Genomic DNA, 457,635 nt, shown 5'->3' on the forward strand with positions numbered 1-457,635 from the left:
CGGGGTTCCGACCATCGCCGTCGACACGCACATCTTCCGGGTCTCCAACCGCATCCCCCTCGTGATCGCGCCGACGACGGACAAGGTTCAGGCCGGGCTGGAGGCTATCGTGCCGGAACCCTACCGGCTCAATGCCCATCACTGGCTGATCCTGTTCGGCCGCTACGTCTGCAAGGCACGGAAGCCCAACTGTCCGATCTGCCCCATCGCAGACCTGTGCCGGTATCCAGCGAAGACCGCGCCCCCCTGAGCGCGGCATGTTCCATTCACCGTGCCGCCCGAAACATGGGGCCAGCCCTCCCCCGCGCGGATGGCACCCATCCGGCCAACGCGTTGTGCTGACACGCCGCTTCGGGTAGTTTGCGCCACGGTCGCGGAGGCTTTCGACGAACGATGCGTTTTCACGGCCCGACCGCTTCGGCAGTCACCACGCCGCGGGTTCCGCATCGTCTCTCGCTGAAAGGAGCCACGGCCCTTGGACTTCCTCAAACCACGGTACACGCCTATGAACCGCCGCCGTCGCATCTACGAGGGCAAGGCGAAGGTCCTCTACGAGGGTCCGGAGCCGGGAACGCTCATCCAGCATTTCAAGGATGATGCCACCGCCTTCAACGCGCAGAAGCACGACGTCATCGACGGCAAGGGCGTGCTGAACAACCGGATTTCCGAGTTCGTCTTCCAGCACCTCAACGACATCGGCGTGCCGACGCACTTCATCCGCCGCCTCAACATGCGCGAGCAGCTGATCCGCGAGGTCGAGATCATCCCCCTCGAAGTGGTGGTGCGCAACGTCGCTGCCGGCTCGCTCGCTACGCGCCTCGGCCTCGAGGAGGGCACACAGCTGCCGCGCTCGATCATCGAGTTCTATTACAAGAACGATGCGCTCAACGATCCGATGGTCTCCGAGGAGCACATCACGGCGTTCGGCTGGGCTACGCCCCAGGAGATCGACGACATCATGGCGCTGGCCATCCGAGTCAACGATTTCCTGTCGGGCCTCTTCCTCGGCGTCGGCATCCGCCTCGTCGACTTCAAGATCGAGACCGGCCGTCTCTGGGAAGGCGACATGATGCGCATCGTCGTGGCCGACGAGATCTCCCCGGATTCGTGCCGCCTGTGGGACATCAAGTCGTCGGACAAGCTCGACAAGGATCGCTTCCGCAAGGATCTCGGCGGTCTGATCGAGGCCTATACCGAAGTCGCCAAGCGTCTCGGCATCATGTCCGAGAACGAGAAGGTGCAGACGGGCGGTCCGCGCCTCGTCCAGTAGCCGTCAGCGCGGCGCGACCGGGCCGGTCATCTGCCAGCCGGATCGCAGCCGCGTGTAGGTGCCGAGATCGGGGTCGAACCCGGAATGATAATGGGGGTCCTGCGCCAGCAGCGGCCCCCATCGCTTTTTGAAGGCCGTGACCTCGCGTTCATGCCGTGCCCTGGCCTCGGGCGTCCAGCGGCGGCTCGCCGCTTCGTCGTGGATCAGGATCGCGCCGCCGACGTAGAGGGTGCGGTAACCGGCCTCGTTCAAACGCAGGCACAGGTCGACATCGTTGAAATCAACCGCGAAGGCGGCGGCGTCGAAACCCTCGACGGCTGCAAATTTTCGCGCCTCGACCACAAGGCAGGCCGCCGTCACCGCTGACACCGCACGGGTGGCGAGCAAGCCGGACAGATAGCCCGGAGCGTCCCCGGAAAAGTACCGATGCGCGTGGGTGACGAGGCCGCCGGGGCCGAGAATCACACCGCCGTGCTGGATGCGCCCGCGCCCGTCGATGAGCCGTGCACCGACGGCGCCGATCTCTGGCCGCAGGGCCTCGCGAACCATTCGGTCGAGCCAGGTCGGATCGGTGGCGGTCACGTCGTTGTTGACGAAGGCCAGAACCCGCCCATTTGCGACGGCCGCCGCCCGGTTGTTCATGGCCGCGAAATCGAACGGGCCGGGACACGGTACGACACGGATGACGCCGTCGGCTGCGAGATCGCCGAGATAGACCATGGTTTCTGGATCGCGACTGTCATTGTCACACACCAGGATCTCGCGGTCCGGCCAGTCGGTGCGATGGATCAGGCTGTCGAGGCAGGGTCTCAGGAGATCGAGGCGGTCGCGGGTCGGGACGATGAGGCTTACGCTCGGTACCGGGTCGGGTAGTGAGCGCCAGAGGGTGATGACGCCGTCCTCGTCCATCCGCGTCGCGACATCGCCCTCCCCCGCGCGCACGAGATCTCGGCGGACAATCGCGAGGCGGCCGGCGCGGCGGCTCCGCCCCCCCTCCCCTGCCGCAACCGCCGCGCCAATGGACAGGATCTGCGGGAGATGGCCGATACTGTCGGAGCCGAACCGTCCAGCGAGGCGCAGCAGAGCATCGAGAGCCGGCGCTTCGGGATCGAGATCGATGATGCCGCCGATCGCGTCCAGGGCAGTGCGGCGCACGGCGACGACGGGGCCGATGTAATCCACCGCCCTCAGATACTCTGCATCGAAGGCAGGCCGGAGGAGGGGCATAATCCTGGACCCCGACACGTCGAGGGCATCGCCATAGAGGGCAACACGGTGCGGATGCGCCGCGAAGGTGCGAACCAAACGTTCTTGGGAGCCCGACACCAGAGTGTGGCCGGGGGTGGTGAGAACGACGAGGTCCCTCTCTTCGATCACCGGCACGACCTCGCTCAGGAGATTGGCGATGCGCCGGTCCCGCCGCGTCAGCCAGAGTTTCCGGTGATCGAGCCCCAGCAGCGCGGCCCGGGCTTGTGCAGCACGGACGCGTTTGCCCATGAGCCGCGCCTTCGCGATGGCGAGGATGGCGCTGGGGTGCTGCGCGAGGATCGCGACGGCCATGCGAAGGCGCGCGAGGATGCCCGGACGGATGCGGTGGGCGAACAGCAGGGCATCGCGGTGCTCGTCGGTCAGGGGACACTCTCCCACCGGGGCGCCGTCATTCGAGATCCTCGCCGAAGGTCGTGAGCGACAGACCCGGATGATAGAACGGGTCGTGCCGGATGGTGTCCCGCCAGCGCGCGACGAAGCGATCGGCCTCCGCCTCGAACCGGGCGCGGGCCGGCCCAATGGATGGGCCGCGGCTCGTGGATTCGAGATGGGCGAGGACGGCGTGGGGCGTCCAGACGGTCTTGTAACCCGCGGTGTTCAGACGAAGACACAGGTCGACGTCGTTGAAGTCGATGGGAAACGCTTCGGCATCGAGGCCGCCGACCGCGTCGAATTTTCGCTTCTCCACGGCGAGACATGCGGCGGTGACGGCCGAGACCTCGTGGGCGACCCGCAGCTGTCCGAGATGCCCGGGGCTGTCCGAGGGGCGCCGGCGCAGGATATGTCCGGCACGCCCACCGAGGCCGACGACGACGCCGGCATGCTGGAGGGTGCCGTCGGCGTAGAGCAGTTTCGCCCCGACGGCACCCACCTCCGGCCGGCAGGCCTGCCGGACAAGCGCGTCGAGCCAGTCGTCGCGCAGAACCGCGATATCGTTGTTCAGCAGGACGACGACCGAGCCCCGCGCCGCCGCGACACCCGCATTGGTCATGGCGGAGAAGTCGAACGGAGCCGACCAGTCGAGGATCCTGACACGCGGATCACGTCGCAGACGCTCGTAGTAGGCGTGGACGTCCGCGTCGATGGAGCCGTTGTCGACGATGACGAGTTCGATCGCCGGATAGGCGGTGGCGCTGAGAACCCCGTCGGCGGCGATACGGATCAAGTCGAGCCGGTCTCGCGAGGGAACGACCACGCTGACGAGCGGGGCGGGCTCGGGAAGGGGCCAGAGCAGATCGGCGATGGCTGGATCGACACGCGGGCGCGACGGAACTTCGACCGCCTTCAGATTTTCCTCGAGGCGTTCGGTGTGCCGCGCCGTGGAATCGTTGGCGGGCCCGCGAAGAAGGACCCGCGGCACGTGGGCGACACGCGCAGGCAACACCGTCGCCGCGGCACGAACGCCGAGATCGATCCGGCAATCCTCGGGCGCGCCGAGGGGCAGATCCAGCAGCTGCGCCAGGAGTACACCCTTATGGAGTGTGAAGCCGGCATAACCCTGCGCCAGAGCGAGATCGGGACTCCAGTCCGGTTTCAGCCGCGGGCATAACAGGGCATCGCCGGTTTCCTCGTCGGCGTAAGCCATCTCGCCGCCATCGGGCGATTCCAGAGCTCTGGCGAGGAGCGCGAGGGCCTCCGGCTGCAGGCATTCCCCAGGGCTGAGAACCCCGACACAGCCCATCTCATCGGCGACGAGATCCCGAAGGGTTCCGCCCGCGGGCCATTGCACGTGGGTTACCCGGGGATCGGTCGCCGCGTCCACATCCGGTCCGTCGACCCAGGCGACGACCGCGCGCCAATCGGCTCCGACCTGGGCGGCGAGGCAGCGCAGGGTTTCGGCGACCCGGGCGTGATCGGCGTGCCGCGCCGGAAGGATCAGGCAGACCGGCAATGCCGAGGTGCCGACTGGGAGGACGGCGTTTCCCCTTCGCCGCGACTCGGCCCAGACGTCGTAGCGCGCCCGGGGTGTCGCGCCACAAGTACCGCGGAGGATGTCCCGAAAGCGGCGCTCGTCACCACGCATCGCATTGTAGAGGGCCGCCGCGGCACGCAATGGACGCTTGCCGAGGCACTCGGCCGTCACGCTCAGATGCGTGCGTAGGCCGACCTGCTCCAGCACGAACTCCGTGCGAGGATCGATGGCGAGGTGAAGATCGGTACAATCCTGCGGCAGGTAACCGAGCCAGGACGCCGCCCCGAGCGCTGACCCCGGCAAGACAAAGTCTTCGTGCCGGGCTGGTCCGCGGATAAGGCGGAGCAGGGGCCGGAGCGGGCGCGCCACCGCCCGCTCGCGGTAGGTCAGCACGATCCAGCATCCGCGCGGCGACCCATGCAGGCGCAGGCGCCGACCGAAGACCGGATCATCCTGGGGCTCGAGGGTGAAGGCCGCGGCACGGCCGAGCCATCCACCGCGCGGCGGCGTGGTGCCGTCCCGTGCGCTCAGGAGCCGTGCCCTGGCGGCGGAGTGCTCATTCGGCCGTCGCCGGAACAGCAACCGGTGCCTCGGAGGTCGCCAGCGGCGGCGCCGGCTTGCGCTTGGCCGGCGCGCGTTGAGGCGTCCCACCCCCGAGACGAACCTCGATGTCGTAATCACCCGTCTGGGCGACGGGCACCATCAGGTCGTCCTCGATGATGGAAAACAGACCCTGTGCCTCACCCGGCGGGACGATGACGGAGACGCGGCGGGCGCGGGAGACGATCGTCTTGCCCGAGGATTTGAGGGAGACCGTCAGCGGTGCCTCGAACCGGCCCGGCGCCCCGGCGGGGCCGAGGAGCACGTGGCCCTCGATACCGACCTTCACACGGATCGAGCCGTCCTGGAGCCGGTTGCATTCGCGGGCGAGGCGCCCGAGCGTGGTCTGGCTTCGCAATCCGGCGCTGCCCGTCGCACTGGGGGGATTGCGCAGGGCCGCGCCGCCTTCGGGCACATCCACCGTCGGGCAATAGGCCTCGTCGAGGGGCGCGGGCTGCGAGGGCGGAACGGTGGTACCGCCGTACTTGAACAGGTTCGAGAAGGCGTTGCCTTCCTGTGCCCCGGCCCCGTCCGCGGCGACGAGAACCGGAAGACCTACGATCAGGAGTCGCAGAGCGATCTGGCTGGCATGCTTCGACATGATCCGTTCCCGATTGGTGCCGGCGGACTGCCCGGTCCCGTTACTTCAGGCTTTCGAAACCTTGGCCGAACCCCTTCATGGAGAGGGGAATGCCGACGCCCTCCTCCGGGGTCTGGAACACGATGAATGTTGCCTGGGCACCGGCGTTGAACTGCTTGATCAGGCCTTCGTCCATCACGACCTCGGCGACGCAGCCCGTGGTGAGGCAGCGCACGAACCCGGCGCGGCCGACATCGGTCTTGTCGATCTTGAGCCCGAGGCCGGACGGCAGGAGCACGCCGAGCGGCGCCACCACCCGGAGCAGGTAGCCACGATTGTCGGCCGTCTTCAGAACGATCACCACGAGGGTCAGATTGGGGCGGTCCTCGGCGGCGAGATACTGCACCATGGCGCATTGCTCGGCTTTCGCGCCGGCCGGCGTCTCGCAGCGCAACTGCCAGTCCCCGAAGGTGTTGCGGACCATGCCCTGAGCGGCGGCGGGAGAGGCGGACACCGCGCCCAGGAAACCGGCCGCCAGGGCGAAGCCGAACCAGCGGGCGACGGCACCTTCGCGTCGCAGCATTGCTCGAAACTCCACGCGCCAAACCCTTTCGTGCCGCGTCGGGCGCGGCGAAATCCGGGGCGTTGGGACCATGCGGACGCCGCATCTGTCAAGCGATGACCGTGCCGCGAGGCTCTCCAAACGCGAACAGGCGGCGCCACCGCGCCGCCTGTTCGATCATTCCGGACCTGACCGAGATCGGTCGGCCGATGAACGTTACTTCTTGCCGAACGACAGCGCGCCGAAACGCGAGTTGAAGCGCGAGACACGACCACCACGATCGAGCATCTTCTGCTCGCCACCGGTCCAGGCCGGGTGCGTGTTCGGATCGATGTCGAGGTTGAGGGTGTCCCCCTCCTTGCCGTAGGTCGACCGGGTCATGTAGTCGGACCCGTCGGTCATCACGACCTTGATGAAATGATAGTCGGGATGCTCGGTACCCTTGGCCTTGTCGGCCGCACTCTTTGCCATGACGAATCCTTGAAGTGCCACGCCGACCGGCTCGTCTGGCGGCCCGCGGCCATAGATCACGCGCAATCGGATGAAGGCGCGCCTATACCCCAGGCGTCGCCGCTGGACAAGCGCGCCGTCCCGGGCAATCGCGAGGCCGTCGAATTCCAAGTCCAGAGCAGCGACGTCCAGACAACCGGCGTCCCCAACACCGACGAGGCATGATGGCACGCGGTTCGAAGAAGAAGGCATCCGCCGAGGGACGGCCCAGGGCGCCCCTCGGCTCCCTGCGTCCGCTGGTCCCGTTCGCGGCCGTCTATCGCGGGCGCATCCTCGCCGCGTTCCTGTCCCTGCTGATGGCCTCGCTGGCGACCCTGGTGGTTCCCCTGGCGCTGCGCCGGGTCATCGATCACGGGTTCTCGCCGGAAGGTCAGAGCGTCATCAACGCTTATTTCGGCGGGCTCATCGGCGTCGTCGCCGTTTTAGCGATGTCGAGCGCTGCCCGGTACTACACCGTGGTCACGCTGGGCGAGCGTGTCGTCGCAGATCTGCGAAGCGCCGTGTTCCGCCGCCTCACCGAACTCGATCCGGCCTTCTTCGACCGGTCTCTCTCGGGTGAGATCATCTCACGGCTCACCGCCGATGCCACGCAGGTGAAGGCGGTGTTCGGCGTCAGCATCTCCATCCTGCTGCGCAACGCGTTCCTGTTCACCGGCGCCATCGCCATGATGGTGATCACAAGCCCGAAGCTCTCGATCCTCGTTCTCGTGGCGATCCCCCTCATCGTGTTCCCGCTGATCCTGTCGGGACGCGGCGTGCGTCGTCGCTCGCGCGCTGCGCAGGACCGGCTCGCCGATGCCTCGGCCTACGCCTCCGAGGCGGTGAGCGCGATCCGGACCATGCAGGCCTTCGGCATGGGTCGCTCCGCAGCCGCACGCTTCGCCGAAGCTTCGGAGAACGCGTATGGCGCGGCCCGCAGTTCGATTCAGGCCCGCGCGCTTCTCACGGGGGTCGCCATCTTCCTCATCTCGGCGAGCGTCGTCGGGGTGATGTGGTACGGCGCGCAAGGCGTCCTCGCGGGCACCATGACGGCGGGCCAACTCTCGCAGTTCGTGCTCTACGCGGTGTTCGGCGCGAGCGCTTTGGGCCAGCTGTCGGAAGTCTACGGTGAACTCGCCCAGGCGGCTGGTGCTGCGGAGCGCCTCGGCGAAATCCTGGCGGCCAAGCCGGCCATCGAAGCGCCGGCGGACCCCGTCGCCCTTCCGACCCCGCCGCGCGGCGAGGTCGCCTTCGAGGCCGTCCGCTTCCTCTACCCGACCCGACCCGAGCATCCGTCGCTCGACGGAATCAGCTTTACCATCGCCCCCGGCGAACGCGTCGCCCTCGTGGGGCCCTCGGGGGCCGGCAAGACCACGGTGCTGCAACTGCTCCTGCGGTTCTACGATCCCCAGAGCGGCACGATCCGCGTCGACGGCATCGACATCACACGCACCGACCCGGATGCCCTGCGCGAACGCCTGTCCCTCGTCCCCCAGGATCCGACCGTGTTCTCAGGCTCGGTCCTGGAGAACATTCGCTACGGCCGTCCGGACGCGACGGAAGCGCAAGTCCAGCGCGCCGCCGAACTCGCCCATGCCGACGGGTTCATCCGCGCCCTGCCCCAGGGCTACGCCACCACGGTCGGCGAGCGCGGCGTCACCCTCTCGGGCGGCCAGCGCCAGCGCGTCGCCATTGCGCGGGCCATTCTCAAGGATGCTCCGATCCTGCTCTTGGACGAGGCGACTTCGGCATTGGACGCCGAGAGCGAGCGGGCCGTGCAGACCGCACTGGACACCCTGATGCGCGGGCGTACCACCCTCGTCATCGCGCACCGCCTCGCCACCATCCGGGCAGCGGACCGCATCCTCGTCCTCGACGGAGGAAGAATCGTCGAGTCGGGCACCCACGAGACCCTGCTCGCGCGCGGTGCGCTCTACGCCCAACTCGCCGCCCTCCAGTTCACCGACGCCTTCGAGGATACCGCCCGCAGCCGCGAGCCGCGCCGCGAAGCGCTGCCGGCCGAGTAGGACTCGCCATGGACCTGTCGCGGTTCCCCCGTCTGCCGCTCCTCGACCTGCCGAGCCCCATCGAGCCACTGGACGGGCTCGCCCGCCATCTCGGCGATGGTCTTGCCGGGGTGCGCCTTTGGGTGAAGCGCGACGACCTCGCGCGGTTCGGGCTCGGCGGCAACAAGCTGCGCAAGCTGGAATACCTTCTCGGCGCGGCCCGGGCCGAGGGCGCCGACACGGTGATCACCGTCGGGGCGATTCAGTCGAACCACGCCCGCCTCACAGCAGCCGCGGCGGCCCGGACGGGTTTCGCCTGCGAACTGTTCCTGACCCGGAGCGTACCGCGCACGGACGACGCCTATGCGCACAATGGTAACCGCCTCCTCGACGACCTGTTCGGCGCGACGGTGCACGAGCTCGCCGCCGGAGGCGATGCCCTGGCGTTGGCGGAACGGCGCGCCGATGAGCTCCGTGCAGCGGGGCGCCGCGTCTATGTCTTCCCCTCGGGCGGCTCCAGTCCCGTCGGCTGCCTGGGTTATGCGGCCTGTGCCGGTGAAATTTTCGCCCAGGCGGACGCAATGGGCCTGTCACTGAACCAGATCATCGTTCCCAACGGCAGCTGCGGCACCCACGCAGGCCTCGCCGCCGGCCTGCGGGCGGACGGGCACGACCCGCGTCTCGCCAAGTCCTACGCGGTGCTGGAAACGGGTGAGCGAGCCGGGGCGATCACCCTCGACAAGGCCAACGCGACTTTGGCAATTCTGGCGCCCGGCCTGATGTTGACATCCGACGACATCGTCATCGACGGCGCGCATCGCGGGCCGGGCTACGGTATCCCCACGGCCGGCATGCTGGAAGCGGTCCGGCTCCTGGCCCGCACGGAAGGCCTGCTCCTCGACCCCGTCTACAGCGGCAAGGCGTTCGCCGGTCTGCTCCACGACGTTCGCGGAGGCCTTTACCCATCGGGAGCGAACGTGCTGTTCGTGATGACGGGCGGCGTACCGGGCCTGTTTGCCTACCCGGACGTGCTCACCGGACAGGTTGAGCAAACTACCGCTCCGTGAGTTTCATCTCGATTCGGCGGTTGCGCCCGTAGGCCTCCTCGGTCGTTCCCGAATCGAGGGGCTGGAACTCGCCGAAGGCACCGGCGAGGAGGTGCTGGGGCGGGACGCCCTTGGCCGCCATGGCCTGCACCACCGCGATGGCGCGGGCCGCCGAGAGGGACCAGTTCGACGGGAACTGGGCGCTGGCGATGGGCCGGGCGTCCGTGTGTCCGTCGACCCGCAGCACCCACGGGATATCGGCGGGGATCTGCCGGGAAAGTTCCAGAATCGCGCCGGCGATGCGGTCGAGCTCCGGTCCCGCCTCGGGCTTCAGGGTGGCGGATCCGGCCGGGAACAGAACCTCGGATTGCAGAACGAAGCGGTCGCCGACGACGCGGATATCCGTGCGTGTGCCGAGGATCTGGCGCAGACGCCCAAAGAAATCCGATCGGTAGCGAGCGAGTTCCTGCACTTTCTGAGCGAGGGCCACGTTGAGGCGACTGCCGAGATCGGCGATGCGGGCTTGGCTCTCCTTGTCGCGATTCTCGGAGGCCGCGAGGGCATCCTCCAAGGCGGCGAGCTGCCGGCGCATCGCCGCGATCTGTTCGTTCAGCAGATCGATCTGGGTGGCGGCGCGGGCCGAGCCCGCCCGCTCGGCAGCGAGTTGCCGGTCGAGTTCGCCCTGCCTGGCGCCGGCGCCCTGGCCCGATTCGGCCTGGGACCGGAAGCGGTCCCGCTCGGCCTCGGCGCCGAGCAACGTATTGCGCAGCGAAGAGGCGGTGGCCTCCTGCGCCTTGCGGGTCGAGCGTTCCAGGGCGAGGAGATCCGTGAGGTCGGCGATCTGGCGGTTGAGGCGGGTCAGCACCGAATCGCGGCCGGTGATCTCCTGCGACAGGAAGAATTGGCCGACGACGAAGATGGTCAGCAGGAAGACGACGGCGAGCAGCAGGGTCGCGAGGGCATCGACGTAGCCCGGCCAGACGTTGAGGGACCGGTCGCGCCGTGTGCGGAGCGAGGCCATCTCAGCTGCGCTCGCGGCCGAGGCGGTCGAGAACCTGCTTCAGTTCACGCTCGCGGGTGGCCTGCGCCTCGACCCAGTCGCGGATCATCTGCTGCTCGGCCCGCATGTGCTGAACGAGGCCCTGGATGCCTTCGGCGAGGTTGGTCATCGCCTGTGTCGCCACGCGGCCGTTGGCGCCCTCGGCGATGACAGCCGTGAGGCGGTCTACCGCTTCCTGCAGTTCACGGGCGGAGGCCGGCTCCTGGGCTTTCGTCGGCGCGACCGCCACGGTCTCGCCGGAAACGAGCCAATCCTCGAGTTCGTTGTGGAAACGGGCATGCGCCTGTCCTGCCTGAAGATCCAGGAACCCGGTGACGAGGGAGCTCGCGAGGCCGAACAGGGAGGCGGAGAAGGCGAGGCCGATGCCCGACAGCGGCACGGCGAGCCCATTCTTGAGCTCGTCGAACATCGCCGCCGCCTCGCCGCCGCCGCGCATGGTTTTGATGACAGAGCCCACGGCGCTGAGCGTGTCGATGAGGCCCCAGAATGTCCCAAGCAGGCCTAGCAGGATGAGGAGCCCGGCGACGTAGCGCAGGATCTCGCGGCCCTCGTCGAGGCGCGCCGCCACGGTATCGAGGAAGGCGCGGGTGCCGGGCAGCGTGATCCCGTCCCGTCGGGCGGCCAGCGCGGACGCAAGCGGCGCCAGCAAAGACGGCGCCTTCGTGGGCGTTTCGCCGGTCGCCACGGCGTTGACGTAGGCGACCTCGCGATAGAGCCGGATCACCTGCCCGAAGGCGAGCAGGACGGCGATGAACAGCACGCCGAGGATCAGGCCGTTCAGGCCCGGATTGGCGAGGAAGGCCGGGGTGATCTGCCGGAACAGAACGAAAGCGAGAAAGCCCACGAGGGCGAGGAACACCAACATCCGCACGAGGTAGATGCCGGGCTTGGCGAGCGTCGCGGTCGCGGGAGGGGTCGCCATCGGCTCGGACACTCTTCACGCAAAGACTTAAGTGCCTGCTCGACCGAGCGGACACCGGGCCAATCCCGGCCGCACATTGGCTGTAGGTCGAGCGTCGATCAACCCGCCTGCGGTGAACATCCCCCGTTGGCGAGCTAATCCCAGCCGCGCGGCCAGGTTTCCTCGAGGTGCGGCCCGAGGCGCACGGGCCAGACGCCCGTGGCGAGGCCGGTGCGGTCGTCCGTCTCCACCGCGATGCCGCACAGGGTCCCCTCCCCGTGCGCAGCCTCCAAACGCGCGCCCGGCGTCTTTTGGAGGAAGCGGCGCAGAGGTTCGTCCTTGTGCATGCCGAGGATCGAATCGTAGTCGCCGCACATGCCCGCGTCCGAGAGGTAGGCGGTGCCACCGGGCAGGATGCGGTGGTCGGACGTCGGGGTATGGGTGTGAGTGCCGACCACCAGGCTGGCACGGCCGTCGAGGAAATACCCGAAGGCCTGCTTCTCGCTCGTCGCCTCGGCGTGGACATCGACGATGACCGCATCGGCGACCTCACCAAGCGGACAAGCGGTGAGTTCGCGCTCGGCCGCCGCGAACGGATCGTCGAGGGCGTCCATATAGATGCGGCCCATGACGTTGAGGACGAGGACCCGGGCGCCCTTGGCCGTCTCGACCACGGTGGCACCGCGCCCCGGCGTGCCCGGCGGGTAGTTCGCCGGGCGCACGAGGCGCGACTGCCGGGCGATGAAGACGAGGGCCTCGCGCTGATCGAACGAATGATTGCCGAGGGTCACGGCATCGGCGCCGGCCTGGAGCAACTCGTCGCAGATGGCCTCGGTGAGGCCGAAGCCCCCTGCGGCGTTCTCGCCGTTGATCACCACGCAATCGAGACGCCAGCGTTCCCGTAGGTTCGGCAGGCGGTCGGTGATCACGTGGCGGCCGGGCCGGCCGACCACGTCGCCGAGGAAGAGAAGACGCATCGCTTGTTCGTCAGGCTCGTTTCAGCGGGACCGGGCCCGCTTCGGTGATGAGATGATCGAGGGGCTGATCGTGCGATTCGGCCGGGACCTCGTCCACCGCCTGCACGGAAAACGCGATCCCGATGGTCAGCACCGGTCCGTTTCGCCCGAGGCGCGCGATGGCCTGATCGTAATAGCCGCGCCCGTAGCCGATTCGGTGCCCGCGCGTGTCATAGGCGGCAAGCGGCACGATGAGCGCGGTGGGATCGAGGGGCGGCAGGCTGTCGTCCGGTTCGCTCAGGCCGAAGCCGCCACGCACCAGGGCGTCACCGGCGCGCCATTCACGGAAGACGAGGCCGTCGGATGTCACTTTCGGCAGAGCGACCCGCTGGCCGCGCGCGAACAGGCGCTCCATGAGCGGTCGGGGATCGACCTCGCTGCGGATCGGCCAGAAACCTCCGACGATGGGGGCTTCAGCAAGGCCATCAATGCGCATCACGGCATCGGCAATCGCCCGGGCACCGGCATGCCGCACCTCCGGATCGAGGGCATCGCGCCGCCCGAGGGCCGCTTGGCGAAGGGACGCTTTCAAGGAAGCGTGCGAGTAAGAGTGCGGAGCCACATGAGCCGTTGGAGTGTCGATCCCGGGAAACCTACAGTGTAGGTGGGCGCCGTGTTGGCCGAGTCCAGGGACAGGGCCAGGGACAGCTCCCTGGGGAGTCGATAAGGCCCCGGGGAAAGTTCTCCTGACGAACGCGGCAGCCCCGCAAAACCTATGTAGCGTCGGCCAATGGCTGGCGCCAGGGGCATGGTGGCGTCAACCAGCCGAAAGCGTCTTTGCCAAATGCTCGATCCGCTCGGCGCAACGGCCGAGGCCGGCGGCGATGCGGGTCTCCTCCGCGGCACGGGTCGCATCGGAGGTCTCAACCTGGGCGCGCAGGCCGGTGGTCTCGGCCTCCAAAGCGGCGAGCCGACGCCGCGTCTCGTCGAGCTCATCGGCTTGCAACAGCGCCGCCATGACGTGCAGGCGCATGTCGCCGATCTCGCCGAACGACGCCCGCAAACCGGTGATGCGCCCGTCGAGCTCCGTCGCGAGGGCGGTGAGATGCGGCTCCTCGCCCTCGGCGCAGGCCATACGGTAATTCTTGCCATCGATGGTGACGTTGATCTGGGGCATCGAATCCAGGCTAGCGCGCGGGGGAGGATGGGACCAGTACGCCCTCGACGGCGGCGATGGCCCGGCCGAGGCGATGCCCGACGTCGTCGGAGGCGGCCTCCACCGCGGCGAGACGTGCGCTGGCGGCATCGAGCTCCGCGCCCAGGCGAGCGCGGTCTTCTCCCATGATGGCGAGTTCGGTTTCGAGGTCGCTGGGATCGCGCTCGGCCTCGAACCGCTGCCCCACGGCCGCCTCCAGGCGGGTCAAGGCAGTCTCGAGCCGCGACAGGGCGTCGTCGATGGCCTCACTCACGAAACGCGTCTCCCAAAGCTCCGCACCGGTCTGCATCCACATGCGACACGCCCCGATACCATCCCGATACCATGACGTGCGCCGCTCGGCACAGCTAGCATCCGGCTCGGGAATGGAGTCGAATGACAAACAGGCTCCCATGCCTGTGCGCGCAATGCCCGCCAGGCCCGACCGACCTTTGCCGGGCAGATCGAGCATGGTAGAGACCGGCCGCCCGCCAAACCGGATACAGCATTCCGTGACAAGTTCAGGCCCCTCGCGCGCATCGTCCGGTTCCCGGATGATCCCGAATGGCCGGATGGCGGTCGCAATTCATCGTGCGTTCAAACTGGATTCGCACAGAGCGAGCGATAAATCGGGGCTTGTCCTTCGGGCCGGCCGCTTCGATCTCCATGCTGGAGGGCGCCGCAGGGTCGGTGTCCGTTTAACGGAAGGGTTCACGCCGTGTCGGTGAAGGTAGCCATCAACGGGTTCGGACGTATCGGTCGCAACGTTCTGCGCGCCATCCACGAGGCCGGTCGCAAGGACATCGAGGTGGTGGCCATCAACGACCTCGGCCCCGTCGAGACCAACGCCCACCTCCTGCGCTTCGATTCGATCCATGGCCGCTTCAACGCCAAGGTCGAGGTGGATGGCGAGTTCATCGTCGTCGACGGCAACCGCATCCGGGTCACCGCCGTGCGGAATCCTGCTGAGCTGCCTCATCGTGAGCTCGGCGTCGATATCGCCCTCGAATGCACGGGCATCTTCACCTCGAAGGACAAGGCAAAGGCCCACCTCGATGCGGGCGCCAAGCGCGTCATCGTCTCGGCTCCCGCAGATGGCGCCGACCTCACGGTCGTCTACGGCATCAACCACCAGGCGCTCACCGCCGATCACCTCGTGATCTCCAACGCTTCGTGCACCACCAACTGCCTCGTGCCGGTGGCCAAAGTGCTGAACGATCTCATCGGGATCGAGCGCGGCTTCATGACCACGATCCATTCCTACACCAACGATCAGCCGTCCCTCGATCAGATGCACAAGGACCTCTACCGGGCCCGTGCCGCCGCCCTGTCGATGATCCCGACCTCCACGGGCGCGGCCAAGGCCGTCGGCCTCGTGCTGCCGGAGCTGAAGGGCAAGCTCGACGGAACTTCGATCCGCGTGCCGACCCCGAACGTTTCGGCCGTGGACCTCGTGTTCACCGCCAAGCGCGCCACCACCGTGGACGAGATCAACGGCGCCATCCGGGTCGCGGCGGACGGCCCGCTCAAGGGCGTGCTCGCCTACACGGACCAGCCCAACGTCTCCATCGACTTCAACCACGATCCCCACTCGTCGACCTTCCACCTCGACCAGACGAAGGTGATGGACGGCACCTTCGTACGGATTCTCGCTTGGTACGACAACGAGTGGGGCTTCTCGAATCGCATGGCCGACACGGCCGTGGCCATGGGCAAGCTGCTCTGATCCGTGCGGACTGACGGATCGTCCGCTCCTTGAAGAAACACGATGGTGTGCCCGAGATGACAGAGACCTCCCCCACCGGACGCGACTTCATCCCAGGCACACCTCCGGCCGGGCCGTCGGTGGCCCCGCCCCAGCCCCAGGCGTCCACGCCGGTCGTCGTGGGCAAGACCGAGACGCTGTCTCCAACCGCGGCTCCGGGTGGCGATCAGCTTGCCCGCATCGAGGACAAGTGCGCCCGTATCGAGGACAAATACGCTCGCTCGGAGGCGCTGCTGTCGCGTGTCGAGGAAAAGATCGAAGGCGCTGCCGCGCGCATGAACGAGGCCGCTCGACAGACCGATCTCGCCGCCCTGCGCAGCGAAGTCCGCGCCATCGGCGACCGAACCCGGGGTCTGCCGGGGTCCGGCGCCCTGGTGTTGACGGCGATCATCACAGCGGTGCTGACCGTAGCGCTCACCATCGCCGCCCAGCGCTTCCACCTCGACGCACTCATCCCGCCGCGCTGACCCTCGAATCGCCGCCCAATTCCTGCCCGCGAGACCAAGACCTACTCGCGGGACGCCGGTACTTTCCGAGATCAAGGCCCCGATGACCGCTTTCCGTACCCTCGACGATGCCGGCGCCCTGAACGGCAAACGCGTTCTCCTTCGCGTGGACGTCAATGTGCCTATGGAGAACGGTCGCGTCACCGATGCGACCCGGATCGAGCGCATCGTCCCGACGATCCGGGAGATCGTCGACAAGGGCGGGCGCGTGGTGCTGCTGGCGCATTTCGGCCGTCCAAAGGGCAAGCCGGTTGCGAGCGAATCCCTGAAGCCCGTGGTCGCGACCATCGCCGCGCACCTCGGCCGGCCGGTGGCTTTCGCCGAAGATTGCGTCGGCCCCGCCGCCGCCGAGGCCGTCGGTGCCCTGAAGGACGGCCAGGTGCTTCTCCTCGAGAACACCCGCTTCCATGCCGGCGAAGAGCAGAACGATCCGGCCTTCGTTGCCGAACTCGCGGCCAACGGAGACCTCTACGTCAACGAGGCGTTCTCGGCGGCGCACCGCGCCCACGCCTCGACGGAGGGGCTCGCCCACGTTCTGCCGGCTTATGCCGGGCGCCTGATGCAGGCGGAACTCGATGCCCTGACCAAGGGTCTCGAAGCGCCGACCCGGCCGGTCATCGCCCTCGTGGGCGGCGCCAAGGTGTCGTCGAAGATCGACCTGCTTCAGAACCTCGTCGCCAAGGTCGACATGCTGGTCATCGGCGGCGGCATGGCCAACACCTTCCTGCACGCGCAGGGCCTCGGGGTCGGCAAGTCCCTCTGCGAAAAGGATCTCGCCGAGACCGCCCTTCGCATCGTCGAGGCCGCCAAGGCCGCGAACTGCCGCATCGTCCTGCCGGTGGATGCCGTCGTGGCCAGCGAGTTCAGGGCCAACGCGGCGCACGAAACCGTCGCCGTCGATTCGGTGCCCGAGGCGGGCATGATCCTCGACGCCGGCCCCAGAACGGTCGCCGAGATCAACGCGGCCATCGACACCGCCGCGACCCTGGTTTGGAACGGCCCGCTCGGCGCTTTCGAGTTGTCCCCCTTCGACGCCGCCACCGTGGCGGCGGCCCGTCACGCGGGTGAGCGGACCACGGCCGGCAAGCTGGTCTCCGTGGCGGGCGGCGGCGACACCGTGGCGGCCCTGAACCACGCGGGCGTGGGCGAGACCTTCTCGTACGTCTCGACGGCCGGTGGCGCCTTCCTCGAATGGCTGGAAGGCAAGGAATTGCCCGGCGTCGAGGCCCTGCGCATCAGAGCTTGAGCGTCCGCCCACGTGGTCGTGACGGTTCCGACCGGCTTTATCACGACGAAACGATCGACAAGGCCGATTACGGTTGCAGTCGCGCCGTTCTGGCTTGAGAAGACGACGAATTCTGAAGGAAGGCGCTATCCGGCGCGTCTGAGCGAACTGCCCCGACGGCGGTCGAAATCGAGGAGAAACCCATGGCCCGCATCACCCTGAGGCAGCTCCTCGACCATGCCGCCGAGTACGAGTACGGCGTGCCGGCGTTCAACCTGAACAACATGGAGCAGGGTCTCGCCATCATGGCGGCGGCGGACGCCACCGATTCGCCGGTCATCCTCCAGGCAAGCAAGGGCGCGCGCGCCTACGCCAACGACATCGTGCTCGCCAAGCTCATCGACGGTCTCGTCGAGGTCTATCCGCATATCCCCGTCTGCATGCACCTCGACCACGGCAGCGACGAGGCCACCTGTGCCACGGCGATCCAGTACGGCTTCACCTCGGTGATGATGGATGGGTCGCTCAAGGCCGACGGAAAGACTCCGGCCGACTATGCCTACAATGTCGAGATCACCCGCAACGTCACCAGAATGGCCCATTGGGCCGGCGTCTCGGTCGAGGGCGAACTTGGCGTGCTCGGCTCCCTGGAGAGCGGCGAGGGCGAGGCCGAGGACGGACACGGCGCCGAAGGCGTGCTGAGCCACGACCAGCTTCTCACCGACCCGGACGAGGCCGTCAAGTTCGTCGAGGCCACCAAGGTCGACGCCCTCGCCGTCGCCATGGGCACCTCGCACGGCGCCTACAAGTTCACGAGGCAGCCCGATGGCGACGTGCTCGCCATGAACGTGATCGAGGAGATCCATCGGCGCCTGCCCACCACACACTTGGTGATGCACGGCTCCTCCTCGGTGCCGCAGGACCTGCAGGACATCATCAACCAGTACGGCGGCCAGATGAAGCCGACCTGGGGCGTGCCCGTCGAGGAGATCCAGCGCGGCATCAAGCACGGCGTGCGCAAGATCAACATCGACACCGACAACCGCATGGCGATGACCGGTCAGATTCGGAAAATCCTGGCCGAGAACAAGGCCGAGTTCGACCCGCGCAAGTACCTCAAGCCGGCCATGGAGGCGATGACGAAGCTCTGCCGCCAGCGCTTCGAAGAGTTCGGCACCGCCGGTCAGGGCTCGAAGATTCGCCCGATCTCCGTCGCCAACATGGCCAAGCGCTACGCCGACGGCTCCCTCGATCCGAAGATCGGCGCGGTACGCTGAGCGCCCGACCCTTCCTGAAGGACCCCTATGGCCGAGCCCCGTACCCGCCTCGCCCTCCTCACCCCGCACCGTATCGAGGCGGGTGACGCCGACGTCCTCGCGGCAGCCCTGACAGCCGCGTGCGCCGCCGGCGACGTCGCGGCCGTGATCCTGCGCCTCGCTCCCGCCGATGAGCGCAGCCTCGTCAACCTCGTCAAGCGTCTCGCCCCCGCGGCGCAGGGCACGGGTGCGGCCTTGGTCTTGGCCTGCACCGGTTTCCCGGGCGATCTGGTGAGCGTCTCGGCGCGTGGCGGCGCCGATGGAGTCCATCTCGACAAGCCGAAGGATGGGACCCTGGCGGACCTGCGCGGACGCCTCGACGACGGGCGCATCCTCGGGGCTGGTGGCCACGAGCAGAAACACGCGGCCATGGAGGCCGGAGAGGCCGGCGTCGACTACGTGATGTTCGGCGGCCTGTACGCCGACGGAATCGCGCCAGAAGCGGCCACGATCCTCGACCGGACGACGTGGTGGACGGAGATCTTCGAAACGCCCTGCATCGCCGTCGCCCACGAAGTCGGGGAGGTGGCGGCCCTCGCCGCGACGGGCGCGGAATTCCTCGGACTCGAAAGCGCCCTGTGGATGGGCAACGGCGCGGACGTGGCCGCGATCCAGGCGATGGTGAACGCCGCGGGGTCGGCTTCGTGAGAAGTGCCGCCCGTTTGCTTGCGTCGGTCCTGGCGTTGGCCGGCCCCGGAAGCGCGCTGGCACAGTCGCCCCAGCCGGTGATGCCCATCGTCCCGGGGGCGAACGCGCAGGCACCGGTCCCGAAACCGGCGTCGAAGGAAGTCTTCACAGCGCCGCTGAAGGAATTGCCGACGCCCTACACGCCCGGCGTGATGGGTGCGAACCCGCCGACGTCGAACAAGGAAACCGATGTCGCGTTCGGTGCCTATCAGCGCGGCCAGTACACCACCGCCCTCCGCGAGGCGACGAAGCGGCTCTCGGCCAATTCGAGGGACGCGGCGGCGATGACGCTGCTCGGCGAACTCAACAACCAGGGCCTGGGCATCAAGCAGGACCCGGTGAAGGCCGCCGAGTGGTACCGTCTGGCCGCGGCCCAGGGCGATGTCCACGCCATGGCGTCCCTCGGTCTCATGTCCATCGATGGACGCGGGGGCCCCAAGGACCTTAAGGCCGGTCGGCGCTGGCTCGAACAGGCTTCGGACAAGGGTGACGCCACCGCCTCTTACAATCTGGCGCTGATCCTGCTCGGCTCGGGCACGGAGGCCGATCAAGCCAAGGCCGCGACCCTGTTCCGCAAGGCGGCCAACGGCGAGATCAGCGCCGCCCAGCACGGCCTCGGCGTCCTTTATCTTCAGGGCCGCGGGGTCGCGAAAGACCCGGCGCAGGCAGCCGAACTGTTCCGCCGGGCGGCCGACAACGGCGATCTCGCCGGCGAGGTCGAGTTCGCCATCCTGCTGTTCAACGGGACCGGCATCGCCAAGGACGAGGGCCGCGCCGCCCGCTACTTCCTCCATGCCGCCTCGCGCGGCAACGCCATCGCGCAGAACCGGATCGCACGCCTCTACGCCAACGGTCGCGGCGTACCGAAGAACCTCGTGGAGGCAGCGGCCTGGAACCTGGCCGCCGCGGCGCAGGGGCTCTCGGACGCATGGCTCGACCAGACCCTGACGGGACTCAGCCCCGAGGAGCGCACCCGGGCCGAGCAGATGGCGTCCGAACGCGCCAACGTGAAGTAGGCGCATCCCGCCTGTGCTCCGACAGGGATGAGGCCGGCGCCAAACGTGCTATGGCCCCCTCAGACCTCTCGCGTCTCCGACGCTCTTTGAATCGACCCGGACCCTTCAAGCGATGATCAGCTCACCCCTCATGACCGTCATGGTCGATGCCGTCCGCAAGGCCGCCCGCGGCCTCAAGCGCGACTACGGCGAGATCGAGAACCTTCAAGTCTCGCGCAAGGGACCGGGCAACTTCGTCTCGGCGGCTGATCGCAAGGCTGAGGAAGTCCTGCGCGACGCTCTGATGAAGGCCCGGCCCGGCTACGGCCTCGTGCTCGAGGAGTCCGGCATCGTCGAGGGCGCCGACAAGAGCCACACCTGGCACGTCGACCCCCTCGACGGCACCACCAACTTCCTGCACGGCATCCCGCATTTCGCGATTTCCGTGGGCTTGGAGCGCGAGGGCCAGATCGTCGCCGGCGTGATCTACGATCCAGCAAAGGACGAGTTGTTCGTGGCCGAACGCGGCAAGGGCGCCTACCTCAACAACCGCCGGCTGCGCGTCTCGGGCCGTGTCGACATGGCCGATGCCCTCGTGGCCTACGGCTCACCCTACCTTGGGCGCGGCGATCATCCGAAGCTCCTGCGCGAGGTGGCGGCCGTGATGGCCGTGAGCGGGGGCATCCGCCGGTTCGGCTCGGCGGCTCTCGATCTCGCCTACGTCGCCTGCGGCCGCTCGGACCTGTACTGGGAGCGCGACCTGCAGACCTGGGACATCGCGGCCGGCATCATCCTGGTGCGCGAGGCCGGCGGCTTCGTCTCCAGCGCCGATGGCGGCGCCGAGCCCCTCGCCGCGCGTTCGGTGGCCGCCGGCAACGAGAACCTGCATGGGGATCTCGTGAAGCTCCTGCGCCGCGCCAACGCCTGAAACCCACGCCCACTCATCATCGAACTCGACGAAGGCCGCCGCCATGGATTCCCGCCGCCATATCGCGCTGAAAGAGTCGATCCGCTCGATTCCGGACTACCCGAAGCCCGGTATCGTGTTTCGCGACATCACCACGCTATTGAGCGATCCGCGTGCCTTCCGTCGGGCGGTCGATGCCCTCGTGCATCCCTTCGCGGGCGGCCGGATCGATCAGGTCGCCGGCATCGAGGCGCGCGGGTTCATCCTTGGTGGCGCAGTGGCGCACCAGCTTTCGTCGGGCTTCGTACCGATCCGCAAGAAAGGCAAGCTGCCCCACAAGACCGTGTCGATCGCCTATGCCCTCGAATACGGCACCGACGAAATGGAAATCCACGTCGATGCGATCAAGCCGGGCGACCGGGTGCTTCTGGTGGACGATCTCATCGCCACCGGCGGGACGGCCTGCGCGGCGGTGAACCTGCTTCGTCAGATCGGTGCCGAGGTCGTGGCCGCCTGCTTCGTCATCGATCTGCCCGAGATCGGTGGGGCGCAGAAACTGCGGGATCTCGACGTCCCGGTGCGGACGTTGATGGAGTTCGACGGGCACTAGGTCCGTAAGACGCACGGTCCTGCAAGAGGGAATGCCTTCGCTGCGCGGAGGTCGTCTCCCTCGACCTCCCGCTCCGCGACCGCCCTCCCCGACACAGAGGGAGGGTCGAAGGCCCTATGCAGCCAAGCTCGCGAACAGGCCGCGCCCGTCCGTGCCGCCGACGAGATCTTCGACGAAGTTCTCCGGGTGCGGCATCAGCCCGAGTACGTTGAGCTTCTCGGAATAAATGCCCGCGATGGAATTAAGCGAGCCGTTGCGATTGGCATCCACCGTCAGCGCGCCCGACGCGTCGCAGTAGCGGAACGCCACGCGGCCATCGCCTTCGAGGCGCACGATGGTGTCGGGATCCGCGAAGTAGTTGCCCTCGCCGTGCGCCACGCACACGTCGATGACCTGATCTTTGGTGTAGGCCGTGGTGAAGCGGGTATCGGCGCGCTCGACGCGCAGGAGCTGCCGGTGGCAGATGAAGCGCCGGTCGACGTTGCGCATGAGGACGCCGGGCAGCAGACCCGACTCGCACAGAATCTGGAAGCCGTTGCAAATGCCCAGCACCAAGCCGCCGCGCGCCGCGTGCGCGCGCACGGCATCCATGGCCGCCGCGCGGCCCGCGATGGCGCCGCAGCGCAGGTAGTCGCCGTAGGAAAAGCCGCCCGGCAGGACGGCGAGGTCAGTGCCCGCCGGCAGTTCGGTGTCGGCATGCCAGACCTTGACCACTTCGGCCCCGGCCTGAGTCAGGGCACGGGCGACATCCGCGTCACGGTTGGAGCCCGGAAAGACGATGACGGCGGCGCGCATCAGGCGATCTCGATCGCGTAGTTCTCGACCACGGTGTTGGCCAGGAGCTTCTCGCAGGCGGCCTTGAGGGTGGCCTCGGCTGCGGCGCGGTCACCGCCCGCGAGTTCGACGTCGAAGACCTTGCCCTGGCGCACACCGTCGACGCCGGACAGGCCGAACGACGTCAGCGCCGCCTTGATCGCCTTGCCCTGCGGATCGAGCACGCCGGTCTTCAGGGTGACGATGATGCGTGCTTTCATGGGGTCGAACTCGGCTGCGCGTGGCGGGGCGCCCCCGCGATAATCGGGAAACGCCGCCCTGGCAACGCGGAGGGACCCTGCTCGTCTAGCGGCGCTGTACGGCGGGGGCGGCGCGCAGGGGTTCGATGCTGATGGCCCGACGCCAGAGCTGCAACATCACCCAAGCGGCGAAGAGGCTGAAGACGGCCATCAGCACGTGGCCGACGGTGTCGCCGAGTTCGAAGATGCCGGCCAGCGCCCATCCGGCCGCAATGGCGACGGCGAAGACTTCCGTGCCCACTAGCACCATCATGCTGACGATCGTGATGAGGTTGCGCGTGTTCACTGGCGTGGCATCCCGATTGTCGTTCCGTCACCGCGCGATCCCGTTGCGCGGGCGGTCGAGGGAAGTAGCGCGATCTGGTCGGACCACGCAACTTCGCCCCTTCCCGTCGTCAGCGCGGCGCGCGTTTGGCCAGGATGCGCTGCAGGGTGCGGCGATGCATGTTGAGGCGACGCGCCGTTTCCGAGACGTTGCGGCTGCACAGCTCGTAGACCCGCTGGATGTGCTCCCAGCGCACCCGGTCGGCCGACATCGGGTTCTCCGGCGGATCGGCCCGCTCGCCCGGCTGGGCCATGAGGGTGCCGTGGATCTCGTCGGCATCCGCGGGCTTGGCGAGATAGTCGAACGCGCCGAGCTTCACCGCCGTGACCGCCGTGGCGATGTTGCCGTAGCCCGTAAGAATCACGCCGCGGGCCTCCGGGCGACGCTCCTTGAGACGGGCGATGACGTCGAGGCCGTTCCCATCTCCGAGACGCATGTCGATGACCGCGAAGGCCGGCGCCCGCGCATCCACCATCGAGACCCCCTCGGCCACGCTCTCGGCGACGTGGACCTCGTAGCCGCGCATCTCCATGGCGCGGGCGAGGCGGGTCGAGAACGGTTTGTCGTCATCGACGATGAGCAGGCTACGATCGGTGAAAGCGGCCAGCGGATCGTTATCGCCAAGTTGCATGATATCGGCGCCAGGCGCCGTTGTACCGGTCTGCGTCTGCATTCGACGCGTCTCCTGCGTTCCTGTAAGTCTTCAGGAACTTATATAGGCGCCGGAACGGTCCTGATCAGGGGTTGCCAGCTCTCCATTCTGTGCATGACGCGCAACCGCGATGCCGCGCTCGAACACGTGCCGCGCCCAGGACACGCGCACGACGGCGCCCGTCGCAGTGGGATCGGGCGCGTTCGACAAGGTGAGTTGCGCACCTGAGCGCTCGATGAGGGTTTTGGCGATGAACAAACCCAGTCCCAGGCCTGCACCCGTGGTCGCGCCGGATTTCGCCCGGTCGTTGCTCCGAGTGGTCACGTAGGGCTCGCCGGCGCGAAGCAGCACCTCGCCGGAGAAGCCGGGACCGTCGTCGCGCATCTCGAGCCAGACCTGCTCATAAGTCCAGCGCGCCTCGATGATGACGCGGGTCTTGGCGAAATCCACGGCATTGTCGACGATGTTCGCGAGCCCGAACAGGACGCCGGGGTTGCGCCGGGTCGAGGGCTCCTGCCCCTCCCCCCTGCTGGTGACGTCGAGGATGATGCCCATGGCGCGCTGGGGCGCCACCAATTCCTCGACGAGGTGGCTCAGGCTCACGGTCTGGAGGAAGCCCCCCCCATCCCCATCGAGTGATGTGAGCTTCGACAGAATGCTGCGGCAGCGGTCGACCTGATCGCGAAGGAGCGCGAGATCCTCACGTACGCCGGGCGACGCCGTCGGAGCGAGCTGACGGCTCAGCTCCTTCGTCACCACCATGATGGTGCCGAGCGGTGTGCCGAGCTCGTGCGCCGCCGCCGCCGCCAGACCATCGAGCTGCGAAAGGTGCTGCTCGCGGGCGAGCACGAGCTCGGTGGCGGCAAGCGCCTGGGCCAGGAGCCGGGTCTCCTCGGAGACCTTCCAAGCGTAGACACCAGTGAAGGCCGTACCGAGGAGAATCGCGGTCCATACCCCGGAAATGTAGAGGAACGGCAGTTCGAGGCGGCCATCGGCGAACCACGGCAGCGGCCGGTGGATGAGGGCCAGCAGGGTCGCGAGGCCGATGGCGAGGAGCCCGAGGGCCAGGGTCCGCTCGGGCGGCAGGGCTGTGGCCGAGATCAGCACAGGAGCGAGGAACAGGAGCGAAAATGGGTTCTGCAGGCCACCCGTGAGGAACAGCAGGGCCGCGAGCTGAATGATGTCGAACGCCAGCAACAGTGCAGCCGAATCGTCGCTGAGGCGGTAACTCGCGGGAAACCGGATACGCAGGGCGAGATTCAGCCACGACGAGGCAGCAATGACGAGGAAGCACCAGCCGAACGGCAGTGGCAGCCCAAGGCCGAACTGGGCGCCGACCACGGCCGCGCTCTGGCCGGTGATCGCGAGCCAGCGCAGGCGGACGAAGGTATCGAGCCGGAGGTGCCGGGCGTCGCGCACGAAGCCGGTGGTGCTCATGTCCATCATGTCCATCAGAACGATAGGGCCGCGTGATCCAACGTCCATCCCATCGTGGGCAATCAAGTCTTCCGCGCCTGGTTCGAAGCGGACGCTTTCGTTCGCATCGCCACGCCGATCCGTGACAGGACTTCGCTCTCCCGCGTCGGAGGCAGCAAAGCGGCCGGAACGTCACGCACGGGACTTGTCGCCGCAGGTTGCGCCCTAAGTCGGAGACAAGCCCGGGCTGAATGGCGCGGCACGAACCATGCGCCAACCTTCATGCATCAGGCAGGCGCTGCGTTCCGGAACAGGGGGAGGCCATCGTGAACCTGTCCTACTACTGGTATGAGACCGCCCGGATCATGACGACGCCGGCGCGGGTTGCCGCCGACATGGTCAAGCACAGCCTTCAGAACCCAGCCAATCCACTGTCGTACGGCCCCTATGCCCGCAGCGTCGCGGCGGCCTGCGAGATGTTCGAGCGGATGACGCGTCGCTACGCCAAACCGGGCTTCGGATTCACCGGCACCTGGATCGAGGGCCACAGCGTGCCGGTGAGCGAACGCGTGGTGTGGGAGCGGCCGTTCTGCCGGGCCATCACCTTCGACCGTGGTTTTGTTCGCGGTCCGAGCCAGCCACAGCCGAAGCTCCTCATCGTGGCGCCGATGTCCGGGCATTACGCCACCCTCCTGCGCGGCACCGTGGAGGCGATGCTGCCGGACCATCAGGTCTTCATCACCGATTGGGCCGATGCTCGCATGGTGCCGCTGAGCGCCGGGCGCTTCGACCTCGACACCTACATCGACTACCTCATCGCCCTGTTCACCATGCTCGGGCCCGACCTCCACGTCATGGCCGTGTGCCAGCCGGCGGTGCCGGTGCTGGCCGCCATCGCGGTGATGGAGGCACGCGGGCACGCCACCGTGCCGACTTCCATGACCCTCATGGGCGGCCCCATCGACACGCGGCGTTCGCCCACCGCCGTGAACTGCCTCGCCCAGGAGCGCGGCACGAAGTGGTTCGAGCGCAACTGCATCACGACCGTGCCGGCTGGGTATCCGGGGGCGTGGCGCAGCGTCTATCCGGGCTTCTTCCAGCTGTCCGGCTTCATGTCGATGAACCTCGATCGCCACGTCGACGCCCACGCGGAGATGTTCGATCACCTCGTCACCGGCGACGGCGATTCGGCCGAAAAGCACCGCGACTTCTACGACGAGTACCTCGCGGTGATGGACCTGACGGCGGACTTCTACCTGCAGACGATCAAGACCGTGTTCGTCGATCACGCCCTGCCGAAGGGCACGATGATGCACGCGGGCACGCGCGTCGACCTCGGGGCGATCCGCACCTGCGCGATCCTCGCCATCGAGGGCGAGAACGACGACATCTCGGGGGTCGGGCAGACGCAGGCGGCCCTCGATCTCACGCCGAACCTGCCGTCCGAACGAAAAGCCTATCACCTGCAGAAGGGCGTCGGGCATTATGGGGTGTTCAACGGCTCCCGTTATCGCACCGTGATCGCGCCGCGCATCGCCGAATTCATACGCGCGATGCAGGCCCGCCCCGCCATCGCCCAGGAACCGGCGGACTGAGGCGACCTGCCCCCAGCAATTCGCCCTCCCGACGATGGCGGCGCGGCGGCGGCACCGCTAAGCTGCCAGCATGCGATTGGCGCTGCTGCGCGGGCCGGACCCGGACCATCTCGATATCGCCCACGAGGGTGAGACCTTCCGCATCGCCCTGCGGCGTCGACCGACGGCGCGTCGCTTGACGCTGCGCGTGTCGAGCGCCACCGGTGAGGTGGTGATGACCCTACCGGCGCGGACCTCGCTGGCGGTGGCGCAGAAATTCGCGATCAGCCATAGCGGCTGGATCGCCCTGCGGCTGGCCAAGCTGCCGGAGCGAATCGCCTTCGTGGATGGCGCGGTGCTTCCCCTGCGCGGCATCCCCCATCGCATCGTTCACCGGTCGTCGACGGGCGGCCTGACGCGGGTCGAGGCGACGGCGGACGATCCCGTGATCACCGTTGCCTGCGAGGCACCGCACATCGCCCGGCGCATCGGCGATTTCCTCGAACGGGAAGCGCGCCGGGATCTGACCGCGGCCGTGAAGAGCTATGGGGGAGCCATCGGACAAGCGCCGACGCGCATCACCGTGCGCGACACCCGCAGCCGCTGGGGTTCATGCACGGCCCAGGGGGCCCTCAATTTCTCGTGGCGGCTGATCCTGGCCCCGCCGCTGGTACTCGACTACCTCGTCGCCCACGAGATGGCGCACCTGAAGGAGATGAATCACTCGGCCCGGTTCTGGAGTCTCGTCGGCGCCATCTGCCCGCATGTCGAGGAGGCGGAACGCTGGCTCAAGTGCAATGGATCGAGCCTGCATCGCTACGGCTGAGGACGTACTTCCCGAAAGCTCACCCAGCTTCGGCACGAGACGACGGAGAGGCAGGACCCTTTTCGTCAGCCCTTCACCCGCAGAACGCGGCGGCGCGAACCGGGCTCCTCGGGCCAAGTCGGACGGGCATCGACCTGACCCGGCGCGAGGGTGCGCGGCGCGACGCTGTTGCAGACTTCGCGCTGACGCAGAATCACGGGTTGGCCGAACTCGTCCCGGCGGCGGATGATGCCACCCTCGTGGCAGAAGCCGGCGAGTTCGGCGGACGAGCCGGACTGACGCCCACCCGGCGTCCGGGCGATGGGTCGATGCTCGACGACGAGACGGCCGTCGCGGTTCAGGGAGTTCTCGACATAGGTGGTCTCGTCGACCGGAAGCGACCCGGCCTCCACCTGCGCCATCCCGGCGAGGAGCATCAGTGCGGGAAGGGCGCAGAATCGCATGGCGTTCGTCCGTGTTGAAGCGTAGCCGTCAGGATTAAGGCCTGGCTGCCCCTAGCGATAGTCCACTGCGGGAACATCGATTCCGGGACAAGCCTTCGGCCAAACCCGTTAAGAATTCGCTAACCACGCGGATCAACGCGCTATGCAACGGATGGATCGGACCGGACCGCGGCTCGCGAGCGGCGGTCCGGTCACATCCGTGTCAGTTCAGCAAGCGGTTCTGCGGGCGCGTCTCGGCCGCCAGGGTATCGCCCACGGTCAACCCGAGGGGCCCGAGCCGCACCGGCACCGATTCGCCGTCGTGGATCGATCCGGACAGGAGCTGCTCGGCGAGGCGGTCCTGTACCGCCTTCTGGATCACCCGCTTCAGCGGACGCGCCCCGTAGGCCGGATCGTACCCCTTGTCCGCGAGCCAGTCGCGGGCATCGGGCTCGACGTCGATGGTGATCTTGCGCTCGTCCAGAAGCTTCTGGAGACGCCCGAGCTGGATGTCGACGATGGCGCCCATCTCCGACCGCTTGAGGCGGTGGAACAGGATGATCTCGTCGATCCGGTTCAGGAATTCCGGCCGGAAGTGATGGCGCACCACACCCATCACCTCGTCGCGCACGGCATCGGTATCATCGCCCTCGGACTGGTTGACGAGGTACTCGGAGCCAAGGTTCGAGGTCATGATGAGGAGGGTGTTGCGGAAGTCCACCGTGCGCCCCTGCCCGTCCGTCAGGCGCCCATCGTCGAGCACCTGCAGGAGGACGTTGAACACGTCCGGATGCGCCTTCTCGACCTCGTCGAACAACACGACCTGATACGGCCGGCGCCGCACGGCCTCCGTGAGGGACCCTCCCTCCTCGTAGCCGACGTAGCCCGGAGGCGCACCGATGAGGCGGGCAACGGCGTGCTTCTCCATGTATTCCGACATGTCGATCCGTACGAGCGCCGTGTCGTCATCGAATAGGAACCCGGCGAGCGCCTTCGTCAGCTCGGTCTTGCCGACGCCCGTGGGCCCGAGGAACATGAACGAACCGATGGGCCGGTTGGGGTCCTGCAGACCGGCCCGGGCCCGGCGCACGGCGGTCGCGACCGCCTCCACCGCCTCGCGCTGGCCGACGACGCGCTTCGCCAGAGCCGATTCCATGGCGAGCAGCTTGTCGCGCTCGCCCTCCAGCATCTTGTCCACGGGCACGCCGGTCCAGCGCGAGACAACCCCGGCGATGTGGGCAGGGGTCACCGCCTCTTCGACCATGCCGTCGCGGCTGACCGCGGACTCGGCCGCCGCCTCGATCTCGGCGAGCTGCTTCTCCAGGCCCGGCACCACGCCGTAGGCGAGTTCGCCGGCGCGCTGGTATTGACCCTGGCGCTGGGCGTTGGCGAGTTCCGTGCGGGCCTCGTCGAGCTTCTTCTTCAGGTCGGCCGCTGCCCCGAGCTTGTCCTTCTCCGCCTTCCAGCGCGAGGTGATGGCCGAGGATTGCTCCTCAAGATCGGCCAACTCCTTTTCCAGCCGCACGAGGCGGTCGCGGGAGGCGGTGTCGGTCTCCTTCTTCAGGGCCTCGCCCTCGATCTTCCGGCGCACGATCTCGCGGTCGATATTGTCGAGTTCCTCGGGCTTCGAATCGACCTGCATGCGCAGGCGCGAGCCCGCCTCGTCCATGAGGTCGATGGCCTTATCGGGAAGGAAACGGTCGGTGATGTAGCGGTTCGACAGGGTGGCGGCCGCGACCAACGCCGCATCCTGGATACGCACGCCGTGGTGCTGCTCGTACTTCTCCTTGATGCCGCGCAGGATCGAGACCGTATCCTCCACGGTGGGCTCGGACACGAAGACGGGCTGGAAGCGCCGCGCCAGGGCGGCGTCCTTCTCGACGTGCTTGCGGTACTCGTCGAGGGTTGTTGCGCCGACGCAGTGCAGTTCGCCCCGTGCCAGGGCGGGCTTTAGGAGGTTCGAGGCATCCATCGCCCCGTCGGCCTTTCCGGCGCCCACGAGGGTGTGCATTTCGTCGATGAACAGAATGATGCCGCCTTCGGCCGCCGTCACCTCGGACAGCACGCCCTTCAGGCGCTCTTCGAACTCGCCGCGGTATTTGGCGCCCGCGATCAGCGAGCCCATGTCGAGGGCGAGCAGGCTCTTGTCCTTCAAGCTCTCGGGCACGTCGCCGTCGACGATGCGTAGGGCGAGCCCCTCGACGATGGCGGTCTTGCCGACGCCGGGCTCGCCGATGAGCACGGGATTGTTCTTGGTGCGCCGGGACAGGACCTGGATCGTACGCCGGATCTCCTCGTCACGGCCGATCACCGGATCGAGCTTGCCTTCGCGGGCGGCTTCCGTGAGGTCGCGGGCGTATTTCTTCAGGGCGTCGTAAGCGTTCTCCGCCGTGGCGTTGTCGGCAGTGCGGCCCTTGCGCAGGGCGTTGATGGCCCCATTCAGCGACGCCGGCGTCACGCCCGCGGCGGCGAGCGCCTTGCCGGACTCGGTGTCCTTCTCGACGGCGAGCGCCAGGAGCAGGCGCTCCACGGTGACGTAGGAATCGCCGGCCTTCTCGGCCGCCTTCTCGGCGGTGTCGAACAGGCGCACGAGTTCGCGCGTCGCCTGCGGCTGGGACGAATTGCCGGACACCTTGGGCTGCTTGCCGAGCCAGATTTCGACTTGCGCGAGGGCGACGCGGGACTGCCCGCCCGCACGGTCGATGAGGCCGGCACACAGGCCCTCGGGGTCGTCGAGAAGCACCTTCAGGAGGTGACCCGGCTGCAATTGCGGATGACCCTCGCGCATGGCCAGGGTCTGCGCCGACTGGACGAAGCCGCGGGCGCGTTCGGTGTAGATCTCGAAATTCATGCTCTTTCGACCTCCCCGTGTCGGTCCGGTCCCGCCCGCATGAGGCGGCGCGGCCGTTCCGAGACGTCGTTCCCCGGCTCCGGTCCCATACCTTCACTGCGAGAACCCCGGCGCCATCCAGCCGCCGGTGACACGGATGTGGTGTTGTAAATACGCACCACAAGGGGGTCCGGATCGAAGTGGGGGCGGGATCTTCCGGACCCTTGCAAGCGGCTTCGTCACCGGTCCATGCTCTTCCGATGACGAACGAACTGCACCTCGACGCTCTCCATCGCTACCCCGTGAAGGGCCTCTCGCCCGAACGGCTCGACAGCGTCGATCTGGAGGCGGGCGACTACTTTCCCGGCGATCGTTTGTTCGCCGTCGAGAACGGCCCGTCCGGCTTCGATCCGGCGGCACCCGTGCATCAGCCCAAGATCAAATTCCTGATGCTCATGCGCCACGAAGCCCTGGCCCGCCTCGACGCACGCTACGAGGCGCATACGAACGTCCTGACGATCCACGGTGATGGCGGCGTCGTGGCGCAGGGTGATCTCGGCACGGCGGAAGGACGCGGCGCCATCGAAAGCTTCCTGGCCGGGTACCTGCCCGACGCCCTACGCGGCCCGCCCAAGGTGCTGGGCGCGCCCGAAGGCTTCCGCTTCACCGATTCGCCCCGTGGCTTCGTTTCGCTCCTCAATCTCGCCAGCGTCGCGGCGGTCGAGACCCTGACGGGTGCTGCCGTCGATCCCCTGCGGTTCCGAGCGAATCTCCACGTCTCGGGTCTGGCGCCTTGGGCCGAACTCGACCTCGTCGGGCGCACGCTCGTCACGCACGGCGGGGTCGCGCTGCGCGTTCTCAAACGCACGGAGCGTTGCGCGGCGACCAACGTCGATCCGGTCACGGGCATTCGCGACCTCACGATCCCCCGCGCCCTGTCGCAGCAACTTGGCCACACGGATTGCGGAGTCTACGCAGAGGTGGTGGCCGGCGGCACCTTGCGGACCGGCGATCGCCTCACGCTCGAGCCGGCGAACGTCTGAGTAGGCCGACCGTCCGACGCCAGCCGAAACCGTGCGTCGACGGAGCAGCCGTGCTGCGAGTGATGCGACGAAGTGGGGATCGACCGGGTTCGCGATCGGCCCCTTCGGCGTCAGATGGCGTCGCGGGGGACCAGGACAACGGCTGCCGCGTAGCCGGCGCGCCTCAGATGGCGCAGATCGGCGTGGCGGCGCTCGCAGGTGATCTTGAGGTAGCGATCGTCGCCTCCGGGCAACCCGGCCGACGCCGCCATCGCCTGTCCGTGGATCAGGCATTCCATCGGTGTTCTCGCGGGCGCGATGATCACGTCGAGGGCAGTTTGGCGGGAGCAGTTCTGAACCAGCATGGTTTGCATGCAGACGAGGGCGACGGACAGCAATCCGGACATGACGGACCTCTTGTTCGAGATGGCGAAGAAGGTCCGCGGAGTGGCTCTGGCGTTCGAGCGGCCGCGTGATTGTTGTCTGGGGCGTTCCTCGAAGATCTGGTTTCGGGTTATTGGTCTTGGTGACCATCCTCCCCACGCACACCGTATGCCAGGGGCGGATTCTCGAGACGCATCGCGCCCGTGTGTGACGCTTGGGCCACCCTCAGTCCCGGCCCTGAAGCCAGAGAGGCTCGGGCTCGGCGCGCGGCAGCAGCGCCGCCACGGCGTCGAGATCGACGATGTAATGCTCGGTGAGACGGCGCCAGACCTCGGCCGTCGAGGCGGCCTCGGTGCCGATCCGGTGCAGCGCGCTGGCAAGCAGGCCCGGATTCGTCAGGGTCTGGCGGGGGGTGAAAGAATCGGAGTTGGACAACGGCTTAGTCCCTGATCGACGGGACCCAGGATCACGATTCAAAGTTAAGCGGACGTTAAAGGCCCGGTGCCTCCGGCGGAAATCAGTTCCCTCCAATCATCACGCTTCCGGGAGTGTCCGATGGATTGTGTTTCGGCATGCGGTCGCACCCGCAGATGAAGATCGGCCCGTCGTCGCATCGGAGCGCGGAACTCCAGGGGGACGGTGAGCGTCTCACAAGCCGGTCCCGCGACGCCTTCCCGGACGCGGCCGATGACGTTTCCCCCGAAGGACACCATGGACACGACGCCGCTTCCCGCCTCGGCCTTCAAGGCTCCCGCCATCCTGCTCTCCGGTCCCGTGGACCAGTCGATGTACAAGGATTTCCGCCAGCAGTTCGATGCGGCGTCGGATCAGGATTTCGTCGTGGTCGAACTCTCGACCCTCGGCGGTGATCCGGAAGTGGCTCGGATGATGGGCGAGGACATCCGCTTCGCCAGCGAGGTCGATCCGCACCGGCGGATCGTCTTTCTCGGAAAAGCAGCGATCTACTCGGCCGGCACCACCTTCATGAGCTTCTTCGCCCGCTCCAACCGCTACCTGACGCGCGGCACCCGCCTGATGATCCACGAGCGCAAGATCTCGAAGAAGCTGCACATCGACGGTCCGCTCACCACCTGCATCGCCACGGTGACGGCGGCCCTGCACGAACTCGAATGCTCCATCGAGATCCAGAACGAAGGGTTCGCCAACCTCGTCGCGGGATCGACGGTGAGCCTCGACGAAGTGCTGACCCGCGCCCCCTCGAACTGGTACATCGAGGCCGAAGAGGCCCGCGGCCTCGGCCTGATCGAGGCCGTCATCTGACGGACAGACCGGCGGTTGCGCCCGCTGCCGCGTGGCTGGGCGCAAAAATTGCCCGCTGCCTGCTTCGCAGGGTCACATGCCTGCGGTAGAAGCCCGGCGCCGTGCACGACCGCCCGGCACGCATCGAGGAACGAGCCCCACGATGAAAGACCCGTTGCCGAACGTGCACGTGCGTGCCGAAGTCCTGGTTCAGGCCCTGCCGCATATGCAGCGCTACGACCAGGAGATCGTGGTTATCAAGTATGGCGGCCACGCCATGGGCGACCGTGCCGCGGCGGAGGATTTCGCCGAGGACATCGTGCTCTTGGAGCAGTCCGGCCTCAAGCCCATCGTGGTCCACGGCGGCGGCCCGCAGATCGGCCGGATGCTCGGGCGGCTCGGCATCGAGTCCGAGTTCAAGGGCGGCTTGCGGGTCACCGACGAGGCCACCGTCGAGGTGGTCGAGATGGTCCTGGCCGGCTCCATCAACAAACAGATCGTCGGCTGGATCTCAGCCGAGGGCGGACGGGCCATCGGCCTGTGCGGCAAGGATGGCAATATGGTGCGGGCCAAGAAGGCCACACGCACCATCATCGATCCCGAGAGCCAGACCGAGCAAGAGGTCGATCTCGGCCTCGTCGGCGAACCGGATCACGTCGAGCGCGGCGTCCTCGATGCGGTGCTCAAGGCCGAACTCATCCCGGTCCTCGCCCCTGTAGCCTTCGGCGCCGACGGACAGACCTACAACGTCAACGCCGACACCTTCGCGGGCGCCATCGCGGGGGCGCTGCGGGCCAAGCGCCTGCTGCTGCTCACCGACGTACCGGGCGTTCTCGACAAGGACAAGAAGCTGATCCCCGAACTCACTCTGGAGGATTGCCGCCGGCTCATCGCCGACGGCACCATCACGGGCGGCATGATCCCGAAGGTCGAGACCTGTATCTACGCCCTGGAGCAGGGCGTCGAGGCGGTCGTCATCCTCGATGGCAAGGTCAGCCACGCCGTGCTCTTGGAACTGTTCACCGATTACGGTGCCGGGACCCTGATCCGCCGGAGCTGACACCGTGACCCGGTTCGCCCGGCAGGGCGAACCGGGACGAGGGCGGTCACGCGGGCCGCGATTGCGGGATCGGTCGAAACGCCACCAGAGTCATGTCGTCCCGGCGCGCTTCGCTGCCACGGTAATTGGCAAGAGCCTGCTGCAGGGCCGCAACCTGATCGCCGAGGCCGTCATGCGATCGCGCCATGAGGATGTCGGCGACCCCACGATGACCGAGCAGTCGACGCCGCTCTCCGCCCATCTGGTCGGTGATCCCGTCGGTCATGAGGTAGAACGTCGTCTCCACCGAGGTCTGGACGACGATCTCGTCCACCGCAAAGATTTCCCCTGCCCGCCGAGGATAGCCGAGGCCGTTCTTCGCGCCGCGGATGCGCGTGACGGTCCCATCCGTGACACTCGTGAGGGAGAGGCCGGCCCCGGCGAAGCGCAGGGTCGCGGTTTGCCGATCCCAGATGCAAATCCCGCAATCGAGGCCGTCATCGGAAACCGCGCCCCGACCGTCCTGGCGCAATTGCACCCGGACCATGGAGTCGAGGGCACGCAGCACCTCGACGGGGTCGCGCAGGCGCCGCTCGTGCAGGATGCGGTCGAGGGCCGTGGCGACGATGAGGGTGAGGAAGGCCCCCGGGACGCCGTGACCGGTACAATCCGCCACCACGATGATGCCGAGCCCGTCGATGTTCTCGAGCCAAAAGTAGTCGCCGCCGACGACGTGAAGCGGTTCCCACAGGACCCCGACCTCGAGGCCGGTGCTCACGAGCGCCGCGCGGTCGGGCAAAACCGAACTCTGGATGCGTCGTGCGTAGCCGATACTCTCCATGACGAGGCCGTTGGCCTCGGCGAGCTTGGCATGCGCCGTCTCGAGTTCCTGTAGCAGCCGCTTCGCTTCGTCGCCCGTTCGCAGACCCTCGACCATGCGGTTGAACGCCTGAGAGATCACGTCGATTTCGTTGCTGGCCCTGAAACGGGCACCGGATTCGACGGTGACCCAGTTCTTGTGCTCGACCTCGCGCATGGCGAGGAGCAGGCGCTTGAGGGGTACTAGAACGTGCGCCCGTACATTGGCGTGGAGGGTCAACACGAAGGCGAGCATCAGGATGAGACTGGTCACGAGGGCCAGAATCGCCTGCTTTTCGGCGTTGCCGCGCAACGCCTCGGCCGAGATGGCCAGGGTGAGGTGTCCAACGGGTTTGGTCTCGGATGGGAGGGAGAGATCAGCCTGCTCGACGACCATGTCCCAGGACCGACCACGCGGCATGTCACCCAGCGACATGACCACGGCCCCCGCGGCATTGCGCAGAACCACCGCCCGGAACGCCGGATCCAGGGTGAGGGCCTGGACCTGATGCCGGTAGATCTCGGGCCGGGTACTCCAATCTGGCCGAGCGACGGCACTTGCGGTCAGGGCGGCGAGCAGCTTGGCCCGCTCGGTGTAGAGCCGGATCTGGTCGCTGTAGTTCACCCAGGCGATGCCGATCTGCGTCACCAGGACGACGACGGCGATGACCGGGTAGATCCGCAGGAACAGGGTATGGGCGAGACTGTCGAGGTCGCGCCCTCGGGCAGACCCGCGCAGGGATCCGGGCCTCATGGTCGGGCCGGCGGCGCTTTCGGCCAGCGGCATATCGGTGAACCCGGCAGCTTCGAGGAAGTCGCTGCTACGGCGTGGGCCGGCACCCCGCAGGGAACCGCCGCGCCGAACCGGCGCAGCTTCGGCGCTCGGCATGCCCTCGGGAATCATGGGCCCTCGGGGGTCATGCGGATCGGTCGACCGGGGGCGGAGCCCAATGCATCGGGGGCACTGCGCACACGATCGCGTCCGCTGTCCTTGGCCGTATAGAGGGCGGCGTCCGCGCGCTGCATGGCGGCTTCGAGGGATTCACCGGGTCGGGCCTCGGCGACGCCGATGCTGACGGACAGGATGACGGTCCCGCCCGGCGTCTCGATCGCGGCCGATGCGACCGCGACCCGCAGACGTTCGGCGATCGCCAGGGCCGCGTCGAGGGCGGTGTTCGGAAGCAGAACGGCGAACTCCTCGCCGCCGGTGCGGCCGATGATATCGTGTGGACGCAGGTTCGCCAGGCAGGCCGCCACACAAGCGACGAGAGCCGCATCACCGGCGGCGTGCCCAAAGCTGTCGTTCACGAGCTTGAAGCGGTCGAGATCGAGCATCATGACGGTGATCGGCGTGCCGTCGATCGCATGGCGCTGCCACGCGCGGACGCTCATCTCCATGAAGCGCCGCCGGGCCAGGGCACCCGTCAGGTCGTCGGTGTCGGCGAGGCGGCGCAGTTCGGCTTCGAGGCGCGAGCGGTGTTCGATCTCCCTGGAGAGCGCCTCGTTGAGCGCCTGGAGATCGCGACGCTGCTCGGCGAGGCAGTGATTGGCCTTCTGCAAATCGAGTTGCATCCGGTCGCTCATGCGGACGAGACGTTGCTGCTCGCGGTAGCCGCGGCGGTACGCTTCCGCCAAGGCGTTGACGCCGGCGGCGGCATCGGAAAGCCCAGCCAGCATCGTCTCAGCTTGCCGGATCACGGCTTCCTCGGCATCGTAGAGGCTGAAGGCGTCGCTCGCGGGGCGGGCGGTGGCGGCACGGGGCGCGGCCTTGGGCACCGACGTCATGCGAGCTCCTCGACCATCTCGAAGCGGGCATGGGAGAAATCGGCGGCGAAATCCTCACCGGCTTCCGCGATTGTCTCGTCGCCATCGGCGTAGAACCAGCGGATCGTCACCGGCCGACCCTCGGCGGCGGCATCCTCCAGGGGCATGAACAGATTCATGAGCGCCTTGGCACTCGAGGAATTGAAGTAAGCAAGCCCGACTTCGAACACGATGGGATCGGTGGCGGCCTCGGCGAGATATCCCCGGAGGGCCTGAAGAAGCGGTCCGTAGAACGCCGCGGCGTCCTCGGGATAGGATTCGCCGCGCAAGGCGAGGTGGCCGCGCCCGAAATTGAAATCGATGCGCGGCGACCGCTCGGTCGCGGGAAGGCGGATGGTATCCATCGGTCCGGCGCCGTTCAGATGTAGGCTTTGAGGCAGAAGAAGCTCCGCCCATCGCCGAGTTCCTGGAAATCGTACTCGACGGGCGCGCTCGACCGGCGGGCGATCTCGATGAGGCCGATACTACCGCCGAGGCTTCCCTCGTCGGGCGGCTGACGGAGTTTCTCACGGTAGAACGCCTTCAACTCGTCACCTGTCATCGTGGTCAAGTGATCGAGGCGCGCGCGCAGGGTCGGGACATCGCCGTCCGGGACCTCGTTGCCGCACACCACGTAGAACCGCTCGCCAGCGACCCCGACGACGATCATGCCGGCGCTGATCAGACCGCGGGAACCCGTTGGCTCGGCGACCTTGTCGGCCGAGTAGCGGATGATGTTCTGCGCCTGCTCGACGAAGATACCGAAGACGCGCTTCGTGACACTCGAATGCGTCGCATCCTGGCCCATGCGCAATTTCAGCACTTCCCCGAGGGAAAAAAGAACGTTCTCCGAGAGATCACCGCCGAACGACAGGATCACGCCCTCACGTCGCGACGCGTTGAAGAAGCTCCGAAAATCTTGGGCGAGCAATGCATCCCTCCCAAAGGGTTCGACGTGTCGATTGGGATCGTCGTGAGACGGGCTGAACCCAACATAAGACTGGGGTCGTATATGAATGTTTAAAAACAGCGCCAAGCCTACCCATTTGCGCCGGATCGACAAACGCTAGACAGGGGTTTGGTCTTCGTGTCCATGAGCGAATACAGGAAGGTGGTGACGAAATAAACAGCATCCTTGGCGCGCGAATGCGCAAGTCGAAGACAAACTCGACGTACGAGGCTTCGATAGATTCCAGGGTGAACAATGGCCCTGTCCCATATCAGACCGTAATGCACCATTCGGGCCATTGGCGAACCTTGGCGCTTCCAATTTCGGCGCCATGCCCCATCTTAGCCGTCCCGGCCGGATCATCCGGCCCAACCCTTAAGTCGAAGCGCCTTGTTCCTTCCCGGCGAAAACCATTTCACCTCCGTCCGATCCCGTGGGTTCGATCATGTCGACACCTGGGTGTTCGATCTCGACAATACGCTCTACCCGAGCGACGCACGGGTTTGGCCACAGGTGGACGAGCGGATCACCCTCTACGTGATGCGCCTCTACGGTCTCGATGGGCTCTCGGCGCGTGCCCTGCAGAAGTATTTCTACCATCGCTATGGCACCACCCTGAAAGCGCTGATGATCGAGGCGGCCATCGATCCGCACGATTTTCTCGATTTCGCTCACGACATCGACCATTCGAGCATCAGCCTCGACCCGGCCCTGGGGGCCGCCATCGCCGAGTTGCCCGGCCGCAAGCTCATCCTCACCAATGGATCGCGTCGGCACGCCGAGAGCGTGGCGCGAAAACTCGGAATTCTCGACCATTTCGAAGACGTGTTCGATATCGCCGACGCGGATTTCGTGCCCAAACCCGAACGCTCGACCTATGAGCGTTTTCTCCTCCGCCACGGGGTCGATCCGCGCCGTTCGGTTCTGTTCGAGGACATCGCCCGCAATCTCGTAGTGCCGCATGAGATCGGCATGGCGACGGTGTTGGTCGTGCCCCGAACCCTCGATCCGTTCCGGGAGGCGTTCGAGCAGGAAGCGGTGCAGGAAGCGCATATCGACCACATCACGAGCGATCTCGCGGGCTTCCTCACGCACCGCGTCCTACCGGTGATCCGGTGAGCGGCCTGCAGGACGACCAGAGTCTGGAGGACACGCGGCAGGGGGACACACGGCAAGAGGACACACGGCAAGAGCCTTGGGCCGAACGTCATGCTCCGTCCCTGGACGACATCGAAGCGCTCGCTCATGCGGCGTTCGTAGATCTCCCGGCTGCGTTTCGTGCCCTTTGCCCTGGGATCGTCATCCATGTCGACGACTTTCCCGACGACGACACTCTGATCGAGATGGACTGCGCCAGCGAATTCGATCTGCTCGGCCTGTTCCGGGGCATCGGACTGGCGCAATCGGGCGACTTCACGACCGGCCAGATGCCAAACCAGATCTGGCTCTACCGTCGGCCCTTACTCGATTATTGGGCCGAGCACGAGGAAACCCTCGGGCACCTCGTCACCCATGTCCTCGTCCACGAGATCGGGCACCATTTCGGCCTGTCGGACGACGACATGGCCGGCATCGAGGCACGTTCCGACGGTTGAGCCCGGAGCGGTGGCCTAAGAAACAGGCGCCGCGCCGGAGGCTCAAAGGGTCTCCGGGTGACCGATCTGGCTCGCCTTCGGGCGGCGGGTGCGGAACTGGCCGCGTGCCACGGCGACGAAGGCCAGGATCACGACCGTCAGGGTGGTGAGCCACCACATCACCGTCAGGCCGACACCGATACAGGTGATGGTGAATGCGGCGGCGAAGGCCGCCATGGCGCCGGGGACGAGGACGGGCGTCCCCCGTCCGCTGCGGCGGATCGCGGCCTGAAGCGCGAACGCCGCGGCGACTGCGCCGACGACGCCCAGTTCGTACCACAACTCGAACAGCAGCGTGGTGGGCGCATTGGCCGGGAGGAGATTAACGATCCTGCCCCGCAGCGCCGTCTCGAAACCGTGCCCCGTGACGAGGCGCAACGGCTCCGTGGTGACGATCTTCTGCCAGGTCTTGAGCGACAGGGCGCCGGGCGAAGCCGGGCCGAGCAGGGTCGAGGCGACGGGTCGAGCGAGGAACGGCAGCAGAGGCGCCCCCACCAAGAGGGCTGCCGCACCGAGGCTTGCAACGCGTACGCCGAGGAACGGCCGGAGACTGGTGAGGGCGAAGGCGGCGGCGCCCGCCGCCAAGGCTGCGAGTTGAAGCGCGTTCGGCGAAACCACCAGGGCCACGGCCACGAGGAGCGCGAGGCCTAGAGATTCGAGGTCGCGCCCGCGCGAGCGCAGCCACGCCACGGCCGGCCAGACCAGGAGCGCGAGAAGCGTCAATCCACGGTCCAGAGTTCCATCGATCTCCGTTGGCGTTCCTGGGAGACGATGCCCGAACAGGCCGAGCAGAATCGCCACGAGGGCGGCGGCCGCGGTGCCCACGGGCAGGAGGTAGAGGTTGGCCGAACGCATCCGCTCCGGCAGGGCGAGATAGCCCGCGAAGGTCAGAAGGATCGTCGCGATCAGGTTGAGCAACCGCTCGGCGGCAAGATCGAGGAACGGCGTCCACACCAGGGACAGAGCCGCCCACAGGATGACGAGGAGCCCGGCGAGGAAGGCCGGCATCCGCAGCAGGCGCCCGGCGGCTGGCCTCCACGGCCCGGATTTGCCGTCGATGGCGCTGGCCAGCACCAGCAGCACCACGGCGATGGGCGCCAGAATGACGGCCGCGCGGCGACCCATCTGCGTCGTCACCGGCACGAGGACGAACAGGCCGAAGAACCCGATGCGCCGCAGGAGCGCGGCGGCATCGAGGGCCGGATCGACAGAAGGGTGGGACGCACGCGCCATGATTGCGACTGTCGACCGTGAACCGGCGCCACGAGTTGACCCGCGCGCTACGGCGCCAGTCGTAGTGCACTCGTCCTGGTCGGGCTGTAGATGCCGTGCAACACCTGTGCCCTGGCGGACACGGTTCAGGCCGTGACCGAGACGGACGGTCGATAGATCAGACGCCGCCCGAAGTCGCACAGAACCCGCCATCCCGCCCACGCGGCGAGGAACCCGAGGAGCCCGGCCACCAAGCCATCGGCGGTCGTCGGGATCGCGGGGCGATAGTCCTCGTAGGTCGCCCGCGCGAGATGGAGGTCGGGGTCGCGGATCAGGGCCGCAAGTCGGCCGAGAGAACCACCGGCGGTGTCGAGGGCGGCGCGGCGTGCCGTTAGGGTGGCGAGCCGGTCGAGATCCGCGCGCGCGGCTGCCCCACGTCGAGAAACAAGAGCATCGGAATCGCCGCGCAGCCGCGCAATGGCACTGTCACGGGTATGTCCCGTCGCCTGTGCATCGGCTTCGAACCCGGCGACCACGCGGCGCAACTCCTCGACGGTCCCAGCCAACCGCTGGCCATACTGCTGAGCGAACTCAGGTCCCTGCGCCCCAACGATGCCCGCAAGCACGCCCAGTGCGAGGCCCAAGGTGCGGAGGACACGAAACACGGGCACCTCCCACACGGGTTCGACGCTCGGACAAGCCGCGGGGCAGCTCCGGTGTTCCCTGCCCTCGATCGAGGCGCGACGTCGGCTTCGTCCGGAGGGGGCCACAGAAGCGGTCACGTGTACGCTCGAACGATCTTGCGGGATGCCGCCGCAGGCTGCTTGACAGCCCGGGCGGCCGAACATACACCCCCGACACCGCAGCGGAGACGAGGCGGGACGCCACGCGGGCGTAGCTCAGTTGGTTAGAGTGCCGGCCTGTCACGCCGGAGGTCGCGGGTTCGAGTCCCGTCGCCCGCGCCATTTACAAGCCTACCATTCCGAAAGTCCGATCTCGCGCGACGCGAAACGTGTCTTGTGCGGATCGCTTTCCACGCCACGCGGGCGTAGCTCAGTTGGTTAGAGTGCCGGCCTGTCACGCCGGAGGTCGCGGGTTCGAGTCCCGTCGCCCGCGCCATTTTTATTCCCCGACAATCTGCATTGTGTTGCAAGGACTTCGCGTCCCCAAGGTCCCGCCTGCCCGCGGCGGCGACGTTGCGCCGGCTCGCTTTCGCTTGTGGGAATCCTAAGCTCATCGAACGCAACCGGCCGGAAGATGCTCGTGTCGTCGGTCAAGGCTTGCGGAGGGTGAACGATGCCGGGGTTTTTCTTCCTCTACTTCACAGCCTGCATGACCAACGCGCCGGACACCTGCGAAGCGCGGCGGCTCGCCCTCGACGTCGCCGACGCGCGTGCCTGCCACCACGTGGCACAGCCGCAGCTGGCGCGCTGGGTCGGGACGCATCCGGACTATCGCATCACCGGATGGCGCTGCGGTGCGCCGTTACGCGATCCGGGTACACGGATCTGAGCCGGGGCGTGCCCAGCATGCCACGGTGACGAGCGAACGGATCGGCGTGGCACCGATGCCGCGTTTTCGCCGCATGGGGCCGCAAGGGGCATGGAACCGGGAAAAGCATCGAGCCGATCCCGCCCGAGCCCATGAGCCGATGCCCAAGTTATCCTCACGCGCCTTCGCTTACGTCGTGGCCGCATCCGTCGCGGTCACTTTGGCCGGTTGCAGCGCACCTACCCTCCTCGGTCCCGATACGCCGACCAGCGTCGTGATCCTCGATGAGCAGGCAGCGGCCGCCGCCATCTCACGCTACCGGGCACAGCACGGTCTCGGGCCGGTGGTGATCGACACCAGCCTGATCCGGGCCGCGTCGTATCAGGCGGCTTCCAATGCGAAGGCCGGCCGTCTCAGCCACGAGATCGGCGGCACCTTCGATGCACGCATGGCGGAGGCGGGCTTCGGCCGCGCCTACGCGGCGGAGAATCTCAGTGCAGGCTCGAACACCTTCGACGAGGTGCTGGCGCGCTGGAAGTCTTCGCCGGAGCACAACAAGAACATGCTGATGCCGCAACTGAAGCGCGTCGGCATCGCCCGCGTCGATGCGCCGGGCACTCGCTACAAGCGCTTCTGGGCCCTGGTCCTCGCCGGCGGCTGAGTGCCGTCAGCTCTCGCCGGTGTCGGCCTCGGCCAGGCCGTCCTGCAGGGTTCGAATGATGGTTCGCATCTCGGGGATCATCGCGATCGCCTTCGCGATCCGTTGCGCCTCGTTACGGGTCATCGCGCCGGTTGCCGTGCGCGAAGCCTCATCGTCCGAGAAATAGGTCCACGCGACGGCCACGCCGGCGGCATCCTCGACGCAGAAGCTTTCCGCTTTCTCGACGACGAGCCAAGGGGTGGGAAATCCGCGTGGCTCGGTCATGTCAGGCGATCCGATGTCGTCCCGCGAGACGGGACAGGGCCTGGTGGGCGGTGACGGGCTCGAACCGCCGACCCTCTCCGTGTAAAGGAGACGCTCTACCAACTGAGCTAACCGCCCAGGCGCGCCGTGTCGTACCGAAGCGGCCGTCGGCACGCAACCCGTAGCCTCACGAGGATGGGAAGCCGCACGAAGAAAGAGACCCCGGAGTTTCCTCCGGGGCCTCTTCTCCTATCAGCAGTTCAGTGCGCGATGACCGTGGCGGTCTCGTCCTCACCGATCACCGGGCGGACCGGCGGGGCCGGCTCCTCCCACTCGATGGGTTCGGGTACCCGCACCAGGGCATGCTTGAGAACCTGATCCATCCGCGAGACCGGGATGATCTCCATCCCGTTCTTAACGCTATCGGGCACCTCGGCGATGTCCTTGGCATTCTCCTCGGGGATCAGCACCGTCTTGATGCCTCCGCGAAGAGCCGCGAGCAGCTTCTCTTTCAGACCGCCGATGGGCAACACCCGGCCACGGAGTGTCACCTCTCCGGTCATCGCCACATCCTTCTTCACGGGGATGCCCGTGAGGGTGGAGATGATGGCGGTGGCCATGCCGATGCCGGCGGACGGGCCGTCCTTCGGAGTCGCTCCCTCGGGAACGTGGACGTGGATGTCCCGGCGCTCGAACAGCGGCGGCTCGATGCCGAAATCGACGGCCCGCGAGCGGACGTAACTCGCCGCAGCGGAAATCGACTCCTTCATCACGTCGCGCAGGTTGCCCGTCACGGTCATCTTGCCCTTGCCGGGCATCATGACGCCTTCGATGGTCAGCAACTCACCACCGACCTCGGTCCACGCGAGACCCGTGACCACACCAACCTGATCCTCCTCGTCGATCTCGCCGTAGCGGAACTTCGGAGCACCGAGGAACACCGGCAGGTTCTCCTCGGTAACGGCGACCGCCTTCACCTTCGTGATGAGAATCTCCTTCACCGCCTTGCGGATGAGGTTGGAGATCTCGCGCTCCAGGTTACGGACGCCTGCTTCCCGCGTGTAGCGGCGGATGAGCATCAGCAGCGCGGCGTCGTCGATCTGCCATTCCTTTGCGTCGAGGCCGTGCTTCTTGACCGCGCCCGGGATCAGGTGCTTCCGCGCGATCTCGAGCTTCTCCTCCTCTGTGTAGCCGGCGATGCGGATCACCTCCATGCGGTCCATGAGGGGCGCGGGGATGTTCAGCGTGTTGGCCGTCGTAACGAACATTACGTTCGACAAGTCGTAATCGACCTCGAGGTAGTGGTCATTGAAGGTCGAGTTCTGTTCGGGGTCGAGCACCTCGAGCAGGGCGGCCGAGGGATCTCCCCGGAAATCCATGCCCATCTTGTCGATCTCATCAAGGAGGATGAGCGGGTTCGAGGTCTTGGCCTTGCGCATGGACTGCACGATCTTACCGGGCATGGAACCGATATAGGTCCGGCGGTGACCGCGGATCTCGGCCTCGTCGCGCACGCCGCCGAGCGACATACGAACGAACTCACGGCCCGTCGCCTTGGCGATGGACTTGCCGAGGGACGTCTTGCCGACGCCGGGGGGACCGACGAGGCACAGGATAGGTCCGGTGAGCTTGTTGGCCCGCTGCTGCACGGCCAGATACTCGACGATGCGCTCCTTGACCTTATCGAGGCCAAAATGATCCTCGTCGAGCATCACCTGCGCGCCGAGCAGATCCTTCTTCATCTTCGAGCGCTTGCCCCACGGGATGCCGAGCATCCAGTCGAGGTAGTTGCGCACGACGGTGGCTTCCGCCGACATGGGCGACATCTGACGCAGCTTCTTCAGCTCCGCCACCGCCTTGTCGCGGGCCTCCTTGGTGAATTTGGTCTTCTCGATTTTGTCTTCGAGTTCGGCGAGCTCGTCCTTGCCGTCCTCGGAATCGCCCAACTCCTTCTGGATCGCCTTCATCTGCTCGTTGAGGTAGTACTCGCGCTGAGTCTTCTCCATCTGCCGCTTCACGCGGGTCCGGATGCGCTTTTCCACCTGCAAGACGGAGATCTCGCTCTCCATCAGCGACAGCACCCGCTCCAGGCGCTGCGCGACCGTGGGAATCTCCAGGATCGCCTGCTTGTCGGCAATCTTCACCGCCAGGTGGGAGCCGACTGTGTCGGCGAGCTTCGAGGGCTCGTCGATCTGTGTGACGGCGGAGACGACCTCGGGCGAGATCTTCTTGTTGAGCTTCACGTAGTTCTCGAACTCGGCGATGACCGAGCGGGCGAGCGCCTCCGCCTCGACACTGTCACCGAGCTCATCGGTGAGAGTCTCGGCCTCGGCCTCATAATAAGAGTCCGACTTGTTGAAATGGGTGATCTTAGCGCGACCAGCCCCCTCGACCAGCACCTTCACGGTACCATCGGGCAGCTTCAAGAGTTGGAGCACGCTGGCGAGCGTTCCGATCTTGTAGATCGCATCGGTCGCAGGATCGTCGTCGCTGGCGTTGATCTGGGTCGCGAGAAGAATGTGGCGATCCGTCCGCACGGCTTCCTCAAGGGCGCGGATCGACTTCTCGCGACCGACGAAGAGCGGGACGATCATATGCGGAAACACGACGATGTCGCGAAGCGGCAGGACGGCATAAGAGCCCGTCGAGCCCGGGACCACAGGCTGGCGCGATTTCGGTTGAGTCATGTCGGACTTCCTCATGAGGGACGCCGGGCAGTCGCTCCTCCGGGGAGCAAGCAACCTGCCAGGGGCCGACCGGGCCGCGAAGGGGTCGGAAGTGTTATCGGAGAAGCGGCTGGCGGCGGGACACCGCACCTCGAAAGGCGAGCGTGCGGCCATCGCGCGTCTGAATTCAGATGGAAGCGGGGGCGGATGTTTTCAAGCATCCGCCCCGAGGCCGGCCATCATGACGCGAGCCGGACAGGGTCAGGCAGCGCTCAGGCGCTGACGCTGGCCGGGGCTTCCTTGTTGCGGTCCCCGTGGATGTAGAGAGGACGCGACTTGCCGTCGACGACCTCGGGGCCGATCACCACCTGCTCGACGGATTCGAGACCCGGCAGATCGTACATGGTCTCGAGGAGAATGGTCTCGAGGATCGAGCGCAGGCCACGTGCACCGGTCTTCCGCTCGATGGCCTTGCGGGCAACCATGGACAGGGCCTCGTCCTGGAACGTCAGGTCGACGTTCTCCATCTCGAACAGGCGCTGGTACTGCTTGACCAGAGCGTTCTTAGGCTCCTGAAGAATCCGCTTGAGGGCGGTCTCGTCGAGATCTTCCAAGGTCGCCAGCACGGGCAGGCGGCCGACGAACTCGGGGATGAGGCCGAACTTCAGCAGATCCTCGGGCTCGACGTTGCGGAAGATCTCGCCCGTGCGGCGATCGTCGGGAGCTTGAACCGTGGCGCCGAAGCCAATTGAGGTCCCCTTGCCGCGCGCCGAGATGATCCGCTCGAGGCCTGCGAAGGCGCCACCGCAGATGAACAGGATGTTCGTGGTGTCGACCTGCAGGAACTCCTGCTGCGGATGCTTGCGGCCGCCCTGCGGAGGCACGGAGGCGACGGTGCCTTCCATGATCTTCAGGAGCGCCTGCTGCACGCCCTCGCCGGAGACGTCGCGGGTGATCGACGGGTTGTCGGACTTGCGCGAAATCTTATCGATCTCGTCGATGTAGACGATGCCCCGCTGCGCCCGCTCGACGTTGTAGTCGGAGGCCTGGAGCAATTTGAGAATGATGTTCTCGACGTCCTCGCCGACGTAGCCCGCCTCCGTCAGGGTGGTCGCGTCCGCCATGGTGAACGGCACATCGAGAATGCGGGCGAGCGTCTGCGCGAGCAGCGTCTTGCCCGAGCCCGTCGGCCCGATCAGCATGATGTTGGATTTGGCCAGCTCGACGTCGTTGTGCTTCGAGGCATGGGCGAGGCGCTTGTAGTGGTTGTGGACCGCGACGGAGAGGACCTTCTTCGCGAAGTCCTGACCGATGACATAGTCATCGAGGACGCGGCGGATTTCCTTCGGCGTGGGGACGCCGTCGCGCGATTTCACCAGGGAGGATTTGGATTCCTCACGGATGATGTCCATGCACAGTTCGACACACTCGTCGCAGATGAACACCGTCGGGCCCGCGATCAACTTGCGGACCTCGTGCTGGCTCTTGCCGCAAAACGAGCAGTACAGCGTGCTCTTCGAGTCGTTGCCGCCAGTCTTGCTCATATCGGTCTCCGTTCGCGGGCATGGCGCCGGTCCGGGGCGCACACGCATCCTTCGAATTTAATGGCATCGGCCTAAAGAAACAGTCACCTGCGCGCATCTGCCGGTTTCGGATCAGACTGACGATGCAAGCACGCGGCCGCGGCCGGATCAAGGCAGAGACGACGCCCCGCCTCGAAACGACGCGGCCGGACCCCGGAATGGGGTCCGGCACCTACGGGCGGGATCAGGCGGCAGCCGGTTCCGGACGCTTCTGGATCACCTCGTCGATGAGGCCGAACTCCTTGGCGGCGTCGGCCGTCATGAAATTGTCGCGCTCAAGCGCCTGGACGATGGTGTCGTAGTCCCGTCCCGTGTGCTTCACGTAGATCTCGTTGAGGCGCTTCTTCAGGGCCTCGATCTCGCGGGCATGGATCAGGATGTCGGTGGCCTGACCCTGGAAGCCGCCCGACGGCTGGTGCACCATGATGCGAGCGTTCGGCAGGGCAAAGCGGTGCCCGGGCTCGCCGGCGGTGAGCAGAAGCGAACCCATCGACGCGGCCTGGCCGACGCAGAGGGTCGTCACCGGGCAACGGATGAACTGCATGGTGTCGTAGATCGACAGACCCGAGGTCACCACGCCGCCGGGCGAGTTGATGTAGAAGGAGATCTCCTTCTTCGGGTTCTCGGCTTCGAGGAAGAGCAACTGCGCCACGATGAGCGAGGCGCCGTAATCCTCCACCGGGCCGGTGAGGAAGATGATCCGCTCGCGCAACAGGCGCGAATAGATGTCGAAGGCACGCTCGCCGCGGCTCGACTGCTCGACCACCATGGGCACGAGCGCGGAGTTATAATAGTCGACCGGATCTCTCATCATCACGTGCCCCAGGCTTCGAGGGGTCCGGCCGCGCCGCGAATCGGGCGCGGGCCGGACATTTCAGCGAACTCCGACGACGGTGAACGTCGCCTCTACTCTCGGCCCGCCGCCCACGAAGGGAGCACCGGGCTCAGTCGGCCTTGGCGACGGCAGGCAGGGCCTCGTCGCCGGTCGAAACAGTCTCGTCCTTATCGGACGCGGTCTTGGAGGCCCCGTCGGACGCCTCGGATTCGTCCTCGTCGGCGAACAACGCCTCCTTGGAGACGGGCTCTTCGACGAGCTTCACCTGCGCGAGCACGTGGTCGACGACCTTCTCTTCGAAGATCGGCGCACGCAGCTCCGCGAGCGCCTGGGCATTCTTACGGTAGAAGTCCCAGACCTGCTGCTCCTGACCCGGGAACTGCCGGACCCGGGCGATCAGGGCCTGATTGACCTCGTCGTCGCTGACCTTGATATCGGCGGTCTCACCGACCTGCGCAAGCACCAAGCCGAGACGCACGCGACGCTCGGCGATTTTGCGGTACTCGGCGGTGGCCTTCTCCTCCGTGGTACCCTCGTCCTCGAAGGTCTTCTCGCGGGTCTTCAGGTCCTGCTCGACCTGGGCCCACACGGCGGCGAACTCCTGGTGGACGAGGCTGGGCGGCAGCTCGAACGCATACTTGGTGTCCAGGGCGTCGAGGAGTTCCTTCTTGAGCTTGCGCCGGGACTGCGCCTCGAAGTCGCCGCCGATGGCGGTGGACACGGCCTCCTTCAGCTTATCGAGGGACTCCATGCCGAAGCCCTTGGCGAGTTCGTCGTCGATCTTGGTCTCGCCCGGCGCCTGGACGGCGGTGACGGTGACGTCGAACTCGGCCTCCTTGCCGGCCAATGCCTCGGCACCGTAGCCCTCGGGGAAGGTCGACTTCACCACGCGGTTCTCACCGGGCTTGGCGCCGACGAGCTGCTCTTCGAAGCCGGGGATGAACTGGCCCGACCCGAGTTCGAGGTCGATGCCCTCACCCTTGCCGCCCTCGAACTCGACGCCGTCGATGCGGCCGACGAAATCGATGGTGACGCGGTCGCCGGTCTCGGCGGCGGCACCCTCGTCGCGCGCCGTGAAGCTGCGGTTGGACGACGCCATGCGGGTGATGGCTTCGTCGACCTCGGTGTCGGAGGGCTTGGCCACGAGCTTGGTCAGGCTGACGTCGGAGAGATCGGCGAGCTCGAAGGTCGGGAGCACTTCCAGGGCGACGTTGAACTGCAGGTCGGCCTTGGCGTCGAGGGCGCGCTCGACAACGGACTGCTCGCCGGGGAACTCGACCTTGGGCTCGAGGGCGAGCTTGAGGTTGTTGTCCTGGACGATCTTCTGGTTGGCCTCGTTGACGGCGTTCTGCAGCACGTCGGCCATCACCGAGCGGCCGTAGAGTTTGCGCAGGTGGGCCACCGGCACCTTGCCGGGGCGGAAGCCCTTGATCTGGGCCTTGTCCTTGAGGGTCGACAGCTCGCTGTTCAGGCGCTCCTCGAGCTCATGCGCGGCAAGGGATACCTGAAACTCGCGCTTCAGCCCCTGGGAGAGTGTCTCGGTCACCTGCATGGTCGTCTTTCCGCTGTCGTGCGTATGTTGGCGCAAATTTCGTTCGCTCCCCGCCACCCGTCGGGGCCGGGGAAGGTCGGCGCCAGGATGTCACGCGAAAACCAGAGGCCGAATCGCGACGAACGGCCCGGCCGGCCATTCGCGGTGAGCCAATCCGTTCCGACGGCGATGGACTGGTGCGGGCGGAGGGGCTCGAACCCCCACGTCTTGCGACACTGGTACCTAAAACCAGCGCGTCTACCAGTTCCGCCACGCCCGCAAGCGACGACCTCCGGCGCGTAATCCCACCGCCAGAGCGCGGTCCTATAGCACGGGCGCAACGGGCCGCAGCAAAAAAAGTCGGGGTGTGCGATTTCCGCGTGGAAGGCTCCGTCGGCGGCGATCGGCACACCGGTTGGCGGGTCTTGGCCCTGAGTCTACAAGCAGCGCGGATCCGTTCGACGGACCGCTTCCGTCCTCCGCCAGAGGTGTCATGCCGCATCGTCGCTCGTCGCGTATCGGGTTGGTCTCCGACCCGGCCGTCTCACGCCGGACCCTGCTCGGTGGCGTCGCGGCTTTCGCCCTCGGATCGACGGAAGCCGTCGCGCAGGCGCCGGCGCGCCCGGCTGTGCCGGCGAAATCCGCCCCCGAGGTCAAGCCCGATGCCAAACCGGAAACCCCAGTCCGCACTTTGAGCGCCGTGCCCGGTACGACGCGGCTGAAGCCCGAGCCGGCCGTCGCGACCCCGGTGTGGTCCTTCGACGGGTTGGCCGTTCCCCCGGTGGTTCGGGTGAAGCTCGGCGAGACCGTGCGCTTGCGGGTCGAGAACAAGACCGACAGGCCGCTCTCCCTGCATTGGCACGGTGTGCGCAACCAGAATCCCATGGACGGCGTCGGCAGCCTGACCCAGGCTCCGATCCCGCCGGGCGGCGATTTCACCTACGCCTTCGTGCCTCCCGACGCCGGCAGTTTCCTGATTCGGCCCCTCGTGGTGGGCGGATCGAGCGAGCCATCGGGCCGAGGGCTCGCCGGCATGCTGGTGGTCGAGGAGGTCGTGCCGCCCCCCGTCGACCACGACCTCACGGTCCTGATGCAGGATTGGCGTCTTTCCGACGACGGAACGCTGTTGCCCTTCGGCCAGACTGCTTTCGCGGCGAGTTCGGGACGGCTGGGCAATCTCGTCACGGTCAACGGGAAGCCGGTGCCCGACGCCATCACGGTCCGCCCGGGTAGCCGGATCCGCCTGCGCCTCGCCAACGCGTGCAATGCGCGCGGCACCCGCATCCGCTTCGACAACCTCAAGGTCTACGTTGCGGCCGTGGACGGCCAACCGACCGACACCTTCGAGCCGCTGCGCGCCACCCTCCCGTTCCCACCCGGCACGCGCTACGACCTCATGCTCGACATGCCGGCGGAGGCCGGCGCCTCGGGCAGCATCACCGCGCTGGTCGGGAACGGCCTGGCGCTCGCCACCCTCACGACGAGTGGCGAACCGGTCACGGGCAAGCGTGGGGCGATCGGGCCCATCGGCGAGAACAAGCTCCTGCCGGCGGAGGTAAGACTCCAGAACGCGTTACGCCGGGACGTGGTGCTGACGGGCGGCGCCCGCATCGACAAGGACAACCCCGCGGCCGAACCGGTCTACACGGGTGATGCGGGGAAGGTCTGGGCGGTCAACGGTGCGTGGGGCAATGCCGGCATGGCGCCCCTGTTCACGGTGAAGCGCGGCCAGGTGGTGGTTCTGGCCCTGCGCAACGACACCGCCTTTCCCCAGGCGCTCCATCTGCACGGCCATTCCTTCCGCCTGCTCCACCCCCTCGACGATGGCTGGGAGCCCTATTGGCTCGACACCTTCCAGCTATTGGAAGGCCGTACCGCCCGCATCGCATTCAAGGCCGACAATCCCGGCCGCTGGGTGATCGGCGCGACGGTGCTGGAGCGGTTCGACACCGGGCTGTGGGGCTGGTTCGAGGTGACCTGAACCGTTCGGTCAGGCTTCGATCAGCCCCCGCAGCACTGCCGGGATCAACTCCGGCATATCCTCGGCGATGAGGCCGGGGCCGTGGCGGCGGCCGGCATCGCCGTGCATCCAGACGGCTGCGGCCGCCGCCTCGAACGGATCCATGCCCTGCGCCAGCAGTCCCGCGATGAGGCCGGACAGCACGTCGCCCGAACCGGCCGTACCGAGATAGGGCGTGCCGTGGTCGTTGATGGCCGCCCGGCCATCCGGCGCGGCGATCACCGTGTCCGCCCCCTTGAGAACCACGACCGCCCCGGCCACCGCCGCCGCCCGACGAGCGCGCTCCAGCTTCGACAGATCCTCGGCCACCGCGTCCGTCCCCTCGAACAGCCGGGCGAACTCGCCGTCATGCGGGGTCAGCACCGCCTGCGCGTCGCCGTCGGCGATGTGGGCGGCGAGGAGCCGGGCCTGCGCCTTGAAGCTCGTCAGCGCGTCGGCATCGAGCACGAGGCGACGCCCAGCGGCGGCGGCCACGGCGACGAGGTCGCGCGTGGCCTCGCCGATCCCGAGACCGGGCCCCGCCAGAACGACGTTCAGGCGCTCGTCCACGAGGAGGTCATCGAGATCGTCCGCGCTCTCGTACGGGCGCATCATGATGGCGGTGAGATGGGCGGCGTTCTCCGCGAGCGCGGCCGGTGGCGAAGCCAAGGTGACGAGGCCGGCGCCGATCCGCAACGCCCCGCGCGCGGCGAGCCGCGCCGCACCGGTGCGGTACGCCGGCCCGGAGAGGACCAGGGCGTGCCCCCGCGTGTACTTGTGGCTCGACGCATCCAGGCGCGGAAACGCTGCGCCCCACAGGGCGGGGCCGTTGCGCCATATCGGCGCCTCGCCATCGAAGCCGGCCGCCAGATCGTCCGGGCCGGTACCGATCCCGGCGACGTGCAGGGCTCCGCAATGGGCGCGCCCCGGCTGAAGCAGATGCCCCGGCTTGAGCGCTACGAAGGTCACGGTCTCGACGGCGCGCACGGCGACGCCGCGCACCGCCCCGGTGTCGCCGTCGATGCCGCTCGGGACGTCGACGGCGATCACCGGTACGGCCGCTCGCGCCAGGCGTTGCACGAACGCGGCGGCCTCCCCAGCGAGGTCGCGCGACAGGCCGGCGCCGAACAAAGCATCGACGACGAGGGCGTAGGCCGCGAAATCTTCGACATCGGCGAGCGTCATGACCGCGCCCGTCCATCCGGCCGCTGCGCCGGCGGCATCGCCCGCGAGGTCGGCCACGGGTACGAGTACGGCGAGTTCGACGCGGACTCCACCCTCCGCGAGATGCCGGGCCGCGACGAATCCATCACCGCCGTTGTTGCCCGGTCCGCACAGGACGAGCACGCGTCCGCCCTCCGGGAGATGGGCGCGCACCCGCGCCGCGACGGCGCCACCGGCCTGCTCCATTAAGGTGGAACCCGGCGTTCCGCCGAGAATCGCGGCGGCATCGACCCGGCGCATCGCCTCGACGGTGAGCAGGCGCGTCGTGTCCATCGGGAGTCCCCAAGAGTTCGCGAAAAGGAGGTGGCGAAAGACGAGTTGGCCGTCGAAGCTTCGGCTGGCAACCTGCCCGCATCCCGCCCAGCCGTGCCCTCGATCGTACCAAAGAGGGACGAAGGCCCGAACGATATGCAGGGCATGCACATTCGTTGTGCAGATTTCCGCGTGCCATCCTCAAAACGGCGTGGCGGCGATCCGGCGGCGATGATACCAAAGTGGTTCAGAGCAGCATCGAGGTCAGGCCCGCCCGGCATGAAGAAGATCGAAGCGATCATCAAGCCTTTCAAACTCGACGAGGTGAAGGAAGCCCTTCAGGAGGTCGGCCTGCAGGGCATCACCGTGATCGAGGCGAAGGGTTTCGGCCGCCAGAAGGGCCATACCGAGCTCTATCGCGGTGCCGAGTACGTGGTCGATTTCCTGCCGAAGGTGAAACTCGAGATCGTTCTGTCGGATGCCCTGGTGGAAGGCGCCGTCGAGGCGATCCGCAAGTCGGCCCAGACCGGCCGCATCGGCGATGGCAAGATCTTCGTCTCGACCATCGAGGAAGCGATCCGCATCCGCACCGGCGAGACCGGCACCGACGCGATCTGAAGTCCGTCCCCTGACGTCCAGCGAAACCGTACGACAAGAAGGTGTCATCGCCTTCCAGTCCCGGCGCGTCGATTGCGCGGACCCGGGCATGATGACGGAATCGTCGACCAGTTGCACGGCGATGGCGTTTTCTTCTCGCCGCCTGGGTCCACCCCGCGCGAAAACCCTATAAACCCGAGCCAACCGCGGGCCGCCCTTTGGCGGCCGGCGGCAAAACCACGGCTGAATGCCGCGACACGAAGGAGACCCCCGAGGATGGCCAAGACTGCAGCCGAAGTCCTGAAAGAGATCAAGGACAACGACGTCAAGTACGTGGACTTCCGGTTCACTGACCCGCGCGGCAAGTGGCAGCACGTGACGTTCGACGTCTCCCTCGTGGACGACGAGATTTTCACCGACGGGACCATGTTCGACGGCTCGTCCATCGCCGGCTGGAAGGCCATCAACGAGTCGGACATGCTGCTCATGCCCGATCCGGCCACCGCCTGCATGGACCCGTTCTTCTCGGCCTCCACCATGTCCATCGTCTGTGACGTGCTCGAGCCCTCGACCGGTGCGCCCTACAGCCGTGACCCGCGCAGCACGGCGAAGCTCGCCGAGGCCTACCTGAAGTCCACGGGCATCGGCGACACCATCTATGTCGGCCCCGAGGCCGAATTCTTCGTGTTCGATGACGTGAAGTTCGCCTCCGAGCCGTACCAGACCGGCTTCAAGCTCGATTCCACCGAGCTGCCGATCAACGGCTTCACCGACTACGAAGGCGGCAACCTCGGCCACCGCATTCCGATGAAGGGCGGCTACTTCCCGGTGCCGCCGCAGGATTCGGCGCAGGACATGCGCGGCGAGATGCTGGCCGCCATGCAGTCCATGGGCGTGAAGGTGGAAAAGCACCACCACGAGGTGGCGAGCGCCCAGCACGAGCTCGGCATGAAGTTCGACACGCTCACCCTGCTCGCCGACCACATGCAGATCTACAAGTACTGCATCCACAACGTCGCCCAAAGCTACGGCAAGACGGCGACCTTCATGCCGAAGCCCGTCTACGGCGACAACGGCTCGGGCATGCACGTGCACCAGTCGATCTGGAAGGACGGCAAGCCGCTCTTCGCCGGCGACAAGTACGCCGACCTCAGCCAGGAATGCCTGTGGTTCATCGGGGGCACGATCAAGCACGCCAAGGCCCTCAACGCCTTCACCAACCCGTCGACCAACTCCTACAAGCGCCTGGTGCCGGGCTACGAGGCTCCCGTGCTGCTGGCCTACTCGGCCCGCAACCGCTCGGCCTCCTGCCGCATCCCGTGGACGACGAACCCGAAGGCCAAACGCGTCGAGGTCCGTTTCCCAGACCCGATGGCCAACCCCTACCTCGCCTTCTCGGCCCTGCTCATGGCCGGCCTCGACGGCATCCTCAACAAGATCGATCCGGGCCCGGCCATGGACAAGGATCTCTACGACCTGCCGCCGCGCGAGCTGAAGAAGATCCCCACCGTCTGCGGCAGCCTGCGTGAAGCCCTTCAGAACCTCGACCGCGACCGCGCCTTCCTCAAGATGGGCAACGTCTTCACGGACGATCAGATCGACTCGTTCATCGAGCTCAAGATGACGGAAGTGATGCGCTACGAGATGACCCCCCATCCCGTCGAGTTCACCATGTACTATTCGCTCTGAAACGAGCCGGCCGGGCATGATGCCCGGCCTTCGGACGACCGTGACGCCGGAGCCCTGAAGGGGGCTCCGGCGTTTCGCGTCGGAGACGCCGCGGCGACCGGAGCCGAACGGGCCGCGTCCGGTCCAATCGGACATGTCCGCCCGGTTGCGCAGACGATCCGTGGTCGAGTGCGGGCTCTCCGTCACCGCTCATCGTCTCGACGTGTCCGATCTGATAGGGCGGGTGCCCATGGTCCGCACGATCCTCTTTCGCCTTCACTGGGCTCTCGGCCTCACCGCCGGCCTCGTCCTCGTCGTCCTCGGTGTCACGGGGGCGTTGATGAGCTACGAGGAGGCGATCGGCGAATGGGCCGACCGCGACCGGGCCTCCATGCCGGTTCAGGATGCAGTCCGCCTCGGTCCGGAGGCCATGGTTGCACGGCTGCAGGCGCAGCGACCGGGCGCGAGGGTGAGTACCCTCACCCTTTCGGGCGACCCGGAACGCACACCGCGGGCCCGATTCAGCACGGACGCCAAGACCGGCGCGCGGCCGCCCTCGGCCTACCTCGATCCCTACGACGGACGCGACCTCGGCCCGCCGCGCCTCGAATCCGCCTTCGCGACGATCCGCGACCTGCATCGCTGGCTCCTCGTGCCGGGCGACGGCAAAGGCTGGGGCCGCAGCGTCACGGGCGCCAGCACCATCGCCTTGCTGGTGTTTCTCGCAACGGGCCTCTACCTGCGCTGGCCGCAGATCCATTCCTGGCGGGTCTGGCTGAGGCCCCGCCTCGCACGTCCGGGCCGCGCGCGCTGGTGGTCGCTCCACACCATCGCGGGAACCTGGCTCCTGCCGGCCTATGCCCTGATCGCACTCTCGGGCCTGTGGTGGTCCTACGACGGGTACCGGACGGTCGCCACCTGGGCGCTGACCGGCGAGGCTCCGCGCACGCGGCCTGGCCGCATGCCCGGCCGCAGCGGACCGGCGGAACCGCTTGCCCTCGACCGGGCCTGGGCGGCGTTCCAGGCCGGGGAAGGCGCCGGTGCCACCCTCGCCATCGTCACCCTTCCGGCCGCCGACGCCACCGCGATCCGCATCCGCTACCTCACCCGCGACGCCCCCGATTCGAGAGCGCGCAACGACATCACGTTCGATGCGGCCACCGGCGCGCAAGCCTCGGTGAGCCGCGACGCCGACAAGCCCCTCGGCCAGCGCATGGCCGACAACATGCTGGAGGTCCATCGCGGACGCTTCTTCGGCGGGATCGTCGCGTTCGTGTTCTTCGCGGCCTCGCTGCTGATGCCGGTCCTGGCGGTGAGTGGCCTCGTCCTCTACGCGCTGCGCCGACGCAGCGCTCGCCGGCGCGCGACATCCGCAAGTCCCGGTCTCGAAACCGCTCGACCTCTGAAGGTTTGACAGAAGGGGCTGGCGGCGCGCTCCCCCGCGCGTAGATTGAGCGGAACGGGCCGCAGATGCCCACCGCCTGGGAGACCGTCCGCCATGCCCGTCATCTTCTCCGCCCCGACCGTCACCGCCTACAGGTGCGGCCGTACGCTGCTCCTTGGCGCCGTCGCGAGCCTTGCTCTCACGAGCCTCGCGGCGACCGGCGTCCGGGCGGAGGGCGACGCCCGCATCACCGGCCTGTGGAAGCTCGTCTCCTACGAGGTCGAGGTGCGCTCCAGCGGCGAGAAGGACCCGGTGATGGGGGCGCACCCCACGGGCTACGCCTATTTCACGCCCGAGGGCCGGGTGTTCTTCAACCTCACGGGCGAGGATCGCAAGCCGGCCAAGGACCCCGAGGGCAAGGCGCGCCTCCTCGACACCATCGTGGCTTACACGGGCAAGTTCACCACCACCGGCGACCAGTGGACGACCCGCATCGACACAGCCTGGAATCCCGACTGGATCGGCACCGATCAGACCCGCACGTTCAAGCTCGACGGCAAGCGGCTCACAGTGCTCACCCCGTGGCGGATCATGCCGAACTGGGCCAAGCAGGGCGAGACCCGCAGCATCGTCACCTTCGAGCGCGCCACCGACGGCTGACCTGGACCAACCCAACACCGGAGCACGCCATGACCCTCGTGATACCCGTGATCCTCGGCTCCGTCCGCACCGAACGCCAGGGCCTGCGCGCCGCGCGGTTCCTGGTGACGCAACTGGAGGCGCGCGGCGTCGAGGCGCCCCTGGTCGATCCGGCCGAGTTGCAACTGCCGCTCCTCGACAAGATGTACAAAGAATACCCCAAAGGTTCGGCGCCGCCGGCTCTGGAGGAACTGGCGACGCTCTATCGCCGCTCGGATGCCTTCGTGGTGGTCTCGGCCGAGTACAATCACTCGATCCCACCGGCTTTGTCGAACACCCTCGACCATTTCCTCGAGGAGTATTCCTGGCGGCCTTCGGCGATCTGCTGCTACTCGGCCGGGCAGTACGGCGGCGTGCGGGCGGCGATGCAGTTGCGGGCGATGATGGGTGAACTCGGTGCGTCGAGCATCCCGTCGCTCCTGCCGATCCCGCGCATCGGCAAGGCCCTCGACGCGGAGGGCAATCCGCAGGAGGCGTGGCTGACCCGGGCGGCTTCGCGCTTCCTCGACGAATTGGTCTGGTACGCCGAAGCGCTGCAGGCCAAGCGAGCGGGCGGTACGCCGTATTGAGATCGCGGTCTGGCGCAGGGCTTGCCCTCCTCCGGCACTCGCTTTCGCCAACGGACGAGCCCCATGAACGATGTCAGACCGCTCCTTTCCAGCCTCGTGAAGGCGGCCCTGATGGGGGACGACCGCGCCAGTCTCCTGTGGCGCGAAGAGGCGCGCCAGAGCCACGCCCGTATCCTCGCCGACCCGTCCGCCGTCGCAAACCTCAAGATCGACGGAATGTGGACCCTGGCCGTGGGTGACGCGGAGGCGCCGGAGTTTCGGGAGGCGGAGGGTCAAGTCGAGTTCGGATTGCCGGCCCTATGCCCGTTCACCCTCAGGGAAATCGCCGCCCCCGATCTCGACATCGACGCGGCGGTGGAGCGCATCCGCGGATCGGCCGCCACGGGCTGATTCCCTGCGGCCGACGAAACCGTGTTGAGGGGCGCGACCGTGCCGTTGCCCGAATGCGGAGTCGGGCCCATGTTACGGGCACAGGCCGTGATCCCGCGCCGGGATCGGCCGAGACCTTATAGTGTCGGGCCCTTCGCCCGCGCCGCGAGCCCGAGCCTTTGGCCAAACGCATCAATCCGAATCCAGCACGTCCCGCCCTCCCCTCCCGCGAAGAGATTCTCGGCTTCATCGCCTCGGCGACGGAAAAGGTCGGCAAACGCGAGATCGCGGCGGCGTTCAACATCAAGGGCGCCGACCGCATCGGCCTCAAGCGCATCCTCAAGGAAATCGAGGAGGACGGGGCCATCGAGCGTGGCAAGGGCGGCCTGACGGAGGCCGGACGCCTGCCGGCGGTGGTGCTCGCCGACATCAAGTCCCGCGATCGCGACGGCGATTTCCTGGCGATTCCGGTCGAGTGGGATCAAGCCAAGGGCCCACCTCCGAAAATCACCGTGATCGCGCCACGCCCCGGCCGGAAGCCAGGGCTCGCAGCACCGGGCGTCAACGACCGGGTGCTCCTGCGCGTCGAGCCCACCGAGGGCGAGACCGGGCGCTATTCCGGCCGGGTCATCAAGGTCGTCGGTAAGAACAAGGCCGAGATCATAGGGGTCTACCGCGCTGGCAAGGATGGCGGCCGCATCATCCCGGTGGAGAAGCGGGCGCAGGGCCGCGAGATCGCGATCCCGGCGGGCGAAGAAGGCGAGGCCCGAGACGGCGACCTCGTCAGCGTCAGCCTGCAGCGCGAGACCCAGTTCGGCCTGCCCCAGGGCCGGGTGAAGGAGCGCCTCGGCTCGCTCGGCTCCGAGAAGGCCGTGAGCCTCATCGCGCTCCACCTACACCACATTCCCCACGTCTTCGCCGCAGCGACCCTCGCCGAAGCCGATGCGGTGGAAGCCGTAGGGCTCGACGGACGCGAGGATTGGCGCGCCGAGCCGTTGCTGACCATCGACCCGCCGGACGCCAAGGACCACGACGACGCCGTGATGGCGATCCCGGATCCCGATCCGGCCAACACAGGCGGTTTCGTGATCACCGTCGCCATCGCGGATGTGGCGACCTATGTGCGCCCCGGTTCGGCCCTCGATCGCGAGGCCCTGATGCGGGGCAACTCGGTCTACTTCCCCGACCGGGTGGTGCCGATGCTGCCCGAGCGCATTTCCAACGATCTGTGTTCCCTGCGGCAGAACGAGGACCGCCCGGCGCTCGCCGTCCGCATGGTCGTCACGGCCGATGGCACGAAGCGCCGCCACAGCTTCCATCGTGTGATGATGCGCTCGCGGGCGAAGCTCTCCTACGCCCAGGCGCAGGCGGCCATCGACGGGTTCACGGACGAGACCACCGCGCCGCTGGTCGAGCCTGTGCTGCGTCCGCTCTATGCGGCCTACGAAGCCCTGAAGGCGGCCCGCGACGCGCGCGGGCCGCTGGCCCTCGACCTGCCCGAGCGCAAGGTGCTGCTCACGGCCGATGGCGCCGTGGACCGCGTCGTGGTGCCGGCGCGCCTCGACGCACACCGGCTCATCGAGGAGTTCATGATCCAGGCGAACGTCGCCGCCGCCGAGACCCTGGAGCAGGCCAAGCAACCCCTGATCTACCGGGTCCACGACGAGCCGGCCCTGGAGAAGATGCGCGCTTTGGGCGAAGTGCTCGCCTCCATCGGCATCAAGATCCCCCAGGAAGCCAAACTCCGCCCCGCCCTGTTCAATCGCATCCTCAGCTCAGTGGCCGAGACCGAACATGCGATCTTCATCAACGAGGTGGTGCTTCGGTCCCAGGCTCAGGCGGTCTACGCTGCGCAGAACCTCGGGCATTTCGGCCTCAACCTGCGCCGCTACGCCCACTTCACCTCGCCGATCCGGCGCTACGCCGACCTCATCGTCCACCGCGCCCTTATCGCGGCCTGCCGCCTCGGGCGCGACGGGTTGTCTTCCGAGGTCACCGTGGGGATGCTCGATGGGATCGGCGAGCAGATTTCGGCCGCCGAGCGCCGTGCCATGGCGGCCGAGCGCGAGACCATCGACCGGCTCATCGCCCACCACCTCGCCGACCGCGTCGGCGCGACCTTCACCGGACAGATCTCGGGTGTCACGCGCTCGGGGCTGTTCATCAAGCTGGACGAGACCGGGGCCGACGGCTTCGTGCCGATCTCGACCATCGGCGCCGATTTCTATCGGCACGACGAGGCCCGGCACGCCCTCGTGGGTGAGCGCTCGGGTGAGACCCATCGTCTCGGCGACCGCGTCGAGGTGCGCCTTGTGGAGGCGGCCGCCGTGGCGGGTGCTCTGCGGTTCGAGCTGCTCTCGGAAGGCCAGGCCAGGCCGGAGCGGTCGTCGCCCGGGGGCAAGCCTCGGACCGCCCGCAAGTCCGGGGCACCGGGGCGTCCCCCCGGCATCCGCAACGCCGGGTCGCGTCACCGCGGGTCGCGCCGCTAGGTTGGTTGGGGTAAATTGGGGGGACCCGAGGCACAGGATAGAATCCGCATGACCGCGCGCGTTGAGACCCTCCCTGGCGAACGCAAGGGCCTCGTGAGATCGATGGGGCGCGGCTTTGTCGGCCGCTGCCCCCATTGTGGGGAGGGCCGAATCTTCGGGCGCTTCCTCAAGGTTCAGCCGGAATGCGGCACGTGCGGCCTTGCTCTGCACAGCCATCGGGCCGACGACCTGCCGCCCTACGTCGTCATCTTCATCATCGGCCACATCGTCGGGTACTTCATCCTCGAACTCGAGACGAATTACGACGTGCCGCTGTGGTTTCAGCTAACCTTCTGGCCGTTCATCACCTTGGCTTCGGCCCTGGCGTTGCTCCAGCCGGTGAAGGGAGCCGTCGTCGGCCTGCAATACGCCCTTGGCATGGGGGGGTTCGCCACGCTACCCGTGGGGCCGAGCGTGGCCGTTTCGGCGCCGAAGGAGCTTCAGCGTGGACCCAGCGACACTCGCGAGCACGGCCTCGGACGAACCTGACGCCCCGAGGTCGGGGATTGCGAAGAAAGCCGCCCTGCGGCCCCGCAACGCTGCCACCCTCATCATCCTCGATCGCTCGAAGAAGACGCCGAAGGTCCTGATGGGCCGGCGCCACGCATCGTTGGCGTTCATGCCCGGAAAGTTCGTGTTCCCCGGGGGGCGCATCGAGCCGGGTGACCGGCACATGCCCGTCGCCGGGGCGCTCTCGGCCCGTGCCAGCGACGCTCTGGCTGCACAGGTGCCGCGTGCTTCGCATGGCCTCGGCCGCGCCTTGGCACTCGCGGCCATCCGGGAGACCTACGAAGAAACCGGCCTGATGCTCGGCACTCGCGAGTACGGGCCACCGGATTCGGCACCCGAAGGGGTTTGGCAGTTGTTCCGGGAGGCCGGGATCATGCCCGACCTCGAAGCCCTGCACCTCGTGGCCCGCGCCATCACCCCACCGAACCGGCCCCGCCGGTTCGACACCCGCTTCTTCGCCGTCGACCGCAGGGCTGTGGCGGGCGAGGCGCCCGGCGTCGTGACGGCGGATTCAGAACTGGTGGAAATCGTCTGGGTCACGTTCGCGGAAGCCCGTGCCCTCGATCTGCCGCGTATCACGAGCCTCGTGCTCGCCGATGTCGAAGCGCAGGTCGCAGGCAATCTCGCCCCGTACCTGCCGATACCCTTTTATTACGAGCGTCGGGGCAAGGGACAGCGAGAGGTGCTTTAACGCCACCCTTCCCCACCCCTCGACGCCGATTCCGGAACTGAGTCCCGATCCAGCCCGTTGAAAAGTGGATATCTTCTCGGGAGTCGCATCATGCTAAAAGGTGGTTTGCTTTGGTTGATCGGCATTCCGTTGCCGATCATTCTGATCATCTACTTCTTCACCGGCTGGTTGCACTGAAGATTTCGCACCGGGAAAAAATAAGAAGGCCCCGCTTCACCGGCGGGGCCTTTTCTCATTCGGCCGCGTCGAGCCGTGGCCGCTCGATCTCGGCGCGCTCACGCTTCACCAACTCGGCGGTGAGGAACGCTACTTCCAGGGCCTGCTCCGCGTTGAGCCGCGGGTCGCAATAGGTGTGGTAGCGGTCTTGCAGGTCGTCGGCCGTCAGCGCCCGGGCGCCGCCCGTGCACTCCGTGACATCCTTGCCGGTCATCTCCAGGTGAATACCGCCCGCGATGGTCCCCTCAGCGCGATGGATGCCGAAGAAGCTCTCGATCTCCTGCATCACCCGCTCGAACGGACGGGTCTTGTACCCGCCGGCCGAGATGGTGTTTCCGTGCATGGGATCGCACACCCACACGACCTTTCGGCCCTCGCGCTCCACCGCCCGGATCAGCCCCGGCAGGTGATCGCCGACCTTGTCCGCGCCGAAGCGGCAGATCAGGGTCAGGCGACCGGCCTCGTTGCCCGGGTTCAATTGGTCGATGAGTCCGATCAGACCCTCGGCCGTCATCGACGGACCGCACTTCAGGCCGATGGGGTTCTTGATGCCGCGGGCGTACTCGATGTGCGCGTGGTCGGCCTGACGGGTCCGGTCGCCGATCCACAGCATGTGGCCCGACGTGGCGTACCAGTCGCCGCTCGTGGAATCGACGCGGGTCAGCGCCTCCTCGTAGCCAAGCAGCAGGGCCTCGTGACTGGTGTAAAAGTCCGTGGTGCGAACCTCCTGGTGCGTCTCGGGATTGATTCCGATGGCTCGCATGAAGTCGAGGGTCTCGGTCATCCGCTCGGCGCAATCGGCGTAGCGCGCGGATTGCGGCGAATCCTTCACGAAGCCCAGCATCCAGCGGTGCGAGTTCTCCAAGTTGGCGTAGCCGCCGGTGGCGAAGGCGCGCAGCAGGTTGAGCGTCGCCGCCGACTGGCGGTACGCCTCCAACTGCCGGCGCGGATCGGGAATGCGCGCCTCCTCGGTGAAAGTGAGGCCGTTGACGATGTCGCCGCGGTAGCTCGGCAGGCTGACACCGCCCAGGGTCTCGGTCGGCGATGAGCGCGGCTTGGCGAACTGCCCGGCGATGCGCCCGACCTTCACCACGGGCGATCCGCCCGCGAAAGTCAGGACGAGGGCCATCTGCAAGAACACGCGGAAGAAGTCGCGGATGTTGTCGGCTGAATGCTCGTCGAAGCTCTCGGCGCAATCGCCACCCTGGAGAAGGAAGGCCTCGCCTGTGGAGACGCGCGCCAGGGCCGACTTCAGCTTGCGCGCCTCACCGGCAAAAACGAGGGGCGGGAAGCTCGCGAGTTGGGTCTCGACCGTCTCGAGAGCCGCCGCGTCCGGATAGGCCGGTACCTGCTGGATCGGCAGGTTGCGCCAAGATTTCGGCGTCCAACCAGTCTTCGATGTCCAACGCTCACCCATGATCGTCTCCCGCCACCCCTTGGCCGGCTTTCACTCGCAACACGATGCTGCGTGGAAAGCGCGGCTTATAGAGAGGTTTTTCGCAGGAGGCGAGTTAGCCCGGGAACCAGTCTGCCCTGCTTGAGGATCAGGCGACGTCGCCGTCCTCGATTGCGATTCCGTGCTCCGAGAGGATCCAGAAGATCGCCTCGAGATCCTCCGACGTCACGTCGCGCGGTGGCAAAGCCTCCTCGAGATCCTCGTAGGTCAGGCGGCGCATACGCTGCGCCTCCGCTTTGGCCAGAAGCGTATCCACCGCCTTGCGCATGTCCGGCGGCAGGGCATCGTGGCTCGGCAGGCGATAGTCGTCGCCCGAATGCAATGCCTCCGCCAGCATCCGGTCGATGATCACCTGACGGCGATCGTGCGCGTCGTCGTGCTTTTCCATGGGGGTTGTTATGGGTCGGTCGGGCGGTCCGTCGAGGGGTAAGGGTTAGGCCGGATGCGTGCGCGCCTCAAGACGCGGTAGCGCGCGCGACCCGCACGGGGATCGCCTTGGCCGCCGGGGTCTTCGCCCGTTCGTCGTGGTGCCAGAGCGGAATCAGCGGGTTCAGCTCCGGGTAATAACCACCACAATTACCCGGCGGAATATCGTACTGGATCACCCGCAGACCCTTCACCGATCGCTCGAAGCCGTCATCGGACGGCGTCGACAGATCGACGGTCTCGCCATCCTTCACACCGATCCGGGCCATGTCTCCGGCATTCATGAACAGGATCGCGCGCGTGCCCTTCACGCCGCGGAAGCGGTCGTCGTAGCCGTAGATCGTGGTGTTGAATTGGTCGTTGGAGCGAAGCGTCATCAGATCGAGGATGTCGGGGCCGCGGGCAGGCATGTCCGGGTTCTCGTCGAGGCCCTCCGGCACGATGAAGTTGGCCTTGCCCGTCTCCGTTTCCCACTTGCGCTCGCGGGCCGGGATCGGCTTGTGCAAGCCGCCCGGATCGAACATCCGTCCGTTCAGGTCGTGGAACACCGTCGGGTAGGTCGTCTCGATGGCATCGCGGATCTTGGCGTAGTCGCCGACCCAGGCATCCCAGGTCACCTTGGGATTGGAAGCCAGCGTCGCCTTGGCGAGTTCGGCGACGATCCACGGCTCGGAACGGACTTGCGCGCTGACGGGCTTCGTCACGCCGCGCGAACCATGGAAACACGAGGTCGAATCCTCCATGGACACGGCCTGCGGGCCGGAGGCCTGCGCATCGATCTCGATGCGGCCGAGGCAGGGTAGGATGTAGGCGACCTTCCCGTTGACGAGGTGGGAGCGGTTGAGCTTCGTCGAGATCTGCACGGTCAGGCGCATGCGCCGCCACGCCTCCTCCATCCGGACCGTATCCGGGATGGCGCGGACGAAATTGCCACCGAGGCTCAGAAACGCCTTCACCGACCCGTCGACGATTCCTTCGCAGGCCTCGACGGTGTTGAGACCCTTCTCGCGCGGCGGCTCGAAACCGTACTGGGTGGCGAGCGCGTCGAGGGGGGCGAGTTCGGGCTTCTCGGTGATGCCCACCGTGCGCTGTCCCTGGACGTTGGAATGACCGCGTACCGGGCAGAGGCCAGCGCCGGGACGTCCGACATTGCCACGAAGCAGCATGAGGTTGACGAGCATCTGCACCGCCTCGGTGCCCTTGCGGTGCTGGGTGAGGCCCATGCCGTAGACGCCAAGGACGGCGCGCGCCCGGCCGTAGGCCGCGGCCGCTGCCTCGATGGCGTCTCGCGTCAGCCCGGAATGCGCTTCCAGGGTCGCCCAATCCTTGCACTCGCAATAGGCCTTGAACGCATCGTACCCATGGGTGTGCTCCTCAATGAACGCCACGTCGAGGATTCGCGGACGACCCACGACCCGGGCTTCGTCGTCGGCGGCGAATAGGGCCTTGCACATGCCGGTGATGGCGGCGATGTCACCGCCGGCCTTGACCTGATGGTACTGCGTCGAGATCTGCGTCTCGCTGCGGGTCACCATCTCGACGGGCGATTGCGGGTTGGTGAACCGCTCCAGTCCGCGCTCGCGCAACGGGTTGAAGGTAACGATCGGCACCCGGCGCTTGCGCGCATCCTGCAGGGGGTGAAGCATCCGGGGCGCGTTTGAGCCGACGTTCTGACCGAAAAACAGGATCAGGTCGGTGCTCTCGAAATCCTCCAGCACCGTGGTGCCGACGGCCGAGCCGATGGAGGCCTTGAGGCCCACCGAAGTCGGCTCGTGGCACATGTTGGACGAGTCAGGCAGGTTGTTGTTGCCGTACATCCGCGCGAACAGCGCGTACATGTACGAGGTTTCCAGGGATGCCCGGCCGGAGGCGTAGCAGACCACGGATTTCGGATCCAAGGCGCGCAACTCCCGCCCGATCTCGGCGAAGGCCTCGGCCCATTCGACCGGAACGTAGCGGTCGCTCACGGGATCGTAGCGCAAGGGATGGGTGAGACGGCCCTTCTCCTCCAGCGCGTAGTCGGTCCATCCCAGGAGTTCCGTGACCGTGTGCGCGGCGAAGAAATCCGGTCCGACGCGCTTCGTGGTCTGCTCCCAGGCGGTCGCTTTGGCGCCGTTCTCGCAATACTCGAAGGCGGCTGGCTTCTTCGGCTTCGACCAAGCACAGGACGTGCACATGAACCCGTCGGGCTTGTTCTGCTTCAGGAGCAAAGCCGCGCCGGATACTGGAATCTCCTCGCGCAGCAGGATCTCCGCCAGCGACGACGCAGAGCCCCAGCCGCCCGCCGGACCGGTATAGGGTTCGATCTTCGGGTCGGCCATCTTGTCGGTCATGGGATATCCGGTTCGCGCGGTCGCCCTGGGGAGGCGCCTCTCGAAAGCGCTATCGGGAACCGGCCCCGGACCCGACCTGTTCCCGGCTGCGACGCCGGGTGCGCGCCGACCCCGCTAACCGACCGCTTCCGGATGCTTGGTGACCACGGGCGAGCGCATGGTGACGAGTTCCTCGCCGGCGGTCGGGTGGACCGCGATGGTACGGTCGAAATCAGCCTTGGTGGCGCCCATGGTGACCGCGATGCCCACCGCCTGAATGATCTCGCCGGCATCGTGCCCGAGGATGTGGACGCCGACCACCCGGTCGCTGGCGCAATCGACGATCACTTTCATCAGGACCTTCTCATCGCGGCCCGACAGCGTCGCCTTCATCGGGCGGAAGCTCGACCGGTAGACGTCGATCTTTCCGTAGCGCTCGCGCGCCGTGTTCTCGTTGTGGCCGACGACGCCGATCTCCGGCGTCGAGAACACGGCCGTGGGGATGAGGTCGTGATCGACGGCCCACGATTTGTCCCCGAACACCGTGTCGGCGAAGGCGTGGCCCTCGCGGATGGCGATGGGGGTCAGCGCCGCGCGGTCGGTCACGTCGCCGACGGCGTAGATCGAAGGCACGCAGGTCTGGGAGAACGCGTCGACGGGGATCGCCCCGGCCTCGTCGAGAGTGATCCCGACGGATTCCAACCCGAGGCCTTCGACCTTCGGGCGCCGGCCCGTGGCGTAGAGAACCTGATCCACCTCGAGCGTCGTGCCGTCGCTCAGGGTCACGCCGAGGCCGCCAGCGACGCGCTCCAGGCGCTCGACGCTGATGCCGAGGCGCAAGTCCATGCGCCTGGCGTAAGCCTCGTCGAGGGCGTCGCGGATCTCGTCGTCGAAGCCGCGCAGGAGCCGGTCGCCGCGATGAGCCAGGGTGGTCTTCGAGCCGAGCGCCGCGAACACGCCGGCGAACTCCACCGCGATGTAGCCGCCACCGACAACGAGGATGCGTTCCGGCAGGCTTTCCAGCTCGAAGACCTCGTTGGAGGTGATGGCGAGCTCGCAGCCCGGCACCTCCGGGACTTTCACCGGATGCGCGCCCACGGCGACGAGGATGACCTTCGCCCGCACCCGCCGCCCGGAGGCAAGGCGCACCGTGTGGGCATCCTCGATCACCGCACGCTCATGCACGATCTCGACGCCGGCCTTGCCCAGATTGGTACCGTAGATGCCCTCCAGCCGCAGGACCTCGGCGTCGCGCCGCCGTTTCATCACGCTCCAGTCGAAGCGCGGCTCGGGCACGGTCCAGCCAAAGCCGGCGGCATCCTCGAACTCGTCGCGGAATCGGCTGGCATAGACCATGAGCTTCTTCGGGACGCAGCCCCGGATCACGCAGGTGCCACCGACCCGGTATTCCTCGGCAAGTTGGACCCGCGCGCCGTAGCCGGATGCGATGCGGGCGGCTCGCACACCGCCGGAGCCGCCGCCGATGACGAACAGATCGACGTCGAATTCCTGGGTCATGGATGCGGGTTCCGGCAATGGCAGCGTTGTGCGCCCTCCATCGCCCGAACCTCGCCCGGCTTCAACCGTGACAGTCTGGCCGCGGCCCAACAAAAAAGCCGCCTCCCCTCGCGGGGAAGCGGCCCGATGGCCGGCGCGATGCGGCGATCAGCTTACTTGATCTTGGTTTCCTTGAAGTCGACATGCTTACGCACGACGGGGTCGTACTTCTTCATGGAGAGCTTCTCGGTCTGCGTGCGAGAATTCTTCTTCGTGACGTAGAAGTAGCCCGTGTCGGCGGTCGAGATCAGCTTGACTTTGACGGTGACGGCCTTGGCCATGGCGCGGCGCTCCTGTGATGGCGGCATTCCGCATCAGCGAAACGCAAAAGGGCCGGCCCGAGCCGGCTGAATACCGGCGCGTGATTGCCCCATCGGACCGGGTTCGTCAAGGCCGGGGATAGCCTTGCAGGCGCCAAGCCACGAGTCCCGCATAGGCGAGGAACAGGACGCAGAGGCTGTAGGCGAAGCCCTGGGGTGGCACGAGGTCCATGCCGCCGCCGATGATCGGGGGGCCGACCATGAGGCCAACATTGTAGAGGAGCACGAAAGCCGCGTTGGCCCCGGCGAGTTCCGGCCCGCGCACGCTGGCGCCGAGCTGAGCCAGCCCCACGGTGTAGAGCGTGCCGGCCAAGCCGCCCCAGACGAAGAGGAGCACGAGGAGCGCCGGAAAGGACGCCGAGGCGACGGGAATCAGGATCGAGCCGACGGCTCCGCACAGGGCCGAGGCCAGGAGGACGATGCGCCGGTCGATGCGGTCGGCGAGCCAGCCGAACGGGATCTGGAACACGACGTTGCCGAGGGCCAGGACCGAGACGAGACCGGCCGCCGTCTGCGCGTCGTAGCCGAGGCGCAGGCCGTAAAGCGGCAGGATCGCGAAGCCCCCGGTCTCGACGGCACCGTAGACCAGGGCGGCCCCGGTCGCTGCCGGCGCGAGGCGCAGATACGCCAGGATCGAACGACTGCCGCCGTGCCCGATCTCCGGCGAGAGGCCGCGCGCCAGCAGCAGCGGGACCATGGCGACGAGGAACAGGCACGACCCGGCGAGGTAGGGCGCGTAACCTTCGGTGCCGAGGAGGGCGAGCAGGGTCGGGCCGACGGCGAAGCCAAGGGCCAGCACGGTGGCGTAGATGCCCATCACCAGCCCGCGCCGGGCCGGCGGGGCGGCCTCGCTGATCCAGAACTCGGACAGGACGAACAGGACGCCGAGGGTGGCCGAGAACACGAACCGCAGGGGAAACCACCAGGCAATGTCCTGGAACAGCTTGAAGCCCGTGAGCATGAGAGCGCCGAGCCCCAACGACAGGACCAGCAAACGGACCACGCCGATGCGCGCGGCCACGCGCGGCACGAACGGAACCGTGAGGATACTGGCGAGGCCGGCCACGGCAGTGTTGATGCCGATCAGAGTGCTCGACGCACCCATCCGTGCCATCTCGATGGACAGGAGCGGGATGGTGAGGCTGAGGCCGATGCCGACGACGGCGACACAGACGATGGCGGCGGTGATGGAGGCAAAACGGGCGCGATCGTCGGGCTGCGACGGGTCCTGAACGGGCATGATCGGCGAAATCGGTCCTGGGCGGGCCGCGCCGCGGCCTCGGGACCGCTTTCTCTACGCCGAGGTGGACGAGCGCAACCGCCAGAGCCGCGTCAGCGCGCCGCCGCCGTCACGGGCTTGTCGTCGGTCTTGGGAACCTGCCGCTCGATTCTCTGGCCGTCGCGCAGGTCGGCGGGTGGGCTGAGGACGATCTGCTCACCACCCTCCAGCCCCCGGTCGATCTCCAGGACCGTGCCGAGATCGCGCTGGACATGGACGTTGCGCCAGCGCGCCTGCCCGTCGTCGCCCGCGATCGCCACTTGGGTGCCGCGCTGATTGAAAACCATGGCCTCCGCCGGGATCACCGCGACGGATTGCGTGCGCGGCACCTTGAAGGTCACGGAGACATAGAGGCCCGCGCGAAGCGTCAGATCGGCGTTCGGGACGTCGACCTGCGTGGTCAGGGTGCGCGACGACAACAGAAGGGCGACGGAGCTGCGCTCGACCTTGCCCGAGAACACGCGGTTGGGCATCTGCGGCACGCGTACGGCGGCATCCAATCCCTCGCGGATGCCCCCCGCCGCACTCTGGGGCACGTTGACGGAGACGCGCAGGACGTCGTCGCGGTCCATGGCGAGGAGGGCCGTGCCGGTGCCGTCGGCGTGGACGAGGTCGCCGACATCGACGCCCCGTGTGGTGATCACCCCGTCGAAGGGCGCGACGATATCCTTGAAACCCGTCAGCGCCTTCAGGCGGTCGACCGTGGCGGTCTGCGCCTTGATGTTGGCCTCGGCCACCTTCACGCCAGCCTGGGCCGAGGCGAGGGTCGCGGTCTGGCTCAGCACGCTCGCCTGGGAATTGTCGGCGTTCTGTTTCGAGGCCCAGCCCTGGCCGGCGAGGGTCGAGGTTCGGGAATTGGTGACGTTGGCGAGGCCGACGTTGGCCTTGGCCTGATCGACCATGGCACGGGCCTGGAGGAGTTGCGCCTCGAGCTGCCCGACCTGCGCCTCGGCCTGCGCGAGTTGCTGGTCGAGGTCGGGTGCGGCGATTCGCAGGAGGATGTCGCCCTTGCGCACGCGGGAGCCGATGTCGACGCGGCGCTCGGCGATGTACCCGGTGGCGCGGGCGTAGAGCGCCGCCCGCGCGAAGGCATCGGTCTGGCCCGGCAGGGTGATCTCCATGGGCTTGTCGGCCCGATCCACCGTGGCCGTGCGCAGGCGCGGCACGTGGGTGTCGATCCTGCGCTGGGTTTCCGTGGCGGCGGCGCGCTGCTGCCACTGGCCGTAGCCGCCCCAGGCCAGGAGCCCGGCGATCCCGAGGCCGACGAGGACGAACGGGCCGGCGCGCGGCGGCGGCGGCACGTCGGACGGGTCGCGGGGGCTGTGGGTCACGCGTAATCCTCCAGGGGCCGAACCTCGCCCCGGCGCAGGAGCGCGTAGAGGAATGGCACGAACAGCAGCGTCGAGGGGGTACCGACGGCGATGCCCCCCATCACGGCGCGGGCGAGGGCCGCGTTCTGCTCACCGCCCTCCCCCGTGCCGAGCGCCATGGGGATGAGGCCGAGGAACATGGCGCCCGCCGTCATCAGCACCGGGCGCAGACGGGTCTCGCCGGCGATGAGCGCGGCCTCCACCGCGCTGCATCCCGTGGCTTCCCGGTGTTCCTTCGCGAAGGTGACGAGGAGGATCGAGTTGGCCGACGCGATGCCGACCGACATGATCGCTCCGAACAGCGAGGGAATCGAGATCGTCGTCCCGGTGATGAACAAGCTGGCGACGATACCACAGAAGGCGAGCGGCAGGGCCGCCAGCACCACGAAGGGGTCGCCCCAGCTCTGGAAGTTCACGGCCATCAGCAGGTAGACGGCCACCAGCGCGATGGCGAGGCCGACCTGGAGCCGCGTGAAGGCCGATTGCATGCTCTCGATCTGGCCCCGGACGGTGATCTTGTCCGGCGCCGGCAGGCCCTTCTGTTCGTCCGCCACGATGGCGCGGATCTCCTTTGCCACGGACCCGAGATCCGAATCCTGAACCGCCGCGTAGACGTTGAAGGTCGGCTGGGTGTTGACGTGGTTGATGACCGTCTGGGTGCCCTCGCGCCGCATGGTCGAGACGCTGGAGAGCAGCGTCAGCACGCCGGGGGCCTCCGGACCGCCCTGAACGAGGAGCGGTGTGTTCTCTAGGGCGGTGAGGGAGTCGTTGCGGAATTCCGGGGTCTGGACCCAGAGTTGATAAGGAATACCGGTCTTCGGGTCTGTCCAGAAGTTCGGCGTCACCTGGAAAGAGCCCGATAGGGAGACGTTGAGCCCCTGCGCGATCTGCTGCTGGGTCAGGCCGAGCTCCGAGGCGAGCTTGCGATCGACGTCGACGAAGAATTGCGGCGTACCGACGATTTGATGGAGATGGACGTCGACGGCTCCGCGCGTCGCCCTGAGCCGACGGACGATGTTCTGTGCGACCTCCAGATCCTTCGCGGTGTTGCGGCCGGAAACCTGGATGTCGATCTGCGCCAGAGTACCGAAGTTGAGAATCTGGGTGATGATGTCCGAAGGTTGGAAGTAGAACACCACGTCGGGAAATCGCTCGCGCAGCACCTCGCGCAATTGCTTCGTATAATCGGCGACGGATCCGTGACCTTCCTTGAGATTGATCAACATCTGACCGTCGTTGTAGGCGACGAACGAACCATCCGAGAAGGCGAAGTTGTAGTTATTCGACGGCAGGCCGATGTTGTCGAGGATCTGATCGATCTCACCCTCGGGAATCACTTCCCGGACCACGCGCGAGACGTCGGCGAACACCTGCTCAGCCGTTTCGATCCGCATGCCCGGGCGGGTGCGCAAATGTAGGGTCATCTGGCTCGACGCCACCTGCGGGAAGTAGTCCTGGCCGACGAAGGTGAACAGGCCCGCCGAGCCCGCGAGCACGCAGGCGACCACCGCGAGAGTCGCGACGCGCCGGGCCAGCACGACGTGCAAGAGGCCGACATAGCCGCGGTGGAAGCGGGTGAAACGCGCCTCGAACCCGTGGCCGATCCAGCCGGCGAGCCGCAGGAAAGGACGGCCGAGCCAAGCGAGGGCGCGAGCGATGCGGCCCCGGCGTGGAGGCGCGCCGCCGCCGCCATGGCGCTCGGCGTATTCGCGCGCCACCAGGACATCGATGAGCACCGGCACCAGGGTGCGCGACAGGACGTAGGAGGTCAGCATCGCGAACACGACCGCCAGCGCCTGGGGCGTGAACAGGTACTTGGGCGTGTCGGTCAGCGCGAAGACCGACACGAAGGCGGCGCAGATCGACAGCGTCGAGATCAAGGCCGGCTTGGCGATGCCGGCCGCACCCTCGACCACGGATTTCCGGAACGGCTCACCCTCCTCGAACAGCCGATAGGTGTTCTCGATGGCCACCGTCGCGTCGTCGACGAGGATGCCGACTGCCAGCGCCAAGCCGCCGAGCGTCATCACGTTGATGGTCTCGCCGAGTGCAGCGAGGATGGCGAGCGACGTGAGGATCGAGAGGGGAATCGAGACCAGCACCACGATGGTGGAGCGCCAGGAGCCGAGGAACAGCAGGATGGTGAGGCCCGTCAGCGCCGCGGCGATCACCGCCTCGTGGATCACCCCCTCGATGGCGGCCGAGACGAAGACCGACTGGTCGAACAGGGGCTTGAGGGTCATGCCCTCGGGGGCGGCGGCGCGGATATCGGGGAGCGCCTTCTTGACGTTGTTGACGACGTCGAGGGTCGAGGCGGTTCCGTTTTTGAAAATCCGCATCAGCACCGAATGCACACCGTCGGCGCGCACGATATTGACCTGCGGCGGACCGCCGTCGCGGACGTGAGCCACGTCGCGCACCAGGATCGGCTGGCCACCCACCACACGGATGGGGATCTGGTTCAAGGCGTCGATGGCGTCGGGCGAGGCATTGAGCTGAATCGGGTATTGTTGCTCGCCGATCTTGGCGAGGCCCGAGGGCACCGTGAGGTTCTGAGCGGTGACGGCGTTGGTGACGTCGAGTGCCGTGAGCCCGAGCGCCTGGAGCGCGTGAAGGTCCAGATCGACCATGATCTGGCGCGGCGTGCCGCCGAAGGGCGACGGAAGGGTCGAGCCCGGCACCTGGGTCAGGCGTTGGCGGATGCGGTATTGGGCGTAGTCGTAGACCTTGGTCAGGCTCTCGCGGTCGGAGGCGAGGGAGAGCTGGATGACCGGTACGGAGGAGGCCGAGAATCGCAGGACGATGGGCGGCTGAACACCAGGCGGCATGGTCGCGCGGATGGAATTCATCGCCGAGACGGTCTGGGCGATGGCGAGATCGATGCTCACGGCCCCGTCGAAATAGATCTTCTGAATCGCCGTACCCTGCAGGGTGGTCGATTCCATACGGGCGATGTTGTTGACGTTGTTGGAGAGCGAGAACTCGGCGTAGGTGGTGATGCGCCGTTCCATCTCGGAGGTGGAGAGCCCGTTATAGGTCCACACCACCACGACCACCGGAATATCCACGGTGGGCAGCACGTCCTTCGGCGCCACCACCACAGCCGCCGCCCCGCCGAGCATCATCAGCACGGCGAGCACGTAGATCGTGATCCGGAACTTCAGCGCGTATTGAACGAGACCCATGCCGTCTCCACGAACGAGCGCTCAGCCGTGGTCGCACAGGCTGCCAGCCGGGACCCATGGATACTGGATGCAGGGGATTTGTTTCGGGATGAATGCTGACCGGCGCGACACAGGCGCCCGATCGGGCGCCCGTACGCTAGATACGGATCGGGTGGGGTGTCCTCAACAGCAACGAAAGCCGTTCCGGTTCCCCACTCCGAAGCGGGCATTCTCGCGGTTCCGAAAGAATTCCCGCTCGCTCATCGGCTCCTGATCCGCATGCGTCCTGCGGATGTGGCTGGCATAGGCCTCGTAATCGCCCTGCCCGACCATGAGGCGGGCGCCGTCGCAGACGCATTTCGAGAAGGTCTTGAGACGGTCCCGCAACTCCATCGACGACAGCGCCATGGTGCCTACTCCGCTGCGACGGCGGCGGGGCCGCCGCTCTCCAGGGCTGTCCAGCGATCGGCGCGATAGGCCTTCACGCAAGCCTTGATGCCGAAGACGCCGATGGCCACCACCAGCCCGACGAACATCACCGCGAGGGCCGCGTCGATGCGGTCGTTGAAGACGATCTTGTGCATGTCGGCCATGTTCTTGGCCGGAGCCAGCACCTTGCCCTCGGCGATCGCCGCCGAGAAGCGGTCGGCATGCGACAGGAAGCCGATCTTGGGGTCCGCCGAGAAGATCTTCTGCCAGCCGGCGGTGAGGGTGCAGATGCACAGCCACACGGTGGGGATGATCGTGACGAAGGCGTAGCGCTCGCGCTTCATTTTGAAGATCACCACGGTGGCGAGCGTCAGGGCCACGGCGGCCAGCATCTGGTTCGAGATGCCGAACAGCGGCCACAGGGTGTAGATGCCGCCGAGCGGATCGGTGACGCCCTGGTAGAGGAAGTAGCCCCAGGCGCCGACGCACAGCGCGGTGGCCAGGATGCTGGGCGCCCAGGCCGTGGTGTCCTTGAACGTCGGTGAGATCAGCCCGAGAAGATCCTGCAGCATGAAGCGGCCGGCCCGGGTGCCCGCGTCCACGGCGGTCAGGATGAACAAGGCTTCGAACAGGATGGCGAAATGGTACCAGAACGCCATCATGGCCTTGCCGCCGATGGCGGAGGAGATGATGTGCGCCATGCCGACCGCGAGGGTCGGCGCACCGCCGGCGCGGGAGATGATCGAGTGCTCGCCGACGTCGACGGCAGTCTGGGCGATCTGTTCGGCGGTGATCGCAAAGGCCGGGTCGAGTTTCATCACCGCGGCGGCGGCGCTCTCCGGCGTCGTGCCGACGAGGCCGGCGGGCGAGTTCATGGTGAAGTAGATACCCGGCTCGATGACGCTGGCCGAGACCAGGGCCATGACGGCCACGAAGCTCTCCATGAGCATGCCGCCGTAGCCGATGAAGCGTGCGTCGGATTCCCGTTCGATGAGCTTGGGGGTGGTGCCCGACGAGATCAGGGCGTGGAAGCCCGACACCGCGCCGCACGCGATGGTGATGAAGAGGAACGGGAACAGCGTGCCGGCCCAGACCGGACCGGACCCGTCGACGAACTTGGTGACCGCCGGCATCTTCATGTGCGGGGCGACGTAGACGATGCCGAGCGCCAGGCCGACGATGGTACCGATCTTGAGGAAGGTCGAGAGGTAGTCGCGCGGGGCAAGGAGCAGCCAGACCGGAAGGATCGAAGCGACGAAGCCGTAGCCAATGAGCATCCAGGTGAGCTGGGTACCGGTGAAGGTGAAGAACGGGCCCCAATACGGATCGGCCGCGACGTTGCCGCCGTACACGATGGCGAGCATCAGCAACACGAAGCCGAGGATCGAGACCTCGCCGACCTTCCCGGGGCGGATGTAGCGGGCATAGAGGCCCATCATCATAGCGATCGGGATCGTCGCCGCGACGGTGAAGGTGCCCCATGGGCTCTCGGCCAGAGCTTTCACGACGATCATCGCCAGCACGGCGAGGAGGATCACCATGATCATGAAGGTGCCGAACAGGGCGATGACGCCCGGAATGGTGCCGAGTTCGGCGCGGATCAGTTCACCGAGCGAGCGGCCGTCGCGGCGCATCGAGATGAACAGGATCATGAAGTCCTGCACGGCGCCGGCGAGAACCACACCCGCGAGGATCCAGAGCAGGCCAGGCAGGTACCCCATCTGCGCGGCGAGCACGGGGCCGACCAGGGGCCCGGCGCCCGCGATGGCGGCAAAATGGTGCCCGAACAGCACGTTGCGGTTCGTGGGGACGTAATCGAGACCGTCGTTGTGCACGTGGGCGGGCGTCTGGCGCGTATCGTCCAGGCGCATGACCTTGCTGGAAATGAAGAGCGAGTAGTAGCGGTACGCGATCAGGTAGGTGCAGACCGCCGCCACGACGATCCAGAGAGCGTTGACCGTCTCGCCCCGGGTCGTGGCAACGATGGCGAGGGCGGCCGCGCCCAACGCTCCGACGAGGGCCCATGGCCCGTGCTTGGTGATCGCACTCATCGACGTCTCGCTCCTGCGACCTGTCCTTGCTGGCAGATCGTCAAGCCCCCTTGTTACGCAATTCGACGGCGAGGGCCAGACATCTCGCGCGATCCGCAAACATCATTTGCAGAGTGTCACCAGCCCGCCCGCGTCCGGCAGATCAATCGACCACGATCACCCGGTTCGGCAGGAGGTCAGGTCCGCCGCCGCGCTCCGGCAGTTCGGCCGCGAGAATCGCCCCGACATCCGCCACGGCGGCGATGAGGCCAGCCTCCATCTCACCCCGGCGCAGGGCTCCGAGCAGCGCACCGATGGAAGCGTTCCAGGCGGCGGACGGAACACGAGCGGCGATCCCGGAATCGGCCACGATCTCGGCATGCCCCTCGGCGCAGGCGAGAAAGATGAGCACCCCGCTGCGCTCCGGCGTCCGTGCCAGGCCCCGCGAACAGAATTCCCGCCGCGCCGCATCATGCGCCCGGGCCCGACGGATCGCGCGCGGCACGAGAACCATCCGCAGGCGCGGGTGCAGACTGGCCGCCAGGGCCGCGAGAACGACGACGGCCTGCCCGAGGGCGATGGAGACGGCGCTCCACGGCGTCAGCAGGATCAGCGGCCAGGGCACGAGGAGGCCGCAGACCAAGGCGAAAGCCAAGGGCGCCGACCGGTAGGATCCCGCGCGGGCCGCGACCAGGACGACGATCTCGCCCGATGTCGCGGCTTCCGCACGGCTGACGGCTTCGGCGATCCGCGTTCGTGCCGCGCAGTCCAGGATCGGCTTACCAGTCACCCGAGGCTCCTCCGCCACCCGACGAACCGCCCCCACCCGAAAATCCGCCGCCATCACCGAAGCCGCCCGAAACGCCGCCGCTCCACCCGCCGGAGGACGGGCCGGGAAGAATGACGAAACCGCCGCCGCGCCGCCCGCGATTCATCCGGTAGGCGAGAAACAGGATCACCAGGAAGATGACGATGAAGACGATGACTTGGCCGGGGTCGGCCTCGTCGCGGCGGATCTCGGCCTTGCGATGCCATGTCTCGGCATCTCCGGACAGGATCGACAGCATGGCATCGGCGCCGGCGTTCAGACCACCGACGTAATCCCCATCCTTGAAGCGCGGGGCGATCGCCGTAGTGATGATCACCTTCGACAGGGCATCCGTCAGGGCTCCCTCGAGACCGTATCCGACCTCGATACGAACCTTGCGGTCCTTGGGTGCCACGATAAGCAAAGCGCCGTTGTCGGTCTTCTTCTGGCCGAGGGCCCAATACCGGAACAGCCGGTTGGCGTAATCCTCCACCGTCAGGCCCTGGAGGTCCGGCACCGTGGCGACCACGACCTGATCGGAGGTCTTGTCCTCGTAGGCCTTGAGCTTCGATTCGAGGCCGGCGCGATCCTCCGGTTTCAGGATACCGGCCGCGTCGACGACCCGTCCAGTCAGTGCTGGGAAGGACGGATCGGCCGCGAGCGCCAGTCCCGCCTGGAACACGAGGGCGAGCCCAAGAAGGACGGCACGCAATCCTCGCCCCGGGATCACCGGCATGAACGTCTAAAACTTCACGTTCGGCGGACGCTCGGAATTCGGCGTCGCCGTGAAGGTCTCCATCGGCTTGGCCTCGGGATAGAACCACGCCGCGATCCAGCGTCCGGGAATCGTCCGGACCTCGGTGTTGTAGGCCTGCACCGCGCCGATGTAGTCGCGGCGCGCCACGGCGATCCGGTTCTCGGTGCCCTCGAGCTGCGACTGTAGGGCAAGGAAGTTCTGGTTCGATTTGATGTCGGGATAGCGTTCCACCGTCACCAGCAGGCGTCCGAGGGCACCCGAAAGCTGGTTCTGGGCATCTTGGAATTCCTTGAACTTCTGCGGATCGGTCACCGTCGAGGCGTCGACCTTGACGCTGGAAGCCTTGGCCCGCGCCTCGGTGACGCCGACGAGCACGTCCTTTTCCTGCTGGGCGTAGCCCTTCACCGTCTCAACGAGATTGGGGATCAGGTCGGCCCGGCGCTGGTACTGGTTCTGCACCTCGCTCCACGACGATTTGGCACTCTCCTCAAGGGTCGGCACCCGGTTGATGGCGCCGCATCCCGCGAGGGCGGTCGCGAGCGCCAAGGCGACGAAAGCCGTGCGGATCCGACCGAAGACGGAGGGTCCGGCCGAAAGGGCGGCGCCAGGCTGCATGAACGAGACTCCCGGGGGCAACGACGTGCGGAACCGCACTACCCTGCGACAGATAGGCATGACCTTAGGCACGGGAAGGGCCCGGCCCGACATACGCCACGGGAAACGCGTGCCGGAGGCCTCGGTACGGCGTCGAAAATACCTCCTCCAGACCTCCGCGCCGCAGCCGTTGCGCTGTTGACAAGGCAGGGAGGTTCGGTGCGCTGTGCCGGGCATGGACGGTACTGCACTCGCCCCGCAAGAGAAGCCGAGGGTCTCCATTACCTACTGCACGCAGTGCCAGTGGCTTCTGCGTGCAGCCTGGATGGCCCAGGAACTGCTCTCCACCTTCCGGGACGATCTCGGGGAGGTCGCCCTGATTCCCGGAACCGGAGGCGTATTCATCATCGCCTGCGGCCCCGACACCATCTGGGACCGAACGCTGGATGGCGGCTTTCCGGACGTGAAGGCCCTGAAGCAACGGGTGCGGGACCGGGTCAGTCCGGCGCGCGATCTCGGTCACGTCGATCGCCCATGAGGGAGCCCGAGCCGCATTCCGGCGATGGCACGCACGTGCCCGGTGGCTTCCCACCCGAGCGGACGCGGTTCGGACGATTCCGGCGGCGCTCGAAGCGTCTCGGCCGGCTCATTCCCGATCTCTGGCGCCGGGACGTCTCGACACAGGTCTACCTCATCGCCCTCGTCGTCGCGCTGATCGGGCCGGGCCTCTTGTTCACCGCGATCCTGCTCGTTCGCTACGCCGGAACCGAGCGGGCACGCTTCGAACAGGATGCCCGCGAGAACGTCCGGAGCATCGCCCTATCGGTGGACCGGGATACGGCCGGCCTCGTTTCCGTGCTCCAGACCCTCGCGACCTCGCCACGCCTGAGGGATTCGGAGTTCGCGAATTTCGACACGCAGGCGCGCCTCGTCCGCGACGCCGTGGGTCTCGACCTTCTCCTGCGCCGGCCCGACGGGCAGCAACTCGTCAACACGGCGGTTCCAATTGGCGCACCGATGCCGAAGGGGAGCCTGCCATTCGACCGGGAGATCTCGGCGGGCGGGCAACGGGCCGTCGTGTCCGGGCTGCTGCACGGAGCGACTCCGCGGGCGGCCACCTACGCCATTGCGGTTCCGGTGATGCTCGACACCGAAGTCGCCTACATCCTCAGCTTCACCGCGCCCGTGGGACGTCTGCAGGCCCTCACCGCCCGGGAGAGCATCGTCGGTTGGACCACAGGCATCTCCGACCGGGACGGGATCGTGCTCACCCGCATTCCCGATGCGGACGCCATCGTCGGTCAGCCACGCCTGGCGACCCTGCGGCAGAAGCAGACCGGTACCCCGGGGGTCTGGGAGGGCAAGGACCGGGCGATGCGGCCCGTCACCGTCGTCGAGGCCCGCGCCCGGCTCACCGGATGGACGGTGGGCGCCGTCATCCCGCAATCCCTCGTCGAGGCACGCCTGCACGGCTGGATCTGGGCGTTCTGCGGCTTCGGGCTCCTTGTCCTGGCGACCTCGTCGGTCCTGGCCGTGAGCCTGTGGTCTCGGGTGGCGCGCCCCCTGCGGCGCCTGGCGGCGACGGGGCCGGCCCTGGCGCGCGGCGAGGCGATCCCGCGCATCACCTCGCCGATCAGCGAGATCCGCAGCCTCGGCGAGGTCCTCGCCGAGGCCTCCGAGCGCCTGCGGACCCGCATTACCGAACGTGACCGGGCCCTGGCCGAGACCGAACGCGGCTTGAGCGCCTTGCGGGAAAGCGAGGCGCGGTTCCGGCACATGGCCGATTCGGCGCCGGCCCTGATCTGGATGACCGACTCGTCGGCCGAGATCAGCTTCACCAACATGCATTTCGAGCATCTGTTCGGTGCGGCGGCCCACACCCTCGCGGGCGACGGCTGGCACCGGATCGTCCATGCCGACGACCTGCCCGGATTCTCGGCCCTGTTCCGGGAGGCGTTCGAGGCTCGCCAGCCGTTCCGCGGCGAGGTCCGCGTCATTGACCGCACGGGGCGCATCCGCTGGCTCCGCTGCGAGGGCGTGCCGCGCCAGGACGATACCGGGGCGTTCCTCGGCTACACCGGATGCAACGTCGACATCACCGACGCCAAGCGCGCCGAGGAGCATCTCCTGCTCCTGATCCACGAACTCAATCACCGGGTGAAGAATACCCTCGCCACCGTGCAATCCATCGCCGGCCAGTCCCTGCGCCGGCTCGAGGGTGAGGACGCGGCCGCCGCGCGAGCCGCGTTCGAGGCACGCCTCCTCGCTCTGGCGCGGGTTCACGACGTGCTCACCCGCGAGAGTTGGGAAGGCGCCGAACTCGCCACGGTGGTGGCCGACGCCATCGCACCGCTCGATGCGTACGGGCCGAATGGCGATCCGCAATCTTCCCGCTTCCGCGTCACCGGACCACCCCTGCGCTTACCGCCGCGCTTCGCCCTCTCTATCGCCATGGCGCTTCACGAACTCGGGACCAACGCGGTCAAGTACGGGGCACTGTCCCGCGAAGGCGGCCGTGTCGCGATCGCCTGGTCGGCGATCCGGGATCCGGAGCTGCGCCTTCACCTCCGTTGGAGCGAGAGCGGCGGTCCGCCCGTCGTGCCACCGACCCGGACGGGATTCGGCTCCCGCCTGATCGAGCGCAGCCTCGCCCGTGATCTCGCCGGAGAGGTCAAGCTTCACTACGCGTCGGACGGCGTGGTCTGCACCATCGAGGCACCGGTGCCATCCCCGACGCTCATGGAGCGCAAGGCCGGACTTGTTCTTCCGGCCGTCGACATCTCCTTGCCCGGCCCTGTCGGAACGGACGCGGGCGGCATCGCAGCACGGGCGTGACCCCGAGGGTCGATCACATTCCTGCGATTCTTGTACGGCTCCGAAGCGACGCCGTGATGCCATTGCATCGCAAAGGCTTCGGGAAATGGTTTATCGGTATTTACCTCGCCCTATCGCAATTCGATTTGCACCGCACAATGGTAGCGATACACAACCTGCCAATACGTTCTGAGCGCTGCATCGCAAGATGAAGCACAACTCAAGGATAGATGCCGGACTCGAATGCAAGTCGATTGATGTCCATGCCTTCAGCGTTTCTTAACTGGGGGACACTAATTTTTAGGCACCACCAACAGGACGCCCACGATGCTCGGTTTTCCCCTCGCCAGGTCCACGAAGACCCGAGCCGCGTCCGAAGAGCCCGTGGCCGCGATGCCGGCCTCGGACGATGCCCGTCTGGTACGCGCGGTCGAGCGCCTGATGACGACGCAGGACCGCGATGCCATCGATCTCCCTGACGGTCTACTGAAGACCGCCTTGGGCCAGGTCCGGGTCGATGCCGATCGAGCCACGCTCCGTGCCCTCGGCAGCACGGCCCGCCTGGCACGGGAGGCGTCCGAAGCCGCCACCAACACGGGGTGGATGACCTACGACGTCGGCGAAGTGGCCCGCGCGACCCAGACCATCGCGGGTGCGACGGAGGAACTCGCCGCCTCCATCGCCGAGGTCGCCCAGACCTCCGACACCGTGGTCAGGGTCGCCGACGACGCGCTGTCCGCGATGCAGACCTGCATCACCGACGGCAGCCAAGCCCGCAACGCGATGCAGGAGATCGAGGGTCGAACCGTCCAGATCGCCGACCGCGTCGTGGTGCTGGAACGCGCCATCGCCCAGATCGAAGTGATGGCCACCGCCATCGCGGCGATTTCGAGCCAGACGAACCTGCTCGCCCTCAACGCGACCATCGAGGCGGCACGGGCCGGGGAAGCCGGTCGCGGATTCTCGGTCGTCGCCGCCGAGGTCAAGTCGCTGTCGGCCCAGACCGCAAAATCCACGGGCGAGATCCGCTCCCTGCTCAACACCCTCACGGTCGAGATGGGCTCCATCGCCCAGGCGGTGAGCGAGAGCCGCGTCGCCGTCGCGACGGGCCGCAACATTGTCGATGGTCTCGAGACACGGGTTTCGCAGGCCAACGAACGGATCGGTGAGGCAAGCGACCTCAACCGAGCCATCGCACACATGCTCGGACAGCAGCGTCAGGCCACGGCCGAAATCTCCAGCAGCGTCCAGAACATCGCCGGCAAGGCCTCGAAGACCCACGAGGAAATCGAGCTGATCACCAATCGCCTGGTGAAGGCCGAAGCGCTTGGGCAGACGGCTCTGGCATCGAGCGGTCATGAGCCGTCCACCTATGCACTTGTACGCCTCCCGGCGGATATCGGAGCCTGGAAGCGCAAACTGGCCCGAGTCTTGGTGGGACTCGCCGAACCCGACCGCGGCCTCGCAAAGCTGCCGTGGAACAATGGAGCGAGCCTCGGCGCGCTCCTGCGGACCGGTCCCCTCGGCGCTCACCCCGCTCTATCGGACCTTCTCAAGTCCGAAGCCAAAGCCCTAGAGGAGGCTGAACGGATGATCGCAGCCCTCGCGACGCAGAATTGGGACGTCGGGACGCCGGCCTATCGGGGTGCGACGGATGCGATGAAGGCGATGCTCGCCACCACCCGGACCATGCTCGGAGAAACCGAGACCGCGTAATACTGTTTCCGTCTGATTGACGCGGCGGGGATTCCCGCTGAACGGAGTGATGGTTAGGGTTTGGGCCATGTCTCATGGAGGCGAACCCAGCTCACATCGTCGATCATCTATGTTTTGCGGAACTGGTTCGGCGTGCTCGAACCAGCGACGACCCGCGCGCGGCGCGGCATTACCAGGCGATCTGGCTTCTGGCGCAGAGCAAGCCGTTGGCGGAGGTCGCGGCCACGACCGGCTTCGTGCAGCGTTGGCTGGAACAGTTGGCAAAACGCTACAATCAGTTCGGTCCTGATGCGCTGGGCGACCGGCGGCGCCGCAAGGGAACGGCCCCGCGACTTCTGCCCCCTGATCTTCTGGACAAGCTGCCGCGTACGCCTCGCTGGGCCTCCGCCCGATGGTGGGACCTGGAGTACGCCCAAGATCACAGCGTGGATGACAGCTGGACTCGGGTTGATCTCGGTCTACCCGCAGCGCGCCTGGGAGTCGCTGCAGGCGATCGGCTGGTCGATCCAGGCACCACGGCCGAGGAACCCGGCTCCGAGTCACAGACCACCCTCAAGAAACTCGCCGCCACCCTCGCCGAGGAAGAGGCACGCCACCCCGGCCGGCCGGTCGCGCTTTTCTGCACGGACGAGCACCGCGTCGACCTGAAGCCGATCACGCGCCGGGTCTGGCCGCCGCGCGGACGACGGCCGACCGCACCCGGCCGTCACCGCTACGAATGGCTCTACGTCACCGCCTTCGCAGCGCCCGCCAGCGGCGAGCGCCACTGGTACGTCGGCAACGGCGTCTCCAAGCCGCTCTCAGGGCCTTCTGGCGCTGTTCGCCCTTGAGGTCGGGGCGGGCGAGCGACGCACCGTTATCCCACGTCTCGACGGGGCCGGCTGGCACACGGAGCCCGGTCTGCGCGCGACCAGATGCCTACGCCTGATCGACCTGCCGCCCTACGCGCCCGAACGCCAGCCCGCCGAGCATCTCTGGAGGCTCGTCGACGAACCCATCGCCAATGATGACGAGCCCGGTCGTCGCCAGCATTACCGAATGGACCGCGGGGCGTAGCTGTCAGGTTGCGTTCCTCGCCTGATATCCGTTCCAGCCGCACGCGCCGACAGGTTGATCACACCTGCTGCGCGCGCTCCGTTCCAACACCAAGACCGCGGCTGGCACCGGTTCCGCGTGGCGTTCGAGGGCGATCCACTCATCCTCCGATACCATCCTAGCTTCATCCTTCCGCAGGACTGTGCGGCGTTGGCGGCGCGATCTCGCACGATCCGAAGCGCTCACGAGCCCGTCGGAATTCTTCCGGTCGAAACGGAGGGCGGGTGCGCTTCGATGGCGCGGATCCTGCTCGCTCCTTACCCCACGGCCGGGACGGTCACGAAACTCACCACCGCGCCCGTGATCGCTGCGTTCAGGGCCCGATACGGCGAGATCCGCACCACGTGGCGGCGGTTGCCGTCACGGATCGTGGGCTGCTCGATCTCGCGCTCGATCTCCTTGCCGTCGGTCAGGACGCGGGCGAGGTCCTCCGCAAGGTCAGGATAGGCCGGACGTACGGCGAAGTCGGTCAGGGGCCGGCCGCGGTCGCTGTCCTGGATCGGGATGAACCGTGCCACCGCCGGCGTGAAGGTGCGGATGATGAGGTCGCGGTCGAGGAACACGATGGCGAGGCCGCTGGCGTCGAACAGGTTGCGGAGATCGCTGTTCGCCCGGTCCAGGACGTCGATCTTACCGCTTAATTCGTGGTTGACCGTCTGCAGTTCCTCGTTGAGCGATTGCAGCTCTTCCTTGGAGGCCTCCAGTTCCTCGTTGGTCGATTGCAGCTCCTCGTTGACCGAAACCAGCTCCTCGTTCGACGACTTCAGCTCCTCGAGGGCGGTCTCGTATTCCTCGATCAGCGTCTGCAGGCGCTCGCGGGTGTCGCGCAACTCATGTTCGAGTTGCAGCGCGTCCGAGCCGGGCTTCGGCCGCGCGTCGCGTTGCTCGGCGTCGCTCCGGCTCAAGGACGGCCCTTGATCGTGGAACAGCACGACGAGGAGCGGATCGGCACCCTCGCGCAGGGGTAGCGGCTCGACGGTGATCGAGACGACCTGGATACGCCCTTCCTCGCCCTCGACGGCGATATCCGAGCGGAAGGCGGGGCCGTGCGACTCGATCGCCTCGCGCAAGGCCGAGCGCAGATCGAGACGCAGGCCCCGGCGCGCCAGGGTCAGGAGCTGGCGGCTGGGCAGCCCGGCGGGCGCCTCCAGATACTTTCCGGTGCGGGTGGAGTAGTGGACCACGTCGCCTTCGCGGTCGACGACGACGTGGGCCGGGGCGAAACGCTCGACGACGTGGCTCTCGACCGCCTGCCGCACGGACGCGCCGGATTCTGGATTGAAGGGAGGCGGGCGCACGGCTTGGCCGGAGCGCCGCGCGAACGGGGCGAGTTGCGTGCCGCTGATCGCGAGCGGCAGCGCGGCGCCGGACCGCTCGGTGTCGCGTGCCTGGAAAATGCGGTGCTTCTTGTCGATCGGCGTGAAGAGGTCGCCGAACTGGCTGACGTTCTCGGCCGTACCGAGGAAAAGGTGCCCGCGCGGGCGCAGAGCGTAGTGGAAGATCGGGATCACCTGCGCCTGCACGACCGGGCCGAAATAGATCAGCAAATTGCGGCACGAGACGAGATCGATACGTGAGAACGGTGGATCGCGGATCACGCTGTGGGGCGAGAAAACGCACAATTCGCGTACCGCCTTGACCACGACGTAGGAACCGCCCTCGGCCGAGAAGAACCGGCGACGGCGTTCGGGCGAGACGGTGTCGAGAAGCGCCTCCGGGTAGCGTCCGGATCGGGCGACGGCCAGGGCCGGATCGTCGATGTCGGTGGCGAAGATCTGTACGCGCGGCACGGCGCGCAGGCCGTCCATGTGCTCGCGCATCAACATGGCGATGGAGTAGACCTCCTCGCCCGTGGCGCATCCGGGCACCCAAACCCGGATCGTGTCGCCTGCTCCGCGCCCCTCGAACAGGCGGGGCAACACCCGCAGCTTCAGGGCCTCGAACGCGTCGCCGTCGCGGAAGAAATTGGTGACGTTGATGAGCAGGTCGCGGAACAGCGCGGTGACTTCGGTCCCGTCCGCACGCAGACGCTCGACGTAGTTCTCGATTCGGTGGAGGCGGGCCACCTGCATCCGGCGCTGGACCCGCCGGGCAAAGGTCTTCGGCTTGTAACCAGAAAAGTCGTGTCCGACTTGATCGCGCAGCAAAGCGTGGATCTCGGACATGGCCGCCTCGGCGGCCGCCGTCTCCAACCCCTCGATCACACCGAAGCTGCGGGCGTATTCGGCGAGTTGGGCGCCGATGGCGTCGGCCGGCAACTCGAAATCGACGAGCCCGGTGGCGATGGCGCTGGCCGGCATGTCCGGATGACGCGGCACCGTGCCGTCCGATCCTTGCGCGAAGGTTAACCCGCCACGCTCCTTGATCGCCTTGATGCCGAGGGTCCCGTCCGTGCCACCGCCGGAGAGGACCACGCCGACGGCGTATTCGCCGTAGGCCCGTGCCAAGTCGCTGAAGAACAGGTCGATGGGGTTGCGCTCGCGCTGAACCGGGTCGTGCTCGCGCAGTCTGAGACGGCCATCGGCGATGCCGAGCAGCATCCTGGCCGGAAGCACATAGATGCGCCCCGGCTCCACCGGCATCCCGTCCTCCGCCACGATCACCGGGAGTTTGGTGAAGCGGCCAAGCACCTCATGCAGCAAGCTTTCTCTGTCCGGGCTGACATGGGTGACGACCACGTAGGCAAGGTCGCCGTCGAGGCCGAGGCCGGAGAACAGCGTCTCCAGCGCCTCGATTCCACCGGCCGAAGCGCCGATGCCGACCACAGGGAAGCGCGCGGGCCCGATCATCACGCGTCTCCGACGGGGGGCACGTGCTCGCCGGGCACCCTCGACCGGGGCGCCATTATGACGCCCGCGACCGGGCAAGGATCTCCCGCGACCGTTCCGTGGTTTCACGCGCCGCACGGATCACTTCGGCGATCTCGCCCGACAACTGGCGCGCCCGTGCCAGTTGCCCGGGCCGGGCCGACTTGCGCAGGCTGTTCAAACGCTCCGCGAAGGGTACTTCCATCAGGGGAATGCCGGCGGCATCGGCGATGACGAAGGCGTAGGGCAGTGGACTGAGCCCCTTGCGCGCGAATTCCGCCGCCATGTCGGGAATCGAAGCACAGACTTCGAGGTAAGCGGTGTCGAGGTCGGCCAGGGCGAGGCCGTCATCGTCGGGGTCGAGGCCGGCCGGCGTACGCAGGTGGAAGTGGAACTGTGGCAAGAGCGGGCTCGCGATGGTCTGAGCCGCACGGGCGGCGTTACGGCAAAAGAATGCTAACACAGGTGATGGCTCGATGACCTTACCTGGATCAGGTGCGGCGCAGTGTCCGCGTTCCGCACATGGATGGAAGTCGGAAACGGAGGACCGGACCGTGGATCACCCTCTGATCGCCAAATTGGAGCAGTTCAGTCGCCTGTCCGACGAAGATCGGCGGACACTCGAGATCCTCACCGAGGGCCCGGTTCGCCGCTTCGCCTCGCGTGCGGACATCGTCCGCGAAGGTGAGGCCCCGCGGGCAGTGCGCCTCATCCTGTCCGGGTGGGCCTGCCGCTACAAGCAACTCCCCAACGGACGTCGCCAGATCGTGGCGCTTTTTTTGCCCGGCGACCTATGCGACCACAACGTCTTCGTGTTGTCCGAGATGGATCACTCCATCGGAACACTGAGCCCCGTCGCGCTCGTCGAGATTCCGCCGCCCGCGTTCGAGGAGATGATGACGGCCCGTCCACGGGTCACGCGGGCGCTGTGGTGGGAATCCCTCGTGAACGCGGCGACGCAACGCGAGTGGATCCTCAACCTCGGCGGGCGGGACGCGGTGGAGCGCCTCGCCCACCTGTTCTGCGAGCTGTTCTATCGCCTGCGCGGGATCGGCCACATGCAGGACGGAGGCTGCGATCTACCATTGACGCAGACGGATCTCGCCGAGGTCGCCGGCCTCACACCCGTCCACGTCAACCGGACCCTGCAGTCCCTGCGTCGGCAAGGGCTGCTCGAACTGAGGGGGCGCCGCCTGACCATCCCGGACCTGCCGGCCCTGGAACGCGTCGCGTCCTTCAACCCGAACTACCTGCATCTCGACCGGGTCGGCGCGCGGTTCGATGCCTGAATGGGCGGCCGGGTGATCGAGCGCGCGCGGCTTTCGCGTCGGTGAGTGGGTTTCCCGTTTCCGTCCGCAACGCGGGGACGGCATCCGACCTCGCTTCAGGCCCGGCGCTTATGGTTCGCCAATTGTGCGGCAACCGGAAACGGCGTCGGTGCCGCCGCCAGGATCGGCTTCCACGTGGCACCCCATTCTTCGAGCGGAACGGGAGCGGAGCGGTGGACCAGATCGAGGAAGGCCAGGCCGACCTCCGCCGTCGCACGCTTCACCAGCGGGTTCAGCGGTCCACCGTTCCTCAACGATCGGTCGGTGAACACGCTGTGCGAGCCGCCCTGGAACACCACGAGGGCCTTCTGCTGCGTCGGGATCGCCGCATAGACGTCGAGGCGGTCCTGGACGGGGGAGTAGCGACCGGGAATGCGGATCGTGTCTTCCGTCGTGGTCACGTGGAGCGTGGGAACGTCGACGGAGGCAAGGACTGCCGCGAGGTCGGTTTCGCCGTAGAAGGGCGGGGCCGAGATGACGATGCTGGCCGAGAAGCGCGGGTCGCGGAAGCCGAGGAGCTTTCCATCGCGCACCACCTGGGCGCCCGTGAGGATCAGCGTGGTGTTGGCCCCGTAGGAATGCCCCGCCGCGACGATGCGCTTCCGGTCGATGGCGGCGTGGAAGGGATTGCCGCGCTGGAGCAACTGGTCGAGGCCAAAGCTCACGTCGTGCGTCCGCTCGATGGCCTCGCGTTCGTCGGCCGCGCTGTCGAGGCGGTCGAGGAGCAGGATCGGGTTGCCCTGCCACAAGGTCTGGTCGCTTCCGACGTGCTGGATGTGAAGGCTCGCCGTGCCCTGCGCCGACCATGCTTCGCCGAGGTAACTGTAGCCCGTCCGCGAGCCACCGAGGCCATGGGAGAACACGATGAGCGGCACCGGCCCCTTTCGGGCCGAGGCGCCCGGCCAGTACAGCCGCGCCGGTACCGCGCGGCCGCGTGCGGGATCGACCCATTCGAAATCGACGAACCGGGTCACGTCCGATGCCGGCGCCGACGCGGCTGGAAGCCCCGAGAGCAGCCCTCCCGCACCGGCACCGAGCAGCATGGCGCCGACGCGACGGCGCGTCAGGCCCCCGTTGCCCGTGCGTGGGCCCACGGGACCGGCCGGCGATACGGGAGCGACATCGTCGGCGTGGGTCACGTTAGCCTCGGGCCTGTAACGAGCTTGGCCTCTTCCGAAACCCTCGCGGCGGCGGAATGGTGGGACCGGATCCGCGGAAGGGATTCGGTCAACTTCACGGCCAAGGTGAATGCCGAAGGCGACGCGGTCTACAGCCGCCGGTGCCGGGCGGTGTGCTCCCGCACCGGCTGTGTCGGAAACGGGTGACAGGCCGGCGAGCGCAACCCCGGCGCGACCGGCAAACCGTCTGTCCGAGCCGGTCCGCCAGCCCCGGAACTCCACGGTGCACAGGGCCGATGCCGGAGGCGCTTTCGTCAAGGCGTCCTAAGCGTTTGATACGCAGGTACCAGATTTCCTTGAGGCGATTCGGAACTTGCCCGGGTGCGGTCCGTTGGACGCCCGCTGCCACCCTGGCGGCGGGGAGCGAAGCGGACCCGTGACGTCTGGCGTCGACAGACATGAACTCCGGCAGATCATCGCCGGCCTCAGCGAGGGCGTGATCCTGGTCGAGCCAGATCAGTCGATCACCTACGCCAACGAGGCCGCGTTGGCGATGCACGGCGCCGACGCCCTGGAAGAACTCGGCGCCACCGTGGACGCCTACCGCGAGCGCTTCTCCCTCCGCTATCGCAACAACCGTGCACCCGAGCACTACCCGATGGAGCGCGTCGTTTCGGGCGAGACGTTCCACGATGTCGTGGTCGACGTGAAGCGGACCGACCGTCCGGACGTCGCCTTCGTGCACTCCCTGCGAAGCCTCGTGGCCACGGACCGGGAGGGACGTCCGAGCTGCCTCGCCCTGATCCTCAAGGACGTGTCCGATCAGTTCGAGGCGGAGGAACGATTCGAGAAAACTTTCAATGCCAATCCGGCGCCCGCGGTGATCACCCGGCTGTCGGATCTGCGCCACGTCAAGGTGAACGCCGGGTTCCTCGAAATGACCGGGCACACCCGCGACGCCGTGATCGGCCGCAACGTCTACGAAGTCGACGTGCTGGCCGGTGCCCGCAGCCGCGACCTCGCCATTGCCCGGCTCAACGCGGGCGGCACCATTCCGCAGATGGAAGCGTGCCTGACCCTGCCCGATGGCGGGACCCGCTTCGTCATCGTCGCCGGGCAGCCCATCGAGATGGGTGACGAGCCCTGCATGCTGTTCACCTTCGCGGACCTCGAGTTGCGCAAGAAAGCCGAGACCGCCCTGCGGCAGAGCGAGGAGCGTTTCGCCAAGGCATTCCAGCTCACGCCCGTTCCGACCATGCTGTGCCGGGCCGATGGCTTCTCCATCACGGGCGTCAACGAAGCCTTCAGCCGGGTGTTCGGCTACGGACAGGACAAGGTCACCGGCCGCACCCCCGAGGAGATCGGCCTCTGGGTCAACGAAGCCGCCCGCGTCCGATTCGAGGCGGCACTGACCCGAACCGGTTACGTGCTCGGGCTGGAGACCTGCCTGAGCTCCCAGGAGCCCAGCGAACTCGACTGCATGATCTCGGCGGAGCGGGTGACCATCGCCGATGAGGCTTTCGTGCTCATCGTCCTGCAGGACATCACGGAGCGCAAACGCTCCGAGCGCGATCTGTTCACCGCCATCGAGGCGGTGATGGCCGACACGTCGTGGTTCAGCCGCGGACTCATCGAAAAGCTCGCGAACCTGCGCCAGCCGGGTGAGCGGACTGGGGACGATCCGACCCTCACCCTCACGGTCCGAGAGCGACAGATGCTCGGCCTCGTCTGCTCCGGACTGAGCGACGACGCCATCGCCAAGCGCCTGAACCTCTCGCGCAACACGGTCCGCAACCACACCGCCGCGCTCTACCGCAAGCTCGGTCTTCACAAGCGCTCGGAGGTAATCGTGTGGGGGCGCGACAACGGATTTCCGAACCCCACCGCCCCGTAACAAAAAGCCAAGATACCAGTACATCCGTATTATTGCGCCAAGTCCACGAAGGTCCATCTGACCATCGTGACCACTGCATCGCCCTTGGGGACGGACATGACCGATACGCGCAAGCCGACCTCTGAGAAGGAGAAGAATTCCGTCGCCAAGGCGTCCATCAAGGAGGCCATCGGCAAGCTGACCGGTGATGTGAAGGTCGAAGCCGAGGGCAAGGCCGAAAAGATTTCCTCCGAGTCCGAAGGGACGCCCGAGGGAAAGTCCGGCTCGGCGCGCTCGTCGTAGCCCGAACCGCCAGAAGCGAATGCTTCCAACGCAACAACAACCAACAGGATGAACATCATGGTCGATACGGACCGCGTGACGGGTGCTGCCCGGGAACTCGCCGGAAAGGCTCAGGGCACCATCGGTGATCTCATCGGGTCTAAGAGCCACTCCGTCGAAGGCCGCTTCCGCGAAGCGCAGGGTAGCGCCGAGAATCTCTCCGACCAGGCGAAGGATAGCGTCGGGCATGCAGCCGACCAGACGCAGGCTTACGCCGAGCACGCCTACGAGAATTCCGGCCACTACCTTCGCGAAGGCCGGCGTGCCGTGGCCCACCGAGTCGAGGAAAGCCCACTCGTCGCGCTCCTGATCGCCGGCGCCGTCGGCTACGGCCTCGCCCTTCTGATCCATTCCCGTCGCTGATATCCGGCGCCGCCGCGTGGGACGCCCTCGGCAAGACGCGGGGCATCCCGGGCGATCAGGCGAAGACGCAGACCGACGACGACCATAAGCAGGACGATGGCGCCGTGGCCGACCGCTACGACGCGCGTCGCGCCTGATCCCTTCGGCCTCGGTTCCCCGGGGCCGGACCCTCCGCCGGTTGGGATCGACCGGTCCGTTCACCCCCCTCGCAGCACAGGAGTTTTTTCGATGAGCAGCACCACCGACAAGATCAAGGGCCTGGCCAACGAGGCCGTCGGCAACGTCAAGCAGGCCGCTGGCAACGTCACCGGCAACGACAAGCTCGTCGCGGAAGGCAAGGCCCAGGAACTGAAGGGCGAAGCTCAGAAGACCGTCGGCGACGTCAAGGACGGCGCCCAGAACCTCACCGACAAGGTCAAGAGCAAGATCTGATCGTGCGCCTCGCGGGACGGCATCGCGCCGTCCCGCCCTTACGATTTGCCCATTGAAGTTACCTGTCCCGATAGGAGCCGACCATGAACAGCGACCAGTTCCGAGGCGCCACGCGCCATCTCAAGGGTCGGGCGCAATCGACCCTCGGCGGCATCACGGGTGATCCCGCGCGTCAGGTGCGCGGCGCCGTCGATCAGGTCGCCGGAGGTGCGCAATACGCCTACGGACAGGCCCGCGACCGTGCGGAGGATTGGATCGAGGACGGCAGCCACCTCGCTCACGAGGCACGCCGCCGCGGCGAGCGCCTTCTCGACGACGGCAGCCGCTACGCCCGCGAGACCCGTCGCCGGGGTGAGGCTTACGGGCGAAAGGCGGTCGGTTACGCCGACGCCAATCGCGGCGCAACGGTGCTGGCCCTGGCCGCGTTGGCCTTCGCCGCCGGTTGGCTGCTGCGCCCGTCTCGCTGATCCAGTCCTCCATCCTAGTCCAAGGTCTCGTCGTCGCCCGCCCCTTTCGGGCCCGACGTGCCACCGAGACGATCCCGTTCAGACGAAAAGGACACCACCATGAGCAAGGGCTACCCCTCGATGACCGCCCTTCTGGGTCTGCTGGCTGTCGCCGGCTACCAGAACCGTGACAAGATCGCCGAGCTGCTGAAGAGCGGCAGTGCCGGTGCCGCGCACGGCACCGTTCCGCACGTTCCACAGGGCAGCGGGTCGAGCAACCTCGGGAATCTCGGTAGCCTGCTCGGCGGAGTCGGTACGGCCGGCGTCGGTGGCCTCATCGCCAGCGGCTTGAGCGAACTCGTCGACCATTTCACCAAGGGCGGCCATGGCGAGACGGCGAATTCCTGGATCAACCAGGGCCAGAACCGCGACATCCCGGAAGCGGACCTCGAGAAGGCCATCGGCGCCGAGACCCTCGACGGGCTTCAGAAGCAGACCGGCCTGAGCCGGGCCGACATTCTCTCGCGCCTGTCGCGCGACCTGCCCTCGGCCATCGACCGCTACGCCCAAGACGGCCGCCAACCGGCCTGACGTCCCAGCTAGGCACGTGAAGGCCGGCGCAGAAGCGTGCCGGCCCTTCACGCGAGACGGTCACGCCGACGCGACGGACCTGCCGCTCAACCCGTGCCTTCGATGAGGTTGCGGATTCGGGCGGCCAGTGCTTCGAGGGCGAACGGCTTGACCATGACTTGCATGCCGGGTGCCAAGTGGCCGTGGTTGAGGGCCGCGTTCTCGGCGTAGCCGGTGATGAAGAGAACCTTCAGGCCAGGCCGCGAGAGTTGCGCCGCCTCCGCCATCTGCCGGCCGTTCATGCCACCGGGTAGGCCGACATCGCTGACCAGAAGGTCGATGCGCACATCCGATTGCAGCACCTGCAGCCCGGAAGCGCCGTCGGCCGCCTCGATGGCCGCGTAGCCGAGATCCTCCAACACTTCTGTGACGAGCATCCGGATGGTCGGTTCGTCGTCGACCACCAGCACCGTCTCGCCCGCCCGCGCCCGTGCCGCCTCGGACAGGTCCGGGACCACCTCCACCCCTTCCGCCTCCCCGAGATGACGGGGCAGGTACAGGCACACCATGGTGCCCTCGCCGGGCTCGGAATAGATCCTCACCTGCCCGCCCGATTGCTTGGCGAATCCGTAGATCATGCTGAGCCCCAAGCCGGTGCCCTCCCCCATGGGCTTGGTGGTAAAGAACGGGTCGAAGGCCTTCGCGACCACGTCCGGCGTCATGCCGGTGCCGTTGTCCGAGACGCAGAGGGAGATGTACTGGCCCGGCTCCAGGTCCCGCTCGCGGGCGCTGCGCGAGTCGAGCCAGCGGTTGCCGGTCTCGATGACGATGCGCCCGCCGTCCGGCATCGCATCGCGCGCGTTGATGCACAGGTTGAGGAGCGCGTTCTCCAGTTGGCTCGGATCGACATGGGTCGACCACAGCCCTGCCGCCCCCACGACCTCGACGGAGACCGCCGGCCCGACGGTGCGGCGCACCAGCTCCTCCATGCCCTCCACCAGACGGTTCGCATCGATGGGCTTCGGGGCCAGGGTCTGACGACGCGAGAACGCCAGAAGACGATGGGTCAGGGCGGCGGCGCGGCGGGCCGCGCCCTGTGCGGCGGCGATGTAGCGCTCGATATCGCCGACCCGGCCCTGGAGCAGTCGGGTCTGCATCAGCTCCAACGAACCGACGATGCCCGCGAGCATGTTGTTGAAGTCGTGGGCGAGGCCCCCGGTCAATTGCCCGACGGCCTCCATCTTCTGGGACTGGCGCAGGGCCTCCTCGGTCCGCATCAGCTCGGCCGTCCGCTCGACGACCCGCTGTTCCAGGGTCTCGTTGAGGCTGCGGAGCTGCTCGGTGACGCGCTCGCGCTCGGCCTCGACGGCGCGTCGCTCCTCGACGTCGATCAGGACGCCCGGAAACCGCAACGGCGTGCCGTCCGGAGCGTGCTCGACACGCCCGTTCGCCTCCAGCCAGTAGTAGAGCCCGTCCGCACGCTTGGTACGGTATTGGTGCGCGTAGGGCCCGCCTTGCGCCAACGCCGTGCCAATCGCCGCCGTCAGGGCGTCTCGGTCGTCCGGGTGCACGGTCTCGATGACCTGGGCGAGGCTCAGGCCTTCGCGTCCCACGGTGGGATCGAGGCCGAAACTGCGGGCGAAGGCCTCGTCCACGCTGAAGCGGTCGGCGGCGAGATCCCAAACCCAGGTCCCGATGATCGCACCGGCGGCCAACGCCAGTTGCACGCGCTCGACGTTCTCGCGGGCCACGGCCTCGCTGGCGCGCAGGGCGTCCTCGGCCGCGCGCCGTGCCGAGATGTCCCGGAACAGCACGGAGACCTGGCGCCGGCTCGGCGGTTCGATCCGGGCGGCGGAAACCTCGATGTGGCGCCCGGCGGCCGGAAAGGCGCGCTCGAACCGGATCGATTCGCCCGTCCGCAGGACGCCTCCGTAGAGGTCGAGCCAGCCATCCGCTTCGGCGGCCGCAAGATCGCGCAGGGTACGGCCGACGATGTTCGGGATGCCCGTATGGCGCTCGTAGCCAGGGTTCGCCTCGACGTGGACGTAGTCGCTCGCAGGTCCGTGCGGCCCGTCGAAGAACTCGATGATGCAGAAGCCGTCGTCGATGGCCTCGAACAGCGCGCGGTACCGTGCCTCGCTCGTAGCCAGCGCATCGCGGGCATAGCGCTGTTCGGTGATGTCGCGCGCCACGCCGGAGAAGCGGACCGGACGGCCGGTGCCGTCGCGCTCGATCTCGCCCCGGCGGGCGATCCAGCGGAGTTCCCCCGTATCGGGTCGCCGGATCCGGTACTCGACGTCACGGATCAGGTCCCCGCGCCGGCGGCTCTCCGCCGTCGAGACGAGGTGTGAATCCTGAGGGATGATCAGAACCTCGAACGCCGCCGCCGGATAGGTCGCCCGCTCGGGCAAGCCGTAGAGGCGGCAGAATTCCGGCGTGGTGTAGAGGATGGCGTCGTCGATCCCGACGGAGAACACCCCGATGCCGCCGGCTTCCTGCGCCCGGCGCAGACGCGTCTCGGTCTCTTCGAGGGCGGTGCCGATCCGGTGCTCCTCGGTGCGGTCGCTCAGGACCTTCACGAGGCCGATGAGGTCGCCACCGGGATCGCGCAGTGGCGTCGTCTCCCCGGACGCCCAGAACCGGGACCCGTCCGCCCGCAGATACCAGCGCTCGCTGTCGGCACGGCTCTGGTCATGGGCGCGGCGCCGCTCGGCTGCGGGGTGGCCGGACAGGACATCCTCCGGCGTGAACAGCCGTTCGATCGCTTGGCCCCGGATCGTCTCGCGGGTCCAGCCGAAGATGCGCTCGGCGCCCGTATTCCAGTCGGTGACGCGTCCGTCCGGGTCCATGCCGATGATGGCGATGCGGGTGGTACTGTCGAGGATCGCTCGCGCGTGCCCCTCGGCCTCTCCCGGCCCAGGCGGGGAGATCCCGGACTCCGGCACGGTCGTTGGGACTTTGGCCCAGGGCACCTGCCCGTGCACCTGAGCACGCAACCGCGCGGCTTCCTCCGCGAGGGCGTCGGCACGCTGCAGGAGTTCGGCAGCCTCCGGACCCGTCATACGGACGAGCTCGAAGGGGCGCAGCGGATGACTTGAGCAGCGAGCGCTTCGGACGGGCACGGCCAAATCTTGCACCCCGCGTCGATGCGGCCGGCCGTGGGACGGGAATACGGTGGCAAGCGAATATCGGAGAGCGGGCGTCGTTCCATAGGCGTCTCTTGCCGCAAAACAGGCCTGCGCTCCAGACGGCGACGCCCTCGGTCGGCCGCAAAAAGCCGCCGCGACAGGTTCGAGGCCGCCTGACCGTCAACGGCGACCGGAAGTGGCCTACGAAGATTCACGGAATCTTCGCCCGCAGGGCACACGCGAAAATGGATATAGGGGCAATACGCTCGGATTGTTCTACGGTCGAGATCACATCGCTGTACGCCAGCATGGATTCATGCGTTGCGGGCTTCCGCGTAGAGACGCTCGCAGCGGTCGAGCCAGAGATTCTGGGTAAAGTTTTGTCGCACGCGCGCATGCGCGATTCGGCGAGGGATCGCGAGAGCCTCCGCGATGGCACCGGCCAAGGCGGCCTCCAGGGCGTCCTCGTCGCCGGACGGGGCGAAGGCCCCCGCCTCGCCGATGACTTCGCGGGCCGCACCCCGATCGATGCTGGCGACGGGAAGCCCGCACGCCATGGCCTCGATGGTGACGAGGCCGAACGGCTCGTCCCAGCACGGCGTGAACAGAAATACGGAGGCCTTTCCGATTTCCCGTGCCAGGGATGGACCGTCGAGGTGCCCGCCATAGCGGATCGCGCCGCCGAGTAGGGGCAAGACCACGCCTTCCCAGTACGCGGTGTCTTCCGTCGAGCCGAACAGGGTCAGGGCGATGCCGGCGCGCCGTGCGGCTCGGATCGCCAGATGCGTGCCCTTGAAGGGGGTGATCCGGCCGCACCAGACCGCGCTACCATCGCCGTGGTCGCGATACGGCCAGGCCGAAGGATCGACGCCGTTGTGCAGCACCGAGACCTCCGGTGGGCTTCCTTGCGGAAACCACGCATGCATCTGGCCGTGCGACGTGGCGGTGATGCGGTGCACGGGCGAGATGCTGTTCTGCACGAACCAGCGCAGGGCGTCGTAGGGCGGAACGTGCAGCGATGTGACCGTCGGCACGGCCCGCGTCCGCCGCTGTTCCAGGGGCAGGCGGCTCAGGCTGTTGTTGTGCAGGACATCGAAGCCACCGGCGGCGATGCGGTCGCAGGCTGCCGCATAGCCGGCGTCGAGATGGGCGATGAGCGCCGGATTGCCGGTGTGCTCCTCGCCCGGGAACGACTTTTCCTGATGCTCGGGCAGCACCGGATCGATCGCGAAACGCCCGTCGCTGTCCCCCGAGGCGAACAGCACGACGTCGTGGCCGCGCGCCCGGAGCCCCTCGGCGAGGTGCCAGCTATGGGCCTCCATGCCCCCCCGGAACGGCGGCGCGATGGGCTGGCGCACATGCGCCAGGAGGGCGATCCTCATGCGGCTGCGGGCTCCGTCCCTGCGGGTTGCCCGGCCGCGATTCGCGCGTCGAGGATGCGGATGACCGAGGCGGTGTTGGTATAGGGCTGGTGGCCATGCTGGCCCGTGAGTGCGCGATCGTCGGCATCCGGTTCGCGCAGGATGCGGATCGGCTGGCCGGGCGTATCGTCGATCAGGCCCATGAGGCGGAAGGCGTAGAGCCAGTGGCCCATGGTGCGGTAGCCCCACTTGGCCTCGAACAGCTCGGCGTTGCGCACCACGCTGGCGATGTGGTGGATCGGCGGCATATGGTGCGGATGGTGCTGGTGATAGACCAGCGCACCCTTCAACCACGCAATGGCGATGCCGCGTTCATCCAGGGTCTTGCCGAAATCCGTGTCCTCGCCGCCGTAGCCGGAGTAGCGCTCGTCGAAGCCGCCGAGCCGCAAGAAAGTCGCGCGCAGCATGGCGAAATTCAGCGACCAGAAGCAGCGGTAGTCGCCGCAGACCTCGATGCCCTCGGCCGGTGGTCCGCGCCGGTCCGAGTGCTTTTCGGCGACGGAAGCGAAGGCCTCGTAGGTCCAGTCGCCCAGGGTGGCACCGGCCGGGAGATAGAGCACCTCGCCCATGAGCAGGCCGTCGAATTCTTCGAGATGACGGGTGTAATCCGCGACAAGGGACGGCGCCGGGATGCAATCGACGTCGAGGAACACGATCACCCCGCCCGACGCCGTCGCCACGGCGCGGTTGCGCGCGGCCGCCAGGGGCAGCGGATCGCCGGCCATCACGATCTGGCGGATCGGGAACGGCGTCTCCGGCAAATCGTAGGGCTGCTCCTGCATGCATGCGACGATGAGTTCGTCCGGCATTCGGGTCTGGCGCATCAGGCCCCGCACCACGTTGGCGAGATGCTCCGGCCGCCCCTTGGCCAGCGTCACGACGGAAACGGTCGACATATTTTGCGGGTCCGAACTGGAGTTGAGCATACGATCAGACGCCGGGCGCGCCGGCCCAGAGGTCGTCGGTGAGGCTCTCGAGCCAGCCCGCGGCACGGGTTGCGGCGTCCGGCGCATGGAGCGGGCGCAGGGTTTCGCCGTCGAGGCGGCGGGCGCGGTCGAGGAGGTCGCGCCAGCCCTGGAGGTCACCGGGCCAGTTCGGCGCCTGCACGGCTGCGCCGAGACGTACGAGGGCGTCGGCCTTGCGCGTCTGCTCGCCGAAGTAGCGCCATTCCGGCATCACCACGAGCCGTCCCCCCACCCGTGCGACCTCGTGGACCGTGTTGTCGCCGGCCGAAGCGATGACGATGTCGGCGGCCGCGAGGTAATCGGTGACGGATGGGACCCAGCCGAGCTCGCGCAGGTTGGCGAAATCGGTTTCGTGACCTTCGCGATGGGTCGGTCCGAGGGTCAGCCACAGGGCGTCCGGCACGGCCCGCGCGGCAACCGTCAGCGGCGCGTAGGGCGTACCACTGCCTCCGCCTCCCGTGACGGCGACGACGATCTCGCGGTCGGGGTCGAGCCGCAAGCGGGCGCGGGCGTCAGCGCGCGACGGCACCGGATCGACGCTGGTGCACAGACCGCCGCTGTAGAAGGTCTTGGCGCGCAGGTAGTCGGGGTAGTCGTCCTGTTCCAGGCGCGGGTCGAACGGCGCGAGCATGCCGACACAGGCCTCGTAGGACCCGATATGGCCGATATCGGAACGGTCGCCGTGCATGCGGATCTGCACGGCCGGCACGCTCGCGGCGCGGGCCAGCAGGGCGATCTCGGCCGAGACGTCGACCACGAACAGACCGACCTGCCGATCGTCGAGGTGGTCGAGGATCGTCCGCATGGTCCGGCGGGTCTCGGCGACGCCGAGCGGCACGCAATGCATCACCTGCGGCGTCGGTTCAGCGAACAGGCGCGCCGTCGGCACGGCTGCGCCGATCATGTTGGGCAGGGCGATGATCTCGCTGTCGCGCGAGAAGCCGTCGAACAGGCCGGGATCGGCAGTCAGCACCGAAACCGGCCGCGCGGCGGAGAATTCGGCCACCAGGGCGCGGGTGCGGTTGGCGTGGCCGCGCCCCTGATGGTGGACGAAGAAGGCGATGGGTTTCGGCATGGGCCTCGGGCGGGTCAGGAGAACAGGCAGGTGCCGGGCCGGCGGGCGTCGGCGATCTCGGCAGGCGACGGCGCGCGCAGACGGCGGATCGCGGGCGCGTCCGCATCCCAACCGATGAGCCCGGCGTCGCGGAACTGTCCGAGCCAGTACTCCATGCACCATGTCCCGTGCCGGGCGTGGAAGCGGGCGGCGTTGCGCAGGATGGAATCGAAGTGCGGCAGGGGCGGCACGTGGACGGGGTGATGCTGGTGATAGGCGCGCGCGCCGGCGATCCAGTCGGTCGGCACGCCGGACGCGGCCAGACGCACGGCGAAATCCGTCTCCTCGCCACCGTAGCCGACATAGCCCTCATCCATGCCGCCGATCTTCGCGTAGGCGCGGGCCGGAAGGGCGAAGGACAGGCCCCAGAGTTCCTTCGCCTCGGGTTCCCGGCGCAGGCCGCTGGCGGGAATGGAGGGTTTGGCCGGATGCACCCGCCCGACCCGGTCGAGGGCTGCGCAATCGAGGTGCGGACCGATGGCGCCTTCGGGAAGGTAGAGCACCTCGCCGAGCAAAAGCCCCTCCCCCTCGGCACCCGCATAGGCCGCGACCAGCCCCGGGCCCGGGATGCAGTCCACGTCGAGGAAGATCAGGCGCTCGCCCCGCGCCGCAGCGGCGGCCCTGTTGCGGGCGGCGGCGAGCGGCATCGGCTCCCCGGGCACGTGGAGATGGCGGACGGGACAGCCGGCATCCGGCAGATCCAGCGCGGGCTCCGGCTGCATCCAGGCGATGACGAGTTCCAGGGGGAGCATCGTCTGCCCGGCGAGCCCGAGCATGAGGTTACGCAGGTGCGCGTCGCGGCCTCGCACCAGGGTGAGGACGCTGACGCCGGCCGCTCGATCAGATGGCATGCGCCGGACTTTTCCGGAAATGGGCGACGCCCTCGATGACGCCGCGCGCATGGGTGGCGCGGGCGACGTAGGAATGGCCGAGCGCCGCGTGGCTCGCGAGGTCGTCGGAGAAATTCGCCACGATGATCGCCTGCCGTCGGGCACGCAGCATCTCGACATCGTTGCCGGAATCGCCCGCCACGAACACATCGGCTTCAGCGAGACCGTAGAGGGCACGGACGCGATCGACGGCGGTCCCTTTCGAGGCCGCCGGCGGCAGGACGTCCAGGTAGCGGCCATGGCTGTGGATGATCGTGGCCGCGAGGCCGTCCGTGTCGAGCCGCGCCTGCACCTGCCGGGCGGTGGCAACGTCCCCGAAATAGCTGAGCTTGTGCGTCCGCTGCTCCAGGGGCCCCTGCGGCACGAGGCCCGCGACTTCGGCGAGCGCCGCGTGGACGCGCGCCCGGTCCCAGCCGCGGGACACCACATCCCGCCAGGTCCGGTCGGCCGTGTAGCTCACCCCGTTGGGGTCGAGGTGATAGATTTCCGACCCCACGGAGGTGATCATCACCTGGGGTCGCGGGCTCGCCTGCTGCTCCAGGATCGCCATGGCGCTGTGGAACGAGCGCCCGGTGGCGACGCCGAACGCGAGGCCTTCCTGCTCGCTGCGCCACTGACTGAAGGCCTTCAGGCCCGCCTCGCAACCGACCAGGGTGTTGTCGATATCGCAGATGAGCAGTTGGCGCGGATTGCTGAGGGGCGGCTCGGCGACGGAAAGGGCGCGCAACAGGGCGTGATAGCGCGCGGCGTGCCGGTCCCAATCGTAGGCGGCGGCCGCCCGCGCGCCACCGGCGACGAAACGCTCGCGCAGGCCCGGCTCGTCGAGGATCCGCAGGCAGGCCCGCGCGATCTCGGAGGGCGCGCGCGGATCGACCAAGAGCCCGTTGCCGCAGGTCTCGACGATATCGTTGGGACCGCCGCTGTCCGTCGCCACCAGGGGGAGCCCTGCGGCCGAAGCCTCCAGCAGGGTGAGGCCGAAAGGCTCGTTCAGGGCAGGATTGACGAAGATCCCGCCCCGGGTGCGGGCATAGGCGTAGATCGCCGGCACGTCCTCCGGGCGGTGGGTCTTCGGATAAGCCACCCGCCCGTAGAGATCGTATCGATCGATGAGTACGAGCAACTCGCGCATGGTCTCGGCCATGCCGCCGTCGAGGTCATCGAGGTTGTCGCGGGTTCCCGCGACGAGAACCAGGTTGGCCCGGGCCTGAAGTTCGGGGCTCTCACCGTAGGCCGTGACCAGGGCGGCGAGGTTCTTGCGCGCCACCGGACGGGCGAGCGCCAGCAGTGCCGGCTTCCCGGGTTCGCGCAGGAACCGGTCGAGGGTGGCGTCCACCCGCGCGCAGGTCCGAGCCGACTGGAAGCGTGCGAGGTCGCTTCCCGGCGGCAGGACGCGAATGCGGCCGGCATCGTAGGCTGCGTAGGTCGCGTACTGGACCTCCGCTTCGTCGCGGGACGACGCGATGACGAGGGCCGCGCGCGCGAGACCCGTCTCTTCGGCCGCGATGCGGTGGTCGAGCGCCGGCGTGTCCGTCGCCGGGCATCCGAGCGCCCTCGCCTTCACACGCCCGAGGGAATGAGCCGTGAACACGAACGGAATGCCGAGTCGGTCCTCGACGTTCGCCGCGACGACGGCGGCATCGGCATAATGGGCGTGGATCACGTCGGGACGGGTCGGCTGCGCCAGGATCCAGGCGACCAGAGCGTCCGACAGGCTCTCCACCTCGGCGTGGAGCGCCTCCTTCGGCAGGTAGCCCGGCGACGCGCTCGCGAGTCGCACGATGGTCACCTTGCTCGACACGGGCTCCTCGGGCACGGCGTAGGCGTCGCCGAACGCGCTTCCGAACAGGCGGGTCGCGATCACGATCCGGGCGATCTCGGTGTCCTGCGCGCAGGCCTCAACCAGATCCAGCAGGTAGCGGATATGACCGCCCGTATCCGCCGTGAGCCCGTAAGCGACATCTTCGCCACGAAGACAACCCTGAAGCGCGATATGAAGAACGAACATCAAAGGCAAGGTGTCACAAGATGACGCGTGGGAAACTCGACGAACTTCATGTCTAAAGCCGAAATATCATCCGCGATCCGTGTCGCACAGGTTGCCCCCAACATCTTTCCGACGCCGCCCCTGCACCATGGGGGGACGGAGCGCGTCGTTCACGATCTGAGCGTAGCCCTGCATAACCTCGGCGTGGAGGTAACGCTGTTCGCGCCGTCCGACAGTGCGACAGATATACCAAGGGTCGGGGATTACCCCAGTCTCGCCGCCCTCGAAGCCCGCGAGGGCCAGGTCGCACCGGGGGTGCCCTCCGCCTTGGAAGCTCTGCAGATGGAAGCGCTTGCCCGCCGCCTCGACAACTTCGACATCGTGCATTGCCACGGCGAATTCGCCCATGCGGCGATCCTCGGCGCGCGCCGATGCCGCAGCCTGACGACGGTGCATTGGCGGGTGGACGAGCGCGACCGGGCCCTGTTCTTCGCCGGCTTCCCCGATCTGCCGGTGGCGGCGATCTCGGCGGCACAGGAAGCCGGCGTTCCGGCGGCGAACAGGGCCGGCATCGTCCACCACGGCATCGCCCGCGACCGCTACGCCCTGAATTCGAATCCGAAGGGCCACCTCGCCTTCGTCGGCCGGATGACCGATCAGAAGCGCCCCGATACGGCGATCCGCGTCGCCCGTGCGGCGGGCCTGCCCATCCGTCTCGCCGGCACGGTCGATGTCGGCAACCCCGACTACTTCGACCGGGCCGTGCGTCCGCTCCTCGCCGACGACGCGGTCTATGTCGGTCCGGTGGACGACGCCGCCAAGGGTCGGCTGCTCGGCGATGCGCGGGCACTCCTGTTTCCCATCGACTGGCCCGAGCCCTTCGGCCTGGTGATGATCGAGGCCATGGCCTGCGGGACGCCGGTGATCGCCTGGAATCGTGGCTCCGTGCCGGAAATCATCGAGGACGGCATCACGGGTTTCATCGTCTCGTCCGAGGCCGAGGCAGTGGCGGCGCTCGCCCGCGTGGGAGACCTCGACCGGGCGCGCGTCCGGAAGCGCTTCGAGGCACGCTTCACCGCCGAGCGCATGGCGGCCGATTACCTTTCGATCTACCGCCGGCTGCTCTCCGCGTGAGCGAAATCGTGCGCACGGCGCTGCTCGCCTGGGACTACCCGCCGGCCCCGAGCGGCCTCTCCACCGCCGCGCGGGAGATCGCCGAAAGCCTGGCGGCTCGGGATGTGGCCGTCACGGTGTTCAGCTTCGACCGCATCGGCATGGGCGAGGCCGGCGGTGTCGCCGTGCGGGGCATCGGCCTCGCGCGGGGCTCGGCCCTGGCGCGCCTGCGCCTGTGGGGCTCGGCCGGACACCTCGCCGCGCCGCTGGCGTTTTACCGGGCGGTTCTGGATGCCCACGCACGGCAGCCCTTCGACTGCATCGAGGCCACGAATTGGTATGCGCCGGCCGCCTTCCTGACGCGGTCGGGACCGCCGCTGGTCACACGCAACTCGACCCCGGCCGCGTTCACGCGGGGTCCTGCGACGTCCCTCCGCGACCGCCTCGACGGCCGTACCGCCGACCGGCTGGAGCGCTGGCAGGCGCGCGGCAGCGCCGGCCTGATCTCGAACACGGACGACCACGCGGTCCGGATCGCGAGCCTCTACGGCATCCCACCCCGGCAGGCTCACGCCGTGATCGGCCTGAGCCTGCCGCCGGACATGCTCCAACGCGGCCGGACCGCACCCTACCCCGATGCCGTGGAGGCTCCGGTGCGGCTGCTGTTCGTCGGCCGGGCCGAGGCCCGGAAGGGCTTCGACCTTCTCCTCGATGCCGCCGCGCTGCTCGGGGCCGAGTGCGAAGCCGGCATCGTACCGCCCTTCGTCGTCGATCTCGTGGGCGTCTCCGAAGCCGACCTTCCGCAGGGCGTTTCGGCTTTGGCACGACGGCACTTGCGCCCCCTCGGCCGCATCGACGGGGCATCCCTCGCCGAAGCCTACGCGCGAGCGCACCTCGTGTTGGCGCCCTCCCGCTACGAGAGCTTCGGCCTCGTCTATCAGGAGTCCCTCGCTTACGGCCGCCCGGTGGTGGCCTGCGCAGCCGATGCCAGCGCCCGCGCCTTCGTCGGGCGGCCGGGAGCCGGCCTGCTCGCACAGGAAGCGACCGGTGCGGCGCTGGCCGACGCCATCCGGCCGCTGCTTCGGGACCCGGACCTGCGCACAAAACTGCGCGCGCGGGCCCTGGCGGCGAGCGGGGCCTTCGACCGGGCGCGCCTCGGGAGCGAGACTTTGGCGCTCTACGAGCGCGCCATCGCGGCGGCGCGTCAGGGTCGATAGACCCGCAACAGGGCCGCCGCTTCTTCGACGCGTCCGCGGCCGGGGTCCAGGGCCTCGTACCGGATCGAGCGCGCCGCCACGTGGGCGCGCGACAGACGATGATCGATGGAGCCGTGAAGGGCGATGACGCTTCGGCGCCAGTCGCCGCCGAGATCCGGCCGCTCGTGCACGCGCCCCTGGAAGCGCACCGTCGCGTGGTTGAGGCGGTACTGCACGTCCGGGTACACGTCCGACAGCACGCCATCGACGACATTGCGCCGGGGCAGTCCGATGGACACGGCGGCGCCCTCCTCCGCCAGCGCGGCGAGCGCCGGAAGCAGCCCGGCGGTGGCGGGCGACAGCGCTTCGTCGGCGTCGAGCTGGAGCATCCAGGTCTGCCGCGCGAGGGCCTGGAGCGCGTTGCGCTGGGCCGCGAAATCACCCGCGAGGGGACGCGCCGAAACCCGTACCGCGCCGGGCGGAAATCCGGCCAGCGCGCTGGTTTCCGGCGGAGCCTCCGGCGCATCGACGAGCACAGCCACGTCCCGGGTCCAGGCCGCGTGCGGCGGCAGGCCACCCAGGACGGATTGCAGGTCGTCGGGTCGGCAGAGAACCCCGAGGGAAACCTGGGCTTTCGGCATCGCCGCGAGGTCGACGAGGCCGCCGTGGGCCGCACGCTCGGAATGCGGTCGGAGAAGCGCCGCGCGGTCGTCCTCGCTCAGGGCGCGGATGCCCCGCGCGAGCCGGGTCGCGGCGGTGCGCAAGGTGTAGAGGTCGAGGCCGTAGGGCGCGTCCGGCGCGAGTCGGAACGTCTCACCGGCGAGATGCGCCGCGAGGTGGTCCCAGCATGCCGCTTCGTCGGCACCGCGCTCGAACAGCACGCCGCAGGAGGCGCAGGCGAACGGAAACCTCCGCCGGACACCGTCTTCGTAGGCGATCGATCGGTCCGTCGGCTCCAGGGTATCGGCCAGGCAGACGAAACAGCGTCGCATGGTTCCGGTCGCTCCTGCCCCTGCCCGACTGTTCGGCGCGACGCTGCGTACACTGTCGGGGCGAACCCCGCATCTCCTATGACCCGGCTCGACTTTCAGGTCCGAAGGCGTCCCGTTCCATGCCGTCCATCCCGGATTTCAACGCCCCGAGCCTCGCCCTCGTGGGCAATGCCCCCGAGCTCGGCGACCGGGGGCAGGCCATCGACGCGTCGGCATCGATCGTGCGATTCAACAACGCACCCGGTTTCGGCGGCCCGGCGGGCACGCGCGTGACCCTCCTCGCCCTCGTCAATCGCGGCGGGCAGGCGCGGGCTTGGGTCGAGGAGGACGGCTTTACCGCACGCCCGGCTATCCGGCGAGCCGCGCGGTTCCTGCTGCCGTTTCCCGAACTCGCGCCCGACGAGGAAGGCGCGTCCGAACGCGTGTGCTGGACGGCGCCCCTTCGGGACCGCCTTACCGGCCGCCCCGTACATACCCTGACCCGCGCGCTGCATGCGCGCGCCCACGACGTGCTGGCGCCTCGAACCTCCGGGCCGCCGAACCCCAGCACGGGTCTGCTCGTCGCCCTTGCGATCCTGGACGCGCGCGCCCCGTCGCTGCCGCCCATCGATGTCTACGGATTCGGGTTCGCCGGGTGGCCGGGGCACCCGTGGGACGCCGAACGGCACTGGTTCGAAGAAGCCCAGGCGGGCGGGCGCCTGCGACTCCATCCGCCCGTCGCGTCCTGAAGCCTCCTCCCTCCCACCCGGATCGCCCATGGCCACCCTCCTCACCGTCCTGAAGCATGGCGGCCGCTACGATGCGGTCTGGGTCGAGCGTCTCGCCGCCGGCGCCCGCCGGTTCGCGCCGGCCTTCGACCGGATCGTCTGCCTGACCGATCGCACCATCGCCTGTCCGGGGGTCGAGATCGTGCCGCTGCGGCACGACTGGCCCACCTGGTGGTCGAAGATGGAGGCGTTCCGGCCGGGCCTTGCGACGGGTACCACGGTGCTGTGCGACCTCGACACGGTGTTCGCGGGCGATGCGTCTGCGCTGGCCGAACCGGGCTTTGCCACCATGGAGGACTACTTCCACAAGGGCAGGGTCTCCAGCGCCTTCGTGCGGTGGCACGCGGACGATCTCGCCTTCCTGTACGAGCGGTTCGCCACCGATCCGCAGCACTGGATGGCGCCGGGCTCGTGCGGCCCGGTGCCGAACGCCGTGCACGGGGATCAGGTCGTCATCGACCATTTCCTGCGCGCGGCCGAGCGGCCACCGCGATTCCTGCAGGCCTTGCATCCCGGCTTGCTCGACTTCTACCATCCGCCCAAGATCGCGTACGGGCCGCTGATCGTGTTCATCGGGGCGGCGAAGCCCGACACGGCGACGGGACCGGCGCATGCGCTCTGGATCTCGGGGACGCCGGAGGGCTGACGGACGGTCTACCGCCGACCCTGCGCGAACTGCGCCGCGTAGAGCTTCCCGTAGGCGCCACCGGCCTCCAGAAGGGTCTCGTGCGGCCCCTGCTCGACGATGCCGACCTCTCCCACGACGACGATGCGATCGGCCTGCCGGATGGTGGCGAGGCGGTGCGCGATGACCAGGGTGGTTCGCCCCCGGGCGAGGTCCGTGAGCGAGCGCTGGATCTCCTGCTCGGTCTCGGTGTCGAGGGCCGAAGTCGCCTCGTCCAGGATGAGGATCGGCGGGTTCTTCAAGAACACGCGGGCGATGGCGAGGCGCTGCTTCTGGCCGCCGGAAAGCTTGACCCCCCGTTCGCCGATAAGGGTATCGAGCCCCTCGGGCAGGCCGGCGAGTAGCCCGTCGAGGCGAGCCCGGCTCGCGGCCGCGCGGATAGCCGCATCGTCGGCATCGAGGCGGCCGTAGGCGATGTTCTCGCGGATCGAACCGGCGAACAGGAACACGTCCTGCTGCACGATGCCGATCTGGCGGCGCAGGGAGGCGAGGGTCACGTCGCGGATGTCGAAGCCGTCGATGGTGATCCGCCCGGCGTCGACCTCGTAGAAGCGCGGGATCAGGGAACACAGGGTGGTCTTGCCCGCGCCCGAGGGGCCGACGAACGCCACGGTCTCGCCCGCCCGGATGGCGAGGTCGAGGCCGGACAGGACCGGACGGTCCTCCGCGTAACCGAACCGGACGCCCTCGAAGCGGATGTCGCCGCGCAAGGGCGGCGCCGCGACGGCGCCCGGGCGGTCGACGATGTCGGGCGCGGTGGCGAGGAGCGCGGCGTAGCGCCGGAACCCCGCGATCCCCTTGGGGTAGGTCTCGACCACGGCGCCGATCTTCTCGAGGGGCCGGTAGAACACCCCGACCAGCAGGAGAAAGCCGACGAAGCCGCCGGGGGTGAGTTCGCCCCGCACCACGTAGGCGGCACCGCCGAGCAGCACCACGATCTGGACGAGGCGCATGCCGAGGTAGTTGATCGACAGGCTGGCGGCCATGATCCGGTAGGCTTCGAGCTTGGTGGACCGGTAGCGCGCGTTGTCGGAGGCGAAGAGACGCCGCTCGTGCGGCTCGTTGGCGAAGGCCTGGACCACGCGCATGCCGCCGACATTCTCCTCGATGCGGGCATTGAAGGCGCCGACGCGGCCGTACTGCGCCTGCCAGTTCCGGGTCATGCGTCCGCCGTAGCGCAGCGTCACGAAGGCGATCACGGGCAGGATCGCGGCCGTCATCAGGGCGAGCGGCGGGTGCACGAACAGCATCAGGGCGAAGGCGCCAAAGAGCGTCATCACCGCGATGAACAGGTCCTCGGGGCCGTGATGGGCGACCTCGCCGATCTCTTCCAGGTCCTTGGTCACGCGGGCGACGAGGTGGCCGGTCTTCTGGTTGTCGTAGAACCGGAACGAGAGCTTCTGCAGGTGGTCGAAGGCGCGGGCCCGCATCTCGGTCTCGATGTTGATGCCGAGCACGTGGCCCCAGTAGGTCACCACCACCATCAGGCCGGCATTGGCCAGGTAGACCAGCCCCAGGCCGAGGGCAGCGAGCAGGATGAGTTGCCAGTCCTGGCGCGGCAGCAGCACGTCGACGAAAGCTTTCACCGCCATGGGGAAGCCGAGCTCGAACAGGCCGGACAGGACGGCGCAGCCGAAATCCACGAGGAAAAGGGTCCGGTGCGGCCGGTAATAGGCGAAAAAGGCCTTCAGCATCGGAAACCCGGTCAGGCGTTAAGAGAGTGAAGGGCGGAACAGGCCCTCCCGCAGATGGTCAGGCACGGAAGCCGGTGGCGCAGGCAACTGGTGCGCCGCCGGCACGGGGGGACACGGTTTGTCCCGGGGGGCTCCTAGCGCAGCCGGCCCCGCCGCACCAGGCACGGGGGCTATCCCCGAGCGGGCATGGCGCAAGGGCCACGAAGGGTCGCAGATGCCTGTCCACCAGCCCGGCGAGGCCGGGTAACGCGGGGGCCACCCGGGCCGAGGCCCTGTGTTCGACGACGCGGCAGGCCCGTTTATATATTTTCGCTAATCAATTCGGCGTGGGCGACCTGCGTCTACAATCGTTTACCGTTATTCTGACGGTACGATCATTTGATTTTTCTCTGGCTTATTGACGACGGAACCTCCGATTGGTGCATCGTGCTGTCAAGCCCTTGCGTAGATTTCGCGATGCTATGATTCAATGCTTTCGAGAGGTCGGCTATCTCGAACGTTACAAGTGGCTCGGCATCGCCGAGTGCTATGAGGCAGGTCGATTCGATAAAATAATCGCCAAGCTTCGGAGAAACAATCAAGTTTATCCAAATCGTATTCATGTACGATTTTGTACATTAGAGAGTTGGTAGACTTTTTGGTACCAAGCGACGCTCTGGCGCGTTGCAATTGCTGAGTATAAATCGGATTGGAAAATTTTCCGCACATCATGGGTTCATTGCAGATCTCATCGGCGGATATCCCAACCGGTGCCGATGCCTAAGAACACGCATTTCTGAGGTCAGGGTCATGGGCGAGACTTCGATGATTGGCCGACATCCACGGTTGGTATTTCAACGTGGTGCACCGATCCGACTGCTACAGAACGGCGTCCGATCGACGCATGGGCGAGACCGAACACCGCAACAATCGTGCCCAGCGTATTGCGGTGCCCGGTATTCGAGGGTCCGTCGAAACAGATTTGGAAAGACGGTTTGATCTAGAACAGCGAGGGACGGATGTTATCAGCGATGACGAACGTTTTCGCCCCCGAGGCTGCGGGCATCGTCGGAACTTGGAACACCGATGTCGCCGCGGGCCTCTCCCTGCTGGACGAGGGGGCCGCCGCCTTGCTTGCGGGGAATCCCGATATCGCGGGCAAGCCGATCCCCCTCGATGTCGCGTTCGCGCGCATCCACCCCGACGACCGCGAGTGGGTGTTCGCATGGGTCCGCCATGTGCGTGAGATCGGCGGCCCCGTTGCGGCCGAGTTTCGTGTCCTGACCGCATCCGGTGAAATCCGGTGGATCCTGAACCGCGGGCATCTCCACCGCGACGCGACCGGTGTGATGCGTGGACATGGAACCTACATCGACACAACGGACGCCCACCGGGCCCTGGCGCCGCCCGATGTCGAGGCCGACACCGACCCGCTTCATCAGGCCGCCGACCATTGCATGCGCGCCCATGCGGCGATCCGGCGGAGCGGTGACACCCACTTGGCCCTCATGGTCGACATGCTCCTGCTGGAGATCGGATGCGTCCTGGCGCGAAGATCGAGGCCCTGACCCGTCAAGATGCGATGACTTCCGGAGGTTCGTTGCGAGACTATCGAACCCCCTCGAAAGCTCGCGTATTTCTTCGCTCTGGTCGCCGTTTGGCCTCAAGCCGAAGCGGCAGACCAGATCTCGTGCAGGCCACCGGTGTTGCGAAACCAGTAGACGCTCCGGCACGTGTCGAGGCCGAATTCTCCGAACGAGGTCGCGAGGTGCCGCACGATCCGAGAGGCTTCTCCCTCACTCTCGATTTCACAGGCCAGAACCTCCGGCATGCAACATTGGGCAGGATCGATTCGTCTGACAAAAATCGAATACGACATCAGCAAACTCCAGATCGCATGTTTCGATTTATGAAGTTAGAACCCTTGAATACGCGTCCCCATCTCAACGTCTGGTGGAACAACATGTGCCCGTCAAAGCCATAGGATAGTTAATACGGCCGTTAATTATTGCAGTTTAAGCGATATTTTTGCTTATCGTGCTCGCATTGAGCATTTTATCCATTTACCTGCTTTGGATTCGCTGCCTTGAAGACTGATCGACAGCGATGGTTCGAATGGCACCCGGCAGCGGCTCGGCGATGGACCTATCACCGAGCCGTTGGGGATGATTCTCCGATCAACCCGGCAAACGTCCCTCCTTCATCCCGTAATCGAGGAAATGTTGGAGCGGATCGATATTGGCGGCCACCACGTCAGGGTTGTTTTCGAGATAGGCGTTGGTGTCGAAAGCCGGGCCGGGGTTGCGCCCCTCGCGCCAGCCGAACTCCTCGTAGTGAAGGAGGGGATTGAGGCCCGCCTCCGCCACGTCCGTGTAGGCGGTGAGATAGGCGCCCGGGTCGAACAGGGCGTTCGGAGCGCGCCCCTCGTCGGCGCCGTAGTTCAGGTAATGCCGGAAGGCGTAGTCCGACGGGGTGACGGTCAGGGGCGCAGCCGCGGCCGCCGCTGCGGCAACGTCGGGGTTCTGTGTGAGGTAGAATCCTGGATCGAAGGCCCCGGTATGGCCGCGGTCGTTCTCCCCCTCCTGAACGTTCCGGCCCTCGCCGCGCCCGTACTGGAAGTAATGCTCCAGGGCGTTGTCACCGTGCGCCGCCACATCCGGGTTGAGGGAGAGGTAGGCATCCGCCGAGAAATGCGCGCTGGGGCTGCGCCCTTCCCGCTCGCCGTACGTAACGTAGTGTTCGAGGGGGTTCAGGCCGGCGGCCGCGACATCCGCGTTGGTGCCGAGGTATTCGAGGGTCGAGAAGTAGGCGTTGGGGTCTCGCCCCTCCTGCCAGCCATACGTGGCGTAATGGGTGTCGGCGTCCATCTTCGCCGCCCAGACATCGAGGTTGTGCGACAGGTACCAGACGTCGTCCACCACTCCGTGCCCATCGTTCTGCCGGATCGACCCGTCGGTGAAGGTCAAGGTCCCGATTCCATTCAGGTCGTGCTGGGTCCCGTCGGGGGCCGTGAGAACCAGGGTTTCTCCCTTCAGGTCGACCCGCGCCTCGCTGAAGGCGAAGCCGAACGCGAGATTCTGTGGCGGAACCGCGCTGCCAAGGGAGACGGAAAGCCCCGCCGAAGTGGACAAGCCTTTCGCATCCGAGACCGTGTAGGTGAAGACTTCGGTGTACTGCCCGCCGGCACCGAGGTTGCTCGAACCGATGGCTTGGTAGCTGTAGCTGCCATCGGCCGCCATGTGCAGCGTCCCGTGCTCGCCGAGGATCGTGGTCGTACCGTCCGCCGGGACCGCCACGGTGATGCCGCTGGCAAACCGCACGGCGGTGACGTGCAGGCTGTCACCCGCGTTGGGGTCGGTATCGTTGGCGAGCACGTTGCCGATCACCGCAGCCGCGTGGGTCGCGGTCGCGATCCCATCCGAAACCGGTGTGGGCGCGAGGTTGCCGCCGTCCGTCGCATTCCCGCCACCGCTTCCCACCGGTCCGGCGTCGCGCGGATCGATGGTGAGGCCGTAGGGGATCGAGGCCGGACCGCGGTTGCCCGCCGCATCCGTCGCGCTGGCCGTGAAGGCGTAGGTTCCCTCCGGCAACGGCGGCAGTTCGACGCTCCAGAGACCGTCGGTTCCCGCGACCACCGTGGCCGTCCGGGGTCCGCCCTGCGTCTCATAGGCGATGAACACGGTGCTGCCGGGCTCGGCGGCGCCGAGAAGCGTCGGCGTCGTATCGGCGGTGACGCCGTTGCCGACGAGTCCCGTATCCTCGGTGAAGCCCGTGACCACCGGAGCGGCGGGGCCGACGGTGTCGAGGGTCACGGCGTTGCCGGTGGCCCGGGCTTCGTTCCCAGCGGCGTCGGTGGCGAGCATGGCGCTCGTCACCGGCCCATTCAGGCCCGTCAGGTCGACGGCGTAGCGTCCATCGGCGGTGACCCGGGTGGTGAGCGCGTGCGTCCCGTCCGTGAACGTCACCAGGGCGACCGCTCCGGCATCGAGGCCGGACACGGTGTAGGCCGTGTCGATAGCCTCTCGGGCGTTGATCACCCCGTCCGCAGTCGGCTCGATGCTGAGGGCGACGGCCGGGCCGGTATCCGCCACCGTGTCGACGACGACGGTGAAGGGCTGGCCGGCCTGCAGTACATTGCCCGCCGCGTCACGCCCTGCGGCGACCACGCTGTAGTTCCCATCGGCCAGATTCGGCAGCGGCGCCGTGAAGCTGCCGTCGGCACCGACCGGCACCGTGACGGTGCGGGGGCCGGTCCCGTCGGTGTAGGTCACCGTGACCAGGGCACCGGGCGTACCGGTTCCCGTCACGGTCGGCGTCGGATCGCTGGTGATGCCGTCGCCGGGAACACCCGTGTCGGGCTGGAGGCCGACGACCACCGGGGCGACGACGGAGGGCGGAGCGTTCTGACCGGGCTCCGTGCCCGTGCCGGGAGGCACGATCGGGGGAGTCGTCGGATCTTGGGGATTGGGGTCTTGAGGATTCGGATTCTGCGGGTTGGGGTTCTGGGGGTTTGTGCCGGTCTGACCGATGACGAGGCCGTTGCCGCTGCCCGATGCGGTGTTGCCGGCGGTATCGGAGACCGCGAAGGTGGAGGTGACGGTTCCGGTCAGTCCCGACAGGTCGGCTTGATAGGTGCCGTCCGCCCCGGCGTTGACCCGCACCGTATTCGACCCGTCGGTGAAGGTGACCAGGGCGGAGGAGCCGGCGTCGAGGCCCGCGACCGTGAATCCTACGGCCGCCGCCTGGGCCGGGGTCAGGCTACCGCCCGCTGGGCCGTTCACGCTGAGCGACACGGCCGGCACCGCATCCGCGATGGTGTCGATGGTCAGAGCCAGGGGCACGGACGTTCCGGAGGGAACGTTCGCGGCCGTGACCGCCGACGCCGTGAAGCTGTAGCTGCCATCGGTCAGGGTTGGGATCGCGAGGGTCCATTGACCGGTGCCGTCCACCGGACCGGTCACGGATTTCGGCACGCCGGCCTCGACGTAGACGACCGTGACGGTGCCACCCGGCGCGGCGGTCCCCGAGAGGATCGGGGTGGTGTCGCGCGTGATGCCGTCGCCGGGGATGCCGCTATCCACGTCATAGCCGGTGATGAAGGTCGGCGCCGGTGGCGGGGTGGCGCCGATCGCCACCGATCGCGACGTCGCCGACAGGGTGGCGCCGTTGCCGAACCCGTCCGCGATGTCCGAAGTGCCGGCGAGGCCGAGCGACAGGGTACCGGTGCCGGTCACGTCCAGCACCGACACCACATAGGTGCCGCCGGTGCCGCTGACGGAGACGATCCGCCCCGCCGCGGTCCCGGTGCTCGCGAGGACGAAGTCGTCCAGGGTCACGTCGAGGACCGTTTCCGGGAAGGTCACCGTGTAGGTGAACCCGGTGGCGCCGGTGTCCGTCGGCGTGGACGGAATGGCGGTCCCGATCGGAGCGACCGCGTCGACGACCACCGCGGTGCCGTCACGGGTGATCGAGTTCCCGGCGGCGTCCTGAATGGCCAGGACGGAGGAAACCGGACCGGCGAAGCTCGACAGGTCCACGGTGTAGGTCCCGTTGCGGACATCCATGACCGTCAGACCATGGGTGACGTCGCGGAACGTCACCGTTCCCATGGCGTCCGGGTCGAGGCCCGCCACGGTGAAGGCCACGGTTCCGGCCTCGGCGGCATCGATCCTCTGATCTCCGCCGGGATCCACGGACAGGGTCGCGACGGCACCACCATCGGCGGTGGTGTCGATGGTCAGGGGAAGCGGCGCCGACGTCCCGATGGGGGCGCCGTTCGCATCGGCGAGGCTCGCCACGAACGCGTGGGCGCCGTCCGACTGGGTCGGGAGCGTGACGCTCCAGGTGCCGTTCGCCGCGACCGTCGCCTGCACGGACGGTGATCCGGGCGACGCCGTATCGGTGATGGTGACGGTCCCGTTCGCCAAGCCAATACCCGACAGGGTGGGAGCCTGGTCGGACGTGACGCCATCGCCCTGCACGCCGGTGTCGACGGTGTAGCCGGTGATGACCGGCTGGACCGGAGCGACGCCGGTGACGAGGCGGGTGGCCGGTACCAGGGTGGCGAGGTTGCCGGCGAGATCGGCGATGTCGGAGTCGGATGCCAGGCCGAGGGTCAGCAGCCCGGTTCCCTGGATGCCCGCCACCGTGACCACGTAGCTTGCACCGGAGCCCGTCACCGACGTGATCTCGCCGGTGAGACCGGGGGGGCCGGACAGGGCGAAATCACCTGCCGTGACGTTCGCGACGGCCTCCGAGAAGGTCACCGCGTAGGTGAAGCTCGCCACCGTGACGCCGCCGGAAGGATCGCCCACGGCCGTGCCCTGCGGAGCCACCACGTCCACGGTCAGACCCGCCGGCAGGGCGAGATTTGCCCTAGTGGAATTGTCGGCGACATCGGCCAGAACCACCTCCGCCGTGATGGAACCGGACAGGGTCGAGAGATTGGCCGTGTAAGTCCCGTTGGCGGCGATCGGAACCGTGACGGTGGTCCGGCCGTCTGTAAACAGGATGCTTCCCGATGATCCGGTGTCGAGGCCCGTGAGTTCGAAGGTCACGGCACCGGCCTCGTTTGCGCCGAGGCGGGTATCGCCGGAGGCGAACTGCACGGCCACCAGGGGGACCACGTCCGCGGTCGTGTCGATGGTGAGGGCGAACGGCGCCGTGCTGGCGCTCGGCAGGCCGCTGGGACCCGTGGCCGACGCGGTCACCGTGTAGGCGCCGTCGACGAGGGTCGGCACCGTGACGCTCCAGACGCCGCCAGTGGCGATGGTCGGAATCGTCTGGACACCGCCCGGCCCGCTCACGGTGACCAGGACTGCGGCATTCGCCTCGGCCGTGCCGGTGAGGACCGGCGTGTTGTCGTAGGTGATCCCGTCCCCGGGCGTACCGGTGTCGGTGACCACGGCCGTGATGATGGGCAGAGCCGTCGGCGTGGTCTCGACCCGGATGGCGTTGCCCGCGATTGTCGCGGTGTTCGCCGCCGGATCGGTGACGATCAGGCTGGTGGCGACCGTTCCGTCGAAGCCGGACAGATCGACCATGAAGGTACCGTCGGCCGAGATCGGAACGTCCTTGACCAATGCGCCGAGGGCGAAGCGGACGATGGCCGTGCTGCCGACGTCGAGGCCGGCCACCGTGTAGGAGACCATGGTCGCCTCGGTCGCGTCGATCACGCCATCGGCGGTGGCGGACACGGCGAGGCTGACCTGCAAGCCCGCATCGGCGACGGTATCGATCACCAGGGGACGGCTGGCGGAGCTGCCGAGCACGTTGCCGAAGGCGTCCGTGAGGGTCGCCGTCAGCGCATAGGTGCCGTCGCCGAGGGACGGCAGCGGGACCGACCAGTCGCCGCTGCCATTGGCCCGCACGGTCACGCTGGCCGGCACGCCGGCCTGATCCGTATAGGTCAGCGTGATCGTACCGTTGGCCAGAGCGGTGCCGCTGACGACGGGGTCCGCATCGTTGGTGATGAAATCACCAGGCGCGCCGGAATCGGCCGTGATGGCGGCGATGACGGGCAGATCGCCCGGCTGGACCACCACGGGGACGTTGACGAGGTGCAGACCGGCCTGGGCCACGATGGCGGCGTTGCCGGCGAGATCCGCGATGTTGGACGAGCCCGCGAGCCCGAGGGCGAGGGACCCTGTCCCGGTGACATTGCCGACCGTGACCACATATGTGCCGTTGATCTCCGTCGCGGAAACGATCGTACCGGCCGCCGTCCCGGAGCCCGTGAGGACGAAATCGGTACGGTCGAGGTTCGCCACCGCCTCCGGGAAGGTGACCGTGTAGGTGAGGCTCGTGGCGCCGGCGGGGGCGGCCGGGTCGGCCACGATGATGGCCGCCGGAGCCACGGCATCGATGGTGATGGGGTCGAGCGGCAGGGTCGCACGGTTGCCGACAAGGTCGACCACGGAGACGCTCGCCGTCACGGTCCCGCCGAGGCCGGACAGGTCGACGGGCGGGAGCGGTCCATTGGTGAGGACGACGGACACGGTTCCGCCCTGCCCCGTGAAGGTGAGCGTCGCGGTGGCATCGCTATCGATGCCCGAGACGGTTCCGACGAGGGCTGCGGCCTCCGAAGCATTGAGAAGGCGGTCGGCCGGCAGATTCAGGGTGACGCTGAGGGGTGTCGCATCCCCGTCGGCCAGGAGGTCGATGGTCACGGGCAGGCCGACGGACGGGGCGCTGACGTTGCCGGCGGCGTCCTGTGCGGTCGCGGTCAGGCTCACGGTCCCGGCGCCGAGGGCCGTGGTCACCGGGATGCGCCAGTTGCCGCTGGTGTCGACCTCCGCCGTCAGGGTTTGTCCACCGACCACCACGGTGACGATGGACCCGGCTTCGCCGGTGCCGACGAGGATCGGGGTCTGATCGTTCGTCGCCGTCACCGCGACGGGCCCGGCGGAGGCGAAGCCCTGGATCGTCGGGACGGTCGGCAGCACCGTGTCGAAGATCGCGCCCGGCCCGACGAGAATTTCGGGTATGCCGTTCTGGACCGTATAGGTGAGGCTCGAGGTCACGAGGCCGTCGAGGGCCGACAGATCGAGGGTACCGCCCCCGTTGACGAGCGGGACCACGGCTTGCGTTCCGTCCGCGTCCGTGAAGGTCACCGACAGGACGGCGCCGGGGGGCAGACCGCCGAGGGTATAGGACAGGCCCGCCGCATCCGCTCGGTTGATGATGTTGCCGTCGAAATCGATGGCGAGGGTGAAGGGGAGAGCCGTCGGCGTGTCGATGGTGACGACCTTCGGCGCAGTGGGAAGGCTGACATTGCCCGCGAGATCCTGGGCCGTCGCCGTGAAGGCGTAGCCGCCATTGGCGAGGGCGGTCGGCACCGTGGCCGTCCAGTTACCGGCCCCATCGACGGTGGCCGCGAGGATCCCGGTCGCTCCGCCGGGCCCCTGGTAGGTCACCGTGACGGTGCTTCCCGCCTCCGTGGTGCCGGACAGGGTCGGGGTGGTGTCCACCGTGAGGAAACCGTTCGGAACCCCACCACCGTCGCTCACCAGACCCGTGATGACGGGCCTCGGCGGTGGCACGAGATCGAGGGACACCGGGACGACTGGGAAAAGTGTCGCGAGGTTGCCGGCGGTGTCCACGATGTTCGCGTTGGCGGACAGGGCGAGGCCGAGGGTTCCGGCACCCGAGAGGTTGCCGACCACGATGGTGTAGCCGCCGGCTCCGTTCGCTGTTGCCTGGGTGACGGTGCCGACGATGGATCCGGTCCCGACGACCTGGAAGTCGGTGGTGTCGAGCCCCGTGACGGTCTCGGGGAAGGTCACGTCGAACGAGACCGTTGCGGCCGCCCGAGCGCCGAGGACAGCCGTGCCGACGGGGGCGATGAGGTCGATTGTCAGGGCCGGGCCCGTGAGGGGCGCGGTGTTGCCTACCGGATCGGTGAGCACGATCGACGAGGTGACCGGACCAACGAGGCCGGAGAGGTTAACCAGGGCGCTGCCGTTCGACCCCAGGGTGGCGGTGACCGTATTTGCGTTCGCATCCGTGAAGGTGACGGCGGCGATGGCGCCCGCATCGAGACCGCTCACCGCCACCGGCACGGCGGCGATCACGCCGGCTCCGACGGGCAGGCCCCCGTTGACGCCGAGGGTGAAGGGTGTGCCGGCATCGGCGGTGAGATCGATGGTGAGATTGGCGAGCGCCGGGATGGCGACGTTGCCCGCGGCATCGGTGGCGCTGACGGAAACGGCATAGGATCCGTCCGTCAGGGCCGTGCCCGCCCCCGCCGCCAGCGGCAGGGCGAAAGCGCCGTCGATCACGGCTGCGGTCGTGGTGAGAACCGCGGTGCCGGCGCCGTTGGTGATGGTCACCGTCACGGTGGCGCCGGCGGCGAGACCGGCCGCAGTCCCTTCGAGAACCACGCCGGCCGCGAGTTCGGCCTGGGAGAGGACGCCGTTCCCGGCGATGGGCTGGACGGACAGGACCGGCGCGGTGCGATCGAGGGTGAGGATGGGGCCGACGGGCGCGGACACGCCCGGCAGGGCGTTGCCGGCGGCATCGACGATCCCGGCGGGGTTGAAGGTGAGGCCGAGGGTGCCTTCGGCGGTGGCGGCCGGAACCGTGACCGTGTAGGTGCGCCCGCCATCCGCCGTCACGACGGTGGGAACGAGGCCCCCGGGGGTCGTGGTGACGGCCGTACCGGTGAGACCGAGATTGGCCGCGGTCAGGCCGGTGACGGCCTCGGAGAAGGTCAGGGTGAAATCGATCACCGTGTCCTTGGTCACCGCGGTGTCCGGTGAGGTGACGCTCAAGAGGGTGGGCCTCACGAGATCGACGGTGACCGCCTGGCTCAGGGCGGCGGAGGTGGCGCCGTCGGTCCGCTGGACGAGGACACTGACGTCGCCGGACGCCTGCAGGACCGGAATGATGCCCGAGAAGGTCGTGACGCCGTTCGCCGTCACGACCGTGGCACCCGTGAGCGGCGTCACGGTGCCGCCGAGACGGACGGCCAGGGTCTCGCCCGCGCCGAGCGGCCCCGCGAGGGTCCCGGTGACGGGGACGGTTCCGGCGGCGGCCTCCGCGATGTTGACCACGTTGTCGCCTGCCACCCGCACGGCGGTGACCGTCTGCACGGGCCCCGGCGCGACAAGGTTGTAGACGGAGCCGAGCACACCCGCGACCGGAATGCCGGTGCCGACCTGCAGGGTGCCGGTGGTGCCGCTCGCCAGGGCGAGATCCTGGCGGCCGTCGCCGTTGATGTCGAGGAGGGCTAGGGCGCCGAGGCCAGCCTGGGTCTCGAGGATGACCGGGGCGGAGAAGTTGCCGGCGCCGTCGCCGTAGACGACCCGCACATTGCCGTCCGCTCCGGCGTAGAGGATGTCCTGGCGACCGTCGCCGTTGGTGTCGCCGATGCGGATATCCGTGGCGGCTGCCCCGGCCTGAAGGGTCGTCTGGATCGCCCCGGCGGCGGAGCTGCCGCGAATCTCGAGGGTGCCGCCCGTGCCGGACGAGACGATCTCGGCCCGGCCGTCGCCATTGAGGTCGCCGGCCGCAAGGCCGCCGGCGCTGGCGCCGACGGTCAGGGTCGAGCGTGCGAAAGCGCCGCTGGCCGCCTGGGTGAGAACCGCGATCTGGGTGCCGTTGTCCGCCAGGGCCGCGAGATCGATGCGACCGTCTCCGTTGAAGTCGGCGGCCACGAAGGCATCGGGGCGGCCCCCGAAGGATTGTGCCGTCCCGGCGCTGAAGGTTCCGGTGCCGTTGTTCGTCAGCACGGTGGCGGTGCCGCCCGCGAGACCCTTCACGACGAGGTCGGCGTAGCCGTCGCCGTTGACGTCGGCGATCAAGGCGCCGTCCGCGTTCGCGGTCGCGCGGCTGGTGACCGTGAAGGTGCCGTCGGTGCCCTGCTTCAGGATCTGAACCGTACCATTGCCGGCGGTGACGATATCGGCGAGGCCATCGCCCGTGATGTCGCCCGTCGCGATGGTGTTCTGCCCCGCCGCGATGGTCACCGTCTGGGTCGCACCGAGCGAACCGGTGCCGGTGCCCCGCGTCACCACCACGGTGTTGTTGACGAGGAAGGCCGCATCCCCGAGCCCGTCGCCGTTGAAGTCGGCCGTCGCAGTCTCACGCGCCGGACCGATGTTGACCGGGGCGAGAAGAGCGAAATCGGCGCCGCGCAGGCCGTTGCCGGCAAGGTCCGTCACGCCCGAGAGATTCGACGGATTGAGCGCGAGACCCAGGGTGCCGGCGCGCCGATCGAGGCTGACGCCGTCGAGGCCGAGGCCGACGCTGACGATGTAAGTGTTGGGGCTCAGGGTCGGCAGCAGGGTGACGAGGTGGATGCCCGGCAGCGTTCCCGTCGCCTGGAAAAGGTTGGCCGTGAGGCCGAGCACAGGCTCCGAGAAGGTCACCTCGTAGCGCAGCACACCGACGAGATCGAGAAGACCCAGGGGATCGAGGGTATCGAGCTGGTTGACCGAGACGATGGTCGGTCCGGTGGTGTCGACGCGGACGGGAAGCGCCAACGACGTCGTCGTCGTGGTGATGCCGAGCAGGGTCGCGCTCTGGGTTGCACGCAGGTTGTGCGTGCCCTCCGACAGGTTGAGGCGCACGGACGAGAGTGAGGTGCCGAGGAGTCCCGCCGGGACGGTCGCGAGGATCTCGCCGGTCCCGGGGGTGCCGCTGTTGTCGCGATCGTCGAAGATCGTGATCGGACCACCGAGGAGATTCAGGCCGACGATGCCGACATCGACGCCGTTGCGCCGGGTGAGCCCATCGAGCGGAAGGCCCGTATCGCTCGTCGGGGCGAGGACAAGTGCGAGGGTGCCGGCCATCTGCATTTCCCGTTTCTGAGGCACGTTCCCGCATGCGCCGCGGAGGGACCTCCGGGCGGGGATGACGATGCCTGATTGAACTTGGTGCGCGTCTCGGCGGGCGTCGAAGCATCTCCGGCCCGGTTGCATATATCAACCTACAGAAGAACAGTCCGGCCTCAAGCCCGATCCCGGCCTAAGCCATTATTTTTCCTGATTTTGCCGATCTGTACGCTACTCGTCCCAATTATTGTGAATGAACGGTAAAGATCGGATTTTAACTGCCGATTGTGTTCGGATTTTCCGGTTCACGGGTCGGCATTTTAGGAATGTCTTAACAGTCGCCCGTTCGTCATGGTTGTGCGCATCCCTGCTCTAGGCGAATTAGCACAACCGAATTCGCTCAAATTAACGATATAGAGGCGAATGCATTCGCCATACTCCCGCATCATCACCATCGAGAGGCGATCTGGCATGCGAGCGGATCAAACATCCGAGTTGAGGCGAGCGCTCCTGCGCTGCCGACGTGCCTTCCTCGGCGTCGCGGTCATGAGCGGTGTCGTCAATGTCCTGTACCTGACGGGGTCGTTCTTCATGCTGGAGGTCTACGACCGTGTGATACCGGCTCGTTCCATTCCGACGCTCATCGGCCTCGGCGCCCTCGCCCTCGCCCTGTTCCTGTTCCAGGGGATTATCGAGCTCATCCGCGGACGGGTGCTCGCCCGGATCGGATGCTCCCTCGACGAGGCGGTCGCGCCCCGCGTGTTCGACGCGGTCGTGCGCTACCCGCTCAAGTCGCCGACCGGTGGCGACGGGTTGCTGCCGCTGCGGGATCTCGACCAGATCCGCAATTTCCTCTCGGGCCTCGGACCGACGGCGTTCTTCGATCTGCCCTGGCTGCCGGTCTACCTCGCGATCTGCTTCCTGTTCCATCCGCTCATCGGGCTCGCGGCTTTCGCCGGTGCTGTGATCCTGGCGGTGCTAACCCTGCTGACGGACCGGCTGACCCGGCAGCCGCAGCGCGAGGCCACCCGGCACGGCGCACGCCGCAACGAACTCTCGGATGCGGGGCGCCACAATGCGGAGGTGCTGCACGCCATGGGCATGCAACGGAACCTCGCACGGATCTGGAGCGAGGAGAGCAGATCCTACCTCAGCCGACAGCGCCGCGTCTCGGACATCGCCGGGGCGCTGGGCACCGCCTCGAAGGTGTTTCGCATGATCCTGCAGTCCGGGGTCCTGGCGCTCGGCGCTTATCTGGTGATCCAGGGCCAGGCCACGGGCGGCATCATCATCGCATCGTCGATCCTCGTCTCCCGGGCCCTGGCCCCGGCGGAGATCGCCATCGCCCATTGGAAGGGATTCGTCGCCGCCCAACAGGGATGGGCCCGACTCAACGAGATCCTGACCCGGTTCGCCCCGGAGGCCGGCACCCTCGAACTTCCCGCCCCGCGCGAGGCCTTGACCGTGGAGCAGGCCTGTCTCGTGCCGCCCGGCACCCAACGGGTGGTGGTTTCCGACATGAGCTTCGGACTGAAGGCCGGTCAGGGCGTCGGGATCATCGGCCCGAGCGCATCGGGCAAATCCACCCTCGCGCGTGCGCTGGTGGGCGTCTGGACCCCGGCCCGCGGTTCGATCCGCCTCGACAGCGCCACCCTAGATCAGTGGCACGCGGACAGCCTCGGCCGTCATATCGGCTACCTCCCGCAGGACGCCGAGCTCTTTGCCGGAACCATCGCGTCGAACATCGCCCGGCTGTCCCCCTCCCCCGATGCGGAGGCGGTGATCGCCGCCGCCCGCACGGCCGACGTGCACGATCTCATCCTGCGGATGCCGGAGGGCTACGAGACCCAGATCGGACCGAGCGGCGCGAACCTCTCTGCCGGCCAGCGCCAGCGGATCGGGCTGGCGCGCGCGCTCTACGGCAATCCGTTCCTCGTGGTCCTCGACGAACCCAATGCCAACCTCGACGAGCCGGGTGAGCTCGCTCTCACCCGCGCCATGCTCAGCGTGCGGCAGCGCGGCGGCATCGTCGTCGTCGTCGCCCACCGGCCGAGCGCCCTCGCGGCCGTCGATCTCCTCCTCGTCATGGAAGAGGGCCGGGCGCGAGCCTTCGGCCCCAAGGACGAGATCATGAAGCAGCTGATGCGCCCGACGGCCGTGCCGAGCGTCCGCGCATCGAAACGCCCCCCCGCGGTCCAGGCCGACCCCGCCCCGCAAGCGAACCTCAAGGCACGCGCATGACCTCCGCGATCCCCAATCCCACAATCCCCACTCCAGTGGTTCCGTCTCCCAGCGGGGCCGGTGCCCGGCCGTTCGACGCGGATCGATCCATCGGCGTCCACCTTCTCAGCGTTTCCGCTGTGATCTCCGTGCTGGTCTTCGGTGTCGGCGGATGGGCCACCTTCACCCCCATCCACGGAGCCGTCATGGCGTCGGGCCAACTCGTGGTCGAGAGCGACGTGAAGAAGGTCCAGCATCCGACCGGCGGCGTGGTCGGTACGATCCGAGTCCGCGACGGATCCCGGGTCACCGCCGGCGACATCCTCATCACCCTCGACGAGACCCAGATTCGGGCCAACCTCGACATCGTCCTCAAGGCCATGGACGAGCTGAGCGCCCGCCGGGCCCGGAACGAGGCCGAACGGGACGGGACCCCGCACATCCGGTTTCCCGACGAACTCGTCGCCCGCCGATCCGCGGACGCCGCCGTCGCCCAGCTCATCGACGGCGAGGTTCGCCTGTTCGAGACGCGGCGGTCGGGGCGCGAGGGCCAGAAGGCTCAGCTGGAGCAGCGGGTCCTCCAGATCCGGCAGGAGATCGGCGGCTTGACCGAACAGGCCGCCGCCAAGGCGCAGGAGATCACCCTCATCGGTGACGAACTCGTAGGCGTCCATGAGTTACGGGCGAAGAACCTCGTCGCCCTCTCGCGGGTGACGGCCCTGGAACGGGATGCTGCCCGTCTCAAGGGCGAGCGCGGTCAGCTCATCGCCGCGCAGGCTCAGGCACGGGGCAAGATCTCCGAGACGGAGCTGCAGATCCTGCAGATCGATCAGGACATGCGCGGCGAAGTCGGCAAGGAACTCGCCGACATTCGCGGGCGCTGGTCCGAGCTGGCGGAGAAGCGCGTCGCGGCCCTGGACCAGCTCAAACGCACCGACCTGCGCGCGCCGCAGGACGGCGTGGTGCATCAGATGACAGTGCACACCGTCGGCGGCCTGGTGGTCCCGAGCGAACCCGCGATGCTGATCGTGCCCGATGCCGACAGCCTCGCCGTCGAGGTGCGGATCCAGCCGCAGGAGATCGACAACGTCCATCTCGATCAGGAGGCCGTGCTGCGGTTTCCCGCCTTCAACCAGCGGGTCACACCCGAGATCGACGGTCTCGTGACCCGCATCTCGGCGGATGTGAGCCAGGACGTGAAAACCGGGGTCAGCTACTACACCACCCGGATCCGCGTGCCCGAGGCACAGCGTGAGCGCCTGGGCAAGGTGCGCCTCGTACCAGGCATGCCGGTGGAAGCCTACATCCAAACCGGCGAGCGCTCGGTCCTCTCGTATCTCCTCAAGCCGTTGGGGGATCAGGTCGCCAAGGCTTGGCGGGAACGCTGAACCGTGGCTTTCGTCCGGTCATGGTACTGAGGCGAGCCCGGGGGTTCGGCTCAGTACCGCGCCGCTTCGCCCCTTGGGCAACCGAGGGGCTCGCTGTCGGTTCTGAGAAACGGAGGGGGACTCGCAAGACGGGAGGGTGAAGCGGACCACGCTCGCCCCAGCGCACGCGTCCGTGACTTCGCGGCGGGCCGGACCGGCCTCAGTACGCTACCGTCCGGCTTCGATCTCGCAAATCACGCGGGCAAGCTCGGACAGGAGATAGCGTGCGCGCGGATCCCGGATCTTCTCGAACGAATCCCTGAAGATCTTATCCTCTGCATTGGCGCTCGAGCTCACGGGAGAAGCCAAAGCGCCCCGCTCGGCTGCGCTGTTCTCGGGCTTTCCATCGTAAAAGTAGCTGATATCGACACCCATCGTCTGAGCGATCTGGTGAAGCTTATCGGCCGCGATCCGGCTACGACCGCTTTCGTACTTCTGGACCTGCTGGAACGTCACGCCGAGCGCGTTACCGAGATTGGCTTGGCTCAGGCCAGCCGAACGCCGCAAGGATTTGATGCGGTGACCAATCTCACCTGCGGCAAACTCTTTGTTCGGTTCAGCCATAACGTCTTGCTCGATCTTGGTCTTTGTCACTGGCTTCACGAACGCCGTCCAGTTACCAGAAACCCATTCATCACGTTCTCCAAGCCTCGCACATGCCTGGAACTCTGATCCGCGGCGAGCTGTAAGGGAGAAACAGCGAAGCGCCAATCCAACCCGGGTTTCACATTAAGGTGTTCGCCAGCAGATACCCGATCATAGGTTAAATTCACCGATCGAACTTTTTGCCGCAAACTCACCATTATTGTCTTTGCTACATCCTCGCTCCAGATAATGCAAGCTTTGCGTGTATGGAGACTTGGTCGACGCTGAATACCAAGCCCACCGGCCATTCGATGTGCACGGACTTCGCCCGCCCAGGTATGACCGGCACTCCTACAGGCAAATAAGCCCGAAGGCCAGCATGCCACTCGGTCTGGAGTAAACTTCAAAATACTTAGGTAGCAATCAATCCTCAAGATAAACTTGGTTCAGGATGACCTGATGCTAAGATCAAGACAAATAACTTGAAATTTGGCTCGGGAAACAGCCATGATTTGGAGGGTATGGCAAACGGCGCCAGCGGTTGAGTTTATTTTTTTGCGATATTTCGAAAAGGTGTAAAATTATAATGGATTGGACGGAGCGGCCAATGCCCTGGACGGGCGCACAAGGCGCGTCGTTCTCACCCCTCCGTTGCAAATGCGCCGCCTGCCCGATGCAAGAGCCGTCGAACGTCCCGTGCTCCGCAGCAACATCCGCATCGGATTCGCGCCCTTTCGTGGCGTACGAGAAAGCTTGAAATAGTACATCTGGCGAATGCTACTGAGGCGACATGTATCGCCAGATGAATCGCTATCCACATCCCCGAACATTCTTCAACGGAAGGCTTGGATGTTGCCAGAGCCAACCAGCCGTGTTTCTGGTGCCCCTCCGGACCACGCGATGATCGAGATCGATCAGGCACTTAACCACGACCGCTCGGCCTGCCATCGGGGGTACGCGACGACCGCCCCGATGCTTGTAGCCTCACGATCTTAAGCACTTTCAAACCATAGTCGCAGATCAACTGAAAGGCGAGTTTCTCTTCCATAACTTCGCACTAACATCGATCAGGTTCGATCGAAGCTAGAAGTTCGCACTCAGGCTGCGTCCTGGTTGCAAGACACGCAAGACAGGAGCGCGATGTCCATGGTGCATCCCACCCACGAGCAGGAACGGTTGGACGCCCTGCATCGCCTGCGCATCCTCGGGTCCACGCCCGAGCCGCATCTCGACGCCGTGTGCCGCATCGCCTCCGACATGTTCGACGTGCCCATGGTCCTGGTGCTCCTCGTCGATGAGACGCGCGTCTGGTTCAAGGCCAAGTGGGGTGTCGACGGGGAGGGCATCGACCGAGAGGGTGCGTTCTGCGATCTGACGATCCAGAATCAAGCCGGTTCACCGCTGATCATTCACGATCTCACGGGAGATCCCCGATCCGCCGAAAGTCCGCTCGTGGCCGGGCCACCCAATGCCCGCTTCTATGCCGGCGTGCCGCTCGCCCTGGGTTCCGGGTTCAACCTCGGCACCTTCTGCATCATGGACTGTACGCCGAGGCCGGATTTCACCGAGCGACACGCGCGCCAACTCAGGGACCTGGCCCTCATCGTCGAAGCACACCTGCGCCTTCACGAGGCTCGGGTCGACGGTGAGGCGGACGCGGCCAGGCGCCTCAAGGCGGAGAGCGCCTTGCGGGATAGCGAGCAACGCTTCCGGCTCCTGGCCGAGACCACCACGGATGTGATCCTGTGGTCGGGGCTCGATACCACGCGTCTGTACGTCTCGCCCTCCATCCGGACGGTACTCGGTTACACGCCCGAGGAAATGCTGGGCACGAAACCCCTCGACTTCGTTCATCCCGACGATGCGGGGAACTTCAGCCGCGTCCTCGACGACCTCACCAGCGGCCGGGTGGAGCATGCCTCCACCTGCCAGCGCTACCGGCGCAAGGACGGGACGTGGGTGTTCATGGACGTGTCGCAGAGCCTCGCGCGCGATCCCATGACGGGCGCACCGGCCGGATACGTGACCTCCCTACGCGACATCACCGAGCGCAAGGCCGATGAACGGCGCATCGCCCATCTCGCCCTGCACGATCCCCTGACGGACCTGCCCAACCGAACCCTGTTCTGGGAACGTCTGGCGGAGGAGACCCGTTACGCGGCGCAGCACGGCACCCGGGTCGCCGTCCTCACCTGCGACCTCGATCGGTTCAAGCTCGTGAACGACACCCTCGGTCATCCCGCCGGAGACCACCTGCTGCAGATCATCGCCGCGCGCCTCCTCGCCGTCGTGCGCGAAACCGACACGGTGGCCCGCCTCGGCGGCGATGAATTCGCCATCATCCTGGGCCGGATCGAGACGCGGGACGATGCAAGCATCCTCGCAAGGCGCATCATCGAGGCGATCAACCGCCCCATCGGCTTCAACGGCCACAGCATGAGCGTCGGGGCCAGCATCGGCATCGCCCTCGAAAGTGGGGGCGCCCTCGATGCCGTGGCGCTGTTCAAGCGCTCGGATATGGCCCTGTATCAGGCGAAAGCCGCCGGGCGGAACACCCACCGCTTCCACGATCCGGCGGCCGATCCGGCGTCGACGCAGCCGGGTCCCCTCAAGGCGGAGATGAAGGGCGCGATGAAGCGGGGTGGCTTCCTGCTGAACTACCAGCCCATCGTAGACCTGGCGACGGGTACCATCGCGGGGTTCGAGGCCCTGATGCGGTGGCGCCATCCCCGCAGGGGCGAACTCGCGCCGAGCGAGTTCATTCCGCTGGCCGAGGAGAGCGGCCTCATCATCTCCCTCGGCGCCTGGGTCCTGAAGGAAGCCTGCCGGGAGGCGGCCGCGTGGCCCGACCACGTGCGGGTCGCGGTCAACGTCTCGGCGCTGCAATTCCAGCAGATCAGCATGGAAGAGACGGTCCTGCACGCCCTCGCGGCCTCGGGCCTGCCACCGCACCGCCTCGAACTCGAGATCACCGAGACGATCCTGATGCAGAAGACCGAAACGGTGAGCAGGACCATGCGGCGCCTGCGCAAACTCGGGGTCCGCATCGCCCTCGACGACTTTGGAACCGGGTATTCGAGCCTGAGCTACCTGCACAACTTCAGTTTCGACACCATCAAGATCGACCGGTCTTTCGTGGTCGGCATGTCGAATCCACGGACCGTCGCCATCACGCGCGCGATCGTGGCGCTGGCGGTGGATCTCGGAGCCCGGGTGACCGCCGAGGGCGTCGAGACGGAGGAGCAGTTGGCCTTCGTGCGGGCGGCGGGCTGCACCGATGTACAGGGTTTCCTGTTCCATCCGCCGCAACCGGCCAAGGATATCGCACGGTTGATCGAAGGCGGTCCGGTCCGGCTCGCCGCCTGACTGCGGTTGCGGGAGGCGTGCATCCGGTCGAACGCCCGGACCCCGCCTCTCGCTATCGAGTGCGCGATTTCAGCTTTCCTTGAACCCGTACTCGGGCACACCGTCCTCGTTGTCGTAATATTTGTAGGGCAGGAACTTACCCGAGAGATTCATCTTCACCCGGTCGCCCTTGTTGTTCGGCTCACGCTCCATGGTCATGTTGAAGTCGATGGCCGACATGATGCCGTCGCCGAAATCCTCCTGGATCAGCTCCTTCCAGGTGGTACCGTAAACCATCACCAGTTCGTAGAAGCGGTAGATCAGGGGGTCGGTGGGGGGCATCTGCGGAATCGAGCCGCGATACGGTGCCTCGTTGAGCATCCGCTCCTCGGCCTGGGTGAGGCCGAACAGGGCCGCCGCCTTCGCCGCCTGTGCCTTCGGCAGCTTCATCTGCCCCATGCACGCGGCAGTGATCAGGATCGGCGAAATGCCACCGATTTCGGCCTGAATATGCTTCCAGGTCCAGCCCTTCTCGCGCTTGATGTCGAGGAGCTTCTCGGTGAGGTCTTCACGCTTCATACTCGTCTCCAGATTGTCGCGGTCGCAGCGCCGCGAGGGGCGGCATCCATGCGCGCACCAACCTGTCATCAAGGGTCATGCCACCGCTCCCACGGCCCGAACGGGGTGGAACGGGTCACCGGACCGACCCCTGGACTCTCCGGTCAGGCGACGGCGCCTGCGACGGGTGCCCGTGTCAATGCACTTCCGTCGCGCGCTTGACCTTCTGCTCGCGCTTGTAGGCCGTGATCGCCGAAGCGCAGGCGGGCGTGAGCTTCTTGATGTTCTCCCGGAAGCAGGCCTCCACCTCAGGACCACCCGGCGCGTGGTCGCCGCAATGCTCGAGGTAATCCCCCGTACAGGACCGCTTGAGAACTTCGCGGATCGCCGAGGGATCCGCTTGCGCGACGGTCGGAACCAGAAGGGGACCGAGAACGAGAAGTGTCTTCGTGAGGCGAGCCATGGGCGGAAACATCCTATGCGAGACGATGGCACCAATCCGCCGGCCGGCAACGATCGATGAGTGAAACGGGACTGGCGGCTTCAGGCCTGAAGTACCGGGGCGCGATAGAAGGTGCCGCCGGTCTCATCGGTGAGTTCGACGACCCAGGTCCGCGGCGCATTGCGGCTCGGCGGCGCCGTCCAGCGGCAGGCCCGGGCCAGCCGATCGGCCAGTTGCATCGCGTCGGCGAGGAGCGAGGTTTCGAGGGTCTGGGGGGCACGCCAAACCATCGCGTCGGCGGATCTGATTTGGAGACGATACACGGGACACACTCCTCGGAACGCCGAGAAGCACAGGCCTGCCCAGCGGTGGAGAGGCTTCTTCTAGGGATCGGTCGGGAACGCAGCAATCGATTGGCGTTGCCTCAACGGTCCATTCTGATCGCGATACATCCCAAACATGCGGTCCGCCTTCGCGGAGACGGATTAGCGGACCTCGACGAACCAGCGCTTGAAGCTCGCTTTCGGCGAAGCATCCCGGGCAGGACCTGCACCAGCGACCACGATGCACAGGCGGAACTCGCCCGGCGTCATCCCGAACGCCTCCCGGAAACTGCGATTGGCGTGGCTCGCACTGGTGAAGCCGCTGGTCCAGGCGACCTCCCGGATGGAACGCACGTCGTCCCCACGGGACAGGGCCCGGCGCATCGGGTGGAGCCGGCGATGCCGCACCCGAGTCGCGAAGCCGCCGAGGGGCTCGAACATACGGTACAGCACGCTGCGCGACACACCCGTCCGCAACGCGATCAACTCGGCGGTGAGATCGAGGCGAGCGAGGTTTGCTTCGATGGAGCCGGGCATCTGGCTGCGCTTTGCTGCATCAAAAAGCGGCATGCCGCTCACGTTTCCAGCACTGACTCCCAGGGTCGTGCCAAGCAGGGCGTCTAAGGTCGCGGTGGCGGTCGCCTCCGTCCGGTCTCCCGTGGTCGCACCAGTGCGCGCCAGAGATTGTAGAAGATCCCGAAACAGGGCGTTCCCGCTCGCTGGCAGCACCAACCCGTGGAGATTGATGAACGGCGACACCATTCCGCGCACATCCGCGGCAGCTCCCCCGCGCCGCACGCGTCATGCGCAACACCGTCGCTCTGGAAGACGGCTTTCCCCTGATCCAGCCCGATGGCGTGTCGCGCCTCGACCCTGTCGATCCCCGCACCTCCGAACGCATCGACGTGTTCCGGGGGTCGCAATCGGCGCTGTTCGGCAACTATTCCACCGGCGGCGCCATCGCCCTGCGCACCCGGACGGGCCGCGAGATCGACGGCTACGAAGTCGGCACCGACCCCGGACAACCACTACGGGCTGGCGCGGCTCGGCTACGAGCAGGCCGGTGGCCCATTCAATGGGTTTGGAACGTTCGTCGAGGCCGTGGCCCAGGACGGGGCCTTCCGCGACAGCGCCGATCTGCTGACGACCCCCAGCGACATGATCCTCAACGCCGGCGTGCCTTACGCCGTCGATCTGCCCGGCCCGTATGCCAAGCGAGTCATCCTCTATCTCGCAGCCCGCAACCTCCTCGACCGCACCTACGCGGCCTCGGCCCAGAACCTCGCCAACAGCGTCGATCCCCGAACCTGCCTGCAGAACGCGGCCGCGGTGCTCGCCGCCACGCCCGGCTCTGTCCTCGCCGGTGCCCCACGCAACATCGTCAGCGGGATGAAGCTGGCGTTCTGAACGCGGTCGTCAGGACATCCCTCGGCATCGACGTGCCAGGTAGACCGACCGGTGAAATTCAGGGGCGCGGTGGGGGCGCGCAACGTTGGATGGTTATATGATCGAAACCACCTGCCGGTGAACTTCGCGTTCGGCCAATCAAGAGTTGTCCACCGCTGGCGTCACCTGGGCGATGCATAAATGCATCGGCGACACCGAAAACCGAGCCGATGACGATGTAGGGAAACCTCCGCCTTGAGGCGGGCGAGAGCTTTTTTTCTGGGCGAATACGCTCGTTCCAGTCACGAAACCGCCGTACCGGTCCCGGGCATATCGAGCCGACTCGGTGCAGGCCGCCGCACCGGGATCCGCTCTGGTATCGCGCGGACGCACGTTGCGCCGGCAGAACCGGCGCCCCCGTCGCAGCCGCCATTCAGAGGCCGCGCATGGAGGAGGGCATAGGCCCGGACGAGGCATGATTTTGTATTTTGGATTTGGAATAGATCCAGAACATAGCGCTTGCAGCGCTCGGCAGCCATGGCCAATGAAAAGAGTGCGCCGATGCCTCAAGTAGAACTATTCCAATCCGGCGCAGGCGTTCATCGAGTTCCAGTGCGAGTCAGAAATCCCGTGGATAACGTTCCTGCGAAGTCTTGCGAGATGCGGATGCAACCGAGCGGTCAACGCTTGATTGTCCTGGTGTTGCTTTCGAGCGTCGCCATGAGCGGCCTGTCCGCCGGCGGGGCTTCTGCTCAGCCCGCTGCCCAGACCGTGACGCTCGATACCCTGTCCGTCGAGGGGGTTGGCCGCGGGCCGGCCGTCGCCGGAACCGATCCGGGGGGCGCCCTCGGAGCCGTGCCGGGTTACGTCGCATCCCGCAGCGTGGTCGCCACGAAGACCGACACGCCGATCCTGGAGACGGCGCAATCGGTCTCGGTGATCGGGCGCAAGCAGATCGAGGACGCCAACGCGCTGACCATCAACCAAGCGCTGCGCTACACGCCCGGCGTCACCACGGAGCAACGCGGCGGAGCCGGCTCGACCCGCCTCGAACAGTTCCTCATTCGCGGCTTCAACGCTCCGGTCTTCCTCGACGGCATGGCGCTGCTCGGTGGGCGCGATGCCAACGCCAGTGTCGATCCCTACCGCTTGGAGCGCATCGACGTCATCAAGGGCCCGGCCTCGGTGCTCTACGGCCAGTCGGGTCCAGGCGGCATCGTCAACCTCGTCTCGAAGGTGCCGCGCTTCGTGGAGCACGGCGAGATCTTCGTGCAGGGCGGGGGATTCAACGAGGTCCGCGGCGGCGTCGATGTCGGCGGCCCGATCCATTCCGACGTGCCCGGTCTCGCCGACCAGTTCGCCTATCGCATCGTCGGCTTCGGCTGGAACGGCGACGGCCCCGTGGACACGACACGCGTCGAGCGTGTGCTGATCAACCCGAGCGTGACGTGGCGTCCGTCCTCCGACACCTCGCTGACCATCATCGGCAACTACCAGCGCGATCCGTTCTCGGGCTTCTACGGCGGCTTCCCGGCGGTCGGCACGGTGTTCCCGCGCAACTTCGGCAGCGGCGTCATCGGTCGCCTCCCCGTCAACTTCTATGACGGCGACCGCAACATCGAGCGCTCCGACCGCACCCAGGCCTCCATCGAGTACCTGTTCGACCACCGCGTGAACGAGAACCTCCGGTTCCACTCCGCCGGCCGGTACCTGCGCACGCAGGGCGACTACCGCAGCGTCTATAGCGCCTTCAGCCCACTCAACGGGCCCTTCGCGTCCGGCCCGCTGCTGCCGCGCGCGGTCATCGGCACACAGGTCGATGCCGAAGCCTACACCATGGACACCAACGCGGTGATGACCTTCGACACGGGCTTCATCGCCCATACGGCCTTGGTGGGCGTCGACCACCGTACCTTCAGCACCCGGACCCTCGGGACGCCGTTCCCGACGGCGCCGAGCCTCAACGCCCTCGCGCCGGACTACGCGATGAACATCGCGTTCCCGGCCTTCAACACCGCATCGCGTGTCGATGCGCAGCAGACCGGCGTCTACTTCCAGGACCAAGCGAAGTTCGACCGTCTCGTCCTCACGTTGGGCGGACGCTACGATGTCGCGAGCCAGACCGGTCCGACCCGGTCCTTCAACCTGGCGAACAACACCAGCACCCTGACCCTTCAGGATGCGCCGGCCGATGCCTTCACCTGGCGCGCGAGCCTGCTCTACCTGTTCGATTCGGGCGTCGCCCCGTACGTGTCCTACAGCCAGGCCTTCGAGCCCATCGTCTCGGGACGAGTCTTCGACCCCGCCTTCGGCACCGTCGGACGCATTCCCAACCCCCAGCTGAGCGATCAGTACGAGGCCGGCATCAAGTATCAGCCCCCCGGCACCGACATCCTGCTCACCGCGGCGGCCTTCGACATCCGCCAGTCGAACCGGACCACAGCCGACACGACCCTCGGCCGTCCCACCGGCTTCGTGCTGCAGACCGGGCAGGTCGGCGTGCAGGGCTTCGAGTTCGAGGCACGGGCGAACCTCGCCGAAGGTCTCAGCCTCATCGGCGGCTTCTCGGTTCTCGACGCCGTCAACGTGCGTGACGACGGAAGGACCCTGAACGACCTAACCCAGCAGAACGTGGCCCTCGAAGGCCGCCGTCCCGTACTGGTGCCGGACAAGACCGCCTCGCTGCTGGCCACCTACCGCTTCCTCGACGGACCGATGCTCGGCCTCGAGATCGGTGGCGGCGTGCGCTACCTCGGACCGTCCTGGGGCGACGCCGCCAACACCTTCAAGGTGCCCGAGAGCGTGCTGGTGGATGCGACGGCCTTCTACGACCTGAAGTATCTCGATCCCTCGCTCCAGGGCTTCTCCATGCAGGTCAACGCCACCAACCTCCTCGACGAGCGCTACGTCAGTGGGTGTAACGGCTACACGAGCTGCTATTACGGCCTGCCGCGCACGGTCTACGCGACCCTGCGCTACCGCTGGTAAGGTTCAGGGAGCCGGACATGAAGAACGGCTTTCGCCAATCCATGGCCTGGCTGCACACCTGGGCCGGCCTCATCGTCGGCTGGGTGCTGCTGGCGGTCTTCGTGACCGGCACGGCGAGCTACTACCGGGCCGACATCTCGCGCTGGATGCGGCCCGAACTGCAGCATGTTTCGGCGGCCACCGATCCGGCCGCTTTGGCGAAGGCCGCCGAGATCGGCGTCGCCTACATGACCGAGCACGCGCCGAACGCCCGGACCTGGTTCATCGGCCTGCCCCGGGCCGAGAGCCCCGTCCTTGATCTGTTCTGGCGCACGAAGCCCGGCACGCCACCGGGCCATGCCGTCCTCGACCCGGTGACCGGTGCCCCGGCCCTCATGCGGGACACCAAGGGCGGCGATTTCCTCTACCGATTCCACTTCGAACTGCACATGCCGCCCCTCTGGGGCCGCTGGATCGTCGGCATCTGCGCGATGATCATGCTGGTGGCCATCGTGTCCGGCATCGTCACCCATCGGCGGATCTTCGCGGATTTCTTCACCCTGCGGCGGGACAAGTCGGCCCAGCGCGGCTGGCTCGACGCCCACAACGTCACCGGCGTGCTCGCCCTGCCGTTCCACCTCATGATCACCTACACGGGCATCGTCACCCTCGCGCTGATGTACATGCCGTGGGGCGTGACCACCGCGTATCGCGGCGACAATCAGGCCTTCTACGCCGAGAGCGGACAGATCACGGCGCAACGCCCAGCCGCCGGGCGCCCCGGACAGCTCGCACCCGTCGGACCGATGGTGACCCGGGCGACGGCACTCGTCTCCGAGCCCCTCGAACGCCTCTCCGTCATCAACCCGAAGGACGCCAACGCCACCGTGGTGGCGGTGTTCGAGGAGCCGCACGGCCTGTCGCACGCGCATCCGCAGGTCGCCTTCGACGGCACGACGGGGGCCGTCGTGGAGGTCCTGCAGGGTGGTCTCAAGCCAGCAGCCGAGACCTTCACCACCATGGTCGGCCTGCACGAGGCGCATTTCGCCGGCACGGCCCTGCGCATTCTATTCTTCGTCTGCGGCCTCATGGGCAGCGCCATGGTGGCGACGGGTCTGATCCTGTGGTCGGTGGCGCGCCTGCCGAAGCCCGGCACGCAGCCGTTCCTCGGCTTGCGTCTCGTCCAGGCCCTCAACATCGGCACCGTCGCGGGCCTGCCGGGGGGCATCGCCGCCTACTTCCTCGCCAACCGTCTCCTGCCCGTCGGGTTGGTCGGCCGGGCCGATTGGGAGGTCTACGCCTTCTTCGGCACCTGGGCGCTCGCCATCCTGCTTCCCCTCGCCCGGCCGCAGCGAAGGGCTTGGGTCGAGGCGATGGCGGTGCTGGCGATGCTCACCCTCGCGGTGCCGGTGATCGACGTCGCCACCATGCCCGCGCACCCTCTCCGCGCGGGGACGGGCGATGCCGCGCTCTTCCTGTGGTTCGACGGCGTTCTGCTGGCGCTCGCCGCCCTGTTCGCCCACTGCGCCCGCAAGGTCGGACGTTACCAGGGGCCACGTGCGAACCGGCGCACCGCCACCGTGCAGGCGCCCCGCTCGACGATCGCACCCGCCGGACACCAAGCCGCCGAGCGTCACGCTGCCATGACCTGATCGGCGTCAGGACCTGATCCGCGTTAGGCCGTGGTCAAGCTCGGTGCCCGCCGCGCCGTGGTCTCGCGCAAGGAGCGGTCGGCGTAGGTGCCCTTCAGGGCCGCACGGCCGCCATGGTCGAACAGGTCGAGCATCAGCGCGCTGTGAATGAAGGCGAGTTGGCTGAACGCCTGCGGGAAGTTCCCGAGGAACGTCCCGTCCTCCGCCACCTCCTCGGCGTAGAGCCCGACATCGTTCTGAAGGGCGCGCAGGGCCTCGAAGCGGGTCCGGGCCTCGCCGTCGCGCCCGAGCCAAAGCAGGGCGTCGACGAGCCAGAACGCGCAGATCACGAACGTGCCCTCATGCCCCGGCAGCCCGTCGTCGGTCTTGTAACGGTACACCAGATGATCGTGCCCGAGGCGGGCGATGATTTCGTCGACGGTGCGGGCGAACACCGCCTCGTCCACGGGAAAACCCACCATGGGGGCGATGAGGAGCGCGGCATCGACATCGTCGCTGCCGATGAACTGCGGATAGTAACCCGCCGCGTGAACCGCCTTTCCGTTGACGCAGGCGACGATCCGGTCGCGCTCACGACACCAGTCCGGCCGCTCGCCGAAAAGACGGATCGCCCGGTCGAGGGCGACCCAGTTCATGATCGCGGCATGGAGGTAGCGTTGCTCCGGCTTGCGCGGCTCCCACAGGCCGGCATCGGGCTCGTTCCAATGCGCGGCCGAGAAGTCGGCGAGTTTCGCGCCGTGCGCCCGCATCGACCCGCTCAGGGTGCCGCCGAGGCGCTCGTAGAGATAGATGAGATCGAGCACCTGACCGTAGGCGTCGCTCTGGTGCTGCTCGGCCGCCTCGTTGCCATGGCGCACGGGCGCACTGCCGCGCCAGCCCTCGAAATGCGTGATGGTGCGCTCGGTGAGATCCGCCTCGCCGGCGATGCTGTAGAGCGGCGCGAGGGCGCCGGTGTTGCGGTCGGCCAGATCGGCCACGAAGCCGAAGAACGCCTCCGCCTCTCCGATCATGCCGAACTTCTTCAGGACGTAGAACGACAGGCACGCGTCGCGGATCCAGCAGAAGCGGTAATCCCAGTTGCGAATGCCGCCGATCTCTTCCGGCAGCGAGGTCGTGGCCGCCGCCACGATGGCGCCGGTGGGCTCGTAGGTCAGGGCCTTGAGGACCAGGGCGGAGCGGATGAGTTCATCGGCGAGCGGCCCACGATAGGCCGCGTCCTCCGTCCACAGCGACCAGGCCCGACGTGTCTCCTGCAGCAGGTCGCGCAGCTTCGGCAGGGCAGCCGGGGTTGCATGGAGATAGAGCGCGAAGCCGACATCTTGGCCGCCCTCCACGGTGAAGCGGGCCACCGCGATGCCGTCCTCGACGGTGAACGCCGCATCGGACACGAGATGGGGGTGATCCGGGGCAGTCACCTGGCCGTCCGTAATCATCAGATCCGCGAAACTCTCCGCGAATCCGTCGAGGGGGCGGTAGAGCGCCACCATCGGGACGGCGCCGGACACACCGGTGACGAGGCGCACGAGGCGGGGGCGGTCCACGCCGGCCTGCCTCGGAACCATGAAGTCGTGCACGGTGACGAGGCCGCTCGGGGTGGTAAATGTCGTTTCCAGGATGTTGGTGCGGCTCACGTACTGCCGCGCCGTCTCGAATCGCTCCGCTGGCTGAAGGGTGAAGTATCCGCCGCGCGTCCGGTCGAGGAGCCGCGAAAAGGTCGGGTCCGCGTCGAAGCGTTCGAGGCAGGCCCAGTCGATACCGCCATCGCGGGCGACGAGGGCACAGCCCTCGCAGTTTCCGATGAGGGCATAGGCCTCGATGGGCTGGTAGGGCCGGTCGCCGAACGCTGTCATGGGGATCCTGTGCGGGGCACTGCTCGGCGGCCGCCCGCTCTGTGGAAATGTGGGATGCGGAACACCGGTTCAGTCAGGCGGTGAGACGGAACGCCGGTTCGAGCAGCCCGCGTGCACCGATGCCGACGAGGAGCGTCCGGCCGTGCTCCGGGTCTGCGGCACGCTCCGCCTCGTCCAGGCCCTCGTAGGCCGAGGTCACCAAAAGCTGGTCGAGGTCGCGCCCGGCGAAGGTCGGGCAGGTCGGCTGGCGCGGCGGCACCGGAACCGTGCGGATGCGGTCTCCCGCCGGGCTGTAGGCGTCGAGGCAGGCAGCACCGAAGCGCGCCGTCCAGATCACCCCGTCCGCGTCCACCGCCGCCCCGTCGATGCCACCGGGGCCGTCGCCGTGGTGGTAATGGGTGTCCGGCTCCCCCACCGGAATACCGGTGGCGGGATCGACGGCGACGCGCCGAAGCACGCCCTCCATTGTATCGACGAAGTATCCGACCCGGCCATCGGGCGAGAACGCGATACCGTTCGGGATCGTGATCCCGGAATACAGCCGCGTCACCCGGGTGCCGGCGACGTGATAGATCGCGCCGCGCCCCCGCTCGGCGTCGCGTCCCATGGTGCCGATCCAGAGGGCACCGCTCGGGTGCACGCGGCCGTCATTGGCACGGGTGGACGGATCGTCGTCCTCAAGGGCGCAGTGACGCGTCAGACGGCCATCTAAGGGCGTGCGGACATAGAGACCATCCTCACCCGCCAGGAGGTGGCGCGCTCCGTCGATAGCGGCGATGTAGCTGGCCATGAACGGCAAGTCGTGGACGCGTACGGGCCCGGCCCCCTCCCCAAGGGGCATTTCGAACAGGCGTCGGTCCAGGATATCGACCCACCAGGCCGTATCCGTTGCCGGGTCGTAGCTCGGCCCCTCGCCGAGATGGCACCGGGGGGCGTCGAGAACACGGATCGTCGGTTCGGTCGTCACCCGCATCTCCCGCTGTGATCGGCGGTCGATGACGCCCGCATGGGGGCAAAAGTTCCTTTCGGATCAACGCCAAAGGCCGATCGGTTGTGCTTATCCGCGCACGTTTGAGGCGCGCGGAAAATCCTTCCCCCCGCGCATCGACCTATCCCCCCTGCAGAACCGGCGACCCCCTGTGTGGCCAGGCGGCACGCCTGACAGATCCAGCGGTTCGTGAAGTTCAACGGGCGGGCACCATGATTTCATAAGGACTTCGTCAAGACTTGGACATTATTGCCGGTCACATGCACGGCTGGCCGCCGCAACGATCCACTGGATCGAACGGGCCGATATCGAACGCTCCCTTCCCCGTCGTTTTCCACACCCCGCATCGGGGCCGGCCCCGTGCCGGCTCGGCGGCCATCATAGGATCTGAACCGTGAGCTTCACCGTCCACGCGCGGATTTCGCTGCGCGCGCTCTCCTACCAGCACGGTTCGATCGTCAGTGCCCTCGAGCAGGGGCTGTCCCTCCTGACGGCCGGCATGTCGGATGTCCGCATCGTCGATGCGAGTGGGCGGAGCCACAACCCGACGGCTCTCTACGCTGCGCTGTTCGGCCCCCGCTCCGCCGCTGCCGTCGCGACCGTCGAGGCCGAACCGTTGGTCCTGCCCCTGGCCGCCTGAAACCGGGCGTTTCCGTCACGGTGGACGACGGGGCCGACCTCGTGGAAGGATGATGGCGGATCGGTCTCCGTCGCGCGCGACATCGGCCCGGGGAAGCGATTTCGGCCCGGAGGTCTCGTGACGGAGGACGTCCATCCCTACGATCTCGCCATCATCGGCGGTGGGGTGAATGGCTGCGGTATCGCGCGGGACGCAGCGGGGCGCGGCGCGCGCGTCGTACTCTTCGAGCAGGGCGATCTCGCGGGCGCCACCTCGTCGGCCTCGACGAAACTCATCCACGGCGGCTTGCGCTACCTCGAACAGGGTGCCTTCCGGCTCGTCCGCGAGGCGCTGATCGAGCGCGAGATTCTGTGGGGCATGGCCCCGCACATCATTCGCCCCTTGCGGTTCGTCCTGCCGCAGACGGCAGAGCAGCGCCCGGCCTGGCTCCTGCGCCTCGGGCTCTTCCTGTACGACCATCTCGGCGGCCGCCGTGACCTGCCCCCGACCCGCGCCTTCGACCTCGCCCGCGATCCCGCCGGATCGCCCCTGCGGGCCGGACCGTCGCGGGCATTCGAGTATTCCGATTGCTGGGTCGACGATGCCCGGCTCGTCGTTCTGAATGCCCTGGATGCCGCCGAGCGCGGTGCCGCGATCCACACCCGCACGAAAGTGATGCGGGCGCGCCGGACGAACGGTCTCTGGGAGATCGAGACGGGGGCGGCCGGAGGAAACGCCGTCGTGCGTGCCCGGGTGCTCGTCAACGCCGCCGGCCCCTGGGTCGCGGACGTGCTGTCGGGGATCGTCGGCCGCAACACGCGGGCCGCCATCCGCCTCGTTCAGGGCAGCCATATCGTGGTACCGGCCCTGTTCACCCATGACCGCGCCTACCTGTTCCAGAACGGCGATGGGCGCATCGTCTTCGCGATACCCTACGAGGGGGATTTCACCCTCATCGGCACCACCGACCGCGACTATGCCGGCGACCCGGCCCAGGTCGCGGCGGGCCCCGAGGAGATCGCCTATCTCTGCGATGCGGCGAGCCGGTGGTTTCGCGCACCCGTACGACCGGAGCACGTGGTCCGGAGCTTCTCGGGGGTGCGCCCGCTCCACGACGATGGGGCCGGCGCGGCCCAGGCGGCCACGCGCGATTACAGACTCGACCTCGATGCACCGGATGGCGAAGCGCCACTGCTGTCGGTGTTCGGCGGAAAGATCACCACCTATCGGCGCCTCGCCGAGCACGCCCTCGACCGGTTGAAGACTCACCTCCCCGCTGCCCTGGCGCCGCCCTGGACAGCTGGAAGCACGCTTCCGGGCGGTGATTTCTCACGCGACGGGATGCCGACCCTGGTCGCAAGGCTTCGGGGCGCGGCGCCCTGGCTCGCCCCGGGGCATGCAGCGCGGCTGGCAGGGGCCTATGGGACCCGCGCGAGGGAAATTCTCGGGACCGCCACCGCTCCAGCCGGCCTCGGCGAAGTCTTCGGCGCCGACCTGACGCGGGCCGAAGTCGACTACCTCGTGCGGGTCGAATGGGCGCGCACCGCCGAGGACATCCTCTGGCGACGCTCGAAGCTCGGATTGCGCGTCCGGCCGTCCGAGGTTGCCACCCTCGACGCCTATCTCCACCGTGTCGCCAGCGCGGCCTGACGCCGATCGGAGGCTCGCCCATGCCCACTTTCGTCCTCTCCATCGACCAGGGCACCACCTCGACGCGGGCGATGCTGTTCCGGCCCGATCTTTCGGTGGCCGGGATCGCACAGGCCGAGATCGCCCAATCCTATCCGGCCCCGGGCTGGGTCGAACACGATCCAGAGGGCATCTGGGCGAGCGTGCTCACCACCGTCCGGGCGGTGCTGGCCCGCGCCGGGGTGGCGGCGGCGTCCGTCGCCGCCCTCGGAATCACCAACCAGCGCGAGACGACGCTGATCTGGAATCGCGCCACCGGTGCGCCGATCCATCCGGCCCTCGTCTGGCAGGACCGGCGCACGGCCGATGCTTGCGCGCGCCTGAAGGCCGAGGGGCACGAGCCCCTCGTCACCGCCCGCAGCGGCCTGATCCTCGACCCCTACTTTTCGGCCACCAAGATCGCCTGGCTCCTCGACACGGTGCCGGGCGCCCGCGCCAGCGCCGAGCGCGGCGAACTGGCCTTCGGTACGGTGGATTCCTGGTTGCTGTGGCGCCTCACCGGCGGCCTTCACGCCACCGACGCCACGAACGCCGCCCGAACCGCCCTGTTCGACATCCATCGCGGGACCTGGGACGACGATCTCTTGGGCCTGTTCGGCATTCCGCGCGCCCTGCTGCCGGAGGTGCGCGACTGCGCCGGGGATTTCGGCAGTACGCGGGCCGACCTGTTCGGCGCCGCGATCCCCATCCGGGGGGTCGCGGGGGATCAGCAGGCGGCGACCATCGGGCAAGCCTGCTTCACCCCCGGCATGGTCAAGGCCACCTACGGCACCGGGTGCTTCGCCCTTCTCAACACCGGCGCGGAGCCTCGCGCCTCCACCAACCGCCTCCTCACCACCATCGCCTATCAGTTCGCCGGTCGGCGCACCTACGCCCTCGAAGGCTCGATCTTCGTGGCCGGCGCCGCGATCCAGTGGCTGCGCGACGGGCTGGGAGTGATTCGTGACGCGGCCGAGAGCGGCCCCCTCGCCGCAAGGGCCGACCCGGCCTCCGAGATCTATCTCGTGCCGGCCTTCGTCGGCCTCGGCGCACCGCATTGGGAGCCAGACGTGCGCGGCGCCCTGTTCGGCCTCGTCCGCGACACGGGCCCGAAGGACCTCGCACGCGCCGCCCTCGAGAGCGTCTGCTACCAGACCCACGATCTCCTCGCGGCCATGCGGGCCGACTGGCCGCACGCGGAAACCGGAACAGTCCTGCGCGCCGATGGCGGAATGGCCGCCTCCGACTGGACCATGCAGCGCCTCGCGGACCTCCTCGGCCTACCCGTCGACCGGCCGGTGGTGCGCGAGACCACCGCGCTGGGGGCCGCCTACCTCGCCGGATGGCACGCCGGCCTGTATCCGGAACCCGACGACTTCGCCGGCCTCTGGCACCTGGACCGCCGCTTCACTCCCGCCATGCCGGACGCCGACCGTTCGGTGCGCCTCGATGGCTGGCATCGGGCCGTGCGGGCCCTGCGCGGCATGCGGGCGCCCCTGGAGGCGGTCGAAGGCCCCCTGCCCTGAAGGATCTCCGTCGAACGCCCCGACGCACGCCGACCGCGACGTCGTCGACAGATGGCTCGCCGGAACTGGCGACAGGCCCCGTAGCTCCGTTCGCGCCCGGCACCCGGGCGATCGCCGTGATGCGCAACGCAATCCGCGACGGTCAGGCGGTGGCGCCGTAGACCTTGTCGGCGCGGGCTTCGAAAGCATCCGTGAACTTGCGAAAAGCCCGATCGAACATCGTGCCCATGAGGAGGCCGAGGGTCCGGCTCTTGAATTCATAGGTGATGAAGAAGTCGACGTTGCACCCACGCCCGTCCGCCTCCTTGAACAACCAGCGGTTCTCGAGGTGGCGGAACGGGCCGTCGATGTATTCGGCAATGATCTTCAGGTTCGCCGGATCGAGGGTCACCCGGGTTGTGAAGCGCTCGCGGATCGCCTTGTAGCCGACCCCCATCTCGGCCACGAGAATCTCGGTGCCGTTCTCACCCGACTGCCGACGCAGGACGCGTAAGGATTCGCACAGCGGCAGGAACTCGGGGTAGCGCTCCACATCGGCGACGAGGTCGTACATCGCGCGCGGGCTGTGCCGCACGAGGCGGTCGATACGAAAAGACGGCATGCGGGGCTTCTACAGCATCGGTCCGGAGGGTGGGAACCGGTTTTCCGGCCGATGCGTCAAGCGTGCACCGTCTCCGGCGCGAAGCGGGCAAGCCGCGCAGCCTTCAAACGAGCGAAGTCTTCGCCGGCATGATGGGAGGAGCGGGTCAGGGGTGTCGCCGAGACGAGGAGGAAGCCCTTGGCATAGGCCGTGGTCTCCAAGCCCTTGAACTCGTCGGGCGGCACGAAACGGACCACCTCATGATGCTTCTTCGTCGGCTGGAGGTACTGACCGATGGTGAGGAAGTCGACGTCGGCCGAGCGCAGATCGTCCATGAGTTGAACCACCTCGTTCCGCTCTTCGCCAAGACCGACCATGATGCCGGACTTGGTGAAGATCGTCGGGTCAAGCTCCTTCACCCGCTGCAGCAGGCGCACGGAATGGAAGTAGCGGGCTCCGGGGCGGACGGTGAGGTAATTGCCCGGCACCGTCTCCATGTTGTGGTTGAACACGTCGGGCCGCGCCGCGACCACGACCTCCAGGGCGCCGTCCTTGCGCAGGAAATCGGGTGTCAGGATCTCGATGGTGGTGGAGGGGCTCATCCGCCGGATCGCCCGGATCGTGCGGGCGAAATGCTCGGCGCCGCCATCGGTCAGGTCATCCCGGTCGACCGAGGTGACGACGACGTGGTGAAGCCCGAGCTTGGCCACGGAATCCGCGAGCTTCTCGGGCTCGTTGGCGTCGAGACCCTTCGGCAGGCCGGTGCGAACGTTGCAGAACGAACAGGCCCGCGTGCAGGTGTCGCCCATGATCATGAAGGTGGCGTGGCGCTTCTCCCAGCACTCGCCGATGTTGGGGCAGCCGGCTTCCTCGCACACGGTGACGAGGCCGTGCTCGTGGACGATGCGGCTCGTCTCGGCCCAGCCGGGGGAACCGGGGGCCCGGACGCGAATCCAGTCCGGCTTGCGCTGGATCGGCTTGTCGGGCCGGTGCGCCTTTTCCGGGTGCCGGGGGCGCTGATCGTTGCGCAGGAGATCGAGAACGACGGCCATCTCACACCAACAGGGTGCGCCCGCGACGGCGGGTGCCACAGGCCAGACTTAAGGGGTCGCCGGGTCGATCGCAAACCGAGCCCGGGGGGTTCGCAAACGCCCGGGCCGATCTGTCAGTCGCGCTTGGCTGCACAATCCGTGCGCATATCGCCGTCGATCGGGGGAACCGACCACGGGCGAACCCGTTACAGACCGCGTTTCCGCGGCGATGAGCGCTGCGAGCTGCCCCAGAAGGTTAACCCCATGGCCCTGAAGACCATTTTCGCCGCTGCCCTCGTGGCGGCGCTGCCGACGCTTGCCTCCGCTCAGGAGACGGTGAAGCCGGCCGTGCCCGTCGCGACCACCGGCGGCATGACCATGGCCGACAAGGCCAGCGTGAAGGTGACCTACGTGACCGCGCAGCCCGCCGACGTGATGTCGTCCAAGCTCATCGGCCTCAACGTCTACAACAATGCCAACGAGACGGTCGGTGAGATCGAGGACCTGGTGATCGTCGACGGCAAGACCGTGAGCGCGGTGATCCTCGGCGTCGGCGGCTTCCTCGGCATGGGCGAGCGTTACGTCTCGGTCAGCCCGTCGAGCATCACCCTGGCGAAGAAGGACAACACCCTTCGCGCCCTCATCGACACCGACAAGGACACGCTCAAGTCCGCCCCGGCCTTCGAGTATTCGAAGAAGAAGTAAGTCTCACGGCGCGTCGAGCGCCGTCGTTCGACCGTTCAAGGCCGTCCATGCCTGCGCATGGACGGCCTTTCGTTTTGCCGAATCAGGAGTGGATCACTTTGCCGTAAGCGTCGAGCACGCTCTCGTGCATCATTTCCGATAAGGTCGGGTGCGGGAAGACCGTGTGCATCAGATCTTCTTCCGTGGTCTCGAGATTCATCGCGACGACGTAGCCCTGGATGAGCTCGGTGACTTCGGCACCGACCATGTGGGCGCCGAGCAACTGGCCGGTCTTCGCGTCGAACACCGTCTTCACCAGACCGTCCGGCTCGCCCAAAGCAATGGCTTTGCCGTTGCCCGCGAACGGGAAGCGGCCGACCTTGACGGCGAATCCCAGCTCTTTCGCCTTGGCCTCCGTGAGGCCAACGGAGGCGATCTGCGGCTGACAATAGGTACAACCGGGGATCTTCGCCTTGTCCATGGCATGGGTCGGCAGGCCCTTGATGGTTTCGACGCAGAGCACGCCCTCGTGCTCGGCCTTGTGGGCGAGCATCGGCGGGCCGGCGACGTCGCCGATGGCATAGAGCCCCGGCACGTTGGTTCGGCCGAGCCCATCGGTGACGACGATCCCGCGCTCGATTCCGACCCCGAGTTGCTCGAGGCCGAGCCCCTCGATGTTGCCGACGACCCCCACGGCCGAGATCAGCTTCTCCGCCGAAAGCTGCTGACTCTTGCCATCGCCGGTCTCGATGGTGGCGGTGACGGAATTCGCCGCCTTCTCGACCTTCGTGACTTTGGCGCCCGTCAGGATCTTGATGCCCTGCTTCTCGAAACGCTTGCGGGCGATGCCGGCGATCTCGGCATCTTCGACGGGGAGGATCTGCGGGAGCAACTCGATCACCGTCACCTCGGCGCCCATGGTGCGGTAGAACGAGGCGAACTCGATGCCGATGGCACCCGAACCCATGACGAGCAGGCTCTTCGGCATCGTTTCTGGAACCATGGCCTCGTAATAGGTCCAGATCTGCTTCTTGTCGGGCTCGATGCCCGGAATCGCACGCGGTCGCGCCCCGGTTGCGACGATGATGTGCTTGGCCGCATATGATCCGGCCGCGAGCGCGCCCTTGGGCGCCGGAGCACGGGCGGTTTCCTTCACGGCGACGCGACCGGGTTCATTACCCTTCGCTGCCGCCGCGATGGTGGCCTCGCCCCATATCACGTCGACCTTGTTCTTCTTCAGCAGCATGCCGACGCCGCCGTTGAGGCGGGTCGAGACGCCTCGCGAGCGCTTGACGATGGCGGCAGTGTCGAAGCCGACCTTTTCGGCCGACAGGCCGTAATCGGAGGCGTGCTGCATGTAGTGATAGATTTCGGCCGAGCGCAGCAATGCCTTGGTCGGAATGCAGCCCCAGTTCAGGCAGATGCCGCCGAGGTGCTCCCGGTCCACCACCGCGGTCTTGAATCCGAGCTGCGCCGCTCGGATCGCCGCGACGTAGCCACCGGGGCCCGCGCCGATGACGAGGATGTCGTAGGTGTCGGCCATTGTGCGCTCCTACGCCCCTCCCCTCTGCGGGAATGGGCCGGGGTTGGTTCAGGTGAGGCGGACTTAGCTCAGACCAGCATGCCCATCGGGCTCTCGATCAGGCTCTTGAACGCCGAGATCAGCTCCGCCCCCAAGGCACCGTCGAGCACCCGGTGGTCGCAGGACAGTGTCGCGGTCATCACCTGCGCCACGGCCGGCTGGCCGTCCTTCACCACGATGCGCTTCTCGCCCGCACCCACGGCGAGGATCGACGACTGCGGCGGGTTGATCACCGCCGTGAAGTGCTTGATGCCGAACATGCCGAGATTCGACACCGAGGTGACGCCGCCCTGGTACTCCTCGGGCTTGAGCTTCTTGGCCCGCGCGCGGCCCGCGAAATCCTTCATCTCGTTGGAGATGGTGGAGAGCGTCTTCTGGTCGGCCTTACGAATCACCGGCGTGAACAAACCGCCGTCGATGGCGACCGCCACGCCGACCTCGGCGTTGTCGAACCGCAGGATGCGGTCCTCGGCCCAGACGGCGTTGGCGGCCGGCACCCGCATGAGCGCGAGGCCCATGGCCTTGATGACGAAGTCGTTGACGGAGAGCTTGAACAGCGGCTTGCCGTCCTTGCCCTGGCCGGCGCTCCTGTTGAGCTGCTCGCGCAGGGCCATCAGGGCGTCGAGTTCGCAATCCACCGTGAGGTAGAAGTGCGGAGCCACCTGCGTCGCCTCGGTGAGGCGCTTGGCGATGGTCTTGCGCATGCCGTCCAGCGGCACTTCTTCGTAGGTGCCCTTGGCGTAGAAGCCGCGCACCTGATCGACGGACAGGCCGGCCGGGCTCGCGGCCTTGGCGGGCGCGGGCGCCGCCTTCGGCGGCTCAGCGGGAGCCGGCGCTTCGGTGAGGGCCGGAGCCTTGGTCTGCGCGGGGCCGGCGGCCTTGGCGGCGCGGACATCGCGCTCGATCACGCGGCCGCGCGGGCCAGAGCCCGTCACGGCGGCGAGGTCGATGCCCTCCTGCTTGGCGATGCGGCGGGCGAGCGGCGAGGCGAAGACGCGGGCCCCCTCCCCCTGGGTGGCGGCGGGCTGAGCGCCGTCCGGTGCCTCGTTCACCCGCGCATAGGACATCTGGCCGCCGCCGGGCGTCGCGTTCTCGCCGACGGGGTCCTTCGATGCCTCGGCTTTCGGCGCCTCGGCCTTCGGTGCCCCGCCGGCCTGAACGCTCGACGGGTCCTCGCCCTCGCTCGCGATGATGGCGATGAGGTCGTTGACCGGCACGTCGGCCGTGCCCTCGGGCACCAGAATCTTGGCCAGAATCCCCTCGTCGATGGCCTCGACCTCCATGGTCGCCTTGTCGGTCTCGATCTCGGCGAGGACATCGCCGGATTTCACCGCGTCGCCCTCCTTCTTCAGCCATTTCGCGAGGTTGCCCTTCTCCATCGTCGGCGACAGGGCGGGCATCAGGACGTTGATCGGCATGGCATCAGGTCTCGAGCGAGGGGGGCGGCGGGGCGGCCGGATCGTCGAAGGGAAACAGGCTGTCGAGGGGGAACGGAACGGCGTCGAAGGGCGGCAAGGCAACGGTCTCGCCGCGCGCGACCGTTCCGAGGAGCAGCCATTGGCGCTCCGTGAGCGCGAAGACTTCGAGCACCCCGTCGCCGGGATCGAGGAGCCAGAGATGGCCGACACCGGCCTCCGCGTAGATGCGGCGCTTGGGGCCGCGATCGAGGCGCGCGGTGGCGGGCGAGAGGATTTCGCAGACCCAGTCCGGCGGGGTCTCGATATAGGCGGTCTCCGGCTCGGCGGAGAGACGTTCGCGGCGCCAGCCGGCCAGATCCGGCACCACGACGTGGGACCCCAGGTGAAGCTCCGGCTCGACCATGAAGATCCAGCCGCCCGGCCCACCACGTCCGCGACTGAAGGGGTGGCCGAGTTCGGCCGCCAAGCCCGCCGCCGCCATGGCATGCCGCGGGCGCGGCCTTGGATGCGTCTCCAGGGTGCCGTCGACGATCTCGGCCACGAGCTGGTCGGGCACGGCTTCGAGATCGGCGTAGGTGGCCCGGCGGAACGCGGCCTCGGCCATGCTGAATCCCCCCGCTAGTTCAGATCGCCGGGATCGAGGCCCTCGGCCTCCCACCCGGCGCGGATGCGCTCGAAGGCTTCCTCGTCCGACATCTCCGTCTCCAACGCGTAGGTCCGCGCCGCCTGTCGCGCGAGATCGATGAGCAGGCGGCCCCAGGTCGCCGGATCGTCGAACGAGCGGCGCAGGGCCACGCTAACCGCGCCGTCCACGACGGCGGCACGCAGGACTTCGATGCCGCCATTCTCGATGGCATCGGGAGGGGCGGAGAGTTCCACGAAGGTCTTCGTCATGTCCTATCCGAACGAAAGCGTTGGCCCACCTCACCCCGGGGGACGCATCCAGCTACCCTAAGCAGGTTCCGCAAAAGTGGTCACCGGTTTTGCGTCGAAAACCTGCGACAGATCAAGGAGCTAAGCTGGGTGAAGCGTTGGCTTGCCAACGCGAACCTGCTTAGCGGTAGCAGACCGCTTTCACCGCCTCGATCACCTCGGCGACGTTGGGCAGGGCGAGTTTTTCCAGGTTGGCCGCGTACGGCATCGGCACGTCCTTGCCGGTGACGCGCAGGACCGGGGCGTCGAGGTAGTCGAAGGCGTCGACCATGAGCCGCGCGACGATCTCGGCGCCGATGCCGGATTGCGGAAAACCTTCCTCCACGGTGACGCAGCGGCCGGTCTTCTTCACCGATTCCACCACCGTCTCGGTGTCCATGGGCCGAAGGGTGCGCAGGTCGATGACCTCCGCCTCGATGCCCTGTTCGGCGAGCGCCTGCGCCGCCTTGAGGGCGTAGGTCATGCCAATGGAGAACGACACGATGGTGACGTCCGTGCCGGGGCGGTGGATGCGCGCCTTGCCGATGGGCAGGACGAAATCGTCGAGCTTCGGCACCGGGAAGCTCTGGCCGTAGAGGATCTCGTTCTCGAGGAAGATGATCGGGTTCGGGTCGCGGATCGCCGCCTTGAGCAGGCCCTTGGCGTCGGACGCCGTGTAGGGCGCGATGACTTTGAGGCCGGGCACGTTGGAGTACCACGCAGAGTAATCGTGGCTGTGCTGGGCGCCGACGCGGGCGGCAGCACCGTTGGGGCCGCGGAACACGATGGGACAGCCGAGCTGTCCGCCGGACATATAGAGGGTCTTGGCCGCCGAATTGATAATGTGGTCGATGGCCTGCATGGCGAAGTTGAAGGTCATGAACTCGACGATGGGACGCAGACCCGTGAACGCAGCGCCGACGCCGATGCCGGCGAAGCCGTGCTCGGTGATCGGGGTATCGACGACCCGACGCGCGCCGAATTCCTGCAGCAGCCCTTGCGTGATCTTGTAGGCGCCCTGGTACTCGGCGACCTCCTCGCCCATGACGAAGACGGAATCGTCGCCGCGCATCTCTTCCGCCATGGCGTCGCGCAGGGCCTCGCGGACGGTCATGGTGACCATCTCGGTGCCCTCGGGGAACTCGGCCATCACCGGGGCGGGCGCCTTGTTGGTGATGGTGGCGGGGGCCGCCGGCGCCCTCTGAGCGTCGTCGCCGCTCTTCGCCGTCGCGGCGGGGGCATCCGCCTGCCCTTCCGCCTGCATCGTCGGCGTCGGTGCCGCCTGGGCCGGGGTGTTGGCGGCGGGCTTCGGCGCGGAAGCGGCCGAGACGTCTTCGCCCTCGGCGGTGATGATCGCGATGGGCGTGTTGACCTTCACGCCCTCGCTGCCCTCCGCGACGAGTATCTTGGCGAGCACGCCCTCGTCGATGGCCTCGACCTCCATGGTCGCCTTATCGGTCTCGATCTCGGCGAGCACGTCGCCGGATTTCACCGGATCGCCCTCCTTCTTCAGCCACTTCGCCAGCTTGCCCTCCTCCATGGTCGGAGACAGGGCGGGCATCAGGATGTCGGTCGCCATGAAAGACTCGTCGATCGAGAAGGAGGGGCGCGGTCCGGGGACTCGCGGGTCAGGCGCGCGCTTCCAGCAAAATATCCGTCCACAGCTCGGCGGGATCGGGCTCGGGATCGTGGGTGGCGAACTCGGCCGCGTCGTTGACCGTCTCGCGCACCTTCGCGTCGGTGGCCTTCAGATCCGCTTCGGGCACGCCGTGCGCCTCGATCAGGCGCTTGCGCACCATCTCGATGGGGTCGTGCTCGTCGCGCATCTTCGAAACCTCGTCCTTGGTCCGGTATTTCGCCGGATCGGACATGGAATGGCCGCGATAGCGGTAGGTCTGCATCTCCAGGATGTAGGGGCCCTCGCCCGAGCGGGCGTGCTCGATGGCCCGCGCGGCCGCCTCGCGGACGGTGCGCACATCCATCCCGTCGACCTGTTCGCCCGGAATGCCGAACGAGATGCCGCGCTTCGAGAAGTCCGTCTGCGCCGAGGCGCGGGCGACGGAGGTGCCCATGGCGTAGCGATTGTTCTCGATGACGTAGACCACGGGCAGCTTCCACAGCTGCGCCATGTTGAAGCTCTCGTAGACCTGCCCCTGGTTGGCCGCGCCATCACCCATGTAAGTCAGGCTGACCTGGCCGTTCTTCCTGTAGGCGTCCGCGAAGGCGAGGCCCGTGCCGAGGGACACCTGCGCGCCGACGATACCATGCCCGCCGAAGAACTGTTTTTCGCGACTGAACATGTGCATCGACCCGCCTTTTCCGCGGGAATAGCCTCCGCGACGGCCGGTGAGCTCCGCCATCACGCCCTTCGGGTCCATGCCGCAGGCGAGCATGTGACCGTGGTCGCGGTAGCCGGTGATGACCTGATCGCCGTCGATGGAGGCCATCTGCATGCCGATGACGACGGCCTCCTGGCCGATATAGAGGTGACAGAACCCGCCGATGAGGCCCATGCCGTAGAGCTGTCCCGCCTTCTCCTCGAAGCGACGAATAAGCAGCATCTCGTGATAGGCGTGGAGGTCTTCGTCGCGGGTGAATTGCGGCGTGTTCGGCGCCGGCGCGTGGCTGCCGGCCTCCGACGGCGTCGGATCGGATTTGGGCTGGCCCGCCTCGGTTGCGGAATCCATCGGCTATCTCCCCGGGGACCGTCTGTTCTCCCGGAGGTTCTAGGACACGTGTTTTCGGAAAGCGAGATCGGCCGCCCGACAGATCGGAACGGTTGTCAGGTGCGCTCCATCGCCGCCCGGCGAAGCGGCGGAACAGGGCTACGGATTGATGACCACCACATCGTTGGCGTGGACCCGGCCGAGGACGACGCGTGCCCGCTCCTCGAGGAGGTCGCGGTCGATCTGCTCGCTGCGCAGCAGGGTGACGCGGTGCTCCCACTCGGCCCGGTCGGCCTTCACGGCGGCGAGTTCCTGATTGAGGCCGTAGGCCTGGATCTTCAGGGCGCGCTTCGCTTCGAGGCCCCGGTTGCCGCCCTCGGCCTGATGCACGAAATAGCCGACGACGAGCCCCGAGACGGCGTACAACGCCAAGGGCATCAGCACGGAACGGACGCGACGACGGATCACCATGGCGGAAGCATCGCGCCGCACGGTTAAGAAAGTCTTCTCGCCCGTCGCCCTCGGAGACGGCACGGAATGATGCGCTTCGATCTCGTCGATCTCGGCCTGTTCCGCCACGTGGTCGAGGCCGGCTCCATCACCCACGGGGCGGCACGGGCCAACCTCGCGCTGGCGGCCGCCTCGGCCCGCATCCGCGCCATGGAAGTGTCGCTCGGCGCCGCCCTCCTCACACGCGGCCGGCAAGGCGTGACCACGACGCCCGCCGGGCGCACGCTCCTGGCCCACGCGCGCGATCTCCTCGATGGGATAGACCGGATGCAGGGCGAGCTCGCGGGCTTCTCCGGCGGCACCGTTGGTCAGATCCGGGTCCTGTCGAACACCAACGCCCTGACCGAGTTCCTGCCCGAGGTGCTGAGCGCCTTCCTCGCCCGCCAGACCGGGGTCAGCGTCGACATTGAGGAGCGGACGTCGGACGAGATCGTCGGCCTCGTGGCAGAGGGCGGCGCCGACCTCGGCATCGTGGCCGGCACCGTCGACACCGGCGCCCTCGAAACCTACCCGTTCCGGCAGGACCGTTTCGTCGTCGTGGCGGGCGGCGGCCATGCCTTGCGCGGCCACCCGGCCGTGGCGTTCGCCGACGTGCTGGAGCACGACCTCGTCGGCCTCGACCGGACGAGCGCCCTCACCCGCTTTCTTACCGACAAGGCGGCGCGGACGGGGCGGCCCATGCGGTTGCGGGTGCAGTTGCGCAGCTTCGATGCCGTGTGCCGCCTCGTCGAGTGCGGCGTCGGTCTCGGCATCGTGCCGGAGACCACCGCCGCCCGCGCGGCCCGCACCATGGCCATCGCGGTCGTGCCGCTCCTCGATCCTTGGGCGGTGCGCGATCTGACCATCTGCGTGCGGACGCTCTCCGCCCTACCCGCCTTCGCGCGGGACTTCGTGGCCCACCTGCGCGCACCGCCAACTGCCTGAGCGGATTCGAGGATTGACTTCGCATCCGCGAACACGCATATCGCGGATGCAGCGTCAGCGGCCGCTATGGTTCCGCTTGAGAGGGCTGCGTGACGGATCGACGGGTCGCTACGCGCGAATTCCGACCGACCTGAGCCCCTCTCTTCAACGTGCATGCACCCGGACTGCCCCGGCACGCGGGCGGCTCCAGCTCAACGGACCGATTCGCAATCGATCTGCGTACCGACCATCGTTGGATGGCGTGCGCCACGGTCCCGCTGCCTTGAAAGATTAGACTTGACCCAGTTCACCGATTTCGGCCTCGCCCAGCCCGTGCTGCGGGCGCTGGAGGAGGCCGGCTACAAGACGCCGACCCCGATCCAGGCTCAGGCCCTCCGCCCTGCCATGGAAGGTCGCGACCTCTGCGGCATCGCCCAGACCGGCACCGGCAAGACGGCCGCCTTCGCATTGCCGATCCTGCACCGCCTCGCCCAGAACCCGCGGAAAGCCATCCGCCGCGGCTGTCGCGTGCTGGTGCTCTCGCCCACCCGCGAGCTCGCCAACCAGATCGCCGAGAGCTTCTCGGATTACGGCCGGCATCTTTCGTTCACCAACACCGTGGTGTTCGGCGGCGTCACCATCTCCCGCCAGGAGAAGGCGCTGGCCAACGGGGTCGACATCCTCGTCGCCACCCCGGGCCGCCTCATGGACCTCATCGAGCGCCGCTCGCTGACCCTCGAGGCCGTCGAGATCCTCGTCCTCGACGAGGCCGACCAGATGCTCGACCTCGGCTTCATCCATGCCCTCAAGCGCATCGTGAAGATGCTGCCGAAGGAGCGTCAGAGCCTGTTCTTCTCCGCCACCATGCCGAAGAACATCGCCGGCCTCGCCGACCAGTATCTTCGCGATCCGGTCCAGGTCGCCGTCACTCCCGTGGCGACCACCGCCGAGCGCGTCACCCAGGAAGTCATCTTCGCCCATACGGGTGCGAAGCAGGCCCTCCTCAACCACATCCTGCGGGATCCGAAGATCGAGCGCGTCCTCGTCTTCACCCGGACCAAGCACGGCGCCGACCGCGTGGTGCGTGGCCTGGAGAAAGTCTCGATCAACGCCTCCGCCATCCACGGCAACAAGTCCCAGCCGCAGCGCGAGCGGGCGCTCGCCGCTTTCAAGGACGGCTCGTGCCGGGTTCTGGTCGCGACCGACATCGCCGCGCGCGGCATCGACGTCGAGGCCGTGAGCCACGTCATCAACTACGACCTGCCGAACGTGCCGGAGAGCTACGTCCACCGCATCGGCCGCACGGCCCGTGCCGGCGCCAACGGTCTCGCGATCTCGTTCTGCAACGACGAGGAGAAGGCCTACCTGCGGGACATCGAGCGCACCACGCGTCAGAAGATTCCCGTCGGCGCCTTCCCCGAGGGCTTCACGCCCCCGTCGCGCCAGGAAGCCATGGATGCCGCTCAGGCCGAGGAGCGCCGTCCGGCGCCCCAGGGTCAGCGTCCCGGTCAGCGCCAGGGCCAGCGTCCCGGCGGCGGTCGTCCCGGTGGCGGACGCCCGGGCCAGGGCCGCAGCGAAGGCGGTCGTGGTGGCCAAGGCGCGCCCGGTCGCAACGCCCGTCCGGATGGGGCGGCCCGCCCGCAGGACGGTCGCGGCGAGCGCCGTCCGGCCGTTCACGGTTCGGAGAACCGCTCCGAGCCCCGCAGCGACACCCGTCAGCGCACGCCGCGCCCGCAGGGTGCCGGCACCGGCACCGGCGAGGGCCACACCATCGGCTGGCTCGACCGTTTCCCGCGCTGAGTCTCTCCGCGCTGAGCCTTGCGGTCCGTCATGACGACACCGCCCCGGGTCTCCGGGGCGGTGTTTTCGTTTGGGGAAGGACCACTTGCCGCGAAATCGCGCGACGCCATCTCATGGCGTGATCGTGAAGCGTGAGGATGCCATGCGGTTCGAACTCTATCGGGATGCGACCGGCGACTGGCGTTGGCGCCTGCGCGCCACGAACGGCAACGTCGTGGCCGACTCCGCCGAAGGTTATGGGCGCCGGGAAGATTGCGAGCACGGCATCGCCCTCGTGAAGGGCAGCCAGGCGGCGTCCATCGTCGACATGACCATGAAGATCGCTTGAGCGACCCGAACGCTTCGTTGACTCAACCGACATCCGGAAAGATCCGGCCCGGCAACACTTCCGGCCTTCGTGCGTTTCAAGCGACCGGGTCCGATTCCGGAACCGTCGGCGCTTCACGTCCTGCCGACTTATCTCAGGGAGTTTGAGAACGTGCTCAGGAAACTCGTGCTGGCCGCGTTGCTGGCCTTAGGCTTCGCCGCGACGGCGCCGCAGGGCGCGTCCGCCGCCCCCATCGGCCCTGCCCTCGCCTTGCAGACCGAGGCCGCACCCGCGGTCGCCCAGAATGTCCAGTACTACGGCTACCGTCGCCGGTTTTACGGTCCGCGTCCGTTCTACCGTCGTCCGTACTACGGTCGCCGCTTCTATGGCCCGCGTCGGTTCTACGGTCCGCGTCGCTTCTATGGCGCGCGTCCGTTCTACGGCCCGCGCCGCTTCTACTACTAAGCTCCGGCGCGGCGTCGCTTTCGTCGGCGCCGCAGCATCGCTCTGAATAGCTTTGCGCGAAAGCCTGGCACTCTATTCGAGTGACCAGGCTTTTTGCATGAAAATGCATCATAAGATTAGGAAACATGCATGATCGTGCGATAGGTCTTATCGGCGATGCGAGCTTCATCCTCGGGGCTCTCGGAGGCAGACCATGACCGAACTCACCGCGACCGAAGTGCCAGGCCATGGCCTCTGGCATTCGATCCCCCTCGAGCTTCTGATGTCGGTCGGCGCCGTGATCCTCGCGGGCGGTCTCAAACTCACGGGACTGCTACCGTGAAGGTGGCGACGCCGCCCCCCGACGGCAGGAAATCTGCGTAGGATCGGGCGGGATGAAACGCGAAGGCGGATTGGTATGACGGTCGAAGAGGAAGGTGGAGGTCCGCGCGGCGATCTCACGGTTCGAACCAGCGCGATGCCGGCGGACACCAACGCCAACGGTGACATCTTCGGCGGATGGGTGATGTCGCAGATGGATCAGGCCGGCGGCATCGCGGGCGTCGACAGGGCCCAGGGACGCGTCGTCACCGTGGCGGTGGACGCCATGACCTTCATTCGGCCGGTTCGTGTCGGCGACGTCCTCTGCGTCTACACCCGCGTCGGGCACGTCGGGCGCACGTCGATGAAGATCGAGGTCGAGGCCTGGGCCAGGCGCTTCCGCACCCAGGTCCGAGAGAAGGTCACGGAGGCGACATTCACCTTCGTGGCCATCGACGATGCCGGCCGGCCGCGGGCCGTCGATCTGCCCGCACGGGCAGACGATTGAGGCTGCCTTCCCTTCCGCTCGGACGCGCCATGCCGTAAAGGCGCGAGACCCAAGACAAGGTCCCGTGCGCGCATGATCCGCCTCGAAAAAATCGGCAAGCAGAACGGCCGGCAGATCGTCTTCATCGAAGCGTCCGCCGCCCTTCAAAAGGGCGAGAAAGTCGGGCTCGTCGGCCCCAACGGCGCCGGCAAGACCACCCTGTTCCGGATGATCACCGGCGAGGAGGAGCCCGACGAGGGTCAGGTCGCCACCGACAAGGGCATCACCATCGGGTATTTCAGCCAGGATGTGGGCGAGATGTCGGGCTGCTCCGTGGTCTCGGCGGTGATGGATGGCGCCGGCCCCGTCAGCGTCGTCGGCACCGAGTTGAAGGCCCTTGAGGCGGGGCTCGCCGACCCCGACCGCATGGACGAGATGGAGGCGCTCATCGAGCGCTACGGTGAGGTCCAGGCGCGCTTCGAGGAACTCGACGGCTACGCCCTCGAAGGCCGGGCCTACGAGGTGCTGGCGGGCCTGAGCTTCTCGCAAGGCATGATGGACGGCGACGTCGGCAAGCTGTCGGGCGGGTGGAAGATGCGCGTGGCTCTCGCCCGCATCCTCCTCATGAACCCCGACGTGATGCTGCTGGACGAGCCCTCCAACCACCTCGACATCGAGAGCCTGATCTGGTTGGAGGCCTTTCTCAAGAACTACGAGGGCGCTCTCTTGATGACCTCGCACGATCGCGAGTTCATGAACCGCATCGTCACCAAGGTGATCGAGATCGACGGCGGCACGCTCACCACCTATTCCGGCGACTACGCGTTCTACGAGCAGCAGCGGGCGCTCAACGAGACGCACCAGCAGGCCCAGTTCGAGCGGCAGCAGGCGATGCTGGCCAAGGAAATCAAGTTCATCGAGCGCTTCAAGGCGCGCGCCTCACACGCGGCGCAGGTGCAGAGCCGAGTGAAGAAGCTCGACAAGATCGAGCGCGTCGAGCCCCCGAAGCGCCGGCAATCCGTCGCCTTCGAGTTCCAAGCTCCGCCGCGTTCGGGCGAAGACGTCGTGATGCTCAGGAACGTCCACAAGAGCTACGGCAGCCGCCGGATCTACGAGGGGTTCGATTTCTCCATCCGGCGCAAGGAGCGCTGGTGCGTCATGGGCATCAACGGCGCCGGCAAGTCGACGCTCCTGAAGCTCGTCACCGGCTCGACCCAGGCCGATGACGGCACCGTCTCCGTCGGCGGCAGCGTCAAGCTCGGCTACTTCGCCCAGCACGCCATGGATCTGCTCGACGGCGAGCGCACGGTGTTCCAGTCCCTGGAAGATGCGTTCCCACAGGCCGCGCAAGGGTCCCTGCGCGCCCTCGCCGGGTGCTTCGGCTTCTCCGGCGACGATGTCGAGAAGCGCTGCCGCGTGCTGTCGGGTGGAGAGAAGGCCCGTCTCGTCATGGCCCTGATGCTGTTCGATCCCCCGAACTTCCTCGTCCTCGACGAGCCGACCAACCACCTCGACATGGGCACGAAGGAGATGCTCATCGCGGCGCTCTCGGCCTACGAGGGCACCATGCTTTTTGTGAGCCATGACCGCCACTTCCTGGCCGCCTTGTCGAACCGGGTGCTCGAAGTGACCCCCGAGGGAATCCACCAGTATGGCGGCGGTTACACGGAGTACGTCGCCCGCACCGGCCAGGAAGCGCCCGGCCTGCGGAGCTGAGACCGACAGCGCCGGACATCAGACGTTCGGTGCAGCGACGCGCTTGCGAAGACCGGTGATGACCGCCTTCAGGATTTCCGATCCGGCCTCCTCGCTGTCCATGCCATGGCCCATGCACCGCATGGTGACGATGCGCTCGTGGACGAAGGACAGTTTGGCGATCACCGCCGGCGTCAGCTTGAACGGGTAGAGCGCCGGCTGCCCCATGCTGCGGCTCAGGGAGTTCACCGCGTAGGTGAGCGGCAGCCACGCTTCGACCAGGCGGCTGAAATCCGGAATCTGGTAGGGATCGTAGTCGATCACGACGGGGTCCGCCGGCCCGTTGCGCAGGCGCGGCCGCACGTGGAGTTCGAAGGTGCCGGCCGTCTCCACCGTGTCGACGATGTGGAGATACTGTGCCCAGGTCTCGGCGAAATCCTCCCACGGATGGCTGGTGGCGTAGGCGCTGACGTAGGATTCCTCCCAGTCCGGCGGTGCGCCTTCCCGGTAGTGCCGCTGCAGTGCACGGCCGTAATTGTCCCGCTCGTCGCCGAACAGCGACCGGAACGTCCACAAACTCTGGTCGAACCGCACCAGCACGTTCCAGAAGTAATGCCCGATCTCGTGGCGGAAGTGCCCCAGCAGGGTGCGATAGTACTCACCGAACAGCATCCGCCGCCGCTCACGTTCGACGTCGTCGGCCTCGGCGATGTTCAGGGTGATGATGCCGCTGTGGTGCCCCGTCAGGACGGGCGGCCCGATGCGGTAGCTCTCCGACGGGTCGACCAGGAAATCGAAGGCGAGCCCCGTGGTGGGATTCTCCGTCCGGTTCATCAGCGGCAGGTTCAGGCGGAGCAGGGAGTAGAACAGCCGATGCTTGGCCGCCTCGATCTGGCGCCAGCGCGTGAGGTTCCAGGTGATGCCGAGGTCCGGCACCACACGGTTGTGACGACAGGCGGTACAGTACCGCTCCGGCATGTCGTCAGGCACGAGCCAGTTGCAGGCGCCGTGCTCCGCATTGGCGCAGAAGCGGTACTTTCGGGTGGGGTTGGCATAGGCGTGCCAGATCTCGCCGACGGGCTCCAATGCCGACATCTCGTGCACTTCGCCCACATAGCCGAGGCGGCGCTGGCAGCTCTCGCAAGCCGTGCTTTCGAAGCTGACGGGCTGATCGCAGGCCTGGCACTGGAAGATCTTCATGATGCCGTTCCGATGCCCGTCCCTTACCACCCTCAAGCACCACGTGCCCACCGGGAACGACCCGCCCCCCGACGCGGTGAGCTAAGCGGTGGCGTCCGACTATGTTCCCAGACCGGGCCGCCAGCGGATCATGCACGGAACTTGCTTACGGACTCGCTTCGATGCGAGGTCTGTGCCCCACGGCACGACGGCACATCGTCGGCAAGCCCATCGCACAAGCGCGACCGTTGGCGTATGGCTTGAAGACAGCATCCCCCGGGAGCACCGCAGGGCGGTGGCCCGGTTCTCCGCAGCCGGATCGGGCGTGTCCACGCCCCTCCGGCCCCACGCCCTGGTACTGCGGGAGTCCCCGTGTCGATCAAAGCCGCCCTGCACCACGTCACGCACTACACCTACGACCGGCCGATCGCGCTCGGTCCACAGGTGATCCGCCTGCGGCCCGCGCCGCACACGCGCACCGCCGTACCGGCCTACTCCCTCAAGATCCTGCCCGAGAACCACTTCATCAACTGGCAGCAGGACCCGAACGGAAACTGGCTCGCGCGCCTCATCTTCCCCGAGAAGACCACCGAGCTGAAGATCGAGGTCGATCTCACCGCCGACATGTCGGTGATCAACCCGTTCGACTTCTTCGTGGAGGAGTATGCCCAGGCGCGCGGCTTCACCTACGCCGACGATCTCACGGCGGAGCTGAAGCCCTACCTCGTGCTCGACGAGGCCATGGCGCCTGAGGTCGACGAATTCCTGACCCGCCTTCCGGCCGAACCGAACACGGTCCTGTTCCTCGTGGCCCTCAACGCCCAGGTGGCGGGCGAGATCACCTACGGCGTCCGCATGGAGCCGGGCGTGCAGAGCGCCGCCGAGACCCTGACCCTGAAGAGCGGTTCGTGCCGCGATTCCGCGTGGCTGATGGTGCAGATCCTGCGCCGCCTCGGGATGGCCGCCCGTTTCGTCTCCGGCTACCTGATCCAGCTCATCCCCGACACCACCGCGGTCGACGGCCCCGTCGGGACCTCCACCGATTTCACCGACCTGCATGCCTGGGCCGAGGTCTATCTCCCGGGCGCCGGCTGGATCGGTCTCGACGCCACGTCTGGCCTTCTCTGCGGCGAGGGCCACATCCCGCTCGCCGCGACCCCGCACTACAACTCGGCCGCGCCCATCTCGGGGCTCGCCGAGCCGGCCGAGGTCGCGTTCGGCTTCGAGATGACGGTGACGCGGGTCGCCGAGGCCCCGCGGATCACCAAGCCGTTCTCCGACGAGATCTGGGCGGCCATGGACGCGCTCGGCGACCGCATCGACGTGGATCTGGCCGAGCAGGACGTGCGCCTGACCATGGGCGGCGAGCCGACTTTCGTGTCCATCGACGATTTCGAATCGGCGGAGTGGAACGCCGCCGCCGTGGGACCGACGAAACGCGGCTTGGCCGACAAGCTCATCCGGCGCCTGCGCACGCGCTTCGCACCCGGCGGCATGCTCCATTACGGCCAGGGCAAGTGGTATCCGGGCGAGAGCCTGCCGCGCTGGGCCTTCGCCCTGTACTGGCGCCGCGACGGCGTGCCGGTGTGGAAGGACGACAGTCTGATTGCCGCCGAGGATGGACCGCGCGACGCCAACGCGACCCAAGCCAAGGCCCTGATCGACGGGGTCGCCAAGCGCATCGGGCTCGGTCCCTATGTCTTTCCCGCCTTCGAGGATCCGGTCTACTGGACGGAAAAGCGCGATGAGCTTCCCGTCAACGTCACCACCTCGGAACCGAGATTTCCGAATCCCGAGACCAACGCTCGCATGGCGAGGGTGTTCGAGCGCGGGCTCGGCGCTCCCGCCGGATACGCGTTGCCGCTAGCGAGCCTTCCGACAGGCCGGGAGGGTGCTGCGGACCGCATCTGGGTCTCGGAAGCCTGGGAGTTCCGGCGCGGTCACGCCTTCCTCACGCCGGGCGATTCCCCCGTCGGCTACCGCTTGCCGCTCTCGTCGCTGCCCTACGTGCCGCCGCAGAGCTATCCCTACTACCAGCCCCAGGACCCCCTGGAGGCACGCGACGCCCTGCCGGAAGGCCATCCGGGCGCCGAGACCATCAACGGGTCGGGCATGACCGGCGTCGCGGTGCGCACGGCCTTCGCCGTGGAGCCGCGCAACGGCATCATTCACGTATTCATGCCGCCCCTGGAACGGGTGGACGAGTATCTCGAACTCCTCGGCCATCTCGAGGACGCGGCGGCCGAACTCAAGCAGACCCTGCACATCGAGGGCTACGAGCCGCCGTTCGATCCGCGTATGAACGTCATTAAGGTCACCCCGGACCCCGGCGTCATCGAGGTCAACGTCCATCCTGCTCCGTCCTGGCGCGATGCCGTGACGATCACCACGGACCTCTACGAGGACGCACGCCAGATCCGCCTCGGCGCGCAGAAATTCATGACCGACGGTCGCCACACCGGCACCGGCGGCGGCAATCACGTCGTGCTCGGCGGCGCCACGCCGACGGATTCACCGTTCCTGCGCCGGCCCGACCTCCTGAAGAGCCTGGTGCTGTACTGGCAACGCCATCCGGCCATGTCGTACCTGTTCGCCGGACTCTACATCGGCCCGACGAGCCAGGCTCCACGCATGGACGAGGCGCGCCACGACGGACTCTACGAGCTCGAGATCGCCATGGCGCAGGTGCCGAAGCCCGACGAGCCCAACATCCCGCGCTGGCTGGTCGATCGCATCTTCCGCAATATCCTCGTAGACGTGACGGGCAACACCCACCGCTCCGAGATCTGCATCGACAAGCTCTACTCGCCCGACGGCCCGACGGGACGGCTCGGGCTTCTCGAATTCCGCTCGTTCGAGATGCCGCCGGACCCGCGCATGAGTCTGGCCCAGCAACTCCTGCTGCGCGCCATCGTGGCTTGGCTGTGGCGCGAGCCGCAGGAGGGCGGTTGTGTCCGCTGGGGCACGGGTCTGCACGATCGCTTCATGCTGCCCCACTTCCTGTGGTCCGACTTCCTCGACGTGCTGGAGGATCTCCGGGGCGCCGGCTACGATTTCGATCCAGCCGCGTTCGTGGCGCAGCGCGAGTTCCGCTTTCCCGTGTTCGGGACCGTGGAGCATGGCGGCGTGAAGCTGGAACTGCGCCAGGCCCTCGAGCCCTGGCACGTGCTGGGTGAGGAAGGCGCCATCGGGGGAACCGTGCGCTACGTCGATTCGTCCGTGGAGCGGCTGCAGGTCAAGGTCGAGGGCTTCGTGCCCGGCCGGCACGTGATCACCTGCAACGGACGTCGCCTGCCGATGACCGGCACGGGCACGGCCGGCGAGGCGGTGGCGGGCCTGCGCTTCAAGGCGTGGCAGCCGGCCTCCTCCCTGCACCCGACGATCCCCGCGCACGCGCCGCTCACCATCGACATTCTCGATGCCTGGAGCGGCCGGTCGCTCGGCGGCTGCCGCTACCACGTCAGCCATCCGGGCGGGCGCAACTACGAGACCTTCCCGGTCAACACCTACGAGGCAGAGGGACGGCGCCTTGCCCGCTTCCAGGCCCACGGCCACACCCCCGGCAAGGTCGAAATGCCCGTGGAGGAGACCAATCGGGAATTCCCGATGACCCTCGACCTGCGGAGCCCGGCTCCGCGATGAGCGCTGCGGCCGAGGCGGAGGTCTCCGGGCGGGCGGAACGGCTGGCACGCTGGACCTCCGGCTACCGGCCGCTTTCCGGCGTACCCGATGCATTCATGGACGCCTCGGGCAAGCCGCGCGCGGCCTGGACGCGCGTCCTCGACCACCTCGGCGACCTCACCGAGGTGGATATCGCCGCCCGGTTCGTCTCGGCGGTACGCCACATCCGTGACACCGGGATCTCCTACCGGATCTACGGCGACAAGCGCGATCACGCTTGGCCGCTCGGCTCCCTCCCGTTCGTGGTGGAGGCGGCCGACTGGCAGGACTTGAGCGCAGGCATCGTCGAGCGGGCGGAGCTGATGGAAGCGATCCTCGCCGACATCTACGGCCCCAACCGCCTCGTCGCCGGCGGTCTCCTCCCGGCCGCAGTCGTTGCGGGCAGTCCGGAATTCATGCGACCCCTCGCGGGCATCACGCCGCCGGGCGGTCGCTTCCTCAAGCTCTATGCCGCCGACGTCACCCGGGGACCCGACGGGCGCTGGCAGGTGCTGGCCGACAGGACCCAATCGCCGTCCGGACCGGGCTACGCCCTGGAGAACCGGATGGTGCTCACCCGCGCCTTTCCGGATCTCTACACCGATCTCCACGTCGAGCGTCTGGCGCCGTTCTTTCAGGCCCTCCGGCAGGGACTTGCCCTCGGTTCCCAGCGCAGCGACCCGCGCATCTGCCTGCTCACGTCGGGCCCGTTCAGTTCGACCTATGTCGAGCAGGCGGTGCTCGCGCGCTATCTCGGCCTGCTCCTGGTCGAGGGCGACGACCTCGTGATGCAGGACGGCGCGCTCCATGTCCGCACGGTCTCGGGCCTGAAGCGGGCCGATGCCCTGTGGCGCCGCATCGATTCCGACTACGTCGACCCCCTCGAACTGAACCCGTCGTCCCGCCTCGGGGTCCCGGGCCTGATCGAGGCCCTACGCAATGGAAGCCTCGTCGTCGGCAACATGCCGGGCTCCGGCATCCTCGAGTCCGGTGCCCTCGCCGCCTATCTGCCCGGCATCGCCCGGCAGATGATGAACACCGACCTTCGATTGTCCGGCCCGCGCACCTGGTGGTGCGGGGATCCAGACAGCCTTGCCCATGTGCGCCAGAACCTCGACGCCCTGACGCTCCGGCCGGTGGCGACGCCCCCCAAGGGCATGGCCCGCGACGCGATCATGGCCCCCCTCGCCTTCGGGGCGGACCGCGAACGGGTCGTGTCGGCCTTACGCGACCGACCGTTCGACTACGTCGCCCAGGAGCGGGCGCCCCTCGCGACGACGCCCGGTTGGGATCGCACCGGCGGCTCCCTTCACCTCGTGCCCCGCCCCTTCGCCTTGCGGGTGTTCGCCGCGATGACGCCGGAGGGTTGGCGGGTGATGCCCGGCGGCTTCTGCCGCATCTCGGAGCGTGCCGACCTCGACCCCATCGAGATGCGCGCCGGCATCAAGGCGGCCGACGTCTGGATCCTCTCCGACGGCCCCGTCGAGTCGGTCCCGACGATTCAGCCCGCGACCCAGAAGGTGCGTCGAATCGCCGGACACCTGCCGTCGCGGGCCGCCGACAACCTGTTCTGGTTCGGGCGCTACGTCGAGCGGGCGGAGGCGGTGATCCGTCTCGTGGTCGCGCATCTCGGCAGCGTCGGCGCCGCCGTCAGCGCCGATATCGTCGGTGATGCACGGTCTCCGACCTCGTTGCGGATCCGAGCCCTTCTCGACGATTGGGGGGCGATTTCGGCCCCCGATCTCCCCACAGCCACCTTGGCGCGCGAGGCCCTGAGCGAGCGCGACAATTTCGGTTCCGCCCTGTGCCACAGCCTCTCGGCACGCGCCAACGCGGCGATCCTGCGCGAGCGGCTCTCGGGCGAAGCCTGGCGGGTTCTGGCCGATCTCAAGGACCTCCTCGATATCGGCGACGCCCGTGCCTATTCCGAGGCCGAACTCGTCGGTTTGGCCGAGCGGGGCCTCGGTCTCATCGCCGCGCTCGCGGGTTTGGCGCAGGAGAACATGAACCGCACGGCGGGCTGGCACTTCGTCGATCTCGGGCGGCGCATCGAGCGGGTGATCAACACCTGCGCCTTCGCGACCCAGTTCGCCGGAGATGCGGCCACCGCCGAGGATCTCGGCGTGATGCTCTCGCTCTGCGATTCGCATATCGCCTTCGGCGCACGCTACATGCAGGGGGCCGCCCTCGACCCCGTGCGCGACATGGTACTGCTCGATCCGTTCAATCCACGCTCCGTCGCCTTCCAGATCGTCGCCATCGAGCGGCACCTGTCGGATCTGCCGACGCTCCGCGTCGATGGACTGCCCGAGCCGCATCAGCGCCTCGCCGCCAGGATCGGTGCCGAATTCGCCACGGGCGAAGCGGCCGAGTTCGACGGTGCGACCCTGGCGCGCCTGGAGAACGAATTCGAGCGCTTGGCCGACGCCATCGCGACCCGCTATTTCCCCAATGGTCCGCACGCCCTGCGGCCGGAGAAGCTCGTGGGGCTCGGGTGATCTACACGCTGCGCCATCTCACGACCTACCGCTACGCCCGGCCCGTCCGCTACGCCCGCTGCGGCCTACGCCTGCGCCCGACGGACGGCGAGGGCCAGACGGTGCTGGGCAGCACCCTCACCATCACCCCCGAGCCGCGCCAGCGCGTGGTCCGGCGCGACTATTTCGGCCTCGACGTGGTGGCGGTCACCATCGACACCCCGCATACGGAGCTACGGGTCGAGTCGCTTTCGCGGGTCGACGTCACGCGCGCCCCCGCACCCGCGCCCGAATCCGGGCCGTCCTGGGAGCGGGTCCGCGACGGCGCGTTGGATCGGCGGTCACTCGCGCCGGACGCACCGGTGCACTTTCTCTTCCCCAGCATTCGCGTGCCCCTCGCCCCCGAGGTGACCGAATATGCGCGGACGAGCTTTCCGCCCGGGCGTAGCGCCTATGGCGGCGCCTTCGACCTGATGCAGCGCATCCGAAAGGATTTCCGGTTCGACGCCAAGGCGACCTCCGTCCGGACCCCGCTCGCCGAATCGTTCGCCCTTCGGGCCGGGGTCTGCCAGGACTTCGCCCACATCATGATCGCGGGCCTGCGCGGTCTCGGACTGCCGGCGGCCTATGTCAGCGGCTACCTGCGCACCATTCCCCCCGTCGGGCGCCCCCGCCTGCGCGGCGCCGATGCAAGCCACGCCTGGGTCTCGGTCTGGTGCGGAGAGGGCTGGATCGGCCTCGATCCCACCAACGGAATCGGCATGTGCGACGACCACATCGTCGTGGCGCGCGGACGCGACTACACGGACGTCTCGCCCATCGACGGCATCGTCTCGTCATCCGGCTCGCAGAAGCTCAAGGTCGAGGTCGACGTGGTGCCGGATGGCGAGCCGATGCCCGAAACGGCGAGTGCAGAAGCAGTGGGCTCCGTCTGACGTTCGCTCGCGAACGCACCCCCCGCATGGACACGCGCACCTCGCATGGCTTAATCGCGTCACGTCCCCGCAAGGGCGTCCGGTGGAGTGCGAGCCTTGGTCGAGAGACACAGCGTGGAGACGGTGAGCGAAGCACGCGAGGCCATCCGCGCGTTCATCCTCGGGCGCAATCCCGGTCTCGCTCCCGACGCCATTACGGGCCGGACGTCGTTGGTGACGAGCGACGCGTTGGATTCCATCGGCGTCCTCGATTTGATGATGGACCTCGGCGAACGCTTCGGGTTCGAGATCGAGGAGGACGCGTTCGCCCTCGCCCATTTCGAGAGCATCGATGCCCTCGCGGCCTATGCCGCGGCCAAGCGGGATCGAGCCTGAGGCGATGGAAGGGCCGACCCGCGTTCACCATTTGCTGGACCGGCCGGCCGGGGACCGCACGGCCCTCGTGGCCGGCGCGGAGCGTCTGACCTACGCAGGCTTGCGTGACCGCGTCGCCGCTTTGGCGGCCCGGCTGATCGAAGCCGGTGTCCGCCCCGGCGATCGGATCGCGGTTCTGTTGCCGAAATCCACCGGCGAATGCGCGGCCCTGTTCGCCATCGCGCAAGCCGGCGCCGCCTTCGTGCCGATCCATCCGAGCCTGCGCGCGGCCCAGATCCGCCACATCGTCGAGGATTGCGGCGCACGCGCCCTTCTGACCGAAGCGGTCTTGCGCGCCGCCCTCGGAGACGGTCTCGCGGTCGAGGCCGAGGCATCGATGCCCGGCGGCGTCCTCCTGATCCTGCCGGAGCGCGACGGGCCGGCCCCGCCCCCGGATCTCGCCGCCATCCTCTACACCTCCGGCTCCACCGGCCTGCCGAAGGGCGTCATGCTCTCGCACGCCAACCTCCTCGCCGGAACCCGCATCGTGCGGACCTACCTCGGCCTCACGCCGGACGAACGCATCCTGTCGGTGCTGCCCCTCGCCTTCGATTACGGCCTGAACCAGCTCCTCACGGCCGTCGAGCAGGGCGCCTGCCTCGTGCTCCTCGACGCCCGGTTCGGCGACGAAGTGGTGCGCGCCATCGAAACACACGGGATCACCGGTCTCGCCGGGGTGCCGACCTTGTGGACCCTCCTGACCCGCGCCGCGCCGCGCCTCGCCACGGCGGATCTGACGAGCCTGCGCTACATCACCAATTCCGGGGGGGCGGTGTCCCTGGACACCGTCGCACGCCTCCGCCGGGCGCTGCCCCACACGGACATCGTGCTGATGTACGGGCTGACGGAAGCCTTCCGGTCGACCTGGCTCCCGCCCGCGGAGCTCGAAGCCCGCCCGGGCTCCATGGGTCGCGCCATCCCGGAGACCGAGATCTTCGCCGTCACCGCCGACGGACGCCCCACTGCGCCGGGCGAGCCCGGAATCCTCATGCATCGCGGCCCGACCGTGTCCCTCGGCTACTGGAACAGGCCCGAGGACACCGCGCGCGTGCTGGTGCCCGATCCCGTCGTTCCGGGCGGACCACCCGTGTGCCGCTCGGGCGACATCGTCGTCGAGGACGCGGACGGCTATTTCACCTTCGTCGGCCGCGACGATGCGATGATCAAGACCTCGGGCTTTCGCGTCAGCCCGACCGAGGTCGAGGCGGCGCTGATGGCAACGGGCGGCTTCCGTGCCGTGGCGGTCATCGGGCTGCCCGATCCGAGTCTCGGGCAACGCATCCATGCCATCGGTATCCCCGCCGAGGGCGGTCCGGCTCCCGACGCGGCCCTCCGCGCCCTGCGGGAAACCGTGGCCCCCCACATGGTCCCCCGCACCATCGAAACGGTGACGTCCCTGGCCGTCACGCCCAATGGCAAGATCGACTACAAGCGCCTCGCGGCGGAACGCCGGGATGTCTGACGACGGTCTCGCCCAACACCTGATCGCCGCCGATTTCCCGAGGCACGATGGGGTGATTCAGGTCGGTGGACTCGATCTCGCCGCCCTGGCACGGGCCCACGGCACGCCGCTCTTCGTCTACGATGCCGATCTCATGCGACGGGCCTACCGTGCCCTGTCGCAGGCCGTCGCGGGCTTCGCCGAGGTCGATTATTCCGTCAAAGCCAATCCGCGCCCGGCCGTCATCCGCGTGTTCGCCGAGGCGGGAGCGGGTGCCGAGATCGCATCGGGTGCGGAATACGAGGCGGCCCTGGCCGCCGGCGTGCGATCCGAGCGGGTCCTGTTTGCCGGACCGGGAAAGAGCGCGGCCGATATCGACCGGGTCGTCGCCGGCGGCATCGGCGAGATCCATCTCGAGAATATCGAAGAGATGGAGCGCGTCGCGGCGGCCTCCGCCCGGCACGGATGCAAGACCGCCGTGGCGATCCGAATCAATCCCGGGCCGGACGCGCAGGGCGGGGCCATGCGCATGGGCGGCAAGCCGTCGCCCTTCGGCTTCGACGAGGAGGAACTGGACGCCGTCGTCGATCGGGTCGAGGCCGAACCCGACCTCCGCCTGGTCGGCCTTCACCTGTTCGCCGGGACGCAGGGGCTTTCCGCCGCGACCCTCCTCGGCCAATGGGCCTACGGCCTGCGGCTGGCCGCCCGGGTCGCCGCTCGGATCGAGCGCCCCCTCGAGACCGTCGATCTCGGCGGCGGCCTCGGTATCCCGTACTTCGCGGGCGATACAGCCCTCGACCTCGACGCCGTCGGCGCCGGCATCCCGAACCTTCGCGCGATGGTGGCCGCCGCTCCCGGCCTCGCGACCGCGCGCATCGTCCTCGAACCGGGACGCTATCTCGTCGGAGCGGCCGGGATCTACGTGGCGGAGGTCCGCGCCGTGAAGATCTCGCGCGGGCAACGCTTCGCCATCACCGACGGCGGCATGCATCATCATTTGGCTGCGTCGGGGAATCTCGGGCAGATCGTCAAGCGCGACTATCCGGTCGCCGCGGTCGTCGAACCGCAGGGTGGCGTGCGCACGCCCTGCGCCGTGGTCGGCCCCCTCTGCACGCCCCTCGACATGCTGGCGCGCAATGCGCTCCTGCCCGATCTCGCCGCCGGGGACCTCGTCGCCGTGCTGCAATCGGGTGCCTACGGCCTGACCGCGAGCCCGACCGGCTTTCTCAGCCACCCCCTGCCGGCGGAGATCCTCGTCGATGGCGGACGGGCGGTGCCGATCGGGCGGTGACGCCCCTCAGACCTTGCCCTCCGAGAAGCGCCGGAAGGCTTCCAGGGTCTCGGCGCTGACATGGTGCTCGATGCCTTCGGCATCGCGCCGGGCCGTCTCGGCGCTGACGCCGAGGACGCACAGGAATTTCTCGACGATGCGGTGGCGCTCCCGGCTCTGCACCGCAAGCGCCTGCCCGGCCGTGGTGAGGAAGACGCCACGATACGGCCGCTGCTGGACGAGGCCGTCTTCCACCAATCGCTTGAGCATCTTCGCGACGGTCGGCTGGGCCACGCCGAGGCGCGCGGCGATGTCGACCTGGCGCGCCTCGCCGCCGTCACCGATGAGGTCGGCGATGAGTTCGACGTAATCCTCCACCAGCTCCAGGCGCCTCGCCTCGCGGGCCTGTCGAAAGCTCTCCACATGCACGTCGGGATCGACGAGCGCGGTGGCGGGATCGGATCGCGACGAATCCTGCATGTGACCGGCCGTCTCCCTTCCCGTGGATGCGCCGGATGGGCGTCCGATCTCCGCTGTGTAGCGAAGGCGGCGCGCGAAAGGGACCCCCCATCGGCACCGTCCGACTGCGTTGACACCTCGGCAACACCGGCGTGCTAGGGCTCGATGCGGCTCCAGCGGGTAAGCCCGCGTCGACGACGGGCGGAACAGAACCGTGGAAGCGACGGGACGCCATCGACGTCCAGCAACGCCCGCCCGATCCGTGGATCATCGATGATCGCCCGCCACACCCTCACCTATGTCGGCTCGCGCGGAGTTGGAGCGGCCCTCAACATGGCGTCCCTGGCGGTCTTCACCCGGCTCGCACCGGTGGAGGCTTATGGCGGCTACCTTCTGATGCTGTCCTGGGCCTTGGTCCTCTACGGCGCCACCTGCCAGTGGCCGAAGTTCTCGTTCTTCGCCCTCTACGAAGAGGCACGCGCGCCGGATCAGGTCGGCACCGTCGTGCGCCTGCTCGGGGCGATGATCGCCCTCGCCGCCCTGGCGGCCGCCCTCGGAGCCTGGCTCGGAATCGTCGCGCCCGCCGCGGCCGCCGCCATCGTGGCGGCCGTCCTCGGCATGATGGTGTTCGAGGGGGCCTGCGAGATCGCCCGTACCCGTCTCGAGGTCGGTGCCGTGGCCGCCGCCATCGTCCTGCGTGCAATCCTGGTTCTCGTGCTCGGAAGCGGCGTCCTCCTCTGGACCGGGCACGCCGTCGATCTTCTGCTCGCGACGGCACTCGCCAACATCCTGGCCGCCCTGTCCCCGCTTTTCGCCATCGGACCGCTCCTAGGCGGGCGCGGGAGCTGGGCAGAAGCGCGCCGCCTGCTGAGTTATGGATGGCCCCTGGTCCTGTCCTTCGCCGCCGCGGCCCTGGCTCAAACCATCGACCGCCTCATCATCGGCCAGAGCGTCGGTGTCGCCGAACTCGGCGCTTACGGTGCGTTCTCCGATTTTCTCCGACAGAGCTTCGTCGTGTTCGGCGACAGCATCGCCCTCGCCCTCGTCTCCATCGCCAAACGGGAGGCGCGCAGCGGCGGCATGGAGGCCGCCCGCCCGGTTCTGGAGGGCGCCGCGCGGCTCATGACGCTCATCGCGGCTTTCGGGGGCGTCTTCTTCCTCGCCTTCGACGATCTCGTGGTCGCCATTCTCCTCGGGCCGAATTATCGCGCCGCCGCCCTCGGCGTGGCCCCCCTCCTCGTGGCCGCCAGCGTCCTTCTGATGCTGCGCTCGTACTATTTCGGGCAGGTGATCTACTTTTCCGCGTCGAGCCGCCTCGACGCCGTCGCGTCCGTCACACTCCTAGTCACCATCACGGGCCTCTCGGCCGTGCTGATCCCACCGTATGGGATCACCGGCGCCGCCATCGCCGTCGTCGTCGGACAGGCCTTGGCGTGCCTCGTCTTCATCGTCGGCGACCCGAGCGGCATCCGGATGCCGGTGCCCTGGCGCGACGTTTCCATCATCGCAGCGACCGCCCTCGCCTGCAGGCTCGCCATCGGGTGGATCGAGGCTTCGGGCGCCGGGCGGACGGTACCGGCCGTCGTCCTCGAACTCGTGATCCTGCTCTTCGGGGCCGGCGCCATGGCGTGGCGCTTCGACATCCTCGGAGTCGCGACCCTGATCCGACGCAGGCGCGGCACCTGATGGCCGGTCGCAGGGACACCCCGCCCTTGCATCGGGCCGATGACTGGGTCGCCGCTTTGCGCCCCCTCGATCCGACGGCGCCGTGGATCGCGGCCTGGCGGACCCTGAGCCGGCGTCCCTTCATCGAGAACCTGTTCTACGACGCCGATTTCGCCCTCTCCGCCCGGGAGGCCTTCGGGGCCGGCGTAGAGGTGCTGCTGGTGGGAGATCGCCCGCCGGAAGAGCCAGGCCTCCGCCTCATTGCCGTGTGGCCGTGCCGACGCGGACGGCGACGCTGGGGCTTTCCCCTGCGGCTCGCCATGGGCTGGATGCACGGGTTCGGTGTTTTCGGTGTTCCCCTCCTCGATCCGGACAGGCCGGCCCACGCCCTCGATGCTCTTCTGCGTGCGGCCGGTCACCTCGCCGGCCGGCGCCTGATGCTGACCTATGTGCCCACACGCGGCCCCTTCGCGGAACTGCTGTCGGGGGCGTGCCGCGCATACGGTTTGCCGCGTGCCGATTTCTGGCCCCATGCCCGCGCCGTCCTCGAGCTCTCCGGCCGGACGGAGCCCGAGCGCGCAGCCGCGCTCGACCACCTGTCCTCGCGACGCCGCCGGCGCCTCCGGCAATCGGCCGAACGCCTCGGGCCCATGACGTTCGAGATCGTGCGTGATCCGGCGAACCTCGGCGCGGCCCTGGACGATTACGTCGCCCTCGAAGGAAGGGGTTGGAAGGGCCGCGCCGGGACCGCCCTCGGCGATTCTCCGGAGCAGGTCGCGTTCCTGCACGCATCCGTGGCCGCCTTCGGGGCGCGCGGCACGGCCCGGATCGACCGGCTACGACGCGGGGACACGACGCTGGCCAGCGCGGTGACCTACGTCACCGGAGGTACGGCGTGGTGCCTGAAAATCTCGTTCGCGGAAGCGGAGGCCCGCGACTCCCCCGGCGCACAACTCGTCCATCGCATGACCCTGAGCGTCATCGCGGATGCCGGTCTCACCGGAGCCGATTCCTGCGCACCACCGGATTTCCGCCTCGCCGAGACGTTCTGGGCGGGACGGATGCCCCTCGCGCACGTGCTTGTTGCGACGCCGGGGGGCGACCCGCTGTTCGGACTTGCCCGGCGGCTCGAAGCCTTACGTGCCTGGCTGAGCCGTTCCCTCGCTCGCCGAAGCCGGGCTTCGGTCCTCGCAAGCGTGTGGCCGTGGAGACGTTCGGCGCGCCCTACCAGCCGAAGCGACTGATCCGTGCCTGCGCCGCCGACACGGAAGCGGGATCGCGGCCGAAAGCGGCGATGCGCTGCGACAGGTCGTGGCAGGTGACGCAGAACGGCAGGGACGCCAGCACCACGGCCTCCCGCGAACGGGCGACGGAAGCGATGAGGCAGGCGATGGGGAGATCGGACGCGGGCTCCCCAAGGCAATCGCCGCGGGGACTTCCGAAGAACGGCCGGTTCGGCCAGTCGAGAACGACGACCGTGCCGCCGCGCCGGTCGGGCGCCGGCGGCAGGCTGTAGCTCCGCACGAACAGGGCGCAGAAGGCCAGAACCAGGGCCGGGATCAGGAGAAGACGGGACAGGCGTCGCATCACTCCTCAGCCCGGCTCGTCGAAGCGGCTTCGGCGAAACACCTCGGTCCCGGCCCCGTCGATGACCCGTACGGCTTCGGCGGGTCCGCCGCCGCGCTGCGGCGCGCGGGCGCGGGCGAACAGGCTCAAGGCACGCTCCGTGGCACTTTCCAGACTGCCGACGCGGACGGAGACCCGCTGGCGCACGGGGTCCTCGCCGTCCGCCACCGGTTCCGGACTCAAGATCTCGATGTGGAAGGTCTCGCGTGGGGTCAAAGGTGGAACGCTCCGGCTTTCCGAAGGGGGCGATGGATGACATAGGGCATCGCGGGCGGCTTCGCCCGTGAAACCATGGCGGGCGGCTTCGCGCGTAAAGCTCGGCATCGTTCCGCGGGATGTCGATCGCCCGGGCGCCCGAATTCCGGCGATGGATGCATGTCGCGCCGGGATATGGTTGAGTGTGCCCATCCCCGAGACTGCATGGATTCAGACAAGATGGCGACGACGCCTTTCGTGACCGCCGAATGGCTCAAGGCCCGGATCGCGGCCCCCGACATCGTGGTCCTCGACGGCTCATGGTACCTGCCGGCGCAGGGGCGCGACGCGGCGGCCGAGTACCGGGCCGGGCACATCCCCGGCGCCGTGCGCTTCGACATCGATGCCATGAGCGACGGGACGTCCGGCCTGCCGCACATGCTGCCGCGGCCGGAGGTGTTCGCCGCACGGATGGGGGCGCTCGGCATCGGCGATGGCGCGCAGATCGTGGTCTATGACGGCTTGGGGTTGTTCTCGGCACCCCGGGTGCGGTGGATGCTGCAGGTGTTCGGCGCGCGCGACGTCGCGATCCTGGAGGGTGGATTTCCGGCGTGGGTCGCGGCGGGTGGGCCCGTCGAGGACGGCGAGGGGCGGGCGCGCGAGCCCCGGCCCTTCACGGCCCGCCTCGACAACGGGGCCGTGGCGGATGCGCAAGACGTTGCGCGCGCTCTCGAATCCGGATCGGCCCAGGTCGTCGACGCGCGGTCCGGGCCGCGCTTTCGCGGCGAGGAAGCGGAGCCCCGGCCCGGGGTCCGTCCGGGCCATATGCCGGGCGCCCGGAACGTCCATTATTCGGCGCTGCAAGCGGGGGGCCGGCTGAAGGAGCCCGACGCCCTGAGGGCGGTGTTCGCCGAGAACGGCGTCGATCCTGGCAAGCCGGTGATCACCACCTGCGGATCCGGCGTCACGGCCGCCATCGTCTCGCTCGCCCTGGAGAGCCTCGGCCGGCCGGCACGGGCCCTCTACGACGGGTCTTGGTCGGAATGGGGTTCGGACCCAGAGCGCCCCGTCGCCACCGGCGCATGAGGTGTCGGCGCGCGCCGGCGCACGCCCTGTTGTGACGGCCGGCGACCGTTCCACGCCGCCCATGCGCCAGCGCTCGGACGGGCGCGTGCACCTGCGCGTCGGACGGCTCGGTTCCGACACGCGAATCCTCGACATCGCCGAAGCCGGCCCCTTGCGCGTGCGCCTGCCGCGCGGGCCGGCGGGGCCGTGCGAGGCGGTGCTGCTGAACAGCGCCGGCGGCATCGCCTGCGGCGACCGCTTCGCCGTGTCCGTCGCCGTCGGGCCGGGGGCGGAGCTCGTGCTCACCACCACGGCGGCGGAGAAGATCTATCGCTCCGACGGGCCGAGGACGATCATCGAGACGCGGGTCGCAGTGGGTGCCGGCGGCCACCTCGCCTTCCTGCCGCAGGAGACGATCCTGTTCGACGGAGCCAGTCTGGAGCGCAGCCTCGTCGCCGATCTCGACGGCGATGCGGGCCTGCTCGCGTTCGAGGCGGTGACGTTCGGGCGGGTGGCGCGCGGCGAGCGGATCCGCGAGGGCCGCTTCCACGATCACTGGCGGATCCGGCGCGACGGGCGCCTCGTCTACGCCGATTCGGTGCGCCTCGAGGGCGCGATTGCGGACGCCCTGGAACGGGCGGCCATCGGGGACGACGCCCGGGCGATGGCGACTCTGGTCGACGTGGCGCCCGGGGCCGAAGGCCGCCTGGACGCCATACGGGCGCTGCTCGACGGAGCGGGCGCGCGGGATGGCGTCGAGGCCGCGGCGAGCGCCTGGAACGGGAACCTCGTGGTGCGGTTCCTCGGGAGCGACCCGGCGGCCCTTCGGGCGCTGGCCCAGCACATCCTCGTCGGTTACCGCGGCGGCCCCCTCCCCCGGGTGTGGCAGGCCTGACGCAAAAAGGGGCCCCGGCATCGCCGGAGCCCCTCTCACGAACCGGGTCGGGTGGTTCGAATCAGTAGGCGGCGGGATCGGGGCTGTCGCTCGGGTTGGCGAACGCCTTCACCATGGCCTCGCTCATGGGCAGGTTCAGGTTGATGCCCCGCGGCGGGATCGCCTTGGTGAACCAGGTGTCGTACAGCGCCTTGCCCTCGGGGCTCTTGTAGAGCTTGGCCGTGGCTTCGTCGACGACCGCCTTGAACGGGGCGTCGTCCTTGCGCAGCATGATGCCGTAGGGCTCGGGCTTCGACAGGGCCTCGCTGGAGATGCTGTAGGCGCCCGGCTCCTTGGAGCTGGCGGCGAGCGAGGCGAGGAGCACGTCGTCCATCACGAAGGCGACGGCGCGGCCGGTCTCGACCATGAGGAAGGCCTCGGCATGGTCCTTGGCCGGCAGGATGGTCAGGCCGAGGTTGCGGGCCGTGTTGATCTCGTTGATCTGACGGATGTTGGTCGTGCCCGAGGTCGAGACCACGGTCTTGCCCTTGAGATCGTCGATCTTGTCGAGCTTGGCGGACTTCTTCGACACGAAGCGGGTGGCCGTGAGGAAGTGGGTGTTGGTGAAGGTCGCCTGCTTCTGGCGGTCGGGGTTGTTCGTCGTCGAACCGCACTCGAGATCGATGGTGCCGTTGGCGATGAGGGGGATACGCGTCGCCGAGGTGACCGGGTTGTACTTCACCTCGAGCTTCGGCAGGCCGAGCTTGACCTTCACCGCATCGGCGACCTTCTTGCAGATCTCGAACGCGTAGCCGACGGGCTTCTGATCGTTGTCGAGGTAGGAGAACGGCACCGATGCATCGCGGTAGCCGATGGTGATCCCGTTGGTTTCCTTGATCTTCTTCAAGGTGCCGGTCAGATCGTCGGCCTGGGCAGAACCCACGGCCGTGGCCGAGACCGCAAAAGCAACGAAAGCCGCCGTGACGGCGGATCTTGAATGACGCGAACGCATTGTCAGGCTGACTCCCGGGGGGCGATTGGCACGACGTCCATCGCTGAAGGCGCTTATAGCAAGTTAGCGACGGCCACCGCCGACGCAATCGGTGATTTCCACGGATCTCGTGGAATGCGCACTGTTCGGCGCAACTTGTAACTCGCAACTCGCGTGCCGGACTGGGCCAGGCCGAGACGCAAAAAGGCCCGGCTTCGCAGCCGGGCCAGTTCGTGTTCTCGAAGGTTTGGTGGTCCCGACCGGTCGGATGTCGCAGCGACACCGACCGATCGAAAGCGGCTTAGAAGTCGCGCTGGATGCGCATGCGCATCTGGTAGGTGTCGTCGGCCGTGACCGTCTTGACGTTGCCGTTGGCGAGGTTGATCGCGTTGACGGCACCGTTGGAGCGGGTCTGATCGACCACGCGGCCGCTCTGGACGCCGACCTTGGTGTAGACGCCCTCGACGCCGATATCGAGATCCTTGACGGGCGACCAGATCAGGCTGGCGCCGGCGACGATCTGATAGGTGTCACGCAGCACGGGGCTGACGTTGTAGGACGGCGTGCCGATGATGCCGGTGAACTGCGAGCCGGCGAGAGCATTGAGCACGGCGGCGCTGGCACCGGGGGCGCCGGTCGCCGTGGCGTACGCGAGGGCGTTGTTGAAGCGGGCGCCGCGGGCGAAGCTCAGCTCGCCGTAGCTGGCGAAGATGGCCGAACGCCACTCGGGCGACCAGTAGTGCAGGAACGAACCGACGACGGTGAACGAGGTCGAGAGCTCGATCTTGCCCGTGAGCGGGTTGAGGGTCGCATCCGACATGTAGGGATCGAAGGCGGCGCCCGCGATGGTGCTGGCGCGGGAAGTGTAGGAGCCGTTGTACGAGGAGTAGCCGGTGTAGAGGGTCGCGCCCTCGCCGTAGGCGCCCTGGAGATAGAAGGTGTCGCCCGGGGCGATGAACGGCATGTTGATCTTCACGCCGCCCTGCACGGCCCAGCCGAACTCGGAGGCGGGACGGGCGGTGAAGCCGGCGAAGTTGGCGATCGGCACGCCGGCCGGGGGAGCGCCCGCGGCGTAGCCCTGGATGAAGTTGGCGGTGTTGAGCTCCTTGGCGGCGGCCGAGAGCTGGGCCGAACCCCAGGCGGCGTCGTAGCGCAGGACACCGACGAAGTCCGGCACGCGGTTGCGCTGGGACACGTCGACGGCGCCGAAGACCGGGCGACCGAAGGCATCGGTGCTGATCAGGACGCGCTGCGGCGCAGGCGAGGTGGTGGCCTCCTGCGAGTAGATGGTGTTGCGGCGGAAGCTCGGGTCTTCCAGCGAGACCGTGGCGGAGAAGCCGCCGGTGCCGAGCTTGGTGGTGTAGGCGAGCAGGTTGGTGGAGGCGAGGTCCGAACCGCCGGTGGCGGAGCTGATCTCGAAGTCGTGGGCGTAGAAGTCGAAGAACGAGGAGGCGCGACCGGCGGTGAGGCCGGCGAACTGGATGAAGGCCTTCTCGGTGCTCACGAACTGCTGGACGCGGCCAGCCTGATCTTGGCCCAAGGCGCCGAAGGCGTTGCCGATACGCTCCTGGGTGCCCGAGCGCAGGCCCTGGGTCGAACCGGTGCGGGAGGCGAATTCGAGGCGGGTGAACGCGCGCAGGGTGCCGTAGGCGGTCTGGGTGCGGGCATCGACGTTGATGCGGGCGAGGCCGCGGTAGCCGGTGGTGTCACCGTTGCTGCCGGTGCGGCTGTCCTGCTGCTGGTAGCCGATCTCGAGGCGGGCGCGGCCGGAGAGACGGATGCAGGTCTCGGTGCCGGGAATGTAGAAGAAGCCGGCGCCGTAGGCGGAGCAGACGCGAACGTATTCGATGGGGGCAGCCTTCTTGACCGGAAGGTCGGCTGCGTGTGCTCCAGCGACGGCTGCAAAACCAGCAGCAGAGGCAAGAAGCGAGCTCTTCAAGAGCTTCATTGATATCTCCAAAAGCTTCGAGACCCGAGGGATGAACGATTTCGGGCATGGTGATCCGGCGGACCACGACCCGTGTCGTCCTTATTTTTCAACAGCCGAGCGATGTTCGCTGGTTTGCAGAAGTGTTGCGCTGGCGATGCCCCCAGTGCCCAGTCACTCTGTGCGAGCCGGTTCCGCCGGGCAACTCGAAAACGTGATCAGCACAGCGGTTCCGCTGCCGTGTTGCGGCCATGCAACGTTGCACAGGCGGCTAAGCGTATGACGCACAGGCGGTTTCCGGGCCGCTGCGACGCGCGCCTAGACCTGGACCAGGGAGAACAAACTGCCCTATAACGGCTCAACCTTGAATTATGATTCCGCTTCTAGATTGAAAAAGGCCTAAAATCATTCTTCCGTTGATTTGAATGGCGTTTTCTGAGGCAGGCACGGGATTATTTTCAAGATGGATGCCGAGTCGGAGCCGACGCTTGGCATACCAAGCGATCCCGTCGGGCGATCCCGGTGGATCGGCCATCACGGCCGGGCGGCGTCCACACCCCCTGTGGATGACGCGGGGCCCAGCCTCCCAGCTCCGGGTAAGCCCGTGCGAATCGGGCGACGCCGGGGGATCGGGGTCCTGAGATCCGAAGGCGGCCAAGCGGCTTCGTCCCCCGGGCGTCCCGGGTGACGCAACACCGACGGTCCCCGGCCCGAGGCCCGACCCCGCGCTGTCGAGGCCATGCCCCGAGCGGTTCCATGGCGCCGATGGGCCGGGTGGGACTGCTCGGTCCCCCTCAGGCGGCGCGCAGGCGAGCGGCGGCCTCGGCCGAGCGGCGGATCACCGCTTCCTCGGGCAAGCCCGCGGGCACCACCCAGGAGCCGCCCACGCACAGCACCGGCTTCAGGGCGAGCCAGTCGGGCGCGGTGGCCTCGGTGATGCCGCCGGTCGGGCAGAAGCGGACGGCGTGGAACGGCCCGGCCAGAGCCTTGAGGGCCTTGATGCCGCCGGCGGCCTCGGCCGGGAAGAACTTGAACCGATCAAGGCCGTGATCGAGGCCGCGCATGATGTCGGCCGAATTGGCGATGCCCGGCAGGTAGGGCACGCCCCGGTCGATGGCCGCGCGGGTGAGGGACTCGGTGAGGCCCGGGCTGACGATGAACCGGGCGCCCGCCTGCAGGGCGGCGTCGAGATCTCGCGGGTTGAGCACGGTTCCGGCGCCGACGACGGCGCCCTCGACCCCGGACATGATGCGGATCACCTCCAGGGCGGCGGGGGTGCGCAGGGTCACCTCCAGGGCGGTGAGGCCGCCGGCCACCAGCGCCCGGGCGATGGGCTCGGCATGGGCCACGTCCTCGACCACGAGGACGGGGATGACGGGAACGGAGCGCATCAGCGCGTCGATGCTGGTCATGGGGCGGTCCTCGGGGTTCGGGAAGCGGAGGCTATCATACCAAACGCGTGCGCTCGCCTGGGATCGGGCGGTCGCGACGGGCTCCCCCTCCCGGGAGGAGAGGGAGCCCCCGCCTTGCCTCTCCCTCGCGGAGACACGCGGCGAACCGATGGGCCGGAAAGGCCATCCTACAATCCGGCGGCGGCCAGCATGGCGGAGGCGCCCTGCTCGGCGCCGTCGGCGCCGTGGCGCAGGAAGGCGAACAACTCGCGGCCGGTGCCGAAGGCGGGCGCGGGGGCCGCGGCGTCATCGCGACGATCCCATTCGGCGGGATCGACGAGGACTTCGAGGCTGCCGTCCTCGGCGCTGAGGCGCACCCTGTCGCCGTCGCGGATCTTCGCCAGGGGGCCGCCGCCGAGGGCTTCTGGGCTGAGATGGATCGCCGCCGGGACCTTGCCGGACGCCCCCGACATGCGCCCGTCGGTGACGAGAGCCACGCGAAACCCCCGGTCCTGCAGCACGCCGAGCTGGGGCGTGAGCTTGTGGAGTTCGGGCATCCCGTTGGCGCGCGGCCCCTGGAATCGCACCACCACCACGACGTCGCATTCGAGTTCGCCGGCCTTGAACGCCGCCAGGACGTCGTCCTGGTCGTCGAAGACGCGGGCGGGCGCCTCGATGGTCCAGCGCGACGGCTCGACGGCGCTGGTCTTGAACGTCGCCCGGCCGAGGTTGCCCTTCACGAGGCGCATGCCGCCATCCGTCTGGAACGGGTCGGCGGGGCCGCGCAGGATGCTCTCGTCGTGGGATTTTTCCGGCGCGTCCTCGAACACCAGCGCGTCGTCGACGAGCTTGGGGTCGCGGGCATGATCGCGCAGGCGCGTGCCCGCCACCGTCAGGATGTCATCGTGCAGCAGCCCGGCGTCGATCAGGCTGGCGATGACGTAGCTCATGCCGCCGGCGGCGTGGAAGTGGTTCACGTCGCCCGAGCCGTTGGGATAGACCTTGGCGACCTGGGGCACCACCGCCGAGAGCCGGTCGAAATCCTCCCAGTCGAGGACGATGCCGGCGGCCCGCGCCATAGCGGGCAGGTGGATGGCGTGGTTCGTCGAGCCGCCGGTGGCGAGCAGCCCCACCACGGCGTTGACGATGGCCTTCTCGTCGATGCAGTGGCCGAGCGGCCGGTAATCGTTGCCCGTGGCGCCGATCTCGGAGAGGCGGTGCACGGCGGCCCGGGTCACGGCCTGGCGCAGCTTCGTGCCCGGATTGATGAACGAGGCGCCGGGCATGTGCAGGCCCATCACGTCCATCATCATCTGGTTGGAATTCGCCGTGCCGTAGAAGGTGCAGGTGCCGGCCCCGTGATAGGAAGCGGATTCGGATTCGAGCAGTTCGTCGCGCCCGACCTTGCCCTCGGCGTAGAGCTGGCGGACGCGCTGCTTCTCCTTGTTGGCGATTCCGGACGGCATGGGTCCCGCCGGGATCAGGATCATCGGCAGGTGGCCGAAGCGCAGGGCCCCGATGATGAGGCCCGGCACGATCTTGTCGCAGATGCCGAGCAGGGCGGCGGAATCGAACATGCCGTGGCTGAGCGCGATGGCGGTGGAGAGCGCGATGGTGTCGCGCGAGAACAGGGACAGCTCCATGCCGCGCTGGCCTTGGGTGACCCCGTCGCACATGGCCGGCACGCCGCCCGCCACCTGCGCCGTCGCGCCGACCTCGCGGGCGAAGATCTTCATCTGCTCGGGGTAGCGGCCGTAGGGCTGATGGGCCGAGAGCATGTCGTTGTAGGCCGTGACGATGGCCATATTCATGGTGCGGCCGGCGCGGATCGCCGGCTTGTCCTCGCCGGAGGCCGCGAAGCCGTGGGCGAGGTTGCCGCAATTGAGCATCGGCCGGTGGACGCCGTGGTCCCGCTCGCGGGCGACGAGATCGAGATACGCCGTTCGCGTCGGCCTGGAGCGCTCGGTCACCCGCGCGGTGACGGCGGCGATCTCGGGGTGAAGCTCGGTCATGTCTGGTCCTCGCGTGGTGCGAAGTCTGGCGCGAAGTCTGGAACGCCTTCAGACCACGGCGGCACCGCCGTGGCTACCGGGGCGTCCGGTCAGTGCCCTGAGGCAAGGGTCGCGCCGGGCTTGTCGTGGGTGGCGAGACGCTCGACCAGGGTGGCGGTCGCGGCGTTCATGCCGACGATCTCGACGGTTACGCCGTGGTGGCGGAACTTCAGCACCACCCGGTCGAGGGCGTTGACGCCGGTGATGTCCCAGAAATGGGCCGCCGTGAGGTCGATGACCAGGCGCTCGAGGCCGTCCTCGCGAAAGTCGAAGGCGTCGTGGAAGGCTTGCCCCGTGGCGAAGAAGATCTGCCCCGTCACCCGATAGGTGCGCGTGCCGCCGGTGCGCTCCGAGGCGACGGCGAAGAACCGCGTCACCTTGTGGGCGAAGAACAGGCCGCTCAGCACCACGCCGAACAGCACGCCGCGGGCGAGGTCGTGGGTCGCCACCACCACCGCGACGGTGCCGAGCATCACGACGCTCGAACTCTTGGGGTTGGTCAGCAGGGTGCGGACGGAGCCCCATTGGAAGGTGTTGATCGACACCATGATCATCACGGCAACCAAGGCCGCCATGGGGATCTGGGCGACGTAGGACCCGAGCACCACGATGAGGAACAGCAGGAACGCGCCCGCCCACAGGGTCGAGAGCCGGCCGCGCCCGCCCGACGAGACGTTGATCACCGACTGCCCGATCATGGCGCATCCGGCCATGCCGCCGAAGCACCCGGCGGTGATGTTGGCGAGACCCTGGCCGGCGCATTCGCGGTTCTTGTTCGAACCGGTGTCGGTCATCTCGTCGAGGATGGCGGCCGTCATCAGGCTCTCGAGCAGGCCCACCATGGTGAGGGTGAGCGCGTAGGGCAGGATGATCCGCAGGGTCTCCCACGTGAACGGCACCTGCGGCAGGGCGAAGAACGGCAGTTCCGTCGGCAGGGCCCCCATGTCGCCGACGCGGTGGATCGGCAGGCCGAACGCGACGGCGACGATCGTGAGCAGCACGATGGTCACCAGCGGCGAGGGCACGGCCCTCGTGAGGTACGGCAGGCCGTAGATCAGGGCGAGGCCGGCGGCCGTCATGGCGTAGACCGTCGCGCCCTGGCCCAAGAGTTCCGGCATCTGCGCGAGGAAGATGAGGATCGCGAGCGCATTGACGAAGCCGGTGACGACGGAGCGCGAGACGAACCGCATGAGGTTGCCGAGCTTCAGCGCCCCTGCGCCGATCTGCAGGAATCCCGTCAGGATGGTGGCGGCGAAGAGGTAGCCGAGGCCGTGCTCCTTCACGAGGGTCACCATCACGAGCGCCATGGCGCCGGTGGCGGCCGAGATCATCGCCGGGCGCCCGCCCGCGAAGGCCGAGACCACGGCGATGCAGAACGAGGCGTAGAGGCCGACCTTGGGGTCGACCCCGGCGATGAGGGAGAACGCGATGGCCTCGGGAATGAGCGCGAGGGCCACCACCGTCCCGGCCAGGAGTTCGCGCGTGATATCGGGAGCCCACTCGCTCCGCAGGTTGCGTCGGGTCATGGAAGATCAGTCCGTTCGCCCCGTGCGCGGGCCGGCCCGTTCGGGGCTGCGGCGTCGGGGGATGCCAGGAGGAGGCGCGGCGCCCATGCGGGCATCCGCGCGGAGACGCGGTCCTGTGCAGGCGACCTATGGCGGCCCGAGACGGCAGTAGAGTCTTGCGCGGTCCTTCAGCATGTCCGCCCCATAACACGCGCCTCTCGCGAAGGGAAAGAACGGCCGAAAACCATTGCGTGATACAAGGCCGCGCGGCGTTTACGGTCCTGCAAGCGAAATGTACGAAATTAAACCGAGTCGTACTGCCGGAAGAGACGTGTCGCCCCGATGTTACAGAGCGAAATCGATGCGAACCGGTTTCGTCCCTGGTACAGACTTTCGTTGCCGCCCGACCTCGAAGCGCGGTTCCGGGCCGGAGACGATGCGGGCTCGGGCGCCTACATCCGCTCCTGGCTCCTCGTCTTCATCCTGTTCAACATCCTGTCGCTGAAGCTCGACTACGAGGTGTTCGGACCGGACGCGTTCGCCGTTCCGGCCTTCCTCACCCTCGGGGTGTTCACGCCGGTCGCCTGCCTGGCGATCCTGTCCCTGAACGACCGCCCCTCACCCCTGCGCCGAACCGTGGCGGCGACGGTGACGAGCCTGCTCGACATGGCCATCGTCCTCAACGGCGCCCGGACGGTGCCGGACGGGCATGCCGACGTCTACATGGTCCTCGCGGTGATCGTGCCCCTCGTGGTCGGCCTCATCGCCGCCCTGTCGTTCCGGCACAGCCTCGTGTTCTGCGGCCTCTCGTTCGCGCTCTACCTCGGCTGGGTGGTGGCCCTGCACGAGGGTGACCTCGCCGGGAACGGCCTGCCGCTCCTCGTGGCGAGCCTGATCCTTGTTCCGATCAAGGTGCGTTTCTCGCGGGAGCGGCAGGAGAAGCAGGCGTTCCTCCTGCGGCTCTCCGTGGAAGCGCAGGCCGCCGAACTGACGCAGGCCAATGCCCGCCTCAAGGTCCTGTCGGAGATCGACGCCCTCACGGGCCTCGCCAACCGGCGCGTCTTCGACGCGACCCTGGCTGCGGCGTGGGACGGGGCCGAGGATTGGTGCTGCGTCGTCGCCATCGACATCGACCGCTTCAAGGACCTGAACGACACGGCGGGCCACCCCGAAGGCGACCGCTGTCTCGCCGCCATCGCGGCCGCCCTCGACGGGCCGACGCGGGCGGCGGGGGGCCTCCTCGCCCGCTACGGCGGCGAGGAGTTCATGGCCTTCGTTCCCGCCTGCACTCCGGAAGACGCCCTCGATTTCGGCGAGCGCCTGCGAGCGGCCGTGGAGACCATCGGCTTCCGCTATCGCAAGAACGGCCGCGACCGGACGGTCACCGTCAGTGTCGGGATCACCGCCGCCCATGGTGCGACGCGGGCCTGCGGCGTTCGGCCCTCCGGTCTGCTCAAGGTTGCCGATCTCGCGCTCTACGACGCCAAGAGCCGGGGCCGGAACCGCGTCGAGGCCCGACCCGTCCTGCCTGACGCCGCCAACCGCGATGCCGGACCGCGCGACGGGATCTCGGGCGCGTACTCCGATGCCGGGTCCGGCGCCTATTCGGCCGCGTTCTCGTAGGGCGCCGCCGCCTCGCCGAGGAAGCCGCCGGACTGGCGCTGCCACAGGCGGGCGTAGAGACCGCCCGAGCGGATGAGGGCCGCATGGGTCCCCTCCTCGACGATGCGCCCGGCCTCGATGACGATGAGACGGTCCAGCGCCGCGATGGTCGAGAGGCGGTGGGCGATGGCCAGCACGGTCTTGCCCTGCATCAGGGTGTCGAGGCTGTCCTGGATCGCCGCCTCGACTTGGCTGTCGAGGGCTGAGGTCGCCTCGTCGAGGATCAGGATCGGCGCATCCTTGAGGATCACCCGCGCGATGGCGATGCGCTGGCGCTGGCCGCCGGACAGCTTGACCCCGCGCTCGCCGACCTGGGCGTCGTAGCCGGTGCGGCCCTTGTGATCGACGAGGGCGCGGATGAAAGTATCGGCCTCCGCCAGACGCGCCGCCCGCTCGACCTCCGCCAGGGTGGCGTCGGGGCGTCCGTAGGCGATGTTGTCCCGGATCGAGCGGTGCAGGAGCGAGGTGTCCTGGGTCACCATGGCGATGGCGCTGCGCAGGGACCCTTGCGTGACCTCGGCGATGTCCTGGCCGTCGACCAGAATGCGGCCACTCTCCAGGTCGTGCAGGCGCAGCAGCAGCGCCGTGATGGTGGTCTTGCCCGCGCCGCTCACGCCGACGAGCCCCACCTTCTCGCCCGCCCGGATGTGGAGGTTCAGACGCTCGATGATGCTGGAATCATCGCGCCCATAGTGAAAACTCACGTCCTCGAAGCGGATGTCGCCGCCGGTGACCCGCAGGGTGGCGGCCTCGGGCCGGTCGGTGATGGCGTGCGGACGCGCGATGGTCTGCATGCTCTCCTGGATCACCCCGACATTCTCGAAGATGCCGCGCACGGTCTGCATCACCCAGCCCGACATGGCCATGAGGCGCAGCACCAGGGCGAGGCCGGCCGCCGCTTCGCCCGTGGTCATGCCGCCACGCTGCCACAGGACGAGACAGACGCCCGCCGTGGAGACGATGAGGGCGCTGTTGAGGACGCCCAGCACCGTGGTGGTGGAGCTGACGAGGCGGAACTGGTGCAGGTAGGCGCGTGTGTGAATGTCGACGGCGTCGCGCACCGCCGCGCGCTCCTCGCGGTCGCGGGCGAACAGCTTCACGGTGAGGATGTTGGTGTAGCTGTCGACGATGCGCCCGATGAGGGCCGAGCGGGTGTCGGCCGTGACCAGCGACCGGGAGCGGGCGCGTGGCACGAACCAGCGGGTGAGGAAGCCGTAGGCCAGCACCCACAGGACCACCGGCAGGGCGAGCCACAGGGAGATGGACCCGAACAGGCCCACCGCCGTCACGGCGTAGATCGCCACGTACAGGAGCGTGTCGATGAACACGACGGCGAGTTCGCGCACCGCCGGCCCGACCTGCACGACGCGGTTGGCGAGCCGCCCGGCGAAATCCGCCTGGAAATAGGAAAGCGAGTGGCCGAGCGTGTAGAGATGCGTGCGCCAGCGGATCTGGTTCGTCACCTGGGGCACGATGAGCTGGTTCGACAGGATCTCGTGCAGCCAGATCGTGATCGGCCGCACCACCAGCACCAACCCGGCGGCGAGCAGGATCTTGGTGCCGTGATCGGCCCAGAACGTCGCCCGATCGGCGGTGTTGAGGAGGTCGATGAACCAGCCCATGAGCAGGTAGAGCGACGCCTCGACGGTGCCGGCGACGATCGCCACCAGGAACAAGGCGAGGAGCGCCGCCCGCACGGGCTTCAGGTAGAAGCCGGCGAAGCCCAGCACGGTCTTGGGCGGCATCCGCCCGTCATCGAACGGCGCGAACGGTTCGATGCGGCGCTCGAGCCAGTCGAGAAACATGAGATGTCCGATATGCGGTTGCGGCAGCGCCCTTATAGCTAGGCAGCGTAGGGCCCCTGCCAACCGGAGGCGATGCCGCACGAGAATCCGCCTGCCTTACTTGGTGCTTCCATCCGATACGCCAGCCACCCCTTCCCCAACCGCGACGTCGCCCATGCTCCGCCTCGCCCTCTACCAGCCAGATATTCCGCAGAACACCGGCACCCTGCTGCGCCTCGCGGCCTGCCTCGGGATCGCCGTCGAGATCATCGAACCGGCCGGGTTCGACGTGTCGGACCGGCACCTGCGCCGCTCGGGGCTGGACTACCTCGACCACGTGACGATCACGCGCCACCGCTCGTGGACCGCGTTCGACGGGTGGCGCCGGGAAGCCGGCCTGCGCCTCGTGCTGGCGACGACGCAGGGCGCCCTGCCGTACGGCGACTTCGCTTATCGACCGGACGATTGCCTGCTCATGGGCCGGGAATCCGCCGGGGTGCCGGATTCCGTCCATGCGGCCGCCGATGCCCGGGTGGTGGTGCCGATCCGGCCCGGATTGCGCTCCCTCAACGTCGCCGTCTGCGCCGCCATGATCCTCGGCGAGGGCCTGCGCCAGACGGGCGGCTTGCCCAGCCCTTCGCCGGACAGCGCGCCGGCCCTATTTTGAACGCCGTGCATAATCGCACTTGAACACCGTTCAAATCGTGGCAATCTCCTCCTCGACGGCAGCGCCCGTCGCTCGGGAGACCGCCCCATGTTCAACCTGTTTCGAACCCTCGCCCGTGGCGCCGCCGCCCAGGCCCGGGAAGACCTCATCGACCGCAACGCCCTGCTGATCCTCGACCAGCAGATCCGCGAGACCCGCGTCTCCCTGGAGCGCAGCCGCATGGCCCTGGCGACGGCGGTGGCCGGCGACACGTCCGAGGCCCGCCGCCTCGCCGAGGTGGAGAGCCGCGCCAGGGACCTCGAAGACCGGGCCGTCGCCGCCCTCGACGCCGGCCGCGAGGACCTCGCCCGGGACGCCGCCGACGCCATCGCCGAACTCGAATCCGAAGCCGAGGCCATCCGCACCGCGCGGACGCGGTTCGCCCGCGAACTCACCCGCATCCGCGCCGTGGTGAGCGACGCCACCCGCCGGCAGGCGGAACTGGAGCGGGGCCGGCGCATCGCGGCGGCGGCCGAATCCGCCCGCCGCCTCGGCGTCGCCGCCGCACCGGAGGACCGCGCCACCCTGCGGGAAGCCGAGGCGACCCTGGCCCGCCTGCGTACCCTCCAGGCGCATGCCGCGGACACCGAAGCGGCCCTGGCCGAAGCCGAGCCCGGCGCCGACATCGCCGAGCGTTTGGAGCGCGAAGGGTTTGGGAAAGCGACGCGTCCGACGGGAAGTGCGGTGCTCGAACGCCTACGCCAGCGCGCGACCGCCCAAGCCTGATTCACGCACTTGCCCTGCGAAATACCCCCTTCAAAAAGGACCGATCCCATGACCAACGAAACCACGCAGCATTCCGGCGCCTGGGTCGCCTTCACCTACGCGTCGTTCCTCGGCGCCGCCCTGATGGTGGCGCTCGGCATCCTGTTCATGCCCATCGACATCTGGATGAAGGGCTACTTCGCCATGGGGGTGATCATGCTGGTCCAGTCGTGCATCACCGCCACCAAGACGGTCCGCGACGTCCACGAGGGCCGCCGCATGGTCAACCGCATCGAGGACGCCAAGACCGAGCGCCTGCTGATGTCGGTCGGCAAGGATTGAGGGCGCGGTGACGGCGAGGCGACGGCGAGGATTGAACCGCCGGGATCGATATGGGACATCGGGGCCATGACGCGCCCCGACACGCCCTTCACGCCCCTGCCCGAAGCCGAGCTGACGGCCCTCAAGGGCGAGGCGACGGCGTGGTTCACCACCCTGCGCGACCGCATCGTCGCCGCCCTGGAGACCCTGGAGGACGAGGCGACGGGGCCGTTCCACGAGGACGCGCCGGCCGAGGCCGGACGATTCGAGAAGACGCCCTGGGAGCGCACGGATCACACCGGCAAGCCCGGCGGCGGCGGCACCATGGCGATCCTCAAGGGGCGGGTGTTCGAGAAGGCCGGCGTCCACGTCTCGGCGGTGCACGGCGAGTTCGCGCCGGAGTTCCGGGCGCAGATGCCGGGGGCCGCGGAGGATCCGCGCTTCTTCGCCACCGGCATCTCGCTCATCGCCCATCCGTGGAACCCGAACGCGCCCACGGTCCACATGAACACCCGGTTCGTGGCCACCACGCGGACGTGGTTCGGCGGCGGCGCCGACCTGACGCCGGTCCTCGACCGCCGGCGCAACCAGGACGACCCCGACACGCTCACCTTCCACGCCGCCATGAAGGCGGCCTGCGACGCCCATGCGCCGGCCGCCGACTACGCCCGCTACAAGGCGTGGTGCGAGGAGTACTTCTATCTGCCGCACCGCAAGGAGCCGCGCGGCATCGGCGGGATCTTCTACGATTATCATTGGACCGGCGATCCGGCGGCGGATCTCGCCTACACCCGCGACGTGGGCGGGGCCTTCCTCGAGGCCTATCCGGCGATCATGCGCGCCAACATGGGCACGCCCTGGACGGAGGCGGACCGGCTGGAGCAGCAGGTCCGGCGCGGGCGCTACGTCGAGTTCAACCTGCTGCACGACCGCGGCACCATCTTCGGCCTCAAGACCGGCGGCAACGTCGCGTCGATCCTGTCGTCCCTGCCGCCGACCGTGCGCTGGCCGTGAGCGAGACCGCGCTGCCGACCCGGTTCGCGCCGCAGCAGGATGCGGCGCTGAAAGCCATCGCCGACTGGCGCAAGGGCGGGGGCGCCCAGGTGTTCCGCCTGTTCGGCTATGCGGGCACCGGCAAGACCACGCTGGCCCGCCGCATCGCCGACGACGTCGACGGTACCGTGGTGTTCGGCGCCTTCACGGGCAAGGCGGCCTCGGTGATGCGGTCGAAGGGCTGCCACGACGCGGCGACGATCCACAGCCTGATCTACCGCACCAAGGAGACGGAGGACGGCGGCCCCGCCTTCACCCTCAACCGCACCGGGCCCATCGCCAAGGCCGAACTCGTCATCATCGACGAGTGCTCCATGGTGGATTCCGACCTCGGCAACGACCTCCTGTCCTTCGACAAGCCCGTGCTGGTGCTAGGCGATCCGGCGCAGCTGCCGCCCGTGCGCGGCGGCGGCTTCTTCACCGAGGCCGAGCCCGACGTGATGCTCACGGAGGTCCATCGCCAGGCCGCCGACGACCCCATCGTCCGCATGGCGATGACGATCCGCGAGGGCGGCCGCCTCACCCTCGGCGAGTACGGCCGCAGCCGCGTGGTCTCCCGGCGCAGCCTCGACCCCAACGAAGTGATCGCGGCCGACCAAGTGCTCGTCGGCATGAACAAGACTCGGCGGCTCTACAACAATCGCCTGCGCGAGATCGCCGGCCACACCGGCCCGATGCCGGCGGTGGGCGAGAAGCTCGTCTGTCTCCGGAACGACCGCACCAAGGGCCTGCTCAACGGCTCGACCTGGACGGTGCAGGCCCAGCGCGCGGCCCAGCGCCCCGACACGATCCGCCTCGACGTGGTGCCGGACGACGATCCGGCGCTCCGCCGCCGCCCCGTGGACATCAAGGTGCTGCGCGCGGTGATGTCCGGCTCCGAGGAGGAGATCCCGGCCTTCCTCCGCCGCGAGACCGACGAGTTCACCTACGGCTACGCGCTCACCGTCCATAAAGCACAGGGCTCGCAATGGGACAGCGTGGTCCTGTTCGACGAATCCTTCGCCTTCCGCGAGCACCGGGCGCGCTGGCTCTACACCGGCCTGACCCGGGCGGCGCAGGCGATCACGGTGGTGATGTAGGACCGCGCGACGCGGCAAGAACGCCTCGTGAAGCCAATCGCGAAGGTCGCGGACATGCGGGATTGTTGCCCGACCAAAGTCTGTCCGAAGACGAGCGGCCAGCTCATCAAATCCTCGACACGACCGGATATTAACCAGTGAGTTCATGGACCGCTTGCGTCCGGATCGACGCCGACGCTCCGCGGAACTCATCACATGATCGAGCCGTATCGCAGAACACATTTACGTTCCTGTACTTCCGATCGCCGATGCCGAATGGTTGTGCGAAATAATCACCTTGGGTTGATGGCCGTCCATGACTGCAACCACGCCGAACGAAGCCGACCGTCTGGCCGATCTTCGTGCACTCGCCCTCGTCGGGACGCCGCCGGAGCCGCATTTCGATGCCGTCTGCCGGACGGCTCAGGCACTGTTCGGCGTTCCGATCTGCCTCGTCACCCTCGTCGAGGAACACGAGCAGTGGTTCAAGGCCAAGTGCGGTCTGGCCCTGGAAGGCACGTCGCGCGCGGTGTCCTTCTGCAGTCATGCCATCCTCTCGGACGCGGTCATGGTGGTCGAAGACGCGGAGAACGACCCTCGATTCGCCTCGAATCCCCTCGTCACGGGCGCGCCGCATATCCGTTTCTACGCGGGCGCCCCACTGATCCTGCGACCGGGAGTCCGGGTCGGCACCCTGTGCCTGATCGGCACGAAGGCTCGGGCCCTCACCGATGCGGAGGCACGCCAACTCGAGGATCTGGCGCGCGTCGTCGTGGCTCACCTGCGCCTCCGCGGCGCCTTGCGGGCCGGAGAAGCCGCCGCCGAGCAACGTGCCCTCGATGTCGCCGCCCGCAGGAACGCCGAGCAGGCGGCGGCCGAGAGCGAGGCGCGCTACCGTGAAGCCCTGGACTCGACCCACGATGCCATCCTGGGCCAACTCGTCGAGGGGGTCATCGTCACCGACGGCAACGGCCGCATCACCCTCGTCAACGAAGCAGCGGGCAGAATTCTCGGGACGGTCCATCTCGACGTGACGCCCGATCAGTACAGCGACGCCTATCGCGTCTTCACCGAGGACGGTGCGCCCTACGATTCGCAGAACCTGCCCCTGGCACGCGCCGTCCGGGGCGAGACGGTGCTGGATGCCCGCTGGCGGGTCCGGCGGCCGGACGACACCGAAGTGCTTGGCATCGGCAGCGCCCGGCCGCTGCTGACCCGTGACGGACGGCAGATCGGCGCCGTCATGACGCTTCGGGACGACACCGCGCGCGATGCCGCCGAGCGGGCGCTTCGGGCGAGCGAGACGGAGCTGCGCGGATTGAACGCCACCCTGAGCGAGCGGGTCGCCGCCCGGACGCATGATGCCGAAACGGCCAAGCGGGAGGCCGAGCGGGCGAGCCTCGCCAAGACCGAGTTCCTGGCCTCCATGAGCCATGAGATCCGGACGCCCCTGAATGCGATCATCGGCTTCACCGACGTGATGATCGCCTCGGATCGGCTTCCCCCGGACCTCCGGCACCAAGCCGAACTCGTACGCACCTCCGGGTCGGCGTTGCTGACGATCGTCAACGACATCCTGGACTTCTCGAAGGTCGAGGCCGGAGCCGTCGTGCTGGACCGGCAGGCTTTCGATCCACGGGTGCTGATCGACAACTGCCTCAGCATCGTTCGAGGCTCCGCGGACCAGAAAGGCCTGGATGTCAGGGCGATGATCGACTCCGCTTTGCCCCCAAGCCTGAACGGAGACCAGGCGCGTCTCCGGCAGGTCCTGCTGAACCTCCTGAACAATGCGATCAAGTTCACGGCGCACGGCTCCGTGACACTCAATGCCCAGTACGAGGGTACCGGGGAAACCGGCGAGCGCCTGCGCTTCAGCGTGGAGGATACGGGGATCGGCATCGCCCGCGCGAAGCAGGATCGCCTGTTTCAGCGCTTCTCGCAGATCGACGGCTCCATCGAGCGGAACTTCGGTGGGAGCGGCCTCGGCCTTGCCATCTGCAAGCAGCTGGTCGACCTCATGGGCGGCGAGATCGGCGTCCGCTCCGAGGAGGGCATGGGTGCAAGGTTCTGGTTCGCCCTGACACTGCCGCTCGGGACCGGCGAACCGTCGGCGCCGCGCGCCAGTTGCCCCCCCATCGTGCAGCGGCCTGGGCGGATCCTCCTCGTGGAGGACAACCGGATCAACCAGGACCTCGCCCGGGCGGTCCTCGAGGTCGCGGGCCATGCCGTCGAGATCGTCGCGGACGGAGCCTCCGCCATCCGCGCCGTGGCCGAAGGGTGCTACGATCTGATCCTGATGGACGTGCAGATGCCGGGTATGGATGGCATGACGGCGACCCGGCACATCCGTGCGCTCGGGGCCGAAGCGGCCACGATCCCCATCCTGGCGATGACCGCCAACGTGCTGCCGGACCAGATCCGGATGTTCCGGGCAGCCGGCATGGACGATCACGTGGGTAAGCCCTTCGCCCGGGCGGACCTCTATCGCATCATCGATCAGTGGCTGTCGCGGGCGCCGGCCCGGACGACCCGATCCGACCCGCTTGCCACGGGCGTCGATCGGAGCGGCGAGGATTTGAGCCTGCTCGACCGAAGCGCCTACGACGCCATGATCGGCGTGATCGGCCGTGGGCCCGTCCACGACGCCCTGGGGATGCTCGCCGAGGAACTGGACGCGCGCTTCACCACGGCCGGGGAGACCGCGGCGGACCGGGATCAGCTGCGCTTCGAAGCGCATACCTGTGTGTCGTCCGCCGGCACGCTGGGTTTCCTCGCGCTCTCGAATGCCTGCCATGCCGTGGAGCTCTGCAGCGAGCAACGGATCGCCAGCGAAGGATCGGCGGTCTTCCAGGACCTGTTGGACGAAGCCCGTGGTCTGGCCCGGAGATCGGCGAGGCATGCCTTGCGGGTGGCGGCCCAGCCGCCAAGCCACGCGTCGGTCCATGCGGGTGTCGAGCGTCGCAACTGACGCCGATGCGCTTCACGCAGCGACGGAATCCGGTCCCGACGGCGCCGGTACCCGCATCCGCTCGGTGATCGCCGCCAGGGTGTCGGTGGTCAGGATTTCGATGGTCGCCAGGGTCTCGGCGTCGGGCGGGACACCGCCCGAGCGGGCGTCCTCCTCCAGGACGGCGAGGCGTGCCGCCAGGGCCCGGCCGCCGATGTTCAGACTCATGGACTTGAGGCTGTGGGCCGCACTGGCGAGCGCGGGCGCGTCGCCCGCCGCGCAAGCCGCCGCGATCTCCACCAGGGCGACGGGGGCGTGCTCGGCGTAGAGGGCGACGATACGCTCAGCGAACCCGCTGCCGGCGGATAGTGCCATTTCGACGAGGCCGTTCACCACCTCGTCGTCGAGGAGGCCATCGGGCTCGGCACCGGGGTCATCGGGCGCGATTGCATCGGAACTCATCGCCTCGGGATCGAGAACGCGCGACAGCATCGCGGCGAGCGCCGCCAGGGTGAAGGGTTTGGTCAGCGTGCCGTCCATGCCGGCGTCGCGCCAGGCCTCGGCCGCCGCGCCGATCACGTGGGCGGTGAGCGCCACGATGGGGATGCGCCGGCCGGACGAAGCCTCTTCGGCCCGGATCGCGCGGGCGGCGTCGTAGCCGTCGAGCACCGGCATGCTGCCGTCCATGAGGACGAGGTCGAACGCCTGCGCGCGGCACGCCTCCACGGCCTCGCGCCCGTCGACCACCGTGACGATCCGCGTGATGCCGCAGCGTGCCAGGGCCGCGCAGGCGACCTCGCGGTTGACGGCGCTGTCGTCGGCCACCAGCACCCGCGCGCCGGGGAACTGCGCCAGGGCGGCACCGGCGAGCGCGGTCCGCGCCGCTGCGGCGAAGGGGGCGCCGCTGGCCAGGGCGCCGAGGGCCCGGTCCCATTCGTCCTGAACCACGGGCCAGCGGAGGAGGTCGTCTGCGAAGCCCGCCCCCAGCACCGTGCCGGCGGCCGGATCGCCCATGCGGGCGATTGCGAGCACCCGGCCCGTCGCCGACGGACGGCGACCGAGGGCGACGAGATCGGCCGCATCGGCGATCCAGTGGGCGGTCGCGGCCTGCGGCGCATCGGCGGCGACCGGCACGAAGCCGGCCGCGACCAGGCGCTCGCACAGGCTCGCGACGCTGGCGGCGCCCGCATGCGCCACGACGACGAATGCCGGGATGCCGTCGGCGCGCCGATCTGCCCTGACCGCATCGTCCACGGCCTCCAGGGGGAGTTCGGTCCAAAAGGTCGAGCCCTCGCCCAGGACGCTGTCGACCCCCATGGTGCCGCCCATGGCCAGCGCGAGGCGGTGGGCGATGGAGAGGCCGAGGCCGGTGCCGCCGAAGCGGCGTGTGGTGGATTGGTCGGCCTGCGAGAAGGCCGAGAAGATGGTGCCGACCTTCGACGCGGGAATGCCGATCCCGGTGTCGCGCACGCTGAGGCGCAGGCGGTCCGGGCCGACCCGTTCGAGGCGCACCAGCACGTGGCCTTGCGGCGTGAATTTCAGGGCGTTGTTGACGAAGTTCGAGAGGATCTGCCCCAGGCGCACGGGATCGCCGACGATCTGACGGGGCACGTCGGGCGCGATGAAGGCCGCGAGATCGAGATTCGCTTCGCGGACCTTCTCGGCGAACAGCGACACCACCGTATCGACGATCTCGGCGGGCGCGAGTGCGATGCGCTCGAGGTCGATCTTGCCGGCCTCGACCTTCGCGAAATCGAGGATGTCGTTGATGATGGCCAGCAGATTCTGGCCCGAACGGGCGATGACCTCGGCGTAGCGCTTCTGCCGGTCGGGCAGGTCGGCGGCGGCGAGCAGTTCCGCCATCACCAGCATGCCGTTCAGGGGCGTGCGGATCTCGTGGCTCATGGTGGCGAGGAAGGACGATTTCGCGCCGTTGGCGGCTTCGGCCGCCTCCTTGGCCTCGTGCAGGTCGGCCGTGCGCGCGGCGATGTCGCTTTCCAGGCGCTCCATGTGGCGGGCGAGGCGGTCGCCGCGCTCGCGCACGGTGCCCAGCAGGGTGTTGAAGGTGCGAGCCAGCACGCCGACCTCGTCGTCGCGCACGATGCGGGCGACCTCGCCGTAATCCTCGGCCGCGCGGACCCGGTCCATGGTGGCGGCGAGTTCGGCGATGGGCTGTGTGATGGAGCGGTGCAGGCCGTACGAGACGGCGAGGCCGAGGGCCAGCGCCAGGGCCGAGGCCAGAGCCGACGCCTTCAGGATCGTGAGGAGCCGGTCGATCAGGTCGGTGGTGTCGGCGACGAGCACGAGGGTTCCGACGGTGAGGCCGGCATGCAGGATCGCGACGCGCACCTGCGCGGTCCGGCTGCCGAGCAGCCACAGGGGCGAGCCGCCGGCATCGAGGTCGATGTCGCTGTCGAGGCGGATGGCGAGCCCCTGGTCCGCCAGGGTCGAGCCGTCCGGGCGCTCGATGCCCGCGTAGACGAGGTCGGGCCGGCGGGCGATGGCGCTGAGCGTGCGCGTCGCCTCCGCGGCATCGCCCTCGGAGACGGCCCGGGCGCTCGACGCGGCGAAGACCTGCGCGATGGTCGAGAGGGCGTCGCGCTTGGCCTCGGCGTAGCGATGGACCTCCTGCCACAGGTTGAACGCCGCCGCCGCCGCGAGGGCGAGGGCGACGGACGCGAACACCGCCAGCGCCAGCCGCCCCGCGAGGGAGCGGAACACGGGCAGGCGCCGGGCGGGCGCATGCGGCACGGTCACTGCGACAGCTCCGTGTTGGCCGAACTCGGGCCGACGCCCCGGGGCACCGGCACGTCGGTGGCGCCGTACCGGGCATTGAGGACGAGGTTGGGGCCGTCGTACAGGTTGATGAGGCGGGCGATGATCACCGTGTAGGCGGATTGATCGGCCACCGGCCTCTTCGAATCGATGATGAGCCGACCCGAAGGCAGGTAGATGGTGCCGAGCAGGGTCCGCGCCTCGTCGCTGATGATGCGGTATTCGCGCAACGGCAGCGGCCCGCCGGGCGGCGGCTTCGGCTTGCCCTTGCCGCCCAGCGGCGGCGGGAGTTCCACCACGAGTCCGACCACACCCGTGGCGAGACTGCCGACGCCGTTGACGACGCCGCCGACGCCCCCGAGGAGGGAGCCGACGAGGGAGCTGGACACGGCCTCGGCGACGAGGTTCCGCTCCTCGAAGAACAGCAATCCGCGCATGGGCTCTTCCTTGGGCGCGGTGAGGCTGATGACGCTCTTCTCGTCGAACAGCAGGCCCGCCCGCGGGCCGGTGAAGTAGAAGCCGACGTTGACCCCCTCCAGGGAGCTCTTCTTGTCGACCACCAGGGGGCCGTCCTTCATCACGTAGACCCCCGGCCGGAGCGTCACCGTCGCGCCCTTGGTGATGTGGAGGCCGCCGCAATAGGTTCCCGGATTCAGGGTCGCCACGGTGGTGACGATGTTCTTGCCGTAGGCCGGATTGTCGGGGTCCTCGACGTACTTCTTCGGGTTGAGCAGGCTCCCGAGGTCGAGGCACGGCTCGATCCTCGGAGCCGGGAGGTGCGCGAGGGGGTCGCGCATGACCGGACAGCCCGTGGCGGGCTGGGGTGAGAAGTTCGCCCGGCCGGCATAGCCGCCGGCCGAGCAGATCGAGATGGCCTGCGCCACAGCGGCGTTCTCGCCCTGGATGCCGGCGGGATTGATCGAGTTCGAGTAGAGCGAGCAATCCGAGGCGGTGATCCGCGCGGCACTCTCGAGGTGGAACGCGCCCATGGACAGGCCGTCCAGGGCGAGGAGGCACAGGCGGGTGGTGCCGGCGAGCTTGGCCGTCGACTGGACCCGGACGTCCAGGCTCGGCAGGTTCAGGAGCCGGCCGAGGGTGAGGACGATGGTCTCCGAGAGGGTGACGCGCACGCCGGAATGCGTACCCACCACCTCCGCCGCCGCCGCGACGGGACGCTGGTTCCCGGCCTGGGCGCGGGCCATGGCGATGGCGGTGCGGACCGCGCTGGCATCGTCGGTGTTGGCGAGCTTGAACTGGTTGACGCCCGCGATGGCGCCGCTGTCGGCCGCGCGCTGGAGCTCGGACCGGCGCTTGACCAGGGACCCGTACTCCACGGCCGCGGCGCTCATCCCCGTCACGACGGGAAGCAGCAGCGCGAAGATCAACACGATGCCGCCGCGCTTGTCCCTGGCGAATTCGGCGAACGACCGGCTCATCTTTCAGCTCCCATGCCTAGGAATGGGCACGGACCGGTTGAGATTGAATAAACCTCGCGAAGTTGCGCCGCCGAGGCGAGACAACTTCGAACACCTATCCTGATAAATTTTAAGGTTATCGGATGACGAACACGTTATCGTCGGCGGATCGATGCTGGCGCGAACGGTGAATTAACCGCCGCCATGCGATCCCGTTGCGAGCGTGTCGCCGTCGCGCCGCGCGCAGGTTCCCCTCACGCCCGTGTTTCCGCCCGCCGCTCATCGCCGAACACGAAGCTGCGCGGCTCCGGATGCAACGGAGGCCGGGCACGCGGGCGAGACACGTCCCATCGGGGCGCATCGACGAGTCCGGGGTCTGGCCGGGCGGTTGCGCCGGGACACGGGCGGGGCCGCGGCCGTCGAGTTCGCCGTGGTGATCGTCCCGCTCTTCGTGGTCATTCTGTTCGTCCTCGAGAACGCCCTCGTGCACTGGATCACGGCCTCCCTCGACAACGGCCTCGACAGCGCGATGCGGCAATTCTACGTCCGCGCCGACGGCTCGGGCGGCTCGCCCCTCGACGGGGTCCGCACGGAGCTGTGCCGGCAGGTCGCGCCCTTCGTGAAATGCGACGCCCTCAAGGTCGATGTCGCTGCCTACGACAGCTTCGCCAGCGTCGACCGCGCCTCTCCGGTCGATGCCGCCACGAAGGACTGGCGGCCGGGCTTCGGGACCCAGCACGGGTGCCTGCTGAAGGGCAGCGTCGTCGTGGTCCAGGCGGCGCTGGCCCAGCACACGTTCCAGCCCTTCGGGATCGCCCCGGGCCAGTTCCGAGACGGCAGCCGCCTCATCAATGCGGCGGCGGTGATCCAGCTCGAAGGCAATTCCCCCGTCGCGAGCGGATGCTGAGCCGGGCCGCACGGAGCGCAGCGCGTCGCCTCGCCGGGCAACGCGACGGCGTGGCCATCGTCGAGTTCGCCCTCCTGATCCCGGTCCTGCTGCTGCTCTACTTCGGCACCGTCGAGATCACCAACGTCCTGCGCCACGCGCGCAAGCTCGACATCCTGTCCCGCACCATCGGCGATACCCTGTCCCAGCGCACCCGTCCGACCTCGGCGGAGGTCGAGGACATCTTCCGGGCGGCCGCCATCGTTCTCGCGCCCTACGCCGCCGACGGGGTCCGCATCACCATCAGCGCCGTCGGCGTCCCCGGCGGCACCGAGCCCGGGCCCCTGCGGGTGTGCTCGAGCGCGGCGGCGTCCGGTTCGCCCCTGCGCGCGCCCGAGGCCCCGGCGCCGGTGAGCGACGCCGAGGCGACCCAGCCCGCCGGCACCCGGCTCATCCTCGTCGAGATCACCAGCACCTACCGGCCCGTCTCGGGGCCGGGCGTGTTCCGGGACGCGGTGTCGGGCCTCGACCTCGTGCGCAAGACCCTGTGGCCCGTGCGCTACGGCCGGCGCTACGCCAGCGAAAGTCCCGAGATCGTGCTGCCGGGTGGGCTGCCCTGCCCGCCCTGAGGCCCGTCCGGTGAAGCGAAATGGCGCCGGCCGGAAGATTTCATTCACCCTGTGGCACGCGACGGGCAGCCAAGACGGCGCCGATAGTCCAGAAAACGAGCGCGGCCGCACGGCACGGCGGGGGCTCGGCCCCCGGGCGTACGATGGCGGTCCGGGATCTCAAGGCCACGCGATGTTCGTTCTCGTCCTCGACGACGCCCCCCTGAACAACATGCTGATGGCCGAGGCCATCCGGACGATTCCGGACTGCACCGTGCGCGACTTCACGCGGCCGGCGGACGCCCTGGCCTTCGTCGCCGCCAATGCCGACGCCATCGGGCTGGCGATCTCGGATTACGACATGCCGGGCATGAACGGCGTCGCGTTCATCCGCGCCGCCCGCGCCGTGCCGGGCTTCGAGCACGTTCCGGTGGTGATGGTGACGAGCCTCGACCAGCGCAGCCTGCGCCGGGAGGCCCTGGAGGCCGGCGCCACGGATTTCCTGGCCAAGCCCTTCGACCCCATCGAGATCCGCGCACGGGTGTCGAACCTGCTCGCCCTCAACCGCGCCCGCATCGGAGAACGGGAGCGCGCCGCCTGGCTCGACCGCGAGGTCAAGGCGGCCACCGCCCTCATCGCCGCCCGCGAGCGCGAGATCGTGCTGATGCTGATGAAGGCCGCCGAGCATCGCGACAACGAGACCGGCAACCACGTCGCGCGGGTGGCCGGGCTCGTCGCCCTCATCGCCCGCGGCCTCGACCTGCCCGACGCCGAGGTCGAGCAGCTCAGCCTCGCCTCGACCATGCACGACGTCGGCAAGATCAGCGTGCCGGACACCATCCTGCTGAAACCCGGCCCCCTGACGCCCGAAGAGCGCACCGAGATGGAGCGCCACGCCGAGCGCGGCCGGCGCATCCTCGAGGGTTCGTCGTCCCTCCTCATGCAACGCGCCGCCGAGATCGCCGCCACGCATCACGAGCGCTGGGACGGCAGCGGCTACCCGGCGGGCCTCGCCGGCGAGGCGATTCCCCTGTCGGGCCGCATCGTCGCAGTGGCCGACGTGTTCGACGCCCTCACCTCCGACCGGCCCTACAAGAAGGCCTGGAGCGAGCGGGAAGCCCTCAACCACATCCTGGCCAACGCGGGCTCGCATTTCGACCCGGCCTGCGTCGCGGCCTTCGCCCGGATGCTGCCGAAGGGTGGGACGCCGGCCTGATCCCGTCCCCGGTTGGCGCCCGGCGGCCCGACGACCTATCTCCCGGCCGGACACGCACACGGGAGAGCCCCTTTGACACACGAATCCGGCGGCCCGCCGCAGATGCACGCGACGACGATCCTGATGGTGCGCAAGGGCGGGCGCGTCGTCATCGGCGGCGACGGTCAGGTCAGCCTCGGCCAGACCATCGTGAAGGGCAACGCCCGCAAGGTGCGGCGGCTGGCCAAGGGTGCGGTGATCGGCGGCTTCGCCGGCGCCACGGCCGACGCCTTCACGCTGTTCGAACGGCTGGAAGCCAAGCTCGAACAGTATCCGGGCCAGCTCACCCGCGCCTGCGTCGAGCTCACCAAGGATTGGCGCACGGACCGCTACCTGCGCCGCCTCGAAGCCATGATGCTGGTCGCCGACCGCGAGGTCAGCCTGCTGCTCTCGGGGTCCGGCGATGTCCTCGAGCCGGAGCACGGCGTCATGGCCATCGGTTCGGGTGGCAACTACGCCCTTGCCGCCGCCCGCGCCCTCGAAGATGGACAGCACGACGCAGAAACCATCGTCCGGCGGGCGATGGGGATCGCGGCCGAAATCTGCGTCTATACGAATCACAGTCTCGTCATCGAGGCTTTGGATGCATGATCGACTGAGCGAAGTCTCGTACGATTAACGAACCTTTCCGAGATTCCCCCCAAACTGACGCGAAAAGCTGTTCTGGGGAGTCGAAGATCATGCGGATCAGGGCGAAGATTCTGGCGTTCGTCATCGCCTGCAGCGCGGTGACGCTTCTCGTGGCGGGCGTCGGGGTCTTCACCCTGCGGGCGTTCGACACCGCCATCGAGCAGGGGCGTCTCGCGACCCAGCGCGCCCTCGACGCCGCCCGGCTCAACCGCCACGTCACCACCATCGCCCTGGAGTCCCGCGGGATCTACGCCGCCAAGGACACCGCCGATGCGGTGAAGTACGCCGCGCGCCTGCGCCAGAACCTCACGGACATGAACGCGGTCCTGGCGGCCTGGCCGGCCCGCCTCACGCCGGCCGAGGAGGCGCTGTTCGCCAGGGTGGCAGAAGGGGCCGCCGCCTTCACGCCGCTGCGCCTCGAGACCGCGCGCCTCGGCACCGAGGTCTCGCCGAAGGCCGCCGCCGACCAGGGCTTCACGGAAGCGAACCGCGCCAACCGGCAGGCCTACCAGGACAGCATCGACGCCCTGGTGGCCGACAGCCTGTCCCGCCTCACCGCCATCGAGCGCGCCACCGACAGCCTCTACGATCAGCGCATCGTGCTCCTCGTCGCCCTCGCGATCGGTGGGCCCTTCGCCTGCCTGCTCATCGGCGTCGGCGTCGGCAACAGCCAGATCGCCCGCCCCCTGGTGGGCGTCGCCGCCGCGATCCGGCGCCTGTCCGAAGGCGATCACCAGCTCGCCGCCATGACGCCGCGCCGCGACGAGATCGGCGACATCCAGCGCAGCATGGCGGTGTTCGCCACCGCCATGCGGCAGGCCGAGACCCTGCGGATCGATGGGGACCGGGCCTCCACGGATGCGAGCGCGCGGCGCCGGGCCGATCGGGTCGACCTCGCCGATCGGTTCCAGGGCAGCGTCGGCGGCCTCGTCGGCACCCTGTCGGGGGCGGCCGCCGCCCTGGAGGAGACCGCCCGGACGATGGCCCGCAACGCCGAGCACGCCGACGCCCAGTCGAGCGCCGTCATGCAGGCGGCCAATGCCACCGCCCTCAACGTCCAGGCGGTGGCGGCGGCGACCGAGGAACTCGCCGCCACCGCCGACGCCATCGGCCAGCAGGTGGCGCACACCTCGGCCGCCGCCGCCGGCGCCGTGGAGAGCGCCCGGCGCACCCATGCGCGGGTCGACGTGCTCGCCGGCAGCGCCGCCCGCATCGGCGATGTCGTCGCCCTGATCTCGAACATCGCCGGCCAGACCAATCTTCTCGCCCTCAACGCCACCATCGAGGCGGCCCGTGCCGGCGAGGCCGGGCGCGGCTTCGCCGTGGTCGCCGCCGAGGTGAAGGACCTGGCGTCCCAGACCGCCCAGGCGACACAGGAGATCACCGCCCAGATCGCCACGATCCAGGCCGCGACCCGCGAGACCGTCGAGGCCATCGCGGAGATCGGCACCACCATCGGCAGCGTCCACGGCATCGCCCAGGGGGTGGCCGCCGCCGTCGAGGAGCAGCAGACCGCCACCCAGGCCATCGCCCGCAGCATCTCCGACGCCGCCCACGGCACACAGGAGGTGACCCGGACCATGGGGCAGGTGCGCGCCGCCGCGGCCGAAGTCGGCACGGGCGCGGCCCGGGTCCTCGGCGCGGCGGCCGAACTCGCGCGCCAGACCACTACCCTCGACGGCGAGGTCACGGGCTTCGTCGGCACCATCCGGGCGGCCTGACCCCGCATCCGGGCGGCCTGACCCCGCATCCGGGCAGCGTGACCCCGCGTCCGGGCGGCGTGAGCCCGGCCGCACCCTGGTAAGGCAGCCCCGGCGCGCTTAAGTCGGCAGCGTGGAACAGCCCCCGACCGCCCCCGCCCTCGCCCTCCCGGGCGACGGCCCGCTGCCGAATCATGCGGTGCTCCTGCGCGCCGGGGTGGCACGCGGGATCATCACCGACGATCAGGCCCTGGCCCTCGACCGATTGGCGCGCGAGGACGTCGCCGCCCAGGACGAGCCCCGCGACGACGAGCGCCTGCGGTTCGTCACGGGGTTCGCCGATATCTTTGTGACCCTTGGCCTCGTACTGTTCTTCGGCACCACCGGTTATCTCGGGATAGATCGGCTGGGGCCGGTCGGCGGTTACGGTCTAGTCGCCCTCGAGGCCTGGGTGCTCGCGGAGTTCTTCACGCGACGCAGACGCATGGCCTTGCCGAGCATCGTCCTACTCGTGGTCTTCGCACTGGCGACCTATAACGCCGCCGGCTTCGCACTGGTCGATCCGGATACGGAGGCCTCACGGGGGACGACGTTGTTCGATCTCGTGTTTCGCGGTCATCCGGAAGCGCGGCCTTTGATTGGTGCCGGCCTCGTCACGCTGCTTCTCGTGGGGCTGCATTACTGGCGCTTCAGGGTGCCCATCACCATCGCGGCGGGAACGGCGGCCCTGATCGGCCTGCTGCTTGGTCTCGTCGCCGCCGTCGATCCGTTCTTCGCCTACGACCGGCTGCCCTGGCTGCTGAGTGCCGCGGGCCTCGGGACCTTTGCGCTCGCGATGCGTTTCGACCTGTCGGATCCCCGGCGGTTGACGCGCCGGACCGACATCGCCTTCTGGCTCCACCTCCTTGCGGCCCCGATGATCGTCCATCCGGTACTCAGCGCTGTCGCGAAGGGGAACACCTCGCAGATCGGCTTGGCCTTTCCAGTTCTCGCCATCGTCCTCGGGTTAGCCAGCGTTGCCCTTGTGACGGACCGGCGGGCGATTCTCGTGTCGAGCCTGGTCTATGCCGGCCTTTCGTTCGACGCCCTCCTGCGTGAGATCGGAATCACGGGCAACGTTCTGCCCTTGGCGCTCCTCGCCCTCGGCACCTTCATCCTTCTTCTGAGCGCCGGCTGGCATCCCCTGCGGGCCCGAATCCTGCGCGCCCTCCCCCGCCCTTGGGCAGCCCGGCTGCCGCACCCGATCGGAGCGTGATGACCAGTTTCTCCCCCCGCGAGATCGTTTCGGAACTCGATCGCTTCATCGTCGGCCAGGCCGACGCCAAGCGCGCCGTCGCCATCGCGCTGCGCAACCGCTGGCGCCGCCAGCAATTGACCGGTCCTTTGCGCGAAGAGGTCGCGCCGAAGAATATCCTGATGATCGGCCCCACCGGCTGCGGCAAGACCGAGATCGCCCGCCGCCTCGCGCGCCTGGCCGGCGCGCCGTTCCTCAAGATCGAGGCCACGAAGTTCACCGAGGTCGGCTATGTCGGCCGCGACGTGGAGCAGATCGTGCGCGACCTCGTCGAGGTCGGCATCGGCCTGAAGCGCGAGGAGAAGCGCCGCGCCGTGAAGGCCAAGGCCGAGGCGGCGGCCGAGGGCCGCATCCTCGATGCCCTGGTGGGCCCTACCTCCGGTCAGGCCACCCGCGACAGCTTCCGCAAGAAGCTGCGGGCGAGCGAACTCGACGACAAGGAGGTCGAGATCGAACTCAGCGGCAACCCGTCCGGCGGCCTGCCGATGTTCGAGATCCCGGGCATGCCGGGTGCGTCCATGGGCGCGGTCAACCTCGGCGACATGCTCGGCAAGGCGCTCGGCGGCCAGAAGGGCAAGCCCCGGCGGATGACCGTGAAGGAGGCCTACGCGCCCCTGCTGGCCGAGGAATCCGACAAGCTCGTCGACACCGAATCCCTGACCCAGGAGGCGATCCGCGAGGTCGAGGACAACGGCATCGTCTTCCTCGACGAGATCGACAAGATCTGCGCCAAGGAGGGTCGCTCGTCCGCCGACGTGTCCCGCGAGGGCGTGCAGCGCGATCTGCTGCCGTTGATCGAGGGGACCACGGTGGCGACGAAGCACGGGCCGGTGAAGACCGACCACATCCTGTTCATCGCCAGCGGCGCCTTCCACGTCTCGAAGCCGTCCGACCTCCTGCCGGAATTGCAAGGGCGCCTGCCGATCCGCGTCGAGCTGCAGCCCCTCACGGTGGAGGATTTCAAGCAGATCCTCACCACCACGGAGGCGAGCCTGCTGAAGCAGACCGTGGCGCTGATGCAGACCGAGGGCGTGACCCTCGAATTCAGCGACGACGCGGTGGATGCCCTGGCCAAGGTCGCGGTGGACGTGAACAATTCAGTGGAGAACATCGGCGCCCGCCGCCTCCAGACGGTGCTGGAGCGCGTCATCGACGAGATCTCGTTCACCGCCACCGACCGGTCCGGCGAGACCGTGCCCATCGACGCCGCCTACGTCCGCGCGCGGGTCGAGAGCCTGGCGGCGAACGCGGACCTGAGCCGGTTCATCCTGTGAGGCGGTAGGGCGTCAGCCGGTTCATCCTGTGAGGCGGCAGGGCGTCAGCCGGTTCGTCCTGTAAGGTGGCAGGGCGTCAGCCCTGCCAGACCTCGCCCGGCCGGAACGCCCGGAAGCGCTCCGGCGCGATCCCGTTCTCGGCGCACGCCACCGCCAGGGCCTCGACGGGTTGCTCGATCCCCTCGTCGGTGAGCTGGAAGCTGCCCCAATGGTGGCCGATCATCTGGTCGGCGCCGAGGAGCAGGCCGGCCGCCACCGCCTCGGCGGGGTCCATGTGCTGGTCGCGCATGAACCAGCGCGGCTCGTAGGCGCCAATGGGCAGGGTGGCGAGGCGCGGCGGCCCGAACCGGGTGCGGGCCTCGGCGAAGATCGCCCCGCCGCGAAATCCGGTGTCGCCCGAATGGTAGTGCACGCCCACCGGCGTCGTCAGCACGAACGAGCACCACAAGGCCATGCGCTTGTCGTTGAGCCCACGCGCCGACCAGTGATTGGCCGGCGTGACATGCACCGTGAGGCCGCCGCCGAGGTCGATCGCTTCGCCCCAGTCGCGGGTCTCCACATGCATGGTGTCGTCGTAGGCCCGCAGGATCGCGTCGTTGCCCAGCGGCGCCAGAATGAGCGGCTGATGCGCCTGCCACAGGCGCGCGACGGTGGGGCCGTCGAGGTGGTCGTAGTGGTTGTGGGTGATCAGGACCACGTCGATGGGCGGGAGGTCGGCATAGGCGATGCCGGGTGGGTTGACGCGCTTGGGGCCCGCGAACCGCACCGGGCTGGCCCGGTTCGCGTAGACCGGATCGACCAGGATGTTGCGCCCCGCCACTTGGAACAGGTAGCTCGCGTGCCCGATGAGGGTGACGCGCAGTCCCGCGAACCGCTCGGGCGGCCGGTCCCGGAACGGGCTCGGATGGTGCTTCGGCCACAGGGCCCGCACCGGACTGTCGATGCCGCGCCGGCGGCGCCAGCGGGCGATGTCCGAGAGATCCTTGTCGGCGGGCTGGTCCGGCCCGTGGAAGCGCAGGCCGTCGAAATGATCGCTCTTCGGCCCCCGGTAATACGGGTTGCGCGTGCGCTTGTGCGCCGCATAGCCGACGCCCCCGAGGGTCATCACCGTGGCGGCGCTGAGGGCCGTGATCAGATCGTTGCGCTTCATCCACCCGAGATGGCTGGTGCACGCGGCCGTTCAAGCGGCCACGCTGCGGTTCAAGAGCGCCAGCGCAGTTCCTGCGTCGCTAGGGGATTGCGGAACGGCCGGCCCTCGCGGGCGGCGGCGAGGGCCTCGCGCTTCAGGCGGAAGTACCATTGCGAGGGCAGATCGCCCTGGCCGAACAGCACCATGGTGGGCTTCCGGTCGAGGCCGGCTTGGGCGTGCTGGAGCACCTGCTGGTCCTGGGTCAGGAACTGGCGCATCAGCGGGCGGGCCACGGGCTTCAGCAGGTTCAGCGCCGGCATGTTCCAGTACAGGGCGTTGGTCAGCAGGGTGCGGTTGTGGGTGAGCGGCGTGGCGAAGGTGTAGTTCGCCACGCGCTTGGCCCCCGCCACGATCCGCTCCAGCCGCACGCCGGGCAGGCGGAACTCGATCTCCACCGCCGGGGCGCCGCCGAGCAGCCGATAGACCGGCGAACTCGTGGTGGTGGCGTGGCTCGTCATGGTGAAGCCGTGCGGCGTCGGCGTGAAGGTCTTCACCTTCTCGCGCAGTTCCTTCGACGGGCGGAACCACCAGGAATCGTGCACGAACGCGACGTGGCCGGGATCGACGAGACTCAAGGTGGTGAGATCGAACGAGGCCTCGACCACGAGTTCGATGACGACACGGCCGGCGGCCTCGAACCCGAGTTCGGGCAGGGCCGGCACGTCGGTGCCGGACGGGCTCCCAAGATACGAATTGACCCAGGCGAAGCCCGCGCTCTCGCGGACGGGGAAGCGCTGCACCGCGATTTTCGAAAAATCGGCGGCGTCGGAGGAGGACAGGGTCGGCACGTCGCGGCAGCGCCCGTCGGTGCCGAAGCGCCAGCCGTGGAACGGACAGGTCAGGGCGCCGCCGTCGAAGCGGCCCTTCGACAGGGCCATGCCGCGGTGGGGGCAGCGATCCCGGAGTGCGAAGGCGGCTCCGGCGGTGTCGCGGCCGAGGACGATCTGCTCGCCGTTGAGTTCCACCGCCTTGAGGCTGCCGGGCTTCAGACCGTCGGAGCGGGCGACGCAGTACCACGCGTCGCCGAGCGGCTGGCGCATGGCATCGGGATCGAGGGCGGCCTCGTCGGGCGCCGGAGCGCGCGGGCTGGGGCTGGCGGACATGGCGGGTTCCGGGCACGCCCTCCCGGGCGGGTGCCAGCGTCTTAGACTTGGGGCCTCGCCGTGGCCAGTCGACTTCAAGTCCACCTCGGCCCGCCCGGGTCTGGAGGGGAGCGGCGGAAGGGCGCAACCGGGGCCCTTTTCAAACCCCGATCCGACCCCTACCTTGCCCTCAGTCGCAACGAACGAAAGGAGGTGATCCAGTGTCTCATTGTCATCAGCCGCTCTCCCCGGCCACCCTGACCTGGACCGTCGCCTCCGGCGCTGCCTACTAGCGCCTCGGCGGGAAGAACAAGGGATCGGCCGGACAACGAGTGGTCCGGCAATGGAAGGCCCGCCCCGAAAGGGGCGGGCCTTCGGCCTGTCTGGCGCGCCTGCGGCCGGCCTGAAGACGAGCCTGCGGCTTTGCCTTGGATGTCGGTTCAGCGACGCTGGAACAGGGGCTGGGCCAGGGTCTCGGCCCGGGCCATCCAGAGATCCCGCTCCGAGCGGGCCTGAGCGAGCTCCTCGGCGTTGGCGTTGATCTTGGTGCGCATCTCGCGCATTTCGCTGGCGGCGGCGGCCGTGAGGGCCTTGAGCTGATCGCGCTCGGCGCGGACCTCGTCGAGGGCCTGCATTTCGGATTCGACATGGCCACGCAGGCCCCGCAGCTCGTCCGCCAGGACTGCCTGGAGGCTGTCGTAGCGCTCGAACTCGACCTTCAGCTTGGCCTTCAGCATCAGATTCTCGGCCATCAGGTCCGAGAGATCGGTCTCGGAATCGACGAGGGGCGCCGGCGTCGCCGCGCTCGGTGCGACGACGCGGGGGGTCCAGGCCGGGGCCTCGGCCTGCGGCTCGGCCACCTCTTCGACGGGCTGCGGCATGCCGGCGGGGCGCGAGGCCTGCGCCGCCTGGGTGGCCGTCACCGCCTTCATCGCGGCGAGCCAATCCCGGAGCGGACCCGGCTGGGGACGACCCGGCTGATCGTTGGGCGGGAATTGGCGGGCGGGTTCCGACATCGGATGTGTCCTCGGCTTTCGCGAGCATCCGATCAAAATATGCTTAACGAAGTGTGAAATTCGGCGCGCGAACCCTTACGGGCAGCTCTGATGTTTGGGGTGGTACCCGGCGAATGCCGGGATGGTCGTCGCGCTGTCCGGAACAGGGTATCGAGGCCTCCCCGTCGCCGGAGCCAACGACCATGTTCCTCGAAGCCCCAGAATTGCGGGCCCTGCCGGGCCTGCGCCACGCCTTCTTCACCCGGGAGGGCGGCGTCTCGGACGGGCTTTACGCCTCCCTCAACGGCGGCCTCGGCTCGGCCGACGATCCGGCGCGTGTCGCCGAGAACCGGGCCCGGATGTGCACGGCCCTCGGCGTGGCACCGGAGAACCTCGCCAGCCTGTATCAGGTTCATTCCGCGAAGGCCGTGGTGGTGGAGGCCCCCATTCCCCACGCGGCGCGGCCGCAGGCCGACGCCATGGTGACGCGGGTGTGCGGCCTCGCGCTCGGAATCGCCACGGCCGATTGCGGACCGATCCTGTTCGCCGACGCGGAGAATGGCGTCGTCGGCGCCGCCCATGCCGGCTGGAAAGGCGCTCTCACGGGCGTGATCGAGGCGACGGTCCAGGGTATGGAAGGGTTGGGCGCGCGCCGGTCCGGCATCGTCGCCGTGCTCGGGCCGACGATCGCGCAGGCCGCCTACGAGGTCGGCCCCGACTTCATCGCGCGCTTCCGGGTCGAAGCCCCCGGATGCGAAGCGTTCCTGGGTGCCGGAGAACGGCCCGACCACGCGCAGTTCGATCTGCCGGGGTTCATCGCCGCCCGCCTGGCCGAGGCCGGCATCGTCCAGGCCTCCAGTCTCGGGCTCTGCACCTATGCCGACGCGGAGCGCTTCTACAGCTTCCGCCGCGCGACCCACCGCCACGAGGCCGATTACGGCCGGCTGATCTCGGCCATCACCCTCGTCTGATCACCTTGAGGCCAGGTGCGACAATCTGGCAGAAATTTTTATGCAACGAATCGCGTCGAGGGTTGAACCTTGGCCATTGGCGCGCGTTAGCCCGGCAAGTTGCCAGAAGATCGAGGCGGGCACCGCCACAATGGGGCCGCCTTCCCGGCAAGCGACGTGTTCGCAAAGCCACAGCTTCTTCCGGTCGACTGGACTAAAGACGGGGAACTGCACCGGATGCCTCCAAAAGGAGCGGCGGGGCGAATTGGTAGAGGACCATACTATGAAATCCATTCTTCGCGGCGCCACCGCGCTCGCCGGCATCCTGATCGCCGGTTCTTCTTTCGCCGCCGACCTTCCGCGCCGTGCGGCTCCGCCGGTGTTCGTGCCGGTGCCGGTGTTCACCTGGACGGGCTTCTACGCCGGTTTCAACGCCGGTTACGGCTTCGACCAGGCGATCGCCTTCGGCAACGGCCGCAGCAACGACGGCTTCGTCGGCGGTGGTCAGATCGGCTACAACTACCAGTTCACCCCGGGCTCCGGCKTCGTCGTCGGTGTCGAGGCCGACGCCCAGTACGTCGACTTCGGGCGTGAGCGGAACCGCTTCTCCGCCACCGGCCCCCTCGCCGCCCAGCAGGTSTTCAACCCGGCCGGCGTCTCCAGCCTCGACTACTTCGGCACCGTCCGCGGTCGCCTCGGCTACGCCTTCGACCGCACCCTCGTGTACGGCACCGGCGGCTTCGCCTACGGTTCGGGCGGCGGACGCGAGTTCGGCCTGAACAGCGGCAGCCGCGACAGCTTCCAGACCGGCTGGGCTGCCGGCGGTGGCATCGAGTACGCGCTCCCCACGGACTCGTTCTTCAACTTCTTCAAGTCCTCGGCCGTGACGTTCAAGGTCGAAGGCCTGTACGTCAACCTCGAGCAGAACAACCGCAACGCCGGCGCCTTCGCCGTCAACAACGCCGGCGCGACCATCTTCACCAACAGCCCCGGCGTCGTCCTGGCCAGCGGTGGCCGTCAGGTCCGCGACACCGAGTTCGCCGTCGTCCGCGCCGGCCTGAACTACAAGTTCGGCTCGTACTAGGACCCGACCGGCGCTCCCTCGGAGCGCCACCGGACTCCCGTCATCGTGAGAAGCCCGGCCGAAAGGCCGGGCTTTTTCGTGTTCCGGCGCACGCCCGTGACGGATCGATGCATCCGAACGGCGGAGTTTGCGTTGAGCCCCTGACAAAAGCCCACGGCGTTCCCCATCTGTGAACCGCTCGCGCGGTGAGAACGCCGCCGGCTTGGCCCCAGGAGGACAACTCCATGAACAGCGAAGAACGCGACGTCATCGGCGGCATTTTCCAGCGCCTGGAACAGGCGGCGAGCCAGCCCCGCGATCTCGAAGCCGAGCGCTTCATCGCCGACAAGCTGCGCGCCCAGCCCTACGCACCCTACGCGATGGCGCAGCTCATCTACGTGCAGGAGGAGGCGATCAAGAGCCTGAACCAGCAGCTCGAACAGGCCAAGCAGGCAGGCCAGCAGCAGCCCCAGGGCGGCGGCGGGTTCCTGTCGAGCATCTTCGGCGGCGGGTCCTCGCGCCAGGAGCCGCAGCGTCCGGCCGGTCAGGCCTGGGGCAGCCCCGGCCAGCAGCAGCCGGGCTATGGCCAGCCGCAGCCCGGATACGGCCAGCAGCCGGGCTATGGCGGTCCGCAGCAGGGCGGCCCGTGGGGCGGCCAGCAGCAGGCGGCCCCGGCGCGCGGCGGCGGCTTCATGGCGACCGCGCTGCCGATGGCGGCGGGTGCGGCCGGCGGCATGCTCCTCGGAAGCGCCCTGTCGAACGCCTTCGCGGGCGGCCATTCCTCCCTCGGCAGCGCGGCAGCGGCCGGTCTGCCGGCCTCCGGTGCTGCGGCGGGCGGTGATTCCGATCTCGGCTCGGCCTTGGGCGGCGGCGGCGACTTCCAGGAGGCGTCGTTCGGCGGCGATGCCGGCGACGATTTCGGCGGCGACCTCGGCGGCGGTGGCGACGACGACTGGGTGTGAGATCGGCTCCGGCCGCCCCCTCCGGGCGGCCGGGCTTCGATTCCCGAAAGGATCGGCTCCGGATAAGGGGCCGATCCGTTCTGCGTTTCGATGGGCTTCGTTCCCGCGCCCGTCTGCCTACCTTCAGAGCACCTCGACGCGGGTGCCCACGGGGGTGCGCTCGTACAGATCGATGACGTCCTCGTTCATCATCCGGATGCAGCCCGACGAGACCGATTGGCCGATGGTGTGCGGCTCGTTGGTGCCGTGAATGCGATAGAGCGACGAACCGAGGTAGAGCGCCCGCGCGCCGAGCGGGTTGCCGGGCCCTCCGGCCATGTGGCGCGGCAGGTCGGGACGACGCCGGATCATCTCCGACGGCGGGGTCCAGTCGGGCCATTCCCGCTTCTGGCTGATGGACTTGAGGCCCGACCAGGCGAAGCCCGGGCGGCCGACGCCGATGCCGTAGCGGATCGCCTTCCCGCCGGGCTGGACGAGGTAGAGGAATTTCCCCGGCGTATCGACCACGATGGTGCCGGGACGCTGGCCGCCGTCATACGCAACGACCTGACGGGCGAAGCGCGGGTCCGCTGCCCGGCCGATGGTTTCGGCACCCTGCTGTCCGTAGGCCGGCCCCGGCTCACGCCCATAGGCCTGGGGTGCGTGTCCGTAGGCCTCGGGCGCACGCCCATAGGCTTCGGGAGGACGCCCGTACATCTGCGGTGTGCGTCCGGACTCCTCCAGGCGCGCTTCGACCGGCGGCAGGGCGGCGAGGCGGACCCGCGGCGGCACGGGGACGGCCGGCGGCATGGCTTCGGGCACACGGTCCCCCGACGAGAGACGGCGCATGGGTGCCGCCTCGTAGCGGCCCCCGGCCGGTGCAGGGGGTGGGGCATCGCTCATCAGGAATTCGATGAGGCCGCCGCCGTAGCGGCCCGGCGCCGCCTGCGCCGCCGCCGGGCTGGCCCCCACGGTGATTCCCATGGCCAACGCCACGCCGGCCACGCACCCTTCGATCCGCATGATCTTCCCCCGACACACCCGACCCGATGGGGTCCCGTCTCGGGCCAGGATCGCGTCGGGCGGGTCGGCGTCCGGTGAAGGAACGTGGTGAATCCTTCACGAGACCGGTCCTCGACGGCGCCGGAACCGATTCAGCGTGAACGGGTGGTAAAGGTTGCCCAACCGTTGCGGCATTCAAGAAATGGCAACCAGTTTGGCCGATGGTCCCTTCGCTGAACTCTGGCGGGCTTGATCTCACCGATGACCACGAAACGTTACCGCATCGAAGACAGCCTCGGCCTCGCCGCGAGCGCTCCCACGCCCGCACCGGAGGCGGCCGTCGCGTCCGAGGCGGTGGCCCTCAACAACACTCGCCTCGAAGAGATCCTGTCGGCGATCCAGGACCTGCGCCGCGTCACCCAGACGAGCACCGTGGAGACGGTGGAGGCCTGCCGGCGCGAGCTGAGCGAGGCCTTCGCCATGCGCTCCGAACTCGACATCATGAAGGATGCGATCACCCGCACCAAGCAGGAGATCGCGACCCTCTACCGCTCGGAGAACACCGGCAAGGGCATGCGCCGGGTGGCGGGCGAGCTCGACGCCGTTGTCGATTCCACCGAGCAGGCCACGAGCACGATCCTCGGCGCCATCGAGGAGATCGAAACCAACGCCAGCATGCTGCGCGCCATGACCACCACCATGGCGGGGCGCGAGAACATCGACGCCATCCTCGAGCGCGTGGTCGTCGCCTTCGAGGCGTGCAACTTCCAGGATCTCACCGGCCAGCGCATCAACAAGATCGTCGGCGTGCTGAAATTCATCGAGGAACACCTCGACCGGATGATCGACGCCTGGGGCGGCCTCGACACCTTCAGCGAACTCCTCGGCGTCAACGGCGGCAAGATCGACATCGAGGACGAGAACTCGCTCCTCAACGGGCCGAAGCTCGACGGCGATGCCGGCCACGTCGACCAAGGCGACATCGACGCGCTGTTCGACTGATCGCCCCTTCCCTCACGAATCCACGCGGCTTAGATCAGGCTCATGAGCCGCGAAAAGAGCCGCGAAACCAAACGCGAGACCCCGAACGGCCAGAGCCTCGGGGACGCTCCGCCGGAGGATCTCGACGCCATGGACGAGGCGGAGGACGCCTCCGAACTCGCTCCGGACGACGACGCGCCCGAGATCGACTTCGATTTCGAGGAGGGCGCGGTCAAGGCCGGGACGGAGATCATCCGCCGGTTCTGGACCACCCTGCCCTCGGGCCCGGGCGTCTACCGGATGTTCGACGCGAAGGGCGACGTCCTCTACGTCGGCAAGGCGAAGAACCTGAAGGCCCGGGTCGGCTCCTATGCCCGCGGACAGGCGCATTCGAACCGCATCGCCCGGATGATCTCGCAGACGGCGGCGATGGAGTTCGTCACCACCGCCACGGAGACCGAGGCGCTGCTGCTCGAGGCCAACCTCATCAAGCAGCTGAAGCCGCGCTTCAACGTCCTGATGCGGGACGACAAGTCGTTCCCCTACATCCTCGTCACGGCCGATTCCGAAGCCCCGCAGATCGTCAAGCATCGCGGCGCCCGCCGGCGCAAGGGCAGCTATTACGGGCCGTTCGCCAACGTCTGGGCCGTCAACCGCACGGTCAACGCGCTCCAGCGCGCCTTCCTGCTGCGCACCTGCACGGACAGCTACTACGAGAACCGCACCCGGCCGTGCCTGCTCTACCAGATCAAGCGCTGCGCCGGTCCGTGCACGGGCGAGATCGCCCTGCCGGAGTACCAGGCGCTCGCCGACAACGCGAAGGCGTTCCTCGCCGGCAAGTCCAACGCCGTGAAGGACCGTATGCGCGAGGAGATGCAGGCGGCCTCGGAGGTGATGGAGTTCGAGCGCGCCGCCCGTTTTCGCGATCGGATCTCGGCCCTTTCGGCGATCCAGGGGACGCAAGGAGTCAACACCCAAGGCGTCGAGGAGGCCGACGTGTTCGCCCTCGATGAGCAGGCGGGGCAGTTCTGCATCGAGGTGTTCTTCTTCCGCAACTTCCAGAACTGGGGCAACCGCGCCTACTTCCCCAAGGCCGACCGCAGCATGACGGCCGACGAGGTGCTGGCCTCGTTCATGGGCCAGTTCTACGACGACAAGCCGGCCCCACGTCTCGTCCTCGTGTCCCACGTCATCGAGGATGCGGAGCTGCTCGCCGCCGCCCTGTCGAGCCGCACGGACTACCGGGTCGACATCCATCTGCCCCAGCGCGGCGAGCGCAAGAACCTCGTCGAGTATGCCCAGCGCAACGCCAAGGAGGCCCTGGGGCGGCGCCTCGCCGACACCGCCTCCCAGGGCAAGCTGCTGGTGGCCCTCGGGCAATCGTTCGGCTTGGCCGCCGCACCCCGGCGCATCGAGGTCTACGACAACTCGCACATCATGGGCACGAACGCGGTGGGCGGCATGATCGTCGCCGGGCCGACGGGCTTCGCCAAGACCCATTACCGCACCTTCAACATCAAGTCCGAGGAGCTGACCCCGGGCGACGATTACGGGATGATGCGCGAGGTGCTGCAGCGCCGCTTCAAGCGCCTCGTGAAGGAGAACCCGCGCACGCCCGACCAGGCCGAGGCGGCGGATGGGGAGCCGGCGGCCGTCGCTGCGCCGGAGGCCGACACCGAGACCATGCCGGCCTGGCCCGATCTCGTCCTCATCGACGGCGGCAAGGGCCAGTTGGACGCCGCACGCACGGCCCTGGAGGAGATGGGCGTCACCGACGTGGCGCTGGTCGGCATCGCCAAGGGGCGCGACCGCGACGCCGGCCGCGAGACCTTCTTCGTGCCGGGGCGCCCGCCGTTCAAGCTGCCGCCGCGCGACCCGACCCTGTACTTCGTCCAGCGCCTGCGCGACGAGGCCCACCGCTTCGCCATCGGCACCCACCGGGCCAAGCGCAAGCGCGAGATGATGGTGAACCCGCTCGACGAGATCGCCGGCATCGGTCCGACGCGCAAGCGCGCGCTCCTGCACCATTTCGGAACCGTGAAGGCGATTCAGCGGGCGGCGTTCGAGGATCTGGCGAAGACGCCCGGCGTCAACGCCGCCACGGCCCGCGCCGTCTACGACTTCTTCCACGCCCAGACCTGAGGGCGCCGGACCAGCATGAGCGAGGCACAGCGGTTGACCCCCACTCCGCCCCATGGTTTCACCGCGCCGATGGAGCCGACCCCCACCCGCCGCCGTTCGCCGGCCTGGACGCTCGCGAACTGCCTGACCTACGGGCGGCTCGTGGCCGTGCCCATCGTCGTCGCTCTGCTGTACTGGCCCGTCGAGCACACGGCCCGGTTCGCGGCCCTCGGCGTCTACATCCTCGCCGCCATCACCGACTACCTCGACGGCTACGTGGCGCGGACCTACGACCAATCCTCGGCGCTCGGCCGCATGCTCGACCCCATCGCCGACAAGCTGCTGGTGGCCGCCTGCCTCCTCATGCTCACCGCCGACGGCACCATCCATGGCTGGACCCTGTGGGCCGCCATCGTGATCCTGTGCCGGGAGATCCTGGTCTCGGGCCTGCGCGAATATCTCGCCGAACTGAAGGTCGGCGTGCCGGTGAGCCGGGTCGCCAAGTGGAAGACCACCCTGCAGCTCGTGGCCATCGGTTTCCTCGTGGCGGGCCCGGCCGGCGAAACGATCCTGCCGGGCACGGTGCAGACCGGGACCTACCTGCTGTGGATCGCCGCCGCCCTGACGCTCTATACGGGGTGGGATTACATGCGGGCGGGCATCAAGCACGTCATCGACGACCCGCGCTGAGAGATGGTCTCATGAAGCTCGTCTACTTCGCCTGGGTGCGCGAACGCGTCGGCAAGGCCGAAGAGGTGGTGGACCTGCCGGGCGACCTCGCCACAGTGGCGGATCTCCTGCGCTGGCTGCGCGGCCGGGGCGAGGAATACGCCTACGCCTTCGAGGGAGACGGCGTCGTGCGCGTCGCCATCGACCGTGTTCACGCCAAGCCCGACGCGCCCCTGGCGGGCGCATCCGAGATCGCGTTCTTCCCGCCCATGACCGGCGGCTGAGAACAGGACCGGCGGCTGAGGATCAGCCCGCGACGGCGCGCTCGCGCAGGCGCTGCATCACCGCCTCCGGAGTCGCGTAGGCTTCCTGATGCACGGCGCTCCAGTAGCGCAGGGCGTCGAGTTCGATGGGCGCGCCTGTGACGGCGCAGCGCACGAAGCGGCCGGGCTTCACCACCCGCATGGTGCCGTCGCCGTACTCCACCGTCGCCTCGCCCGACGCACTCCGTTCAAACCGACCCAGCATCGCCGTCCGTCCCTGCCGCCATCCTCGTCCCTCGCGTCTTAAAAGGCCGGTGGCTCCCTGTCGATGATCCCTCGACAGGGCTCCGGCATCGGTGCCAAACATCGCGCATGGACCCCGATCTCCAGAGCCTGTTCGACGCCGCCCGCGTCGCCCGCGCGCGGGCCTACGCGCCGTACTCGCGCTTTGCCGTCGGCGCCGCCCTGCGGGACGCGGACGGCAGGGTCCATGCCGGCTGCAACGTCGAGAACGCGGCCTATCCGGTGGGCTCCTGCGCCGAAGCCGGGGCCATCGCCGCCATGGTGGCGGAGGGCGGGCGGGCGATCCGCACCATGCTGGTGATGGGGCCCGGCCCCGGCCTCGTCACCCCCTGCGGCGCCTGCCGCCAGCGCATCCGTGAATTCGCCACGCCCGGCGCTGTGATCCACGTGGCCGACGACGACGGCATCCGCGCCCGGTTCACCCTCGGGAGCCTGCTGCCGGATTCGTTCGGGCCGGAGAACCTCGCCCATGCCTGATGCGTCCAGGCTCGCCGCAACCGTAGATCGCCTGCGCATGCAAGGGTTCGCGGGACAGTTCGCCTGCGCCATCGTGACCGGCACCGGCCTCGGCGCCCTGGTGGAGCGCCTCACCGACGCCTACGCACTGTCCTATGGGGAGATTCCAGGCTTTCCCGCACCCGGCGTCAGCGGCCATGGCGGGCGGCTCCATGCCGGGCGGCTCGGTGGGCGCCGCGTCCTGGTGTTCGAGGGGCGCGCCCATGCGTACGAGACCGGGAACGCCGCCGCCATGCGGGTGCCCCTCGGTGTCGCGCGGGCGCTGGACGCCCGCGCCCTTCTGCTGACCAACGCCGCCGGGTCGCTTCGGCCCGAGGCCGGTCCGGGCCAGCTCGTGGCGCTCAGCGACCACATCAACCTGTCCGGCCTCAATCCGCTCATCGGGGAGGCGAGCGAGGCACGCTTCGTCCCCATGGTGGGCGCCTACGATTCGAATCTGCGGAAGACGCTGCACGCCGCGGCCGTATCCTGCGGCCTGGCCCTGCACGAGGGCGTCTACGCGTGGTTCTCGGGCCCCAGCTTCGAGACGCCGGCGGAGGTCCGCATGGCCGGGATCCTCGGCGCCGACCTCGTCGGCATGTCCACGGTGCCGGAGGCGATCCTCGCCCGCTTCCTCGGCCTGCCCGTGGCGGCGGTCTCGGTGGTCACCAACCTCGCCGCCGGCATCGGCGACGGCGACCCGCATCACGACGAGACCAAGGCCGTGGCGGCGCGGGCGGCCGCCGACCTCGCCCGCCTCGCCGAAGCCTTCGTCGCCCGCCTGCCGGAGCCCCACGCATGACCGACGCTTCGATCGCGCGGCGCGCCCTCCCGCTCCTCGACCTGACCGACCTGGGCGACACCTGCACCGAGGCGGCCATCGACGCCCTGTGCGCGGCCGCCGGTGCCAGCGGCGTCGCGGCAATCTGCGTCTGGCCCCGGTTCGTCGCGCAGGCCGCCCGGCTCCTCGCCGGATCGGGCGTGGCGGTGGCGACCGTGATCAATTTTCCGGCCGGGGGCGAGGATGCGGCGCGGGCCGTCGCTGACACCCGCGCGGCCCTGGCGGACGGCGCCGACGAGATCGACCTCGTCCTGCCCTATCGCGCCCTCCGCGAAGGCCGCCCCGAACCGGCGCGCGCGATGGTCTCGGCCGTGCGGGACGCCTGTGGGCCCGCCTGCCTCAAGGTGATTCTGGAAACCGGCGAACTCGCCACGCCGGAGCTGATCGAAGGGGCGAGCCGCCTCGCCCTCGCGGCGGGTGCAGACATGATCAAGACGTCCACGGGCAAATCCGCCGTCTCGGCGACCCTGGAAGCGGCCGAGATCATGCTGGTCGCCCTCCGGGAGACCGGCGGCGAACACGGCCTCAAGGTCTCGGGCGGTATCCGGACCGTGGCCGATGCCGCCCTCTATCTCGCCCTCGCCGACCGCATCATGGGGCCGGATTGGGCGACGCCCAGAACCTTCCGCATCGGGGCGAGCGGCCTGAACGCCGCCCTCGTCGCCGCCCGGGACCCCAGGCCATGATGCTGCCGCAGGAGATCATCCGGGCGAAGCGGGACGGGCTCGCCCTCGATCCGGCCCGCATCGCCGACTTCATCGCCGGCCTGACCGATGGGCGCGTCACCGAGGGCCAGGCGGCGGCCTTCGCCATGGCGGTGTTCTTCCGCGGTTTGTCCCTGGAGGAGCGCGTCGCCCTGACCCGGGCGATGACGCATTCGGGCACGGTGCTGCGCTGGGACCTGCCGGGCCCCGTCCTCGACAAGCATTCCACCGGCGGCGTCGGCGACGCGGTCAGCCTCGCCCTGGCGCCCCTGGTGGCGGCCTGCGGCGGCTACGTGCCGATGATCTCGGGGCGCGGCCTCGGGCACACGGGCGGCACCCTCGACAAGCTCGGGGCCATCCCGGGCTACGACGCGCGGCCGGACCTCGACCGGTTCCGCCGGGTCACGAAGGACGTCGGCTGCGCCATCATCGGCCAGACGCCCGACCTCGCGCCGGCCGATGCCCGCCTCTACGCCATCCGCGACGTCACCGGCACGGTGGAATCCCTCGATCTCATCACGGCGTCGATCCTGTCGAAGAAACTCGCCGCCGGCCTCGACGGCCTGGTGATGGACGTGAAGGTCGGCTCGGGGGCGTTCATGGCCGGACCGGACCAGGCGCGGGGGCTCGGCGAAGCCATCGTCGGCGTGGCGGGCGGGGCCGGCCTTCCGACCGTGGCCCTCGTCACCGACATGGACTCGCCCCTCGCCTCGGCGGCGGGCAACGCCCTGGAGGTGGCCTACACCCTGGATTATCTCGGCGGGCGTGCGCGGGAGCCCGCGTTCCATGCCATCACCGTCGAACTCGGCGCCGAGATGCTGATGCTGGGCCGCCTCGCGGACAGCTTGCCCGCCGCGCGGACGCGACTGGAGGAAGCCCTCGATTCCGGGCGTGCCCTGGCGATCTTTTCCCGCATGGTGGCGGCGCTCGGTGGCCCGGCCGACCTCGCCGAGCGTCCCGGGCAGTACCTCGCCAGGGCCGCCGTCGTGCGGACCGTGAAGGTGCCGGAGGCCGGCGTCATCCGCCGGGCGGCGACCCGCGACATCGGTCTCGCCGTCATCGGCCTCGGCGGTGGCCGGACCCGGCCGCAGGACGCCATCGACCCCGCCGTGGGGTTCACCGGCCTCGCAAGGGCCGGCGACGCGGTCGGTCCCGACCGGCCGCTCGCCACGATCCACGCAAGGGACGCCGCCTCGGCGGACCGGGCCGAGGCGGCCCTGCGAGCGGCCTACCTCATCACGGCCGAGCCTCAGCCGGCCGATGCCCTGCTCCGCGACAGGATCGCCTGACCGATCAGTACCGGTCGTAACCCCGGCCGCGGCCGTCGTGATGATGGTGGTGATGGTGGCCCCAGTGGCGCCGGCCGTAGCCACGGTCGTGATCCCAGCCGCGATGGTGACCACCCCAGCCGCGGTCATGGCCGCGATGATGATGCCCGCGATCGTAGCCCCGGTGACCATAACCGTCATGGTCGTAGACGGGCACGAACTCGGCTTGCGGTCCGACATCGGCGAACGGCAGCGCTTGGGCACCGCCGATGCCGAGGCCGATCGCGAGGGCGAGGCCGGCGGCGAGGCGGCGGCTTCGGACGAGCAGCGTGTGGGGGCGAAAAGCCATGACGGTCTCCCGGTCTCAGGGGGTCGACGACATCTCGACCCCGTCAGGAGAACCTAGATCGCGACGGCTGAACGCCGTGGCCGGGAGCCGTTCAGCCCTGCGTCAGGGACGGCGATAGGCCCAGACGCGCGCCGGCGGCAGGTTGAGCCAGACGCGGTTGGAACGGCTCGCCGTATAGGTCCCGGCATCGCAGCGCTCGGGAATCGGCGGAACCACCGCGTAGGTGAACTGCACGAAGGGCGCGCCCGCATGCATCATGGCGTGGGCGGCGTTGAGGAGCTTGAGACGCTGTTCCAGGGGCTTGGTGAACAGCGGAAGGCTCGACACCGTGGCGGCGGCCTTTTCGTGGACGAGGGCCCCGAGGGTGGCGGTGATGTCGTAGGCATCGCCCTGCACCACGGTGGCCCGGGGAAACCGCGTCCGCAGCAGCCGGCAGAAATCCGGGTTGTACTCGACCAGGATCAGGCGCTCCTGCTCGATGCCCCGTCGCACGAGGGCTTCCGTCACCGGACCCGTACCCGGCCCGAGTTCGATGACCGGCCCGGCCATGCGCGGATCGACGTAGGACGCCATGGTGCGGGCGAGCATCTTGCCCGACGGGGTCACCGACCCCGTGACGAGGGGACGCTCGAACCAGGAGCGCAGGAAGCGGGCCTCGTCCTCCAGCGGATCGCGCCGCACGCGCGGGGCCCCGGGCGCACCCTGAAGAGCGCCGAGGGCGGCTTGGAGTTTGGTGCTGGGACGGCGGAGCGGCGGCAAGACCCTAGGCCCTCAGATCACGGTTTGGGAAGGAAAGGCTAGACGCCGAAGGCCGTGTACAGTCAAGCCGCATCGGCGCTTCGCCCCCGGGTCCGGTCGTGCGTTCGGTCGAGCGGTGCGGCCCAGCCACAATCATAACCGGGCTCGCGGCCGTTCGATCCCGCACCGTGCTCACTGTCGGGCGGTACCGCCGAGTCCGTCGAAGAACTCGCGGACCTTGGAGAAGAAGCCCGCGCTCTCGGGGTGGTTCTCGTCGGAAGCCGACTGACCGAATTCCTGCAGCAGTTCGCGCTGGCGCTTGGTCAGATTCTGCGGCGTCTCGACGAACACCTGGATGTAGAGGTCGCCGACCTCGCGGGCGCGCAGCACCGGCATGCCCTTGCCCTTGATGCGGAACTGCTTGGCCGTCTGGGTGCCGGCCGGGATCCGCACCTGGGTCTGCGAGCCGTCGATGACCGGCACGGTGATCTCGCCCGACAGGGCCGCCGTCACCATGTTGATCGGCACCCGGCAGAACAGGTCGGCGCCGTCGCGCTGAAAGAATTCGTGCGGCTTGATCGAGAGGAACACGTAGAGGTCGCCCGCCGGGCCGCCGCGCAGGCCGGTCTCGCCCTCGCCGGCGAGACGGATGCGCAGGCCGTCGTCGACGCCCGCCGGCACGTTGATCGACAGGGTGCGCTCGCGCGTGACGCGGCCGGCGCCCGAGCAATTGCCGCACGGATCGTCGATGACCTCGCCGCGTCCGTGGCAGTTCGGGCAGGTCCGCTCGATGGCGAAGAACCCCTGCGCGGCGCGCACGCGGCCGTAGCCGCCGCAGGTCTGGCACGGGCGCGGCTTCGAGCCGGCCTTGGCACCGGACCCCGAGCATACCTCGCAGGTGACGGCCGTCGCCATCTTGATGGTCTCCGCCTTGCCGGCGAAGGCCTCCTCCAGGGAGATCTCGAGGTTGTAGCGCAGGTCGGCGCCGCGCTCGCGGGTGGAGCCGCCTCGTCCGCCCGCGCCCGCTCGCGCCCCGCCGGGGGCCGCGCGTCCGTCGCCGAAGAAATTGTCGAAGATGTCCGACATGAAGTCGCCGAACTCGTTGCCGAATCCGGGACCGCCCCCGCCGCCGCCCTGCTGGAACGCGGCATGGCCGAAGCGGTCGTAGGCTGCGCGCTTCTGGCCGTCGGTCAGGGTCTGGTAGGCCTCGTTGACTTCCTTGAACTTGACCTCGGCCTCCGCATTCCCGGGATTGCGATCGGGATGGTAGGTCATGGCGAGCTTGCGGAAGGCGACTTTCATCTCGCCGTCGGTCGCGGTCTTGGCGACGCCAAGAATCTCGTAATAGTCCCGCTTCGACATACCCGCCCTCAAAAGTCGTTCGGCGCGCCGGCATCCACCGGGGACCGCACCGTCATCTGACCAGACATGGCGAGGGGCCGGATTACTCCGACCCCCCGTTTCTCAAGGGGCGTTATGCCCGCTTCTTCTGGTCCTTGTCATCGACTTCCTGGAAGTCGGCGTCGATGACGTCGTCCTTCTTGGCTTCGCCGGCCGGCGCCTCGGCCCCGGCCTCACCGCCCTGGTTGGCCGCGTACATGGCCTCGCCGAGCTTCATCGACGCCTGCATCACGTCGGTTGTGCGAGCCTTGATGGTCTCGACGTCGTCGCCTTCGAGGGCCGTGCGCAGCGCCGTAATGGCGGTCTCAATGGCACCCTTGTCATCGGCCGAGACCTTGTCGCCGTACTCCTTGACCGACTTCTCGGTGGCGTGGACGAGGCTCTCGCCCTGGTTCTTCACCTCGACGAGCTCGCGACGCTTCTTGTCCGCTTCGGCATTGGCCTCGGCGTCCTTGACCATCTTCTCGATATCCGCATCCGAGAGGCCGCCCGAGGCCTGGATGCGGATCTGGTGCTCCTTGTTCGTCGCCTTGTCCTTGGCCGTCACGTTGACGATGCCATTGGCGTCGATGTCGAAGGTCACCTCGATCTGCGGCATGCCGCGCGGGGCCGGCGGAATGCCCATGAGGTCGAACTGGCCGAGCATCTTGTTGTCGGCCGCCATCTCGCGCTCACCCTGGAAGACCCGGATGGTGACGGCGTTCTGGTTGTCCTCGGCCGTCGAGAAGGTCTGGGACTTCTTCGTCGGGATGGTGGTGTTGCGGTCGATGAGGCGGGTGAACACGCCGCCCAAGGTCTCGATGCCGAGCGACAGCGGGGTGACGTCGAGGAGCAGAACGTCCTTCACGTCGCCCTGGAGCACGCCGGCCTGGACCGCCGCGCCGATGGCCACGACCTCGTCGGGGTTGACGCCCTTGTGGGGCTCCTTGCCGAAGAACGACTTCACCACTTCCTGGATCTTCGGCATGCGGATCATGCCGCCGACGAGCACGACCTCGTCGATCTCGGAGGCCGAGACGCCCGCATCCTTGAGGGCCTTGCGGCAGGGCTCGATGGTGCGCTGGACGAGATCGTCCACGAGGGACTCGAACTTGGCGCGGCTGAGCTTGAGCGCGAGGTGCTTCGGCCCGGAGGCGTCGGCCGTGATGTAGGGCAGGTTGATCTCGGTCTGGGTCGCGGAGGACAGCTCGATCTTGGCCTTCTCGGCGGCTTCCTTGAGGCGCTGGAGCGCGAGCTTGTCCTTCGTCAGGTCGATGCCCTGCTCGCGCTTGAACTCCGCCGCGAGGTACTCGACCACGCGGTTGTCGAAGTCCTCGCCGCCGAGGAAGGTGTCGCCGTTGGTGGACTTCACCTCGAACACGCCGTCGCCGATCTCGAGGATCGACACGTCGAAGGTGCCACCGCCGAGATCGTACACCGCGATGGTGCCGGCCTTCTTCTTGTCGAGGCCGTAGGCCAGCGCCGCGGCGGTGGGCTCGTTGATGATGCGCAGCACTTCGAGGCCGGCAATCTTGCCCGCGTCCTTGGTGGCCTGGCGCTGGGCGTCGTTGAAGTAGGCAGGCACGGTGATGACGGCCTGCGTCACCGGCTGGCCGAGATGGGCTTCCGCCGTCTCCTTCATCTTCTGCAGGGTGAAGGCGGAGATCTGCGAGGGCGAATACTTCTTGCCGTCGGCCTCGACCCAGGCGTCGCCGTTGTCACCGCGGACGATGTTGTAGGGCACGAGGCCCTTGTCCTTCTGCGTCATCGGATCGTCGTAGGTGCGGCCGACGAGGCGCTTGATGGCGAAGAAGGTGTGTTCCGGGTTGGTGACCGCCTGGCGCTTGGCCGGCTGGCCGACGAGGCGCTCGCCGTCGTCGAGGAAGGCGACGATGGACGGCGTGGTGCGCGCACCTTCCGCGTTCTCGATGACCTTGGGCTGCGAGCCCTCCATCACGGCAACACAGGAATTGGTGGTGCCGAGGTCGATACCGATAACTTTACCCATGGTGGGATCCCTCTGTTGTGCTTGGTCAAGCAGACCGCCGAGCCCCGAAGCAGCTCGGCCCATGGCGGTGAAAAACTGAGATTGGCGAGCCGGATCGCGCCCGGGCCGAACGTCGCGAAACGCTCAGGCTCGGGTCCTAATCCCGCGTCCCGCCGGATATAAGAAGGGGGATGCGGAGCCGCAAGGCGAACCGGAAACGACCCGGGGGAACCGGGCGCGCCCCCGGAGCGGATCGCGCCCGAGGGCGTTATCCCGTTCTCGCAGCGGCACGATCCCGGCCGAGGACGCGAATTCCCACGTCCCGCCGCCGCGATTCTGTTGTAACGGCGCCACGTTCAAGCCATGGCCCCCGTGGTAGGCTGACGTGTGGCCGTGTTCGTCCGCGAGTTGATCTCGCAGTTCCTGCGGCCGGCGAGCTCCCGCGGCCGGCGAGTTCCCACAGCCGGAAAGTCCCGATGCCCCCGTTGACCCGTGCCCTCCTCCTCGCACCCCTGCTGCTCGCGCCACCCAGCCCGGCCGCCGCGCAGAACTTCTTCGAGGAGCTGTTCGGGATCGGGCGCGCCGCCAAGCCGCCGGTTCCGCCCCGCGGCGTCCCGGGCGGCGTCCAGCCGGGCTCGCCCATCGCGCCGCCTCCGGGCGCCCCGGGGGATGCGCCGACTGCGGAGGTGCCGCGCGCGCCGGCGGTTCCGAAGCAGCCCGTGGTTCTCAAGGCGCCGCCGGAGGACAACGTCGTCGGCCAGGAGCTGATGCACAACGGCCTCAACGGCAGCCTGAAGCTGGAAAAGACCGGGGGCGGCACGACCGCCCGCATGATCCTGCCGGGCACCAAGGTGTCCCAGCCGAGCGAGAGCTGCACGGTGCCGTGGAACGGCGGCACGCCCGCGACCCTCACGGCCGAAGGGCGACCCGACGGACTCGCCCGCTTCGAAGCCGCCGGGGCCACCTGCCCCCTGCGCTTCGAGGTGGTGGACGGCGGCGTCCTGGTGACATCCCTCGGGGCCACGCCGATCTGCACCATGGCGGCCGCCGATTGCGCCACCACGCCGGTGGGCCTGTGGGGGCCGGCCGCCGCGACCCTGATCCCGCGGGCGGCCGAATTCGACGGCGCGCGCGGCACGGCCGACCGCGCGGTCCGTGAGAACTACAAGCTCATGACCCAGCGGGCGCGCGGACAGGACGTCCGCCCCATCGTCACCGAGCAGGCGGCGTTCTCGTCCGACCGCGAGCAGCTGTGCCGGACCTATGCCCGGGAAGGCGCGCACGGCTTCTGCAATCTGCGCTTCACCGAAGGCCGAGCCCTCGCGCTCGCCACCCGCCTCGGCGTCAACACCGCCAGCGCCGCCCCGACGGCGGCCGCCGCCCCACGGCCGCGCCGCAAGCCGCAACCGTCCGTCGAGGGAATGAACCCGGATGCCGGCGGCGCGCCGGCTTTTCCGGAGTAGGGGTTTCGAGAGGGATCATCCCTTTGGCGGGTGCCGGGCAGAGACCGACGAAGAATCAGGGCCGGTTTCTCAAAACTCTTGCCCTGACCCGCGAGGGACTCGCCCTTCGGACCCCGATTCAGGCGTGGCCGGCATCCATCGACAGCATGGCCGGGTCGATGCCGATGCCGCGCAGGGTGCGTTCGTACTTCGCATCGAGGGCGGTGTTGAAGATCAGCTCCGGGTCGGCCGGGCAGGTGAGCCAGCCGTTGGCCAGGATCTCGTTCTCGAGCTGGCCGGCCTGCCATCCGGCATAGCCGAGCGCCAGGACGGCGCTGGCGGGACCGGCGCCGTTGGCGATGGCCCGCAGGATATCGACGGTGGCGGTGAGGCAGATGCCGTCGTCGATGATCAGGGTCGACTGGTCGATGTGGAAATCGTCCGTGTGCAGCACGAAGCCGCGCTTGGCATCCACCGGGCCGCCCATGAGCACGGGCATGTGGCCGACCCGCTCGCGCAGGCGGATGGCGTCGAGTTCGGTGGCGATCTCGAGCTGGATCAGCAGGTCGGGCATGTTGAGGTTCTGAACCGGCTTGTTCAGGATGATGCCCATGGCTCCATCCGCCGAGTGGGCACAGAGATAGATCACCGAGCGCGAGAAGCGCGCATCCGTGAGCCCCGGCATGGCGACCAGGAACTGGCCTTCGAGGGAGGCGGGATCACCCGACTGGGACCGTGATGACTGCATACCCCATGCTACGCCCGTCGGTGCCCTTGTCCAAGGCGCAAATCCGAGAGGCGCAGCAAGGCGTTCGGCCGCGTGTGCACGGCCGTCGCGGTTGCCTCGACACGCGGGAGCCCGCGCGATAGACGGCAGGGACGTACGGGCGCGACGCCCGCAGGAGATCACCCATGACGATCCAGGTTGGCGACCACCTGCCCCAGGTCACGTTCCGCGTCAGCGGCAAGGACGGCCCCGAGGCCCGGACCACGGACGACGTGTTCAAGGGGCGTCGCGTCGTCCTCGTGGGCGTGCCCGGCGCCTTCACCCCGAGCTGCCACCGCAACCACCTGCCGGGCTTCGTCGAGAAGCAGGCCGAGATCAAGGCGCGCGGCATCGATGCCGTGGCGATCACCTCCGTCAACGATGTGTTCGTCCTCGATGCCTGGCAGAAGGCCAGCGGTGCCGAGGCCCTCGAATTCCTCGCCGACGGCAACGCCGAATTCGCCAAGGCGCTGGGCCTCGACATGGACGGCACGGGCTTCGGCCTCGGGCCGCGCTCGAAGCGCTACGCCATGCTGGTGGAGGACGGCGTCGTGCGGGTGCTCAACGTCGAGGATTCGCCGGCCAAGACCGAGATCTCCGGCGTCGACGCGCTGCTCAAGGTGATCTGACGCTTCGGTCACCCACCGAGACCATGCGGGCCCGAGGTGATCCCCCGGGCTTTTTCATGCCTCCCTGCATTCGAGGTCTGTGCCGTCGCCTGGATATGGTTTTCGCCGACGAGGCGGCCGGACCGGCCAAAAGTTCGGCAGCTCTTATCAAGCTTTCAAGATACGAATTTTAGGCGGACACTGTCGTTTCGGGAATCAACCAAGCTTTCGATAGGGAGAACGCCATGCCCTTCCGTTCCGAAACCTGTGCCATTGTCCTCATGGCTGGCCTCGCGATGTCGGCGCCGGCCTTCGCGGATGATCCGAAGGCCACGGCCCAGGCGGCGGCCGACCGCTGGGACCAGAGCTTCAACACCGGGGATATGGACGCACTGACGACGCTCTACGGCACCGACGCCGAAGTCGTCACGAAGGGGGCGCCGCTCTCGGGCGGCCCGAGCATCCAGGCCTACTTCACCAATCTGAAGTCGAAGGGGTTCGCGGATCACAAGGTCACGGTCCAGTCGGCGAAAGCGAAGGGCGACCTCCTCCTCGCCAGCGGACGCTGGGAGGCGAGCGGCCCCGGGGACGGCGGCGCCCGCAAGGTGTTCAGCGGAAACTGGGTCAACGTCCTGGAGCGCCAGGGTGACGGGTGGCGGACGGTGCTGCACACTTGGAACTGAAGCACGGCCCCGATCAGGCGCCGCGCCCGTAATCCTCGGCCCGTGTCGCCGCGCGGTGGAACGTCAAGCGGCGGTCGTATTCCAGGGGGTCCTTCGGCTGGACCAGGGCGCCCGGCGGCACGTTCAGCCAATCGACCAAGCGGGTCAGCAGGAAGCGCAGGGCCGCGCCCCGGCACAGGATCGGCAGGGCGGCGACCTCTGGCGGGGTCAGGGGCCGGACGGTCTCGTACCCGGCGATGAGGGCCGCGCCCCGGTCGCGGTCAAAAGTGCCGTCGGCCTCGAAGCACCACGCGTTGAGGCAGATGGCGAGGTCGTACGCGAAGGCGTCGGTGCAGGCGAAGTAGAAGTCGATGAGGCCCGACAGGTCGTCGCCGATGAAGAACACGTTGTCGGTGAAGAGGTCGGCGTGGATCACGCCCGAGGGCAGACCGCGCGGCCAGCCGGCTTCGAGAACCGCGAGGTCGCCGCGCACTCGCTCGGCGAGGCCCGGCGCCACGCCGTCGGCCTGGGGTTCGGCGCCCCGGAACAGCGGACCCCAGGCTTCGACCGAGAGGCTGTTGTCGCGCCGCATGGGAAAATCGCTGCCGGCGGCGTGCAGGCCCGCCAGCCCCCCGCCCAGCGCGCGGCAATGGTCGGGATTCGGCCGTTTGACCGAAACGCCTTCGAGGAAGCTGACGATCACCGCCGGACGGCCGCAGAGTTCGCCGAGCGCCACGCCGGCGCGGTTGCGGATCGGCTGCGGGCAGGCGAGGCCGCGCGCGGCGAGATGCTCCATGAGGTTGAGGAAGAACGGCAGGTCGTCCAGGCGCACCCGCTTCTCGTACAGGGTGAGGATGTAGGCGCCGGCCGTGGTGTGTACGAAGAAGTTGGTGTTCTCGACGCCCTCGGCGATGCCCTTGTACGAGAGCAGGGTGCCGATGTCGTAGGCGCTGAGGAAGCGGGTCAGCGCCTCGTCGGAGACCTCGGTGTAGACGGCCACGGGCGGTTCGCTCGAAGGTTGGGGGTTCAAAAAGAACAAGGGCGCCGATGGGCGCCCCTGCAGGTCGAATCAATGGAAAGGCCGCGTCTACTCGGCGGCTTCGCTGCGCAGTTCGCGCGGCAGCGGAAAGGACATGTCCTCCACCACCGTCGAGACCGTGTCCACCGTGACGGTGTAGCGGGCGGCGAAGGCGTCGATGATCTCTTCCACTAGCACTTCCGGGGCCGAGGCGCCGGCGGTGAGGCCGAGGCGGCGCACGTCCTTGAACGCCTCCCAGTCGATCTCCTCGGCGCGCAGCACGAGGCGGGTGATCGGGCAGCCGACGCGCTCGGCGACCTCGCGCAGGCGCTGCGAGTTCGAGGAGTTGGACGAGCCCACGACGATCACGGCATCGACGAGGGGGGCCACCTGCTTCACCGCCTCCTGGCGGTTGGTGGTGGCGTAGCAGATGTCGTCCTTGTGCGGCCCGGTGATGGTCGGGAACTTCTTCTTCAGGGCCTCGACGATGTGGTGGGTGTCGTCCACCGACAGGGTCGTCTGCGTCACCCAGGCGAGGTTGTCGCGGCTCTCAGGCTCAAGGGCGGCGATCTGCTCGAGGTCTTCCACCAGGGTGATGGAGCCGGCGGGCAACTGGCCCATGGTGCCGACCACCTCAGGATGGCCCGAATGGCCCACGAGGAGAACGTGGCGGCCGCGCTTGTGGTGGATCTCGGCCTCGCGGTGAACCTTGGTCACCAGGGGGCAGGTGGCGTCGATGGTGGTGAGCCCGCGCGAATCGGCGTTGTTCGGGACGGTCTTGGCGACGCCGTGGGCGGAGAAGATCACCGGGGCGGAGCCGTCCGGCACCTCGTCGAGCTCACGCACGAACACGGCGCCTTTGCGCTTCAGGCTCTCGACCACGTATTTGTTGTGGACGATCTCGTGCCGGACGTAGACCGGCGGTCCGTAAATGGCGAGCGCGCGCTCGACCACGTCGATGGCCCGCACCACGCCGGCGCAGAACCCGCGCGGGGCGCAGAGCAGAATCTCCAGGGGGGGCTTCTCCGCGCTGGCGGAGGCGATCTGGGTGGTCGGGATTGCTTCGCTCATGATAGCCGGGATGTGGCGAGGCTGGGCCGCCCCTGTCAACCGCTCATAGCCGAAAACCGTCCCTGTGGCACGGGCGGGCGTATCAAACCTGTCGAGCGTGTCATGCAGGCCCACCCTGCATCGCCGCGTCCAGCACCGAGAAGATACGCGGTTCGGCGCAATGGGCGACGTTGAAGCGCAGGAAGCGCGTACCCGCCCCGGAGGTGCTGAACGCCGCCCCCGGCGCCAGCACCACGCCCTGGCCGAGCGCGCGGCGGGCGACGTCGCCCGAATCGAGGCCCTCCGGCAGGGCGGCCCACAGGAACAGGCCGCCGCGCGGCTCGGTCCAGAGCGTCAAGCCTGCCGCTTCCAGGCGTCGCGCCGCGAGGCCACGATCGCGGGCGAGCTTTTCGCGAATCTCCGAAAGGTGGCGGCGGTAGGTGCCGTCGGTGATCAGGCGATGCATGAGCAGGGCGGCGAGGTGGCCGTTGCCGAGACTCATGGCGAGCTTGAGATCGACGAGGGGCTCGATCCAGTCCGGCCGCACGGCGAGAAAGCCGCAGCGCACGGAGGCCGACAGGGTCTTCGAGAAGCTGCCTACCTGGATCACCCGCTGGAGCCCGTCGAAACCGGCGAGCCGGGGCGCCGGTTCGGGCTCGAGATCGCCGAAGATGTCGTCCTCGATGATCAGGGTGTCGTGCGCCTCCGCCAGGCGCAGCACCCGGTGGACGATGGTCGGGGCGAGGGTCGCGCCCGTGGGGTTATGGAGGGCCGAGTTCGTCAGGTAGAATCGGGGACGGTGCTCCGACAGGAGCGTCTCCAGGGCCGTGAGATCCGGCCCCGTGGGCGTGAACGGCACCCCGACCACCGTGACCCGGTGGGCGCGCAGGAGCGCGTGGTAGTTGAAGTAGCAGGGGTCATCCACCACCACCGTGTCGCCCGGCGCCAGGAGGAAGCGGCACAGGAGGTCGACGGCCTGCGTCGCCGAATCGAGCAAGAGGATCTGGTCGGCATCGGCGACGATGCCCTTCTCCTCCATCCGGCGCGCGATCTGGGCGCGAAGCGGGGCGAGGCCCAGGGGCTGGTCGTAGCAGACGAGGCTGCGCGTGCCCTCTCGGGCGAGGTGGCGCAGGCCGCGGCGGATCGCGTCGCCCGGCATCCACGCCGTCGGCAGCCATCCCGAGCCGGGCTTCAGGAGGTCCGGGCCGGATTGCATCGACTGACGGGTGATCCAGAGGGGATCGACGGCCCGGTCGAGTTCCGGCCCCACGGTCTTGAGGCAGAGCGGGCGGGTCTTGCCGGCAACGTAGAAGCCCGAGCCCCGCCGCGCCACGATGGCGCCCTCGGCACCGAGCCGGTCGTAGGCCTCCACCACGGTCGATTTCGACACGCCCATGGATTCGGCGAAGCTCCGCACGGAGGGCAGGCGGGCTCCGGGTGCGAGCTGGCGGCTCGCGATGCGCTCGGCGATGGCCTGGGTCACCGTCTCGACCAGGGTCGGCGGGCTCGGCGCGCGGGATTTCATCGGCACTGTCCTTCGATCTGTACGGCAATTCCTGCCGGACAATTCTGGCGAAGCGTACGGCACTGTCCCTGTCCCGAACAGTCCCCGGGCGCCAGGGTCGCGCCAGACGACGGGAGCGCGGTCATGACCGGTACGATGATACGGAATTCTGGAGGGGCGACGGTCGCGGCCCGGCAGTCCGCCGGGGACCGGGACCCTGTCCTGCACCGGGCGTGGGCCGCCGCTGCCGCCGGCGTCGCAAAGCTGGCCGCCGGGGTCTCGCGCGCCGCCATCAACGCCCGGATCCTGCGTCAGCTCGGGGCCATGTCGGAGCGCGAGCTGAAGGATATCGGGCTGGTGCGCCAGGACCTGCACGATGCCGCCGCCCTGCGCCAGGACGATGATTCCACCACCCTGCTGCTCGCCCGCCGCGAGGAACGCAAGGCCGCGCGGCGGGCCTGAGCGAGGCTGCCGATGTGGGTGCCGATTCGCACGGGGACGGCTCCGGGCCCGCATTCGGTGTCGGAGGCCGAATGGCGATCCCGGCGGAGGTGGTCTAAGACGGCGCTGCCTCAGCGTCCGTGATCGCCACGATCGGTTCGATCGGGACCGGCCATCTCCAGCCAGGACCCCCATGGCGAGCGCCGCGACCCACGTCAGCTTCCTGCCGCCCGTGCTGACGTTCCTGTCGGCGGCGGTGATCGGCGTTCCGATCTTCCGGCTCATCGGTCAGAGCGCCGTGCTCGGCTACCTCGTGGCCGGCGTGATCATCGGCCCGTTCGGCTTCTCCCTCATCGCCGAGCCCGAGACGGCGGCGAGCGTCGCCGAACTCGGCGTGGTGCTGCTGCTGTTCATCGTCGGCCTCGAACTCCAGATCTCCCGCCTTGTCTCCATGCGGCGCGACATCTTCGGCCTCGGGGCGGCGCAGCTCTTCGTCTGCACCCTGGTGCTCGCCGGCATCGGCTTCCTGTTCGGCCTGACGCCATCGGCCGCCTTCGTCATCGGCATCGCGCTCGCCCTGTCGGCGACCGCCGTCGCCCTGCAGCTCCTGGAGGAGCGCGGCGACCTCGGCACGCCCTATGGCGGCCGCGCCTTCGCGGTGCTGCTGTTCCAGGACATTTCCGTGGTGGCGATCCTCGCCCTGATGCCGCTGCTCGCCTCCACCGGGAGCGGCGGGGGCGACGGCTGGCTCCTCACCGCCCTGCAATCGACCGGCACCGTGGGCGCGGCCATCCTCGCCGTGGTCCTGGTGGGCCGTTACGGCCTCAACCCGTTCTTCGGCCTCCTCGCCGCCAGCGGCGCCCGCGAGGTGATGACCGCCGCCGCCCTCCTGGTGGTGCTCGGCACCGCCATGCTGATGGAGCATGTCGGCCTGTCCATGGCCATGGGGGCGTTCCTGGCCGGCGTGCTCCTCGCCGAATCGAACTTCCGCCATCAGCTCGAAGCCGACATCGAACCGTTCCGCGGCATGCTGCTCGGCCTGTTCTTCATGAGCGTCGGCATGTCCATCGACGGCGGCCTGCTGAAAGCCGAGTGGCCGTGGCTGCTCGGTGCCACCGCAGGCGCCATCCTGATCAAGGTCGGCCTCGTCGCCGGCCTGTTCCGGCTGTTCGGCTCGAACTGGCTCGACGCCGTGCGCGGGGGTGCGATCCTGGCGCCGGCCGGTGAATTCGCCTTCGTGCTCCTGCCGGTGGGCGGCGAGCTCGGCCTCATCGACGGACCGAGCGGACGATTCGCCATCGCGCTCGCGGCGCTGACCATGCTGGTCGGCCCGGTGGCGGCCAAGGCCCTGGACAGCGCCCTCGCGCGCCGCCGCCGCGAACCCGACCTGACGCCCGACACCATCGAGAACACGGAAGCCCGCGTCCTCGTAGTCGGCTTCGGCCGCTTCGGCCAGATCCTGACCCAGGTGCTCCTCGCCGAAGGCATCAGCGTCACGGTCATCGACAAGGACGTGGAGCAGATCCGCTCCGCCTCGCGCTTCGGCTTCCGCATCTTCTACGGCGACGGCACCCGCCTCGATGTGCTGCGCGCTGCCGGCATCGGCCGGGTCGAACTCCTGTGCGTCTGCGTCGACGAGCCGGAGGCCGCCCTGAAAATCGTCGACATCGTCCACGAGGAATTCTCCAGCGTGCGGACCTATGTGCGGGCCTACGACCGCATGCACGCCGTGGAGCTCATGAACCGGGACGTCGATTTCCAGCTGCGGGAGACCGTGGATTCCGCCCTCGGCTTCGGCCGCGCCACCCTGGAGGGCCTCGGCGTCGCGCCCGATGCGGCCGCCGCCATCGCGGAGGACGTGCGCAAGCGCGATGTCGCCCGCCTCGTCCTGCAGCAGGCGGGCGCCCTGCCGGATGCCGCGAGCTGGATGCGCGGTGCGGCGCAGATCAAGCCCGAACCGCTCACCGAACCGCAGCGCCCGTCGCGGGCCCTCAACGCCGAGACCCGCGACATCATCGGCACCAAGGCCCGCGAGGCCGCAGCCCATACCCTCGAAGTCCGGGACGTTCCCTCCGATGCTTGAAACGAACCCGGCGGCGGCCCGCTTCGTCAGCGGCTCGATCCTGCGCCACGTGGTGGTGATGAGCGCCACCGGGTCCGTCGGCCTGATGGCCCTGTTCGTCGTCGACCTCCTGTCGCTGCTCTACGTGTCGAAGCTCGGCGATCCGACCCTGACGGCGGCGGTGGGCTTCGCCACCATCGTCCAGTTCTTTGCCATCGCCATCAACATCGGCCTGATGATCGCCGCCGGGGCACTGGTCTCGCGGGCCATCGGGGCCGGTGACGAAGCGGGTGCCCGGCGCCTGGCCACCTCCGGCACCATCCACGGCATCCTCGTCTCGGGCGTCCTCGTCGTGGCGATGCTGCCGTTCCTGCCCGTCTTCCTCACGGCCATCGGCGCCGATGCCGAAACCCTGCCGGTGGCGACCCGCTTCCTCTGGATCACCCTGCCGTCGAACCTCCTCATGGGGCCCGGGATGATGTTCTCCGGGCTCCTGCGCGCCGTCGGGGCCGCGCGTCAGGCCATGCTGGTGACCCTGGCCGGCGCCCTCGTCACCGCCGGACTAGATCCGCTCCTCATCTTCGGTGCCGGCCTCGGGGTGGACGGCGCCGCCATCACCACCTGCGTGGCGCGCGCCACCTTCGCCCTCGTCGGCCTGTGGGGCGTGCGCCGGTTCCGCATGCTCGCCCGGCCGCGGGTCGCCGACATCGTCGCCGACGCGCCCATCGTATTCCGCATCGCCCTGCCGGCGGTGCTGACCAACCTCGCCCCGTCCGTCGCCAGCGCCTTCATCGCCCATGCGCTGGCGAAGTTCGGGGCCGTCGCCATCGCGGGCAACGTGGTCATCGACCGCCTCACCCCCGTGGCCTTCGGCGGCCTGTTCGCCCTCTCCGGCTCCATCGGGCCGATCCTCGGACAGAACTGGGGGGCGGGCCGGTTCGACCGGATGCGCGGCGTCCTGCGCGACGGCGCCCTCGTGACGGGAGCCTACGTCCTGGTGGTCTGGGCGGCGCTGTTCCTCGCCCGCGAGCCCTTGACGCGACTGTTCGAACTGCAGGGGGTAGCCGCCGACCTGTTCGGGTTCTTCTGCCTCGTCAGCGGCGGGGTCTGGTTCTTCACCGGGCTGCTGTTCCTGGCCAACGCCTCGTTCAACAACCTCGGCTTCCCGTTCTACTCGACGGTACTGAACTGGGGCCGGGCCACCCTCGGCACCGTTCCGCCCGCCCTGTTCGGCGCGCATCTCTACGGTCCCCGGGGCGTCATCGCGGGGGTCGGCCTCGGCTCGGTGTTCTTCGGCCTCGCCGGCATCGCCCTCGCCTTCCGCACGGTCGCCACCCTGGAGGCCCGGGCGGCCGCCCTTCCGGCCCCGGAACCGGAGGAGTGCCTGGCGAGCACGGACGCCTCCCTCGCCGCCGGACCGGCCCAGTCGGGGGTCCTCGTCTGAGGGCCGGGCGGCCCTGTGGAGGGCCGGGCGGGCCCTGTTGAAAAACCGCTGCATCCCGTCACGCGCCGGAAACAAAACCCTTCGGGCCACGTTCAGACTTCGATCTCCGACGAGACACGGAGCCAGTTCTTCCATCCTCAGGGTTTGACCATGATCGCCGATCGGATCTCCGCCCAGCCAGCCCAGAAGACCCACCTCGACATCTACGACACCCAGGCCCGCTCGATCATGGCCACCCGCCTCGGCGTGTCAGAGGATCGCCTGCGCAAGGCCGTCCACATCGTCGGTTCGCGCATCTCCACGCTGACGAGCTACTTCCACAAGTAGGCCGATGCGGCCGACGAAGGGGACGCCGGAGCGGGCGTCCCTTACTCGCGAGTGGCGGTCCGCCCGCCCCTGCCCTACGTCGATCCGGCACCGCTCCCTCAGCGCCTCCGGACCGCCATGACCGCATCCACCCCCATCACCGCCGCCATCCTCGTCATCGGCGACGAAATCCTGTCCGGCCGGACGAAGGACAGGAACATCGGCACCATCGCCGATTATTGCACGGCCGTAGGGATCGATCTGCGCGAGGTCCGCATCGTCCCGGACGAGCAGGACCGCATCGTCGAGGCCGTGAACGCCCTGCGGGCGGGCCACACCTACCTCTTCACCACCGGCGGCATCGGCCCGACCCATGACGACATCACCGCCGATAGCGTCGCCGCCGCCTTCGGGGTCTCCATCGACGTCGACCAGCGCGCCGTCGCGATGCTGCTGGAGCGGCACAAGCCGGAAGACCTCAACGAGGCCCGCCTGCGCATGGCCCGGATCCCGGCCGGCGCCGACCTCATCGCCAATCCGGTCTCGAAGGCACCGGGCTTCAGCCTCGGCAACGTCTTCGTCATGGCGGGCGTGCCGGCGATCATGCAGGCGATGCTGGATTCCATCGGACCGACCCTGGAGACGGGCGCCCGCGTCCTATCGCACACCATCGAGGTGGGACTGCCCGAAGGCACCTATGCGGGCGCCCTCGGAGAGTTGGCCAAGGCCCATGCGGGCGTGTCCATCGGATCCTATCCGTCGATGACCCCGACCGGCTTCACCAACCGGATCGTAGTCCGGGGCAGGGACCCGCAAGCCCTCGACGCGGCCAGGGCGGATGTCGAGGCCCTGGTCGCCCGTCTGCGGGCGGACGCGGGCGCCTGACGGCGCCTGTCAGGCCCGCAACGCCGGCTTCGCCTTCACCGCTGCGGCCAGGGCCTTGAGGTGACGGTTGAGGTCGGCGATCTCGTTCAGCGCGATGGTCTTGTGGCCGTCCTTGACCGCGCGCTCGATGTCGCTGACCTGCTCGGTCGCGATACGCTTCAGTTCGGCGGCGAGTTTGTCCCGTGTCATCGTCGCTCCTGTCACGGCTCGGGGTTCTCCCGGGTGATAGCGACATGGGCTTAACCGGGCGTTGTCGTGGCGTAAAACGGCGTTCGGCCGATGCCGATTTCGTGATCGGTGCGGGGAGCTTACGGAAGGCCCGGTCGCATTCCAGTGCTTGGTGTTGCGCCGCGGTCATAGGTGGGTGGCGCAGCCCAGGGTTAAGCTCCGCGCAGCCTTCAGCCCATCGCCGAGAACCCATTCCCATGTTCGCCAAGCTCCTCCTGGCCGGCACCGCAGCGATCCTCGCCGTGTCGAGCGCGTCCGCCGCCGATCTGCCGCGTCGTGCGGCGCCGCCGCCGGTGTTCACCGCCGTGCCGGTCTTCACCTGGACCGGCTTCTACCTCGGCACCCACAGCTCCTACGCCTTCAGCGACCGCCAGACGATCCGCACCACCGGCAACAACAACGGCACCGGCGGCATCACCAACACGCAGCTGAACGTCGCCCAGGGTCGTCGTGCAGGCACCTTCCGCTCCGAGCAGGACGGCATCGGCAACGTCGGTGGCGGCATCGGTTACAACTATCAGTTCAACCCGGGCTCGGGCTTCGTCGTCGGCGCCGCCACCGAGGTGACCTGGACCGACATCAGCAAGAGCTACAGCTACTTCGGTCCGGTCATCCCCGGCGTGAACACCGCCGCCGATCCGAGCAACCTGCGTCAGCGCCTCGACTACCTCGGCACGGTCACGGGCCGCCTCGGCTACGCGTTCGATCGGTTCCTCGTCTACGGAACCGGCGGCTTCGCCTACGGCAACGTCAACTACAGCGCCGGCTTCTTCAATCCGGCCGGCGCACTGGCCTATGCCGGCAAGTTCAATGGCATGGAGACCGGCTACGTCTACGGCGGCGGCATCGAGTACGCGATCCCCACGGACAGCTTCCTCAACCGCTTCAACTTCCTCGGCGGTCTCCTCGGCGCCAGCGCCGTGACCCTGAAGGCCGAGTACCTGCGCTACGACCTCGGCAGCCGCAACATCACCGTGAACACCACCGGCCTCACCGCCGCCACCGGCTCCTACACCTCGCGCTTCAACACCGAGGGCAGCATCGTCAAGGCCGGCTTCAACTACAAGTTCGGCGGCCTCTGAGCCTGACTGTCCGGCGGTCCCTCCGGATCGCCGATGCGGAAAACGACAAGGCCCCGCTCTCGCGAGCGGGGCCTTGTCCGTTGGGCGGTGTCGGAGGAGCGCCCGCTCAGGTGCGCCAGGGATGCGCCGGCAATTCCGTCGCCCCGATGGCGCTGGCACCCGCGAGGGCCACGGCGTGGTCGTTCTCCACCGTCGAGCCGCTGACGCCGATGGCGCCGGACATCTCGCCGTCCTTGTCCACGATCGGGATGCCGCCCGGGAAGGTGATCAGCCCGTCGTTGGAATGCTCGATGCCGTAGAGCGGGCCGCCGGGCTGCGACAGCGCCCCGATCTGGCCGGTCATCATGCCGAAGAACACCGAGGTTTTGGCCTTCTTGTGCGCGATGTCGATGGAGCCGACCCAGGCGCCGTCCATCCGGTAGAACGCTTTGAGATTACCGCCGGAATCCACGACGGCGATACACATCTGGGTGCCGAGCTCGACGGCCTTGGCGCGGGCGGCCTCGATGGCCTTGTGGGCGTCTTCGATGGTCACGTGCATGGGGTTATCTCCTGTTGTTTGGAATCTCGACCGCGATGCGGGCGATCTCGTCGAAGGACATCTTTTGGATGTTGGCCGCGGGCTCCCTCTTCTGAACGGAGAGGGAGCCCGTTGCGTTCGACAGTCCTCATGAGCTTTTCGCCGACACGGCTGAAGAGCGTGGAGCCTGACGTTTCCTGTCCGATATGAGAATGGCCGCTCCTTTCGGGAGCGGCCATTCTGCATGTCGGTCGTATCGCGAGGAAACCTTACTTCGCGCTCATCGCGTTGGCCTTCTCGATCAGCGCTTCGGCCATGCGGATCGAGGCGATGTCGATGAGGCGGCCGTCGAGGGAGACGGCGCCGCGGCCGGCCTTGGCGGCCTCTTCCATAGCGACCAGGATGCGGCGCGCCTTGGTGACCTCGGCCTCGGACGGGGTGAACACGTCGTTGGCGAGATCGATCTGCGACGGGTGGATCGCCCACTTGCCCTCGAAGCCGAGGGCCGCGCAGCGCTTGGCCGCCGAGACGTAGCCGTCGGGATCGGAGAAGTCGCCGAACGGACCGTCGATGGGGCGCAGGCCGTAGGCGCGGCAGGCGACCAGCATGCGGTTCTGGGCGAACAGCCACGGGTCCTGCCAATGGGTCTGGCGGTTACCGGCCTCGTCCTTGTCGGTGAGCACCGAGAAATCGGGGTTCACACCGCCGATGACCTGGGCGCGGGCGCGGGTCGAAGCGGCGTAATCGGCCACACCGAACGACATGGCTTCGAGGCGCGGCGAGGACTGGGCGATGGCCTCGACGTTGGCCATGCCCAACGCCGTCTCGATGAGAACCTCGAAGCCGATCTTCTTCTCGCGCTTCTTGGCCTGCTCGATCTGGGTGGTGAGCACGTCGATGGCGTAGACGTCGGCGGCGACGCCGACCTTGGGGATCAGGATCATGTCGAGGCGCGGACAGGCTTCGACGATGTCGACCACGTCGCGGTACATGTAGTGGGTGTCGAGACCGTTGATGCGGATCATCATGGTCTTGGTGCCCCAGTCGATCTCATTGAGCGCCTGGATGATGTTCTTGCGGGCCTGCTCCTTGTCGTCGGGGGCGACGGCGTCCTCGAGGTCGAGGAAGATCACATCGGCCTTCGAGCTGGCGGACTTCTCCATGAAGGTCGGGTTGGAGCCCGGAACGGCGAGCTCCGAGCGGTGAAGGCGGGGTGTCGCCTGCTGGATCAGGGTAAAGCTCATGGGTGTTTCCTTCCTCTGGGGGTGTTGTTCTGGCCGATGATGCAACGCGGCGACGCGTGGCACCAGACGGAGGGGTGTGCGCTCGCGCGCGGTCCGAAGGCCAAGAACGGCCCCCGGTATCCTGGTGAAACCTCTCAGCCCGTCGCCCCGAAGCCGACGGCGATGCAGTTGATGGACAGCAGCAGGGCGGATTTCACCGCCTCGCGCTTGTCCTCGTCCTCCTCCGCGCGGAAGCGGCGCAGGAGCTCCACCTGCTCGCGGCTGACCTGATTGATGGTCGGCAGGCGCCCGTTGAGGCGGTCGCGGAACAGGGGGAAGCGCGCGGCGAGTTCGGTATCGCCGCTGACGCGCAGACACATCTCCCGGGTGAGCGCGTACTCGGCCTCGATGAGCGGGAAGATGCTGTCGCGGGCGCCCGCGTCGGGGACGAGGCCGGCGTAATCCCGGGCGATCTCGAGATCGACCATCAGCAGGGTCTTCTCGACCTCGTCGAGGATCAGGCGGAAGGGCTTCGATTCGGCGAACAGGCGCTTGAGCTGCGCTTCGCCCTGCGCCCCACGCACGTCGAGGAAGCTCTTCAACCCCGAACCGACCCCGTACCATCCGGTGATGACGTGACGGTTCTGGGACCAGGCGAACACCCACGGGATCGCCCGCAGATCCGACAGGGACCGCGCACCGAAGCGCCGGGCCGGGCGCGAGCCGATGTTGAGGAGCGCGATCTCGTCCAGCGGGCTCGCGGCACCGAAATAGGTGACGAGATCGGGGTGCTGGATCAGGTTGACGTAGGCCGCGCGCGAGGCGCCGGACAACGCCTCCAGGCAATCGTCGAACTCGTTGCGGGGGATCTTCGCGGCTTCCCGCTCGGATTTCAGGGCATGCTCGAACACCGAGGAGGCGAGAAGCTCCATTTGGTAGGCGGCGGTGCCCCGGTTGGCGTACTTGAACGAGACGACCTCGCCCTGCTCCGTGGTGCGGAAGCGTCCGTTGATGGAGCCCGGCGGCTGGGCCGCGATGGCGCGGGCGGTGGGCGCACCGCCGCGGCTCACGGAGCCGCCGCGCCCATGGAAGAACGCGATGGGCACGCCCGAGGCCTTGCCGAGATCGGTGAGCTTGCCCTGCGCCTTGTACAGCTCCCAGTTCGAGGCGACGAAGCCGCCGTCCTTGTTCGAATCCGAGTAGCCGATCATCACCTCTTGCACCCCGCCCTGCCAGCGGGTCGAGCGGCGCACGACGGGGATCCCGAAGAGCTCCTTCATGATGGCCGGGGCGGCGCGCAGGTCGTCGATGGTCTCGAACAGGGGCACGATGGGCAGGCAGCAGATCTCGGTGCCGGCGGCGTCGAGGAAGTTGCCGGCCTCCTTGGCGAGGAGATAAGCGCCGAGGATGTCGGGCACGGAGCGCGTCATCGACAGGACGAAGGAGCCGAAGGCCTCACGGTCGAGCTGCTCGCGCATCTCGCCCACCAGCGCGAAGGTCTCCAGGGTCTCGCGGGCGTCGTCGGGCAGCCCCTCGAACGAGCGCTCACCCTTGCGGGGCTTCGCGAGCTCGTCGAGGAGCCACTTCTTCCACTCGGGCGAGTCGAGGTCCGGCGGCGTCTTGTTCTGGCCGTTGGCCTCGGCCCACAGGGCATGAAGCGTCTTCGTCGTGCGCGTGGTGTTTTCGCGAAGGTCGAGTCGGACCGTCGAGAATCGGAAGATCTCGACCATGCGGCGCACGGGGCGGACGAGGTCGGTAGCCAGCGACGGGCATTTCGCGTCGGCCAGCCCCTGCTCCAGGGTGCGCAGGTCGTTGATGAGGGTGTCGGCGCTCGGATAATCCGGGCCGGTGGAACGCTGGCCCTCGTTGCGCCGGATGGTGGCCTCCAGCTTGCGCAGGATGCAGGTGAGGAACTGGCGATAGGCCTCGCCCGGGTTGCGGCTGGCGATGGCGCGGCCGTCGCCGCTCTCGGCCAGGAGCTGCGCGAGTTCGGCCTTGAACGTCGCCGGCACCGGAAGCGAGCGCTCGGTGAGCGACAGGGTGCGGCCCAGCGCCGTGACGCCGTCGCGGTAGCGCCGGAGCGACGCCAGGGCGTTGCGCTGCAGGGTGGCGCGGGTGACCGACGCGGTGACGTAGGGGTTTCCGTCGCGGTCGCCGCCGATCCACGAGCCGAACTGGAAGAACGGCGGCACCTCGAACTTCTCGTCCGGATAGTACTGCGCCAGGCTCTCCTCCAGGGAGTAGAGCACCTCGGGCAGCATCTCGAACAGGGTCTCGTCGAAGAAGTGCAGGCCCCAGGCGACCTCCCGCTCGACGGTGGCCTTCTCGAGATGCAGTTCGCCCGTCATCCAGACGAGTTCGATCTGGTCGCGCAGCTCGTTCATCAGGCCGTTGCGCTCGCGCTCGGTCCAGCGCGGCAATTCGAGCTCGCGCAGCACGAGATAGATGCGGCGGAACTTCTCCAGCACGGTGACGCGCTTGCCCTCGGTGGGGTGGGCCGTGATGGTCGGGCGAATGCGCAGGTCCTTCAGGAGACCGTGGATCTCCGGCGCCTTGATGCCGTTCTGGGCGGCCTCGGCCAGGACGGCATGGAAGCTGCCGCTCAACGCCTCGCGGCCCTTGGTGCGCTCGACCTGCCGGCGCCGGCGCATGGCGGCGTTCTGCTCGGCGATGGACAGCAGCTGGAACCAGATGCCCTGCACTTGAAGCGCGCGGGCGAGGAGCTCGGGCGAGAAATCGGAGATGTTGGCGCGGCCGTGCAGCACGTCCTCGAGTTCGGGCTCGTGCCGGCGCGCCACTTCCACGAGGGCGCGGAACAGGATGTCGAGGGCCTCCTTCGACGAGGTGCCGGTGATGACCGGCGGCGCGAAGGTGTGGTCGATGGGGCCGACCGGGGCGTGAAGGGTATCCGTCATGGACAAGGCCACCTCGAAAGGAGTTTGTGCCGATCGACCGCGACGGAGGCGTTCGATGGGGGTGCGGCCGACCCGGTAGCACGGGACCGGCCGCCGGAACGATCAAGGGTCGGTTTTCTTGGGCATGACCGCCGACGCGGGCCACCTTCTCCCCCCTGCGGGAGAAGGTGGCCCGCGAAGGGGGTCGGGCCGAGACGAAGTCCCATAAGAGGGGTGTACCCCGTTCGAAGAGGTCGCTCCCCTCTCCCGGCCACTCCGCGACCACCCTCCCCCGCAGAGGGGGGAGGGTTCATGCGCTCACGCCGCCAGCTTGCGCATCACCTGCGCCACCGTGGAGCCGAACTCGCCGGGGCTGGGGGCCACGGTGAGGCCGTAGGAGCGCATGATCTCGGCCTTCTCGGCGGCCGAATCGCCGGTGGCCGAGATGATGGCGCCGGCGTGGCCCATGCGGCGCCCCTTCGGCGCCGTGAGGCCGGCGACGAAGCCGATGACGGGCTTCGACATGTTCTCCTTGATCCAGGCGGAGGCTTCGGCCTCCTGCGGGCCGCCGATCTCGCCGATCATCAGGACGGCCTTGGTCTCCGGGTCCTGCTCGAACAGGGCGAGGTGATCGAGGAAGGACGAGCCGTTGATGGGGTCGCCACCGATGCCCACCGAGGTGGTGATGCCGATACCCTCTTCCTTCATCTGCGCGGCGGCCTCGTACCCGAGGGTGCCCGAGCGCGAGATCACGCCGACATTGCCTTTCAGGTAGATGTGGCCGGGCATGATACCGAGCATCGACTTGCCGGGCGAGATGATGCCGGCGCAGTTCGGGCCCACCACCATGGTGCGCTTGTCCTTGGGGTAGCGTCGGAGATACCGCTTCACCCGCATCATGTCCTGGGCCGGAATACCGTCGGTGATGGAGCAGATGAGGGCGAGGCCCGCATCCGCGCCTTCCATGATGGCGTCGGCTGCGAAGGGCGGGGCCACGAAGGTGATGGAGGTGGTGGCACCCGTGGCCTCCACGGCCTCCTTGACGGTGTTGAACACCGGCACGCCGAGATGGGTCTTGCCGCCCTTGCCGGGAGTGACGCCGCCGACGACGTTGGAGCCGTACTCCATCATCTCCTTCGCGTGGAAGGTACCCTTGTCGCCCGTGATGCCCTGAATGATGATCGGGGTCTTCTCGTCGATCAGAATGCTCATGACGTATCCTCCCCGTTCTCAGTTGGCGCGCGCGGCCGAGCCGGCCTTGGCGGCAGCGCAGGCCTCGACGGCCTTGGCGGCGGCGTCGGACAGGCTGTTGGCGGTGATGAGGTCGAGGCCGCTCTCGGCCAGGATCTTCTGACCGGCCTCGACGTTCGTGCCGGCGAGGCGGACGATGAGCGGTACGTCGATCTTCACCTCCCGCGCCGCCTGGATGACGCCCTGGGCGACCCAGTCGCAGCGGTTGATGCCGGCGAAGATGTTGACGAGGATCGCTTTGACGTTGCGGTCCGAGAGGACGAGGCGGAACGCCGTCGCGACGCGATCAGGGCTGGCACCGCCACCCACGTCCAAGAAATTCGCCGGTTCGCCGCCCGCGTGCTTGATCATGTCCATGGTGGCCATGGCCAGACCGGCGCCGTTGACGATGCAGCCGATCTCGCCCTCGAGGCCGATATAGGAGAGGTTGTGCTCGGCGGCCTGGGCCTCGCGCGGGTCGCCCTGCGAGGGATCGTGCATGTCGGCGATGTTGCGCCGGCGGAACATGGCGTTGTCGTCGAAGGACATCTTGGCGTCGAGGGCCAGGACCCGGTCGTCCTTGGTGACGACGAGGGGGTTGATCTCCAGCATGGTGCCGTCGCAATCGCGGAACGCCCGATAGGCGTTCATGATCGTCTTCACGGCGGCCGAGACCTGGCGGATGTTGAGGCCGAGCTGGAACGCGATCTCGCGGGCTTGGAATTGCTGCAGGCCCACCGCCGGCTCGACGACCACCTGGATCAGGGCCTCGGGCTCGTTGGCGGCGATCTCCTCGATGTCCATGCCGCCGCGCTGGGAGGCGATGACGCGGACCCGCTCGGCCTTCCGGTCGAGGACGTAGCCGAGGTAGAGTTCACGCTCGAACGGGTCGGCGGTCTCGATGTACACGCGCTGCACCGGCTTGCCCTCGGGACCGGTCTGCAGGGTGACGAGGCGCTTGCCGAGGAGGTCCTTGGCGGCGTCGCGGACCTCGTTGTAGGTCCGGCACAGCTTGATGCCACCGGCCTTGCCGCGGGCACCGGCGTGGATCTGCGCCTTCACGGCCCAGAACGAACCGCCGAGCTCGGTGGCGGCGTAGACCGCCTGATCGGGGCTGAAGGCCACCGCGCCCTTGGGAACCGCCACGCCGAAGCCAGCGAGCAACTCCTTGGCTTGGTACTCGTGAACGTCCATGTGCGATCTCCTCGACGTTTCCTCGGGGCGGACCTTCTCGTAAATTTCACTTCGCGAAAAGGGTCTTGCCGTTTATATTTTTTTACATTCTCGTTGAGTCTGCCTTGAAGGCAGTTGGAATGCTTCTGGATTTCAACAAACGCGACGACTCACCTTGGCGTTAGGGTCGCGGCGTCAAGCTTTGCGTAACTTAATCCCCCGCGTTCTTTTGTGCGATGCGGAACGATCGGCGTCCCGCGTCGCGAAAGATCAGTTCACCTTGGCCTTCACGATCTCGTAGATCGACTCGTTGAGCGGACCGGCCGAGCCCAGCAGGGTCTCGAGTTCCTGGAGACGCGCGTCCGCGAAGGCACGGTCGTCCAGGCCCTTGGCGTTGACGTAGACGTTGAGCGCCGCGCTGCGCAGGCCCGCATGGGCGGACAGCACCGCGACACCGGCATCGGAGATGACATTGAGGTTGCCCTTGTCGGCGACGGGCTGGGCGAGGTCGATGACCTTGCGGCAGGCCCGGCAACACTCGAGGGGCACGTCCGTGGCCACCTTGAGGGCCGCCTGGATCTTCTCCGCCCGCGCAGCCTTCTCCTCGTCCGTCGCCTTTGGCAGCGCGTAGGCGCCCATCACCGCGTCGAAGGCCGCCACATCGTCGGCGATCATGCGGGTGAGCTCGGCCCGGAGCGCCTCGGATTGTCCGAGGATCTCCTTCAGTTCGCCCTCCACCTCGACGTACTTCTTCTTCCCGATGGTGAGGTTGCACACCATGCTGAGAAGTGCGGCCCCCATGGCGCCGTGGATGGCGGCGGCACCGCCGCCGCCCGGGGTCGGGGCCGAGCTCGCGAGCCCGTCGAGGAAGGTCTGGATGGTTGCGTCGGCAGCCATGGCTCAGGCCATCTTCTTGGCGAGGGCGTAGATCTCCTCGGCGTCGAGCACCTGCTCGGTGCTGTCGAAGAGCTGGCCGACGCAGGCGCGGTGGAGCTTGAGCTTCAGGCCGCCGATGCCGAGCGCGCCGAACACCTTCTTGCCGTGGCGTTCCTTGCCCTTGTCCATGGCGTCGATCCCGCCGAAGCCGAGGGGCGGCTGGGCGTTGTAATCGGCCACGAACTCGATGCTGGCCTCGTCCTTCCAGTCGGCTTCCGACAGGAGCTCGATGCCGATGGCGCCGGCGGAGAACACGAGGTTCTGGCCCTTGACGATGGCGGCGCGAGAGGCGGCGTCCGGAGTCGCGGCGGCCGAGATCTCGACCTTGAAGCGCTTGTTGATCTGGTCCGCGGCGGCTTGGGCCTTGTCGAGGGAGCGACCGCACAGGATCACGGTGGCGCCTTCCTGGGCCAGGAGCGCGGCCGAGCGCATGCCGACGGGGCCGGTACCGGCGAGCACGACGGCCTTCTTGCCCTGGAGCGAACCGGCGGCCTTCTGCACCAGTGCGACGCCAGCGGCGGCGGTGGTGTTGGAGCCGTTGGAATCGAGCATCACCGAGACGCGGAACGGGCCAAAGAAGCGCTTCTTGACCGCGTTCAGCACCGCCTCGCCGGCCGCCATGCTGCCGCCGCCGACGAAGATCGCCGTGGACTTCTTCTCGGAGCCGCCGCGGGTATAGATCGTGCCGTCGACCAGGGCGCCGACGTTCTCGGGCGTCACGTTGCCGTAGCCGGTGATGTGATCGGCGCCGCCATCGTAGCCGACGACCACGTCGAACACGCTCGGCACGGCATCGGTGTCGAATTGGAACAGCAGTTTTTTCATTTTTGTCGATCCCTATGCTTATCCGCGCTCGGGCGCGGCTGGCGTTTGATTCTGAATTCTCTTCTCGTCACCGGAGGGCACGCTGGGCTCCCTCTCCAGGAAGGAGAGGGAGCCCGCGCCCATCCATCGGCAAGGCCGGCGACCTAGACCACGTTCTGCGGCTTGCCGGCGACGAAGGCCTCGACGTTGTCGACGAGCTGGTCGGCCAGGATCTGCATGGCCTCCTTGCTCGCCCACGCCACGTGCGGGGTCACGATGAGGTTCGGAAGGTCGAGCTCGCACAGGATGTTGCCGTTCTTGGGCGGCTCGGTCATCACCACGTCGAAGCCCGCGCCTCCGATGGTGCCGTTCTGAAGGGCCTCGGCCAGGGCCTCCTCGTCGACGAGGCCGCCGCGCGCGGTGTTGATGAGGAGCGCGTGCTTCTTCATCTTTGCGAGCTGTTCGCGGCCGATCATGTTGCGGGTCTCGGGCGTCAGCGGCGCGTGCAGCGTGATGACGTCGGACTGGGTGAGGATGGTCTCGAAATCGACCAGCCCCTCCTGGGGGAACACGTCGTAGGCGATGACCTTCATGCCGAGCGCTTCCGCCCGCTTGGCGATGGACTTGCCCAGCGCCCCGTAGCCGACGATGCCGAGCGTCGACCCGGCGATGTCGTGGATCGGATAGTCGAAGTAGCAGAACTGGGTGGATTTGGCCCAGTCGCCCCGGCGAACGGAATTGGCGTAGGGCACGATGGCCCGGCGCAGGGCGAAGATCAGGCCAATCACGTGCTCAGGCACGGTGTTGAAGGCGTAGTTGCGGATGTTGACGACGGTGATGCCGCGTTCCTTGGCGACCGCCTTGTCGACCACGTCGGTGCCGGTGGCGGCGACGGCGATGAGCTTCAGGTCGGGCAGCTGCTTCAGCACGTCGGCGCGCATCGGCACCTTGTTGATGAGGGCGATCTCGGCCCCCTTCAGGCGCTCGACGATCTCCTCGGGCGTCCAGGTCGACTCGTACTCGACGTAATCGTGCGGAAAATTGAATTCCCGAACCTTGGCGTCGAGGGACTCGCGGTCGAGGAACACGATCTTCTTCGTCATGGAAGCCCTCAGGTCGCTCCGGCCGAACCGCCGGCGGCAGCGTGGTCGATGGGGTTGCCGGGGCGAAGGATCGCCCCGGCGATTGTCGGATCAGGCCTTGGCCAGGGGGTTCTCGCGCAGGTAGCTTGACGCGGCGGCGACACCGGAACCGGGCGTGACCTTCACGCCGTGGTCGAGCATGGCCATCTCGGCACCCGCGATGGCGCCGAGCAGCGACAGCTCGTTGAGGTCGCCGACGTGACCGATGCGGAACACCTTGCCGGCGAGCTTGTTCAGGCCGGCGCCGAGCGCGAGGTTGTAGCGGACATAGGCGTGCTTGATGATCGCCGCGCCGTCGATCCCCTCGGGCACCACGATGGTGGTGACCGTGTCGGAGTTCCACTTGGGCTCCTTGGCGCAGGTCTTCAGGCCCCAGGCCGCGACGGCCTGGCGGGTCGCCTCGCCGAGCACGTGATGGCGGTGGTAGACGTTCTCGAGGCCTTCCTCGTTGAGGCAGGCCAGGGCCTCGCGCAGGCCGTAGAGCAGCGGCAGCGACGGGGTGTAGGGGAAGTAGCCGGCCGGGTTCTGCTTCTGGTGGTCGGCCCAGTCGAAGTAGACGTGGGCGAGGCGGTCGTTCTTGCCGGCCGAGGCTTCGGCCGCCTTGAGGGCCTTCTCGCTGACGCAGATCACGCCGAGGCCGGCGGGCAGCATCAGGCCCTTCTGGGAGCCGGCGATGGCGCAGTCGACGCCCCACTCGTCCATCTTGTAGGGGAGCGAGCCGACCGACGACACGCCGTCGACGAACAGCAGGGCCGGGTGGCCGGCCGCGTCGATGGCCTTGCGCACGGCGCCGATATCCGAGGTCACGCCCGTGGCGGTCTCGTTATGGACGACCATGACGGCCTTGATCTCGTGGTTCTTGTCGGCGCGCAGGGCCTCGCCGATCTTCTCCGGGTCCGCACCCGTGCCCCACTCCTCGTCCTGCACGATGACGTCGAGGCCGAGGCGCTCGGCCATGTCGACCCAGAGCAGGCTGAACTGGCCGAAGCGCGCGGTCAGCACCTTGTCGCCGCGCGACAGGGTGTTGGTGAGCGCCGATTCCCAGATGCCGGTGCCGGAGGCCGGGAACAGGAAGATGGTGCCCTTGGTCGAGCCGAACACCGCCTTGGTGTCCTCGAACAGGGGCTTGGTCAGGGCGGGGAAGTCCACCGAGCGATGGTCCTCGGACTGCACCACCATCGACCGCAGGACGCGATCGGGGATGTTCGTCGGGCCAGGAACGAAGAGGTGGTTGCGACCCGGCCGTTTCGTTGCCGCCATGATGATGTCTCCGGTTCTCAAAGAAGTGCGCGCGATCCGTGCGACACACTTGGTTCAGTGACGGAAGATCTGCCCGTTTGGGCCGCCCTTCCGGGTGGATCGATGACGAGAGGCCGGCCCGGTTCAGGCAGCCGTCTCGGGTGGGCAGGCTCCTACGCGCTCGCGGACCCGCCGGAAACCCGGTCGGGCCCACTTACCCTCAGGCGATACTTGCCCTCAGGTAATGCTTACCCTCAGGCAGCCGACCCCGGAGGAGCCGGCCTCATGACGGAGACCCCGATCCCGTCGGGAGCGAGGCACCGTGCTGTCGATGGGCTGCGGGCGCTCGAGACCTGCGCCGCGATGCGCGGACGCATCGAAACGCGCGGACAGCCGTGAAACGGGTCCGACGATCTCAAGCCGTTCTCCAGGCCGGGGCGCGCTCGCGAAACCGCGCTTCCCCAGGCCGTGCAGGCGCCATCCTGCCCCGTATGTCGCTGCCCTTCTTCACCTCTCGGGGCTCCGGACACACGATGTCTCGCGCGGTCCGATGGGGCATCTTGCGGCGACTATGCCTGCCTTCACGCAGGAAGGAAAACCCGAAAAACTTCGCGAAACGTCAAATAATTTTATAGTCCAGAAAGGCTTGCGATGCGGTGCCGCACGGCAGGGCGCCCCTCCCCCGGGGCCGGCCGGCGTCATCAAAGTGATACGGGAATCCGGTTTGGCTCGGTCCGATGCAGAGCCGCTCGGAGACCACCATGGGCGAAGATCCGGAGACGACCATCCGCGTCCGAACCCTGTTCCTGTCGGACATGCACCTCGGCACCAAGGGTTGCCAGGCGGCCCTGCTGCTCGAGTTCCTGCGCGACTACGATGCCGACGAGATCTACCTCGTCGGCGATATCGTCGACGGCTGGCAGCTCAAGTCCGGCTGGTACTGGCCCCAGAGCCACAACGACGTGGTTCAGAAGCTCCTGCGCAAGGTCCGCAAGGGCTCGAACCTCATCTACGTTCCGGGCAACCACGATGAATTCCTGCGCGACTACATCGGCATGACCTTCGGGGGCATCGAGGTCGCCGACCAGCGCCTCCACGTGGCGGCGGACGGCAAGCGCTACCTCGTGATCCACGGCGACCAGTTCGACATGGTGGTGCGCCACGCCCGGTGGCTGGCGTATCTCGGCGATGGTGCCTACACGGCGGCGCTGTTCGTCAACACCCACCTCAACACCCTGCGCCGCCGCCTCGGGCTGGCCTACTGGTCGCTCTCGGCCTGGGCCAAGCTGCGGGTGAAGAATGCCGTCAACTTCATCGGCAAGTTCGAGGAGTTGCTCAGCGCCGAGGCCCGGCGCATCGGCGCCGACGGGGTGATCTGCGGTCACATCCACCACGCCGCCAACCGCACCATCGGCGGGCTCACCTACCTCAACACCGGGGATTGGGTGGAATCCTGCACCGCCATCGTCGAGCATTACGACGGCACCATGGAGGTGCTGCACTATCCGAGCCTGGTGCGGGCCCGGGAGGCCCGTGACGCCGAGCTCGCCGGGCCGCGGCCCGACGGCGCCCGGGCCGTCGCATGAGGCTCCTCATCGCAACGGATGCCTGGCACCCGCAGGTCAACGGCGTCGTGCGCTCCCTCGAGCACATGGCGGCGGCGGGCGCGAGCCTCGGCATCGACACGGTGTTTCTCACCCACGCTGACTTCGTCTCCGTACCCCTCCCGGGCTACGCGGAGATCCGCCTGTCCTGTGCCACCCGCGCGGCGGTGGCGCGCCGCTGGGACGGTCTGCGGCCGACCCATGTCCATATCGCCACGGAGGGCACCGTCGGCTACGCCACCCGGCGCTACTGCCTCGGCCATCGCCGTCCGTTCACCACGAGCTACCACACCCGGTTTCCCGAATACCTCGCGGCCCGCGCCCCCGTGCCGGAATCGTGGAGCTACGCCTGGCTGCGCCGGTTCCACGGCGCCGCCAGCGGCACCATGGTGAGCACACCCTCCCTCGAACGCGATCTCGCCGCCCGCGGCTTCACCAACCTCATGCGCTGGACCCGGGGCGTCGACACCGATTTGTTCCGGCCCGACGCAGGGGCGCCCGATCCCCTCGCGGGCCTGCCCCGGCCGATCTTCCTGTTCGTCGGGCGCCTCGCGGTGGAGAAGAACATCGCCGCCTTCCTGTCCCTCGACCTGCCCGGCTCGAAGGTGGTGGTGGGCGACGGACCGGACCGGGCGCGCCTCGCCGCGCTCGCCCCCGACGCGCACTTCCTCGGCACCCGCACGGGCGCGGCCCTGGCGGCGGTCTACGCCGCCGCCGACGTGTTCGTGTTCCCGAGTCTCACCGACACCTTCGGCATCGTGCTCCTGGAAGCCCTGGCCTGCGGCGTGCCCGTCGCGGCCTACCCGGTCACCGGCCCCCTCGACGTCATTGGGGGTACGGATGCGGGCGTCCTCGACCCCGACCTGCGCAAGGCGGCGCTTGCCGCCCTGACCATCCCGCGCGACCGATGCCGGGCGCAGGCCCTGCGCTACACCTGGGCCGAGAGCGCACGGCAATTCTACGCCAACATCGCCGCCGCCCACGGCACGGCAGGCCCGCAGGCGCGCCACGGCACACCGAGCAGGACCATCGGTTTGGGCACAGGAACCGACGCACCGGCGTGGTGACTCGGGCGGGCCGGACTGGCAGGGTCCCGCCCCATTCCCGACACCGTGTTCACCCCGATGCTCCCCTTCGACGCTGCCCTCGCGAAAGACTATCCGGCGGTGATCGGCTGCGACGAGGTCGGACGCGGCGCCCTGTGCGGACCCGTGGTCGTGGCGGCGGTGTGGTTCGACCCGCACGCGTTCCCGGGCGAGATCCTGGCGGCGCTGGACGATTCGAAGCGCCTGAAGCGGGCCGAGCGCGAGCGCCTCACCCCCCTGATCCGTGCCCATGCGCGCGTGGCCCTGGCCGCCGGGTCGCGGGCGCTCGTCGACCGCATCAACGTGCGGGGCGCCACCCTCGATGCCATGGCGCGGGCGGTCCATCGCCTCGGACTCGACGCCCCGGTGCTGGTCGACGGCCGCGACGCGATCCCGGACGTCGAACGATGCCGTCCGGTGGTCGGCGGGGACCGCCTCGTGCCGCAGATCGCCGCCGCCTCCATCGTGGCGAAGACCGTACGGGATGCGGCCATGCGCGCCCTCGCCCGGCGCCACCCCGCCTATGGCTGGGACAGCAATGTCGGCTACGGCACCAAGGTGCACCTCGCCGGCCTCGCGACACTGGGCCGCTCGGCCCATCACCGCTGCAGCTTCACCAGAGCCTACGGACCCGAGACCGATTTCAGAACAGCGACAGCTGCGCCGTCGGCCGGACAAACAGATCGGTCCTGAGCTTCAGACGTTCTTCCGGGTAGCCGAGGCGGCGGCGGGCGAGGCGCATGCGGCGCACGATGAGGTCAGCATAGGCACCGGCTCCGACCATGCGCCGGCCATACGTGGCGTCTTAGGCGCGCCCGCCCCGCGCCTGGCGCACCAGGGACATCACGTGGGCGCGCCGCCCCGGATAGTGTTCGGCGAACCAGTCGTCCACGAGGGCGTCGAGTTCCAGCGGCAGGCGCAGCAGCACGTGGTTCGCCTCCCGCGCGCCGCGTTCGCGGGCCGCCGTCAGGATCGCCTCGATCTCGTGGTCGTTGAGCGAGGGAATCACCGGGGCGGCGATGACCATGACGGGAATTCCCGCGGCACTCAGGCGCTCGATGGCCTCCAGGCGCTTCTTCGGGTGCGGCGCGCGCGGCTCCAGCCGGCGAGCGAGATCGGGATCGAGGGTGGTGACCGAGACGGCGACCTTCACGAGATCGTCGCGGGCGAGATCTGTGAGCAGGTCGAGGTCGCGCACCACGAGGTTCGACTTGGTGACGATCCCGACGGGATGCCGGAATCGGCCCAGCACCTTGAGGATGCCCCGGGTGAGGCGGTGCTCGCGCTCGATGGGCTGGTACGGGTCCGTCGCCGTCCCGAGGGCGATGGTGGCGGGTCGGTAGGCCGGCGCCGACAATTCGGAGGTCAGGAGCTTCACCGCATCCGGCTTGTGGAACAGCCGCGTTTCGAAATCGAGGCCGGGCGAGAGACCGACATAGGCGTGGTTGGGCCGGGCGAAGCAGTAGACGCAGCCGTGCTCGCAACCGCGATAGGGGTTGATCGAGCGATCGAACGAGATGTCCGGCGAGGTGTTGCGGGTGATGAGGCTGCGGGCGCGCTCGGCCGTCACCATCGTGCGCAGGGGCGCCGGGGCGTCGGCCTCCCACCCGTCGTCGAAGATCTCGCGGCTGATAGTCTCGAATCGTCCGGTGGGATTGGCCGTCGCGCCGCGTCCACGCCGGGCGTCGCTCGGCCGCGTCGTCGTGGCGAGGCGCCGCGCGCCCTCTCCTATGTCCGCGTCCGGCGACTCCGTCTCCATGCCAAACCTTCATCACCCGCCGCCGAATCGAACATATCATGAACATGCCCGCGAGACGCTGCACATATTGCGGGCAAAGCGGCTTCTGGGTCGGCCCCTGCGCAGTCCGGGCAGGAAACCGGGCCGGTGACCGGCTTCAGTCCGGGGAAAAATGCGGTATGCGCGGGCATGATCTCCGCTCTGATCCATGTGGCACGGCCGGCCGATCCCGATGCGGTCGATCGGCTCGCCGACACCCTCGGCGCCCTCGTGGCCGGCGTCGCCGCCGGGCTCGTCGGCGATGCGGTCATCGTCGCGCCCAGCCACAGCACGGCCATCGACACCGTGGCGGAGGCCACCGGCGCCAAGCTCGTCCTGCGCCCGCGCGGCGGCTCGGCGTGGTCGGCCGGGGCCAAGGCGGCCCGGCGCGAATGGGTGCTCTGTTTGGAGGCCGGGGACGTGCCCGCCGAGGGCTGGATCCGCATCCTGGACCGCTTCATCGGCACCGCCCGACCGGACGTCACCCTGGGCCGCCTGCGCCGCCCGCATGCGGGTCTGCCGGCCCGCCTCGCCGCCCGGGGCGAGGGCGTCATCGGCGTCGGCGCGCCGCGCCCCGGCGATCTGGTGCGGCGCGAACGCCTTCTCGCCGGTCCGCGCTTCGTCCGACGGGTGAAGGTCCGCAAATTGCCGGCCCGCCTCGAACGCTCCTGAGGATCAGGGTTCGGCGGCTGCCTCCATGCGCAAACGCAGGCGCTCGACATCGTCGTGGTTGCCGGACAGCAGGTCGGTGATGTCGCCGACGAGGAGCGCCGCGACGTGGCGGCACGCGGTGCCGTAGCGCCCCGCCATGCAGGTGCAGCGCAGGCGCAGGCCCGTGGCTCGGTCCTCCAGGGTGATGGCGTAGCGGTCGCCGCGCGAGCCCTTGACGGTGAAGCTCAGGGGCGGCGGGAGGCGCGGCCCCGACCGGGCGCAATCGGACGACGGTCCCGGGCCGGCGCGCGGCGGCAGGACGCGGTCCGGCCCTTCCGGCATTGTGGTGATCGGCAGCCGGATGGCGCGGGACAAGCCGAAGATGTCGGGCGCGCCGGTCCGGCGCATGGCCGCCAGGGCGATCTCGGCACACGCATAGGCGTCCTCGCCCGCATCGTGGTGCTCGAACCGGATGCCGAGGCGCGCCGCGACCTTGCCGAGGCCGCAGCCCTCCTCCGCGGGAAACACCCGGCGGGCGATCTGAACGGTGCAGAGGTAAGAGAAGGCCGGCGGCCGCAGGCCGTAGGCGACCAGCGACGCGCGCAGGACGCCCATGTCGAAGCCGGCGTTGTGGGCGAGCACGAGGCCGCTCGCCAGGTCGGGCAGGAACTCGGCCATCACCTCGGGAAACGTCGGCTGCGTCCGCACATCCGCCGGCACGATGCCGTGGACCCGGATGTTGCCGGGGGAGAACCGCAGGTCCGGCGGCCGGATCAGCCGCGATTCCCGGCGCACCACCGCCCCGTCCGCGATCCACGCGAGACCGACGGCGCAGGCACTGTCGCGACGCTCGTTCGCGGTCTCGAAGTCGAGGGCAAGAATCGGTGTCAAAGGATTGGTGTCAAATAGCGGGTGCCCTGCGCGCCCGAGGCGATGCGCGTCATGTAAGCCGCGCTGGAAGCCACCTCAAGCGCTCGCCACGAGGGCGAGCCAGGCCTCCTCGCTCACCACCTCCACGCCGTGCCTCTCGGCGTCCTTGAGCTTGGAGCCGGCGCCGGGCCCGGCCACCACGAGGTCGGTCTTGGCCGAGACCGAACCCGAGACCTTGGCGCCCAGGCGCTCGGCCGTGGCCTTGGCCTCGCTGCGGGTCATGCGTTCGAGGGAGCCGGTGAAGACCACGGTCTTGCCGGCAAAGGCCGTCGCCGTCACGGGTGCCGCCATGGGTTCCGTGGTGACGGCCTCGAGGAGGGCCCGCACGGCGGCGTCGTTGTGCGGCTCGCCGAAGAACGCGATGAGGGAATCCGTCGCCACCGGACCGATCTCGGCGTCGTCGGCGAAGTGCCGGTAGGCGTCGCCCGGGCGCTGGGACGCGGCCCGGGCGATCCCGGCGGCCGCCGCATCGGCGTCGCCGTAATGGGCGAGCAGGCTCGCGCGCTGGGGCGCCGACAGCCGGATGCGGCCGGGCGCCTCGCCGGCTTCCACCCCAGCCTCGCCCTCCTCCGCATCGGAGGTCTCGCGGGGGTAGCCGACCTCAAGCAGGCGGTCGCGCGTCGTCGGGCCGATGCGCGGGAGCGACGAGAGTTCGATCCAGTCCGGCCCCGCCTGGGCGGCGGCCGCTGCCGCGACCCCACCCATCAGGGCGGCCATGTCGGGAAAGCGTTTCGCCAGGGCCTTGGCCGTGGACTCGCCGATGTCGGGGATCCCGAGGGCGAACAGGAAGCGGTTGAGGGGCAGGCGGCGGCGGTCCTCGACGGCGGCGAGCAGGTTGTGGATCGCCTTGTCCTCCTCCTCGCCCTTCTTCTTCGTCGGTTTCTTCGGGGCCGGTGCGCCCTCGGCCCGGCGCTCGGCGGACAGGGCTTCGCGGCGGGCCACGATGGCGGCCTTCAGCTCCGCGAAATCGAGGCGGAACAGGTCGGCCGGCTGCTTGATGACGTGCGCTTCGAACAGCACCTCGATGTAGGTCTGGCCGAAGCCTTCGAGGTCGAAGCCGTTGCGCGAGACGAAGTGCTTCAGGCGCTCCACCCCTTGCGCGGGGCAGATCAGGCCGCCGGTGCAGCGCCGGACGGCGTCGGGCTTGCCCGTACGCGGGTTGATCTCCCGGATCGCCCGACTGCCGCAGGCGGGGCAATGGTCGGGGAAGACGAAGGGCGTCGCGTCCGCAGGGCGCTTGTCGAGCACCACGTCCATGACCTTCGGGATCACGTCGCCGGCCCGCTGCACCACCACCGTGTCGCCGACGCGGATGTCGCGGCCGTCGCGGATTTTTTCCCCGTCGCCGCCGACCCCCTGGACGTAGCCCTCGTTGTGGAGCGTGGCGTTCGACACCACGACGCCCCCCACCGTCACCGGCCGCAGCTTGGCCAGGGGATTGAGGGAGCCGGTGCGGCCGACATTGATCTCGATCCCCTCGACCACCGTGAGCGCCTTCTGGGCGGCGAACTTGTGGGCCAAGGCCCAGCGCGGCGAGCGCGAGACGAAGCCGAGGCGTCGCTGCAGGGCGAGGCTGTCGACCTTGTAGACGACGCCGTCGATGTCGTAGCCGAGATCCGCCCGCGCGGCCTCGATGCCGCGGTAATGGGCGATCATCGCCACCGCGTCGGTGAAGCGTTTCGTGCGGTCGTTGACCGGCAGGCCCCAGCGCCCGAACGCCTGGATCATTCCGGACTGGGTCTCATCTGGCAAGGCCGACATCTCGCCCCAGGCGTAGGCGAAGAACTTGAGCGGCCGTGAGCGGGTGATCTCGGGATCGAGCTGGCGCAGGGACCCGGCGGCGGCGTTGCGCGGGTTGGCGAACAGGGCCTTGCCGGCGGCCTCCTGGCGCGCGTTGATGGACGCGAAATCCGCGTGCGAGAGGTAGACCTCGCCCCGAACCTCGCAGATCTCCGGCACGTCGTCGCCCGAGAGGGTCTCGGGGATGCTGTCCACCACGCGGGCGTTGCGGGTGACGTCCTCGCCGGTCTCGCCGTCGCCCCGCGTCGCGGCGGTGACGAGGCGGCCGCCCTCGTAGCGGAGGGACAGGGACAATCCGTCGATCTTCGGCTCGGCGGTGAAGGCCAGCGTCTCGCCCTCGGGCCAATTCAGGAACCGGCGCACCCGGGCGACGAACTCCTCGACCTCCGCGTCCGCGAAGGCGTTGCCGAGGGACAGCATCGGCACGGCATGCCGGACCTTGGCGAATTTCTCCGACGGCTTGGCGCCGACGGAGGTGCTCGCCGCCCCCGTGCCGGCGAGGTCCGGGAACCGCGCCTCGATGTCCTCCAGGCGGCGGCGCAGGGCGTCGTACTCGGCGTCCGAGATCTCCGGCGCGTCCTCCTGGTGATACAGGCGGTCGGCCTCGGCGATGCGCTCGGAAAGGGAGGTGTGCTCACCGCGCGCCGTCTCCGGCGTCAGGTCGTCGAGGCTGTCGGCGGCGGGCTTCGATGCGGGCATGCTGGGCTTCTGCGATGGGGACCGGTTCGGCCCGGCATACAACACGTCGTTCGATGCCGCATCGTCCCCCGGCACGGCGCGGGCGGGGTGTGCGACCGCACGTCGCCGGCCGTAACTTCGGCCCGCTTCGCCACGTAGATAGGACCGTCGGCGGCACCGGTCGCCCCGACAGCCGCGCATTCGGAACATGCCATGCCCGCCCTGCCCGCCATCTCCGCACCCTGGCGCGACCGCGCCGGACGTCTCTCGGGCCTCAAGCTCGGCGTCTTCCTGTTCGCCCTGGCGCCCGGCCTCTGGCTCGCCGGCGCCTATGCGGCGGACGCGCTCGGTGCCAAGCCCATCACCGCGCTCCTGCACGGCACCGGCGAATGGGCCGTGCGTTTCCTTCTGCTGTCCCTGGCCGTCACGCCCCTGCGGCGCTTGGCGAACTGGCCGAAGCTGATCCTCGTTCGGCGGATGCTCGGGCTGACGGTGTTGGCCTACGCGCTCATCCACCTCGCGCTCTACGTGGTCGATCAGAACTTCGTGCTGACGAAGGTGGTCTCGGAGATCGTCAGTCGGATCTACCTCACCATCGGGTTCGTCGCCCTCGTGGGGTTCGTGGTCCTCGGCGTGACCTCCACGGACGGCATGATCAGGCGACTCGGCAAGGCGTGGCCGCGCCTGCACAAGACGGTCTACACCCTCGCGGTGCTCGGCCTCGTCCACTACTTCCTGCAGGCCAAGATCGACGTCTCCGACCCGGTGTTCTGGACCGGCGCCTTCCTGCTCCTCATGGGCTGGCGCGCCCTGCAGCGCCTGCGCTGGCCCATCAACCCCCTGACCCTGCTGGGGCTCGCCGTCGCGGTGGCGCTCACCACCGCCGGACTGGAGGCGGCGTGGTACGGGCTCGCCAGCGGTATCCCGGCCGGGCGCGTGCTCCAGGCCAACCTCGCCTTTCCCGACATGATCCGCCCGGCCTGGTGGGTGCTCGGCCTCGGTCTGGTTCTGCCCGTCATCGATGCCGCGCGCCGCATCTGGGACCGGTTCGGCAAAGGCGCGGGCAAGGGTGCGGGCAGGGGCGCGGGACCAGAGGCCCGACCGGTGCGGAGCCGGCCCGCCGAAGCGGTGGCCGCGCGCTGAAGCCGGCTTGCGGCCGCGCCCGGCCTCCCGCATGAGTCCGTGCCGATGGTTCGGGGGACGCGATGACGAAAACAATCTGGGCGGCCGGCATGGCCTGCCTCCTCGCCGTCGGTGCGGCCCGCGCCGAGTGCCCCCGCGCCGAACCGCCGCCTGTGAGCGCCCGGCCGACCAAACCCGCCTTCCCGGAGAAGCCGGCCTGCGTCGACGCCAAGGGCGGCTGCCCCGGCTGGGAAGCCTACAGCTACAACGACGCCATCAAGGCCTACAACGCCCAGATCGCCGTCTACCGTCCCCTGGCGGAGGCCTACGTGAAGGGCCTGAACGCCTACGTGAAGGCGGCCTCGGACTACGCGCAGTGCGAGGTGAAGGCGCTTCAGTAAGACCGGCGCCTTCGCAGTCTTCGGGGCGCATGAGAGGCTGTCGCCCATGAGCGCGCAGCCCAAAGCCGGCATGGATGTCGACGCCTTCCTGGCCTGGGCGGAGCATCAGCCCGGCCGCTACGGGCTCGTCGACGGAGAGGTCTTCGCCATGGCCCCGCAGCGCGTGCGGCATGCGGAGACCAAGTTCTCCGTCCAGCTTGCGCTCCGCGCAGGCATTCGCGAGGCCGGGCTTCCCTGTCGTATGCTGCCCGACGGGATCACGGTGCGGGTGGATGCGCCAACCTGCTTCGAGCCGGACGCCCTGGTGCATTGCGGCGAACGCCTCGGGCCCGATGCCACGCAGGCCCCGGCCCCCATCGTGGTCGTCGAGGTCCTGTGCCCGAGTACCGGACAGATCGACACCACGCAGAAGCTCGTCGGGTATTTCCGGGTGCCGAGCGTGATGCACTCTCTCATCGTCGATCCGGTGCGGCGCATGGTCATTCACCATCGGCGCGGAACCGAAGACCTGATCGAGACGCGGCTCGCCTCCACGGGGCGGCTCGAACTCGAGCCACCGGGCCTGACCCTCACGGGAGCCGCTCTCTTCACCGAGTCTCCCTTAGCCGAGTCGTGAGGGATGGACGGAGCGTTGGGACGGCCGCCCTCGCTTGACCCCCGGCGGGGCTGGTGCCACAGCCCGGCGCATCCTTTTCCCCCGGCCAGACTGGACGGATAGATGCCCGAATCCCTCGACCTCCTCGTCCTCGGCAACGCCATCGTCGACCTCATCGCCCGCGCGGACGAATCGTTCCTCGCCGAGCAGGGCGTGCCGAAGGGCGCGATGCAGCTCATCGACGAGGAGCGGGCTGAGGCCCTGTTCGACGCCATGGGGCCGGCCACCATCGTATCGGGCGGCTCCGGCGCCAACACCGCCGTCGGCGCGGCCCTCCTCGGCGCGAAGACCGGCTTCATCGGCAAGGTCCGCGACGACGAACTCGGGGGTCTCTACGCCCACGACCTCAAGGCCACGGGCGTGCGCTACACCGTGCCGGCGGCCACGGACGGCCCGGCCACGGCGCGCTGCTTCATCCTGGTGACGCCGGACGGCGAGCGTACCATGAACACGTATCTCGGCGCCTGCCAGAACCTGTCCCCGGCCGACGTGGACGAGGCCACCGTTCGCAACGCGCGCGTGACCTACCTAGAGGGCTACCTCTGGGATCCGCCGGCCGCCAAGGACGCGTTCCGCAAGGCCGTTCAGATCGCCCACGCCGCCGGCAACGCCGTTGCGCTGACCCTGTCGGACGCCTTCTGCGTCGGCCGGTATCGCGAAGAATTCCTCGGGCTCATCCGCGACGGCAGCGTCGATATCCTGTTCGCCAACATCGGCGAGTTGCAGAGCCTTTACGAGACCGACGACGCGGAGGTCGCCCTCAAGGCCCTGCGCGACGAGCGCGACGCCCGCGGCAAGCATCTCCTCGGCCTCGTCACCCGCTCGGCGGACGGCGCCATGGTGGTCAAGGGTGGCGAGATCCGCAGCGTCGAGGCCTCCCCGGTCCACGAACTGGTGGACACCACGGGTGCGGGCGACCTGTTCGCCGCCGGCTTCCTCGCGGGCCATGTGCGGGGCCTCGACAACGCCGCGAGCGCCCGTCTCGGCGCCCTGGCCGCGGCGGAGGTGATCCAGCACATCGGCGCCCGCCCCCAGCACGACCTCGTGGCGCTGGCCAAGGCGCAGGGCCTGCTCTGAGGCGATCCCACGGGAAGGCGCTCACATTCGCAGGAGCACCTTCCCCACGGCCTCGCGCCGCTTGAGGATCCCGAGGGCCTCGGCGTAATCCGCCAGGGGATAGACCCCATGGACCTTGGCGGTTAGACGGCCCTCCGCGACCCAGGCGAGGAGCTGGCGCTGGTTCTGCGCATGCGCCTCGGGTTCGCGATCGACGAACACGCCCCAGTGCACGCCCTGGATGTCGATGCCCTTGAGGAGGGCGAGGTTCAGCGGGATACGGGGGATGTCGCCGGCGGCGAACCCGACGACGAGGTAGCGCCCCTTCCAGCCCAGCGAGCGCAGGGCCGGCTCGGCGTAGTCGCCCCCGATGGGATCGTAGATCACGTCGACGCCCTTGTCCTCCGTGAGGGTCCGCAGGGCCTCGCGCAGGTTGTCGGCGGCGTAGTCGACGCTCATCGTGGCTCCGTGCGCCTCGGCGACCCTCAACTTCTCCGGCGACGAGGCGCAGGCGATGACACGTGCGCCCATGATGGCGCCGAGTTCCACCGCCGCGAGGCCGACGCCGCCCGAGGCGCCAAGCACCGCCAGGGTCTCGCCCGGCTGGAGCTTCGCCCGGTCCCGCAGGGCGTGGAGCGACGTGCCATAGGTAATGGTCAGGCCGGCGGCCTGCTCATCGGAGACGGCATCGGGAATCGGCGTGAGATGACGGGTCGAGACCGCGATGCGCTCGCGGCAGGTCCCGAACTTCTGGTGGACGATGACGCGGTCGCCGACCGAAACCCCCTTCGTATCCGGCCCGAGGGCCTCGACCACGCCGGCGGCCTCGCCGCCGGGCGAGAACGGCAGCTCCGGCTTCACCTGGTAGCGCCCGGCGATGATGAGGGTATCGAAGAAGTTGAGCGCCGCCAGGGTGATGCGCACCACGGCCTCGCCGGGCCCCGGCACCGGTTCGGCGATGTCCTCCAGGGAGAGATCGTCGGGGCCGCCGAGGCGGGTGCACAGCAAGGCCTTCATGGAAACGCTCCGTCCCTGTCCCGGTGCGCCCATGCACCGGGCGGACCGAGCGGAGCAACATCCAAATGCGATTCAGGTCCGGGCGTAGGTCGCCGTCAGGCAGCCCTTGGCGAGCACATGGCCCCGCATGGCGTCGATCACGGCGCCCCGGCCCGGTGAGGCGTCGAGGGCGAGAGCCACGTCGAGGGCATAGATCTGGAACAGGTACTCGTGCGGCCCGTGGCCGGTGGGCGGATCGGGCGGCAGCCACTGGTCCTGAAGGAAGCTGTTCTTGCCGAGATCCTGGGACTGGTGCGCCCCGCCGGGGCTCGGCAGCGCGCCCTCGGCCAGGGGGCCGGCCTCCGGCATCAGGTTCCAGGCGATGAGGTGGACGAGGGGGCGCGGCGTCGGGCTGCCCGCGTCCTCGACGATGAGGGCGACCCGGACGGTCCCCGGCGGGAGGTTGTCCCAGGCCAGGGGCGGAGACGTCTTCTCGCCGTCCTCGGTGAAACGGGCTGGGATCGCCCCACCCTCGGCGAAGGCCGGGCTCGTCAGCCGCACCGTCGCGGGCGTGTCGGGAAAGTCGGCGTGGTAGGTGGTCGCCGCGATGCCCGCCTTGAGGCTGGACAGGGCCTCGCCGACGGCGTGGGGGATCTTCTCGAGCATGACGGCCTCCGGTTGCGCGCGGTCAACGACGCGAGGCCGCCGGGAGTTCAGGCGCGGCGCGCGGCGATCATGTAGTTCACCGCCGTGTCGCGGCTCGCCCGCCAAGAGCCGTCCAGCGGATTGAACACCACCCCGGTGGTGTCCGTCACCGCGAGGCCGCCGTCCTCGACGGCACGGATGAGTTCGTGGGGTTTCACGAACTTGTCCCAGTCGTGGGTGCCCTTCGGCAGCCAGCCGAGGACGTATTCGGCCCCCACGATGGCGAGGGCGTACGAGCGCAGGGTGCGGTTGAGGGTGGCGGAGAACAGCAGCCCGCCGGGCTTCACCGCCGCGCAGGCGGTGGCGACGAAGGCCGGCACATCGACCACGTGCTCCACCACCTCCATGGCCAGCACGATGTCGAAGCGCTCGCTCTGCGCCACCACGCTCTCGATGGTGCGGGCCCGGTAATCGACGCTCACGCCGGCCGCATCCGCGTGCGCCTGGGCGACCTTCACGTTGGTCGGCGCCGGATCGAGCCCCGTCACCCGGGCGCCGAGGCGCGCGAGGGGTTCGGACAGCACGCCGCCGCCGCACCCGACATCGACGATGGCGAGGCCGTCGAGGGGGAACGGCGCTTTCGGATCCCGGTCGAAATGCCGGCAGGCGGCGTCACGGATATAGGCCAGCCGTACGGGATTGAAGCGGTGCAGCACCCGCATGGGCCCGGTCGGGTCCCACCACGTCGCCGCGATGGCCTCGAAGCGGGCGACCTCGTCGCGGTCGATGGAGGATGAGGTGGGTCCGGTCATCGGGTCCGTCTGATTGGGCGGAAAAAAGTTCGGTGGAACAACAGTCCCGGGGATGGGTCACGGCCCACCGGCCCCGATTGTTGACACGCTCGGGTAGCCCTTGTACCCGCCGAAGCCTTGTCCGGTACAGCCGCAGAGCGACGCGGGCGTTTGTCCGGCCCGCCGCACCACGGCTCCCTTTCCACGAGAATCGACGCGGACGCTGCATGGCCCGTTTGGTGATGAAGTTCGGCGGCACGTCCGTCGCCAATGTCGAGCGCATCCGCAACGTGGCGGCCCACGTCGCCCGCGAGGTCGCGGCCGGCTACGAGGTCGCTGTTGTGGTGTCGGCCATGTCGGGCAAGACCAACGAGCTCGTCGCCTGGGTCAAGGACGCGAACCCGATCTACGACGAGGCCGAGTACGACGCCGTGGTGGCCTCGGGCGAACTCGTCACCGCCGGCCTGCTGGCCATCGCCCTGCGCAAGGCCGGTCTCAAAGCCCGCTCGTGGCAGGGCTGGCAGATCCCGATCCTCACCTCCGACGCCCACGGCTCGGCCCGCATTGAGGGCATCGACGGCGCCCGCCTCGATGCTGGCTTCAAGCGCGGCGAGGTCGCGGTCATCGCCGGCTTCCAGGGCATGCACGAGGCGACGGGCCGGGTCACCACCCTCGGCCGGGGCGGCTCGGACACCAGCGCGGTGGCCATCGCGGCCGCCATCGGTGCCGAGCGCTGCGACATCTACACGGACGTCGACGGCGTCTACACCACCGATCCGCGCGTCGTTCAGAAGGCCCGGCGCATGGAGCGCGTGACCTTCGAGGAGATGCTGGAGATGGCTTCCCTGGGCGCCAAGGTCCTGCAGGTCCGCTCCGTCGAGCTCGCCATGGTCCACCGGGTGCCGACCACGGTGCGATCGAGCTTCGACCCGCCCGACAACGCACGCCCCGGAACCCTCATCTGCGACGAGGACGAGACCATGGAACAGCAGATCATCACCGGGATCGCCTTCTCGAAGGACGAGGCGCAGATCACGCTGCGCCAGGTCAAGGACAGCCCCGGAATCGCCGCCGCCATCTTCGGGCCCCTGGCGGACGCCAACATCAACGTCGACATGATCATCCAGACCGTGTCGGGCGATCAGTCCACCACGGACATGACCTTCACGGTCCCGTCCGCCGATTACGATCGTGCGCGCCAGATCCTCGATGCCCAGAGCGGCGTCATCGAGTTCGCCCAGATCGAGGGTGCCACGGACGTGGTGAAGGTCTCGGCCATCGGTGTCGGCATGCGCAGCCATGCCGGCGTCGCCGCCAAGGCGTTCCGGGCGCTCGCCGAGAAGGGCATCAACATTCGGGCGATCACGACATCCGAGATCAAGTTCTCCGTGTTGATCGACTCCGCCTATACGGAGCTTGCCGTGCGTACGCTCCACTCGCTATACGGCCTCGACCAGGCCTGAACACATTGGCCCATCGCGCGCACGATTCTTGCGCGTGATGCCGCGTGAGCGCGCTGTCCGACGAAGTGGATACCGGTTCGTCTGAGGGCACGACACACAAGGAATGAGAGGCGCGATCCGGCCGGATCGGATCACGCCTCGAACCGAAGCCGGATCGAGGGACCATGCCCGCTGCGCCTGGAGGACCGCGCCTGCTGCTGCGCCGCCTCCGCGAAGCGATGGCGGAGCCGGTCAGTCCACAGGCACGTCTCGACCGGATCGTCACCCTGATCGCCGCCAACGTGGTGGCGGAGGTGTGCTCGGTCTACGTGCTGAGCGACGACAACACCCTCGAGTTATTCGCCACCGAGGGCCTGAACCGCGAAGCGGTCCATCTCACCCGCATGCGCGCGGACGAGGGCCTCGTCGGCCTCATCGCGCAGACGGCCGAGCCGCTCTCCCTGTCCGACGCCCAGTCGCACCCGTCCTTCTCCTATCGCCCTGAGACGGGCGAGGAGGCGTATCACGCCTTCCTGGGTGTGCCGCTCCTGCGCGCGGGCAACACGCTCGGCGTGCTCGTGGTGCAGAACAAGACCTACCGGGTCTATTCGGAGGAGGAGATCGAGGCGCTCCAGACCACCGCCATGGTGCTGTCGGAGATGATCGCCTCGGGCGAACTCCAGGCGCTGGCCCCCGGGGCCGGGTCCGCGGCCCGGCGGGCCGTGAGCCAGCGCGGCGTGGCGCTCGCCGACGGCATCGGCCTCGGGCACGTGGTGCTGCACGAGCCGCGCATCGTCGTGAAGCGGCTCATCGCCGAGAACCTCGACCGCGAGGTCGAGCGCCTCGAACAGGCCATCGGCGAAGTCCGCTCCGCCATCGACGACCTCGTGGAACGCGGCGACAGCATCGGCACCGGCGAATCGCGCGAGGTCCTCGAGACCGTGCGGATGTTCGCCCACGACAAGGGCTGGCTGCGCCGGATGCGCGAGGCCGTGCAGTCGGGCCTGACGGCAGAGGCCGCCGTCGAGCGGGTCCAGTCGGACAACCGCGCCCGGATGATGCGCCAGAGCGATCCGTACCTGCGTGACCGCCTGCACGACCTCGACGACCTCGCCAACCGGCTCCTGCGCACCCTCATCGGCCACGAGGGCAACGGCGACCGGGTGCTGCCCGAGAACGCGATCCTCGTCGCCCGCTCCATGGGGCCTGCGGCCCTGCTCGACTACGACCGCACGGCCCTGCGCGGCGTCGTCCTGGAGGAAGGCGGCCCGACGAGCCACATCGCCATCGTCGCGCGGGCGCTCGGCATCCCGGCGGTGGGCGAGATCGCCAACGCCACGGCGCTCTGCGACGCCGGAGACGCCATCATCGTCGACGGCGCAACGGGCGAGATCCAGGTCCGGCCCGGTCCCGAGATCGAGGCGGCCTACGGCGAGATGGTGCGGGTCCGCGCCAAGCGTCAGGAGCAGTACCGGGCCCTGCGCGACCTGCCGGCGGTGACCCGCGACGGGGTCGCCATCGGCCTGCAGCTCAATGCCGGTCTGCTCATCGACCTCACCCATCTGGCCGAGACGGGCGCGGACGGCATCGGCCTGTTCCGCACCGAACTCCAGTTCATGGTCGCCCAGCGCATGCCGTCGGCGGCCGAGCAGCAGACCCTGTACGAGGCGGTGTTCACCGCCACCGGCGACCTGCCGGTGACGATCCGCACCCTCGACATCGGCGGCGACAAGATCCTGCCGTACATGCCGGCCCTCGAGGAGGAGAACCCGGCGCTCGGCTGGCGGGCGATCCGAATCGGACTCGACCGGCCGGCTTTGCTGCGGGTGCAGTTGCGGGCGCTGCTCCGCGCGGCCGGGGGCCGGCCCCTCAAGATCATGTTCCCCATGGTGGCGACGGTGGACGAGTTCACCCGCGCCAAGGCCATCGTCGAGCGCGAGAAGGCGCACCTGCGCCGCCACGGCCACCCGCTGCCGAGCGATTGCAAGCTCGGCGTGATGGTCGAGGTGCCCTCGCTCCTGTTCCAGATCGACGAGATCGCGCGGGCCGCCGACTTCCTGTCGGTGGGGTCCAACGACCTCATGCAGTTCCTCTTCGCCGTCGACCGCGAGAACCGGCGGGTGGCGGGCCGGTTCGACACCCTGAGCGTGCCGGCCCTGCGCGCCTTCCGGCTCATCGCCGAGCGGGCGGCGGCGGCCGGCTGCCCGGCCACGGTCTGCGGCGAGATCGGCGGCAAGCCCCTCGAGGCCATGGCCCTCATCGGCCTCGGCTTCCGGCACCTCTCCATGTCACCGGCCGCCATCGGCCCGGTGAAGGCCATGGTGCTCGCCCTCGACGCCGCCGCCATCGCGGCCGTCATCGACGCCGAGATGGCCCGCGCCGGCGAAGGCGCAACCCTCCGGCCGGCGCTCAGCGCCTTCGCCAAGGCGCACGGCGTTCCTATCTAGCGGGCCTTCAGAGTTTCCGACCCTGGCCCCTCCGGACCGACCGCGCCGACCCGAAACACTGGTGAGAGTACCCCACGGGCGATGACCCCCATTCCTTCCGACCGTCTCGACGCCATCCTGACGCGCCACGACATCGTCACCGCGACCCTCAGCGCGGGCTCGGCGGATTCCGACACCTTCGTCCAGCTGTCCCGCGAATTGTCGGAGCTGGAGGGCGTCGTCGCGGCGATCCACGCCTACCGGGCCGCCGCCTCCAACCTCGCCGACATCCAGGCGCTGATGGACGAGCCGGGCAGCGATTCCGAGATGCGGGCGCTGGCGGCCGACGAGAAGCCCGAGGCGGAAGCCGGGTTGGAGGCGGCGCACCGCGCCCTGCAGCTCATCCTGCTGCCGAAGGACTCCGCCGACGAGAAATCCGCCATCCTGGAAATCCGCGCCGGCACCGGCGGCGACGAGGCCGCGCTCTTCGCCGGCGACCTGTTCCGGATGTACGGCCGCTACGCCGACGCCAAGGGCTGGAAGGTCGAGGTGATCTCCGAGAGCGAGGGCACCGTCGGCGGCTACCGCGAGGTCATCGCCGAGGTGAAGGGCAAGGGCGTGTTCGCCCGCCTGAAGTTCGAGAGCGGCGCCCACCGAGTGCAGCGCGTGCCCGACACCGAGACGCAGGGGCGCATCCACACGTCCGCCGCCACCGTGGCGGTGCTGCCCGAGGCCGAGGAGGTCGATATCGTCATCAACGATGCCGACCTGAAGATCGACACCATGCGGTCGCAGGGCGCCGGCGGCCAGCACGTCAACAAGACGGAATCGGCCATCCGCATCACCCACCTGCCCTCCGGGATCGTGATCTTCGTCCAGGAGGAGCGCTCGCAGCACAAGAACCGGGCCCGGGCGATGCAGCTCCTGCGCTCGAAGCTCTACGATGCCGAGCGCACGGCCAAGGACGCGGTGCGCGCCGCCGACCGCAAGTCGCAGGTCGGCTCGGGCGACCGCTCGGAGCGCATCCGCACCTACAACTTTCCCCAGGCGCGGGTGACCGACCACCGCATCAACCTCACCCTGTACAAGCTCGAGGAAGTGCTGGCGGGCGTGGCCCTCGACGAGCTGATCGACGCGCTGGTGACGGAGCATCAGGCCGAGCTGCTCGCCGCGGAGGGCATGGCCTGAGCCGGCCATGTCTCCGGTCACGACCATGTCTCTGATCGCGGGCACGACTCGTCAGGAAGCCCTACGGCACGCGACCCGATGCCTCGCCGAGGGCGGCATCGCCGACAGCGACGCCCGCTTCCTCGTCCTCGACGTCCTCCGCCTCAGCGGGACGGAGCTCATCCTCGGTGGCTTCGAACCCATCGGGCCGGCGGGCGCGGCGGCCCTATCGGAGGCCCTCGCCCGGCGCCTCGCGGGCGAACCCGTGGCCCGGATCGGCGGCGCCTGGGAATTCTGGGGCCTCCCGTTCGGACTGGCGCCCGAGACCCTGGTGCCCCGCGCCGACACCGAGACCCTGGTGGAAGCGGCCCTCGGACGCCATCCCGACCGCACAAGCCCCTTGCGCATCCTCGACCTCGGAACCGGCTCGGGCTGCATCCTCGTGGCCCTGCTGTCCGAGCGCGCCAACGCCTTCGGCATCGGCCTCGACCGCTCGGAAGGCGCCCTGATCCAGGCCCGCACCAACGCCACGGCCAATGGGGTCGGCGACCGGGCCGCCTTCGTGCGTGCCGACTGGTGCGCGGGCCTGATGGCCGCGTTCGACCTCATCGTCTCGAATCCGCCCTACATCCCGGTCGGCGTCATCGCGACCCTGGCCGATGAAGTCCGCCTCCACGATCCGGCAGCGGCCCTCGATGGCGGCGTCGACGGGCTCGATGCCTACCGGCGCATCCTGGATGACGTGGCGCGGGGGCCGGTGCGGCTGGCGACGGGCGGAAGCCTGCTGTTCGAGGTCGGCCACGACCAGGCGGAGGCCGTGCTGACCCTCGGCCGCGAGCGCGGCTTCGTGGCGGCCGGCATCACCCACGACCTGGCTGGACATGCCCGCGTGGTCGCGTTCGCGTCGAAGTGATGGCGATGTCGGGGACGGGATGCGCCGCTCGGACGAGAATCGTCGTGAACAACCGGGGGTGGCGCGAAAAAATGCTTGTTGCCGTCGCGGCGACCGGCTAGGCTCTCAGTCAGATCGAAAAACGATCCGTCGAGACGGGTCGTGGCAGGAATGGTGCCGGCTCGTAGTCCGCGACGCTCCTCAGCGATCTCCCCACGATCAGGTTGGCGCGCTGTGAGACGACGCGCAGGAACTTGGTCACTTCGAGCCTGAAAACCGAAGAGCGCCTGAACGCGAGCGCGAGCCTCGGTGGACCGGGACACACGGCAAGCACGGCGCATTCCGATTCCGATCGCGGACCTGACAAACCGGATCACACGGTCCCCCTCCCGGGGTCACCATGGCCGGGCCGGATTTCGGCTCAAGGCCGCCGGGTCCCGGACCGCCTCACCAGCTCCCGTACGAACGAGGGTCAATCGAGACCGATGAGACCAAACCAGAACAGACGGGTGCGCGGTCGCAACCGCCCCAAGGGTCCCAACCCGCTGACCCGGTCCTACGAATCGAACGGTCCGGACGTCAAGATTCGCGGCACCGCCCAGCACATCGCCGATAAATACGCTCAGCTCGCGCGTGACGCGCAGGCGAGCGGCGATCCCGTGGCGGCGGAGAATTATTTCCAGCACGGCGAGCATTATTTTCGCATCATCTCGGGCGCGCAGGAGCAGAACCGTCAGCAGGCCGCCGGCGGCTACGCCCGCAACGGCTTCGACGACGACGGCGACGAGGATGGTGGCGACGACCAGGGCGCACCGCTCGGCTACGCCGCCCATTCCTACAACGACGACTACACCGATCCCGGCCAGCAGCCCCAGCCGGCGTATCAGCCGCCGGCCTACGAGGGACGGCAAGAGTCCCAGAGACAAGAGTCCCAGAGACAGGAGTCCCAGAGGCAGGATTCGCCGCGTCAGGAGTATCCGCGTCAGGACGGTGGCCAGAACCGGAACGACCGCAACGACCGGCGCGACCGCTTCAACAACCGCAACGACCGTCCGCAGCGCTTCGACAACCAGCGCCCCGACGGGTCCCGGCAGGACGGCCAGCGGCAGGACTACAATCGGCCGGATTCTTCGCGACAGGACAACCAGCGACCGGATTACGGTCGGCAGGACCAGCCGCGCCAGGACCAGCAGCGCCAGGACCAGCAGCGCCAGGATCGGGATCGGCAGGATCAGCCCCGCAACGAGCAGCCGCGCCAGGAATATGGCCGTCGCAACAACGGCGCGCGGTTCGAATCCAATCGAAACGCCGAGGCCCCGCAGGATGGCGGGCGCGACGAGGCCCCGCGTCAGGACTTCGTCCGGCAGGAGACCGCCCGTCAGGAACCGGTGCGACCGGACTTCGTCCGCCCCGAACCCGTGCGGCAGGAGCCAGTCCGTCCGGAGTCCGCGCGGCCGGATTTCCAGCCGACCGAGCCGCGCCGGGTGGCGGATGCACCGCCCCGGCGGAGCCGCCGTCGCGACGAGGCCGAGCGTGCGCCGGCCGAGGACGTGTCCGGCCTGCCGGCCTTCCTGATGACGCCGCCGCGTCCCGTTCCCGCCGAACGGCCCGTCGAGTCCCGCACGGCGGAGGAATCCGCTCCGCAGGGAACCCCGTCCGCCCCCGACGAAACGCCGACGGCTCCGAAGCCACGCCGTCGCCGCCGGGCCCGCTTCGAGGGGACCGATGGGGCCGAGCCCGGCTCCGCCGGTACCGACGATGTGACGCCGATCACCGAATAAGTTTGCCGCGATCGCTCTGGAAAGCCGCCCCCGTTGGGCGGCTTTTCGCGTTCAGGGCCGGTCTGGGCCGCCGAGTGCGGCATGCCAGTCCGCGTAGCCGTGGACGCGGTGGACGAGACGGCGGTTCCGCGCGGCCTCGCCGAATGGCGCCAGATCCCAGGTCCAGGACGCGTCGGGTGTCGGAAGCGGAACGCCGTGGAGGAGGTCGAGGCGGTCGGTCACACGGCCGTCGCGGTCCTCTTCGGTCTGCAGGACGTCGGTGACGAGGCAGACCCGCGCCGCGAGGCGGGACAGGCCGTCGAGATGAGCTCGGACGATCCGCCCACCGAGCTGCGGATCCGCCCCTCCGGAGCCGTCGACGGGCAGGATCGGCAGTTGCGAAAGCAGGTTGGCGGAGATCACGAGATCGATCTCCGGCCCGCCCCCGTGATCGGGAACCGCCCCTGGCCGGGTGAGATCGGCCGTGACCAGGGTGACGTCGGGACGGTGGCGCACCGTCCATCGGGTCGGCCACGGATGCACGGCATCGACGAGGCGGATGTGGGTGAAGCGGCGGGCGAGGTGGTCCAGGGGTACGTCGTCGAGGAGGCCCGAGCCGAGAACGACGACGGTGCGATATCGAGGGAGACCTTCGCAGGCCCGCATGATCACGGCACGGGCCCGTGTGAGATGCGGCTCCCAGGCCGTCCGGCACCGGCGCGAGCGGGACAGGAGCAGGACACTCTCGCGCAGGTAGCCCCGCCGGCGATGCGACCAGGGGGCGGGGGTCGTCAGGTAGTGGAACAGGTCGACCAGCACGGCGCCTCCTGAGACCAGGGGTGGCAGCCCGTGCGCCGCGGCGTCAAGCGGCCTTGGTCCGGCCCTTGGACGCGGTGAAGCGGACCGAACGGCGGGCCGTGGCCACCGACAGGGCCTGGAACGCCTCGAAGGTCCCCCGCATGTCCTCCGGCGACAGGCGACGGCCGGACCGGGCCTGGATCAGGTGCTTGAGGGTCCCCCACCCGAGATCGGACGCCCGTAGGAGAAAGAGAAGCGGATCGAGATCCGGATTACGGTGGGCCTGAGACGCCATCTCGGTCGGCACCCCGGCGATGCGGGCGATGGCGGCCAGGGCATCGTCCACCCGTCCCTGTACCACGAGGGCGACGATCGCCTTCTCCTCGAGATCGACGCCCCCGGGGGAAGCCGGCGAGAGCGGCGGGGCTTCGATCCGGCGGAGTTCGGGGATGGATCGGCGCAGATCGAGCACCGCCCGCAGAACCGGATCCTTCCCCGCCAAGTCCACCAAGGTCCCGAATCCCGTCGACGACAGGTGCGCGGTCTCGTTCCCGGCGATCCGGCGCACGGCTTGGGTCGCCGCCCGCGTGACGAGGATGTCGGTGATCCGCTCGCTCAGGGTCCGTCGCCGCGAAACCGCATCGAGATGCAATGGGCCGGCTTCCCTGACGATCCGAAGCAGGTCGTCCTCGTCGAGCCGCACGGATCGGGCGAGGACCGGCCCCGCGACGGTGATCTGCGGATCGAAGGCGAGGTCGCGCACGACGCGGCGCGGGGCATTGGCGATATCGGCGATCTCCTCGGCGAGGGCCGAACGGGCCGCGGCCTCGACGTTTCGGGCGAGGTGAAGGATGATCGCATCGAAGGGTTCGATCCCGCTCTCGCCCAGGGCGACGGCGTGATCGGTAAACAGAGCCGTGATTCGGCGAAGCATCGCCGCACGCTGATCGGGTGTTCCGATAGTGACGGCGTGTTCCATTTCGTGGATGAGCGTCTTGATCATAGCCTATCGGGGTGTGCCGCGCCGTTCGTCAAAATCGCACGCAGATGTTTAAAAACAGCCACCGGGAACCATCGTCGGAACGGCAATGTTGCTATCGCGCCCTTGCGCGGGCACCATCACGTCCCGGAGACATCGTGTCGAATCTCGTTCGCATCCTGCTCGCCATCTTCCTGCCGCCCCTGGCCGTCCTGATGACGGCAGGCATCGGATTGCAGTTCCTTCTCAATATCCTGCTGACGGTCCTGGGCATCGTTCCGGGCATGGTGCACGCCCTGTGGATCGTCATGCGCGACCGCTGATCCGGCGCCGCGACGCGCCCTCCCCGCCGATGCACGGGGAAGGAGGCGCGGTTTCGAAAGCCCGAACGAGGGTGACATGAGCACACGCGGCTTCACCGGACGACGCCCGCCCGAGGCGACGCGCGAGCGCCTACCGCCGGGCCAATATCTCACGGAGGATTTCCCGGTTCTGCAGATCGGGCCGAATCCGCGGATCGATCTCGACGCGTGGCGCTTCACCCTCCGGGCCGGATCGCGACCGTTGAAGATCTGGACCTGGGACGAATTCAACGCCCTGCCGCGCACGCGCTGGGGCGGCGACATCCACTGCGTCACGAAGTGGTCGAAGTTCGACACGGCGTGGGAGGGCGTCGGAATCGACGATCTCCTGGCCGATGCGGGCGTCGCGGCGCCGACGGCGTTCGCCCTGGCGGAAGGATACGACGATTACACCACCAACGTGCCGTTCGCCGACCTGACCGGGGGCCGGGCCATGGTGGCGACCCATTACGACGGCGCGCCGATCGAGCCGGATCACGGCGGCCCGGCGCGCCTCCTCGTTCCGCACCTCTACTTCTGGAAGAGCGCCAAGTGGCTCAAGGGTCTGCGCTTCACACAGAAGGACGAAGGTGGCTTCTGGGAGATGCGGGGCTATCATATGTACGGAGACCCGTGGCGCGAGCAGCGCTTCACCGGTGACTGAGATGAAGCCTCTGCCCTGGCTGGATGCCACCATCGTGGGCATCGGTCAGGTGACCCCGCGGGTAAAGTGCTTCCGGCTGGCCGTGACGCTCGACCGCCCGGCTCTCGCGGGGCAGCACGTCGATATCCGGCTGACCGCACCCGACGGCTACCAGGCTCAGCGCAGCTACTCCATCGCCTCCGCGCCGAGCCCGGACGGGATCGTCGAACTCATGGTCGAGGGCCTGCCGGAGGGCGAGGTCTCGGGGTTCTTCGACGGGGTAGCGGAAGTCGGCGACACCGTGGCGTTGCGCGGTCCCATCGGGGGCGCCTTCGTGTGGCGACCGGAGGATGGCGGCCCCCTGCTCCTCATCGGCGGCGGCTCGGGCGTGGTGCCGCTCCTGGCGATGCTGCGCCATCGGGCCATCGCGGCGCCCGACGCTTCGGTCCTTCTGGTCTATTCGGTCCGCGAAGCGGCAGAGGCGATCGCCCGGGACGAACTCGACCGGAGGCGCCGCGACGAGCCCGGCTTCGATTGGATCCTGAACCTGACGGGCGAGGGCGGCCGGCGCATCGATGCCGCCCTCATCGGACAGGCGCTCGAACGCCTCGGGCGCCCGCGCCACACCTTCATCTGCGGCGCGAATTCGTTCGTGAACACGGCCGCCGACCTCCTCGTCGATGCCGGTCTTGCGCCCGGCACCATTCGGACGGAACGCTTCGGCGGCTGACGTCGATCTCCTACGCCAACAGCCGATCGGCAACCTCTTCGGCGAGGGACAGGCTCGCGGTGAGGCCCGGGCTCTCGATGCCGAACAGGTGGACGAGGCGGTCCAGCCCATGCTGCGCTGGCCCGTCGATGATGAAATCCGCCGCGGGCTCGCCCGGGCCGGTGATCTTTGGACGGATGCCGGCATAATCGGGGGTCAGCACCCCGTCGGGCAAACCGGGCCAATACCGGCGGATCGCACGGGCGAAGGCTTGCGCGCGATCGGGGTCGACGGCGTAATCCTCGGTTTCCACCCACTCGACATCGGGACCGAAGCGCATGCGCCCGGCGAGATCGAGGGTGAGATGAATTCCCAGCCCGCCCTCGACGGGGGCCGGATAGATCAACCGCGCGAAAGCCGGGCGGCCGAGGCAGCCGAAATAGCTCCCCTTGGCGAGGATCTTTCGCGGGATGCGGTCGGGTGGGAACCCGTCGATTGCTTTCGCGATAGCCTGTGCTCCGAGACCGGCGGCATTGACGACGGCGTCGAACGGCAGCGCATCCCCGTTCACCGTCGCGACCCAGGCGCCGTCCGCCCATGACAGGCGCGCGACCGGGCTGTGGAACGCGATGGCGCCGCCGCGATCCTCGATGTCGCCCTGCAGGGCGAGCATGAGGGCGTGGCTGTCGACGATGCCGGTTCCGGGGGCGTGGAGGGCGGAGACGCAGGCGAGATTGGGTTCCAGGGCGCGGGCCTCGGCCCCGTCGACGAGCGCCAGACCCTCGACGCCGTTGGCGATCCCGCGCGCATGGATCGCCGCGATGGCGGCGCCCTCGGCCGCATCGGTGGCGACGATGAGCTTGCCGCAGGCGCGGTGCGGTACGCCGTGGCTGGCGCAGAACCCGTAGAGCCTCCGGGCGCCGTCGACGCAGTGCCGTGCCCGGAGCGAGCCCTCGGGATAGTACATCCCGCCATGGATCACTTCGGAGTTGCGCGCGGACACGCCCGTGCCGATGCCGCCTTCGGCCTCCGCCACCACCACGGCATGGCCCCGCAGGGCGAGCGCCCGACCGACGGCGAGTCCGACCACGCCGGCGCCGATGACGAGGATGTCGCTCATGATGTCCGCCGAATCACGGGCTGAAGATCAGAACCAGATAGACGAAGAACACCACGAGGTGCACGGCCCCCTCCAGCACCGTGGTGCGCAGCCCCGAGAACGTCAGGGTGCTGAGGATCAGGGTTACGACGAGCAGCGTCATCTCCGTCGGCGCGAGGCCGAGGACCACGGTCTGGCCCGTCAGCAGGCCTACGGCCAGGACCGCCGGCACCGTGAGGCCGACGGTGGAGGTCGCGGCGCCGAGGCAGAGGTTGATCGCCCGCTGCAGCTCGTTGCGCGCCACCGCCTTCAGGGCGCTGATGCCCTCCGGGGTGAACACGATGGCTGCGATGAGGACGCCGCCGAGGGCCGAAGGCGCACCGAGCGCCGCGATGCCGTGGTCCAGGATCGCCGCGAGGCTCTTCGACAGCAGGACGATGGGCAGGATGTTGGCGACGAGGAGACCGACGTGTTTCAGGATCGCGGCCGTCTGCCGGTCCGCCTCGGGCGCCTCGGCTTCGGGCACAACGGTGCCGGGGTTCGATTTCGCGATCCGCCCGCCGTCGTGGATGAAGAAGCTGCTGTGCCGTCCGGTCTGGATCAGCAGGAAGATCCCGTAGAGCGACACGGTGAACAGCGAGAACGAGATCGCCTGCACGGGCGTCAGGGTGCCGCCGCTCGTCGAGGTGGTGAAGTTCGGGATGATCAGCGCGATGGTGGTGAGCGGGATGATCACCGACAGGAAGGCCGACGTGCCCTGCAGGTTGTAGGATTGCTGGTGATGGCGCAGGCCGCCGATGAGCAGGCCGAGGCCGACGATGCCGTTGAGGACGATCATCAGCACGGCGAACATCGTGTCGCGTCCGAGCGTCGGCACCGCCTTCGAGGACAGCATCACGGCGGACACCAGGACCACCTCTATCACCACGATGGAGAGGGTGAGAACGAGGGTGCCGTAGGGCTCGCCGAGGCGATGGGCGAGTTCCTCGGCCTCGTGGACCACGCCGAACGCCGCCCACAGGATCACGAGGAACAGCCACAGGAACAGGCCCGTGGCCCAGAGCGGCGATCCGAGGTCGGCGAGCCAGGCGGGCCCGAACACGAAGAACGCGGCGACGCTCGCCCACGCCACGACCAGACGCAACACCGCCCCCATCTTTCCCCCTGTGGACGTCCGAATTCATGCCGCCATCGGGACGGACGGCACCGCCCGCAGGGCGGCTGGCTCACGGGGGCCACGGCCGAGTTCGAAAGACAAGCTTTAACTGTGCGGGAAACCACCCATGCGCGCGCAGACATGGCGCATGGCCGCGGTTCCGGCTACAAGCCACCGTATCCGTAACCGATCGAGGCCGGAATCACGCATCCGGGGGATCGATCCGCGCTTAGCGCGGCCATCCCCGGCGGGTTCCAGCCTGTTTGCCCGCAAGGCTCCTCAGTGCCCTTTCCGACCCTGCCGGCCCCGCTCTCCCGAGCTCTGGCCGCGCGTGACTACGCAGACCCTACCCCCGTCCAGAATGCGGTGATCGAAGCCGCCGCGCAGGGGCGCGATCTCCTCGTTTCGGCCCAGACCGGCTCGGGCAAGACCGTTGCCTACGGCCTCGCCTTCGCCGACACGCTGCTCGACGGTGCCGAGCGCTTCGGTCCGGCCGGCGCGCCGCTGGCCCTGGTCATCGCCCCCACCCGCGAACTCGCCCTACAGGTCGAGCGCGAATTGACGTGGCTCTACGCCGAGACCGGCGCGCGGGTGATCTCCTGCGTCGGCGGCATGGACCCGCGGCGCGAGCGCGCCCAGCTCAACGACGGCGCCCACATCGTCGTCGGTACGCCCGGCCGCCTGCGCGACCACTTGGAGCGCCGCAACCTCGCCACCCAGGATCTGCGCGTCGCCGTCCTCGACGAGGCCGACGAGATGCTCGACCTCGGCTTCCGGGACGACCTCGAATTCATCCTGTCGGTGACCCCGAAGGAGCGGCGCACGCTGCTGTTCTCGGCGACCCTGCCCAAAGCCATTGCGACGCTGGCCGAGCGCTACCAGAACGACGCCCTGCGCATCGCCGTGAAGGGCCAAGAGCGCGGCCACGAAGACATCACCTATCGGGCCGTTCGGGTGATGCCGCGTGAGCTGGAGCACGTGGTGGTCAACACCCTGCGCTTCACCGATGCTCCGACCGCCATCGTGTTCTGCAACACCCGCAACGCCGTGCGCCACCTCCAGGCGGTGCTGACCGAGCGCGGCTTCTCCGCCGTGGCCCTGTCGGGCGAACTCGGCCAGGGCGAGCGCAACGCCGCCCTTCAGGCCCTTCGCGACGGGCGCGCCAAGGTGTGCGTCGCCACCGATGTCGCCGCCCGCGGCATCGATCTGCCCACCGTCAGCCTGGTGATCCACGCTGACCTGCCCCACGACGCCGAGGTGCTCCAGCACCGCTCCGGCCGCACGGGCCGCGCCGGACGGAAAGGCACCTCCGTCCTGCTGATCCCGGCCTCCAAGCGTCGCCGCGCCGAGCAGATGCTGATGATCGCAAAGGTCAACGCCGAGTGGGCCGGCCCGCCCACCGCCGAGGAGATCCGCGCCCTCGACGGCGAACGCATGTGGCAGGACCCACTGTTCACCGATGCCCCGGCCGAGGAGGATGTCGCCATGGGCGAGGCCCTGCTGGCCCGTCGCACGCCGCAGGAGCTCGCCGCGGCGCTGGCCCGAATCTACCGGGCGCGCCTGCCCGAGCCCGAGGATGTCACCGATCCGGGCGCCGGCCCCGAGCGCAAGGCCCGGCCGGTCTACGACCCCGCCGACACCGCCCGCATCGACGCGGAAGGTCCGTCTGTCTGGTTCCGACTCAACCTCGGCCGGCGCGACAACGCCGACCCGCGCCGCCTGCTGCCGATGCTGACCCGACGCGGTAGCATCGGGCGCCAGGAGATCGGGGCCATCCGGATCTTCGATCGGGAGACCAAGTTTGAGGTGCGCGGCGGCGCAGCGTCCCGCTTCGCCCAGACCTTTGCCAAGAACGGCTCGCCCGAAATCCAGGTGGAAGCGCTCTTGGACGGTCCCGGCAGCGATCAGGAGGCCAGCGGCCCCAAGGGCTTCAAGAGCCCGCGCGGCGCCCGTCACGAGCGCGAGATCGGCAAGAAGCCGCGCGCCCGGACGAAGTAGCCCGAGGCCCTCCGGCTCCTCTTCGGTGAGCGACCGTCACCTCGCGAGCACGTCCCGACACCGGGTCGTGCTCGTTCGATCCCCGCTGGACCTGAACCGCAGGACCCGCGCGGAGGCCTCGAAGCCGGCCTTCGAACCGACCGAAGCTCCACGGCGAACGCCTTCAACTTCGATGCGCGGGGGTTCGGGCCGACGCGGACGATTCCGGTCGCAGCAGCTCGTTGCCTGAAATCATCGTACCCGATGACAGCAGGCCTTGGCCGACGTCGTTCTCAGAACTGTTCGGGGAAGCGCTTGACCGCGTTTCCGAGGGCCTCGACGCCTTCGACGAGCTTGCGTCCGACGGGGGCCAGGGACGGCACTTTCATGCCGAACATCTCGGTCTCCTCGGCTTCCGGCTCTGCGGCCTGGGCCGGTTGCGCGGCTGCGACCTTTTCGGAGGCAGCCGGTACGGGTTTGGCGGCGGGCTTGGTCCGTGCCACGACCGGGGCGGGCTTCGCTTTCGGCCCGGCTTCGGCCGACGCCGGGGGAAGGGCCGCGAAGGTGCCGCCGGTCGTGGCACGGGCGCGGGTGGTCTCGACGGGAGTCGGGGCGACGAGGGGGGCCGTGCGGGCTTTCTCCACGAGGGCGACGGCGGGCGCGGACGGCACCGTCGCGGCATTCTCGATGGGGGGCAGGCGCGCGGGCTTCGAAGGCGACGCGATGTTGGCGACCTGAACCGGCTTGGTGTCGACAGCCTTCACGTCCGCAGGCTTGGTCTGGAGAAGCTTGACTTCGACCGCTTTCGTCTCGGGCGCCTTCGCTTCGACGACTTTGGCTTCGAGAGCTTTGGTTTCGAAGGCTTTGGCTTCCTGGGCCTTGGCCTCGACCGGCGCGACGACGGCTCGAACCGGGAGCGGATCGGCCTCCGCCGGCACCGGACCCGAGGGCCGGTGGGACGACGCCAGGGCAGGAACGCCGTCGCGCAAATCCGGCCAATCGGCCGAGATTCGCCCGATCCGGACCTTGGACGGCGGCGGGCCGGCGAGACCCGAGAGCATCGAATACGCCCCGGCGGACAGGCCGACGAGGCCGACACCGCCCAGAACCGCGATCAGCGCGGCACGCATGACGCGCGATGGCGCCTTGGGCTCGGCGGGCGCGCGCCCTTCGGCGGCGATGCGCCGCTCGGTCGGATCGATGGCAATCGACATCAGCGTGGACTCATCCCGAACACACCCGGCGGTCGCGTCCGGTCGATGACGCGGTGCCGTGTCCGTGAACTGATCCCGACAATGGGGCATGAAGATGTCCGGCACCGTATCGACAGTCGAAGCCCGAGATTACCCGGATTAGATCTGTGTTAGGCCGGAGGCTTTAAGGAGTGGTATCGCGGTTCGTCTTCGTCACGTCCCGGGACGACGCAGGCACCATCTTGCAGAGGTGCGTCGCGCCCCCGGCTAGGACGCTCGCTCGATGAAGTCGGCCTGCGCCGCCACCACCCGGGCAACGCCGCGGTCCGCGCGGTCGGAGCCCTTCGGCAAGGCCTCGCCCGCCAGGAGCCGGGCCTTGAGGGCGACCCGGCCCGGATCGCCCCAGCACGTCAGCAGCGCCTGGAACGCGTCATGGTGCGCGCGGTCGAACGCGATCGGTCGCTCGTTCGCGTCGCGGCACGGGTGTGGCGGATGGAGATGGGCGCACGGAACCAGACCGGAGGGGATCGGCGCGGTCGCCGCATGGGTCCGGCGCGCCCGTACGACCTCCGGGGCGACGTAGGCGCGCGGCGCGGCCGCGCCGGAGCCGACGGGACCGCCGAAAACCTCGATCCGCCCGAGACGGGTCGTCATCACCACGTCGAGCCGGCGTTCCACGAGGAGCCCCGGCACCGGACTGCCGGGCGCGAAGGCCGCCCCACCGCAAGCTCCCCACAGATTGTCGAGAATCCGTGGATCGCGGGTCCGCAGGCAGGCCGACCCCTGAGGCAGCCCGAGGCCGAGGTCGAACAGGAACGCCTCGCGATCCGTGGGCCGGGCAGCCGCGAGGTCGGGCCCGAGCGGCGTGACCACCTCCGGCCCGGGGACCAGAGCCGTCCCCACGGTCAGGCACAGGGCGACCGCATGGCTCCAGCCGCCACGGAACCCGGTTTCGTAGGCCACCGGCACGAGGTCGTCGGCGGGCGCGAGCATCAGGGCGCCGCGGCACGTCAGCCGGCCGAAACGCCCCATGGTCGCGACGGCCTCGCCGGGCGCACGACCGAACTCGGCCCCGGCACCGAATCCGCCGAGACTCCACCGGGTGGCCGGATCGTCGAGGAATGCGGCGAGCCGGTCCCGGATCCCCGCGGATTCATCGGGACGGGACGGCGCGGGGCTACACGTTCCATCCCGCCCGGACTCGGCTACAAGTGGAACGTCCCTCATCCGCTTCCCGGCACCCCCACCATGACGACGGCCCCCGCATCGAGCCCGCCCGGTTGGGCGGCCCGCCCCACCCTGTGGGCACGCTGGCCGACCCGCACGCGGATGATCGTCCTCGTCATCGCTATCGATCTCCTGGCGGCCCTGCTCTCGTGCGGGGTCATCGTGCTGAACGCGCGCTCCGCCGTCGAGGTCGAGATGAAGGCGGCCCTGTCCAATGTCGAGCTTCTCGTCTCCGACACCATCGATCTGGCGCAGGCCGCCTCGCCCGACACCCTGCTGCAGACCCTGCGCCTGCGTGTGCAGGGCCTGCGCCACGTGCGCGTCACCGTCCTCGACGCGGCGGGCGCCGTCGTCCCGGCACCGTCGCATCGCCAGCGCCGGGACGCCTACGACGCACCACACTGGTTCGTCGCCCTCATCGCCCCCGAGCCGCGCCAGCACGAATTGCCCATCGTGGTCCAGGGCAAGCGCCTCGGCACCGCTCGCATCACCACCCAGCCGCGGGACGAGATCGACGAGGTCTGGGGCTACGCCGTCTCCCTGTCGCTGGCGAGCCTCATCGTCAGCCTCGGGCTCCTCGCCGCCCTCTACGTCGCCTTCGGCCGGGTGCTGGCACCCCTGACGCAGGTCGCCGATGGCCTGACCCAGCTCGAACGGCAGGATTACACCGCACGCCTCGCGCCGCCGGCCTCGCGCGAACTCGCGGTCATCGCCGCCCGCTTCAACAGCGTGGCCCAGGCCCTGTCGGAAACCCGTGCCGCCAACGGGCGCCTCAACCGCCAGCTCCTCTCCGCCCAGGACGACGAGCGGCGGGCGACGGCCCTCGAGCTCCACGACGAATTCGGCCCCTGCCTGTTCGCCCTCGAAGCCAACGCCGCCTCGGTGATCCGCATGGCCGCCGCCGAGGCGGCGCCGGACCGGGGGAAGCTGACCCAGCGCGCCGAGGAGATCAGCGCCATCGTGGGTCAAGTCCAGACCCTCAACCGCGACCTCCTCAACCGCCTGCGCCCGCATGCCCTGGGTCAGGTGCCCCTGCCCGATTGCCTCGTCCTGCTCCTGCGCGACTTCACCCGCCGGCACTCGGGGACATCCTTCACGGGCACGTTCGATCGCCTCGGGGCCGGCTACGGCGACGTCACCGATCTCACGGTCTTCCGCTGCATCCAGGAGAGCATGACCAATGCCGTTCGGCATGGCGGGGCCGCGCGCGTCACCGTGGAGGCGGGCGAAGTTCAGGACGGCTCCGGATCGCACCTCGCCATCGAAGTGCATGACGATGGCCGCGGAATCACGCCCGACCACCGGGTCGGGCTGGGTTTGTCGGGGATGCGCGAGCGCGTCGAGGCCTTGGGCGGCACATTGGCGCTTGACAATGGCCGGCCTGGGACGGTTGTCCGGATCATGATTCCGTTCGAGTCCGAACGGTCCGAGGACTCGAGCGCGATCCCCGCTGCATGAACGCGATCCACACCACTTCCCTCCGGGCCCCGGTCCTGGTCGTCGACGATCACCCCATCGTGCTCCAGGGCTGCCGCCGCGTGCTGGAGGATGCCGGCATCGAGCGCATCGCCGAGGCCACCACGGTGGTGGCGGCCTACCGAGCCTTCCACCGCCTGAAGCCGTCCATGGTGATCTGCGACCTGACCTTCCAGGGCAGCGGCCTCGCCGGCCTGGCGCTGATCCGCCGGATGCGCGGCGTCGATCCGCAGGTTCGGATCCTGGTGTTCAGCATGCACAACGATCCGGTCATCGTCGCCCGCGCGCTGGAGGCGGGGGCGCTCGGCTACGTCCTGAAGGACCACGCCTCGGGCGAGCTGTTCGAGGCGTTCGACCGGGTCCGTGCCGGACAGGTCTACCTCGACCGGCGCCTCGCCACGGAGGTCGCCATGCTGCGCACGGACCCGCGCCGCACGCCCGAGGCCCAGCTGACGCCGCGGGAGCAGCAGATCCTGGCGCGTCTGGCTCAGGGCAAGTCCTACGGCGCCATCGCGAGCGACCTGTCGGTGAGCTACAAGACCGTCACCAACGCCTGCTCGCAGATGCGCCAGAAGCTCGGCGTCCGAACGCTCGCCGAACTCATCCACGTGGCGGTGACGCAGGCCCAGCGGCAAGGGTGAGGTCAGGCATCAGCCGAGCCCGCCCATCGCCCGCACGATCGCCCACTCTTCCTCCGTCACCGGCTGCACCGACAGGCGGGAATTGTTGGCGAGCACCATGGCGGCGAGGCGTGGCTCGGCCTTGATCGCCTCCAGGGTGACCGGCCGGGGGAGCGCTTCCACCGCGCGCAGATCCACCATCCCGAACCGGCCCGTGGCGTCGGAATCGTCGGGGTAGTACGGGCGGATCACCTCGACGATGCCGACCACCGCCTTGCCCTCGTTGGAATGGTAGAAGAACCCCAGCTCGCCGACTTCCATGGCCTGCAGGTTCTTCTTGGCCACATGGTTGCGCACGCCGTTCCAGTGGGTGCCGGCGGCCCCGGCCGCAACTTGGCTGTCCCACGACCACGTGGCGGGTTCGGACTTGTAGAGCCAGTGGGCCATGCGGATCTCCGGGGAACGGCGGGTGCCATACCATCCGGGAAGCGTGGCCGTCAGTCCCCCGAGAGCGCGTTCGCCCAGTAGCGCAGGCTGTCCGGGTTGATCGGCGCGCCGGCCTCGGCATTGCGTACGGTCACGAAGGCGTGAAACGCTTGCGCCTCCCGTGATCCCAACAGATTGCGAAGAGCCCGAAGGATGCGGGTGATGCGCAGGTGGTTGTGATCGTGGGCGCGCAGCCAGCCGTTGGTGTCCCCATAGAAGCGCATCATGCGATCACGCGCCGCCCGAAGACCCGAGAGCGCCGCCGGGTCGGCTCGGATCGCCTCGGTCTCGGCGCGGGTCAGCACGGGAGCGCCCGGCACGGCGAGACTCGCCTCGCGCAGCGGAAAGCACCACTGGATGAAATCGTGCACGCCCTCGATCCGGGCGTCGCCGAACGCGATCACGTCGGCGAGACGGCGTCCTTCGCCGTCCGATCCCTCGCCGGCGAGGAAGGCATGGATCGGCCCCATCCTCACTCGGCCTCCCCCCGGAGCGGGCGCGCCAGGAGCGCGGCGATGACGGTCTCGACGCTGGCCTCGCCCGCCACGACGGCGGCGACGGCCTCGGCCACGGGCATCTCGACGGCCCGCGCCCGCGCCAGGGCGACCAGGGCCGCAGCGGTGTAGGCACCCTCCGCGAGCTTGCCGCCGGCGGCGTCCTGGGGCGAGGCGCCGGCTCCGAGGCGCTGACCGAAGGCGAAGTTGCGCGATTGCGGCGAGGAGGCGGTGAGCACGAGATCGCCGAGGCCCGACAGCCCCATGAGGGTCTCGGGGCGCCCGCCGTAGGCGCGGGCGAAGCGCATGAGCTCGGCGAACGCCCGCGCGATGAGGGCGGCCCGGGCCGATTCGCCTAAGCCCCGCCCGGCGACGATGCCGGAGGCGATGGCGAGCACGTTCTTGCCGGCGCCGCCGACCTCGACGCCGCGCACGTCGTCCGTGTGATAGACGCGCAGGTTCGGCCCCGACAGGGCGGTGGCGAGACGCGCGGCGTGCCCCGCGTCGGCGGCCGCCAGGGTCACGGCGGTGGGCAGGCCACGGGCGACGTCCGCCGCGAAGCTCGGGCCCGACAGGACCGCCACGGGGGCGTCCGGTCCGAGGATCTCGGCGGCGACGGCGCTCATGAAGCGGTCGCTGCCGCGCTCGATCCCCTTGGCGCAGAGGACGATCGCCGTCCCGGGGGCCCAAGACGGGGCGAGGTCGGCGAGCACCGTCCGCAGGGTCTGGGCCGGCGTCACCATGAGTACCGTGCCGGCGTCGCGCAAGGCGCATGCGTCGGCCGTGGCCCGGATGGAGGCGTGGAGGGGCACGCCGGGCAGGTAGCGTGCGTTCTCGCGGGTTGCTTCGAGGCGTGCGGCGGCCTCGGCGTCGCGCAGCCATAGGGTCACGGAATGTCCGGCGACGGCGGCGGCGTTGGCGAGCGCCGTGCCCCAAGCGCCGCCGCCGATCACCGCGATGGGTTTGCTCATGCGGCGCTCCTGTCAGGCCGCGGCGACGGGCTCGGCGAACGGCCAGCGGGCACGGGCCGGCGCGGTGAGATCGTCGACGAGGCCGAGGCGCAGACGCTCGATGCCCGCCCAGGCGATCATGGCGCCGTTGTCGCCGCAGAGCGCGACGGGTGGCGCCACGAAGGCGAGGCCTGCCTCCCCGGCCTGGGTGGTGAGGGCACGCCGGATGGCGCCGTTGGCCGCGACGCCGCCGGCGGCGACCAACGCCGTCGGATGCCCGGCGACGGCGGCGAAGTCGCGCATGGCGACCCGCAGACGATCCACGATCACGTCGACCACCGCCGCCTGGAAGCCGGCGCACAGGTCGGCGACGTCGGCGCTGGACAGCGGAGCGAGCTTCTCGGCCTCGATCCGCAGGGCGGTCTTGAGGCCGGACAGGGAGAAGTTGGCTTCGCGCCGGCCCAGCATGGGCCGCGGCAAGGCGAAGCGCTCGGGGTCGCCGGTCTCGGCCAGGCGCTCGACTTCCGGCCCGCCGGGGTAGCCGAGGCCCAGGAGCTTGGCGACCTTGTCGAACGCCTCGCCGATGGCGTCGTCGATGGTGGTGCCGAGCCGCACGTAATCGCCGACGCCCTTGACCGCGACCAGCTGAGTGTGGCCGCCCGACGCCAGGAGAAGGAGATAGGGGAAGCCGATCCCGTCCGTGAGGCGCGCCGTGAGCGCGTGGGCCTCGAGGTGATTGACCGCGATGAGGGGCTTTCGCGCCACCAGCGACAGGGTCTTGGCGGTAACGAGGCCGATGAGCACGCCGCCGATGAGGCCGGGGCCGGCCGCCACCGCGATGCCGTCGACTTCAGCCAGACGCAGGCCGGCGCCGTCGAGGGCGCGCAGGATGAGCCGGTCCAAGACCTCGACATGCGCGCGCGCGGCGATCTCCGGTACCACGCCGCCATAGGCCGCATGTTCGGCGATCTGACTCAGGACCTCGTTGGAGAGGATGCGTCCGCGTCCGCCCTCGCCGGGGCAGACCACGGCGGCGGCGGTCTCGTCGCAGGTCGTTTCGATGCCGAGGACGTTCATGGGATCAGGACGTTCATGGGATGCGGACGGTCATGGAGCGGGTACGTTCCTGCGGCACGGGTGAAACCTGCGGATGCCGCGTCAAGGCATCACCGGCTGCGGCGGCGAGCTGCTGCGTCGGATGCATCCTAGCCGGCCCGGCGCTATCAGGGCAACGAGGGGCAGGGTAACGACTGGACGAGGTTTCGTGGAATGCGGATCTGGGTGGCGCGGCCGGAGCCGGGGGCGACGCGGACGGGGCAGAGACTCCGGGCGCTCGGCCACGCGCCCCTCGTGGCACCCGTGCTGGCGATCCGCCCCACGGGCACGGTCCTGCCCGACGGCGCCTTCGCCGGCCTGCTGCTCACGAGTACCAATGCCGTCGCGGCCCTGACGGCGGCGGACCGGGCACGGTTCGCCACGCTGCCGGCGTTCGCCGTCGGCGCGCGGACGGCGGATCTGGCGCGCCGGGCCGGGCTCGAAGCGGTGCATGAGGCCGGGGGCGACGCCGCCGCCTTGTCCGCCCTCGTCCGCGCCACCCTGCCGGCTGGCAGCGCCCTCCTCCATGTCGCCGGCGCCGAAGGCAAGTCCGAGCCGGCCGCCTCCCTCAGGGCGGCGGGATATGCGGTCACCGCCGCCATCGCCTACGCAGCCGTGGCGGAGGCGACGCTTCCGCCGGCCGTGGCGGCGGCACTGGCGGCTCATCCGGCCGCCCTCGACGCGGTGCTGCACTACTCGCGCCGCAGCGCCGAGACCGCACAACTTCTGGCACGCCGCGCGGGCCGAAGCGGAGCCTTCGGCGCGCTCAAGCATTACTGCTTGTCGAGTGACGTGGCCGCCGCCCTGGCCGCGGCGGGTCTCGACGCGCATTTCGTGGCGGCACGGCCGGACGAGGAGAGCCTTCTGGCGGGTTTGGTGGCGGGAACCTGACGGAAGGGCCTCGCTCCGGCGCGGGCCGTGATGCTAGGACGAATCTGAATAAGCTGGGCTGCGATCGCCGAACCCGGGGGCACCGAACCGGTGTCGGGTGACGACGGCAGCGTCGGGAAGGGAGCAACGAACCGTGAAACCACCCAACAGCGACGCCAACCGCCCGGGCAATGCGTCCGGCACGCGCCCGCCCGAGCCGGCAAAGCCGAACGCACCGACGTCGAACGCACCGACGTCGAACGCCCTTGGTGCCAAGCCGGATGCGTCGCCGAGCAAGCCCGATGCCCCGAAGACCGCCCCCTCCACGAGTGACACCAAGCCCGCCGTTGCGGGCGTCGGCCAGCCGGGTGCGCCGAAGCCGCCCGAAGCGTCCAAGGACGCCCAGCCCGTGGGCAAGGATGCCAGGCCGCTGGACGGCGTCAAATCCCCCGACGCCCCGAAAGCCGCTGCGTCCGGCGTGCTGGGTGGCGACAAGCCCGCGGATGTGAAGCCGCCGGAGCCGGCAAGGTCCGCCGACCTGTCGAAGGACGCGAAGCCGGAGATCGGCAAGAGCGAGGTGGGCAAGAGCGAGCCGCCGAAGCCGGACGCTTCCAGGGAACCCCCCAAGGATTCGCCGAGGACCGCGACCTTCCCGAGCGGCGCGCAGGGCGCGGCAAAGCCGTCCGGTGGGGCGACGGACGGTCCGATCATCGATCTGAAGGCCAAGCGACTGCCCGATCCGGCACCGGCCCAGAAAGCGTCGGCGACGGGCGCCGGCATCATGCCGGGTGTCGCCACCAAGCCGGCGGACGCCAAGCCCGGAGATGGTGCCAAGCCTGGAGATGGTGTCAAACCCGACGCCGGCACCAAGCCTTCGGATACCGGCAAGTTTGGCGAGACTCCCAAGGCGGCCGATCCGAAAGCCGGGTCCGGCGGAACCACGCCGAAGATCGCGCCGACGCCTCCGCTAACACCGGCGGCGCGTGGGCCGGGCTTCGGCTCCGTCGCCACCGCCGGCCTTCTCGGCGGCGTCATCGGAGCCGCTCTGCTGTTCGCCGTCGAACGCGCGGGCGTGCTGCCTCAGGCCGACGACGGACGCCTCGCCGCCCTCGATCAGCGCATCGCGGCGCTGGCGCCGAAGGACGAGGTCGCGCGCCTGTCCCAGCGCGTCGCGTCCAACGAGACCGCCCTCAAGGCGGTGCCGGAGGCCGTCTCCACGGCCCGCGAGGCCCTGCAAAAGGCCAGCGCCGCGCCGGTTCCCAGCGGCGACGGCACCGCGCCGCAGGCGACCGCGACCCTGCCGCCCGACGTCGCCGCGCGCCTCGACAGCCTCGACCAGCGTGTCTCGGCCCTCCAGGAGGAGCCAGGCCAGCAGGGCGGCGAGGCCCGCATGGCGGTGGCGCCCGCGAACAACGACACCGCGCAGGTGACGGCCCTCGCCGAGCGCCTGAAGGCGGTGGAGGCCCAGATCGCCGCCGTGCCGAAGCCCACGGAGCAGCCCGACCTGACCCCGAAGCTCGCGGCGCTTCAGACCGCCCTCGACGACCGGGCCAAGGCCAATGCCGAGGCGATCAAGACCAACGCCGAGGCGACGCGCACCCTCGGCCAGAAGCTCACGGACGCGCAGCAGGCCCTCGACGCCAAGGTCCAGGCCGCCACCCAGGCGAGCCAGCAGGCGGCGGAAGCCGGCAAGACTCAAGCCGCGGAAGCCGCCAAGGGCATCGAGCGTCAGATTCAGACCCAGCTTCAGGCACAGGGCGACAGGATCGCCGGCCTCGACAAGGCCCTGTCCGAGCGCGCCGAGGTCGCCACCGTTCAAGCCGCCCTGCGGGTGGTCTCGGCCGACCGGATCGTGACCGCCCTAAACGCCGGAACGCCCTACGCCGACGCCCTTTCCGCCCTGCGCAACTACGAGCCGGGTGATCCGGCCCGGCTCACCGCCGTGGCGGTCTTCGCCGATCGCGGGGCCCCGACGGCCCGTACTCTTGCGGCCGAATTCCGCACCGTGTCCGAGACGATCGCGGCGGCCCGCCGCTCCGCACAGGTGCGTTCGGTGGCCGAGACCGGCGATTTCAGCCAGAAGCTGATGAGCATGGCCGAATCCATCGTGCAGGTGCGCAAGGTCGATGGCGCGGCGCCGTCGGCGCAGGGCGCAGCGCCCGCGGCCGACCCGCTGCCGAAGGTGCAGGACGCCCTCGACCGGGGCGCCGTCGCGGAAGCCGCCCAGGCCTTCGCGGCCTTGCCGGAGGATGTCCGCGCCCAGGCCGGCGAGTTCGGGACCAAGCTGAAGTCCCGCGCGGCGGCCGGCGAGGCGGCGCAGGCTCTGCTCGCGGAGGCCTTCAAGGGCCTGCCCGCGGCGGGCCCGTCGCGGTAAGGCACGGCCCCGTCGCGGCGGTATCCCCGCCCGATGCCGCCGACGAATGAATCGACGGGAGCATCCGAAGCTCCCGTTCCCGGATTACGGCGCCGCCGGCTCGACCGGCCCCACGCCCAGGAGTTTCTGATCCCATGTGGCGCGCTCTCGCCTTCCTGGCCCTCCTTGCCGTCGCCGCCTACGGCGCGACCTGGGTCGCCGACCATCCCGGCTCCGTCACCATCGTGTGGAACGGCTACGAAGTCGCCACTAGCCTCGCCATCGCGCTGATCGGCGTCCTCATCGCCGCCATCGTGGTCGGCTTCATCTGGGCCATCGTGCGCGGTCTCATCACCCTGCCGGAGGCCCTGGTGCGCGGCTCGCGCGACCGGCGCCGGGCCAAGGGCTACTCGGCCCTGTCGCGCGGCATGGTCGCGGTGGGCTCCGGCGATCCCATGGCGGCGCGGCGCCACGCCAACGATGCCGAACGACTGCTCGGTGCCGAGCCCCTCGCCCTGTTGCTGAAGGCCCAGGCCGCACAGATTTCGGGGGACCGCGAGGCCGCCGAATCGGCGTTCCAGCGCATGGTCGACGATCCCGAGACCCGGGTGCTCGGCCTACGCGGCCTCTTCGTCGAGGCCCGTCGCCGCGAGGACGACGTGTCCGCCCGTGCCTACGCGGCCGAGGCCGCGCGCCTCGCTCCGAGCGTCACCTGGGCCAACGAGGCCGTTCTGGAAGCCCAATGCGCCGACGGCGATTGGAGCGGCGCGACGGAAACCGTCGAGCGCCGGGCCTCCCTAGGCCTCATCGAGAAGGGTCTCGCCCGCCGTCAGCGCGCCGTGCTCCTCACCGCGGCCGCGCAGGAGCGCGAAGCCGGCGAGCCGGAAGCCGCCACCGAGCGGGTACTTCGGGCGGTCAAGCTCGCCCCCGACCTCGTACCGGCGGCGGCTCTGGCCGGGCGCCTGCTCGCGCGCCGCGGCGACCTGCGGAAGGCCGCCAAGATCATCGAGGCCGCGTGGCGCGCCGGTCCGCATCCGGATCTCGCCAAGGCCTACCTGACCCTGCGCACCGGCGATTCCGTGCGCGACCGCCTCGCCCGCGCCGAGACCCTGGCCCGGCTGTCGTCGTGGCATCCCGAGGCTCGCCTCGCCATGGCTCAGGCGGCCTACGAGGCGCGCGAGTTCACCCAGGCCCGCGAAGCCCTCGCACCGCTGCTCGCCGACCGGCCCTCCGTGCGGGCCTGCCTCGCCATGGCGCGCCTGGAGGAGGCCGAACACGGCGCCGGCACGGGCCGCTCGCGCGAGTGGCTCTCCCGCGCGGCTCATGCCCCGCGCGACCCCCTGTGGATCGCCGACGGCATCGCATCGGAGCGCTGGGCCCCCGTCTCTCCCGTCACCGGCCGCCTCGACGCCTTCGTGTGGAAGACCCCGACGGAGGTTCTGGCCGGCCCCTCGGAGACCGGGACGGACGAGGCCGAGCCGCCGGAGGGGGCGATCTTGCCCATCGAAGTCGCAAAGCCCCTGGACGCCGCGAAGCCCACGGAACCGGCCCGACCGCCGGAGTCCGCCAAGCCGCCGGTGCCGGCCCAGCCGCCGGTGCCTGCTGGATTGAACGGTACGACGTCCTCCCCCGCGGCGTCCGGCATTCCCGCCGCCTCGAACCCGATGCCGGCCGGCACGTCGACACCCGTGGTCCTTCCGATGCCCAAGGCCGTGGACAAGGCGGCCGACGGGAAGGATCGCCGCGTCGTGTGAGACGTCGCGACACCACGGCGGATCACGGGTCGATGGACACCCTGTGATCTGCGGGGATGGCGCAGGACGACACGCGCCCACCCCCGGGGGTTTAAAGGCTGATTCACGCAAACACGCTAAGTCTCGGGACAGCGAGTTCTGCGTAATCGAAGTGCCATGCACCCATCTGTCGACGATGCGCCGGACCTCTCCGGCCTGATCGAACTGTCGCGCCTCGACACCCTCGATCTGAAACCCGTGATCCTGCGCGTGCAGACGGATCTGTTCCTGTCCGCACCGTTCCGCGACCGGAAGACCCTCGAAGCGTTCGAGGCCTTGGCCGGCGGCCTCATCCCCATCGTCGACGAGGAGACCGCCGAGATCGTCGCGCGCAAGCTCGCGGCCTTCCCGGAAACGCCGCCCGGCATCCTGGCGATCCTGGCCGCGCGCGGCGGGGCCGTCCGCGACGCCGTGATCGCGCAGGCGCCCACCCTCACCCCGACGGTGATCGAGGCTGCGCTCTCGGACGGCACGGATCTGGGCGGCGCCATCGCGGCGCGTCCCGACATCGACCGGAGCACCGTCAACGCCCTGTCGGCCCGTGCGGTCGGCGAAGTCGACCTGGCGCTCGCGGGCAACACGCACATCGTCCTCGGGGCCGAGACCCTGGCCCGCCTCGTCGGGCGCGGACGGCGGTCGGCCGACCTCGGCCGGGCGCTCCTGGCGCGCACGGACCTCGTCCCGGCGGACCTGTCGCCCCTGTTCCTCTACGCCGACGAAGCCCGGCGCGACGCCATTGGCGAGGCGGTGGCCGCGACCGCGGCCCTGCGCCCATGCCCGCCTCCGCCGCGCGAGGCCGGCGCGATCCTGACAGGCTTCTCGGGACGCGGCGACATCGCCGGCTTCATCGGAGCGCTCGCCGAGATGCTCGGCCTGCGCCGGGATTTCCTGGCCGCGACGCCGGACCCGCACCTGCGCTACGACCTGCTTACCCTCGCCCTGCGTGCCGCGGGCCTTCACGAGGAGGAGGCCGTCTACGTCTTCCTGACCCTCAACGAGACCGTGGCCCGCTCCGTCGACCGGGTGTTCGACCTGGTGAAGCTGTTCCGCAAGGTTCAGCGCCCCGCCGCACGCAGCCTGCTCGCCGCCATTCTCGACACCGCCCTGCCCGAGCGCGCGGGCGATGCACGGGCGCACCAGCCCTACAACGCCCCCGACGCCGCGCGCCCGCGCGTCTCGCCGGCCGCCGCCGAGCGCGCGCCCCTTCGCCCCGCCCTCCCCGGTCGCCTGCGCCAGAGTTCCTGAGCGTTCCTCGACGGGCGGAGCGCGCCTACTCGGCCAGATCGAGGAGGTGCCGGCCGGCGCGATCGTCGATCTCGACGATCCAAAGATCGTGATCGAACCGCACCTCCTTGCCGATGCGGAGCTCGACATCGGCGGGCTCGGCCTCGCGCATCAGTGCGACGAAGCGCCGATCCGTGTCGCCATCCGTATCGACGAGGGATTGGGGCGCCGGCCCGTAGAGGTCGGCGCGGCCGTCGAGGCGATCGACCTTTACGAAGATCGCCCCCGCTTCCGCCGCGCCGCGCCGCCGCTGGACGGCGGCGATGCCCTCGATGCCGAGACGGCGCAGATGGGCCGAGACCCAGAAATCCGAACGCAGACGAGCCATCGCCCGGCTATAGCGGGATTTCCCGCGAAAGCGATCAGCCCGGCGATGCGGCGGCGCGAGCCGCGAGTTCGCGCAGGGTGCGGCCGGCGGGCTGGCCCTTCACCGGAAGCTTGCGGTCGCGCTCGAACCGCTCGATGGCCGCCCGGGTGCCGGTGCCGAGGACGCCGTCCGCCTTGAGGGGTCCGTAGCCGAGCTTGACCAGGGCACGCTGCGCCTTCGCCACCGCCGGATCGGCCTTCGGCGTAACGGACGCCGTGGTCTCGCCCTCGCGGATGATCTCCCCGATGGTGTCGCGGGAGACCGGACGCGGCGCGGGCTGGATGAGGGCGATCCGCGCAGGTTCGGACTTCGGTGCATCCGGCTTCGACGGCTCGGCGCTGGCGGGGTCCGCCTTGGCGGATGTCTGTGGAACCGCCGCCTTCGGAACGGCCGCCCTCGCCGCTTCGCCGGCATCGGGCCGGTTCGCCTCGATCCGGCGGGCGGGCGGCTTCTCGGTGATCGGGCGCGGCGCGGACGCGATCGGGCGCGGCGCGGACGCGATCGGGCGCGGCGCGGGCTTGGGGAAGATCGGGGCCGGATGACGGCCCATCTGATAACCCAGCGCATTCAAGGAGATGAATCCCGCGGCACCGACGACGACGACGAAGCCGAGAACATCGCCGGGTCGCGTCACGCACAGGCGACCGGCCCAACGCACGACAGCGCCGAGATCGGACCGCCATCCGCCCGGCCGTGCGCTCGCGCCGGCGCGCTGACGCCGGGTGGCGGCATCGGCCCGGGGTCCGCGCGGCTGAGGCGGGACGATGATCTCGCGCTGATCGCGCATGGCGGCTCCCTCAAACTGGGCCGCCCCACCCGCGCACGGGACGCGGATGGGGAGGTCGGGGCAAGCGGCCGGGTCCGGCCGCTCTGGGTGACGATGGGCCGGTCCTATCCGGCACGCCGCAGGGGCGAACCTCCGTCGGGCACGTAGCTCTCGCGGACGGGCTCGGACGAGGCCTCGAACAGGCCGATGGGCCGACGGATCGGCGCCGGCGACCGCGCCGTGTCTGTGGCGCCTGGAACGCGTGAAGCCGTGCGGATCGGGGCCGGACCGGCGAGGTTGGCCTGCGTCCGGCAGGTCACCGGCAGGGTGACGATGACGCTCGTGCCCTGGCCCGGAACACTCTCGATGGCGATGGCGCCGCTGTGCAGGCCGACGAGCCCCTGGACCACGGAGAGACCGAGGCCCGTGCCCTCGTGCGAGCGGCGGGTGTCGCTCTGAGCCTGGAAGAAGGGGTCGCCGACCCGGGGCAGATCGTCGGCCGCGATGCCGATTCCGGTGTCGGTGACGATGAGATCGAGGTGATGGCCAGCCTGCCGGATGGCGACCTCCACCCGCCCGCCGGACGGCGTGAACTTCACGGCGTTCGACAGGAGGTTGATCATCATCTGCCGGCAGGCGCGCAGGTCGGCCGTGATGTGGATCGGTGCGGTATCGTCGGAGCGGACGAGGACCACGCCGGCCTTCACGGCCCTGAGCTGCATCAGGTCGCAGCAGGTCCGCACGAGGGCGTTGAGGTCGAAGGTCTCCGGCGCGTAATCGAAGTGGCCGCTTTGGATGCGGGACATGTCGAGGAGCGTGTTGACCACGTCGAGGAGGTGCTTGCCCGAATCACCGATGATCACGGCGTATTCCCGGCTCTGCTCCGGTCCGATGGTCATCGCGCCCTCGCCCGCCAGGACTTCCGAGAACCCGATGATGGCGTTGAGCGGCGTGCGCAGCTCGTGGCTCACGGTGGCGAGGAAGCGGCTCTTCACCTCGTCGGCGCGCTCGGCCTCGGCGCGGGCGCGCTCCAATTCCTCGGCGTGGCGGCGGTGCTCCGTGACGTCGCGGGTCACGGCGACGACGCTCGAGCCGGAAGCCAGGGCATTGGGCAGGCCGGTGCGGGCGGCGTCGATGCGGTGGGCCCGCATCTCGGCGAAGATCACGCGGGGCGCCCCCTCGGCCCGCACGGCGGCGGCGTCGAGTTGGAGACGGAACTGCACCGTGGCGGGCACGCCGTGAGCGGCGACGTCGCTGAGGGTCTGAAGCAGGGCCGGCCGGTCGCCGACATGAACGCGCTCCAGGAGGCCGTGACCGCGCAGGCGGCTTGCCTCGGCGCCGATGAAGCGGGCCGACGACGCGCTGGCCTCGATGACGCGTCCGTTGCAATCGTGCCAGGTCACGAGGTCGTCGATGGCCGACAGGAGCATGCGATCGCGCAGTTCGTTGTCGCGCAGCTTGGCGAGCCACCGGCCTTCGTGGCGGAAGTGCTCGATGGCCTGGGCGGTGATGTGGCCGATGGCCGTGATGGCGAAGACCGGCATGGCGAGGGTCCGGGACCATTCCATCAGGACGCCGCTGACGCCGAGCGGCGGCAGGAACGCGACGGCGAGCGCCCCGAGGGCCGCCACGATGGCGGCCGCGAGGGTTGCCCGGCGCGAGCCCGAGACCACGGCCTCGAGGGGAATCGCCACGAGCCAGATGGCGGCGGCGGAGTTGGCGCCGCCCGTCATCATCGCGAGGCAGACCACGAGGCCGGTGAGGCCGGCCGACGAGATCGCGTGTGCCACCCAGAGGATGCCGGTGCGCGACAGGAGGACGGCGGCGAAGACCGGGAGCAGCAGGCTGGCGATGGCGAGGGCCTCGATGCCGCTCGGCACGCCCCGCAGAAGCAGGTAGGGCGGCAGACCCAGCATCATCACCAAACCGGTGGCCAGGCGCGAGACGAGGAAGCGCTCATGACGAAACCGCACGGCGGCGTCGTCGATCACCGACTCATGGACGAGACCCGCCAAACGGGTATCGATGAGGGACGCCAGGGCACCGTAGATACGCAATACCGACACGCACAGCGCGGATGGAGGCCTTACCGGCCCGTCCGACGCCCCTTGGTTCGACTTGAACTCGGGCTCGACCTGAACTCGACTGACCGAACCGTCGCAGAGCCGACTTAAGCGAGTCTTGCGAGGGGGGTGCCGCACGTCTCCACATGCTTTCCGGAAAGTAACCGCATCGTCCGAGACGGATGGCTCTCGCGGCGGCACGCCCGAAAAATCCGGTGACGCCCGGCTCCTGATCGTATCGGCCCCACAAAGCCGACGACGCTTTCGATCTCAGACCCAATAAAACGCCGTTCACCATCGCGACGAGTCGTGTCCACCGGCTCATGTCTGCTTTACCACTCGCGTGCGTTCCTGGAGTTCACGCTGTTCGACGCCGCCCCGTACGGACCCTGGACCGAGCCATGCTGTTCCTCATCCGTGCCGCCGTGGTGATCGGCGGCCTGTCCTACCTCGCGCTCCTGAGGGACCGCCCGGACGCCGTGCCGACCCTCCCGGCGGTGTCGCCGCAGGCGCCGGCCCACGCTCTCGCGGCCGCCTTCGACGCGATGCCGGCGGAAACGCGCGAACAGCTGGTGCGCGAAGGGGTGGACGGCCTCGTCCGGCGCCTCGGCACGACCCGTCCGGCCTCCGCCGATACCTTGGCCGAGGCCGACCGGCAGCCGCCGTGGCGGGGCGTCGCGTCGCGGTAGCGCCCCGGCGGGGTCCGGTTGGCATTGCGGGGATCGTGCGGCTAAACCTGCTGTCGGGGGTATGACGACGGGGGCGCGGTCGGATGTTCGGATTCGGCATGGACTACGAAGGGCCGGCCTTCTGGCTGCCGCTGATCTGGTCGGGACTGCTCGCGCTCGCGGTGGCCATGTACGTGGTCATCGACGGATTCGACCTCGGCGTCGGCATCCTCTTCACCGCCGCCCGGAAGGGGAATTGGCGCGACCGGATGATGCTCTCCGTGGCGCCGATCTGGGACGGCAACGAGACGTGGCTGGTGCTCGGCGGCGGCGGCCTGTTCGCGGTGTTCAGCGTCGCCTACGCGATCCTGCTGCCGGCCCTCTACCTGCCGTTGATCCTCATGCTCATCGCGCTGATCTTCCGGGGCGTCGCCTTCGAGTTCCGGTTCAAGGCGGAGCGTTCGCAGGCGCTGTGGGACTACGCCTTCCATTACGGCTCCCTGGTGGCGACCTTCGCGCAGGGACTGGTACTCGGTGCCTTCGTGCAGGGCTTCCAGACGGAGGGGCGCGGCTTCACCGGCGGGACCCTCGACTGGCTGACCCCGTTCAGCGTGATGACGGGGATCGGCCTCGTTTGCGGCTACGGGCTGCTCGGGGCCACCTGGTGCGTGATGAAGACCTCGGGCGAGCTCGAGATCTGGGCGCGCCGCAAGAGCCGGCAGTTTCTTCTCGCCACCGTCGCCTGCATCGCCATCGTCAGCGCCTGGGTGCCGTTCCTCGGCCTCGACATCCAGTGGCGTTGGGTGTCCTGGCCCAACATCCTCTACGTCGCGCCCGTGCCGGTGGTGACGGCCTTGGTGGCCTGGGGCATCCACCGCGCCCTCGCGGGAGGACGACATCTCGCGCCGTTCCTCCTCGCCATCGCGCTGTTCCTGCTCGGGTTCCTCGGCCTCGCCATCAGCCTGTTCCCCTACATCGTGCCGCCACGCATGACGATCTGGCAGGCCGCCAACGCCGTCAGCGCCCTGCAATTCGCCCTCGTCGGCTATGCCGTGGTCATGCCCTTGACCCTCGCCTACACGGCCTACGCCTACTGGGTGTTTCGCGGCAAAGTCGCCGAGGACATTCAGGCGGGGGGCTACGGACATTGAGGGACGCCGGACGCGGCGCCGACCCCGGCGGGAGCGGCTCGGAGGGTAACGAATCCTCGGGTGCGTCGGGGCGAAACCGGCGCATGCTGTGGTTCGTGGTGTTCTACGCGGTGAGTCTCATCTCGTTTACCGCCCTCGTCTATGCCCTGCGCTTCATCGTGCGCGGGTAGGTCCGATGGATACCTGGCGACGATCGCTTCGCGAAATGGACTTCGCTCGACACGATCGTACGCACCACTGAAACCTTCGCTTCATTCCCTCGTGCTACCCTTGGGTTGTGTGGATGCGGACACGGAGGTAGCGTGTGGTGGCTCGTCGGCGGCGCATCCTTTCGGCGATCGGCCTGCTCGTGCTTCGCTTGCCTACGCTCCGCCTGGGGCGCCTCGGGATCGCCCTCGGAATTCTCGCGCCGATCGGGATGCTTCTCGTGTCCGGGATCATGCTGCTCGACCTGCGCCGCGATGCCTGGAGCAAGGCCGAGCAGAATTCGAAGAACCTTCTCCAGGTTCTCGAACGCGACATCGCCCGCAACATCGAAATCATCGACCTGTCCCTCCAGGGCGTCATCGACAACCTGCGGGAACCCGGCGTCGCGCAGGCGACCCCGGAGATGCGGCAGCTCATCCTATTCGACCGGGCCATCTCGGCGCGGGATATGGGCGTGATGCTCGTCCTCGACGAGCATGGCGAAAGCATCGTGGATTCCGGGGCCGTGCCGGCGCGCAAGCTCAACAATTCGGCGCGCGCCTACTTCCAGGCACACCGGGCGCGCGCCGATCTCGGCCTCGTGATCAGCGGCCCCATCGTGTCGCAGCTTCTCGGAACCCAAGTCCTCGTCCTCAGCCGCCGCATCGACAAGCCGGACGGCTCGTTCGGCGGTGTCGTGCTGGGCTCGCTGAAGCTGACGTACTTCAGCGGATTGTTCGAGGATATCGGTCTCGGGCGCCTCGGCACCATCGCGCTGTATCTGCGCGACGGCACACGCATCATGCGTTATCCGTTCGACGGAGACACCATCGGCAAGAGCTTCGCCGAGGTCCCGAACTTCGTTCGCTTCGTCCGCGAAGGACGCGGCAGCTTCGTCAGCCGCACATTCAGCGACGGGTTCGAACGACATTACAGCTTCACGGGCATCGGCGATCATCCGATGCTCCTCAATGTCGCCCTGTCCCGCGACGAGGTCGAGGCCGAGTGGCGCGAGCACGCCCTCGTCCTCGGCCTCATCGTCCTCGTGCTGTGCGGCCTCACCGCCAGCCTCTCGCTGCTGTTCGGACGCGAGTTGCGCCGCCGCTCGGAGGCGCAGGCGGAGCTGGCCCGGCTGTCGCAGACGGATGCCCTCACGGGCCTGTCGAACCGGCGGCGCTTCGAGACGATGTTCGATCGCGCGTGGCGGAGTGCCGGGCGCACCGGCGAACCGCTGTCCCTGCTCGTGGTCGATGCCGACCATTTCAAGCGCTACAACGACCGCTACGGCCATGCGGTCGGCGACGAGGTGCTGATCGGGCTGGCGCGCTGCCTCGCAGCCAGCGTTCACCGTCCCGAGGATCTCGTCTTTCGTGTCGGCGGGGAGGAGTTCGTCCTGCTCCTGCCCGAAACGGACTCGGTGGGTGCCCTGCGGATCGCCGATCGCGTCCACGCGGAGATGGCGACGCTGACGGTCGAGGCGGCGTCCCTGGGCGCGGGTTCGGTCACCGTGAGCATCGGCACCGCGACCGTCGTGCCGACCTCCGGCGTCGGCAGCGCGACGGCCGATCTCTACAAACGCGCCGATATCGCGCTCTACGAGGCCAAGGCCGCCGGCCGCAACCAGACCCGCTGTGCTGCGCCTGACACGACGAGCCGGACGCGTCGTTCGAGCCCGCTCCGGGTGGTCGGCGCGCCCTGAGGAGACCGGCTCACGGAGAAGTACGGAGCACGTCCTACCCCCACAACTCCGGCGTCGGCGGGTGGATCAGGCTGCCGTCGAACACCAGGGCGGGGTCTCGGTCCCGCGCCAGAAGCAGCGGACCGTCGAGATCGACGAAGTCGGCGTGGTGCGCGAGCAGCATGGCGGGCGCCATGGCGAGCGATGTTCCGACCATGCAGCCGATCATCAGGGAGAAGCCGCGGGCGCGGGCCTCGTGCGCCAGCATCACCGCCTCGGTGAGGCCGCCGGCCTTGTCGAGCTTGATGTTGATGGCGTCGTAGCGGGTCGCCAGGGCGTCGAGGCCGGCGCGGTCGTGCAGGCTCTCGTCGGCGCAGATCGGGATCGGCCGCGGGATGGTGGCCAGGATCTCGTCCTCGCCCGCCGGCAGGGGCTGCTCGATGAGTTCGACTTGCGCCGCGACGCAAGCGGCGAGGTTCGCTTCCAGGGTCTCGGGCCGCCATGCCTCGTTGGCATCGACCACGAGGCGCGATCGGGGCGCCCCGCGGCGCACGGCGGCGATCCGGTCCGGGTCGCCCTCCCCCCCGAGCTTCACCTTGAGGAGCGGACGGGCGGCGGCCGCGCGGGCGGCGGCCTCCATGCTCTCCGGATCGCCGAGGCTGAGGGTGTAGGCGGTGGTGGCGACCTCGGGGGCACTGAGACCGGCGATCTCCCAGGCCGGGCGGCCGAGCTGCTTCGCCTCCAGGTCGAACAGGGCGCAATCGAGGGCGTTGCGGGCCGCGCCCGGCTTCATGGCGGTGAGCAGATCCGTCCGCGACGCCCCAGCCGCGATGGCATCGGCCTGCGCCAGGATGAGATCGCGCACGCTGTCCACGGTCTCGCCGTAGCGGGCGTAGGGCACGCACTCGCCGCGCCCGACACGCCCCTCCGTATCCGTGATGGTGGCAAGGACCACGACGGCCTCCGTGCGGCTGCCGCGCGCGATGGTGAACGCCCCCGCGATGGGGAAGCGTTCGATGGCGGCGGCGAGGACCCGGCTCATGCGGCGGCCCCGGCCGGGAACTCGGCGATGAGACGGTCGACGATCTCCCCGACGCCGAAGCGCACGGGGTCGGTGGCCGGCAGGCCGTGCTCGCGGGCCAGATCGGCGAGCAGCGTCCGGGCGGCGCCCTCTTCCAGGCTCTTGGTGTTCACCGCGATCCCCACGGGGCGGATGTCGGGATTGGTGAGGCGTCCGAGTTGCACCGTGAGGTCGATGACCTCCCGAATCGTCGGCAGGGGATGCTGCACCCCCCGCATGGCGGTGCGGCTCGGCTCGTGGCAGACGATGAACGCGTCGGCCTGCGCTCCATGCAGCAGCCCGAGGCTGACGCCGGCGAAGGACGGGTGGAACAGGGAGCCCTGCCCTTCCAGAAGGTCCCAATGGTCGGGCGCGGCCGCCGGGGCGATCCACTCGACGGCGCCGGAGATGAAGTCCGCCACCACGGCGTCGATGGCGACGCCACGTCCCGAGATGAACACGCCGGTCTGGCCCGTAGCGCGGAAATCCGCGTCGAGGCCGCGATCCCGCATGCCGCGCTCGAGCGCCAGCACCGTGTACTTCTTGCCCACCGAGCAGTCGGTGCCGACGCTGAGCAGGCGCTTGCCGGGGCGCTTCGTGCCCTTGCCCGTGGCGAAAGTCTCGGAGGTGTGGCGCACGTCGTGGAGCTGGCGCTCGTTGGCCTCGGCCGCCGCCGCGATGGCCGGCACGGCGCCGAGGCGGGCGTGCAGCCCGCTGGCGATATCGAGGCCGGCCTCCAGCGCCGCGACGATCTCCGAGACCCAGTGGTCGGGCAGGACGCCCCCCGCGTTGGCGACACCGATCACCATCGTGCGGCAGCCCTTCTCCACGGCTTGCGCGAGGGTGAGGTCGGGAATGCCGAGATCGGCGGCGCAGCCGGGCAGACGCATCTGGCCGACGCACCATTCGGGACGCCAATCCTTGATGCCGTAGGCGGTCTTGGCCGCCAGGGTGTCGGGTACGTCGCCGAGGAACATGAGGTAGGGCGTCTCGATCTGCATGCTCGTCCATCCCTGGGGCCGCGCGCCCGCGTCTTCAGCGTCGGTCCGCTATGCGCGAGGAATCCCGCGCTGCCAAATTCGCCTGCGACAAAGCAGGATCACGGCCACCGCATCGGTTTCATGACGGTCCCCGGCGGAGGGGGTTGCGGTCCGGAGCGATGTCGGGTGTGGTCGCGCATCGCCACGGAGAGACGACGCGCGTGAAGATGTACGGCAACTGGCGCTCGGCCGCCGCCTTCCGGGTGCGGATCGCCCTCAACCTCAAGGGCATCCCCTGCGAAGAGACCTTCATCGATCTCGATGCGGGCGACCAATTCAAGCCAGAGTTCCTGGCGATCAACCCGCAGGGCGCGGTGCCGGCCTTCTTCGACGGCGACGGGCCGCCCCTGACCCAGTCGCTCGCCATCCTCGACTATCTCGAGGACATCCACCCCGCCGTGCCGCTGCTGCCGGCCGATCCGCGCTCACGCGCCCGCGCCCGCTCGCTCGCCCAGGTGGTGGCCTGCGACACCCACCCACTCTATGTGCCCCGGGTGCGCAACTACCTCATGCAGGCCTACGACATCCCGAAGGACCGGATGATGGGCTTCGTGCGCCACTGGTTCGAGAGCGGGTTGAAGACCCTCGAGACTCGCCTGACCCGGGAGCCTGGGACCGGACGCTACGCGCAAGGCGACGCGGTGAGCCACGCCGACCTCTGCCTTGTCAGCCTCTGGGTCGGCACCGGCATCTTCGGAGTGGAGACCGCGCCCTACCCGACGGTCCGGCGCATCGCGGAGGATTGCCTGTCGCAGGAGGCCTTCGCGCGGGCGCACCCCCTGCGCCAGCCCGGCGCGCCTGCCTGACGCATAATTTTCTTTGACCCGAACGGGCTCACCCCAAATATAAGCGTTCTAAGAATGGGCGGTGCCCCCGGCGCCACACGGCGTTCACGCTGGCTCGACATCCGCCCCCTTCCTTGACGAGACGCAGGACGACAAACGCATGGTACCGGGCGAATCCGTGGAAAACCTGCATCGCATCGTGGTCGTCGGCGGCGGCGCGGCGGGCCTTCAGCTGGCGACGAAACTCGGCGACGCGCTGGGCAAGTCCGGCAAGGCCCACGTCACCCTCGTCGACCGCGCGCGCACCCATATCTGGAAGCCGCTGCTGCACGAGGTCGCCGCCGGCAGCCTCGATGTCGGCCACCACGCGGTGGATTACCTCCACCACGCCCACCGCCACCATTTCCGCTACCGCATCGGCCAGATGACCGGCCTCGACCGGGCGACGCACACGATCCAGCTCGCCGCGAGCCACGACGCGGAGGGGCGCGAGGTCACGCCCGTGCGGTCCATCGGCTACGACACCCTGGTGCTCGCGGTCGGCTCCACCACCAACGATTTCGGCACGCCGGGGGTGAAGGAGAACGCCATCGCCCTCGACACGCAGGACCAGGCGGTGCGCTTTCACCAGCGCCTCGTCAACGGCATGCTGCGCGCCCACACCCAGGTCGGCCCCGTGCGTCCGGGCCAGCTCCACGTTACGGTGATCGGCGCCGGCGCGACGGGCACCGAGCTCGCGGCCGAGCTGCATCGGACCACCCGCGACGTGGCCTCCACGGGCCTGGACCGGATCGACCCGGACAAAGACCTCAAGATCACCCTGGTGGAGGCGGCCTCCCGCATCCTGCCGGCGGTGCCCGAGCGCCTGTCGCAGGACGTGGTGCGCCTGCTCGACAAGATCGGCGTCGAAGTGCGGATCAACGCCCGCGTCACCGAGGTCCGGGCCGACGGCGTGCAACTCGCCGACGGGGGCTTCATTCCGTCCGAACTCGTGGTCTGGGCCGCCGGCGTGAAGGCGCCGCCGTTCCTGCACGACATCGGCGGCCTTGAGACCACGCGCAACAACCAGCTCGTGGTGACGCCATCCCTGCAGACCACGCGCGACCCAGACATCTTCGCCATCGGCGACTGCGCCTACCTCGTGGAGAAGGGCTCGGATACGCCGATCCCGCCACGCGCCCAGGCGGCGCATCAGCAGGCGAGCCATCTCATCAAGCTCATCCCCGCCAAGATCGCCGGCAAGCCGTTGAAGCCGTTCAAGTACCGCGACTTCGGCTCGCTGGTGTCCCTTGGCGAATACTCGACGGTGGGCAGCCTGATGGGCTTCGTGCGGGGCAAGAACATGTTCATCGCCGGGCTGTTCGCCCGGATGATGTACCGCTCGCTGTACAAGATGCACGAGCAGGCCCTGCACGGCACCGTGAAGACCGCCCTCGACGCCGTCGCCCGCGCGCTGACCCGCCGTACGGAATCGCGGGTGAAACTGCACTGAGGGTTTTTGGCTAATACGGTTTCCGGGTGATGACTTCGGTCGGTATTCACGCGACGTGCCCCCTCTCCTGGAAGGAGAGGGGGACCCGCGTCGGCCCCCGAACGATCGAGCCGGAATTAGTATCAGCGAAGATATTCAACCGTAGGCCGCCGCCGGGCTCGGGTCCGGTGCGCGACGAGGACACCATGATCGACATCATCCAGGCTCTTCAGCAGCGTAACCCGACGCTCGGCCCCTACGTGCTGGTGTTGCGGTCGGACTCCCGCGCCCGCGACGCCTCCGATCCGACCCGGCTCGCGCCGGAGGCCGAGGCCTGGATCGCCGAACACGCGCCCGGCGCGAAGTTCTCCCAGGAGACGGTGCTGCTCGCCCCCTATCCGGGCGCGATGCCGGCCGACCGGGTGGTCGCCGTGATGGCGTTCGCCGACGCCCGCCAGCTCGCGGCCTTCGCCACCCAGTGGACCGCCGACCCGGAGCCGCCCGAGGACGACGAGGCCGCCTAATGCGCCGCGTCAGAAGTGGCTGAAGGAGGCCGCCGCGTAGGTCTTTCGCGCGCCATCCGCGGCTTCGAAGACGGGGGGCCCGTCCCCGGCCAAGACCGTGCCGATGGGGTGGAGGGGGATGCCGACGGCTTCCGCCCCGGCGCGAATCGCCGCGAGGCTTTCGGGTGGAACCGCGCAGAGGATCTCGTAATCGTCTCCCCCGGTGACGATCGTATCCATCAGGTCCGGCGCGTGCGCTGCGGCGCTTGCAGCAGCTTGAGAGAGCGGAACGTCGGCGAGACGGACAAGGGCGCAGCGCCCCTCCCCCTTCAGCATCTTGGCGAGATCCCCCGCGAGCCCGTCCGAGATGTCCATGGCGGCGCGGGCGTGCCGCCGCAGGACCGGTGCGAGGCCGAGGCGCGGGCGCGGATGCCGGTAGCGGGCGACCAGGGCGGCGCGATCCGCCGCGCCGATGGCATCGCCCCAATCCGGCAGGGGTGAACGGCACAGGGGCAGGCCGAGGGCGGCGTCGCCGATGGTACCGCTGACGCAGAGCACGTCGCCGATCGCCGCCGTCATCCGCCGCACCATGGTGCCGGCGGGCACTTCGCCCAGCGCCGTGACGCCCACCGACAGGGGCCCGGCGGCCCGGACCGTGTCGCCGCCCAGCAGCGCGCCGCCGAACGCCGACAGGGCGTCGCCGAGGCCTGTGGCGAAGGCGGCGAGCCACGCCTCCGTCCAATCGTCGGGCAAGGCCAGGGTCAGGAGAATGCCGCGCGGAGCCGCCCCCTTGGCGGCCAAATCCGAAAAGTTCACCCCGACGGCCTTGCGGGCGATGGAGGACGGCGGATCGTCGGGGAAGAAGTGTACACCGGCCACGATGGCGTCGGCGGTCAGCACGAGGTCGTGGCCGGGGGTCGGCGTCAGGGTGGCGGCGTCGTCGCGCATCCCGTCTGCGCCGGGGCCGGCCAGCGGCGCGAAGTAACGCGCGATCAGCCCGTCCTCGGTGGGACGGTCGCGGCTCACGCCCGGCCCGAACCGGGCAGGCTGGAACCCGGCAGACCCGCAAATTCCTGGCCCCGGACCTCGCGGGCCACCTTGTCGAGGACGGCGTTGACCATGCCGGGCTCGTCGCCGCCGTAGAAGCTGTGGGCGACATCGACGTATTCGGAGATGGCGGCACGGGCCGGCACGTCGCGGCGGTGCATGAGCTCATAGGCCCCGGCGCGCAGGATCGCGCGCAGGACCATCTCGATGCGCTTCAGGGGCCAGCCCTGCGACAGGGCGTTGTCGAGCATCGGATCGATGGCGCGCTGCTCCTCGACCACGCCGCGCAGGAGATCGCGGAAGAAGGCGATCTCGGCCGGCGGGTGCTCGACACCGTCGACGGTCTGGCCGATCCAGAAGGTCTCGAACTCGGCCACTGCCTCGATGACGCCCTTGCCGGAAATCTCCATCTCGTAGAGCGCCTGCACCACGGAGAGGCGCGCGCCGCTGCGCTCGATGACTTTGGCCATGGGGCTCAATCCTCTCCGACGGGCGCGGCCGCGGCGGCCCGCTTCAGGGCCAGCACCGCCAGCGCCGCCTCGGCGGCACCGCCGCCCTTGTTCAGTTCGGACACGCGGGCGCGGGCGAAGGCCTGCGCCTCCGTCTCCACCGTCAGGATGCCGTTGCCCAGCGGCAGCAACCGGGCGACGGAGAGGTCCATGAGGGCGCGCGCGCTCTCGTTCGCGACGATGTCGTAATGTCCGGTCTCGCCCCGGATGACGCAGCCCAGCGCCACGGCGGCGTCGTAGGGCTGGCCGGCGCGGGCGGCGGCCTCGACCAGGATGGCGATGGCGGCAGGGATTTCGAGGGCGCCCGGCACGGTCACCACCGTCGTCTCCGCCTCGGCCGCGTCGAGGGTGGCACGCGCGCCCGCCAGCATCGCATCGGCGAGTTCGTCGTAGTAGCGGGCCTCGACCACGAGGACGCGGGCGCCCCGGACGATGGCGGGCGACGGGCGGGGGACGTGCTGGGTCGAAACCATCGTGGGGCCTTGTGGATGCGCGGCGCGGGAGCGGACTTTTCGTGCGTCTCGACGTTGCCGCCCTGGATCGGCCGGGTTGTCCCGGCTCGCGCGTCGAGCCCGTGCCGTAGCCTGCCCGATCGGAAGGGCCGAGCGATAGACCGAAGGCGCCCGGCCGACAAGCGGCTCCCCGGCGGAGGGCTTCAGCGGGTCAGGGCGCCTTGCGCCTCCGTGAGGCGCGCGGCGTAGCGAGCGATGAGATCGACCTCGAGGTTGAGGGCATCGCCCTGGCGACGCTGGCCCCACGTCGTCACCGCCAGGGTGTGGGGGATGAGGAGGACGGAGAAGAGATCGTCGGCAACCGTGTTGACCGTCAGCGAGGTGCCGTCGAGGCAGACCGAACCCTTCTGGGCGATGAAGCGCGACAGGCCGGCCGAAGCCCGCAGGGTGAAGCGGTCGCTCGGCGCCCATTGCGGATCGCCGGTGCCCCCGGTGACGGAGTCGCGGGCGACGATCTCGGCACGGCCATCGACATGCCCGGTGACGAGGTGGCCGCCGAGTTCGTCGCCGATCTTCAGGGAGCGTTCGAGGTTGACCCGCGTGCCCGCGACCCAGGTGCCGACGGTGGTCAGCGCCAGGGTCTCGGCGGCGGCGTCGACGCTGAATTCGCATCCCCCCGCCACCGGGTCCACGGCGACCGCCGTCAGGCACGGGCCGGAGCAGGCGATGGAGGCGCCCAGCGCGATGGTGGCCGGATCGTAGGCGGAGCGGATGCGGATGCGGCGCAGGCGGTCGTCCCCCGATACGCCGACGACCTCTCCCACATCGGTGACGAGACCGGTGAACATCTAGACGCTCCGCTCATACGTGATCGCGCGATCGGGACCGAACGTGCGCGCTTCGACGGGCTTCAGATGGCCCTTCTCCAGGCTGGATGCGAGGTGCGACCCGATGGCCGGCAGGCCGCCCGTCCCGAGGGCCGTGGGTCCGGTGATTAGGGTGCAGACATCGATGAGGTCGGCGCGCGCCAGGGCATCGGCGAGGCGGGGGCCGCCCTCGCAGCACAGGCGGGTGAAGCCCCGCTCGGCCAAGGCTTCCAGGGCAGCGGGCAGATCGACCCGCCCGGCCGCATCGGCGGCGACGCCGATCACCTCGACGCCGAACGAAACGAGCATCCGCTTCACATGGGCGGGCGCGTTGCGGGTGGTGACCACGAGGGTGGGAATGTCGCGCGCGCCTCGAACGAGGTGGCTCGACGGCTGGAGCCGCAGGCTCGAATCGAGGACGACGCGCAGGGACGAGCGCCCGGACAGGCCGGGCAGGCGCACGGTGAGCGACGGGTCGTCGGCCCGGGCCGTGCCGATGCCGACGAGGATCGCGTCGGCATGGGCCCGCCACAGGTGGACGGCGCCGTCGGCGATTGCGCCGGTGATGCGCAATCGCTGGTCAGGCGCCCCGGCGGCGAAGCCGTCCCGGGTCCGGGCGAGCTTGAGGTGCAGGCTCGGCCGCCCGAGGGTCACGCGGGTGACGTGGCCGCGATGGTCGCGGGCCGCCTCCTCCCGCAGGACGTCCGTCGCGACGGCGATCCCGGCCTCGCGCAGGAGGGCGTGTCCCCGTCCGGCGACGCGCGGATCGGGGTCTTCGAGGGCAGTCACCACGCGGGCGATCCCGGACGCCAGGATGGCGTCGGTGCAGGGCGGGGTGCGGCCGTGATGCGAGCACGGCTCCAGGGTGACGTAGAGGGTGGCGCCGCGCGCGGCCGCGCCCGCCATGGCGAGGGCCTGGGGTTCGGCATGGGGCCGCCCGCCGGCCTCGGTCACGCCCTGTCCGACGATGCGCCCGTCCGCGACCACGACGGCGCCGACGGAGGGGTTGGGCCAGGTCCGCCCGAGATTGCGGTGGCCGAGGGCCAGGGCCAGCCGCATGTAGGCGGTGTCGCGCGCGCTCATGGTCGCGGACGGGGCTTGGCGCGTAGGGGCGTCACCGTGCTGTCGGACTCCTCGCCCTGAGCGGCCCCGGGCGGCGCCTCGGCCAAGGTACCCAGGAGCGCCTTGAAGTCGCTGGCCTCGCGGAAGTTCTTATAGACGGAGGCGAAGCGCACATACGCGACGTCGTCGAGCCCCTTCAGCCCCTCCATCACCAGTTCGCCGATGGATTCCGTGGTGATCTCGCCCTCGCCGCCGCTCTCGAGCTGCCGGGTGATGCCGCTGACGAGGCGCTCGACGCGTTCCGGGTCGACGGCGCGCTTGCGCAGGGCCACGCCGATGGAGCGCTCGAGCTTGTCCCGGTCGAACGGCACCCGCTTACCCGAGCGCTTGAGCACCGTGAGTTCGCGCAGTTGCACCCGCTCGAAGGTGGTGAAGCGGCCGCCGCAATCCGGGCAGACCCGGCGCCGCCGGATGGCGTCGTCGGTGGGGCGCGAATCCTTCACCTGGGTGTCGGGGCCGCTGCAATAGGGACAGCGCATCGGGCGGACACCTGTGTGGGGAGCGGGGAAGAACGAGAAACGGCCGCGCACCCTCCGGTCCGCGGCCGTTTCCCTTAGCGTGTTGCGGTGCACGCGTTAAGCGCGAACACCGCCCTGTCTCAGGCGTAGATCGGGAACCGGTCCGTGAGGGCGTGAACCTTCTGCTTCACGGCCGCCTCGATCTCGGCATCGCCCGCTTCACCCTTGGCGACCAAGCCGTCGAGGACTTCCACGATGAAGCCGCCGATCTGCTTGAACTCGGCGACGCCGAAGCCGCGCGAGGTGCCGGCCGGGGTGCCCAGCCGAATGCCCGACGTGATGGTGGGCTTGGCCGGATCGAACGGGACGCCGTTCTTGTTGCAGGTGATGTCGGCGCGGCTGAGCGCCGCTTCCGCCGCCTTGCCGGTGAGGCCCTTCTTCTGCAGGTCGACGAGCATGAGGTGGTTGTCGGTGCCGCCCGAGGTGATGTCGTAGCCGCCCGACATCAGGGTGTCGGCCAGCGCCTTGGCGTTCTCGATGACCTGACGCGCGTAGATCTTGAACTCGGGCTTGAGGGCCTCGCCGAAGGCGACCGCCTTGCCGGCGATGACATGCATGAGCGGGCCGCCCTGGAGGCCGGGGAAGATCGCCGAGTTGAACTTCTTGGCCAGCGCCTCGTCGTTCGTCAGGATCATGCCGCCGCGCGGGCCGCGCAGGGTCTTGTGGGTCGTGGTGGTGGCGACGTGCGCGTGCGGGAACGGCGACGGGTGCACCCCGGCGGCGACGAGGCCGGCGAAGTGGGCCATGTCGACGAAGAAGTAGGCCCCGACGGCATCGGCGATCTCACGGAACTTGGCGAAGTCCCAATGACGGGGATAGCCGGAGCCACCCGCGATGATCACCTTGGGCTTGTGCTCGTGGGCGAGCGCCTCGACCTGCTCCATGTCGATGCGCTGATCGTCGCGGCGCACGGTGTAGGAGACCGGCTTGAACCACTTGCCAGAGACGTTCGGGGGCGCGCCGTGGGTGAGGTGGCCGCCGGCGGCGAGGTCGAGGCCGAGGAAGGTGTCGCCCGGCTGCATGAGAGCCATGAACACGCCCTGGTTCGCCTGGGAGCCGGAATTCGGCTGCACGTTGGCGAAGCCACAATCGAACAGGCGCTTGGCGCGCTCGATGGCGAGGTTCTCGGCGATGTCGACGAACTGACAGCCGCCGTAATAGCGGCGACCCGGATAGCCCTCGGCGTACTTGTTGGTGAGGACCGACCCCTGAGCCTCGAGCACCGCCTTGGAGACGATGTTCTCGGAGGCGATCAGCTCGATCTCGTGCTGCTGACGACCGAGTTCCTGACCGACGGCGGCGGCCACTTCCGGATCGGCGTCGGCGAGCGACGCGTTGAAGAACGAATTCGAGAAGTGCTTGTCGGCAACGGTACCGGCGCTCATGGATGGCCTCGATTGTTGAACGGGCGAAGGCGTCCGTTATCCGCTGGCGTTACGGCGGGCGGACGCTCGATGCGCATTTTATTACACGGGCGGCGGGATCGGGCCAAGCGCAGCTAATTTGCGGTGTCCTACAAAAAAACTTTCACGCGCTCTCTGAAACGAAGGCACGAAGGCCTGGAACAAACCGTGCCGCCACTCCGGCGATGCCAAACCGGAACGATCGTCACGCGATAAAACACTCATAAGTTGTATTTTCCGAGATGGTATGGGAATAAGGACCTACATCGATTCGGAGGTACGCATGATGTCGCGGCAGTTCCAGATTGCTCTCCACCGATGCGAGGTCGCTGCCATCCGCTTGCGACTGGCTCTACTTCGAAGCGCCTACGATGCCGTGAAGGCCGGGTTCAACGCCAGCCAGTCTCGCGACGAGAGAGGGCGGTGGAATGGTGGAGGAGGCGGATCTGGCATCGTCGTCGTTCGACGCGACCGGACCGGTCATCCGAAGATCGATCTGACGTCCGATCGCCTCGTGGAGGTCATGAAGGAAGTCGTCGCCAATGTCGGGACCGGAAGGGGGCCTCTCTACGGAACGGCCATCCACACCGAGGCAGCAAAACTCATCAGAGAGTCCGATTTTCCTGGGATAGGCCGGCGCGGAGTCGAACAGAGTTTCAGTCTCGGCGACACCGTGCGGTATGGCCTCGATGGCAGCATCAGGACGGATATTGTTCTCCGCGACGGTCGAACGAATGCCGCGCCCATCTTGGCGGTATGGGATGTCAAGACCGGTGGCGCGAAGCTCACCCCGGAACGCGCAGCACAGATCCGACAGCATCTCGGCGTTGGCGACGACGTCCCTATCGTCGAGCTGCACATCTCGAAGGGACTCGACGCGAAAAGCTACATCTACGCGATGGTTAGTTAATTCTCAATCATAGGGCCGAACCCATGAGCATGGATCTTTACGTTTTCTATGACGGCCAGTTTCCGAACCTTGTCGAATGGCAAAAAACCATCGACGGATTTGGGTTCGACTTGAAATTCTCCCGAGATCAGATCCTCATAGGGGAAGGGGGCCTGATCAAAGCAAAATGGAAAACCCGTGATGCTTCGTTCGAATTTCGACCGTGCGATTTCGACAAACTCACGGAAACCTACGACGATATCGACTTTGGTAGAAGGTGGAGCACCGCTTATGCCTTCTATTGGTCCGGTTTACCCGAATGCGTTGCCGCCTATATCGCTGCCGTGACACTCGCCCAGATGCGTGACGGCGTCGTATTCGATCCCCAGGACAGTCTTATCCTCCGGGACCAAGAGGCGATACGCATGGCACGCGAGAACGAACTTCTGCTACCGAAGATCGAGGCTTCCCTACGCCATTGAGAACTGTTTTCGCGAAGTGACTTTGTGCTCGTCCCAGCCTCACACGAGCCAAATGTCCTGAATCGGCCGGGATCGACAAGCAAACACAACAGACAGGATGCCGTCATCCGGGACGGGGCCCTATGGCACCCGCCCCGGAAAAGATCAGGGACTCGAGAAGCCGATCCCCTTTCGCTGCCTCAGTTCTCCTCGTCGCCCGGCTCGAAGCTCGGCACCTGTTCGGCGCTGGCCACGGGGGTCGGGGCCGAGAGGGTCGAGGGCACGTTCACGCCGTCGCGCTTGTAGATGTCGTCGCGGAACTGCACCGAGCCGTCCGGGGTCGCCCAGGCGGTGATGTAGGTCCAGTAGACCGGCACGGGAGTGCTGAGGGTGGCGTCCACCCGCTTGCCGCTCTCGATGGCCTGCTCGACCTGGTCGCGGCCCCAGCCGGGCGTGTCCTTGAGGAGCCAGGTGATGTACTCGCGCACGTTCTGCACGCGCACGCAGCCCGACGAGATGAAGCGGAAGTCGTCGCCGTAGACACCCTTCGAGTTGGTGTCGTGCATGAACACCCCGTGCGGGTTCGGAATGTTGATCCGCACGATGCCCATGGAGTTGAAGTCGGCACCCGAATCCTGGCGATAGCGGTAGCGCGTGCCCTCGTCCGAATTCCAGTTCACCGAGGCCGGGGAGATCTCGGTCTCACCGGTGAAGATGCGGATCTTGTTGTCGGTGAGGTAGTTCGGATCCTTCTGCATCTTGGGGATGAGGTCCTTCTTCACGATGGAAGCCGGGACCGTCCAGAAGGGGTTGAAATTGATCTGCGTCGCCTTGGTGTTCATGATCGGCGACTGGCGGTCGATCTTGCCGACGCCGGCGGCGTGCAGGGTCACGACCTGGCCGTTCTCCACGGTCTGGACCAGGGCGGCGGGGATGTTGGTGATGACGAAGCGGTTGCCGAGGTTGCCCGCGTAGGAGCGCAGGCGCACCACGTTGATTTCGAGCTGGTGCAGGCGAATATCGGCCGGCACGTTCATGGCCTGCTGGGTCGCCATGCTCATGGCACCGGTCTGGCTGAGGCCGTGGCGGGCCTGGAAACGCTTCACGCCGGCCGACACGTAGGAATCGTAGACGCCCGAGCCGCCGGACGCCGAATCGAGGTCGCCGGAGATGATCAGGCGCTGACGCACGGCGCTCACGGCCGGGCCCTTGGAGCCGATGCGCAGGCGGTCGGCCCCCGAGACCGGCTTCCAGCCACCCCGGTTCACGATATCCCGGTAGCGCTCGATGGTCTGCTCCGAGGCGGCGATCGTCTGCGGCGACAGGATCGGCGTCGAGGAGCGCTGCACCTGCATGGTGGTCGGCGCGGCGTAGTCCTGCGCCCACTCGGCCTGGGCGTAGCCGCTGGGCTCGCGGGCGGAAGCGGACTGAGCCATGAAGGCCACGGACGCGGCGAGGGCGAGGCCGAGGGACCTGTGGAAGCCGGAAGACCTGGGATGGAGAGCCTGTTTCAGCATCGGGCGAACTCTGATCTGACGTAGGGTGCGGCGTGTGGTGCCCGGCCGCCGGCGCATGACGCCGTGTCCGAAGCACCCCTTGCCGCGAACGTGTCGGGGTGCGGTTAAGAACTCATGGCGTCCGGGCTACAATATGGCGCTGCGGGACTTCGCGATGACTTCCGCGCGGGCGTATCGCCCCCGCCACAGGGCCGGTGCAGGCACGAATCGGGTCTACGGACCGCTCGGGCAGCGCCGAAGCACCGCATCGGGCCGGGGAGGATCGGAGGCAGACAGGCCGCGCCACTCTCCGCAAGTCTCCGATACAGCTCGCTTTTTTCGAAGCACGCGATGGTTCCGGGGCGCCTCCGCGACGGCGCCGTCGTGGCCCGGTCGCCCGGGGAATCACCGCAGGGTGTGGGCACGCCGAAGAAGTGCCCTTGCGCACGATCGATTTGCGCGCATGGTCGTCCCGCTTCGGCCGTCCCCGACCGGACCCCGCCATCTCGTCCTACCGCACGACCCAACGGACCCCTGCGATGAATCAAACCGCCCGTACCGCCCTGCGCTTCGCTCTCGTGGCCTCCGCCCTCGGTCTCGTGCCGCAGGCGCGCGCCGCCGAGCCCATCACGGCCGGGACTTTGCGGATCGAGACACCGTGGATGCGGGCGACGCCGGGGGGCGCCAAGGTCGCGGGCGGCTACGTTCGCGTCACCAACACCGGTACGCAGGCCGACAGGCTCACGGGGGCGGCCATCACCACCGCGGGCCGGGGGGCGATCCATTCCATGACCATGGCGGGCAACGTCATGAAGATGGCGGCCGTGCCGGACGGGTTGCCCATCGCACCCGGCCAGACCCTGGAACTGAAGCCCGGCGGTCTTCACTTGATGTTCGAGGATCTCAAGTCCGCCCCGAAGGTCGGTGAGCCCGTCTCCGGCACCCTGACCTTCGAACGCGCCGGGACCGTCCCGGTCACCTTCTCGGTCGCGCCCATCGGCGCGACGAGCCCGAACGCGACCGCCCCCGGCGCCCCGGCCGCGCATCACCACCACTGAAACCGGCGACGTCTGGATTCCGATGGGCCACACCGGGGGCAACCTGGATATCGGCTTGGAAACCCGCGTCCGATCAAGGCACTAACCCGGGCGCGTTGGCACGCCGCCGCGAACCCGATTAGACCCCCCGAATGAGCCTTTCCGCAGCCGCAGAGCCGCACACACAGACCGCGATCCATCCCGACATCCATGTCGGGCGCGACGGCTGGCTGTTCCTCACGGGGGGCAGCAACGCCGTCCAGGCGCAATACGGCGCGCCCGGATTTCCACGGGCGAAGCTATGGCGTTGGCGTCGCCTCCTCGAGGCCCGGACCCGACGCCTGGAGAAGATGGGGATTCGCTACGCCCACGTGGTGGCCCCGGAAAAGCTCGCCATCCACGGCCACGCCTTCGACGGCCTCGCCCTCGACCCCGACCGCGCGCCGGCCGTGCGCCTGGAACGCTGGTTGCGCCTGTCGCCGGCCCGTCGAACCTATGTCGATCTCGTACCGCCGTTCCGGGTGCGGGCCCGGGACACGGCGCTCTATCGCCACACGGACACCCACTGGACCTTCGCGGGGGGCTGGCTCGCCTATGCGGAGATCTGCCGGAGCCTCGGGGTGCGTCCGCGCTACGACATCGCCCAGCGCCGCATCGGCACGCCCCAGGTCTATGGCGGCGATCTCGGTTCGAAGTTCACGCCGGTCCGCTGCGAAGTCGCCGAGCCGTGCCTGTTCGAGAGCGCGGCCCGGAGGGTCCACGCCAACGCGCTGATCACGGCGTTCGAGCAGGAGGGCCGGGGGCGCGACGCGCATATCGGCACCCACGCGATCTTCCGCAACGCGTCACCCGGGGCCGATCCACGCCGCCTCGTCCTGTTCGGGGATTCGTACGCGCATCATACGCCCAACGGCGCCACCGGCACCCTGACGCCGCTCTTCGCCGACACGTTCCGGGAGGTGCATGTGCTGTGGTCGACGAGCATCGACTGGAACACCATCGCGCGGGTCCGCCCCGATTTCGTCGTTTCGGAAATCGCCGAACGCTTCATGGTCGACGTGCCCCAGGCCGGCTTCGACATCGACAAGCTCGCGGCCCTGGCCCTGGCGCGCAAGGGCTTCTGACAAACGGGAATAGGGTTCCGGTGAACGAAAACGGCCGGGATCGGGTCCCGGCCGCTTCGAAGGCTGCGTCTCAGTACAGGCCGCCGGCCTGAGCGGCACGGTCCGCGTCCGGCGGAGCGCCGCCGCTGGGCGGGGCGTTGCTGGGCGCCGCGACGTAGGCATCGGGCGGCGCGGTACCGGGCTTGAACGCCTCGAGGATCGTGCCGGGGCCTTCGCCGGAGCCGGCACGCATGCCGGACGAAGCCGAAACGCGGATGAGCTTGATCCCGGGCGGGACGCGGAACGGCGTGGGCGGCTTGTCCTTGAGGGCCTGCTTCAGGAAGTCGAGGGCGATGGGGGCCGAGAGGCCGCCGCCCGTGGCGCGGTCGCCGAGCGAGCGCGGCTTGTCGAAGCCGATATAGACGCCGACGGCGAGATCCGGGGAGAAGCCGACGAACCACGCATCCTTGGCGTCGTTGGTGGTTCCGGTCTTGCCGGCGAGCGGCTTGCCGACCTGCTTCAGGATGGTGGCGGTGCCGCGCTGGACCACACCCTCCATGATCGAGACCATCTGGTAGGCGGTGAGCGGATCGAGGACCTGCTCGGAATCGTCCACGAGCTTCGGCTCGTCCTGGCCGGACCACTTCTCCGCGTCGCAGCCGAGGCACTTGCGGGCGTCGTGCTTGTAGATGGTCTCGCCGACCCGGTCCTGGATGCGGTCGATGAGGGTCGGACGGATACGCCGGCCGCCATTGGCGAGCATCGAGTAGGCGGTCACCATGCGCATGACCGTGGTCTCGCCGGCGCCGAGCGACATCGGCAACACCGGCAGCATGTCGTCGTAGACGCCGAAGCGGCGGGCGTACTCGGCGATGAGCGGCATGCCGACGTCCTTCGCCAGCCGCACGGTCATCAGGTTCTTCGAGTGCTCGATGCCGTAGCGGAGGGTGTGCGGGCCGCCGGACTTGCCGTCGTAGTTCGACGGGGTCCAGGCCTCCTGGCCGGGGCCGGCCTCGATGGTAATGGGCGAATCCTGGACGATCGAGGACGGCGTGTAGCCGTTGTCGAGGGCCGCCGAGTAGACGATCGGCTTGAACGACGAGCCCGGCTGGCGCATCGCCTGCGTCGCCCGGTTGAACTGGCTCTCGTCGTAGGAGAACCCGCCCACCATGGCGTGGACGCGGCCCGTGTAGGGGTCCATGGCCACGATGGCGCCGGAGACTTCCGGACGCTGGCGCAGGCGGTAGGCCCCGCGGCCGCCGTCGATCGCCTCGACGTAGATCACGTCGCCCGCACTGAGGGCGGCGGCGGGCGAGCGGCCGGTCCAGCGCGTCCCCTCGGCCGCGATGGTGCCGGTCTCCCGATCCTTCGAGACCTGGCCCGAAGCCTCGCGCCGGGGTTGGAGGCCGATCTGCGCGGCACCCCCGGTGGTGCTCAGTACCACGGCGAGGCGCCAGGGCTGCACGTCGCCGAGACCCGGAACCTCGGCTACGGCCAAGCCCCAGTCGCGGCCGACGAGGTCGACCTTGGCCTGGGCCCCGCGCCAGCCATGGGACTGGTCGTAGCGGATCAGGCCGTCGACGAGGGATTTGCGGGCCCAGGCCTGCATCTTCGGGTCGAGGGTCGCCCGGACGGAGAGGCCGCCCTCGTAGAGCTTCTTCTCGCCGTAACGCTCGGCGATCTCGCGGCGGACCTCTTCGGTGAAGTAGTTGGCGTTGGCGGCGTTGGCGAAGGCGACGCGCGGGTTGACGCCGAGCGGCATTTTGCGGGCGGCGTCGCCCTCCTCCTTGGTGATGTACCCGTTCTGGGCCATCAGGCCGATGATCTCGTTGCGCCGGTCGAGGGCCTTCTGGGTCTGGCGATAGGGGTGGTAGTTGTTCGGCCCCTTCGGCAGGGCGGCGAGGTAGGCCGCCTCGTTGATCGTCAGTTCGTGGACGGACTTGCCGAAGTAGTCCAGCGCCGCCGCCGCGACGCCGTGCAGATTGCGCCCGGGCACGATGGTGCCGAGGAAGATCTCGTTGAGGTAGAGTTCGAGGATCTTGTCCTTCGAGTAGGCGGCCTCGATCCGGAAGGCGATGAGCGCCTCCTTGGCCTTGCGCTCGAAGGTCTGCTCGGGGCTGAGCAGGAAGTTCTTCGCCACCTGCTGGGTGATGGTCGAGGCGCCCTGCTTCTTGCCGCTCTTGAAGTTGGTCAGCGCGGCGCGGACCAGCCCTTCCGGATCGACGCCGCCGTGCTTGTAGAAGTTCTTGTCCTCAGCCGAGAGGAAGGCCGCGACGACGATCTTCGGCATCGCCTGGATCGGCAGGTAGAGACGGCGCTCGGTGGCGTACTCGGCCAGCAGCGATCCGTCGGCAGCATGCACCCGGCTCATCACCGGTGGCTCGTAATTGGCGAGCGCCGCGTGGTCCGGCAGATCCTGGCTGTACTTCCAGTAGAAGAACGCCCCGGCGGCCGAGGCGACCACGAACAGCATCGCACCGATGCTGAACAGGAAGCCGAAGAAACGAAGGATGATGCGCATCCGGGTCCCGTTCGTCGCTGAATCTGCCACCGGTCCGGCCTGGACGCGGCTCGCCGCTCGCGGCAGCGGGCATGAGGAAGGGCGGCGTTCGCTTGGGGCTACCCGCGCGGCCGTTCCCGTCGAAGTCGCGACGTCGGTTGGACCGGGGCGCCGTGAGCCCCGGTTTCACTCTCATTCTATGGTGAAACTGGGGCGATTGCCGCCGAACGCCGGGGCGGGTTCGGCCGGGTCAGGGAGGTCCGGTTGCCGAAGAATGCGTCGATGGCCTTGGCCATTCCGCCGGTGACGTCGGCGCGCCAGGCCTCCGACTGGAGGAGATCGAGGTCGCGCTTGCTCGACAGGTAGCCGAGCTCCACCAGCACGGACGGCACGTCGGGCGAGCGCAGGACCATGAAGCCGGCCTCGCGGTGGGGCTTGGGGCTCATCTCCATGACGGGGCCGAGCTGGGCCATCAGGCCTTTGGCGAAGCCCGACGAGAAGGTGCGGGTCTCGCGCAGGGTGAGTTCCTGGAGGATGTCGGCGACGTGCCCCGGCCCCTCGTTCGACTCCGTGCCGGCGGCGGCGTCGGCCTTGTTCTCGCGCTCGGCGAGGCGGGCCGATTCGGCGTCCGTGGCCTTCTCCGAGCCGGTGTAGATGGTCGCACCCCGCACCTGCGGGGCGGACTGGATCGAATCGGCGTGGATCGAGACGAACAGGTCGGCCTTCGCGTCGCGGGCGATGCGCACCCGCTCGGAGAGCGGCACGAACACGTCGCGGTCGCGGGTCATCCGCACCCGGTAGCGTCCGCCCGATTCGAGGCGGGCGACGAGGGCCTGCGCGAAGCCGAACACGATGTCCTTCTCGAACACGCCCGTGGCCGCGATGGCGCCGGGATCGGTGCCGCCGTGGCCCGCATCGACCATGATGAGCGGGCGGGCATCCGTCGCCTCGGGCGGAGCCACGGCCTTGCGCGCCTGGGGTGCCGGATCGCTCGCCACCGCAGCGCGCTTGAAGCCTTCGCGGTCGCTGCGCTGGAACTCCACGGTCAGGAGCACGGCCCCGTCGCGGGCGCGGGTCACCGTCTCGATCTTTCCGACGGTGGCGGGCTGGGCGAGGTCGACGACGATGCGCGAGCGTCCGGGTGCGAACAGGCCGTAGCGGAACGAGGCGACCACACCCTCGCGCTTGCGCCCGGTCTCCGTGCCGAGCTGAAAGTTGACCTCCGCCAGATCGATCACGGCGCGGTCGGGCCGCTCCATCACGAAGGCGCGGGCCTCGATGGCCTTCGAAAGGGTCAGGGTGAGTTTGGTGATGCCGGGACCGCCGCTCGACAGGTCCGCCGCGATGGCGACCGCCGCCGACGCGCGGACGGACTTGTCGCCGTCCTGGGCCCGCGCGGAGGGACTGGCGGTCAGCGCGAGGCTCGCCGCGAGGACGATCGACCGAAGCAGGCGGTGGGATGCGAACATGGGTCCGGCGTTCCGGTTCCTGATGGCGTCCGGTTAAGCGATACGGCCGGGATGGTTAACTGTTCCTTGTGCCACGCCGTCGGTTGGCATGGGGTTGTGGCCAGCGCGCGACACCCGCGCGGGCCATGATCGGCACGAGCTCGCGCCTCACCGACGCGAACAGCGCTTCGGCGGCGCGGCGAGCGCGGCCCTGATCGGTCGCAAGGCGGAACGTCGCGTCGCCATCCATCGCTGCGTTCCCTTCCCTGACGCTGCATCGGGCCGGGCGCTGGACCGGTGAAGACGGTCGATGGAAAAACCCTCGCCGGCCGGGGGCACGCGACCCCGGGGCTAGACGGGCGTCAGGGTCGCCATTGCCCCGTCGTGGAAGGGACTTATCGCGGGACGTGCGGCGTTTCCATCTTGCCAAATCCCTGCGGCGATCTGTAATGAAACTGTACCCTTCCCGGTGCCGTGCGGTATGCTCCGCGGCCCGCGGACGTTTCGAGTGATCGCTCGGGCGTCTTCGCCGTCGGTTCCCGCGCCATGCTCGCCGGTGCTCCAAAGAGCCGGGCAGGTGACGGTTCAAGCTGCGGCCGCTCGGCTCGCGGCCATTCTTCGAAATCCGTGGCCGGCGGTATCCGGCCCAAGAGTCTTCGCGAGGTCAGGGAGAGGATGGGAGGACACACAGCATCGGTTGCCGTTGCTCGTGTTCGACGCATGCGCGTTTCGCGTGGCGCCGCAGTCCCGTCGGCCCTGACCAGGATCAACCCCACGCGCGCCGATCACCGGCGCCCAAAGGCGGTTGACGGCAATCCCTTCCCCACAGTTCCCGCGATCCGCGTTTTCGGATCGTCGCGCGCGTTGACCGTCCGGCCCGATGGGCCGGGACGGGGCGGCACGCCACGGGAGCCGCTCGGTTCGAGGAGAACGACGTCGGCCGCCCTGTCGAAAGTTCGTCATGGCCAACAACAACAAGATGCTCATCGATGCGATGCACCCGGAGGAGACCCGGGTCGTCACGGTCCACGGGTCTAGGGTCGAGGAGTTCGACTTCGAAGCCGCCAACCGGCGCCAGCTTCGGGGCAACATCTACCTCGCCAAGGTGACGCGGGTGGAGCCTTCGCTCCAGGCGGCCTTCATCGAGTACGGCGGCAACCGCCACGGCTTTCTCGCCTTCAGCGAAATCCACCCCGACTACTACCAGATCCCGCTCGCCGACCGGCAGGCCCTGCTCGAGGACGAGGCGCGCGACGCCGAGGAGCATCGCGAGCGTGAGGAGCGCAAGCCCCGCCGCCGCTCGCGCGGCCGCCGCGCCGAGGCCGCCTCGGCCAAGACCGCCGAGACCGTGAGCGTCGCGGATCCGTCGGCCGACGCCGCCGAGACGGACGTCTCGGCCGTGAACGTCGGTGAGCAGACCGTGTCCGGGTTCGACGACACGGCGGCGCATTCGGCCGAGACGGGCAGCGATGCGTCCGCCGAGCTGGCTCAGGCCGAGCACGCCGTGGAATCCACGGAGGAAGCCGTTGCCCAGGCGAATGCCGACGAGGCACCCGCGACGGACGCTTCCGCAACCGAGACTCAGGCGACTGGAGCGGCTCCCGAGCCGCACATCACCGCCGAGGCGCACGTCGCCTCGGCGCCTCATGTCGAGCCGGCCGCCGAGATCGCCCTCGAAGCCGCGCCCATGGGCGGGTCCGCCGAACCCGTCGCGGCCCCAGCCGAGACCTCCGAGGATGAATCCGACGAGGACGAGTCCGATGAGGAGGACGAGGACGAAGACGACGATTCGGAGGAGGATTCCGACGAAGACGACGATTCGGACGAGGACGACGACGAGGACCACGAGGGCGAGGACGGCGAGCGCGAGCCCAAGATCGCCCAGGTCGGCGGCAACGGCGACGCCCTGGCCGAGATCCCCGAGCGCCCGCGCACCTATCGCCGCCACTACAAGATCCAGGAGGTGATCAAGCGCCGCCAGATCATCCTGGTGCAGGTCGTCAAGGAAGAGCGCGGCACCAAGGGCGCGGCGCTCACCACCTACCTGTCGCTCGCCGGCCGCTACTCGGTGCTGATGCCCAACACCGGCCGCGGTGGCGGCATCTCGCGTAAGATCACCTCGGCCGCCGATCGCAAGCGCCTCAAGGAGGTCGCGCAGGATCTGGAGGTGCCCGAGGGCATGGGCGTCATCCTGCGCACGGCCGGCGCGTCCCGCACCAAGCCGGAGATCAAGCGAGATTTCGAATACCTCATGCGCCTGTGGGAGAGCGTGCGCGAGCTGACGCTGTCCTCCTCGGCCCCGGCCCTCGTCTACGAGGAAGGCTCGCTCATCAAGCGCGCCATCCGCGACCTCTACAACAAGGACATCGACGACATTCTGGTGGCGGGCGACGCGGCCTACCGCGAGGCGCGCGACTTCATGCGCATGCTGATGCCCGGCCAGTCGAAGGTGGTGCAGCCCTACCGCGACCCGACGCCGATCTTCGCGCGCCACGGGGTCGAGCAGCAGCTCGACGCGATGTTCTCGACCCACGTCACCCTGAAGTCCGGCGGCTACCTCGTCATCAATCCGACGGAGGCCCTCGTCTCCATCGACGTGAACTCGGGCCGCTCGACCCGCGAGCACGACATCGAGGACACGGCGCTCCGCACCAACCTGGAGGCGGCCGAGGAGGTCGCCCGCCAGCTGCGCCTGCGCGATCTCGCCGGCCTCGTCGTCATCGACTTCATCGACATGGAGGAGAAGCGCAACAACCGCGCGGTCGAGAAGAAGCTCAACGAGTGCCTGAAGAACGACCGCGCCCGCATCCAAGTCGGCCGCATCTCGCCCTTCGGCCTGCTCGAGATGAGCCGTCAGCGCATCCGCACCGGCATGCTCGAGAGTTCCTCGCTCCCGTGCGTCCATTGCGGCGGCTCCGGCTTCGTGCGCGCCACGGCGTCGGTGGCCCTGCAGATCCTGCGCGCCATTGAGGAATCGCTCCTCAAGAGTGCCACGCACAACCTCGTGCTGCGCACCCGCACGGAAGCCGCGCTCTACATCCTCAACCAGAAGCGCGGCCACCTGCACGAGCTGGAGGTGCGCTTCGGCGTGACCGTGACCATCGCGGCCGACGAGCGCCTCGCCACCACGGCGGCGTTCCAGCTCGACCGCGGCGAGCCGGCCGTACGCGCCGAGGGCGCCATCACGGGCGTCCGCGCCATCGCCATCAACCCGGCGATGGAGACGGAGGACGACGAGGAGTTCGAGGACGAGGTGGTCGAGACCGCCGAGGCCGAAGCGGAGACCGAATCTCAGGCGTCCGACACCGAGGAGGCCCGCGAGGGAACCAACGAAGGCGGCGAAGGCCGCGGCGGCCGTCGCCGGCGTCGGCGCCGTCGTGGTGGACGTCAGGATAGCGGCGCTCAGGTGGGCGGCGAGGACGAAGGCCGGTCGGAGTCCGAAGAAGACGAGTCCGATGAGGCCGGATCGACGCCCCAGGCCGAGGAGACGGGCTCCGAGGTCAACGGCTCGACCGAGATCGTCACCACGGGCGAGGATGACGGCTCCGGCCGTCGCCGTCGCCGGGGCCGTCGCGGTGGCCGGGGGCGCGATCGGGACAGCCGTTCGCGCGACACTGCGAGCGAGTCGACGGACACGGACGCCGAGGCCTCGGAGTCCGAGACCGTGGCCGATGCCCCCACGGCCTTCGCGGGCGGCGAGGAGCCGGTGAGCGCGGAAGCCGTCATCGCGGCGACGCAGGCGAGCGCCGACCCCGTCAGCCAGGATCTGCCGGTTGGACAGGATCTGCCTGTCGCCGAGGATCTGCCCGTCGCCTCGGCGCCCGAGCCGGCCGCAGCGCAGGTCGACGAGCAGGCTTCCCGGGCGCCAGCGTCCGCCGAGGTCGAGCCGAGCGCGGAGCCTGCGGTTGCGGCTCCCACGCCCGAGCCCGTCGCCGTGGTCCTGACGCCGTTCGATCCCGACCGGCCCAAGCGCGCCGGCTGGTGGTCCCGCACCAAGGCCGCCCTCTCGGGCGAGTGAGGCGCAGCCCGATCGGGTTTGCGAAACGAAGAAAGGCCGGATCGGGGCAACCCGATCCGGCCTTTCGCGTGTTGAGCCAGCTTGAAGTGTTCGGCCTACTTGGCGCCGAGAAGCTCAACATCGAAGATCAGGGTGGCGTTGGGCGGGATCAGGCCACCGGCACCGCGTGCGCCGTAACCCTGGTCGGACGGGATGATGAGGGTGCGCTTGCCGCCGGTCTTCATGGTGGCGACGCCCGTATCCCAGCCGGCGATGACCTGACCGGCGCCGAGCGTGAAGGTGAAGGGCGTGCCGCGATCCCGCGAGGAATCGAATTTCTTGCCCGGCTTGCCGTTGTCGTCGAGCCAGCCCGTGTAGTGGACGCTGACCTTCTGGCCGGCCTTCGGCTCGGGTCCGGTGCCGACGACCTCGTCGCGGTACTGGAGCCCGGAGGGCAGGGTCACGGTCTCGGCGGCGGAAGACGCTGTGGTCATGGCGAGGAACAAGGCTCCGGTGAGGGCGAGGGTCGGGCGAAACATACGGCGCTTCCTGTCTGGCGAACCGATGTGGGCCAGTCGCGAGGCACGATGTGGGGCGTCAGCCCCTGCCCATCAACCTCTGAGCCAACGCGCTCTCGGCGAGACGTCGCTTCGCTTGCGCCCGGGCGGCGTGCTCGAACCGGGCGAGACGAACCCGCCGCTCGACGGACACGAGCCCGCGCACGCCCTCGGGGGCAGCGATGATCTCCGCGACGGTCTCGCGATCCGGGTAGAGGCTTTCCAGAGCCGAGCCAGCGAGGGTCGCGGAGTCCAGGCGCTCGGCGAAGCCGGTCTCTTGAAGCGCGCGCACGATCTCGGCTTCGAGCACGAGGCCCGGCGCCCCGGCCCGCTCGGCTTCGTCGTAGGTGGTCTTCAGCAGGCAGGCGGTCCCGCCGGCAACGAGCGCGAGGCTGATGGCGAGGGGGCGCCCGTCGCGCATGAGGAGATCCGCCCGCGCGCCGACAGGCCCGCCCGCATCGGAAAAGAGCGCCCGCGCGAAGGCGGCATGCGAGGTGCGGCATGCCAAGGCGCTTCCGGCGGCGCCCTTCCATCCGGCCTGTTCCAGGGCCAGGAAAGCCGCTACGGCCGCGCGCAGGGGTTCACCTGCGGTGGCGGTCTCCAGGGTCAGGGCACCCCCCTCCGACAGCCTGCGCCGGCGCCGGCGCAGATCCTTGAGACGCGCCCGGTTGGGATGGTCGGCCTCGAAGGCAGCGAGACTGGCGCGCCGATCGAGCACCGGCCGCGGGAAGGCGTCGACCTCGCCGAGCGCCCAGCCCGCCGCGTTCAAGGCGGCGGAGAGTGCCCGTCCGAGGTGGGTCCCGGTGGCGAGCAGCGGCCAGCGCCAGGGCCGCCCGCCGGATGCGGCGCGCAGGCCCGCCACGAGGGAAGCGAGGGTCGCCGACAGCTCCGGTCCGTCGGCGACGAGGGGCAGGGTCGCGGTGACGAACGGCGACAGGAACGGACGGGCGACGGGACGGCCGAGGCCGCACAGGTCGTAGGTGAGCCGGAACGGCAGAACGGCGTCGAGGCGGTCGCCGGACCGCACCGTGACGATCCGCAGATCGTCCGACACGAGGCCGGCACTGCGGTGCGCCTCCAGAACGTGGCGGCTGTAATGCGGGTGCGGATCGATGGCCCGCGCGAAGAGGCCGTCCCAGGCGGCCCCGTGCCGGGAGAGGTCGGTGAGAGCGACGACGGCGAAGGTCGGATCGGGTCCGGATATCCGGCGGGTCGGAGCGATCATCGGTCTCGTGTCCGAAAGGAGCCGAGCCGGACCGGCGTGGCGAGGCCGTGGATCGCGTGGGCGGCGATCGCCATGGCGAGGCCCCGCACGGTGGTGGCGACCGCCATGGCGATCGCGGCGCCGATGACGCCGTAGGGCGGCACCAGCACCCAGCACAAACCGGCGGCGAGACACAGCATCGCCAGGGTGACGGCCGCGCAGACGCCCTCGCCGCCCAGCATGGTCAGAAGGTCCTCGCCCGGCCCGAAGACGCTCGCGGCGACGCTGCCCGCCACCAGAACCGCGAGGATCGGCAGGCTGTCGCGGAATTCGGGGCCGAACAGACCGAGGAGCAGGGGCGCGGCCGCCAGCACGCCGGCCCCGACGAGAAGCGTCGCCGCCAGGGTCAGGGCGCCCTGCATCCGCACCAGGGCGGCGAGGCCGCCCCGGTCCCCGGCCGCATGGGCGGCGGTGAAGCGCTGCGCCGTGGCGGCGGAGGCGGCGAAATGCACGAAGGCGACGAATTGCTGGATGCGGGTGGCGGCAAAGTACAGGCCCACGGTGGCGGGCGGCATCAGGGCGCTGAGGATCACCACGTCGACGACGTTGAACCCGGCGCTGGCGAGATCCGTCAGGGCGATGGGCAGGCAGGCACGCAGCCAGGGGCGCCAGCGATAGGCGCGCGGCCCGGGCGGATGGACGGCACGCAGGCGGCGGATGAGACAGATAGCCTGGAGGGACGCCGCGAGCGCCGTAGCCAGGAGGGTGCAGGCGACGGCGACCCAGGCCTCGGCCGGAGCGCCGGACCACACCGCCCCCACCATCGCCGCCATGATGAGCCCCTGGCGCAGGAGGTAGGGCGGCGCGATGGCGAGCACCGCCCAATTCTGACTGCGGGCGACGCCCTCGCAGAAATCCTGCAGGGCGAACAGGGGGAGGATGGCGGCGGCGAGCAGGATCGGCGCACCGTAGGGGCCGGCGAGCAGCGTTCCCTCCGCCCGGAGGACGAGGAGCCCGGCGCCCGCCAGCAGGCCGGCGGCCAGCAGCGTGACCACGGCGCCGCCGAAGAGGAAGCCCCGCACCGCGTCGTCGCGGCCCACGGCTTGGTCCGCCGGCAGGAAGCGGCAAGCCCCCTGCGACAGGCCGAGGGTCGCCGAATGGCCGAGGATGCCGATCCAGACCCAGACGGCCGCGAAGATGCCGTACTCGGTGCCGCCCATGAGGCGGGCCATGAGAACCTGCGCGACGTAGGCGAAGCCGGCCGAAGCGATGCGGATGGCAAACACGTCGAGGGCGGCCCGGGCCGGCCCGGAGCGGGCTCCGCGCAGACGCGCCGCGAGGGTGCCCCAAACCGATGCGCCGATGCGATCCGTCGCCATGCCCATTCGTGCGTCCCTGGCCCGACGATCGGGTCTAGCGCACCGGCCTTGCGAGGGGGTTAAGTGCGACGACCCGGAATCGGCGCGTCGGCTAGAGCCGCGTCCGACCACGTTGGGTCGGGACGTATCGCGAAACCTTTAATTTTGCCGCGCTCTTTTCCGTCGAACCGACATCCACTTCGGCGGAGAGCGCTCTCGGCATCAATCGCCGGGGGCGACGAGGATGGACGGCGGTGGGGACGCCGCCTTGACCGCCGCATCGCGCGGCGGGACGATCACGGCCGTGGGCGTCTTCGTGGTTCCGGTGACGACGGTATCGGCCTGGAGAAGCGACAGGGTGATGGCGCGGGTGACGTGTTCGGCCATGCAGCGCAGGCCGAGGTCGTTGAGGCGGAACTGGGAACCGAGCAGGTGCCCCTCCCCCTTCTGGCCCTGGCCCGACAGGTAGCGCATCGCCTCGTAGCGCTGCACCAGGGGCACGCCCTCGCGGACTGCCACCTCCTGAACCTTGCGCACCAGGCTGTTGTAATACTCGTCCGCCGCGAGGCTCGCCGTATAGACCGGGGTGACCAGCACCACGTCGATCTCGTGGCCTTTGATCCACTGCACGGTCTCGTCGAGGGCGTTGGCGAAATCCTCCGCGTCCACCCGCGCGAGGGCGTCGTGGGTGCCGACCTGCCAGATCACGAGGTCGGGCTCGATCTCGGCCACCATGTTGCGCAAGCGCTCGGCGGCGCCGGACGCGATCTCGCCCTGCATGCCCCGGCTCTCCACCACCACGTCGACATCGGGCAGGGAGCGCTCCAGGGCGGTCTCCAGCTTCACCGGGTAAGTCGCCGACGCGCCGGGGCCGGCCGACGACGAGCCCACGGTGAGCACCCGCACCGGCCGCTTCTCCGTCAGGGCGAGCTTCACCGCGCCGAGACGCGCTAGGGTGTACAGCTTCGAGCCGGGCACCCGGCATTCCGGCGACAGGGTGACGTCGAGGGCCTCGGCGCCGTCCGGCCCCGGCGCGGTCATCACCATGGTCTTCGGCGGCGAGACCACGGTGGCCGGGCCCGCGGCGGCGGCGGGCGCGGGCGCGGGCGCGGGCGCCGACGGCTCGGCGCGGACGGGGCGGCAGGTTGCGGCAAGTGTCAGGCCGACGGCGAGCGTCAGGCTGGCGGCGAGGAGGGCCGCGGCTTGCGGGAGCGCCATTCGACGAACCATGCGGTGAAACCCAGTGCGATCAGGCCCGATCCTACGACGGAAACGTCAACGAAGACACCGCCACCCGTCCAGAAGCGGACGAGTTGCGCGGCCAGACTCAGGAGCGATCCGATGGAGAACACGGCGAGGGAGTTGCGGCCGAGGCCGGCGAGGTAGCCCGCCACCGGGCCGAGGCGTGGTGCCAGCACGGCGTAGAGGGTCTGGAACGCGAGCAGCATCCCGAGGAAGTGGATCAGCCGGGCGGGGGTCAGGTAGGTCTTGTCGAAGGTGAAGAGCAGGCGCGGCTCCGGCACCAGCAGGGGATCGGGCCGGATCTCGAGGACCGACAGGACGATGCCCGTCAGCACGATGGCGATGCCGAGGGGCACGAGACGGACGGACCAGGTCCGCAGCCACGGGGAGCGCCGGTTCCAGTCCTCGGCGACGAACCCGAGGACGAGGAGAAGCTGCCAGCACAGGGGATCGAAGAACCAGTCGCCCTCCCCCGGCCAGGACGGCAGATTCAAGTCGAACACCAGGCTCGCGAAGTAGAGCCCGAACGACAGGGCCAGCGCGGCGACGCGGCTGACACGGGCCAGCAGCACGAAGATCGGCGCGATGCCGAGGAGCACCACGTAGAGCGGCAGGATGTTGAAGAAGCCGAGCTGATGGGTCAGCAGCGCGAAGCCGACCATGGTTTGGATCGGATCGGCGAAGAACCCGCCGGCATTGTGCCATTCGAGGAGAAGCGGATTGTCGAGAACCAGGGCGGTGCCGGCGATCATCGCCAGGGCGAGGGCCATGGTGGTGATCTGCGCCCGATAGACCTCGATGGTCCGCGACAGGAGTCGCAGCACGGATTTCAGGCGCGGTTCGGGGCGTCCGTCCCGTCCCCGCGTGGCGATGCCGATGGACCAGCCGGCGAGGAACACGAACAGCTCGGCCGCGTCCGAGATGCCGTACTGCGAATAGGTATAGCGCTCGAAGGTGTTGCCGGGGATATGGTTGACGAAGATCGTGACGAGGGCGAGCCCGCGCCAGAAATCGATCGCGTTCGGTTCGCGCATCGGACAGTCCGGGTTCCGTCGGCTCGAAAGGGCTTCGCGGGCGTGACCGACCCGGACGGACCGCTCCATGCGGTCAAGGCCGGTGGTGATACGGTGCCGGGGGCCTTCTGCAAAGGCTTGACTGATCCGCAAGAATGCTGCGGTGAAGCGTCGGCGGTCCGGTCGGGACGCGGGGAAGCTCTATGCCACGCAGGTCCGGGTGGAACCCCGCCCGCTCCCACCCGTTCAACGGCGCCGGGAACGAGAGAATGGCGTATCTTTTGCCCGTCGGTCGAAGACGCTTCGCCGGCTCGGCCCTAGGGTGCCCAAGGCCTTGATGACAAGGCCCCGATGAACAGAGTCGCCGAATGACCACCCCCGCCACCGCCGACGCCATGCCGATCCCCACGGGGGTACCGGGGCTCGATCACATTCTCAACGGCGGCTATGCGGCCCAGCGGGCCCACCTCATCGAAGGGCGCCCGGGCAGCGGCAAGACCACCCTCGGCCTGCAGTTCCTCATGGACGGCGTGAAGCTCGGTGAGCGTGCGCTCTACATCACCCTCTCGGAGAGCCGGCGCGAACTCCTGTCGGTGGCCGAACGCCACGGCTGGAGCCTCGACGGCATCGACATCTACGAGCTCGTCCCACCCGAACTCAGCCTCGACGCGAAGCTGCAGCAGAGTCTCGTTCATTCCTCCGACCTCGAACTCGGCGAGACTGTGCGGATGGCCCTGGCGGAGATCGAGCGGGTCAATCCGTCCAGGGTGGTGTTCGACAGCCTGTCGGAAATCCGCCTGCTCTCCCAGGGGTCCCTGCGCTACCGGCGCCAGGTGCTGGCGCTCAAGAGCTACTTTCTTCTCAACAACGCCACCGTGCTGATGCTCGACGACCTCAGCGCGGAGGAGAACGACCTCAATCTCCACTCCATCAGCCATGCGGTGATCCGCCTGGAGCAGGTGACGCCGGATTACGGCGCCGGGCGCCGTCGCCTGCATGTCATCAAGATGCGCGGCACGAAGTATCACGGCGGTTATCACGACTTCACCATCCGGAAGGGTGGCCTGCGCGCCTACCCCCGCCTCGTGGCCGCCGGGCATCACACGACCTTTCCGGAGGAGACCGTCTCCAGCGACGTGCCCGAACTCGACCGGGCGCTCGGTGGCGGCCTCGACCGGGGCACTACGACCCTGGTGATCGGCCCCTCGGGCGCCGGCAAATCGACCCTCGCGCTCAGCTATCTCGCCGCCGCCCTCCGACGGAAGGAGCGTGCGCTCATCCTGTCCTTCGACGAGACCATCGGCATTCTTCTGCGGCGTGCCGCCGGTGTCGGCATGGATCTCAGCAGTTTCGTCGCGGATGGGCTCCTGCGCGTCGAGCAGATCGATCCGGCCGATGTTTCGCCGGGTGATTTCGCCGGCCGTATCCGCGACGCCGTCGAGAACGACGGCAGCCGGATCGTCGTCATCGACAGTCTCACCGGCTACATGAGCGCTATGACGGGCCAGCCCGCCCTCGTTCTTCAGATGCACGAGCTCGTGACCTACCTGAACCAGCAGGGCGTGGTGACCATCCTGATCCTTGCCCAGCACGGCATGGTCGGGCGAATGGATTCACCCGTCGACCTCACCTACGTCAGCGACGCGGTGGTGATGCTGCGGTTCTTCGAGGCCTCCGGCCGGGTACGCCGCGCCCTCTCGGTGCTGAAGAAGCGCACTGGCATGCACGAGGACACGATCCGGGAATTCCGGATCGACACCCAGGGCCTGCGCGTGGGCGAAGCGCTGACGGGCTTCCGCGGCGTTCTCACCGGCGTGCCGACCTACGAGGGCGACCGCCGCGATCTTCTCGACGACCGGGAAACGGGCAAGCCGACTCGCACCTCCGAGACCCAGGCCGGCGCCAGCCATGCCAAGCCGTGACGCCAACGTCCTTATCCTGGCGCCCGTCGGTCGGGACGGAGCCGTGGCCGCCGCGATCCTACGCCAGGTCGGGATTCCATCGCGGATCGAGACCAGCCTCGAGGATCTCGTCGCCGGTCTCGACGGCGCGGCCTGCGCGGTGGTCACCGAGGAAGCGCTTCTCAAGTCCGATCGCCGGGACATCGCCGGTTGGGTCGAGCTCCAGCCGCCCTGGTCGGACTTCCCCTTCGTGCTCCTGAATCACCGCGGGGCGACGCCCGACGAACGGCTGACCAGCCTCCTCGGCAACGTCACCGTCCTCGAGCGCCCGTTCCACCCCGCCGTCTTGGCCAGCGCCGTGCGCTCGGCGCTGCGCGCGCGGCGTCGGCAATGGGAAGTCGAGGCGCATCTCTTGGAACGTCAGAAGACCCACGAGCGTCAGGCGCTACTGATTCGCGAACTGCATCACCGCGTGAAGAACACCCTTGCGACGGTGCAGGGCCTGCTCGGGGCGACGGCGCGCAGCACGAAGACCATCGAGGCGTTCTACAGCTCGTTCTCGGACCGCATCGTCTCCCTCGGCAAGACCCACACCCTGCTGACGGAGGATTACTGGCAGACGGCGCCCCTGCACGAGCTGCTGCAGAACGAACTCGGCCATTACAACGCGGCGGATGGCGGACGCATCGCCCTCGACGGACCGGCCATCGAGCTCGCCGCCGACCTCGCGGTTCCGGCCGGGATGGCGTTCCACGAGTTGACCACCAACGCGGCGAAGCACGGCGCCCTGTCGCAGCCGGGCGGCCGGATCACCGTGACGTGGTCGGTGGCACAGACGGAGAGCGGCCGGACGCTCAACCTCGATTGGACGGAATCCGGCGGCCCGCCCGTTTCCGTGCCGGAGCGCAAGGGCTTCGGCTCGACCCTGCTGCAGCGGGTGCTGGCCCAGCAATGCAATGCCCTCGTGGCCATCGACTACAACCCGGCGGGCCTGCGCTTCCATCTCGAAGCGCCGATGCCGGAGGAACGGCTGGTGCCGAGCTACTGAGGCGATGCGCTACTTCACGATCCGGTCGAGGCGGTTGTTGACGAAGAAGTACAGTTCCTTGGCGCCGGGCTCCGTATAGAGCACCTGCACCTCGCGGCCCGAGCGGCCCTCTCCGACGAGGACGTCGGTGGGCGGTTTGCCCTTCAGGCGCACGAGATCGCATTCGCCGATGCCGGGTTCGATGGCGGTCGCCCCGGTGGGAACCGGACCGGAACAACTTCCGTCCCCGTTCAGCACCGGCCCCGAGAAAGTCGGGGCTGGAGCGGGCCTCGGGGCGGGCGTCGCCACCGGCACCGGCTCGGGCGCCCGCGTCTCCGTGCTTGTACAGGCGGAAAGCCCCCAGCCGGCGAGGACGAGGAGCCCGAGGGGCGACAACCGATGGGCGGGGCGTGGGATCACAATTTATCCTTCTGCGTGGGCTTTTGCGGCTCCACCACCGTGCCGCGTGCCTTGAGCGCCTCTTCGAACAGCGCGGCGGCGTCCTTGTGGAAGGCGGCGCGGGAATCCGGACGGGAATAGAACATGTGTCCGCCGGGGTACACGGAGAGGCTCAAGCGCCCGCCGCCGAAGGCCGGCATCTGGTCGATCAACAGCTTCGAGGCGAAGTAGGGCGTCACCAGATCGGTGAAGCCATGGGCGACCAGCACCCGCAAGTTGCCGTCGAGGGCGAGGGCGCCGCGCAGGGCACCGAGGGCTTCGGGCGCCATGCGTCTACTTCCCCAGGTCCAACTCCGGTTGACCGCGCCGTTGAGGAGTTCGTAGCGCAGATCCGGCACCTTCCAGTTCAAGCGCTCCGCGTAGAGGGCGATCATCGCGCTCGTGAGCGGTGCCTGGATGGCGGTGAGCAGCGGGTCCTCGAAGCCCGAGGACAGGGCCGACGGGTCCGGGTCCCAGCCTGTGACGCCGGTGTCGTAGGCGCTGGCGACACGTCCGGTGTCGCGACCGATCTCGCGCTGGACACCGCTCAACGAGAGCCGCCCGGCCTGACGCCGCACGAAGGCCGGATCGAGCCCGGCCAGGGCCCCGACCCGGTCGCCGAGGCGTGCGACGGCGGCCGCATCCGACGGTCCTTTCAGAAGGTCGGCGAGGTAGGGGCCGGTGGCGTAGGCCTCGGCCTCGGCCAGGGTCGCGCGGGTCGGCGTCCCGCCCGCCCGCTCGATGGCGGCGGCGGCGAAGGACGGCAGCTTCAGCATATGCCCCCACGGCGTGGTGCGGGGGGTCTGGAGCCAGGCGAAATCGAGGACGGGTGAAAGCAGGACGAGGCCGGACAGGCCGACGCCGATCTCCTCTTGGAGCTTGGCCGCGATGAGCGGCCCCCGGAACCCGCCATAGCTCTCGCCGACGAAGAACTTCGGCGCGGCCATGCGTTCGTTGGTGCGCAGCCAGCGGGCGATGGCCGAGGACAGGATCGAGGCATCGGCGTCGACGCTCCAGTACTTCTTGCCGTCGCCGTCCGCCGCGCGGCTGTACCCGGTACCGACGGGATCGATGAAGACCAGGTCGGTGAAGTCGAGCCAGGTCCCGTCGTTGGGCACCAGGCCGATGGGCGCCGACGGGCTGATGCTCGCGCCCTCGACGGGCAGGCGCCAGGGCCCGATGGCCCCGATGTTGAGGTAGGCCGAGGCCGCCCCCGGTCCGCCGTTGAGGGCGAAGGTGACGGGGCGCGGAGCGCCCGTCCTGCCCGGCATCGAGTAGGCGATGAAGGCGATCTCGGCCTGGAGCTTACCGGCCTCGTCCACCAGGGGAAGACTGCCGGCCCGGGCGGTGAACGCCAGCGTACGCCCGTCCGGCAGGGCGACGCTGTGCTCGGTGACCGCGTCGGCCGGGAGCTTGCGCCCCTCCGGCCCCCGCGCCTCGGGGGACTTGCGGGCTTCCTGAGCCGGTCGCTCGCCGTGGGGCGAGGGCTGGGCGGCGAGGGGATTTGTCAGGAGCAGCACGGCCGCGAAGCCGAGGGCGAAGCGTTGCATGGTCTGTCCTCGGGGAGCGCGCATCAGGCTTTCTTCTGCCAGCGGCCGTCTTCGTCCTGCTGCCAGTAGGCGATGGCGTGGCCGGCGGCCTTCGCCTCCTTCCACTGTTCGCGGGCGCGCAGGAGCGCGTCCTGGTCGGTGCCGTCGAACAGCACGCAGATACGGGCGTAATCGTCGGCATCCTCCGGCAAGGCTGCCCCCTCGACGAGGAAGCGGATGGCAGCACCGTTGGGGTTGGCGCCCTTCAGGGTCAGCACGACGGGATGGCCCGCATGATCCGGGTCGCGGTCGGTGCCATGGGGCAGGAAGCTGTCGTCGGTGTAGGTCCAGAGGCCGTCGTCGAGGGCCTGGAGCCGCTCTTCCGTCGCGACCTGGATCGCCGCGCGCCATTGCCGCTCCAAGGAGCGCTCGACGAGGCTCGGCAGCACCCGCTCCAGGGGCTGGTGCTGCAGGTGGTAGAACAGGATCTCGGTCACGCCCCCTCCTGGCCCGGTCGCGACGACACGGGGCGCGAGCGACCCGAGTCCTGTCGGCACCAGAGTTAGGCATGCCGGGGAGGATAAGGAAGCGCTCATGCGCCGCGCGGAAACGTTTCCCGGCGCGGCGCGTCGTCCCGGCTCAGACCAGCCGGCTCTGCACGATGGCGGCGCCGACGAAGCTCTGGAACAGCGGATGCGGCTCGAACGGTCGGGATTTCAGCTCCGGGTGGAACTGCACGCCGATGAACCACGGGTGGCCGACATGCTCCACGGTCTCCGGCAGCAGCCCGTCGGGCGACAGGCCGGAGAAGCGCAGACCCCGGGCCTCCAGGCGCTCGCGATAGGCCATGTTGACCTCGTAGCGATGGCGGTGACGCTCGGAGATGGCCGTGGTGCCGTAGATCTCGGCGATCTTCGTGTCGGCGTGGAGCGTCGCGTCGTAGGCGCCGAGCCGCATGGTGCCGCCGAGGTCGCCAGCGGCCGCGCGCTGCTCCAGTTCGTTGCCGCGCAGCCATTCCGTGAGGAGGCCGACCACGGGCTCCGTGGTCTCGCCAAACTCCGTCGAGTTCGCGTCCGGCACGTCGGCCAGCGACCGAGCCGCCTCGATCACCGCCATCTGCATGCCGAAGCAGATGCCGAAATACGGAATCTTCCGCTCCCGGGCGTAACGCGCCGCCCGGATCTTTCCCTCCGCGCCGCGCTGGCCGAAGCCGCCGGGTACGAGGATGCCGTTGATGCCTTCGAGGAACGGCGCGGGGTCCTCGCGCTCGAACACCTCGGCCTCGATCCATTCGAGGTTGACCTTCACCCGGTGGGCGATGCCGCCATGGGTCAGGGCCTCGGTGAGCGACTTGTAGGCGTCCTTGAGACCCGTGTACTTGCCCACGATGGCGATGGAGACCTCGCCCTCGGGGTTGCGCACGCGCTCGGAGATGGTCTGCCACTTGGTCAGGTCCGGCTCGCCCTTTGGTGTGATCCCGAAATGCGCCAGCACCTCGCGGTCGAGTCCGGCTTCGCGGTAGGACAGCGGCACGTCGTAGATGGAGGCGACGTCGCGCGCCTCGATGACGGCGGTCTCGCGCACGTTGCAGAACAGGGCGAGCTTGCGGCGCTCGTCCACGGGAATCGGCCGGTCGCAGCGGCACAGCAGCATGTCGGGCTGGATGCCGATGGAGCGCAGCTCCTTCACCGAGTGCTGGGTCGGCTTGGTCTTCAGCTCGCCGGCGGACGGGATGTAGGGCAGCAGGGTGAGGTGGACGAAGGCCGTGGCGCCGCGCGGCAGTTCCTGGCCGAGCTGGCGGATCGCCTCGAAGAACGGCAGGCCCTCGATGTCGCCCACCGTGCCGCCGATCTCGACGAGGACGAAGTCGAACGCCTCGTTGCCCTCGAGCACGAACGCCTTGATGGCGTTGGTGACGTGCGGGATCACCTGGATGGTGGCGCCGAGATAGTCGCCGCGCCGCTCCTTGGTGATGATGTCGAGGTAGATCCGGCCCGTGGTGATGTTGTCGGCCCGCGTCGCCGGCAGACCGGTGAAGCGCTCGTAATGGCCGAGATCGAGGTCGGTCTCGGCGCCGTCGTCGGTGACGAACACCTCGCCGTGCTGCGTCGGGCTCATGGTGCCCGGATCGACGTTGAGGTAGGGGTCGAGCTTGCGCAGGCGGACCGTATGGCCGCGCGCCTGGAGCAGAGCCGCGAGGGCGGCCGATGCGAGACCCTTGCCGAGCGAGGAGACCACGCCGCCGGTGATGAAAACGTACCGCGTCATGGGCCTCGGTTCATAAACAAGGGTGGACGATTCGCCAAACCACAATAACGCTTATCCCCCGCGCAAGCCGGGCATGCACGGAATGTCGTCCGTTCGGGGGGCGTCGGTTCGGGTTTCCAGCCCGGATGGGCCGGTGCCGACCCAGCAGCGAAACGTCGGGCGGGCGTGAAAAGCGGCGGGTATCCGTCGACTGCGATCAGCGCGACTGCGGCGCCTCGGGGGCGACAGGCGCTGTCGGCGCGACCGGCGCAGGGGCGGCGCTCGGAGCCGGCGCGGCGGCGCCCGGAGCCGCCGGCGGCGTGCCGCCCTGCTGCTGCCGCAGGGTATCGAGGAGATTTCCGGCATTCGGCTGGCCGGCGGGCGTCGTGGTGCCGGCGCCGTCGAGGATCGAGCGTGGGGCGGCGCTGCGATGCGACAGCACGCCGAGGGTCATGCTCGTGGCAAAGAACAGCGCCGCCAGGATCGCCGTGGCCCGGGTCAGGGCATTGGCCTGTCCGCGCCCGGTCATGAAGCCCGAGACGCCACCGCCGCTACTGCCGCCGCCGAGCCCGAGGCCGCCCTCCGAGCGCTGGAGCAGCACCACGGCGATGAGGCCGAGCACGACGATGAGGTGGATCGAGATGAGGACGGTCTGCATCGGTTATCCAGGGGCGGCACCGCCGGGGGCGCACGCGGGAGGGATCGGGCGCGACGCACGCACCCCGCGCCGGCCGGTGATTTGAGCCGGCTGTTACACCAACCCGCGCCGGAACGCCAATGGGCCGCCGGGTCAGCGGGCGTAAGCGCCGACGATCCCCAGGAAGTCGTTCGCCACCAGGCTCGCACCGCCGACGAGTGCGCCGTCGACGTTCTCGACCGCCATGAGTTCGCGGGCGTTTCCGGGTTTGACCGAGCCACCGTATAGGATGCGGACCTTCGCGGCCTCCGGGCCGATGAGCTGTCCGAGCATCTCGCGCAGGGACGCGTGCACCTCGGCGATGTCGGACGGCGTCGGGGTCAGGCCGGTGCCGATGGCCCAGACCGGCTCGTAGGCGATGACCGTGTCGGCGCCCGTAGCGCCCTTCGGCACGCCGATGGCGAGCTGCGCCCGCACGATGTCGAGGGTGCGGCCCTCCTCGCGCTCGTCCTGGGTCTCGCCGACGCAGATGATGCCGCACAGGCCGGCGCGGCGCGCGCCCAAAGCCTTGGCGTGGACGCCGTCGTCGGTCTCGTGGTGATAGGCCCGGCGCTCGGAATGGCCGACGATGACGTAGGAGGCGCCGAGATCGGCGAGCATTTCGGCCGAGATGCTGCCCGTGAAGGCGCCGCTCGCCTTGGCGTGGAGATTCTGGCCGCCGATGGCGATGGGCGAACCGTAGACCGCCGCGACGCAGGAGGAGATCAGGGTCGAGGGTGGACAGATCAGGACGTCGACCTCGCAGAGCAGATCCGGACTCAGACCGTTGCGAACGGCCTCGACCACGGCGACGGAGCCGCGCAGGCCGTTCATCTTCCAGTTGCCCGCGACCAGTGGCCTGCGCCCCGCCTTCGTCATGGAATCTTCGCTCCGCGTCTCGACCCGTCCAGCTTCGCGCCGGCCCTACCAGATCAGCCGGGCCAGGCGCAAACCGGCGGAAGCGCGAGAGCGGCGGTCTTTGCGCGCCGGTCTTTGCGATGGCGCGCGGATGGTCTATCGCGGGCGACCTTACAGAATGGGGCCGGTCTCGCCGCCGCCCGTTCCCGAAGACAAGAACCCGGACGCTTCGATGCTGACGAACATGCGCAAGGCGAGCCAGCACTGGCTCGGCAAGATCATCCTCTCCGTGGTGTTCGTCTTCCTCATCGCCGGTGTGGCGATCTTCGGCGTCGAGGAGTTCTTCCGTGCCGGCTCCACCAGCACCGTCGCGACCGTGGGCAAGACGCCGATCTCGGCCGAGGCCGTGCGCACGGCCTACCAGAACCAGCTCCAGCGCTACCAGAGCCAGACCCGCCGCACCCTGACGCCGGATCAGGCCCGGGCGCTGGGCCTCGACCGTCAGGTACTGGCCCAGCTCGTGAGCGAGGCCTCCCTCGACCAGCAGACGGCGTCCCTCGGCCTCAGCATCCCCGATGCCGCGGTCCTGCGCGCCATCCGCGAGGAGAAGAGTTTCCAGGGCGCAGACGGCAAGTTCGATCCGTCGCTGTTCTTCCAGACCCTGCAGCGTGCCGGCCTCAACGAGGCGACCTTCGTGCGCGAGCAGCGCTCCGTCGCCGCCCGTCTCCAGCTCGCCGAGGCCGTGGCCTCCGACCTTCACGTGCCGGCGGCCCTGCGCGAGGCCGTGCACCGCTACACCACGGAGCGGCGCGCCGTGGCGCTGATGATGCTGCCGCCCTCCCTCGTCGGCGAGATCCCGGCGCCCACGGACGACGCGATCAAGACCTTCTACGAGGAGAACAAGTTCGCGTTCCGGGCGCCCGAGACCCGCGCGGTGAATCTCCTCGTCCTCGATCCGCAAGCTATCGCCAAGGCCGAGACCGTGAGTGCGGAAGAGGTCGCAAAGCGCTACGAGGCCGACAAGGCGAAGTACGGCACGCCCGAGCGCCGCACGATCCAGCAGATCGTGTTCCCCGACGAGGCGGCGGCGGAGGTGGCGCGCCGGAAGATCGAGGCCAACGAGGCGCCGTTCGAGGCCGTGGCCGCCGAGAGCGGCGCCGACGCCAAGAATCTGACGCTGGGCACCCTCACCAAGGCCGAGCTGTTCGACAAGCCCGTGGCCGACGCCGCGTTCGCGTTGCCCAAGGACGCCGTGAGCCAGCCCGTGAAGGGCCGGTTCGGCACGGTGTTGCTCCGGGTCACCGCCATCGAGCCCGAGACCCTGAAGCCGCTCGCCGACGTCCAGGCCGAGATAGCCAAGACCATCGCGCTGGAGCGGGCGACGAGCGGGATCGAGACCGCCCACGACGCCATCGAGGATGCCCGCGCCAACACCAAGTCGCTGCCCGAGATCGCCAAGGATCGCGGTCTTCCCCTCGTGGCCGTGCCGGCCCTGAACGCGCAGGGCCTCGACGCGGAGGGCAATCCGGTGGCCGGCATCCCCGACCGCGAGACCACCGTGGCGGCCTTGTTCCGCTCAGAGATCGGTGGCGACAACGAACCCCTGCGTACGAAGTCGGGCGGCTATGTCTGGTACGACGTGACCAATATCGATCGCGCCCACGACAAGCCCCTGGACAGCGTCCGCGACGAGGTCGTGGCCCGCTGGCGCGCCGCCGAGAGCGCGCGCCTCCTCGCGGCCAAAGCCAAGGAGCTGTCCGACCGCCTCGACAAGGGCGAGACCGTCGAGGCAGTGGCGCAGGCCGCCGGCCTCAACGTCGAGACCGTGTCCGACATCGCCCGTAACCAGCCCCAGGGCGACCTCACCGCCGACGTGGTGAACCGCATCTTCGCAACCGCCGTCGGCAAGGCGGCCTCGGCGGAGGCCGGCGAGCGCCGGGCCCTGTTCAAGGGCACGGCCGCCACCATGCCGGCCTACGTCCCCGGCGCCCCGGCCGACGAGGCCATCGCCAAGCGCTTCCAGTCGACGCTCGCCGACGACGTGCTCGGCGAGTACATCGCCGAGGTGCAGAAATCGGTGGGCATCACCGTCAACCAGACGGCCTTCCGCCGCGCCGTCGGCGGCGGTGAGTATTGATCGGGCGATGACACAGGCATTGGACGACGCGGCCTTCGTGCAGGCCTACGAGGCGGGACGTCCGACCCTCCTCAACCTCACCCTGTTGGCCGACCTCGAAACCCCCGTCGCCGCGTTCCTGAAGCTGCGCGCCAGCCATTCGGGAGCGGCTTTCCTGCTCGAATCCGTCGAAGGCGGGGTCGTTCGCGGCCGCTACTCGATGATCGGGCTCGATCCCGACCTGGCTTGGCGCTGCCGCGACGGCCGGCCGGAGATTGCCCGCGACCCAGGCCTGACCGACTTCGTACCGGACGCGGCGAGCCCGCTCGCGAGCTTGCGCGCCCTCATCGCCGAGAGCGCCATCGACCCCGACCCGGACGCCGACGCCCTGCCCCCCATGGCGGCGGGGTTGTTCGGCTATCTCGGCTACGACATGGTCCGCGCCATGGAAAAGCTGGGCGAGCCGAACCCCGATCCGCTGGGCGTGCCCGACGCGATCCTGGTACGCCCCCGCGTCATGGTGGTGTTCGATTCCGTGCGCGATGTGATCACCGTGGTCGGCCCCGTGCGGCCGGAGCCCGGAATCCCCGCGCGCGCCGCCTACGAGGCCGCCCTCGCCCGCCTCGAGCGGGTGGCGGAGGCCCTGGAAGGCCCGCTCCCCATCGAGGCGCGCAGCGACCCGCGCGCCATGGCGGCCCCCGAGCCCGTCTCGAACACCACGCCGGACCAGTATCTCGGCATGGTGGCGCGGGCGAAGGAGTACATCGTCGCCGGCGACGTGTTCCAGGTGGTGCTGTCGCAGCGCTTCGAGGCGCCCTTCACCCTGCCGGCCATCGCGCTCTACCGCTCCCTGCGGCGCACGAACCCGGCCCCGTTCCTGTGCTACCTCGACTTCGAGGCGTTCCAGGTTGTGTGCTCGTCGCCCGAGATCCTCGTGCGGGTGCGTGACGCGCGCGTCACCATCCGGCCCATCGCCGGCACCCGGCGGCGCGGCGGCACGCCGGCCGAGGACAAGGCCCTGGCGGCCGAGCTCCTCGCCGACCCGAAGGAGCGCTCCGAGCACCTCATGCTGCTCGATCTCGGCCGCAACGACGTCGGCCGCGTCGCCAAGATCGGCTCGGTGACCGTCACCGGCTCGTTCTTCCTCGAATACTATAGCCAGGTGATGCACATCGTCTCCAACGTCGAGGGCGACCTCGATCCGCGCCACGACACCCTCGACGCCCTGGCGGCGGGGTTTCCGGCCGGCACGGTCTCGGGCGCGCCCAAGGTGCGGGCCATGGAGATCATCGACGAGCTGGAGCGCGAGAAGCGCGGTCCCTACGGCGGGTGCATCGGCTATTTCGGCGCCCGCGGCGAGATGGACACCTGCATCGTCCTGCGCACGGCCATCGTGAAGGACGGCCGCATGCACGTGCAGGCCGGCGCCGGCATCGTCTACGATTCCGACCCGGCCTCCGAGCAGCAGGAATGCGTCAACAAGGCCAAGGCCCTGTTCCGCGCGGCGGAGGACGCGGTGATGTATGCGAGCCAGGCGCGGCGGGGGCAGTAGGCCCCGCGATTGACCGGACCGCCCTGCGCGGTCAAACCGCCGTGCATGGCCAGTGAGCGAACGATGTCCAACGTCCTCGTCATCGACAATTACGACTCGTTCACGTGGAACCTCGTCCACTTGATCGGTCCCCTGTGCGGGTGCATCGAGGTCGTGCGCAACGATCAGGTCACCCTGGCGGAGATCCGCGAACGGGGCCCCGATGCCGTGGTGCTGTCGCCGGGCCCGTGCTCGCCCAACGAGGCCGGCATCTGCCTCGACGTGGTCAAGGACCTCTCGGCCGAGATCCCAATCTTCGGCGTCTGCCTCGGGCTCCAGGCCATCGGGCAGGCCTTCGGCGGCGACGTGGTCCGGGCGCCGGCACCCATGCACGGCAAGGTCTCGTCCATCGAGCACCGGGCGTCCGGCATTTTCCGCGGGCTCAACGGCCCGTTCGACGCAACGCGCTACCATTCCCTCGTGGTCGAGCGGACGAACTGCCCGGAGGCCCTGGCGGTGACGGCGGAAGCCGACGGACTGATCATGGGGCTGCAGCACACGCGCCTGCCGGTGCACGGGGTGCAGTTCCACCCCGAGAGCATCCTGTCGCATCACGGGTCGCAGATTCTGCGGAATTTCCTCGACATCGCGGCGGCCTGGAACGCGGCACGTGACAAGGGCCGGCCCGGCGTGCATTGAGCGATCGGTCAGCACTGATTGATCTCATTCCAGACGGCCGGTGGATTCGTTCAGGTGGATTCGTTCAAGCCGCTCCTCGCGAAAGTCGCCGCCGGCACGAGCCTCGACCGCGCCGAGGCGAGGCGCGCCTTCGACGATCTCCTGTCCGGTGAGGTGACGCCGGTCCAGGCCAGCGCCTTCCTCATCGCCCTCAAGGTACGCGGCGAGACAGCGGACGAGATCGTCGGCGCCGTCGAGGCCATGCGCGCGCGGATGCTGCCCGTCGCCGCCGTTCCGGGCGCCGTCGACGTGGTCGGCACCGGTGGGGATCATTCGGGGAGTTACAACGTCTCCACCCTTGCGGCCATCGTCACGGCGGCCTGCGGCGTGCCGGTGGCCAAGCACGGCAATCGCGCCGCCACCTCGCGCTCGGGCGCCGCCGACGTGCTTGCGGCTTTGGGCGTCCGCATCGGCCTCGATCCCGACGGCCTCGCCCGCTGCCTCGCCGAGGCCGGCCTGTGCTTCATGTTCGCCCAGACCCACCACGGCGCCATGCGTCACGTGGCGCCCGTGCGGGCCGAACTCCCCACCCGCACGATCTTCAACCTCCTCGGGCCGCTCGCCAACCCGGCCGGGGTCAAGTTCCAGCTCTTCGGCGTCTCGTCCCCCGCCTGGGCCGAGCCCCTGACCCGGGTGCTCTCCGAGCTCGGTAGCGAGCGGGTCTGGACCGTGCACGGCTCCGACGGCCTCGACGAGATCACCGTCACGGGCCCCACGGCCGTGGTCGCCCTGGACGGGGGCCACATCACCCACGCGACCCTCGACCCGCGCGAAGTCGGCTTGAGCCTCCACACCCTCGACGCCCTGCGCGGCGGCGACCCGGAGCACAACGCCGCCGCCCTGCACGGGGTGCTGGAAGGCGCCAGCAACGCCTACCGCGACATCGGCGTGATCAATGCCGGCGCCGCCCTGGTGGTGGCGGGTGCCGCCGCGACCCTCCGCGAGGGCGTCGTGCGGGCGCAAGACGCCCTCGATTCCGGAGCGGCCCGCGCGACGCTGGCCGCCCTCGTCCACGTCTCGAACGCCTGAAGGCGGCCCCCATGTCCGATCCCGCGACGCCCGATCCCGCGACCGACGAGACGGCCTCCCCCGGGCGCCGCGACGTGCTCGCCCGCATCGAGGCCTACAAGCGCCGCGAGATCGCCGAGGCGAAGCTGCGGGTGCCGCAGACCAAGCTCGAGAAGCGCGTCGCCGGCATGGAGCCGACGCGCGGTTTCGCCGCCGCCATCGCGGCGCACATCGCGCAAGGGCGGCCGGCCCTCATCGCCGAGGTGAAGAAGGCCTCGCCGTCGAAGGGGCTGATCCGGGCCGATTTCGACCCCGCCGCCATCGCGAACGCCTACGAGACGGGCGGCGCCACCTGCCTCTCGGTGCTCACCGACACGCCTTCGTTCCAGGGCAAGCCGGAGTACCTCACCCAGGCGCGCGACGCTTGCGCCCTGCCGGTCCTGCGCAAGGACTTCCTGTTCGAGCCCTACCAGGTGTTCGAGGCGCGGGCCTGGGGTGCCGACTGCATCCTCGCCATCATGGCCTGCCTCGACGACGACGAGGCGCAGGCCCTGGTCGAGACCGCGCACGATCTCGGCATGGACGTGCTGGTGGAGGTCCACGACGACGCCGAACTCGCCCGCGCCATTCCGCTGGGCACGCGGCTCATCGGCATCAACAACCGCAACCTCAAGACCTTCGAGGTCTCGTTCGAGACGGCGATCCGCCTCGGCCACGGCGTGCCGGAAGACCGCATCGCGGTGGCCGAGAGCGGCATCTCGAATCACGCCGACGTGGTGCGGCTCGGGGAGAACGGCCTGCGTACGGTCCTCGTCGGCGAGAGCCTGATGCGGCAGGACAACGTGGCGGAAGCGACCCGGCACCTGCTGTTCGGGGACAAATGAGGACGGACCGTTGGCCGAACTGACCCATCTCGACGCGGCGGGCGCGGCCAACATGGTCGACGTTTCCGACAAGGCCGCCACCACCCGCACGGCGCGGGCCGTCGGCACCGTGGTGATGCTGCCCGAGACCCTGGCGCTCATCCGCGAGGGCGACGCCAAGAAGGGCGACGTCATCGGCACGGCGCGGCTCGCCGGCATCATGGCGTCCAAGCGCACCCACGAGCTCATCCCCCTGTGCCACCCGCTCCTGATCTCGAAGGTGCGGGTCGACTGCACCATCGACGAATCCCTGCCGGGCCTGCGGGTCGCCGCCGAGGTGAAGGTGCTGGGTCCCACCGGGGTCGAGATGGAGGCCCTCACCGCCGTCTCGGTGGCGTGCCTGACCATCTACGACATGGTGAAGGCCGCGGACCGGGGCATGCGGATCGAGGGTATCCGGCTGCTCGCCAAGGATGGCGGCCGCTCCGGCGCCTATCTGGCGGAGGATGCCGTTTGAGCGGGCCGATCCCCGTCGCGGAAGCGCTCGCCCGCATCCTCGCGGGCATCGCCGGCCCCGTCCCGGCCGAGACCGTCGCCATCGCGGAAGCCGCCGGTCGGACCCTGGCGGAGGATGTGCGGGCCACCCGCACCCAGCCCCCTTTCCCCGCTTCCGCCATGGACGGCTACGCCGTGCGCGCCGACGACGTCGCCACCTGCCCGGCCACCCTGCGGGTGATCGGCACCAGCGCGGCCGGCCACGGCTTTGCAGGTTCGATCGGGCCGGGCGAGGCCGTTCGCATCTTCACCGGTGCCCCGGTGCCCGAGGGCGCCGACGCCATCCTGATCCAGGAGAACGCCGAAGCTGGGGACGGCCGGGTCGTCGCCCGCGAGCCCGTGGCGGCCAGGCGCTTCGTGCGCCCGAGCGGCCTCGACTTTCACGAAGGCGACGTGCTCTTGCGGGCCGGCGAGAGCCTGGATGCCCGCCGCACGGCCCTCGCGGCGGCAGCGGGCCATGGCCGGATCGGCGTTCGCCGGCGCCCCCGGGTCGCCATCCTGGCAACCGGCGACGAACTCGTGGCGCCGGGCGAGCCGGCGCGCTGGGACCAGATCGTCGCCTCCAACGCCCTCGCGGTGGCGGCGCTGGCCCGCGAGGCCGGGGCGGAGACCCTCGACCTCGGCATCGTCGGCGACACCCTCAAGGCCCTGGAAGCCGCACTCCTCCGGGCCGTCGCGGCAAAGGCCGACCTCCTCGTCACTCTCGGGGGCGCGTCGGTGGGCGACCACGACCTCGTGCAGTCGGCCCTCACCCGCCAGGGGCTGGAACTCGGGTTCTGGCGCGTGGCCCTGCGTCCCGGCAAGCCGCTGATGCACGGGCGCCTCGGTCCCACCACGGTGATCGGGCTGCCCGGCAACCCGGTCTCGTCCATCGTCTGCGGCCTGCTGTTCGTGGTGCCGGCGATCCGGGCGTTGCTGGGTGACCCACAAGCCGGCGCCGACCGCAGCGAGCCGGCGATCCTCGGCCACGCCATGCCGGCCAACGACGGGCGGCAAGACTACCTGCGCGCGCGCCTCGATACGGCGCCCGACCGCCTGCCGGTGGTCCACCCGGAGAACCGGCAGGATTCCTCGATGCTGTCCGTCCTCGGCCAAGCCGAAGCCTTGCTGATCCGGGCGCCCCACGCCCCGGCCGCCGAGAGCGGCGCGCCGTGTCGCATCCTGCGCCTCGACCGCCGCATCCTGTAGCGCCGTTCGGCCTCATGGCGACGCCTGGACGAAGCGGTCCGTTCGGTTCAGGATCGCAGCCGTCGCGCCCATCCGAGGTTTCGCCCTTTGCCGCACTTCGAAGATTTCTACGCCGACAAGCTCCGTGGCGCCCTCGGCGTCACCGACGCCGAATCCGTGCTCGACCTGCGCGGCACCAACCGCCCGACGGCGGAAGCGTCCCTCGCCGACATGCTGGAGCGCAGCCGCTTCGGAAAGAGCAAGACGGTGGCCATCCGCCTCGATCCGCCGCCGGAGGGCGGGGGCGAGACCCTGTTCCAGCCCACCGGGCGCCTGCTCCTCGACGCCAAGCGCAAGGGGCTCGTCGAACGCCTCCAGACCCTGCCGGCCGGCGACGGTCTCGGCTTCTACGTGGCACTCTCGGGCAAGGCCGCGCGTTCGGTGGAGTGATCGCAGCCCCACCCCCGGGATTTCCGTGAACCTCCTCGGCCGAAACGTCATCGAACGCCTCGCCCGGTTCGGCTACGGCGCGCGCGGCGTCGTCTACTGCATCGTCGGCGGTCTCGCGCTCCTGGCAGCCCTCGGACGTGGTGGCCGCGCCGACGACAGCGAGAGCGCGATCCGCTGGGTCCTCGCCGGTCCGTTCGGAAGCGTCCTCGTCGGGTTCATCGCCATCGGCCTCCTCGGCTTCGCCCTGTGGCGCTTCGTCGAGGGCCTGACCGACGCCGACCGTCGCGGCACCTCGCCGAAGGGTCTCGTCGTCCGCGCCGCCCATATCGGCAGCGCGGTGATCTACACCGGTCTCGCCATCACCGCCGGCAGTCTCGCCCTCGGCCTCGGCCGTGCGCGGGGCGGCGACGGCATGCAGGACTGGACCGCCTGGCTCCTGTCGAAACCCTTCGGCCTCTGGCTCGTCGGGCTCATCGGCCTCGGGGTGATGGCGGGGGGCGTCGCCTTCCTCGTCAAGGCTGCCACCGGCAAGGTCACGGACCGCCTGAAGCTCGACGCCGGGCAGTGCCACTGGGCCAAACCCGTGGGCCAGTTCGGCTACGCGGCCCGCGGCGTCGCCTTCCTCATCATCGGCGGGTTCTTCCTCGCGGCGGCGTGGTACCAAGCCTCCTCCGAGGTGAAGGGGCTGGCCGGGGCCTTCGCGGCCCTGCGGGCCCAGCCCTACGGCTGGGTGCTTCTCGCCATCGTGGCGGCCGGGCATTTCGCCTTCGGCGCCTTCGGCCTGATCCAGGCCCGTTTCCGCCACATCGACGCCCCCGATCTCGACGAGACCGACGACGCCGTGCTGAAGGCACTCCGCCCCGGCGGGTAAGCCCGCCGCGTTGACAGGAACGGGCGCGGCGCCGATACCGCGCCTCGGCCGGAGCCCGTATGGGCCGGAGTTCATGCAGCAGCGCACCTACAAGAACGCGGTGATGGTGGTCCACGATTGCGTGGCGACCGCTCTGGCCGTGATCCTCACCTTCGTGTTCCGCTTCAACGGCGATCTCCTCGCCGAGCGCCTGCACGCGCTTCCCCTGCTGCTGCCGCCCTTCGTGATGTTCGCGGGGCTCGTCTACGGGCGGTTCAAGCTCTACCGGACGAAGTGGCGCTTCGCCTCCCTGCCGGATCTCGCCGGGATCGTGCGGGCGGCGAGCGTACTCGCCCTGACCCTCCTCGTGCTCGACTACGTCCTCGTCTCCTCGACGATGTACGGGTTCTACTTCTTCGGCAAGATCGCCATAGGCCTGTACTGGGTCCTGCAGATCTTCCTCCTCGGCGGCCCGCGTCTCGCCTTCCGCTACCTGAAATATGCCCGCTCGCGGCAGAGCCACGCCCGCACCGCAACGACCCCGACCCTGCTGCTCGGGCGCGGCACCGACATCGAGATCCTGGTCCGGGCCATCGAATCCGGCTCCGTGCGGCGCCTCGCGCCCAAGGGCATCCTGTCGCCCCGCGCCGACGAGACCGGCCAGACCATGCGGGGCGTGCCCGTGCTGGGATCGTTCGCCGACCTCGAACGGGTGGTGGCCGATCTCGCCCGCGACGGCACCCCCGTGCGCCGCCTCGTCGCCGTGCCGAGCGCGCTCGCTCCGGAGGCCGCGCCCGACGACCTCATCGCCCGGGCCCGCCGCCTCGGCCTGCCCCTGTCGCGGGTGACGAGTCTTGGCGAGAACATGCGCGACGCCGGCCTCGCACCCCTGGAGATCGAAGACCTGCTCCTGCGCCCCACCGTGGCCATCGACCGGCCGCGCCTGGAGCGCCTGCTCACGGGCGCTCGGGTGATCGTGACCGGCGGCGGCGGCTCCATCGGCTCGGAGATCTGCGCCCGGGCCGTAGCGTTCGGCGCCGCCGCCGTGCTCGTGGTCGAGAGCTCGGAGCCGGCGCTCCACGGCATCCTGAGCCGGCCGGATATCGCCGGGGCGCACGTCACCGGCGTGCTGGCCGACATCCGCGACCGCGACCGCCTCGACGCGGTCTTCGCTGCGTTCCGGCCGGACTACGTGTTCCACGCCGCCGCCCTGAAGCAGGTGCCCTACCTCGAGCGCGACTGGACCGAGGGCATCAAGACCAACGTGTTCGGCTCCATCAATGTCGCGGAGGCCACCCTGGCGGTGGGTGCCCGGGCCCTGGTGATGATCTCCACCGACAAGGCCATCGAGCCGGTGTCGCAGCTCGGCGCCACCAAGCGCTTCGCCGAGATGGTGGCGCAGGCCCACGACGCCGCGCAGAGCTGCGCGGCCGGAACGGTCCCGACGCGGCTCATCGCCGTGCGATTCGGCAACGTGCTGGGCTCCGTCGGCTCCGTGGTGCCGGTGTTCAAGGCGCAGATCGCCCGGGGCGGCCCCGTCACCGTCACCGACCCCGAGATGGTGCGCTACTTCATGACCGTGCGGGAAGCCGCCGACCTCGTCCTCACCGCCGCCTCCCATGCCGACCGGGAGGCACGGGTCGCCACCTGCGCCAACGGAATCGACCAGCGCGCGGCGGTCTACGTGCTCAAGATGGGCCAGCCCGTGCGGATCGGGGATCTCGCCGAGCGGATGATCCGGCTCGCCGGCTTCGAACCGGGCGTCGACATCGACATCGTCCATACGGGCTCGCGGCCCGGCGAGCGCCTCAACGAGATCCTGTTCGCCCGTGAAGAGCCCCGAATCGCCCTCGACGGGATCGACGGCGTCATGGCTGCGCGGCCCGTCTTCGCCGACCGGACGGTCCTGGACGGCTGGGTCGTGCGCCTTCACGCGGCGGTGGCGGCCCAGGACCGGGCGGCGGCGGAAGCGGTGTTCGGCGAGGCGATCCCCGATTTCCGCAACCGTCCGGCGGCAGGCGCCAGGACAATGGCGGAACCGCAGGGTCCGATCCCGGTTGATCCCTCGCGTAAATCGCGGGAACCAACGGTCGCGCTTCCGAATTGAGGCGCTGACCCGAACATCAGGGACCGGGCCGGCCGAACGACACCGGAGCCGGTCCGTCGATCCGAGGAGAAGATCTTGCAGCGTGTTTCGAAGCTTCTGGCAGGCAGCCTGTTCGCGACGGCCCTCGGCCTCGCCGGCGCGCCGGTCCTCGCGCAGGGCATCTCCATCGGACCCGGCGGCGTTCAGGTCGATCCCGGCTACCGCCGCGGCTACGACGACCGTGGCCCGCCGCGCAGCGAGCTGACCCGAGGCGAGGCGGCCCGCATTGCCCGTCGTGAAGGCCTCGTCGATGTCGACGGTGTCGACCGGCGCGGCCCCCGGATGATCGTGCGCGGCTCGGATCGCCGCGGCGACGACATCTCCGTGGTGCTCGACAGCCGCTCGGGCGATGTCCTCGACGTCCGCCGCTGAGCCTAAGGCATCGAAAGTAGAAAAGGTCCGGCGTGCTGCGCCGGGCCTTTTTTCATGCGGTCTCGGCTCGGGCGAAAGCGGCAAGGCCGTCGCCCGTCGTGTGCGACGGGGCCCACCCTAGCGCCGACAGGCCGTCGGCCCAGGCGACGAGCCCCGTCGAGAGGCGGGCATAGGCCTCCTCCCGTCCCGCCAGACGGCAGGCGACCCCGATGAGGCCGGGCGGCACCGCGACGAGCTTCGGCGCCCGGCCGAGGCCGTGCCGCAAGGCCGCGATCATCTCGGGCAGGGTCAGGGGATCGGGCTCGGCGACCACGAGGGCACGGCCGAGGGGGGCCGGTGCAGCGAGCGCCGTGGCCACCGCCGCCGCGAGATTGTCCACCGACACGAGGGAGCGCCGTGCCGTGAAGCCCCCGAACGGCAGCGGATAGGGCGTGCGCGCGAGGCGCAGCAGGGCCGCCATGTTGCCCTTCACCCCGGGACCGTAGACGAGGACCGGCCGCAGGGCGACCCAATCGAGGCCGATCTCGGCCAGGGCCGCCTCGGCGTCGCGCTTCGAGCGTCCGTAGGCGTCCGTGGGTTCGGGCGCATCGGTCTCGCGGACGGGTCCGGCGGCGCTCGGTCCGGTCTGGGCGCGGATCGAGGACAGGAACACGAAACGGCGGATTCCGACCCGCGCCGCGCTTTCGGCGAGGCGCCGCGTGGCCTGCGTGTTGGAGGTCCGGTAATCGTCCTCGGGGGTGCCCGACATGGCGTGGGCGAGGCCCGCCGAGTGAACGACGGCATCGACGCCGGCCAGAGCCGCAGCCATGTTCATGGGTCGGCTGAGGTCGCCAACCACGGCGCCGCTCGCCCCATCCGGTACGGCGACGGGCCGGCGCAGGAGCACGCGGACCCGGTAGCCCCGGGCCGAGAGGGCGTGGAGGAGATGCCGACCGATGAAGCCGGTGGAGCCCGTCAATGCGATGAGCTGTCCGCCCAAGATCGTCTCCTGCCTCAACCGGGCCTCCGGCGCCGCCCGAAGGCGTGCAGGAGGCTTGCCACCAGGGCGCCCCCCGCCCCCGAGGCCAGGACGGTGACGGGCCAGGACGGCCAAAGCAAGGTCGCGCTGGCTAGGGCCGCCAAAGCGAGGTTGAGGACGAACACACGGCCCACGACGGCGACCACCGGGAACCCGTTATCCGTGGCGCGCTGGTACCAGTGCGAGCGATGGGCCTGCCAGACCGGCTCCCGCCGCAGCAACCGGCGCCCCAGGGTCAGGGTCGCGTCGGCGAGATAGTAGAGCGGCAAGAGGATCGCGGCGGCGAGCCCACCCTCCGCGGCGAGGCGGTAGAGCAGCCACGCCCCGAGGAGCCCGAGGGGCAGCGACCCGACATCGCCCAGGAAGAGCCGGGCCACGGGGCGGTTGAACGGCGCGAAGCCGAGCACCGCCCCGAGGAGCGCGGCGGCGACGAGCATGGGCAGGAACGGCAGCCCTCCGGACAGACCGAGGAACACGAGGGCGCCCGTGAGGGGCACGAACTCGGCCACGCTCATCCAGTCGAGCCCATCCATGAAGTTGACGAGGTTCACGAACCAGAGTCCCGAGAGGATCGCGACGCCCCGTTCGACGGGCAGCGGCAAGCCCGGCATCAGGCGCCCACCCACCGCCAGCACCAGTCCGGCGACCACGAGGCCCTGTACGCCGAGGCGGAGGGAGGCCGGCAGGGGGCGGATGTCGTCGACGGCACCCAGGATCGCGAGCAGCAGGACGGCGTGGGCGAGGACGAGGGCCTCCAGGGCATCGAGTCCGGCACCGCGCAGGGCCAGCACCACGCCGACGGTGGCGAAGACTGCCAGCACGATGGCGATGCCACCCCCCTGCGGCGTCGGCACCGTATGGCTGGACCGGGCATTGGGCCGCGCCAGGGCATAGCGCCGGAGCAGCGGCTGAAGGGCAACGATCAGTCCCGCGCTCAAGCCGGCGGCGAGCGGAACGGCGACGAGCGGCGCGAGGAGCATGGGCGGTCCGTGGGGCGTCCGGGGGGAGCCGTTCCGTTCTTTTCGGCCTGGGAGGATTAGTGATCCGACGATCTTCGGCCGCGTTCGCTCAGGTCCAGGACAGACCCGTAGCGGCGTGGGTCTCGGCCGGGTCCTCCCCTGCCAGACACAGGGCACTCGCATAGGGCCAGGGTGTCGTTCCGGGGCGTCGCAGGCGAACCCGGGTCCGCTGGGGGCCCCGGGATGGCAAAGCGTGGCGGGACTTCCAGTACCCCCGAACGCCCGAGGCGATCGTCCTCAGACTTTCCAACGGCTCGGTAGCGTCAGAAGACCTTCTCGGCATCCTTGCGGGAATTCACCCCGTCAGCCTTGTCGGCGGCCTGCTTGTCCAGCGCCCGATTCACCACCTTGGCCAGCCCGACCATGATGGTGTCGAGGATGTAGTCCTTCGGCGTGTAGACCGCCGTGACGCCCATATTCTTCAACACGAGTTCGTCGTCGGGCGAGATGATGCCGCCCACCACCACGGGGATGTGGTCGAGGCCGGCTTCGCGCATCTTCGCCTTCACGTCGCGCACCAGGGGCACGTGCGAGCCGGACAGGATCGACAGGCCGACGACGTGGGCGCCGGTCTCCTTGGCCTTGGCGACGATCTCGGCCGGGGTCTGGCGGATGCCGTCATAGGTCACGTCGAAGCCGACGTCGCGGGCGCGCAGGGCGATCTGCTCGGCGCCGTTGGAATGGCCGTCGAGGCCAGGCTTGCCGACCACGAGCTTCGGCGTTTCGCCGAGGCGCTCGCCCAGATCCGCGATGAGGAGCTTGGCTTCCTCGGCCGCGCCCGACGACACCGTGTCGAGGCCGACACCCGTGGGTGCGCGGTACTCGCCGAACACCTCGCGCAGGCGCGTGCCCCACTCGCCGGTGGTGACCCCGGCCTTCGCGGCGGCGATGGACACCGGCATGATGTTGGCGCCGGAACGCGCGGCGGCTTCGAGATCGGCGAGGGCCTTTTCCACGGCCTTGCCGTCGCGTTGCGACCGCCACGCCCGGATGCGCTGCTCGGCCTCCATCTCCACGGTCTCCGAGACGGTGAAGATGGCCCCCTCCCCGGCGGTGAGGGGCGAGGGCTCCCCGGCCTGGAACTTGTTGACGCCGACCACGACCTGATCGCCGGCCTCGATGGCCGAGATGCGCTTGGCGTTGGATTCCACGAGCGCCCGCTTGAGGGCGCCGGTCTCGACGGCGGCCACGGCCCCGCCGATGCCACCGATCTCCTCCAGGGCCTTGCGGGTCTCGGCTTTGAGGGATTCGACCTTGGCGTCGATCACCGTCGAGCCGTCGAAGATGTCGTCGTATTCGAGGAGATCCGTCTCGAAGGCGAGGATCTGCTGCATGCGCATGGACCATTGCTGGTCCCAGGGGCGCGGCAGGCCGAGCGCCTCGTTCCAGGCGGGAAGCTGCACGGCGCGGGCGCGGGCGCGCTTCGACAGGGTGACGGCCAGCATCTCGATGAGGATGCGGTGGACGTTGTTCTCGGGCTGCTGCTCCGTCAGTCCGAGGCTATTCACCTGAACGCCGTAGCGGAAGATACGCTTCTTCGGGTCGGTGATGCCGTAGCGCTCCTGGGCGATCTCGTCCCAAAGCTCCGAGAACGCCCGCATCTTGCAGATCTCGGTGACGAACCGCATGCCGGCATTCACGAAGAACGAGATCCGGCTGAACACGTCGGCGAAGCTCGCCTCGTCGAAATCGGGGTCGTCCCGCACGGTGTCCAGCACCGCGATGGCGATGGCGAGGGCGTAGGACAGCTCCTGCACCGGCGTCGCCCCGGCCTCCTGCAGGTGGTAGGAGCACACGTTCATCGGGTTCCACTTCGGCACTTCCTTGGTCGTGAACAGGATCACGTCCTTGGTGAGCCGCAGGGAGGGGGCCGGCGGGAACACGTAGGTACCGCGCGACAGGTATTCCTTGATGATGTCGTTCTGGGTCGTGCCCTGGAGGCCGCTGAGGGGCGCGCCCTGCTCCTCGGCCACGGCGAGGTAGAGCGACAACAGCCACGGCGCCGTGGCGTTGATGGTCATCGACGTGTTCATCTGCTGCAGCGGAATCTGGTCGAACAGGGTCCGCATGTCGCCGAGATGCGCGATCGAGACGCCGACCTTGCCGACCTCGCCGCGCGCCAGTTCGTGGTCGGGATCGTAGCCCGTCTGCGTCGGCAGATCGAAGGCCACGGACAGGCCGGTCTGCCCCTTGGCGAGGTTGCCCCGGTAGAGCGCGTTCGATTCCTTGGCGTTGGAATGCCCGGCATAGGTCCGGATGATCCAGGGCTTGTCGCGCTTGACCTCGGCGACGGTCGCGTTCGCGCTCATTCCACTCGACTCCGTTGGATGCTGTGCCGCGCTTGACCGCGCGTGATGGCCGGCACCCTAACCAAGCGCAGCGCGCGCGTCATCTGGCCGAAGGTTCGGCAGGCGGGCCGCGACACGCGAAGGCTTGGAAAAATTCTAGATGCACGGCGAAAGCGAATTGAACGGGGCATCACCAAAGTAGGATGCCGCGATGCACTTAAGCATCTGAAATACCGACAGGATACGCCGCGGCATCGCTCAGCAACGTCGCGAAAAATATTGTATACGAATACAGGCCGCCGCCCGGACAGCGAGTCGCCCACAAGCACCGGGCCTTCATGGCCTTTCTGGGGCCTTGGAGCGCTTCCGGTTCGCCGATATAGGGTCGCTCACAACAAGATAAGGGAGAGCCTGAGATGGCCGCGAGCGCTGCGTCGAGCACGACTGAGATCAAGGACTTGTACGAGATGGGCGAGGTCCCGCCCCTCGGTCACGTGCCGGCGAAGATGTACGCCTGGGCGATCCGGCGCGAGCGCCACGGGCCGCCGGAACAGTCCCACCTGCTCGAAGTCCTCCCCGTCTGGGAGATCGGCGACGACGAAGTGCTCGTTTACGTCATGGCCGCCGGCGTCAACTACAATGGCGTCTGGGCCGGCCTCGGCGAGCCGATCTCGCCCTTCGACGTGCACAAGGGCGAGTACCACATCGCGGGCTCGGACGCGTCGGGCATCGTCTGGAAGGTCGGCGCCAAGGTGAAGCGCTGGAAGGTCGGCGACGAGGTCATCATCCACTGCAACCAGGACGACGGCGACGACGAGGAGTGCAACGGCGGCGATCCGATGTTCTCGCCGTCCCAGCGCATCTGGGGTTACGAGACCGGGGACGGCTCCTTCGCCCAGTATTGCCGGGTGCAGTCGCGCCAGCTCATGGCCCGGCCGAAGCACCTCACCTGGGAAGAGGCGGCCTGCTACACGCTGACCCTCGCCACCGCCTACCGCATGCTGTTCGGCCACGCCCCCCACACCGTGCGGCCGGGCCAGAACGTCCTGATCTGGGGCGCCTCGGGCGGTCTCGGCGTGTTCGGCGTCCAGCTCTGCGCGGCGTCGGGCGCCAACGCCATCGCGGTGATCTCCGACGAGTCGAAGCGCGACTACGTCATGGGGCTTGGCGCCAAGGGCGTGATCAACCGCAAGGAGTTCGATTGCTGGGGCCAGCTGCCGAAGGTGAACAGCCCTGAGTACAACACCTGGCTCAAGGAAGCCCGCAAGTTCGGCAAGGCGATCTGGGACATCACCGGCAAGGGCAACGACGTCGACATCGTGTTCGAGCACCCGGGCGAGTCGACCTTCCCGGTCTCGACCCTGGTGGCCAAGCGCGGCGGCATGATCGTGTTCTGCGCCGGCACCACCGGCTTCAACATCACCTTCGACGCCCGCTACGTCTGGATGCGTCAGAAGCGCATCCAGGGCTCGCACTTCGCCCACCTCAAGCAGGCCTCGGCCGCCAACCAGTTCGTCATGGATCAGCGCATCGATCCGTGCATGAGCGAGGTGTTCCCGTGGGAGAAGATCCCCCAGGCCCACACCAAGATGTGGAAGAACCAGCACCCACCCGGCAACATGGCCTGCCTCGTCAACGCCCCGCGCGCCGGCCTGCGCACGGTGGAAGACGTGATCGAGGCCGGCAAGAACAAGTAAGCCTGAGCCTCAGGGTCTGAGGCTCTCACGCTCGACCGCCCGAACGATCACCTTCCCTAACGATCACCTGCCCTTTTCGGAGGGCAGGTGCTTCGCGTAATCCTCGCGTTCCTCTTTCTGCTTGATGAGGTCCGCATAGGCCTGCCGCATCTCCGGCGAGACGGAGACGGAGCGGGTCTTCTCCTTCTTGCGCTTGGGTGCCTTCTTGAACTGGTTGGCGGTCTCGGTCATCGGCTGGTTCCGGATGGGTCGCGTCGCCCCGAGCATAGGCCAGGCCGACGACGTTCGCGAGACATGCGCGCGACAAGATGGACGGACGGTTCCGGTCGCACCCGTGCACTGGTAGAGACGGTCCGACACGTTTTCCGGACCGGACGAACCACAATGGAAAAATTCACCACCCTCGAGGGCGTCGCGGCCCCCATGCGGATCATCAACGTCGACACCGACCGGATCATCCCCAAGCAGTATCTCAAGACCATCAAGCGCACGGGGCTCGGCAAGGGCCTGTTCTCGGAGATGCGCTACCGCGACGACGGCTCGGAGAACCCCGACTTCGTCCTCAACAAGCCGGCCTATCGCAACACCAAGATCCTCGTGGTGGGCGACAATTTCGGCTGCGGCTCGTCGCGCGAGCACGCGCCCTGGGCGCTGACGGATTTCGGCATCCGCTGCGTGATCTCCACGAGCTTTGCCGACATCTTCTTCAACAACTGCGCCAAGAACGGCATCCTGGCGATCACGGTCTCGGCCGAGGATCTGGAAAAGCTGTTCGAGGATGCCGAGCGCGGCGCCAACGCCACCCTGTCCGTCGATCTCGAGGCCCAAACCATCAAGGGGCCGGACGGCGGCACCCTGCATTTCGACATCGATCCGGGCCGCAAGGAGAGCCTCCTCAACGGCCTCGACGAGATCGGCCTGACCCTGAAGCGGGCCCCGGCCATCGACGCCTACGAGGCGAAGATCGCCGCGCGCGGCTGGGCCTGAGACCGGACGTGCTCATGGTTCGTTTACCATGGGCACGCCTTAACGGTGGGCAGACCCGAACATCCGCTCCGGAGACCGCCCCATGACGCCGCGCGCGACGCTCACCGCCCTCCTCTGCCTCGCGGGTGCGACGGCAGCCCCCGAGGCCCGGGCCGACTTCCAGGATTGCCTCGCCGGGCTCCAGGCCCAGGCCGCCGCGCAGGGCATCTCGGCCCAGACCTTCCGCGCCGCGACGAATGGCATCGCCCACGACCCCAAGGTCCTCGAACTCGCCGGCGCCCAGCCCGAGTTCAAGACACCGATCTGGGACTACATGGCGGCTCTCGTCGACGACGAGCGCGTCGACGACGGCAAGGCGGCCATGAAGCAGCACGCTCAGGCCCTCGCCAACGCGGAATCGCGCTACAGCGTCGACCGCTACACCATTGCGGCGGTCTGGGGCGTCGAATCGAACTTCGGCAAGAACCTCGGCAAGATGCCGCTGGTCCAGTCCTTCGCCACCCTGATCTGCGCCAACCACCGCCGGAAGGACTTCTTCAAGGGCGAGCTGATGGCCACCCTCAAGATCATCGAGCGCGGCGACATCGATCCCTCCCGCCTCAACGGCTCCTGGGCCGGCGCCTTCGGCCAGACCCAGTTCATGCCCACCACCTACCAGCGGCTGGCGGTCGACGGCGACGGCGACGGGCGCCGCGACCTCGTCGATTCGGTCCCCGATGCCGTCGCCTCCACGGCGAACTTTTTGCGCGTGGCGAAATGGCAGAACGGCCAGCCCTGGGGCTACGAGGTGCGCCTGCCGCGCGGCTTCAATGCCAGCGGTGCCGGCCGCAAGAACCGCCACGCCGTCTCCCACTGGGCCGCCATGGGCGTGACCCGGATCGACGGGCGTCCGCTCTCCGGCGACGCGCCCATCGGCATCCTGATCCCCGCCGGGGTGAACGGCCCCGCCTTCGCCGTCACCAAGAACTTTGACGCCCTGTATTCCTACAACGCCGCCGAATCCTACGGCCTCGCCATCGCGGTCCTGTCCGACCGCCTGCGGGGCCGGGCCGGCATCCAAGTCGAGTGGCCCACCGACGACCCGCCCCTGTCGCGCGCCGAGCGCCGCGACCTCCAGACCCGGCTCGCCGCCCGCGGCTACGACGTCGGCGAGCCGGACGGCAAGGTCGGGTCCAAGACCCGCGACGCCATCAAGGAGATCGAGCGCAGCCTCGGCATGCCGGCGACGGGTCGTCCGGGCGCGAAGGTGCTGGAGGCCCTGCGGCGGGGATGAGCGGGCGACGGTTTCCCATACCGTTCCTCCCACCGATCACCTCATCCTGAGGTGCCGCGCCAGCGGCCTCGAAGGAGGGCTCCATTCCCAATGCGATCCTTGGAGCCCTCCTTCGAGGGCTCCGCTTCGCTCCACCACCTCAGGATGAGGAAGCGGATCGGCACGATGGACAAACGAAAAAGGCCGGGCAATCGCCCGGCCTTTTCCATGGATGGATATCCGAAAAAACTCACTCCGCGGCGGCGGTCTTCGCGGCGGACTTGGCGGCCTTCTCGGCCTTGCGGGCGTCCTTGTTCGCCTTCGACGCGTCGGCCTTGGCGGCCTTCTCGGCGGGACGGTCGGCGCGTTCGACGATACGGGCGGACTTACCGCGACGGTCGCGCAGGTAGTACAGCTTGGCGCGACGCACCTTGCCGCGACGCACGACGACGATGGAATCGATGAGCGGCGCGTAGAGCGGGAACACGCGCTCGACGCCCTCGCCGTAGGAGATCTTGCGGACGGTGAAGCTCTCGTTGAGGCTGCCGCCGGAGCGGGCGATCACCACGCCCTCGTAGGCCTGCACGCGGGTGCGCTCGCCTTCCTTCACCTTGACGTTCACGATGACCGTGTCGCCGGGCTGGAAGTCGGGGATGGTCTTGTTGAGCGAAGCGATCTGCTCCTGCTCGAGCTGCTGGATGATGTTCATGGGTCACGTCCTGCCGGTGCGCGCCCGGGATCCCCGGATGGGATCGTGGGCGTCAGGATTTCGGCATCCTGTTTTGAGTTGAGGCGGGCCATACACGAGGCGTGTATTTTTGTCTACGCGGCGTCGATTGTTTCGGGCCGCGCGCGCTCCGAGAAGCACCGATCCTTCCCCAGGCGGCCATGGCTCCGAGTTCCCCATGGGAGTTGAGAAAATCGCCCACGGGGTCCACATGGATATCCATGCCGGGCGATCCCGGCATGATTCCCGGCCGGCCTTGAACCGGCGCCGCGGACGAGGATTTCGTACCCATGTTCATCCAGACCGAAGCCACCCCGAACCCCGCCACCCTGAAGTTCCTGCCCGGCCGCGTCGTCCTCGACACCGGCACCTTCGAGGCGCGCGACGCCGAGGCCGCCGCCCGTTCGCCCCTGGCGCAGCGCCTGTTCGACGTGCCCGGCGTCGCCGGGGTCTATTTCGGCCACGACTTCATCTCCGTCACCAAGGCGGAGGACGAGAACCTGTGGCCGCAGGTGAAGCCCGCCATCCTCGGCGCGATCATGGAGCACTTCCAGTCCGGCGCCCCGGTGCTCGCCGAGGGCACCAGCTCCGAGGACGACGAAGCGGAGGAATTCTTCGATCCGGCCGACGCCGAGACCGTGGTCACCATCAAGGACCTCCTCGAGACCCGCGTGCGCCCGGCGGTCGCCGGCGACGGCGGCGACATCACCTTCCGGGGCTACAAGGAAGGCGTCGTCTACCTCGAGATGAAGGGCGCCTGCTCGGGCTGCCCCTCCTCCACCGCCACCCTGCGGCACGGCGTACAGAACCTGTTCCGCCACTTCCTGCCCGAGATCCGCGAAGTTCAGGCTATCTGAGACCGACCGCGCCGACTTGCGGCGCAAAGCGGCAACACTGCACCGTGAATTCATCGAAAACGGCCGCCTCGCTCTCACGGGGCGGCCGTTTTTGTCCTACCATCGAGCTCCCGGCGGGCGCGTGATCGGCTCACGCGGGGCCGGGGCACATCGGGAGTGACGTTGCGTATCCTGGCCATCGACACGGCGCTCGACGCCTGCTCCGTCTGCATCGCGACGGACGAGTCCGACGATCTCCTCGCCCACGAGTCGATGATCCTCGGGCGCGGCCATGCCGAGGCCCTGCTGCCCATGGTGGAGCGCGTGGTCGCCCGCGTGGAGGGCGGCTTCGAGGCCCTCGACCGTGTCGCCGTCACCGTCGGCCCCGGCAGCTACACCGGCCTGCGCGTCGGTCTCTCGGCGGCCCGCGCCATCGGGCTTGCCACCGGCATTCCCGTGGTCGGCGTCACCACCCTGTCGGCGCTCCTCGCTCCGCTCCTCGCCCTCAACGGTGCAGGCCTCATCGTCGCCGCCATCGATGCCCGCCACGGCGCCGTCTACGTCCAGGCCATGAGCATGGGCGACGGAATCGTCATCCCCCCGAGTCTTCTCCCCCTGGAGGAAGCCGCCGCCATGCTCGACGGCACCGTGACCCTCGTCGGCTCCGGCGCGCCGGCGCTGGCCGCCCTTCTCAAGGGGCGCGGCCTCGACGTACAGCTCGCCGGAACCGGCGCCGCCGACATCGCCTGGACCGCCTCCCTCGGCATGCTGGCCGACCCCGCCCAGGCTCTCGCCCGCCCGCTCTACCTGCGCGGCCCCGACGCGCAGCCCCAGGATCACGCGAGGCTCGCCCGCCGATGACGCGACCCGTCACTCCGTTCTGGCCCTTCGAGATGTGGTCCGCGTGGTGGGACGCCTGGGGCGGTGCGCCCTACGTCGCCATCCTGCGCGATTCCGGTCAGGCCCGCGCCCTCGCGCGCCTCCACGCCACCGCCTTCGCCCGCCCGTGGGACGCCCACGAGTTCGAGCGCATGCTGTGCGAGCGCTCCACCGAGGCCCACGCCCTGTGGAAGGGCGGCACCATCCAGGGCTTCGTCCTTTCGCGCAAAGCCGCCGACGAGGCCGAGATCCTCACCGTCGTGCTGGCGCCGGGCGCGCGCGGCAACGGCTTGAGCCGCCGGCTCGTCGGCGACCATCTCGCCCATCTCGCCGTCAACGGCGTACGGCGGGTCCACCTCGAGGTCGACGAGGGCAATGCCCCGGCCCTCAAGCTCTACGCCCGGCACGGCTTCCGGCAGGTCGGCGCGCGTACGGGCTATTACCACCGCGCCGACGGCAGCCGCGCCACCGCCCTCACCATGACCTCCGAGCTGGCGTGAGTCCGGCGGCGGCCCGATGACCCGCATCGGCACGCTCCTGCGCCTCGCGCTCTGCGCCCTCGCCTTCGGGCTGATGGTCGGCCCCCATCTGCTCAGCCTGCGCTACGGGCGCGGGCGCCTTGCCGGGGACCTGCCGACGCGCTTCCACCGGGTCTTCCTGCGCCTGTTCGACGTGCGCGTGACCCAGAGCGGCACCCCGCCGGACCCGGGCGAGGCGGCCCTGGTGCTCGCCAACCACATCTCCTGGCTCGACATACTGGTGCTCGGGTCCCTGCGCCCGCTCTCCTTCGTGGCGAAATCCGAGATCGCCGGCTGGCCCGTCGTCGGCACCCTGGCGCGCCTGCAGCGGACGGTGTTCATCGACCGGGCGCGGCGCGCCGCCACCGCCGACGTCAACGCCACCGTCGCCAGCCGGTTGGCCTCGGGCGATCTCATCGTGCTGTTCGCCGAGGGCACGACAGGGGACGGCACCCGCCTGTTGCCGTTCCGCTCGTCCCTCGTGGGTGCGGCCCGCGCCGCGATCGACGGAACCGCCGGCGGGCCGGACCGAATCCGTCTCCAGCCCCTCGCCATCACCTATCCGCGCCGCAACGGTCTGCCGATGGTCCGGTCCGAGCGGCCGGGCGTGGCGTGGTACGGCGACATGGAGCTCGCCCCTCACCTCTCCGACTTCTTCGCGAACGGCCCCATCGACGTGCACGTGGTCTGGGGCGCCCCCATCGCGTTCGAGGCCGGCACCGACCGCAAGCGCGCGACGGCCCTGGCCGAGGCCTCCGTGCGCGAGGCCCTTCAGCGCGCGGTCACCGGTCGCCCGCCCAAGGGCGCGGTCTGGGGCGGCGCGCGCCTCCTGCCCGACGCCGCCCCCGAGGACACAGCCTCCGGCGTGCCCGCCCTCTGATCCGGCTTCCGGGTCGCGACGTCGTGCCGGAACCGTGTTAAGGCCGTGGCGAACCACGGGTCGGGACCGGACTGTTGAAGAAAGCCTTCGTCAAATCCTACGGCTGCCAGATGAACGCCTACGATGCCACCCGGATGGCGGACGTGCTCGGCGCCGAGGGCTACACCGCCACCGACACGGTGGAGGAGGCGGATGTCGTCATCCTCAACACCTGCCACATCCGTGAGAAGGCGGCCGACAAGGTCTATTCGGAACTCGGACGCCTGCGCGTCCTCAAGACCGAGCGCGCCGCCGCCGGACACGACACCCGCATCGTGGTGGCGGGCTGCGTCGCCCAGGCCGAGGGGGCCGAGATCCTGTCCCGCGCGCCGAGCGTCGACGTGGTGGTCGGCCCGCAGAACTATCACCGCCTGCCCGATCTCCTCGCCCGCTCGCGCACGAAGCGCGTGGTCGATACAGAATTCCCCGTCGAGGACAAGTTCGACCACCTGCCGGCGCGGCGCACCCTCGGGGTCACGGCCTTCCTCACGGTGCAGGAGGGCTGCGACAAGTTCTGCGCCTTCTGCGTGGTGCCCTACACCCGCGGCGCCGAGGTCTCGCGCTCCGTGGCGGCGATCCGGGCCGAGGCGGAGCGGTTGCTCCAGGGCGGCGCCCGCGAGATCACCCTTATCGGCCAGAACGTGAACGCCTATCACGGCGTCGGCCTCGACGGCGGGTCGGCCACCCTGCCCGACCTCATGCGCGAGATCGCGTCGCTGCCCGGCATCTTACGCCTGCGCTACACCACCAGCCACCCCAACGACATGACGTCCGACCTCGTGGCGGCCCATGGCAGCCTGCCGGCCCTGATGCCGTTCCTGCACCTGCCGGTGCAGTCGGGCTCCGACCGGGTGCTGAAGGCCATGAACCGCAAGCACACGGCCGCGAGCTACCGCGACCGCATCGCCGAGATGCGGGCGGTGCGGCCCGACATCGCCCTGTCGTCGGATTTCATCGTCGGCTTCCCCGGCGAGACCGAGGCGGAGTTCGAGGAGACCCTGCGGCTCGTCGCCGACATCGGCTTCGCCAGCGCCTACTCGTTCAAGTACAGCCCGCGCCCCGGAACGCCCGCGGCGGAGTGGGACGACATGGTGCCGGAGGACGTGAAGACCCGCCGTCTGCACGCCCTGCAGACCCTTCTCGATGCGCAGCGCCACGCCTTCAACGCCTCGTATGTCGGCGCCGTGGTCGAGGTTCTCGTGGAGAAGGCCGGGCGCCACCCCGGTCAGGTGGCGGGCAAGACGCCTCACCTCCTACCCGTTCAGTTCGACGCGCCCACATCCACCATCGGCACCCTCGTGCCCGTGCGGATCGTCAGGGCCGGCTCCAACAGCCTGTTCGGCGAGACCGTCGCCGATGCGGCGGTCGCGGCGTGAGCGTGGCGGCCCCGTTCCGTGGCATCACCATCGAAGGACACCGGCGTGGCAGCATCTGACGGGATCGGACGGATCGGCCCCTTGCGCGGGCGCGGCCCGGCGGCGCGGGCGGGCGAGATCGTCGAATCCCTCGAGGCGTCCCTGACCTTCGACGACAACCGTCTCGCGAGCCTCGTCTTCGGCCAGTACGACCAGAACGTCGCCCATCTCGAGCGGCGCCTCGGCGTCACCGCCACGGCTTTGGGCAACCACCTCGTCATCAAGGGCTCGCCCGAGGCGGCGGAACTCGCCCGCAAGGTGTTCGAGCGCCTCTATGCCCGCGTCCGGGCCAGCGGGACCGCCCTGACGCTCGGCGACGTCGACGGCGCGATCCAGGAGACGACGCAGCAGGGTACCCTGTTCCCGGCGGCCGAGGTCAGCGCCGAGCCCGACCGGCCGGTCTTCGACCAGATCGCCACCCGCCGGCGCGGCGCCGTGCGCGCCCGCAACACGGCGCAGGACGCCTACATCAAGCTGCTGCGCACCCGCGAACTCGTGTTCGCCGAGGGCCCGGCCGGCACCGGCAAGACCTGGCTGGCCGTCGGCCACGCCGTCTCGCTGCTGGAGCAGGGCCACGTGGAGCGCATCATCCTGTCCCGCCCGGCCGTCGAGGCCGGCGAGCGCCTCGGCTTCCTGCCCGGCGACATGCGCGACAAGGTCGATCCGTACCTGCGCCCGATCTACGACGCGCTCTACGATTTCATGGAAGCCCGCCACGTCGACCGTGGCCTTCAGACCGGGATCATCGAGATCGCGCCGCTCGCCTTCATGCGCGGACGCACCCTCACCAATGCCGTGGTGCTCCTCGACGAGGCGCAGAACACCACCTCCATGCAGATGAAGATGTTCCTGACGCGCCTCGGCGAGAACTCCCGGATGATCATCACGGGTGATCCGAGCCAGGTCGATCTGCCGCCGGGCCAACGCTCGGGCCTCGTCGAGGCGGTGAAAATCCTGGACGGCGTCGAGGGCATCGGTCGCGTCACCTTCCGCGACGTCGACGTGGTACGCCACGACCTCGTGCGCCGCATCGTCACCGCCTACGAATCGGCCGCCCACGGCGAGCACGAATCCGACCGCAACCCGAATCCGCGCCGCCGGCCCAATTCATGATCGAGACCGAAATCGACGTCGCCGTCGAGGACGCACGCTGGAACGACGTGGTGCCGGACCTCGAATCGTTCGTGATCCGCGCCGTGGAGGCCGGGCTCGCCATCGCACCGGATTCCCCCAAGGAAGCGGTGGAGGTCAGCGTCCTGCTCACCACCGACGCTGCGGTGCAGGCCCTGAACCGGACTTGGCGCGGACAGGACAAGCCCACCAACGTCCTGTCGTTTCCTGCGCCCCCGCAGCCCCCCCATGCGGGAATGGCGCGGCCGCTCGGCGATGTCGTTCTTGCGTATGACACGATGCTGCGCGAGAGTGCCGAGCAATCGAAGCCGCTCAGTCACCACCTCGCGCACCTCCTTGTCCATGGCACCCTCCACCTCCTCGGTCAGGACCACGAGACGGGCGACGCGGACGCCGAGGCCATGGAGGCGCTCGAAATCGCGGCCCTCGCCACCCTCGGCATGCCCGATCCCTACGCCGATTGAGCGGCAGCAACGCCCGTCATCCCAGATCAGAGAGACATGACGAACGATCGAAGTCGCGGCGCGGCCCAGGCCGCGCCCAGCGCGAACGACGGTGAGGCTCACCCCCGCGAGCCCTGGTACGACCGTCTGCTGCACGTCTTCCACCTCCGGCCGCGCGATTCGTTGCGCGACGATATCGAGGACCGGCTGGCTGAACCCGATTCGGGCGAGAACGCCTTCTCGCCCATCGAGCGCGCCATGCTCAAGAACGTGCTCGGCCTGCACAAGGTGCGGGTGGACGACGTGATGATCCCCCGCATCGACATCGTCGCCGTGTCCATGGACACGAGTCTCGGCGAATTGCTCAAGCTGTTCCGCACGGCCGGGCATTCACGCCTGCCCGTCTACGGCGAGACCCTCGACGACCCGAAGGGCATGGTCCACATCCGCGACTTCGTCGAGCATATCGCCGCCCGCGCGGAGGTCGGCCATCGGCGGCCGGGCGCGACCCCCGTCGAGTCCTCCCCCGCCGAGCCTTCGGACGAAACACCGGTCCCGCGGCCCCGCCGGGGTGCCCGCGCGTTGCGCACTCTCAACCTCGCCAGCGTCGATCTTTCGGCGACCCTCGCCTCCACCCGGATCCAGCGTCCGGTCCTGTTCGTGCCGCCCTCCATGCCGGCCATTGACCTCCTCGTGCGGATGCAGGCGACCCGCACCCACATGGCGCTGGTCATCGACGAGTACGGTGGCACGGACGGCCTCATCTCCATCGAGGATCTCGTCGAGATGGTGGTGGGCGACATCGAGGACGAGCACGACGTCGCCGAAGGCCGCCTCGTGCAGCGCGTCGAGGGCGAAGGCGACGTCTTCGTGGCCGACGCCCGTGCGGGCCTCGCCGAGGTGTCGGAGGCGAGCGGCGTCGACCTCGTCGCGGCGGTCGGCGAGATGGCGGAGGAGATCGACACCATCGGGGGCCTCATCGTGACCCTCGCCGGACGCGTGCCCTCGCGCGGCGAACTCATCGCCGGCCCGGGCGACCTCGAATTCGAGGTACTCGACGCGGATCCACGGCGGGTGAAGCGCCTGCGTCTCAAGCGCAGCGATGCGCAGATCGCGTCGGTGGTGCCGTTGGCGCTGCCGCCGCCCGCACCCAATCCGAGCCTCGAAGCCCCCGCATCGTGACGGCGACGGTCGTTCGATGACTCTTGGCCGCGCCGACGCCATGCCGGCGCCCGGCCCCCTCGCCCTCCTCGCCCAATGGGTGATGCTGAGCGCGGGGTGGCGCCGGCTGCTCGTTGCCTATTGCGCCGGGGCGTTCGGGGCCCTGGCGATGCCGCCCTTCGGCGCCCTTCCGGCCCTCGCCGTCGCTCTGTCGGTGGCCGTCTGGCTCCTCGACGGCGCTCCCACGGGCCGCCGCGCCTGGCATACCCTGCGGACCGCCGGCCTCATCGGCTGGGCCTGGGGGTTCGGCTATCTCACGGCCGGCCTGTGGTGGCTCGGCTCGGCCTTCCTGGTGGAAGCGGAGGAATTCGCCTGGGCCCTGCCCCTCGGAGTGATCGGCCTGCCGGCGGTGCTGGGCGTGTTCTACGGGTTCGGGTTCGCCCTGGCCCGCCTCGTCTGGTCGCCTGGCGCGGGGCGCGTCCTCGCCCTCGCCTTCGGGCTCGCCGCCTGCGAGTGGCTGCGCGGCCACCTGTTCACGGGTTTCCCGTGGAACACCCTCGGGATGGCGCTCGGCCAGAACCTCTGGCTGATGCAGAGTGCGGCCGGAATCGGCCTCTACGGCCTCACCCTCCTGGCGGTCCTGATCGCCGCCGCTCCCGCGACCCTCGCGACGGGCGCGTCCCCGTCCGCCCGTTTGGTGCCGACCGTTCTGGCGGGCATCGTACTCGGGTCCATGGCGCTCCTCGGCGCGGCGCGCCTGCCGGCAGGGCCCGACGCCACCGTGGCGGGCATCCGGCTGCGCCTCGTCCAGCCGAACCTGAACCAGGACGCCAAGTTCCGCCCCGAGAACCGCGAAGACATCCTCGACCGCTACATCGAGCTCAGCGACCGGGCCGCCGCCCCGGACCGGTCGGGCCTGTCCGACGTCACCCACGTGATCTGGCCGGAATCGGCGTTTCCGTTCCTGATCCAGCGCGACCCGGCGGCCCTGGCCCGCATCGCCGCCGCCCTGCCGCCGGGCAAGCAGCTGATCACGGGCGCGGCCCGGGCCGACACATCGCTCCCGGGCGAGCGCCCGCACTTCTTCAACGCGATCCTCACCCTCGCGGCCGGGCCGAAACTCGGTGAGGTCTACGACAAGGTTCACCTCGTCCCCTTCGGCGAGTATCTGCCGGGCCCCCTCGACGCATTCCTGCGGGCCCTGCACATCCGTCAGTTCGTGTCGATTCCCGGCGGGTTCACCGCCGGTGACCGAGCCCGTCAGCGCATCCTGTCGGTACCGGGATTGCCGCCCATCGCCGCCACCATCTGCTACGAGGCGATCTTCCCCGGCGCCATCGTGCCGGAAGCGGGTCCGAGCGGACCGCCGCCGGTGCCGGGCCTGATCCTCAACCTCACCAACGATGCCTGGTTCGGCGACACGCCCGGCCCGCGCCAGCACTTCGCCCAGGCGCGCCTGCGCGCCGTCGAGGAAGGCCTGCCCCTGGTGCGCGACGCCAACACCGGCATCTCGGCCGTGGTCGACGCCCATGGCCGGATCGTCGCGAGCCTGCCCGTCGGGGTCGAGGGCGTCCTCGACGCCGATCTCCCCGTGCGGCTCGCCGATCGTACCCCCTACGCCCGCTTCGGCGACGCTCCCTTCGCGATCCTGCTCGGCCTCACCCTCATCCTGGCGCTCACGGCGCGACGGCGGTCGGCGTGAGCCGGCCGGTGTCGGCGGCGCGTCCCCTCCTCCTCGGCGCCGGCATCCTGCTCGTCGCGTTCAACATGCGCCCGGCCCTGACCACCGTCGGGCCGCTCATCGAGACGATCCAGGCGGCGACCGGGCTCGGGACCCGGGGTGCGGCCCTCCTCAACACCCTGCCGGTGCTGTGCATCGGCCTCGCCTGCGTGCTGGGCCCCCTCGTGATCCGCCGACTCGGCGCCGATCGCGGCGTCCTGCTCGCCGTCGCCATCGTCACCCTCGGTTCGGGGCTCCGGGGCTTTGGCGGATTGGGACCGCTCTTTGCCGGCGCCTGCCTCGCCGCCCTCGGGATCGGCCTGTCGGGCGTCCTGCTGCCGGGGCTCGTGAAGCGCGAGTTCCCCACCCAGGTCGGCCGCGTCACCGGGCTCTACACCATGGTCCTGTGTCTCGGGGCCGCCGCCGGGGCGGGCTTCAGCGTGCCCCTGACGCAGGCCGCCGGAAACTGGTCCACGGCCCTCGGCCTCTGGAGCGTCCCGGCCCTGGTCGCCACCCTGGCGTGGCTCCCCTTCGCCCGCGCGCCCGACCCGGCCGAACGCGCCGTGCGGCGGCGCCCCCTGTGGCGGGACCGGCTCGCCTGGCAGGTGACCGGGTTCATGGGACTGCAATCGTCGCTCGCCTACATCATGTTCGGCTGGCTGCCGGTGGTGCTGCACGACCGAGGCCTCAGCGCCATGGAGGCCGGCTACGTCGCGTCCCTCATGAGCATCGGGCAGGCGCCCTTCGCCCTCGTCGTGCCGTCCCTCGCCGCGCGGGCAAAGGACCAGCGCCTGTTCGCCATGCTGTTGCTGGGCCTCGCCGTGGTGACCATCCTGGGCCTGGTCTTCGGGCCCCTCGGTCTCGCTCTGCCGTTCGGTATGCTGCTGGGCGGCGCCCTCGGTGGCCTGTTCGGCCTCGGCCTCACCCTCATCGTCCTGCGTGCCCGCGACACGGCCGGCGCGGCGGATCTCGCCGCCATGTCCCAGAGCGTCGGCTACACCCTAGCGTCCCTCGGCCCCCTCGGCTTCGGCCTCGCCCACGACCTCACCGGCGGCTGGGGCGCCTCCGTCACCCTGTTCTGTCTCATCGCCGGGGGCGCACTGATCTGCAGCTTCTGGGCCGGGCAGAACCGGACCGTCGGCGTGCCGGACCCGCGCGGCGCTTGAGCGAAGCCCAAATCCGCATCGCGAAGCGATCAACCGGTATGAGACGCCGCCCCCTGCGGCGGGACAGCCGCCGACGATCCCTCGGACCAACGAAAAACCCCGCACGGCCGGGGGGCCGTGCGGGGCTGGGGTTCCGGTGACGCCGGTCTACGGCGCCTGAGGCTTACTCGGCGGCGACGCGGTGGGCTTCGCTGCCGTCCGTGTAGGTCTCGGCCTGGAGGCGCTTGCCCGGAGCGGCGCGGCCCGGAAGCGGCGGCAGGGCCAGGGCCTTCGCCAGATCGATGCCCGCCCCCTCGGCGACGCGGCGGCCGTAATCCGCATCCGCGTGAGAGAAGTGCCAGACCATCCGCAGCTGGATCGCCTCGGGGCACTGCTTCATGTCGCCGACGAGGTTGGCGATGAGGTCGTCGCGCTCCCAATCCTGGAACGAACGGTAGCGCACGCCGGCCTGCGTGTAGTCGTCCTCGGTGCGCGAGGTCTGGAAGCGGCCGAGCTGGCCCTCCACCGGCTGGTGGTAGTCCTTGGCGGGCTTGGGCGCTTCGGCGAGGCCCTCACCGATGGTCGAGGGCTCGTAGTTGATGTGGCGGTTCTGGCCATGGCCGTCGACCCCATAGGTCATCTGGCCGTCGCGCTGGTTCGAATAGACCTTCACGCCGGGCTGCGGCGCGTTGATCGGCAGCTGGAGGTAGTTGGCGCCGACGCGGTAACGCTGCGTGTCCGAGTAGGACAGCGTCCGGCCCTGGAGCATCTTGTCGTCCGAGAAGTCGATACCGTCGACGAGCACGCCCGTGCCGAAGGCCGACTGCTCGACTTCCGCGAAGAAGTTGTCGGGCACGCGGTCGAGCACCATGCGGCCCACCGGCAGCAACGGGAAGTCTTCCACCGGCCACAGCTTGGTGTCGTCCAGGGGATCGAACGACAGGTGGTCGTTCGGGCCGTCGGGCATGATCTGCACGCAGAATTCCCACTCGGGGAAGTTGCCCTTGGAAATGTTGTCGTAGAGGTCGCGGGTGGCGTGGCCGACATCCTTGGCCTGAATCTCGGAGGCTTGGGCCGAAGTCAGGTTGCGGATGCCCTGCTTGGGCTCCCAATGGAACTTGCACAGCACCGCCTCGCCCTGGTCGTTGACGAGCTTGTAGGTGTTGACGCCCGAGCCTTCCATCTCCCGATAGTTGGCCGGGATGCCCCATGGCGACTTCAGGTGGGTGACCATGTGGATGGCTTCGGGGTGCTGGGCCACGAAGTCGAAGAAGCGCCACGCCTCCTGGCGGTTCGTCACCGGGTCCGGTTTGAACGCGTGGATCATGTCGGGGAACTTGATCGCGTCGCGGATGAAGAAGACCTTGAGGTTGTTGCCGACGAGATCCCAATTGCCGTCGACGGTCTTGAACTTCACCGCGAAGCCGCGCGGGTCGCGCTCGGTCTCAGGCGACTCCTTGGCGCCCGCGACGGTGGAGAAGCGCACGAACATCGGCGTCTTCACGCCGGTCTCGTTGAGCACGCGGGCGCGGGTGTACTTCGAGGCCGGCTCGTTGCCGATCTTGCCGTAAGCCTCGAAGTAGCCGTGGGCGCCCGCACCGCGAGCGTGCACCACGCGCTCCGGAATGCGCTCGCGGTCGAAATGCGTGATCTTCTCGATGAACTGGTAGTTCTCGAGGGTCGCCGGACCGCGCTCGCCCACCGTGCGGGTGCTCTGGTTGTCGCGAACCGGGTGGCCCTGACGGGTGGTCAGAATCGGGCGCTGATCGCTCATGCGGTGCTCTCTCCAAATGGTTGAATCGGACCGGGGGATGGGTTCGGAGCACCGTGGCTCGCGAACGCCATCGACCCTGGAATTGTTCTGAGACCAGCTTATGGACCCCCGTGGATCGTTTGGCCAATGCATCGTGGCAAACGTTCTGATAGATGCAGCCTATGAACCTGTCTGGATTGTCCCTGCGCGACCTCGAGTATGTCGTGGCCGTCGCCGAGGAGACGCATTTCGGTCGCGCCGCCGAGCGCTGCAACGTCAGCCAGCCGACCCTGAGCGTGCAGGTGCGCAAGCTCGAGGAATCCCTGGGCCTCGTCCTGTTCGAGCGCGGCAACCGCCGGGTGATGCTCACCCCCGCCGGCCAAGGCATCGTCCGGCAGGCCCGCACGGTGCTGGCCGAGGCGCAGCGCCTGCTGGTGCTGGCGAGCGAGGGACGCGGCGCGCCGCTCACCGGCCGCCTCGTGCTCGCTGCCATCCAGACGCTCGGCCCCTACCTTTTTCCCCTTGTCCTGCGCAGCCTGCGCCAGGAATTCCCGCTGCTGGCCCTGGCGCTGAGCGAAGCGCGCACGGCGGAAATTCTGGAAGGGTTGCGCGACGGGCGCATCGACGCCGCCCTGCTGTCCCTGCCGGTGCCGTCGTCAGGGCTGACGATCTCGCCGCTGTTCATCGAGCCGTTCCTGCTCGCCTGCCCGGCCGAGCATCCCCTGGCCCGCGGCGGCGCCCTGCGGGCCCGCGACATCGCCGGGCCGGACCTTCTTCTCCTCGATGAAGGCAATTGCCTGCGCGACCAGACCGTGGCGGCCTGCGGCGCCGGCAGTGCGGCCGGCCGCCACGCCACGAGTCTGGAGACCCTGCGCTCCATGGTGGCGGCGGGGGCCGGCTACACCCTGCTGCCGGCCCTCGCCGTGCCGGCGGCGCCCGATCCGAGCGGCCTTACCGTGACGCGGGGCTTCGACGTCGACGGTCCCGGCCGTACCGTCGCTCTCGCCTGGCGTGCCAGCGATCCGCGCGGCGCCGGCCTCGCGCACCTCGCCGCCTTCTTCCGCGCGCACGCACCGGCCGGTACCACCGCCTGCCGCGACGACGGGGCTTCGGCACCCGCATCGGCCCGTCGTGACAGCGTCTCCGATCCGGTGTAGCGCGCCAGATCTCCCCTACGGCCCTCCCTCCCCCGCTCTCGCCTCCCGGCTCCCGCTGTGCAGTTCTTCCGGTCCCTCGGCCTCTGGGTGGCGCTCGTCGCGGCCTCGGGCGCCCTCGCGTACGGCCTGACGCTGGGGCATTTTCCCGCCGCCCTCCTGCTCGGGCCGATGCTGGCCGCCATCGCGTTCGGCGTCGGCGGCGCCGGGCTCGGCGTTCCGAAGCCCGGCTTCCTCGCCGCACAGGCGATGATCGGTTGCCTCGTCGCAAAAGCCGTCACCGCCGAGATCGTCGCCACCATCACGGAAGACGGGTGGATCATCCTCGCCGTGGTCCTCGTCACCGTGGTGGCGGGCGCCGTCGTCGGCTGGACCCTGACGCGCCTGCGCATCCTGCCCGGCACCACCGCCGCCTGGGGCTCCTCCCCAGGGGGAGCCGCCGCCATGGTGGCGATGTCGGAGGAGTACGGCGCCGATCCGCGCCTCGTCGCCTTCATGCAATATGTCCGGGTCGTCGTGGTGGTGCTGTCGGCCTCCGCGGTCGCACGCCTCCTCACCGATGTCGCAGCGCCGGCCGCACCGGCCGCCGGCACGACACCGCCGCTGACCGTCCTGGTGACCCTGACGGTGGCGGCCGTGGGCTTTGCCCTCGCACACCTCCTGCGCCTGCCGGCCGCCGCCCTGATCGGACCGATGCTCCTCGGATCCGCGCTCCACGCCGCCGGACTCGTCGGCATGGCGCTGCCGATCCCGCTCCTCGACCTCGCCTACGCGACCATCGGCTGGTACGTCGGCCTGCGCTTCCGCCGGGAGACCTTGCGGGAGACGGTGACGGCCCTGCCCGGAATCCTCATCGCCACCGTCGCGGTCATCGCGCTCTGCGCCGTCTGGGCCTACGGCCTCACCCAAATCCTACCCATCGACTTCCTGACCGCCTACCTCGCCACGAGTCCCGGCGGCCTCGATTCGGTGGCGATCATCGCGGTGGGCTCGAAGGCGGACGTGTCGTTCGTGCTCGCGGTGCAGACCCTGCGGCTTTTCGTGGTGCTGATCACCGGACCGCTGCTCGCCAAGTGGATCGCCAAAGGTGCTCCGGCGGGCGCTCCAAAGGCCTGACCATGCGCGCGCTGCTCGTCGCCTTCCTCAATTCCTGGCGCGGCCTCGCCCACGGCGCCCGCACGGAGCGGGCGGTGCGCCTCGAACTCGCCCTGCTGCTCCTGGGTTTGCCACTGGCGTTCCTCGTCGGCGCCAGCCTCTGGGTCCGCGTCGCTCTCGTGGCGAGCCTCCTGCTCATGCTGGCGGCGGAGTTCCTCAACACCGCCATCGAAAAGCTCTGCGACCATCTCCACCCCGGCCATCACCCCAAGATCGGCATCGTCAAGGATCTGGCCTCCGCCGGGGCTTTCCTGGCCCAGGCCGTCGCGGCCCTCGTCTGGCTCGCCGCCTTGTTCGAGCGGGTGAGCTGAGCCGACGCGCAGCCGTAAGCCGCACGGTGGCCGGCGTCCGATCAGCGAAGCGGCCTCGCGTCTTTCGTGCGCCGGACCTATGTGCGGGTAACCGAACCGTCGCCCACCCGAATCGGACACCCGTCTCCTTGACCGACTACATCCGAAAGATCCTCACCGCCCGCGTCTACGACGTCGCCGTCGAGAGCCCCCTCGACCCGATGCCGCGCATGTCCGCGCGCCTCGGGCGCCCGGTCCTCCTCAAACGCGAGGACCTGCAGCCGGTGTTCTCGTTCAAGCTGCGCGGGGCCTACAACAAGATGTCGGGCCTCTCGGCCGAGGTGCTGGCGCGCGGCGTCGTCTGCGCGTCCGCCGGCAACCACGCGCAGGGTGTGGCGCTCGCCGCCGCGCGGCTGAACGTGCGGGCCGTCATCGTGATGCCGCGCACCACGCCGGCCATCAAGGTCGATGCCTGCCGGGCGCGCGGCGCCGAAGTGATCCTGTTCGGCGACGCCTTCGACGAAGCCCTCGGCCACGCCCGTGAACTGGAGGTGGCGCAAGGCCTGACCTTCCTGCACCCGTTCGACGATCCCGACGTGATCGCCGGCCAGGGCACCATCGGCATGGAGATCCTGACCCAGCATTCCGGGCCCATCGAGGCGATCTTCGTCCCCATCGGGGGCGGTGGATTGGCCGCCGGAATCGCCACCTTCGTGAAATACCTGCGGCCCGAGACCAAGGTGATCGGCGTCGAGCCGGACGACGCCGCCTGCATGGCGGCGGCGCTCGCGGCGAACGAACGCGTGATGCTGCCAACCGTCGGCCTATTCGCCGACGGCGTCGCCGTGCGCCAGGCCGGCGAGGAAACGTTCCGCCTCTGCCGCGAACACCTCGACGGCGTCATCACCGTCGACACCGATGCCATGTGCGCGGCGGTGAAGGACATCTTCGACGACACCCGTGCGATCTCCGAACCCTCGGGCGCGCTCGCACTGGCCGGGGCCAAGGCCTACGCGGCGCGCGAGGGCGCCGGGACCGGCACCCTGGTGGCGATCTCAAGCGGTGCCAATCTCAACTTCGACCGCCTGCGCCACATCGCCGAGCGCGCCGAGATCGGCGAACAGCGCGAAGTCTTGCTCGGCGTGACGATTCCCGAGCGGCAGGGCGCTTACCGCGCCTTCATCGGAACCCTCGGTCCGCGCGCCATCACGGAGTTCAATTATCGCTATGCGCGCGGCAGCGAGGCGCAGATCTTCGTCGGCATCAACTTGCCTGGCGGCGCGGTCGAGAAGCGCGCGCTCATCGCGGAGCTCTCGGCGGCCGGCTACCGAGCCCTCGATATGAGCGACAACGAGATGGCCAAGGTCCATATCCGCTACATGGTCGGCGGCCGGGCGACCGGACTTTCCGACGAGCGGCTCTATCGCTTCCAGTTCCCCGAGCGCCCGGGCGCCCTGATGAAGTTTCTCGACGGTCTCGGCGAGGGCTTCGCCATCACCCTGTTCCACTACCGCAACCACGGTGCCGATTACGGCCGAGTACTCGCCGGGATCGATGTGCCGCCGACCGAACGGGCTCGCTTCGACGCGGCCATCGCGGCCCTGGGCTATCCATGCATCGACGAGACCGATAACCCCGCCTACCGGATGTTCCTCGACGACCACACATGAGCGGGTAGATGCCTCGTCCGGTTGCGGAGACGTTCAGGCTATCGAGCCATCGGGGTACGGTCCCACGTCGGACACCGACGAAATTCTATCGCAGATCAGTAGTGGGAAGCATTTTATCTCGCAGGGCAGATGTGATCGAGTTATGATTCGAACTCAATAGATTTTAGCTGCCGGCATAGGACGGGGATAAGTCTTCCTTAGAAATTGCCCGGTAAACCGAGGCGTTCTCGCCCCGGTGCCCCCCGAATGTCCGCCTATTCCAGCCTCAAGATCCGCCTGCCGGCCATCACGGTCGGGCTCGCCCTCGTCAGCGCCACGGCGATGGGCGGGCTGAGCTGGTACTTCGCTCGCTCCGGCCTCATGGAAGGGGCGCAGGACCGGCTCCAGCTCGCCGCGACGGCGCGCAAGATCGGGATCGAACTCGTCGCCGAGCGCGCGGCCGGCGATCTCGCCACTACGGCGGCCAATCCGCAGGTCGGCGGCAACTTCACGGATCTCGTCGAAGCCCTCGATCCGGCGAAGGCCGAGTTCGCCGCCGTCGTGCAGGCCTACACGTCCCCGACCAAGCTCGAGGATCGCCTGAATGCCGAAGCGGCGGGCACGATGTACGCGCGCCGGCACGCCAAGGTGCAGGAGGTGGCGCGCAAGCTCATCGAGCGGCGCGGCTACGCCGACCTGATCTTCGTCTCGGAGGACGGGCGCATCGTCTACACCACCACGAAGGGTGCCGACTTCGCCCATGCCCTGTCCGAAGCCGACCTCGCCAAGACCGGGCTCGCCCGCCTGATCGAACGCCTGAAGGGCGCGGATGCGACGGCGACGCTCTACGAGGATTTCGCCGCCTATCCGGCCGAAGCCGGACCGTCGGCGTTTCTCGGGCAATCCATCACGCGCCGGGCCAACGTCGCCATGGGCACGGGCCAGGCGGCGACCCGCATGGGCTTCGTGGTGATGCGCGTCACGCCTGCCCTGTTCGACCGGACCCTGTCCGACCGCGGCGGTCTCGGCGACACCGGAGAGGTCGTGGCGGTCGGCACCGACGGGCGCCTGCGCAGCAACCCGCCCCTGGGTATCGCCCAAGCGGGCGCCGGATCGGCCGGCAAGGTCTCGGCTGGCAAGATATCGGCTGGCAAGATATCGGCTGGAATGGAAGCGGCCGGTCTCGGCCTGAGCCCCGCCCTCCTCAACACTGACCGTCCCTTCACCTATGCCACCGCCGACGGTGACCGGATGGCGGCAACGGCGCGGGTTTCGGTGATGGGTGCCCCCTGGACCCTGGTCGCGGCGCAATCCGACACCGAGATCCTCGGCGCCGTCGGCACCCTCACACGCGCCCTCGCGCTGACCGCCCTCGGCGTCCTGGTGCTCACCGCCCTCCTCGGTCTCCTGTTCGCCCGGGGCATCGTCCGTCCCCTCGGCGCCCTCACCCGTGCCCTCGACGCCCTCGCCCGCCGCGAAACCCTGGCCGACGTGCCGGGCAGCGGACGCGCCGACGAGATCGGCGGCATCGCCCGGGCCGTCGTCACCATCCGCGACATCTCCCTGGAGGACGCCGCCCGCCAGCTCGAGACCACCGCCGCCGCGCGGATGCGGGAGGAGACCGATCGCCGCGCGCTGCTGGCCGAGCTCGCCGACGGCTTCGAGCGCTCCGTGGGACGGATCGTCGAGACGGTGTCGCAGGCGGCTTCCGGCCTCAATGCCGCGTCGGACAGCATGATCACCGCCGTGGCCGGAACCGCGCAGCGCTCCGTCACCGTCGCGGCGACCGCCAACGAGACGGCCGGGAACGTCAACGCCGTCGCGACGGCGGCGGAGGAGCTCGGTGCGACCGTCGGCGAGATCGGCCGCCAAGTCGAGCAGGCCGCCGACATGTCGCGCAAGGCCGTGGACGAGGCGGGCCGCACCGCCGACACCATGCGCCGGCTCTCGACGGCCGCCGCGCGCATCGGCGACGTCGTCGGGATGGTCTCCCAGATCGCCGGGCAGACCAACCTGCTGGCCCTGAACGCCACCATCGAGGCGGCACGCGCCGGCGAGGCCGGCCGCGGCTTCGCCGTGGTCGCCGCGGAGGTCAAGAATCTGGCGGAGCAGACCGCGCGCGCCACCACGGAGATCGGCCAGCAGGTGGAGGCGATCCAGGCTGCCACCGGGGAGGCCGCCGGCGCGATCCAGGGCATCGTCGGACGCATCGAGGGGATGAGCCAGGTCACGGGCAGCATCGCGGCGGCCGTCGAGGAACAGGGCGTGACCACCCAGGAGATCGTCCGCAACATGGGGCAGGCCTCGGCCGGCACGGGGGCTATGACGCAGGACATCGCCGCGGTGGCGACCTCCGCCGAGGAAGCGGGCGCCTCCGCCGCACAGGTCCAGCGCGCCTCCGCCGATCTATCGCGCCAGTCCGAGAGCCTGCGGGCCGAAGTGGACGGATTCCTCGCCACCGTCCGGGCCGCCTGAGCGCCCGGACCGGCTTACGACGCGGAGAAGCGCCCGGGGTTCGCCCCGGGCGCTTCCGCTTTCAGCCCAGACGTTCCTCAAGGTGCGCCGCCACCCGGAGCGCGTTCGCCACGATGGTGAGGGTCGGGTTCACCGCGCCGATGGACGGGAAGAAGCTCGCATCGGTGACGTAGAGATTGTCGACCTCGTGCGCCCGGCAATCGAGGTTCAGCACCGAGGTTTGAGGATCGGTGCCGAAGCGCAGGGTCCCGGCCTGATGGGCGGTGCCGCTCAGGGGAATGTTCTTGCCGAGGTAGAGCGAGCGCTCGAACAGGTAGGTGTAGGCACCGGCCGGTTGGAGCAGGCCCTCCAGGGTGTCGCGCAGGCGGTCGTGGGCTTCGCGGTTGGTCTCCGTCACGTCGAGGATCACCCGACCGTCCGCTCCGAGGCTCACCCGGTTGTCGGGGTGCGGCAGGTCCTCGCTCTGGAGCCAGAAGTCCATGGAATGGCGCGCCACCATGGCGAAGGGCGCCTCGGGCAGGAAGCCCGTCCATTTCGGGAATTCCTCGCCGCGGATCTGATCGGGATGCGTCTTGGCGCACATCTGGATCAGACCCATCGGATACTCCCAGGCCTTCGATTCGAAGTAGTAGTCCGACACCGCCAGCGTTTTCTGGAAGACCGTGTCGTTGGGCTCCTTCGACAGTGCCATCAGCACCGACATGTTGTGGCGCATGTAGTTGCGCCCGACCTGATCCGATCCGTTGGCGAGACCGTTCGGATGCGCGTCGGAATGCGAGCGCAGGAGCAGCAGGGCCGACGACAGGGCCCCGCACGCCACCACGACGATGTCGGCGCTGTAGCGCTCCTCTTCGCCGCTTCGGGTGACGCGGACGGAGGTCACCCGGCGGCCCGACGCATCGGTTTCGAGACGCGACACGTAGGCGTTGGTGAGGAGGGTGACGTTCGGGTACGCGGCCAGCGTCGGATCGACGGTCATCACCTGAGCGTCGGCCTTGCCGTTGAGAAGGCAGGGGAACCCGTCGAAGGCGTCGCAGCGGATGCAGGTGCTCGTCGGGGTCGGCCGGCCGTTCCGCTCGTCGAGCCTGATGCCCAGCGGTAGGTGGAATGGGTGCAGGCCGTGCCGGGCCCAGTCGTCCGAAAGCCGCTGGATGCGCGGCTCGTGGGAGACGGCGGGGTGATCGTAGGGTGCGCTCGCCCAGGGCTCCCCCGGGTCCTCGCCCCGGTTGCCATGGACGGCGAACAGGCGCTCGGCCCGGGTGTAGTACGGCTCGAACACGTCGTAGCCGAGCGGCCAGGCCGGTGAGACACCATCGACGTGGCGCACGGCCTCGAAATCGCGCTCGCGCATCCTGAGGAGGGCTGCGCCGTACACCTTCGAGTTGCCGCCCACGTAGTAGTGCAGTGCCGGACTGAAGGCCCGCCCATCGCCGCCGTACCACGTTTCCTTGGCCTGATAGGCACCGTCCACGAACACGGTCTTGGCGCTCCAGTTCGCCTGCGAGCGAGGCAGGTAGTCGCCGCGCTCGAGGAGGAGGATGCGTTTTCCCGTCGGCGCCAGGGCCGCCGTGAGGGAGCCGCCGCCGGGACCACTGCCGATGACGATGACGTCGTAACGATCCTGGGACATGGGTCGATCCTGGGCTGGGCAGCCGTGCCGAACGATCCGCCGGACGTTCGAGACGGCCAACGTGAACCCGTCCGCCCCGTTCCGCGCTGCGGTGCACACAATGCCGCGCGTGGGCGCAACCGTACGGACGGAGTGGCGTTGGAAGCGGGTGGGACACGCTCGTGCCCTGCAACACCGCACGAGGCTCCGATGATCGCTGCGTTCGCTGCGAACCCTGCGTCCGACGCAGCGGATACCGGCCGATGACCTGGCTCGATCTCGTGGCGGTGCCGCTGCTCGCCAAGATCTGCCTCGTCTGCATGTTTCCCCTGAGCGCTTACGACAAGGTGGTTCACTGGGACGAGGCATTGTCCCAGGCCGCCTCCGGCCCCCTGCCGTTTCCGGCGCTGCTCCTCGTGCTCGGCATCCTCGTCGAGACGATGACGCCGGTGATGATCGTGACCGGCTGGTACGACCGGGCCGGCGCCTTTCTACTCGCCGGCTTCTGCGGCGTGACGGCCGTGCTGTTCCACCGCTTCTGGGAGTTCCCCGGCTTCTGGTCGCGGGACGGCGAAGGGCGCGCCCATTTCTGGGACTTCTTCAAGAATTTCGGCCTCGTCGGCGGTCTGCTGCTCGTGGTGATCGGCGGCGGCTACGCCCCGGCCTCGCAGGTCGCGCACCATCCCTTCTCGAGCGGCCCGCAAGCGGCGGAGAGCCGTATGCCGGCCGCACCAGCCCGACCCTGAGACAGGAAACCCGCCATGACCGGAACGACGCCGACCATGCCCTATTGGCACGTCTTCACCGATCCGGAGGGGATCAGCCGCCAGGAGCGGGTCAGCCTCTCGAACTTCCGGTTCCAGGGTGTCGGCCCGGATGTGGCGCCGCAATGGAACGACAAGCAGGACCCGACCAAGGCGGGCGTCACCTTCACGGTGCTCCCCGTCGGCTGGGTCGGCGAATGGCACGAGAACCCGAAGCCCCAGTGGATCGCCGTCCTGACGGGGCGCTGGTTCGTCGAGACCATGGACGGGCACCGGGTCGAGATGGGGCCGGGCGACCTCATGTTCGGCGAAGATCAGAACACCGTGGCGCATGACGGCCGCAAGGGACATCTCTCCGGCACCGTGGGCGACGAACCCTGCACCATGATGGTGGTCGGCCTCGACGTGTCCCCCACGGTGAACCAGCCCGGCCGCTTCACCTGAGGGGGTCGCCATGGACGGCTTCGAGATCCACGACCCGCGCTTTCGCGCCTTCGTGCTGCCGAACGCTCCGTTGGAGACCCTCGCGGAAGGGTTTCGCTGGTGCGAGGGCCCGGTCTGGTTCGGCGACCGGAACGAACTCCTGTTCAGCGACCTGCCCAACGACCGGGTGATGCGCTGGAGCGAGCACGGCGGCCTCAGCGTCTACCGCATGCCGAGCGGCTTCGAGAACGGGCACGCCCGCGACCGCGAGGGGCGGCTGCTGTCGTGCTCGCACCGCGGGCGCTGCATCACCCGGACCGAACTCGACGGCACCGTCACGATGCTGGCCGACCGGTACGAGGGACGGCGCCTGAATTCGCCCAACGACATCGTCTGCCGGTCCGACGGGACGATCTGGTTCACCGATCCGCCCTACGGCATCCAGACGGATTACGAGGGCGGCAAGCAGGTCTCCGAACTGCCGGCACGGGTCTACCGCCTCGATCCGGGCACCGGCGACCTCACCATCGTGGCCGACGATTTCGAAGGGCCGAACGGCCTGTGCTTCTCGCCCGACGAGACCCGGCTCTACATCGCCGAGAGCGGCCTGCAATTCGCCGATGCGCCGACGCGGCACCTGCGGGTGTTCGTGGTCGGCGCAGGCGGCAGCCTGTCGGGCGGGCGGGTGTTCCATACGGTCGAGCCCGGCTTCGCCGATGGGTTCCGTTGCGATACGGACGGGAACCTGTGGTCGAGCGCCGGCGACGGCGTCCACTGCATCGACCCATCCGGCGCCCTGCTCGGCAAGATCCTGACGCCCGGCCCCGTCGCCAACCTCGCCTTCGGCGGTCGTGAACGGTCGCGCCTGTTCCTCTGCGCCGGCCAGCGCCTCCAAGCGATCTACCTCAACCAGCGCGGAGCGCGCCTGCTGTGAGGCCCCGCGTCACCCGTCTCCTCGGGCTCAGTCGCACGGTGGCGGATCTCGCCCGAACGGAGGCGTTCTACCGCGACGGGCTCGATTTCCGCCGCCTCGGCCCGGTCGAACGTATCCCGAGCGCCGTACTGGATGCGCTCGGCCTTCCCGAGGCCAGCGGGGGGCGGTTGCGTATGGGGCTTGGGGACCAGAGCATCGAGTTCCTGGCCTTCGATACGCCCGGTCAGCGCTACCCCATCGGTGCCCTGGCCAACGATCCGTGGTTCCAGCACGCCGCCATCGTGGTCGCGGACATGAACCGCGCCGTCGCGCGCCTCGACGCCTTCGCACCCGTGCCGATCTCGCGCGGCGGTCCGCAGCGCCTGCCGCCCACCTCCGGAGGCGTCACAGCCTGGAAGTTCCGCGATCCCGACGGACATCCCCTGGAACTCCTGGCCTTTCCGGAGGGCGCGGGCGCCCGGCGTTGGGCCGAAGCCCCCGGCCTGTTTCGCGGCATCGATCATTCCGCCATCACGGTCGCGGACGCGGAATCCGCCATCGCATTCTTCCGCGACGCCCTCGGGCTGCACCTCGACGGACGGAGCCGCAACAGCGGGCACGAGCAGGCCGCCCTCGACGGCTTGGACGAGCCCGTGGTCGACGTGATCGCGCTCCGGCCCGACGCGGAGGCGGTGCCGCACGTCGAACTCCTGCATTACCGCGCGCCCGTTCCCACCGCCGCCCGCCGGCCCTTCACGGCCCGCGACCGGTTCACCTCCCGGCTCCGCTTCGGCCTCCGCGACCTGCCGGCCCTTCGCGACCGGCTCGCGCGCGACTGGCCGCACGTTCCGCTTCACGCCGCACGCGACGGCAGCGTGATCGGTCTCGCGGGGCCCGACGCCCACGGAATCCTGCTCATCGCGGAGGGCTGAGGCTGCCCCACCTCACATGAGCCCCGTGCAGGGCTCGGCCTTGACGCGCCCGGCCCCACGCGTCCAATGCCCGGCTTCGGAGTCCCTCGCGGAACTCCTCGGGGCTACCCGCCCCAATCCGGGCCCGTGAGGGGCCGCGGGAGGTCCGCGAGAGCCGCTCAGATCGGGACGCCCGCCGATGCCACCGCTCCTCGCCCTGCCGTTTCCCGCCATCGATCCGGTGGCGGTGGCCATCGGGCCGCTCACCATCAAGTGGTACGCGCTATCCTACATCGCGGGCCTGCTCGGCGGCTGGTTCTACGCCCGCCGGCTCGTGGCCATCGACCGGCTCTGGGGGGCCGGCAAGCGGCCGAGCCTCGACGACATCGACGATCTCATCGTCTGGGTGGCGCTCGGCGTCGTACTCGGCGGGCGCATCGGCTACGTGCTGTTCTACAACCTGCCCCTCTACCTGAACGACCCCCTGGAGATCCTCGCCATCCGCAACGGCGGCATGTCGTTCCATGGCGGGTTCCTCGGGGCGGTGCTGGCCATGGGTCTGTTCGCGCGCTCGCGGAATCTCGCGCCCTTCAGCCTGTTCGATCTCGCCGCCGTCACCGTCCCCATCGGGTTGTTCTTCGGCCGCATCGCGAATTTCGTGAACGGCGAGCTGTGGGGCCGTATCGCCCCGGACTTCGATTATGCCGTGGTGTTTCCCTCCGGCGGCCCCCTGCCCCGCCACCCGAGTCAGCTCTACGAGGCGGCCACGGAAGGCGCCCTGCTGTTCGGGGTGATGGCTGTGGCGGTACGGGTGTTCGGCTTCCGTAGGCCGGGACTTCTCAGTGGGATCTTCGTCCTCGGCTACGCCCTCGCCCGGACGTTCTGCGAGTTCTTCCGCGAGCCCGACCGGCAGCTCGGCTACCTCTTCGGCACCGAGGACTGGCGCACCGGCGGAATCACCATGGGGATGCTGCTCTGCGTGCCCATGGCGCTGGTCGGCATCGCCACCATTCTGCTCGCCGCCCGTGGCGTGACCGCACCGCGGGAATCCGTTTCCAAGCGACCCGATCCCGCCCGGACCGATCCGACGTGACGACGCCGCTCTTCGCAATTCTGCGCGACGAGATCCTCGCCACGGGGCCGATGCCGCTGGCGCGCTACATGGACGTCTGCCTCGGCCATCCGGTCCATGGCTATTATCGCACGCGCGATCCCCTCGGCGCGGCCGGGGATTTCACCACCGCGCCGGAAATCTCGCAGATGTTCGGCGAACTCGTCGGCATCTGGATCGCCGCCACCTGGGGTGCCCTCGGCGCGCCCGGCGACCTCGCACTGGTGGAACTCGGCCCCGGGCGCGGCACCCTGATGCAGGACGCGCTCCGGGCCCTCGCCCGCGCCGCCCCGGATCTTCGCCCCCACCTCCACCTCGTCGAGACGAGTCCGGTGTTGCGGGCTGCGCAGGCCGAACGTCTCGCCGCCGTCCGGCCGACCTGGCACGAGACGGTGGAGACCGTGCCGCCGGGGCCCGCCCTGGTGGTGGCCAACGAATTCTTCGACGCCCTGCCGGTGCGCCAGTTCCAGCGTACGGAGCGTGGCTGGTTCGAGCGCTGCATCGGCCTGACACCCGAGGGGGAGCGCCTCGCCTTCGGGCTCGGCGCTGAGCCCGATCCGCGCATCGTGCATCAAGCCCCTGTCGGCGTGATCCTCACCCTGCCGGGCGCCGCCCTCGACACAGTCCGCATCCTCGCCCGGCGCCTCGTGCGCGACCGGGGCGCCCTGCTGTCCATTGATTACGGTCATACGCAGCCGGGCTTCGGCGATTCGCTCCAGGCGGTGGCGCAGCACCGCTTCGTCGATCCCCTGGCGGCACCGGGGGAAGCCGACCTCACCACCCACGTGGATTTCTCCGCCCTGGCTCGGGCCGCCTCGGCCGAAGGCGCCCGGGTGCACGGACCGGTCGACCAGCGTGATTTCCTTCAGGCCCTTGGCCTCGGCGCGCGTGCCGAGCGCCTGGGAGCCGGCGCAACGCCGCAGCAGGCGGTTCGGATCGCCGCAGCCGTCTCGCGTCTCACAGATCCGACCCGGCGCGGCATGGGCAGCCTGTTCAAAGTGATGGCGATCTCCGATCCCGCCTTGGCCGCCCTGCCCGGACTTCCGACGCCCGACCGTTGACGCCCGTCCGAGGCCGCGGCTTCGCGAACCCTGCGTTTCCGGCAGCGGCCCGCCACCGTCGGATGTGATCAAGCCCCGCCTTGCAGGGACGGTAACCCGCGCTTCACCGATCCGTACGGCCGGGCTGGGAGGGGGATCGCACGACGCCCGGGTGGCCCCGGGCGCCGCGCGTCCACCGAGCCCGTTTCAGAAACTCACGGCCCGAACCCGGCGCACCTGCGGGATCGCGTCGATCTGCTTCAGCACCGCATCCGACACCGGCGCATCGACGGCGCACAAGCAGATGGCGCTGCCACCTTCCTCCTCGCGGCCAAGGTTGAACGTCGCCACGTTGACGTTCGCTTCGCCCAGGATGCTGCCCAGCCGCCCGATGAAGCCCGGCTTGTCGTGATTGCGCACGTAGAGCATGTGGCGCGCGAAGGCCGCGTCGATGGCGATGGAGCGGATCTCGATCACCCGGGGCTTGCCGTCGTGGAACACGGTCCCGGCCGCGTCGCGCGGCATGTCCTCGGCGTCGACAGTGATGCGGATCACCGATTCGAAATCCGTGACCGCACCCTCACGCTTGATCTCGTCGACGACGATCCCCCGCTCCCGGGCGAGCGCCGGGGCCGACACCATGTTGATGTCCTGCAGGAACGGCCGCAGCACACCCGTGATGGCGGCGGAGGTCAGCGCACGGGTGTTCATGGAGGCCACCGCCCCCTCGTAGATGATGCGGATGCCCTTGATCGGCGCCTCCGTGAGCTGCCCGAGGAACGAGCCGAGCTTTTCGGCGAGGGCCACGAACGGCTTCAGGCGCGGCGCCTCGTCGGCGGAGATGGAGGGGAAGTTGATGGCGTTGGTGATGGCGCCCTGGAGCAGGTAGTCGGACATCTGCTCGGCCACCTGCAGGGCGACGTTCTCCTGGGCCTCGTTGGTGGAGGCGCCGAGATGCGGCGTGCAGATGACGTTCGGATGCCCGAACAGCGGGTTCTGCTTGGCGGGTTCGGTGACGAACACGTCGAGGGCCGCGCCGGCGACATGACCGGAATCGAGGGCGGCCCGCAGGGCGACCTCGTCGACGAGGCCGCCGCGTGCGCAGTTGACGATCCGCACGCCGCGCTTGGTCTTGGCGATGGCCTCGGCCGAGAGGATGTTGCGGGTCTTGTCCGTCATCGGCACGTGCAGGGTGATGATGTCGGCCCGGGCCAGCAGGGCGTCGAGCTCGACTTTCTCGACGCCGAGCTCCACGGCACGCTCCGGCGACAGGTAGGGATCGTACGCCACCACCTTGAGCTTGAGGCCGATGGCCCGGTCGGCCACGATGGCCCCGATGTTGCCGCAGCCGATGATGCCCAGGGTCTTGGCCGTCAGCTCCACGCCCATGAAGCGGTTCTTCTCCCACTTGCCGGCCTGGGTCGAGGCGTCGGCCTGGGGCAGCTGGCGGGCCAGGGCGAACATCAGCGCGATGGCGTGCTCGGCCGTCGTGATGGAATTGCCGAAGGGCGTGTTCATCACGATGATGCCGCGGGCGGTCGCCGCCGCCACGTCGACGTTGTCGACGCCGATGCCGGCCCGGCCGATCACCTTGAGGCGACCCGCCTCGGCGATGACCTTGCTGGTGACCTTGGAGGCCGAGCGGATGGCGAGCCCGTCGTAATGGCCGATGATCGCCGTGAAGGCGTCCTTGTCCTTGCCGAGGTCGGGAATGAAGTCGACGTCGATGCCGCGGTCGCGAAAGATCTGCACGGCCGCATCGGAGAGAGCGTCGGAAATGAGCACCTTGGGAGCAGCCATGATGGCCTCCGGGTTCTAGGAAAAGGGATTTTGGGGTTTGGCGCAGGGCACCTCGCCCCTTTCCTGCGGATGACCGTTTTCACACGGATCGCGGGCAGCGCGGGCCCCCACACATTCCAGGAGAGGGACAGGGTGAGGTGTGTGACCTTTTCGGATGGTTCGCACACCTCACCCCAACCCTCTCCTTCCAGGAGAGGGGGCCGGTCGCGCCTTTCATGAACCCCTTCGGGCCTTCAGAACGGCGACGGTGCGGGTGTACGAATCCGGCATCCTCCCCCGCAGAGGGGGGGCGGCCCTACGCGGCCTGCGCGAGCTTCGCCTTCTCGGCGGCGAACGCCCAGTCGAGCCACGGCATCAGCGCTTCGAGGTCCGAGGCCTCCACCGTGCCACCGCACCAGATGCGCAGGCCCGCCGGGGCATCGCGATAGGCGCCGATGTCGTAGGCGATGCCCTCGCGGTCGAGGGTGTCGGCGATCCCCTTGGCCACGGCCTCGACGGCCTTTTCACCCTTCGCCAGAACGTCCGGATCGGTGATCACGAGGCACACGCCGGTGTTGGTGTAGGTGGCGGCATCGGCGGCGAGATGGCCGATCCATGGGGTGCGGGCGACCCAGTCGTGGACCACCTTCGCGTTGGCGTCGGCACGGGCGAAGAGCGCCTCGAGGCCGCCGATGCTCTTGGCCCAGTTCAGCGTGTCGAGGTAATCCTCCACTGCCAGCATCGAGGGCGTGTTGATGGTGTCGCCCTTGAAGATGCCCTCGATGAGCTTGCCGTCCTTGGCCATGCGGAAGACCTTCGGCACGGGCCAAGCCGGCGTATTGCCCTCGATGCGCGCGACGGCACGGGGCGAGAGCACGATCATGCCGTGCGCGGCCTCGCCGCCCATGACCTTCTGCCAGGAGAAGGTTACGACATCGAGCTTGTCCCAGGCGAGCGGCATGGCGAAGGCGGCCGAGGTGGCGTCGCAGATGGTGACGCCCTCGCGGTCGGCCGCGATCCAGTCGCCGTCGGGCACGCGGACGCCGGCGGCGGTGCCGTTCCAGGTGAAGATCACGTCGTTGTGCCGGGTATCGACGGCGGACAGATCCGGCAGGATGCCGTAATCCCCCACATGGACCTTCGGGGAAATCTTGAGTTCCTTGAGGGCGTCCGTGACCCATTCGAGGCCGAACGCCTCCCAGGCCACGACCTCGACGGTGCGCGTCCCCAGCATCGACCACATGGCCATCTCGACGGCACCGGTGTCGGAAGCCGGAACGATGCCGATGCGGTAATCGGCCGGCACCTGCAGCACGGTGCGGGTGAGGTCGATGGCTTCCTTGAGCTTGGCCTTGCCGATCACCGAGCGGTGGGAGCGCCCGAGGGCGGCGCCTTCGAGGGCCTGGAGGCTCCAGCCGGGGCGCTTGGTGCAGGGACCGGACGAGAAATTCGGCACGCGGGGGCGCGTGGTGGGTCGGCTCATGGTGGTCATCCTTACAGATGAAAGCTCCTCGTTGGGGAGGAGTGGCCCGCCCGGAGCAGTGAACCGCGCGCGGCGTCGGGGCAAGTTTCTTTTTATGAAACTCAGTTGGCTTTCGATAAAAGCCGTTTGAGGCAGCCTACAGACGGCTTATTCGCCCCACCATGACTTGTGTCTCACCGCTCGGACGGGTCGAGCAGGTCCGGCCGGCGTTCGCGGGTGAGGCGGAGGGCCTCCTCGCCGCGCCAGCGCGCGATGGCACCGTGATTGCCGCCGGTGAGCACGTCCGGGATGGTTCGCCCCTCCCAGTCCCGGGGCCGGGTGTAGTGCGGGTATTCGAGGCGCCCGCCCTCGAAGCTCTCCTCGACGCCCGAGGCTAGCTTGCCCATGACGCCGGGGAGCAGGCGCACGCAGGCATCGAGCAGGGTCAGGGCTGCGATTTCGCCGCCGGACAGGATGTAGTCGCCGATGGAGACCTCCTCCAGGCCGCGTCCGGCGATGACCCGCTCGTCGACGCCCTCGAACCGGCCGCAGACGACGACGACGCCCGGCCCCGCGCTCAGAGCGCGCACGCGGGCTTGGGTCAGGGGTTTTCCGCGCGGGCTCATGAGCAGGCGCGGGCGCGGATCGTCCCCCGGGGCCGCCGCGTCGAGGGCCGCCGCCAGCACGTCGCAGCGTAGCACCATGCCGGCCCCGCCCCCGGCGGGGGTGTCGTCCACGGCGCGGTGGCGGCCGAGGCCGTGCTCGCGAATCTGGCGAGCCTCCAGGGTCCAGGTGCCCCGCGCCAGGGCTTCGCCCGAGAGGGAGTGACCAAGCGGCCCGGGAAACATCTCGGGGTAGAGGGTGAGGAGGGTGGCGCGCCAGGCCGTGCGGTCTTGAGCCGTGCTGTCTTGGTCTGCGGGGTCCTGAGTCGTGCTGTCTTGAGCAGTGCGGTCTTGAGTCATGATGCTCCATGACGCGGGCTGGGGCGGCGGGTCAACGCACGACGGGCGGGCACCTTTGCCGGCCGGGGCCGGTTGTCCCGCCATGATGCGCTTCGCTCCGCTTGCCGCCGCTCTCCTCGGCCTCCTTCCCGTGCCGGCGCACGCCGCCGAGCCCCTCGGGCCGCCGGGTCTCCCGGCCGCCGCCTTCCCGAAACCCGACCGGCCGGTGGCGGAGATCATCGCGCCGCTCTGGGCCCAGGAAGGGCAGCGCGACTGGGTCGACGAGGTCGGGCAGGTCGCGCGCCTCATGGGGATCGGGCCGGGCCAGACCGTGGCCGATATCGGTGCGGGCAGCGGCTACTATACCGTGCGGCTTGCGACGTGGGTCGGCCCGCAGGGCCGCGTGCTCGCCGAGGACGTGACCCCGGATTACCTCGCGGGCCTCGAACGCCGCGTGGCGACGCTCCCCAACGTCACGGTGGTGCGGGGCGAGGCGCACGACCCCCGTCTGCCCCCGGTCTCCGTCGATGCCGCGGTTCTCGTTCACATGTACCACGAGATCACCCAGCCCTTCGGCCTGCTGTACAATCTGGCGACGGCGATGAAGCCCGGCGGCCGGGTCGGCATCGTCGACGCCGACGCGATTCCCTCCCGCCACGGCACGCCGCCGGCCCTGCTGCGCTGCGAACTCGCCGCCATCGGTTACCGGGAGACTGGGTTTCAGGTCCTCGACGGTGGCGTCGGCTACCTGGCGATCTTCGAAGCCCCCGCCGTCGCGGCCCGGCCGGAGCCCGCCGCGATCCGGCCCTGCCGGGACACGGCGACCCGCACCGCCCCGACGCCGCGCTGAGGGTGGTTCACCCTTCGGTAGCGGGCTTGGCGCTACGGTCCCGACGAACTTTTCGACGGGAGGCGCGGCGTGATCCTCGGCCTGTGGCTCGACTTTCCGGTCTGGCTGATCTTCACCAGCCTGGGCGGTGTCTTCGCGGGAGCCACCGGGCTCCTCGTGCTCCTGACCAACTCGCGCCGGACCCGGCCAATCCTGTTGCGCCTCGGCACCGGCATGGTACCGGCCTATTTCACCGCGATCTCGGTGCTGCTCGCCCTGCTCACGGGTACCGTCGCCAACGATGCGTGGGAGCGCCAGCGTCAGGCGGGGCGGGTGGTGCAGAACGAGCGCTCGAACCTCCTGGCGGCCCACGATCTCAGCCTCGCCACGGTGTCGGACATGAGCGAGATCCGCGCCGCCCTCGTGACCTACGCCAACGCCCTGATCCTGGACGAATGGCCGAAGATGACGGACGGGCTGTCGTCGCCCGTGGCGGGGGCCGCCCTGGGTCGCCTGATGGCGGTGTCGGCCGACCCCAAGCACGAGGCGGCGGGCCGGGCCGCCCATGCCCTCCTGCTCGACGCCGTGATGAACCTGCGTACGGCCCGGGGTGAACGCCTCGCGCTCAGCGACGCGCAGGGGGATCAATCGAAATGGCTGACCCTGATGGTTCTGGCCGGGCTGACCCTCGTCGCCATCGGCCTCGTCCACCTCGAACGCCCCGTGGCGCAGGCGACGACGCTCGTCATGTTCTCCATCGCCATGGTGACGACTTTGGGGGTCGTCGCCCTGCACGAGCGCCCGTTCGACGGCCCCATGGCGCGAAGCCCGGCGCCCATCGAACGGGCGAAGGCGGTGATGGTGGAGGGGCGGGGTTAGGGCGGGCGCCTCAGGGCTGGTGTGCCCGTCGCGATGTTGTTCGCGCTGTCCTGCCCTTCATCGAAGGACCAGGAACAGATTGGCATGACAGGAAGCGAGATCGCCCGGATTCATGCGATCGAGGATCGCCGCTGTGCGGGAGCGCCGTTCCGGCCCTAGACGGGCTCCTCCGGCGGGCGCGGCCCGGCCGGAGCGAACAGGTCGTCGGGGGGATCGATCACGACCCGGCCGCCGGCGATGTCGAGTTCCGGCACGAAGGCCTTGGTGAAGGGCAGCAGCGCCGTGGCGCCGCCGAGCGCCGGCTTGATCTCCAGGAGATCGCCGCCGCCGTAATTCGGCACGTCCGCGACGGTGCCGAGGCGGGTGCCCGCGGTGTCGACCACGTCGAGACCCACGAGATCGGCGGTGAAGAACTCGTCCGCGTCCGCCACGGTGCCGAGACGCTCGCGGGGCAGGTAAAGGGCGAGGCGGTTGAGGCTTTCCGCCCCCGTGCGGTCGGTCACGCCCTTGACCCGCACCACGAGGAGGTCGGGCGCGGCACCGCCGGCCTGGCGCAGGTCGGTGAGTTCGATGCGGCGGCCGTCGGCGCCGAGGAGCGGGCCGTAGGACGCGATGGCCTGCGGGTCGCCGGTGTAGGATTTCAGGCGGATCTCGCCGTTGAGCCCATGCGCCCGGCCGAACTCGCCCATCTGGACGAGGCTCGGATCGGTGGCGGGCAGGGGCGCATCGGCATCGGGCCTCAGTCGGTGGGCCGAAGTCGGTACGCTCTCGCCGATGCGTCCGGGACGCGCGCGGCGTCCGCCGTCCCCGTGGGGCGTGTGACCGGGGGGACGGCGGGCCATCGCTGGCGCCTCAGGCCGCGGCGTCTTCGGCCGGGGCAGCGGCCTTCTCGGCGCGCTTGGCGGCGCGCTCCTTGGCCTTCTCGCCCGGCTCGGCCTTCTGCGGGTTGTTGCGCACGGGGCGCTTGGCGAGGCCGGCGGCGTCGAGGAAGCGCAGGACGCGGTCGGTGGGCTGGGCGCCCTTGGCGAGCCAGGCCTGGATCTTGTCGGACTCCAGCACGATGCGGGCCGGATCGTCCTTGGCCTTCATGGGATCGTACACGCCGACCTTCTCGATGAAGCGGCCGTCGCGGGGCGCGCGGGCGTCGGCGACGACGATGCGGTAGTACGGGCGCTTCTTGGCGCCGCCACGGGTGAGACGGATCTTGAGGGACATGATGTCTACTTTCTCTCTTCGATTGCGTTGTGATTGGCCGCAATCGTCTGGTGGTGCCGGATGACTTCCTTGACCACGAAGGTCAGGAAGGTCTCGGCGAAATCGGGATCGAGCTTGGCGTCGATCGCGAGTTTGCGCAGGCGGGCGATCTGCATCGACTCCCGCCCGGGATCGGAGGCGGGCAGGCCCTTGCGGGCCTTCAGCTCGCCGACCCGCTGGGTGCAGCGGAACCGCTCGGCGAGCAGGTAGATCAGGGCGGCATCGAAATTGTCGATGCTCTCGCGCAGGCGCACGAGTTCGGGGTCGATCCCCTGCGCCGCCATGGTCTCGGGGCCGCTCATTTCTTTTTCCCCGGCAGAAAGCCGCCGAGGCCGGGCAGGCCCTTGCCGCCGAGCCCCGGAAGGCCCGGCATCTTGCCCCCACCGCCGAGGCCCGGGGGCATCGGAGGCAGCTTGCCGCCGAACTGCTTCTGCATGTCGGCGATCATCTCGGGCGTCGGCTCCGGCATGCCCGGAGGCAGGCCCGGCATCCCGCCGCCGCCCATTCCGCCACCCATGCCGAACATGGAGCCGAGGGCCTGGCCGATGCCGCGCTTGCCCGAACCCATGGCCTTCATCATGTCGGCCATGGTCCGGTGCATCTTGAGGAGCTTGTTCAGCTCCTCGACCTTCGTCCCCGAACCCGCCGCGATGCGCTTCTTGCGGGAGTTCTTGAGGATGTCGGGATTCTTGCGCTCCTGTGCGGTCATCGACGAGATGATGGCGCGCTGGCGGGCGAACATCTTCTCGTCGAGGTTGGCGTTCTCGACCTGCTTCTTGATCTGGCCCATGCCCGGAAGCATGCCCATCAGGCCGCCGATGCCGCCCATCTTCTCCATCTGGGCGAGCTGCATCGACAGGTCGTCGAGGTCGAACTTGCCCTTGCGCATCTTCTCCGCGGTGCGGAGCGCCTGCTCGTGGTCGATGGTCTCGGCCGCCTTCTCCACGAGGGAGACGATGTCGCCCATGCCAAGGATGCGGTTGGCGACGCGGGAGGGGTGGAACTCCTCGAGCGCATCGACCTTCTCGCCGGTGCCCACGAGCTTGATCGGCTTGCCGGTGACGGCGCGCATGGACAGCGCCGCGCCGCCGCGCGAATCGCCGTCCATGCGGGTGAGCACGATGCCGGTGACGCCGAGGCGCTGGTCGAAGGCCCGGGCGGTGACGACCGCGTCCTGGCCGGTCAGGGCGTCGGCCACCAGCAGAACTTCGTGCGGGTTGGTGGCGGCCTTGACCTCGGCCGCCTCCTGCATCAGCGCCTCGTCGAGGGTGGTGCGGCCGGCGGTGTCGAGCATCACCACGTCGAAGCCGCCGAGGCGGGCCGCGTCCATGGCGCGCCGGGCGATCTGCACGGCCGACTGGCCGGCGACGATGGGCAGGCTCTCGACCTCGACCTGACGCGCCAGGATCGCCAGCTGCTCCATGGCGGCCGGGCGGCGGGTGTCGAGGGAGGCGAGCAGCACCTTGCGCTTGTCGCGCGAGGCCAGCCGGCGGGCGATCTTGGCCGTCGTGGTGGTCTTGCCCGAGCCCTGGAGGCCGACCATCAGGATGGCGACGGGGGCGGGCGCGTTGAGGTCGATGAGCCCGACATCCGAGCCCAGCATCGCGGTCAGCTCGTCGTTGACGATCTTGACGACCATCTGGCCGGGGGTGACCGACTTGACGACGATGGCACCGACGGCCTTCTCGCGCACCTTCTCGGTGAAGTCGCGCACCACTTCGAGGGCGACGTCGGCCTCGAGCAGGGCGCGCCGGACCTCCCGCAGGGCGGCCGTGACGTCGGCCTCCGTGAGAGCGCCGCGGCGCGTCAGCCCCGAGAGAATGCCGGACAGGCGATCGGACAGGCCTTCGAACATGCGTCAGGCTCCCTGGACCAGGATCGTCACGGCGAATCCCGTTCCGTCACGTCTCGTCACGCCGTCGCGCATCACTGGTTGACGCCTGCGCTCGCCGCCCGGCGCGCCTGGAGGGCGTTCTCGAAGCTGCGCACCGCACGGGCGAACTTGTCCCGGCATTCGGGATTGCAGAAGCCCACGACGGCGCCGTTGTAGAGGGTCAATGCATCGGCCGAAATCGGCTTGCCCGACCAGGGGCAGACGTCGTTGACCGCGTCCGCGAGGCGCAGCGGTGTGTTCGACGTGTCGGGCGTGGCGTTGGGCATGCGGCTTTCGAACGAACGGGGGATCGACGCCCTCTACCCCAACGCGAAGCTCGCCCGAGGGCGCATCGCGCTGTCGGGCGTTGACCTCCGGCCTCATGGGGCCGGTCGGCGTTCGTGCTGACGATCGGATCGTCGGAATCGATTGGGTTCGGTTAGGACGCCGACACCCGCGAGTCAAGTTTCTCAAACGGTGGAGCGGGTTCCGACCGTGAACAGATCGGCTTCCTACGGTCCGCAGAATGCATGCCCCCTCCCCCAAAGACCGGGCGAACATCGGCGCGCGCCGGCATCGCTCTCGCACAGGCTGGCCTCGCCGAGGCGTTCTGACGTAAAGGCTCGGCCTCCCGCCCGGCCCCTCACCTCTCGGACGCGCGCCATGAAGATCGACGGCCAGCCCTACCGCACCATCTTCCCCGATGCCGACGGCGCCTCCGTGCAGGTGATCGACCAGACCCGACTGCCCTTCGCGTTCGAACTGAAGCGTCTCGCCTCCATGCACGAGGCCGGCACCGCCATCCGCACCATGGTGGTGCGCGGCGCGCCCCTCATCGGCGTGGCGGCGGCCTACGGCCTGGCGCTCGGCCTCGCCGAGGATTCGTCCGATGCCGGCATCGAGCGGGCGGTGGAGTTCCTCGCCGACACGCGCCCGACGGCCATCAACCTGCGCTGGGCGCTCGACCGGGTCGCGGCCAAGCTGCGCACGGTGCCTGAGACCGAGCGCGCCGCCTTCGCATACGCCGAGGCCGGGCGCATCGCCGAGGAGGATGTGGAGAGCTGCCACGCCATCGGGGTGCACGGCGCCGAGATCCTGGCCGAGATCCACGCGAAGACCGGCCGCACCGTCAACGTCCTGACCCATTGCAACGCCGGCTGGCTCGCCACCGTCGATTGGGGCACGGCGCTCGCCCCCATCTACGTCGCGCACGATGCCGGCGTGCCGGTCCACGTGTTCGTGGACGAGACCCGGCCGCGCAACCAGGGCGCGGCGCTCACGGCCTTCGAGCTCAACGCCCACGGCGTGCCCCACACGGTCATCGCCGACAATGCCGGCGGCCATCTCATGCAGCACGGCCGCATCGACCTCTGCATCGTCGGCTCCGACCGCACCACGGCCTCGGGGGACGTCTGCAACAAGATCGGCACCTACCTGAAGGCCCTGGCGGCCTCCGACAACGGGATCCCGTTCTACGCCGCCCTGCCGTTCTCGACCATCGACTGGACCCTCGACGACGGCGTGGCCCAGATCCCCATCGAGGAGCGCGACGGCCGCGAGGTCTCGCACCTCACCGGCCGCCTCCCCGACGGCGCCTTCGCGACCATCGAGGTGGTGTCGCCCGGCAGCCCCGTGGCCAACCCCGCTTTCGACGTCACCCCGGCCCGCCTGGTGACGGGCATCATCACCGAGCGCGGCGTGGCGCGCGCGAGCGCGGACGGGTTGCTGTCCCTGTATCCGGAGCGGCGGGCGGCGGCGTAGACGCCCTCAACTCTCGTCTTCGGCCTGATTTCTGGGCGTCAGACCAAGAAAAACGACGAGGGCACGATCGAGCCGAACGCTGTCCACGGCGTCGAGCGTCCCGCGACGCCGTCCAAGCTTCGATTTCGGAACGGTCGTGATTTTGTCGACCATCAGACGGGATACAGCGCGCAGGCCGTTGCTGGGATTCGGCATCACAGCGAGACGGATCAGGGGCGCATCTGTCGGGTCGGTCGTGAACGCACAGATCGTGATGGAGTCGGTCGCGTCGAACCGATCCTCTTGAAGGATGACGACGGGTCGGGGTTTTCCAGCACAGTCCTTTCCGCCCGAGACGGTCCAGATCTCGCCGCGTTTCACGCATCGTCCCAGCGCGAGACCGAATCGATGAAATCCTGGTCGTCGGCGGCCTCCGCACGCGATGCAACGGCCGCGGCCTGCCGATGGGCTTCCGCTTCGAAGGCGGCCGCACGCGGATCGGGTACCCAGATCCGCACCGGCCGCAACCCCTGACGGCGGAGCCGATCGTGACGCTCCCGGATCGTCTCCGTGGTGCGTTCGGTCTTCGAAGCAACACTCACGTTCCATCTCCCCAGAAGACATCGAGTGTGCGCCGCCTCGACGTGAATGCCAAGGCACACGATTGGTCGGAGAGACACACGACGCAACAGGCCGCCTCCGCGCTCATTGAACGGGCGCCCACTGCCAGAACACCGACCCGGTGAACTCGAACACCTTGGTGCCGTGCTGGTTCACCGCCGTGTTGTGGTGGGTCGCGAGGCCCCAGCCGGGGCGGGAGGCCGATCGGCGCTTGGCCGTGAGGGCGCAGGCATAGCGCAGGGTGTCGCCGGCATAGACCGGGGCGAGCCAGCGCATGTCGCGGAATCCCGGCGAGGGTCCGAGCTGCGGCACCGGGCCCGACCGGGCGGTGAGCGCCATGTCGCGGGCGCGGGTGATGTGGAGGCGCTTCATCCAGACGGCGGCCGTGTGCCAGCCGGATGCGCAGAGCGCGCCGAAATGGGTCTCCCGAGCCGCGGCCGGATCGAGGTGGAAGGCCTGCGGATCGTAGGCCTTCGCATAGGCCACAATTGCTTCGGGCGTGAAGAGGTGATGCCCGAGGTCGCGGGCGACCCCGATGGGGGCATCCGCGAGGAAATCGAGCTGCACCGCGTCGGTCCCCTCCGCGGGTGCGCTCGGCTCGATGGGATTGACCACACGCGGCGGCAGCGGCGTGCCCCCCCGGCGGGCGAACATCACCGTGAAGGCCTGGGTCATCACCGCCTCGTCGCGGCCGTTGCGCAGGGTCAGGTCGAACCGCACGAAGCCGCGGTCGGGCTTGGTGTTCGAGGCCCGGCAACTGTCGACCTTCACGGAGATGCCGAGGGTATCCCCTGGCAGCACCGGCCGCAGCCAGCGCAGCTGCAGGACACCGGGCGAGCCCATGGAGGTCGCGCCCCGGAAGACGTGCTTCTGCAGGAGCCGCATGCCGAAGCCGGCGCTCTGCCAGCCCGAGCCGATGAGCTGCCCGACGAAAGTCGCCTCGGCCGCCGTCTCGTCGAGGTGGAACGGCTGCGGATCGAACTCCCGCGCGAAGGCGACGAGCTCCTCGCGGGTCACGGTGATCGGCCCGCCCTCGATGACGGCGCCGGTGGTGAAATCCTCGAAAGCGATACCGGTCATGCGCCCGCTCAGTTGGCGAAGCGGAAGTGCAGCACGTCGCCGTCCTGAACCACGTACTCCTTGCCCTCGAGACGAAACTTGCCGGCCTCCTTGGCGCCGCTCTCGCCCTTGAGGGCGACGTAGTCGGCGAACGCGATGGTCTCGGAACGGATGAAGCCCTTCTCGAAGTCCGTGTGAATCACGCCCGCCGCCGCCGGCGCCCGCGTGCCCTTCTCGATGGTCCAGGCGCGGGCCTCCTTCGGGCCGACCGTGAAGTAGGTGATGAGGCCGAGAAGCTCGTAGCCGGCGCGGATGACGCGGTTGAGGCCGGGCTCGGCCAGACCCACCGCCTCGAGAAAGTCGCCCTGATCGGCGACCGGCATCACCGCGATCTCGCTCTCGATCTTGGCCGAGACCACGACCGCCTTGGCGCCCTCGGCCTTGGCCTGCGCCAGCACCGCGTCGGAATAGGCGTTGCCCTTGTCGGCGTCGCCCTCGTCGACGTTGCAGACATAGAGGACGGGCTTCGCCGTCATCAGACCGAGGGTCTGGAACAGGGCCTCCTCCTCGGGCTTGCGGGGAACGAGGCGGGCCGGCTTGCCCTCGCGCAGGAGCGGCAGGGCGCGGTTCACGAGGTCGAGGGCCTCCTTGGCCTCCTTGTCGGCGCCCTTGGCCTTCTTCTCCAGGGCGAACAGGCGCTTCTCCAGGCTGTCGAGGTCGGCGAGCATCAGTTCGGTCTCGATGGTCTCGATGTCGGCCTTCGGATCGACCTTGCCCTCCACATGGGTCACGTCGCCGTCGGTGAAGCACCGCACCACGTGGGCGATGGCATCGACTTCGCGAATGTTGGCGAGGAACTGGTTGCCGAGGCCCTCGCCCTTCGAGGCGCCGCGCACGAGGCCGGCGATGTCCACGAAGGTGAGCCGCGTCGGGATGATCTCCTTCGAGGCGGCGATCTTCGCCAGATCGTCGAGGCGCGGATCCGGCACCGCCACCTCGCCGACATTCGGCTCGATGGTGCAGAACGGATAGTTCGCCGCCTGCGCCGCCGCCGTCTGCGTCAGCGCGTTGAACAGGGTCGACTTGCCGACGTTCGGCAGGCCGACGATACCGCATTTGAAGCCCATGGTGTCAGTTCCGTTGAAACACGTCGTTTGGCGACGCTTGAAAGGGATCGATGAGGGTCAGCCCCTCGAAAACCGTGCCGTGTCCCATATCCTCGGTGAGGAAGAACCGGCAGCCGGCCAGCGAAGCACCTGCCACGAGCAGGCAGTCGAACCATTGATATCCAAGCCGGTTTCGGACGGACCATGCCAATTCCACGTCCTCCTCCGAGATCGGACGATCGCCCCAGCTTCGCAGGGCCGCGATGTCCGAGCGAATGTCGTCCGCTGAGCGATGGCTCTCCTTCTTCAGGAGCCACCGAGTCAGTTCGTTGAGAACCTGAAGATTGGTGCGCGCCCGCCCGCTCGCTCCGACCGTTCCAAGCCAGGAGCGAGCCCGCTCGCGCTTCGTCGCATTGCGGTCGTCTCGTGCGTAGATGAGAACGTTCGTATCGATGAAAACGAGATCAGTCGTAGAGATCATCGCGTGAAGGAGCCTTCCCGTTCTCATCGGTGAGAAGGAGAAGGGGCCCGGCCAGGAATTGCTCGAGCGCTTCGAGCTGATTGAGCGGACGTCCAACTCGGACTTCGACCGTCTCGGCGATGAATTTCGACAAGCTCTTACCGTCCCGCGCCGCCGCCACACGAGCGCGTTGCAGAACCGCGTCGTCCATTGTCACCGTGACATTCTTCATCGCCCGCTCCCCAGTTCCGCACCCGATATCGTGTCCCCGTGTTTTCGTGTCAATTCGCAGCCTCAAGCGGGCTTGCCCGAACTCGCCCGTTCGCCGACGCCCTTGACGTCGTCCCAGCCGCGCCCCGCCATGGCGAGGTGAACCTTGTTCTGGAAGCTCGCATCCTCGCCCGCCGCCAGCAGGGCGATGTGGTCGGCGATGGCCCGGTTGAGATCGTCGAGCCAGGGCCCCTCGTCCTTGGCGAAATCGTTGAGCACGTAGGCGTGGACCAGGGCCTTGTCGCCCGGATGCCCGATTCCGAGGCGGACCCGGTGATAGTCGTTGCCGCATTGGGCCGTGATCGAGCGCAGGCCGTTATGCCCGGCATTGCCGCCGCCGAGCTTCACCCGGACCTTGGCCGGGGCGAGGTCGAGTTCGTCGTGCAGCACGATCACGCTGCCGAGGGGGATCTTGAAGAAGCGCTGCACCTCGGCGACGGACCGGCCCGAGTCGTTCATGAAGGTCTGCGGCTTGAGCAGGACCGCGCGCTCGGTTCCCAGGACCGCCTCTGCGATCTCACCCTGGAACTTCTTCCGCCACGGACCGGCCCGGTGCACCCGCGCGATCTCGTCGAGGGCGAGGAAGCCGATGTTGTGGCGGTTGCGGGCGTAGCGGGCGCCCGGATTTCCGAGGCCGACGATCAGGCGCATGGCGCGACGTTTCCTGCCGAACGAGGGAGAACCGGACCAGCGAGGGAGTCTGGGAACAGGTGAAAAGGGTCTGGAAACAGGAATGCCCCGACCTCGCGGCCGGGGCATCCTCAGGGACGTGAAACCGGGGGGAGCCCCAGTCTCAGTCCTCCTTCTTCTCGTCCTCGGCGGCCTCGGCGGCCTCCTCGATCTTCTCTTCGGCGGCTTCGGCCGACTGGGCCTCGGCGATGGCGGCCTCCTCGGCCTCCACCTCGGCGCCGAGCACCGTCGGCGGCACGACGTTGGCGACGGTGGCGTCGGGTTCACCCGTAAAGGTGGCGCCAGCCGGCAGCTTGACGTCGGCGATGTGGATGGCGTCGCCGATCTCGCGGCCGGTCAGGTCGATCTCGACGGCCTCGGGGATCGCATCGGGGGCGACTTCGAGGGCCAGGGTGTGCAGCACGATGTTGAGGGTGCCGCCGCGCTGTTTGATGCCGGGGGCCGCGTCCTCGTTGATGAAGTGCACCGGCACCTCGACGGTGATGGACTGGCCGGCGACGACGCGCAGGAAGTCGACATGCAGCGGCACGCCGTTGACCGGGTCGAGCTGGAAGTCGCGCGGGATCGCACGGGTCTTCTTGCCGCCAGCGTTGATCTCGAACAGCGTGGTCTTGAAACCGCCGGCGTAGATCAGGGTGCGGGTGCGGATGAGGTCGATGGCGATGGCCTGCGGGGCCTGGCCACCGCCGTAGATGACGGCGGGAACTTGGCCCTGGCGACGAACGGCCCGGGCGGCCCCCTTGCCGACCCGGTCGCGTGCCACGGCCTCAAGCGTCTTGACTGCGCTCATGGCGTGATCCTTCAAAGATTGAAACAAGCCGGGGAACAACGAAAGGCCGCCCGAAACGGACGGCCACACCGAACCCCGATTCGCGCCCGTGCCTCCAAGGGTGTCTGGCGGGCGCGGGTTGCCTATAGCCTGGGGGGCGCCCGGGTTCAAGGACCCGCCCCGCACGACGCCGGAGGGACAGTGGCCCCCGGATGGACGCGAACGCGTCGGCTTCAGGCGAAGGTGCCGGGGGCAGCGCCGCCCGGACTTCTTCTGTCGACGCCGTTCGGATAAGCCTCATCGAGATCCTGGAGAGGCCCCGCGATGTTCCCCAAGCCCCACGCCGCGCTCGTGCCGAACACCTTCGCGTTCGAGGAACTGCCGCTGGTCAAGCCGACGGGGTTTCGCGAATACGATGCACGCTGGCTGTTCCCGCAGGACATCAACCTGATGGGCGTGCAGGCGCTGGGCCTTGGCATCGGCACCCTCGTGCACGAGATGGGCGTGCGCCCCGACATCGTCACGGGCCACGATTTCCGGGCCTACTCGTCCTCCATCAAGCTCGCCCTCATCGCCGGCATGCAGGCGGCGGGCCTGCGGGTGAAGGATGTCGGCCTCGCCCTGTCACCCATGGCGTATTTCGGGCAGTTCGCCCTCGATTGCCCGTGCGTGGCCATGGTCACCGCCTCGCACAACGACAACGGCTGGACCGGCGTGAAGATGGGCGCCAACCGGCCCATGACCTTCGGCCCCGAGGAGATGGGCCGCCTGAAGGAGATCGTGCTGGGTGGAACCTACCGCTACCGGGATGGGGGCGCCTACGAGTTCGTCGAGGGGTTTTCGCAGGTCTACCTCGCCGATCTGAAGGCGCGGGCGAAACCGATCTCGCGAAAACTCAAGGTGGTGGCCGCCTGCGGCAACGGCACGGCCGGAGCCTTCGCGCCGCAACTTCTCGAGGCCCTGGGCGTCGAGGTGATCCCCCTCGATGTCGACCCGGACTACACCTTCCCACGCTACAACCCGAACCCCGAGGACATGGCGATGCTGCACGCCATCGCGGCGCGCGTGAAGGAGACGGGGGCGGATGTCGGCCTCGGCTTCGACGGCGACGGCGACCGCTGCGGCGTGGTCGACGACGAGGGCGCGGAGATCTTCGCCGACAAGATCGGCGTCATGCTCGCCCGCGACCTCGGCAAGCTGCATCCCGGCGCCACCTTCGTGGTCGACGTGAAGTCGACGGGGCTCTACCACACCGACCCCGAGCTCCAGGCGCTGGCGGTCCGGACGGATTACTGGAAGACGGGGCATTCCTACATCAAGCGCCGGGTCAACGAGCTCGGGGCGCTTGCCGGTTTCGAGAAGTCGGGGCATTTCTTTTTCAACGAACCGATCGGGCGCGGCTACGACGACGGACTGCTCACCGCCATCGCGGTGATCGAGATGCTCGACCGCAATCCAGAGCGTTCCATGGCCGACCTCTACCGGGCGTTGCCGAAGACCTGGGGCTCGCCGACCATGTCGCCCCATTGCGCCGACGAGGTGAAGTACGGGGTGGTCGAGGCCGTGACCGCGCGGTTCCGGGCTATGTTGGACGCGGGCGAGACCCTCGCGGGCGCCAGGATCACGGACCTCGTCACCGTCAACGGCGTCCGTGTCGCGACCGAGGACGGCACCTGGGGACTGGTGCGGGCCTCGTCGAACAAACCCGAACTCGTGGTGGTAATCGAAAGCCCGATCTCGGAGGACCGCCTCCACGCCATGTTCGCGGCGGTGGACGGGGTGCTGCGCGAGAACGACGGGGTCGGTGCCTACAACCAGACCCTCTGAGGAAGCGAAGGGGGAAGGCTGTCTACTTCCCGCCGACCGCCATGGCACGGCGGGCTTCGGCCTGGCCGCTGACTTCGCCGAAATAGCGCGTCGAGTCGCCGAGCTGCGCCGAGGGCTGGCAATTGGGCGTGCACGAATACGATTCGCGCTCCAGGCCACGCTGCACCGTGACGACGGCGGCCTGGGGCGCCTGCACGCTGATGGTGGATTCGGCCAGCATGTTGCCGCCGCGGTCGAGGGCGATGAGGTTGGTCGAGCCGAAGCTCTTGCCCGTGAGGATGAGGACGCCGTTCTTCTGAAGGGACACGTCGGCGATGATCGGATTGCCGACGATGACCGTCTGTGTGTTCTCCGGCAAGCGGATCACCTTGGCGTTGTCCACCGTCACCGTCACCAAAGTCGGCGCCTGCGCGGCGGCCGGTCCGAGGGCGGCGGCGAGCAGAAGGGCGGCGAGCAACGGTACCACCGCATGGGACGCGGTGGATCGGAAAGCTGGGAAACGGTCGTCCATGGGGATCACTCGTGCCTGGGGACCGCACCCGCGCGGATTGGGGCGGCGGTCGACCGCGTTCGTCGAGCCGACGGATCACCAAAACACAGGGAGGGTAAACAGGCCCCTAAGGACGGGCCGTGACCGGGCACGACACCGGCGAACCGCCTCCTCCATCGTCTTCGCAGACGGTCTAGTCTTTACGATAGCTTTACCATGCTGCGATCGGACCGGACGAGCCCAGGTTTCGGCGACTCGTTTAACCGATTTGCAACGTGGGACGGGCAATGTCGTTTCTGTCGCCGGACGAAACGTGACGATCTTCGACGGCACCTGATTTCTTCTCGGTCGAACAAGGATCCTGCGTCATGACGAACATCTTCAAGCGTTTTGCCTCCGACGAGTCCGGCGCCACCGCCATCGAGTACGGCCTCATCGCCTCGCTCATCGCTGTTGCGATCATCGCAGCTCTCAACGTTCTGGCGACGAAGATCAGCGGAACATTCCAGTACGTCGGCAACAATCTCAAGCAGAGCTGAAGCCGAAGCGGCGATCAGCACGACGAGGCCCCGCATCCGCTCCAGCGGACGATGCGCGGAAGAGGTCCGAAAAGGAGGCGCGTTCCTGAGTTCGCGCCTCCTTTCGTTGTCAAATCCCCATTCTACTTCTGACTACTTCTGAAAGCCCCACCATGGGTACAGCGAGCATGGGTACGGCGAGCGTTCTGTTCGTCTTCCCGTTCCTGATGGTCTACGCTGCCGCCAACGATCTCCTGACGATGCTGATTCCGAACCGGATCACCCTCGCGCTGATCGCGGGCTTTGCCATCCTCGCCGCGAGCTTCGGGTTCGGATGGACCGAATTGGCGGTGCATGCCGGCGCCGGGGCCCTCGTGCTGGCCATCACCTTCACCCTGTTCGCCCTCGGGCATATCGGTGGGGGCGACGCAAAGCTCGCGGCGGGCACCGCCCTTTGGATCGGCTTCGACCATCTGCTCGATTACTTCACCCTCGCGGCCCTGGCGGGCGGCGTGCTCACGGTGGCGATTCTCGCCCTGCGCTCGCAGCCCCTGCCGGTGTTCGTCGGGTCGACCCTGTCGCGCATGCCGTTCCTCCTCCACCTCCACGACAAGCGCACGGGCGTGCCCTACGGTATCGCGCTGGCCTTCGCGGCGGTGATGGTCCTGCCCGAGACGGCGATCTGGACGCGGGCCCTCGGTCTTTGATCGACGCGGACGAACGGCAGCGCCTTCGCGGTGACCGGCGGACCACGCAATCCATCAGGAAGTCTTAACCCTAATTTGAGGAATCCGGGACCATCGTGACGGGGCGCGGCACTCGGCCGTCCCACAGGTTCATCCCCGGCAATGAAACCCGCCCGCCTTGCCGTCCTCGCCATCGCCCTGGTCACCGGCGGCCTTGCCGCCTACCTGATGAGCGGCGACGACAAACCCCCGGCTCCCGTGATCCTGGCCGCGCCGCCGCCGCCGGTCCTGCCGACGACCGACGTGCTCGTCGCCGCGGCCGAGCTGCCGATGGGGCAAAGCCTCCAGGCAGCGGATCTGCGCTGGCAGCCCTGGCCCGATCAGGCCATCACGCCCGGCTACATCACCCGCACCAGCCAGCCCAAGGGCCTGGAAGACATCACAGGCTCCATCGCCCGCTCCGGGTTCCTCTCCGGCGAGCCGATCCGGCCCCAGAAGCTCGCACGCTCGGACGGTGGGTTCATGGCCGCCATCCTGCCATCCGGCATGCGCGCCGTGGCCATCGTCACCGATTCGCGGGGATCGAGTTCCGCCGGCGGCTTCATCCTGCCCAACGACCACGTCGACCTCATCCGAACCTACCGCGACGAGGAGGCCATGCAGGCCGGTGGGTCCGAGACACAGATCTCGGAGACCATCCTTACGGACATCCGCGTGCTCGCCGTCGGCCAGATCGTCCAGGAAAAGAACGGCAGCAACGTCGTGACCGGCGAGACCACGACCCTCGCCCTGACGCCGGCGCAAGCCGAGATCGTCACCCTGGCCCAGAAGGTCGGCCAGCTCTCCCTGTCCCTGCGCAGTCTCGTCGATTCCGGGCGCACCACCGAGGTGGCGCCGGACACCCGCGGCGAGGGTGGCGTGACGGTCGTGCGCTTCGGCGTCTCCAAGCAACAGTCGCGGCGCTGATGGCTCCGGCGAACGCGATGACAGGGGTTTTACCGATGATTGTCCGATCCCGGAGCGCCACCCGCCAACTGCCGATCCTGGTGGTGCCGGTCCTTGCGAGCCTCCTCGCCGGTCCGGTCACGGCTCGGCCGGTGCCCGACCTCGCTCCGGCGCCCGTGCTCGCCGTGGGCTCGAACGAGGCCGCGACCTCGCGCAAGATCGAGTTGACCATGGGCCGCTCCATCGTCATCGACCTGCCGCGCGACGCCAAGGAGGTGTTCGTCGCCAACCCGAAGGTCGCCAACGCCGTCGTGCGCTCGACCCGCAAGGTGTTCGTCATCGGCATGGAGGACGGCGCCACCTCGATCTTCATCATGGACGGCGAAGGCCGACAGATCACCGCCCTCGACGTCACCGTGGCGCGCGATCTCCAGCTCGGCGCCCTGCGCCAGATCCTCACCCAGAGCATCGCGAATGCCCGGTTCGACATCCGCACCGCCGGCAGCTCGATCATCCTGTCCGGCAGCGTCAACTCCGCGGCGGAAGCCTCCCAGGCCATCGACATCGCCAACGCCTTCGTGGGCCAGTCCGGCTCTGCGGGCGCGGGCGGCGCCTCGGCGGGCGCCGCCGCGGGCAGCACCCCGACCCGCGGCACGGTGATCAACAACATCACCATCCGGGGCCGCGATCAGGTGATGCTGCGCGTGACCGTGGTCGAGGTCGCCCGCACGGTGCTGAAGCAGTTCGGCATCAATATCAGCGGCAACTGGTCGGGGTTGAACCTCGTCAACACGGCACCCCTGGCCCTTAACGGGGGATCTTTTCCAACCGGGAACGCCTTGACCGGCACCGTCACCGGAACGGGCGGCGCCAGCCTGTCGGCGACCCTCCGGGCGTTCGAGCAGGCGGGGGTCTCCCGCGTACTGGCCGAACCGACCCTCACGGCGATCTCGGGCGAATCGGCGAAGTTCACCGCCGGCGGCCAGATTCCGGTTCCGTCGACCCTCGCCTGCGTTCAGGGCACCGGCACGAACCAGATCTGCACCCCTTCCATTGCATTCAAGCCTTACGGTGTCAGCCTGACGTTCACACCCGTGGTGCTGGCCGAGAACCGCATCTCGATCCGAGTCGGCACAGACGTCACGGAGATCGACCAGCAGAATTCCATCAACATCGGTCAGGGCAATTCCAACATTGCCGTGCCGGGTTTCACGGTGCGCAGCTCCGAGACCACCGTCGAGCTCGCCTCCGGCGCCAGCATGATGACCGCCGGCCTGATCCAGCAGCGCAACAAAGCCACCATCTCGGGGCTGCCAGGACTGATCAACCTGCCGATCATCGGTGCCCTGTTCCGGTCGCGCGACTATCAGCGCCAGGAGACGGAGCTGATGATCATGGTCACCCCCTACATCGCCAAGCCGATGGAGGCGCGCCAGCCCACGCGGCCAGACGACGGCTTCGTCGACGCCCAGGACGCGCAGGGCATCCTGCTCGGACGCCTGAACCGCCTCTACGGCGTCGCGGGCGCAAGTCCGCTCGGACCGGCCTATCGCGGCCGCGTCGGCTTCATCACCGACTAATCCTACCCGCTCAAAGACCCGGCCCCCGTTCCGCCAGGACCCCTTCCATGCCCGCGTCTCCCACGCCAAAGTCTTCCACGCTCAAAGCCCTGGCCGCAATCAGCGCTCTGACGGCACTCCTCGGCGCGTGCCAGAGCCGTGCTCCGGCGACGACGGGCTCGCTCTATCCCACGGACTACCGGGCACGGCACCCCATCGCCCTCACGGATGCGGGCCGCAGCCTCGACGTGTTCGTCACCGGCACCGGCCACATCGATCCGCGCCAGGCCGCCGACATCGACGCGTTCCTCGTCGACTTCCGGCGCTACGGCCGCGGCACCCTCGTCCTCGACATGCCGCGGGGCGTCGCCCCCGCCATAGGGGCCGCCGTCGAACGCACGGGCGCGGCCATCCGCCGAATGAGCGCCGAGGGCGGCTTGGACCCCGGACAACTCGTGGTGACGAGTTACGCGGTCGCAACCCCGACCCTCGTCGCCCCCTTGCGCCTCAGCTTCCAGCGGATGGAGGCCAAGGTCGCGGGCCAGTGCGGATTGTGGCCGCAGGATCTCGGAGTCGGCGACGCCGCCTTCAACGGGCGCAACGAGGCTCATTGGAACTTCGGCTGCTCGACGCAGTCGAACATCGCCGCTCAAGTCGCCGATCCCATCGATCTCGTGCGCGGCCGTCCCGAGGGGCGCATCGACACCGTCCGCCGCACGAAGAACATCGAGAAATTGCGGGCCGGCAATGATCCGTCAATTCCCTGGCGCCAGGATGGCAAGGCCGACGTGAAATCCCAGGTCTCGCAGTAGCCCCCGGCCGCGGCGCCTGCTCCGGGGTGCCGAGTCCGAAGACGTGCCGATCGACCGAAACCCGCGACTCCCGAATGCGCCCTTCGGGGCAACCTGAACCGGAACCAGAGCCATGGTGGACCCGAACCAGACACCCGAGCGCCTCATCGCCCCGGTGCCGCGGATCACGATCCAGGCCTTTTGCGAGACCCAGGACACGGCTGTCGTGATCGAAGCCGCGAGCTCCGACCGGCGGATGCAGAAGACTCACGTGAAGGTGCAGATGGGCGGCGGTGCCGCCGCCGTAGAAGCCTATCGCCATGCGCCGACCCCGAACGTCATCGTCATCGAGACGCAAGGGGCCAAATCACGCCCGATCGAATGCCTCGATTCCCTCGCCGAAGTCTGCGACGCGGGCACCAAGGTCATCGTCATCGGCCACGTCAACGACGTGATGCTCTACCGCCAGTTCCTTCAGCGCGGGGTGAGCGAGTACCTCATGGCGCCCGTGGATCCGATCATGCTGATCCAGGCGATATCGGACCTGTTCTCGGCCCCGGGCGCCAAGCCCGTCGGCCGCACCATCGCGGTGGTGGGTGCAAAGGGCGGCGTCGGCGCGTCCACCCTCGCCCACAACCTCGCCTGGACCATCGCCCGGGAGCAGGACACCGCGACGGTGATCGCCGACCTCGATATCGCCTTCGGCACCGCGAGCCTGAACTTCAACCAGGATCCGCCCCAGGGCATCGCCGAAGCGGTGTTCTCGCCCGAGCGCCTCGACGCGAACCTCCTCGACCGCCTGCTGTCGAAATGCGCCGACAACCTCACCCTTCTCGCCGCGCCCGCGACCCTCGACCGGACCATCGACCTGTCGGAGCAGGCCATGGACGCCGTCATCGACCTCCTGCGCAACACGGTCCCGTGCGTCGTCCTCGACGTGCCGCATGTCTGGACCGCCTGGTCAAAACGTCTCCTCGTCTCGGCCGACGAGATCCTGATCGTGAGCGCACCCGAACTCGCGTCCCTGCGCAACACCAAGAACCTTCTGACCTTGCTCCAGCAAAACCGCCCGAACGACGCCAAGGCGCGCGTCGTCCTCAACGGCGTCGGCATGTCGAAGCGCCCCGAGATCAGCGTCGCCGAGTTCGCCAAGGCCCTCGACGCCCCGATCACCGCGAGCCTGCCCTTCGAGCCCGCCCTGTTCGGAACGGCGGCGAACAACGGCCAGATGATCGCCGAAGTGCAGGCCGGGGCCAAGGTCACGGACGTGTTCTCGGCACTGGCCGCCACCCTCGTGGGGCGTTCCGAGACGCGACGCCCGCGCGCGAACCTTCTCGAGCCGCTCCTGGCGCGGCTGCAGCGCCGCAAGGCGTCGTGATGCGCGATCCGCATCGCCGCCCGGTCCCAGCTCCCTCGACCGGAGACATACCCCATGTTCGGTAGGCGACACGGCTCGGCGGCCGCTCAGGTCGCCCCCATGCACCTCGCCCCGCGTCCAGTCGCGACCCAGCCGATCCACCAGGAACCGGCGGGGCGCCCGCGCGTCGAGGTGCCGGTGCCCGTCCAGCCCGTGGTCGAGGCGGCAAAATCCGAGGATTACTTCCGCACCAAGAGCATGATCTTCGGCGCGCTGATCGAGGCCATCGATTTGGCTCAGCTCGCTCGCCTCGATGCCGAATCCGCCCGTGAGGAAATCCGCGACATCGTCTCGGAGATCATCGGTCTCAAGAACATCGTCCTGTCGATCAACGAGCAGGAAGACCTGCTCGACGACATCTGCAACGACGTCCTCGGCTACGGTCCGCTCGAGCCGCTTCTGATGCGCGACGACATCGCCGACATCATGGTGAACGGCGCCAACCGGGCCTTCATCGAAGTCGGCGGCAAGATCCAGCTCACGGGCGTGCGGTTCCGCGACAATCAGCAGCTCATGAACATCTGCCAGCGGATCGTCAGCCAGGTCGGCCGACGCGTCGATGAGGCCTCGCCGATCTGCGACGCGCGTCTCCCGGACGGCTCGCGCGTCAACATCATCGCGCCGCCGCTGGCCATCGACGGACCGGTGCTGACCATCCGTAAATTCAAGAAGGACAAGCTCACCCTCGACCAGCTCGTCACCTTCGGGGCGATTTCGCCGGAGGGCGCGCGCATCCTGCAGATCATCGGCCGGGTGCGCTGCAACGTCGTCATCTCGGGCGGTACGGGCTCGGGCAAGACCACCCTGCTGAACTGCCTCACGGCCTACATCGACCACGACGAGCGCATCATCACCTGCGAGGACGCGGCCGAGCTGCAGCTCCAGCAGGCCCACGTGGTGCGCCTCGAGACCCGGCCGGCCAACATGGAGGGCTCGGGCCAGGTCACCATGCGCGATCTCGTGAAGAACTGCCTCCGCATGCGGCCGGAACGGATCATCGTCGGCGAGGTTCGCGGCCCGGAGGCTTTCGATCTGCTACAGGCCATGAACACCGGCCACGACGGCTCGATGGGGACGCTGCACGCCAACTCGCCCCGCGAGGCCCTGAGCCGCCTCGAATCGATGATCACCATGGGCGGGTTCACCCTACCGTCGCGGACCCTGCGCGAGATGATCTGCGGCTCCATCGACATCATCGTTCAGGCCACCCGCCTGCGTGACGGTTCGCGGCGCATCACGCACATCACCGAGGTGATGGGTATGGAGGGCGACGTGATCATCACCCAGGATCTGCTCCTCTACGACATCCTCGGCGAGGATCAGAACGGCAAGCTCATCGGGCGGCATCGCTCCACCGGTATCGGCCGGCCGCGTTTCTGGGAACGGGCGCGGTACTACGGCGAGGAGAAGGCCCTGGCTGCGGCCCTCGACGCCGCCGCCGTACTGGAGGAGGGCAGCCTGTGAGGCACCCGTTCTTGAGCGACGGGGTCCGTCGCATCCCCACGGTGACGCCGTGAACGCCAACCTGCCCCTCGCCGCCGGGCTCGCCGCCCTGGCCGCCGGCGCAGTCGCCTGGGTCATGCTGACCCCGCTCATGACGGGCGAGAAGCGCGCGAGCCAGCGCCGCCGGGCGATCAGCGTGGTGACGCCGGGGGCGAGCGCGCGCGCGGTCACCACCAGCCGGCGCGAGCAGGTGGCGAAGAGCCTCAAGGAGATCGAGGCCAAGAAGGCCGGCACCCGCGCCAGCCTGGAGCTCAGAATCGCCCAGGCCGGCCTGACCTGGAGCCGGGAGCAGTACTACGTCGTCTCGGGCGTGCTCGCCTTCCTGTTGGGCCTCGTCGCCTATCTGACCATCAGCAGCATTCCGGCGACCCTCGCGGCGATCTTCGCGGGTGGACTCGGTCTGCCGATGTGGTTTCTCGCCCATTGGCGCAAGCGAAGGGTCGCGCGCTTCATCGCCGAGTTGCCAACCGCCATCGACATCATCACGCGCGGCGTGCGCGCCGGTATTCCCGTGAGCGACTGCTTTCGCATCATCTCGCGCGAGGCCGAGGAGCCGATCCGCTCCGAGTTCCGGATCGTGGTCGAGTCGCAGACCCTCGGCCTGTCCCTGGGCGAAGCCCTGGTGAAGATGCACGAGCGCGTGCCCGTCTCGGACGTGAACTTCTTCGCCATCGTCATCGGGATCCAGGCGAAATCCGGCGGCAACCTTTCGGAGGCCCTGGCCAACCTTTCCCGGGTGCTGCGCGAACGCAAGAAGATGGCCGGCAAGATCCAGGCGATGAGCATGGAGGCCAAGGCGTCGGGCGGCATCATCGCGGCGCTGCCGTTCGTGGTCGCGACCCTGACCTACATCGCCAGCCCGGACTACATCGCCCTGCTGTGGACGACGGATATCGGCAAGATCGGCCTCGTCGCCTCGGCGATCTGGATGTCGCTCGGCATCTTCACCATGAAGAAGATGATCAGCTTCGACTTCTGACGGGAGCGCGACCGCGCGAAAGCCTGAAAACCATGCTGGACGTCCTTGCCCACAAGCTCATCGATCCGCGCTTCCTCGGAATGGCGCTCGCCGGCATCGCGGCGGCAGCCACCGCCTTCGCCCTGCTCCAGCCCCTGATCGAGCCCGATCGCCTGGGCAAGCGCATGAAGATGGTCGGTGAGGAGCGCGACGAGCTGCGCCAGCGCGAGCGCGAACGCCTGTCGAACACCGCCGCCAAGGCGACCCTTCGGGTGGCGCCGAAAGCCTACATGAAGCGCGTGGTCGAGCAGTTCAACCTCAGCCGCTGGCTCGGAACCGAGACGGCGCGACAGCAGCTCCTCATGGCCGGCTACCGCTCCCCAGGCGCCGAGACCGGGTTCCTGTTCTTCCGCATGGTGACGCCCATCGCGATGCTCGTGGCGTCGATCCTCTACCTGTTCGTCCTCAACGTCATCGACCAGCCCGTGGCGATCCGCGCCATGATGGTGATCGCCGCCGTGCTTCTCGGCATCAAGATGCCCGAGCTCTACCTCCACAACGCCACCAAGAAGCGCCAGACCGAGATCCGGAAGGCCTGGCCCGACGCCCTCGACCTCAGCCTGATCTGTGTCGAATCCGGCATGTCGGTCGAGCACGCTTTCCGGCGGGTGAGCACGGAGATCGCGACCCAGTCCATCGTGCTCGCCGAGGAGCTCGCGGTGATGACCGCCGAACTGTCGTTCCTGCCCGACCGGCGCCAAGCCTTCGAGAATCTCGCCAATCGCACGGGCCTCGACCCGGTCAAGGCGGTGACCACCGCCCTCATCCAGGCCGAGCGCTACGGCACGCCTGTCGGCCAGGCCCTGCGTGTGCTCTCCCAGGAGAGTCGCGACACCCGGATGAACGAGGCCGAGAAGAAAGCCGCGGCCCTGCCGCCGAAGCTCACCGTGCCGATGATCCTGTTCTTCCTGCCGGTGTTGTTCGTGGTGATCCTCACGCCGGCGATGATCCAGGTGTTCAAGTAACGTCGGACGGGGGGCCGCAGGCGGCCCGTCGCTTCCGGAACGCGATCGCTCGATAGTTCCGTGAGGGCGCCGATCTCAAGAGTCGATCGGTCACCAAATCTCCGGTTCCGATCTGTTCCGTGACGAGTCGGACCGGAGGAATCCACACCCGTTCGTCGAGGTCCGGACAAGCGATGCCCGAGCCGTAGTGGCATCACGGGCAAGAGCCCGCTGCTTTCGTCGTTCCCATCCAGCCGGATCGCGACGTGACCCTATTCGATCCGGCTGGCATCGTCGAAAGGTCCGACCGTCGGGATCCCTCATCGCGTAGGTCGCCGCTCGACGGACGATTTCCGCAAGGACCGCACGTCTCGATCTCCGCCAGTCTCGATCCTGGTTCGGCTCGCGCTTCCTCGAACGAACGCGAGCGTGGGAGCCGGTCCGACCGGCTGCGAGACGGACAATGATGTGATTATCCGCCTTGTCGCACTCATCGACGACGTCATCAGCCGGGGCAGGCTGTGTGGGGGATACACCGAGCCCACGCCGACTTGGCCGTGGGGCATTCGATCGGGCGGAGACAGAGAAACGACTTTTGGTTCAATACTGAGATATTGCAGCAATCGTGAGGGTGATTGCTTTTTCCGACACAGCGTCTTCGGTCAGCCGCAAACACAAACTCATCCCGAAATATCCCATCAATCACCGAACAATGGAGAACGGAGTTCAATTCCGATTTGTTTAACAACTATAGGTTATCGATGGTGGCGCACCACCAGCGAGTAGCGATCGACCCAATGATCAGCAGCAAGCCCGTCCTCGACGATCGTACCGCTCGCCTGCAGCAACATCTGGTTTCCATTTCCGAAGCCATCGTGCGCACTCGCCGGGAAATCGCCGAACTGCAACAGGAGCATGAGGCCGGGCGAGCCTGCGACGAACTGCAAGCCGTGGTTCTCGGCACGGAGCAGGCCACCGACAGCATCCTCACCGCCTCCGAGACCGTGGACGGCCTCGCCCGTGGGATTGCCAGACGGACGCAGGACGTTGCGACCCGGGCGGACGCCGAGGCCATCCAGCGCCAGATGCAGGCCATCTTCGAGGCCTGCAATTTTCAGGATCTCACGGGGCAGCGGATCTCGAAGGTCGTTCGCACCATCGCCTATGTCGAGGAGCGGGTCGGTGAGATGCTGCGCCTCTGGACGGGTCAAGCCGGGACGACGGGGTCGGCCAGACCGGCAGCCCGCAAGGCGGTCGGTGCTAGGCCGGACGAAGAACAATCGCTGCTGAACGGTCCCGCCCTGCCCGGCACGGCTGCCGTCAGCCAGGACGCCGTCGACGCGATGTTCCCGTAAGACCACCACACGAGGACTTGCCGATGGGCCGGATGCCGCAGATCGCCGGCATGACAACGCGGATCGCTCCCGCGATTGCGCGGGTGGTCAAGCCGGTGGCAGCAACCGTCGCACCCGGTTTCCGGTCCGCCCGGGTCTGGATCGGGCTCGGGATCCTGGCACCTCTCGGCATGCTCGGCGTCTGCGTCGTGATGCTGATGGAACTTCGTCAGGACGCTTGGGACAAGGCGGAGCAAACCTCCCAAAACCTGCTGCAGGTGATCGAGCGCGACATCGATCGCAACATCGAGATCATCGACTTGGCGTTGCTCGGCATCGTCGACAATCTCAAGCTGCCGGGCTTGAGCGAGATCGCGCCGCAGTTCCGCCAACGCATCCTGTTCGACCGCGCCGTCAATGCCAAGGACCTCGGCGTGATGCTGGTGCTCGACGAGAACGGCGATGTGGCCTTCGACGCCGCGAGTTGGCCAGTGCGCCGCCTCAACAGCGCCGAACGCCCCTACTTCCAGGCCCACAAGGCCAACCCCCACCTGGGCCTCCAGATCAGCCGGCCGCTGATCTCACAGCTCAGCGGCACACCGATCGTCGTGCTCAGCCGGCGGATCGACAAGGCCGACGGCTCCTTCGGCGGCGTCGTGCTCGGCAGCCTTTCGCTGCACTACTTCAACCGCTTGTTCGACCGGATCAAACTCGGACGGGCAGGGACGATCAACCTGTTTCTGCACGACGGCACGCGCCTCGTGCGCCATCCCGAGCCCAATTCGGTGCTCGCCCCGAACTTCGCGGATTCGCCGAACGTCCAACGCTTCCTGCGCGAGGTTCGCGGAAGCTTCGTCGGCATCACCCTGAGCGACGGGCTCGAGCGATTGTACACCTTCACGCAGGTGGCCGACTTACCGCTGATCCTGAACGTCGCCCTCCACACGCAGGAAATAGAGGGCGAGTGGCGGGCGAAGGCTCTTGTGATCGGCGCCCTCGTACTGGTCCTTTGCGGCCTCACGGTCGGGCTGTCGCTCCTGGTCGGATGGGAACTCAGGCGCCGCGCTGCCGCGGAAGCCGAGTTGGCCTGCCTTTCCCGCACCGATGCGCTCACGGCGCTGCACAACCGGCGCAGCTTCGAGGAGTCGTCGGAACGGATCTGGGACGAGGCGCGCCGTCGCGGCGGCGCTGTGGCCTTGCTCGCCATCGATGCCGATCACTTCAAGCGCTACAACGACCGTTACGGGCACGCCGTCGGCGATCGAGTTCTGCAGGCGCTCGCCCGCGCCCTGGAGCGGAGCGCACGTCGCCCGAACGATCTCGTCGCCCGCGTCGGTGGCGAGGAATTCTCCATACTCCTGGCGGACATCGAACCGGAGGGAGCCGCCTGGATCGCCGACCGGGTACACGCGGCAGTCGGCGAGCTCGTCGTCTGGGCTGATGGCGTCGATGTCGGACCGGTCACCGTGAGCATCGGCCTCGCCTTCAGCCTGCCATGGAAGGGCGGTACGCCCGAAGACCTGTTCGGTCTGGCCGACGCAGCCCTTTACGAAGCGAAGGCGAACGGCCGCAACCGGACCTGCTACACGGTGATGGGCATCAAGAGCAGGCATGCGGCCTAGGCCGAACAAAGCGTACCCGCTTGTTACCCAGTCGCACATAAGATCAGTAGCCACCGGCAAATGACCTGACTAGCTATAGCCCCAGCCCGTCTCGATACTTGAGACGCAGCGTGCGAGAGCGAAAATTGCTCTCGCCAGACAAGCGCGGAGTGCATCTGTGGCCTTGTATTATTTCGACATTCACGATGGCACATCACATTTCGATGCGGTCGGCATCGAGTGCTCCGGCCTGGACGAGGTGAAATCGCAAGCGATGCGAGTCCTGCCCGAAATCGCGCGCGAGCAGGCCTGCAACAGCAATGATCGGCTCGCCTATACGATTCTGGTGAGTGATGAGGATCACAAGGCCGTCTATTCGGCGACCCTGGTGCTTGTCGGACAGTGGTTGATCCACTGACGTTCGTGCTGAACGGGGGCGATATCGCTTGGTCCGGCTGCGGAACGGTTCGAGCCGGCAGGGAGCCTTTGGGGGGAGTACTACGGCAGTCCATGTCGTGATCGGCAACGGCAGTTCTCGGGCTATATGTGGAACACAACGCGCGTTCCGCCCAGTATGAGTGGCATGCCGAGCGTCGAACCCATCGGAAGCCCATCACATGCCCGCGCTTCCTTTGCCGAGGCGACGCGCATGACGATGGCGAGTGCCGGGGCGCCCGCCCTGAAGACCAATGTCCAGGCCTCGCATCGTCAACGCCTTACATCGCATGGATCTCCCCGGGACGACCGAACAAGTCGACGCGCAGACAACGTATGGGACACACACCGAACCCGGGACGTACAGTCAATGCCGGAATCCGCAATGGCATGAGACGTTTAGGGACCGAGCCGTCCAGCGGGAAAACCTCGACTGAAACGCGTGTCGCCACCGCGATGGCGGCTTTCCAGCACAACGGCTTTTCCCGCGGATGCCACCGCCTGCATCCACTTCGCCGGAGCCATGCACCTGCGGGATGGGCGCGGGATCGACCGCCCGATCAGTCGGTGAACCCGCCGGCGATGGGCGCGAACGCCCGCACCAGCACTGGGTCCAGGCGTCCGTCCATCTCCGTCAGGATCGCGTAGGCCTTTGCCGCCGGCATCGGCGGCTTGTAGGACCGCCGCTCGATCAGCGCCGCGTAGATGTCGCAGACCGTGATCAGGCGCACCAGGTCGGGGATCTCCGCATCCTTCAGCCCGTCCGGGTAGCCCGACCCGTCCAGCAATTCGTGATGTGAGCGCACCACGCCCAACATCTCCGCTTCGAACCCCTCCCCGGCGAGCAGGGCGTGCCCCTGCCCGGGGTGGAGCCGCATCACCGCCAACTCGGCGTCGTCGAGGCGGCCGGGCTTGTTCAGGATCGCGGGTGGCACGTGGATCTTGCCGACATCGTGCACCAGCGCGGCCTTGGTCAGGCGGTGCCGCTCGTGGGCGCCGAAGCCGAGATGCGTGGCGAAGGCCGCCGCGACGCCGGCAACCAGCAGGCAGTGCTGGTGGGTGGCGTCGTCGAAGCGGTGCATCGCCCCGATCCAGTCCCGGATACCGGTTTCCCCGATCGCGCGCGCGACGAGCTCCGTGCCGTTGTCGATCAGGGTCGGCGTGATCGGGCGATCGGCGACGAACACGTCGGTGTAGAACGCGCTGACCCGTGCCGCCTGTGCGGCGACATGCGGAGCGAGCGGCGGCGGCGCTTCCGCCACCCCGAGGGCGGCGCGGATGCGCTGCACGTCGACGGGGGCCGGCAGGATGTGCGTGGACCCCAGTTCGACGGCCTGGAGGCGATGACGGCGGCTTTCCTGCGTCTGGACGACGATCAACGGCCCTTTGATCCGCGAGAGGGCGCGCAGGGCGCGCAGGCGGATCATGGCGCCTTCATCGAGATCGACGACGTCGCAGATCAACGTCGCATACGGCTCAGCCGGAGCCGGATCGGCGTAGAGATCGTGCATCCGGCAGGCCAAAGCCGGCGCGAGCTGGGGGATCAGCGCAGCGTTGCGGCCCGGATCGTCCGTGACCCAGAGGACGCGCTTCGCGCGGTCGGCCGGCGCCGTGCCGATGGCCTCAACCACGACGCAGACCGCGCCGGGTTCCCAAGGACTGATGCGGCGCCCGGTCGGCGGCCTCGGCCTGCTGCTGCGGCGTCAGCGGCTTCGGGGGCAACTTGGCGAGTTGGAGGATCCGCACGCCCGCAAGGCTTCCGGCGCGCCACGCGAGGTTGACCGAGCAGACGTAGTCCATGCCGATGATCTTCAGCATGAAATCGTTCGGAAGCTCGATGTGCGCCGGCACGCCGATCTTGGCGCCCGTCTTCGACACATCCTTGACCGTGCAGGGCGTCTCAGCCCCACCGGGGGTCCGAATGAGGCCGATCCAGTTCGTTGTGTTCCGGGGCGCACGCTGGCTCTCGATCGATCTGTTGGGATTTTCGGGCAACGATCTGCTTCCGACACCAAATTTCAGACTGGATAGCCATCGCAGAATATGTACACCCCGATTCGTTACTCAATATTTATGCAGTAACGGTCGTCACTTCAGTTCCAGGTATACCCTTCCCAACGGCAACCTCAGATTGATTCGCCCAAGGCTCATCTGGGCCGAGGCTTCCTGCCCAGCCGACCGCAACCGGGAGTCCAGCCAGATCGGCCCACGCTTCGCTGCGCCTGCAGATGCGCTGTGGCGCCCAGGGGCTAGCCCACATCCCACCGCCGTTGGATCGTGCCGAGCGTAGCCAAGCTTTCGCACCGAGACGGGCCGCAAAGCTCAGGGATGCCGAAGACCGGCGGGCTCGCTTGACCGACCTACTCTCGATCGTGTGATGAACTGGATGGGCAATCCGGAAAATCGGAACGCTCAGACAATAGGCAATAGCGCGCCATCCGCTGCCAGCGGAGGTTAAGTGCGCCGAACCTCCCGTCGGACGGGACCGACGGGATCGGTCTGGCGTCAAGGGTCGGGTTATGACAGGCAGCAACATCACGGTCGGGTCGGCCCGCCTCCGGGCGCGCGATCTCCTGCTGGCCTCGACAACCCTTGTCGGGTTTAGCGTTCAGCCGTGCCAGACCCCGACGGTGCCGCCCGTGGCCGCGACGCTCCTGCGCGAGCGGATCGCCCGCTGGCAGGCCCTCGCCGTCGAGACTCCGGCCGCCCTCGTCGCCCGGCTGAACCCCCTGCGCATCCGGAAGGTGCGCCCGGCGGCGCGGATCGGGCGGCGGCAATTACGGGAGACCCTACGGGCGGTTGCGGTGTTGGCCGTCCGGGCGCGTGGCGTGCTCGCCCGTTCCGGGCTGGTGGTCCGCGTCCCTCGCCGTCGGGACCGGCATGGCCCACGCGCAATCGTCGATTTGGAGAGGGCACAGGCGCCACCACGACGACCGGCGATTACAGCCCCGGACCCAATCCGAATAACGGGACGGCTCCGATCGAAGCGGGCCGGTCTGCCGTTTTCACCGACACGGGCGCCACCGCCATCAACGTACCGGTCGGCCCGATCACGCCGGATAGCTGGACTTTCAGCACCGTTGCTAAGAGCGAGACGATTACCGGCGGAGGCGTGAATTTCGGCGGTGCCAGCCTCGTCAACATCGCCACGAGCGGGGCCATCTGCATCGCCAACGCCATTGGTGTCCAGCCAAACGGCATAGTTGTTTAGGATCGCGTTGACGATCTTGCCCGCCGTTTCCGCCGCCTCGACTGCATTGAGGAGGCGGATAAACTCCTGCGGTGGCGCTTGTAGTCGTGGGTGCGGGTCGTCGGCTTGCCCGGCTTCATCGGCAACGGGTCCTGCGGGCGGGCGGGTCGACGTAGAGCCCAACGACGTCACGCAACTTGGCGGCGAAGGCCGGATCGGTGGAGAGCTTGAACTACCGGACCCGATGCGGCTGCAGACCGTGCCCGCTCCAGCATCCACTGCACCGACGAAACGCTGATGGCCGCGACCTTGCTCATGGCAGCGGTCGTCCAATGCGTGGTCGCGCCGGGCGGATCGCCTTGCGTCAGAGCCACCACGCGCGCCGCCACCGCCGGCCCCAGCGGCGGGATGCGCGTCGACCGCGTCTTATCCCCCAACCGCCCCCCCGAACGGACTCAAGCGTCAGGGCTCAACCACCAGGACAGGCTGACGCGCGCGGTCTTCGGGTACGCGGCGACGCGGGCTCTACGGTCGATCATCGAAGGCCGAACCGAGCGCTTGCCTTCTCCTTCGAGCCCGAATGCCTTGAGCGAGCGGCGCGATCAGCGTCGCTGCCGCGAAGCTCCCGTGGCCGCCCGGCTCACGGCCCGCCGCAGGATTCGCGACAGATCCTCCACCGAATAGGGCTTCTTCAAGAACGGGAAGCCGTGTGTGCCCTCCTCGGCCAGGACATGGCTGTAGCCAGACGCGAGCACCACCGGCATTCCCGGATGGCGATGCCGGATCTCGCGGGCCATATCGATGCCGTTCATCCCCGGCATCACGACATCGGAAAAGATCACGTCGAAGCCCGGGGGGGCCTGCAGCATCTCCAGGGCCTTCTCGGCGTTCATCGCCCAGGCGGTCTCGTAGCCGAGTTCGCGCAAGGCCTGGGTGGCGAAAGCGCCGACCTCCTCGTTGTCCTCGACCACGAGAACCCGCGTCCCATGGCCGTCGGCGAGGGGCTCGGGCTCGTCGTCCGTCTCTTCGGCCATGTGCCGCCCCATCGCGCGGGGCAGGTAGAGGGTGAAGGTGGTGCCGCTGCCGGGCGCGCTTTCGACCAGAACTTCGCCACCCGACTGCTTGGCGAAACCGAACACCTGGGACAAGCCGAGACCTGTGCCCTGGCCGACGCCCTTGGTGGTGAAGAACGGCTCGAAGATCCGGTCGAGGTCGCCCTCAGCGATTCCGGTTCCCGTGTCGCGGACCGACACCGCGACGAAGTCGCCCGGGATGCGCGGGTGAGCCCTGACCGCCGGAATGCCGGAGGCGCGCCGCACGCCGATATCGAGGCGACCCTCGCCGCCCATGGCATCGCGTGCATTGATGGCCATGTTGACCAGGGCCGTATCGAACTGGCTCGGGTCGGCATCGATGAGGTGGGGGACGTCCTCGCCCTCGGCGTTCCGGACCGGGGTGACGTCGGTGACGACCCGGATGCGCGCACCCGTCAGGGTTCCGACCATGTCGGCGACGGAAGCGACGCTGCGGCCGACGTCGAACACCTCCGGCGTCAGGGCCTGACGCCGCGCGAAGGCGAGGAGCTGGCCCGTGAGCTTGGCGGCGCGCGTGACCGTGTCGGAGATGGCTCCGATGTAGCGCTGCCGGCGTTCCTCGGACAGGTCCGGACGCTTCAGGAGGTCGGTCGAGGACCGGATCACCGTCAGCAGATTGTTGAAGTCGTGCGCGACGCCGCCCGTGAGCTGACCCACGGCCTCCAGCTTCTGGGACTGACGGAGCTGCTCTTCCAGGGCGCGACGCTCGGTGACGTCGCGGCCGGCTGCATAGAAGTGATCGCCTTGGGGGATCGCGTTCCACGACACCCAGCGATAGCTGCCATCCGCCGCCCGGATCCGCACATCGAGATTGTCGAGAACCTCGCCGGCGCGAAGCTGCCCAAAGGCCGTTGCGGCCGCCTCCTTGTCGTCGGGGTAGACGTAGTCGTCGAAGGACGTATCCACGAGGTCGCCCTCGGACCAGCCGAGCATCTCGGTCCAGGCCGGATTGACCGCACGGTAGATGCCATCGAAACCGCAGACCACGAGCAGATCGCGGCTGGCACGCCACACGAGATCGCGTTCCGTGGTCCGTTCGCGGGCGGTATCCCGCAGGACGCCCTCCGCGAGGCGGCGGTCGGTGACGTCGTTGAACAGCAAGGCGAGCCGGTGCTGGACAGGCTCGCCGATGCGCAGGGCCTGCACCTCGAACCAGCGCCCCAGCGCCACGACCCCGCTCTCGAACCGGACGGCCTGCCCCGATAGGGCAACGGCCCCGTAGGTGTCGAGCCAAGTCCGTTCGAGGTCCGGCACCACCTCGCTCACCCACTTGCCGACCACGTCGTCGAGCCCGGTATGACGGGCGAAAGCGGGGTTCGCCTCGACGAAGCGGTAATCGATGGCCTTTCCCTCCGCGTCGAAACGCATCTCGATCACGCAGAAGCCGGCGTCGAGGGCGTTGAACAGGGTCCGGTAGCGCGCCTCGCTCTCGGCGAGCATGCCCTCCTCGGTCCGGAACCGGGTGACATCGAGCTGGCTGGCGAAGAAGTACCGTAGCTGGCCCTCCGGGGTGAAGACCGGGCTGACGTAGAGTTCGTTGCGGAACGTCGAACCGTCACGGCGGTAATTCAGGATCTCGACCACCACATCGCGGCGGGCCGAGATGGCGTCGCGAACGCGCGCGATATCGGCCGGATCGGTGTCCGGTCCCTGCAGGAACCTGCAGTTGCGGCCGATCAATTCCTCGGCCGAGTAGCCGCACAGATCCTGGAACGCCCGATTGGCGAACACGATGGGATTGTCGGGCTGGTTGGGGTCGGTGACGATCTGGGGCATGCGGGTCTTCTCCGCAGCCGTGAACAGGAGGTCGACATCCGCCGCGGACGTCTGCTGACCGCTCTCCGGTCGACGCACATGCGAGATGTTCCGCTCGCGCAGCCGCGCGATCTCGGCCTGGAGTTCACGGTTCTCGGTGCGTAGGCGCTCGTTCTCGATGTCCATGCCGTCCGCTTCCGTGGGAACAGCGCCGCAACCGCCACGCCCAAACGCAACGGCCGAGAGCGAGAGAGGGTCCGCCTCCGCGCACCCCAGCCGCGCCCGGCCAGTCAGAATTGAGGGAAGTTCGCGAAGCGACGGCTTAGAGGCCTCACAAAACTCCCGATCACCGCCAGCGCTCGCTCTGTGCGCCCCGGTGCAGCGGGAGTTTCGCGAGAGACATTTAGACGATCGCCCCGCTGGCCGATACCGGCACGGGCGAGCCCTGAACGGTCATGGACGCTCCCCGGCAGTCCGTGCCGCCGACGCCCGTGGGGTGAAGGATCGTCCCGGGCGCACCGCCGCCGCTCGCACCAGTCCGCCCGCGGGACGCGCCCGCACAGCCGGTGACCGGCGGGACGTCGCTCCTGGGTTTCGCTTCGCTGCTCACTTTGCTGGATCTGCGGACGGGCACCTCCGGACAAGCGCCATGGGTCCCCGCCGATGCATCGTTTCCGTCTTCCGTCTTGACGATCCGGGGGCCTGAGACCGATCGGGAGTGGCTTGCTCATCGCGAGGCGACACGGCGGAGAATGCGAAGTCAGGCGCCGCGCAGGGCCGGGATCGCCGAGCGGAGACGGGAATAGCCGCGCGTGGATTTCGGCCACGCCGCATCGTCCCAGGCCCGCCGCACGCGCAAGCACCCATCCGGCATCGCCGTCGCCGATGGTCCGACCGGAGCCCAGGCCGTCACCACCGGCAGGCCGTCCGCCCACCCGTTCCCGACCGGGGCCCCCGGGCACGCGAAATGCGCCGTCGCCCGGGCCAAGGCATCCGCCATCGCGGCTTCGTCCGCGGCCTTGACACGATCGGACGCACCCTGGGCATGATCGATCAGACCTCCGATCCGGACGATCTTCGTCCCGCGGAGCGGCAGGCTCTCCGGGTGGAGATCGTCGAGGTGCAGGAGCAGCGCGACATCGCCTTCCGGCATCGGATCTGCCTGCGGCAACGCCACCTCCCGCGGCGGCATCGGCTCGTCGAGGGCGTCCGGGTATTCGTCGAGACCGACGGGGTCGAAGCGTCCCTCCGTGTAGCGCCGGATGTTCTCCGCACGGGCGACGTAGTGCTTGCCGCGGGTGTGCAGGCCAGCGACCCAGCGCCAGGACAGCGTGTTGCTGGCCGGATCGCCATCGACGAGGTGTCGCATGAAGAATGCGGCCCCGAGCGCCCAGGGCAGGCGCAGGGTGAAGATCCAGATCGAGGCGAACCACATTCGGGCGTGATTGTGCAGCCAGCCGGTCTCGACGAGTTCGCGCGCCCAATCATCGAACCCGTCGATGCCGGCTCGGCCCTCAATGGCCGATTCGTGGATGCGGCGCAGTCCGGGTTCGGCGGCGAGCAGGTCATGCCCGTGTCCGACCTCGGCGAGGAAGTCCGTCCAGGCCGCCGGGTGGGTCTCCAGATGTCCCTTGAAGTAGGTTCGCCAGAAGACCTCGGAGACGAACTTCTCCGCTCCGCCATCGCCGAACGCCCGATCCGCGGCGGCCACGACTTCCGCCTCCGTGATCAGGCGCCGGCGCAGATAGGGCGAGAGCATCGATGTGCTCGGCCCGTTGCCCGGCCCCCGGTCGGTGTTGCGGTCCGCAGAGTATGCGGCGCCGGGGCCTTCGAGGAAATCGGAGAGGCGCTCGAGCCCGGCGGCCCGGGTCATGGTGAAGGTACGATGCATCGGTTCGATCTAGGGTCGTCGAGGGCAGCGCCGATGCGACTCAATTCCCGGGGGCGTCCTTGCTCATCGGCCGGGTTCCGCGCTCGTTCGATTGCCTGCCCGAGGCGCGCAATCCGGAGCCCGTCCGAGTCTGTGAGCTCATTCTACCGCGGCACCGGATCTCCCTCGTCGCAGGTGCGCCGCACTCCGGATCGTCAAGCCCTGCGCAGGCGCAGGCCGAACATCCGGAGGGTCGCGAGGAGGATCAGTCCATAGACGATGGCTCCTGCGGTGCCGAGCGCACCGAGGACTACGATTTCGCGCAGATGCGGCAGAGCCGGCACCACACCCTCGACCACCGACAGTCCATAGCGGGCGACGACGGCCAGGGCGGCGCACGCGATGGTGACACCGACGAGGGTAATGCCGAGCCCCCGGCTCGGTGCCATCCAGCCGCGCCGCCAGGCGAGCACCACCAGAAGCGCGAGATTGACCCACTGCCCGATGGCGGTGGCGAGCGCCAGACCGGTGACGCCGTAAGGGCCCGTGAGCACGACCTTGAAACCAACATTGATCGCGATGGCCGAGAGCGAGGCGATGAGGGGCGTCATCGTGTCCTGGCGGGCGTAGAAACTCGGCAGGGCGCTGCGCAGGAGCACCACGGCTGGGAGCGCCAGCCCATAGGCGGCGAGCACCGAAGCGGCGCGTGCCGCATCCTCGGCACCGAACGCGCCACGCTGGAACAGGGCCACCATGATCAGACCCGGCAAGGTCAGGAACGCGATGGTGAAGGGAGCCGATAGGGCGAGCGAGAAACCAGCCGCCCGGTTCTGCGCCGCATGCGCGCCCGCCGCGTCACCGGCGGCGATTCGCCGGCTCATCTCCGGCAGCAGCACGGTGCCGGCCGCGATGGCGATGACCCCGAAGGGCAGCTGGTAGAGACGGTCGGCATACCAGAGCGCCGAGACTGCACCGGTGGGGAGGAAGCTCGCGATGATGGTGTCCGCAAAGGACGCGATCTGGAACCCGGCCGAACCGATCACTGCCGGACCCAGGACCTTGAAAAACCGCGTCATGGTGGGGTCGCGCAGGCTCGGTGGCACGAGGGAGGGCGCGATGCCGGAGCGTCGGCATGCCCACCACAGCAGGGCGAATTGCAGCACGCCGGAGACCGACACGCCCCAGGCGGCGGCGTAGGCCGCGTTCGGGAACAGGAACGCCAGACTGAACGCCACCAGCATCGACAGGTTGAGCAGCACCGGCGCGCCCGCCGCCACCGCAAAGCGCCGCTGCGCATTGAGCAGGCCGGAGAACAGCGTCACCAGGGTCATGAACAGCAGGTAGGGGAACGTGATCCGTGTGAGCGAGACGGCCAGGGCGAAGCGTTCGGGATCCTCGGAGAATCCCGGTGCCAGGGCCCTGACCACCCACGGCATCGCCGGCATCGCGAGGGCTAGGAACACGACCTGGACGAGCAGCATCAGGGTGAAGATGCGGTCGGCGAAGCGCCGGGCCGCCCCCGCCTCGGCGGCCTCGGACAGGCCGGCGTAGGTCGGCACGAAGGCGGTGTTGAACGCACCCTCGCCGAAGATCGCACGGAAGTGGTTCGGCAGCCGGAACGCCACCACGAACGCGTCGGCGATGGGACCCGCTCCAAGGATCGCCGCCATCACCACGTCGCGGGCGAACCCGGTGACCCGTGACACCAGCGTCCAGCCGCCGACGGAGAGGATGGAGCGGATCATGGAGACAATCGGGGAGACGAGAAAGGATGTTGCTCTTCGGGGCGCCCGGCCCCTCTTGTGGAGGCGGGCTGCCTTCGTGGGGAATGGCCGCGTGTCGAGGCGCGAACCGAAAGGGACGCCACGAGCCTCGATGGCTCGCGGCGCGCAGTCAAGAAAAGATCAGGCGATGGCCTCGCCGTACATCTTCTCCACGTGCTCCCAGTTCACCAGATTCTCGATGAACGCCTTGAGGTAGTCGGGCCGGCGGTTGCGATAGTCGATGTAGTAGGAATGCTCCCAGACATCGACGCCGAGGATCGGCTTCGCGCCGTGCACCAGGGGGTTCTCGCCGTTGGGGGTCTTCTGGATCTCGAGCTTGCCGTCCTTGACCGCGAGCCAGGCCCAGCCCGAGCCGAACTGACCGATCCCGGCCTGGATGAAGTCAGCCTTGAACTTCTCGAAGCCGCCGAGATCCTCGTCGATCTTTTTTGCAAGGGCACCCGGCACGGCACCGCCGCCATTGGGCTTCATCCACTGCCAGAAGTGGATGTGGTTGTAGTGCTGACCGGCGTTGTTGAACAGCGGCTGGTTGTTGCCGTAGGCGGAGGTCAGAACCTCCTCGACGCTCTTGCCTTCGAGACCCGTACCTTCGAGCAGCTTGTTGCCCGTGTCGACATAGGCCTTGTGGTGCTTGTCGTGGTGGAACTCGAGGGTTTCCTTCGACATGTAGGGGCCGAGCGCGTCATAGGCGTAAGGCAGTTCGGGCAGGGTGAAGGTCATCGGCAAATCTCCGGGTCGTGACGTCAGGGAATGCGAAGGCAGGCAGGACGATCCGCCGGCCATCCGCACACCCAACGCGCCGATACCTAAGTGGATGCCGGCACGGCGGCAACGCCCGAGCGGCCCATGGCCTGTGTCCGGGGTTTCGATTTTGCAAAAGGCCGGCAGGGCCTTACTGTGCGCGCCGCACTCCGGGTGCGGGCGTTTTTCGAGAGTTCCATGATCATTGCGCTGTTCGCGCTTGCCGTCCTGATGATCGTCGGTGGTGTTGCATCGGTCGTTCAGGGGTTTCCCTTCGTGCGCCTCGAGAGCGGTATGGCGATGACCGTCGCCGGCGCGACCACCGCGTCTGCGGGGGCGGTGGTTCTGGGCCTCGCCACGGTGGCGAGCCACCTGCGCGGCCTCGGGCGGCGCCTGGGCGAGGTGCGGGCCGCGACGCCCCCGGTCGAGAGTCTCGCGGCACGCCCACCCGAGCCCGAGGTCTCCGAACCGGCGTTTGCCATGCCGGCCCTCGGCGAAAGGCCGATGCGCCAGCGTCCGAGCCTCGGCGGCCCCGAAAGCCGCGAATTCGGCGTGGGCGGCATGGCCATGGGTGGATTGGGTCTCGGGGCCGCCGGCCTCGGAGCCCAGGCACTCGCTGCCGCCGAACCGGACCAGGCGAAATTCGGCGCGGGGCCCCATGGTCGCGGGCCGGAGCCGACCTTCGTTCTCCCGCCCGACATCGACCTTCCTGCCCCGCCGCCCCCAGAGACCGTGGAGCCGCTGCTACCCGATCTCCTGCCGCCGCTGGACGCGCAGGCGCCGAGCGCCGAGGTGCGGCCCCTCGCTCCCGAGCCAACGTTTGCCGAGACTTCTTCTGCCGAGATCTCGCCTGCCGAGCCCCGCTCTGACGAACCCGAATCGGTCGCGGCGCAGGGCGCTCCGCCGGAGGATCGTCGCGCCATGGCCCTGTTCGACACCGGCACCGACGCCCCGGGGGAGCCGGTCCGTCTGTATCCGACCCTGGATACGATGGCCGACATCACCCCCGAGCCCGCGCGGGCGCCCGAAACGCCCGCCATCGAGGACAAACCGGAGATCGTCGGAACCTATGCGTCCGGCGGCAACACGTACGTGATGTACGCCAACGGTTCCATCGAAGCGGAGACGCCGCGTGGACGCTTCAGCTTCGATTCCCTCGACGAGCTGAAGGCCTTCGTGGAAGCCGGCGGCGAAACCGATGCGCGGGGGGCCGCCTGAGGCGCCTCCTCGTCCCCCCCTTAGCGGCGGGGGTCCAGTACCGTGCTGCGCGCCGGCAACGGCGCCAGCATCCGGAGATGAAAACCGTCCGGCGGATAATCGATCGTCACGTCCGCCCGGACCTGGGCCATGAGTACGCGCTGGAGCAGGCGTGAACCGAACCCCTGGCGCGTCGGCGCGCGCACCGTCGGACCGCCGCTCTCGCGCCACTCGAAGCGCAGGGTCCCGGCCGGGCCGTCCGGCACCAGATCCCAAGTGATCATCACGCGTCCATCCGGGGTCGAGAGCGCTCCGTATTTCGCCGCGTTCGTGGTGAGTTCGTGGATCGCCATGCCGATGGGGACGGCGAGCTCGGACGTGAGATCCACGGCCGGACCTTCCAGGTGAATTCGGGCATCCCCGGCCCCGTCCATGTCACCGTCGGCGTAGGGTCGCAACTCGTTGGCGAGCAGGGTGCGCAGGGACGCGGTCTGCCACGTGTCCTCGGTGAGCACCGAATGGGTGTGGGCGAGGGACATGATCCGCCCGACGAAGGCCTCGTAGAAGCTCTCGATGCTGGAGGCCGTGCGGGCCGTCGAGCCGACGATGGCCTGCACGGTCGCGAGTGTGTTCTTCACCCGATGATGCAGTTCGCGGATGAGGAGGGTCTGGCGCTCCTCGGCCATGCGCCGCTCGGTGACGTCCGCCACGACCCCGATGAGCCGGCGCGGCAGCCGGTGGGGGGCATCGCGCTCGAAGCGCCCGGCGAGATCGATGATCCGCCACGCTCCGTCGCTGCGGCGCCGAATCCGCCCCGTGGCCTTGAGCACGGCATCGCCGCGCAGGGCGTTCGTGATCGCGGAGCGGAAGGCCGCCCGATCGTCGGGGTGGAGGATGTGCTCCAAGAACTCGCGCTTGCCCACGGCGCCATCTTCGACGCTGCGCCCGAAGATCGCGAACATGCGCTCGTTCTCCCAGACCGCCTGATCGTCGAGCATGTGCCACTCGAAGATCCCGAGGGCGGCGAGCGACGTGGCGATGCGCAGGCGTTGCTCCCCCGCGCGCAGGGCCGTGCGGGCGACGACCTGTGCGGTGATGTCCTGCACGACACCGACGATGCCGGCGGATACACCGTCATTCCGGCTCGCCTCGCCCCGCAAGCCGAGATGGATCTCGGTTCCGTCGTCGGCCCGGCGCAACCGGCATTGCAGGGCGAAGGGCCCACCCTCCGCCAGGGCGGATCGCACTTGGGTCTCGATCCGCCCCACCTCCTCCGCGTCCAGGCGGCCGCGCAGGGTCGCCCAGGAAAACCGGACGCCTGGCCGGTCGCCGAGGATGAAGGCCGCGCGTCGCGACAGCGAGATGAGGCCGGTCGCCGTATCGAAGCGCCATTCGCCGACGCCGGCCGCAGTGAGGGCTGCCTGATTCTCGACGGCCGGCACCAGGTCGTCGGCGTCCACCGCATCGACCACGACCACTTGGACGCCATTCGTAGGGGGCGAGGACCGGACATGGACATCGAGGATGCCGCCATCGGCGCGATGCCAGCGCCGGATACCGTTCGGGACGGGCAGGGCGGTTTCACCGAGGCGGGTGAGTTCCACCCCCGTGAGCCCCCCGTCGGGGTAGTCCAAGAGATGGCAGAGATGGGGGTTGGCCGTGCGAATACGGCCATCGCCAAGGCCGATGACGAGCAGGCCGATCACGGCCCCAGTGAACGCCACGTCGGCGGGATCGTTCGCGCGCGGTGGAAGCGCCGCCGTCCCGTTGTGATCCGCAACGTCGCTCAAACCGCAACCTCGCTCAACGGCACCCCGCCGCATGCAAGCTTCCCAGAACTTCGGGAAGACCTTCGCCGATCTTGGGAAACCGACGCGCCGAGCGCATGCAAAGCCTTCGGGCGACGGAAGGCAAGAGGGGTTGTGCCCCCGCAATGGGGGCCCTTCCCCTGTATAGGGGGGGTCCACCCCTGCAAGAAGGGCTCTGCCCCGGAAAAGGAAGCCCCGTCGAAAAGCCCCTCAATCCGCCGAGGCGCGCCGGAATTCCAGATAGGTGGGCGCACGCCCGGCGATCAGGGCCTTCGCTTCGTAGCGCGTTCCCGGCCAATCGGACCACGCCACGCGCCAATCGTCCGCGCGCACAGCGGTCCAGGTGAGCGCGGGGCAGCGAGCGGCACGCACGAGGGTCCAGCCGGCATAATCGTCGATGTCGCTGGCAAAGCGGAACACGCCGCCGGGTTTCAGGACACGCGCGATCTCACGCAAGGACTCATCCGAGACGAAGCGGCGCTTGCGCTGTCGGCGCTTGGGCCAAGGATCGGGATAGAGCAGGTAGACCCGCGCCAGGGCACCGTCGGGAATCGCCGCCAGCAACGCAGTGGCGTCTTCATCCCACACCCGAACGTTCGAGAGACCCCCGTCGTCGACGGCGCGCAGGAGCTTGACCACGCCGTTGACGAAGGGCTCGGCGCCGATCAAGCCGATGCGTGGATTGGCCGTGGCCTGGGCCGCGAGATGCTCGCCGCCGCCGAAGCCGATCTCGAGCCAGACCTCGTCCACCGGGACCGGGAACAGGCCGATCGGATCGAGACGTTCGCCCTGTGCCGGCAGAACGACCCGCAGGCTCGGAAGCAATTCTTCGAGGCGCTGCTCCTGGACAGCGCGCAGGCGCTTGCCCTTGCGTCGTCCGAAAAAGGCACGGTCCGCGCCCTCGACGACATCCCCGCCCGCGATGGGCGGGAGTTCATCCCGCCCCATGGTCATGGGATCAGGACAGAGCCGACTTGAGGCTGTCGGCGAGATCGACGCGCTCCCACGAGAAGCCGCCATCCGCCTCGGGGGCCCGGCCGAAATGACCGTAGGCCGAGGTGCGGGCGTAGATCGCCTTGTTGAGACCGAGCTTCGTCCGGATGCCGCGGGGCGACAGATCGAAGGCGTTCATGAGAACGTCTTCCAGCTTGGCCTCGTCGACCTGACCGGTCCCGTGGAGATCGACGTAGATCGACAGCGGCTTGGCCACGCCGATGGCGTAGGCGAGCTGGATGGTGGCGCGGGTTGCGAGCCCTGCCGCGACGACGTTCTTAGCGAGATAGCGTGCGGCGTAGGCCGCCGAGCGGTCGACCTTCGTCGGATCCTTGCCCGAGAAGGCGCCGCCACCGTGCGGAGCCGCACCGCCATAGGTGTCGACGATGATCTTGCGGCCGGTGAGGCCAGCGTCGCCGTCGGGGCCGCCGATGACGAACTTGCCCGTGGGGTTCACGTGCCAGACCGTCTCCTCGGAGACCCAATCCTTCGGAAGGGCGGCGAGGATGTAGGGCTCGACGATGGCGCGCACGTCGGCCGAATCCAGGGATTCGTCGATATGCTGGGTCGAGAGGACGATCTGCGTCACGCCGACGGGGCGTCCGTTCTCGTAGCGCACGGTGACCTGGCTCTTGGCATCGGGACCGAGCTTGGCCGCATCGCCTTGCTTACCCTTGCGGGCGTCGGCCAGGTCCTTGAGGATCTTGTGGGCGTAGTAGATCGGTGCCGGCATCAGTTCGGGCGTCTCGTCGGACGCGTAGCCGAACATGATACCCTGGTCGCCCGCGCCCTCGTCCTTGTTGCCGGACGAATCGACGCCCTGGGCGATGTCGGCCGACTGGGCGTGGAGATGGATGGCGATGTCGTTGTTCTTCCAGTGGAAGCCCGACTGCTCGTAGCCGATGTCCTTCACGGCCTCACGGGTGAGGTGCTCGAGGTGCTCGAAGGTCACGGAATCCGGACCGCGCACCTCGCCGGCGATGACGATGCGATTGGTGGTCGCCAGGGTCTCGACGCCGAGACGGGCCTCAGGCATCGCCGCCATGTAGGCGTCCACGACCGTATCGGAGATCCGATCGCAGACCTTGTCCGGATGACCTTCCGAGACGGACTCGCTCGTGAACAGATAATTGGAACGTGCCATGGACAGCATACCCGGTTTTCGGGTGCGCCTCGTGCGATGCGTCTACCCCGGCCTACGGAAGGCCGGGGTTCTCGCACCGCCCATGGGGACGGTCAAGCCGAAAAACCGGACGCGTTCTTTAAAAAGAACAAAGTGAGCTTTGATCAGGCCTTGAGTTTGGCATGGAGCGCCTGCACAGCCGCCGCCAATTCCTGACGCCGCGCATCGGAGAAATGCTCCGACACGTGGCGGGCCACCGCGTCCGCGAGGCCCTGCCAACTGTCGCCTGGAATGTAAGGTTGCTGTGGCGGCTCCGAGAACCCGACGGCAGCCTCCTCGTCCGTGTGAACGAGGTCCTCGAAGAAGTACGTGACCGGCACCCCGGTCATCCGGCTGAAGCTCTCGAGGTGGAGCGCGCTGATCCGGTTGGTGCCCTTCTCGTACTTCTGAAGCTGCGCGGCCGACATGCCGAAGCGCTCGGCCACCCGCTTCTGGGTCAACGACGCCTTCTTGCGTTGCTCGGCGATGCGCCGACCCACATGCACGTCCCGCGCGTCGGTCTTCTGGCCAGCCATTCTGCTCGTTCCGTAACGCGGCCTTCCACCGGATCTCGGAGGAAAAGCTCGGCCATCCCCCGCCGCGACGGGTAAGGGCCACGCGATCCCGCAAGTATGCGGCACGGGCTTCAGTGAATGGTGGCGTCCCCGGCAGGGCTCGAACCTGCGACCCCAGGTTTCATACCACTTCGGCTTCCGCCGCCGCCCCCTTGCGGGCACGTTCGTGGCCTGGACTATCCCTCCACCATGGGCTTCCGAGGAAGCCGTTAGGTGCCGCCCGTCTAGTCTCTACACCTTCCCGTCGCACGCCTCGCGGAGAACGATGGGCTTGGCTCGGGATCGGCGGGGCCCGCTGTGACACGGACCCTCGGGCTTTCCCCGAATTTGAGCGGATCCGCCGCGCGGTTTCCCCTCGCGGCGCCCAATTTGTGTCTAGGAAACCTGTGCTCTGTCCAGCTGAGCTACGGAGACTCACCGGCGTCTTCGTAACACCAACCCCGGATCAGGCCAACCGGGCTGCGCCGCTCCTGTTGCGGGGCTGCCGCAGGGCGGTCGAAACGACAGCTTGGGAACGCGCCGCGCTTGTCCTGCCTCCGCCATCTCCCACAATGCCCGCCGAGGCCACGGGGATCGTTTCACCATGACGGAGCAGCGGCGGCGCGGCGGCGCGTTCGGCACGCGTATCCTGGCATTCTTGATCTCCGGGGTCTGCGTCTCCGGGGTCTGCGGAGCGGTTCCCGCCATGGCCGTCGCACCCGAATGCAGGACCACTCCGTTCGGTACGACCACCCTGACTGCCGTCGGCCTCCGGGGCGAACTCGTCTTCGCATCCGGCGCCCGCGGGGTCCTCGACGGTCTGCGCTGGCCGGATAATCCTAAACTCGCAGGGGCTGCGGCCGCTTGGCTCGAGACGCAGCGGAGCGTTCCTCTCATCCTCGTGGCGCGTGGAGAGACCGATCGCTGGGGCCGCGCCCATGTCGATGCGAGCGTGGCGGACGGCGCCCTCGATCTCGCCGGCGGCCTCGTGGAAGCGGGCCTCGCCACCGTCGATGCCGGTGAGCGCGACAGCCTGTGTCGCCCCGGCTTGCTCGCAGTCGAATCCGGCGCGCGTCAGGCCGGGCGCGGCCTGTGGCGGGAGGCGGAGCAGGATGCCCAGGACGGTGCCGCCCTGAGGCTGCGCCTCGGCGGTTTCGTGGTGGCGCGCGGGCGGGTCCTCTGGGTCGGCGAACGGCCGCGGCGGACCTATCTCGACTTCGCCCGGCGGGGCGAGGACGGACTGACCGTAACCGTGTCGAAACGCACTTGGCGCCAATTGCAGGAACGTGGTTTGAGTGCGGCGACCCTGCGTGGCCGTCTCGTCCGGGTTCGGGGCATCGTCGAGGTCTGGCGCGGCCCGACCCTTGATGTGGCGAGCGCGGACATGATCGAAATCCTGGATACGGCGCAGGGGCGCTGAACGGTATGACGCGGGCGCACAGGATCACGAACGGATTGGCGGCGCCCGCGGGCCGCACCGCCGGCGCATGCGCGACAGCTCTCCTCCTGTCGGCCCTGCTGTCGGGCTGCATCGGCGATCAGACCGGTGCCACCCTGCAGCCCGCCGTGGTCGCCGTGCCGGCGGGGGCGCCGCGCGTCACCGGCCGCGAGCGCACCGCGTCCGACGCCGATCACGCCAAGCTGGTCGCGTCCTTCGGGGGCGAGTATCGCGCTCCTGCCGCGCTGAAACTCCTGACCGAGGTCACCGACCGGCTGGTGCGGGCCACCGACCGGCCCGAGGAGACCTATGCGGTGACCCTCCTCGATTCGCCGGTCATCAATGCCTTCGCGCTGCCGAACGGCCGTCTCTACGTCACCCGGGGTCTACTGGCGCTCGCCAGCGACACCTCCGAGATCGCCGCCGTCCTTTCGCACGAGATCGCGCACGTCACCCTGCGCCACGCGACGGCTCGCACGGAACTGGCGCTCCGCTCCCAGCTCGTGAGCAAGGTCGTCGCCGACGTCCTGAACGATCCCGCCACGGGCGCGCAGTTGCAGAGCCAGTCCAAATTCGCCCTGGCGCGGTTCTCCCGCGATCAGGAACTCGAGGCGGACGGCGTCGGGGTGAAGACCCTGGCACGGGCCGGCTACGACCCGTTCGGTGCCGGGCGCTTCCTGCGCTCGCTCAGCCGAACCACCGGCATGAAGACCGGAACCGGGCAGGCGGGCGAACCCGACATGCTCGCGACCCATCCGGGTACGCAGGAGCGCATCACCCTGGTGACGCGGGCGGCACGCCTCATCGGCGCCCCCGGCCTCGGGGTAGACGAGCGCGCGCGCTATCTCGCGGCGGTGGACGGCATCGCCTACGGCGACAATCCGGGCGACGGTCTGGTGCGCGGCCGCCGCTTCCTGCATCCCGGCCTCGGCATCGCCTTCGAGGTGCCGGATGGCTTCACCATCGAGAACACCCGCAACGCCGTCCTCGGCACGACTCCCGAAGGCAGCCGACGCCTCCTGTTCGATCAGGTGGAGAACCCGGCCGGACAGGGTCTCGAAGAGGTGCTGAAGGCGACCTGGAACGATGCCATCGAGCCCGGCTCCCTCGAGAACCGGGCCATCGGTGGAAATCCGGCCGTCACGGCCCTGTCGCGGGGCAAGGACTGGACCTTCCGCCTCGCCGCGATCCGCATGGGCGAGACGACCTTCCGGATGATCATGGCCGCCAAGGGCATGACGGACCCGGACGCGGCCTTCCGACGCTGGACGGAAAGCCTCGCGGCCGTCGGGGCCGCAGAGACCCAATCCCTACGCCCCTTGCGCGTGCAGGTGGTGACGGCCACGGCCGCCGACACCGTGGATACGCTCGCGCAGCGCATGCTGGTGTCCGACCGGGCCAGCGACCGCTTCCTCGTCCTCAATGGGTTGGAGCGCGGGGCGACCCTGCGCATGGGCCAGGGTTACAAAATCATCGTCGAGTAGGCGCGCGGCGGGAGACCGGGCGCCAGTGCGCAGCGATCCGGTTTCGCGGATCGCAAAAACGCGCCATCGTCGTCACGCGAATCCGCATCGTGCGTCGTCGCCTTGCAAACCGACCCTGAGACTGTGCCATGCTCGATGCCCTCGGGAGCTTCCTCGACCGAAGCGACCTGTCCCCCCACGGCATCTGCCTGCTGTGGCGGCCGGAGCTGATCTGGACGCACGTCGTCTCGGATTTCGTGATCGGCCTGGCATACTTCACGATTCCCGTGGCGCTCGGGGTGTTCGTCACGAAGCGCCGTGATGTCGCGTTCGGATGGATGGCCTGGGCCTTCGCCAGCTTCATCCTCGCCTGCGGCACCACGCATTTCTTCGCGATCTGGACCCTATGGGTGCCGGACTACGCCGCCGAGGCCTTGGTGAAGGCGTTCACGGCGGTGATCTCGCTGCTCACGGCGATTCTGCTCTGGCTGCTGCTGCCGCGCGCGCTGGCGCTCCCCTCCCCCGAGACCCTGCGCCGCGCCAATGCGGAGCTCCTTGCCCGTGTCACGGAGCGCGATGCCGCCCTCGCGGCCCTCCAGACGGCGATCCACGAGCGCGAGCAGGCCGAGGCGATGCTGCGGCAGACCCAGAAGATGGAGGCCATCGGCGCCCTGACGGGCGGCGTCGCGCACGACTTCAACAACCTGCTCGGGGTGGTGATTGCCAACCTCGACCGCCTCGAACGCTTTTCCCTCGACAGCGGCGCCGAACGCGCGCGCACGAATGCCCTGAAAGGCGCCGAGCGCGCCGCGAGCCTCGTGCAGAAGATGCTGGCGTTCGCACGGCGCCAGCCCCTGCAGCCGACCCGGTTCGACGTCAACGGACTCATCGGGGATCTGACCGAGCTGCTTCGCGGCGCCCTGAACACCGCCGAGCCGCCGGAAATGGATTTGGCACCCGACCTGTGGCCCGTGCGCGTCGATGCCAATCAGCTGGAGAACGTGCTGCTGAATCTCACCGTCAACGCCCGGGACGCCATGCCGGAAGGCGGGCGGGCAACGATCCGTACCCGCAACGTACCTGCCGCCGAAGCGGGCGGTCTGGTCGGATTGCCGGCTGCCGATCACGTTCTGATCAGCGTCACGGACAAGGGTTGCGGCATGAGCCGGGAGGTCGCCGCGCGCGCCTTCGAGCCATTCTTCACCACCAAGGCCGTGGGCGAAGGCACGGGCCTGGGCCTGAGCCAGGCCTTCGGGTTCGCCAAGCAGTCGGGGGGCCATATCGCCATCGACAGCCGGCCCGGCGAAGGCACCACGGTGCAAGTCTACCTGCCACGCCATTTCGAGGCGGCGGCACGACCCGTGACGCGAATCCTCGAAGAGCCGACGCTGCTGACGACCGCCCTGCCCCCTCCCCGCTTCGCCTGACCGGAGCCGCGACACATCCCATGACCGAAACCGCTCCACGGGTCCTCATCGTCGAGGACGAGATCATGCTCCTCGAAGTGGTCGCCGCAGAACTCGAGGATGCGGGCTTCACCGTCTCCCAGGCGACCACCGCCGAGATCGCTCTCTCGTTCATCGAAAGCGATGCGGCCATCGACGTCCTGTTCACGGATATCCGTCTGCCGGGTGAAATGGACGGCTGGCAGCTCGCCGAAGCGGCACGCCGCCTGCGGCCCGGCCTCCCGATCATCTACGCGACGGGCTTTACCCAGACGCCGCCGCGCCTCGCGGAGGGCAGTGTGTTCTTCACCAAGCCCTACCGCGCCAACGCGATCATCTCCGCGATCCGCACGTTGGGCGGCAGCGGGCCTTAGACTCCCCAGGTCGCCCGCCCGAGGCTGTAGCCCTCAGGCCGCGGCCAGCGACAGCGACATGGATTCCTTCTTCATCAGCTCGCGGTAGAACCCGTCGAGATGCGTGAGCTTGTCGGGCGAGCCGTCCTGGATGATGCGGCCGCCTTCCAGCACCACGATTCGATCGAAGTCCTTCAGGGTCGAGAGGCGGTGCGCGATGGCGATGACCGTGCGGCCCTTCATGAGATTGGCGAGGGCGTGACGGATCGCTTCCTCGGACTCGGCATCGAGGGCCGACGTCGCCTCGTCGAGAAGCAGGATCGGCGAGTCTTTGAGGATCGCCCGCGCGATGGCGATGCGCTGGCGCTGGCCACCCGAGAGCTTCACGCCCCGATCACCCACGATGGTGTCGAACCCTTCCGGCAGCGCTTCGATGAAATCGGTGCAATGGGCTGCGGCGGCCGCCTTCCACACGTCCTCGTCAGAGGCGTCGGGCCGGCCGTAACGAATGTTCTCCCGCAGGGTCCGGTGGAACATCGACACGTCCTGCGGCACCACCGTGATCGCCTCGCGCAGGGAGTCCTGCGTGACGCGGTGGATGTCCTGTCCGTTGAGGAGAATGCGCCCGCCCTGCGCGTCGTAGAAGCGTTGGAGCAGGGAGAACAAGGTGGATTTGCCGCCGCCCGACTTGCCCACGAGACCGACGCGCTGGCCGGGCTGGATGGCGAGGTCGAAGTCGGTGAACACGGCGCGCCCGTCGGGGTACGAAAAGGCGACGTGGTCGAACGTGATCTCCGCGCCGGTCCCCGACAGGGGCACGGCTTCCGGGTGATCGGTGAGATCGTGGGGTTGCAGCAGGGTGTGCAGGGCCTCCGACAGGCGGGCCGTGTGCTGGGTCGCGTCCACGAGGGCGACGGCGAGATCGCGGGTGGCGGCGAGGATGCGGATCCCGAGCGTGCAGACGAGAACCACCTGCCCGTTCGATGCAGCCCCCGCCTCCCATAGGGTGATGGCCCAATAGAGCAGTCCGAGCACGGCCAGCACGGTCAGGATCGCGTGCACGATACGCAGCTTCTCGAGATAGAGCAGCGACGAACGGCGCGAGCGCATCTCGACACCGATGGTCCCGTCGAAGCGGGTGTATTCGCGCTTGAACGCCGAGAAGGCGCGCACGAGGGGCATGTTGCCGACGAGATCCACCATCTCCCCGTCGACGGAAGCCGCCTTGGCGGCAAAATCGTGGTGCAGCGGCTTACCGGCGGCCGCCATCTTGAACATCAGCAACACGACGGCGGCGAAGATGCCGGCGAGCACCAGGGCCATCGTGAGGCTGACGGTGCCGATGTAGAGGATCGACAGGAAGGCGGCGACGCAAGGCGGCATCACGTTGAACACGAACATGTTCTCGACCGTGAAGATCGCGTTCGAGGTCGCGGTGATGCGCGAGGCCAGGGTGCCGGGCTGGCGATCGGCGAAGAACGAGGGCGAATGCCCGGTCATGTGGCGGAACAGGTCGCGGCGGATGTCGCCGGTCACGCCGACGAACGTGAACGACCCCGTGAGGCTGGCGACGCGCCAGAGCATGTTGTCGGCGGCGATGAAGGCGACGAGCAGGGCGAGCGCGCCCCAGATCAGGCCGGCCTCGGGCCCCTTGCTCAGGGCATCGACGACCCCCTTGAGGGCGTAATCCGTGCTGACGGAGAAACCGACGGCGCCCAGCACGGCGCACAGGATCACGAGATGCGGCAGTGCCCGGCGGCGCAGGTAGCGCGCGACGAAGGCGAACGGCCTGTCTGCATAGACGCACAGGTCTTCCATCGCGGTGACAATCCCGTTTTCCAGCAGACCCGCGCCTGCCGTCCCTCGAACGAAGCCCGTGCGCGATCCGCACGCGACTTATGTGCCCCCAAGGATCGCAACGCGAAGCTCGGTCGAGCGTTGCACGCTAACGTCCAGCTTCGTCCGTTCTCAGGGAAGAAACCTGAACGCGGCTTGAGCGGCAAGCGAATTCAATGCCGCCCAGTCCCCACCCCGGGGATTAAGCGACGGTGGACCGTCGGGTCTCGGGCATGATCAGAGCGATCATCACGAAGCCGGCGAAGCCCACCGCGGCGAGGCCCAGGAAGGCCGAATGGCTCCCCAGGCGATCGGCCATGATGCCGGCGAGCGATGTGGACAGGGCGGCCCCGATCCCCATGGCCGTGCCGACGGCACCGAGCGCGAGGTTGAAGCGCCCGGTGCCCCGGGTGACGTCGGATACCACGAGGGGCACCATCACGCCGAACACCGCGGCCGAGATTCCGTCGAACACCTGGATCGCCACGAGGAGTTCGGGGCTGCTCGTGTAGGCGAACAGCAGACCGCGGATCGGCAGGGCGGCGAACCCGATAAGGAGGAGCGGGCGGCGGCCCCAACGCTCGGCGGCGCGCCCGACGGCCGGCCCCGAGACCGCGAGCACCACCTGCGGAACGACGATGCAGGCGGCGATGAGGGCGGTCGCGGTTTCGCTGGCGCGCAGGGTCAGCATGCTGCCCACCAGGGGCAGCATCGCCGCATTGGCGAGGAAGAACAGCATCATGCATCCGCCGAAGCACATCAGTGCCCGATTCGCCAGCAGGGCGCGGACGACACCGTCGCGCCGGGGCGTGACGGCCCCAGGGGCGGGACCCGGCGCCTTGGCCACGGTCACGGGGCCGATCTCGTCGGCCCGGATGAACGACAGGGCCACCAACGTCGGGATCATCAGGAAAGCGGTGAGGTAGAACACCGCGTCGTTGGAAAGATAGTAGCCGCAGGCTCCCATGCCGGCGGCGGCGACGGCGTTGCCCAGGGCCGAGAAGCTCGCGTTGCGCCCGAGGCGCTCACCGGCCCGGGCATGGCCGACGAGACCGATGCTGATGGCGGCGATGGCCGGCGTGAGGATGCAGCTCGCCGCCGAATGGGCGGCCATGGCGAGAATGACGATGAGGAAGTTCGGCCACATGGCCAGGGCGAAGGCGCTGAGCGCGATGGCGACGACCGAGAAGCCGGCGGCGAAGCGGAGCGACCGCATGGCATCGACGAAGGCCCCGCCCGGGACCTGACCGAGCAGGCTGACGAGGCTGCCGATGGTCAGCGCGAAGCCGATGTCCGACTGGGTCCACTTCGCCTGGGTGAAGTACACGGCGAGGAACGGCCCGAACCCCGTCTGGAGGTTGGCGACGAAGAACGCGAACCCATCGAGGCCCTGGCTGCTGGTGCGCGAGATCGCCTTCATGTCGGCGGGACCCTCCGCGGCATCGGCCAGGGCCTCGCGCCGAGGCATCGGGCGCGGCCGGAATTCGGACCGGACGACCTCCCTCGGCTTGAGGGGGCGCCGGTCCTTCGGGAGGGGAACCGTCATTTGTCCGGCGTTCTCTCTGCCGGTTTATCGGGCATCTTCTCGGCGGTCGGAGCCGGGGGCGCGACGGGCGCGGCAGCCGGGGCCGCAGCGGGTGGTACGGGGGCGGCAGCCGGCGGCTCGCCCTCGGGGACAGCCGGGCTCGCCGGCCCAAGGACCACGATGGGCTCGCCCGCCTTGTATTCCGGCGAGACGCGGACCTGATTCCGGGACAATTGCAGGACGAGGCGCGTCGGCTTGCCGTCCGAGGTGAAGCGCATGGAGCGCCAATCCACCGCGATCTTGCGTGAGCCGACGCCGAGGAAGCCGCCGAAATCGATGATGGCGGCGCGGGGGCGGCCGTCCTTGTCGAGGATGATGTCGATGATCCGGCCCATGTCCTCGCCGGTGGCGCTGCGCACGGCCTTGCCGAGCACGCCCTCGTAATCCGCCGTGTCGAGGACCGTGGCGGGAGTCCCCGTGGGTAGAACCGGCGCTTGGGCCGGAGCCGGGTTCGCAGCGCCCGTCGGAGCAGGTGCCGGCTGGACGGAGGTCGGCGCCGGGGGCGCCTGCGGTGCAGGCGGAGCGGCCCCATTCGGCCCTGCGGGCGCAGCGGGTACCTCGGCGGGTTTGCTGCCGGGGGGCGTATCCTCGGCGAAAGCGGAGGCGGCCCCGAGGCTGATCGTCGTCGCGGCGATCATCCGGACAAATCTGAACACGTGCGTTCCCCGAGCGATGATCGCGCCGGCCCTTGGACAGGACACGGACCCATCCGGCGGGTTCCCACAACGGAGCGGGTCCCATGTCCGGGTCTCGTGTCACTGCGCAACGACCAAGGCGAAGTTGTGAAGGCGAGATCCGGCAAGGACCATCGGCCAAAAATCTGTGGGCAAAAACCGGGCCGACTCCGCGGATCCGCGCAGGGTCCCGCACAGCTCTGCCATTCCGCCTTGCGGTTCGCAATCGGCCAATTCGAGGGCCTAGTGCGGCTGCGTCCCAGCGCCTCGCGGCGCGGTCACGGATCTCGCTGGCATCCGATCTCCCGGCCTGTGTCGTCGGGATCGATCCGCCTCGTCTGGTTTTCGTCAAACCCGCGTCGTACACACGCGAAACTTCGCCCAGACCCCACCGTGTGGGGGTGCCCGATCGTCCGAGGACTTGAGCCGATGCCCTTCATTCGAAACGCCAGCGCCGCGGCGCTCCTCGCCGCAGCCCTCGCGGGCTGCCAGGCGCTCGGCAGTAGCGGCGGCGTGATGCCGGAGAGCGATGTCGGCCCGCCGCCCTCGATGCGTGGCTCGGTCCCGAACGCATCGGGTCCGCGCTCGGCCCGCGTCGATGCCGATGGAAACCAGATCCAGACCACGCCGACGCGGCGACTCGATCTGCCTCGCTCGGCAGGCGGCGTCGCCCGCGCGTCCGCGTCGGAAGAGCGGCGCATTCGCCGTGAGGACATCGAAGGCAGCGCGGACGGGCGTTCGGGCTCGGGCAGCGGTGGAATGACCCCCAGCCTCGGTTCGGGCGGCGTCGGCGTCGGCGGCAAGTTCTGAGGCCACCCGGGATCTGCGCGTCCAAGGGCTGGCGCTCGATGCGCCGGCCCTTGTCCTAAGGCAGTTCAGATCGCGGAGCGACGGCCGCCGTAATAATCGTCGAGGCGTCCGCCGAAGGCGGGATCGGCGAACGGATCTTCGCCGGCCCCGTGCGTCGGAGCTCGGGCGAGGGTATCCTTGTCGATGTCGACGATATACCCGCCGAGTTCGACGCTGTAACGCAGCGAGCGCCACGGCAGCGGATGGTAGCTCTCACCGAGACCGAGGAAGCCGCCGAACGACAGGACCGCGTAGGCGACCTGTCCCGAAACCTTGTCCACCATGAAATTATGCACGGTGCCGAGATGCGCGCCGTCCGCGTCGTAGGCCGCCGTACCCTCGACCTTGTCCGAGGCGATGAGGCGCGGCGTCTCGTCGATGGCGACCCCTTCGCCCTTGGGATCGAGTTCGAGGGTCCCGGCTGGCCTGATCGGGCGCTCATTGGGAAGATCGGTCGGCATTTCGTCGCTCCGGGATGTCTGGAACGGCAAACGCGCGAGCGCCCCGCCCCGGTTCCCGGATCGCTCTCCCCGGACGGGTGCCTCAGATGTACCCGGCGCCGTGCGGCGCGTCCGAGACGGTGCCGGACTCGGACGCGATGACGGCTCCGAGACCGCCGATGAGAGCGAGGGCCGCACAGAGGGCGAGGGCGAAGACGGCGATGATCATGGCCGGACCCTCGGCCTCGGAGGCTTAACCGTCCGTTTCCGGAAGGCGCAAAAGCCGCGTCGGGCGGTCGATCCATCGAGGGCGAAAATTAGTTCGTTCCTCGCGGGCAAGGACGAACCGCGTAGTCCGCCGCGCACCCTCGGCTGAAGCCGGCCGTATTCCGGCGAGGTCGGTCGCCGCCGGAACAAGGGATCGCCGTAGACCTCCGCCCTACCGGCCGGCGTTGCGAGAATTCGAGAAAACCATTGCAAGTCATGGCCTTGGCTCGGCATCGCGCGAGCGCTACCGCCCGCTGGAATCGCTGGCTTCGCGCTCGGACAAGGCAAAGTACAACGCCGACACCGATCAAGATCTCGAATGTGCGCCTTGAACTTCTCCACGTGCGCCGGGAGCGATCCTGTTGATAGGGCGCGCTCCCTGTGGACGGCTCCCAAGCACAGGGCGGATTTCCCTTGGAACGGTCGCAACACTGCTTAGTTGTTGCAGCTATGCGCTCCGAGGCCACGTGCCGTGGGCGTACCGGCGCTCGCTGCCGAACCTCTGGAGGAAATCCATGGCCAAGACCACGACCAAGAGTGCCACCAAGAGCGCGGACAAGAGCGCCGCGACTGGCGACGAGAAGCCGGCCGCCGAGAAGACCGCCGCAAAGGGCAAGAAGGTCGCCGCCCCCAAGGGCGAGGGCGCCAAGCCGAACGCTCTCCAGCAGCCGCTCAAGCCGTCGCCCGAGCTCGCGGCGGTTGTCGGTGATGCCGCCCTGCCCCGTGGCGAGGTCGTCAGCAAGGTCTGGGAATACATCAAGAAGCATGAGCTTCAGAACCCGGAGAACAAGCGCGAGATTCTGGCCGACGAAAAGCTCAAGAAGGTCTTCGGCAAGGATAAGTGCACGATGTTCGAGATGAACAAGCATCTCGCCGCCCATCTCAAGTCCGCCTGATCCTGCGGGACGTCGCGCCGGCCCCGAACACGGGCCGGCGGCCGATGCCGGACCGAGCCGTCGCGAGGCCGTGACCCTCGCGACGATGGGCGTCCTGTCGGCCGGATTTTCCGCAACGGGTGGCGAGCCGGCATTCGCCGATACGACGGCCCACCCGGCGCCTTTCCGGCAGATCGCTATGGTGCTGTTTCCGGGGATGACGGCCCTGGACGTGGTCGGGCCCCAGGCCCTTTTGGCTGGTCTCGCGGGTCCGAGTTTCCATCTGGTGGCCGAGCGGATCGGCCCCGTCGCCAGCGATACCGGACTCGAGATCGTCGCGACCGCGGACTTCGAGACCTGTCCGCGGGACCTTGATGTCCTGATCGTGCCCGGCGGTGATGGAACGCCCGGCCAGATGCGCAATGAGCGGCTGCTCGCTTTCCTGCGCGATCGCGCCGGGCGGGCGGCCTGGGTCACGAGTGTCTGCACCGGGTCTCTGATCCTCGGCGCGGCGGGCCTGCTGACGGGATACCGGGCGACTTCGCACTGGTGCGTCCGCGATCGGGTCCTGCCCCTCTTCGATGCGATCCCCGTGGATGAACGGGTGGTGTTCGACCGCAATCGCGTGACGGCCGCCGGCATCTCGGCCGGTCTCGATTTCGCCCTGGCGCTGTCCGCGCGCCTGCGCGATCCGGACTATGCCCGGATCAGCCAGCTCGTGGCGGAGTACGCTCCGCAGCCCCCCTTCGTGGCCGGCACGCCACGCACCGCCGGCCCCGCGATCACGGCTTCCGCCACCGGCATTCTGAAGGATCTGATCGAGGGCTCGCTCGCTGCTGCCCGGGCGCGTTGATGGCCCTCGCGTGGGACAACCGCGACGGGCGCACGGCGACCGGCTGGTACATCGGATAATTTGCGTTAACGTCGCGGCCATCTCACGGATTTCCAACAGCGAGACGTTGCATGGCCGGCGGTTTGGCGGACGACCTCATCCGGACGAAATCCCTCGAACGGCTGAACTCCGATGCCGAGGGCGGCGAGCACAAGCTCGCCCGCACCCTCGGGCCGTGGAGCCTGATCGCGCTGGGGATCGGCGCGGTGATCGGCGCCGGCCTGTTCTCCCTCACCGGCATCGCGGCGGCCGAACACGCTGGCCCGGCAGTGGTGATCTCGTTCGCCATCGCGTCCATCGCCTGCGCGTTTGCCGGCATGTGCTACAGCGAACTCGCCGGCATGATCCCCGTGGCGGGCTCGGCCTACACCTACGCCTATGCCACCATGGGTGAACTCGTCGCCTGGATCATCGGCTGGGATCTCGTCCTCGAATATGCGGTCGGGGCCGCCACCGTCTCGGTGAGCTGGTCGAGCTATGTCACCCGCTTCCTGCGTGACACCCTCGGCATCAACCTCCCGCCGAGCCTCGTCCATTCGCCGTTCGAGACCTACACCGTCGATGGCGTGACGGCGCACGGCCTCGTCAATCTGCCGGCGATTCTGATCATCGTGGCGGCTTCGGCGCTCCTGATGATCGGCATCCGCGAGTCAGCCCGGGTCAACGCCGTCGTGGTGATGATCAAGCTCGCCGTCGTGGCAGTCGTGGTCGGCGTGGGCCTGTTCTACATCAAGGCGCAGAACTACGTGCCGTTCATCCCCGAGAACACCGGCACCTTCGGCGAGTACGGCTGGAGCGGGATCATGCGCGGCGCGGGCGTCGTCTTCTTCGCCTATGTGGGCTTCGACGCCGTATCGACGGCGGCGCAGGAGGCCAAGAACCCCCAGCGCAACATGATGATCGGCATCCTCGGCTCCCTTGCCATCTGCACGGTCATCTACATCCTGTTCGCCGGCGTGCTCACCGGCCTCGTGCATTACGACCAGATGAGGGGCGATGCGGCGCCCGTGAACACCGCCATCGCACAGACGCCGTTTCCGTGGCTGCGCAGCCTCGTGACGCTCGGCGTCATCGCGGGCTTCTCAACGGTGATCCTGGTGCTGCTGCTCGGCCAGAGCCGGGTGTTCTACTCCATGAGCCAGGACCGGCTGCTCCCGGGCTTCTTCTCCAAGATTCATCCCACCTGGAAGACGCCGTACCGCTCGAACCTGTTCTTCATGGTTTTCACCAGCGCGCTCGGCGGCTTCCTTCCGATCAGCCAGCTCGGCCACATGACCAGCATCGGTACGCTGCTGGCCTTCATGCTCGTCTGTGCCGGCGTGATCATCCTGCGCCGGACCCAACCCGATGCACGACGCGACTATCGCACGCCCCTGGTCCCCCTGGTGCCGATCCTCGGTATCGTGAGCTGCTTTGCCATGATGGTGTCGCTGGATGGCGAGACCTGGCTGCGCCTGCTCGTGTGGCTCGCCATCGGCTTCGTGATCTATTTCAGCTGGAGCCGCCGTCACAGCCGCATCGGCCGCGAGCAGGCCGGCACTTGAGGCGCGCTTCCATCGTGCGGCAGGACAACGGAACGTCTGACCGGCCGCCCATGGGCGACGGGTCAGCCTCCTTGGATATGCGATGAGCAACCTCCCCTACTACGATGATACCGGCTTGAGTGCGGCGTTCTACGATGTTGTCTCGAGCGCCTATCCCTTTCGGGGCGATATCGACTTCTATGCGGACCTCGTGGGCCCCGCCGGATCGTCGGTCCTCGAACTCGGCTGCGGCACCGGCCGGATCGTGATCGCTCTGGCGGAGCGCGGCTACGGCGTCTTCGGCGTCGACCTGGCGCCCGCGATGATCCAGCGCGCCGCCATGAAATGCGAGCGCCTGCCGCCGGAGGTGGGAAGCCGCATCGCCCTGATGCAGGGCGACATGACCCGCATCGTGTTGGACCGCCAATTCGATGGAGCGATCATCCCGTTCTACGGCTACGCGCATCTGGGCACGCCCACCGCGCGAGCGGACGCCCTGGCGGTCGTCGCCCGGCATCTGAAACCCGGCGGCAAGGCGGCGATCCATCTGCCCGCCCATGCCATGCTGCGCCAGCCCCTCGGCGACGAGGAACTGTCCGGTCCGTACAATGCGGCCGGGGACAGCGTCCGTATCCGCGTGGTCGCGCGAACGTTCGCAGAGGACACCGGCCGATTCTGTCAGGTGATGGAGTATACCCTGATCGATCCCGCCGGGACGATCACGCGGCAGTCGTGGGAAGAACTCGTCTATCATGCAGTCGATCGAACCGAGATCGTCAGGAATGCGGAGCGGTGCGGCCTCAGCCTCGCGGGTGTGCTGGGCGATTTCGACGGTTCGGACACCGGACGCGAAGCCATCTACGTATTCGTGCGCCGAGAAACGGCTCACACATCAGTCGAGTCCTACGGAGTGCCAGATTAGATTGCCGCTGCTGACGACGCGGTTCGTGCCGAGCCAATCCTATCCGTCGGGCTCTTCGGCAGATCGTCATTCGCGCATTGAGGCCGATGATCGAACCGACGACGGCCCAGGATCGTTGTGGTGCTTAGTTGGGGAGAGAACACACGATGAAAGTCTTTTTTGCAGTGGCGGCTGTCGGCATGAGCCTGCTGGTCCCGGTGGATCTCGCACAGGCTCAGCCTTACGGCGGGCGGGATTACGGTTATGACCGGCGCGACTCGGGCTATGGCGATCGTGATTATGGGCAGAGACGCCGTGATCGCGACGACGATTACGACGATCGCGGACGCGGATCGCGCGGTCGCGATTCGGGCTATGCGGATCGGGGCGGTGGTGGCGGGTTCGATGAGCGCTCCTACGTGCGGTGCAACCCCGACGTCGCCCAAGCCCTGCGTGCCGGCCAACTGACCTCGGCGCTGGCGCATTATCAGAAGTTCGGCCGCCGCGAAGGCCGCCGGCTGAGCTGCTGATCGGTTGGCTCGGAAGCCCCGCTGGTCCTCCCTCGCGGCAAGAAGTGTCGGAGATGGGGACCAATCCGGCCGTCGTTCGTTGACCTCATGAGCTGGCCCCGTCGGCGCGACACGCCGCGGGGCCTCCAGCGCAGCAGATCAAGGAGACGGCCATGAAGGCTTTCATTCTCGCAAGCACCCTCGTTCTCGCACCCCTGGCCCTGTCGGCCTCGGCTCAGGCCCAGGGAACCGTACGCGGCGCGGAACGCGGCGTGGAGGACGGCAATCGCGCGGCGGGGCCGGTCGGTGGCATCGTCGGCGGTGCGGTCGGAGCCGCGACGGGCACGGTCGGTGGCGTCCTCGGTGTCGATCCGGATCGGCGCGAAGAGCGCATGGAGCGCCGCGAGGAGCGCGGCACGGTGCGTGAGCGTCGCGACCGCTGACAACGCCGTCGGTCCTTCGCGAAGGACCGGCCACTGATATTCGGCTTGGCCGGCTCGGGTTGGATACGTCCGCCCGGGCCGGCCATGTCCGTTTTCCAGAAGATCGGATCCGAAGCGGCACGCCGGCCTTCGGAAATGCCGATATGGAACAGGGTTCCTAATCCAAGCTCAATCGATCACCTCGACGATCCGGCGTGTCGCCGGGTCGACCAGAACCGGATGATCGTTGACGATGGTGTAGTTCAAACCCTTCAGGGCGAATTCGGGCGGGACGTCGTAGTACACGACACCGTTCGGAGGCAGCACCGTTCCGACCTGAATCGGCCCTTTGTGGGCGAAGGAGGGGCGTCGTTCGCCCTGCGTATAGATGCGGAAGCGCTCGCGCCGATCGATCCCCAGGATCTCGTTGGCTGTGCCGACGGCGCCCCCGATGGCGCTGCCGACGGCCGCTCCGAGGGGGCCGGCGATATTGCCGCCCCGTTCTGCGCCATCCTGCGCGCCGCGTGCGAGGCCCTGAGCTTGGACCGCCGAGGCAGCACCGATCGCGAACGCGATGGCTGCGATGATTTTGAGGGGCATCCGGTTCCGGTTCTCCATGCGGGCTGTCTGTGTAGGGGTCGGTCGGGGTCCATCGCGGGCCCGCCCGCGAAAGGCCCGAAACCGTCGATCCCCGAGGGGCCGTGCCCACCATTTCGATGCGTACGGCCGGCGTTCGCGCTCAATACTCGATCACGTCCTCCAACGCGTAGTGCTTCACCGTTTTCCGGTTGGCGATGAGTTCGTCGATGGACGGCTCGCCCTTCATGGCACGCGCGATGGCGAGCTTCGTCGCCTCGTAGTTCGTACGGTAGAGGTCCTTGTGGTCGAGATTCGTATCGTCGGCGCAGCGCGGGTCGAGCCAGATCATGATGATCATGCAGAGATCGTCGAGGCCATCCTTCGGCAGCACGCCTTCGATGACGCAGTCGATGATGGCATCGCCCGTTGCGGCCTGAACCACGCCGCCGAGAAGTTCGACGTACTCGGCCGTGTGGATGGTGGCCTTGGTGGTCATCATCGTCGCCGGGCGCACGAGCTGGTTGAGGTCGCGCACCACGAACATCCGGGTGTGCCCCTGAACCTGCCCCATCATACCCGCGAAGGCGTGGCCGGCGGGTCCACGGGTGGAGCCGATGAGCACCTCTGGCATGGCATCGGTGTACTGCCCTTCGGCGGCGAGCACGGTGGCTTCGCCGGTGCGGAACCAGATCTCGGACATGGGTGTCTTTCTCGAAGGTTTGTGGACCCGGCGATGAACCGGGCGGGTCGGGGCGCACAAACACCACCGGGTGGCGCGACGTCAATCGCCGGGCGAGACTGGCCTGATCGCAGGGGATCGGTCATGCAGGAATGGCGGGACGCACCCGCCACGAGGGTGACGAGACGATGAGCCGAGGGTCACACGACCGGGACTGGAGCCTGTCGGTCGCGGAGAGCGCGGATGGCGTACAGCTCGAGATCGGCCTGCCCGATGTCGCCGGTCAGCCATTCACCGCGATCCTCGCCCTCGACCGGGACGAGGCCCGCATCCTCGCGCGTGCCTTGTTGGCCGCATCGGGCGACGCCATCGAGCGGACGTTCCAGCATCCGCCCGAAACCTGATCCTTCGGGGCCGAGCCTTCAGAGCCCGACGCGGTTGCGACCCGGCAGGCGCGGGACTTTGGTCCCGCGTGGCTCGATCGGACCGGCACAGGTGTAGGCGAACTCCGTCTGGAGATCCGTGAACACGGTCTCGCCGGTGATCCGGCAATCCTCCCGCACGGTTTCGTCGAGATAGGTGCGGGCCGCATCGCGAAACCGCTTGGTTCGGGTCAGGGCTGGGTCGCCGCCCTCGAGCCGGTCGTCGATCCCGCAGCCGGTGACCTCCCGCAGGGAATTGGAGACGATGAGCATCTTGCGCAGGCGTCGCTGGTCGTAGACCTCGTAGGGATCCTTGCAGCCGATGGTGACCACCTGGGGGGTCAGGCTGACATAGGTCTTCGACAGGTAGGAGAAGCCGGTGCAGCCCGAGGCCAGCAGGCCGAGGGTGATGACCGCCAGCGCCGCGGGCATCTTGGTCGACAGCACGGGGCTGGTCAGCCGGTACACGATCGGGGCGCCCTTCCGTCTGGCCTCGCCAAAGTCTCGGCGGGCATTGAAGCGCAGCCGTCCCCACGGTCAAGCCTTGCCCGGACACACTCCCGCGCGTTTCGACGTCCGGACCATCATCGCCCCTCCCCGCAAGCGAGGAGGGGCTTCGTACCCTATTCCGCCGCCGCTGCGAGATAGCGGGCCGGATCGTAGTTGAGGATCGGCCCGAGCCAGCGCTCGACTTGCCCCAGATCCATGCCCTTGCGGAGCGCGTAATCCTCGACCTGATCGCGCTCGACCTTGGCGACGCCGAAATAATGCGCTTCCGGATGGGCGATGTAGAGGCCCGAGACAGAGGAGCCCGGCCACATGGCGTAGGATTCCGTGAGTTTCACACCGATGCGCGACTCCGCCTTGAGGAGATCGAACAGCGTCACCTTCTCGGTGTGGTCGGGTTGCGACGGGTAGCCGGGGGCGGGACGGATGCCGGCATATTCCTCGCGTACGAGGTCCTCGGGCGCATAGGTCTCATCGGCGCCGTAGCCCCAGAAGTCCTTCCGCACACGCTCGTGCATGCGCTCGGCGAGGGCCTCGGCGATGCGATCGGCCAGTGCCTTCACCAGGATAGAGCGGTAATCGTCGTTGGCCCGCTCGAAGCGCTCGGCGATACGAACCTCTTCCAGGCCAGCCGTGACCACGAAGCCGCCGACGTAATCGGCGATACCGGTGTCGGCGGGAGCGACGAAGTCCGACAGGCAGGTGTTGGCACGTCCGTCGCGCTTCGACAATTGCTGGCGCAGGCCGTGGAAGGTCGCGAGCTTCTCGGAGCGGCTCTCACCGGTGTAGAGGGCGATGTCGTCGCCGATGCTGTTGGCCGGCCAGAAGCCGATGATCGCCTTCGGGTTGAACCAGCGCTCGGCGACGATCTGCGCGAGCATCTCCTGCGCATCGTCGAACAGGGCCTTCGCTGCCGGCCCCTGGTTCGGATCCTCGAAGATCGCCGGGTAGCGGCCCTTGAACTCGTAGGTCTGCAGGAACGGCGTCCAGTCGATGTAGGGCACGAGATCGGCGACCTCGTAGGAGGAGTAGACCCGCGTGCCGGTGAAGCTCGGCTTCTTCGGCTGGTAGCCCGACCAGTCGATCCGGAACGGGTTGGCGCGGGCTTTCGCCAGCGGTAGGCGCTGCTTGTCGAGCTCCGAGCGGGCGTGCGCGTCGGCGACCTTCCTGTACTCGGCCCGGACCTTCTCGATGGTCGAATCCCGTGTCTCCTTCGACAGCAGGCTCGACACCACGCCGACGGCGCGGCTGGCATCCGTCACGTAGACGGTCTGGCCCCGGTTGTACGAAGGGTGGATCTTCACGGCGGTATGGACGCGGCTGGTCGTGGCCCCACCGATGAGCAAGGGAACCGAAAAACCCTCGCGCTCCATCTCGGCGGCCACGTGCACCATCTCGTCGAGCGACGGGGTGATGAGGCCGGACAGGCCGACGATGTCGACGTTCTCGCGCTTGGCCACGTCGAGGATCTTGGCCGCCGGCACCATCACGCCGAGGTCGATGATCTCGTAGTTGTTGCAGGCGAGCACGACGCCGACGATGTTCTTGCCGATGTCGTGGACGTCTCCCTTCACCGTCGCCATCAGGATCTTGCCGGCGGCCTGGCGCTTGCCGTCACCGCCATTGGCGAGCTTCTCCGCCTCCATGAACGGCTCGAGATAGGCCACGGCCTGCTTCATCACGCGGGCGGATTTCACCACCTGCGGGAGGAACATCTTGCCCGAACCGAACAGGTCGCCGACCACGTTCATGCCGGACATCAGGGGGCCCTCGATGACGTGGAGCGGGCGCTCGACACCCACGCGCGCCTCCTCGGTATCGGCGAGGATGTACTCGGTGATGCCGTTGACCAGGGCGTGCTCGATGCGCTTCTGCACCGGCGCCTCGCGCCAGGACAGGTCGGCGGTCTTCGCCTGGACGCCGCCGCCGGACTTGAAGCGCTCGGCCGCCTCCAGCAGACGGTCGGTGGAATCGTCGCGGCGGTTGAGGACCACGTCCTCGCACAGCTCGCGCAGTTCGGCCGGAAGCTCGGCGTAGATCGCGAGCTGGCCGGCATTCACGATGCCCATGTCCATGCCGACCTGAATCGCGTGATACAGGAACACCGCGTGCATGGCCTCGCGCACGGGCTCGTTGCCCCGGAAGGCGAAGCTGAGATTCGAGATGCCGCCCGAGATGTGGGCATGGGGCAGGGTCTCGCGGATGGTCTTCGTCGCCTCGATGAAGGCGACGCCGTAGCCGTTATGCTCCTCGATGCCGGTGGCCACCGCGAACACGTTCGGATCGAAGATGATGTCTTCCGGCGGGAAGCCGATCTCCTCGGTCAGAACCCGGTAGGCCTTGGTGCAGATCTCGACCTTGCGCTCGTAGCTGTCGGCCTGGCCCTGCTCGTCAAAGGCCATCACCACCACGGCGGCGCCGTAGGAGCGGCACACCTTGGCGTCGGCGATGAATTTTTCCACGCCCTCCTTCATGGAGATCGAGTTCACGATCGCCTTGCCCTGGACGCACTTGAGCCCAGCCTCGATGACGTGGAACTTCGAGGAATCGATCATCACCGGCACGCGGGCGATATCGGGCTCGGCGGCGACGAGGTTGAGGAACTCGACCATGGCCTTCTCGGAATCGAGCAGGCCCTCGTCCATGTTGATGTCGATGATGCTGGCGCCCGCCGCCACCTGATCCCGGGCGACGTCGAGGGCCGCCGCGTAATCGCCGGCGGTGATCAGCTTCCTGAACTTGGCCGAGCCCGTGACGTTGGTACGCTCGCCGACGTTCACGAAGGGGATCTCCTTCGTCAGGGTGAACGGCTCCAGGCCCGACAGGCGCATCAGGCGCGGCACTTCCGGGATCGCACGGGGCTTGCACCCCGCGACGGCTTCAGCGATGGCGCGAATGTGGTCCGGGGTGGTGCCGCAGCAGCCGCCGACCATGTTGACGATGCCGGCGCTGGCGAACTCGCCCACCAGTTTCCCCATGGCTTCGGGACTCTCGTCGTAGAGACCGAATTCGTTGGGCAGGCCCGCATTCGGATAGGCGCAGACCAGGGTGTCGGCGATGCGCGACAGCTCGGAGATGTGACCGCGCATCTCCTTCGCGCCGAGTGCGCAGTTGAGGCCGATGGTCAGGGGCGCGGAGTGGCGGAGCGCATTCCAGAACGCCTCCGGGGTCTGGCCCGAGAGGGTGCGGCCGGAGAGATCCGTGATCGTGCCCGAGATCATGATCGGCAGGACCATGCCCCGCTCCTCGAACACCGCCCAGGCGGCGGCGACCGCCGCTTTGGCGTTGAGGGTGTCGAAGATGGTCTCGATGAGGATGAGTTCGGCGCCCCCGTCCATCAGGCCGCGCACCTGCTCGATGTAAGCCTGACGCACCTCATCGAAGGTCACGGCGCGGTAGCCGGGATTGTTCACGTCCGGCGAGATCGACAGGGTGCGGTTCGTCGGGCCGATGGCGCCGGCCACGAAGCGGCGGCGGCCGTCCTGCTTTTCGGCCAGGGCGGCGGCCTCGCGGGCGAGGCGCGCGCCCTCCGAATTGAGCTCGTGGATGATCGATTCCATGCCGTAATCGGCTTGGGCGATGGTGGTCCCCGAGAACGTGTTGGTCTCGCACATGTCGGCGCCGGCGAGGAAGTAGTCGAGGTGGATCTGCCGGATCGCATCGGGCTGCGTCAGGATCAGGAGGTCGTTGTTGCCCTTCTGGTCGTGGCCGTGATCCGTAAAGCGGCTGCCGCGAAAGTCCGCCTCGCCGTAGCCGAGGCGCTGGATCACGGTGCCCATCGCCCCGTCGAGGACGAGGATCTTTTCCGCGGCACGCGCACGGAGCGCGGCTTCGATCTCTTTTCCATCGACGGGTCGCAGGTCGGTCATGGTGTATCCTTGGAGACGCTGGGTCCCATCAAACCACCTCGTGCTGAGGTGCCGGAGCGAAGCGGAGGCCTCGAAGGAGGGCTCTCGTTCGCACATTGGTGCTGGTGTCCTCCTGCGAGGCCCGCCGACGCGGGCGCCTCAGGATGAGATTCTGGGATGGTCGAACGCGTGCGCTCAGGCCGCTTTCGCCGCCGCCACCTTCGGGGCCTGCGAACGCAGGCCGAGGAGATGGCAGATGGCGTAGACGAGGTCGGAACGGTTCATCGAGTAGAAGTGGAAGTCGTTGACGCCGCGATCGACGAGATCGAGCACCTGTTCGGCCGCCACCGCCGCCGCCACGAGGCGGCGGGTGTCGGCATCGTTGTCGAGCCCTTCGAAGCGGGCGGCGAGCCAGTACGGCACCGAGGCGCCGGTGCGGCGGGCGAAGTTGGCCGATTGCTTGAAGTTCTGGACGGGGAGGATGCCCGGGATGATCGGGATATCGATGCCCGCCGCCCGCACCTTGTCGACGTAGCGCAGGTAGATGTCGTTCTCGAAGAAGAACTGCGTGATCGCCTGATCGGCACCGGCGTCGACCTTGGCCTTCAGCGCGTCGATGTCGGCGTCGAGGCTGGCGGCCTCGGGATGCTTTTCAGGGTAGGCCGAGACCGAGACCTTGAAGTCGCCGATGCGCTTGATCCCGGCGACGAGGTCCGCCGTCTGGGCATAGCCGCCCGGATGCGGACGATAAGTCGTACCGACGCCGTCCTGAGGGTCGCCGCGCAGGGCCACGATGTGGCGCACGCCGGCATCCCAGTAGGATTGCACGACGGCGTCGATCTCCTCGCGGGTGGCATCGACGCAGGTGAGGTGGGCGGCGGGCCTGAGACCCGTCTCCCGGACCATGCGGGCCACGGTGTTGTGGGTGCGCTCACGGGTCGATCCGCCGGCGCCGTAGGTCACCGAGACGAATTTCGGCTGTAGCGGCGCCAGGCGCTCGATGGACGACCACAGGATCTTCTCCATCTCGTCGGTCTTCGGCGGGAAAAACTCGATGGAGACGCTGATCGGACGGTAGCCGTCGCGGCTGGCGCGGTGTTGGGAGGCGGTGGGCATCGGGGTCGTCCTCAATGTCGGTCGGTTCAGACGGATCGCGAACAGGATGTGACGTGCGTCGGTCAGGCGACGGCCCGCTCAAGCCCGGCCTCTTCGGCTTCGGAGGCGAGCCAGAGCGTCACGGTGAGCTGGTGGTGGGCCAGGGCCGGCGGAGGGGCGAGATCGCGGGTGGTGACGGTGGACAGCCCCGCATCGTTGAGCCAGCCCGTCACCTGCTCGGGTGCGAAGCCGAGGCGGCGATGGGCCTGGGTTTCACGCAGGAACTCGAGATCGTGGGGCGCGAAATCCACCACGAGGAGACGCCCCCCCGGCGCCACGAGCCGCACGGCTTCGCGCAGGGCGCGAGCCGGATCGTCGAGGTAATGCAAGACCTGGTGAACCAGCACCAGATCGAAGCTGCCGCGCCCGAACGGCGGAGCATGGATGTCGCCCTGCCGCAGATCGACCCGCGACAGGCCGGCCCGCTCGAGGTTGGCGCGCGCCACCGACAGCATGGCATGGTTGGAATCGAGGCCCGTCGCCCGGCTGGCCCGGCCGGCGAGCAGTCCGAGCATCCGGCCGGTGCCGGTGCCGAGATCGATGAGGTTGTGAATCGGCCGGTTGCCCAGCGCATCGAGCACGGCGGCCTCGACGGTGGCCTCCGGCACATGGAGCGAGCGCAGGTGATCCCACTTCGGAGCGAGACGCGCGAAGAAGGTCTGGGCCGCCTCGGCGCGCTGCGCCCGCACGGCTTCGCGTCGCGCCCGATCCTCGGAGATCGGAGCACTTCGGGAGTCGAGCCCGGCGATGAGGGGGTCGACGAGGCCGGCGCGGCCATCGACGAGGCGAAAGAACGCCCAGGCTCCTTCGCGATGGCGCTCCACGAGACCGGCTTCCACGAGAAGCTTGAGGTGCCGGGAGATGCGCGGCTGCGACTGACCGAGGATGTCGGTGAGGTCGGAGACCGACAATTCTCCGTCCGCCAGCAGGGCGAGGATACGCAGGCGCGTCTCTTCGGCCGCCGCGCGCAGCACGCCGAGGGCATGCGTGAACGGCACCGATGAGTCCGCTATGGGGCCTGCGATAGACATAAAGATATGTTTATGTGCAATTCTTGCCCCTGACAAGGGGTCTCGTCTCCTCACGGCGCGTCAGGCGCCATCGGTACCAGGGTCCCACAGCCAGGCCGCCCCTCTGACTCCGGAGGCGTCGCCATGCAGGCTCGGACGAATGGGCGTGTCGAAGCGGTCCGAGAACACGTGCGGGGCAGTGAGCTCCGTCAGGCCCTCGAACAACTCGGGCAGACGCGACAGCCCGCCGCCGATCACGATGATAACGGGATCGAGGATGTTGACGACCTGCGCCAAAGCCCGGCCGAGGCGGTCGCGGTAGCGCGCGAACGTTTCCTGCGCGACGGGATCGCCTGCGCGCATCGCCGCCACGACGGCTTCGGCGGTGATGGGCCGCCCGCTGCGCCGGGCATGGTCGGCGGCGAGTGCGGGTCCGGACAACCACGTTTCGATACAACTGGAGCGGCCGCAATAGCAGGCGGGTCCCGGGCGCTCATCGTCACGGGGTGCGGGGAGAGGATTGTGGCCCCACTCGCCGGCGATACGCAACCGCCCGGCGAGGGCTCGTCCTTCGAGGGCGATGCCTGAGCCAACGCCGGTGCCGAGAATGATCGCCCAGACCACGGCGGCACCGGCACCCGCCCCGTCGACGGCCTCCGATACGGCGAGGCAATTGGCGTCGTTCTCGACGCGCACGGGGCGGCCGAGGGCGTGAACGAGGTCGTCGGCGAAGGGACGGCCGTTCAGCCATGTCGAGTTGGCGTTCTTGACCAGACCGGTGGCCGGCGCGATGGCCCCCGGCATTCCGACCCCGACACTGCGGACGGGGCCGGTGCGGGATTCGAGGCCTTCGACCAGGGCCGCGATGGCCGCGAGGGTGCCTGAGTAATCGTCGCGTGGCGTGGGGACACGGGCCTCGGCCCGCATCATGCCCGCCGCGTCGAGGACGACCCCGGCGATCTTGGTGCCGCCGAGGTCGATTCCGAGGCGCAAGACGTTCCGATCAGCGTGCGGGGACGGGGATGGGCGCCGACGCCGCGGACGGCGTGGTGATCGGGTCCATGTTGGGTGCGTGATCCGAGATGTCCGTACCGATGGCGATGGGGTTGTCCATCACCTGACGCAGCTTCTCCCGGTCGAGTTCGCCCTCCCAGCGGCTGACCACGACGGTTGCGACGCCGTTGCCGATGAGATTGGTGATGGCCCTGCACTCGGACATGAACTTGTCGACACCGAGGATCAGGGTCATGGCGGCCACCGGCACCGGGTTGTTGGGAATGGCCGAGAGCGTGGCCGCCAGGGTGATGAAGCCGGCGCCCGTCACACCGGAGGCCCCCTTCGAGGTCAGCATCGCCACGAGGATGATGGTCGCATACTGGCCGAACGACAAGTCCGCGCCCACGGCCTGGGCGAGGAACAGGCTCGCCAGCGTCATGTAGATGTTGGTGCCGTCGAGGTTGAACGAGTACCCCGTCGGGATCACGAGTCCGACAACGGAGTCCGAGGCACCGAGCCGGCGCATCTTCGTCATCATGTGCGGCAGCACCGTCTCGGAGGAGGAGGTGCCGAGCACGATCAGGAGTTCGTCCTTGATGTAGGCCAGGAACTTGAAGATCGAGAAGCCGGCGATCCGGGCGATGCCGCCGAGCACGATCACCACGAACAGGAAGGCGGTGACGTAGAAGGTGCCGACGAGCCAGGCGAGATCGACGACCTTGCCGATGCCGTACTGACCGATGGTGAAGGCCATGGCGCCAAAGGCGCCGATGGGCGCGAGCTTCACCACGAGGCCGATGATGCGGAAGAAGATCTGCCCCATCGTGTCGATGGCGTGGGTGATGGCCTCGCCGCGCTTGCCCATGCCGGTGACGACGACACCGGTGAGGATCGAGATCAGCAGTACCTGAAGCAGGTCGCCGGTGGCGAACGCATCGAAGAAGCTCTTCGGGATCAGCGCCATGATGTGGCCCGTCACGGAGTCGTCGGCGGCCAACTTTGCGTATTTCTCGACGGCCTTGCCATCGAGCTTCGTCACGTCGGCGTTGAAGCCGGCGCCGGGCTTCACCACCTCGCCGACGAGGATGCCGATGAGAAGCGCGATGGTGGACACCACCTCGAAATAGACGAGGGCCTTCAGGCCGACGCGGCCGACCTTCTTCAGGTCACCGATGGATGCGATACCGTGCACGATGGTACAGAAGATGATCGGCGCGATCATCATCTTG

405 protein-coding genes, 4 tRNA genes, 1 other RNA gene and 4 pseudogenes (2 of these 414 cut by a window edge) are annotated in these 457,635 nt (G+C 68.6%); 212 read left to right on the forward strand and 202 right to left on the reverse strand.

What is annotated here, in order from left to right:
* Both nth and purC read left to right on the forward strand, forming a co-directional pair.
* Nucleotides 1-250, forward strand: partial view of an endonuclease III gene (nth, locus tag ASF25_RS08130; protein ID WP_082502545.1) — the 3' portion only. It extends 485 nt beyond the left edge of the window; the window shows 250 of its 735 coding nt (coding positions 486-735); its start codon lies off the left edge, out of view; its stop codon occupies nt 248-250.
* Nucleotides 251-475: 225 nt separating this feature from the next.
* Complete coding sequence (purC, locus tag ASF25_RS08135) at nt 476-1,270, forward strand: phosphoribosylaminoimidazolesuccinocarboxamide synthase (RefSeq protein ID WP_055955211.1); 795 nt, start codon at nt 476-478, stop codon at nt 1,268-1,270.
* Nucleotides 1,271-1,273: 3 nt separating this feature from the next.
* On the opposite strand, the gene ASF25_RS08140 is transcribed toward purC, so the two are convergent.
* The 5 genes from ASF25_RS08140 to rpmE form a co-directional block, all read right to left on the reverse strand.
* Nucleotides 1,274-2,917, reverse strand: a complete 1,644-nt coding sequence (locus ASF25_RS08140) for a glycosyltransferase (protein ID WP_056304303.1) — start codon at nt 2,915-2,917, stop codon at nt 1,274-1,276.
* 10 nt (nt 2,918-2,927) lie between these two features.
* Nucleotides 2,928-5,033: a glycosyltransferase gene (locus ASF25_RS08145; RefSeq protein WP_244472949.1), complete on the reverse strand. Its 2,106-nt coding sequence runs from the start codon at nt 5,031-5,033 to the stop codon at nt 2,928-2,930.
* The gene (locus ASF25_RS08150) at nt 5,008-5,652 is read right to left on the reverse strand and encodes a hypothetical protein (RefSeq protein WP_056267910.1); all 645 of its coding nucleotides are present in this window, start codon (nt 5,650-5,652) and stop codon (nt 5,008-5,010) included. The genes ASF25_RS08145 and ASF25_RS08150 overlap by 26 nt, the downstream gene beginning before the upstream one ends.
* A gap of 40 nt (nt 5,653-5,692) precedes the next feature.
* The gene (locus ASF25_RS08155) at nt 5,693-6,214 is read right to left on the reverse strand and encodes an invasion associated locus B family protein (protein WP_056304304.1); all 522 of its coding nucleotides are present in this window, start codon (nt 6,212-6,214) and stop codon (nt 5,693-5,695) included.
* A gap of 195 nt (nt 6,215-6,409) precedes the next feature.
* Nucleotides 6,410-6,664 (reverse strand): 50S ribosomal protein L31, encoded by a 255-nt coding sequence (gene rpmE, locus ASF25_RS08160; protein ID WP_018045309.1) that lies wholly within the window; start codon nt 6,662-6,664, stop codon nt 6,410-6,412.
* A 203-nt stretch (nt 6,665-6,867) separates the two neighbouring features.
* On the opposite strand from rpmE, the gene ASF25_RS08170 reads away from it, so the two are divergent.
* Both ASF25_RS08170 and ASF25_RS08175 read left to right on the forward strand, forming a co-directional pair.
* Nucleotides 6,868-8,709: an ABC transporter transmembrane domain-containing protein gene (locus ASF25_RS08170; protein WP_056304306.1), complete on the forward strand. Its 1,842-nt coding sequence runs from the start codon at nt 6,868-6,870 to the stop codon at nt 8,707-8,709.
* An 8-nt stretch (nt 8,710-8,717) separates the two neighbouring features.
* Nucleotides 8,718-9,755, forward strand: coding sequence for a D-cysteine desulfhydrase family protein (locus tag ASF25_RS08175; protein ID WP_056304307.1), 1,038 nt, complete (start codon nt 8,718-8,720; stop codon nt 9,753-9,755).
* Here ASF25_RS08175 and ASF25_RS08180 read toward each other — a convergent pair.
* The 7 genes from ASF25_RS08180 to ASF25_RS08205 all read right to left on the reverse strand — a co-directional run bounded on the left by ASF25_RS08180 (nt 9,742) and on the right by ASF25_RS08205 (nt 14,156).
* On the reverse strand, nt 9,742-10,755 hold the full coding sequence (locus tag ASF25_RS08180; RefSeq protein WP_056304308.1) for a peptidoglycan -binding protein: 1,014 nt from the start codon (nt 10,753-10,755) through the stop codon (nt 9,742-9,744). The genes ASF25_RS08175 and ASF25_RS08180 overlap by 14 nt on opposite strands.
* Nucleotide 10,756: 1 nt before the next feature.
* Nucleotides 10,757-11,716, reverse strand: a complete 960-nt coding sequence (locus ASF25_RS08185; RefSeq protein WP_056304309.1) for a MotA/TolQ/ExbB proton channel family protein — start codon at nt 11,714-11,716, stop codon at nt 10,757-10,759.
* Nucleotides 11,717-11,850: 134 nt separating this feature from the next.
* Nucleotides 11,851-12,672 (reverse strand): TIGR00282 family metallophosphoesterase, encoded by an 822-nt coding sequence (locus ASF25_RS08190; protein WP_056304310.1) that lies wholly within the window; start codon nt 12,670-12,672, stop codon nt 11,851-11,853.
* A 10-nt stretch (nt 12,673-12,682) separates the two neighbouring features.
* Nucleotides 12,683-13,273 (reverse strand): 5-formyltetrahydrofolate cyclo-ligase, encoded by a 591-nt coding sequence (locus ASF25_RS08195; protein WP_056304311.1) that lies wholly within the window; start codon nt 13,271-13,273, stop codon nt 12,683-12,685.
* A non-coding RNA gene (gene ssrS, locus ASF25_RS21860) (6S RNA) lies at nt 13,263-13,419 on the reverse strand. The genes ASF25_RS08195 and ssrS overlap by 11 nt, the downstream gene beginning before the upstream one ends.
* Before the next feature lie 49 nt (nt 13,420-13,468).
* Nucleotides 13,469-13,828, reverse strand: coding sequence for a cell division protein ZapA (zapA, locus tag ASF25_RS08200; protein WP_056304312.1), 360 nt, complete (start codon nt 13,826-13,828; stop codon nt 13,469-13,471).
* Between the two features lie 10 nt (nt 13,829-13,838).
* A complete protein-coding gene (locus tag ASF25_RS08205; protein ID WP_082502583.1) occupies nt 13,839-14,156 on the reverse strand; it encodes a DUF4164 domain-containing protein in 318 nt (105 codons plus the stop codon).
* A gap of 408 nt (nt 14,157-14,564) precedes the next feature.
* Between ASF25_RS08205 and gap the strand changes: the two genes are divergently transcribed.
* From gap to ASF25_RS08245, 8 genes are all read left to right on the forward strand, one after another.
* Complete coding sequence (gap, locus tag ASF25_RS08210) at nt 14,565-15,572, forward strand: type I glyceraldehyde-3-phosphate dehydrogenase (RefSeq protein ID WP_056304314.1); 1,008 nt, start codon at nt 14,565-14,567, stop codon at nt 15,570-15,572.
* Nucleotides 15,573-15,628: 56 nt separating this feature from the next.
* Nucleotides 15,629-16,078 carry a hypothetical protein gene (locus ASF25_RS08215; protein ID WP_056267884.1) on the forward strand — a complete coding sequence of 150 codons (450 nt, stop codon included), beginning with the start codon at nt 15,629-15,631 and terminating at the stop codon, nt 16,076-16,078.
* 82 nt (nt 16,079-16,160) lie between these two features.
* Complete coding sequence (locus ASF25_RS08220; protein WP_056304315.1) at nt 16,161-17,363, forward strand: phosphoglycerate kinase; 1,203 nt, start codon at nt 16,161-16,163, stop codon at nt 17,361-17,363.
* 182 nt (nt 17,364-17,545) lie between these two features.
* Nucleotides 17,546-18,619 (forward strand): class II fructose-bisphosphate aldolase, encoded by a 1,074-nt coding sequence (gene fba, locus ASF25_RS08225; RefSeq protein WP_056304316.1) that lies wholly within the window; start codon nt 17,546-17,548, stop codon nt 18,617-18,619.
* Between the two features lie 27 nt (nt 18,620-18,646).
* Entirely contained in the window at nt 18,647-19,306 is a 660-nt protein-coding gene (locus ASF25_RS08230; protein WP_056304317.1) for a thiamine phosphate synthase, read from the forward strand.
* A gap of 14 nt (nt 19,307-19,320) precedes the next feature.
* The gene (locus ASF25_RS08235) at nt 19,321-20,361 is read left to right on the forward strand and encodes a tetratricopeptide repeat protein (RefSeq protein WP_244472950.1); all 1,041 of its coding nucleotides are present in this window, start codon (nt 19,321-19,323) and stop codon (nt 20,359-20,361) included.
* A 112-nt stretch (nt 20,362-20,473) separates the two neighbouring features.
* Nucleotides 20,474-21,268, forward strand: coding sequence for an inositol monophosphatase family protein (locus ASF25_RS08240; RefSeq protein WP_056176116.1), 795 nt, complete (start codon nt 20,474-20,476; stop codon nt 21,266-21,268).
* A 43-nt stretch (nt 21,269-21,311) separates the two neighbouring features.
* Nucleotides 21,312-21,857, forward strand: a complete 546-nt coding sequence (locus tag ASF25_RS08245) for an adenine phosphoribosyltransferase (protein WP_056176113.1) — start codon at nt 21,312-21,314, stop codon at nt 21,855-21,857.
* A gap of 114 nt (nt 21,858-21,971) precedes the next feature.
* Here ASF25_RS08245 and purQ read toward each other — a convergent pair whose 3' ends face one another.
* The 5 genes from purQ to ASF25_RS08270 all read right to left on the reverse strand — a co-directional run bounded on the left by purQ (nt 21,972) and on the right by ASF25_RS08270 (nt 25,353).
* A complete protein-coding gene (gene purQ, locus ASF25_RS08250; protein ID WP_056176109.1) occupies nt 21,972-22,652 on the reverse strand; it encodes a phosphoribosylformylglycinamidine synthase subunit PurQ in 681 nt (226 codons plus the stop codon).
* Nucleotides 22,652-22,891: a phosphoribosylformylglycinamidine synthase subunit PurS gene (purS, locus tag ASF25_RS08255; protein ID WP_056304318.1), complete on the reverse strand. Its 240-nt coding sequence runs from the start codon at nt 22,889-22,891 to the stop codon at nt 22,652-22,654. The genes purQ and purS overlap by 1 nt, the downstream gene beginning before the upstream one ends.
* Before the next feature lie 85 nt (nt 22,892-22,976).
* Entirely contained in the window at nt 22,977-23,216 is a 240-nt protein-coding gene (locus tag ASF25_RS08260; protein ID WP_056176103.1) for a hypothetical protein, read from the reverse strand.
* A 109-nt stretch (nt 23,217-23,325) separates the two neighbouring features.
* On the reverse strand, nt 23,326-23,928 hold the full coding sequence (locus tag ASF25_RS08265; protein ID WP_056176100.1) for an ActR/PrrA/RegA family redox response regulator transcription factor: 603 nt from the start codon (nt 23,926-23,928) through the stop codon (nt 23,326-23,328).
* Nucleotides 23,929-23,958: 30 nt separating this feature from the next.
* Nucleotides 23,959-25,353 (reverse strand): ActS/PrrB/RegB family redox-sensitive histidine kinase, encoded by a 1,395-nt coding sequence (locus tag ASF25_RS08270; protein ID WP_056176232.1) that lies wholly within the window; start codon nt 25,351-25,353, stop codon nt 23,959-23,961.
* A gap of 296 nt (nt 25,354-25,649) precedes the next feature.
* On the opposite strand from ASF25_RS08270, the gene phaZ reads away from it, so the two are divergent.
* Nucleotides 25,650-26,918: a polyhydroxyalkanoate depolymerase gene (gene phaZ, locus ASF25_RS08275; protein ID WP_056304319.1), complete on the forward strand. Its 1,269-nt coding sequence runs from the start codon at nt 25,650-25,652 to the stop codon at nt 26,916-26,918.
* A gap of 70 nt (nt 26,919-26,988) precedes the next feature.
* A complete protein-coding gene (locus ASF25_RS08280; RefSeq protein WP_056304320.1) occupies nt 26,989-27,723 on the forward strand; it encodes a SprT family zinc-dependent metalloprotease in 735 nt (244 codons plus the stop codon).
* A 65-nt stretch (nt 27,724-27,788) separates the two neighbouring features.
* On the opposite strand, the gene ASF25_RS08285 is transcribed toward ASF25_RS08280, so the two are convergent.
* A complete protein-coding gene (locus tag ASF25_RS08285; RefSeq protein ID WP_056304321.1) occupies nt 27,789-28,166 on the reverse strand; it encodes a hypothetical protein in 378 nt (125 codons plus the stop codon).
* Between the two features lie 202 nt (nt 28,167-28,368).
* Nucleotides 28,369-30,996, reverse strand: a complete 2,628-nt coding sequence (gene clpB, locus ASF25_RS08290; protein ID WP_056304322.1) for an ATP-dependent chaperone ClpB — start codon at nt 30,994-30,996, stop codon at nt 28,369-28,371.
* 239 nt (nt 30,997-31,235) lie between these two features.
* Between clpB and ASF25_RS08295 the strand changes: the two genes are divergently transcribed.
* Nucleotides 31,236-32,018, forward strand: coding sequence for an MOSC domain-containing protein (locus tag ASF25_RS08295; RefSeq protein WP_056304323.1), 783 nt, complete (start codon nt 31,236-31,238; stop codon nt 32,016-32,018).
* A 110-nt stretch (nt 32,019-32,128) separates the two neighbouring features.
* On the opposite strand, the gene ASF25_RS08300 is transcribed toward ASF25_RS08295, so the two are convergent.
* Together ASF25_RS08300 and ASF25_RS08305 are read right to left on the reverse strand one after the other, a co-directional pair.
* Nucleotides 32,129-32,404 (reverse strand): hypothetical protein, encoded by a 276-nt coding sequence (locus ASF25_RS08300; RefSeq protein ID WP_056304324.1) that lies wholly within the window; start codon nt 32,402-32,404, stop codon nt 32,129-32,131.
* Between the two features lie 202 nt (nt 32,405-32,606).
* A complete protein-coding gene (locus tag ASF25_RS08305) occupies nt 32,607-32,816 on the reverse strand; it encodes a hypothetical protein (protein ID WP_056176079.1) in 210 nt (69 codons plus the stop codon).
* A gap of 276 nt (nt 32,817-33,092) precedes the next feature.
* Here ASF25_RS08305 and ASF25_RS08310 point away from each other — a divergent pair, with 276 nt between their 5' ends.
* The gene (locus tag ASF25_RS08310; protein WP_056176230.1) at nt 33,093-33,662 is read left to right on the forward strand and encodes a hypothetical protein; all 570 of its coding nucleotides are present in this window, start codon (nt 33,093-33,095) and stop codon (nt 33,660-33,662) included.
* Between the two features lie 142 nt (nt 33,663-33,804).
* The gene (argB, locus tag ASF25_RS08315) at nt 33,805-34,701 is read left to right on the forward strand and encodes an acetylglutamate kinase (protein WP_056176076.1); all 897 of its coding nucleotides are present in this window, start codon (nt 33,805-33,807) and stop codon (nt 34,699-34,701) included.
* Between the two features lie 46 nt (nt 34,702-34,747).
* Here argB and ASF25_RS08320 read toward each other — a convergent pair whose 3' ends face one another.
* The 4 genes from ASF25_RS08320 to ASF25_RS08335 are packed head-to-tail and all read right to left on the reverse strand — an operon-like array spanning nt 34,748 to nt 38,272.
* Nucleotides 34,748-36,427, reverse strand: a complete 1,680-nt coding sequence (locus tag ASF25_RS08320) for a SpoIIE family protein phosphatase (protein WP_082502585.1) — start codon at nt 36,425-36,427, stop codon at nt 34,748-34,750.
* 11 nt (nt 36,428-36,438) lie between these two features.
* Nucleotides 36,439-37,323: a diguanylate cyclase gene (locus ASF25_RS08325; RefSeq protein ID WP_056304326.1), complete on the reverse strand. Its 885-nt coding sequence runs from the start codon at nt 37,321-37,323 to the stop codon at nt 36,439-36,441.
* Nucleotides 37,320-37,706 carry a DUF1987 domain-containing protein gene (locus tag ASF25_RS08330; RefSeq protein WP_056304327.1) on the reverse strand — a complete coding sequence of 129 codons (387 nt, stop codon included), beginning with the start codon at nt 37,704-37,706 and terminating at the stop codon, nt 37,320-37,322. Before ASF25_RS08330 ends, ASF25_RS08325 begins: the two co-directional genes overlap by 4 nt.
* 14 nt (nt 37,707-37,720) lie before the next feature.
* A complete protein-coding gene (locus tag ASF25_RS08335) occupies nt 37,721-38,272 on the reverse strand; it encodes a SiaB family protein kinase (protein WP_056176063.1) in 552 nt (183 codons plus the stop codon).
* 408 nt (nt 38,273-38,680) lie between these two features.
* On the opposite strand from ASF25_RS08335, the gene ASF25_RS08340 reads away from it, so the two are divergent.
* Nucleotides 38,681-39,409 carry a pyrimidine 5'-nucleotidase gene (locus ASF25_RS08340; RefSeq protein ID WP_056304328.1) on the forward strand — a complete coding sequence of 243 codons (729 nt, stop codon included), beginning with the start codon at nt 38,681-38,683 and terminating at the stop codon, nt 39,407-39,409.
* 101 nt (nt 39,410-39,510) lie between these two features.
* Nucleotides 39,511-39,885, forward strand: coding sequence for a metallopeptidase family protein (locus tag ASF25_RS08345; RefSeq protein WP_244472979.1), 375 nt, complete (start codon nt 39,511-39,513; stop codon nt 39,883-39,885).
* Nucleotides 39,886-39,927: 42 nt separating this feature from the next.
* Here ASF25_RS08345 and ASF25_RS08350 read toward each other — a convergent pair whose 3' ends face one another.
* Both ASF25_RS08350 and ASF25_RS08355 read right to left on the reverse strand, forming a co-directional pair.
* Nucleotides 39,928-41,157, reverse strand: coding sequence for a hypothetical protein (locus tag ASF25_RS08350; RefSeq protein ID WP_056304329.1), 1,230 nt, complete (start codon nt 41,155-41,157; stop codon nt 39,928-39,930).
* A 125-nt stretch (nt 41,158-41,282) separates the two neighbouring features.
* Nucleotides 41,283-41,801 (reverse strand): DUF2937 family protein, encoded by a 519-nt coding sequence (locus ASF25_RS08355; protein WP_056304569.1) that lies wholly within the window; start codon nt 41,799-41,801, stop codon nt 41,283-41,285.
* A gap of 223 nt (nt 41,802-42,024) precedes the next feature.
* Between ASF25_RS08355 and ASF25_RS08360 the strand changes: the two genes are divergently transcribed.
* The 4 genes from ASF25_RS08360 to ASF25_RS08375 all read left to right on the forward strand — a co-directional run bounded on the left by ASF25_RS08360 (nt 42,025) and on the right by ASF25_RS08375 (nt 43,288).
* Nucleotides 42,025-42,101: transfer RNA gene (locus ASF25_RS08360), tRNA-Asp, on the forward strand.
* A gap of 77 nt (nt 42,102-42,178) precedes the next feature.
* Nucleotides 42,179-42,255, forward strand: a tRNA-Asp gene (locus tag ASF25_RS08365).
* Nucleotides 42,256-42,432: 177 nt separating this feature from the next.
* A complete protein-coding gene (locus tag ASF25_RS08370) occupies nt 42,433-42,648 on the forward strand; it encodes a hypothetical protein (RefSeq protein WP_056267845.1) in 216 nt (71 codons plus the stop codon).
* A gap of 139 nt (nt 42,649-42,787) precedes the next feature.
* Complete coding sequence (locus ASF25_RS08375; protein WP_056176052.1) at nt 42,788-43,288, forward strand: CAP domain-containing protein; 501 nt, start codon at nt 42,788-42,790, stop codon at nt 43,286-43,288.
* Nucleotides 43,289-43,294: 6 nt separating this feature from the next.
* Here the strand turns inward: ASF25_RS08375 and ASF25_RS08380 are convergent, their stop codons facing one another.
* The 7 genes from ASF25_RS08380 to ASF25_RS08410 all read right to left on the reverse strand — a co-directional run bounded on the left by ASF25_RS08380 (nt 43,295) and on the right by ASF25_RS08410 (nt 50,426).
* Entirely contained in the window at nt 43,295-43,552 is a 258-nt protein-coding gene (locus tag ASF25_RS08380; protein ID WP_056304330.1) for a hypothetical protein, read from the reverse strand.
* Between the two features lie 41 nt (nt 43,553-43,593).
* Nucleotides 43,594-43,669: transfer RNA gene (locus ASF25_RS08385), tRNA-Val, on the reverse strand.
* A gap of 122 nt (nt 43,670-43,791) precedes the next feature.
* Complete coding sequence (gene lon, locus ASF25_RS08390; RefSeq protein WP_056267839.1) at nt 43,792-46,218, reverse strand: endopeptidase La; 2,427 nt, start codon at nt 46,216-46,218, stop codon at nt 43,792-43,794.
* Nucleotides 46,219-46,469: 251 nt separating this feature from the next.
* Nucleotides 46,470-47,741 (reverse strand): ATP-dependent Clp protease ATP-binding subunit ClpX, encoded by a 1,272-nt coding sequence (gene clpX, locus ASF25_RS08395; RefSeq protein WP_056097220.1) that lies wholly within the window; start codon nt 47,739-47,741, stop codon nt 46,470-46,472.
* A gap of 223 nt (nt 47,742-47,964) precedes the next feature.
* The gene (locus ASF25_RS08400; protein WP_026176059.1) at nt 47,965-48,591 is read right to left on the reverse strand and encodes an ATP-dependent Clp protease proteolytic subunit; all 627 of its coding nucleotides are present in this window, start codon (nt 48,589-48,591) and stop codon (nt 47,965-47,967) included.
* A gap of 133 nt (nt 48,592-48,724) precedes the next feature.
* A complete protein-coding gene (gene tig / locus ASF25_RS08405; RefSeq protein WP_056304331.1) occupies nt 48,725-50,167 on the reverse strand; it encodes a trigger factor in 1,443 nt (480 codons plus the stop codon).
* Nucleotides 50,168-50,341: 174 nt separating this feature from the next.
* A tRNA-Leu gene (locus ASF25_RS08410) sits at nt 50,342-50,426 on the reverse strand.
* A gap of 213 nt (nt 50,427-50,639) precedes the next feature.
* On the opposite strand from ASF25_RS08410, the gene ASF25_RS08415 reads away from it, so the two are divergent.
* Nucleotides 50,640-52,127 (forward strand): multicopper oxidase family protein, encoded by a 1,488-nt coding sequence (locus ASF25_RS08415; protein WP_056304332.1) that lies wholly within the window; start codon nt 50,640-50,642, stop codon nt 52,125-52,127.
* A 9-nt stretch (nt 52,128-52,136) separates the two neighbouring features.
* Here ASF25_RS08415 and ASF25_RS08420 read toward each other — a convergent pair whose 3' ends face one another.
* A complete protein-coding gene (locus ASF25_RS08420; RefSeq protein WP_056304333.1) occupies nt 52,137-53,642 on the reverse strand; it encodes a bifunctional ADP-dependent NAD(P)H-hydrate dehydratase/NAD(P)H-hydrate epimerase in 1,506 nt (501 codons plus the stop codon).
* 258 nt (nt 53,643-53,900) lie between these two features.
* Between ASF25_RS08420 and ASF25_RS08425 the strand changes: the two genes are divergently transcribed.
* From ASF25_RS08425 to ASF25_RS08465, 9 genes are all read left to right on the forward strand, one after another.
* On the forward strand, nt 53,901-54,239 hold the full coding sequence (locus tag ASF25_RS08425) for a P-II family nitrogen regulator (protein ID WP_003600526.1): 339 nt from the start codon (nt 53,901-53,903) through the stop codon (nt 54,237-54,239).
* Between the two features lie 255 nt (nt 54,240-54,494).
* Nucleotides 54,495-55,907 (forward strand): type I glutamate--ammonia ligase, encoded by a 1,413-nt coding sequence (gene glnA, locus ASF25_RS08430; RefSeq protein WP_056176032.1) that lies wholly within the window; start codon nt 54,495-54,497, stop codon nt 55,905-55,907.
* A 229-nt stretch (nt 55,908-56,136) separates the two neighbouring features.
* Complete coding sequence (locus ASF25_RS08435; RefSeq protein ID WP_056304334.1) at nt 56,137-57,300, forward strand: PepSY-associated TM helix domain-containing protein; 1,164 nt, start codon at nt 56,137-56,139, stop codon at nt 57,298-57,300.
* 84 nt (nt 57,301-57,384) lie between these two features.
* A complete protein-coding gene (locus ASF25_RS08440; RefSeq protein ID WP_082502546.1) occupies nt 57,385-57,930 on the forward strand; it encodes a lipocalin-like domain-containing protein in 546 nt (181 codons plus the stop codon).
* Between the two features lie 29 nt (nt 57,931-57,959).
* Entirely contained in the window at nt 57,960-58,538 is a 579-nt protein-coding gene (locus ASF25_RS08445) for an NAD(P)H-dependent oxidoreductase (protein WP_056304335.1), read from the forward strand.
* Between the two features lie 63 nt (nt 58,539-58,601).
* The gene (locus ASF25_RS22635; RefSeq protein ID WP_056176023.1) at nt 58,602-58,928 is read left to right on the forward strand and encodes a hypothetical protein; all 327 of its coding nucleotides are present in this window, start codon (nt 58,602-58,604) and stop codon (nt 58,926-58,928) included.
* A 158-nt stretch (nt 58,929-59,086) separates the two neighbouring features.
* Nucleotides 59,087-61,396 carry a ribonuclease R gene (gene rnr / locus ASF25_RS08455; RefSeq protein ID WP_056304336.1) on the forward strand — a complete coding sequence of 770 codons (2,310 nt, stop codon included), beginning with the start codon at nt 59,087-59,089 and terminating at the stop codon, nt 61,394-61,396.
* 48 nt (nt 61,397-61,444) lie between these two features.
* Nucleotides 61,445-61,924 carry a DUF983 domain-containing protein gene (locus tag ASF25_RS08460; RefSeq protein ID WP_056304337.1) on the forward strand — a complete coding sequence of 160 codons (480 nt, stop codon included), beginning with the start codon at nt 61,445-61,447 and terminating at the stop codon, nt 61,922-61,924.
* A gap of 16 nt (nt 61,925-61,940) precedes the next feature.
* Nucleotides 61,941-62,636: an NUDIX domain-containing protein gene (locus ASF25_RS08465; RefSeq protein ID WP_244472980.1), complete on the forward strand. Its 696-nt coding sequence runs from the start codon at nt 61,941-61,943 to the stop codon at nt 62,634-62,636.
* A gap of 232 nt (nt 62,637-62,868) precedes the next feature.
* Here the strand turns inward: ASF25_RS08465 and ASF25_RS08470 are convergent, their stop codons facing one another.
* The 13 genes from ASF25_RS08470 to ASF25_RS08530 form a co-directional block, all read right to left on the reverse strand.
* Nucleotides 62,869-64,269, reverse strand: a complete 1,401-nt coding sequence (locus tag ASF25_RS08470) for a 3-deoxy-7-phosphoheptulonate synthase class II (protein ID WP_056267822.1) — start codon at nt 64,267-64,269, stop codon at nt 62,869-62,871.
* A 127-nt stretch (nt 64,270-64,396) separates the two neighbouring features.
* Nucleotides 64,397-64,696, reverse strand: coding sequence for an RNA polymerase sigma factor region1.1 domain-containing protein (locus tag ASF25_RS08475; protein ID WP_056304338.1), 300 nt, complete (start codon nt 64,694-64,696; stop codon nt 64,397-64,399).
* A gap of 67 nt (nt 64,697-64,763) precedes the next feature.
* Nucleotides 64,764-67,055 carry an FdhF/YdeP family oxidoreductase gene (locus ASF25_RS08480; RefSeq protein WP_056304571.1) on the reverse strand — a complete coding sequence of 764 codons (2,292 nt, stop codon included), beginning with the start codon at nt 67,053-67,055 and terminating at the stop codon, nt 64,764-64,766.
* A 126-nt stretch (nt 67,056-67,181) separates the two neighbouring features.
* Nucleotides 67,182-68,564 (reverse strand): glutathione-disulfide reductase, encoded by a 1,383-nt coding sequence (gor, locus tag ASF25_RS08485; protein ID WP_056304339.1) that lies wholly within the window; start codon nt 68,562-68,564, stop codon nt 67,182-67,184.
* A gap of 152 nt (nt 68,565-68,716) precedes the next feature.
* The gene (gene rpmG, locus ASF25_RS08490) at nt 68,717-68,884 is read right to left on the reverse strand and encodes a 50S ribosomal protein L33 (protein WP_018044575.1); all 168 of its coding nucleotides are present in this window, start codon (nt 68,882-68,884) and stop codon (nt 68,717-68,719) included.
* A 106-nt stretch (nt 68,885-68,990) separates the two neighbouring features.
* The gene (locus ASF25_RS08495; RefSeq protein WP_056304340.1) at nt 68,991-70,163 is read right to left on the reverse strand and encodes an MFS transporter; all 1,173 of its coding nucleotides are present in this window, start codon (nt 70,161-70,163) and stop codon (nt 68,991-68,993) included.
* Between the two features lie 92 nt (nt 70,164-70,255).
* A complete protein-coding gene (locus ASF25_RS08500) occupies nt 70,256-71,533 on the reverse strand; it encodes an efflux RND transporter periplasmic adaptor subunit (RefSeq protein ID WP_056175997.1) in 1,278 nt (425 codons plus the stop codon).
* Nucleotides 71,530-74,757 carry an efflux RND transporter permease subunit gene (locus ASF25_RS08505; RefSeq protein WP_056304341.1) on the reverse strand — a complete coding sequence of 1,076 codons (3,228 nt, stop codon included), beginning with the start codon at nt 74,755-74,757 and terminating at the stop codon, nt 71,530-71,532. Before ASF25_RS08505 ends, ASF25_RS08500 begins: the two co-directional genes overlap by 4 nt.
* A 162-nt stretch (nt 74,758-74,919) precedes the next feature.
* On the reverse strand, nt 74,920-75,144 hold the full coding sequence (locus ASF25_RS08510; protein ID WP_056097260.1) for a YbdD/YjiX family protein: 225 nt from the start codon (nt 75,142-75,144) through the stop codon (nt 74,920-74,922).
* Between the two features lie 5 nt (nt 75,145-75,149).
* Nucleotides 75,150-77,216, reverse strand: a complete 2,067-nt coding sequence (locus tag ASF25_RS08515; RefSeq protein ID WP_056304342.1) for a carbon starvation CstA family protein — start codon at nt 77,214-77,216, stop codon at nt 75,150-75,152.
* 142 nt (nt 77,217-77,358) lie between these two features.
* On the reverse strand, nt 77,359-77,985 hold the full coding sequence (locus ASF25_RS08520) for a TPM domain-containing protein (protein WP_056304343.1): 627 nt from the start codon (nt 77,983-77,985) through the stop codon (nt 77,359-77,361).
* Nucleotides 77,975-78,739, reverse strand: a complete 765-nt coding sequence (locus tag ASF25_RS08525; RefSeq protein ID WP_056304344.1) for a TPM domain-containing protein — start codon at nt 78,737-78,739, stop codon at nt 77,975-77,977. Before ASF25_RS08525 ends, ASF25_RS08520 begins: the two co-directional genes overlap by 11 nt.
* Before the next feature lie 6 nt (nt 78,740-78,745).
* Nucleotides 78,746-79,375, reverse strand: a complete 630-nt coding sequence (locus ASF25_RS08530) for a LemA family protein (protein ID WP_056304345.1) — start codon at nt 79,373-79,375, stop codon at nt 78,746-78,748.
* Between the two features lie 214 nt (nt 79,376-79,589).
* Between ASF25_RS08530 and ASF25_RS08535 the strand changes: the two genes are divergently transcribed.
* From ASF25_RS08535 to ASF25_RS08550, 4 genes are all read left to right on the forward strand, one after another.
* Nucleotides 79,590-79,892: a SelT/SelW/SelH family protein gene (locus tag ASF25_RS08535; RefSeq protein WP_056304346.1), complete on the forward strand. Its 303-nt coding sequence runs from the start codon at nt 79,590-79,592 to the stop codon at nt 79,890-79,892.
* Nucleotides 79,889-82,189, forward strand: a complete 2,301-nt coding sequence (locus ASF25_RS08540; RefSeq protein ID WP_082502547.1) for an HWE histidine kinase domain-containing protein — start codon at nt 79,889-79,891, stop codon at nt 82,187-82,189. Before ASF25_RS08535 ends, ASF25_RS08540 begins: the two co-directional genes overlap by 4 nt.
* Nucleotides 82,190-82,495: 306 nt before the next feature.
* Nucleotides 82,496-83,884, forward strand: coding sequence for a methyl-accepting chemotaxis protein (locus ASF25_RS08545; protein WP_056175976.1), 1,389 nt, complete (start codon nt 82,496-82,498; stop codon nt 83,882-83,884).
* 74 nt (nt 83,885-83,958) lie between these two features.
* Nucleotides 83,959-84,714, forward strand: a complete 756-nt coding sequence (locus ASF25_RS08550; RefSeq protein WP_056304347.1) for a helix-turn-helix domain-containing protein — start codon at nt 83,959-83,961, stop codon at nt 84,712-84,714.
* 522 nt (nt 84,715-85,236) lie between these two features.
* Here ASF25_RS08550 and ASF25_RS08555 read toward each other — a convergent pair.
* Complete coding sequence (locus ASF25_RS08555; RefSeq protein WP_056304348.1) at nt 85,237-87,768, reverse strand: CheR family methyltransferase; 2,532 nt, start codon at nt 87,766-87,768, stop codon at nt 85,237-85,239.
* Nucleotides 87,769-87,823: 55 nt separating this feature from the next.
* A complete protein-coding gene (locus ASF25_RS23225; protein ID WP_200918890.1) occupies nt 87,824-88,189 on the reverse strand; it encodes a hypothetical protein in 366 nt (121 codons plus the stop codon).
* Between the two features lie 151 nt (nt 88,190-88,340).
* On the opposite strand from ASF25_RS23225, the gene ASF25_RS08565 reads away from it, so the two are divergent.
* Nucleotides 88,341-89,075 (forward strand): Crp/Fnr family transcriptional regulator, encoded by a 735-nt coding sequence (locus ASF25_RS08565; RefSeq protein WP_056304349.1) that lies wholly within the window; start codon nt 88,341-88,343, stop codon nt 89,073-89,075.
* A 95-nt stretch (nt 89,076-89,170) separates the two neighbouring features.
* On the opposite strand, the gene ASF25_RS08570 is transcribed toward ASF25_RS08565, so the two are convergent.
* Nucleotides 89,171-90,253: an acetylhydrolase gene (locus ASF25_RS08570; protein ID WP_244472952.1), complete on the reverse strand. Its 1,083-nt coding sequence runs from the start codon at nt 90,251-90,253 to the stop codon at nt 89,171-89,173.
* 415 nt (nt 90,254-90,668) lie between these two features.
* Here ASF25_RS08570 and ASF25_RS08575 point away from each other — a divergent pair, with 415 nt between their 5' ends.
* The 6 genes from ASF25_RS08575 to ASF25_RS08600 all read left to right on the forward strand — a co-directional run bounded on the left by ASF25_RS08575 (nt 90,669) and on the right by ASF25_RS08600 (nt 94,279).
* On the forward strand, nt 90,669-92,126 hold the full coding sequence (locus tag ASF25_RS08575; protein WP_056175961.1) for a helix-turn-helix transcriptional regulator: 1,458 nt from the start codon (nt 90,669-90,671) through the stop codon (nt 92,124-92,126).
* A gap of 96 nt (nt 92,127-92,222) precedes the next feature.
* Nucleotides 92,223-92,408 (forward strand): hypothetical protein, encoded by a 186-nt coding sequence (locus tag ASF25_RS08580; protein ID WP_082502587.1) that lies wholly within the window; start codon nt 92,223-92,225, stop codon nt 92,406-92,408.
* Between the two features lie 57 nt (nt 92,409-92,465).
* Complete coding sequence (locus ASF25_RS08585) at nt 92,466-92,810, forward strand: CsbD family protein (protein ID WP_056304573.1); 345 nt, start codon at nt 92,466-92,468, stop codon at nt 92,808-92,810.
* A 228-nt stretch (nt 92,811-93,038) separates the two neighbouring features.
* A complete protein-coding gene (locus ASF25_RS08590) occupies nt 93,039-93,242 on the forward strand; it encodes a CsbD family protein (RefSeq protein WP_056175955.1) in 204 nt (67 codons plus the stop codon).
* 83 nt (nt 93,243-93,325) lie between these two features.
* Nucleotides 93,326-93,709, forward strand: coding sequence for a CsbD family protein (locus ASF25_RS08595; protein WP_056175953.1), 384 nt, complete (start codon nt 93,326-93,328; stop codon nt 93,707-93,709).
* A gap of 99 nt (nt 93,710-93,808) precedes the next feature.
* Nucleotides 93,809-94,279, forward strand: a complete 471-nt coding sequence (locus ASF25_RS08600; protein WP_056267771.1) for a YidB family protein — start codon at nt 93,809-93,811, stop codon at nt 94,277-94,279.
* Nucleotides 94,280-94,365: 86 nt separating this feature from the next.
* Here the strand turns inward: ASF25_RS08600 and ASF25_RS08605 are convergent, their stop codons facing one another.
* The 6 genes from ASF25_RS08605 to ASF25_RS08630 form a co-directional block, all read right to left on the reverse strand.
* A complete protein-coding gene (locus ASF25_RS08605; protein ID WP_082502549.1) occupies nt 94,366-97,320 on the reverse strand; it encodes a hybrid sensor histidine kinase/response regulator in 2,955 nt (984 codons plus the stop codon).
* Nucleotides 97,321-97,700: 380 nt separating this feature from the next.
* The gene (locus ASF25_RS08610) at nt 97,701-98,768 is read right to left on the reverse strand and encodes a glycosyltransferase (protein WP_056304350.1); all 1,068 of its coding nucleotides are present in this window, start codon (nt 98,766-98,768) and stop codon (nt 97,701-97,703) included.
* Nucleotides 98,765-99,703 (reverse strand): galactosyltransferase-related protein, encoded by a 939-nt coding sequence (locus ASF25_RS08615; RefSeq protein WP_056304351.1) that lies wholly within the window; start codon nt 99,701-99,703, stop codon nt 98,765-98,767. Before ASF25_RS08615 ends, ASF25_RS08610 begins: the two co-directional genes overlap by 4 nt.
* A gap of 34 nt (nt 99,704-99,737) precedes the next feature.
* Entirely contained in the window at nt 99,738-100,847 is a 1,110-nt protein-coding gene (locus ASF25_RS08620; protein ID WP_056304352.1) for a glycosyltransferase, read from the reverse strand.
* Between the two features lie 14 nt (nt 100,848-100,861).
* Nucleotides 100,862-101,737, reverse strand: a complete 876-nt coding sequence (locus ASF25_RS08625; protein WP_056304353.1) for a galactosyltransferase-related protein — start codon at nt 101,735-101,737, stop codon at nt 100,862-100,864.
* Complete coding sequence (locus tag ASF25_RS08630; protein WP_056304354.1) at nt 101,727-103,781, reverse strand: HAD-IIB family hydrolase; 2,055 nt, start codon at nt 103,779-103,781, stop codon at nt 101,727-101,729. Before ASF25_RS08630 ends, ASF25_RS08625 begins: the two co-directional genes overlap by 11 nt.
* Before the next feature lie 48 nt (nt 103,782-103,829).
* Here ASF25_RS08630 and ASF25_RS08635 point away from each other — a divergent pair, with 48 nt between their 5' ends.
* Nucleotides 103,830-104,894, forward strand: a complete 1,065-nt coding sequence (locus tag ASF25_RS08635) for a glycosyltransferase family 4 protein (RefSeq protein ID WP_056304574.1) — start codon at nt 103,830-103,832, stop codon at nt 104,892-104,894.
* An 8-nt stretch (nt 104,895-104,902) separates the two neighbouring features.
* Nucleotides 104,903-106,090 carry a glycosyltransferase family 4 protein gene (locus ASF25_RS08640; RefSeq protein ID WP_056304575.1) on the forward strand — a complete coding sequence of 396 codons (1,188 nt, stop codon included), beginning with the start codon at nt 104,903-104,905 and terminating at the stop codon, nt 106,088-106,090.
* Here ASF25_RS08640 and ASF25_RS08645 read toward each other — a convergent pair.
* Nucleotides 106,078-107,061 (reverse strand): hypothetical protein, encoded by a 984-nt coding sequence (locus ASF25_RS08645; RefSeq protein WP_056304355.1) that lies wholly within the window; start codon nt 107,059-107,061, stop codon nt 106,078-106,080. The two genes, ASF25_RS08640 and ASF25_RS08645, sit on opposite strands and share 13 nt — an antisense overlap.
* A 119-nt stretch (nt 107,062-107,180) precedes the next feature.
* On the opposite strand from ASF25_RS08645, the gene ASF25_RS08650 reads away from it, so the two are divergent.
* Both ASF25_RS08650 and ASF25_RS08655 read left to right on the forward strand, forming a co-directional pair.
* Entirely contained in the window at nt 107,181-107,789 is a 609-nt protein-coding gene (locus tag ASF25_RS08650) for a hypothetical protein (protein WP_056304356.1), read from the forward strand.
* 28 nt (nt 107,790-107,817) lie between these two features.
* Complete coding sequence (locus ASF25_RS08655; RefSeq protein WP_056304357.1) at nt 107,818-108,474, forward strand: hypothetical protein; 657 nt, start codon at nt 107,818-107,820, stop codon at nt 108,472-108,474.
* 8 nt (nt 108,475-108,482) lie between these two features.
* Here ASF25_RS08655 and ASF25_RS08660 read toward each other — a convergent pair whose 3' ends face one another.
* Nucleotides 108,483-110,207 carry an ABC transporter ATP-binding protein gene (locus ASF25_RS08660; protein WP_056304358.1) on the reverse strand — a complete coding sequence of 575 codons (1,725 nt, stop codon included), beginning with the start codon at nt 110,205-110,207 and terminating at the stop codon, nt 108,483-108,485.
* A gap of 1,010 nt (nt 110,208-111,217) precedes the next feature.
* Here ASF25_RS08660 and ASF25_RS08665 point away from each other — a divergent pair.
* Entirely contained in the window at nt 111,218-111,754 is a 537-nt protein-coding gene (locus tag ASF25_RS08665; protein ID WP_244472953.1) for a PAS domain-containing protein, read from the forward strand.
* Nucleotides 111,755-112,363: 609 nt separating this feature from the next.
* On the opposite strand, the gene ASF25_RS08670 is transcribed toward ASF25_RS08665, so the two are convergent.
* On the reverse strand, nt 112,364-122,479 hold the full coding sequence (locus tag ASF25_RS08670) for an Ig-like domain-containing protein (RefSeq protein ID WP_162239255.1): 10,116 nt from the start codon (nt 122,477-122,479) through the stop codon (nt 112,364-112,366).
* 453 nt (nt 122,480-122,932) lie between these two features.
* Here ASF25_RS08670 and ASF25_RS08675 point away from each other — a divergent pair, with 453 nt between their 5' ends.
* Both ASF25_RS08675 and ASF25_RS08680 read left to right on the forward strand, forming a co-directional pair.
* Nucleotides 122,933-124,702 (forward strand): type I secretion system permease/ATPase, encoded by a 1,770-nt coding sequence (locus ASF25_RS08675; RefSeq protein ID WP_056304576.1) that lies wholly within the window; start codon nt 122,933-122,935, stop codon nt 124,700-124,702.
* The gene (locus tag ASF25_RS08680; protein WP_082502551.1) at nt 124,699-126,069 is read left to right on the forward strand and encodes an HlyD family type I secretion periplasmic adaptor subunit; all 1,371 of its coding nucleotides are present in this window, start codon (nt 124,699-124,701) and stop codon (nt 126,067-126,069) included. Before ASF25_RS08675 ends, ASF25_RS08680 begins: the two co-directional genes overlap by 4 nt.
* A 207-nt stretch (nt 126,070-126,276) precedes the next feature.
* Here the strand turns inward: ASF25_RS08680 and ASF25_RS08685 are convergent, their stop codons facing one another.
* A complete protein-coding gene (locus ASF25_RS08685; RefSeq protein WP_156368916.1) occupies nt 126,277-126,711 on the reverse strand; it encodes a helix-turn-helix transcriptional regulator in 435 nt (144 codons plus the stop codon).
* 1,128 nt (nt 126,712-127,839) lie between these two features.
* On the opposite strand from ASF25_RS08685, the gene ASF25_RS08690 reads away from it, so the two are divergent.
* Nucleotides 127,840-130,059, forward strand: a complete 2,220-nt coding sequence (locus ASF25_RS08690) for an EAL domain-containing protein (protein WP_162239256.1) — start codon at nt 127,840-127,842, stop codon at nt 130,057-130,059.
* A gap of 69 nt (nt 130,060-130,128) precedes the next feature.
* On the opposite strand, the gene cynS is transcribed toward ASF25_RS08690, so the two are convergent.
* The 4 genes from cynS to ASF25_RS08710 all read right to left on the reverse strand — a co-directional run bounded on the left by cynS (nt 130,129) and on the right by ASF25_RS08710 (nt 132,123).
* Nucleotides 130,129-130,617 carry a cyanase gene (gene cynS, locus ASF25_RS08695; RefSeq protein WP_056175899.1) on the reverse strand — a complete coding sequence of 163 codons (489 nt, stop codon included), beginning with the start codon at nt 130,615-130,617 and terminating at the stop codon, nt 130,129-130,131.
* 175 nt (nt 130,618-130,792) lie between these two features.
* A complete protein-coding gene (locus tag ASF25_RS08700) occupies nt 130,793-131,059 on the reverse strand; it encodes a hypothetical protein (protein WP_056175897.1) in 267 nt (88 codons plus the stop codon).
* 80 nt (nt 131,060-131,139) lie between these two features.
* Nucleotides 131,140-131,328 (reverse strand): hypothetical protein, encoded by a 189-nt coding sequence (locus ASF25_RS08705; protein ID WP_056304361.1) that lies wholly within the window; start codon nt 131,326-131,328, stop codon nt 131,140-131,142.
* A 195-nt stretch (nt 131,329-131,523) separates the two neighbouring features.
* On the reverse strand, nt 131,524-132,123 hold the full coding sequence (locus ASF25_RS08710; protein ID WP_056304362.1) for a helix-turn-helix transcriptional regulator: 600 nt from the start codon (nt 132,121-132,123) through the stop codon (nt 131,524-131,526).
* Between the two features lie 41 nt (nt 132,124-132,164).
* On the opposite strand from ASF25_RS08710, the pseudogene ASF25_RS23550 reads away from it, so the two are divergent.
* The 4 genes and pseudogenes from ASF25_RS23550 to ASF25_RS08725 form a co-directional block, all read left to right on the forward strand.
* Nucleotides 132,165-132,308 (forward strand): annotated as a pseudogene (locus ASF25_RS23550) (TonB-dependent receptor plug domain-containing protein); the annotation flags it as partial.
* A gap of 154 nt (nt 132,309-132,462) precedes the next feature.
* Nucleotides 132,463-132,768, forward strand: coding sequence for a hypothetical protein (locus ASF25_RS22640; RefSeq protein WP_056304363.1), 306 nt, complete (start codon nt 132,463-132,465; stop codon nt 132,766-132,768).
* A gap of 639 nt (nt 132,769-133,407) precedes the next feature.
* Nucleotides 133,408-135,735: a TonB-dependent siderophore receptor gene (locus ASF25_RS08720; protein ID WP_056304364.1), complete on the forward strand. Its 2,328-nt coding sequence runs from the start codon at nt 133,408-133,410 to the stop codon at nt 135,733-135,735.
* A gap of 17 nt (nt 135,736-135,752) precedes the next feature.
* On the forward strand, nt 135,753-137,366 hold the full coding sequence (locus tag ASF25_RS08725; protein ID WP_056304365.1) for a PepSY-associated TM helix domain-containing protein: 1,614 nt from the start codon (nt 135,753-135,755) through the stop codon (nt 137,364-137,366).
* A 23-nt stretch (nt 137,367-137,389) separates the two neighbouring features.
* Here ASF25_RS08725 and ASF25_RS08730 read toward each other — a convergent pair whose 3' ends face one another.
* Nucleotides 137,390-139,216, reverse strand: coding sequence for a glycoside hydrolase family 15 protein (locus ASF25_RS08730; RefSeq protein WP_056304366.1), 1,827 nt, complete (start codon nt 139,214-139,216; stop codon nt 137,390-137,392).
* A gap of 73 nt (nt 139,217-139,289) precedes the next feature.
* Nucleotides 139,290-140,183 carry an SMP-30/gluconolactonase/LRE family protein gene (locus tag ASF25_RS08735; protein ID WP_244472955.1) on the reverse strand — a complete coding sequence of 298 codons (894 nt, stop codon included), beginning with the start codon at nt 140,181-140,183 and terminating at the stop codon, nt 139,290-139,292.
* 415 nt (nt 140,184-140,598) lie between these two features.
* Between ASF25_RS08735 and ASF25_RS08740 the strand changes: the two genes are divergently transcribed.
* From ASF25_RS08740 to glpK, 3 genes are all read left to right on the forward strand, one after another.
* Nucleotides 140,599-140,844 carry a hypothetical protein gene (locus ASF25_RS08740; protein WP_056267709.1) on the forward strand — a complete coding sequence of 82 codons (246 nt, stop codon included), beginning with the start codon at nt 140,599-140,601 and terminating at the stop codon, nt 140,842-140,844.
* Between the two features lie 117 nt (nt 140,845-140,961).
* Entirely contained in the window at nt 140,962-142,473 is a 1,512-nt protein-coding gene (locus ASF25_RS08745) for a glycerol-3-phosphate dehydrogenase (RefSeq protein ID WP_056304368.1), read from the forward strand.
* Nucleotides 142,474-142,493: 20 nt separating this feature from the next.
* Complete coding sequence (gene glpK / locus ASF25_RS08750) at nt 142,494-144,017, forward strand: glycerol kinase GlpK (RefSeq protein WP_056304369.1); 1,524 nt, start codon at nt 142,494-142,496, stop codon at nt 144,015-144,017.
* Between the two features lie 142 nt (nt 144,018-144,159).
* Here the strand turns inward: glpK and ASF25_RS08755 are convergent, their stop codons facing one another.
* Together ASF25_RS08755 and lipA are read right to left on the reverse strand one after the other, a co-directional pair.
* The gene (locus ASF25_RS08755) at nt 144,160-144,618 is read right to left on the reverse strand and encodes a type II toxin-antitoxin system RatA family toxin (RefSeq protein WP_056175869.1); all 459 of its coding nucleotides are present in this window, start codon (nt 144,616-144,618) and stop codon (nt 144,160-144,162) included.
* 56 nt (nt 144,619-144,674) lie between these two features.
* Nucleotides 144,675-145,649, reverse strand: a complete 975-nt coding sequence (gene lipA, locus ASF25_RS08760) for a lipoyl synthase (protein WP_056304370.1) — start codon at nt 145,647-145,649, stop codon at nt 144,675-144,677.
* A gap of 243 nt (nt 145,650-145,892) precedes the next feature.
* Between lipA and ASF25_RS08765 the strand changes: the two genes are divergently transcribed.
* Nucleotides 145,893-146,333 (forward strand): PRC-barrel domain-containing protein, encoded by a 441-nt coding sequence (locus ASF25_RS08765; protein ID WP_056175863.1) that lies wholly within the window; start codon nt 145,893-145,895, stop codon nt 146,331-146,333.
* 82 nt (nt 146,334-146,415) lie between these two features.
* Here ASF25_RS08765 and lpdA read toward each other — a convergent pair whose 3' ends face one another.
* The 7 genes from lpdA to ASF25_RS08800 all read right to left on the reverse strand — a co-directional run bounded on the left by lpdA (nt 146,416) and on the right by ASF25_RS08800 (nt 153,361).
* Nucleotides 146,416-147,855 carry a dihydrolipoyl dehydrogenase gene (lpdA, locus tag ASF25_RS08770; RefSeq protein ID WP_056304371.1) on the reverse strand — a complete coding sequence of 480 codons (1,440 nt, stop codon included), beginning with the start codon at nt 147,853-147,855 and terminating at the stop codon, nt 146,416-146,418.
* A gap of 68 nt (nt 147,856-147,923) precedes the next feature.
* On the reverse strand, nt 147,924-149,312 hold the full coding sequence (locus tag ASF25_RS08775) for a pyruvate dehydrogenase complex dihydrolipoamide acetyltransferase (protein WP_056304372.1): 1,389 nt from the start codon (nt 149,310-149,312) through the stop codon (nt 147,924-147,926).
* Between the two features lie 4 nt (nt 149,313-149,316).
* Entirely contained in the window at nt 149,317-149,916 is a 600-nt protein-coding gene (locus tag ASF25_RS08780) for a Uma2 family endonuclease (RefSeq protein WP_056304373.1), read from the reverse strand.
* A 14-nt stretch (nt 149,917-149,930) separates the two neighbouring features.
* Nucleotides 149,931-150,206 carry a DUF5076 domain-containing protein gene (locus ASF25_RS08785; RefSeq protein ID WP_056175852.1) on the reverse strand — a complete coding sequence of 92 codons (276 nt, stop codon included), beginning with the start codon at nt 150,204-150,206 and terminating at the stop codon, nt 149,931-149,933.
* 160 nt (nt 150,207-150,366) lie between these two features.
* Nucleotides 150,367-151,803: a pyruvate dehydrogenase complex E1 component subunit beta gene (locus ASF25_RS08790; RefSeq protein ID WP_056304374.1), complete on the reverse strand. Its 1,437-nt coding sequence runs from the start codon at nt 151,801-151,803 to the stop codon at nt 150,367-150,369.
* Nucleotides 151,804-151,852: 49 nt separating this feature from the next.
* Nucleotides 151,853-152,911: a pyruvate dehydrogenase (acetyl-transferring) E1 component subunit alpha gene (gene pdhA / locus ASF25_RS08795; RefSeq protein ID WP_056175846.1), complete on the reverse strand. Its 1,059-nt coding sequence runs from the start codon at nt 152,909-152,911 to the stop codon at nt 151,853-151,855.
* Nucleotides 152,912-153,049: 138 nt separating this feature from the next.
* The gene (locus tag ASF25_RS08800) at nt 153,050-153,361 is read right to left on the reverse strand and encodes a septum formation initiator family protein (RefSeq protein WP_056176197.1); all 312 of its coding nucleotides are present in this window, start codon (nt 153,359-153,361) and stop codon (nt 153,050-153,052) included.
* Between the two features lie 69 nt (nt 153,362-153,430).
* Between ASF25_RS08800 and ASF25_RS08805 the strand changes: the two genes are divergently transcribed.
* The 7 genes from ASF25_RS08805 (at nt 153,431) to ASF25_RS08830 (ending at nt 159,378) form a co-directional block, all read left to right on the forward strand.
* Nucleotides 153,431-154,324: a LysR substrate-binding domain-containing protein gene (locus tag ASF25_RS08805; RefSeq protein ID WP_056304578.1), complete on the forward strand. Its 894-nt coding sequence runs from the start codon at nt 153,431-153,433 to the stop codon at nt 154,322-154,324.
* A 276-nt stretch (nt 154,325-154,600) separates the two neighbouring features.
* Nucleotides 154,601-156,103 (forward strand): DEAD/DEAH box helicase, encoded by a 1,503-nt coding sequence (locus ASF25_RS08810; protein WP_056304375.1) that lies wholly within the window; start codon nt 154,601-154,603, stop codon nt 156,101-156,103.
* Nucleotides 156,104-156,245: 142 nt separating this feature from the next.
* Nucleotides 156,246-156,431 (forward strand): DUF1508 domain-containing protein, encoded by a 186-nt coding sequence (locus tag ASF25_RS08815; RefSeq protein ID WP_056176194.1) that lies wholly within the window; start codon nt 156,246-156,248, stop codon nt 156,429-156,431.
* A 150-nt stretch (nt 156,432-156,581) separates the two neighbouring features.
* Nucleotides 156,582-156,875, forward strand: a complete 294-nt coding sequence (locus ASF25_RS08820; RefSeq protein ID WP_056176191.1) for a hypothetical protein — start codon at nt 156,582-156,584, stop codon at nt 156,873-156,875.
* Nucleotides 156,876-157,068: 193 nt separating this feature from the next.
* Entirely contained in the window at nt 157,069-157,197 is a 129-nt protein-coding gene (locus tag ASF25_RS23875; RefSeq protein WP_280137332.1) for a hypothetical protein, read from the forward strand.
* 75 nt (nt 157,198-157,272) lie between these two features.
* The gene (locus ASF25_RS08825; protein ID WP_056175838.1) at nt 157,273-157,683 is read left to right on the forward strand and encodes an acyl-CoA thioesterase; all 411 of its coding nucleotides are present in this window, start codon (nt 157,273-157,275) and stop codon (nt 157,681-157,683) included.
* Between the two features lie 72 nt (nt 157,684-157,755).
* Nucleotides 157,756-159,378, forward strand: a complete 1,623-nt coding sequence (locus ASF25_RS08830) for an ABC-F family ATP-binding cassette domain-containing protein (protein WP_056304376.1) — start codon at nt 157,756-157,758, stop codon at nt 159,376-159,378.
* Between the two features lie 18 nt (nt 159,379-159,396).
* Here ASF25_RS08830 and ASF25_RS08835 read toward each other — a convergent pair whose 3' ends face one another.
* Nucleotides 159,397-160,557 (reverse strand): putative zinc-binding peptidase, encoded by a 1,161-nt coding sequence (locus ASF25_RS08835; protein ID WP_056304377.1) that lies wholly within the window; start codon nt 160,555-160,557, stop codon nt 159,397-159,399.
* A 351-nt stretch (nt 160,558-160,908) separates the two neighbouring features.
* On the opposite strand from ASF25_RS08835, the gene ASF25_RS08840 reads away from it, so the two are divergent.
* From ASF25_RS08840 to ASF25_RS08865, 6 genes are all read left to right on the forward strand, one after another.
* Nucleotides 160,909-164,178, forward strand: a complete 3,270-nt coding sequence (locus ASF25_RS08840) for a transglutaminase family protein (RefSeq protein ID WP_056304378.1) — start codon at nt 160,909-160,911, stop codon at nt 164,176-164,178.
* A complete protein-coding gene (locus tag ASF25_RS08845; RefSeq protein ID WP_056304379.1) occupies nt 164,175-166,694 on the forward strand; it encodes a circularly permuted type 2 ATP-grasp protein in 2,520 nt (839 codons plus the stop codon). Before ASF25_RS08840 ends, ASF25_RS08845 begins: the two co-directional genes overlap by 4 nt.
* Nucleotides 166,691-167,608 carry a transglutaminase family protein gene (locus tag ASF25_RS08850; protein ID WP_056304380.1) on the forward strand — a complete coding sequence of 306 codons (918 nt, stop codon included), beginning with the start codon at nt 166,691-166,693 and terminating at the stop codon, nt 167,606-167,608. Before ASF25_RS08845 ends, ASF25_RS08850 begins: the two co-directional genes overlap by 4 nt.
* A gap of 123 nt (nt 167,609-167,731) precedes the next feature.
* A complete protein-coding gene (locus ASF25_RS08855) occupies nt 167,732-167,983 on the forward strand; it encodes an acyl carrier protein (protein WP_056176188.1) in 252 nt (83 codons plus the stop codon).
* Between the two features lie 4 nt (nt 167,984-167,987).
* Nucleotides 167,988-169,484 (forward strand): AMP-binding protein, encoded by a 1,497-nt coding sequence (locus ASF25_RS08860; protein ID WP_056304381.1) that lies wholly within the window; start codon nt 167,988-167,990, stop codon nt 169,482-169,484.
* Nucleotides 169,477-170,754 (forward strand): type III PLP-dependent enzyme, encoded by a 1,278-nt coding sequence (locus tag ASF25_RS08865; protein ID WP_056304382.1) that lies wholly within the window; start codon nt 169,477-169,479, stop codon nt 170,752-170,754. Before ASF25_RS08860 ends, ASF25_RS08865 begins: the two co-directional genes overlap by 8 nt.
* A gap of 6 nt (nt 170,755-170,760) precedes the next feature.
* Here ASF25_RS08865 and mntR read toward each other — a convergent pair whose 3' ends face one another.
* The gene (gene mntR / locus ASF25_RS08870; protein ID WP_056267662.1) at nt 170,761-171,213 is read right to left on the reverse strand and encodes a manganese-binding transcriptional regulator MntR; all 453 of its coding nucleotides are present in this window, start codon (nt 171,211-171,213) and stop codon (nt 170,761-170,763) included.
* A 252-nt stretch (nt 171,214-171,465) separates the two neighbouring features.
* On the opposite strand from mntR, the gene ASF25_RS08875 reads away from it, so the two are divergent.
* Together ASF25_RS08875 and ASF25_RS08880 are read left to right on the forward strand one after the other, a co-directional pair.
* On the forward strand, nt 171,466-172,878 hold the full coding sequence (locus ASF25_RS08875; protein ID WP_056304383.1) for an oligosaccharide flippase family protein: 1,413 nt from the start codon (nt 171,466-171,468) through the stop codon (nt 172,876-172,878).
* 26 nt (nt 172,879-172,904) lie between these two features.
* A complete protein-coding gene (locus ASF25_RS08880; protein WP_244472956.1) occupies nt 172,905-174,101 on the forward strand; it encodes a GNAT family N-acetyltransferase in 1,197 nt (398 codons plus the stop codon).
* Here ASF25_RS08880 and ASF25_RS08885 read toward each other — a convergent pair.
* Both ASF25_RS08885 and ASF25_RS08890 read right to left on the reverse strand, forming a co-directional pair.
* Nucleotides 174,082-174,444 carry a hypothetical protein gene (locus tag ASF25_RS08885; RefSeq protein ID WP_056304385.1) on the reverse strand — a complete coding sequence of 121 codons (363 nt, stop codon included), beginning with the start codon at nt 174,442-174,444 and terminating at the stop codon, nt 174,082-174,084. The genes ASF25_RS08880 and ASF25_RS08885 overlap by 20 nt on opposite strands.
* A 6-nt stretch (nt 174,445-174,450) precedes the next feature.
* Complete coding sequence (locus ASF25_RS08890) at nt 174,451-174,699, reverse strand: hypothetical protein (RefSeq protein ID WP_056304386.1); 249 nt, start codon at nt 174,697-174,699, stop codon at nt 174,451-174,453.
* 219 nt (nt 174,700-174,918) lie between these two features.
* Between ASF25_RS08890 and sseA the strand changes: the two genes are divergently transcribed.
* Both sseA and ASF25_RS08900 read left to right on the forward strand, forming a co-directional pair.
* Nucleotides 174,919-175,764: a 3-mercaptopyruvate sulfurtransferase gene (gene sseA, locus ASF25_RS08895; RefSeq protein WP_056304579.1), complete on the forward strand. Its 846-nt coding sequence runs from the start codon at nt 174,919-174,921 to the stop codon at nt 175,762-175,764.
* A 61-nt stretch (nt 175,765-175,825) separates the two neighbouring features.
* Nucleotides 175,826-176,638, forward strand: coding sequence for an urease accessory protein UreD (locus tag ASF25_RS08900; protein WP_056176182.1), 813 nt, complete (start codon nt 175,826-175,828; stop codon nt 176,636-176,638).
* A 61-nt stretch (nt 176,639-176,699) separates the two neighbouring features.
* Here the strand turns inward: ASF25_RS08900 and ASF25_RS08905 are convergent, their stop codons facing one another.
* The 5 genes from ASF25_RS08905 to ASF25_RS08925 all read right to left on the reverse strand — a co-directional run bounded on the left by ASF25_RS08905 (nt 176,700) and on the right by ASF25_RS08925 (nt 184,503).
* Nucleotides 176,700-177,629 (reverse strand): amino acid ABC transporter substrate-binding protein, encoded by a 930-nt coding sequence (locus ASF25_RS08905; protein ID WP_056304387.1) that lies wholly within the window; start codon nt 177,627-177,629, stop codon nt 176,700-176,702.
* 280 nt (nt 177,630-177,909) lie between these two features.
* The gene (locus tag ASF25_RS08910) at nt 177,910-179,556 is read right to left on the reverse strand and encodes a porin (protein WP_056304388.1); all 1,647 of its coding nucleotides are present in this window, start codon (nt 179,554-179,556) and stop codon (nt 177,910-177,912) included.
* A 773-nt stretch (nt 179,557-180,329) separates the two neighbouring features.
* The gene (gene eda, locus ASF25_RS08915) at nt 180,330-180,947 is read right to left on the reverse strand and encodes a bifunctional 4-hydroxy-2-oxoglutarate aldolase/2-dehydro-3-deoxy-phosphogluconate aldolase (RefSeq protein WP_056175785.1); all 618 of its coding nucleotides are present in this window, start codon (nt 180,945-180,947) and stop codon (nt 180,330-180,332) included.
* Between the two features lie 167 nt (nt 180,948-181,114).
* The gene (edd, locus tag ASF25_RS08920) at nt 181,115-182,938 is read right to left on the reverse strand and encodes a phosphogluconate dehydratase (protein WP_056304389.1); all 1,824 of its coding nucleotides are present in this window, start codon (nt 182,936-182,938) and stop codon (nt 181,115-181,117) included.
* Between the two features lie 89 nt (nt 182,939-183,027).
* Nucleotides 183,028-184,503 (reverse strand): SulP family inorganic anion transporter, encoded by a 1,476-nt coding sequence (locus ASF25_RS08925; RefSeq protein WP_056304390.1) that lies wholly within the window; start codon nt 184,501-184,503, stop codon nt 183,028-183,030.
* Nucleotides 184,504-184,878: 375 nt separating this feature from the next.
* On the opposite strand from ASF25_RS08925, the gene ASF25_RS08930 reads away from it, so the two are divergent.
* Entirely contained in the window at nt 184,879-186,105 is a 1,227-nt protein-coding gene (locus ASF25_RS08930) for a GGDEF domain-containing protein (RefSeq protein ID WP_348271326.1), read from the forward strand.
* On the opposite strand, the gene ASF25_RS08935 is transcribed toward ASF25_RS08930, so the two are convergent.
* Nucleotides 186,084-187,949 carry an ABC transporter ATP-binding protein gene (locus tag ASF25_RS08935; protein ID WP_056304391.1) on the reverse strand — a complete coding sequence of 622 codons (1,866 nt, stop codon included), beginning with the start codon at nt 187,947-187,949 and terminating at the stop codon, nt 186,084-186,086. The genes ASF25_RS08930 and ASF25_RS08935 overlap by 22 nt on opposite strands.
* A gap of 154 nt (nt 187,950-188,103) precedes the next feature.
* On the opposite strand from ASF25_RS08935, the gene ASF25_RS08940 reads away from it, so the two are divergent.
* The 6 genes from ASF25_RS08940 (at nt 188,104) to ASF25_RS08965 (ending at nt 194,739) form a co-directional block, all read left to right on the forward strand.
* Nucleotides 188,104-188,595: a tRNA (cytidine(34)-2'-O)-methyltransferase gene (locus ASF25_RS08940; protein ID WP_056304392.1), complete on the forward strand. Its 492-nt coding sequence runs from the start codon at nt 188,104-188,106 to the stop codon at nt 188,593-188,595.
* A gap of 87 nt (nt 188,596-188,682) precedes the next feature.
* A complete protein-coding gene (locus ASF25_RS08945; RefSeq protein ID WP_056304393.1) occupies nt 188,683-189,360 on the forward strand; it encodes a PspA/IM30 family protein in 678 nt (225 codons plus the stop codon).
* Nucleotides 189,361-189,408: 48 nt separating this feature from the next.
* Entirely contained in the window at nt 189,409-189,681 is a 273-nt protein-coding gene (locus ASF25_RS08950; protein ID WP_056175765.1) for a YiaA/YiaB family inner membrane protein, read from the forward strand.
* Between the two features lie 66 nt (nt 189,682-189,747).
* Nucleotides 189,748-190,674, forward strand: a complete 927-nt coding sequence (hemF, locus tag ASF25_RS08955) for an oxygen-dependent coproporphyrinogen oxidase (RefSeq protein ID WP_056267624.1) — start codon at nt 189,748-189,750, stop codon at nt 190,672-190,674.
* Nucleotides 190,671-191,792 carry an AAA family ATPase gene (locus ASF25_RS08960; RefSeq protein WP_056304394.1) on the forward strand — a complete coding sequence of 374 codons (1,122 nt, stop codon included), beginning with the start codon at nt 190,671-190,673 and terminating at the stop codon, nt 191,790-191,792. The genes hemF and ASF25_RS08960 overlap by 4 nt, the downstream gene beginning before the upstream one ends.
* 295 nt (nt 191,793-192,087) lie before the next feature.
* Nucleotides 192,088-194,739: an ATP-binding protein gene (locus ASF25_RS08965; RefSeq protein ID WP_056304395.1), complete on the forward strand. Its 2,652-nt coding sequence runs from the start codon at nt 192,088-192,090 to the stop codon at nt 194,737-194,739.
* A 12-nt stretch (nt 194,740-194,751) separates the two neighbouring features.
* Here the strand turns inward: ASF25_RS08965 and ASF25_RS08970 are convergent, their stop codons facing one another.
* The gene (locus ASF25_RS08970) at nt 194,752-197,475 is read right to left on the reverse strand and encodes an ATP-binding protein (protein ID WP_244472957.1); all 2,724 of its coding nucleotides are present in this window, start codon (nt 197,473-197,475) and stop codon (nt 194,752-194,754) included.
* Nucleotides 197,472-198,929 (reverse strand): TadE/TadG family type IV pilus assembly protein, encoded by a 1,458-nt coding sequence (locus tag ASF25_RS08975; protein ID WP_056175756.1) that lies wholly within the window; start codon nt 198,927-198,929, stop codon nt 197,472-197,474. Before ASF25_RS08975 ends, ASF25_RS08970 begins: the two co-directional genes overlap by 4 nt.
* Before the next feature lie 367 nt (nt 198,930-199,296).
* Between ASF25_RS08975 and ASF25_RS22645 the strand changes: the two genes are divergently transcribed.
* The 7 genes from ASF25_RS22645 (at nt 199,297) to hslU (ending at nt 206,555) form a co-directional block, all read left to right on the forward strand.
* Complete coding sequence (locus ASF25_RS22645; protein WP_056175753.1) at nt 199,297-199,815, forward strand: TadE/TadG family type IV pilus assembly protein; 519 nt, start codon at nt 199,297-199,299, stop codon at nt 199,813-199,815.
* Complete coding sequence (locus ASF25_RS21870; protein ID WP_056175749.1) at nt 199,809-200,423, forward strand: TadE/TadG family type IV pilus assembly protein; 615 nt, start codon at nt 199,809-199,811, stop codon at nt 200,421-200,423. The genes ASF25_RS22645 and ASF25_RS21870 overlap by 7 nt, the downstream gene beginning before the upstream one ends.
* 172 nt (nt 200,424-200,595) lie before the next feature.
* Nucleotides 200,596-201,618 (forward strand): HD domain-containing phosphohydrolase, encoded by a 1,023-nt coding sequence (locus ASF25_RS08990; protein ID WP_056175746.1) that lies wholly within the window; start codon nt 200,596-200,598, stop codon nt 201,616-201,618.
* A 102-nt stretch (nt 201,619-201,720) separates the two neighbouring features.
* Nucleotides 201,721-202,248 carry an ATP-dependent protease subunit HslV gene (gene hslV, locus ASF25_RS08995; RefSeq protein ID WP_056175741.1) on the forward strand — a complete coding sequence of 176 codons (528 nt, stop codon included), beginning with the start codon at nt 201,721-201,723 and terminating at the stop codon, nt 202,246-202,248.
* 89 nt (nt 202,249-202,337) lie between these two features.
* Complete coding sequence (locus ASF25_RS09000; protein ID WP_056304396.1) at nt 202,338-204,008, forward strand: methyl-accepting chemotaxis protein; 1,671 nt, start codon at nt 202,338-202,340, stop codon at nt 204,006-204,008.
* Nucleotides 204,009-204,120: 112 nt separating this feature from the next.
* Entirely contained in the window at nt 204,121-205,242 is a 1,122-nt protein-coding gene (locus ASF25_RS09005) for a hypothetical protein (RefSeq protein WP_244472958.1), read from the forward strand.
* Nucleotides 205,242-206,555 (forward strand): ATP-dependent protease ATPase subunit HslU, encoded by a 1,314-nt coding sequence (hslU, locus tag ASF25_RS09010; RefSeq protein WP_056304397.1) that lies wholly within the window; start codon nt 205,242-205,244, stop codon nt 206,553-206,555. The genes ASF25_RS09005 and hslU overlap by 1 nt, the downstream gene beginning before the upstream one ends.
* 76 nt (nt 206,556-206,631) lie before the next feature.
* On the opposite strand, the gene ASF25_RS09015 is transcribed toward hslU, so the two are convergent.
* The 3 genes from ASF25_RS09015 to ASF25_RS09025 all read right to left on the reverse strand — a co-directional run bounded on the left by ASF25_RS09015 (nt 206,632) and on the right by ASF25_RS09025 (nt 209,842).
* The gene (locus tag ASF25_RS09015; protein ID WP_056175732.1) at nt 206,632-207,705 is read right to left on the reverse strand and encodes an MBL fold metallo-hydrolase; all 1,074 of its coding nucleotides are present in this window, start codon (nt 207,703-207,705) and stop codon (nt 206,632-206,634) included.
* A gap of 50 nt (nt 207,706-207,755) precedes the next feature.
* Nucleotides 207,756-208,847, reverse strand: coding sequence for an aromatic ring-hydroxylating dioxygenase subunit alpha (locus tag ASF25_RS09020; RefSeq protein ID WP_056267601.1), 1,092 nt, complete (start codon nt 208,845-208,847; stop codon nt 207,756-207,758).
* A gap of 419 nt (nt 208,848-209,266) precedes the next feature.
* Nucleotides 209,267-209,842 (reverse strand): hypothetical protein, encoded by a 576-nt coding sequence (locus ASF25_RS09025; RefSeq protein ID WP_082479369.1) that lies wholly within the window; start codon nt 209,840-209,842, stop codon nt 209,267-209,269.
* A gap of 182 nt (nt 209,843-210,024) precedes the next feature.
* Here ASF25_RS09025 and pgeF point away from each other — a divergent pair, with 182 nt between their 5' ends.
* From pgeF to ASF25_RS09040, 3 genes are all read left to right on the forward strand, one after another.
* A complete protein-coding gene (pgeF, locus tag ASF25_RS09030) occupies nt 210,025-210,792 on the forward strand; it encodes a peptidoglycan editing factor PgeF (RefSeq protein WP_056304398.1) in 768 nt (255 codons plus the stop codon).
* Between the two features lie 262 nt (nt 210,793-211,054).
* A complete protein-coding gene (locus ASF25_RS09035) occupies nt 211,055-211,855 on the forward strand; it encodes an outer membrane beta-barrel protein (RefSeq protein ID WP_056304399.1) in 801 nt (266 codons plus the stop codon).
* A 224-nt stretch (nt 211,856-212,079) separates the two neighbouring features.
* Nucleotides 212,080-212,796 (forward strand): DUF2076 domain-containing protein, encoded by a 717-nt coding sequence (locus ASF25_RS09040; RefSeq protein ID WP_056260446.1) that lies wholly within the window; start codon nt 212,080-212,082, stop codon nt 212,794-212,796.
* Between the two features lie 123 nt (nt 212,797-212,919).
* Here the strand turns inward: ASF25_RS09040 and ASF25_RS09045 are convergent, their stop codons facing one another.
* On the reverse strand, nt 212,920-213,798 hold the full coding sequence (locus tag ASF25_RS09045) for a L,D-transpeptidase (protein ID WP_056304400.1): 879 nt from the start codon (nt 213,796-213,798) through the stop codon (nt 212,920-212,922).
* Between the two features lie 240 nt (nt 213,799-214,038).
* On the opposite strand from ASF25_RS09045, the gene ASF25_RS09050 reads away from it, so the two are divergent.
* The 4 genes from ASF25_RS09050 (at nt 214,039) to moaD (ending at nt 217,832) form a co-directional block, all read left to right on the forward strand.
* Nucleotides 214,039-214,779 carry a protein phosphatase CheZ gene (locus ASF25_RS09050; protein WP_056169668.1) on the forward strand — a complete coding sequence of 247 codons (741 nt, stop codon included), beginning with the start codon at nt 214,039-214,041 and terminating at the stop codon, nt 214,777-214,779.
* Between the two features lie 129 nt (nt 214,780-214,908).
* Nucleotides 214,909-216,900, forward strand: a complete 1,992-nt coding sequence (gene uvrC / locus ASF25_RS09055; RefSeq protein WP_056304582.1) for an excinuclease ABC subunit UvrC — start codon at nt 214,909-214,911, stop codon at nt 216,898-216,900.
* 69 nt (nt 216,901-216,969) lie between these two features.
* Nucleotides 216,970-217,569, forward strand: a complete 600-nt coding sequence (gene pgsA, locus ASF25_RS09060) for a CDP-diacylglycerol--glycerol-3-phosphate 3-phosphatidyltransferase (protein WP_056169670.1) — start codon at nt 216,970-216,972, stop codon at nt 217,567-217,569.
* A gap of 11 nt (nt 217,570-217,580) precedes the next feature.
* Nucleotides 217,581-217,832 carry a molybdopterin converting factor subunit 1 gene (gene moaD / locus ASF25_RS09065; RefSeq protein WP_056169674.1) on the forward strand — a complete coding sequence of 84 codons (252 nt, stop codon included), beginning with the start codon at nt 217,581-217,583 and terminating at the stop codon, nt 217,830-217,832.
* A gap of 22 nt (nt 217,833-217,854) precedes the next feature.
* Here moaD and ASF25_RS09070 read toward each other — a convergent pair whose 3' ends face one another.
* Complete coding sequence (locus ASF25_RS09070; RefSeq protein WP_056169677.1) at nt 217,855-218,076, reverse strand: DUF2093 domain-containing protein; 222 nt, start codon at nt 218,074-218,076, stop codon at nt 217,855-217,857.
* A 107-nt stretch (nt 218,077-218,183) separates the two neighbouring features.
* Here ASF25_RS09070 and ASF25_RS09075 point away from each other — a divergent pair, with 107 nt between their 5' ends.
* Genes ASF25_RS09075 through deoA form a run of 4 tightly spaced genes read left to right on the forward strand, consistent with a single transcriptional unit; the run spans nt 218,184 to nt 221,443 of the window.
* The gene (locus tag ASF25_RS09075) at nt 218,184-218,591 is read left to right on the forward strand and encodes a cytidine deaminase (protein ID WP_056304401.1); all 408 of its coding nucleotides are present in this window, start codon (nt 218,184-218,186) and stop codon (nt 218,589-218,591) included.
* Nucleotides 218,584-219,411: a purine-nucleoside phosphorylase gene (locus ASF25_RS09080; protein ID WP_056304402.1), complete on the forward strand. Its 828-nt coding sequence runs from the start codon at nt 218,584-218,586 to the stop codon at nt 219,409-219,411. Before ASF25_RS09075 ends, ASF25_RS09080 begins: the two co-directional genes overlap by 8 nt.
* Nucleotides 219,408-220,136, forward strand: coding sequence for a deoxyribose-phosphate aldolase (deoC, locus tag ASF25_RS09085; RefSeq protein ID WP_056304403.1), 729 nt, complete (start codon nt 219,408-219,410; stop codon nt 220,134-220,136). The genes ASF25_RS09080 and deoC overlap by 4 nt, the downstream gene beginning before the upstream one ends.
* Nucleotides 220,133-221,443: a thymidine phosphorylase gene (gene deoA, locus ASF25_RS09090; protein ID WP_056304404.1), complete on the forward strand. Its 1,311-nt coding sequence runs from the start codon at nt 220,133-220,135 to the stop codon at nt 221,441-221,443. The genes deoC and deoA overlap by 4 nt, the downstream gene beginning before the upstream one ends.
* A gap of 4 nt (nt 221,444-221,447) precedes the next feature.
* Here deoA and ASF25_RS21875 read toward each other — a convergent pair whose 3' ends face one another.
* From ASF25_RS21875 to dnaK, 4 genes are all read right to left on the reverse strand, one after another.
* Complete coding sequence (locus ASF25_RS21875) at nt 221,448-221,771, reverse strand: hypothetical protein (RefSeq protein WP_056260462.1); 324 nt, start codon at nt 221,769-221,771, stop codon at nt 221,448-221,450.
* A 102-nt stretch (nt 221,772-221,873) separates the two neighbouring features.
* Nucleotides 221,874-222,530: an rRNA adenine N-6-methyltransferase family protein gene (locus tag ASF25_RS09100; protein ID WP_056169693.1), complete on the reverse strand. Its 657-nt coding sequence runs from the start codon at nt 222,528-222,530 to the stop codon at nt 221,874-221,876.
* 171 nt (nt 222,531-222,701) lie between these two features.
* On the reverse strand, nt 222,702-223,871 hold the full coding sequence (gene dnaJ, locus ASF25_RS09105; RefSeq protein WP_056260464.1) for a molecular chaperone DnaJ: 1,170 nt from the start codon (nt 223,869-223,871) through the stop codon (nt 222,702-222,704).
* A 112-nt stretch (nt 223,872-223,983) separates the two neighbouring features.
* Nucleotides 223,984-225,897: a molecular chaperone DnaK gene (gene dnaK / locus ASF25_RS09110; RefSeq protein ID WP_056169699.1), complete on the reverse strand. Its 1,914-nt coding sequence runs from the start codon at nt 225,895-225,897 to the stop codon at nt 223,984-223,986.
* A 455-nt stretch (nt 225,898-226,352) separates the two neighbouring features.
* Between dnaK and ASF25_RS09115 the strand changes: the two genes are divergently transcribed.
* Complete coding sequence (locus ASF25_RS09115) at nt 226,353-227,339, forward strand: hypothetical protein (protein WP_056304406.1); 987 nt, start codon at nt 226,353-226,355, stop codon at nt 227,337-227,339.
* A gap of 118 nt (nt 227,340-227,457) precedes the next feature.
* Here the strand turns inward: ASF25_RS09115 and ASF25_RS09120 are convergent, their stop codons facing one another.
* Entirely contained in the window at nt 227,458-228,066 is a 609-nt protein-coding gene (locus ASF25_RS09120) for a YqgE/AlgH family protein (protein ID WP_056169703.1), read from the reverse strand.
* Between the two features lie 164 nt (nt 228,067-228,230).
* On the opposite strand from ASF25_RS09120, the gene ASF25_RS09125 reads away from it, so the two are divergent.
* Nucleotides 228,231-228,713: a peroxiredoxin gene (locus tag ASF25_RS09125; RefSeq protein WP_056169705.1), complete on the forward strand. Its 483-nt coding sequence runs from the start codon at nt 228,231-228,233 to the stop codon at nt 228,711-228,713.
* A gap of 224 nt (nt 228,714-228,937) precedes the next feature.
* Nucleotides 228,938-229,375, forward strand: coding sequence for a nuclear transport factor 2 family protein (locus ASF25_RS09130; protein WP_056260468.1), 438 nt, complete (start codon nt 228,938-228,940; stop codon nt 229,373-229,375).
* Between the two features lie 13 nt (nt 229,376-229,388).
* Here ASF25_RS09130 and thrB read toward each other — a convergent pair whose 3' ends face one another.
* From thrB to ASF25_RS09145, 3 genes are all read right to left on the reverse strand, one after another.
* Complete coding sequence (gene thrB / locus ASF25_RS09135; protein ID WP_056304407.1) at nt 229,389-230,354, reverse strand: homoserine kinase; 966 nt, start codon at nt 230,352-230,354, stop codon at nt 229,389-229,391.
* An 87-nt stretch (nt 230,355-230,441) separates the two neighbouring features.
* Entirely contained in the window at nt 230,442-231,443 is a 1,002-nt protein-coding gene (gene ispH / locus ASF25_RS09140) for a 4-hydroxy-3-methylbut-2-enyl diphosphate reductase (RefSeq protein ID WP_056169714.1), read from the reverse strand.
* Nucleotides 231,444-231,543: 100 nt separating this feature from the next.
* Nucleotides 231,544-232,947 carry a PLP-dependent aminotransferase family protein gene (locus tag ASF25_RS09145; protein ID WP_056304408.1) on the reverse strand — a complete coding sequence of 468 codons (1,404 nt, stop codon included), beginning with the start codon at nt 232,945-232,947 and terminating at the stop codon, nt 231,544-231,546.
* Nucleotides 232,948-233,070: 123 nt separating this feature from the next.
* Between ASF25_RS09145 and ASF25_RS09150 the strand changes: the two genes are divergently transcribed.
* From ASF25_RS09150 to ASF25_RS09170, 5 genes are all read left to right on the forward strand, one after another.
* Nucleotides 233,071-233,388, forward strand: coding sequence for a DUF1127 domain-containing protein (locus ASF25_RS09150; protein WP_056304409.1), 318 nt, complete (start codon nt 233,071-233,073; stop codon nt 233,386-233,388).
* Nucleotides 233,389-233,560: 172 nt separating this feature from the next.
* Nucleotides 233,561-235,450: a monovalent cation:proton antiporter-2 (CPA2) family protein gene (locus ASF25_RS09155; protein WP_056169721.1), complete on the forward strand. Its 1,890-nt coding sequence runs from the start codon at nt 233,561-233,563 to the stop codon at nt 235,448-235,450.
* Nucleotides 235,443-236,873 carry an MATE family efflux transporter gene (locus tag ASF25_RS09160; protein WP_156368920.1) on the forward strand — a complete coding sequence of 477 codons (1,431 nt, stop codon included), beginning with the start codon at nt 235,443-235,445 and terminating at the stop codon, nt 236,871-236,873. The genes ASF25_RS09155 and ASF25_RS09160 overlap by 8 nt, the downstream gene beginning before the upstream one ends.
* 150 nt (nt 236,874-237,023) lie before the next feature.
* The gene (locus ASF25_RS09165) at nt 237,024-237,200 is read left to right on the forward strand and encodes a DUF3606 domain-containing protein (RefSeq protein ID WP_156368921.1); all 177 of its coding nucleotides are present in this window, start codon (nt 237,024-237,026) and stop codon (nt 237,198-237,200) included.
* A 117-nt stretch (nt 237,201-237,317) separates the two neighbouring features.
* Nucleotides 237,318-238,064 carry a molybdopterin-binding protein gene (locus tag ASF25_RS09170; RefSeq protein ID WP_056304584.1) on the forward strand — a complete coding sequence of 249 codons (747 nt, stop codon included), beginning with the start codon at nt 237,318-237,320 and terminating at the stop codon, nt 238,062-238,064.
* A 9-nt stretch (nt 238,065-238,073) separates the two neighbouring features.
* Here the strand turns inward: ASF25_RS09170 and ASF25_RS09175 are convergent, their stop codons facing one another.
* Complete coding sequence (locus ASF25_RS09175; protein ID WP_056169726.1) at nt 238,074-238,253, reverse strand: hypothetical protein; 180 nt, start codon at nt 238,251-238,253, stop codon at nt 238,074-238,076.
* 236 nt (nt 238,254-238,489) lie between these two features.
* Here ASF25_RS09175 and ASF25_RS09180 point away from each other — a divergent pair, with 236 nt between their 5' ends.
* A complete protein-coding gene (locus ASF25_RS09180) occupies nt 238,490-239,374 on the forward strand; it encodes a porin family protein (protein WP_056304411.1) in 885 nt (294 codons plus the stop codon).
* 106 nt (nt 239,375-239,480) lie between these two features.
* Here the strand turns inward: ASF25_RS09180 and ASF25_RS09185 are convergent, their stop codons facing one another.
* From ASF25_RS09185 to ASF25_RS09225, 9 genes are all read right to left on the reverse strand, one after another.
* Nucleotides 239,481-239,915 (reverse strand): heme-binding protein, encoded by a 435-nt coding sequence (locus ASF25_RS09185; RefSeq protein ID WP_056169732.1) that lies wholly within the window; start codon nt 239,913-239,915, stop codon nt 239,481-239,483.
* A gap of 248 nt (nt 239,916-240,163) precedes the next feature.
* On the reverse strand, nt 240,164-241,138 hold the full coding sequence (locus ASF25_RS09190; RefSeq protein ID WP_056169734.1) for a CoA ester lyase: 975 nt from the start codon (nt 241,136-241,138) through the stop codon (nt 240,164-240,166).
* A gap of 134 nt (nt 241,139-241,272) precedes the next feature.
* Nucleotides 241,273-244,032, reverse strand: a complete 2,760-nt coding sequence (locus ASF25_RS09195) for a phosphoenolpyruvate carboxylase (RefSeq protein ID WP_056304412.1) — start codon at nt 244,030-244,032, stop codon at nt 241,273-241,275.
* A 297-nt stretch (nt 244,033-244,329) separates the two neighbouring features.
* Complete coding sequence (gene sucD, locus ASF25_RS09200) at nt 244,330-245,223, reverse strand: succinate--CoA ligase subunit alpha (protein WP_056260480.1); 894 nt, start codon at nt 245,221-245,223, stop codon at nt 244,330-244,332.
* Nucleotides 245,224-245,241: 18 nt separating this feature from the next.
* Nucleotides 245,242-246,435: a malate--CoA ligase subunit beta gene (locus ASF25_RS09205; protein ID WP_056169743.1), complete on the reverse strand. Its 1,194-nt coding sequence runs from the start codon at nt 246,433-246,435 to the stop codon at nt 245,242-245,244.
* A 249-nt stretch (nt 246,436-246,684) separates the two neighbouring features.
* Nucleotides 246,685-247,311 (reverse strand): methenyltetrahydrofolate cyclohydrolase, encoded by a 627-nt coding sequence (gene fchA, locus ASF25_RS09210; RefSeq protein ID WP_056169748.1) that lies wholly within the window; start codon nt 247,309-247,311, stop codon nt 246,685-246,687.
* Between the two features lie 3 nt (nt 247,312-247,314).
* On the reverse strand, nt 247,315-248,175 hold the full coding sequence (locus ASF25_RS09215) for an NADP-dependent methylenetetrahydromethanopterin/methylenetetrahydrofolate dehydrogenase (protein WP_056169750.1): 861 nt from the start codon (nt 248,173-248,175) through the stop codon (nt 247,315-247,317).
* A gap of 143 nt (nt 248,176-248,318) precedes the next feature.
* Complete coding sequence (locus tag ASF25_RS09220; protein ID WP_056169753.1) at nt 248,319-249,257, reverse strand: D-2-hydroxyacid dehydrogenase; 939 nt, start codon at nt 249,255-249,257, stop codon at nt 248,319-248,321.
* 90 nt (nt 249,258-249,347) lie between these two features.
* Entirely contained in the window at nt 249,348-250,556 is a 1,209-nt protein-coding gene (locus tag ASF25_RS09225; protein ID WP_056169756.1) for an aminotransferase class V-fold PLP-dependent enzyme, read from the reverse strand.
* Nucleotides 250,557-251,296: 740 nt separating this feature from the next.
* On the opposite strand from ASF25_RS09225, the gene ASF25_RS09230 reads away from it, so the two are divergent.
* The 3 genes from ASF25_RS09230 to ASF25_RS09240 are packed head-to-tail and all read left to right on the forward strand — an operon-like array spanning nt 251,297 to nt 253,917.
* On the forward strand, nt 251,297-252,121 hold the full coding sequence (locus ASF25_RS09230) for a UDP-2,3-diacylglucosamine diphosphatase (RefSeq protein ID WP_056170650.1): 825 nt from the start codon (nt 251,297-251,299) through the stop codon (nt 252,119-252,121).
* Nucleotides 252,118-253,206, forward strand: a complete 1,089-nt coding sequence (locus ASF25_RS09235) for a glycosyltransferase family 1 protein (RefSeq protein ID WP_056304413.1) — start codon at nt 252,118-252,120, stop codon at nt 253,204-253,206. The genes ASF25_RS09230 and ASF25_RS09235 overlap by 4 nt, the downstream gene beginning before the upstream one ends.
* Nucleotides 253,207-253,263: 57 nt before the next feature.
* Nucleotides 253,264-253,917 (forward strand): ribonuclease HII, encoded by a 654-nt coding sequence (locus ASF25_RS09240; protein WP_082483426.1) that lies wholly within the window; start codon nt 253,264-253,266, stop codon nt 253,915-253,917.
* On the opposite strand, the pseudogene ASF25_RS09245 reads toward ASF25_RS09240, so the two are convergent.
* Nucleotides 253,868-254,983 (reverse strand): annotated as a pseudogene (locus tag ASF25_RS09245) (PA0069 family radical SAM protein). The gene ASF25_RS09240 and the pseudogene ASF25_RS09245 overlap by 50 nt on opposite strands.
* A gap of 168 nt (nt 254,984-255,151) precedes the next feature.
* Here ASF25_RS09245 and ASF25_RS09250 point away from each other — a divergent pair.
* Nucleotides 255,152-255,673: a hypothetical protein gene (locus ASF25_RS09250; protein ID WP_056260493.1), complete on the forward strand. Its 522-nt coding sequence runs from the start codon at nt 255,152-255,154 to the stop codon at nt 255,671-255,673.
* 3 nt (nt 255,674-255,676) lie between these two features.
* Here ASF25_RS09250 and ASF25_RS09255 read toward each other — a convergent pair whose 3' ends face one another.
* Nucleotides 255,677-256,543 carry a 3'-5' exonuclease gene (locus tag ASF25_RS09255; protein WP_244472959.1) on the reverse strand — a complete coding sequence of 289 codons (867 nt, stop codon included), beginning with the start codon at nt 256,541-256,543 and terminating at the stop codon, nt 255,677-255,679.
* A 75-nt stretch (nt 256,544-256,618) separates the two neighbouring features.
* Nucleotides 256,619-259,081, reverse strand: coding sequence for an NAD-dependent DNA ligase LigA (ligA, locus tag ASF25_RS09260; RefSeq protein ID WP_056304414.1), 2,463 nt, complete (start codon nt 259,079-259,081; stop codon nt 256,619-256,621).
* Nucleotides 259,082-259,273: 192 nt separating this feature from the next.
* Here ligA and ASF25_RS09265 point away from each other — a divergent pair, with 192 nt between their 5' ends.
* The 4 genes from ASF25_RS09265 to ASF25_RS09280 all read left to right on the forward strand — a co-directional run bounded on the left by ASF25_RS09265 (nt 259,274) and on the right by ASF25_RS09280 (nt 262,315).
* Nucleotides 259,274-260,203, forward strand: a complete 930-nt coding sequence (locus ASF25_RS09265) for a protein-methionine-sulfoxide reductase heme-binding subunit MsrQ (RefSeq protein ID WP_056304415.1) — start codon at nt 259,274-259,276, stop codon at nt 260,201-260,203.
* 89 nt (nt 260,204-260,292) lie between these two features.
* Nucleotides 260,293-260,583: a hypothetical protein gene (locus tag ASF25_RS09270; RefSeq protein WP_056169773.1), complete on the forward strand. Its 291-nt coding sequence runs from the start codon at nt 260,293-260,295 to the stop codon at nt 260,581-260,583.
* Nucleotides 260,584-260,629: 46 nt separating this feature from the next.
* Entirely contained in the window at nt 260,630-261,199 is a 570-nt protein-coding gene (locus tag ASF25_RS09275; RefSeq protein WP_056304416.1) for a Uma2 family endonuclease, read from the forward strand.
* Nucleotides 261,200-261,301: 102 nt separating this feature from the next.
* Entirely contained in the window at nt 261,302-262,315 is a 1,014-nt protein-coding gene (locus ASF25_RS09280) for an adenosine kinase (protein ID WP_056260501.1), read from the forward strand.
* 21 nt (nt 262,316-262,336) lie between these two features.
* Here the strand turns inward: ASF25_RS09280 and ASF25_RS09285 are convergent, their stop codons facing one another.
* The 3 genes from ASF25_RS09285 to ubiG form a co-directional block, all read right to left on the reverse strand.
* A complete protein-coding gene (locus tag ASF25_RS09285) occupies nt 262,337-263,311 on the reverse strand; it encodes an NADPH:quinone oxidoreductase family protein (protein WP_056304417.1) in 975 nt (324 codons plus the stop codon).
* 72 nt (nt 263,312-263,383) lie between these two features.
* Nucleotides 263,384-263,956 carry a YbhB/YbcL family Raf kinase inhibitor-like protein gene (locus ASF25_RS09290; protein WP_056304418.1) on the reverse strand — a complete coding sequence of 191 codons (573 nt, stop codon included), beginning with the start codon at nt 263,954-263,956 and terminating at the stop codon, nt 263,384-263,386.
* A gap of 47 nt (nt 263,957-264,003) precedes the next feature.
* Complete coding sequence (gene ubiG / locus ASF25_RS09295) at nt 264,004-264,747, reverse strand: bifunctional 2-polyprenyl-6-hydroxyphenol methylase/3-demethylubiquinol 3-O-methyltransferase UbiG (RefSeq protein WP_056304419.1); 744 nt, start codon at nt 264,745-264,747, stop codon at nt 264,004-264,006.
* A 206-nt stretch (nt 264,748-264,953) separates the two neighbouring features.
* On the opposite strand from ubiG, the gene ASF25_RS09300 reads away from it, so the two are divergent.
* The 5 genes from ASF25_RS09300 to ASF25_RS09320 all read left to right on the forward strand — a co-directional run bounded on the left by ASF25_RS09300 (nt 264,954) and on the right by ASF25_RS09320 (nt 272,434).
* Entirely contained in the window at nt 264,954-266,189 is a 1,236-nt protein-coding gene (locus ASF25_RS09300; RefSeq protein WP_056169790.1) for an aspartate kinase, read from the forward strand.
* A gap of 164 nt (nt 266,190-266,353) precedes the next feature.
* On the forward strand, nt 266,354-268,615 hold the full coding sequence (gene ptsP, locus ASF25_RS09305) for a phosphoenolpyruvate--protein phosphotransferase (protein ID WP_056304420.1): 2,262 nt from the start codon (nt 266,354-266,356) through the stop codon (nt 268,613-268,615).
* An 81-nt stretch (nt 268,616-268,696) separates the two neighbouring features.
* Nucleotides 268,697-269,782 (forward strand): peptide chain release factor 1, encoded by a 1,086-nt coding sequence (gene prfA, locus ASF25_RS09310; RefSeq protein ID WP_056169796.1) that lies wholly within the window; start codon nt 268,697-268,699, stop codon nt 269,780-269,782.
* A gap of 25 nt (nt 269,783-269,807) precedes the next feature.
* Complete coding sequence (prmC, locus tag ASF25_RS09315; protein ID WP_156368923.1) at nt 269,808-270,674, forward strand: peptide chain release factor N(5)-glutamine methyltransferase; 867 nt, start codon at nt 269,808-269,810, stop codon at nt 270,672-270,674.
* Between the two features lie 488 nt (nt 270,675-271,162).
* A complete protein-coding gene (locus ASF25_RS09320) occupies nt 271,163-272,434 on the forward strand; it encodes a DUF4167 domain-containing protein (protein WP_056304422.1) in 1,272 nt (423 codons plus the stop codon).
* A gap of 51 nt (nt 272,435-272,485) precedes the next feature.
* Here the strand turns inward: ASF25_RS09320 and ASF25_RS09325 are convergent, their stop codons facing one another.
* Both ASF25_RS09325 and ASF25_RS09330 read right to left on the reverse strand, forming a co-directional pair.
* A complete protein-coding gene (locus ASF25_RS09325) occupies nt 272,486-273,232 on the reverse strand; it encodes a hypothetical protein (protein WP_056304423.1) in 747 nt (248 codons plus the stop codon).
* A 43-nt stretch (nt 273,233-273,275) separates the two neighbouring features.
* Nucleotides 273,276-274,214: a DUF2336 domain-containing protein gene (locus ASF25_RS09330; protein WP_056169805.1), complete on the reverse strand. Its 939-nt coding sequence runs from the start codon at nt 274,212-274,214 to the stop codon at nt 273,276-273,278.
* Between the two features lie 134 nt (nt 274,215-274,348).
* Between ASF25_RS09330 and ASF25_RS23555 the strand changes: the two genes are divergently transcribed.
* The 3 genes from ASF25_RS23555 (at nt 274,349) to ASF25_RS09340 (ending at nt 275,904) form a co-directional block, all read left to right on the forward strand.
* Nucleotides 274,349-274,513, forward strand: a complete 165-nt coding sequence (locus tag ASF25_RS23555) for a YqaE/Pmp3 family membrane protein (RefSeq protein ID WP_244472960.1) — start codon at nt 274,349-274,351, stop codon at nt 274,511-274,513.
* 76 nt (nt 274,514-274,589) lie between these two features.
* On the forward strand, nt 274,590-275,195 hold the full coding sequence (locus ASF25_RS09335) for a sulfite oxidase-like oxidoreductase (protein ID WP_056304424.1): 606 nt from the start codon (nt 274,590-274,592) through the stop codon (nt 275,193-275,195).
* A 1-nt stretch (nt 275,196) separates the two neighbouring features.
* The gene (locus ASF25_RS09340) at nt 275,197-275,904 is read left to right on the forward strand and encodes an FAD-binding oxidoreductase (protein WP_056304425.1); all 708 of its coding nucleotides are present in this window, start codon (nt 275,197-275,199) and stop codon (nt 275,902-275,904) included.
* Nucleotides 275,905-275,914: 10 nt separating this feature from the next.
* Here the strand turns inward: ASF25_RS09340 and ASF25_RS09345 are convergent, their stop codons facing one another.
* Both ASF25_RS09345 and ASF25_RS09350 read right to left on the reverse strand, forming a co-directional pair.
* Nucleotides 275,915-277,003 carry an NAD(P)/FAD-dependent oxidoreductase gene (locus ASF25_RS09345; protein WP_056304426.1) on the reverse strand — a complete coding sequence of 363 codons (1,089 nt, stop codon included), beginning with the start codon at nt 277,001-277,003 and terminating at the stop codon, nt 275,915-275,917.
* A 13-nt stretch (nt 277,004-277,016) separates the two neighbouring features.
* Nucleotides 277,017-278,138: a calcium:proton antiporter gene (locus tag ASF25_RS09350; protein WP_056169819.1), complete on the reverse strand. Its 1,122-nt coding sequence runs from the start codon at nt 278,136-278,138 to the stop codon at nt 277,017-277,019.
* Nucleotides 278,139-278,420: 282 nt separating this feature from the next.
* Between ASF25_RS09350 and ASF25_RS09355 the strand changes: the two genes are divergently transcribed.
* Complete coding sequence (locus ASF25_RS09355) at nt 278,421-280,136, forward strand: DEAD/DEAH box helicase (RefSeq protein WP_056169822.1); 1,716 nt, start codon at nt 278,421-278,423, stop codon at nt 280,134-280,136.
* A gap of 272 nt (nt 280,137-280,408) precedes the next feature.
* Here the strand turns inward: ASF25_RS09355 and ASF25_RS09360 are convergent, their stop codons facing one another.
* Both ASF25_RS09360 and ASF25_RS09365 read right to left on the reverse strand, forming a co-directional pair.
* Nucleotides 280,409-281,329, reverse strand: a complete 921-nt coding sequence (locus ASF25_RS09360) for a hypothetical protein (protein ID WP_056304427.1) — start codon at nt 281,327-281,329, stop codon at nt 280,409-280,411.
* 246 nt (nt 281,330-281,575) lie between these two features.
* Nucleotides 281,576-282,340 carry a hypothetical protein gene (locus ASF25_RS09365; RefSeq protein ID WP_056304428.1) on the reverse strand — a complete coding sequence of 255 codons (765 nt, stop codon included), beginning with the start codon at nt 282,338-282,340 and terminating at the stop codon, nt 281,576-281,578.
* A 216-nt stretch (nt 282,341-282,556) separates the two neighbouring features.
* On the opposite strand from ASF25_RS09365, the gene ASF25_RS09370 reads away from it, so the two are divergent.
* Together ASF25_RS09370 and ASF25_RS09375 are read left to right on the forward strand one after the other, a co-directional pair.
* Nucleotides 282,557-283,993 carry an ATP-binding protein gene (locus ASF25_RS09370; RefSeq protein ID WP_056304429.1) on the forward strand — a complete coding sequence of 479 codons (1,437 nt, stop codon included), beginning with the start codon at nt 282,557-282,559 and terminating at the stop codon, nt 283,991-283,993.
* Nucleotides 283,990-284,652, forward strand: a complete 663-nt coding sequence (locus ASF25_RS09375) for a response regulator transcription factor (protein WP_056169834.1) — start codon at nt 283,990-283,992, stop codon at nt 284,650-284,652. The genes ASF25_RS09370 and ASF25_RS09375 overlap by 4 nt, the downstream gene beginning before the upstream one ends.
* 9 nt (nt 284,653-284,661) lie before the next feature.
* Here ASF25_RS09375 and ASF25_RS09380 read toward each other — a convergent pair whose 3' ends face one another.
* Genes ASF25_RS09380 through tsaD form a run of 4 tightly spaced genes read right to left on the reverse strand, consistent with a single transcriptional unit; the run spans nt 284,662 to nt 287,638 of the window.
* Nucleotides 284,662-285,078, reverse strand: a complete 417-nt coding sequence (locus ASF25_RS09380; protein ID WP_056304430.1) for an EVE domain-containing protein — start codon at nt 285,076-285,078, stop codon at nt 284,662-284,664.
* Between the two features lie 50 nt (nt 285,079-285,128).
* Nucleotides 285,129-285,587: an opioid growth factor receptor-related protein gene (locus tag ASF25_RS09385; RefSeq protein WP_056304431.1), complete on the reverse strand. Its 459-nt coding sequence runs from the start codon at nt 285,585-285,587 to the stop codon at nt 285,129-285,131.
* A gap of 2 nt (nt 285,588-285,589) precedes the next feature.
* The gene (locus ASF25_RS09390; RefSeq protein ID WP_056304432.1) at nt 285,590-286,582 is read right to left on the reverse strand and encodes an NAD(P)H-dependent glycerol-3-phosphate dehydrogenase; all 993 of its coding nucleotides are present in this window, start codon (nt 286,580-286,582) and stop codon (nt 285,590-285,592) included.
* 12 nt (nt 286,583-286,594) lie between these two features.
* Nucleotides 286,595-287,638: a tRNA (adenosine(37)-N6)-threonylcarbamoyltransferase complex transferase subunit TsaD gene (tsaD, locus tag ASF25_RS09395; protein WP_056169847.1), complete on the reverse strand. Its 1,044-nt coding sequence runs from the start codon at nt 287,636-287,638 to the stop codon at nt 286,595-286,597.
* Nucleotides 287,639-287,830: 192 nt separating this feature from the next.
* Here tsaD and ASF25_RS09400 point away from each other — a divergent pair, with 192 nt between their 5' ends.
* The 4 genes from ASF25_RS09400 to ASF25_RS09415 all read left to right on the forward strand — a co-directional run bounded on the left by ASF25_RS09400 (nt 287,831) and on the right by ASF25_RS09415 (nt 293,917).
* Nucleotides 287,831-288,547, forward strand: a complete 717-nt coding sequence (locus ASF25_RS09400) for a uroporphyrinogen-III synthase (protein WP_056304433.1) — start codon at nt 287,831-287,833, stop codon at nt 288,545-288,547.
* A 133-nt stretch (nt 288,548-288,680) separates the two neighbouring features.
* A complete protein-coding gene (locus ASF25_RS09405) occupies nt 288,681-290,900 on the forward strand; it encodes a hypothetical protein (protein ID WP_056304434.1) in 2,220 nt (739 codons plus the stop codon).
* 134 nt (nt 290,901-291,034) lie between these two features.
* Entirely contained in the window at nt 291,035-292,633 is a 1,599-nt protein-coding gene (locus tag ASF25_RS09410) for a heme biosynthesis HemY N-terminal domain-containing protein (RefSeq protein ID WP_056304435.1), read from the forward strand.
* A 156-nt stretch (nt 292,634-292,789) separates the two neighbouring features.
* The gene (locus ASF25_RS09415; RefSeq protein ID WP_056169859.1) at nt 292,790-293,917 is read left to right on the forward strand and encodes a DUF2336 domain-containing protein; all 1,128 of its coding nucleotides are present in this window, start codon (nt 292,790-292,792) and stop codon (nt 293,915-293,917) included.
* Nucleotides 293,918-293,942: 25 nt separating this feature from the next.
* Here the strand turns inward: ASF25_RS09415 and ASF25_RS09420 are convergent, their stop codons facing one another.
* The 3 genes from ASF25_RS09420 to ASF25_RS09430 all read right to left on the reverse strand — a co-directional run bounded on the left by ASF25_RS09420 (nt 293,943) and on the right by ASF25_RS09430 (nt 297,155).
* Entirely contained in the window at nt 293,943-294,284 is a 342-nt protein-coding gene (locus ASF25_RS09420) for a DUF1491 family protein (RefSeq protein WP_056304436.1), read from the reverse strand.
* 34 nt (nt 294,285-294,318) lie between these two features.
* On the reverse strand, nt 294,319-295,110 hold the full coding sequence (locus ASF25_RS09425) for a peptidoglycan-binding protein (RefSeq protein WP_056304437.1): 792 nt from the start codon (nt 295,108-295,110) through the stop codon (nt 294,319-294,321).
* Nucleotides 295,111-295,214: 104 nt separating this feature from the next.
* The gene (locus ASF25_RS09430; RefSeq protein WP_056169869.1) at nt 295,215-297,155 is read right to left on the reverse strand and encodes a PAS domain-containing sensor histidine kinase; all 1,941 of its coding nucleotides are present in this window, start codon (nt 297,153-297,155) and stop codon (nt 295,215-295,217) included.
* A gap of 398 nt (nt 297,156-297,553) precedes the next feature.
* On the opposite strand from ASF25_RS09430, the gene ASF25_RS09435 reads away from it, so the two are divergent.
* The 4 genes from ASF25_RS09435 (at nt 297,554) to ASF25_RS09445 (ending at nt 300,856) form a co-directional block, all read left to right on the forward strand.
* On the forward strand, nt 297,554-297,841 hold the full coding sequence (locus ASF25_RS09435; protein ID WP_056169872.1) for a hypothetical protein: 288 nt from the start codon (nt 297,554-297,556) through the stop codon (nt 297,839-297,841).
* Between the two features lie 83 nt (nt 297,842-297,924).
* Nucleotides 297,925-298,971, forward strand: a complete 1,047-nt coding sequence (gene cydB, locus ASF25_RS09440; RefSeq protein ID WP_056304438.1) for a cytochrome d ubiquinol oxidase subunit II — start codon at nt 297,925-297,927, stop codon at nt 298,969-298,971.
* Nucleotides 298,968-299,141 carry a hypothetical protein gene (locus ASF25_RS22650; protein ID WP_156368925.1) on the forward strand — a complete coding sequence of 58 codons (174 nt, stop codon included), beginning with the start codon at nt 298,968-298,970 and terminating at the stop codon, nt 299,139-299,141. Before cydB ends, ASF25_RS22650 begins: the two co-directional genes overlap by 4 nt.
* 248 nt (nt 299,142-299,389) lie before the next feature.
* Nucleotides 299,390-300,856, forward strand: a complete 1,467-nt coding sequence (locus ASF25_RS09445) for a sensor domain-containing diguanylate cyclase (protein WP_082502595.1) — start codon at nt 299,390-299,392, stop codon at nt 300,854-300,856.
* Between the two features lie 34 nt (nt 300,857-300,890).
* Here the strand turns inward: ASF25_RS09445 and dgcA are convergent, their stop codons facing one another.
* A complete protein-coding gene (gene dgcA, locus ASF25_RS09450) occupies nt 300,891-301,877 on the reverse strand; it encodes an N-acetyl-D-Glu racemase DgcA (RefSeq protein ID WP_056304439.1) in 987 nt (328 codons plus the stop codon).
* Nucleotides 301,874-302,896 carry an N-acetyltransferase DgcN gene (gene dgcN, locus ASF25_RS09455; protein WP_056304440.1) on the reverse strand — a complete coding sequence of 341 codons (1,023 nt, stop codon included), beginning with the start codon at nt 302,894-302,896 and terminating at the stop codon, nt 301,874-301,876. The genes dgcA and dgcN overlap by 4 nt, the downstream gene beginning before the upstream one ends.
* 200 nt (nt 302,897-303,096) lie before the next feature.
* Between dgcN and maiA the strand changes: the two genes are divergently transcribed.
* The 3 genes from maiA (at nt 303,097) to ASF25_RS09470 (ending at nt 305,715) form a co-directional block, all read left to right on the forward strand.
* Nucleotides 303,097-303,741: a maleylacetoacetate isomerase gene (gene maiA / locus ASF25_RS09460; protein ID WP_056304587.1), complete on the forward strand. Its 645-nt coding sequence runs from the start codon at nt 303,097-303,099 to the stop codon at nt 303,739-303,741.
* A gap of 139 nt (nt 303,742-303,880) precedes the next feature.
* Nucleotides 303,881-305,212 (forward strand): NAD(P)/FAD-dependent oxidoreductase, encoded by a 1,332-nt coding sequence (locus ASF25_RS09465; protein ID WP_056169883.1) that lies wholly within the window; start codon nt 303,881-303,883, stop codon nt 305,210-305,212.
* Nucleotides 305,213-305,397: 185 nt separating this feature from the next.
* Nucleotides 305,398-305,715: a hypothetical protein gene (locus ASF25_RS09470; protein WP_056260893.1), complete on the forward strand. Its 318-nt coding sequence runs from the start codon at nt 305,398-305,400 to the stop codon at nt 305,713-305,715.
* 9 nt (nt 305,716-305,724) lie between these two features.
* On the opposite strand, the gene thiL is transcribed toward ASF25_RS09470, so the two are convergent.
* The 7 genes from thiL to glyA form a co-directional block, all read right to left on the reverse strand.
* Nucleotides 305,725-306,720: a thiamine-phosphate kinase gene (thiL, locus tag ASF25_RS09475; RefSeq protein WP_056304441.1), complete on the reverse strand. Its 996-nt coding sequence runs from the start codon at nt 306,718-306,720 to the stop codon at nt 305,725-305,727.
* Nucleotides 306,717-307,211 (reverse strand): transcription antitermination factor NusB, encoded by a 495-nt coding sequence (gene nusB / locus ASF25_RS09480; protein WP_056169889.1) that lies wholly within the window; start codon nt 307,209-307,211, stop codon nt 306,717-306,719. The genes thiL and nusB overlap by 4 nt, the downstream gene beginning before the upstream one ends.
* 5 nt (nt 307,212-307,216) lie before the next feature.
* Nucleotides 307,217-307,723, reverse strand: a complete 507-nt coding sequence (ribH, locus tag ASF25_RS09485; protein ID WP_056169891.1) for a 6,7-dimethyl-8-ribityllumazine synthase — start codon at nt 307,721-307,723, stop codon at nt 307,217-307,219.
* Between the two features lie 182 nt (nt 307,724-307,905).
* The gene (locus tag ASF25_RS09490) at nt 307,906-308,550 is read right to left on the reverse strand and encodes a riboflavin synthase (RefSeq protein ID WP_056304442.1); all 645 of its coding nucleotides are present in this window, start codon (nt 308,548-308,550) and stop codon (nt 307,906-307,908) included.
* The gene (gene ribD, locus ASF25_RS09495) at nt 308,551-309,651 is read right to left on the reverse strand and encodes a bifunctional diaminohydroxyphosphoribosylaminopyrimidine deaminase/5-amino-6-(5-phosphoribosylamino)uracil reductase RibD (protein WP_056304443.1); all 1,101 of its coding nucleotides are present in this window, start codon (nt 309,649-309,651) and stop codon (nt 308,551-308,553) included. It lies immediately after the preceding gene.
* Nucleotides 309,648-310,169 (reverse strand): transcriptional regulator NrdR, encoded by a 522-nt coding sequence (gene nrdR, locus ASF25_RS09500; protein WP_056169900.1) that lies wholly within the window; start codon nt 310,167-310,169, stop codon nt 309,648-309,650. The genes ribD and nrdR overlap by 4 nt, the downstream gene beginning before the upstream one ends.
* A gap of 119 nt (nt 310,170-310,288) precedes the next feature.
* Nucleotides 310,289-311,593: a serine hydroxymethyltransferase gene (gene glyA, locus ASF25_RS09505; RefSeq protein ID WP_056086469.1), complete on the reverse strand. Its 1,305-nt coding sequence runs from the start codon at nt 311,591-311,593 to the stop codon at nt 310,289-310,291.
* A 301-nt stretch (nt 311,594-311,894) separates the two neighbouring features.
* On the opposite strand from glyA, the gene ASF25_RS09510 reads away from it, so the two are divergent.
* On the forward strand, nt 311,895-312,521 hold the full coding sequence (locus ASF25_RS09510) for a hypothetical protein (protein ID WP_156368926.1): 627 nt from the start codon (nt 311,895-311,897) through the stop codon (nt 312,519-312,521).
* A gap of 29 nt (nt 312,522-312,550) precedes the next feature.
* Nucleotides 312,551-312,982 (forward strand): hypothetical protein, encoded by a 432-nt coding sequence (locus ASF25_RS09515; RefSeq protein ID WP_156368927.1) that lies wholly within the window; start codon nt 312,551-312,553, stop codon nt 312,980-312,982.
* 179 nt (nt 312,983-313,161) lie between these two features.
* Here the strand turns inward: ASF25_RS09515 and ASF25_RS09520 are convergent, their stop codons facing one another.
* Nucleotides 313,162-314,478 (reverse strand): L,D-transpeptidase family protein, encoded by a 1,317-nt coding sequence (locus ASF25_RS09520; protein ID WP_056304446.1) that lies wholly within the window; start codon nt 314,476-314,478, stop codon nt 313,162-313,164.
* A 587-nt stretch (nt 314,479-315,065) separates the two neighbouring features.
* On the opposite strand from ASF25_RS09520, the pseudogene ASF25_RS09525 reads away from it, so the two are divergent.
* Nucleotides 315,066-315,515, forward strand: a pseudogene (locus tag ASF25_RS09525) (copper chaperone PCu(A)C); the annotation flags it as partial.
* 131 nt (nt 315,516-315,646) lie between these two features.
* A complete protein-coding gene (locus ASF25_RS09530; protein WP_056304447.1) occupies nt 315,647-316,618 on the forward strand; it encodes a hypothetical protein in 972 nt (323 codons plus the stop codon).
* 70 nt (nt 316,619-316,688) lie between these two features.
* On the opposite strand, the gene ASF25_RS09535 is transcribed toward ASF25_RS09530, so the two are convergent.
* Both ASF25_RS09535 and ASF25_RS09540 read right to left on the reverse strand, forming a co-directional pair.
* Nucleotides 316,689-319,118, reverse strand: coding sequence for a penicillin-binding protein 1A (locus tag ASF25_RS09535; RefSeq protein ID WP_056169923.1), 2,430 nt, complete (start codon nt 319,116-319,118; stop codon nt 316,689-316,691).
* Between the two features lie 176 nt (nt 319,119-319,294).
* Nucleotides 319,295-320,566 carry an N-acetylmuramoyl-L-alanine amidase gene (locus ASF25_RS09540; RefSeq protein WP_056260565.1) on the reverse strand — a complete coding sequence of 424 codons (1,272 nt, stop codon included), beginning with the start codon at nt 320,564-320,566 and terminating at the stop codon, nt 319,295-319,297.
* Nucleotides 320,567-321,506: 940 nt separating this feature from the next.
* Between ASF25_RS09540 and ASF25_RS09545 the strand changes: the two genes are divergently transcribed.
* Nucleotides 321,507-324,563 carry a ribonuclease E/G gene (locus ASF25_RS09545; RefSeq protein WP_056304448.1) on the forward strand — a complete coding sequence of 1,019 codons (3,057 nt, stop codon included), beginning with the start codon at nt 321,507-321,509 and terminating at the stop codon, nt 324,561-324,563.
* A 95-nt stretch (nt 324,564-324,658) separates the two neighbouring features.
* Here the strand turns inward: ASF25_RS09545 and ASF25_RS09550 are convergent, their stop codons facing one another.
* The 5 genes from ASF25_RS09550 to ASF25_RS09570 all read right to left on the reverse strand — a co-directional run bounded on the left by ASF25_RS09550 (nt 324,659) and on the right by ASF25_RS09570 (nt 329,937).
* Nucleotides 324,659-325,081: an FKBP-type peptidyl-prolyl cis-trans isomerase gene (locus ASF25_RS09550; RefSeq protein WP_056169934.1), complete on the reverse strand. Its 423-nt coding sequence runs from the start codon at nt 325,079-325,081 to the stop codon at nt 324,659-324,661.
* Nucleotides 325,082-325,139: 58 nt separating this feature from the next.
* A complete protein-coding gene (locus ASF25_RS09555; RefSeq protein WP_056304449.1) occupies nt 325,140-326,324 on the reverse strand; it encodes a GNAT family N-acetyltransferase in 1,185 nt (394 codons plus the stop codon).
* Nucleotides 326,321-327,682 (reverse strand): lipopolysaccharide biosynthesis protein, encoded by a 1,362-nt coding sequence (locus tag ASF25_RS09560; protein WP_056304588.1) that lies wholly within the window; start codon nt 327,680-327,682, stop codon nt 326,321-326,323. Before ASF25_RS09560 ends, ASF25_RS09555 begins: the two co-directional genes overlap by 4 nt.
* A 201-nt stretch (nt 327,683-327,883) precedes the next feature.
* Nucleotides 327,884-328,708 carry a GDSL-type esterase/lipase family protein gene (locus ASF25_RS09565; protein ID WP_244472981.1) on the reverse strand — a complete coding sequence of 275 codons (825 nt, stop codon included), beginning with the start codon at nt 328,706-328,708 and terminating at the stop codon, nt 327,884-327,886.
* 128 nt (nt 328,709-328,836) lie between these two features.
* Nucleotides 328,837-329,937 carry an OpgC domain-containing protein gene (locus tag ASF25_RS09570; protein WP_056169944.1) on the reverse strand — a complete coding sequence of 367 codons (1,101 nt, stop codon included), beginning with the start codon at nt 329,935-329,937 and terminating at the stop codon, nt 328,837-328,839.
* Nucleotides 329,938-330,284: 347 nt separating this feature from the next.
* Between ASF25_RS09570 and ASF25_RS09575 the strand changes: the two genes are divergently transcribed.
* Entirely contained in the window at nt 330,285-331,838 is a 1,554-nt protein-coding gene (locus ASF25_RS09575) for an ATPase domain-containing protein (protein WP_056304451.1), read from the forward strand.
* Nucleotides 331,825-332,865, forward strand: a complete 1,041-nt coding sequence (locus ASF25_RS09580; RefSeq protein ID WP_056304452.1) for a sensor histidine kinase — start codon at nt 331,825-331,827, stop codon at nt 332,863-332,865. The genes ASF25_RS09575 and ASF25_RS09580 overlap by 14 nt, the downstream gene beginning before the upstream one ends.
* 9 nt (nt 332,866-332,874) lie before the next feature.
* On the opposite strand, the gene ASF25_RS09585 is transcribed toward ASF25_RS09580, so the two are convergent.
* The 6 genes from ASF25_RS09585 to tpiA form a co-directional block, all read right to left on the reverse strand.
* The gene (locus ASF25_RS09585) at nt 332,875-333,264 is read right to left on the reverse strand and encodes a hypothetical protein (RefSeq protein WP_244472961.1); all 390 of its coding nucleotides are present in this window, start codon (nt 333,262-333,264) and stop codon (nt 332,875-332,877) included.
* Nucleotides 333,261-334,832, reverse strand: a complete 1,572-nt coding sequence (locus ASF25_RS09590; RefSeq protein ID WP_056304453.1) for a peptidase S10 — start codon at nt 334,830-334,832, stop codon at nt 333,261-333,263. Before ASF25_RS09590 ends, ASF25_RS09585 begins: the two co-directional genes overlap by 4 nt.
* A 23-nt stretch (nt 334,833-334,855) precedes the next feature.
* Nucleotides 334,856-335,308: a DNA polymerase III subunit chi gene (locus ASF25_RS09595; protein WP_056169957.1), complete on the reverse strand. Its 453-nt coding sequence runs from the start codon at nt 335,306-335,308 to the stop codon at nt 334,856-334,858.
* Between the two features lie 142 nt (nt 335,309-335,450).
* Complete coding sequence (locus ASF25_RS09600; protein WP_056260577.1) at nt 335,451-337,079, reverse strand: CTP synthase; 1,629 nt, start codon at nt 337,077-337,079, stop codon at nt 335,451-335,453.
* Nucleotides 337,080-337,275: 196 nt separating this feature from the next.
* Nucleotides 337,276-337,716, reverse strand: a complete 441-nt coding sequence (gene secG, locus ASF25_RS09605; protein ID WP_056169963.1) for a preprotein translocase subunit SecG — start codon at nt 337,714-337,716, stop codon at nt 337,276-337,278.
* 132 nt (nt 337,717-337,848) lie between these two features.
* Nucleotides 337,849-338,613: a triose-phosphate isomerase gene (gene tpiA / locus ASF25_RS09610; protein WP_056169966.1), complete on the reverse strand. Its 765-nt coding sequence runs from the start codon at nt 338,611-338,613 to the stop codon at nt 337,849-337,851.
* Between the two features lie 211 nt (nt 338,614-338,824).
* On the opposite strand from tpiA, the gene ASF25_RS09615 reads away from it, so the two are divergent.
* The 11 genes from ASF25_RS09615 to ASF25_RS09665 all read left to right on the forward strand — a co-directional run bounded on the left by ASF25_RS09615 (nt 338,825) and on the right by ASF25_RS09665 (nt 350,388).
* On the forward strand, nt 338,825-340,729 hold the full coding sequence (locus ASF25_RS09615) for a SurA N-terminal domain-containing protein (protein WP_056304590.1): 1,905 nt from the start codon (nt 338,825-338,827) through the stop codon (nt 340,727-340,729).
* A 7-nt stretch (nt 340,730-340,736) separates the two neighbouring features.
* On the forward strand, nt 340,737-342,260 hold the full coding sequence (gene trpE, locus ASF25_RS09620) for an anthranilate synthase component I (protein ID WP_056304454.1): 1,524 nt from the start codon (nt 340,737-340,739) through the stop codon (nt 342,258-342,260).
* A gap of 63 nt (nt 342,261-342,323) precedes the next feature.
* Nucleotides 342,324-342,938 carry an aminodeoxychorismate/anthranilate synthase component II gene (locus ASF25_RS09625; protein WP_056304455.1) on the forward strand — a complete coding sequence of 205 codons (615 nt, stop codon included), beginning with the start codon at nt 342,324-342,326 and terminating at the stop codon, nt 342,936-342,938.
* 54 nt (nt 342,939-342,992) lie between these two features.
* Entirely contained in the window at nt 342,993-344,006 is a 1,014-nt protein-coding gene (gene trpD / locus ASF25_RS09630) for an anthranilate phosphoribosyltransferase (protein ID WP_056304456.1), read from the forward strand.
* A gap of 11 nt (nt 344,007-344,017) precedes the next feature.
* Entirely contained in the window at nt 344,018-344,869 is an 852-nt protein-coding gene (gene trpC / locus ASF25_RS09635) for an indole-3-glycerol phosphate synthase TrpC (protein ID WP_056304457.1), read from the forward strand.
* A gap of 10 nt (nt 344,870-344,879) precedes the next feature.
* Entirely contained in the window at nt 344,880-345,365 is a 486-nt protein-coding gene (gene moaC / locus ASF25_RS09640) for a cyclic pyranopterin monophosphate synthase MoaC (protein ID WP_056260586.1), read from the forward strand.
* A complete protein-coding gene (gene glp, locus ASF25_RS09645; RefSeq protein WP_056304458.1) occupies nt 345,362-346,591 on the forward strand; it encodes a gephyrin-like molybdotransferase Glp in 1,230 nt (409 codons plus the stop codon). Before moaC ends, glp begins: the two co-directional genes overlap by 4 nt.
* A gap of 87 nt (nt 346,592-346,678) precedes the next feature.
* The gene (locus ASF25_RS09650) at nt 346,679-347,020 is read left to right on the forward strand and encodes a hypothetical protein (RefSeq protein ID WP_056169984.1); all 342 of its coding nucleotides are present in this window, start codon (nt 346,679-346,681) and stop codon (nt 347,018-347,020) included.
* A gap of 25 nt (nt 347,021-347,045) precedes the next feature.
* Nucleotides 347,046-347,891 carry a DUF1206 domain-containing protein gene (locus tag ASF25_RS09655; RefSeq protein ID WP_056304459.1) on the forward strand — a complete coding sequence of 282 codons (846 nt, stop codon included), beginning with the start codon at nt 347,046-347,048 and terminating at the stop codon, nt 347,889-347,891.
* Between the two features lie 73 nt (nt 347,892-347,964).
* Nucleotides 347,965-349,977, forward strand: coding sequence for an SDR family NAD(P)-dependent oxidoreductase (locus ASF25_RS09660; protein WP_056304460.1), 2,013 nt, complete (start codon nt 347,965-347,967; stop codon nt 349,975-349,977).
* A 75-nt stretch (nt 349,978-350,052) separates the two neighbouring features.
* A complete protein-coding gene (locus ASF25_RS09665; protein WP_056304461.1) occupies nt 350,053-350,388 on the forward strand; it encodes a hypothetical protein in 336 nt (111 codons plus the stop codon).
* Nucleotides 350,389-350,440: 52 nt separating this feature from the next.
* Here the strand turns inward: ASF25_RS09665 and ASF25_RS09670 are convergent, their stop codons facing one another.
* The 3 genes from ASF25_RS09670 to ASF25_RS09680 form a co-directional block, all read right to left on the reverse strand.
* Complete coding sequence (locus ASF25_RS09670; protein WP_056304462.1) at nt 350,441-351,367, reverse strand: NAD-dependent epimerase/dehydratase family protein; 927 nt, start codon at nt 351,365-351,367, stop codon at nt 350,441-350,443.
* A 14-nt stretch (nt 351,368-351,381) separates the two neighbouring features.
* A complete protein-coding gene (locus tag ASF25_RS09675) occupies nt 351,382-352,386 on the reverse strand; it encodes a glycosyl transferase (RefSeq protein ID WP_056304463.1) in 1,005 nt (334 codons plus the stop codon).
* Nucleotides 352,387-352,688: 302 nt separating this feature from the next.
* Nucleotides 352,689-354,734 carry a protein meaA gene (locus tag ASF25_RS09680; protein WP_056169999.1) on the reverse strand — a complete coding sequence of 682 codons (2,046 nt, stop codon included), beginning with the start codon at nt 354,732-354,734 and terminating at the stop codon, nt 352,689-352,691.
* Between the two features lie 395 nt (nt 354,735-355,129).
* Here ASF25_RS09680 and ccrA point away from each other — a divergent pair, with 395 nt between their 5' ends.
* A complete protein-coding gene (gene ccrA / locus ASF25_RS09685) occupies nt 355,130-356,410 on the forward strand; it encodes a crotonyl-CoA carboxylase/reductase (protein ID WP_056170002.1) in 1,281 nt (426 codons plus the stop codon).
* A gap of 63 nt (nt 356,411-356,473) precedes the next feature.
* Here the strand turns inward: ccrA and ASF25_RS23230 are convergent, their stop codons facing one another.
* Nucleotides 356,474-356,641: a hypothetical protein gene (locus ASF25_RS23230; protein ID WP_187272997.1), complete on the reverse strand. Its 168-nt coding sequence runs from the start codon at nt 356,639-356,641 to the stop codon at nt 356,474-356,476.
* 153 nt (nt 356,642-356,794) lie between these two features.
* Between ASF25_RS23230 and leuD the strand changes: the two genes are divergently transcribed.
* Both leuD and ASF25_RS09700 read left to right on the forward strand, forming a co-directional pair.
* Complete coding sequence (gene leuD, locus ASF25_RS09695) at nt 356,795-357,397, forward strand: 3-isopropylmalate dehydratase small subunit (RefSeq protein ID WP_056170005.1); 603 nt, start codon at nt 356,795-356,797, stop codon at nt 357,395-357,397.
* 82 nt (nt 357,398-357,479) lie between these two features.
* Entirely contained in the window at nt 357,480-358,670 is a 1,191-nt protein-coding gene (locus ASF25_RS09700; RefSeq protein ID WP_056304464.1) for a lytic murein transglycosylase, read from the forward strand.
* 229 nt (nt 358,671-358,899) lie between these two features.
* Here ASF25_RS09700 and rplS read toward each other — a convergent pair whose 3' ends face one another.
* Complete coding sequence (gene rplS / locus ASF25_RS09705; RefSeq protein WP_056170012.1) at nt 358,900-359,358, reverse strand: 50S ribosomal protein L19; 459 nt, start codon at nt 359,356-359,358, stop codon at nt 358,900-358,902.
* 308 nt (nt 359,359-359,666) lie between these two features.
* Between rplS and ASF25_RS09710 the strand changes: the two genes are divergently transcribed.
* From ASF25_RS09710 to ASF25_RS09755, 10 genes are all read left to right on the forward strand, one after another.
* Complete coding sequence (locus ASF25_RS09710; protein WP_056170015.1) at nt 359,667-360,233, forward strand: NifU family protein; 567 nt, start codon at nt 359,667-359,669, stop codon at nt 360,231-360,233.
* A 162-nt stretch (nt 360,234-360,395) separates the two neighbouring features.
* Nucleotides 360,396-361,073: a tRNA (adenosine(37)-N6)-threonylcarbamoyltransferase complex dimerization subunit type 1 TsaB gene (gene tsaB / locus ASF25_RS09715; protein ID WP_056304591.1), complete on the forward strand. Its 678-nt coding sequence runs from the start codon at nt 360,396-360,398 to the stop codon at nt 361,071-361,073.
* Nucleotides 361,070-361,591, forward strand: coding sequence for a GNAT family N-acetyltransferase (locus ASF25_RS09720; protein WP_056170018.1), 522 nt, complete (start codon nt 361,070-361,072; stop codon nt 361,589-361,591). Before tsaB ends, ASF25_RS09720 begins: the two co-directional genes overlap by 4 nt.
* A gap of 16 nt (nt 361,592-361,607) precedes the next feature.
* A complete protein-coding gene (locus ASF25_RS09725; RefSeq protein ID WP_056304465.1) occupies nt 361,608-362,489 on the forward strand; it encodes a lysophospholipid acyltransferase family protein in 882 nt (293 codons plus the stop codon).
* A gap of 74 nt (nt 362,490-362,563) precedes the next feature.
* On the forward strand, nt 362,564-363,904 hold the full coding sequence (miaB, locus tag ASF25_RS09730) for a tRNA (N6-isopentenyl adenosine(37)-C2)-methylthiotransferase MiaB (protein ID WP_056170025.1): 1,341 nt from the start codon (nt 362,564-362,566) through the stop codon (nt 363,902-363,904).
* A gap of 81 nt (nt 363,905-363,985) precedes the next feature.
* On the forward strand, nt 363,986-365,056 hold the full coding sequence (locus tag ASF25_RS09735; RefSeq protein WP_244472982.1) for a PhoH family protein: 1,071 nt from the start codon (nt 363,986-363,988) through the stop codon (nt 365,054-365,056).
* On the forward strand, nt 365,053-365,538 hold the full coding sequence (gene ybeY / locus ASF25_RS09740; RefSeq protein ID WP_056304466.1) for an rRNA maturation RNase YbeY: 486 nt from the start codon (nt 365,053-365,055) through the stop codon (nt 365,536-365,538). The genes ASF25_RS09735 and ybeY overlap by 4 nt, the downstream gene beginning before the upstream one ends.
* A 36-nt stretch (nt 365,539-365,574) precedes the next feature.
* Nucleotides 365,575-366,699 (forward strand): hemolysin family protein, encoded by a 1,125-nt coding sequence (locus ASF25_RS09745; RefSeq protein WP_056260607.1) that lies wholly within the window; start codon nt 365,575-365,577, stop codon nt 366,697-366,699.
* Between the two features lie 40 nt (nt 366,700-366,739).
* A complete protein-coding gene (gene lnt, locus ASF25_RS09750) occupies nt 366,740-368,380 on the forward strand; it encodes an apolipoprotein N-acyltransferase (protein WP_082478905.1) in 1,641 nt (546 codons plus the stop codon).
* A complete protein-coding gene (locus ASF25_RS09755) occupies nt 368,377-369,564 on the forward strand; it encodes an MFS transporter (RefSeq protein WP_056304468.1) in 1,188 nt (395 codons plus the stop codon). Before lnt ends, ASF25_RS09755 begins: the two co-directional genes overlap by 4 nt.
* Before the next feature lie 163 nt (nt 369,565-369,727).
* On the opposite strand, the gene ASF25_RS09760 is transcribed toward ASF25_RS09755, so the two are convergent.
* Nucleotides 369,728-371,317, reverse strand: coding sequence for a catalase (locus ASF25_RS09760; protein WP_056304469.1), 1,590 nt, complete (start codon nt 371,315-371,317; stop codon nt 369,728-369,730).
* A gap of 161 nt (nt 371,318-371,478) precedes the next feature.
* Between ASF25_RS09760 and ASF25_RS09765 the strand changes: the two genes are divergently transcribed.
* The 5 genes from ASF25_RS09765 to ASF25_RS09785 all read left to right on the forward strand — a co-directional run bounded on the left by ASF25_RS09765 (nt 371,479) and on the right by ASF25_RS09785 (nt 378,019).
* The gene (locus tag ASF25_RS09765; RefSeq protein WP_056170043.1) at nt 371,479-372,453 is read left to right on the forward strand and encodes a LysR substrate-binding domain-containing protein; all 975 of its coding nucleotides are present in this window, start codon (nt 371,479-371,481) and stop codon (nt 372,451-372,453) included.
* Nucleotides 372,454-372,510: 57 nt separating this feature from the next.
* A complete protein-coding gene (locus tag ASF25_RS09770; protein WP_056260615.1) occupies nt 372,511-373,566 on the forward strand; it encodes an AbrB family transcriptional regulator in 1,056 nt (351 codons plus the stop codon).
* Nucleotides 373,567-373,568: 2 nt separating this feature from the next.
* Nucleotides 373,569-373,916 (forward strand): diacylglycerol kinase, encoded by a 348-nt coding sequence (locus tag ASF25_RS09775; protein ID WP_056304470.1) that lies wholly within the window; start codon nt 373,569-373,571, stop codon nt 373,914-373,916.
* Between the two features lie 128 nt (nt 373,917-374,044).
* Nucleotides 374,045-375,565, forward strand: coding sequence for a threonine ammonia-lyase, biosynthetic (gene ilvA / locus ASF25_RS09780; RefSeq protein WP_056170052.1), 1,521 nt, complete (start codon nt 374,045-374,047; stop codon nt 375,563-375,565).
* Nucleotides 375,566-375,811: 246 nt separating this feature from the next.
* Nucleotides 375,812-378,019: a methyl-accepting chemotaxis protein gene (locus tag ASF25_RS09785; protein ID WP_056170057.1), complete on the forward strand. Its 2,208-nt coding sequence runs from the start codon at nt 375,812-375,814 to the stop codon at nt 378,017-378,019.
* A gap of 61 nt (nt 378,020-378,080) precedes the next feature.
* Here ASF25_RS09785 and ASF25_RS09790 read toward each other — a convergent pair whose 3' ends face one another.
* Nucleotides 378,081-379,649 (reverse strand): GMC family oxidoreductase, encoded by a 1,569-nt coding sequence (locus ASF25_RS09790; RefSeq protein ID WP_056304471.1) that lies wholly within the window; start codon nt 379,647-379,649, stop codon nt 378,081-378,083.
* 242 nt (nt 379,650-379,891) lie between these two features.
* Between ASF25_RS09790 and ASF25_RS09795 the strand changes: the two genes are divergently transcribed.
* The 6 genes from ASF25_RS09795 (at nt 379,892) to ASF25_RS09820 (ending at nt 384,811) form a co-directional block, all read left to right on the forward strand.
* Entirely contained in the window at nt 379,892-380,374 is a 483-nt protein-coding gene (locus ASF25_RS09795; RefSeq protein ID WP_056304472.1) for a DoxX family protein, read from the forward strand.
* Nucleotides 380,375-380,389: 15 nt separating this feature from the next.
* Nucleotides 380,390-380,836 (forward strand): cupin domain-containing protein, encoded by a 447-nt coding sequence (locus tag ASF25_RS09800; protein ID WP_056304473.1) that lies wholly within the window; start codon nt 380,390-380,392, stop codon nt 380,834-380,836.
* A 10-nt stretch (nt 380,837-380,846) separates the two neighbouring features.
* Nucleotides 380,847-381,749: an SMP-30/gluconolactonase/LRE family protein gene (locus ASF25_RS09805; RefSeq protein ID WP_056304474.1), complete on the forward strand. Its 903-nt coding sequence runs from the start codon at nt 380,847-380,849 to the stop codon at nt 381,747-381,749.
* Entirely contained in the window at nt 381,746-382,660 is a 915-nt protein-coding gene (locus ASF25_RS09810; protein ID WP_056304475.1) for a VOC family protein, read from the forward strand. Before ASF25_RS09805 ends, ASF25_RS09810 begins: the two co-directional genes overlap by 4 nt.
* A gap of 178 nt (nt 382,661-382,838) precedes the next feature.
* Nucleotides 382,839-383,732 (forward strand): prolipoprotein diacylglyceryl transferase, encoded by an 894-nt coding sequence (lgt, locus tag ASF25_RS09815; protein WP_056304476.1) that lies wholly within the window; start codon nt 382,839-382,841, stop codon nt 383,730-383,732.
* Nucleotides 383,733-383,782: 50 nt separating this feature from the next.
* On the forward strand, nt 383,783-384,811 hold the full coding sequence (locus tag ASF25_RS09820; protein ID WP_082502601.1) for an SAM-dependent methyltransferase: 1,029 nt from the start codon (nt 383,783-383,785) through the stop codon (nt 384,809-384,811).
* A 186-nt stretch (nt 384,812-384,997) separates the two neighbouring features.
* On the opposite strand, the gene serA is transcribed toward ASF25_RS09820, so the two are convergent.
* The 3 genes from serA to trmD form a co-directional block, all read right to left on the reverse strand.
* A complete protein-coding gene (serA, locus tag ASF25_RS09825; RefSeq protein ID WP_056170081.1) occupies nt 384,998-386,590 on the reverse strand; it encodes a phosphoglycerate dehydrogenase in 1,593 nt (530 codons plus the stop codon).
* 295 nt (nt 386,591-386,885) lie between these two features.
* A complete protein-coding gene (locus ASF25_RS09830) occupies nt 386,886-388,052 on the reverse strand; it encodes a phosphoserine transaminase (RefSeq protein WP_082483454.1) in 1,167 nt (388 codons plus the stop codon).
* Between the two features lie 173 nt (nt 388,053-388,225).
* Nucleotides 388,226-388,993: a tRNA (guanosine(37)-N1)-methyltransferase TrmD gene (gene trmD, locus ASF25_RS09835; protein WP_082502556.1), complete on the reverse strand. Its 768-nt coding sequence runs from the start codon at nt 388,991-388,993 to the stop codon at nt 388,226-388,228.
* 82 nt (nt 388,994-389,075) lie between these two features.
* On the opposite strand from trmD, the gene ASF25_RS09840 reads away from it, so the two are divergent.
* Together ASF25_RS09840 and ASF25_RS09845 are read left to right on the forward strand one after the other, a co-directional pair.
* Nucleotides 389,076-389,822, forward strand: coding sequence for a methyltransferase domain-containing protein (locus ASF25_RS09840; RefSeq protein WP_056304592.1), 747 nt, complete (start codon nt 389,076-389,078; stop codon nt 389,820-389,822).
* A 69-nt stretch (nt 389,823-389,891) separates the two neighbouring features.
* A complete protein-coding gene (locus ASF25_RS09845) occupies nt 389,892-390,680 on the forward strand; it encodes a DUF4239 domain-containing protein (RefSeq protein ID WP_056304478.1) in 789 nt (262 codons plus the stop codon).
* Between the two features lie 155 nt (nt 390,681-390,835).
* Here the strand turns inward: ASF25_RS09845 and rimM are convergent, their stop codons facing one another.
* The 5 genes from rimM to ASF25_RS09870 all read right to left on the reverse strand — a co-directional run bounded on the left by rimM (nt 390,836) and on the right by ASF25_RS09870 (nt 394,094).
* Nucleotides 390,836-391,522, reverse strand: a complete 687-nt coding sequence (rimM, locus tag ASF25_RS09850; protein ID WP_056304479.1) for a ribosome maturation factor RimM — start codon at nt 391,520-391,522, stop codon at nt 390,836-390,838.
* Nucleotides 391,523-391,532: 10 nt separating this feature from the next.
* A complete protein-coding gene (gene rpsP / locus ASF25_RS09855; RefSeq protein ID WP_056170094.1) occupies nt 391,533-391,895 on the reverse strand; it encodes a 30S ribosomal protein S16 in 363 nt (120 codons plus the stop codon).
* Between the two features lie 5 nt (nt 391,896-391,900).
* Nucleotides 391,901-392,218 carry a chorismate mutase gene (locus ASF25_RS09860; protein WP_056170686.1) on the reverse strand — a complete coding sequence of 106 codons (318 nt, stop codon included), beginning with the start codon at nt 392,216-392,218 and terminating at the stop codon, nt 391,901-391,903.
* 14 nt (nt 392,219-392,232) lie between these two features.
* On the reverse strand, nt 392,233-393,789 hold the full coding sequence (ffh, locus tag ASF25_RS09865; RefSeq protein ID WP_056304480.1) for a signal recognition particle protein: 1,557 nt from the start codon (nt 393,787-393,789) through the stop codon (nt 392,233-392,235).
* A gap of 71 nt (nt 393,790-393,860) precedes the next feature.
* A complete protein-coding gene (locus ASF25_RS09870) occupies nt 393,861-394,094 on the reverse strand; it encodes a hypothetical protein (protein WP_056170100.1) in 234 nt (77 codons plus the stop codon).
* Nucleotides 394,095-394,470: 376 nt separating this feature from the next.
* Here ASF25_RS09870 and mtnA point away from each other — a divergent pair, with 376 nt between their 5' ends.
* Nucleotides 394,471-395,568, forward strand: coding sequence for an S-methyl-5-thioribose-1-phosphate isomerase (gene mtnA, locus ASF25_RS09875; protein WP_056304481.1), 1,098 nt, complete (start codon nt 394,471-394,473; stop codon nt 395,566-395,568).
* Between the two features lie 6 nt (nt 395,569-395,574).
* On the opposite strand, the gene ASF25_RS09880 is transcribed toward mtnA, so the two are convergent.
* The 8 genes from ASF25_RS09880 to ASF25_RS09915 all read right to left on the reverse strand — a co-directional run bounded on the left by ASF25_RS09880 (nt 395,575) and on the right by ASF25_RS09915 (nt 400,543).
* Nucleotides 395,575-395,928 (reverse strand): type II toxin-antitoxin system PemK/MazF family toxin, encoded by a 354-nt coding sequence (locus tag ASF25_RS09880; RefSeq protein WP_056304482.1) that lies wholly within the window; start codon nt 395,926-395,928, stop codon nt 395,575-395,577.
* Nucleotides 395,925-396,149 (reverse strand): antitoxin MazE family protein, encoded by a 225-nt coding sequence (locus ASF25_RS09885; RefSeq protein WP_056304483.1) that lies wholly within the window; start codon nt 396,147-396,149, stop codon nt 395,925-395,927. Before ASF25_RS09885 ends, ASF25_RS09880 begins: the two co-directional genes overlap by 4 nt.
* Before the next feature lie 103 nt (nt 396,150-396,252).
* Nucleotides 396,253-397,248, reverse strand: a complete 996-nt coding sequence (locus tag ASF25_RS09890; protein WP_056304484.1) for a MaoC family dehydratase — start codon at nt 397,246-397,248, stop codon at nt 396,253-396,255.
* An 8-nt stretch (nt 397,249-397,256) separates the two neighbouring features.
* Nucleotides 397,257-398,354, reverse strand: coding sequence for a redox-regulated ATPase YchF (gene ychF / locus ASF25_RS09895; protein WP_056170114.1), 1,098 nt, complete (start codon nt 398,352-398,354; stop codon nt 397,257-397,259).
* 4 nt (nt 398,355-398,358) lie between these two features.
* Nucleotides 398,359-398,814: a PIN domain-containing protein gene (locus tag ASF25_RS09900; RefSeq protein WP_056170117.1), complete on the reverse strand. Its 456-nt coding sequence runs from the start codon at nt 398,812-398,814 to the stop codon at nt 398,359-398,361.
* Nucleotides 398,798-399,025, reverse strand: a complete 228-nt coding sequence (locus ASF25_RS09905; protein WP_056304485.1) for a hypothetical protein — start codon at nt 399,023-399,025, stop codon at nt 398,798-398,800. Before ASF25_RS09905 ends, ASF25_RS09900 begins: the two co-directional genes overlap by 17 nt.
* Before the next feature lie 62 nt (nt 399,026-399,087).
* Nucleotides 399,088-399,714, reverse strand: a complete 627-nt coding sequence (gene pth / locus ASF25_RS09910) for an aminoacyl-tRNA hydrolase (protein WP_056170124.1) — start codon at nt 399,712-399,714, stop codon at nt 399,088-399,090.
* Between the two features lie 142 nt (nt 399,715-399,856).
* Nucleotides 399,857-400,543, reverse strand: a complete 687-nt coding sequence (locus ASF25_RS09915; protein ID WP_056170127.1) for a 50S ribosomal protein L25/general stress protein Ctc — start codon at nt 400,541-400,543, stop codon at nt 399,857-399,859.
* A gap of 303 nt (nt 400,544-400,846) precedes the next feature.
* Here ASF25_RS09915 and ASF25_RS09920 point away from each other — a divergent pair, with 303 nt between their 5' ends.
* Complete coding sequence (locus tag ASF25_RS09920; protein WP_056304486.1) at nt 400,847-402,349, forward strand: phosphomannomutase/phosphoglucomutase; 1,503 nt, start codon at nt 400,847-400,849, stop codon at nt 402,347-402,349.
* A gap of 22 nt (nt 402,350-402,371) precedes the next feature.
* Here ASF25_RS09920 and ASF25_RS09925 read toward each other — a convergent pair whose 3' ends face one another.
* A complete protein-coding gene (locus ASF25_RS09925; protein WP_056304487.1) occupies nt 402,372-402,860 on the reverse strand; it encodes a pilus assembly protein N-terminal domain-containing protein in 489 nt (162 codons plus the stop codon).
* A gap of 347 nt (nt 402,861-403,207) precedes the next feature.
* Between ASF25_RS09925 and ASF25_RS21890 the strand changes: the two genes are divergently transcribed.
* The 12 genes from ASF25_RS21890 (at nt 403,208) to ASF25_RS09980 (ending at nt 415,573) form a co-directional block, all read left to right on the forward strand.
* On the forward strand, nt 403,208-403,378 hold the full coding sequence (locus tag ASF25_RS21890) for a Flp family type IVb pilin (RefSeq protein ID WP_082502557.1): 171 nt from the start codon (nt 403,208-403,210) through the stop codon (nt 403,376-403,378).
* Nucleotides 403,379-403,530: 152 nt separating this feature from the next.
* On the forward strand, nt 403,531-404,064 hold the full coding sequence (locus ASF25_RS09930) for a prepilin peptidase (RefSeq protein ID WP_244472962.1): 534 nt from the start codon (nt 403,531-403,533) through the stop codon (nt 404,062-404,064).
* Between the two features lie 141 nt (nt 404,065-404,205).
* A complete protein-coding gene (cpaB, locus tag ASF25_RS09935; protein ID WP_056304488.1) occupies nt 404,206-405,009 on the forward strand; it encodes a Flp pilus assembly protein CpaB in 804 nt (267 codons plus the stop codon).
* A 35-nt stretch (nt 405,010-405,044) separates the two neighbouring features.
* Nucleotides 405,045-406,568 carry a type II and III secretion system protein family protein gene (locus ASF25_RS09940; protein ID WP_056304489.1) on the forward strand — a complete coding sequence of 508 codons (1,524 nt, stop codon included), beginning with the start codon at nt 405,045-405,047 and terminating at the stop codon, nt 406,566-406,568.
* 47 nt (nt 406,569-406,615) lie between these two features.
* Nucleotides 406,616-407,359, forward strand: coding sequence for a CpaD family pilus assembly protein (locus tag ASF25_RS09945; protein WP_056304490.1), 744 nt, complete (start codon nt 406,616-406,618; stop codon nt 407,357-407,359).
* Nucleotides 407,360-407,471: 112 nt separating this feature from the next.
* On the forward strand, nt 407,472-408,716 hold the full coding sequence (locus ASF25_RS09950; RefSeq protein WP_056304491.1) for an AAA family ATPase: 1,245 nt from the start codon (nt 407,472-407,474) through the stop codon (nt 408,714-408,716).
* Between the two features lie 54 nt (nt 408,717-408,770).
* Nucleotides 408,771-410,219 (forward strand): CpaF family protein, encoded by a 1,449-nt coding sequence (locus ASF25_RS09955; protein WP_056170152.1) that lies wholly within the window; start codon nt 408,771-408,773, stop codon nt 410,217-410,219.
* Between the two features lie 49 nt (nt 410,220-410,268).
* On the forward strand, nt 410,269-411,237 hold the full coding sequence (locus tag ASF25_RS09960) for a type II secretion system F family protein (RefSeq protein ID WP_056170153.1): 969 nt from the start codon (nt 410,269-410,271) through the stop codon (nt 411,235-411,237).
* A 32-nt stretch (nt 411,238-411,269) separates the two neighbouring features.
* Entirely contained in the window at nt 411,270-412,241 is a 972-nt protein-coding gene (locus ASF25_RS09965) for a type II secretion system F family protein (protein WP_056170156.1), read from the forward strand.
* 740 nt (nt 412,242-412,981) lie between these two features.
* Nucleotides 412,982-413,575 (forward strand): protein phosphatase CheZ, encoded by a 594-nt coding sequence (locus tag ASF25_RS09970; RefSeq protein WP_244472963.1) that lies wholly within the window; start codon nt 412,982-412,984, stop codon nt 413,573-413,575.
* A gap of 32 nt (nt 413,576-413,607) precedes the next feature.
* Nucleotides 413,608-415,176, forward strand: a complete 1,569-nt coding sequence (locus ASF25_RS09975; RefSeq protein WP_244472964.1) for a sensor domain-containing diguanylate cyclase — start codon at nt 413,608-413,610, stop codon at nt 415,174-415,176.
* Nucleotides 415,177-415,333: 157 nt separating this feature from the next.
* On the forward strand, nt 415,334-415,573 hold the full coding sequence (locus tag ASF25_RS09980) for a hypothetical protein (protein ID WP_056170163.1): 240 nt from the start codon (nt 415,334-415,336) through the stop codon (nt 415,571-415,573).
* 577 nt (nt 415,574-416,150) lie between these two features.
* On the opposite strand, the gene ASF25_RS09985 is transcribed toward ASF25_RS09980, so the two are convergent.
* The 8 genes and pseudogenes from ASF25_RS09985 to ASF25_RS10015 form a co-directional block, all read right to left on the reverse strand.
* Nucleotides 416,151-417,221 carry an HD domain-containing phosphohydrolase gene (locus tag ASF25_RS09985; protein ID WP_244472965.1) on the reverse strand — a complete coding sequence of 357 codons (1,071 nt, stop codon included), beginning with the start codon at nt 417,219-417,221 and terminating at the stop codon, nt 416,151-416,153.
* Nucleotides 417,214-417,468: a hypothetical protein gene (locus tag ASF25_RS09990; protein ID WP_156368928.1), complete on the reverse strand. Its 255-nt coding sequence runs from the start codon at nt 417,466-417,468 to the stop codon at nt 417,214-417,216. Before ASF25_RS09990 ends, ASF25_RS09985 begins: the two co-directional genes overlap by 8 nt.
* A gap of 1,062 nt (nt 417,469-418,530) precedes the next feature.
* Entirely contained in the window at nt 418,531-418,764 is a 234-nt protein-coding gene (locus ASF25_RS22655; protein ID WP_156368929.1) for a hypothetical protein, read from the reverse strand.
* A 22-nt stretch (nt 418,765-418,786) separates the two neighbouring features.
* Nucleotides 418,787-419,160: pseudogene (locus ASF25_RS23560) on the reverse strand (IS630 family transposase); the annotation flags it as partial.
* Between the two features lie 222 nt (nt 419,161-419,382).
* The gene (locus ASF25_RS10000) at nt 419,383-421,815 is read right to left on the reverse strand and encodes a PAS domain-containing sensor histidine kinase (RefSeq protein ID WP_056170169.1); all 2,433 of its coding nucleotides are present in this window, start codon (nt 421,813-421,815) and stop codon (nt 419,383-419,385) included.
* A gap of 574 nt (nt 421,816-422,389) precedes the next feature.
* On the reverse strand, nt 422,390-423,520 hold the full coding sequence (locus ASF25_RS10005; protein WP_244472966.1) for an FAD-binding domain-containing protein: 1,131 nt from the start codon (nt 423,518-423,520) through the stop codon (nt 422,390-422,392).
* Nucleotides 423,521-423,714: 194 nt separating this feature from the next.
* Nucleotides 423,715-425,244, reverse strand: a complete 1,530-nt coding sequence (gene murJ / locus ASF25_RS10010; protein WP_056304493.1) for a murein biosynthesis integral membrane protein MurJ — start codon at nt 425,242-425,244, stop codon at nt 423,715-423,717.
* Between the two features lie 159 nt (nt 425,245-425,403).
* Nucleotides 425,404-426,003: a superoxide dismutase gene (locus tag ASF25_RS10015; RefSeq protein WP_056170175.1), complete on the reverse strand. Its 600-nt coding sequence runs from the start codon at nt 426,001-426,003 to the stop codon at nt 425,404-425,406.
* 219 nt (nt 426,004-426,222) lie between these two features.
* On the opposite strand from ASF25_RS10015, the gene ASF25_RS10020 reads away from it, so the two are divergent.
* Nucleotides 426,223-427,242 carry a hypothetical protein gene (locus tag ASF25_RS10020; RefSeq protein WP_056304494.1) on the forward strand — a complete coding sequence of 340 codons (1,020 nt, stop codon included), beginning with the start codon at nt 426,223-426,225 and terminating at the stop codon, nt 427,240-427,242.
* Between the two features lie 20 nt (nt 427,243-427,262).
* On the opposite strand, the gene ASF25_RS10025 is transcribed toward ASF25_RS10020, so the two are convergent.
* The 4 genes from ASF25_RS10025 to ASF25_RS10040 all read right to left on the reverse strand — a co-directional run bounded on the left by ASF25_RS10025 (nt 427,263) and on the right by ASF25_RS10040 (nt 431,720).
* Nucleotides 427,263-428,909, reverse strand: a complete 1,647-nt coding sequence (locus ASF25_RS10025) for an HWE histidine kinase domain-containing protein (RefSeq protein ID WP_244472984.1) — start codon at nt 428,907-428,909, stop codon at nt 427,263-427,265.
* A gap of 330 nt (nt 428,910-429,239) precedes the next feature.
* Nucleotides 429,240-429,983 (reverse strand): tRNA (guanine(46)-N(7))-methyltransferase TrmB, encoded by a 744-nt coding sequence (locus tag ASF25_RS10030; RefSeq protein WP_082502561.1) that lies wholly within the window; start codon nt 429,981-429,983, stop codon nt 429,240-429,242.
* Between the two features lie 4 nt (nt 429,984-429,987).
* Nucleotides 429,988-431,166 (reverse strand): methionine adenosyltransferase, encoded by a 1,179-nt coding sequence (gene metK / locus ASF25_RS10035; protein WP_056170702.1) that lies wholly within the window; start codon nt 431,164-431,166, stop codon nt 429,988-429,990.
* 143 nt (nt 431,167-431,309) lie between these two features.
* On the reverse strand, nt 431,310-431,720 hold the full coding sequence (locus ASF25_RS10040) for a helix-turn-helix transcriptional regulator (RefSeq protein ID WP_056260689.1): 411 nt from the start codon (nt 431,718-431,720) through the stop codon (nt 431,310-431,312).
* 622 nt (nt 431,721-432,342) lie between these two features.
* On the opposite strand from ASF25_RS10040, the gene ASF25_RS10045 reads away from it, so the two are divergent.
* The 4 genes from ASF25_RS10045 (at nt 432,343) to ASF25_RS10060 (ending at nt 436,458) form a co-directional block, all read left to right on the forward strand.
* Complete coding sequence (locus ASF25_RS10045; protein WP_082478919.1) at nt 432,343-433,158, forward strand: DNA-binding protein; 816 nt, start codon at nt 432,343-432,345, stop codon at nt 433,156-433,158.
* Nucleotides 433,159-433,163: 5 nt separating this feature from the next.
* Nucleotides 433,164-434,660, forward strand: coding sequence for a M48 family metalloprotease (locus ASF25_RS10050; protein ID WP_082502563.1), 1,497 nt, complete (start codon nt 433,164-433,166; stop codon nt 434,658-434,660).
* A gap of 128 nt (nt 434,661-434,788) precedes the next feature.
* Complete coding sequence (locus ASF25_RS10055; RefSeq protein ID WP_056170190.1) at nt 434,789-436,066, forward strand: ATP-binding protein; 1,278 nt, start codon at nt 434,789-434,791, stop codon at nt 436,064-436,066.
* 20 nt (nt 436,067-436,086) lie between these two features.
* The gene (locus ASF25_RS10060; protein ID WP_056170193.1) at nt 436,087-436,458 is read left to right on the forward strand and encodes a response regulator; all 372 of its coding nucleotides are present in this window, start codon (nt 436,087-436,089) and stop codon (nt 436,456-436,458) included.
* 33 nt (nt 436,459-436,491) lie between these two features.
* Here ASF25_RS10060 and ASF25_RS10065 read toward each other — a convergent pair whose 3' ends face one another.
* From ASF25_RS10065 to ASF25_RS10075, 3 genes are all read right to left on the reverse strand, one after another.
* Nucleotides 436,492-438,255 carry an ABC transporter ATP-binding protein gene (locus ASF25_RS10065; protein WP_056170195.1) on the reverse strand — a complete coding sequence of 588 codons (1,764 nt, stop codon included), beginning with the start codon at nt 438,253-438,255 and terminating at the stop codon, nt 436,492-436,494.
* Between the two features lie 220 nt (nt 438,256-438,475).
* Entirely contained in the window at nt 438,476-439,819 is a 1,344-nt protein-coding gene (locus ASF25_RS10070; RefSeq protein WP_056304496.1) for an MFS transporter, read from the reverse strand.
* Nucleotides 439,816-440,496: a PRC-barrel domain-containing protein gene (locus ASF25_RS10075; RefSeq protein WP_082502565.1), complete on the reverse strand. Its 681-nt coding sequence runs from the start codon at nt 440,494-440,496 to the stop codon at nt 439,816-439,818. The genes ASF25_RS10070 and ASF25_RS10075 overlap by 4 nt, the downstream gene beginning before the upstream one ends.
* Before the next feature lie 465 nt (nt 440,497-440,961).
* Between ASF25_RS10075 and ASF25_RS10080 the strand changes: the two genes are divergently transcribed.
* Nucleotides 440,962-441,342 (forward strand): hypothetical protein, encoded by a 381-nt coding sequence (locus ASF25_RS10080; RefSeq protein WP_056170204.1) that lies wholly within the window; start codon nt 440,962-440,964, stop codon nt 441,340-441,342.
* A 65-nt stretch (nt 441,343-441,407) separates the two neighbouring features.
* On the opposite strand, the gene ASF25_RS10085 is transcribed toward ASF25_RS10080, so the two are convergent.
* Together ASF25_RS10085 and ASF25_RS23880 are read right to left on the reverse strand one after the other, a co-directional pair.
* Entirely contained in the window at nt 441,408-441,842 is a 435-nt protein-coding gene (locus ASF25_RS10085) for a PRC-barrel domain-containing protein (protein ID WP_056260698.1), read from the reverse strand.
* 82 nt (nt 441,843-441,924) lie between these two features.
* The gene (locus ASF25_RS23880) at nt 441,925-442,050 is read right to left on the reverse strand and encodes a hypothetical protein (RefSeq protein ID WP_274533785.1); all 126 of its coding nucleotides are present in this window, start codon (nt 442,048-442,050) and stop codon (nt 441,925-441,927) included.
* A 553-nt stretch (nt 442,051-442,603) separates the two neighbouring features.
* On the opposite strand from ASF25_RS23880, the gene ASF25_RS10090 reads away from it, so the two are divergent.
* From ASF25_RS10090 to ASF25_RS10115, 6 genes are all read left to right on the forward strand, one after another.
* Nucleotides 442,604-442,984 carry an SWIB/MDM2 domain-containing protein gene (locus tag ASF25_RS10090; protein ID WP_056304498.1) on the forward strand — a complete coding sequence of 127 codons (381 nt, stop codon included), beginning with the start codon at nt 442,604-442,606 and terminating at the stop codon, nt 442,982-442,984.
* A gap of 178 nt (nt 442,985-443,162) precedes the next feature.
* Complete coding sequence (locus tag ASF25_RS10095; protein ID WP_056304599.1) at nt 443,163-443,816, forward strand: DJ-1/PfpI family protein; 654 nt, start codon at nt 443,163-443,165, stop codon at nt 443,814-443,816.
* Between the two features lie 110 nt (nt 443,817-443,926).
* Nucleotides 443,927-445,399: an amino acid permease gene (locus ASF25_RS10100; RefSeq protein WP_056304499.1), complete on the forward strand. Its 1,473-nt coding sequence runs from the start codon at nt 443,927-443,929 to the stop codon at nt 445,397-445,399.
* A gap of 82 nt (nt 445,400-445,481) precedes the next feature.
* Nucleotides 445,482-446,300, forward strand: a complete 819-nt coding sequence (locus ASF25_RS10105) for a class I SAM-dependent methyltransferase (RefSeq protein WP_056304500.1) — start codon at nt 445,482-445,484, stop codon at nt 446,298-446,300.
* Nucleotides 446,301-446,446: 146 nt separating this feature from the next.
* Entirely contained in the window at nt 446,447-446,809 is a 363-nt protein-coding gene (locus ASF25_RS10110; protein ID WP_056260702.1) for a hypothetical protein, read from the forward strand.
* Nucleotides 446,810-446,961: 152 nt separating this feature from the next.
* Nucleotides 446,962-447,231 (forward strand): hypothetical protein, encoded by a 270-nt coding sequence (locus ASF25_RS10115; RefSeq protein WP_056170224.1) that lies wholly within the window; start codon nt 446,962-446,964, stop codon nt 447,229-447,231.
* A 168-nt stretch (nt 447,232-447,399) separates the two neighbouring features.
* On the opposite strand, the gene ASF25_RS10120 is transcribed toward ASF25_RS10115, so the two are convergent.
* Nucleotides 447,400-447,810, reverse strand: a complete 411-nt coding sequence (locus tag ASF25_RS10120) for a DUF1236 domain-containing protein (RefSeq protein WP_056170708.1) — start codon at nt 447,808-447,810, stop codon at nt 447,400-447,402.
* A 139-nt stretch (nt 447,811-447,949) separates the two neighbouring features.
* The gene (gene fae, locus ASF25_RS10125) at nt 447,950-448,489 is read right to left on the reverse strand and encodes a formaldehyde-activating enzyme (RefSeq protein ID WP_056170227.1); all 540 of its coding nucleotides are present in this window, start codon (nt 448,487-448,489) and stop codon (nt 447,950-447,952) included.
* 131 nt (nt 448,490-448,620) lie between these two features.
* Here fae and ASF25_RS10130 point away from each other — a divergent pair, with 131 nt between their 5' ends.
* Nucleotides 448,621-448,872 (forward strand): hypothetical protein, encoded by a 252-nt coding sequence (locus tag ASF25_RS10130; RefSeq protein ID WP_056170232.1) that lies wholly within the window; start codon nt 448,621-448,623, stop codon nt 448,870-448,872.
* 18 nt (nt 448,873-448,890) lie between these two features.
* Here the strand turns inward: ASF25_RS10130 and ASF25_RS10135 are convergent, their stop codons facing one another.
* The 6 genes from ASF25_RS10135 to ASF25_RS10160 all read right to left on the reverse strand — a co-directional run.
* Entirely contained in the window at nt 448,891-449,322 is a 432-nt protein-coding gene (locus ASF25_RS10135; protein WP_056170711.1) for a hypothetical protein, read from the reverse strand.
* Nucleotides 449,323-449,513: 191 nt separating this feature from the next.
* Nucleotides 449,514-453,266, reverse strand: coding sequence for a methionine synthase (gene metH / locus ASF25_RS10140; RefSeq protein ID WP_056304501.1), 3,753 nt, complete (start codon nt 453,264-453,266; stop codon nt 449,514-449,516).
* 174 nt (nt 453,267-453,440) lie between these two features.
* Nucleotides 453,441-454,361, reverse strand: a complete 921-nt coding sequence (gene metF / locus ASF25_RS10145; protein WP_056260709.1) for a methylenetetrahydrofolate reductase [NAD(P)H] — start codon at nt 454,359-454,361, stop codon at nt 453,441-453,443.
* A gap of 62 nt (nt 454,362-454,423) precedes the next feature.
* Complete coding sequence (locus ASF25_RS10150; RefSeq protein ID WP_056170241.1) at nt 454,424-455,431, reverse strand: metalloregulator ArsR/SmtB family transcription factor; 1,008 nt, start codon at nt 455,429-455,431, stop codon at nt 454,424-454,426.
* 60 nt (nt 455,432-455,491) lie between these two features.
* The gene (locus tag ASF25_RS10155) at nt 455,492-456,403 is read right to left on the reverse strand and encodes an ROK family protein (RefSeq protein ID WP_056304502.1); all 912 of its coding nucleotides are present in this window, start codon (nt 456,401-456,403) and stop codon (nt 455,492-455,494) included.
* A 10-nt stretch (nt 456,404-456,413) separates the two neighbouring features.
* Nucleotides 456,414-457,635 carry the 3' portion of a dicarboxylate/amino acid:cation symporter gene (locus tag ASF25_RS10160; protein WP_056170246.1) on the reverse strand. It continues 179 nt past the right edge of the window, so 1,222 of the gene's 1,401 nt are visible here — the last part of the coding sequence; its start codon lies beyond the right edge, outside the window; the stop codon is at nt 456,414-456,416.

It is taken from the genome of Methylobacterium sp. Leaf100, assembly GCF_001422845.1.
Lineage (GTDB): Bacteria > Pseudomonadota > Alphaproteobacteria > Rhizobiales > Beijerinckiaceae > Methylobacterium.

Bases quoted from the DNA above. Each gene is read 5' to 3' on its own strand.
- ASF25_RS10015 (WP_056170175.1), bottom strand. From the start codon at position 426,003: ATGACCTTCACCCTGCCCGAACTGCCTTACGCCTATGACGCGCTCGGC.
- ASF25_RS09020 (WP_056267601.1), bottom strand. From the start codon at position 208,847: ATGTCCGCCAGCCCCAGCCCGCGCGCTCCGGCGCCCGACGAGGCCGCC.
- ASF25_RS08905 (WP_056304387.1), bottom strand. From the start codon at position 177,629: ATGCGTTCGCGTCATTCAAGATCCGCCGTCACGGCGGCTTTCGTTGCT.
- ASF25_RS08990 (WP_056175746.1), top strand. From the start codon at position 200,596: ATGTTCGTTCTCGTCCTCGACGACGCCCCCCTGAACAACATGCTGATG.
- ASF25_RS08765 (WP_056175863.1), top strand. From the start codon at position 145,893: ATGGCCCTGAAGACCATTTTCGCCGCTGCCCTCGTGGCGGCGCTGCCG.
- ASF25_RS08815 (WP_056176194.1), top strand. From the start codon at position 156,246: ATGCGGTTCGAACTCTATCGGGATGCGACCGGCGACTGGCGTTGGCGC.
- tig (WP_056304331.1), bottom strand. From the start codon at position 50,167: ATGCAGGTGACCGAGACACTCTCCCAGGGGCTGAAGCGCGAGTTTCAG.
- ychF (WP_056170114.1), bottom strand. From the start codon at position 398,354: ATGGGCTTCAAATGCGGTATCGTCGGCCTGCCGAACGTCGGCAAGTCG.
- ASF25_RS21870 (WP_056175749.1), top strand. From the start codon at position 199,809: ATGCTGAGCCGGGCCGCACGGAGCGCAGCGCGTCGCCTCGCCGGGCAA.
- cpaB (WP_056304488.1), top strand. From the start codon at position 404,206: ATGAAACCCGCCCGCCTTGCCGTCCTCGCCATCGCCCTGGTCACCGGC.
- ASF25_RS09250 (WP_056260493.1), top strand. From the start codon at position 255,152: ATGATCTCCGCTCTGATCCATGTGGCACGGCCGGCCGATCCCGATGCG.
- ASF25_RS08220 (WP_056304315.1), top strand. From the start codon at position 16,161: ATGACCGCTTTCCGTACCCTCGACGATGCCGGCGCCCTGAACGGCAAA.
- ASF25_RS08865 (WP_056304382.1), top strand. From the start codon at position 169,477: ATGTCTGACGACGGTCTCGCCCAACACCTGATCGCCGCCGATTTCCCG.
- ASF25_RS08860 (WP_056304381.1), top strand. From the start codon at position 167,988: ATGGAAGGGCCGACCCGCGTTCACCATTTGCTGGACCGGCCGGCCGGG.
- ASF25_RS09700 (WP_056304464.1), top strand. From the start codon at position 357,480: ATGACGCCGCGCGCGACGCTCACCGCCCTCCTCTGCCTCGCGGGTGCG.
- ASF25_RS09745 (WP_056260607.1), top strand. From the start codon at position 365,575: ATGACGAACGATCGAAGTCGCGGCGCGGCCCAGGCCGCGCCCAGCGCG.
- ASF25_RS10060 (WP_056170193.1), top strand. From the start codon at position 436,087: ATGACCGAAACCGCTCCACGGGTCCTCATCGTCGAGGACGAGATCATG.
- ASF25_RS09925 (WP_056304487.1), bottom strand. From the start codon at position 402,860: ATGGACGACCGTTTCCCAGCTTTCCGATCCACCGCGTCCCATGCGGTG.
- nusB (WP_056169889.1), bottom strand. From the start codon at position 307,211: ATGGCCAAAGTCATCGAGCGCAGCGGCGCGCGCCTCTCCGTGGTGCAG.
- ASF25_RS09225 (WP_056169756.1), bottom strand. From the start codon at position 250,556: ATGGCGGCAACGAAACGGCCGGGTCGCAACCACCTCTTCGTTCCTGGC.
- ASF25_RS08175 (WP_056304307.1), top strand. From the start codon at position 8,718: ATGGACCTGTCGCGGTTCCCCCGTCTGCCGCTCCTCGACCTGCCGAGC.
- ASF25_RS08460 (WP_056304337.1), top strand. From the start codon at position 61,445: ATGACCGCGCGCGTTGAGACCCTCCCTGGCGAACGCAAGGGCCTCGTG.
- ASF25_RS09160 (WP_156368920.1), top strand. From the start codon at position 235,443: ATGCTTGAAACGAACCCGGCGGCGGCCCGCTTCGTCAGCGGCTCGATC.
- ASF25_RS08900 (WP_056176182.1), top strand. From the start codon at position 175,826: ATGCGCCAGCGCTCGGACGGGCGCGTGCACCTGCGCGTCGGACGGCTC.
- ASF25_RS09575 (WP_056304451.1), top strand. From the start codon at position 330,285: ATGACCACCCCCGCCACCGCCGACGCCATGCCGATCCCCACGGGGGTA.
- ASF25_RS10115 (WP_056170224.1), top strand. From the start codon at position 446,962: ATGAAGGCTTTCATTCTCGCAAGCACCCTCGTTCTCGCACCCCTGGCC.
- rpmE (WP_018045309.1), bottom strand. From the start codon at position 6,664: ATGGCAAAGAGTGCGGCCGACAAGGCCAAGGGTACCGAGCATCCCGAC.
- ASF25_RS09915 (WP_056170127.1), bottom strand. From the start codon at position 400,543: ATGAGCGCAGTCAAGACGCTTGAGGCCGTGGCACGCGACCGGGTCGGC.
- metH (WP_056304501.1), bottom strand. From the start codon at position 453,266: ATGACCGACCTGCGACCCGTCGATGGAAAAGAGATCGAAGCCGCGCTC.
- dnaK (WP_056169699.1), bottom strand. From the start codon at position 225,897: ATGGGTAAAGTTATCGGTATCGACCTCGGCACCACCAATTCCTGTGTT.
- prmC (WP_156368923.1), top strand. From the start codon at position 269,808: ATGTCTCTGATCGCGGGCACGACTCGTCAGGAAGCCCTACGGCACGCG.
- ASF25_RS08590 (WP_056175955.1), top strand. From the start codon at position 93,039: ATGAGCAGCACCACCGACAAGATCAAGGGCCTGGCCAACGAGGCCGTC.
- ASF25_RS08440 (WP_082502546.1), top strand. From the start codon at position 57,385: ATGCCCGTCATCTTCTCCGCCCCGACCGTCACCGCCTACAGGTGCGGC.
- deoC (WP_056304403.1), top strand. From the start codon at position 219,408: ATGACCGACGCTTCGATCGCGCGGCGCGCCCTCCCGCTCCTCGACCTG.
- ASF25_RS09720 (WP_056170018.1), top strand. From the start codon at position 361,070: ATGACGCGACCCGTCACTCCGTTCTGGCCCTTCGAGATGTGGTCCGCG.
- ASF25_RS09380 (WP_056304430.1), bottom strand. From the start codon at position 285,078: ATGGCCCACTGGCTCTACAAGTCCGAACCCGCCACGTGGTCGTGGGAC.
- ASF25_RS08435 (WP_056304334.1), top strand. From the start codon at position 56,137: ATGGTCCGCACGATCCTCTTTCGCCTTCACTGGGCTCTCGGCCTCACC.
- ASF25_RS09265 (WP_056304415.1), top strand. From the start codon at position 259,274: ATGCCCGCCCTGCCCGCCATCTCCGCACCCTGGCGCGACCGCGCCGGA.
- ASF25_RS08510 (WP_056097260.1), bottom strand. From the start codon at position 75,144: ATGGCGCTGTCGTCGATGGAGTTGCGGGACCGTCTCAAGACCTTCTCG.
- ASF25_RS08330 (WP_056304327.1), bottom strand. From the start codon at position 37,706: ATGGATACCATCCGCCTTCCCGCGACCGAGCGGTCGCCGCGCATCGAT.
- ribH (WP_056169891.1), bottom strand. From the start codon at position 307,723: ATGGTTTCGACCCAGCACGTCCCCCGCCCGTCGCCCGCCATCGTCCGG.
- ASF25_RS09760 (WP_056304469.1), bottom strand. From the start codon at position 371,317: ATGAGCGATCAGCGCCCGATTCTGACCACCCGTCAGGGCCACCCGGTT.
- ASF25_RS08945 (WP_056304393.1), top strand. From the start codon at position 188,683: ATGTTCAACCTGTTTCGAACCCTCGCCCGTGGCGCCGCCGCCCAGGCC.
- ASF25_RS08530 (WP_056304345.1), bottom strand. From the start codon at position 79,375: ATGCAGCCTGGCGCCGCCCTTTCGGCCGGACCCTCCGTCTTCGGTCGG.
- ASF25_RS09435 (WP_056169872.1), top strand. From the start codon at position 297,554: ATGCTGTTCCTCATCCGTGCCGCCGTGGTGATCGGCGGCCTGTCCTAC.
- ASF25_RS09130 (WP_056260468.1), top strand. From the start codon at position 228,938: ATGCCCTTCCGTTCCGAAACCTGTGCCATTGTCCTCATGGCTGGCCTC.
- ASF25_RS08240 (WP_056176116.1), top strand. From the start codon at position 20,474: ATGATCAGCTCACCCCTCATGACCGTCATGGTCGATGCCGTCCGCAAG.
- rplS (WP_056170012.1), bottom strand. From the start codon at position 359,358: ATGAACATCATCCAGCAGCTCGAGCAGGAGCAGATCGCTTCGCTCAAC.
- ASF25_RS23875 (WP_280137332.1), top strand. From the start codon at position 157,069: ATGACCGAACTCACCGCGACCGAAGTGCCAGGCCATGGCCTCTGGCAT.
- ASF25_RS09345 (WP_056304426.1), bottom strand. From the start codon at position 277,003: ATGAGCGACATCCTCGTCATCGGCGCCGGCGTGGTCGGACTCGCCGTC.
- pth (WP_056170124.1), bottom strand. From the start codon at position 399,714: ATGCGCCTGATCGTCGGCCTCGGAAATCCGGGCGCCCGCTACGCCCGC.
- ASF25_RS09340 (WP_056304425.1), top strand. From the start codon at position 275,197: ATGAAGCCTCTGCCCTGGCTGGATGCCACCATCGTGGGCATCGGTCAG.
- ASF25_RS08310 (WP_056176230.1), top strand. From the start codon at position 33,093: ATGGACACGACGCCGCTTCCCGCCTCGGCCTTCAAGGCTCCCGCCATC.
- trmD (WP_082502556.1), bottom strand. From the start codon at position 388,993: ATGACTCAAGACCGCACTGCTCAAGACAGCACGACTCAGGACCCCGCA.
- ASF25_RS09120 (WP_056169703.1), bottom strand. From the start codon at position 228,066: ATGCAGTCATCACGGTCCCAGTCGGGTGATCCCGCCTCCCTCGAAGGC.
- hemF (WP_056267624.1), top strand. From the start codon at position 189,748: ATGACGCGCCCCGACACGCCCTTCACGCCCCTGCCCGAAGCCGAGCTG.
- ASF25_RS08885 (WP_056304385.1), bottom strand. From the start codon at position 174,444: ATGCGACGCCTGTCCCGTCTTCTCCTGATCCCGGCCCTGGTTCTGGCC.
- ASF25_RS08690 (WP_162239256.1), top strand. From the start codon at position 127,840: ATGGTGCATCCCACCCACGAGCAGGAACGGTTGGACGCCCTGCATCGC.
- ASF25_RS09615 (WP_056304590.1), top strand. From the start codon at position 338,825: ATGCTGACGAACATGCGCAAGGCGAGCCAGCACTGGCTCGGCAAGATC.
- ASF25_RS09155 (WP_056169721.1), top strand. From the start codon at position 233,561: ATGGCGAGCGCCGCGACCCACGTCAGCTTCCTGCCGCCCGTGCTGACG.
- ASF25_RS08595 (WP_056175953.1), top strand. From the start codon at position 93,326: ATGAACAGCGACCAGTTCCGAGGCGCCACGCGCCATCTCAAGGGTCGG.
- purS (WP_056304318.1), bottom strand. From the start codon at position 22,891: ATGAAAGCACGCATCATCGTCACCCTGAAGACCGGCGTGCTCGATCCG.
- serA (WP_056170081.1), bottom strand. From the start codon at position 386,590: ATGGCTGCTCCCAAGGTGCTCATTTCCGACGCTCTCTCCGATGCGGCC.
- ASF25_RS10095 (WP_056304599.1), top strand. From the start codon at position 443,163: ATGGTGCTGTTTCCGGGGATGACGGCCCTGGACGTGGTCGGGCCCCAG.
- ASF25_RS08445 (WP_056304335.1), top strand. From the start codon at position 57,960: ATGACCCTCGTGATACCCGTGATCCTCGGCTCCGTCCGCACCGAACGC.
- ASF25_RS09280 (WP_056260501.1), top strand. From the start codon at position 261,302: ATGCCCGAATCCCTCGACCTCCTCGTCCTCGGCAACGCCATCGTCGAC.
- ASF25_RS09360 (WP_056304427.1), bottom strand. From the start codon at position 281,329: ATGTCGATTGCCATCGATCCGACCGAGCGGCGCATCGCCGCCGAAGGG.
- ASF25_RS08350 (WP_056304329.1), bottom strand. From the start codon at position 41,157: ATGGCGCGTGCGTCCCACCCTTCTGTCGATCCGGCCCTCGATGCCGCC.
- ASF25_RS09535 (WP_056169923.1), bottom strand. From the start codon at position 319,118: ATGCGCATCATCCTTCGTTTCTTCGGCTTCCTGTTCAGCATCGGTGCG.
- ASF25_RS23230 (WP_187272997.1), bottom strand. From the start codon at position 356,641: ATGACCGAGACCGCCAACCAGTTCAAGAAGGCACCCAAGCGCAAGAAG.
- lon (WP_056267839.1), bottom strand. From the start codon at position 46,218: ATGACTCAACCGAAATCGCGCCAGCCTGTGGTCCCGGGCTCGACGGGC.
- ASF25_RS08830 (WP_056304376.1), top strand. From the start codon at position 157,756: ATGATCCGCCTCGAAAAAATCGGCAAGCAGAACGGCCGGCAGATCGTC.
- secG (WP_056169963.1), bottom strand. From the start codon at position 337,716: ATGCAGACCGTCCTCATCTCGATCCACCTCATCGTCGTGCTCGGCCTC.
- ASF25_RS21875 (WP_056260462.1), bottom strand. From the start codon at position 221,771: ATGGCTTTTCGCCCCCACACGCTGCTCGTCCGAAGCCGCCGCCTCGCC.
- zapA (WP_056304312.1), bottom strand. From the start codon at position 13,828: ATGCCCCAGATCAACGTCACCATCGATGGCAAGAATTACCGTATGGCC.
- ASF25_RS10020 (WP_056304494.1), top strand. From the start codon at position 426,223: ATGATCATTGCGCTGTTCGCGCTTGCCGTCCTGATGATCGTCGGTGGT.
- ASF25_RS08300 (WP_056304324.1), bottom strand. From the start codon at position 32,404: ATGTCCGGATTGCTGTCCGTCGCCCTCGTCTGCATGCAAACCATGCTG.
- ASF25_RS08730 (WP_056304366.1), bottom strand. From the start codon at position 139,216: ATGACAGCGTTCGGCGACCGGCCCTACCAGCCCATCGAGGCCTATGCC.
- ASF25_RS08400 (WP_026176059.1), bottom strand. From the start codon at position 48,591: ATGAGAGATCCGGTCGACTATTATAACTCCGCGCTCGTGCCCATGGTG.
- ASF25_RS10120 (WP_056170708.1), bottom strand. From the start codon at position 447,810: ATGCCCCTCAAAATCATCGCAGCCATCGCGTTCGCGATCGGTGCTGCC.
- clpX (WP_056097220.1), bottom strand. From the start codon at position 47,741: ATGAGCAAGACTGGCGGCAACGACTCGAAGAGCACGCTGTACTGCTCG.
- ASF25_RS08580 (WP_082502587.1), top strand. From the start codon at position 92,223: ATGACCGATACGCGCAAGCCGACCTCTGAGAAGGAGAAGAATTCCGTC.
- ASF25_RS09920 (WP_056304486.1), top strand. From the start codon at position 400,847: ATGTTCCCCAAGCCCCACGCCGCGCTCGTGCCGAACACCTTCGCGTTC.
- ASF25_RS09015 (WP_056175732.1), bottom strand. From the start codon at position 207,705: ATGAAGCGCAACGATCTGATCACGGCCCTCAGCGCCGCCACGGTGATG.
- ASF25_RS09205 (WP_056169743.1), bottom strand. From the start codon at position 246,435: ATGGACGTTCACGAGTACCAAGCCAAGGAGTTGCTCGCTGGCTTCGGC.
- ASF25_RS08540 (WP_082502547.1), top strand. From the start codon at position 79,889: ATGAGGGAGCCCGAGCCGCATTCCGGCGATGGCACGCACGTGCCCGGT.
- ASF25_RS09000 (WP_056304396.1), top strand. From the start codon at position 202,338: ATGCGGATCAGGGCGAAGATTCTGGCGTTCGTCATCGCCTGCAGCGCG.
- ASF25_RS08555 (WP_056304348.1), bottom strand. From the start codon at position 87,768: ATGATCGGGCCCGCGCGCTTCCCTGTGGTCGGCATCGGCGCTTCGGCC.
- ASF25_RS09970 (WP_244472963.1), top strand. From the start codon at position 412,982: ATGGTGGCGCACCACCAGCGAGTAGCGATCGACCCAATGATCAGCAGC.
- ASF25_RS09785 (WP_056170057.1), top strand. From the start codon at position 375,812: ATGTCCGCCTATTCCAGCCTCAAGATCCGCCTGCCGGCCATCACGGTC.
- ASF25_RS09075 (WP_056304401.1), top strand. From the start codon at position 218,184: ATGGACCCCGATCTCCAGAGCCTGTTCGACGCCGCCCGCGTCGCCCGC.
- ubiG (WP_056304419.1), bottom strand. From the start codon at position 264,747: ATGACCGGACCCACCTCATCCTCCATCGACCGCGACGAGGTCGCCCGC.
- prfA (WP_056169796.1), top strand. From the start codon at position 268,697: ATGACCCCCATTCCTTCCGACCGTCTCGACGCCATCCTGACGCGCCAC.
- ASF25_RS08950 (WP_056175765.1), top strand. From the start codon at position 189,409: ATGACCAACGAAACCACGCAGCATTCCGGCGCCTGGGTCGCCTTCACC.
- ASF25_RS09530 (WP_056304447.1), top strand. From the start codon at position 315,647: ATGAGCCTTTCCGCAGCCGCAGAGCCGCACACACAGACCGCGATCCAT.
- ASF25_RS08705 (WP_056304361.1), bottom strand. From the start codon at position 131,328: ATGGTTTGGCGTGCCCCCCAGACCCTCGAAACCTCGCTCCTCGCCGAC.
- ASF25_RS09930 (WP_244472962.1), top strand. From the start codon at position 403,531: ATGGGTACAGCGAGCATGGGTACGGCGAGCGTTCTGTTCGTCTTCCCG.
- ASF25_RS09415 (WP_056169859.1), top strand. From the start codon at position 292,790: ATGCACCCATCTGTCGACGATGCGCCGGACCTCTCCGGCCTGATCGAA.
- dgcN (WP_056304440.1), bottom strand. From the start codon at position 302,896: ATGCAGATCGAGACGCCCTACCTCATGTTCCTCGGCGACGTACCCGAC.
- tpiA (WP_056169966.1), bottom strand. From the start codon at position 338,613: ATGACGAAGGCGGGGCGCAGGCCACTGGTCGCGGGCAACTGGAAGATG.
- ASF25_RS09070 (WP_056169677.1), bottom strand. From the start codon at position 218,076: ATGCTGGGTCGGTTTGAACGGAGTGCGTCGGGCGAGGCGACGGTGGAG.
- ASF25_RS08505 (WP_056304341.1), bottom strand. From the start codon at position 74,757: ATGGGTCTCGTTCAATACGCGCTGAAGTTCCGGATCACGATCTACGTG.
- ASF25_RS09235 (WP_056304413.1), top strand. From the start codon at position 252,118: ATGAGGCTCCTCATCGCAACGGATGCCTGGCACCCGCAGGTCAACGGC.
- pgeF (WP_056304398.1), top strand. From the start codon at position 210,025: ATGTTCCTCGAAGCCCCAGAATTGCGGGCCCTGCCGGGCCTGCGCCAC.
- ASF25_RS09725 (WP_056304465.1), top strand. From the start codon at position 361,608: ATGACCCGCATCGGCACGCTCCTGCGCCTCGCGCTCTGCGCCCTCGCC.
- ASF25_RS09945 (WP_056304490.1), top strand. From the start codon at position 406,616: ATGCCCGCGTCTCCCACGCCAAAGTCTTCCACGCTCAAAGCCCTGGCC.
- ASF25_RS09830 (WP_082483454.1), bottom strand. From the start codon at position 388,052: ATGAGCCGACCCACCACGCGCCCCCGCGTGCCGAATTTCTCGTCCGGT.
- deoA (WP_056304404.1), top strand. From the start codon at position 220,133: ATGATGCTGCCGCAGGAGATCATCCGGGCGAAGCGGGACGGGCTCGCC.
- ASF25_RS09550 (WP_056169934.1), bottom strand. From the start codon at position 325,081: ATGTTTCGCCCGACCCTCGCCCTCACCGGAGCCTTGTTCCTCGCCATG.
- nrdR (WP_056169900.1), bottom strand. From the start codon at position 310,169: ATGCGCTGTCCCTATTGCAGCGGCCCCGACACCCAGGTGAAGGATTCG.
- ASF25_RS08965 (WP_056304395.1), top strand. From the start codon at position 192,088: ATGACTGCAACCACGCCGAACGAAGCCGACCGTCTGGCCGATCTTCGT.
- ASF25_RS09150 (WP_056304409.1), top strand. From the start codon at position 233,071: ATGACCGGTACGATGATACGGAATTCTGGAGGGGCGACGGTCGCGGCC.
- ASF25_RS08710 (WP_056304362.1), bottom strand. From the start codon at position 132,123: ATGGTGTCGCCGTTCATCAATCTCCACGGGTTGGTGCTGCCAGCGAGC.
- ASF25_RS08325 (WP_056304326.1), bottom strand. From the start codon at position 37,323: ATGACGTCGGTGCCCAAGGCCGCGCCCCGTGCCGCCACCGCCCGCCCC.
- ASF25_RS09840 (WP_056304592.1), top strand. From the start codon at position 389,076: ATGATGCGCTTCGCTCCGCTTGCCGCCGCTCTCCTCGGCCTCCTTCCC.
- ASF25_RS08380 (WP_056304330.1), bottom strand. From the start codon at position 43,552: ATGACCGAGCCACGCGGATTTCCCACCCCTTGGCTCGTCGTCGAGAAA.
- glpK (WP_056304369.1), top strand. From the start codon at position 142,494: ATGCCCACTTTCGTCCTCTCCATCGACCAGGGCACCACCTCGACGCGG.
- ASF25_RS10075 (WP_082502565.1), bottom strand. From the start codon at position 440,496: ATGATCGCCGCGACGACGATCAGCCTCGGGGCCGCCTCCGCTTTCGCC.
- ASF25_RS08545 (WP_056175976.1), top strand. From the start codon at position 82,496: ATGCTCGGTTTTCCCCTCGCCAGGTCCACGAAGACCCGAGCCGCGTCC.
- ASF25_RS09860 (WP_056170686.1), bottom strand. From the start codon at position 392,218: ATGGCGGCGCAGGGGATCGACCCCGAACTCGTGCGCCTGCGCGAGAGC.
- ASF25_RS09285 (WP_056304417.1), bottom strand. From the start codon at position 263,311: ATGAAGGCCTTGCTGTGCACCCGCCTCGGCGGCCCCGACGATCTCTCC.
- ASF25_RS10080 (WP_056170204.1), top strand. From the start codon at position 440,962: ATGCCCTTCATTCGAAACGCCAGCGCCGCGGCGCTCCTCGCCGCAGCC.
- dnaJ (WP_056260464.1), bottom strand. From the start codon at position 223,871: ATGTCGAAGCGGGACTATTACGAGATTCTTGGCGTCGCCAAGACCGCG.
- ASF25_RS08245 (WP_056176113.1), top strand. From the start codon at position 21,312: ATGGATTCCCGCCGCCATATCGCGCTGAAAGAGTCGATCCGCTCGATT.
- ptsP (WP_056304420.1), top strand. From the start codon at position 266,354: ATGCCCGCTGCGCCTGGAGGACCGCGCCTGCTGCTGCGCCGCCTCCGC.
- hslV (WP_056175741.1), top strand. From the start codon at position 201,721: ATGCACGCGACGACGATCCTGATGGTGCGCAAGGGCGGGCGCGTCGTC.
- edd (WP_056304389.1), bottom strand. From the start codon at position 182,938: ATGACCGAGCTTCACCCCGAGATCGCCGCCGTCACCGCGCGGGTGACC.
- rpsP (WP_056170094.1), bottom strand. From the start codon at position 391,895: ATGTCCCTCAAGATCCGTCTCACCCGTGGCGGCGCCAAGAAGCGCCCG.
- tsaD (WP_056169847.1), bottom strand. From the start codon at position 287,638: ATGAACGTCCTCGGCATCGAAACGACCTGCGACGAGACCGCCGCCGCC.
- dgcA (WP_056304439.1), bottom strand. From the start codon at position 301,877: ATGAGCCGGGTCCTCGCCGCCGCCATCGAACGCTTCCCCATCGCGGGG.
- ffh (WP_056304480.1), bottom strand. From the start codon at position 393,789: ATGTTCGAAGGCCTGTCCGATCGCCTGTCCGGCATTCTCTCGGGGCTG.
- ASF25_RS08625 (WP_056304353.1), bottom strand. From the start codon at position 101,737: ATGCCATCTGATCGAGCGGCCGGCGTCAGCGTCCTCACCCTGGTGCGA.
- ASF25_RS08230 (WP_056304317.1), top strand. From the start codon at position 18,647: ATGGCCGAGCCCCGTACCCGCCTCGCCCTCCTCACCCCGCACCGTATC.
- ASF25_RS08925 (WP_056304390.1), bottom strand. From the start codon at position 184,503: ATGACCCGACGCAACCTGCGGAGCGAGTGGGCTCCCGATATCACGCGC.
- ASF25_RS08700 (WP_056175897.1), bottom strand. From the start codon at position 131,059: ATGGCTCGCCTCACGAAGACACTTCTCGTTCTCGGTCCCCTTCTGGTT.
- ASF25_RS08910 (WP_056304388.1), bottom strand. From the start codon at position 179,556: ATGAAGCTCTTGAAGAGCTCGCTTCTTGCCTCTGCTGCTGGTTTTGCA.
- hslU (WP_056304397.1), top strand. From the start codon at position 205,242: ATGACCAGTTTCTCCCCCCGCGAGATCGTTTCGGAACTCGATCGCTTC.
- ASF25_RS09515 (WP_156368927.1), top strand. From the start codon at position 312,551: ATGGATCTTTACGTTTTCTATGACGGCCAGTTTCCGAACCTTGTCGAA.
- ASF25_RS08630 (WP_056304354.1), bottom strand. From the start codon at position 103,781: ATGTTCGTTCTTCATATCGCGCTTCAGGGTTGTCTTCGTGGCGAAGAT.
- fae (WP_056170227.1), bottom strand. From the start codon at position 448,489: ATGTCCGAGATCTGGTTCCGCACCGGCGAAGCCACCGTGCTCGCCGCC.
- ASF25_RS09680 (WP_056169999.1), bottom strand. From the start codon at position 354,734: ATGAGCGCGAACGCGACCGTCGCCGAGGTCAAGCGCGACAAGCCCTGG.
- ASF25_RS10085 (WP_056260698.1), bottom strand. From the start codon at position 441,842: ATGCCGACCGATCTTCCCAATGAGCGCCCGATCAGGCCAGCCGGGACC.
- ASF25_RS09165 (WP_156368921.1), top strand. From the start codon at position 237,024: ATGATCGCCGATCGGATCTCCGCCCAGCCAGCCCAGAAGACCCACCTC.
- ASF25_RS09555 (WP_056304449.1), bottom strand. From the start codon at position 326,324: ATGATCGCTCCGACCCGCCGGATATCCGGACCCGATCCGACCTTCGCC.
- metF (WP_056260709.1), bottom strand. From the start codon at position 454,361: ATGCCCACCGCCTCCCAACACCGCGCCAGCCGCGACGGCTACCGTCCG.
- ASF25_RS08170 (WP_056304306.1), top strand. From the start codon at position 6,868: ATGGCACGCGGTTCGAAGAAGAAGGCATCCGCCGAGGGACGGCCCAGG.
- ASF25_RS09520 (WP_056304446.1), bottom strand. From the start codon at position 314,478: ATGCTGAAACAGGCTCTCCATCCCAGGTCTTCCGGCTTCCACAGGTCC.
- ASF25_RS09540 (WP_056260565.1), bottom strand. From the start codon at position 320,566: ATGTTCGCATCCCACCGCCTGCTTCGGTCGATCGTCCTCGCGGCGAGC.
- ASF25_RS08935 (WP_056304391.1), bottom strand. From the start codon at position 187,949: ATGTTTCTCGACTGGCTCGAGCGCCGCATCGAACCGTTCGCGCCGTTC.
- ASF25_RS09445 (WP_082502595.1), top strand. From the start codon at position 299,390: ATGCTTCTCGTGTCCGGGATCATGCTGCTCGACCTGCGCCGCGATGCC.
- ASF25_RS08665 (WP_244472953.1), top strand. From the start codon at position 111,218: ATGACGAACGTTTTCGCCCCCGAGGCTGCGGGCATCGTCGGAACTTGG.
- ASF25_RS09510 (WP_156368926.1), top strand. From the start codon at position 311,895: ATGATGTCGCGGCAGTTCCAGATTGCTCTCCACCGATGCGAGGTCGCT.
- mntR (WP_056267662.1), bottom strand. From the start codon at position 171,213: ATGCAGGATTCGTCGCGATCCGATCCCGCCACCGCGCTCGTCGATCCC.
- ASF25_RS09965 (WP_056170156.1), top strand. From the start codon at position 411,270: ATGCTGGACGTCCTTGCCCACAAGCTCATCGATCCGCGCTTCCTCGGA.
- ASF25_RS09675 (WP_056304463.1), bottom strand. From the start codon at position 352,386: ATGCTCCTCGCGCCGCTCGTCGCCGTTCCGCTCGCCGCCGGCTTGAGC.
- ASF25_RS08975 (WP_056175756.1), bottom strand. From the start codon at position 198,929: ATGAGCCGGTCGTTCGCCGAATTCGCCAGGGACAAGCGCGGCGGCATC.
- ASF25_RS09870 (WP_056170100.1), bottom strand. From the start codon at position 394,094: ATGCCCAACGCCACGCCCGACACGTCGAACACACCGCTGCGCCTCGCG.
- ASF25_RS08720 (WP_056304364.1), top strand. From the start codon at position 133,408: ATGCGGATGCAACCGAGCGGTCAACGCTTGATTGTCCTGGTGTTGCTT.
- ASF25_RS08185 (WP_056304309.1), bottom strand. From the start codon at position 11,716: ATGGCGACCCCTCCCGCGACCGCGACGCTCGCCAAGCCCGGCATCTAC.
- rpmG (WP_018044575.1), bottom strand. From the start codon at position 68,884: ATGGCCAAGGCCGTCACCGTCAAAGTCAAGCTGATCTCGACCGCCGAC.
- ASF25_RS09465 (WP_056169883.1), top strand. From the start codon at position 303,881: ATGGTACCGGGCGAATCCGTGGAAAACCTGCATCGCATCGTGGTCGTC.
- ASF25_RS08585 (WP_056304573.1), top strand. From the start codon at position 92,466: ATGGTCGATACGGACCGCGTGACGGGTGCTGCCCGGGAACTCGCCGGA.
- ASF25_RS08755 (WP_056175869.1), bottom strand. From the start codon at position 144,618: ATGCCGTCTTTTCGTATCGACCGCCTCGTGCGGCACAGCCCGCGCGCG.
- ASF25_RS08615 (WP_056304351.1), bottom strand. From the start codon at position 99,703: ATGTCGACCGTTTCCGTCGTGACGCTGGCCAAGGGGCGGCCGGAGCAT.
- ASF25_RS09710 (WP_056170015.1), top strand. From the start codon at position 359,667: ATGTTCATCCAGACCGAAGCCACCCCGAACCCCGCCACCCTGAAGTTC.
- clpB (WP_056304322.1), bottom strand. From the start codon at position 30,996: ATGAATTTCGAGATCTACACCGAACGCGCCCGCGGCTTCGTCCAGTCG.
- rimM (WP_056304479.1), bottom strand. From the start codon at position 391,522: ATGGCCCGCCGTCCCCCCGGTCACACGCCCCACGGGGACGGCGGACGC.
- ASF25_RS08535 (WP_056304346.1), top strand. From the start codon at position 79,590: ATGGACGGTACTGCACTCGCCCCGCAAGAGAAGCCGAGGGTCTCCATT.
- ribD (WP_056304443.1), bottom strand. From the start codon at position 309,651: ATGAGCGCGCGCGACACCGCCTACATGCGGCTGGCCCTGGCCCTCGGC.
- ASF25_RS09775 (WP_056304470.1), top strand. From the start codon at position 373,569: ATGCGCGCGCTGCTCGTCGCCTTCCTCAATTCCTGGCGCGGCCTCGCC.
- ASF25_RS08285 (WP_056304321.1), bottom strand. From the start codon at position 28,166: ATGCGATTCTGCGCCCTTCCCGCACTGATGCTCCTCGCCGGGATGGCG.
- gor (WP_056304339.1), bottom strand. From the start codon at position 68,564: ATGACCCAGGAATTCGACGTCGATCTGTTCGTCATCGGCGGCGGCTCC.
- ASF25_RS09625 (WP_056304455.1), top strand. From the start codon at position 342,324: ATGTCCAACGTCCTCGTCATCGACAATTACGACTCGTTCACGTGGAAC.
- fchA (WP_056169748.1), bottom strand. From the start codon at position 247,311: ATGGCTGCCGACGCAACCATCCAGACCTTCCTCGACGGGCTCGCGAGC.
- ASF25_RS09470 (WP_056260893.1), top strand. From the start codon at position 305,398: ATGATCGACATCATCCAGGCTCTTCAGCAGCGTAACCCGACGCTCGGC.
- ASF25_RS08805 (WP_056304578.1), top strand. From the start codon at position 153,431: ATGCGCTTCGATCTCGTCGATCTCGGCCTGTTCCGCCACGTGGTCGAG.
- ASF25_RS08650 (WP_056304356.1), top strand. From the start codon at position 107,181: ATGCCGTCCATCCCGGATTTCAACGCCCCGAGCCTCGCCCTCGTGGGC.
- ASF25_RS08790 (WP_056304374.1), bottom strand. From the start codon at position 151,803: ATGGCGACCGACATCCTGATGCCCGCCCTGTCTCCGACCATGGAGGAG.
- ASF25_RS08845 (WP_056304379.1), top strand. From the start codon at position 164,175: ATGAGCGCTGCGGCCGAGGCGGAGGTCTCCGGGCGGGCGGAACGGCTG.
- ASF25_RS09955 (WP_056170152.1), top strand. From the start codon at position 408,771: ATGTTCGGTAGGCGACACGGCTCGGCGGCCGCTCAGGTCGCCCCCATG.
- pdhA (WP_056175846.1), bottom strand. From the start codon at position 152,911: ATGGATTCCGCAACCGAGGCGGGCCAGCCCAAATCCGATCCGACGCCG.
- ASF25_RS09900 (WP_056170117.1), bottom strand. From the start codon at position 398,814: ATGATCTCTACGACTGATCTCGTTTTCATCGATACGAACGTTCTCATC.
- ASF25_RS09795 (WP_056304472.1), top strand. From the start codon at position 379,892: ATGACCTGGCTCGATCTCGTGGCGGTGCCGCTGCTCGCCAAGATCTGC.
- ASF25_RS10105 (WP_056304500.1), top strand. From the start codon at position 445,482: ATGAGCAACCTCCCCTACTACGATGATACCGGCTTGAGTGCGGCGTTC.
- ASF25_RS08550 (WP_056304347.1), top strand. From the start codon at position 83,959: ATGGAGGCGAACCCAGCTCACATCGTCGATCATCTATGTTTTGCGGAA.
- ASF25_RS08420 (WP_056304333.1), bottom strand. From the start codon at position 53,642: ATGGACACGACGCGCCTGCTCACCGTCGAGGCGATGCGCCGGGTCGAT.
- ASF25_RS10045 (WP_082478919.1), top strand. From the start codon at position 432,343: ATGACGGAGCAGCGGCGGCGCGGCGGCGCGTTCGGCACGCGTATCCTG.
- ASF25_RS08295 (WP_056304323.1), top strand. From the start codon at position 31,236: ATGACGAACGAACTGCACCTCGACGCTCTCCATCGCTACCCCGTGAAG.
- ASF25_RS09400 (WP_056304433.1), top strand. From the start codon at position 287,831: ATGCGGATCTGGGTGGCGCGGCCGGAGCCGGGGGCGACGCGGACGGGG.
- fba (WP_056304316.1), top strand. From the start codon at position 17,546: ATGGCCCGCATCACCCTGAGGCAGCTCCTCGACCATGCCGCCGAGTAC.
- sucD (WP_056260480.1), bottom strand. From the start codon at position 245,223: ATGAGCATTCTGATCGACGAGAAGACCCCGATCATCATTCAGGGCATC.
- glnA (WP_056176032.1), top strand. From the start codon at position 54,495: ATGGCCAAGACTGCAGCCGAAGTCCTGAAAGAGATCAAGGACAACGAC.
- ASF25_RS09905 (WP_056304485.1), bottom strand. From the start codon at position 399,025: ATGAAGAATGTCACGGTGACAATGGACGACGCGGTTCTGCAACGCGCT.
- ASF25_RS09270 (WP_056169773.1), top strand. From the start codon at position 260,293: ATGGCCTGCCTCCTCGCCGTCGGTGCGGCCCGCGCCGAGTGCCCCCGC.
- mtnA (WP_056304481.1), top strand. From the start codon at position 394,471: ATGAAGATCGACGGCCAGCCCTACCGCACCATCTTCCCCGATGCCGAC.
- ASF25_RS09040 (WP_056260446.1), top strand. From the start codon at position 212,080: ATGAACAGCGAAGAACGCGACGTCATCGGCGGCATTTTCCAGCGCCTG.
- cynS (WP_056175899.1), bottom strand. From the start codon at position 130,617: ATGAAGCGTGAAGACCTCACCGAGAAGCTCCTCGACATCAAGCGCGAG.
- ASF25_RS08470 (WP_056267822.1), bottom strand. From the start codon at position 64,269: ATGGGTGAGCGTTGGACATCGAAGACTGGTTGGACGCCGAAATCTTGG.
- ASF25_RS09565 (WP_244472981.1), bottom strand. From the start codon at position 328,708: ATGGTGATGACCGCGCCGGGGCCGGACGGCGCCGAGGCCCTCGACGTC.
- ASF25_RS08835 (WP_056304377.1), bottom strand. From the start codon at position 160,557: ATGAAGATCTTCCAGTGCCAGGCCTGCGATCAGCCCGTCAGCTTCGAA.
- pgsA (WP_056169670.1), top strand. From the start codon at position 216,970: ATGGAGCCGACCCCCACCCGCCGCCGTTCGCCGGCCTGGACGCTCGCG.
- lipA (WP_056304370.1), bottom strand. From the start codon at position 145,649: ATGGCCGTCGTTCTCGATCTCCTGCGCAACGATCAGCGCCCCCGGCAC.
- eda (WP_056175785.1), bottom strand. From the start codon at position 180,947: ATGACCAGCATCGACGCGCTGATGCGCTCCGTTCCCGTCATCCCCGTC.
- trpE (WP_056304454.1), top strand. From the start codon at position 340,737: ATGACACAGGCATTGGACGACGCGGCCTTCGTGCAGGCCTACGAGGCG.
- ASF25_RS08525 (WP_056304344.1), bottom strand. From the start codon at position 78,739: ATGCCGGTGATCCCGGGGCGAGGATTGCGTGCCGTCCTTCTTGGGCTC.
- ASF25_RS08775 (WP_056304372.1), bottom strand. From the start codon at position 149,312: ATGCCGATCAACGTCCTGATGCCCGCCCTGTCGCCGACGATGGAGAAG.
- ASF25_RS09600 (WP_056260577.1), bottom strand. From the start codon at position 337,079: ATGACGCGGTACGTTTTCATCACCGGCGGCGTGGTCTCCTCGCTCGGC.
- ASF25_RS09185 (WP_056169732.1), bottom strand. From the start codon at position 239,915: ATGCACGTGACCATCGAAGACGCCCACAAGGCCATCGAGGCCGCCCGC.
- ASF25_RS08280 (WP_056304320.1), top strand. From the start codon at position 26,989: ATGCGATTGGCGCTGCTGCGCGGGCCGGACCCGGACCATCTCGATATC.
- ASF25_RS09240 (WP_082483426.1), top strand. From the start codon at position 253,264: ATGCTCCCCTTCGACGCTGCCCTCGCGAAAGACTATCCGGCGGTGATC.
- ASF25_RS09145 (WP_056304408.1), bottom strand. From the start codon at position 232,947: ATGAAATCCCGCGCGCCGAGCCCGCCGACCCTGGTCGAGACGGTGACC.
- ASF25_RS09195 (WP_056304412.1), bottom strand. From the start codon at position 244,032: ATGACGGATACCCTTCACGCCCCGGTCGGCCCCATCGACCACACCTTC.
- ASF25_RS08475 (WP_056304338.1), bottom strand. From the start codon at position 64,696: ATGGAAAAGCACGACGACGCGCACGATCGCCGTCAGGTGATCATCGAC.
- ASF25_RS10055 (WP_056170190.1), top strand. From the start codon at position 434,789: ATGCTCGATGCCCTCGGGAGCTTCCTCGACCGAAGCGACCTGTCCCCC.
- murJ (WP_056304493.1), bottom strand. From the start codon at position 425,244: ATGATCCGCTCCATCCTCTCCGTCGGCGGCTGGACGCTGGTGTCACGG.
- ASF25_RS09300 (WP_056169790.1), top strand. From the start codon at position 264,954: ATGGCCCGTTTGGTGATGAAGTTCGGCGGCACGTCCGTCGCCAATGTC.
- ASF25_RS08645 (WP_056304355.1), bottom strand. From the start codon at position 107,061: ATGCGACGCTGTTTCGTCTGCCTGGCCGATACCCTGGAGCCGACGGAC.
- ASF25_RS08875 (WP_056304383.1), top strand. From the start codon at position 171,466: ATGATCGCCCGCCACACCCTCACCTATGTCGGCTCGCGCGGAGTTGGA.
- ASF25_RS08660 (WP_056304358.1), bottom strand. From the start codon at position 110,207: ATGCTGAAGGCCTTTTTCGCCTATTACCGGCCGCACCGGACCCTTTTC.
- ASF25_RS09050 (WP_056169668.1), top strand. From the start codon at position 214,039: ATGACCACGAAACGTTACCGCATCGAAGACAGCCTCGGCCTCGCCGCG.
- ASF25_RS09570 (WP_056169944.1), bottom strand. From the start codon at position 329,937: ATGCGCGAACCGAACGCGATCGATTTCTGGCGCGGGCTCGCCCTCGTC.
- ASF25_RS09410 (WP_056304435.1), top strand. From the start codon at position 291,035: ATGTGGCGCGCTCTCGCCTTCCTGGCCCTCCTTGCCGTCGCCGCCTAC.
- ASF25_RS08635 (WP_056304574.1), top strand. From the start codon at position 103,830: ATGTCTAAAGCCGAAATATCATCCGCGATCCGTGTCGCACAGGTTGCC.
- ASF25_RS09940 (WP_056304489.1), top strand. From the start codon at position 405,045: ATGATTGTCCGATCCCGGAGCGCCACCCGCCAACTGCCGATCCTGGTG.
- ASF25_RS09025 (WP_082479369.1), bottom strand. From the start codon at position 209,842: ATGTCGGAACCCGCCCGCCAATTCCCGCCCAACGATCAGCCGGGTCGT.
- ASF25_RS09170 (WP_056304584.1), top strand. From the start codon at position 237,318: ATGACCGCATCCACCCCCATCACCGCCGCCATCCTCGTCATCGGCGAC.
- ASF25_RS08180 (WP_056304308.1), bottom strand. From the start codon at position 10,755: ATGGCCTCGCTCCGCACACGGCGCGACCGGTCCCTCAACGTCTGGCCG.
- metK (WP_056170702.1), bottom strand. From the start codon at position 431,166: ATGGCACGTTCCAATTATCTGTTCACGAGCGAGTCCGTCTCGGAAGGT.
- ASF25_RS22635 (WP_056176023.1), top strand. From the start codon at position 58,602: ATGAACGATGTCAGACCGCTCCTTTCCAGCCTCGTGAAGGCGGCCCTG.
- ASF25_RS08190 (WP_056304310.1), bottom strand. From the start codon at position 12,672: ATGCGTCTTCTCTTCCTCGGCGACGTGGTCGGCCGGCCCGGCCGCCAC.
- ASF25_RS10150 (WP_056170241.1), bottom strand. From the start codon at position 455,431: ATGTCTATCGCAGGCCCCATAGCGGACTCATCGGTGCCGTTCACGCAT.
- ASF25_RS09365 (WP_056304428.1), bottom strand. From the start codon at position 282,340: ATGGGGCGTTTCGGCCGGCTGACGTGCCGCGGCGCCCTGATGCTCGCG.
- cydB (WP_056304438.1), top strand. From the start codon at position 297,925: ATGTTCGGATTCGGCATGGACTACGAAGGGCCGGCCTTCTGGCTGCCG.
- trpC (WP_056304457.1), top strand. From the start codon at position 344,018: ATGTCCGATCCCGCGACGCCCGATCCCGCGACCGACGAGACGGCCTCC.
- ASF25_RS10000 (WP_056170169.1), bottom strand. From the start codon at position 421,815: ATGGACATCGAGAACGAGCGCCTACGCACCGAGAACCGTGAACTCCAG.
- ASF25_RS08320 (WP_082502585.1), bottom strand. From the start codon at position 36,427: ATGCCGAGCGCCGAAGCTGCGCCGGTTCGGCGCGGCGGTTCCCTGCGG.
- ASF25_RS08825 (WP_056175838.1), top strand. From the start codon at position 157,273: ATGACGGTCGAAGAGGAAGGTGGAGGTCCGCGCGGCGATCTCACGGTT.
- ASF25_RS09080 (WP_056304402.1), top strand. From the start codon at position 218,584: ATGCCTGATGCGTCCAGGCTCGCCGCAACCGTAGATCGCCTGCGCATG.
- ASF25_RS09045 (WP_056304400.1), bottom strand. From the start codon at position 213,798: ATGCGGATCGAAGGGTGCGTGGCCGGCGTGGCGTTGGCCATGGGAATC.
- ASF25_RS09275 (WP_056304416.1), top strand. From the start codon at position 260,630: ATGAGCGCGCAGCCCAAAGCCGGCATGGATGTCGACGCCTTCCTGGCC.
- ASF25_RS08425 (WP_003600526.1), top strand. From the start codon at position 53,901: ATGAAGAAGATCGAAGCGATCATCAAGCCTTTCAAACTCGACGAGGTG.
- ASF25_RS09385 (WP_056304431.1), bottom strand. From the start codon at position 285,587: ATGGGGCCGATCCATGCCTTCCTCGCCGGCGAGGGATCGGACGGCGAA.
- purQ (WP_056176109.1), bottom strand. From the start codon at position 22,652: ATGCGCGCCGCCGTCATCGTCTTTCCGGGCTCCAACCGTGACGCGGAT.
- lgt (WP_056304476.1), top strand. From the start codon at position 382,839: ATGCCACCGCTCCTCGCCCTGCCGTTTCCCGCCATCGATCCGGTGGCG.
- ASF25_RS09545 (WP_056304448.1), top strand. From the start codon at position 321,507: ATGGCCAACAACAACAAGATGCTCATCGATGCGATGCACCCGGAGGAG.
- ASF25_RS09220 (WP_056169753.1), bottom strand. From the start codon at position 249,257: ATGACGAAGAAGATCGTGTTCCTCGACCGCGAGTCCCTCGACGCCAAG.
- ASF25_RS09190 (WP_056169734.1), bottom strand. From the start codon at position 241,138: ATGAGCTTTACCCTGATCCAGCAGGCGACACCCCGCCTTCACCGCTCG.
- ASF25_RS10005 (WP_244472966.1), bottom strand. From the start codon at position 423,520: ATGCATCGTACCTTCACCATGACCCGGGCCGCCGGGCTCGAGCGCCTC.
- ASF25_RS09490 (WP_056304442.1), bottom strand. From the start codon at position 308,550: ATGTTCACCGGTCTCGTCACCGATGTGGGAGAGGTCGTCGGCGTATCG.
- sseA (WP_056304579.1), top strand. From the start codon at position 174,919: ATGGCGACGACGCCTTTCGTGACCGCCGAATGGCTCAAGGCCCGGATC.
- ASF25_RS08495 (WP_056304340.1), bottom strand. From the start codon at position 70,163: ATGCCCGTTCAGGACCCGTCGCAGCCCGACGATCGCGCCCGTTTTGCC.
- ASF25_RS09370 (WP_056304429.1), top strand. From the start codon at position 282,557: ATGACGACGGCCCCCGCATCGAGCCCGCCCGGTTGGGCGGCCCGCCCC.
- lpdA (WP_056304371.1), bottom strand. From the start codon at position 147,855: ATGGCCGACACCTACGACATCCTCGTCATCGGCGCGGGCCCCGGTGGC.
- ASF25_RS09390 (WP_056304432.1), bottom strand. From the start codon at position 286,582: ATGAGCAAACCCATCGCGGTGATCGGCGGCGGCGCTTGGGGCACGGCG.
- ASF25_RS09805 (WP_056304474.1), top strand. From the start codon at position 380,847: ATGGACGGCTTCGAGATCCACGACCCGCGCTTTCGCGCCTTCGTGCTG.
- ASF25_RS09975 (WP_244472964.1), top strand. From the start codon at position 413,608: ATGCCGCAGATCGCCGGCATGACAACGCGGATCGCTCCCGCGATTGCG.
- argB (WP_056176076.1), top strand. From the start codon at position 33,805: ATGAAAGACCCGTTGCCGAACGTGCACGTGCGTGCCGAAGTCCTGGTT.
- ASF25_RS09350 (WP_056169819.1), bottom strand. From the start codon at position 278,138: ATGGGGGCGGTGTTGCGTCTGGTCGTGGCGTGGGCGAGCGTCGCCGCG.
- ASF25_RS08375 (WP_056176052.1), top strand. From the start codon at position 42,788: ATGCCCAAGTTATCCTCACGCGCCTTCGCTTACGTCGTGGCCGCATCC.
- ASF25_RS08800 (WP_056176197.1), bottom strand. From the start codon at position 153,361: ATGGTGATCCGTCGTCGCGTCCGTTCCGTGCTGATGCCCTTGGCGTTG.
- ASF25_RS08515 (WP_056304342.1), bottom strand. From the start codon at position 77,216: ATGAGTGCGATCACCAAGCACGGGCCATGGGCCCTCGTCGGAGCGTTG.
- lnt (WP_082478905.1), top strand. From the start codon at position 366,740: ATGCCGGCGCCCGGCCCCCTCGCCCTCCTCGCCCAATGGGTGATGCTG.
- ASF25_RS08675 (WP_056304576.1), top strand. From the start codon at position 122,933: ATGCGAGCGGATCAAACATCCGAGTTGAGGCGAGCGCTCCTGCGCTGC.
- ASF25_RS08680 (WP_082502551.1), top strand. From the start codon at position 124,699: ATGACCTCCGCGATCCCCAATCCCACAATCCCCACTCCAGTGGTTCCG.
- moaD (WP_056169674.1), top strand. From the start codon at position 217,581: ATGAAGCTCGTCTACTTCGCCTGGGTGCGCGAACGCGTCGGCAAGGCC.
- ASF25_RS10030 (WP_082502561.1), bottom strand. From the start codon at position 429,983: ATGACCATGGGGCGGGATGAACTCCCGCCCATCGCGGGCGGGGATGTC.
- ASF25_RS08150 (WP_056267910.1), bottom strand. From the start codon at position 5,652: ATGTCGAAGCATGCCAGCCAGATCGCTCTGCGACTCCTGATCGTAGGT.
- ASF25_RS08265 (WP_056176100.1), bottom strand. From the start codon at position 23,928: ATGCAGACGCAGACCGGTACAACGGCGCCTGGCGCCGATATCATGCAA.
- ASF25_RS08270 (WP_056176232.1), bottom strand. From the start codon at position 25,353: ATGATGGACATGAGCACCACCGGCTTCGTGCGCGACGCCCGGCACCTC.
- ASF25_RS09175 (WP_056169726.1), bottom strand. From the start codon at position 238,253: ATGACACGGGACAAACTCGCCGCCGAACTGAAGCGTATCGCGACCGAG.
- ligA (WP_056304414.1), bottom strand. From the start codon at position 259,081: ATGCCCGCATCGAAGCCCGCCGCCGACAGCCTCGACGACCTGACGCCG.
- ASF25_RS09580 (WP_056304452.1), top strand. From the start codon at position 331,825: ATGCCAAGCCGTGACGCCAACGTCCTTATCCTGGCGCCCGTCGGTCGG.
- ybeY (WP_056304466.1), top strand. From the start codon at position 365,053: ATGATCGAGACCGAAATCGACGTCGCCGTCGAGGACGCACGCTGGAAC.
- ASF25_RS10110 (WP_056260702.1), top strand. From the start codon at position 446,447: ATGAAAGTCTTTTTTGCAGTGGCGGCTGTCGGCATGAGCCTGCTGGTC.
- ASF25_RS08215 (WP_056267884.1), top strand. From the start codon at position 15,629: ATGACAGAGACCTCCCCCACCGGACGCGACTTCATCCCAGGCACACCT.
- ASF25_RS08370 (WP_056267845.1), top strand. From the start codon at position 42,433: ATGCCGGGGTTTTTCTTCCTCTACTTCACAGCCTGCATGACCAACGCG.
- ASF25_RS08670 (WP_162239255.1), bottom strand. From the start codon at position 122,479: ATGGCCGGCACCCTCGCACTTGTCCTCGCCCCGACGAGCGATACGGGC.
- ASF25_RS09560 (WP_056304588.1), bottom strand. From the start codon at position 327,682: ATGGCGACGGATCGCATCGGCGCATCGGTTTGGGGCACCCTCGCGGCG.
- ASF25_RS09800 (WP_056304473.1), top strand. From the start codon at position 380,390: ATGACCGGAACGACGCCGACCATGCCCTATTGGCACGTCTTCACCGAT.
- ASF25_RS08620 (WP_056304352.1), bottom strand. From the start codon at position 100,847: ATGCCGAAACCCATCGCCTTCTTCGTCCACCATCAGGGGCGCGGCCAC.
- ASF25_RS08605 (WP_082502549.1), bottom strand. From the start codon at position 97,320: ATGACGGGTCCGGAGGCTGCCGAACTCCTGCAGCGTGCCGACGCCCTC.
- ASF25_RS09590 (WP_056304453.1), bottom strand. From the start codon at position 334,832: ATGCAACGCTTCGCCCTCGGCTTCGCGGCCGTGCTGCTCCTGACAAAT.
- ASF25_RS08940 (WP_056304392.1), top strand. From the start codon at position 188,104: ATGCTCCGCCTCGCCCTCTACCAGCCAGATATTCCGCAGAACACCGGC.
- ASF25_RS10090 (WP_056304498.1), top strand. From the start codon at position 442,604: ATGGCCAAGACCACGACCAAGAGTGCCACCAAGAGCGCGGACAAGAGC.
- ASF25_RS10100 (WP_056304499.1), top strand. From the start codon at position 443,927: ATGGCCGGCGGTTTGGCGGACGACCTCATCCGGACGAAATCCCTCGAA.
- glyA (WP_056086469.1), bottom strand. From the start codon at position 311,593: ATGAGCGCCGGTACCGTTGCCGACAAGCACTTCTCGAATTCGTTCTTC.
- ASF25_RS10040 (WP_056260689.1), bottom strand. From the start codon at position 431,720: ATGGCTGGCCAGAAGACCGACGCGCGGGACGTGCATGTGGGTCGGCGC.
- ASF25_RS09660 (WP_056304460.1), top strand. From the start codon at position 347,965: ATGCAGCAGCGCACCTACAAGAACGCGGTGATGGTGGTCCACGATTGC.
- leuD (WP_056170005.1), top strand. From the start codon at position 356,795: ATGGAAAAATTCACCACCCTCGAGGGCGTCGCGGCCCCCATGCGGATC.
- ASF25_RS09230 (WP_056170650.1), top strand. From the start codon at position 251,297: ATGGGCGAAGATCCGGAGACGACCATCCGCGTCCGAACCCTGTTCCTG.
- ASF25_RS09765 (WP_056170043.1), top strand. From the start codon at position 371,479: ATGAACCTGTCTGGATTGTCCCTGCGCGACCTCGAGTATGTCGTGGCC.
- ASF25_RS08725 (WP_056304365.1), top strand. From the start codon at position 135,753: ATGAAGAACGGCTTTCGCCAATCCATGGCCTGGCTGCACACCTGGGCC.
- ASF25_RS10070 (WP_056304496.1), bottom strand. From the start codon at position 439,819: ATGACGGTTCCCCTCCCGAAGGACCGGCGCCCCCTCAAGCCGAGGGAG.
- ASF25_RS08480 (WP_056304571.1), bottom strand. From the start codon at position 67,055: ATGGCCGACCCGAAGATCGAACCCTATACCGGTCCGGCGGGCGGCTGG.
- ASF25_RS08785 (WP_056175852.1), bottom strand. From the start codon at position 150,206: ATGACGAAGACCTTCGTGGAACTCTCCGCCCCTCCCGATGCCATCGAG.
- ASF25_RS08415 (WP_056304332.1), top strand. From the start codon at position 50,640: ATGCCGCATCGTCGCTCGTCGCGTATCGGGTTGGTCTCCGACCCGGCC.
- ASF25_RS10135 (WP_056170711.1), bottom strand. From the start codon at position 449,322: ATGCCCGCGGCGCTGGCGGTCATCACCCTCGGCCTGCTGGCCTCGGGC.
- ASF25_RS10065 (WP_056170195.1), bottom strand. From the start codon at position 438,255: ATGGAAGACCTGTGCGTCTATGCAGACAGGCCGTTCGCCTTCGTCGCG.
- ASF25_RS21890 (WP_082502557.1), top strand. From the start codon at position 403,208: ATGACGAACATCTTCAAGCGTTTTGCCTCCGACGAGTCCGGCGCCACC.
- ASF25_RS08780 (WP_056304373.1), bottom strand. From the start codon at position 149,916: ATGGCCGAGGCCGCGTTCCGCCGGGCCACCTACGCCGATCTCGAAGCC.
- ccrA (WP_056170002.1), top strand. From the start codon at position 355,130: ATGGCCGCGAGCGCTGCGTCGAGCACGACTGAGATCAAGGACTTGTAC.
- ASF25_RS10050 (WP_082502563.1), top strand. From the start codon at position 433,164: ATGACGCGGGCGCACAGGATCACGAACGGATTGGCGGCGCCCGCGGGC.
- ASF25_RS09290 (WP_056304418.1), bottom strand. From the start codon at position 263,956: ATGCTCGAGAAGATCCCCCACGCCGTCGGCGAGGCCCTGTCCAGCCTC.
- ASF25_RS08610 (WP_056304350.1), bottom strand. From the start codon at position 98,768: ATGAGGATCGCCCTCCTGGCGCATGTGCGCCAGCCCATCGCGCCGCCG.
- ASF25_RS09335 (WP_056304424.1), top strand. From the start codon at position 274,590: ATGAGCACACGCGGCTTCACCGGACGACGCCCGCCCGAGGCGACGCGC.
- ASF25_RS08655 (WP_056304357.1), top strand. From the start codon at position 107,818: ATGGCCACCCTCCTCACCGTCCTGAAGCATGGCGGCCGCTACGATGCG.
- ASF25_RS09420 (WP_056304436.1), bottom strand. From the start codon at position 294,284: ATGGCTCGTCTGCGTTCGGATTTCTGGGTCTCGGCCCATCTGCGCCGT.
- ASF25_RS08205 (WP_082502583.1), bottom strand. From the start codon at position 14,156: ATGCAGACCGGTGCGGAGCTTTGGGAGACGCGTTTCGTGAGTGAGGCC.
- ASF25_RS09180 (WP_056304411.1), top strand. From the start codon at position 238,490: ATGTTCGCCAAGCTCCTCCTGGCCGGCACCGCAGCGATCCTCGCCGTG.
- ASF25_RS09115 (WP_056304406.1), top strand. From the start codon at position 226,353: ATGCCCCCGTTGACCCGTGCCCTCCTCCTCGCACCCCTGCTGCTCGCG.
- ASF25_RS09950 (WP_056304491.1), top strand. From the start codon at position 407,472: ATGGTGGACCCGAACCAGACACCCGAGCGCCTCATCGCCCCGGTGCCG.
- ASF25_RS09330 (WP_056169805.1), bottom strand. From the start codon at position 274,214: ATGATCAAGACGCTCATCCACGAAATGGAACACGCCGTCACTATCGGA.
- ASF25_RS09215 (WP_056169750.1), bottom strand. From the start codon at position 248,175: ATGAAAAAACTGCTGTTCCAATTCGACACCGATGCCGTGCCGAGCGTG.
- ispH (WP_056169714.1), bottom strand. From the start codon at position 231,443: ATGAGCGAAGCAATCCCGACCACCCAGATCGCCTCCGCCAGCGCGGAG.
- uvrC (WP_056304582.1), top strand. From the start codon at position 214,909: ATGGACGAGGCGGAGGACGCCTCCGAACTCGCTCCGGACGACGACGCG.
- ASF25_RS09790 (WP_056304471.1), bottom strand. From the start codon at position 379,649: ATGTCCCAGGATCGTTACGACGTCATCGTCATCGGCAGTGGTCCCGGC.
- ASF25_RS08155 (WP_056304304.1), bottom strand. From the start codon at position 6,214: ATGCTGCGACGCGAAGGTGCCGTCGCCCGCTGGTTCGGCTTCGCCCTG.
- ASF25_RS08600 (WP_056267771.1), top strand. From the start codon at position 93,809: ATGAGCAAGGGCTACCCCTCGATGACCGCCCTTCTGGGTCTGCTGGCT.
- ASF25_RS09375 (WP_056169834.1), top strand. From the start codon at position 283,990: ATGAACGCGATCCACACCACTTCCCTCCGGGCCCCGGTCCTGGTCGTC.
- ASF25_RS10130 (WP_056170232.1), top strand. From the start codon at position 448,621: ATGGCGGGACGCACCCGCCACGAGGGTGACGAGACGATGAGCCGAGGG.
- ASF25_RS09125 (WP_056169705.1), top strand. From the start codon at position 228,231: ATGACGATCCAGGTTGGCGACCACCTGCCCCAGGTCACGTTCCGCGTC.
- ASF25_RS09820 (WP_082502601.1), top strand. From the start codon at position 383,783: ATGCCGCTGGCGCGCTACATGGACGTCTGCCTCGGCCATCCGGTCCAT.
- ASF25_RS23880 (WP_274533785.1), bottom strand. From the start codon at position 442,050: ATGATCATCGCCGTCTTCGCCCTCGCCCTCTGTGCGGCCCTCGCTCTC.
- ASF25_RS09890 (WP_056304484.1), bottom strand. From the start codon at position 397,248: ATGACCGGTATCGCTTTCGAGGATTTCACCACCGGCGCCGTCATCGAG.
- ASF25_RS09425 (WP_056304437.1), bottom strand. From the start codon at position 295,110: ATGCGCGATCAGCGCGAGATCATCGTCCCGCCTCAGCCGCGCGGACCC.